This is a genomic window from Methylosinus sp. H3A (genome assembly GCF_015709455.1).
Lineage (GTDB): Bacteria > Pseudomonadota > Alphaproteobacteria > Rhizobiales > Beijerinckiaceae > Methylosinus.
Genome location: NZ_JADNQW010000005.1, coordinates 111,312 through 548,133, shown reverse-complemented (window position 1 = coordinate 548,133; position 436,822 = coordinate 111,312). Strand labels below are relative to the sequence as shown.

The window sequence follows — 436,822 nt, the reverse complement described above, 5'->3', positions numbered from 1 at the left end:
CGGCGTAGGGCAGATGGTCGAAATCGGGGGGAAGGGCCGGTTCGCCATGCATGGCGAGGCCATGACTAGGGGCGGCGATGACGCTCGCGCCTTGCGCCCCTGCGAAGAACAAGGGGAAAAGCGTGGCGAGAACTGCGGCGCGAATCGCTCGAATCGTCATGGGCAGACCATATTCCAGGGCGGGCGGACCGGGACAAGACGTCTCCGACGGACTCGGGATAATCACATATCTTCTTGGAAATACGAGGGCTGCGCAGGCTTGGGCGTCTCGTCCCCTCGCGCCGAGCGGTTTCGCTCGAGCCTCGAGGCGCCCGCTGGAATTCGGCGCGTCGATTTTGTATGAGGCTAGCCGTCTACCTTTCGCCCCGTCCCAGGGCGAAGACCGAGGACGAAGCAGATAAGAGGCTCTTTCCTCGCGCGAATGACGCCCCGTGCGCCCACTCGATCACGCACTACTCGAAAGGACGACTTATGCCAATGCAATTTCCGCGGATCGTCGCTGCGGTGCTGACGGGGGTCTTCCTCGTTTCGGCGGGGGCGGCGCAAGCCCAGCAAAAGCCGGCTCCCCGGCCGGCCGGCCCGGCGCCTGCGCCCGCTCCTGCGCAGCCGGCTCCGGCTCAGCAGCAGCAAGCGCCTCAGGGTCCGATCAAGGCCGATCTCGTCCCCGTGCAGCCGGAATGGACCAAGGTCTGCGGCGCGGATCAGCAGTCGAAGAAGGAAATCTGCTACACGACGCGCGACTTCGGCGCTCAGGCCGATCAGCCTCTGCTGGCGCTCGCGGTCTACGATCCCAAGGGCGACGACAGCAAGATCATCCGCCTGCTGCTGCCGCCGGGCCTGCTGCTGAAGCCTGGCTTCCGCTTCGCGGTCGGCGCGGGCGCGCTGGAGGCCGGCGAGTTCGAGATCTGCTTCCCCAATGGCTGTTTCGCTCAGGCCAAGGTCAAGACGGCGCTCATCGATTCGATGAAGAAGGCCGATAAGATGACGATCGTCGTCAAGAACCAGGTCAACAATGAAGTGACCTTCCTCCTGCCGCTGTCGGGCTTCGGCAAGTCCTATGACGGCCCGCCCGTCGACCCGAAGGTGCTCGAGGAGCAGCAGAAGAAGCTTCAGGAAGAGCTGCAGAAGAAGGCCGACGACGAGCGCAAGAAGCTCGAGAGCCAGCAGAAGCCGGCCGCCCCCGCCGGAAAATGAGGTCCGCATGCCGCGGATTTCTCCCCCCGTCGGGGAGGGGTCCGCGGAGCGGCGCTTTCTTCAGTGCCGCTTGACCGACTTCACCCGATAGAAGCCGTCCGACGAGCGCTCGAAGGTCTCCTCGACCTGCGGATGGCGAACCGGGTCGCCGGAATTGTCGGGAACAAGATTCTGCTCCGAGACATAGGCGACATATTCGGTCTCCGAATTCTCGGCGAAGAGATGGTAGAAGGGCTGGTCCTTGCGCGGCCGGACTTCCTCCGGAATGGACAGCCACCACTCTTCCGTATTGGCGAATTCGGGATCGACGTCGTAGATCACGCCGCGAAACGGATAGCGGCGGTGCTTGACGACCTGCCCGATCGTGAATTTGGCGATACACTCTCTCGTCATATCGATCGACGCCGTTGTTACGCTGCACACCGTCCGAAACGGTAGCGCAGCGCCGCTGCTCGCGTCAACGCCGGCGCGCGGGCGGCGGACCGCCCGCGCGAGGGCTCAAAAACCATAGATCGCCGCATAGTCCGGATCATTGGCGGCGACCTGGCGCGCGAGGTCCACGACGACCTTGCATTGCTTCCAGGTGGCGTCGTCCTGCATGCGGCCGTCGATCATCACCGCGCCCGTGCCGTCCGGCATCGCCTCCAGCACGCGGCGCGCGAAGGCGACTTCCGCCGGATCGGGCGAGAACACGCGCTTGGCGATGGCGATCTGCGTCGGATGCAGCGACCAGGCGCCCGCGCAGCCGAGCAGGAAGGCGTTGCGGAACTGCGATTCGCAGGCCGGCGAATCGGAGAAGTCGCCGAACGGGCCATAGAAGGCCTTGATTCCCGCCGAGGCGCAGGCGTCGACCATTTTCGCGATCGTATAATGCCACAAATCCTGCTGATAGGACGGGCGCAGGCCCTGGCCCGGATCGGCGTCGGCGAGGACGCGATAATCGGGATGGCCGCCGCCGACGCGCGTCGTCTTCATCGCGCGCGAGGCCGCGAGATCGGCCGGGCCGAGGCTTATGCCATGCATGCGCGGGCTCGCCGAGGCGATGGCGTCGACATTCTTCACGCCCTCCGCGGTCTCCAGAATGGCGTGGATGAGAATGGGCTTCGTCACCCCGTTGCGCGCCTCGAGCTGGGCGAGCAACTGATCGACATAATGAATGTCCCAGGGCCCTTCGACCTTGGGCAGCATGACGACGTCGAGCTTATTGCCGACTGCGGCGACGATCTCGATCAAATCGTCCAGAATCCAGGGCGAATTCAGCGAATTTATGCGCGTCCAAAGGCCAGTCGAGCCGAACTCCGTCGATTTCGCCATTTCGATGAAGCCTTTGCGGGCCGCTTCCTTGGCGTCGGCGGGAATGGCGTCCTCGAGATTGCCGAGCACGACGTCCACTTGGCGGACGAGCTCCGGCACTTTGGCGCGCAGCTTTTCCAGATGCGGCGGGACGAAATGGATCATCCGCTCGACCTTGACCGGCAGCTCGCGCAAGGGAGCCGGCGCGCCGATGGCGAGCGGGCGGTAGAATTGATTGGGGAGTTTCATCCTGCGGCTCTTTCTCGTAAGGGATGGCGCAGCGATAGCCGGTCTTTTCGGCGGAGGGAATAGGCCGCGCGCTTCCTCCCATGAACCCTCGCACCCCTGCGCGGGAGTGGGCGCAGGGGCGCATGCGGCGATATCTTCGCCCCAATTCGCGGACGCGACCTTCGCCTTAATTTCATCGAACGCTAATTTTCTTCTGCATGACACAATCTGCGCTTGACGCGGGGAAAAGGCGACATTAGGTTCCGCCCACTTTCGACAGGCCGTAAGTTCATGTCGTCGCAAGCGCCGCGCTCGCGATCCTTCGAACTTATACGCTGTCGGCCTCACCTGAGACTGCCACGCAGTTGGTAATCATGGGGCGCGAAAGCGTCCGACAGGAAGGCACGACCCCGGATTCCGGGGTCCTCTGCATGAGGAGCGCCTTGGGCCGAAGGGCCGAGGGCGCTCGGTTCGCTTGCGTTCTAGGGAACGCGGGCGAATGTTCGATTATTCGCCAATTCGCCGAGCGCTCGAGGATGGCGCGAGGATCTGGAGCGAAGGACCTGGAATGCCGACGATCAGCCAGTTGATCCGCAAGCCGCGGCAACCGAAGACCTACCGCGAGAAGTCCCGCCATCTCGGGGCCTGCCCCCAGAAGCGCGGCGTCTGCACGCGCGTCTATACGACGACGCCGAAGAAGCCGAACTCGGCTCTCCGCAAGGTCGCCAAGGTGCGCCTGACCAATGGCTTCGAGGTCATCGGCTATATTCCGGGCGAGGGCCACAATCTGCAGGAGCACTCGGTGGTCATGATCCGCGGCGGCCGCGTGAAGGATCTTCCCGGCGTGCGCTATCACATTCTGCGCGGCGTGCTCGACACGCAGGGCGTCAAAGATCGCAAGCAACGCCGTTCGAAATACGGCGCGAAGCGTCCGAAGTAAGGAGCGAGAGCCATGTCGCGTCGCCATCGCGCCGAGAAGCGGGAAATCATCGAGGACGCCAAGTTCGGCGATTCCGTCGTCACCAAATTCATGAACTCGATCATGTATGACGGCAAGAAGTCGGTCGCCGAGGCGATCGTCTACGGAGCCTTCGACATCATCGAGGCCAAGGCCAAGAGCGACCCTCTGCAGGTGTTCAAATCGGCCCTCGAAAATGTCGCTCCGGCGATCGAGGTTCGCTCGCGGCGCGTCGGCGGCGCCACCTATCAGGTGCCGGTCGAGGTTCGCAACGAGCGTCGTCAGGCGCTGGCGATCCGCTGGATCATCACGGCGGCGCGCGCCCGCAACGACAAGACGATGGTCGATCGTCTTTCGGCGGAGCTGCTCGACGCCTCCAACAACCGCGGCAATGCGGTGAAGAAGCGCGAGGACACGCACCGCATGGCGGAAGCGAACCGCGCCTTCTCGCACTATCGCTGGTAACCCGTTTCCGTCGCCCTCTGATCGAGGACATCTGCTATGCCCCGTAGCCATCCCATCGAAGACTATCGCAACTTCGGCATCATGGCCCACATCGACGCGGGCAAGACGACGACGACCGAGCGCATTCTCTATTACTCCGGCAAGAGCCATAAGATCGGCGAGGTGCATGAAGGCGCCGCGACGATGGATTGGATGGAGCAGGAGCAAGAGCGCGGCATCACCATCACCTCGGCCGCGACGACGACCTTCTGGAACGGTAAACGTCTGAACATCATCGACACGCCCGGCCACGTCGACTTCACCATCGAGGTGGAGCGTTCGCTGCGCGTGCTCGACGGCGCCGTCTGCGTTCTCGACGGCAATCAAGGCGTCGAGCCTCAGACCGAGACCGTATGGCGTCAGGCCGACAAATATGCGGTTCCGCGCGTCGTCTTCGTCAATAAGATGGACAAGATCGGCGCCGATTTCTACCGTTGCGTCGACGACATCGTCACCAAGGTCGGCGGCAAGCCGGTCTGCCTGCAATTGCCGATCGGCTCCGAGAATCTGTTCAAGGGCATCATCGACCTCGTTCGCATGAAGGCGGTGGTGTGGGACGACGAGGGCCTCGGCGCGAAATATCACGACGAAGAGATCCCGGCCGACCTCGTCGAGAAGGCGAAGGAATATCGCACCACGCTGATCGAGGCGGCGGTCGAGCTCGACGACGACGCCATGGCCGCCTATCTCGACGGCCAGGAGCCGAGCGAGGAGACGCTGAAGCGCCTCGTCCGCAAGGCTGTCCGCTACACGGCCTTCCATCCGGTGTTCTGCGGCTCGGCCTTCAAGAACAAGGGCGTGCAGCCGCTGCTCGACGCGGTCGTCGACTATCTGCCGTCGCCCGTCGATCGCGAGGCGATCAAGGGCGTCGACATGAACACGGGCGCCGAGCTCGTGCGCAATCCGTCCGACAGCGAGCCTTTCTCCATGCTCGCCTTCAAGATCATGGACGACCCCTTCGTCGGCACCATCACCTTCTGCCGCGTCTATTCCGGCAAGATCGACTCGGGCACGACCGTGCTCAACTCGACCAAGGACAAGAAAGAGCGCGTCGGCCGCATGCTGCTGATGCACGCCAACAACCGCGAGGACATCAAGGAGGCCTATGCGGGCGACATCGTCGCCCTCGCCGGCCTCAAGGAAACCCGCACCGGCGACACGCTCTGCGACATTCTGAAGCCCGCGATTCTGGAGCGCATGGAGTTCCCGGAGCCGGTCATCGAGATCGCCATCGAGCCGAAGTCCAAGGCCGATCAGGAGAAGCTCGGCATCGCGCTGCAGAAGCTCGCCGCCGAGGATCCGTCCTTCCGCGTCTCGACCGATCAGGAGAGTGGCCAGACCATCCTCAAGGGCATGGGCGAGCTGCATCTCGACATCAAGGTCGATATTCTGAAGCGCACCTATAAGGTCGACGCCAATATCGGCGCGCCGCAAGTCGCCTATCGCGAGCGGCTGACGAAGCGCGTCGAGATCGACTACACGCATAAGAAGCAGACCGGCGGCACCGGCCAGTTCGCGCGCGTCATCATCATTTTCGAGCCGAACGAAGCGGGCGCCGGCAATGTCTTCGAGTCGAAGATCGTCGGCGGCTCGGTGCCGAAGGAATATATCCCCGGCGTCGAAAAGGGCATCAACAGCGTGATGGGGTCCGGCATTCTCGCGGGCTTCCCTGTCGTCGATGTCAAGGCGACGCTGATCGACGGCGGCTTCCACGACGTCGACTCGTCGGTGCTCGCCTTCGAAATCGCCTCGCGCGCGGCGTTCCGCGACGCGCTGCAGAAGGGTGGCTCGGTGCTGCTCGAGCCGATCATGAAGGTCGAGGTGGTGACTCCCGAGGAATATACGGGCTCGGTCATCGGCGACATCAACTCGCGGCGCGGGCAGATCCAGGGTCAGGACATGCGCGGCAATGCGGTGGTCGTCGACGCGATGGTGCCGCTCGCCAACATGTTCGGCTATGTCAATCAGCTGCGTTCCTTCACCCAGGGACGCGCGAACTACACGATGCAATTCGACCACTACGACCAGGTCCCCGAGGCGGAGTCGAAGAAGGTTCAGGCCAAATACGCCTGATCGTCGCGAACGTCCCGGAATAAGTCTCTAAAGGAGTGTGGCCATGGCCAAGGAAAAATTCTCACGCACGAAGCCGCATTGCAACATCGGCACGATCGGTCACGTGGACCATGGCAAGACGTCGCTGACGGCGGCGATCACCAAGGTTCTGGCCGAGAGCGGCGGCGCGACCTTCACGGCCTATGACCAGATCGACAAGGCCCCCGAGGAGCGCGCCCGCGGCATCACCATCTCGACGGCGCACGTCGAATATGAGACCGCCAATCGCCATTACGCCCACGTCGACTGCCCCGGCCACGCCGATTATGTGAAGAACATGATCACCGGCGCCGCGCAGATGGACGGCGCGATCCTCGTCGTCTCCGCCGCCGACGGCCCCATGCCGCAGACGCGCGAGCATATTCTGCTCGCCCGCCAGGTCGGCGTGCCGGCGCTGGTCGTGTTTCTGAACAAGGTCGATATGGTCGACGATCCGGAGCTGCTCGAGCTCGTCGAGCTCGAAGTGCGCGAGCTGCTGTCGAAATACGAGTTCCCCGGCGACGATATTCCGATCACCAAGGGCTCGGCTCTGGCGGCGCTCGAGAACAAGACGCCGGAAATCGGCCATGATGCGATCCTGAAGCTGATGCAGACGGTCGATGAATATATTCCGCAGCCGGAGCGTCCGAAGGATCAGCCCTTCCTGATGCCGGTGGAGGACGTGTTCTCGATCTCGGGCCGCGGCACGGTGGTGACGGGTCGCGTCGAGCGCGGCGTGGTCAAGGTCGGCGAGGAAGTCGAGGTCGTCGGCATTCGTCCGACGATCAAGACGACGGTGACGGGCGTCGAAATGTTCCGCAAGCTGCTCGATCAGGGCGAGGCGGGCGACAATATCGGCGCGCTGCTGCGCGGCACCAAGCGCGAGGACGTGGAGCGCGGCCAGGTTCTGGCCAAGCCCGGCTCCGTGAAGCCGCACACCAAGTTCAAGGCGGAAGCCTATATTCTGACGAAGGAAGAGGGCGGCCGTCATACGCCGTTCTTCACCAACTATCGTCCGCAATTCTACTTCCGCACGACCGATGTGACGGGCATTGTGACCCTTCCCGAGGGCGTCGAAATGGTGATGCCGGGCGATAATGTGGCGATGGAGGTGAACCTCATCGTTCCGATCGCCATGGAGGAGAAGCTGCGCTTCGCTATTCGCGAAGGCGGCCGCACCGTCGGCGCCGGCGTCGTCGCCTCGATCATCGAATAAGAGAAATCTGGACCGTGAGGCGTCTCGCCTCGCATTCGAGAAACGGACTGCGAGCCTCGAAGGCTCGCAGTCCAGAGCGCGCCGCGGCTCGCGGTCCAAGAGGAAGACGCTGATGAACGGACAGAATATCCGGATTCGCCTGAAGGCGTTCGATCACCGGATTCTCGATACGTCGACGAAGGAAATCGTCTCCACCGCCAAGCGCACGGGCGCGCAGGTGCGTGGGCCGATTCCGCTGCCGACCAAGATCGAGAAATTCACGGTGAACCGCTCGCCGCATATCGATAAGAAATCGCGCGAGCAGTTCGAGATCAGGACGCATAAGCGCGTGCTCGATATCGTCGATCCGACCCCGCAGACGGTGGACGCGCTGATGAAGCTCGATCTCGCCGCCGGCGTCGACGTCGAAATCAAGCTGTAAGAAGAGAAATGAACCGGGCGCCTCTCGCCATCAGAGCGACGCGCCTTTCGAAGGAAGAGATCATGCGGTCTGGCGTCATCGCGCAAAAGGTCGGAATGACCCGCGTCTTCACCGAAGCGGGCGAGCATGTGCCGGTCACGGTGCTGAAGCTCGACGGCTGCCAAGTCGTCGCCCATCGGACCAAAGAGCAGAACGGCTACACCGCCGTGCAGCTCGGCATCGGCCGCGCCAAGGTGAAGAACGTCTCCAAAGCCGAACGCGGCCGTTTCGCCGTCGCCAAGGTCGAGCCGAAGCTGAAGCTCGCCGAGTTCCGCGTCGAGGAGACGGAGCTGCTTCCCGTCGGCGCCGAGATCACCGCCGATCATTTCGTCGTCGGCCAGTTCGTCGACGTGACCGGCACGACGATCGGCAAGGGCTTCGCCGGCGCGATGAAGCGCTGGAACTTCGGCGGTCTGCGCGCCACGCACGGCGTGTCGATCTCGCATCGTTCGCATGGTTCGACCGGCGGCCGTCAGGATCCGGGCAAGACCTTCAAGAACAAGAAGATGGCCGGCCATATGGGCGTCGACCGCGTGACCACGCAGAATTTGCGGGTTGTGCAGACGGACGTCGAGCGCGGCCTGCTGCTGGTCGAGGGCTCTGTGCCCGGACACGCCGGCGGCTGGATTTTTGTGCGCGACGCGGTGAAGCGGGCGCTGCCGGCGGAAGCGCCGCAGCCCGGCAAATATCGACTGGCGGAAGCTCCCGCCGCGCAAGAAGACAAGAAGGAGGACTGAGCCGTGGTGCAGATCAGCGTCACGTCGTACGACGGCCAGGATGCCGGCTCGATCGAGCTGGCGGACGAGATTTTCGGGCTCGAACCGCGCCAGGATCTCATCTTCCGCATGATTCGCTGGCAGCTCGCCAAGCGGCGGGCAGGCACGCATGCAGTGAAGAACCGTGCGGACATCGCCCGCACAGGCAAGAAGCTGCACAAGCAGAAGGGTACGGGCGGCGCCCGTCACGGATCGCGGCGCGCGCCGCAGTTCATCGGCGGCGGCCGCGCCTTCGGCCCGGTGGTGCGCAGTCACGAGCACGACCTTCCCAAGAAGGTTCGCGTTCTCGCTCTGAAGCACGCTCTCTCGGCCAAAGCCAAGGACGGCGCCATCATCGTCTGGGAGAACGCCTCGCTCTTGGAGCCGAAGACAAAGCTCCTGAAGGCCGGCTTCGACAAGACGGGGCTTTCCAGCGCGCTCATCATCGACGGCGCGGAGCCGCAGGCGAATTTCGCGCTGGCGGCGCGCAATCTGCCGAGGATCGACGTGCTGCCGGTTCAGGGCGTCAATGTCTACGACATTCTGCGCCGTGAGAAGCTGGTGCTGACCCGCGCGGCGATCGATGCGCTGGAGGCGCGCCTGAAATGAGCAAGGATGTGCGCCATTACGACGTGATCGTATCGCCGGTCATCACCGAGAAGGCGACGATCGCCTCGGAACAGAACAAAGTGGTCTTCAATGTCGCTCGGACCGCCACCAAGCCGCAGATCAAAGCGGCGGTGGAAGGTCTGTTCGATGTGAAGGTCGAGGCCGTCAACACGCTGCTGCGCAAGGGCAAGGTGCGCGCCTTTAGGGGTGTGCGCGGCCGGCAGTCGGATGTGAAGAAGGCGATCGTCACTCTGGCCGAAGGCCATAAGATCGACGTGACGACGGGACTCTAAGGCAGGCTCGAGGACAAAACCATGGCGCTGAAGACATTCAAGCCGGTCACGCCGAGCCTTCGTCAGCTCGTCATCGTCGACCGCAGCGATCTCTACAAGGGCAAGCCCGTCAAGACCCTCACCGAGGGCAAGACGTCCAAGGGCGGCCGCAACAACAATGGTCGTATCACCGTGCGCTTCCGCGGCGGCGGCCATAAGCAGGCCTATCGTATCGTCGACTTCAAGCGTCGCAAGCTCGATGTCGCCGCCAAGGTGGAGCGGATCGAATATGATCCGAACCGCACCGCCTTCATTGCGCTCATCCGTTATGCGGATGATGAGCTCTCCTATATTCTCGCGCCGCAGCGTCTTTCGGTCGGCGACGAGGTGGTGTCCGGCGCTCAGGTCGATGTGAAGCCTGGCAATGCGATGCCGATCGGCAATATTCCGGTCGGCACGATCGTCCACAATGTCGAGATGAAGATCGGCAAGGGCGGCGCGATCGCCCGCTCGGCGGGCAATTACGCGCAGATCGTCGGTCGCGACCAGGGCTATGTGATCCTTCGCCTGAACTCAGGCGAGCAGCGTCTCGTGCATGGACAGTGCTTCGCGACGATCGGTGCCGTGTCGAATCCTGACCACATGAACATCTCGCTCGGCAAAGCGGGTCGTTCACGCTGGCTCGGCCGTCGCCCGCACAATCGCGGCGTCACTATGAACCCGGTCGACCATCCGCACGGCGGCGGCGAGGGCCGAACCTCGGGCGGTCGTCATCCGGTGACGCCCTGGGGCAAGCCGACCAAGGGCAAGAAGACCCGCACGAACAAGAAGACCGACAAATTCATCGTGTCCTCGCGGCACGCCAAGAAGAAGAAGGGCTGATCCATGGCTCGCTCTATCTGGAAGGGCCCGTTCGTCGACGGCTATCTGCTGAAGAAGGCGGAGACCGCGCGTGCTTCGGGACGCAATGACATCATCAAGATCTGGAGTCGTCGCTCCACCATTCTGCCGCAGTTCGTCGGACTGACCTTCGGCGTGCATAATGGCCACAAACATGTGCCGGTGGCTGTCAGCGAAGACATGATCGGGCACAAGTTCGGCGAATTCTCTCCGACCCGCACCTTCCATGGTCATGCGGCGGACAAGAAGTCGAAGAGGGGCTGATCGAATGTCCAAGCCGAGCAATCCGCGCGCGCTGGCCGACAATGAGGCGAAAGCCGTCGCCAACACGCTGCGCGTCTCCCCGCAGAAGCTCAATCTTCTGGCCCAGCTCATCCGGGGCAAGAAGGTCGATCGCGCGCTCGCCGATCTCGAATTCTCGCGCAAGCGCATCGCTCACGAGGTGAAGAAGACCTTGGAGAGCGCCATCGCCAATGCGGAGAACAATCACGGCCTCGATGTCGACGATCTGATCGTCGCGCAGGCCTTCGTGGGCAAATCGCTCGTCATGCGGCGCTTTGCGGCGCGGGCGCGCGGTCGCTCCAGCCGGATCGAGAAGCCCTTCGCGAATCTGACGATCATCGTCCGCGAAGTCGAAACGCCGGCGAAAGCCTAAAGGGAGCCTACGATGGGTCAGAAGGTCAATCCGATCGGGCTGCGCCTCGGCGTCAACCGCACCTGGGATTCGCGCTGGTTCGCGAGCAAGGGCGAATACGCCAAGCTCCTGCACGAGGATCTCGCCATTCGCGCAGCGGTGGCGAAGCAGCTGAAGCAGGCTGCGGTGTCGCGCATCGTCATCGAGCGTCCGCACAAGAAGTGCCGCGTGACGATCTACTCGGCGCGGCCGGGCGTCGTCATCGGCAAGAAGGGCGCGGACATCGACAAGATCCGCAAGCTGGTCGGCAAGCTCACCGGCAGCGAAGTGGTGATCAATATCGTCGAGGTGCGCAAGCCCGAGGTCGAGGCGACGCTGGTCGCCGATTCGATCGCGCAGCAGCTCGAGCGCCGTGTCGCCTTCCGCCGCGCGATGAAGCGCGCCGTGCAGTCTGCGATCCGTCTCGGCGCGCAGGGAATTCGCATCAATTGCTCGGGCCGTCTGGGCGGCGCGGAGATCGCGCGTCTCGAATGGTATCGCGAGGGCCGCGTGCCGCTGCACACGCTGCGCGCCGACGTCGACTATGGCGTCGCCACCGCGCATACCGCCTATGGCGCCTGTGGCATCAAGGTCTGGATCTTCAAGGGCGAGATCCTTGAGCATGATCCGATGGCGCAGGACAAGCGTCAGGCCGAGCAGGCCGCCGGCGGCGGAGAGCGCGACCATCATGGCGAGCGTCGTCGCCGCGAGCCGCGCGAACCCCGCGACGCGGCCTAATTTCGAGAGTTCGACATCATGTTGCAACCCAAACGCACCAGGTTCCGCAAGGCCTTCAAAGGCCGCATCCACGGAAACGCCAAGGGCGGCTTTTCGCTGAACTTCGGGCAGTTCGGCCTCAAGGCCCTCGAGCCGGAGCGCGTCACCGCGCGCCAGATCGAGGCGGCTCGCCGCGCCATGACGCGCCACATGAAGCGCGCTGGCCGCGTGTGGATCCGCATCTTCCCCGATGTGCCGGTCTCCAAAAAGCCGACCGAGGTGCGCATGGGTAAAGGCAAGGGCGCGCCCGAGCTCTGGGCCGTGCGCGTCGCGCCGGGCCGCATCATGTTCGAGGTCGACGGCGTCTCCGGCGAGCTCGCGCGCGAAGCGTTGACGCTCGCCGCCGCAAAGCTGCCGATCAAGACGCGCTTCATCGAGCGCATCGCCGAGTGAGGATTGGGATCATGAGCACGAACAAGCAACGCGTCTCCGATCTTCGCGCGCTCTCTCTCGATCTGTTGGACGAGGAAGTGCTGAAGCTGAAGAAAGAGCAGTTCAATCTGCGCTTCCAGCGAGCGACCGGCCAGCTCGAGAACACCGCGCGTGTGCGCGTCGTGCGTCGCGACATCGCTCGCGCCAAATCCATCGCCGCGCAGAAGCGCGCTGAACAACAGAGTTGAGAGAGCGCCAATGCCGAAGCGGATTCTCCAGGGCGTCGTGGTCAGCGACAAGCAGAACAAGACCGTGGTGGTGAAGGTGGAGCGCCGCTTCACCCATCCGCTGTTCAAGAAGACGGTTCGTCGCACGAAGAACTATCACGCGCATGACGAAGCGCAGACATTCAAGGTCGGCGACGAGGTCACGATCGAAGAGACCGCGCCGATTTCGAGACTGAAGCGCTGGCGTGTCGTCGAAGCCGACGGCAAGGCGTAAGGCCTCGAATAGACGAGACGAGTGGAATGGTTTTCTCGGGCGAAGTCGGGGAACCGAAACCAGACCGAGACGAAAGGCGGGATAAGCCATGATACAGATGCAGACAAACCTCGATGTCGCCGATAACTCGGGCGCCCGCCGCGTCATGTGCATCAAGGTGCTGGGCGGCTCAAAGCGCAAATACGCCGGCGTCGGCGACATTATCGTCGTCTCGATCAAGGAGGCGATTCCGCGCGGTCGCGTGAAAAAGGGCGACGTGCTGAAGGCGGTCGTGGTCCGCACGGCGAAGGACATCAAGCGCGCCGACGGCTCGGTCATTCGCTTCGATTCCAATGCGGCGGTTCTGATCAACAATCAGAAAGAGCCGATCGGCACGCGCATCTTCGGACCCGTGCCGCGCGAGCTGCGCGCCAAGAACCATATGAAGATCATTTCGCTCGCGCCGGAGGTGCTGTAATGGCCGCGAAAATCAAGAAAGGCGACCGCGTCGTCGTTCTCGCCGGTCGCGACAAGGGCCGCGCCGGTCAGGTGCTCCAGGTGCTGCCGACGGAAGGTCGCGCCGTGGTCGAGGGTGTCAATCTCGTCAAGCGCCACCAGCGCCAGACGCGCACGCAGGAGGCGGGCATCGTCACCAAGGCGGCGGCGCTCGACCTCTCCAATCTCGCGGTCGCCGATCCCAAGGACGGCAAGCCGACGCGCGTCGGTTTCAAGATTCTCGATGACGGCCGCAAGGTCCGCATCGCCAAGCGTTCCGGAGAACAGATCGATGGCTGAGGAAAAGAAGCCGAAAGCCGCTAAGGCTCCGAAGGCGGAAGGCGACGCCAAGAAGGGCGCGAAGTCGAAATCCGCTCCCGCCGCCGCGTCGCATGAAGGCGGCGAGGGACGCTCCGCCGGACCGAAGACGCTTCCAGAGGGGCCCTATGAGGTCCGGCTGAAAAAGCACTATGAGGAAGTGGTTCGCGCCAAGCTCATGGAAGAGTTCGGCTATAAGAACGCTTTCGAAGTGCCGGCGATCGAGAAGATCGTGCTGAACATGGGCGTCGGCGAAGCGGTCAACGACACCAAGAAGGTGACCTCCGCGGCAGCCGACCTCAGCCTCATCGCCGGACAGAAGCCGGTGGTGACCCGGGCCCGCAAGGCGATCTCGACCTTCAAGGTGCGCGAGAACATGCCGATCGGCGCCAAGGTCACGCTGCGCAAGACGCGCATGTATGAATTTCTGGACCGGCTCATCACGATCGCGCTGCCGCGCGTTCGCGATTTCCGTGGCCTGAACCCCAAGTCCTTCGACGGACGCGGCTCCTACGCCCTCGGCATCAAGGAGCATATCGTGTTCCCGGAGATCGACTATGACAAGGCCGAGTCGATCCTCGGCATGGACGTCATCGTCGTGACCACGGCGAAGACGGACGACGAGGCGCGCGCGCTCCTGCGCGCATTCAATTTCCCGTTCCGGCAGTGAGACGGTAAAGTCTCAAACGCGGATACCGAAGGCAGAAACATGGCCAAGAAGAGTTCGATCGAGACCAACAAGCGCAGGGCGAAGCTCGCCAAGGCCTATGCGGGCCGCAGGGCGCGGCTGAAAGCCAAGGCGAATGACGAGGCGCTGACCGCTGAAGAGCGGTTCGAGGCGCGGCTGAAGCTCGCGGAGTTGCCGCGCAACTCCGCGGCGATCCGCATTCGCAATCGCTGCGAAGTCTCGGGTAGACCGCGCGCCTTCTACCGTAAGCTGAAGCTGTCGCGTGTCGCGCTGCGCGAGCTCGGCTCGCGCGGCCTCATCCCCGGTCTCGTGAAGTCCAGCTGGTAAGGGAGCAGAGCAAATGTCGATCAGCGATCCGTTGGGCGATCTGCTCACCCGCATCCGCAATGCGCAGATGCGCCGCAAGGACAAGGTCTCGACGCCGGGCTCGCGCCTGCGCGCCCATGTCCTCGACGTGTTGAAGGAAGAAGGCTACATCCGCGGCTATACGACCACGGATTTCGGCAATGGCCGCACCGAGTTCGAGGTCGAGCTGAAATATTTCGACGGCGACCCGGTCATCAAGCAGATCGAGCGCGTCTCGCGTCCGGGCCGGCGCGTCTATGCGGGCGTCGACAAGACGCCGCGCGTGGCCAACGGCCTCGGCATCACCATCGTGTCGACGCCCAAGGGCGTCATGGCCGATCACAAGGCCCGCGAGAATAATGTCGGCGGCGAGGTGCTGGCGAAGGTCTTCTGACCTGCGCCCGATAGATTTGGGATAGGACTTCAACCATGTCTCGTATCGGCAAGAAGCCCGTCATCGTGCCGGCCGGCGTGACCGCAAAGGTCGACGGCCAGCTCGTTCAGGTGAAGGGCGCGAAGGGCGAGCTGCAGTTCCGGGTTCCCGACGATGTCGCGGTGACCCAGGAAGGCAACGCGATCAAGGTCGACCCGCGCTCCAACAGCAAGCGCGCCCGCGCGCTCTGGGGCACATCGCGCGCCCAGGTGAATAATCTCGTCGTCGGCGTGACCGCCGGCTTCGAGAAGAAGCTCGAGATCAACGGCGTCGGTTATCGCGCCGCGATCGCCGGCAAGAATCTGCAGCTCGCGCTCGGCTATTCGCACGACGTGAACTATCCGATTCCGGCCGGCATCGCGATCGTGACGCCGAAGCCGACGGAGATCACCATCAGCGGCGTCGACAAGCGCCAGGTGGGTCAGGTCGCCGCCGAGATCCGTGCGTTGCGCGGCCCGGAGCCCTATAAGGGCAAGGGCGTGAAATACGCGAATGAATTCATCTTCCGCAAGGAAGGCAAGAAGAAGTAAGGACGCCAGCCATGGCAAAGGACGTAGATGCAGTCGCCCGCCGCAAGGCGCGGGTCCGTCGCAGCATTCGCGCGCGCGCCTATGGCCGGCCGCGTCTGTCTGTGTTCCGCTCCTCGGAGCAGATCTATGCACAGATCATAGACGACGAGAAGGGCGTGACCATCGTGTCGGCGTCCACTCTCGAGAAGGCCAATCGCGAGTCGCTGAAGACGGGCGCCAACAAGGAAGCGGCGCATATCATCGGCAAGCAGCTCGCGGAGCGCGCCGTCGCCAAAGGCGTCACGGAAGTCGTGTTCGACCGCGGCGCCTATATTTATCACGGCCGCGTGCAGGCGCTGGCCGAGGGCGCCCGGGAGGGCGGCCTGCAGTTTTAATCCCAGCTCCCGCTCTGCGGGAGAAGGTGGCTCGGCCAAGGGGCGTCTGCAAGGACGTTCGTCGATAGCGACAAAATGGCCGGGTCGGATGATGGCCGTCGAAGCTCGGTCGGAACATGGGGCGAGGCCTCATCCGATCTCGCTTCGCGAGGCGCCCTCGCCCGCAGGCGGGAGAGGGAAAAGAACCCAAGCGAGCGGCGATATTGCCGCGTAAGTGACGGAAGAGAAAATGGCTCGTGAACCAGAAGGCGGCCGCGGCCGCGACCGGGATCGGGACGACCGCGACAATGAGTTCGTGGACCGCCTCGTCCACATCAACCGCGTCGCCAAAGTGGTGAAGGGCGGCCGGCGCTTCGGTTTCGCCGCGCTCGTCGTGGTCGGGGATCAGAAGGGCCGCGTCGGCTTTGGCCATGGCAAGGCGCGTGAGGTGCCGGAGGCGATCCGCAAGGCGACGGAAGCCGCCAAGCGCTCGCTGATCCGCGTGCCGCTGCGCGAGGGCCGCACGCTGCATCACGATGTCAACGGTCGCCATGGCGCGGGCCGCGTCGTGCTGCGCGCTGCGCCTCCCGGCACCGGCATCATCGCCGGTGGCCCGATGCGCGCCGTGTTCGAGACGCTGGGCGTTCACGACGTCGTGGCCAAGAGCCAGGGCTCGTCCAACCCCTACAATATGATTCGCGCGACGTTCGACGCGCTCGAGCGCGAGGACTCGCCGCGTTCGGTCGCGGCGCGCCGTTCTCTCAAGGTTTCTGCGCTTCAGGCGCGCCGTCAGGGCGCCGAAGCCGAAGCCGTCGACGCCTGAGAGGAGGGCTTGCGATGAGCGACAAGAAAATTACCGTCGAACAGACCGGCAGCGCGACCGGCCGTCCGCAGCGTCAGCGTAGGACGCTGACTGGCCTCGGCCTCACCCGCATCGGTCGTCGGCGCACGCTCGAGGACACGCCCGCAGTGCGCGGGATGATCGCGAAAGTCGCGCATCTCGTCAAAATCGTCGACGAGAAGTGAGGGCCGGGACAATGGTGAAGCTCAACGATCTCTCCGACAATCCCGGCGCAAGCAAGAATCGCATGCGCGTCGGCCGCGGCATCGGCTCCGGCAAGGGCAAGACCGCGGGACGCGGCGTGAAGGGCCAGAAGGCCCGCACCGGCGTCGCCGTCAAAGGCTTCGAGGGCGGCCAAATGCCGCTGCATCGCCGCCTGCCGAAGCGGGGATTCTACAATCCCTTCTCGACGGACTACAATGAGGTCAATCTCGGCCGCATTCAGCAGGCGGTGGAGGCGGGCAAGCTCGACGCCGCCACTCCGGTCACCGTCGATGCGCTGATCGCCGCCGGCGTCGTGGCCAAGCCGCGTGACGGCGTGAAGATCCTCGGCAATGGCAAGCTCGAGGCGAAGCTCGCCTTCGAGGTCGCCGCGGCGTCGAAATCGGCCGTGGCCGCGATCGAGAGCGCCGGCGGTTCGATCAAGCTGCTCGTCGCGGCGGAGCCGGCCTCGGCCTGACGCGGAGCCTGGTTCGTCTTCGACAACCGGGCGACAAGCTCGAGGCGGCGTTTTTCGCCGCCTCGGAATTAGTCGTATCGACCAAAAAACTGGCGATCCGCCCATCCGTCGTGATACGGAGTCGCCTGTGCGAGCCGGCGAGAAGAGGCTAGACTTTTTTTTCGCCGACATCGTGCGATAGACATGCGCCGGGTTCGGTTCCCTCGAAGGGACTGGGCCGAGAACGGAGCGCGGCGTCGCGGCGGGCAGCGCTGCGTCGCTTCGACGCTCGCTTAAAGAAACCGCGCGGCGCGCGACGAGGGAGCCTCGCCCATGGCATCGGCAGCCGAACAGCTTGCGGCCAACGTCAATTTTTCCGCGTTCAGCAAGGCGGATGAGCTCAAGAAACGCATCTGGTTCACGCTCGGCGCGCTGATCGTCTATCGTCTCGGCACTTATGTGCCGCTGCCGGGAATCGACCCGGACGCCTTCGCCAAGAGCTTCTTCGGCCAGTCGAAGGGTGTGCTCGAGCTGTTCAACATGTTCGCCGGCGGCGCCGTTCAGCGCAGCGCGATCTTCGCGTTGAACATCATGCCCTATATCTCCGCCTCCATCATCATCCAGCTGCTGACGACGGTCATTCCGTCGCTCGAGCAGGTGAAGAAGGAGGGCGAGCAGGGCCGCAAGGTTCTCAATCAATATACGCGCTATCTCACCGTCATTCTGGCGACCTTCCAAGCCTATGGCATGGCGATCGGCCTCGAGGGACAGCAGGGCGTCGTCACCGAGCCGGGCCTGTTCTTCCGGCTCACCACTGTGGTGACCCTGGTCGGCGGCACCATGTTCCTGATGTGGCTCGGCGAGCAGATCACCTCGCGCGGGATCGGCAACGGCTCTTCGCTCATCATTTTCGCGGGCATTGTCGCCGCCTTCCCGGCCGCGATCCTCAGCACGTTGGAGCTCGGCAAGCAGGGCGCGATCTCGACTGGCGTCATCCTCGGCGTGGTGGCGATGTCCTTCTTCGTCATCGCCTTCATCGTCTATATGGAGCGCGCGCAGAGGCGATTGCTCATCACCTATCCAAAGCGGCAGCACGGCAATCGCGTCTATGAGGGGCAGACGTCCTTCCTGCCGCTGAAGCTCAACACCTCCGGCGTCATTCCGCCGATCTTCGCCTCCTCGCTGCTGCTGCTGCCGACGACGATCGCCAATTTCTATCAGACGCAGGGCACGGACAATGTGTTTGCGACCATCTCGGCCTATTTCGGGCACGGGCGGCCGCTCTACATGCTGTCCTATGTGGGCCTGATCGTGTTCTTCGCCTTCTTCTATACGGCGATCGTCTTCAATCCGACGGAGACCGCCGACAATCTGAAGAAGCACGGCGGCTTCATCCCCGGCATCCGGCCGGGCGAGCGCACGGCGAAATTCATCGACGATGTGCTGATGCGCATCACCGTTCTCGGCGCCGCCTATCTGGCGATCATCTGCCTTCTGCCGGAGATGCTGATCTCCTATGCAAATCTTCCCTTCTATTTCGGCGGCACTTCGCTGCTCATCGTGGTGAGCGTGACGATGGATACGGTCGCGCAGGTCCATGGCCATCTCCAGGCCCATCAATATGAGGGCCTGATCCGCAAGACGAAACTACGCGGGCGACGCAAATGAGGCTGGTGCTGCTCGGACCGCCGGGCGCGGGCAAGGGCACGCAATCGGCTCGGCTCGTCGCGAAATATGCGATCCCTCAGCTCTCGACCGGCGACATGCTGCGCGCCGCCGTCGAGGCGAGGACGCCGATCGGGCTCGAGGCCAAGGAGATCATGGATCGCGGAGCGCTGGTGCCCGACGCGGTCGTGGTCGGCATCATCGGCCAGCGGATCAAAGAGAAGGACGCCGAGGACGGTTTCATCCTCGACGGCTTTCCGCGCACGGTCGCGCAAGCGCGCGCGCTCGATGAGCTGCTGGATCGCGAAGGGCTCGAGCTCGACGCCGTCATAGAGCTCAGCGTCGACGAGAACGCACTTCTCGCCCGCATGCAGAAAAGGGTCGAGGAGACGCGCGCCCGTGGCGGCGATGTTCGCGCCGACGATAATCCGGAGGCCTTCAAGACGCGTCTCGAGGCGTATCGGAGTCAGACCGCGCCGGTCTCGAATTATTACGCCGGCAAGGGTGGGCTGAAGCAGGTGGATGGCATGGAGCCGGTCGACGCCGTCAGCGCCGCGATCGAGCAGGCTCTTTTGCGCTGACCTGCGGCCCTCCTTCGCGTTCGCGTGATCGAATGCGTCACGCGAGCGGCGATGCTCCCCGATGGAACGAATCAGAGGCGACCCGAAGGTTCGCCTCTGATTGTCCCCTAGCTCTCGCGAGCCGTGGCGGCTTCAATCGCAGTCGATCTTTCGCCCGCGCAAATGGCAGCGCAGCAGCGGTTTTGCATGCGCGTCATAGTCGGTGACGATCCACTCGCCATCCCCGCGCTCGAAGATCGCGAAGCCGAAGGTGGCGGCGACGCCGCGACCCTGTTCCACATTCGCCTCGCCGATAGTCGTCCCGTCGAAATTGGCGGGGATATGCGGGTCCATCGCCGTTCCACCCACGCCCACGACGAATTGCGCAGGCCGATCCTCCCGAAAGCTCAACGCCTCGAAGGCGTGCAAATGGCCCGAGAGGATCGCCTGGACGCCCGGCGGTAGGCCGTCATGCGCCGCTGCGGCGAGGGTCTCGTTCACGCCGAGCGTTTCGCCCATTCGCGAACGGAACAGCGAAAATATCGGTTTGTGGAACGCATACCAGACCGGGCCGGGAACATCCTTCGCTATGGCCAGCTGCTTGCGCAGAAATGCGGCCTGCTCGCCGACGACGGTGCGTTCCTCCGCCTCGGTGGCGTCGAGAACGAACAGCGTCGGATCGTCGATATCGACTCGATACGCCTGCTCGCGCTCGACGCATCGACCATCCTCGGCGGGCGGGAGCGGCGAGAGCGCTCGGGTCCAGCCCTTGCCGGCGCGCGCGCAGATTTCATGATTGCCGCGCACGAGAACCCAGGGCGCCGCGCGGAGCAAAGCGCCGCCGGGCTCGAAGAAATCGGCTTTCCAGGTCGCCCAATTGTCGCCATGCGGAGAACCGGCGCAGCCCTTCACGCTCGCCGGGCAGGCCGTCTCGCGATAGTGATAGTCGCCGACATGGATAACGAGATCGGGCGCGAATTCCGCGGCCATATCGGCGGTGAGGCGGAAGGGCCAGGCGCGGATCGAATTGCAGTCCTGCAGGAACATGCCCTTGAGCCGGCAGCCCGTGTCCCCGAACACCAGAATCTTGTCGACGCGGGGCGGTGGAGGCGCGAGCGGAGCGCCGTCGATGGAGAGGCTTTTGGCGCCTTTCGGAACATTCACCGCGCAAATGGTGATCGGAAAGCCCTCGCCCGGCCGCGCGCGCGGCGTCATGACCACGGAATGTCCGTCGATCTCGGCCACGGGACAAGTGTCGTTCTGCGTGACCGCGCGCGCCTGCCAGCCGTCGGCGGAGGCCTGCAGCCAGCGATAGGCGTCGTCTGCGCGCGCCGGGGCGAGGATCGACGCAGCGATGAGGATGAGCAGAGACAGTGCGCCTACACGGAGAAATTCCCATCTGTCATTCTCGTCGAAAGGGTGGGATTTATATGGCGTTGCGTCGATAGGGGTCATCTTTTCGCCGGTTTCGGAAAGTTGTCTCGGGCTCGGCCGCTGCGAATCGAGCGTCGCATCGACGAAATCGCCGTCGGCCGGGCGCCTCGCATGGGCTCACACGGAGGGAAGGACACTCCATGAAGAAGATTTTCGTTCTGGCGGCGGCGTTGGCCATGGCCGCGCCGCTCGCGGGCTGCAATACGCCCGGTGAGCGCGCCGCAGGCGGCGCCTTGATCGGCGGAGCGGGTGGCGCGGCGATCGGCGCTGCGGCCTCCGGGGGCCGCGCGGGCGGCACGCTCGCGGGCGCGGCGATCGGCGCGGCGACGGGCGCCGTCGTCGGCGCGGCCACGGCGCCGCCGCAGCAGTGCGCCCGCTGGGGCTGGGACTATTACGGCAATCGCGTCTGCGTCGCCTATTACAATTACTGAATGAGAGAGGACGCGGAGCCCTGGGCTCCGCGTCCTTCGTTTTTTCTCGCGGCTGTCCCGCAGCATCAATCGGCGCGCGCCAGACCGAGCGCGCTGCGCAACTCGGCACGAGCGGCGGTCACCGCTTTGCGATAGTCCGGGTCGAGCTCGGTGATCGCATGCACCGCATAGGCGATCAGACGGGCCGCGGCGACGTCGCTCGGGAAATGCACGCCGCAGACGAGGCGGTTATGGGCGTAATCGTCGGCCCGCGCGAGAATTTCGTCGCGTCGCTCCGGCGCGAGATCGATCAGCGCCAGACCCATCAGATAGCCGACCGTCGTATGGCCGCTCGGATAGGAATCGTCTTTCGACTTGGTCTTGCATACGGGATGCAGAGTCTTGTCGACATTATAGGGGCGGATGCGGTGGAATGCCTCCTTGGCGGCGCCCGTATTGGCCGCTTCGTCCGCCTTCAGCCGCGCGCCGAGCGCCTCGACGGCCGGCAGGTTCTCCTTGGTGAATTTGTCGCCGAAAATGGTCTTGAACAGGAAGATCGTCTGATTCTCGTCGTCGGCCTTGGCGCGCGCGACGTCTTCCGCGGTGCGCGCGGCCTCGATGCGATGCAGTTCGGCGAGCTCCGCCTTCGAGGTCTCGGAATTGGGCGCCGGCGGAGTTGCGAGTATTTCGAGAGGGTGGCTCTGCTCCGGCGTGACGAAGCCCGCCTCGCGCGCGACGGCGGGCGCGCAGAGCACGGCGAAAACCAATATCGTTGCGGCTGTCTTCTTCATTTATGATGGTCCCGGCGGCCGTCGTTCGATGTCTCGCGCGGTCCCCGGGCCGCCCGGCCGCGCGCTCGGGGTGGAGCTTTCTAGCCGAAATTCGATGTCGGCGCGATGATCGCTTTTCTGCGATCATTCGATCGGCAGGAACAGATCGGTGACCGTCTCATGCTCGGGCGCATCGGGATAGAAGCTGATCCGCTGACAGAACAGTGGAAAGTCGCGAGGTTCCTCGCCGCTCGACGGCAGCCAGTCGCGATAGAGGAACAGCGCTGGCCGCTCCAGATTTTCGCTGGAGCCGATGACGCGCAGAACCGCGCAGCGTCCGCCCGCTATCAGTCCGGCGGCCACGCCCTGCGCATTGGCTTCGATCGGACGATTCGTAGCGGCGCAGAGATCGAGACGGAACTCCTCCGGCGGCGTGGTCCGCGGGTCGCAATGAAAAATCGTGAAGGTCGCGGCGACGTCGCGTCCGAGTCCGGCGGCTCTGCGCCAGTCGATGAAGCGCCGCACCGTCGCATAGACCAGGGCCGGATCGCCTCTATGCGTCAGAATGGCGACATGCGTCGCCGGAAAATCTCGAATGATCACATCGGTCGGGGAATATGTCATGTCTGCGCTCCTGGCTCTGTCCAGCGGCTCCAAGGCCGCGAGCCACGGCTCCCAGTCGGGAGATTTGCGGAAGGCCGATGGCGCTTGCCCGACGCAATCCCGAAAGGCGCGGGCGAACGCGTCCGGCGCCTCATAGCCGGCGTCCATGGCGATCTCGGTCACATTGGCGTCATTGCGAAAGGCCAGCCGATAGGACGCCCGCTTCATGCGGGCGAGCTGGACATAGCGATGCGCCGAGAGGCCGAAAGTCGCGCTGAACTGCCGGTGGAAATGATGCTTCGAGAAAGCCGCCACGCCGCTGAGAGTCGCCAGGCTCAGATCCTCGTCGAGGCGCCGGTCGATATAGTCCAGCACGCGTCGCATCCTCGCGTGGTAATTCTCCAGCGGCGTTTTCGTCATCGCGTCCTCCGTGGCGCTTTCATCTAGGGGAGCGCCTCGGCTGCCCGCTCGACCGATCTTGCTGTCTCGCGGGCGGGCCATGAAATTTCTCGCCGACCGAATGAAACAGGAGACGGGCCGCCGTCGAACCTCGGAGAGCGCGGCGCGCGGGCCGCGCTCGTGGAGAAGCCGTCATGAAATTCCTCAGAGTCTTTTTCTTCCTCCTCTGTGCGGCGCCATTGGGGCCCGCACGGGCGGAGGAGCCGCCGACGCCGCGCTTCAAGGCCGTGGCTTTCGACTATTTCGTGCTGTTCGACCCCAATTCGGTGATCCCGGCGGTGGAGGCGGCCTATCCGGGCAAAGGCGCGGAATTCACCAAGCTCTGGCGCGCCAAGCAGTTCGAATATTGCTTTTTGCGATCGATCACGGATCGGCACGAGGATTTTTTCCAAGTGACGGACGACGCTCTGTCCTATGCGGCGGAAGCGATGAAGCTCGATCTACCGTCGGAGACGCGCAAGCGGCTGCTGAACGCCTATCTGACCCTCGCTCCCTGGCCTGACACGCTCGATGCGCTGCGTCGGTTGAAAGCGGCCGGCGTGCGCATCGTCACCATCGCGAATTTCAGCGGAAAAATGTTGCAGGCCAATGCGGCGGGCGCGGGCCTGACCGGCTTTTTCGAGGAATTGCTGAGCACGGAGGCGAACAAGACCTATAAGCCCGATCCGCGGGCCTATGCGCTCGGAATGGAGCGGCTGAAGCTCCCTAAGGAGGATATTCTATTCGCCGCCTTCGGCAGCTGGGACGCCTATGGGGCCAAGGCCTTCGGCTATCGAACGATCTGGGTGGATCGCTTCGGTCTGCCGGCCGAGAAGCTCGGCGTCGCGCCCGATAAAATCTCGCCGGATATGAAAGGGCTGCTGGAGCTCGTTCTGGGGCGCTCGTGAAACCGGGGCCTCACGCGATATCGGCGTAGACCGCGTCGATTCGCGCCCCGCGGTCCGCCCCTGCGACGACCGCGAGGGACAATCCGGCAGCCTCGGCCGCGCCGCGCGCGAGCGCCTCGAGGCGGCGGGCCTCGGCCTCATTGGGCGCGAAGGCGAAGCCGGTCGGTCCCCATGAGGTCTGGCCGACTCCCGTCCCGCCCACCGCCGCCAACCGGGCGAGCAGGCCCTCCACAGCCGCGCTGGTGAAGCGACGCCCGCCCTGCGCCGGCGCGAAATAATCCCCGACAATGGCCTGAATCGCCGTGATCGCCGCGCCGAAAGCGGCGAAATCCGTTTCCGCCGCCGCCGGCAGCGCCTGCATCAGCACGAGCCGGCACAATTTCCCGGCGTCCTCCTCGGAGAACGGCGGCAGCTCGGCGAAGGCCTTGCGCTCCTCGGCGCCGTGCAGGCCGGTCGCGGCCGGGTCGGACACGAGCAGAATGCGCCACGCCTCGGGGAAGGCGAGGCGCGAGACGACAGGCGGCGTCGTCGTATTCGCGCCGCGACCGCCGTCGACGACGAGGCCGCCGCGCGTGAACAATCCGGCTCCCAGACCCGAGCGCGCGCCGCGCTGCAGCAGAGCGGCGTCGGCCTGCGTATCCTGCGGCAAATCCTCGATGCGGCGCAGCGCGGCGGCGATGGCCAGCGCGAGCTGTGTGCCCGAGCCGAGGCCGGAATGCGGCGGAATCGCCCGCTCTAACGTCAGTCGGTAGCCTTTGCCGGGCGCGAGCGCGGCGACGGCTTTCTCCAGCAATGCGCGGGCGCGTTCGGCGTCGGGGCCCGCAGCCTCGATCGTCTCGGCCGGCTGCAAGGTCAGACGTGTCGCCGGCGCGTCGATGGAGACGCCGAGCCCGCCGAAGCTGCGGCCGAGCGCGCCATTCATGTCCAGGAATCCGAGATGCAGTCTCGCCGCGGCGACGACGCTCACGCTGATCGGCATGGAGCCTCATTTTCGGACTTTACGCGGAATATCCGCTATATCTCGCGTCCCGGCGCGGTTTCACGCCGTCGTCGACAGGGCGCACGCTCGACTAGGCCGAGTAAGGCGCCGCGCGTGCGAAGGCAAGAGCTCGCCCGAAAGACCAGCGAGCGACGAGCGAGAGAGGGGAACGCCATGGCCGCCCAGGAGCGCGTTTATTCGCAAGAGGAGATCGCCGCCCGCCTCGCCGCCGAGCTGCCGCACTGGCGGTTCGAGAACGGTTGGATTCGTCGCAAATTCAAGACTCACGGCTGGAAGGGCACGCTGATGGTCGTCAATACGGTCGGCCATCTCGCCGAGGCCGCCTGGCACCATCCGGACATCGCCGCCTCCTACGCCTTCGTCGAGGTGAAATTGATGACGCATACGGCCAAGGGCGTGACCGACAAGGATTTCGAGCTCGCTCGCAAGATCGAGGAGGTCGTCTCCTGGCGTCCGGGCAAGGACGGCGGCGCGCTCGAGGGAACGCCGGAGAGCGACCAGCGCTTCGCCTATATCAAATACGACTGATCGAAACTTCCCCTGGAGACGAGAGTGACGACGACGAGAGAGACGTCGCGCGAGCAATTTTTTTCGCTCGTCGAGACGCGGCCGGTCATCATGGGCATCGTCAATGTGACGCCCGATTCCTTTTCCGACGGCGGCCGCTTCTTCGCGCCAGAGGCCGCGCTGGCGCAGGCGAAGAAGCTCGCCGCCGACGGCGCCGATATCGTCGACGTCGGCGCCGAGTCGACGCGGCCGGGCCACACGCCGCTCACGGCGGAAGAAGAGTGGACGCGGCTCGCGCCGCTGCTCGACGCGCTCGTCTCGCAAAGCGGCGTTCCGGTCTCGATCGACACCTATAAAGCGCAGACGGCGCGCCGCGCGCTCGCCGCCGGCGTCACGATCATAAATGATATCTGGGGCTTGCAGCGCGATCCCGATATGGCGCCGGCGATCGCGGAGGCGGGCGCCGGCGTCGTCGCGATGCATAATCGCGCCGAGGTCGAGCCCCAGCTCGACATCGTCTCGGATATGCAGGCCTTTTTCGAGCGCTCGCTGGAGATCGCCGCGGCGGCTGGCGTGCCGGAGTCCCGCATGATCCTCGATCCCGGCGTCGGCTTCGGCAAGACCCGCGAGCAGGATTTCGCAGCCTTGCGGGCGGTTCCCGAGCTACTGCGATTCGGGCGGCCGGTGCTGATCGGCGTGTCGCGAAAACGGCTCTTCGGAGCGCTGCTCGGAGCGGAGGTCGACGCGCGGCTCATCGCGACCGTGGCGGCGAATCTCATCGCGGCGATGGATGGGGCGCGGATCTTCCGCGTTCATGACGCGGCCGAGCACAGGGCCGCTTTCGCCGTGCTCGACACTCTGACCAAGGGACGACTATGACGACGGCTGAGACACGGGTCGGCTTCGGCTTCGGCAGCAATCTCGGGGATAAGCCCGCCAATATTCGGAGGGCGGTGGCGCTCGTCGGCGAGCGCGGCGTCGCCCGTCTCGACGCCGTCTCCCGCATCTATCGAACGCCGCCTTGGGGAGACCTGGACCAGGGCGATTTCGCCAATGCCTGCGCGCTCGGTTGGACCGCGCTCTCGCCCTATGAGCTCCTGGCCGCGGTCAAGACCATCGAAGCGGATATGGGCCGCACCGCGACGCGTCGCTGGGGACCGCGGCTCATCGACGTCGACATTCTTTTTCTGGGCGACCACACATTGGACGATCCAGAGCTGACCTTGCCCCATAAAGAGTTGTTTGCGCGGGCTTTCGTGCTGAAGCCGCTGGCCGAGATCGCCGGCGGCCTCACGCTCGACGGAATGTCGGTCGCGCGCGCGGCCGAAGCGACCGCCGCGGATGGGATCGGAATCTGGGACGAAAAGTCCACCGACGCCGAATGAGCTATGACGCCACAGCCTGAAAGGGTAGCTGCGTCATCCATACGGGCAGGGTATCGGACGCGGCCTCAAAAAAGCGCATAACTATATGTATTTATTGCATATATAGATTGATCGAAGAATTCTATATATGCGCTTATGGGTGGGTAGTATGATTGCGTAGGTGAAGCCATGCCTGCCCAAAAAAGCTCTCGATACCCTTCAATAGATTGTCGTATACTACCCTATTGGATATTGTCATTATGGGGCGGAACGGAAATGGTTGCGGCTCGCCGAACGGGGGCGTTTCGGATGTTTTGGCGCTGGGAGGCGCGGGCGTTCGAGGTTTTCGTTTCGCGCGGCGATTTCGAAAGAATTCGTCACCGAGCAAACAAGAAGAAAGCCGCCGGTCGGTCCTTTTGAGGTTCGGCGCGACGGTGAGAACGGGAGGTCGGGACGGCGCTTCGTCCGACGAGAAGAAGCGACTGCGACGACATCAACCGCGGAGACGAAGGCGCGTGCCGAGCAGGGAGGCGGGACGCGGCGAAATCGCTTCGAGAATCCCTGGGAGCACTTAGGAGGAATTGAGATGAGCGTAACGACAGAGACATCGGCCGGCGCAGCCGCCGGCTCAGATGCCATCGTGGACCTGAAGGGCATGTGGATCGGGATCACGGTGCTCAACGTTTTTTATCTGTTCATCCGCATTTATGAGCAGATCTTCGGCTGGCGCGCGGGCCTCGACTCGTTCGCTCCGGAGTTTCAGACCTATTGGCTGACGATGCTGTGGACGGAAATTCCGCTGGAGCTCGTGGCCGGTCTCGGCCTCGCCGGCTATCTGTGGAAGACCCGCGACCGCAACGTCGACGCGGTGGCTCCGCGCGAAGAGCTGCGCCGCCATGTCGTTCTGCTGCAGTGGCTGACGGTCTATGCGGTGGCGATCTACTGGGGCGCGAGCTTCTTCACGGAGCAGGACGGCACCTGGCACATGACGGTGATTCGCGACACGGACTTCACGCCGTCGCACATCATCGAGTTCTATCTGAGCTACCCGATCTACTCGATCATGGGCGTGGGCTCGTTCTTCTATGCGAAGACCCGCATCCCGTTCTTCGCTCACGGCTACTCGCTGGCGTTCCTGATCGTCGCCATCGGCCCGTTCATGATCATCCCGAACGTCGGTCTCAACGAGTGGGGCCACACCTTCTGGTTCATGGAAGAGCTTTTCGTCGCTCCGCTGCATTGGGGCTTCGTGTTCTTCGGCTGGATGGCGCTCGGCGTGTTCGGCGTGGTGCTGCAGATCCTGGCCGGCGTGAAGCGCCTGCTGGGCAAGGACGGCGTCGCGGCGCTGATCGGCTGATAAGAGCCTGAACGAGGCCGCCCGCGCGCTGCGCGGACGGCCGCCTCCGGCGACGACTTTTCCGAATGCTCCCGGAACAAAGACTTCGTCCGGACGGCCGCGCTGCGCGGCGGTTCGGGCGGGGTTTGGGCGAAGGGCGCGCCGGGCGGAGAGCCGGAGAGACGCATTCCAAAGGACAATCCGGCGCGAGAGAGCCGGAGACAGGTCTCGAGACGCCGGCGTCGAGACGCCGGACGGACAGACACCAAGGAGAAGAGTGATGTCTACATCGAAGAGCGGGGGGGCTATCGGGCCTTTCCATTCCATCGCGGAAGCGGCGGGATGCGTTAAGACGTCCGACTGGCTGATTTTGACGCTGCTGTTTCTGGCAGTGCTGGGCGGCTATCACATTCACTTCATGCTGACGGCTGGCGACTGGGACTTCTGGGTCGACTGGAAAGACCGTCGTATGTGGCCGACTGTCATCCCGATCCTGGGCGTGACCTTCGCGGCTGCGGCGCAGGCGTTCCTGTGGGAGAACTTCAAGCTCCCGTTCGGCGCGACCTTCGCGGTGCTCGGCCTTCTGATCGGCGAGTGGATCAACCGCTATGTGAACTTCTGGGGCTGGACCTACTTCCCGATCAGCCTGGTGTTCCCGTCGGCTCTGGTCGTTCCGGCTCTGTGGCTGGACATCATCCTGCTGCTGTCGGGCTCCTATGTGATCACGGCTGTGGTCGGCGCTCTGGGCTGGGGTCTGCTGTTCTACCCGAACAACTGGCCGGCGATCGCCGCCTTCCACCAGGCGACGGAGCAGCATGGTCAGCTTATGTCGCTGGCCGATCTGATCGGCCTCCACTTCGTCCGCACCTCGATGCCGGAATATATCCGCATGGTCGAGCGCGGCACGCTGCGCACCTTCGGTAAGGACGTCGTGCCTGTGGCCGCGTTCTTCTCGGGCTTCGTGTCGATGCTCGTGTACTTCCTGTGGTGGTTCGTCGGCAAGTGGTACTCCACCACGAAGGTGATCACCAAGATCTGATCGACCGCGAGGTCGTGGATCACGAGATCCCTCACGCGAGGAGGGGCGGCTGCGAAGGGCTCCTGCAAGAGAGTCCGGGACCGAGCCGCTCCCGACAAGGACGACAGCGGACGATCGGCCCGCAGGGCTGGTCCGCGAAGAGAAACTTGGGAGGTTGTTCCATGAAACTGTTGGAGAGAATGGCCGTGCTGGCGACCGGACGGGTCGCTCGGCTCTTCGGCCTGGGCATGGCGGCTGCGGTCGTCGCAACGATGGGCTCCGTCGCTCCGGCGTCGGCGCATGGCGAGAAGTCGCAGCAGGCGTTCCTGCGCATGCGCACGCTGAACTGGTATGACGTGAAGTGGTCGAAGACCTCTCTGAACGTCAACGAGTCGATGGTGCTTTCGGGCAAGGTGCATGTGTTCTCGGCTTGGCCGCAGGCCGTCGCGAACCCGAAGTCGTCGTTCCTGAACGCCGGCGAGCCGGGCCCGGTTCTGGTGCGCACGGCGCAGTTCATCGGCGAGCAGTTCGCTCCGCGCTCGGTTTCGCTGGAGGTCGGCAAGGACTATGCGTTCCAGATCGATCTGAAGGCGCGCCGCGCGGGCCGTTGGCACGTTCATGCGCAGATCAACGTCGAAGGCGGCGGCCCGATCATCGGACCCGGCCAGTGGATCGAGATCAAGGGCGACATGGCGGACTTCCGCGACCCTGTCACGCTGCTGGACGGCACGACCGTGGACCTCGAGACCTACGGCATCGACCGCATCTACGCCTGGCACTTCCCGTGGATGATCGCGGCTGCGGCCTGGATCCTCTACTGGTTCTTCAAGAAGGGCATCATCGCTTCCTACCTGCGCATCAGCGAAGGCAAGGACGATGAGCAGATCGGCGACGACGACCGTCGCGTCGGCGCGATCGTTCTCGCTGTGACGATCCTGGCGACGATCATCGGCTATGCTGTGACGAACAGCACCTTCCCGCGCACGATCCCGCTTCAGGCCGGCTTGCAGAAGCCGCTGACGCCGATCATCGAGGAAGGCACCGCCGGCGTGGGAACCAAGGTTGTTCTCGCCGACCTCAAGGGCGGCGTCTACAAGGTTCCGGGCCGCGAGCTGACGATCCAGGTCAAGATCACCAACAAGACGGACGAGCCGCTGAAGCTCGGCGAATATACGGCTGCCGGCCTTCGCTTCCTGAACCCCGACGTGTTCACGACGAAGCCCGAGTTCCCGGACTATTTGCTGGCCGACCGCGGTCTGTCGACCGATCCGACGCCGATCGCGCCGGGCGAGACGAAGACGATCGAGATCAAGGTTCAGGACGCCCGTTGGGACATCGAGCGTCTCTCGGATCTGGCCTATGACACGGACAGCCAGATCGGCGGTCTGCTGATGTTCTTCGGCCCGTCGGGCAAGCGCTACGCCACCGAAATCGGCGGCCCGGTCATTCCGAAGTTCGTCGCCGGCGACATGCCCTGATCGAACCGCGTTTCGACCCTGAAATATCCGCCGGCCGGGCCTTGCGCCCGGCCGGTTCTTTTTGTGAGCGTCCCTCTCCACTTCTGCGTCGCGCGCGGCTCCTTGCAAGCAAAGCGAGACCGGATTAAGTCCAATCGAGACCTCTCGGCGCTCATCGAGGGACAGAGCATGTCGAGTCGCTGTTTATCCCAATCGCTCTTGCTGGCCTCGCTCATCGCGGCGAGCGCCGCGCCGACCGCATCGGCGCGCGGCGATCTCGTTCCCGACAAAGACAGCTGCGTGCTCAAGATCGGCCCGGAGCTCATGTATTTCGCAGGCTATCAACCGGGCGACGCGCAGCAACGCAAATTCTGCGAAGACGCCCCCCGCTTGGGGGAGACGATTTTCGTTTTCGACTACGCCGCTCCCGAACTGCGCGAAATGAAGGCCGGATTCCGCATATTGCGCCAGACCGACGATGGCGAAGATCCTATCGTCACAGAGGCGACGACCGCCGCGTTCCTCGCGCCGCAGATCTATCCCAAGGGGACATTTTCCTTCGCGCATGTTTTCGCCGAGCCGGGCGACTTCGTGGGAGTCGTCACCGTCGACGGCTCCGCCGGCGAGCATTGGACCGCCCGCTTTCCTTTTTCCGTGGGCAAGCGTCGTTTCGAGATCAGCCCCTATTATCTGATCGCCGCCGCCGGGCTGCTCGCCTTGCTTTTGTTCGTCTCTGGCCGCAAGCAGCCGACCCGCGCGCGGCGCTGACGGCGTCGATCGGGCGCCCCGCATCTCCTGTCAAAAAAAGCCTGAAAACACCGCTCTCCGAGCGGGCGTCCCCGTTTACAGCTCCGTGGAAATAGATTAGTCCATAAAATGACTGAATTTATAGACCATAGAAGGAGACCAGTATGCGGAGCGTTTCAATCTCGCGGCGCAGCCTCGGGGCGGCCATCGCCATTGCGGCGAGCCTGTCGATCCTCGTCGACGCCACGGCGCAGGCCGCGACGGCGCTGCTCAATGTCTCCTATGACCCCACGCGCGAGCTCTATAAGGCGATCAATCCCGCATTCATCGCCGATTGGAAGGCGAAGACCGGCGAGACGATCGAGCTCCAGGCGTCCCACGCCGGCTCCGGCGCCCAGGCGCGCGCGGTGATCGACGGGCTTTCCGCCGATGTCGTGACGCTGGCCCTCGCCGCGGATATCGACGCGATCGTGAACAAAACCGGCAAGATCGCGCCCGATTGGCAGAAGAAGCTGCCGAACAACGCCTCGCCCTACACGTCGACGATCGTCTTCCTCGTTCGCAAGGGCAATCCGAAGAAGATCAAGAATTGGGACGATCTCGCCAAGCCCGGCGTCGCCGTCATCACGCCCAATCCGAAGACGTCGGGCGGCGCGCGCTGGAACTATCTCGGCGCCTGGGGCTATGCGCTCAAGAAATTCAACGGCGACGAGGCGAAGACGAAGGATTTCGTCAAGGCGATCTACAAGAATGCGCCTGTGCTGGACACCGGCGCGCGCGGTTCCACGATCACCTTCGCCCAGCGCGGGCTCGGCGACGTGCTGATCGCCTGGGAGAACGAGGCTTTCCTCGCCTCCGAGGAGTTCGGCAAGGACAAATTCGAGATCATCGTTCCCTCGACCTCCGTCCTCGCCGAGCCGCCGGTAGCCGTCGTCGACGGCAATGTCGACGCCAAAGGCACGCGCAAGGCGGCGGAGGCCTATCTGAACTTCCTCTACACGCCGGCCGCGCAGGCGATCATCGCCAAGAATTATTATCGCCCCGCGCATCCGGAGTTCGCGGCGAAGGAAGATCTGAAGCGCTTGCCGAAGCTCGATCTGTTCACCGTCGATCAGGTCTTCGGCGGCTGGACGAAAGCGCAGAAGACGCATTTCGCCGACGGCGGCGTGTTCGACGAAATCCAGAAGCAATAGAGCGCGAGACCGCATATGAGCGCCGCAGCGCCCGTCGTGAAGAAGAAGGCTCGGAGCTTCAAGGCTCCGAGCGTCATTCCGGGATTCGGAGCGACTTTCGGCTTCACCATTTTCTATCTGAGCCTCATCGTCCTGTTCCCGCTGTCGCTGCTCATCATCCGCGCCTCGGAGCTCGGACTCGCAGGGCTCTATGGAATCGCCGTCGAGCCGCGCGTGGCCGCCGCCTTGCGCACGAGCTTCTTCATCTCCTTCGCCGCCGCGGCGATCGACGTCGTCTTCGGCCTCGTCGCCGCCTGGGTGCTGACCCGCTATGAATTTCCGGGCCGGCGCTTTCTCGACGCCATCGTCGATCTGCCTTTCGCTCTGCCCACGGCGGTCGCCGGCATTGCGCTCGCGGCGCTCTATGCGCCCAATGGCTGGCTCGGCGAGCCGCTCGCCGATTACGACATAAAGATCGCCTTCACGCGCTGGGGCATTCTGGTCGCGCTGGTGTTCGTGGGCTTGCCTTTCGTCGTGCGCACGGTGCAGCCGCTGCTCGCGGAGATCGACGCCGAGCTCGAGGAGGCGTCGGCGACGCTCGGCGCGAGCCGCGCGCAGACGATTTGGCGCGTGCTGCTGCCGCCGATCCTGCCGGCGCTGCTCACCGGCTTCGCGCTGGCTTTCGCGCGCAGCGTCGGCGAATATGGATCGGTGATCTTCATCGCCGGCAATCTCGCCTATATCTCGGAAATCGCGCCCTTGCTGATCATCGTCAAGCTGGAGCAGTTCGATTACGCCGGCGCCACGGGCATTGCGACGATCATGCTCGCGATCTCCTTTTCCGTGCTCCTCGCGATCAATCTGATCCAAGCGTGGAGCCAGAGGAGATTCGGCCATGTCTGAGGCGCTCGCTTCCGCCGTTCCGATCTCTGCGCCGCGCAGCGTGACAGAGGAGACTCCGTTCACGCGCTATTTGTTGATCGGCGTCTCAGTGGCCTTTCTCGGCCTGTTCCTGCTGATGCCGCTCGCCGTCGTCTTCACCGAGGCCTTAGCCAAGGGCGCGGGCGCCTTTTTCACGACCTTCGACGAGCCGGATGCGCGCGCCGCGATCCGCCTCACTCTGATCGTCGCGGCGTTCGTCGTGCCGCTCAACGCCCTCTTCGGCCTCTGCGCGGCCTGGGCGATCGCAAAATTCTCCTTTCCCGGCAAGAGCGTGCTGATCACGCTCATCGATCTGCCTTTCTCCGTTTCGCCGGTCGTTTCCGGTCTCGTCTATGTGCTCGTCTTCGGATCGCAGGGACTTCTCGGGCCCTTTTTGTCCGCGCATGGAATTCAGGTGGTCTTCGCCATTCCGGGCATTGTTCTCGCGACGATCTTCGTCACCTTCCCCTTTGTCGCGCGCGAGCTGATCCCGCTCATGCAGGAGCAGGGAACGGTGGAGGAGGAGGCGGCGCTGACGCTCGGGGCGAGCGGCTTCCGCACTTTTCTCACGGTGACATTGCCCAACATCAAATGGGGCCTGCTCTATGGCGTGCTCCTCGCCAACGCCCGCGCCATGGGCGAGTTCGGCGCGGTGTCGGTCGTCTCGGGCCATATTCGCGGCCTGACCAATACGATACCTCTCCAGGTGGAGATCCTCTACAATGAGTATAACATCGTCTCGGCGTTCGCCCTCGCCTCCCTCCTGGCTGGGCTGGCTCTCGTCACTCTTGGATTCAAGACGTTTCTCGAATGGCGCTTCGCCGGTCAAATCGCCGGTCGACGCCGTCACTGAGGATGCGCCGCATCTGCAGGGCGTCGAGATTCGCATCGAGGGCGTCGAGAAAGATTTCGGCGATTATCCTGCGTTGCGCGACGTCAATCTGACGATTGCGCGCGGCGAGCTCGTTGCTCTGCTCGGACCGTCGGGCTCGGGCAAGACCACGCTGCTGCGCGCCATCGCCGGGCTCTCCTCTCCCGAGCGCGGCCGCATTTTCTTCGACGGCGAGGACGCCACGACGCTTTCCGTGCAGGAGCGGCGCGTCGGCTTCGTGTTCCAGAACTATGCGCTGTTCAAGCATCTGACCGTCGCCGGCAATATCGCCTATGGGCTGAAGGTGCGTCCGCGCCGTTCGCGTCCCTCCCGCGCGGAGATTGTCGAGCGCGCGAGAAAGCTGCTCGAATTCGTGCAGCTCGACGGGCTCGGCGCGCGCTATCCGGCGCAGCTCTCCGGCGGTCAGCGGCAGCGCGTGGCGCTCGCACGCGCGCTCGCCATCGAGCCGCGCGTGCTGTTGCTGGACGAGCCTTTCGGCGCGCTCGACGCGCGCGTGCGCAAGGATTTGCGCCGCTGGCTGCGCGACGTGCATCGCCAGACCGGGCTGACCACCGTCTTCGTGACCCACGACCAGGATGAGGCGATGGAGCTCGCCGATCGCGTCGTCGTGCTGGACAAGGGCCGTATCGAGCAGATCGGCACGCCGGACGAGCTCTATGACCGGCCGGCTTCGCCCTTCGTGCTCTCCTTTGTCGGCGAGGCGCTGGCGCTGCCGGTGCAGGTCGCCGACGGCAAGGTGATCTTTCAGGGCAAGGAGCTGCACGTCTCCTCGGAAAATCTGCGCAACGGACCGGCGCGCGTCTATTTCCGTCCCGCCGATATCGCTCTGCACGGGGGCTCGATCGGCGCGCTCGAGGGGCGCGTCGAGGCGGTGCGCCGCACGGCGGCCGGCCTGCGCGCCTCGATCTCCATTCCCGGCTACGACCAGACGGTCGAGGTCGACACGGATGACCGCGAGGGCGCGAAGCTCGGCAGCAGCGTGCCGCTGTCGCTGAACAATGTGCGGATTTTCTCGACGGCGGCCGAGGAGACGCTCGGCGACGGCGCTGGGATCTGAGGGGGCCCAGCGGCTGGATGATGATCTGCCATCTGTCCATCGGCGTGTCCGATCTCGGGCAGGCGGTGGTGTTTTATGACGCCATCCTTGCCGCGCTCGGCTTTGTGCGGCTCTACACCGGACCCAAGTCGGTCGGCTATGGGACGCCGGACGGGCGTGAGCCTTTTGCTCTGAAGCAACGCTCGGCGTCCGACATAGGCGTCGACGCGGGCTTTCATCTGGCTTTCGTCGCCCCAACTCCTGAGGCCGTTCGCGCTTTCCATGCCGAGGCGCTCGCGCACGGCGCGCAGGACGACGGAGCGCCCGGCCTGCGGCCGCACTATGGGCCGAGCTACTACGCCGCTTTCGTTATCGATCTCGACGGACACCGGCTGGAAGCGGTATGCCAGTAGCTTTGCCGAGACGCGGGAACGGTCTTTCGTGAAATAGCAGCCGAGGGCCGCCATGCGGCCGCGCTTTTCCCCTGAGAGTGGGAAGAGATGGCGCATCGATTGCTTCCCTTCGAGTGTCTGATCCGGAAGGCGACATGCGCCCTCATGCCCAGGCGAAGGCACTTCGACCTGGGAGACGGCGATGCGATCGCCCGGACGCAGCCGCAGCATGTGCGAATGGGACGATTTCGCAGAGGATGCGAAAGCGCTCGACGATCTTCTCACGGCGGACGGCTCCGGCGCATTGTCGCCCTTTCTGCTCCTGTCGCAGCCCGGCGTCGGCGCGACGGATCAGCGGCGTTGCTCCGAGCTATGGACGCGCGATCGGCGCACCGCGGCGGCGGCGCAGCGGCATACGCTGGACTTTCGTTTCCGCGCCGCGGACGGACGAAAGATCAAGCTCGGCTATCTCTCCAATGATTTCCACGACCATGCGACAGCGCTGCTGCTGATCGAGACGCTCGAGGCGCATGATCGCGAGCGCTTCTGCGTGAATGCCTATTCCTATGGAGCCGATGACGGGAAGGCGATGCGCCACCGGCTCGTCGGCGCCTTCGACTCCTTCGTCGATATAAGGGCGCTCTCGGACGGCGACGCCGCGCGCGCGATCCATCGCGACGAGGTGGACATATTGATCGACCTCAAGGGCTTCACCGCCAATGCGCGCACCGGCATTCTCATGCTGCGCCCGGCGCCGGTGCAGGTGAATTATCTCGGCTATCCGGGCACGCTCGGCGCGGAGCTCTGCGATTACATCATCACCGACGATTATGTGACGCCATCCGCATCCGCCGCCGATTATTCGGAATCCTTCGCCTATATGCCGCACAGCTATCAGCCGCGCGGCCGCGCTGGGCCGATCGGGCCCAATCCCGGGCGCGCGTCCGTGGGGCTGCCGGAGCAGGGCGTCGTCTTCTGCTGCTTCAACCAGGCCTATAAATTCACGCCGGAGATGTTCGATGTCTGGTGCCGGCTGCTGGACGCCGCGCCCGGCAGCGTATTGTGGCTGCTCGCCGCGCCTATGGCGGAGGGCAATTTGCGCAATGAGGCGTGGAAGCGGGGCGTGAACGGCAACCGTCTCGTCTTTGCGCCGGATATGGCGCAGGGCGAGCATCTCGCGCGGCTTCAGCTCGCCGATCTCGTGCTCGATACGGCGCCCTACAACGCCCATACGACGGCGAGCGACGCGCTATGGGCGGGGGCGCCGATCGTGACCTGCAGCGGCTCGACCTTTCCGTCGCGTGTCGCGGGCAGCCTGCTGCGCGCGGTCGGAATGCCCGAGCTCATCACCGACGATCTCGGCGGCTATTTCGATCTCGCGAGCAGCCTCGCCGCCGATCCGCGACGGCTGGCGGCGACGAGGGCCAAGCTCGCCGGCAATCGCGCCGGGGCGGCGCTGTTCGACGTGGATGGCTACACGCGCGATCTCGAGGGGCTGTATCTCACCATGTGGCGCCGCCATGCCGTGGGACTGCCGCCGGCGGCCATTCTGGCGGCCTGAAGGCGGCCCGGCGAGGACGAGGCGGAGCGCTCCCTCCTCCCGCGGAGCGGAAGAAGGGAGCGGCGCTGGTTAGCGGACCAGTATATTCTTGAACTGCCAGGGATCCTCGAGGTCGATGTCCTCGGGGAAGAGGCCCGGACGGCCGTCGAGCGGCGTCCAATCCGTGTAGACGCCCTCCACCGGGCCGAGATAGGGCAGCTGCACATCCAGGCAGCGGCGGAAGTCCACCTCATCCGCCTCGACGATTCCGGCGGTCGGATTCTCCAGCGCCCACACCATGCCTGCCAGGGCCGCCGAGCTCACCTGCAGGCCGGTGGCGTTCTGATAGGGCGCGATCTCGCGCGTCTCCTCGATCGAGAGTCGCGAGCCGTACCAATAGGCGTTCTTGGCGTGGCCGTAGAGCAGCACGCCGAGCTCGTCTATGCCGTCGACGATCTCGTTCTCGTCCAGAATCTTCCAGCTCGCCTGCATCTTGCCGGCGCGGCCGAACAATTCATGCAGCGAGAGCACCGCGTCATCGGCCGGATGATAGGCGTAATGACAGGTCGGCCGGTAGAGAATAGCGCCCGAAGCGTCGCGCACCGTCAAAAAATCGGCGATGGAGATCGACTCGTTGTGGGTGACGAGGAAGCCATATTGCGGCCCCGGTGTCGGCGTCCAGGAGCGCACGCGCGTGTTGGCGCCCGGCGACTTCAGATAGATCGCCGCGCCGCAGCCGGAGGAGTGCGTTCCCGCGATCTCCGGCAGCCATTTCTCATGCGTGCCCCAGCCGAGCTCGGCTGGCTGCTGGCCCTCGGAGACGAAGCCCTCGACCGACCAGGTGTTGACGAAGACGTCGCGCGGCTTGGGGCTCTTGGCGCGCTGCGTGTCGCGCTCCGCGATGTGAATGCCCTTGACGCCGAGCTTTTGCGCCAGCGCGCCCCAGTCGGCGCGGGTCTTGGGCTCCTCGATCGAGAGGCCGGTGTCGGCGGCGATGTTCAGCAGCGCCTGCTTCACGAACCAGGACACCATGCCCGGATTGGCGCCGACGCAGGAGACGGCGGTCGGCCCGCCCGGATTGCGGCGACGCTCCTCGAGCACGGTCTCGCGTAGCGCATAATTGGTGCGCGCCTCATTGCCGAGCTTGGAGTCGAAGTAGAAGCCGGTCCAGGGCTCGACGACGGTGTCGACATAGAGGCAGCCCAGCTCGCGGGCGAGCTTCATAATGTCGAGAGAAGAGGTGTCGACCGAGAGATTGACGACGAAGCCCTGTCCCTCGCCCTTGGTGAGCAGGGGAGTCAGCACCTCGCGGTAATTATCCTTGGTGAGCGCGACCTTCTGGAACGCAATGCCGCGAATATCCAGCATTTCGCGATGCGTATCGACGGGGTCGATGACGGTGAAGCGGCTCTTGTCATAGTCGAAATGGCGTTCGATGAGCGGCAAGATGCCACGTCCGATGGAGCCGAAGCCGATCAGAACGATCGGGCCGGTAATCTTCGCATGGACGGGCCAGTCTGCCATTTCGCTCACCTCTTGGAGTTCGAGAATTTATTGTGCGGCGCGTTACAGCAAGTGCGGCCGACATAATCAAGGAAAAACGGGGGCGGGGCTGCAATCGGGTGGCTGGGCGCGCTCCTTCTGCCGCTCTGCGGGAGAAGGAACGCGCGATCATTCGGACAAATCGTCGAGAGAAAAACCCATTCGCGCCAACGCGGCGGCGAGCGCCGGCTCGGGCCGCGCGCCGCTCGTGAAGATCGCGCGGGGCGCCGGGGCCGCGGCCTCGCGATCCGGGCCGAAGCGCTCCGCCAGCAGGCGATCCGCCTGGCGGGCGATGGCCGGGGCGGGGTCGATCCATTCGACCGGCCAGGGCGACAGGCGCCGGAAAAAATCGAGAAGCAGCGGATAATGCGTGCAGGCGAGAGCGACGACGTCCGTGCGCGCCTCGTCGCGCGTGACGAAGCAGGGCGCGATCTCGCGGGCGATTTCCGCCTCCGACACAGCGGCGCCGCGCATAAAATCTTCCGCGAGGGGGGCGAGGCGCGTCGAGCCGACCAAAGTCACCGCGCAATCGCCGGCGAAACTGTCGATGAGGCTGCGCGTGTAATCGCGCGCCACAGTGCCCGGCGTCGCCAGCACCGAGACGAGACGCGAGCGCGAACGCTCGGCGGCGGGCTTGATGGCCGGCACAGTGCCGACGAAGGGAAGCTGTGGCCAGCGCGCGCGCAGATGCGGCAGAGCGAGGGTCGAGGCCGTGTTGCAGGCGACGACGACGAGATCGGGGGAGAGTTCGCCGACGAGCGTCTCCATCACCTCCATCACGCGGGCGACGACCGCCTTTTCGGAGAGCGGGCCATAGGGGAAGCCGGCGTCGTCGGCGCAATAGAGCAGGGCCGCGTGCGGGCGCAGCTTCGCCGCCTCGGTGAAGACGGTGAGGCCGCCGAGCCCCGAATCGAAGACGAGGATTTTGGGGATGGGAGGCGTCATGGGGCGGTGGGCAGTCTGCGAGATTCGGCGTGTGACATGCCCCCTCCCCATCCCTCCCCCACGGCGCGGGAGAGGGGGCGCCAGCGATCGGCGCAGCGCGATGTCTCGATGAAGCCCCGAATCCGCCCCCTCTCCCGCAAAGCGGGGGAGGGAGGGGGAGGGGGCCTCTCCACGAATTGAAACCCGTTCGCCCGCGAAGATCAACCTCGCGTCAAAACGGCAGGTTGAACACGCGCGAGGGCTCCAGCGCGCCTTCCACCACAGGGCCGAAGGCGACGGGCACGCCGCCGCAGGCCGCATAGACGATGCCGCCGGCCGGCGCATCGCGGCCGCGCAGGATCAGCGTGCCGCCGCGGCGAAGCCGCGCCGCCGAATCGCGATCGACGACGACGCAAGGCAGCTCCGTGAGGCCGGCCTCGACCGAAAGCAGAGCATTGGCCGCCTCGCCGCCCTCGATCTCGTCGAGGGTGAAGCTGTCCTCCTCGAGGAAGGGACCGACGCGCGTGCGGCGCAGCGCGGTCACATGGCCGAAACAGCCGATGAGCCGGCCGAGGTCGCGCGCGATGGAGCGCACATAGGCGCCCTTGCCGCATTCCATCACCAGCCTCGTCTCGTCCTCCGTCGCGTCGATGATCGAGAGGCGGTGGATGGTGACCGGGCGCGGCTTCAGCTCCACAGTCTCGCCCTCGCGCGCGAGATCATAGGCGCGCTCGCCGGCGATCTTGATCGCGGAATATTGCGGCGGCACCTGCATGATGTCGCCGAGAAAGCGCGGTAGCAACGCCTCGATCTGGGCGATGGTCGGCCGTTCGACGCTCTCGCGCACAGCCTTGCCGTCGGCGTCGTCGGTGTCGGTCTCGACGCCCCAGCGCACGGTGAATGAATAGGCTTTTTCGCCGTCCTGCACGAAGGGCACGGTCTTGGTCGCCTCGCCGAAAGCGACCGGCAATATGCCGGAGGCGAGCGGGTCCAGCGTGCCGGCGTGGCCGGCCTTCTTGCCATTATAGATGCGCTTGAGGCGCGAGACCGCGTGAGTCGAGGTCATGCCGACGGGCTTGTCGAGCACGACCCAGCCGTCGACGACGGCGCGGGTCGATTTTCTTCCGTTCATTGCTGGGCGCCGTTCTCTTCGTCGGGGTGGGGCTGCTCGAGATCGCGGCGCACGCGGTCGGAGTTCAGCAGCGCGTCGATGCGCGCGACATTGTCGAAACTGTCGTCGATGCGGAAACGCACCTCGGGCGCGAATTTGAGATTGACGCTATGGGCGATCTCGCCGCGCAGGAATTTCTTGTGCCGATCGAAGGCGCGCAGCACCTCGGCCTCGTCCTTGCCGCCGAGCGGCATGACGAAGACGGTGGCGAGCTTCAAATCAGGGCTCATCGCCACGCGCGAGACGGTGACGACATGCTGCTCGAGCACGGGGTCGACGATCTCGTTGCGCGCGAGCATCTGGGCGATCTGATGGCGGATGAGCTCGGCGACGCGCAGCATGCGTTGCGACGGCTCAGCCCCATGGGCGTGATGGGTTCTGGACATGAATATTCGCGCTGCTCGCGCGCTCCCGACGTTGCGCGGCCGTCACTCGCCAATGCGGTCGAGGACGGCGGCGCGCCGAAGGCCTGATGAAAGTTCGGTGGAGATCGTCGCGGCGCGCGTCACAGCGTCCGCTTGATCTCCTCGACGCGATAGCATTCGATGACGTCGCCGGCGCGCATGTCCTGATAATTCTCGAAAGCCATGCCGCATTCCTGTCCGGCCTGCACTTCCTTGACCTCGTCCTTGAAGCGCTTGAGCGTCGACAGCTTGCCCTCGTGGACGACGACATTGTCGCGGATGAGACGCACATTGGCGCCGCGCTCCACCGAGCCGTCGGTCACGCGGCAACCCGCCACCTTGCCGACCTTGGAAATGTCGAACACCTCGAGAATCTGCGCATTGCCGAGCATGGTCTCGCGCAGCGTCGGCGCCAGAAGGCCGGACATCGCCGCCTTCACATCATCCACGAGATTGTAGATGATGTTGTAGTAGCGGATTTCAATGCCGCCGCGCTCGGCCGCTTCGCGCGCTTCCTTATGGGCGCGCACGTTGAAGCCGATGACGACCGCATTCGACGCTTCGGCGAGCGCTATGTCGGATTCGGAAATGCCGCCGACGCCCGCATGGACGATGCGCGCGCCGACCTCGTCGGTGCCGAGCTTGTCGAGCGCCGCGACGATCGCCTCCACGGAGCCCTGCACATCGCCCTTGATGACGAGCTGGAACTCCTTGCGGCCGGCGGTCTTCAGCTGGCTCATCATATCGGTGAGCGAGGTGCGGGCGCCGCCGCCGCGTGCGGCGAGCTTCTCGCGCCGCTGACGCTCACGATATTCGGTGATCTCTCGCGCGCGGGCTTCCGTCTCCACCACGGCGACGCGGTCGCCGGCTTCCGGCGTGCCGGAGAAGCCGAGGATCTCGACCGGGAAGGACGGGCCGGCGGTCTGCACCACGACGCCCTTGTCGTCGAGCAGCGCGCGCACGCGGCCCCATTGCGAGCCGGCGACGATAATGTCGCCGATATGCAGCGTGCCGCGCTGCACCAGCACTGTGGCGACCGGGCCGCGGCCCTTGTCGAGCCGCGCCTCGATCACAGTGCCTTCGGCCGAGCGTTCCGGATTGGCTTTGAGGTCGAGCACTTCCGACTGAAGGGTGATGGCGTCGAGCAGCTTGTCGAGATTGAGCCTCTCCTTGGCGGAGACCTCCACTTCGAGCGTGTCGCCGCCGAAGGTCTCGGTCTGCACCTCATGCTGCAGCAGCTCGGTGCGAACGCGCTCGGGCTTGGCGTCGGGCTTGTCGATCTTGTTGATCGCGACGATGAGCGGAACCTCCGCCGCCTTGGCGTGATGGATCGCCTCGATCGTCTGCGGCATGACGCCGTCATCCGCCGCGACGACAAGGATCACGATGTCGGTGACCTTGGCGCCGCGCGCGCGCATGGCGGTGAAGGCCGCGTGGCCGGGCGTGTCGATGAAGGTGATCGGCGCGCCATTGGGCGCCTTCACCTGATAGGCGCCGATATGCTGCGTGATGCCGCCCGCCTCGCCGGCCACCACATTGGCGTGGCGGATCGCGTCGAGCAGCGAGGTCTTGCCGTGATCGACGTGGCCCATGATGGTGACGACCGGCGGACGCGACGCGAGCTCGCCCTCGGCGTCCGGCTCGTCGAACAGGCCTTCCTCGACATCCGACTCGGCGACGCGCTTGACCGCGTGGCCGAGCTCCTCGGCGACGAGCTGCGCCGTGTCGGCGTCGATGACGTCGGTGATCTTGTGCAGCGCGCCCTGCTTCATCAGCAGGCGAATCACGTCGACGCCACGCTCCGACATGCGGTTGGCGAGCTCCTGGATGGTGATCGTCTCCGGGAGGATGACCTCGCGGGTGATCTTCTCCTTCTGCTCGGCCTGGCCGAAGGATTTGAGGCGCTGCGTGCGGCGGCGGAAGGCGGCGACGGAGCGCGTGCGCTCTTCTTGCTCGGACGTCGCGGTGGAGACGGTGAGGCGGCCGCGATCTTTCTGCGCGCCGCCGCGCGAGGGCGTCGGGCGGGGCGGCTGCGGCGGCGCCTTGACGGCGATGACGCCGGCGGGGCGACGCACGACGCGCTTCTCGGCGTCTTCCGTCGTGGTCGTGGCGGCGGCGCGGGGCTGCTCCACCCCGGCGACGGGGGCGGGACGCGGCTGCGCCGAACGCTGGACGATCGGAGCCGCGGCGTGCGGCTCGGGAGCGCCGCCTCCGGCGAGACGACGGCGCGCCTCTTCTTCGGAGCGGCGCTTCGACTCGGCGTCGCGGGCGAGGCGCTCTTCTTCCTCGCGCTTGCGGGCTTCGGCGGCCGCGCGTTCCTCGCGCTCGCGCTCATCGCGCTCGGCTCTCGCCTTGGCTTCCGCCACCGCGCGGCGACGATCTTCCTCTTCGCGCGTGCGAGCGTCGACCAGAGCGCGGGCGCGGGCCTCGCGCTCATCGTCGGTCAGCGCGCGCAGCACGACGCCGGCGCCGCGCTTGGGCTGCGGCGCGCGCGGGGTCTCGGCCCTCGGCGGCGGCGGCGCAGGCGGCGCGGCGACAGGCGCGGTCGGCGCGGGCGTCGGGGCCGAAGGCGCAGCCGACGCAGATGCCGATGCCGGGGGCGGGGCCACAGGCGCCGGAGCCGCGGGCTTGGTCTCCACAGTGCCCGGGGCGCGGCGCTTCACCTTCTCGACCACGACGACCTTGGAGCGGCCGTGGGAGAAGCTCTGGCGCACCATTCCGCCATGCTCGGTCGGACGCTGCTTCAGATGCAACGTCTTCGACGGCGTGACGGTCAGCGTCTTGTCGCCGCTGTTCTCGGTCTCGGTCTCACTCATCCAGTTTCCGATCCTCGGGCTGCGCCTGTTCTATTCGGTCGGTCAGCGGGCCGACATCCTCGGTCCGCTCGCTGTCATGGTCTTGCGCGTCGCCGGATGCGCTCTCGCCTCTATAGGCGGCGAGGCGGCGGCAGCGCGCCAAAAAGGCCTGCGTCGGTCCGCCCGGCGCGAGGGCTGCATGTATCACATTTGTGCGGCCCAAAGCCAAATCCAATTGAAGAGAATCGAACAGAGAGATCGCCTCTCTCGCCGTCTCTCCGCGCCCGCGCGCCGCCGCCGCGCGCCGCGCCGCCTGGGCGAGCTTGCGCCGTCCCTCCGTCGAGCCGTCCCGCGCCTCCAGCAGAGCGGCGACGGAGCCCTTCTCCAACGCCTCGCAGACCTTGCCGAAGCCGGCCACGACCGCGCCGGCCTTATTGGCCATGGCGAGCGATTGCAGGCAGTCGGCCTCCAGCAGCCGGTCGACATCGGCCGGAAGCGAAGGGGAGGTCGAGACCTTGGCCTTCAATTGGCGGGCGAACGCCTGTTTCTTCACCGCTTCGGCCACCACCTCGGCGCGCGCCGTCACCCAGGCGCCGCGGCCCGGCAGGCGCGACCTTATGTCCGGCGTGAGGACGCCGTCCGGCGCACGCACGAAACGGATCATCCCCTCCGGCGCCTCGCGCCGGCGGGTGACGATGCAGGTCCGTTCGCTCGCCTCGGCATCTCTCATATTTTCGCCGTCCCGTTTCGTCACTGCGTCTCTGTCTGCTGCGTCTCTGTCTGCACGGTCTCTGTCTGCAAGGTCTCGCTCTGCTCCGTGGCCTCGGCCTCGGCGGCTTCCTCTTCCGCCTCGGGCTCCGGCGCCTCGATCCAGCCGGCGCGCACGCGGGCGTCCATGATCAGCGCCTCCGCCTCTTCGCGGGAGATATCGATCCCATCCAGGAAGCCGGTCTGCTTGACCGTCTCGCCGTCCTTCTTCTCCGACCAGCCGACGAGATCGTCCGGCACGCAGCCGGCGAGATCCTCGATCGACTTCACGTCATTCTCGCCGAGCTTGACCAGCATCGCCGTGGTGACGCCGTCGAGCTCCTTCAGCTCGTCGAGCACGCCGAGCTCGACGCGACGCGCCTCGTTCTCCGCCTCGACTCTTTCCAGATAGTTGCGGGCGCGATTTTGAATCTCGGCCGCCGTATCCTCGTCGAAGCCCTCGATCGTCGCGAGCTCGCCGAGATCAACGAAGGCCAGCTCCTCGACCGATTGGAAACCTTCCGAGGCGAGCAGCCTGCCGACGACCTCGTCGACGTCGATGGCGTTCATGAACACTTTGGTGCGCTCGACGAACTCTCTCTGGCGGCGCTCGGATTCCTCGGCCTCGGTCAGAATGTCGATGTCCCAGCCGGTGAGCTGCGAGGCGAGCCGCACATTCTGGCCGCGTCGGCCGATGGCGAGCGACAGCTGATCGTCCGGCACCACCACCTCGATGCGCGCGGTGTCCTCGTCGAGCACGACCTTCACGACTTCGGCCGGCTGTAGCGCATTGACGATGAAGGTCGCCGCGTCCGCCGACCAGGGGATGATGTCGATGCGCTCGCCCTGCAATTCGCCGACGACGGCCTGCACGCGCGAGCCGCGCATGCCGACGCAGGCGCCGACCGGATCGATGGAGGAATCGCGCGAGACCACGGCGATCTTGGCGCGCGAGCCCGGATCGCGGGCCACCGATTTCACCTCGATGACGCCGTCATAGATTTCCGGCACTTCCTGGCGGAACAGCTTCGCCATGAATTGCGGATGCGTGCGCGACAGGAAAATCTGCGGCCCGCGCTGCTCGCGGCGCACGTCATAGACATAGGCGCGCACGCGGTCGCCGGGGCGGAAGGTCTCGCGCGGGATCATCTCGTCGCGGCGGATGATCGCCTCGCCGCGGCCGAGATCGATGATGACATTGCCATATTCGACACGCTTCACCACGCCGTTGACGATCTCGCCGATGCGGTCCTTGAACTCTTCATATTGACGGTCGCGCTCGGCCTCGCGCACCTTCTGCACGATGATCTGCTTGGCCGATTGCGCGGCGATGCGGCCGAAGTCGAAGGGCGGCAGCGTCTCGGAGATCCAGTCGCCGACCTGCGCCGCCGGATTGCGCTTGCGCGCATCCTCGATGGAAATCTGCGTCGCGTCATTGTCGATGAGATCGACGACGAGCAGCAGGCGCGAGAAGCGCACTTCGCCGCTCTTCGGATTGATCTCGGCGCGGACCTCGGTCTCCTGCCCATAGCGCGAGCGCGCGGCCTTTTGCAGCGCGTCCTCCATGGAGGCGATGACGATCGAGCGGTCGATCGATTTCTCGCGCGCGACCGCATCGGCGATCTGCAGGATTTCCAACCTGTTGGCGCTGACGGCCATATCTTGCTCCCAAAAACGTCGGCCCTACGCGTCTCCGCGACGGCCGGGTCCGCTGCCTTTTTTCTTGAATCCCGTCTGCACGCCGGCCGGAACCAGCGGCTTCGCCTTATTACCTCTCGCCGCGGCGAAACGGCCGGGCCCACGGCGGGGCCTCTCCTCTTCCTGCGGCGCGGGCGCTTCCTCGCTCGCGCTCTCGTCTTCGATCGGCGCTTTGCTGGCGCGCAGCGCCTCGCGGATCAGCGCGTCGGTCAGCATCAGCTTGGCCTCGTCGAGGTCGCGCAGAGGCATTTGCACGATTTTTTCTTCGTCCGGCGGCGCGTCATTGCGCTCGAGCGTCACCACGGCGTCGCGGCCTTCGCCCTCGACAGTGACGATATTGCCTCGAAAACGCTTGCGGCCAGAGGCGAGCGGCTGCATCAGCTCGATCTTCGCCTCATGGCCGATCGCGCGCCGAAAATCCGAGACTCTGACCAGCGGACGATCGATGCCGGGCGAGGAGATCTCCAGCCGATAGGCGTCGGAGATCACGTCCTCGACGTCGAGCTCGGGCGAGAGCGCCTGGCTCGCGGCCTCGCAATCCTCGATCGTCATCGTTCCGTCGGGGCGTTCGGCCATGATCTGCAGCGTCATGCCGCTCTGCGCGAAAATGCGCGCGCGCACGAGCCGGAAGCCGATCTGCGCCAGCACGGGCTCGGCTATATGGGCGATGCGCGCCGCGACGCCCGTCTCGCCGCAAAGGCGCGGCTCATCGAGAGGGGAGGGCGCCTCCACGGCGCCGGCGGCGGGCGTTTCTGCCAAGCGGCTCATCCTGATTTGCGAGGGTCACTGGCCGGTGCAAACAAAAAAGAGCGGGTCCCGGCCGGGCCCCACTCTCAAGCAGCGATCATCCGAGAATGATCGTTATGAGATAGAACGAGCGGCTTATACACCCGCTGCGGGGTGGAGGCAAGGGAAAGACGAGCGGCCGGCCGCGACGCAGTTTTCGAAAGATCGCGCGTCGAACGTCGAGCGACTCAGAGCGTCCGGAACATTACCAGAGCGTCGACATAGCCGCGCGTCGGATGGCGGAATGCGCCCGGCAATCGTCCCACGATCTCGAAGCCGAGCGAGAGCCACAAATGGATCGCGGGCTCGTTGACACCGACCACGAAATTGAATTGCATCGCGCGATAGCCGCGGGCGTGGGCCTGATCGAGCGAATGCGCGCACATGCGCCGCGCGATGCCCTGTCCCCTGCCGCGCAGGCTCGTCATATAGCCGCAGTTGCAGACATGGCGTCCGCCGCCCGGCTGATTGGGACGTAGGTAATATGTGCCGAGGACATCGTCGTCCTCGACTGCGACGAAGGTCTCCTTATCCGCGCCCAGCCAATAAGCGAGAGCGTCCGCTTCGGTCATGTCCCGATCGAGGGCGTAAGTTTCGCCGGCGCGCAGGATGGGCTCGACGATCGACCATATGGCCGCGGCGTCTTCCGGCAGGGCGGGGCGGATCAGCATGGCGGACCTCTCGCAGAAGCGCTGTGGCGGATCGTCGAGCGCTCAGCCGAGCAGCGCGACGAGCGGGGCGATGAGCGGCGCGTCGGCGGGCGGCATTTGCTCTGCGTCCAGCGCGCTCGGCCGCCTCCAGGCCAGCGTCTGGCCCTCCCGCGCGCGCGGCTCGCCACGCCAGCTCCGGCAGAGATAGAGCGGCATCAACAGATGAAACGCCTCATAGGCGTGGCTGGCGAAAGTCAGCGGCGCGAGATCGGCCGTCTCCACCTCTATGCCCAGCTCCTCGGCGAGCTCGCGCACGAGCGCCTGCTCCGGCCACTCGCCGGGGTCGAGCTTGCCGCCGGGAAACTCCCACAGGCCGGCGAGCTGCTTGCCGGGCGGGCGCTGCGCGATCAGCACGCGGCCCTCCGTATCGACGAGCGCGGCGGCGACCACGAGAAGCAAGGACACGCGCGTTTCCTTCAATTGCCGGAGAGCACGACATCGATCGGGTCGGTCTCCTTGCCGGTGACGATGATCTCGTCGTACATCGCGCCGCCCTCGCTCAGCAAGCCGCCCTTCGGAACCCAGGTGAGCTGCGTCGTCACGAAATAGCGGCCCGGCGCGACCTTGTCGAAAGTGAAGCGGCCGGTCGCGCCCGCCTTGGTCGTGCGCGTATGGGCCGCGTAGTCGGCCTCCTGCGTCGGCGTCGGCATGAGCAAGGCCGGGATGAATTTGCGCTTGCCATAATATTGCGAGAAGCGCGCCTGCGCATAGGCCGTCGCGGGAATGAGCCGCACGACCTCGCCGGCGGCGTAGCGCACATTCATTTTGCCCTGCTGATCGCGCAGAAAGGCCTGGCCCTCGATCGTCGCCTTGCCCTCCAGCTTGATGAAGGCGGCCTCCGCCGGATCGAAGCGCATTTCCGGCGCGGCGCTGTTGCAGGCGGAGAGGGCGAGCGGCGCCAGAGCGGCGCAGGCGGCGAGAAAACGCATGAAACGGCCTCGGGAACGCGAGATGCGCGGCCAATTTCGCCGCTCCGCCGACCAAAGGCAAGGCTCGAGCTCGTTTTCGAGGCTCGAGCTCGCGTCAAGGTTTCTTCTCCGGGGGCGACAGAAAGGCGGCGGCGCAGCTCAGCCCATTGCGCCAATCGACGACATTCAGGCGCTTGTCGTAGCAATTGCGCTTGGTGATCGCCTCCTCGCAATCGGCGCCGCCCATGAATTGATAGGTGACGCAGGCGCCGACGGCGGGCGGCTCGTTCTTGTCTTTGGCGGCGGCCGCTTTTTTCTCGGCGCCTTTCTTTTTCGCGCCTTTCTTTTTCGCAGCTTTTTTCGCGCCGCCTCCGGGCGCGCTCTTCTCCACGACGACGCCCGAGATGGCCGCGAATTCGCGCGCCTCCTCATAGGCGCCGGCGCAGGCCGAGAGCGAGAGGGAAAGCGCAAATAGAATAGCCGCGAAAAGCGGACGGCGCGGGCTCATCGTCGTCTCCGTCGCGCAATGGTCGAATCGTCTCTCAGACTAGAAACCGAAGCGAGTTTCGTCAGCGCGCAAAGGCCCCTAAGGGCCGATGCGCGGCGGCGTGCGCGCGCAGCATGTCGAGCACGTCGCGCAGGCTCGCGACGACCGCGAGGCAGAGCGCGCGCTCCTCCGGGGAGGGCTGCAAAATATCCGGCGCGAGGATCGTCATCGCGCCGGAGGCGGCGGCCGAGCGCAGGCCCGTGGGCGAATCCTCGAGCGCGAGGCAGCGCGGCGGCTCCTTGTCGAGCGCGCGCGCGGCGCGGAGATAAGATTCCGGATGCGGCTTGCCCCGCGCGACATCGTCGCGAGTCACCAGCGCGGAGAAATGCGAGAGCAGGCCGCAACGGCTCAGATGATGCTCCGCCGTCGGCCGCCGCGAGGAGGTGGCGATGGCGAGCGGAATATTCATGGCGGTGAGATAATCGACGAGCTCGCGCGCCCCGTCCTTGAGCGGCACGCCGGCGCGCGAGGCGCGGGCGACGAAGCCGCCGCAGGCTTCGATGCAGGCGTCGAGCGGAAAATCGGCGCCGAAGCGCTCGAGCATCATCGTCTCGCAATCCTGCATGGGCTTGCCGATCATGCGATGGCAGAAGTCTTCGGTGATCTCGGCGCCGACGGCGCGTCCGGCCGCGATCCAGGCGTCGACATAGAGCCGCTCCGTGTCGAGGAGCGTGCCGTCCATATCGAAGAGGACCGCTTCTACAGGATGGGGGAAAACCATTCGTCCGCTTCCTCGCCGCCGCCGAGCCGAGGCGAGTAGAAGCCGATTCTCGAAACGTTGCGATGACGAATTGGTCACAAGGCCGTGTAAGCGCGCGAATTGTCGCCCTTCACGTCAATAGAGCTTCACCAGCAGCGTCCCTCCCACAGAGCGTGGAAAATCCTGAAACTGGATTGTCGTCGCCGTCGTCGAGCTGCCGGGCGACCAAGCGGTGATGTAGCGCTGGTCGAAGACGTTCTTGGCCCAGATCGAGAGACTGTAGCGCTCGTCGTCCGTGCGCAGGCCGAGACCGGCGTTCACGATCGAATAAGCGGGCTGCCAATATTGCAGAACGGACCAGGGATTGGTGAGCTGCGTGCGATCCTGCCAGGCGACATTGACATAGCCGAAAGCGGTGACGGGCCGATCCCAGAACGGACCGAGATCGCGAAACACCGGCCCCAGCGGATGGTCGTAGGTCGCGCCGAAATTGACCGCCCATTTGGGAAGATTCTCCCAGCGCGAATTCGAGCGCGAGAGCGTCAGTGGCGCCTTGAGAAATCCGGCGGGCGCCGAAGAGGGAGTGGACCAGATCCAATCCGCCGGCGGAGCGGCGTTGTCGTAGCTGATGTAGCGCGCCTCCGTATAGGCGCCGTTGAACGACAGCCAGAGGCGCTCGATCGGCGAAAATCTCCCGGTGAATTCCACGCCCCGCAGCCGCACATGCGGAACCGAGCCGAGATAGGTCTGGCGTATCGGCTGGCCGGTCGCATCCAGATAGCTCGTGTCGACCATATTGGCCTGGAAGTCGAATATGTCGGTCCAATAGAGATTGACATTGGCGATGAGGTTTCCGTCGAGCCAATTCGTCTTCGCGCCGAGCTCATAGTCCCAGCTCGTCTCCGCCCTGGTGAACAGCGGCTGGAAGCCCTTGAACGTCGTTCCAGACCAGATCGGCTGGGCGCGGTCGTTGACCGCCGCGGCCTTCTCGCCGCGGCCGAGGAGACCGTAGAGCAGAATGTTCTCGCTGTATTTGTAGGAGGGATTGAACGAGCCGGTCAGCATGTTGCGCGTGCTGGTCGCGCTGCCCGTGTCCCAGAAGCCGACGCCGCCCCCTCCGCGGATCGCATTATAGACTTGAATGGGCGAGAATATCTGGCTCCACGCCTTGTCCCAGCCGAACACCGAGCCTTCCTTGATCTCGTAGCTGTCGCGCAAGCCGAAGGTCAGCGTCCATCGCTCGTCGAGATGATAGGCCCCCTGGCCGAAGCCGCCGATATGGAAGGTTCGCGACTTGCCGTCGGTGCGCTGTTGAAAGCCGTTGAGGAGGGCGGGATCGGTGGTCGGCGTTCCGAACCATTGCGCGGCGTTGCCGCCGAAATCGGTATGCGAATACGACCGGGTCTTCTCGTAGAGCGAATAGAGCCCGGCCTGCCATTCGAGCCTCTGGTCGCGCGGCGACGCGAGCCGCAGCTCTTGCGAATACTGATCGACATAGACGTCGGCGTCGCCGCCGACATTGGTGATCTCGGTCTCCTGAATGCCGAGCGCATTGTGCGTATGCAGCGTGAACTCGCCCCAGGCCGAGATGGAGGTGAGCGTATAGGCGTCGATCTGCCAATTCGCTTCGTTGGAGAGGGTGGTCGTCCGCGTGTTCCAGGGGCCGTTGCGCGTGTTGAGCGGCTGGTAGGCGTCGAAGGAGAGGACATTTCGTCCCAGTCGGTTACGGAACGTCTGCGCATAGGTCGCGCCGAGCGTTCCATTGGCGAAGATCGGAACCGAATCGCCGATCTGCCCCGTGTGATTGTTGGATGCGATATATTCCTGGGAACTCGTGCGATAGAAGATCAGGCGGTCGGTGACGCTGTCGCCGACATAGAGCAACTGCCCGCGCGCGCCCCAGCGATCATTGTTCAGATAGCCGGTTCCGGTGACCTGATCGTGAATCCAGCCCGAGCCCTTGTCGAGATAGAGAGCCAGGCGATAGGCGAGCCTGTCGTCGATGATGGGTCCGGTGACGTTCAACTTCTCGACGATGTGGCTGTAATTGGCGAAGGAGGTCTCGAGCGTCGCCTTGCGGTCGAAGGACGGAAGTTGCGTGCGAAGGACGATATTGCCGACCGTCGTGTTCTTGCCGAGCGCCGTCCCTTGTGGTCCGAGCCCGACCTCGAAGGAGTCGAGATCGATGAAGTCGCCCCATTGGAAGCCGACATGTTTCCAGAAGACATTGTCGACGATGAAGCCCGTGTCCAATTCGGACGAGTCGCCATTGCCGGCGCCGCGGCCGACACCGCGGATCGCCGGCGTCGACGTGCGTGCTGTCGCGATGTTGGGTCGGTAATTGGGAACCAGTTGCGAGAGGTCGGAGAGACGCTCCAAATGCTCCTCTTCGGCCTTTTGCCCGTCGACGATCGCCGCCGAGCGCGGCGTGCTCAGCAGGACTTTTTCCTCCTGCCGCGTCAGCCCCGATGTTCGCGCGCCGACGACCACGTCGTCGATCCTGGCGTCTTCGGCGAAAGCGAGTTTCGAGGAAAAGCCGGCGGCTGCCGTGAGGGCGAGCGGCGCAACGGCGGAAAAGAATGCGCATGCGAGTTTCTCGACAGCACGACTCATGAGACGCATGCTCCTCAAAACAATAATATATAATCCTACTATTAAAATATGTTTATGCAAGACGGATAACGCCGCCCTGCCGAATTCCCAGCGAGAAATTCGGGAGGAGCGGTTTTTTGGTCGCGAGAAACTTATAAAAATAGGTGGGTTTATCGACCGCTGGCCGGCGGGTCGTGCGGACGGCTACCTCAACTCCGATAGTCGCCGTTGATCGCGACATATTCCTTTGTCAGATCGCAGGTCCAAACGCGCGCCGCGCCGGAGCCGAGGCCGATGTCGACATGAATGGCGATCTCGTCGCGCTTCATGATCTGCGAGACTTCCGCCTCGTCGTAATCGGGATCGCGCAGGCCCTTGTGGGCGACGCGTATGTCGCCGAACCAGATGGAGAGCTTGTCGCGATCGGCGGCCTCGCCGGACTTGCCCACCGCCATCACCACGCGGCCCCAATTGGCGTCCTCGCCGGCCACAGCCGTCTTCACCAGCGGCGAATTGGCGATCGAGAGGGCGATGCGCTTGGCCGCCTTCGGGCTCTCGGCGCCGATCACCGTCACTTCGACGAATTTGCGCGCGCCCTCGCCGTCCTTCACCACTTGGTGGGCGAGATCGAGCAGCACCTCGTCCAGCGCGCGGCGGAAATCCTCGAGACGGCGGTCGCTCACCTTCTCGATGACGGGCGCGCCGCGCTCGGCCGCCGCGCCTGTCGCGAAGAGCAGCAGCGTGTCCGAGGTCGAGGTGTCGCTGTCGACGGTGATCGCGTTGAACGAGCCTTGCACCGATTTCGACAGCAGGCTCTGCAGGACTTCGGCGTCGATCGGCGCGTCGGTGAAGACGAAGGAGAGCATCGTCGCCATATCGGGCGCGATCATGCCGGCGCCCTTGGCGACGCCGGCGATCCGCACCTCGACATCGCCGAGCTGCGCTGTGCGCGTCGCGAGCTTGGGATAGGTGTCGGTGGTCATTATGGCGGAGGCCGCCTCGCGCCACGCCTCGCCCCGCGCGTCGGTGACGAGCTTGCCCAGCACGGGCTCGAATTTCGTGGCGTCCAGCGGCTCGCCGATGACGCCGGTCGAGGCGAGGAACACCTGCTTCTCGGGCACGCCGGCGGCGGCGGCGACGAGCTTGGCGGACAGCTTCGCCGCCTCCTTGCCCGCTTTGCCGGTGAAGGCGTTGGCGTTGCCGGAATTGACGAGCAGCGCCCGCGCCTTGCCGCCATCGAGCCGCGCCCGGCACCAGTCGACCGGAGCCGATGGACATTTGGAGCGCGTGAACACGCCGGCGACCTGCGTCCCCTCGTCGAAGAGGGCGAGCATGACGTCGGTGCGCCCGGCATAGCGTATGCCGGCCTGCGCCACGGCGAAGCGAACGCCTTCGATCGGCGGAATGTCGGGATAGGTCTTGGGGGCGAGCGGCGAAACGGGAGCGGCCTTGGCCATGGCTCGGTGTAGATCCTGAAAAAGCGAGAGCGAAGGGGGATAGAGTGGCGAGCGTGAGTGGCTTCCCCACTCACTACCCCCCACTCACAACCGTCCGATGACTATTTCTTTTTTTCCGCCGGCTTGGCCTCGGCGGGCTTGTCGCCGGGCTTGGCCTCGGCGGGCGGCGCCTCGGTGCGCTCGATCTTGGCGCCCTGGCGCAGCTCGACGATGAGGTCCGACTGGGCCTTCTGCGCCACATAGCGGGAAACCTGGTCGCGCACCTGGTCGAGCGGCGGGAAGACTTTCGGGCGCTTCTCGTCCAACTTGATGACGTGCCAGCCGAATTGCGTCTTCACCGGATCGGAGATCTGCCCCGGCTCGAGCTTGAAGGCCGCCTCGCCGAACTCCGGCACCATGCGGTCCTTGGTGAACCAGCCGAGATCGCCGCCCTGCGCGCCCGTATCCTTGGAGAGCTCGGTGGCGACTTTGCCGAAATCCTCGCCGCCCTTCACGCGCTTGTGCGCGGCCTTGGCCTCGTCCTCGGTGGTCACCAGAATGTGGTGAGCGTGGATCTCGGTCTCGGGCTTCTGATTCTTGGCGGCCTCGTCATAGGTCTTCTTGACGGCGGCCTCGGTGGTCGCGTCCTTGGAGACCTTGCCGAGCAGGGCCTCCATCAGCGCCTTGTCGCGCAGATAGGCGAGCTTCTTGGCGAAATCCGGGGTCTCGCCGAGCTTGTCGCGCTGCGCCTTCTGCACCACGAGCTGCTCGTCGATGAGGAAATCGAGAATGTAATTCTCGCGCGCCTTGCCTTCCAATTGCCGCGGCAGACCGGCGCCGAGATCGTCGAGCGCGATTTTCACGTCTTCGTCGGTGATGTCGACGCCATTGACCTTGGCGAGAACCTTGGCCTGCGCCGAGGCCGCGCCCATCGCCAGCAGGGCGCAGACGCCGATCGCGGCGAGGACGCCCCGGCTGCCGAGACGCGTGGTCTTGAGGTGAGGCATGTTGGTCTCCAACAAAAGAGCGACAGGCGGAGAGGCCTGTCGCGACAGGGGGTCCACTAGAGCAAGTCCGCGCAAAGGGGAAACGGATTTTTCGGAAGGCGCGGACGAAATCGGATCATCTCTAACGAATTCTTCAGTGAATTTGTAGGCTTCACGCGCCGAGCAGGGAAACGAAGAGCGCGCGAGTGTTTGTCTCGGTCTCTGCGAGCAGGGCTTCGAGCTGTTTCATATCCGGCGATTCGCCCGCCCGCAACAGGAGCTCGACGAGTCCGCGCGGCGCTTCGGCGGGGTCGAAGTCGCTGTCGATGGCGAGCCTCAGCAGCTGCGTGAGACCTTGGTAGAGCGAGGCCGCCTGCGCGAGCGTCGTCGCCGCTTCCGCGTCGAGGAGGCCGCGATCGCACAGACGCTCCAGCGCGATGCGCGTCGTCGGAGAGAGAATGTCGGGATGCGCCGCCGCGTAACGAAGCTGCAGATATTGCGCGATGAATTCCACATCGACGAGGCCGCCCCGCGCCTGTTTCAAATCCCACAGGCTCTTTGCGGGCTTATCCCTTTCGAGCCGCGCGCGCATGTCGCGCACGTCGGCGGCGAGCTTTTCATTTTCGCGCGGACGCGTCAGAGCGTCGCGGATCGCGGTCTCGACCGTCGCGGCGAAATCGCGCGCGCCGGCGACGACGCGCGCCCTCGTCAGCGCCATATGCTCCCAGGTCCAGGCCTCGTTCGCGTGATAATCCTCGAAGGCGCGCAGGCTCACGGCGAGCGGCCCCTTGCCGCCAGAGGGACGCAGGCGGAAATCTACTTCGTAGAGCAGGCCTTGCGCCATCGGCGCGGAGAGGGCGGCGATCAATCGCTGCGTGAGGCGCGCATAATAGGCCGCCGCGGCGAGCGGACGTTCGCCATCCGACTCGGCGTGCGGATCGGCGTCATAGAGCAGCATGAGATCGAGATCGGAAGCGGCGGTCATCTCGCGTCCGCCGAGCTTGCCGAGCGCGACGACGGCCGCGCCGCCTCCCTCTATGTGCCCATGCGTACGGGCGAATTCCGCCTCGACGCGCGGCAGCAGCGCGGCGATGACGCATTCGGCGAGACGCGCATAGGCGAGGCCCGCCTCCGCCACGGAGAGCGCGCCGGTCAATATCCGCACGCCGACGAGAAATTTTTGCTCCTGGCCGAAGACGCGCGCGGCGTCGAGCGCCTCTTCATAGCTGCGCGTTTCGGCGAGGCCGCGCTCGAGCGAGGCGGCGAGCTCGGCTTCGCCCGGCAGATGCTCGAAAAAGGCCGGCTCCAGCACGGCGTCGAGCACGCGCGGGCGCCGCGAGATCGTCGCAGCCAGCTTGGGCGCCGCGCCGGTGATTGCCGTCAGCAGGCGCAACAGGCGCGGATTGGAGACCAGCACCGAGAATAATTGCACGCCGGCGGGCAGGCCCGCGAGCAGCCTGTCGAAAGCGAGAAAGGCCTTGTCGGCGTTCTCTGTCGCGGCCAGCGCCTCGAGCAGCGCCGGCGTCAGCTCGGTCAGGCGTTCGCGCGCCTTTGTGGAGCGCGTCGCGGCGTAGCGGCCGAAATGCCAGCCGCGAATGGTTTCCGTCACCGTCTTGGGATGCGCGAAGCCGAGGCGCTCCAGAGTCTCGAGCGTGCCGGGATCGTCCTCGCCGCCGGTGAAGACGAGATTGCCCGTCTGCGAGGAGAGTTGCGGCGCGCTCTCGAACAGGCGCGAATAATGGCTCTGCACTGTTTCCAGCCGCGCCACCAGCGCGCGCGTGAACTCTTCGAGCGTGGCGAAGCCAGCCATGCGCGCGATGCGCAGCGCCTCTTTTTCGTCGCGCGGCAAAACATGCGTCTGCTTGTCGGCGACCATTTGGATTCGGTGCTCGACGTCACGCAAGAAGAGATAGGCTTCCGAAAGCTCATCGCGCACGCGCGGCTCGATCCAGCCATTGGCGACGAGCGCGTCCAGCGTCTCCAATGTCGCCCGGCCGCGTAGCGCGGGATTGCGTCCGCCGGTGATGAGCTGCTGCGTCTGCGCGAAAAATTCGATCTCGCGAATGCCGCCGCGGCCGAGCTTCAAATCATGGCCGAGCGCGGTGATCTCGCCATGGCCCTTGAAGGCGTGAATCTGCCGCTTGATCGAATGCACATCGGCGATGGCGGCGAAATCGAAATTCTTGCGCCAGACGAAAGGCGCGAGCTCTTTCAGAAATGTCTCGCCGGCGGGAATGTCGCCGGCGGCGGCGCGCGCCTTGATGAAAGCGGCGCGCTCCCAATTCTGGCCCATGCTCTCATAGTAAGAGAAGGCCGCCTCGAGCGGTATGGCGATGGGCGTCGCGCCGGGGTCGGGACGCAGGCGCAGATCGACGCGGAACACATAGCCGTCCGGCGTGATCTCGGAGAGAATGCGGACCACGCGTTTCGTCATTTTGACGAAGAGATCGACATCTTCGGCAGGCGCGGCGACGCGCGCGCGCGTGCGGTCGAAGAGGACAATGATGTCTATGTCGGAGGAATAATTGAGCTCATCGGCGCCTTCCTTGCCCATGGCGAGGAATATCCAGCCGCAGCCGCGCTCCGGCATGCGCTGGTCATAGAGCTCGAGCTTGCCGGCGGCCGCCGCTTCGCGCAGCGTGAAGGCGATGGCCGCAGCGAGCGCGGCGTCGGCGAGCCGCGTGAGCGCGGCGGTCGCCTCCGTCGTCTCCCAGGCCTTGGAGAGATCGGCGAGCGCGATGAGAAGCGCGCCCTCCTGCTTGGCGCGCCGCAGCGCGCGCATCAGCTCCGCCTCGTCGGCGACGCCCTTCGCCGCGCCCTGCGTCGCCTCGACGAGCCGCGCGAGGCTCGCGTCCGGATCGGTCTCGAGCAGGCGCGCGAGCCGGGCCGGATCGCGGGCGGAAAGCTCGGTGAGATAGGGCGAGGAGCCGAGCGCGCCCTCGAGCAGCGGGCGCGCATTCTCATGCGCCGCGAGCACGGCCGCGAGCGCGCCGGCGGAGTCCCGCTCCTGCACGCGTGCGAGCGCCGCCTCGGCGTGGGCGCGGTCGATGGGCTCGATGATGCGGCTGGCGCGGGAGAGGAGGGAACGGGCGGAATTCGTCAGGGGCATTTTTCGTCCGTACCCTGCGCTCATCGGGATTGCGACCGGCTCTCAGAAAAGGGCGCTTCTTCCTTCTCCCGCAGGGCGGGAGAAGGAAGAAGCGCGTCGAGATTCGGCTGACGCGGCGACGCGAAGACGCGTCACGAGAACGCGATCAACTCCTGCTCCGTCAGCAGAAAATCCAGCTTCTGGTCATGCGGCTCGGTCGGCACGGCGTCGGTCTCCTGGCAAGCGTAGGCGACGCCGACGGCGACGATGCGCTTTTTCGCGCGAAGCTGCGAGAGCGTCGCGTCATAAATGCCTCCGCCATAGCCGAGCCGATAACCCTTGCGGTCGAAGGCGGCGAGCGGCGAGAAAACGATGTCGGGATCGAAGGAGGGCTGCGTCTCGGGGGGCTCGGAAAGGCCGAAGGGGCCCTTCACCAGATCGTCGCCGGGCGTGAAGGCGCGGAAGATCAGCGGGCGTTTCACGGCCGTCATCACCGGCAGGGCGGTGGCGATCTTCGCGGCGGCCAGCGCCTCGATGAGCGGGCGGGTGTTGAGCTCGCTGCGAATCGGCCAATAGACCGAGACGACTTCCCCGGTCTCGGGCGCGCGCGGCGCGAATTCGCGGACCAGAGCCAGCGCGCGTTCGGCCACGCGCAGAGAGGCGGCGTGGGCCTCCTCATGGGAGACGAGGTCGCGGCGGGAGAGCGTCCGCCGGCGCAGTTCGGTCTTGGCGTCGACGGCGGTCATGTAAGCGTTCTGGCGTCCGATAGTGTGAAGTGCGGGCCGCGTGAGCCGTGGGACATCGATCCCGGGAACCTACAACGTAGGTGGGCGCCGTAGTGACCGAGCCCACGGGCAAGGTCAGGGACAGCTCCCTTAGAGATCGATAAGGCCCCGGGGAATTAAAGTCCGACACGCACCCCGCAGCGCCGCTCCGACAATGTAATCCCGACTGGGCGGGAACGCCAGAGGCGGCGGCGCATCGCTTGCGCGCGCGTATCTTTTTTGATACACCACTTCGCTCGATGACAGAGAGCTTCGAGCCGATCCCGCTCCGTTTCTGGCGCACGATTGCCGGCCGGGAGCCCGTGCGCGAATGGCTGAACGAATTGCCGCTCGACGATCGTCGGGCGATCGGGCGCGACATGATGAAGGTTCAGTTCGGCTGGCCGGTCGGCTTGCCCCTGTGCCGCGCTCTGAGCGGCGGCTTGTGGGAAGTTCGCTCGTCTCTGTCGAGCAGACGGGAGGCCCGCGTATTGTTCGGTTTTCACGAGGGCCGTTTGATCGCCTTGCATGCGTTCATCAAGAAGACCCAACGTACGCCGGGGGAAGAGCTGACGCTCGCGCGACAAAGGCTGAAAGAGGTCGCATCATGGTGACGAAAAAGGAAAGCTCCCGAGAAAATCCGCATATCGGCTCGACTTTCGAGAGCTGGCTGGATGAGCAGGGCCTTCGTGAGGAGGTCACTGCCGCAGCGATCAAAGAAGTGATTGCCGCGCAGCTTTCCGCCGAGATGAAGAAAAAGGGCATCACCAAAGCGCGGATGGCCGAGATGATGGAGACGAGCCGCGCTCAGATCGACCGGCTGCTCGACCCCAAAAACAATAGCGCGACGCTGGAAACTCTCGTGCGGGCGGCGAAAGTCGTCGGCCGACGATTGCGGTTCGAGCTCGTGTGAACTGGGTGGCCCCGGTCACGCGTGCTCGAACGGCCGCCGGCGCTCGCGATAGGGCCGGCGCGAGTGCTCGCCCCAGCGGGCGAGGCGCTCGATGCGCGTCAGAGTGAACAGGCCGAAGGGCGGCAGCACGCGCCGCTCGGTCAGCCGCATGTCGCGGCGCTGGTCGATCCAGTCGCCGATGATCGACCACGGAAATTGCGGCCGCCAGCCGAGCGTCGCCGAAAAGCTCTCGCCGATGAGCCCCTCCAGCGCCGACATCGGCCACTCCTGCGAGCTCACATGATTGACGAGCACGATCTCGCCGCCCGGCCGCACGACGCGGGCGAACTCGTCCAGCGTCTCCTCCGGGTCGGGCACGACGGTCAGCAGATAGGGCGCGACGACGCAGGCGAAGCTGGCGTCCGCGAAGGCGAGCCGGTTCGCGTCCATGCGGGCGAGGCCGGCGACATTGGTCAACCCCTCGCGGGCGACGCGGGCGGAGGCGCGCTGCAGCATATGCTCGGAGAGATCGACGCCGACGACGCGCGCCTTGTCGCGGAACATGGGCAGCTCGAGGCCGGTGCCGACGCCGACGTCCAATATGCGGCCGTCGGCGCGCGAGGCGATCGTCGCCACGGCCCGCCGTCCGGGGCCGAGCACATTGGAGAAGACGAGGTCATAGACAGGCGCCCAGCGCGCGTAGGCCGCCTCTATCGCCTGACGATCGAGGCCATGCTCGAAAAAACCGAAACCGGAGACGCCGCGCGCGTCGCTCATCATGCGCTCCGGTCGAGTTCGAGCGCGGGCTCGGGCGTGGCGGGCTCGGTCGCCTCCGCCTGCGCGATGAAACCGCCGCCCAGCACGCGGCCGCGCTCGTCGTCACGCTCGTAGAAGACGCAGGCTTGGCCCGGCGAAACGCCGAATTCTCCCGCCTCGAAGACGACCTCCGCGCCGCCGCCCGGGAGCGGCCGCAGCAGCGCCGGCGTCGGCGGACGGGTGGAGCGCACGCGCGCCGAGATGGGCAGGCCCTCGGCCGGCAGAGCGGCGAGATCGCCGGCTCCGATCCAATTCACGTCGCGCAGAGCGACGCGGCGCGTCTCCAGCGCCTCGCGCGGGCCGACGACGACCTGCGCCTTGGCGGCGTCGAGCCGCACGACGAAGAGCGGCTCCGCGGCGCGGCCGGAGACGGCGGCGCCGAGTCCGAGGCCGCGACGCTGGCCGATGGTGTAATGGATGACGCCGGCGTGGCGGCCGAGCACGCGCCCGTCCACATGAACGATGTCGCCGGGCACGGCCGCCTCGGGAGCGAGGCGCTCGACGAGATCGGTGTAATGGCCGCTCGGCACGAAACATATGTCTTGGCTGTCCGCCTTCTCGGCGACGTCGAGGGAAAAGCGCCGCGCGAGCTCGCGCACGTCGGATTTGGCGTATTCGCCGAGCGGGAAGCGCAGCATGTCGAGCTGCGCGCGCGTCGTCGCGAAGAGAAAATAGCTCTGGTCGCGGGAGGCGTCCATGGCGCGGTAGAGCGCGCGGCCGCCGCGATCGTCCGCCCGCGAGGCGATGTAATGGCCGGTGGCGAGAGCGTCGGCGCCGAGATCCTTGGCGGTGTCGAACAGATCGACGAATTTCACGAATTGATTGCAGGCGACGCAAGGGACCGGCGTCTCGCCGCTGGCGTAGCTCTGCGCGAAAGTGTCGATGACCGTCTCGCGGAAACGGGTCTCATAGTCGAGCACGTAATGGGGGATGCCGAGCCGCGCCGCCACCTGGCGGGCGTCGTGAATGTCCTGGCCGGCGCAGCAGGCGCCCTTGCGATGCGTCGCCTCGCCATGGTCGTAGAGCTGCAGCGTGACGCCGACGACATCATAGCCCTCTTCGCGCAATAGCGCGGCGACGACGCTGGAGTCGACGCCGCCGGACATCGCCACCACGACGCGCGTCTGCGCCGGCGGCTTGGGCAAATCGAGGCTGTTGAGGAGGCGAGCGCCGGCCGTCGTCATCGTCTGGGACCGTCCGAAGAGCGTTTCACGAGACCCGAGGGCGGGCGTCAAATCCGCTCGAACGGCTCGCAATTCGTTGTAAACCATTATCTGTCCCGCGAGGCAATCCGCCCGAGCCGTCCCCGGCGACGCTCCGTCAGCCTCTATCTGCCGCGCGTTTCCGCCCGTTCAAGGCCGAGAGCGGTGTTTTCTGGCGTCCGGCGGCGTCGAAATTGGCGGGATCGAGAAAGGCCTCGAAGGCGGCCTTGCGCGCCGGCCACTCGCTGTCGAGCATGGAGAACCAGGCCGTGTCGCGATTGCGGCCCTTGACGATCATATGCTGGCGGAAGAGCCCCTCCGGCGAAAAGCCGAGCCGAAGCGCGGCGGCCTTGGACTTCTCATTGGCGTCGTCGCATTTCCAGACATAGCGGCGGCAGCCGAGCGTCTCGAAGGCGTGGGCGGCGAACAAATATTGCGCCTCCGTCGCCGCGGCGGTGCGCTGCAGCGCCGGAGAATAGAGCACCGAGCCTACTTCGACGGCGCGATTCGCCGGTTCGATGTTCAGATAGGCCTGGAAGCCGAGGGCGCGGCCGTCGCGATTGTCGAGCACGGCGAAGAAGAGCGGGTCGTCCGCGGCCGCCTTGCGCTCCATATCGGCGCGGAAGGCGGCCGGATCGGGGAAGGGGCCGACGAATATGTAGCGCCACAGCGCCTCGCGCTCGTCGCCATGCGTCGCCGCATAGAGATCGTCGACATGCGCCGGCGCGAGCGGGACGAGCGTCGTCAACTGTCCAGAAAGGCGCAGGCGCGTCGGAGGAGCGAAGGGGGCCATGAGCGGAGCGGTGACGGGCGCCTCATGCGGAGCAGGCCGGTCCGGCGGCGGTTGTGACATTTTTGTCTCATGGTCGGGAGGAATGCGACGCTGCCGCTCATACCCTATCGCAGTGGCATGGAACATGCCCTAGCTTCTTCATCCGATAAGTCTCGACCGGCGTCCACGTCGGCGCGGGGGAGGAGCGGCGACCCGAGGTTTCGAACTCCTGCGGGGGAGAAGTTTCGATGCTCTATTCCGTTGTGATTCTCGTCTGCTCGCTCTCGGTCTCGCCGAGCGAATGCCGACCCGAGACCGCGATAGATGTCGTCCTGGGCCCAAAAGTGGCGAGCCAGGCGCAATGCGGCTTCCTGGGGCAGGCCACGATCGCCCGCACGACGCTGGCTCCGCGTGAGGGCCAGGAATATCTCAAGATCGTCTGCCGTCGCGGTGAGGCGTGACCTCATCTTGCGTGACCTGGTCGAGCAGCCGAGCGCGCGGGTGTCATATTCCTGCCGTATTGTCCCACGGCCGCATCGCTGCTAAGAGGCCGCCGTGTCATGTGGTGAGGGTCGAGGCGGTTCGATGGCGGCGATGAAAATTCTCGCAGGCAACTCTAATCGCGCGCTCGCCGAGGCGATCGCCGCCTATGTCGGCGTGCCTTTGTGCCGGGCGCAGGTGCGGCGCTTCGCCGATATGGAGGTCTTCGTCGAGATTCAGGAGAATGTGCGCGGGCAGGACACTTTCGTCGTGCAGTCGACCTCGGCGCCGTCGAACGACCATCTGATGGAGCTGCTCATCATGATCGACGCGCTGCGCCGCGCGTCGGCGCGCCGCATCACCGCGGTCATCCCCTATTTCGGCTACGCCCGCCAGGATCGCAAAGGCACGTCGCGCACGCCCATCTCGGCCAAGCTCGTCGCCAATCTCATCACCCGCGCCGGCGCCGACCGCGTGCTGACCGTCGATCTGCACGCTGGGCAGATCCAGGGCTTCTTCGATATTCCGACCGATAATCTCTTCGCCGCGCCGGTCATGGTCGCCGACATCAAATCGCACGCCAAGCTGCCGAATGCGATGGTGGTCTCGCCCGACACCGGCGGCGTGGTGCGCGCCCGCGCCCTCGCCAAGCGCATCGATGCGCCGCTCGCCATCGTCGACAAGCGCCGCGAGCGCGCCGGCGAATCGGAAGTGATGAACATCATCGGCGACGTCGTGGGGCGCAATTGCATCCTCGTCGACGACATCGTCGATTCCGGCGGAACTCTGTGCAACGCCGCCGAGGCGCTGCTCGCGGCGGGCGCGATCTCGGTCTCGGCCTATATCACCCATGGCGTGCTGTCGGGCGCGGCGGCCGAGCGCGTCGCCGCCTCCAAGCTGAAAGAGCTGGTGCTGACCGACACGATCGCGGCCACGTCCGCGGTGCAGGAGGCGCGCAACATTCGCGTCATCTCGATCGGCGCGCTGATCGGCGAGGCCATCGCCCGCACGGCGCGCGAGGAGAGCGTGTCCAGCCTGTTCGATTGATCGATTCGCGCTCGCTTCTCCCCTTGTGGGAGAAGGGGCGGAGTTTGTGAGCACATGATCGAGCCCGTCCCCGCCCGCTTCAATCTCGCCCGCTATTGCATCGCCGATCACGCGCGCGCCCATCCGGGCAAGACGGCGATCGTCATCGTCGGCGACGAGGGCGAGCAGAACTGGACCTATGCCGCGCTGGACCGTGATGTGCGCGCGCTGGCGGCGGGCTTTCGCGGTCTCGGCCTTTCGTCCGGCGCGCGGGTGATGATCCGCATGGGCAATGAGGCGGGCGCGGTCCTCTCCTATTTCGCGGCCATCGCCGCCGGCTATGTCGCGCTGCTCGCCTCCTCGCAGCTCACTTTCGAGGAGGCCTCGTTCCTGCTCGAAGATTGCGGCGCCGCGGCGCTCGTGCTCGGTCGCGATTTCGAAGGCGAAAATCACTCGCGCGAAGGCGTCGCGGTCCTGCGCGGCGATGATCTCGCGCGTCTCGTCCAAGGCGCGCCGCTCGAGGATTACGCCGACACCGCCGCCGACGATCCCGCCTATCTCGTCTACACCTCCGGCACGACGAGCCGGCCCAAGGGCGTGCTGCATGCACATCGCGCGGCCTGGGCGCGCCGGCCGATGTATGCGTATTGGCAGGGTCTCACATCGGCGGATGTGATGCTGCACGCCGGCGCGATGAATTGGACCTATACGCTCGGCGTCGGCGTCGTCGATCCGCTCGCCAATGGCGCTTGCGCCGTGCTCTACAATGGCCGGCCCGACCCGTCTGTCTGGCCGCGCCTCATCGAGCGTCATCGCGCGACGATCTTTGCCGCCGTTCCCGGCGTCTATCGCCAGATTCTCAAATATGCGGCGCTCGAGACGCATGATCTCTCGAGCCTGAGGCATGGGCTCACCGCAGGCGCCGCTTTGTCGCCGAGCCTGCTCGAGGAATGGCGCGCGCGCGCGAAGACCGAGCTCTTCGAGGCCTTCGGCATGAGCGAAATCTCGACCTTCGTGTCCAGCGCGCCGACTGTTCCCGTGCGGCCGGGCTCGCCCGGGCGGCCGCAGCCGGGCCGTATCGTGGCGGCGCTGCCGCGCGAGGAGGGGACCGAGCCGCTCGGCGCCGGCGAGACCGGCGTGCTCGCCGTGCGCCGCGACGAGCCGGGCTTGATGCTGCGCTATTGGAACCGGCCGGACGAAGAGAAGGAAGCTTTTCGCGGCGACTGGTTCGTCTCCGGCGATCTCGTCGAATTCGACGCCGACGGATACATGTGGCACCACGGCCGCGCCGATGAGGTGATGAACGCTCTCGGCTATCGCGTCTCGCCGGCGGAAGTGGAGAAATGTCTCTTGGCTCATCCGTTCATCGCCGATGCGGCGATCGCGGAACGGCCCGGCCGCGACGATCAGACGATCATCAAGGCCTATGTCATCCTTCATGATGGAGCGACGCTGGGCGAGGAGGATATCCTCGCCCATTGCGCCGAACATCTCGCAGCCTATAAGCGGCCGCGACAAATCGTTTTTCTCGAGGGCCTGCCGCGCAATCGCAACGGCAAGCTGATGCGCGCGGCCTTGCCCTAGATCACGTTCCCGAAACGAACATGCGCTTTCAAATAAGTCGAGAGCGCATTCGGACGTGATTTGTCCGAATGCGCTCTAATCTCGTCAGGCCTTGCGACGATCGCGCAGCGCGCGCGACGAAATGCTGGTGACGGGCGCCGCTTCGGCATCGGCGTCATTGGAGGCGACGAGAGCCGGCTTCTCGAAATTCTTGAAGGAGGCTTTTTCTTCCTTCGCATTCGTGGGCTTGCGCTCGGAGCGGATTTCCGTCGATTCTGCCGTGCCGAACAGCACGCCGCCTTTCTCGACCTCGATCTCGCCATAGATCCACTTGCCCTCGACACGCCCTGTCGAGCGGACGATGAGCAATTGCTTGATGGTGATATCGGTGCCGATGCGGCCATAGATATCCGCGTCGGAGACCGAGATCGCGCCATTGACGACGCCCGACGGGCCGACGATCAGCTGGCTGCACGAAATTTCGCCGTCGACGGCGCCGTCGACGACGATCGTGTCCTGCGCTTTCACCGAACCCGTCAGCGACACGCCTTCGCCGATATAGACGACGTTCTTTTCTTCAGGTCGAAAGTCTTTCACCACAATGGTCTCCTTTTTTTGCGCCGTTTACCGGCTTCTTCGAATTAGATTTTCTCGGAGGGCGGGGCGACGTAGCTGCGCAGTCCCGCGGCTTCGAAATTGGTCCATGAACGTTCGAGCCAAGTGCGGACATAGCCGCGGAGCACGAAGGAGCGCGGCCGATTTTCGGCGCCGCGCGCGGGCTCGTCGAACACGAAAGCAGAAAATGGCAGCCCGGTGAGCTCCACGGCCTCATAGGCGAGCGGATCGAGCCGCGGCACGATGATTTCGCGGTTGGCGTCGCTCTCGCCGAGATAGCGTCGAGAAAAGCGGGCGTTCTCCTGAAAGAAATTGGAGCCGTTGATGAAGTTCTTGACGATGCGATATTCGCATTTGCCCTTGTAGGGCCCCATCTCCTCGATCTCGGAGAGCGAGGCGACGGACGCGCCGATGAGATGCAGCACCAGCACGCGCGCCTCGCCGCGCGACGCCGCGTCGAGCAGGCCGACATCCTCCATGAAACGCAGCGTGCGCGTGAGCTGTCCGGCTTTGATGTCGACGATGGTGACGGCGTTGTGCTCGGTGAGGCTTTCGACGAGACGCGCCTGATGGCGCACGTCCCTGATGTCGATGATCTCTGCGATATCGGGATAGAAGCGTTTCAATGCGCCGGTCGGCGCCTGCGTGTCGTAGACGCGCACTGCGCGGTTCGCCATCTGCAGGAAGTCGATGAGAAGCCTCGTCACCGTCGTCTTGCCAACTCCGCCCTTGTCGGCTCCGACCAGAACGAGCGGCGATGCGAGCATTATCTTGATTCCTCGGAATGATCTGCGACGCGCCGCTCCGTCGATGAAACGCGTGGACGCGACGCTCTACGATGAAACTTGTGGGAATCGCCTAGGCGATAGTACTTAGTTCATAATGAGACAATTCGAGGTTACGATCGCTTTGTCAATGCCAACCCTAGGTGGAATGAAATTGAATCGGGGATAAGAAACACATCAGTAATAACACATGTGACGGCGACGAGTCGATCGCGTCGCACGCGTCGCGTGTCGATGTTTCGAGAGATGGTTGATCTGCGAGAGGCTTACACGGCGACAGAGTGTCGAGCGGCCTTGGCTTCGAGATAGGCGTCGAAGGCGGCTGCGGCGAGACGCGCGAAGGGACGGCCGCGCGGCGCGATCGTCAGGCGGCGTCCGTCGAGCGCGACGAGGCCTTCGTCGACCAGCGTCGCAAGGCGCGGCAAGGCGTCGTCGAAAGCGTTCTCACGAAAATCATGCGCCGCCGCGACGGCCCCGAAATCGACTGAGAAATCACACATCAAGCGTTCGATGACGGCGCTGCGCGCTCTATCTTCCGCGGTGAAGGCGAGGCCGCGCGAAATGGGCAGACGCTCCGCCTCGACGGAACGGCGCCAGTTCCCCGTGTCGCCGATATTGCCCACATAGCCTTGCGGTAGACGGCCGATGGAAGAGACGCCGAGGCCGATGAGCGCATCGGCCTCGTCGGTCGTGTAGCCTTGGAAATTGCGATGTAATTTGCCATTGCGCGCGGCCAGCGCCATCGTGTCCTGCGGCCGTGCGAAATGATCGAGGCCGATCGCCTCGAAGCCTTCCGCCTCCAGCGTCGCGCGCACCGCCTCCGCCTGAGCGAGGCGTTCATTCGCGCCGGCGAGCGCCGCCTGGTCGATCAGTTTTTGATGCACGGCGAACCACGGCACATGGGCGTAGCCGAAAACGGCGAGCCGGCTCGGCGAGAGACCTGCGGCGAGTTTCGCCGTGCGGATGACGTCGTCGACGCTCTGCTCCGGCAGGCCGTACATCAGATCGAAATTGATCGCCTCGAGTCCGGCGGCGCGCAGTATGGCGACGCAGCGCTCCACCACCTCATAGGGCTGCTCGCGGCCGGCCGCTTTCTGCACATGCGGATTGAAATCCTGCACGCCGAGCGAGACGCGATTGACGCCCGACGCGACCAGCGCGTCGGCGAGCGCGGCGTCGACGAGGCGTGGGTCGAGCTCGATCGCATGCTCGACGTCGCGCGCGATGTCGAACTGCTCGCCGAGCACATGCGCCACCTCGCGGAAGCGCGAGGGGCCGAGCATGCTCGGCGTGCCGCCGCCCCAATGAATGGAGCGCACATGGCGCGCCGGCGTCGAGGCTGCGACGAGCTCGATCTCGCGCAGCAGCGTCTCCTTATAGGAGGTGAGCGGCGCGTCTTGGCGCAGCGCCTTGGTGTGGCAGCCGCAATAGGTGCAGATCGCCGGGCAGAAGGGCACATGCAGATAGAGTGACAGATTCGCCTGCGGCGAGAGCTCGGCGAGCCAGCGCGCAGCTTGGTCCGGCCCGACATCCGCCGAGAAATGCGGAGCGGTGGGATAGCTCGTGTAACGCGGCGCCGAACGTTCGGCGAGAGCGAGAGAGGCGCTGGTCATATGTGTCGGCTCCGATCGCGAGGGGGGCTCCCGCGGCTCCTCGCAGGATCATTTAGACCTTGCCGGCCGGCTTCGCAAAAGACTCGTGCGACAGAAAGCTCGACGTCCGGCGGCGTCCGACGGCCGGGGTGACGAATTTTCTTGTCCGCAGCCTTTGTCTTCGCGCAGGGAGAGCGCAATATTCTTCAGCGATTCGCAGATGATTTCCCGGAGCCCTCCATGTCGAAATTTCCCGGAGCCACGGCCCTGGCCGCGAGCCTCGGCCTGGCCCTCGCGGCCGGCCTGCCGAGCTTCGCGCCGCCCGCCGGCGCGGCGCAGCCGGGCGTCGCCGGCCGCTATGCGATCCTGCGCGCCGGCGACAAGGACACGGGCTGCATGCTGACGCTCGACGACCGCGGCCGCGGTCCCGGCGGCTTCCGCGCCCAGCTGGCGCCCGCCTGTCGCGACCAGGGCGTCGTCATCTTCGATCCGGTGGGCTGGTCGCTCGAGCGCGGCCGTCTCGCGCTCACCGCCCGCAAAGGCCACAAGGCGCATTTCGACCAGGAGCCCGACGGGCTCTGGCGCCGCGACGCCAAGGAAGGCAAGGCGCTGTCGCTGCGGCGCCTGTGACGTTTCCAGACGAAAAAGGCCTCCCGGAGGGGAGTCCGGGAGGCCCAGCACTCGCCGTCGCGCGAGAGGGGGCGGGGAGGCGGCGGCGGGCTTCGGCGCCCCTGGCTGTAACCAGACGCCGAATTCTATGAAGCGCGAATATCAGTTGCAGACCTGCACGCGGCGATAGGCGACGACATTGCCCCAGCCGTCGACGACCGGCTGATTGGCCGGATAGCAGCCGCCATAGCCATAGCCGCCGCCGTAATAGGGCTGCGAGGCGGCCGCCGCCACGGCGCCGACCGCGAGAGCGCCGAGCACGCCCGCGGCGACCGGAGCGCCCCAACCGGAACCGTGATGGCCGTAGCCGCCATAGCCCCAGCCGGGTCGGCCATAGCCGCCGCCGTGACCCCATCCGCCGCCGTGATGGCCCCATCCGCCGCCGTGACCCCAGCCGCCATGATGATAGCCCCAGCCATCGGCGCGGGCCGGCGTGGCGGCGCCCACAGTGGTCGCGGCGATGACGCCGGCGATCGCGATTGCGGCGATTTTCGTGATGCTCGCGCCCATGGACGCTCTCCTTCGCTCATTCGGCCGCGCCCTGCGCCGGCCGGCAATTCCTGATGACGAAGGAAAGGTTAACCTCGCGAAGCTGAACGGCGCATGGCCGCTCCGTTCATCTGGCCTTCAGGAAAGCGGGCAAAAAACGAATCAGCCGACGCGCTTCCAGCCATCCATGCCGAGCCGCTCCTGTGGCAGGAAGCGGGACTTATAGGCCATTTTGCGGGAGCCATCGACCCAATAGCCGAGATAGAGATGCGGGAGGGCGGCGCGGCGCACACGCTCGACATGGTCGAGAATCATGAAGGCGCCGAGCGAGCGCTCTTCCAACGTCGGATCGTAGAAGGAATAGACCATCGACAGGCCGTCGGCGAGATAATCGGTCAGGCAGCAGGCGATCAGCCGGTCCGGCCCGCCATTGGGGCCGGGCAGGCGATACTCGATGAGTCGCGTCTCGACATGGCTGTCCTCGACCATCATCTGATAGTCGACCATGCTCATGTCGGCCATGCCGCCGTCATTGTGCCGCGCTCCCACATAGGCGCGAAACAGCGCATATTGCTCGGTCACGGCATGGGGGCGGCGGGCCTCGGCGAAGAGGTCGGCGTTGCGCCGCGCCACCCGGCGCAAGCCCTTGGATTGCTGAAACTCTTCGACCTTCACGCGCACCGAGACGCAGGCCCGGCAGGTCTCGCAGGCCGGCCGATAGGCGATGGTCTGCGAGCGGCGGAAGCCAGATTGCGTCAAAGTGTCGTTGAGCGCCGGCGCGCGGCGGCCGATGAGATGGGTGAACACCTTGCGCTCGTCGCGCCCGGGCAAATAGGGGCACGGCGCCGGCGAGGTGAGATAGAATTGCGGCGCGTCGCGGGGTTCTCTCGTCACGCTGGTCTCGTCCTGTCGCCGAATTCGATATACCGCACGCTCCGACGCCTTCCAGCGCGGGCAGACCGGGATATTAGAATCGACGCCCGCGGCGCGCCAAGAATTTTTCGCCTAGAGGGCGCGATCGGCGCGCCGCAGGACGATCACATCCGCCAGAATGTCGTGCAGGCAGCGCTTGTCCGGGGTGATGAAGGTGACGAGCAGCAAAGGCGGGAACAGCCAGCTCACATAAAAGAGCACGCCCTGGACGGCCGCATTGAGGAAAGGCGCGGGCTGGCCATCGGCGAGTCGGACCTCGAGGTCCATGGCGCGCATTCCCGGCGTCGCCCGCCGCCAGCCGGAGACGGTGAGGCCGTTGTAGAAAAAGGCCACGAGCGGAAACAGCGGCGGCAGCAGCAGAGCCGACAGGCCGAAGCTCAACACCAGCAGCCCGAGCCACAGCGCCGCCGACAACAGCGCCACGGCGAAGAAATCGAGGCAGACGGCGAGGATGCGGCGGCTGCGCACGCCGGCGAGCGCCTCGCGCGGCGGGAGCGGCGCCGGCCCCGGCGAGACCGGATAGGTGCGGCCGTCGCCGCCGGCTTCGTACATTTTCGTCGTGTCCTCTCTCGTCGATACCGCGGCAGATGTCGGGGGCGTGGGGGCGAGCGTCAAGCTCGGACGGGAGGAAAGCGGGGATTATTTCGTCTCGCGCTTGACGGCGCCGGTCGTGGCTTGGCATGCCTCCCCTCCGCCCTGGATGCGGGCGCCGCGCCAGCCCTCCAGAGCCCCCCAAGGCTCCCAAGCCCCCAACGCCCAGAGGAGAAGGTCATGGCCAGCAACAGGGTCGCCGCCCGAGAGATGGAGGCCAGCGCCGGCGTCGATCCGACCGGCGAGGTGAATGGCGGCCATTTGCGCGCCTTCATCGAACGCATCGAGCGACTCGAGGAGGAGAAGCGCGCCATCGCCGACGACATCAAGGATGTCTACGGCGAGGCCAAGAGCACCGGCTTCGATCCCAAAATCATGCGCAAGATCGTCTCCCTGCGCCGGCAGGACAAGCACAAGCGCGCGGAAGAAGAAGAGATTCTCGATCTCTATATGTCCGCCCTCGGCGAATGACCCACCGGCCTGAGCCTCGACTGGTAAGCCTCCGTTAACCATAACTCCTTAACGCTCGACTCCATCGCGCCTGCTTCGAACAGGGCGTCCGCGCGAGGGAACGAGTGGCTTCCGCCAGGTCTCAGAGCCGCGCTGCGGCAACGACGTTGATCGCTTTGTCGCTGGCTGCGCCGGCGGCGATCGCCCCCCTGCGTCCGGCGCAGGGGCAGACGCTTTCGCCCTCCTCGCTCGACATCACGCCTTTGCGCGATCTGCCGGCCGTGCCGTCCATTCCCGGCATGGAGGCGGCTCCGCCCAGCATCACGCAGCCCATGACGCCGGAGCGACGTGCCGCTCCGGAAATTTCCCCCGGCGCGCCCAATTACGGACTGCCGCGCGTGCGTGCGCGCCTGCCGAGGCCCAATCCGCCGCCGCCGCCCCTGAAGCCGCCGCCGCTCTCGCCGGCGCATCCGCTGCCGCCGCTCGAGGCTTATAAGACCTCGGTCTACGCCAAGGAGAAGATCAGGCGTCAGGCCAAGCTGCGCATGCGCGGCTTTCGCGGCGCGCTGGATCTGCCGGCCGAGCGTCCGCCGCCGCCCAATGTCGCGCTGCCAGCGCAGATCCCGGCGAAGCCCAAACCGCTGGTCGACGCCAATCCCTACGCGCCGCTCGGCCTGGGGGTGGGCTCGCTGCGCCTCTACCCCTACGCCGAGCCGACCTATGGCTATGACACCAACCCCAATCGCGTGACCTCCGGCGTCCAGGGCTCCAAATTCTTCCGCGTCGACGCGGGGCTGCGGCTGCGCTCGGAATGGATGCGCGACGAGATTCAAGGAAATCTGCGGCTCGGCTATGTCGATTATTTCAGCGTCGAAAACGCCGATCGGCCCGATGGCGTCGGCGACGTTTTCTATCGCTGGGATGTCGCGCGCGACACGAAGGTGAAGTTCGAAGGAAAGTTCACGCTCGACTCGCAGCGGCCCGGCGCGCCGGGCCTCGTCACCAGCCTGCCCAATGTCATCGTCGTCAATCGGCCGCTCATCGTCTCGCTCGGGACGGCCGTCGGCGTGACGCAGAGCTTCGGCCGGCTCGACGCGACGATGCGCGGAACCTTCGACCGCTGGATCTATCAGAACGCCAATTACAACGACGGCTCCACGCTCAATCTGATGAGCACGAGCTACAATGATCCAGGGCTCAATCCACGTCTCGCCTATGAGCTCAATCCGTCGATGAAGCCCTATGTCGAGGCGACGATCGACAAACGCACACACGACAGCTGGCTCGATCCTTATGGCTATGCGCGCGACAGCACCGGCGTCTCGGGCCGAATCGGCACGACCTTCAAGATCACCGATCTCGTCAAAGGCGAGGCCTCGGGCGGCTATGCGCAGCGCGATTACGCCGATCCGCGCCTGCCGCGCCTGCGCGGGCCGATCATCGACGCCGCCATCATCTATACGGCGACGCCGCTCACGACCATCACGCTGCGCACTGGCACGACGCTCTCCGAGACCACGCTGCAAGGCGCGGCCGGCGTGCTGTCACGCAATGTCACATTCGATGTGACGCATGCGATGTTCCGCAATTTCACCATCACCGCCACCGGCAGCTATCAGACCAATAATTACCAGGGCGCGGATACGTCCGAGCAGGTCGGCACGGCGGGCGTGAAGCTCGAATATAAGCTCACCCGCTCCATCTCGATCAAAGGCAGCTATTTCTGGCAGCGCCTCGTCAGCTCGACGGCGAACTCCAATTTCACCGCCAATGTCATCATGGGCGGGCTTCGCTTCGAGCCGTAGAGGCGCTCTGCTCGGCCCATTTCACGCGGCCGACCTCGAGGCCCCAGACGGCGCCGAGATAGATGAAGAAATAGCGCCAATGGTCGATGTCGATCTGCAGCGCCTGCAGAAAGAACACGAACATCGCCGACCAGATGAGCTGCCCGTGCCGCAGATAGGGCGAGCGCGTCAGCGACAGGCGGAAGCCGACGAAGGTCGTCGTCAGCACGAGGCCGAGAAAGGCGAAGCCGCCGAGCCAGCCATTGGAGGCGAAGGCGTTGATGTAGCTGTTGTGCGGCTCGAGCCCGAAGGTGAGGCGAAATCGCAGCGGCCCCATGCCGTTGGGCCGCTCGACCAGCATGGGCAGCGAGCGTTTCTGATTGCCGAAGCGGCCCGTCGGGCCTTCGTCATAATCCTGCGTCGCCGAGGCGCGCTTGAAGAAGAACTCGCGCACAGAGGGCTCGGTGAGCGCCGCGCCGACGCCCACCACGACGATTCCGACGACGGCGAGCGCCATGAAGCCGATGCGCATCCGCATCTTGCGCGAATCCGCCGTCACCACGGACATGATCGTCATCAGCGCGATCGACACCACCGCCGCGCCCCAGGAGCCGCGCGAGAAGGAGGTGAACAGCGCCGCGCCGGAGAGCGCGAGGCCGGCGAGCGTCACCGGCCAATAGGCCCAGCGGCCGAGCAGCAGGCGCTGCACGAAATAGAGCACGCCCGGCACCATATAGGAGCCGAGAACATTGGGATCCTTGAACGGCGCCATGGCGCGGCCGTCGAGCGTCATCGTCACGGGATTGCCGAACAGGCCCGCCCAGGAGCCGACCGCTATGGCCGCCGCGAGCACGCAGCTTGCCGCATAGCCGCTCATGCACAGGTCGAAGCGCTTCGACGTGTTCTCCGAGAAGAACAGCATATAGAAGACGCCCGTCGTCGAGATGAACAGCGTATGCGTCATGAACTCGACGGGATCGGGCTCGTTCCAATAGGGAATGAGCGAGATGTAGCCGCCGAGCGCCCACAGCACCAGCAAGACGACGCCCGGCAGAACCGCGCAATGGATCCGCACGCCGCCCAGCACCCAGACGATGAGCGTCAGCAGAATGAGCAGGTCATAGGGCGACGGCTCGATGAACACCACCGAGCCGGAAAAGGCGGTGATCCAGAACAGCGCATTGAGCAGCCGCGGATAGTTCAATATCCAGCGGGGCTGTGGCGCGGCCGTCGCGGCCTCGGTCATCGCTTGTCCCATATCGGAACGATCCAGGAGGTCGCGCGCCTTGGGGCGCGACGCGCGCGAGGTGAGGACGGCGCCTCGAGAATTTGCTAGCCTCGTCATGGTTAAGAAAGCGTGACCTTGGCTTGATAGAGCGCTTTCCGCACGAACGGAATCGTTCGTGCGATCGGAATTCGCTCCAAAAGAGACGACAGCGGTTCCGATCCGATCGGAGCCGCCGGCGAAGCGACATCGCGTCGCCTTGCCGACCCGCGATGAAACAGCTTCGTTTCTTTGGTTCCCCGCCCGAATCGAGAAATTGCAAGAGATGAACCAGCAATTTTCGGCGATCCGCCTCCTGCACGAGAAACGGCTCGACGGCGCGCTGCTGCGCGCGGCAGAGGCCGAGGGCGAGGCGGTTCTCGCCTCCCTGCGCAGCTCCCGCGCGGGGCTGAGCGTGCGCGAGGCGGCGCATCGGCTGCGAAGCGTCGGGCTCAACCGCATCGCTCATGAGCGCCGCCCGAGCCTGATGCGCGAGCTCGCCGGCCGTGCGAAGAATCCACTGAATGCTCTCCTGCTCGCCCTCGCCGTCGCTTCTTACGCGCTCGGCGATCTGCGCGCGTCGGTCGTCATCGCCGCAATGGTCGTGCTGAGCGTCGGCCTCGCCTTCTTCCAGGAGCATCGCTCCAACGAGGCCGCCGCGCGCTTGCAGGCCATGGTGCGCACGCACGCCTCCGTGCGCCGGCCGGGCGCGCATACGGCGGATAATTTCGTCGAGGAGCCGATCGAGCGGCTCGCGCCCGGCGACATCGTGCGCCTCTCCGCGGGAGACATGATCCCCGCCGATCTGCGCCTGCTGGAGGCCAAGGATCTCTTCGTCAATCAATCGGCGCTGACCGGCGAATCCATGCCGGTGGAGAAATTCGCGCATTCGGCCCCGGCGAGCGATCCTTTCGCCGCGCAAAATCTCGCTTTGATGGGCGCGAATGTCGTCAGCGGCTATGCGACGGCTATCGTCGTCGAGACGGGGCGGCGCACATGTCTCGGCGCGCTCGCCGACACAATGGCCGGCGCGCGCGTCGAAACGAGCTTCGACAAGGGGCTGACGCGCTTCACACTGCTGATGGTCTGCTTCATGGCGGTGATGGCGCCGGCTGTGTTCGTCATCAATGGCGTCACCAAGGGCGACTGGCTGGAGGCGCTGCTCTTCGCCGTCTCCGTCGCCGTGGGCCTCACGCCCGAAATGCTGCCGATGATCGTGACGGTCAATCTCGCCAAGGGCGCGATCGCCATCGCCAGCAAGAAAGTGATCGTGAAGCGGCTCAACTCCATCCAGAATTTCGGCGCGATGGATGTGCTCTGCACCGACAAGACCGGCACGCTGACGCAGGACCGCATCATATTGAAGCGCCATCTCGACATATTCGGCGAGGAGTCGGACCGCGTTCTGGAATTCGCCTTTCTCAACAGCCATTTTCAATCGGGCTTGAAGAATCTGCTCGATCGCGCCGTGCTCGACCATCACGAATTGGCGACCGCGCTGCGACCCGATCATGAATTCGAGAAGATCGACGAAATTCCCTTCGACTTCGAGCGACGCCGCCTCTCCGTCGTCGTGCGCCGCGACGACGGCCCGCATCTGCTCATTTGCAAAGGCGCTGTGGAGGAGCTCTTCGCCATTTCGGCGCGCTACGAGACAAAGACCGATTGCGGCGCGCTCGATCCTTCGCATCTCGAGGCGGCGCAGCGCGAGACGGAGGAGCTGAACGCGGATGGTTTCCGCGTCGTCGCCGTCGCCTACAAAGAGCTGCCGCCGGAGCAGACGAGCTTTTCCGTCGCCGACGAGAGCGCGCTGACGCTGCTCGGCTATATCGCCTTTCTCGATCCGCCCAAGGAGAGCGCGGCGCCCGCCATAGCGGCGCTCGCCAAAGCCGGCGTCGCGGTGAAGATATTGACCGGCGACAATGACATCGTCACGCGCAAGATCTGCAAGGATGTGGGGCTCGAGGTCGGGCGCATCGTGCTCGGGTCGCAGATCGAGACGATGAGCGAGGAGGATTTGTCGGCTCTCGCTTCGGAGACGAGCGTTTTCGCCAAGCTCTCGCCGCCGCAGAAGGCGCGCGTCATCGATGCGCTGCATCGCAAGGGCCATGTCGTCGGCTATCTCGGCGACGGCATCAATGACGGGCCGGCGCTGAAGGCGGCCGATGTCGGAATTTCTGTCGACACGGCCGTCGACGTCGCCAAGGAGACGGCCGATATCATCTTGCTCGAGAAAAGCCTCGCCGTGCTCGGCGACGGCGTGCTCGAGGGCCGCAAAGTGTTTGCCAACATCACCAAATATATCAAGATGGGCGCGAGCTCCAACTTCGGCAATATGTTCAGCGTGCTCGGCGCGAGCGTGTTCCTGCCCTTTTTGCCGATGACGCCCATACAGGTGCTCACCAATAATCTGCTCTATGATTTTTCGCAGACGGCGATCCCGACCGACAATGTCGATGCGGAATATCTCGAGCGGCCGCGCCGCTGGGACATAGACAATATCGCCAAATTCGTGCTCTGCGTGGGGCCGATCAGCTCGATCTTCGATTATGCGACTTTCGCGCTGATGATCTACGCTTTCGGCGCTTGGACCGATCCGGCGCTGTTCCAGAGCGGCTGGTTCGTCGAATCGCTGCTGACGCAGACGCTCATCATCCACATCATCCGCACGGCGCGGATTCCCTTCATCGAGAGCCGGGCGAGCAATGCGCTGCTGCTGACGACGTTGGTCGTCTGCGTCATCGGCGCGGCGCTGCCCTTCTCACCGATCGCCGGCGTCTTCGGCTTCACGCCGCTGCCGCCGCTCTATTGGCCGGCGATTTTCTCATTCCTGATCTGCTATAGCGTGCTGGCGCATTTGGTGAAGAGCTGGTTCGTGAGGAAGTGGGGGATGTGATGGAGGCGGGAACTTCGTGTTCTATTCCTTCTCCCACGAGTGGGAGAAGGAATTGCGCGCATTCTGCGAGATTTCGGGAGCCCTCGGATCATGACATTCGGCGCGCAGGACGAGACCGTCCGCTTTCTCATGGCGCAAGGCGAGGACGCACAGACGATCGTCACGCATATCTCGATCGTCGTGTTGACGAAGGAGCGTGTCTATAAGCTCAAGCGCGATGTCGTCTTTCCCTATCTCGATTTTCATACGCCGCAGATTCGCTCGGCGATGTGCGAGCGCGAATATGCGCTCAATCGCCGCACGGCGCCGCAGCTCTATCTCGCCGTGCGCCGCATCACGCGCGAGGACGATGGCGCGCTCACCTTCGACGGCGATGGCGCGCTCGTCGACGCCGTCGTCGAGATGCGGCGCTTCGAGGAGGACAATCTCCTCGACAATCTCGCCGTCGCCGGCCATCTCTCGGCGCCGCTCATAGAGCGGCTCGCCGAGCGCATCGCGCTGTTCCATGATAGCGCGGAAGTGATCGAGGGGCGCGGCGGCGCGTCGGTCATGGCCTCGCTGCTCGATCTCGGCGAGGCGAGCTCGCTCGCCAAATCGACGGTCGTTTCGGCGCAGGAGAGGCGCGTGCTCGCCGATGAGCTGCGGGCGGCGGCGCAAAAGCATGGCGCGCTGCTCGATCGCAGGCGCGATATGGGCAAGGTGCGCCGCTGTCACGGCGATCTCACTTTGCGCAACATCTGCCTCGTCGACGGCGAGCCGACGCCTTTCGATTGCATCGAATTTTCCGACGCGCTGGCGACGATCGATGTTCTCTATGATCTCGCCTTTCTGCTGATGGATATGCGTCGGCGCGGGCTAAATGTGCTCGCCGCTTTCGCACTCAATCGTTATCTCGATCATCGTGACGAGGCGGAGGGGCTGCCGCTGCTGCCCTTCTTCATGGCTCTGCGCGCCGCGATCCGCGCCGATGTCGCAGCCGCGCGCGCGCTGGACGCGGACGCCGATCATGCCGCGCTGAATGAGGAGACGCGTGATTATTTCGATCTCGCTCGCGCGCTGCTGCGGCCCGCGACGCCGCGCATCGTCGCGATCGGCGGGCTCAGCGGCTCCGGCAAGTCCAGTGTCGCGGCGGCTTTGGCTCCGCTCGTCGGCGCCGCGCCCGGCGCGCGAACGCTCAACAGCGATCGATTGCGCAAAAGGCTATTCGGCGTCGCGCCCACATCGCCGCTGCCGCAGGAGGCTTATACGGCGGCCGTTTCCGCACGGGTCTATGAGGCGATACAGAATGAGGCGTCGCGTGTCGCTTCTTTCGGCTGGTGCGTCATCGTCGACGCCGTTTATGCGCGCGAGAGCGAGCGCGATGCGCTCGAAGAGGCGGCGCGGCGCGTGGGCGTTTCTTTCGCGGGATTTTGGCTCGAGGCCGACGGGTCGCTTCGTGTCTCGCGCGTTGGCGCGCGGCGGGGCGACGTGTCGGATGCGACGCAGGAGATCGCGGCGCGGCAGCACAATTACGATCTCGGCGAGATGCGATGGACGCGTATCGACGCATCACGGGAGCTGCGCCTGATTGCAGAGGATATAGCGGCGCGTTCGCCCCCTCCCCAACCCTCCCCCGCTGTGCGGGAGAGGGGGTAGGCCGGGCCCTTCATCGAGTGTTCGCGAAATGCCGATCGTTGGCGTCTCCCTCCGCAATGCGGGGGAGGGCCAGGGAAAGAGCCTTTACGGAATCAGCACCGCCGCGCCTTGAAGCCGACCTTCGCGCAAATCCGCGAGCGCCTCGTTCGCGGCGGCGAGCGGATAGCGCACGACATGCGTGTCGATTCCGACCCGCGGCGCGAGCGCGAGAAATTCGCGCGCGTCCTCGCGCGTGAGATTGGCGACCGAGACGAGCCGGCGCTCCTCCCACAGCAGCGAATAGGGGAAGGCGGGAATGTCGCTCATGTGAATGCCGCCGCAGACGACGATTCCGCCCTTGCGCACCGCTGCGAGCGCGCGCGGAACCAGCGCGCCGACCGGCGCGAAGATGATCGTGGCGTCGAGCTTTTCCGGCGCCGCCTCGTCGGAGCCGCCGGCCCAGACGGCGCCGAGCGAGAGCGCGAATTCGCGCGCCGCGGCGTCGCCCGGCCGCACGAAGGCGAAGATGCGCCGGCCCTGCGCGATCGCGACTTGCGCGACGATATGCGCCGCGGCGCCGAAGCCGTAAATGCCGATGTCGCGCGCGTCGCCGGTCATCTTCAGCGAGCGCCAGCCGATGAGCCCGGCGCAGAGCAGCGGCGCCAGAGTCGCCGCATCGCCATCGGACGGCAGCGGAAAGCAATAGGAGGCGTCGGCGACCGTACGGGTCGCATAGCCGCCGTCGCGCGTGTAGCCGGTGAAGAGCGGATCGTCGCAGAGATTCTCGCGCCCGCTGGCGCAATAGGGGCAGCAGCCGCAAGTATGGCCGAGCCAGGGGACGCCGACGCGCTCTCGAAGAGCGAAGCCCGAGACGCCGGCGCCGATCGCGGCCACGCGGCCGACGATCTCATGGCCGGGGACGATGGGCAGCTTGGGATGCGTGAGCTCGCCGTCGACGACATGGAGATCGGTTCGGCAGACGCCGCAGGCCTCGACCTCGAGCAGCAATTCGCCGGCGCCGGGCTGGGGCAGGGGTCGGCGCTCGGCCTCGAGCGGCGTCCCGGGCCGCCGCAGGACCATGGCGGTCATCTCGGCGGCGCTCATGCGTCGGCGATCCTCTTGGAGAAGAACATGCGGTTGTGGCCGGGCGGAAAATCGGCGATCTCGCCGAAGCGGGTGAAGCCGAACCGCTCGTAGAGCGCCGCGGCGCGGGGGTCGAAACTGTCGATATAGAGACCGAGGCAGGAGCGTGAGCGCGCCTCCGCCTCGGCGCGGCGTAGCAAAGCGGTTCCGAGGCCGATGCCGCGACGCTCCGGCGAGACCCATAAATGCCTTATATAGAGCCAGCGCCAGTGGAAGACGCCGTTGAGGCCGCCGATCAGCGCGCCCTTCTCGTCATGGGCGACGATGGAGAAGGGCGCCTCGTCGCGGGGACGGAAGCGGGCGGCGATCTCGCCGCCGAGCGCCGCCGCGACGGCGGGACTTTCGCGGGCGAGGTCGTGGAAGACGACGGCGAGCGTTTCCGCGGCGGGGGTTGTTTCGGGAGGAGTTTTCTCGGTCATGGGTCATCCCCCGCGAATGAGCGCGCGCCCGCGAAGGGACGCGGCGATTTTATTCTGGGCGCTCGCCGCTCTCGCCGCAATCGCGCCGCGCGCCGAGGCGCGCGAGGCGGCGCGGCGTCTCGCAGATTATCGGCCTGCCTTTCTCGAATGCCATGGACCCGCCGGCGAGACGCGCCTCGCCATCCGCCGCATGAGGCTCGATGGAGAGGCCGTCGCGCTCACGGTCGATCCTGCGACGCTCGAGACGAGCCTCGAGGCCGAGAGTGCCTGGCGCTGCCTGGAAACGACGGAGGCGGCGCAGATGGAGACGCGCTTTCTCCGCGCGCTGCGGCCGCGGCCGGGCGACCCCGACGAGCCGCGCCTCGCCGCCGTGGGGCGCAGCCTCTCGACCAGCGCCGGGCTCGGCCATGGGGCCGGGGCGGGCTCGTTTCTCACCGGCGATCTCTGCCCGAGCCGGAGGCCGCTGGATCGCGAGTTCTTGCGCCGTCTCGCCGATGTCGTTCCGGGCGCGCCGCTGGCGCTCTCGGTCTCCGGCCTATGGCTGGAGCGCCATGGGGCGGATTTCGATTGGCTGATGGATGAGGCTGCGAGCGGGACGTTGCGAATCGCCTGGGTCGGCCATTCCTACAGCCACCCTTATGTTCCCCGCCTCGCCGATGCGCAGAATTATCTCCTGCGGCCGGGAGTCGACATCGACGCCGAGATTTTCCGGGTCGAGCGGCTGCTGATCGAGCGCGGCGCGACGCCCTCGGTGTTTTTCCGTTTCCCCGGCCTCGTCGCCGACGCCCGGCTGATGGAGGAACTGCGACTCCGGCATTTGATCGCGCTGGGGGCGGACGCTTGGCTGGTGCTGTCGCCGCCGCCACGGGACGGCTCGATCGTGCTCGTCCATCCCAATGGCAATGAGCCGGCCGGGCTGCGGCTGTTCTCGAGACTCTTGGAGCAGGGCCGGCTGCCGACGCCGTTCCGGCGGATCGAGGAGGCGCCGGAGTGAGGGATCCGCGATCCCTTCACCCTTCCTCCGCGGGGCAGTGCCTCGGGCAATCGCGACGTCCAGCGCGGCAAGGCGGGCTTCGCGCTCCAGAATGTCCGGGCATCCACGCCAGGACATCGCGACACGCGGGGGCTGCGCGGTTCCGCTCATGTTCTTAGGCTTTCGGAGAGGTCGCGGCGTGGATGGCCGCGACGAGCGCGGCCATGACGCTGCAAACATGCCTGCTCGTCAGCCCGATTCGGAGCCCTGATTTCGCCGCGCCCTTACATTGACAAGGGTTCGGCCGCCTCTTATCTCTCGGCCGTCGCCGCGCCGCAGACGCGAGCGCGAGCGCACGGCCGCGCCCGCCGACCTTTCGAAAAGAAATTGGCAAATCGAAAGGAACATGTGCGAAAAGGCGGCCTCCGCCGGCTCCTCGCCGGAGGCTCATCTAGAAAGGTTTGCGCATGCTCGGCGCTCTCGCCAAGAAGATTTTCGGCTCGGCCAACGACCGCCGGCTCAAGACCTATCAGCCGAAGGTCAAGGCGATCAACGCTTTGGAACCCGAGCTCGCTGTTTTGTCGGATGAGGCGCTGCGCGGGCGCACCGAGGAGTTCCGCGAACAACTCGCGAACGGCGCGCGGCTCGACGATCTGCTGGTCCCGGCCTTCGCCACCGTCCGAGAGGCGGCCAAGCGCGTGCTCGGCCAGAGGCATTTCGACGTGCAGCTCATCGGCGGCATGGTCCTCCACGAGGGCGCCATCGCCGAGATGCGCACCGGCGAGGGCAAGACGCTGGTCGCGACGCTCGCCGTCTATCTCAACGCGTTGGTCGGCCGCGGCGTCCATGTCGTCACCGTCAACGACTATCTCGCCCGCCGCGACGCCGAATGGATGGGCCGGGTCTATCGATTCCTGGGCCTCAGCGTCGGCGTCATCGTCCACGACATATCGGACGAGGAGCGCGCCGACGCCTATCGCTGCGACATCACCTACGGCACCAACAACGAATTCGGCTTCGACTATCTGCGCGACAATATGAAATACGAGCTGGCGCAGATGGTGCAGCGCCCGCATGCCTACGCCATCGTCGACGAAGTGGATTCGATCCTCATCGACGAGGCGCGCACGCCGCTCATCATCTCGGGCCATTCGGACGACAAATCCGATCTTTATAATGCGATCGACAAGCTGCTCCCCAAGCTCGACAAGGAAGACTACGAGCTCGACGAGAAGCAGCGCACCGTCAATCTGACGGAAATCGGCAATGAGCATATGGAAGAGCTGCTGGCCGAGGCCGGCGTGCTCGCCGATGGCGCGCTCTATGAGGCGCAGAACGTCACGCTGGTCCATCATGTGAACCAGGCCTTGCGCGCGCACAAGCTGTTCCAGCGCGACAAGGATTACATCGTCCGTAAGGGCGAGGTCGTCATCATCGACGAATTCACCGGCCGCATGATGCCCGGCCGTCGTTATTCGGAAGGGCTGCATCAGGCGCTCGAGGCCAAGGAGCGGCAGGCCGTCCAGCCGGAGAATGTCACGCTCGCCTCCATCACCTTCCAGAATTATTTCCGCCTCTACGAGAAGCTCGCCGGCATGACCGGCACGGCCTCGACGGAAGCCGACGAGTTCGCCGAGATCTATAAGCTCGACGTCGTCGAGATTCCGACCAATCGCCCGGTGCAGCGCATAGACGAGGACGACGAGGTCTATCGCACCGGCCGCGAGAAGCTCGACGCCATCGCGCGCGAGATCGAGGAGGCGAACGCCAAGATGCAGCCGCTGCTCGTCGGCACGACGTCGATCGAGAAGTCCGAGCAGCTCGCCGAATTCCTGCTCTCCAAGGGCTATAAGCAGATCGACTTCTCCGAGCCGGCCAAGGCGCTCGCCAAGCTCTATGAGGCGGCGCGCAGCGGCCAGCCGTCGCGGCAATTCGCCGTGCTCAACGCGCGCTTCCACGAGCAGGAGGCCTATATCGTCGCCGAGGCGGGCGTGCCGGGCGCGATCACCATCGCCACCAATATGGCCGGTCGCGGCACCGACATTCAGCTCGGCGGCAATATAGAGATGCGCGTCGCGCAGGAATATGCCGGGCTCGAGGGCGCCGCTCGCGAGGCGAAGGAGGCCGAGATTCGCGCCGAGATCGCCGATTTCAAGGAAAAGGCGCTCGCCGCCGGCGGACTCTACATCATCGGCACGGAGCGCCACGAGAGCCGGCGCATCGACAATCAGCTGCGCGGCCGCTCGGGCCGTCAGGGCGATCCCGGCCGCTCGAAATTCTTCCTGTCGCTGCAGGACGATCTCATGCGCATCTTCGGCTCCGAGCGCATGGAGAGCATGCTGGTGAAGCTCGGCCTGCAGGAGGGCGAGGCGATCGTCCATCCCTGGATCAACAAGGCGCTGGAGAAGGCGCAGCACAAGGTCGAGGCGCGCAACTTCGATATCCGCAAGAACATCCTCAAATTCGACAATGTCATGAACGACCAGCGCAAGGTCATCTTCGAGCGCCGGCGCGAGATCATGGCGGAGGAGAGCGTCGAGGAGGCGGTGAACGAGATGCGCGAGGACGTCGTCGTCGAACTCGTCGCCAAGCATATTCCGCATGACGCTTATGCCGAAGCCTGGGACGTCGAAGGCCTTGCCGAGGCGGCGCGCGCGCAGCTCAATCTCGATCTGCCGATCGAGGATTGGGCGAAGGAAGAGGGCATCGCCGACGAGGAGATCAAGGAGCGTCTGCTCACCGCGGCGAACCAGTCCTACGCCGAGCGAGTCGAGCGTAACACGGAGCAGCTCTCGCGCATGATCGAGAAGCAGGTCGTGCTGCAGGCGCTCGATCATCTGTGGCGCGACCATCTCGTCGTGCTCGATCATCTTCGCCAAGTGATCGGCTGGCGCGGCATGGCGCAGCGCGATCCGCTCAACGAATATAAATCCGAGGCGCTGGATCTGTTCCGCAGCCTGATGACGCATTGGGACGAGACGGTCACCTCGCAGCTGATGCGCGTCGAGGTGTCCTTCGAGGCGCCGCCGGCCCCGGCCGAGCTGCCGCCCATGGAATATGTGCATCCGGACCCGAACGCCGCGGGCGGCGGAGAGAGCGCGCTCGCCGATCTCAACGCCCGCCTCGCCGCTGCGGATTTTTCATCCCAGGCGATCGGCGGCGGCGCGGCGGAGGCGGAGGCGGCGCGCGATCCCGCCAATCCCGCGACCTGGGGCAAGGTCGGCCGCAATGAGCCCTGTCCCTGTGGCTCGGGCAAGAAATTCAAGCACTGTCACGGTGCGCTGGTGTGAGCGAATTGCGAGTGGCGAATAGCGAATAGCCGCTACTCGCTATTGGCTATTTCGCTATTCGCGTCGCAATTTTCCGCTGCTACTGGAGCCAATCCGTGTCGAAGATCGATTTCTCCAAAGTCCTCATCGCGCAGGGCGGCGGACCGACCGCCGTCATCAATCAGTCGCTCGTCGGCGCCGTGCTCGAGTCGCGCAAGTTCCGTGCGGTCGAGCGCGTCTATGGCGCCTATCACGGCGTGCGCGGAATCGTGAATGAGAATTTCGTCGATCTGACGCAGGAGACGACTCATAATCTCGAGATGGTCGCCTGCACGCCGTCCTCCGCGCTCGGCTCGACGCGCGACAAGCCCGATCTCAAATATTGCCACGAGATCTTCGAGGTGCTGCGCGCGCATGAGATCGGCTGCTTCTTCTATATAGGCGGGAACGACAGCTCCGACACGGTGCGCATCGTTTCCGAGGAAGCGATCAAGGCCGATTATCCGCTGCGCGTCGTTCACATTCCCAAGACGATCGACAATGATCTGATGATCAATGATCACACGCCGGGCTTTCCCTCCGCGGCGCGCTGGGTCGCGCAGGCCTTCGCCGGCGCCAATCTCGATAATTGGGCGCTGCCCGGCGTCTATATCGCCGTGGTGATGGGCCGCCATGCGGGCTTTCTCACCGCGGCTTCCGCGCTCGGCAAGAAATTCCCGGACGACGGGCCGCATCTCATCTATGTGCCCGAGCGCGCCTTCGACACGGAGCGCTTCCTCGCCGACGTCAAAGCGACGATGGACAAATATGGGCGCTGCGTCGTGGCGGTTTCGGAGGGAATTTCCGACGAGAACCATACGCCGATCGCGGCCAAGCTCGCCGAGCAGGTGGAGAAGGACGCGCATGGCAATGTGCATCTGGGCGGAGGCGCTCTCGCCGACATGCTGACCGAGCTCGTCAAGACCAAGCTCGGCTTGAAGCGCGTGCGGGCCGATACTTTCGGCTATGTGCAGCGCAGCTTCGTCGGCTGCGTCTCCGATGTGGATCAGCGCGAGGCGCGCGAGGTCGGCGAGAAGGCGGTGCAGTTCGCGCTGTGGGGCGATCGCGACGGCTCCGTGACGATTCACCGCACGGGATTCTACTCTGTGGATTATCGGCTCACGCCGCTCGTGGAGGTCGCCGGCAAGACCAAGGTGATGCCGGCCGAGTTTCTGACCGCGGACGGCACGGATGTCACTGACGCCTTCCGGCTTTATCTGCGTCCTCTGCTCGGCTCGGGAATGCCGGATGCGTACAGGCTCCGCTTGAATCCTGTCGCCAAAAAACTGAGAACGTAACGTCTCGAGACTGTCGCACGACCGGCGACGCCTGGGGTCAAGGCCTTGATTTTCAGGAAATTTACTCTTTAGAAGGAGTGGCGCCCGGAAAAGGCGCAGGGCCCCTTCCCAAGGCGCGATTCTTGCTTGATTTATATGCGGGCGTCGTGGTTGCATTGCGGGCCGGGACTTATAGACTGGCATCCGCGGTAGACGCCGGAAGCTGGGGGACGGGGAGAGCGGCGGGCCAAAGCCCGTTTGCACCTTTTGTTAGGCCCTCGCTGATATCGAGTGAGGTTGGTTCGATTCGCCACAGCGGGCCGATCGGTCAGGAGACGAGACATGAGCAAGGTCGGCAGCAGCGATTCGAAGAACACGCTCTACTGCTCATTTTGTGGCAAGAGCCAGCATGAGGTGCGCAAGCTCATCGCTGGTCCGACGGTCTTCATCTGCGACGAATGCGTCGAGCTCTGCATGGACATCATCCGCGAGGAGAACAAGTCCATCGTCAAGCAGCGCGACGGCATTCCGACGCCGCGGGAGATCTGCAAGGTTCTCGATGATTATGTGATCGGCCAGGCGCAGGCCAAGCGCGTGCTGTCGGTCGCCGTGCATAATCACTACAAGCGCCTCAATCACGCCGCCAAGCATGGCGACGTCGAGCTGGCGAAATCCAACATTCTGCTGATCGGCCCGACGGGCGTCGGCAAGACGATGCTGGCTCAGACGCTTGCGCGCATTCTCGACGTGCCCTTCACCATGGCGGACGCGACGACGCTGACCGAGGCGGGCTATGTCGGCGAGGATGTCGAGAACATCATCCTCAAGCTGCTGCAGGCATCCGACTACAATGTCGAGCGCGCGCAGCGCGGCATCGTCTATGTCGACGAGATCGACAAGATCTCGCGCAAATCCGACAATCCGTCGATCACGCGCGATGTGTCGGGCGAGGGCGTGCAGCAGGCGCTGCTGAAGATCATGGAAGGCACCATCGCCTCTGTGCCGCCGCAGGGTGGGCGCAAGCATCCGCAGCAGGAGTTCCTGCAGGTCGACACGACCAATATTCTCTTCATCTGCGGCGGCGCCTTCGCCGGCCTTGAGAAGATCATCTCCTCGCGCGGTCGGGGCACCTCCATCGGCTTCGGCGCCAATGTGCAGGCGCCGGACGAGCGCCGCACCGGCGACATCTTCCGTCATGTGCAGCCCGAGGATCTGCTGAAATTCGGCCTCATCCCCGAATTCGTCGGCCGTCTGCCGGTGATCGCGACGCTCGAGGATCTGGACGAGGAGGCGCTGAAGCGCATCCTCACCGAGCCGAAGAATGCGCTGGTCAAGCAGTATCAGCGGCTGTTCGAGATGGAGAGCACCGAGCTCACCTTCCAGGACGAGGCGCTCTCTTCCGTCGCCCGCAAGGCGATCGAGCGCCACACCGGCGCGCGCGGCCTGCGCTCCATCATGGAGGGCATTCTGCTCGACACCATGTTCGAGCTGCCGGGCCTCGAGGGCGTCGAGCAGGTCGTCATCGGACCCGAGGTTGTCGAGGGCAAGGCGCGCCCGCTCTATATCTACGCCGAGCGTAGCGAAAAGAGCGGCGCCAGCGCCTGACGCTTTTTTGGGCGGGGGAGCGCCAACTCTTTCGCAGCTCCCGCCCAACCTGCCGCATGCGTCTGTTTTTCCAGTATCTTGAATCGTTCTGCCACTAGGCCCATTTGTTGCGTAATCGCCTTCGACGCCGTTCGTGCGTGAGCGGGTCTCTCTACCGAAGGCGGATTATCCGCCCGAGCGTCGGGCCCGGAACTTGCAAGCGTCCCTTTTACGTCAGAAGCGTCCCTTTGCGTCAGAGCGTCGCCTCGCCCCGCTTCGGCGGGGAGCGAAACGGAACAGGAAAAAAGAAATGACGAACGAAAAGCGCAATTCCATAGTTCCCGGCGCGATCGAGAGTTATCCGGTTCTGCCGTTGCGCGACATAGTGGTCTTTCCGCATATGATCGTTCCGCTCTTCGTCGCGCGCGACAAGTCGATCCGCGCTCTGGAAGAGGTGACGAAGTCGGAGCGACTCATTCTGCTCGCGACGCAAAAGAACGCCGGCGATGATGACCCGGCCGCCGACGCGATCTATTCGATCGGCACGCTCGCTTCTGTTCTTCAGCTGCTGAAGCTTCCCGACGGCACGGTCAAAGTGCTGGTCGAGGGCGTCGCGCGCGCCAAAGTGCGCAACTATACGCGCATCGACGAGTATCACGAGGCGGACGCCGAGACGCTCGGCGACGAGGTCGATCAGCCTGTCGAAGTCGAGGCGCTCGGCCGTTCGGTCATCGCCGAATTCGACTCTTACGTGAAGCTCAACAAGAAAGTCTCGCCGGAGATCGCCGCGGCGGTCACGCAAATCGACGATTTCTCCAAGCTCGCCGACACTGTCGCCTCGCATCTCTCGGTGAAGATCGCCGAGAAGCAGGATGTGCTGGAGACGATCTCGGTCGCCAAGCGTCTCGAGAAGTGCCTCGCTCTGATGGAGAGCGAGATCTCCGTGCTGCAGGTGGAGAAGCGCATTCGCACGCGCGTCAAGCGCCAGATGGAGAAGACGCAGCGCGAGTACTATCTCAACGAGCAGATGAAGGCGATCCAGAAGGAGCTCGGCGACGAGGACGGCAAGGACGATCTCGCCGAGCTCGAGGAGCGCATCAAGAACACCAAGCTTTCGAAGGAGGCGCGCGACAAGGCGGTCGCCGAATTCAAGAAGCTGCGTCAAATGTCGCCCATGTCCGCGGAAGCGACGGTGGTGCGCAATTATCTCGATTGGGTGCTGGCGCTGCCCTGGGGCAAGAAGTCGAAGATCAAGCGCGATCTCGAGCAGGCGCAGGCCGTTCTCGACTCCGATCACTTCGGTCTCGACAAGGTCAAGGAGCGCATCCTCGAATATCTCGCCGTGCAGAGCCGAGCCAATAAGCTGACCGGCCCGATCTTGTGCCTCGTCGGCCCGCCCGGCGTCGGCAAGACCTCGCTCGGCAAGTCGATCGCCAAGGCGACGGGCCGCGAGTTCGTGCGCATGTCGCTCGGCGGCGTGCGCGACGAGGCGGAGATCCGCGGCCATCGGCGCACCTATATCGGCTCCATGCCCGGCAAGATCATTCAGTCGATGCGCAAGGCGAAGACGTCCAACCCGCTCTTCCTTCTCGACGAGATCGACAAGATGGGCATGGACTTCCGCGGCGATCCGTCTTCCGCTCTGCTCGAAGTGCTCGATCCGGAGCAGAACGCCTCCTTCGCCGATCACTATCTCGAGGTCGACTACGATCTGTCCAATGTCATGTTCGTGACGACGTCGAACACGCTGAACATTCCTGCGCCCTTGATGGATCGCATGGAGCTCATCCGCATCGCCGGCTATACGGAGGACGAGAAGGCCGAGATCGCGCGCGCGCATCTCATCCCCAATGCGGTCAAGAAGCATGGTCTCGCCGCCGCCGAATGGTCGATCGACGACGACGCTTTGCTGACGCTCGTTCGCCGCTACACGCGCGAGGCCGGCGTTCGCAATCTCGAGCGTGAGATCTCCAATCTCGCCCGCAAGGCGGTGAAGGAAATTCTGCTCTCCAAGGAGAAGGGCAAGAAGGTCCACGTCACCAACGACAACATCACCGATTATCTCGGCGTCCATAAATATCGCTATGGCGAGGCGGAGCTCGAGGATCAGGTGGGCGTCGTCACCGGCCTCGCCGTCACCGGCGTCGGCGGCGAGCTGCTGACGATCGAAGGTGTGATGATGCCCGGCAAGGGCAAGATGACGGTGACCGGCAATCTTCAGGATGTGATGAAGGAGTCGATCTCCGCCGCTGCGTCCTATGTGCGCTCGCGCGCTGTCGATTTCGGCATAGAGCCGCCCTTGTTCGACCGCCGCGACATCCATGTGCATGTGCCCGAAGGCGCGACGCCCAAGGATGGCCCCTCGGCCGGCACGGCCATGGCGACGACGATCGTCTCGATCCTGACCGGCATACCCGTTCGTCGCGACATCGCCATGACCGGCGAGATCACGCTGCGTGGCCGTGTGCTGCCGATCGGCGGCCTGAAGGAGAAGCTGCTGGCCGCTTTGCGCGGCGGCCTCAAGAAGGTGCTGATCCCGGAAGAGAACGCCAAGGATCTGGCGGAGATTCCGGACTCGGTGAAGAATGGTCTCGAGATCGTGCCATGCTCGCGCATGGACGAGGTTCTCGCCCATGCGCTCGTGCGTCAGCCGACGCCGATCGTCTGGGAGGAGCCTGCGCCTCCGATCGCCGCCAAGGTCGTCGAGGACGACGCGAGCGGCGTGCGCGCGCACTGAAGGCTAAGGCCCCTCTCCTCGCGGCTGCGCTGCGGGGGAGGGGCCGCCGCCCTCCGGCCGGGCCGCTCGAAGCCACGGTTTCCGCCCGTTTCCCCCATCGTCTCGCTCTCGGGCGCCCGGAATTCCAGGGATTCCGGCGTCGGGCTTTCTTCTAACCCTTGCTTTTGCTGACATTCCGGCACATCACTCACCTGTGCCGGGTCCCAGCGATTCGACGCCGCTCGATTTTCGGCGCTCAGCCCGTGTCGACGACCGGCTCCCGGCGGAAGCAGAAGGGATGAGACCATGGTCAATAAATTGGAACTGGTCGAGCATGTCGCCGAGGCGACCGAGACTTCGAAGGCCGCCGCCGCCGCCGCCATCGACGCAGTGATCGAAGGCATCACTTTGGCTCTCAAAAAGGGCGAAGAGGTGCGTCTGGTCGGTTTCGGCACCTTCTCGGTCAAAAAGCGCGCGGCGGGCAAGGGCCGTAATCCCGCGACCGGCGAAGAAATCAAGATTCCCGCGTCCAAGAGCGCCCGCTTCAAGCCCGGCGCCACTCTCAAAGCGGCTCTCAACAAGGCCAAGTGAGGCCGCCGAGTTGACGAGGCCGAGAGATGAGGCCGAGTAACGAGGCCGAGTAAGGCAGGCTCCGCCGCCCCGCTCCCCCCTTTCGACCGGAATTCCAGTTCGCCGCCGGGGCGCGACCGTCGCCGGCGGCTTTGTCGTTTCTTTCGCCCCTGCGCGACTCGTCTTGCGCGGAGGGGGCGCCCTCCCGTAAACAATGCAGCGTCGATCCCGGTCGGCGCGCGGGCGGTTAGCTCAGTTGGTAGAGCGTCTCGTTTACACCGAGAGGGTCGGCGGTTCGAGTCCGTCACCGCCCACCAGGCCATGACCGGGGACGACCCGCGAGCGGCCTGTCGTTCGGCCGCATAGAGGCGGCGCAGATGGGGCGGGAATTGGCCGCATATGGGGATAGAGACGCAGCGCCGAGAGCATGAGCCGAAACTTCGTCCTTCTCCTCGCACTGGCCGCGCTTTTCGCGGCGCCTTCGGCCTATGCCGAGGAGATGTCCTTTCGTCTCGCGACAATGGCGAGCGCCCATTGCGGCGATCATTGCCCGCGCGTCATCGTTGCGGAGGGCGAGATCGTCGAAGATTCGGCCGACGCTTTTGTGAGCTTTCTACGTGGTCAGGGACGCGAGACCGAGCTCCGCGGCATTGTCCTCCTCGACTCGCCCGGCGGCCGCGTGGTCGCCTCCATGCAGCTCGGCCAGGCGCTGCGCCGGCTGGGCATGGCGGTGATCGTCGCCCGTGTCGAATCGGAGGGCGGGGCGCTCGTCTCCGGGCGCTGCTATTCCGCCTGCGTCTATGCGCTGATGGGCGGCCGCCGGCGGGTGATCCCGCGCCAGAGCCGCGTCGGCGTGCATCGCATGTTCAATTATGTGGACGGCGTCGATCCGATGAGCGGCGAAGTGCTGCGCGAGCGCCGCTACGACGACGGCGGGATGCGCCGCACGCTTCTCCGCTACAGCGCCTCCATGGGCGTGAGCCGGGATCTGATCGCGCTCGCCGAGCGCACCTCGCCCGATCGCGTCCATCTTCTCTCCGCCGCCGAGATCGCCCGCTGGCGCCTCGGCGCGCCCAAACTGTAAACGAGCCGGCGAGCGGGGAACTCGTCGGCGCATCCACTCAACTGGCAGGATCGGTCGTTCCATGAAACATATCATCGATGGTCTCGAGCAGCGGCGCGATTCGGCGCGTCTCGGCGGCGGCGTCAAGCGCATCGACGCGCAACATGCACGCGGCAAGCTCACCGCGCGTGAGCGCATCGAGCTTCTGCTCGACCACGGCTCCTTCGAGGAGTTCGACATGTTCGTCGCGCATCGCTGCGCGGATTTCGGCATGGACCAGGGCGAGAAAATCTCCGGCGACGGCGTCGTCACCGGCTGGGGCACGGTCAATGGCCGCGCCGTCTTCGTCTTCGCCAAGGACTTCACCGTCTTCGGCGGATCTCTCTCCGAGACCCATGCGCAGAAAATCACCAAGCTGCAGGATATGGCGCTCAAGAACAGGGCGCCGATCATCGGCCTGTTCGACGCCGGCGGCGCGCGCATCCAGGAGGGCGTCGCGGCGCTCGGCGGCTATGGCGAGGTGTTTCAGCGCAATGTGCTGGCCTCGGGCGTCATTCCGCAGATTTCAGTCATCATGGGCCCCTGCGCGGGCGGCGACGTCTATTCGCCGGCCATGACGGACTTCATCTTCATGGTGCGCGACACGAGCTATATGTTCGTCACCGGCCCGGATGTGGTGAAGACCGTCACCAATGAGACAGTGACGGCCGAGGAGCTCGGCGGCGCCTCGGTGCATACCACCAAAAGCTCCATCGCCGACAAGGCCTATGACAATGACGTCGAGGCGCTGCTGCAGATGCGCCGACTCATCGACTTCCTGCCCTCGTCCAATAAGGAGGAGCCGCCGGAATGGCCGAGCTTCGACGAGGCCGAGCGGCTCGACGCCTCGCTCGACACTCTCGTTCCAGACAATCCGAACAAGCCCTATGATATCAAGGAGCTGATCACGAAGATCGCCGATGAGGGCGATTTCTTCGAGATTCAGGAGACGCACGCCAAGAACATCGTCGTCGGCTTCGGCCGCATCGAGGGCCGCACGGTCGGCTTCGTCGCCAATCAGCCCATGGTGCTGGCCGGCGTGCTCGACATCGACGCCTCCAAGAAGGCTGCGCGATTCGTGCGCTTCTGCGATTGCTTCAATATTCCGATCGTCACTTTCGTCGACGTTCCGGGCTTCCTGCCGGGCACGGCGCAGGAATATGGCGGCCTCATCAAGCATGGCGCGAAGCTGCTCTTCGCCTATGCCGAGGCCACTGTGCCGAAAGTGACGCTGATCACGCGCAAGGCTTTCGGCGGCGCCTATGACGTCATGGCCTCCAAGCATTTGCGTGGCGATGTGAACTACGCCTGGCCCTCCGCGCAGATCGCCGTCATGGGCGCGAAGGGCGCGGTCGAGATCATCTTCCGCGCCGATATCGGCGACGCGGAGAAGATCGCCCAGCGCACCAAGGAATATGAGGACCGCTTCCTGTCGCCCTTCGTCGCCGCCGAGCGCGGCTATATCGACGAGGTGATCATGCCGAGCGCGACGCGCAAGCGCATCGCCCGCGCGCTCGCGCTGCTGCGCCACAAGGAGTTGGAAAACCCCTGGAAAAAGCACGACAACATCCCGCTCTGACCTGCCCTTACGGGCGGGGTGGCGCGTCGGCCCGCTTGGGCGGCCGACGCGCAGGTCGCCCAAGCGGAGAACAGCCTGCCCCGATGGCGGGCGCCGTCAGCACAATTTCATTCCAGCCGCGGGCTTTTTCGGATGACAAAACGCCCCGCGTGTCATAATGTCCCCTTCGCCGAGCTGGCTAAAAACATATGAGCGCAGAATGCGTTCGACCAATCGCTGGCTGAGGTCCAAGTCGGGGAGGACGCCGGAACTCTGCCCATCTGCGAGACGCTCCACACCAATGCTCGCGGATGGCGCCTATCGACGAGTCCGGTCAAAGGACGGGTACCAAAGAGTGGGGAGAGGCAAGGGCCGTCCCCGCTCTTTGTGTATGTAGCGCTACGATAGAGCTTTCCACTCGATATATAGCCAGACCCTATCGAGCGCGGCGGCGCGGCGATCCCCCGGACCCACATTCGCAACTCTCGGAGAATCGGAAATGTCCATCAAGCGGATCGGCGCCGGCGCGCGCATGAGCAAGGCCGTCGTGCATGGCGGCGTGATCTACACGGCGGGCCAGGTCGCCGAAGCGGCCAAGGGCGGCCCGGTCGCCGATCAGACGCGCGAGATCCTCGGCCTCATCGACACGATTCTCCAGGAGGCCGGCAGCGAGAAAGCCAAGATTCTCTCGGCGACGATCTATCTCGCCGACATCTCCACTTTCGCCGAGATGAATTCGGTCTGGGACGTCTGGGTCGACAAGAGCAACCCGCCGGCCCGCGCGACGGTCGAGGCGAAGCTCGTGGCTTCGGACTACAGGATAGAGATCGCCGTCATCGCGGCGCTCTGACGCCGGACAGCGGATTGTCGGGATCATAGGCGTAGCGCAAAGTCTCGAAGCGCATGGACCGGGCGTCCATCAGCAGCAGCCGCCCGGTGAGCCCCTCGCCGAAGCCGACGATCTCGCGGATCACCTCGAGCGCCATCATCGCGCCGACGATTCCCGTCAGCGCGCCGAGCACGCCCGCCTCCTCGCAGCTCGGCACGGCACCCGGCGGCGGCGGGGCGGGGAAGAGACAGCGATAGGTCGGATTGGGCTCACCCGCGGCGTCGGTCTCGAAGGGGCGCAGTGTCGTCAGCGAGGCGTCGAAGCCGCCGACGGCCGCGGTGACGAGCGGCTTCTTTTCATAGAAGCAGGCGTCGGAGACGAGATAGCGCGTCGCGAAATTATCGGAGCCGTCGGCGACGATGTCGTAAGAGGCAATGAGCGCGCGCGTGTTGTGCTCCATGAGCCGCAGCGCATGGGGCTCGACCTGCACATGCGGATTGAGCCGATGGATCGCCTCCTGCGCGCTGTCGACCTTCAGCCGGCCGACGGCGGTCGTCTCGTGAATGACCTGCCGCTGAAGATTGGAGAGCGAGACCTCGTCGTCATCGACGATCCCGAGCGCCCCGACGCCGGCCGCCGCGAGATATTGCAGCAGCGGCGCCCCTAGGCCGCCCGCGCCGACGACGAGCACACGCGCCTTCTTCAGCCGCTGCTGGCCGGGGCCGCCGACCTCGCGCAGCACGATATGGCGGGCGTAGCGCTCGATTTCTTCGGCCGAGAGGCTCATGTCGTTTCTCCTGCGCCGAAGCTTTCGCGCAGCCGCGTCGCCCGGTTACGCTCGTCGCGATACTTACCATGAAGCCGCCGAAGGCCTAAGAGGCTCGCGTCGAGACGAACGACGATGGAGGATCGAATGAGCAGCGCGCCGCCTCTTCTCCCGCCGGCCCCGACGCGGCAGGCGGATGAGCGGGAGCGCCTCGCCGCCGCGATCCTGCGCAACCCGAATAATGCGGCGATCCTCGAGCGTCTGCCGAGCCTCGGCCTCGCCGACGCATGGCTCGTCGCCGGCTGCCTGTTTCAGACAGTCTGGAACCTCGACAGCGGCCGCCCGGCGACCGAGGACATATTCGACTACGACATCTTCTATTTCGACGAGGATATCTCCTATGAGGCGGAGGATCGCAACATTCGCCGCGCGGCCGCGCTGTTTGCCGATCTGCCCGTGCGCGTCGATCTGAAGAATCAGGCGCGCGTGCATCTGTGGTATGGCGAGCGTTTCGGGCCGGGCTATCCGCGGCTGCGTTCGAGCGCCGATGGCGTCGACCGCTTTCTCATCGAATGCACGCGCGTTGCGGCGCGTCGCGATGCTTGCGGCGGCCTCGAGCTCTATGCGCCGGCGCGCCTCGCCGATCTTTTCGCTGGCGTGCTGCGGCCCAATCTCGCCAATCTTCGGCTGGAGCTGTTCGCCGCCAAAGCGGAGAGCCTTCGCGTCCGCTGGCCGTGGCTCGTCATCGCCGATCCGCTCGCATGACGCGTGTGAAAGCGTTTTCGCGCTTGCATAAAATGGCGTCGCAGCCTTTTCTTGGATATGCGCGATTCGGCGCGTTTGTTCCGCAAGGACGGATCATGACTCTACCGGCTCCGCCCACCGGCCTCTACCCCGAAGACTATGAGAGAATCGAAGACGCGGTGATGGAGACCGTCCGCGGCCGATGGTTCCTGCTCGAGTTCGCGCGCCGTCAGCGCGCCCAAGAGACCGAGCGGCTCATCGTCGCCGTCGATCGGCTGGAGCGCGTCGCCGCGCGCGCGGAGGAGCAGGAGGCCGCCGCCGATTGGCGTCTGCCGCGCCGTCTCGTCGAACGCGCGCAGGAATTCGCGCAGACGCTGCGCGCCAGCGGCGTCGATGCGACGCTCTGCGCGCAGGCGGACGCGCTGGTGGAGCAATTCTCCAGATTGCTCGATTCGCCGCCGGCGGCGATGGAAGAGACGCCGCGCGTGATCGCGGAAGCCGCGCCTGGCGAGATTGTCGCGGATTATGTGGAGCTCACCGAGCCGCCCGGCGTGATCGAGCCGATCGAGGTCGAGCAGATCGAGATTTGCGCGGAGCCGCTCGCAATCGATGCGGAGCCGATCGAAACCGCGCCCGTCGTAGAGGAGCCCGAGACGGCCGCGCAGCTCGAAGAGGAGCGCCCGACGATCGCGCTCGTGGATGCGCCTACCATCGTCGAAGCGCCGGCGCCCAATGGGATCGTGTTCGAGGAATTCGTCGCCCGCGCGATTCTGCCGGACGAGATCGCTCGGCCTAAGCCCGCGCCGGCGCGGCCGATCGATCCGCGCCTCGTGGCGCTGTCACGGCTCGATCATCTCTCCCTGAACGAAAAGCTTCGGCTGTTTGGCTGAGCCCGCTTTGCCGGCGGCGGCCTGAGCCGCCGCAGCCTCGACGCCGTTCTGATGAGCGAGCGCCACATTGCCGAGAAACTGCCGCGCGCTCGCTTCCCAGGTGAAGGTCAGCGCATGGGCGCGCGGAATGGCGCGCGCGATCTGCGTCGCCGCGAGGCAGGCCGCCTGCAAATCTTCGCTCAGCACGCCGGCGCCGCTCGCGCCCACGACATCGAGCGGACCCGCGACTGGAAAGGCCGCCACTGGCAGGCCGCAGGCCATCGCCTCGAGCAGCACCATCCCAAAAGTGTCGGTGCGGCTCGGGAAGACGAACACATCCGAGCTGGCGTAGAGCGTCGCCAGTTCCTCGCTCGTCTTCAAGCCGAGGAAGCGCGCCTTCGGATAGGCCGCCTCGAGCGCCGCCCGCGCCGGCCCGTCGCCGGCGACGAGCTTGGTGCCCGGCAGGTCGAGCGCGAGAAAAGCCTCGACATTCTTCTCCACGGCGAGCCGCCCGGCATAGAGAAAGATCGGGCTCTCGAAGCCGAGCTCGATCGCGGCGCTCGGATGGAACAGCTCGTGATCGACGCCGCGCGACCAGCGCATCAGTCGGCGGAATCCCCGCGCGGAAAGCTCCTGCGCCAGCGTCTGCGTCGAGACCATCGTCCCCGCGCCGCTATTGTGGAAGCGGCGCAGCAACGCATAGGTCAGGCAGACCGGCAACCGCGTGCGTGCGTGAATATATTCGGGAAAGCGCGTGTGATAGCTCGTGGTGAAACGCCGGCCGAGGCGCAGGCAGCAGGCGCGCGTCGCCAGCCCCACCGGCCCTTCGGTCGCGATATGGACATGGTCGTAGCCCTGCGCCAGCCGTTTCGCCACCGCTCCCGCCGTCGCGAAGGCGAGCTGGATCTCCGGATAGGTCGGCATTGGGATGGAGGAGAAATCCTGCGGGGTCAGGAAATCGATCGACGCGCCGAGCTCGCTCGCCGCGCTCGCCATCGCCTCCAGGGATCGTACGACGCCGTTGACTTGCGGACGCCAGGCGTCCGTCGCGATCAATATCCGCATCAGGCGGCGGCCCTCGCCTGCGTTACGGCCTGCGGCTGCGCCGCGGCCTCGGCCGCCGCCTGCTCCTCGGCGGTCTTGTGCCAATAGATGATCTCGAGCCGGCCGTCGGCGTGCTCGGCGATCGCGGTGCAGCTCTCGACGAAATCGCCGGTGTTCACATAGAGCATCCCGTCGATCTGCCGGATCGTCGCGTGATGGATGTGGCCGCAGACGACGCCGTCGACGCCGCGCCGCGCCGCTTCCGCCGCCAGCGTCTGCTCGAAATCGCCGATGAAGTTCACAGCGTTCTTCACCTTCAGCTTGGCCCATGCGGAGAACGACCAATAGCCGACGCCGAACACGCGGCGCACGCGATTGGCCCAGGTGTTGGCGAACAGCGCGGCTTCATAGGCCCAGTCGCCGAGAAAGGCGAGCCAGCGCGCATGGCGCACGACGATGTCGAACTGGTCGCCATGAATGACGAGCATTTTCTTGCCGTCGGCGGTCTCGTGAATATCGGTCTCGGCGACTTCGACGCCGCCGAACTCCATGCCCGTATAGTCGCGGGCGAATTCGTCATGATTGCCGGGCACATAGACGACGCGCGCGCCCTTGCGCGCCTTGCGCAGCAGCTTCTGCACGACGTCATTGTGCGCCTGCGGCCAATACCAGCCGCCCTTCAGTCGCCAGCCGTCGACGATGTCGCCGACGAGATAGATGGTGTCGGCGTCGTGATGCTTCAGAAAGTCGAGCAGAAGCTCGGCTTGAAGTCCTCTCGTGCCGAGATGGAGATCCGACAGGAACAGTGTCCTGAAGCGCTTGGCGCTCTGCGAATCGGCCAATGAATCGATTGCGGTCATTTTGACGCGCCCGCCTCTTTTTGTGCCGCAGCGTCTCCTTCCCACCAGATTCGTGTTGCGTAACGATGACACCGGCCGGGGCGACCCGCGCTGTGGTGAAAATCTCGTTCGATATTTCGAACGAATTCGATTATCTATCCGATCGCAGCGGAGCGGAGCAGGCGAGATGGGCGTGGAAGGCCGGGAAAAGCAGAAGATTCTGGAAGCGGGAGCGCTGGCTTTGTCCGGCCAGCTCGGCGCGACTGTCCAGCGTCTGCGCAAGGCCTATAATCTGTCGCTGTCGGAGCTCTCCCAGCAGTCCGGCGTCGCCAAATCGATCATCAGCCAGATCGAGCGCAACGAGACCAATCCCACGCTCGCGACGATCTGGCGCCTCGCCCAGGCCCTCGATGTCTCCATCGAGCGTGTGCTGCAGACGACGGAGGACGAGCCCTTCCTCGAGAAGACCAGCCGAGCGGACACGCCGATTCTCGTCTCCGACGACGGCAAGTGCCGGCTCGAGATCATCGGCTGGATCAAGACCGTCGAATGGCTGCAATGTTATGAATTTTCCGCCGACCCGGGGGGAATTCTGGAATCCGACGCGCATCAGCGCGGCTCTGTCGAGAGCCTGTCCTTGCGAGAGGGCGAGCTCGAGGTGGAGGTCGCCGGCGCCAAGGAGATCGTGCGCGCGGGGGAGACGCTGCGCTACCGCTGCGACCGTCCGCATGTGATCCGCAATCTCGGGCGGAGCGTCGCTCATGCGACGATGGTCTGCATTCTCAAAGCCGCCGCGATGGAGTGAGCGATTGACGAAATTTCAGAGCGGCGAGTCGGCGGTCGGCCGCCACGCAGAGCTCAGGCTTTCGCTGCTGCAGGCCTCCATTTACGCCATCATCGGCGTCCAGCTGCCGTTCTTCTCCATCTGGCTCTCGGCGCGCGGGCTCGACGCTTTCGAGATCGCCGCCGTTCTCGCGGTTCAGCCGGTCATCCGCATCGGCTCCATGCTGCTCGCCTCGCGACGCGCCGATCGGCGCGGCGATCATGGCGCGCTGCTCGTCGGATGCATGGCCGCCGTGGCCGCGGCCTATGCGGTGATGGGCCTCTCCTCCGGCTTCTTCGCTCTGCTCGTAGCCGGCGCCATGGTCGCGCTGGCGCAGGGGCCGCTCGCGCCGCTCGCCGATGGCGTCACTTTCGGCGAGGCGCGGCGCCGGCGAGAGGCGAACCTGCCGCAGCTGCATTATTCCTGGGTGCGCGGCTGGGGCTCCATGTCGATCCTGGTCTTTCTCGCCGCCAGCGGGCCGGTCGCCGGCGCGCTCGCGGTGGAAGACATCGTCTGGCTGCTCACCGCCGTGGGAGCCTTCGCCTGCCTCGCCTGCATGGGCTCGCTGATCGGCTTCGGCTCGTCTAGACCGAGAACGGAGCGGCGCTCGGTCGGCCGCATCGCGCGGCCGGAGCTGGTGGCGCTGGTCATCGTCGCCGCGGCGCTGGTGCAGAGCTCGCATTCGATGGTGAACACATTCGGCGCGCTGCATTGGAAAGAGCAGGGCCATAGCGACACTTTCGTCTCTTTCGCCTGGGTGGCGGCGCTCGCCACCGAGGTCGTCGCCTTTCTGATGGCGGCGCGCTGGTTCGGCGGGGAATCGAAAGCGGGCGCCTTTCTGCTCGTCGGCGCGATCGGCGCGGTGCTGCGCTGGCTGCTGATGTCGGCCGATCCCGGCCCCTATGGGATTTTCTTCGCTCAGGCGCTGCATGGCGCCTCATGCGCGGCGGTTCAGATCGGCCCTGCCTATCTGCTCGCCGAGCTCGGCGGCAAGGAGCGCCTCGCGCAATCTCAGGCCTGGCTGGCCGCGGCGATCGCCGGCGGCAACAGCCTGCTCACTTTTCTGTCGGGGCCGCTCTACGCCCAGGCCGGCGAGCGCGCCTATCTGGCGATGGCGGCGGTCGCTTTCGTCGGCCTGCTGCTCTCTTGCGCCGTGGCCCAGCTCTGCTCGGCGCGCCACGAGAGAGCGGAAGCGGCGCGGGACGCCGCCCACGCCGAGCCCGAGCATTCGAACGCCTGAGCAGGCGTCCTCAGCATGAGGAAAACGTCACCCCATAAGCGCCGCGCCTCTCTTACGAGAGGTCGCCAACGTGCTTTTGCGAATAGAGCTGAACGCCGAGCTGCTTGATCAGCTCGAGCTGGGTCTCGAGAAAATCGATATGGCGCTCCTCGCTCTGCACGACCTCTTCGAACAGCAGCTTGCTGACGCGGTCGTGGATCGACAGCGCATAATCGGCCGCCTCGAGATAGAGCGCGCGCGCGTCGATCTCCGTGGCGAGGTCGAGGCGGATGATCTCTTCGACCGACTGGCCGATGCGCAGAGGGTCGAGGCTCTGCATGTTCGGAAAGCCTTCGAGGAAGAGGACGCGATGCACGAATTTATCGGCGTGCTCCATCTCCTCGATCGACTCGGCGCGCCATTTCTTGCCGAGCTCCCGGAATCCCCAATTGTCGAGGATGCGGTAATGCAGCCAATATTGATTGATCGCCGTCAGTTCGGCGCGGACGCCGCGATTGAGATAATCGATGAGTTTCGCGTCACCGCGCATATGTCCCCCTTCCGCCCGGTCGAAGCGAACCGGGTCATGCAGCCAATTCGTCGGCGCGACAATTATCGCACTCGCCGGCGCCGCTGCAATGATCGGCTGGGACCGCCGCATGCTGGTCGACGATCGCGCTGATGTTTCGCGCGCATCGGCCGCAGCGTGGCTCGCACCCCATATGCCGAAAGATCGCGCCGACGCTCGGTCGATCCGATCTTCCTCCGAGAGCTTCGCGGACTTGTCCGTCCGAGAGCACATTGCAAGAGCAGACGATCATCTCCGCACCTAGTTTGGAAGGGTTGTAAACTAGCTGTGATTTCAGTAGCTTAACGTACCGTCCCGGTTCTGGCTAGAGGTCTTTGTCGGTTTTCCGACACGGGCCTCGAGGATCGCGGAGACGACGCAAATCGCGCGCCACGGCCCCACGGGCCGCGCCAGATTATTTGTTGTGGATAAACAGCGCGGCAAGACCGGAGGCATGCTCGCGGCGGGCCCTTTTGAAAATCTTTCGCGTCAAGAAAAGGCTTCAGACGAAACGAAAGGCTTCACACGACGCCTAGAGCCGGCTTCCCTCGAACCTGAAGGGCATGGATCCGATGTCCGATCTCGCAGATCTTTTTCCCGGCTTCGCCTCGCATTGGATCGACGCGCCCGCCGGCTCCGTCTTCGCCCGCTCCTCCGGCTCCGGCCCGCCGCTACTGCTGCTGCACGGCTTCGGCGAGACTCATGTCGCCTGGGCCGGCGTCGCGCCGCGGCTCGCCGAGCGATTCTTCGTCGTGGCCATGGATTTGCGCGGCTATGGCTGGTCCTCCGCGCCGCCGAGCGAGAAGGGCGAGGCCTATACGAAGCGCGCTCAGGGCGATGACGTCATCGTCGTGATGGAGCAGCTCGGCCATGTGCGTTTCTCGCTGGTCGGCCATGATCGCGGCGCGCGCGTCGGCTTCCGCTTCGCGCTCGACCATCCCGGACGGCTGGAGAGGCTCGCTCTGCTCGACATAGCGCCGCTCGAGGAATCGATCGGCGACGCCGATTTGCGCCGCCTCGGCCGCGCGCGCCTGCTGTCGCAGCCCGCGCCCAAGCCCGAGCAGCTCATCGGCCTCGATCCGAAAGGCTTCCTCGAGGATGCGCTGGCGAGCGGAACCAAGAGCGGAACGCTCGACGCCTTCGATCCGCGCGCGCTCGCCCATTATCGCGCGGCCTTCGACGAGCCTTCGCGCATCCATGCCTTTTGCGAGGATTTTCGCGCCGACGCGGGGCCGGATCGTCAACTCGATCTCGCCGATCGCGCGGCGGGCAAGAAAATCATCGTGCCGACGCTCGCGCTGTGGGGCGCTGCGAGCTTCACCGGCCATGGCGCGGCGCTGCTCGCGCAATGGCGCGAATGGACGACGGATCTTCGCGGCGTCGAGATCGACAGCGGCCATTATCTCGCCGAGGAGGCGCCGGAGGCGACGCTCGCCGCGCTGGACTCGTTTCTGTGAGCGAATTTCGCTTCAGCGTCGCCTTGGCGCTGGGCGGCGGCGGCGCGCGTGGACTCGCCCATATCGCCGTGCTGGAGGCGCTGGACGAATTGGGCGTGCGTCCCTGCGCCATCGCCGGCACGTCGATCGGCGCGATCGTCGGCGCGGCCTATGCGGCGGGCTTTTCCGGCGCGGAGCTGCGCGCCCATGCGGAGAACATGTTCCGCAACCGCGTGCGTCTGGCGCGTCGGCTGCTGCGCTCGCGGGCGCGTCGTCGCGCGCGCACCTTCTCCGATTTCGCGCATCCCGCGCTCCTCGACGCGGAGCGCTTCCTCGACGCATTCTGGCCGCAGGGCATGCCGGAGACTTTCGAGGAGCTGCAGATTCCCTTCATCGCCGTGGCGACGGATTTTCGCTTGCGCCGCGAGGCCGCGATCTCTTCCGGCCCGCTGCAGCCGGCCGTCGGCGGCTCCATGGCCATTCCGGGTCTGGTGCGGCCTGTCGTCTATGGCGACAGTTTTCTGATCGACGGCGGCCTCGTCAATCCGCTTCCCTATAATCATCTCGCCGGGCGCGCCGATATCGTGCTCGCCGTCGATGTCTCGGGCGCGTCGAGCGGGCGCGCGCGCAATCGTCCGCCCTCGCCGATCGAGACGATCATCGTCGCGAGCCAGATCATGATGAACGCCATCAGCGAGCGCATGATCGAGGAGAACCCGCCCGATGTGCTGATCTCGCCCGCGGTCAATCAATATCTCGCGCTCGATCTGTTCAAGGCGAAGCGCATTTTCGAGGCGGGCGACGCCTGCCGCGCGCAAGTGTTCGAAGGATTGCAGATGGCCGCCGCGCGGCTCGAGCTTCAGCGCCGCGCCTGAAAAAAGGCGCGCAGCAATTCCGCCGCCTCGCTCTCGCGCAGGCCGCCATAGACATCCGGCGCATGATGGCAGGTCTTCAGCGAGAAGAAGCGCGCGCCATGCTCAACGCCGCCGCCCTTGGGATCATCGGCGGCGAAATAGAGCCGGCGGATGCGCGCGAAGGAGATCGCCGCCGCGCACATGGCGCAGGGCTCGAGCGTGACATAGAGATCGCAATCGGTGAGCCGCTCCGTCCCGAGCATCGAGCAGGCGGCGCGAATGGCGAGCATTTCCGCGTGCGCCGTGGGGTCTTTGTCGCGCAGCGTGCGGTTGCCCGCGACGGCGATGACGGAGCCATTGCGCGCGATGGCGGCGCCGACGGGGACTTCATTCGCGGCGAAGGCCTCGCGCGCGGCGTCGAAGGCGGCGGTGAGGGGATCGGTCATTCGCTCTGATTGCTTCGTCTCGCGCCAAGCCAGGCTCCTCATCCCGAGGAGCGCCCATAGGAGCGCGCCGAATATCGAACACCGTCGCACGCGATTCAAGCGCCTGGACTCCGGCTTGTTGCAGCGACGCGAGCCTCGAACATGGCCGCGCTCGATCACCTGATCGTCTGCTTGAAATCATCGTTCTATGCGCTATAGTGCTTAGAACTATGGGGATGTGGTGCGCGTCTTCAAAATCAGATGGTTTGCGAGGTTCGCGCGTAGCGAGCGGATCGACGACGAGAGCTTGAACGAGGTGATCTTCCGCGCCGCGCGCGGCCTCGTCGACGCCGATTTGGGCGGCGGCCTCATCAAGCAGCGCGTCGCCAGACGGGGCCGAGGACGTTCTGGCGGCTATCGCATGATCATCGCATTTCGCGTCGAGGAACGCGCTGTTTTTCTTTACGGCTTCGCCAAGAGCGAAAGGGAAAATATCGAGCCGGACGAATTGGAGGATTTGCGCCTCGTGGCGCGCGGATGGCTCGACGCGACAACGGAACGCATCGAGGCGGCTCTCGAAGACGGAGCAATTCAGGAGGTGCGACATGACGAAGAAAGCCACGCCTAGCGAGTCTACGAGCCGTTTGCGCGACGCCATTCTCGAAACGGCGGGAGACATGCGCCGCCTCGAGATCATGGACGAGGCGAGTCATGCGAAGATCACATTGCGTCAGCTGGAAAAGGACCGCGCGCCCGCGCCGATCACGGGCGAGGAAATCCGCGATCTTCGCGAGAAGGCGCGGATGAGCCAAGCGGTCTTCGCTCGCTATCTCAACCTTACGGTCGGCTATGTCTCGCAGCTCGAGCGCGGCGCAAAGCGGCCGAGCGGCCCCGCTCTCGTTTTGCTCGACCTCATCCGCCGCAAGGGCATAGAAGCGATCTTCTAGAGCGGCGTCCCCTCAATCCCCGCCGGTCCATTCCACCTCCGCGCCGAGCATGCGCAGATTCTCGACGAAGCGCGGATGCGCGCGCTTGATCGGCGTGGCGTTATGGATCACCGAACGCCCTTCTATGCTCGCCGCCAGCATCAGCAGAGCGATGGCGACGCGGATGATATAGGGGCTCTCCACCTGCGCCGGGACCAGAGGCTTGCCGCCGAAGGCGATGAGCCGATGCGGGTCCGACAAAAATACATGCGCGCCGAATTTGGAGAGCTCGCCCGTCCAGCCCAGCGCGCCGTCATAGACCTTGTTCCAGAACATCACGCTGCCCTCGGCCTTGACGCCGAGCGCGATGAAGATGGGCAGGAGATCGACTGGCAGATAAGGCCAGGGCGCCGCCTCCACCTTCTGCAGCACATTGCGGGTGAAGGGCTCGGCGACTTTCAGCGGGCCATTGGCCTTGGTCTTGGACCAGCCGTCCTCATGCACGACATGCACGCCGAATTTCGCGAAAGTGCGATCGATCAGCGGAAACTGATCGGGCGCGGAATTCTTCACCTCGACGCCGCCGCCGGTGATCGCCCCGAGCGCGAGAAAAGTCGCGACCTCGTGGAAATCCTCGGTCAGATGAAACTCGCCGCCGGAGAGGGAGTCGACGCCGTCCAGCGTGAGCTGCGATGTGCCGATTCCGGAGATGCGCGCGCCGAGCGTCTGCATGAAGGCGCAGAACTCCTGCACATGCGGCTCGGAGGCGGCGTTGTTGAGCTTGGATTGGCCGGTGGCGAGCGCCGCGCAGAGCACGAAATTCTCGGTCGTGGTGACGGAGGCGTAATCGAGCCAATGCCGCGTCGCGCGCAACGGGCCGTCGGAGCGGATGACGAGCGAATCCTCGCTGCGCTCGATCGTCGCGCCGAAGGATTTCAGCACTTCGATATGCGGGTCGATCTCGCGCGCGCCGAGCGTGCAGCCCTTGACGTCGTCCTCTATGCGGGCGACGCCGAAGCGCGCGAGCAGCGGCGGCGCCAGCATGATGGAGGAGCGCATCTCCGCCGGCAGGCGATGGATGGACGGATCGAAGCGCGTGTCCTCGTGGCGCAGCTCGAGCAGGCCGGTCGAAAAATCCATCCGCACATCGCTGCCGAGCGTGCGGAACAATTCGAGGATCTTCTTGACGTCGGTGATCTCCGGCACGCCATGGATGCGCAACGGGCGGCTGGTCAGCAGCGTGGCGCAGAGAATGGGCAGCACGGCGTTCTTATTCGCGGAAGGGATGATCCTGCCGCTGAGCGGGCGTCCGCCATGCACGATCAGATGAGCCATACCGCCTCCAGAAGTCTGTTGCCTCTATGCGCCGAAATAGGGGAGGCCGGCCGCCTTTCGCGGGGCGGGGGCGCTGCTCCCTAGGGGATTTGAGGCCATAACTCGGATTCATGGCGAATGACGAGTGAAAAAGCGGCCGCAGCGCCTTTCTCTTCCGCCCCGCGACCTGCTATCAGGGCGTGATGACCGACAAAAAGCCAGAAAGACCCGCCCGCCGTAAGGACGGCGGCGACCAGCCGCCGCGTCGCCGTGTTCCGGTGAAGCCCGCGCCCGACGATTCGGCCGCCAGCGCCTTCGAGGGCGAGCGTATCGCCAAGGTCATGGCGCGCGCCGGCGCCTGCTCGCGCCGCGACGCCGAGATTTGGGTCGCGGAAGGGCGCGTCTCCGTCAATGGACGCGTGCTGGACAGCCCCGCCTTCAATGTGCAGGAGGGCGACCGCATAGAGGTGGACGGCCAGCCGCTCGCCGAGCGCGAGCCGACGCGGCTGTTTTTGTTCCACAAGCCCGCCGGACTCGTCACCAGCGCCAAGGATCCGGAGGGACGCGAGACCGTCTTCGGCTTCCTCGAGGAGCGCTTTCCCGATCTGCCGCGCTTGGTGAGCGTCGGGCGGCTCGACATCAATACCGAAGGCCTGCTGCTGCTGACCAATGACGGCGGCCTCGCGCGCACGCTCGAGCTTCCGGCGACGGGCTGGACGAGGCGCTACCGCGTGCGCGCCCATGGCGATATCGACCAGGCGCGGCTCGACGAGCTGAGGAAGGGCGTCACCGTCGACGATGTCGATTATGCGCCGATCGACGCCAAGCTCGACCGCGTGCAGGGGGCCAATGTCTGGATCTCCATGACGCTGCGCGAAGGCAAGAACCGCGAGATCAAGCGCGTGCTCGAGCATTTGGGGCTCGACGTCAATCGGCTGATCCGCATCTCCTTCGGCCCCTTCCAGCTCGGCGAGCTCGCGGAGGGCGTCGTCGAGGAGGTGCGGCTGAAGACGTTGCGCGAGCAGCTCGGCAAGGGATTGGCCGAGCTCGCCGGCGTGGATTTCTCCTCGCCGCGGCGCGAGACCGACGAGCCGCCGCATGTGGCGGCCGAAGAAGCGCGCCAGCGCGCCAAGACGCGCTCGCGCAAACATGTCGACACGCTGCGCGCCGAGCGCGAGGAGACCCGCGGCAAGGGCCCGCGGTCGCGCATAGAGCGCGCGGCGACCAGCGACCGCAAGGGCCGCGCCGTGCCGGTGGAGAAGATCGTGCCCGTGCGCCGCGCCGCCGAGGAGCCGGCGGCGACGCGCAACGCCCGCCGTTTCCGAGCCGAGCGGACCGAGGGCGAGGCGGGCTTTGCGGGCGAGCGCCGTCCGCCGCCGCGCGCCGAGAGCGGGGAGGCGCCGGCCCGGCGTCGCTTCGCCGGAGAGCGCGCCCCGCGACGAGACGATGACGCGCGGCCCTTCGCGGGTGATCGCGAGAGACGGCCGAAGCGTTTCGACGCGGGCGAGGGCCGGCCGACCGAACGGCGCGCTCGCGCGCCGGAAGGCGGGGTGGAACAAGGCCGCTCGGAGAGAACATCGCGTCCGCCGCGTCGGGACGGGGAGGGGCGTCCTCCGCGTCGCGATGGGGCGGCGGCGCGCGCGCCATCCGGCGAGCGTAAGGAGCGTTTCGATCGCGGCGAGCGTCGCGGGGCGAGCTTCGGCGCCAGCGAAGGGCCGCGCCGCGAGCGCGCGCCGCGCCGGGAGGGCGAAGGTCGCCCGCCGCGCCGCGATGGAGCGGATTCGCGTCCGCGCGCCGGCGCGGGCAAGGAGCGTTTCGATCGCGGCGAGCGTCGTGAGGCGAGCTTTGGCGCTGCTCCGCGTCGTGAGGGAGAAGGGCGTCCTCCGCGTCGCGAGGGCGCGGACTCGCGTCCGCGGACCGGCGCGGGCAAGGAGCGTTTCGATCGCGGCGAACGTCGTGAGGCGAGCTTTGGCGACGGGTCGCGCCGCGAGCGGGCTCCGCGCCGCGAAGGCGAAGGGCGTCCTCCGCGTCGCGAGGGTGCGGATTCGCGTCCGCGGACCGGCGCGGGCAAGGAGCGTTTCGATCGCGGCGAACGTCGTGAGGCGAGCTTTGGCGACGGGCCGCGCCGCGAGCGTGCGCCGCGTCGTGAGGGCGAAGGTCGCCCGCCGCGCCGCGAAGGAGCGGATTCGCGTCCGCGCGCCGGCGATGGGAAGAAGCGTTTCGATCGCGGTGGAGCGAGCTTCGGCGCCGGCGACGGGCCGCGCCGCGAGCGGGCTCCGCGCCGTGAGGGCGAGGGGCGTCCGCCGCGTCGCGACGGGGCGGACTCGCGTCCGCCGCGCAAGGATGGGGACGCCCGCCCGCCGCGTCGCGGGGCCAAGACCGGCGAAGCGCCGCGCCGCGGACCGCCTCGCGGAGGCGACAAACCGCGCGGCGCCGCCGGCAAGGGGCCGCGCAAGCCGGGCGGCGGCGCGCCGCGCAAGCCGCGTTGAGTCATGCGTATCGTCGCCGGCGCCTTTCGCGGCCGCGCGCTGAAGGCGCCGCAATCGCAGGCGATCCGTCCCACTTCGGATCGCCTGCGCGAATCCATCTTCGATATTCTCGCCCATGCCTATGACGATCCGGTTCCGGGGGCGCGCGTCGTCGATCTCTTCGCCGGCACGGGCGCGCTCGGCCTCGAGGCCCTTTCGCGCGGCGCCGAGCGCATCCTCTTCGTCGACGAAGGCGCGGAGGCGCGCGCGCTGTTGCGCGCCAATGTCGAGGCGCTGGGCGCGGGCGGCGTGACGCGCGTCTTCCGCCGCGACGCGACCAAGCTCGGCCTTGCGCCGCCCGGCGAATTGTTCACGCTCGCTTTTCTCGATCCGCCCTATGGGCGCGATCTCGCCTCGCGCGCGCTGCGGGCTCTGATCGACGGCGGCTGGCTCGCCGAGGGCGCGATGGTCGTCGTCGAAGAAGCGGCGGAGGCGCCGCTCTCCCTGCCGGAGGGCGTCGTCGAAGAAGAGCGCCGCCGCTATGGCGACACGCAGATCGTTTTCGCGCGGCGTTCATAAAAAGCTCAGCTTCTTTCGAAAGAAGCGCGCCGAAGCAACGGCTCTGATTCAGCTTTCCTCAATGTTTCGGACGCTTCCTCGTCCTGCGGTGACCAGGGTGGCGTCGTGGGAGCGGATGGAGGCGAGGAGAGAGCGGAGCAGATTCGCTCGGGCGTTCATGCGTGACGACGCCGGCCAAGTGGCGATCCTGTTCGGCCTCATCGGCTTCGCGATATCGACCGGCGTCGCGGGTGGCGTCGACCTCATGCGTCTCTATCAGGCGCGGCAGAAATTATCCGAGACAGCGCTCATGGCCTGTCAATTCGCCTCGCGGCCGAGCGTCGTCTCCGTGGTGAGCGCGAGCGGCGTCGCCGCCTACAACACCAAGGTGAACGCCTATATCTCCAATTCGATCGGCGCGCAGAAGCTCGGCTTCGCGCTGACCAACACCGCGCCCTTCTCCTATTCGGGAAGCGGCGCGTCGGACGTCACCTTGTCGACCAATGTGAAGACCGCTTTCTCGAAGATATGGAATGTCGCTCAATTCAGAGTCTCGGCGACGTCGCATTGCTTCGACACGATCGCCACGATCGATCAGCCGCCATCCAGCACCGCCTCGACGACCGTCGTCAATGAGACATTCTCTGTGACGGGCTGCACGGGGAGCAGCGCCTGCGGCTATCTCTACGCCGCGCCGGGAACCAAGGTCGCGGTCGGCTCTTGGGGCTATACGCTCTCCTCCGCCACGACAGTGTCCTCCTCGACGGTCGGCTATACGGGCTCGAGCGGCGTCAAATGAGTGATCCTCGGCTATTGCCTCGAGGTCGACTCCAAGGTCTATTCCAATGCGGTGCCGGCGGGCTCGTACAACACCGCCGAGCTCGATTGCGACAATGGATCGGGCGGCGCCGGCAATTCGTCCATATCGACGATGCAATATCTCACCGGCGGCAATTACGAGCTGCGCTACTTCTACAATTCGCGCGTGAAATATCCCGACTATGATCCGACCTATGTCTGCGGATCGACGGCGAGCGACGTCTCTTGGGCGACCAATACGAATTCGACCTACATCAGCAATTCGTCGACGACGACATCGAGCAACAAATCGCGCAGCAATCAGATCAACGTCTATCTCGACTCCAATACGGGCGGAACGCCGCCCCTGCATCAGACCTTGGACGGAACGCAAAATCTAGGCGGCTCCAATCTCATCGACGTCTGCGTCTATTCGGGAAATTTCGAGTGGGTGGAGCGCAGCGTGCGTATCTATGTGAACACGCCCGGCAATTATTGGCTGAGCTTCGCGGCCGACGGCGCGAGCGATTCCTATGGCGGCGCGATCGCCTATGTGCGCCTTTGCACCGGCACTTGCTCCGGCTCCGTGCAGGACAATTATCCGTGGACGGCGTCGACGGTCTTGTTCGAGGATAAGTTCGACAGCCCGAGCTACAGCTATTCGACGAGTGGCTCCAGCGCCTATATCAACGCCTCCGGCAATATGACGAGCAGCACGGGCACGAGCGGCGCCTCGAGCGGCTGGCCAAATCTCGCCGCGAGCGGCTGGGGCGCCGCGCCGGTCAATCAGCTCGACTATGTGATGAAGTCGGCTATCGTCGGAACGCAGGCGATCGAGCTCGGCGGTTCGGGCGCGACGACGCGCCGGCTGATCAGTCGCGGCTTCCTGCTCGATCCGGGCTATTACAAGGTCGGCTATTACTATATTTCCGACGGGCAGTTCCCTTCGCTCTCCAGCGTGTATTGCGGCGCGACGCCTTCCGCGGCCAATGTCACGGCGCTTTCCGGAAGCGCGACGGCGACATCCCGCGCCACTGGCGCAACGGCGAGCGTCTCTCTGACGAGCAATGTCATCGGCGTCTTCATGTCGCATTCGCTGAAGGCGAGCGCCCCCATCGTCGGCGGCGCGCTCAGCTCGACGACGTCCTACACGAATCCAGATGGAACCACGACGACGGCGCCGACCGTCGCGCCCGACGGGATCAGCCTCACCGATTACGATTCGGCGCAGGCCAATCCGCTGCTCGATATTTGCGGCTATGCCGCGGCGTGGCAGACGCGGACCGTCAATGTCCTCGTCACCAAGCCCGGCTTCTATTGGCTGACATTTTCAGCGCTCGGAACGCCGACGGAAAAATTCGGCGGCGCGATCGACGATGTGAAGCTCACCGCGCTCGGCGGTCCTTCGATGAGCGGCGCGCCCTCGTCCTATGTCCGATTGCCGACGCCGAGCGTCGCCCCCGGATCGATCTCGACGTTTTCCGGATTCGAGATCGTGAGTGATCCGATCACTGTGCCGACCGCGACGCTATGACGCCGTTTCCGTGTGATCGCTTTGCGCGAAGTCTGGATGACCGCCCCGGCCGTCATTGCGAGCGAAGCGAAGCAATCCAGAGTCGCGGGGCGGTTCTGGATCGTTTCGTCGCTCTGCTCCTCGCAATGACGACTCTGCGGAATGCGCAGTATTCCCGTGGCGAGCGTATGAGACGGCGCTGGTGTCCCGACGCTCTGCGGAGCTTCCTCGGCGCGCGCGGGGGCGCGACGGCGGTGGAGTTCGCCTTTGTGGCGACGCCTTTCGTTTTTCTCGTGCTGTGGATCGCGCAGATCTCGATCTTCTATATCACCCAGACGTCGCTGGACGCAGGCGTCAACGGCGCCGCCGACTATCTGCGCTCGAGCTTCGCCAAGGCGACGCCGACCTATGTCGACGCCGCTGCATTGAAGGCCAAGATCGTCTCGTCCGGCGGTGGATTGGTCAAGAACAACGCCAATCTCCTCGTCGATCTGCAGCCCTTGTGGCGGCTCAAATCGAGCGCGGTGGCGATCACCGACGAGACGACGCCCGACTATGGCGCTGCCGGCGATCCGCTGGTCTTGCGCGCGCAGGCGCCGGCGATCGTCTTCGCGCCGGGATTCGGCCCGCTCTCCAATGTGCGCTCGAGCGCCATCGTCAGACGGAAGAGCAAATGAGCGGGCGAGGCGCGCGACGTCTGGATCGGCGCGGCTCGGCGGCGGTCGAATTCGCGCTGCTGACGCCAGTGATCATTCTGATGATCGCCGGCGTCGCGGAATTCGGCCGGATCTATGTCGTCTTCAGCGCAGTCAATAAAATCGCCGCGCAATATGCGATTTCCTGGGCCGATTGCTCGGATTCGCCGGCCGGAACATGCTCGACGGAAATGTCGCTCTATACGCCGTCCTATGCGCTCGGCAATATCGCGCCGCAGATCAAGGCGTCCGGCCTCACGCTGCAGATGTTTCAGGTCACCATGGGCGCGACGTCGCCGACGGTGGTCTACGCCTATCCGACCGGCTCCAGCCTCTCGACCGCGCAGACCAATCTCATCAAGGCGACCTTCTCCAACGGGCAGTCGGCCGTGCTGGTGACGGCGACCTACGCGCATTCGCTGGCGTTTTTCCCCAAATCCACGACCGCGCTGCTCGGCGGCCTGCTGACGCCGAGCTATAGCGCCGTGCAACTGAAGTCGTGACGCGTCAGAAGGGGTTCCACGTCGCTTCGGGCGTGAATTTCAGATAGCCGAGATTGAGGCCCAATCGCGCGCCGAGACCGGCGCGGATCGGCGCGATGACGACGCCGTCCGCCGTCAGCTCGGTGAAGCCCAATCCGCCGACGAGATAGGCCGAGCCGGCGACGCCGCCGAAGCGCGTGTAGATGGCGTCGACCGCGGGCAGATTATAGATGAGCATCATGGTGCGGTCGCCATTGGCGCCGGCGTCGAAGCCGAGCGAGGGCCCCTGCCAATAGACGCGCCGCTGGCCGGCGTTGCGCGTATACATGACCCCTTCGCCATAGCGCAGGCCGCCGACAAAGGCGCCCGAGCCCTCCTGGCCGAGCACATAGGCGTTGGGCCGGCCCCAGCGGCGCGCCAATTGCTCGACGCCCTGCGCGAGATCGCGCGCGATGGCTCCGAAGAAGCGATGGCCGCTGCGCACCACTTCGTCGCCGGACATCGGCTCTAGTCTTTGCTCCGGCCCGCCATAGGCGGCGCGCGCCGGCGCGAGCGGCGACAGCGCGGCCGCCGTGGCGAGAGCGAGCATCTCTCTGCGGGACGCGAGTGTCTGCCTCTGGATCGGATGAGCGGCGCGCATGACGATAGTCTCCGTTGCGGCGGATGCGAATCAGTCCGCTGAAGTTTCGCTGCGATCGTGTCGCGCCTGTGGCGCCTGCGCGGCGCCTCTTCGCAGAAGAGAGAATCTCGCCGCGTCCTTAATAAAGTCTTGCGGCGGCGGCGTCGCCGAAAGCGATGAAGGGTCCGTTGCGATAGGCCTCGTCCGCCTTGCCATAGACGAGCGGGCGGCCCGAAGGGTCGACGACGCCGCCTCCCGCCGCGCGCAGCACCGCGTCGCCGGCCGCAGTGTCCCATTCCATCGTCGGGCCGAAGCGCGGATAGAGATCGGCGACGCCCTCCGCCAGACGGCAGAATTTGATCGAGGAGCCGACGTCGTGCGTGGCGGCGACGCGATGCGTCTCCAGAAAGGCCTTCGTCGCCGCGTCGAGATGCGAGCGGCTGACCAGCGCCGTCGGCCCCTCGGCAGGAAGCGCACGTACGCGCAAGGGGCGCCAGGCTTCGCGCGGCGGCGCCGGCTGGCCGGGCTCCGCATCGGCGGCGAAGGCGCGCGCGCCGGCGAACCATAATTGCCCCAGAGCCGGAGCGTAGACCGCGCCGGCGTGCGGCGCGCCCGCGACGATGAGGCCGATATTGATGGTGAACTCGCCGCTGCGCGCCAGAAACTCGCGCGTGCCGTCGAGCGGATCGACGAGCAGGAAGGTCTCGGCGCGGGCGAAATCGGCGCCCGCGGCGGCGGCCTCCTCCGCGACGATGGGGACGCCCGGCAGCAGCTCGGCGAGAAGCGGGGTGAGAAAGGCTTCGATCTTCTCATCCGCCTCGCAGACCGGGCTCGCATCTTTTTTCGCGCGCGCGTCGATGGCAGGGGAGGCGAGAACCGCCATGGCGATCGCGCCGGCGCGCGTCGTCAGATCGGCGAAGGCTGCCGCGAGCGCATCGAAATCCTCGTCGCTCCGCAGAGCCATGGGTCAGAACTCCACATCGCCGCGCCGCTCGACGAGCGCGGCCTCGCTCGCCTCCTCGCGGCGAAGATCGTCGACGCGCGCGAAGGCGGGCCCGCGCCGCGCCGCTTCGACCAGCGCATCGAGCGCGTCGCGAGGGCCGGCGGCGACGATCTCCACCGCGCCATCGTCGCAATTGCGCGCCCAGCCGGCGAGCGCGAGGGTCGCCGCCGCCCGCGCGACAAAAGCGCGAAAGCCGACGCCTTGCACGCGTCCGCGCACGATGATGCGGAAAACGAGGCGTTCTTCGCTCATCACAGAGTCTCGACGGCGACATTGTCGATGAGCCGCGTCGCGCCGAGCTTTGCTGCGACCAGCAGGCGGATCGGCCCGTCCTGGCGGCGAGCGACGCGCGCCAGCGTCTCGGCGTGGCGCGCCTCGAGATAATCGATGACGAAGCCTTTCGCCGCGATTTGCTCGCGCGCTTGCGCCATCACATGGCCGATCGGCTCGCCCTCGGCGATGAGCCGCGCCGCGTCCGTCAATGCGCGGTGCAGTGCGGGGGCGATGCGGCGCTCCTCCTTCGAGAGATAGATGTTGCGCGAGGACATTGCGAGGCCGTCGTCCTCGCGCAGCGTGGGCGCGCCGACGATCTCCGCGCGCAAATCGAGATCGCGCGCGAGGCGGCGGATGACCAGCAATTGCTGATAATCCTTCTCGCCGAAAACGGCGACGTCGCAATCCGCCTGGTTCAAGAGCTTGGCGACGACGAGCGCGACGCCGGCAAAATGCGTCGGCCGGAAATGATCCTCGAGATCGGCGATCGCCGGCCCGCCCACGGCGACGGAGGTGGCGAAGCCCGGCGGATAGATTTCCTCCACTGCGGGCGCATAGCAGAGATCGGCGTCGACGCGGGCGAGCGTCTCGACATCGGCGGCGAGCGTGCGCGGATAGCGCTCGAAATCCTCGCCGGCGGAAAATTGCGTGGGATTGACGAAGACCGAGACCATCACGCGGCGGGCGCGCCGCCGCGCCTCCTCGACCAGCGAGAGATGGCCCGCGTGCAGCGCGCCCATGGTGGGGACGAAGCCGACGCGCTCGCCGCGCGCGCGCCATTGCGCGACGCGCTCGCGCAGCTCGGCGAGCGTGTGGACGGTCGGAACGGGGAAGGCGCTCATCTTCGGCTCATCCTCTGCTGCGCGGAGGGCGCGAGGCTCTCCAGAAAGGCGATATAGGCGGCAGGCAGGCCGAGCGCCTGCGCCGAGGCGACGATGTTCTCGACATAGCCAGGCGCCGGGGCGCCCTCGCGCGCCGCCGTCCCGAGATAGACGAGCGCCCGCGCCGAGCCCACGGGCGCGCGCAGCACCGGCTGCACCACCTTGCGGTAGAGCCCGCGGCCGACCTCCTCGTAACGGTCGAGCGCCGGAACATCCGCCATGGCGAGGTCGTAGAGCAGGCCATGGACCTGCGCGCGCGCATCCGGGACGACGGTGGCGAAGCCGGTCTCCTGAATGGCGAAGCGATAGCGTGCGAGCCGGCCGAGGCCGAGCGGCCGCGATTTGGGGCAGCGCGCGGCCATTGCGGAGACGTCCAAATTGGCGCCATAGGCGAAATAGAGCGGCATGAGGTTTTCCCGAGATGCAGGCGGACTTTAGCGCATCGGGCCGCGGCGAGCGAGGCGCCGGGGCAGGGCGGTCGCTGGGGCAGGGCGGGGCCGCGAATTGGTGTATCGTGTCGTCGCAGGCGCCGCTCGGCCGCCCCCGCAAAAGAAAGAGCCCGGCCTTCGCCGGGCTCCAGATTGAGAGCGGACCCTGGGAATCAACCGTTCTCGAGGCTATTCTCAGCGTTGAATGCAGTTTTAGAAATGCGTCGAATCGACGCGACGGCTCGAGGGAGGGAGAGGATGGAGGAGTTCGAAGGCGGTTTTCTTCGCAATGCGATCATCGGTCTCGTCCTCGCTCTGACGGCTTCGATCGTCTATGTCTGGTTCCGCTAGGCCGCCCGCGGCCCCGAGCGGCGCGCCAACCGGTTGACGCGCGGCGAGAGAGAAGCGATAGGCTGAGCCGCGCGCGGGGCCGGTCTGGCTCCTCGGGTTCGGAAGGGTGGCCGAGTGGTTTAAGGCAGCGGTCTTGAAAACCGCCGTGGGGGAAACTTCACCGTGGGTTCGAATCCCACCCCTTCCGCCAGATCAACGACTTATGTCAATTTTGGCGTCCGCATATGGCGCAATGGGCGCGAACGGAAGCGGTTCGCATCGGCACGAGAGTCGGCACATTTCAATCGCGTTTTGTTCGACGTATTTTCGTCGCTTGCCTCTCGCGAATCCATCCGACTCACTCAAATGGCACGGAACCTCCGTCCTGTGGCTCGTCGGTTCAGTCGAGGTCGCCGAGGACGATAGGGTTCTCGCAGAGTCCGGGCGTGGTTCTCGGCAGGATCGAATTTCTTCCGTGCCGCCGTTATGCTGCATGGGGCTAATCGGCACCGAAGAGCGCCTTCTTGCAGTGCGGTTTTTGCGGTATTTGAAAACATGAACGACGAAGCTCTTATCGAAGAACTTGAGCGGCTGCGCGAACACGCAGGACGGTTCTATTCATACAATGATGCTAGGCAAGCGGTAGCCAACGTCAGTCCGGATCTGCCTAAACAAGTCCACCAAGAAATCACCGGTGCGATAGCCGTAGCTCTTGCGAAACATCCTGTGTTCGGTCAAGGCGCAATGTTTTCTTCGGAATAAAGCAGCTGAATCTCCATCCGATGCATGTAAAAAATGGACTTTTTGCAATGATGTTGGAGTACAGTGCTTCAACTGCGGTTACGTGGCTTCATAGGCTATTCAAAATCGACGATACTAGGCTCCACGCGGTTGCAGTAATGCACGGCCTGAACGTACAGCGGCCGATAAGCCTTTCCAACCAAATTCGTCTTTTCCCTCTTGCCGCCGCCCCGGATTCACCAAACATCCGAGCGCTTTCTCGAAATTCTTTTGAGCTTGTAGACATCGCCTGGATCATGCCGCCGACGATTGCGGTTTACGATCTGGGCACAGTCCAGGGCTCGATTGACCCGGACTACCGGTTAGGGCTTGAGACCGCCGCCAATTTCGCGCTCTTGGACGCAGCGCGCGCTTTCACGCTCACCAATGATGGTGCAGCTGTAGTGGGCATTTCATGGACAGATTTTGTCGATCCGGAATTAATGCGCGCTGAGATCGGTCGGATGTGGATGCCGTCCCAATTCGATGGAGCGTTGAAAGATGGATTACCTCTGAACGTCGACGAAGAGGCGCTCGCCTGGGCGGAACGCTATCTCGATATGGATGAATCGTTCCGAAGGTCTTTGGACGTCGCAATCGATCGTCTCAATCTGGCTCGGAGACGACGATCTCCGGGCGACAGGGCCATCGATTGTGGCATTTGTCTTGAGGCGTTATTGGGGGATGACGACCCAAAGGAACTTACCCATAAACTCCGAGTGCGTGCCGCTCTCCTACTTGGCTCGACCCTCGAAGAACGCCGCGATATCCGGCGAGAAGTCGGTAAGCTTTACGATCTCCGTAGTAAAGTGGTCCATGGAATTGCGCGGAAGCCGGAGCAAATATTGACCGATGAGCAATGCGCTTCTCGTGGACTTGAGATTTGCAAGCAAGCCGTGCGCGCGATCGTGATTCGCAACGCTCGACCAGACTTCAAGACTTGGGAGTTAACCGGCGGCCGCGACAGCGACATCGGTTGATGGGAGCTAAGCGCGATATAAGGCTCAGTGAGCGCAGGATCGTCGTCGCCGAGTCCAGAGCGACCCACCCGGGACGAGACGGTCCGCTCCCGTAGCGCGTCATTCCCAGGTGCCGAAAGCAGCGCGCCTGGAGCCGGACGGAACCGGCTCAAGTAGCACGGGCATGCGATCATGAAACCGGATCATCCATTCGTTTGCTGCGCCTACGATGATCGTCGGGAAGAGGGTGGTCTCCTCGGTCTCGGGATCGCGCCAGCTTTCCCACAGCCCTGCGAAGGCCAGCGGCACGCCAGTCATGCGGCACTTCGCGCGGGTCGCAGACCTCCAACTGTGTCAGCCCATAGGGCGAGCCGATCCTCGGCGTCGCGCCGCGGCTGAAGATCACGACGCCCTTGAAGGCTTCCGCCTCCCACACGCCGATTACGATCAGCCGGCCGGCCGGCGCCGTGCGCGAATAGTGCCAATGCCGACAGGCATAGGTCGCGGCGTCGTAGCCGGCCCAGTCGAGACGCAGCGTCATGACGGCTGGAACCGATGCCCGCAGTTCGGACAGGCGACCGCCTTCTTTTCGTCGAGCGGCTTCACCGCGTCGAAGCTCACCGTCTCGAACTGCGGTGGCTCGCCTGGCAGTTTGACCGGATCGAAGCCGGCGAGCTTGAGATCGAAGCCGACGGCGCCGAGCTCGCGCAGCTCGAAATCGAGTGCGCCGGGATTCCAGCGGCTTTCCTCGCCCGTCCGATTGTCGGCGAGGCGATAGGCGCGCGCCTGCTCCGGCGTCAGGTTCGCCACGACATGGACCGGCACATGCGTGAGACCCAGCCGCTTCGCCGCGAGCAGGCGCGACGTCTTGGCTCTCTTCCACTCAACCGCCAGCGCCTTGGCGAGCCACTGGCGGTAGGAGCCGCCGACCGTCGCACGCGCCATTTCGCCGTGAAGTGAGCTGCGCGCATGATGGCGGCGCGATCGAAGGCGGCGGACATGGCGGCTCAGCCCCGGCGAATGGCGGCGACGACGCGCGCCGTCTCGACCGTGAGGAAGGGGAGGGCCACGAGGGCGAAAGGGGCGAGGAGGAGCAATTCCGCCTGAATTTTCCAGTCCATATGACTTCTCCGCAATGACAAGCCGGGGCCGTTCGCCGAAGCGCATGGCTTCGGCGGCGGGTTGCGTTAATGACCCTGTTCGGGTATACCTATTTATGTATCTTATAGACCTTAAAGTGTCAACCTGAAAATGTCATACGCAATAAACATCACCCCTTCGCAGCTCCGCGGAGCCCGAGCGATGCTGAGCTTGTCGCAAGCGGATTTGGCCCAATCCGCTGGCGTTTCGGTCGAGACGCTCAAGCGGCTGGAAGGCATTCGAGCCGGCATTTCCGTTGGCCAAGGCGTGAGCGCCGATGCCTTGGCGAAGGTCCGCTCTGCTCTCGAAGCGGCGGGCGTGGAATTCATCGCCGAGAATGGCGGCGGAGCAGGTGTCAGGCTACGGAAGCCCGGCCCACAAGCGCGATGATCGCGGTCGAGGATTTTTGAATGCAGAGAATGACGAGTAGCGCCCCTATGAGCCACACCGGCCGCGGATCGGCCAGATGAGCCGCCAGCCAGCTCGGTTCACGCAAGCCGATGTGGCGCGCGCTATTCGGGCCGCAGAAAATCAGCACGCTCGAACCGGCACGCTCTGGCGCGTCCGGGGGGAACGAGACGGAGATATCGTCATAAAGCCCTTCGAGCGATCGGCGTCGAACTCACGGGTTCCGCCAGAGGTCGATGATGATGAACCCGACGCCATACTGTGAAGCAAGGCACGCCATCCGCTCCGCCCTCGAAGCGGCCGGCGTAGAGTTCATTCCCGAGAACGGCGGGGGCGCAGGAGTGCGGCTGAGGAAGAGCGCTGCGCTGGACGCGAGAGCGCAGCCGGGCCATATTGCAAGCGCGCCCAAGGAGGAAGAGCCGTGACCGCCGTCGCTTTCGACACGCTGAAATTTGCCCGGCGGCTCGAGGCCGGCGGCTTCACGCCAGATCAGGCGAGCGCCGCCGCCGAGGCCTTTGCCGACGCCACGGGCCAGGAGCTGGCGACGAAAGCGGACCTCGAGAGCAAAGTCGCCGCCCTTCGCTCGGATATCCGCGAACTCGAATTGCGCATGACGATCAAGCTCGGCGGCCTCATCGTCGTTGCGACCGGCATTCTTCTCGCAGCGTTCTTTTGCTTGCCAGACTTTGGACTGGCGCTCAGCTCTTCGCCTTCGTCCTCCTTCCGGTCAGCTGACGCCTCGTAGCTTGATAACTCGTCATCGCGATTGATGCCATGGCGATCGCCAGTTCAATCGGCCATCCGCCTCGAACACCAGGCACACGTGCTCGGCTTCGACCCGAGCTAACTGGATACTCCGAAGTTCTCCTAACTATGCGCGATGCCCTGCCTCGCGTCGTCTCGCTGCCATTTACGCATTTCGCGCCGATCCTTGAGACGTCGAGGAAAAAGCAGCGCGCGGCGCGATGCACAAAAGCCGGGGACGCCGATGAAGATCATTCGCGCGGTCGCGCTGTTGGCGATCGTCATTGCTCTCTTCGGATGCAAATCTACCGAAGAAATAGCTATGGAAAAAGAAACCGTAGAATCGGAAAAGCGGGCGCAAGACGAGATAATAAGAAGATATGTGGAGGGGGTTCGCGATAGGATAGTCGCAGAATATCGATACACTTGTATATATGAACTTAAATTTCAGAATATCTAAAGTAATTTCAAAACATTATATAATAATGTATAGATTGAAAGCAGATAAATTCAGACTATAGTCGGATTAGCGCGAACGTCAGAATTTACAGAATGTAATAAACTCATTGCAGCAGAATCAATTATCGCATGGTTCGATACGTTGCTCGACCTATTACGGATCAACTAATTGTAGCTGGTGATGGCGTCTTTTTGGTTCCACACATCCGCAAAAGCTGTTCCGAGCGCGAACAGCTTTTCCGCACCCTCGAAAAAGGGCTTTTCGGTCTTCATCATCGGCCGTCGTCACGCCAGCGCTGAGCCAGGGTCCGCCTGGGACAACATGAGAATTTTCCGGATCTCGGGATTGGAGTTGATCGCGTCCCTCAGAAATTTCGCCGCGTCGGGATAGCTCGCCTTGAAGCCGCTCGGATCGGCCAAATAGCGCCGCACGCCGTCGGCGAATTGCTCTCTCCCCGAATAAAAATATCTGTAGCTGTCGAGCGATTGCCCCGAGAGCCAAGCGGTGCCGAAAGCGATCAGCGCCGCGCCGGCCGGAGTTCGGACCGCCGCCGAGGCGAATTCGAGCGAGGCGCGGGCGGCGGGGAGGACGAGAGCGAGAAACGGCACGCCTCTGCGAGGGGCCGAGGGTGGAACTCCCTCGGCCTACTCACCCCTATGTCTCCACCTGGCAAGGCTTCGTCTATGTGGCTTTCGTCATCGACGCCTTCGCTCGGCGGATCGTCGGCTGGCGCTCCTCGCGCACGGCGCATGCGGGCTTCGTGCTCGATGCGCTCGAGCAGGCGTTGCACGATCGCCGGCCGGTCCACGGCGGCGGCCTCGTGCATCACAGTGATCGCGGCGTTCAATATGTCTCGATCAAATACACGGAGCGCCTCGCCGAGGCCGGCGTCGAGCCCTCCGTCGGCAGCGTCGGCGACAGCTACGACAATGCGCTCGCCGAGATGGTCAATGGACTCTACAAGGCCGAGGTGATCTGGCGCCGCGGGTCGTGGCGGAGCTTCGAGGCCGTCGAATTCGCCACACTCGAATGGGTCGACTGGTTCAACAATCGGAGACTGCTGGAGCCGATCGGCGACATGCCGCCGGCCGAAGCCGAAGCGCGCTATTACGCGTAAATCGAGGAGCCAGCCATCGCGGCGTGACTCAAACGAAATGGCCTCCGGCGATCCCGGCGCGGTTCAGACGCCGTCCTTCCGCACTTTATGCCAAACGACATTCGCCTTGTAGGTAAAGCCCCACGCCCTCATCACTTCGAGGCCTTCTGGTAGCAGAGCATTCGGAACCCATAGGTAGAGATGCGCAGTTGGAGCAACGACATCCTGAACAGGGAGCGCGCTAATTTCCGCGAGACTCATCGTCCCGTATCGGCTCAGCCTTTTGTGTTCGGGCGCGACTTTGCCGGTTTTGTTCTGAAAGCGCCATGGCGGGTCGGCCAGAACGGTCGAAAATTTCCGCTTTCCGACTATGTTCCTCAGGTCTTGCCCGGCACTCATAGGGTGACTCCACTGATTCCTGCGCCGCAGTCTCTCACATCCATCGATGCCGCGCATAGAGACTGGACCAGAGACTCCCAGGTTCCTTCAGGTGGGGCGTCCCTTTGAGCGTAGGAGCCGCTGGAACCGGGCGCGTAGCGTCGCCTATTCGTCGAAATTCGCGAAGCGCGGATCGGAAAGGGGAGGGAGCCCGGGTGACGGTCCCTCGGATCGGCATAAAAACACCTTTTCTCGTCAATGGCCTGCGTAAAAGATCGAAGGGCCGACGGTGTGTTTTTGAATTCATCGCAGGGATTTTGGTTCAGGAGGAACTTTCGATTTTCCGCCGTCGACAAAAAGGCGCGTTCGCGATGAGCGCGTCCCCTTCATGCCGCCGCGCCCCCCCGCGCCGGAACGCCTGCGGCGGCTGGCCATAGACGCGCAGAAACGCCCGCCGCATCCGTTCCGGATCGCAAAAGCCGCTTTCGCGCGCGATGCTCTCGATCGAGCCGCCGTTCGCTTCCAGCTCGCTTTTCGCTTTGTCGAGGCGCAGGCGTTCGATCGCCTTGGCCGGCGTGACGCCGGTCGCGCGCAAAAAAGCGCGCGCGAAATTGCGCGGGCTCATCGCGACCTCTCCGGCGAGATCCTCCACCGCCAGACGCTCCTGCAGCCGCTCGCTCGCCCAGCGCAGCAGCGTCGCGAATTTGTCCTGCCGGCTCTCCAATTCCAGCAAGGCCGAGAATTGCGACTGGCCGCCCGGCCGTCGATGATAGACGACGAGCTGCCGCGCGACAGCGCGCGCGACATCCTCGCCGAGATCGTCGCAGATCATCGCCAAAGCGAGATCGATGCCCGCCGTTATGCCGGCCGAGCTCCAGATCGGCCCGTCGCGCACGAAGATCAAATCCGGCTCCAGCCGAACCTTGGGAAATCGTCGCTGAAAGTCGCGACTGCGGCTCCAATGCGTCGTCGCTCTGCGGTCGTCGAGAAGGCCCGCCGCCGCGAGCACATAGGCGCCGGAGCACACGCTCGCCGTGCGGCGCGCGCGGGCCGCCGTTCTCTGCACGAAAGCGAGAGTCGCCGCATCCGTGGCGGCGACGCGCGCGCCAAGGCCGCCGGCGATGAGCAGCGTGTCGCAGCGTCGCGCCGCGGCAAAGCTGGCGGCGGCGATGGCGACGCCGGAAGACGAGCGCACGAGGCCCGGCGCGGCGGCGATCGTCCTCGTCGCATAGGCGCCGGGCGCGATGCGCGCGGCGATCTCGAAAGCGGCGATCGGCCCGGCGGCGTCCAGGATCTGGAAGTCGTCGAAGATCAGAAAGGCGATAACGCGCGGCGCCATGGCTTTGTCTGAAAATGCGGGAAAACTGTCATTTCAGACAGAGCCTAGCGGCGCCATATTGTTTTCGTCAACTCGGGAGGCTCACATGTCCGATCGGCCCTTTCACATCGTGTTCGCGATTTTTCCGCGCCTCACGCAGCTCGATTTCACCGGCCCCTTCGAGGTGCTGTCGCGATTGCCGGGCGCCGAGGTCGTCGTCGCGTCTCGCGAGGGCGGCGCTGTGACCTCCGACACCGGATTGGAATTCGGCTCGACGCGCGCGCTGGCGACAGTGGAGCGTTGCGATCTCCTCTGCGTTCCCGGCGGCCCCGGCGTCGAGGCGGCTTCCGTCGATCGCGAATTTCTCGCCGAGATCGCCCGGCTCGCGCAGGGCGCGCGCTATGTGACCTCGGTCTGCAATGGCTCGCTTCTTCTGGGCGCCGCGGGGCTGTTGCAGGGCAAGCGCGCGGCCTGCCATTGGGCCTGGCGCGATCTTCTGCCATTGTTCGGCGCCGTGCCGGATGCGTCGCGCGTCGCGCGCGACGGACGTGTGATCACCGGCGGCGGCGTGACGGCCGGAATTGATTTCGCATTGACGGTCGCGGCCGATATTGCCGGCGAGCGCGTCGCGCGCGCGATCCAATTGTCGATCGAATATGCGCCGACGCCGCCTTTCGACTCCGGCCGGCCGGAGACGGCGGGAGCGGAACTCGTCGATTTCGTCGCGCCGCGCTTTGCCGAGCGAAAGGCGAGATTTGCGGCGATGCATGGCTGAGGGCGGCGTCTTCCCCGAGGCTCGAGTTTGTGCTCTATCGGCGCCCTCGCGTATCGATCTCGTCGCGAAGCGATGCGCGGGCCGATGATCGCGCCACAATGGACCCTCGCCACAATGGACCCTCGCCCAATGGCTCCCGCGCCGGTTCCGCATCTCTCGATCGACGGCTTCCTCGGCGAGGCGCGCGTCCGCGAGCTCATGGACTGGGCGCTCGCCCATGAAGGCGAGTTTCACGACTCGGGTTTCTATACGAGCAAGGAGGGCGCGCGCGTCGACAAATCGGTGCGCGACTGCAAGCATCTGCTCGAGCTCGGTCCGCTGCGCGCGGCCTTTTCCGAATCCGTCGATGCGATCGTCGAGCGTCTGACGCGCGAATTGGCGACCGGGCCGCTCGACGAGGCCAAAAAAGAAATCCAGATGGTCTGGAATGGCGACGGCGGCTTCTTCAAGCGCCACGCCGATGCGCCGCGACGGCCGGACGGGCATGGCAGTGTGAGAATTCTCACGCTCGTCTATTATTTTCATGCGTCGCCGAAGCGGTTCGAAGGCGGCGAGCTGCGCGTCCATGCGCCGCCGCCCGGCGCTGGGTTTGTGGATATTGCGCCGCTCTGCGACCGGCTCGTCGCTTTCCCATCCTTCCTTGCTCACGAGGTCTTGCCGACGCGCTGTGCGACAGCGCACTTCGTCGATGGTCGCTTTTCGATCAATTGCTGGCTCAGGCGGCCGCGTGCGCGAGCGGAGTGATCGCTCGCGATCCGGCGTTTTCACATTGCCGCATTGTCGTCGGGGGCGATTTCTCGAGGGAGCATTGGATGCCGATCGATTGGGAGAAGGTAAAGAGCCGGAATATTCGCAATGCATTTTCCGCCGCTTTGGGCGACGACAAGCGGTTGTCGCATCTCGAGGTCGTGAATGTGCTTCGCGCCGCTCTCGCCGACGGCTACCTCTCCGACGAGGAGGTTTCGGATATGGCCGAGGTGGCCAGAAACTCCGCGTCGATATCACCGCAGTCGCAGCATTTGCTGCTGGTGTTGAAATATCTGGCCTCCGCGCTGAGCAGCTATGGGCCGATCATCTTTTCCACCCTTCGTCAGAAATATGCGGCGGAAATGATCTGCTCCTTCCTCGAGCGATCGGGGCGACCCTATTTTCCGAATTTGGATCGCAACGTCGTCGGCGTCGATCTGCTGATGAGGGTGGCCAATCCGAACATCATCAACCAAAGCAGCGCCGGCATCTGCGGGCCGGTGGCGTTTCTCTACAGTCTCGCCTTCGACTCGCCGGCGACTTACGCGAAATTCGCGATCGATCTGTATGAAAAGGGCAAAGCCAAGATCGGCGGACTCGAAATCGAGCCGGGGCCCGATTGTCGCAAATATGCTCCGACGCCGCCGATGAGCCAGGGGGATTGGCTGACGGGCGGGAGCCTCCGCGATTCGGAGCGGCTTATCTTCGATTATGATTCCGTCGAGGCGCGCGGCAGCACGACTTTCGGCGAAATGGCCGACTGGTTCCAGAGGGCGGGATACGCCGACGTCGACTTCGAGGACAATCTGGTCCTCAGTCGCGGCGCGGGCGACATCGGCGTCGTGAACAAATATTTTCGTGACGGCTATCGCGTGGTGCTGCGCATCAACTCACGTCTTCTGGTCGATCCCACCGACAAATCATACAGAGGCAACCACATCGTCGTCCTTCGCTCGCCGATCGATCTCAGCGGCAAGACCGTCCGTCTCTCGGTCTACACCTGGGGGCAGGTGGGACGGACGATTCCCGAGGATGGCGGTCGAATGCCGCTCGGCGATTTTCTGGAACATTGGTACGGGTATCTCGTCGCCAAGCCCTTCTGAGCGGGGGCAAGCCCTTCTGAGCAGGGGCGGCGCGACGGGCGCGGCCGGATTGCGGAGAAAGTGGGCCAAATCCGGGGCTCGGCCGTGGCGACGGCGCCTCCTGCTGGCCTCAGCGGCATCGCCACTCGCGTTCGCCCCCCCGAATCGCTAAAATCCCCCGCATGGCCAAATCCGACGATCTCTTCGGCGGCGCGCAGCGCAAGCCCGCCGCCGCCGCTCCCGTCCCGCGGGCGCCCAAGGCGCCGGCGGAATATGACGCCGCCTCCATCGAGGTGCTGGAGGGGCTCGAGCCCGTCCGGCGGCGGCCGAGCATGTATATCGGCGGCAAGGATGAAGCCGCCATGCACCACCTCTTCGCGGAGGTGCTGGACAACGCCATGGACGAGGCCGTCGCCGGCCACGCCAGCTTCATCGAGGTCACGCTCGAGCCTGGCGGCTGGCTCACCGTGGTCGACAATGGCCGCGGCATTCCCGTCGGCCCGCATCCGAAATTCCCCAAGAAGTCGGCGCTCGAAGTGGTCATGACCGTGCTGCACGCCGGCGGCAAATTCGATTCGGGCGCCTATCAGACCTCCGGCGGCCTGCATGGCGTCGGCGTCTCCGTCGTCAATGCGCTGTCCGAGCGCGTCGAGGTGGAGGTGGCGACCGGCCAGCAGCTCTATCGACAGATTTTTTCGCGCGGGATCCCGCAAGGCAAGCTCGAGCAATTGGGCCGCATCGCCAATCGCCGCGGCACCAAGGTGCGCTTCAAGCCGGATGCGGAGATTTTCGGCCCCGCGACGCATTGGCGGCCGGCGCGGCTGTTCCGCATGTCGCGCTCCAAGGCCTATCTCTTCGGCGGCGTCGAAATCCGCTGGCATTGCGCGCCGGAGCTGATCGAGCCCGGCTCCGACGTGCCGGCCGAGGCCGTGCTGCGTTTTCCGGGGGGGCTGCGCGACTATCTCGCCCGTGAGACCGAGGGCAAGGAGCTGGTCGCCGATCAGCCCTTCGTCGGCAAGGTGGAGCGCGAGGGCGGCCATGGCTCGCTCGAATGGGCGATCGCCTGGTTCGCCAATGAGGACGGCTTCTCCCATTCCTATTGCAACACCATTCCGACGCCGGATGGCGGCACGCATGAGGCGGGCTTCCGCCTCGCTCTGCTGCGCGGGCTGAAGGATCACGGCGAGCGCATCGGCCAGGCCAAGCGCGCCGCGCTTTTGACGGCCGAGGATCTGATGGGTCAATCGGCGGCGATGATCTCAGTGTTCATTCGCGAGCCGGAATTTCAGGGCCAGAACAAAACGCGGCTGATGAATGTCGAGGCTTCGCGCCTCGTCGAAGGCGCGGTGCGCGACGCCTTCGATCATTGGCTCGCCGGCGCGCCCTCGCAGGCGATCAAGCTGCTCGATTTCGCGGTGGAGCGCGCCGAGGAGCGCCTGCGCCGCCGCGCCGAGAAGGAGCAGGCGCGCAAATCGCCGACGCGCAAATTGCGCCTGCCCGGCAAGCTCGCCGATTGCACCAACACCTCGTCGCAGGGCTCGGAGATTTTCATCGTCGAGGGCGATTCGGCCGGCGGCTCCGCCAAGGCGGCGCGCGACCGCGCCAGCCAGGCCGTGCTGCCTCTGCGCGGCAAAATATTGAACGTCGCCTCGGCCGGCAGAGAAAAGCTCGCGGCGAATCAGCAGCTCGCCGATCTTGTGCAGGCGCTCGGCTGCGGCGTCGGCGCGCATTATCGCGACGAGGAGCTGCGTTACGACAAGATCATCGTGATGACCGACGCCGATGTCGACGGCGCGCATATCGCGTCGCTGCTCATCACTTTCTTCTTCCGGCAAATGCCCAAGCTCATCGATGGCGGCCATCTCTATCTCGCCGTTCCGCCGCTCTACAAGCTGACGCAAGGTGCCAAGACCGTCTATGCGCGCGACGATGCGCATCGCGACGAGCTCGTCAAAAAAGTGCTGAACGGCAAGGGCAAGATCGAGACGAGCCGCTTCAAGGGCCTCGGCGAGATGATGCCGGCGCAGCTCAAGGAAACCACGATGGACGCCAAGAAGCGCACGCTGCTCAAGGTCGTGATCGCCGGCGAGGAGCGCGAGGAGACGGCCGATTGCGTCGAGCGGCTGATGGGCGCAAAGCCCGAGGCGCGTTTCGCCTTCATTCAGGAGCGCGCCGCTTTCGCCATGGAATTGGATGTGTGACGGCCGGAACCGCGACGCCCGTCGACGCGTTTTCTTCGTGCTATCGTCATTGCGAGGCGCGAAGCGACGCAGCGATCCGGAGGCCTCACGGCGCTGGATCGCTTTGCTTCGCGCGTAATGACGGATGGCGCTCGCCCGCCGACGCAGCTTCGGTTATTCTTTCCGCCACTCGAAGCGGGCGGCGGGCGTCGAGAGGTCGATCTTGACGGACATCGACAGCATGAGCGAGGCGTCCGCGCCGGAACGGCGCGACCATCGCGACGAGACTCTGGCGCTCGAGCGCATGCGTATGGCGCTCGACGCGAGCCTCACCGGAATCTGGGATTGGGATCTCGTCACCGGCGAGGTGCATCTCGACGCGCGCGTGCGCGCGCTATGGGCGCTGCCGGACGACGCTCCCGGCAGCTCCGAGATTTTCCGCAATGCGCTGCATCCGGACGACAAGGCGCGCACGCGCGAGGCCGTGCAGGCGGCGCTCGATCCTGGACAGCTCGGCGATTACGAGGCTGAATATCGCATCGTCGGCCAGACCGATGGCGTGGAGCGCTGGATTGCCGTGCGTGGCCGCACCTTCTTCGAAGCGGGACGCGCGGCGCGCATCATCGGCACGGCGCGCGACATCACCGACCGCAAGCGGCGCGAGGATCATGTCCATGTGCTGCTGCGCGAGCTCGTGCATCGCTCCAAGAATCTGCTCGCCGTCGTGCAGGCCATGGCGCGGCAGACGGCCGCGGGCGCGCCGTCGCTCGCGGATTTCCAGCGCAAATTCGCCGCGCGGCTGCAGGCGCTCTCCATGGCGCATGATCTGCTCGTGTCGCAGGATTGGCGCGGCGCCTCCATGGCCGAGCTCGCGCGTGCGCAATTGTCCTATTGCCTCGACGCCGGTTGCGTCGAGGAGCAGACGCGCGCCGGCGGCGCCGATCTGATGCTGAAGCCGGAGGCCGCGCAGAACATCGGCCTCGCTCTGCACGAGCTCGCCGTGAACGCTCTGACGCATGGCTCGCTGTCGCAGCCGGATGGGCGCATCGAGCTGCATTGGCGTGTCGATGACGAGCGTTTTCTCGTCGAATGGCGCGAGTTCGGCGGTCCGGCCGTCGCAGAATCGCCCAGCGAGGGCTTCGGCCATAAGGTGATCAAGCGCCTCGTCGCGCAGGCGCTCGGCGGCGAGGCGACGATCGGCTTTCCGCCCGATGGATTCGAATGGACGCTGGCGGTGCCGGCCGAGCAGGCGCTGGCGGGGTGAAGGCGCGCTTCCCTTCTCCCGCGCGCGGGAGAAGGGAAGCGCGGGCCCGCTCAGCGCGCGAAATACGTCTCGATGATGCGCTTGTAGATCGCCGTCAGCCCGTCGACATCCTCGAGCCGCGCATGCTCGTCCACCGCATGGATCGACTCGTTGATGAGGCCGAACTCCAGCACCGGACAATCGCGCGTGATGAAGCGCGCGTCGGAGGTTCCGCCGCTCGTCGAAAGGCCGGGGCGGCGTCCCGTCATCTCCTCGATCGCGCCGGCGACCAGCGCGCTGAAATCGCCCGGCGCGGTGAGGAAGGGCAGCGAATTGCAGGGCAGGAACTCCACCTCCACTTTGGCGCCGGCGGCGGCCGCTTCGACGACGCGGCGGATTTCCGCCTGCAGCGTCTCCAGCGTCCACACATTGTTGAAGCGTATGTTGAAGCGCGCGCGCGCTTCGCCCGGAATCACATTCGCCGCCTGATTGCCGATGTCGATCGAGGTCACTTCGAGATTGGAGCGGTCGAAATGCTCCGTCCCATCGTCGAAGACATGCGTCGACAGCGCCGTCACGATGCGCGCGACGACGGGCGTGGGATTTTCTGCGCGATGCGGATGGGCGGAATGGCCTTGCTTGCCACGCACCACCAGCCGCCCGTTGAGCGAGCCGCGCCGGCCGATCTTGATCGTGTCGCCGAGCTCTTTGACATTGGTCGGCTCGCCGACGATGCAATGGTCGAAGACCTCGCCATGGGCCTTGGCCCAATCGAGCATTTTCACCGTGCCATTGACGGCGGGGCCTTCCTCGTCGCCGGTGATGAGGAAGGAGATGGCGCCCTGCGGGACGCCATGCTGCTTCACATAGTCGATCGCCGCGGCGGCGAAGGCGGCGATGCCGCCTTTCATATCGGAGGCGCCGCGGCCGAAAATCTTGCCGTCGGCGATCTCGCCGGAGAAGGGATCGAAGCGCCAGCGCTCAGGGGCGCCGCTCGGCACGACATCGGTGTGGCCGGCGAAGACGAGATGCGGGCGCCCCTCGCCGATCTTGGCGAAGAGATTGTCGATATCGGGTGTGCCGTCCTCCGTGAAGACGAGCCGATGCGTCGTGAAGCCGGCCTCCTTCAAGCGCTGCTCGAGAACGCCGAGCGCGCCGGCGTCGGCCGGGGTGACGGAGGGACAGCGAAGGAGATCGCGGGTGATGGAAAGGGCGGGGGAAAGGGTCATGAGGGGAAGTTAAGGAAATGCCGAACGCTCCGCAACACGCGTGTCTCACTACGGACGCTCCAGGACCGGCTCTGGCCCAAAAACTGCTTCCTCGCGGCTACGGAGACCAATGTCCGAAAGGGAACAGGAAATGTCCGAGGCGACCGCGAGCCCCAACGGCTACTTCATCGATTGGGACGGCAAGATGCGGCCCATCGACCAGCCCGGCAAAGGGCTGCGCTGCGAGGTGGATTTGAAGGCCAAATATGTGATGGTCTTCAATAAATATGGCGGTCTCGACCATGAATCGACCTGGTACGCCGATGAGGCGGCCGTCGCCAAGGCGGGTCTCAAGGTCGTTCACGCCGATCTCAGCGCGGCGATCAAGATTTCCTCGATCGACTAGAGCTTTTCCAGCCGAAGTGGACGCCGGTTCGGCGTGGGAAATGCGGGGGACTTTCCGCGGGGGCGGGAAGGGGGCACGGGGCGCCTGTGGCTGCGGGCGCCCCGATTTATTTCAAAGCCTTCGAATCGTGCTCCGAAATTACGCGCCTTGCGGCGTCGCCAGCGGCGGATGCTCGACATGGCGGGCGTGGAGGCGGAAGGCCAGAATGAGCTCCACTATGCCGAGCGCTATGGCGTAGATGCCGAGCCACCAAGTCAGCACCACCGCGCCGATGACCGGCGTCAGCAGCAAGAAGAGGCCGAAGACCACGGCGAGCAGGCCGCCGAGCGCCAGCCACCAGCGGCCGTGATCCTCCTTGAGGTCCAGCGCCGAGCCGAAGGTGAGGCCGCCGCCGATGACCTCGCCGACGCCGAACACCAGCACGAAGACGAGGGCGGTGATGCCGGGCCAAAAGGCCGCGAAGGCGCCCGCCGCGATTTTCACCAGACCGGCGAGGAAAAGGAACAGCCAGGCCTCGCCCTGGCGCGCCGCCCGCACCGCGGCGACGACGGTCGCTATGCCGTCGACGGCCGCGAAGATCGCGAAGACGAGCACCAGCGACAGGATCGTCACGCCGGGCTGGAAGAGGGCGATCAGGCCGAAAATGATCGCGGCCAAGCCGCGCAGGGCGATGGCCCACCAATTATGGGCGAGGGTGGCGTTCTTGGCCGCGAGCCTGTCCAGGTCGAACGGGCTGCCGCGAAACGGATCGCCGGATACGCTGCTCGTGCTCATGCTTGGCTCCTCGGAATTCTCTGCGTCACGAGGCCGGCGGCTCTCTGACGGGGAGCCGGCCGCCCCGCCATGACATTGGTCCGTTTCGCATTTCGTCCAGGCCTCCGCCCGGCGCCGCGGCGTCGCATCGTCCAGGAGGGGCGATTTTCCCCGTTTTAACCAGTTTTCTACCGTTTTTTCCTATTGTCCTTCTGCGGCCCCTTTACGTTTTCCGCGTAAGAAGCGCCTGAAAGGTCGCCGACCTTGAAGAATACTGTCATTCGAAGACTTTATGCGTTGCTGACTGTTCCGACCGATGACGTGGAGCTCGTCCGCGCTCAGTTCCGGGCGTTCGCGCGGCAAATCCCGCTTCTCTATTTCATCTTGGCGACCAACGCTCTCGCCGTGATGTCCACCTTCGCGAAGTTCGGTCATCCCTGGCTCTCGATCTACGCGCCGAGCGCGCTGTGCCTGCTCTGTCTCGTGCGCGGGATCGCCTGGTGGCGAATCGGGCGGACGGAGAATGTGCCGGACGACATCGCCATCCTGCACATGCAGCGGACCAATAGGCTCGCTTTTTTCATCGCAGTGGCGTTCACGGCCTGGGGGCTGACGCTCTTTTCCTATGGGGAAGGCGACGCCTATGCCGAGGCGCAGATCGTCTTCTTCTTGGCCCTGACGATGATCAGCTGCAATTTCTGCCTGATGCATCTTCGCTCTGCGGCTTTGAACGTGACCCTTGTCGGCGTCGCGCCCTTCAGCCTGTTCTTCTTCTTCGCCGATGACGGGCATTTTCGCGCGGCGGCGGTCAATCTGGCGCTCGCCGCCATCGGCATGATCGCGATATTGATGATCTATTACCGCGACTTCGCCCATCTCGTGGCGTCGCGGCGCTCGCTGCTCGAGAAGCAGGCGGAGACGCAACGTTTGAGCGACGAGAATTCGCGGCTCGCCAATATCGACAGTCTGAGCGGCCTGCCCAATCGCCGCGCGCTGATGACGCATCTCGACGAGCGCAGCGGCCGTCATGGCGCGGATGCGCTTCCCACAGCCGTCGTCTATATCGATCTCGACGGCTTCAAGGACGTCAACGACACATACGGCCACGCCACGGGCGACCGGCTCATCGACATCGTCGCCAAACAGTTCGGGCATGTTCTGCCTCGAGGGGCGATGCTCGCGCGCGTCGGCGGCGACGAATTCGCGGCGGTGATCTCGGCCCGGGACGCGGAGCGCGCGGCGCGCGCCTTCGCAGCCCGCGCGCTCGAGGTTCTCGGGCGGCCGGTCCGCATCGGCGATCGCGCGGTTCAGATCGGAGCGAGCGTCGGGATTTGCTGCACGGAGCCGGACGGCTGCGACGCGCAGGAGCTGTTTCGCCGCGCCGATATCGCGATGTATCACGTCAAGGCCAATGGCAAATCGGGGGTGAGTATCTATTCGCCCGATCTGGATCTCGAGCGCCAGCGGCAGCAGGACATAGAGGATCAGCTCCGCCGCGCGCTGCGGGCCGACGAGCTCGAGGTCGTCTATCAGCCGATCGTCGACGCCGTCGGAAAGAGGGTCGTCGCCGTCGAGGCGCTGCTGCGCTGGCCGCGCCGGCCAGAGGGCGAGCTGCCGCCCGATCAATTCGTTCCGGTCGCCGAGCGGAGCGGCCTCATCAACCAGCTCGGCCTCTTCGTGCTGCGGCGGGCCTGCGAGGATTTTCTCGCCATCGACGCGGTGAAGGTCGCCGTCAATGTGTCGCCCGCCCAATTCCGCGATCCAGATTTCGAGCTGGCGGTCATGAAGATACTGATGCAGACGGGCTTTCCCGCCGCTCGCCTGGAGCTCGAGGTGACCGAGGGCTATCTGATCGATCACCCGCAGCGGGCGGCGGGCGTGATCTCCTTTCTGAAGACCCTCGGCGTCGCCGTCGCGCTGGATGATTTCGGCGCCGGCTACACCAGCATCGCCTATCTGCAGAAATATGGCTTCGACCGCATCAAGCTCGACAAATCTCTCGTCGATCGGGTGACGACGGATAGGGCGGCCGGCGTTCTCGTCGCCGGCGCCATTCATCTGGCGAATGGGCTGGATATGGCGGTGACCGCCGAGGGCGTGGAGACCGAGGAGCAGGCCTATGTGCTCGGCCTCGCCGGCTGCCAGCGCCTGCAGGGCTTTCTGTTCGGCCGCCCCATGTCGCTCGAGGCCTTTCTCGACAGCGCCGCCGCGGCGCCGGCGGTCTCGGCTGCGTGACGCTAGGATCGGGGGGAGCTTTTCTCGTCTCGGGGAGCCGCCGAAAGCGGCGTTTCCCGCCGGATTACCGTCCGCGCTGATCCCAGGAGCCGCCCATCGTCTTGACGAGATGGACGTAATCGAAAAGGTCGCTCAGCATGAAATGGCGGTTCTCGATGGTCTTCATATGGGCGACCGTGTGGGGGTCGCCTTCGAGATAGCGGGAGGCGGTCGTTCGGAACTGCTCGGGCAGGCTGAGATTGAAAGGAGAGGGCTGCATGAGCATGCGGCAGATCTGATCGAACAGCAGCCTGAACCGTTCGTCTTCGGGGTCCATATAGACGTCCCCGAAATCTTCCTTGTAGCGGCCGAAAAGAGCAAGATAATCGTCGCCGTCGGGCTTGCGCTGCATTGGGTTCGTCCATCCCCGTTCGAAACGTGAAGGGGCATGAAAGAACGGCGCCACCAGCACGGGATTTGCGCCGATCGTCGTCCATGGCGGCGAAATGGACGCGCCTTCGCGCGAGATAACGGGCGCCATCGCCGCGCAAATCCGTTATAGAGGACAGGCCGCGCCGCCGCGGCCTTTCCCGAGGCGACCCGAATCGTGACTTTTGGCGCTCCTGCTTCCCTCACTTCCGCTTTCACGCCCTTCGACGCCGGCGCCGAGGTCGTCGCCGCCGCCTTTCTCGGCGATGCGCCCGTGCTGGCGCTCGCCGATGGGCGGCTCGCCTTGCCCGGCGAAGGGGCCGATGTCGGCCATCGGATCGCGCATTCGGACGGCGCCATATTGGTTGTGGCGAGCGACGGAAAGCGGCTGATCACCGGCGGCGACGACGGGCTCGTCATCGCTTCCGACCTCGCCGGCCGCGAGATCATCGCCGACGAAAAGGGCAAATGGATCGACGCCGTCGCCGCCCGCGCGGATGGGACGCTCGCATGGTCGGTCGGCCGCGAGCTGCGCACGCGCTCGCCCAAGGGCGAGGCCAGGGCGCTGCCGCTGCCGTCGAGCTCGCGGGGGATCGCCTTTTTCCCCAAGGGCTATCGGCTCGCCATCGCTCACTACAATGGCGTCTCGCTGTGGTTTCCCAACGCCGGCGCGCCCGAGTTTCTCGAGTGGAAGGGCTCGCATCTCGACGTCGTGGTCTCGCCGGACGGTAGATTCGTCCTCACCTCCATGCAGGAGAATATGCTGCATGGCTGGCGCGTTTCCGACGGCAAGAATATGCGAATGGCCGGCTATCCGGCGAAGACGCGCTCGCTCTCCTGGTCGCATGACGGTAAATGGCTCGCCACCTCGGGCGCCGACGCCTGCGTCGTCTGGCCCTTCCAGTCCAAGGACGGGCCGATGGGCGAGCCGCCGCGCGAATGCGGCGTGCGGCCGGAGGTGAAGGTCACTCGCGTCGCCTTCCATCCCAGCGCGCTCGCCGTGGCGATCGGCTATGAGGACGGCATGGTGCTGCTCTGCCGTCTGACCGACGCTTCCGAGCTGCTGGTGCGCCGCCCGGACGAGGGCGCCCCCGCGCGCATTTCGGCGCTCTGCTGGGACGCGAAGGGAACACGGCTCGCCGTCGGCGCCGAGAATGGCGCGGCCGGCGTGCTGACGCTGCCGACGAAATAGAGCGTGAGCGGGAGGCGCAAATGGCCGCCCATATTCCCAAGCTCCTGTCGATCGCCGGCTCCGATCCGAGCGGCGGCGCCGGCGTGCAGGGTGATCTCAAGACATTTTCCGCGCTCGGCTGCTATGGAATGGCCGCGATCACGGCGCTGACGGCGCAGAACACGCGCGGGGTCAGCCTCGTCCATGCGGTTCCGGCCGCGGTCGCAGCCGCGCAGATCGACGCCATTTTCGCCGATATAGACGTGGATGCGGTCAAGATCGGCATGCTGGCCGAACCCGCCATCGCCGAGGCGGTGGCGGATTCTCTCGCTCGCGCCGGCGCGACGCGCATCGTCTTCGATCCTGTCCTCGTCGCCACCAGCGGCGATTCTCTTTCCGCCGCCGGGCTCATCGAAGCCATGATCGCGCGCCTCTTTCCGCTCGCGGTCGTGGTCACGCCCAATCTGCCCGAGGCCGCGGCTCTGCTCGGTGTGAGCGAGGCCATTGCTCCGCAAGACATGGTCGAGCAGGGACGCGCGCTCGTCGTGCGCGGCGCGCGCGCCGTGCTGATGAAGGGCGGCCATCTTTCGGGCGAGCCGCTCGACATTCTCGTCGAGGGGGAGACGGTTCACGAATTCCACGGGCGGCGCGCGCCGACGAATAATCTGCACGGCACGGGCTGCGCGCTGTCATCCGCCATAGCGGCGCATCTCGCCCATGGCGCAGAGCTGATCCCGGCGATCCGCGCCGCCAAGGATTATCTGGAGAATGCGCTTTGCGCAGCGGATAGGCTCGCGCTCGGCTCCGGCCGTGGGCCGCCGCACCATCTCCACTCTCTGTGGAAGCCGTGAGCGGCGGCGGCTCAGCGCAGGATTTGCGTCGAGCGCCTTCCCCTGCCGCGCAGCGAGGCGATGCTGGTGCGGTCGAGGATCAGCGCCATGGCGTCGCGCACGTCGAGCATCAGATCGCGGATGGCGCAGGCGTCCTCGTCCGGACAGTCGTTGCAGCGCTGATAGGCGGTGCGGCTGGCGCAGGCGATGGGCGCCAGCGGCCCGTCGAGAATGCGGATGATCTGGCCGACCGTGATCTTGTCGGCGGGGCGGGCGAGATGATAGCCGCCGCCCTTGCCCTTCTTGCTGTTCAGAATGCCGGCGTTGCGCAATTCCAGCAGGATCGCGTCGAGGAATTTGCGCGGAATATTATTCTGCGCGGCCATGTCGCCGGCGAGGCACTGCCCTTCGGCTCCGGCGAGATGGATCAGCGCCTTGAGCCCGTATTTCGCTTTATTGGACAGCATCTGTTCGTAATCTCTCCCGTCCGCGCGCCGCTTGAGAGCGCGAGCCTCGCCTCGGGCAAGTCGGCAAACCCCATCGGCTGTCTTGCGATCTTCGCCTCGAATGGGGCGATGACGCGGCGGCGTGACACGAGTGGAGCCCGCCGAAACCCGACGCGGCGAAGCGGATAGAATAGATATATTGACTATCACGCAAAAAGGAAAACGCCAGCACCGAATTTGCTGAAGCGGCGGGAGAATTCTGCCGTCCAAGGCGATCCGCCGCCGAGGCGTCAGCGTTGCTTGTCTAACAGCTTACTAATTCACTAGAATACTATGATGATGGCGGGTGGCTGCGATACGCATCGGCGCTGTCTCGGGCGCAGCTGGAAAATCGCAGCGCACACGGCCAGGAACTCACGCGCGTCCATAGGATTTGTCGCGCGCATTGTGCGGCGCACAGTCCCGCTGGACGGATCGGCTTTTCGCGGTTAGGACGTGCGGCTATCCCGGAGAATAGTCATGGCGCGCACGCGCATCTGTCTCGCACGGCACGGCGAAACCAATTGGAATCTCGAGCGGCGCGTTCAGGGGCAATTGAACATCCCCTTGAACGTCAGGGGAATCGCGCAGGCGCAGGCGCTGGCGCGCGAGCTTCGCTCCGAGCGTTTCGACCGCATCTACAGCAGCGATTTGAGACGCGCCTTGCAGACCGTCACGCCGCTGGCGACGAGCCTCCGCCTGCCGATCGAGGCGCGAGTCGCGCTGCGTGAGAAAGACGACGGCGCCTGGCAGGGCATGACCTTCGACGATGTCGACCGCGCCTTTCCGAGCGAGCATGCGCGGCATCGCCAGCGCCAGGCAGATTTTCTCATTCCGGGCGGCGAGACGCTCGCTGCCTTCGCCGATCGGGTCGGCGCGGAGCTGACCGCCATAGCCGAGCGGCACGCGGGCGAGACGGTTCTCGTCGTCGCTCATGCGGGCGTGCTCGACATAGGCTATCGCCTCGCCACCGGCCTCGGCCTCTCCGAGAAGCGCGACCCGCCGGTCCTCCACGCCGCGCCCAATTGGTTCGTCTATGAGGATGGGCGCTGGACGCTCGAGCGCTGGGCGCAGGAGAGCGCGCGCGAGAGCGTCGTGATGCCTTATGACGGGCGCCCGCTGCCGCGCCGTCCGGCTGCGCGCCTGCTGCCGCTCGACGCGGAGCATCGCGTGCTGCTGTTCCGCTATTCGACGCGCCTGTCGCCGATTTTCGAAGCGCAGGGACATTCGCATTTCTGGGGCTCGATCGGGGGCGCCGTCGAGCCCGGCGAGACCTTCGACGCGGCCGCGCGCCGCGAGCTCGCCGAGGAGACGGGGCTCACCGGCGTCGATCTCGGCGAGATCGTCTTTTCCCGCGAATTCCCGATGCAGTTCGGCGCGGACTGGTTTCAGGCCGACGAGCGCTTCTACGCCATTCGCGTCGATGAATTCACGCCGGACACGCGCGGCTTCACCGATGTCGAGCGCAGCGACGTGCTCGGCTGGAAATGGTGGAGCGCCGCGGAGATCGCGGCGACGGAAGAGCTGCTCTTTCCCGAGGCGCTCGACTGGCTGCTCGAGAGGCTTCGCGGCTGATTGTCTCGTCGCCGCGGCGCGACCCATCTCAATCGAAATCCGCCGCCGCGAATTCCGGCAGGCGCTCCGCCCGCGCCGAAAATTCCGCGAGCGCTGGAAATTCGGCCGCGTCGAGCCGATCCGGTGCGACGCTGCGCGTGAAGCGCCAGGCGACCGCAGCGGTGATGTCCGCTTGCAGCGGGCGCGCGCCGAACAGGAAGCCGTCTCCGGCCGCTGCGATTTCCGCCTCGAGCAGGCGATAGGCGGCGACGAGCTGGCCGCTCACGCGCTCGACCCAGGGCTCGTATCGTCGCTCGTCGGGGCGCTTCGATTCGTAGACGAGCTGGACGGATTTTTCATTCGCCGCCAGCGCCAGCCCGATGATTCGCTGCGAGCGCACGAAATCCGCGAGCCCTTGCGGAGCCAGCCGACGCTCGGCCGGGACGAGGCGCTCCAGATAATCGAGGATCAGAGCCGAATCGAGCAGCGTCACGCCCTCGTCGGTGACGAGCGTCGGCGCCTTCACCACCGGGTTGATCGCGGAAAAAACCGTAAAGTCGCGAAAGACCGAGAGCGGTTCGTGGACAAAGGGCAGGCCCATCGCGTTGAGGGACACTGCGACGCGTCGCACATAGGGAGAATCCAGCATTCCGATGAGACGCATTTTCAATATCCTTCTCGCTCGCCCCGGCCCCGACATGCGATCATTGCGACAAATGCGATAATTCGACGACCATTGCGGTTTTCGCGCATGGGTCGAAAAACAGCAATTGCTGCAATGCGCCGCGCCCCGCGCTGCTTTATTCGTGACCGCCATGAAGCCGACCACGCGCAATGATTATAGCAAGCGCATCGCGCGCGTCACCGAGGCGATCTTTCGCGATCCCGCCAAGGCGCGCGCGCTCGAGGACTGGGCGGCGCTCGCCAATTTCTCGCCTTATCATTTTCATCGCATCTATCGCGCGATGCAGGGCGAGACTCTCGCTGACACGATTCGCCGCGCGCGCCTCATCCGCGCCGCGCGGGCGCTGGCGACGAGCGCGCGCAGCGTCACCGACATAGCGCTCGACGCCGGCTATGAGAATGCGCAGAGCTTCTCGCGCGCCTTTCGCGGCTTCGTCGCCGTCAGCCCGAGCGCGTTTCGCGCGACGCATCGCGCCGCCGCCGATTTCACTTTGCCTTCCCCCGTCGTCGTCACGAGAAAGGACGAGGTCATGAATGTCGAGATCAACGATCTGGCGCCGATCCACGCGCATGTTCTGGAGCATAAGGGGCCGGTCGCCTCCATACCGGAGACATGGGCGGCCCTGTGGCGCTGGCATATGCAGGCGGGGCTCGCCGGGCGCGCGCTCTATCCCATCGGCGTCTGCTACGGCGATCCGGAGGCCGATTGCGGTTTCCGCTATTTCGCGGGCCTCGTTTTTCCCGATGGCGTCACCGCCTCGGGCGATGTGACGACCGCGGATATCCCTAGCGGGCGCTACGCCTCCTATCGGCATATCGGCCCTTATGGCGGCATCGCCGCCGCGTTTCAGCAGCTCTATGGCGAATGGCTGCCGACGAGCGGCCATGAGCCCGACGATCGCCCGTCGCTCGAGATCTATCGCAACACGCCCTATGACGCGCCGCCCGAGGGGCTGATCACCGATCTGCTCGTTCCGGTGAAGTGATCAGCGCGACATGCGAAAACGCAATATGCGGCTCTCGCCTATGTCGAAAAACTGTATGCGTTTGCCGCCGGCGCGCTCGGCGGTCGTCGGCCAGAAGGCGCGCGCAGCGGCGTTGTCGCGATGGAAGGAGAGTTCCCACCAGCCCGAGCGCGTGTGAAAGGCGCGGCTCGCCGCCTCGCTCCCGCAGCCGGTGCGGCGCAGCTCGGGCAGCACGTAGAATTCCGCGATCGAGGCCTCGACCGGATAGCCGGAGATGGAGATCGCATTGACGAGAGTGAAGCCGGCGACGCGCCCCTCTGCTTCGATCACATAAGGGAAGCGGCGCGGCTCGCGCCAATAGGAATCGAGAAAGGGATAGGCGTCCGGCTCGTCATAGCCCCAGGGGCCGAGCTCGGTGAGATAGCGCCGCAGCAGCGCGGCGATCTCCGGTTTTTCCTCGAGCGGCGCGAGCCGCAGCCTCACTTTCATGACGCGCGCTTCCGTCTCCTCGCGCCCCCTCCCCGACCCTCGCCCGCTGCGCGGAGAAGGGGCGAGGAGAAGGCTCTCTCACGGCGCAGGATTGCTGTGCAGCTGGTGAATCGCGTCGATGCGCGCTTCGATCTCCGGCGTGATCGTCACCTCGAGCGAATCCAAATCCTCCTGCAATTGCGCCATCGTCGTCGCGCCGATGATGTTGGACGTCACGAAAGACCGCGAGGTCACGAAGGCGAGCGCGAGTTTCGCGGGCGAGACCTCTATGTCTTTCGCCAGCGCGAGATAGGCGTCGATCGCCTGCGCCACGCCGGGCTTCTCATAGCGCTGGCCGCGCTCGAAGAGCGTCGTGCGCGCGCCGGCGGGACGGGCGCCATTTTGATATTTGCCGGAGAGATAGCCTTGCGCCAGCGGCGAATAGGCGAGCAGCCCGACATCCTCGCGCAATGCGAATTCGGCGAGGCCGATCTCGAAAGTGCGATTGATGAGATTATAAGCGTTCTGGATCGAGACGACGCGCGGCCCATGTCCATTCTCCGCAGCGCTCAGAAAGCGCGAGACGCCCCAGCTCGTCTCATTGGAGAGCGCGACATGGCGCACCTTGCCGGCCTTCACCAGATCGGCGAGCGCCTCGAGAGTCTCCTCGGCGGAGACTTCATCGACCTTCGGCGGCGCGCGGAAGATCGTGCCGCCGGCGCCGAAGAGCGGCAGCGGCCGATCCGGCCAATGCAGCTGATAGAGATCGACATAATCGGTCTGCAGGCGCTTCAAGGATTCGTCGATCGCGTAATTTATATTCTTGCGGTCGAGGCGCGTTCCTTTGCCGTCGGGACGCAGATAGGGGCTCTCGCTGCGGCCCGAGACTTTCGTCGCCAATATCACTTTGTCGCGGTTGTTGCGCGCCGCGAGCCAGGAGCCGATGATCCGCTCGGTCGAGCCTTGCGTCTCGGCGCGCGGGGGGATGGAATACATCTCCGCCGTGTCGATGAAGTTGACGCCGCGATCGAGCGCGTAGTCGAGCTGCGCATGTCCTTCCGCTTCGGTGTTCTGCTGGCCCCAGGTCATTGTGCCGAGCATGATCGACGACACGCGAAGATCGGTGCGGCCCAGTCTGCGATAGTCCATTGTCTTACGACCTTTCGTCTCAGGCGGGCTGCGTCGCCGCGTCGCCGTCGATGCGGCCGAGGCCGTTCGGAACGCGTGGCGTCGGCAGGATGAAGCGGCCGCGGTCGCGCACCATTGCGGCGACGCCCGCGAAGTCGAGCTTGCCGGAGCCGAGCAGCGGCAGTCTGTCGACGATCATGAATTCGGCCGGAACCATCAGCTCCGACGCGCCCCTCGCCTTGGCGAAGGCGAGGAATTCGGCGCGCGTCGCCTCCTTGTTCTGCGTCACCAGCACGATGCGCTCGCCCTTGCGCGGATCGAGCTCGCGCGCCGCCGCCGACAGCGCTTGCGGCCATAATTCCGCGGCGAGAGTCTCCACCGCGGCGAGCGAGATCATCTCGCCGCCGATCTTGGCGAAACGCTTGGCGCGGCCCTGGATCTTGATGAAGCCCTGCGCGTCGACGGTCACTATGTCGCCGGTGTCGTGCCAGCCCTCGGCCGGCGGCTGCAGCACGCCGGGCGCGTCGGCCATCAGATAGCCGAGCATCACATTGGGCCCACGCACATGGAGACGTCCGCCCTCGGCGACGCCGGCGACGCTCTCGAGGCGCAGCTCCATGCCGGGCAGCAGCCGGCCGACGCTGCCGAAGCGGTTGAACATGGGTGTGTTGAGCGCCAGCGCCGGCGCCGTCTCGGTGACGCCATAGCCCTCGAGAATGCGAATGCCGAATTTCTCGAGATAGACGTCGCGCGTTCCCTGCTTCACGGGCTCGGCGCCGGCGATGACATAGCGCAGCGAGCGGAAGTCGTAGGAATGCGCGACGCGCGCATAGCCGTTGAGGAAGGTGTCGGTGCCGAGCAGCACTGTGGCGTTGGCGTTGTAGACGAGCTCGGGCACGATCTTATAATGCAGCGGCGACGGGTAGAAATAGATCGGCACGCCGGAGACGAGCGGCAGGATGAAGCCGACATTGAGCCCGAAGCAATGGAACACCGGCAGCACGCTGAACAATTTGTCGGTGCGGCCGAAGTCTATGCGCGCCGCCGCCTGGGCGGCGTTGGCGAGGAGGTTCTTGTGTGAGAGCACGACGCCCTTGGGCGCGCCTTCCGAGCCGGAGGTGAAGAGAATCGCCGCCGGATCGTCGGGACTCCGCTTCTCCAGCGGGCGCTTGTGGCGCAGCAGGGCGGAGAGCTTGTCGGCCCGCGTGATCTCGCCGCGCACATCCTCTAGATAGACGATGCGGAACTCCTTCTCGAGCGAAGCGATCAGCGCGTCGAGCTTGCCCTTCTCGACGAAGGCGCGCGAGGTGAGCAGCGTCGTCGCCTGCGCCGATTTGAGGCCTAAGGCGATATTGGCGGCGCCGGCGGTGAAATTCACCATGGCCGCGACGCGTCCCGCGCCGACGACGGCGAAGATCGTCACGGCGGCGCCGTTGGAATTGGGCAGCATCACGCCGAGCGCCTCGCCCGTCTCCGAAATGCGTTGCAGCTTGCGGCCGAGCGCATGGGCGCCGATCATGATGCGCTTATAGGTGAGCGCGCCGGTGATCGGATCCTGGATCGCCACGCGGCCGGCGCCATGCTCGGCGGCGGCGTCGACGAGCGCTCGATGCAGCGTGCGGTCGATCGGGCTCGTGCGGAACACGAGGTCCGACATGATCTCATAGAGCGCCGCGCCGGAGGCGATGCGACGCGCCTTGCCGCGCAGCGCGGAATCGACCACGAGCCGCGTCGGCTCCAGCACGGTCAGCGTGAATTTGGGGAAGAAGCGACGCCGCGCTTGCGCGGGCGTCAGCCGCGAGAACATCGTCGCCTCCGGCCCCTCGATACGCACGGGCACCACCCAGGCGCCGGATTTTTCGGCGATGAGGCCGGCGCCGTCATAGACTTTCATCAGGCTGCCGGTGACGGTGAGGCGTCCCTCGGGGAAGATGATCAGCGGATCGCCGTTCTTCACCGCATTGACGAGCGTGCGCGTGCCGAGCGGGCGCGTCGGATCGAGCGGAATGGCGCGCACATAGCGCAGGAAGGGCCGCACCCACCATTTCGTCGCGATCGTCGAGTCGATGGCGAAGACCGGATCGACCGGCAGCACGCAGAGGATCGCCGCGGCGTCGAGGAAGCTCACATGATTGAGCGCGATGATCGGATTCTTGCCGGCCCTGTCGAAATTGCCGAAGCCTCTCACTTCGAGACGATAGAAGGCGCGGAAGATGATCGACAGGGCGTCACGAAAAGGGGAGACGACGACGGCTTTGTAGATCCATAGGGCCGCGAGCGCCATCAGCACGCCCATGCCGAGAAAGAGATCCGGCACGGAGACGCCCTTGCTCTGCAGCAGCGCGACGGCGAAGGCGCCGCCCGCCATGAAAGCGGCGTTGAGCACATTCACCGCGGCGATGATGCGTGAGCGCTCATGAGGCGGCGCATAGGCCTGCAGTGCGGCGAAGGAGGGCACGATCATCAGCCCGCCGGCAATGGCGAGCAGAGCGAGATCGATGGTCACGCGCCAGGCGACGGCGAGCTCGAAGAATTCGGCGATCTCCAGCGGCGTCGTCGTCTCTTGCGGCGCCAGCGTGGCGAGCGTCCAGCCGAGGTCGAGCGAGGCGCCGGCGATGATCGCCGCGCCGATCGCCGCCGGCAGCAGCACGATGCGTCCCGCGAGCAGGAAGGAAGCGAGGCCGGAGCCCACAGCGATGGCGATGGCGAAGACGGCGAGGAACAAAGTGACGACCAGCTCCGAGCCGTGCATCACATGCGTCACCAGCGGCGCCAGCAGCGACATTGCGATGACGCCGACGAGCCAGAACAGGCTCGTCACCGCGCCGACGCGCCACAGCCGCCGCTCCTTCCACAATTCGCGCAGCAGCGCGGCGGTGGAGCGCAGCACATTGGGATCGATGCGAATCTCGGGCGCGGCGCGCGCCGTAGAGGGGATGAGGCGCGCCGCTCCCCAGGCCGCGACCGCCGCGGCGGTGACGCCGATGGTGGTGACGAGCGGCTCACCGCCGCCATGCATGGCGAGGCCGCCGGCGATAGTGCCGGCGAGAATGGCGAGGAAGGTCGCGCCTTCGACCAGCGCATTGCCGGCCGGCAATTCCTCCTGACGCAGATGATCGGGAAGAATGCCGTATTTCACCGGGCCGAACAGCGCGCCGAGCACGCCGAAGGAAAACAGCGCGACGAAGAGCACGGGCACGGAAGAGAGCGCAAAGCCCGCGACGGCGATCAGCGCCGCGCCGATCTCCACGAATTTGAGACGCCGCGCGACGAGCGCCTTGTCATATTTGTCGGCGATCTGGCCGCCGAGCGCGGAGAGCACGAAATAGGGCGCGATGAAAACCGCGCCGGCGAGCGTGACGAGCGACTCGCCCTCATGCCCGCCGATCTTGAACAATATGAGCAGGACCAGCGCATTCTTGAGGAAATTGTCGTTGAAGGCGGCGAAGAACTGGCACCAGAACAAAGGCGCGAAGCGTTTGGTGAGAAGCAGATGTTCCGACATGGGTGAAATTCCGTCAGCGCGCGGCGAGAAGGCGTGGTTTCGCCGATTCTGTTTAAGGATGGGTTGGTCCGCAGGCGTTGCGCGCCCGCACATACTACGCCTCGGGCGCGGCCCGCGGCGATGAGATTCTAGGATCGGATGGCCCCTTCCCTCTCAGCCGGAGAGGGGCGGGGAGGGGGCGCGAGCGTGCTCGCTTTCATCGATATGAGCGCAATGGCGTCTTGATCATCCGAATTCTCCTGCTATGAACACCGTTCATGAGCAACGTTAGCACGATCTGAGCGGAGTTCAACACAAAAATGAACGACGTTCAAAAATCTGAATCGGATCCCGCCGAACGACCTGCCGGCAAAACCACCGCACGTCGCGCCGATCTGCGCGAGCGACTCGTGGCCGCCGGCCGCGCCGCGATCGCCGAGGGCGGGCTGCAGAATTTGAAGGCGCGCGATCTCGCCGCCGCCGCGGGCTGCGCGGTCGGGGCGATCTACAATGTGTTCGACGATCTCGACGGCCTGATTTTGCGCATCGGCGCGGATACTCTGGCGCGGCTGGAGCAGGGGCTGGCCGCGCCGTCGGGGCCTGTTCCGGAGCCCGCCGACGAGCTTCTGCGCCTCTCGCAGGGCTATCTGGCCTTCGCCCGCGCCAATAAGGCGCTGTGGCGGGCGCTGTTCGAGCACAGGCTCGCCGGCGGCCGCGACGCGCCAGCCTGGTATCTCGACGATCAGAGCCGCCTCTTCACCCTCGTCGAAGAGCCGCTCGCGCGGCTGCTGCCCGACGAGCCCGCGCCCTCCCGCGCCTTGCTGGCGCGCACATTGTTTTCCGCCGTGCATGGGGTCGTCTCGCTCGGCCTCGAGGAAAAGCTCGCGCCGATGCCGGAGGCGGTGCTCGACGCCGAGCTCGAGCGGCTGGTGCGCGCCTTCGCTGGCGGAGTGACCCAGCGGTCGCCCGCGTGAAGTTTTCCTCATCGGGATGAGACCGAGATTCCCTGTCGCTTCGCGGGAGCGAGCCTTCGGGTCCAAATGACGTAGACGGCTAGCATTTCGAGCTATGGCTTGCCTTCCAGAGCCCGACCTGAAATATCGGGTTTAGGAAGTTCCAGAGGCGCTGCCGCCCATGCTGCTGATTCTGCTCTTTTTCGTCGCAATGTGGGCGGGCGCGCAAAATGCGCTGGCCGGCGGCGGCTCTTTTCTCACTCTGCCGACGCTCATGCTCACCGGCATGGACGCCCGCGCCGCCAATGTCACCTCCTGCGTCGCGCTGTTTCCCGCGCAGGTCGCCACCGGCTGGGCCGGCCGCTCTCTCTCGCGCGGCGCAGCGGGCCTCGGCCTGCGAACCTTGTTCATCATCAGCATCGTCGGCGGGGCGGTGGGCGCGGTCATATTGCTGCTGACGCCGCCGGCCTTCTTCGCCAGACTAGTGCCCTGGCTGGTGCTGTTCGCCACAGTCGTGTTCGCCTATGGCAGCTTTCTGCGCAAGCCGGGCGACGCGAACGCGCATCTTTCGGCGAGAGGCGCCGGCGTCGCGCAATTTTTCATCTCCGTCTATGGCGGCTATTTCGGCGGCGGCATCGGCTTTCTGATGGTCGCGGCGCTGACCATGGCGGGGCAGAATGTCCGCATCGCCGCCGCGACGAAAAATGTCCTCGCCGCGGTGATGAACGCCTCGGCCGTGGCGATCTTCCTGTTCTCGCCGGATCTGCATCTCGAGCAGGCGCTGGTCACCTCGCTCGGCGCGACGATCGGCGGAGTCGCGGGCGCGCGCATGCTGCATCATATTCCGGACAAATGGCTGCGCATCGTCGTCGTCGTCATCGGCGCGCTCTTGACCTTCGGCTTGTTCCAGCGCGCGCCGTGAGGCGGTCTGCCGCGCTATCGCGGCTGGACGGCGGGCTCGGCCTCCTTATCTAACCGCATCGGCGTGCGCCGGCTCGAAAGCCGCGGCGCGAAAAGTCGATGGAGGCCGAACTGTCCGACAATCGCATCCGCAACGTCGCCACGGCGGCGCAGAAGACCCCCGCCGCCGGCGAAGATTACGAGAAGCTCGGGCGCGACGCGCTCGTGTCGCTGCTGCGCAGCGTCATCGAGCAGCGTGACGACGTTCTCTCCAAATATGAGGCGATGGCGCTTCAGGTCGACGAATCGACCCGCGAGATCGACGACGCCCAGCTCGAAGCGCGGCGCAACGCCCAGAAGGCCGAAGGCAGCGTGCGCCACGCTCGGGAGGAGGAGGCGCACGCCGCCGAGCTGCAGCGCCGGCTCGACGAGGAGGGTCGCGCAAAGGCGGCGCTCGCCCAGGAATTCGCGCGCTATCGCGACAAGGTGGCCAGCATAAGGGTGGACGACCCCTGGGACCAGCTGTGGCGCGCCGTCTCGCAGATCGCCGGCGACGCGCTCGCCTGGGTGCGGGCGAAGATTCCGCCGGACAGCCAGTTCCTGCCCTGGTTCGACAAGGCGGTCGATTTCGCCAAGGCGACGGGCCGTCTCGCCCGCGAATGGAGCCTCGCTTTCTACGATTGGGCGCGGCCGCATGCGATCGGCTTCTACGAATGGGGAAAGCCGCGCGCGATCGAGCTGTGGAAAAAGGCGAAAAACGAGATCGAGCGGCGAATAGGCCCGGCCAAATCGTAGGGCCGGGCCAAAATCGCCGGTTCTCCAAGCGCGAACACGGCTGGAAATGCCCGCGCCAATGCGTTAGATTCCCAGCATGTACGCCCGCTGCGCCGTCGTCGCGATCACCCTCTCCGCCGCGCTCGGCCTCGCCCCCGAGGCGAAGGCCGCGGCCGCGCGCGGCGCCGTTCTCGCCTGCCGCGACCAGGCCGACATAAAACGCGCCTTTCGCCCGGTCTCGGACAAGGCGGCCAAGGACGACCCCGCCTATTTCCGCGGCAAGCTGTCGTCTGGCCAATGCGTGCAGCTCATGCGCGATCAAAAGGTTGACGTCGATCAGCGGGACGGGCCGCTGTGGTGTGTGCGTCCCTCCGGCGCGCTGGATTGCTTCTGGACGCACGAAAAAGCCATCGACCTCTATCCCGCTCCGCCGCGGCAGCCGGGCGAGCAGCCCTCCCAGAAAAAGCGCTGAATCGCCCTCCGGCGTGGCGCGAACGCGGTTCCCTCGAGTTGGTCTGTGGCCGCTCGACTGGTAGAACTGTGCCCGTTACGTAATGATTCTCGCCCCAGGGAGCGACGGAAGCCATGATCCAGCCGGCGAAATGGTGGATCGGCCTGCCCGTGCTGGCCGTCTTGTTCACGATCGTCGCGACGTCCAACGTCGAGAAGATCGAAAAGGATTTGGGTGATCGCGCGCGCGCGGCGCTCGACAAGTCGCCCGGCGCGATCGAGGGAGCGGCCGTCGGCGTGGACGGGCGCGACGTCAGGCTCTCCGGCGTCGCCCTTTCCGCCAACGCCGTCGCCGAGGCTGTCAGAGCCGTCGAAGGACAAGAGGGCGTGCGCGGCGTGATCGACGCGACGACGCCGCCGCCCTTGGCCAAGCCTTTCGTCTTCTCGCTCGAGCGCAAGGGCAAGACGCTCGCTCTCTCCGGCGATGCGCCGCTCCCCGGCGAACGCGCGACCGTCCGCGCCGCGGCCGCCGGCAAAGGTCTCGAGCTCGCCGATGCTTCGGTCTCGGCCCTCGGCGCGCCGAAAAATTTCGCCGCGCTCGCCGCCTATGGCGTCACGCTGCTCGACGCGCTCGGCGAGGGCAGGGTGACGGTCTCCGACGCCGCGCTCTCGGTGACGGGCGCGGCCGCCAATTTCGACGGTTACGATCGCGCCGAAGCGGCGTTGAAGGCGCCGCCCGAAGGCGTCTTGGTGAAAGCGGCCGAGATCGCGCCGCCGCGCGTGGCGCCTTTCGTCTGGAGCGCGGCCAAGGCCGGCGAGATCGTGTCGCTGTTCGGCTATGCGCCGAGCGAGAAGACGCGCGAGGCGCTCGTCGCCGAGGCCGCCAATCTCGGCAAGGCGAGCGATCAGTCCCGCGTCGCGGGCGGCGCGCCCGGCGATTTCGCCGCTGCGGCGACCGCGGCGCTGCGCGAGCTCTCCAAGCTCTCGAGCGGCAAAGCCTCCATCTCGGACGGCGTCGTCTCGATCGAAGGCTCCGGCAAGACCAATATCGGCGCGTCCGCCATAGAGGCGAGCCTGCGCGTCGGCCTGCCCAAGAGCTTCCGTCTCGGTCAGGTGGCGGTGGCGGCGGGCGCCGTCTCGCCTTTCGTCTTCACCGCGCGCAAGCAGGATGGCGCGCTCTCGCTGGCCGGCTTTGCGCCGGACGCGGCCGCCCGCGCGCGCATCGTCGCGCAGGCGAGGCGCGATTTGGGCGAGGTCGTGGAAGACGAGCTTTCCGTCGCCGACGGCGCGCCCAAGGGGTTCGCCGAGGCGGCGATCGCCGCTCTGCGGGCCCTGGCGCGGCTCGACGCCGGCGTCGCGGCTCTGTCGGACCGCAAGCTCGCGCTCGAAGGCGCGGCCTTTAACGCCAAGGCGCAGTTCGACATCAGCGCGCGGCTGTTCCGCGATCTGCCGGAAGGCTACGAGAACGCCGCGCGGCTCGGCCTCGCGACGACGACCGACGAGATTCCGCCGACGCGACTCTATGCCGCGCTGGCGGAGACCGCGGCGAGAGGGCTTTCTTTCGGCGCCGATAATTCGATCGCGGAAACATCCTTGCCGGTCGTCGACTCTCTGGCTTTCGTGTTGCTGCGCAGCCCGGGCGCGGCGGTCGACATCGTCGGGCGTTTCGCGGGCGCGGGCTCGGATTTGGAGGACGAGGCCATCGGCCTGCGTCGCGCCGAGGCCGTGCGCAACTATCTCATCGAGGCGGGCGTCGAAGCGGCGCGACTCTCCGCCTCGGGCGCCGCTGCGGCCGACAAAAGCGGCCGTCGCATCGAATTCTCGATCCGGTGATCCGGGGCTTTCGAGGGAGAACGCCATGCTCTATCTGCTCGCCGCCTCCGCCGAGTGGCTCGCCGCCGCGCTCGTCCTGGGGCTCGTCGTCGGCTTCTGGACCACGACAAAGAAGTCGGGCGCGAAATTCGACGGCCATGGGGTCATCGTGACCTCGGCCTTCGCGCTCGCCGGCGGATTTTTCGTCGCCAATCTGCAAACCATTCCGGGCCGTGGCGGGCTCTTCTTCGAATTGGGGCTGCTCTTCGCGACGGCCTATCTGATCGGCCTGCCCTTCGGCGGCGGCGTGCGGCTGCTGTTCGGCGCCGCCTCACCGGCCGTGCCGGCGAAGAAAAAGCAGCCGCATGTGGTGCTTCGCGGGGCGGCCGCCCTCTCCGCGGAAGCGCCGACTCCCGCCCCCATCGATCCCGCCCCCATCGATCCCGCTCCCGTCGATCCGCCGGTCGTCGCCGCGCGTGCGCCCGAGCCCGCTCCCAAAGCCGAGGCTCCCGCCGCCGAGCCGCGCCGTCGCGCTGCGGCGCCGGCTTCGCCGCGTCCGGCCGAGAGCGAGAAGAAAGCGCCCGGCCAGCGGCCCGAAGCACTCGCCGCGCCGCGCGGTGGCCGCCCCGACGATCTGACCAAGATCAAGGGCCTCGGCCCCAAGAGCGTCGAGAAGCTGCATGGGCTCGGCGTCTATCATTTCGACCAGATCGCCGGCTGGTCCTCCGAGAATGTCGCCTGGATCGGCGCGACGCTCGCGGTTCCGGGCCGTCCGGAACGCGGCCGCTGGGTGGCGCAGGCCAGGGATCTCGCCGGCGCGAAGAACGAGGCGGCCTCCGAGCAGGCGCAGGCGGAATGAGGGGCGCGCATCGTCTCGCAGCGTCGCTTCTCTTCTGCGCGGTCGCTGCGGCGTCGGCGCAAGACATGCTGCGCAATGTCGATCTCGCCCAGCCCGCCTATTCGCAGTCCGAATTCACCCGCGCCGACATTGAGGCGCGGCTCGCCGCGACGAAGCCGGGCGAGACGCTCGATCTTTCCGGTCGCAGCCTCAACGGGCTCGACCTCTCCGGCCTCGATCTTACCGGCGTCAATCTGCGCGCGGCGCGGCTGGTGAAAGCGCGGCTCGCCGGGGCCAAGCTCGACGGCGCCATTCTCGATCAGGCCTGGTTGCTGGAGGCCGATCTCTCCGGCGCGACGCTGCGCGGCGCGCATGTTTTCGCGACCCAGCTCCAGCGCGCGCGGGCCGAAGGCGCGGATTTTTCCGAGAGCCGGCTCGCCGCCGATCTCACCGGGGCCGATCTGCGCGGCGCCTCTTTCCGCGGCGCGAACATGTCCGCGGATATGAAGAACCAGTCCATGGGGCTGATGCGCGCCGTGCTGCGCTCGGCGCGGCTCGACGGCGCGCATTTCGACGGCGCCGATCTCTCCCGCGCCGATATGCGCTATGCGCGGGCGCCGGGCGCGATCTTCGACAAAGCCTCGCTGAAGGATGTCGACGCCGCCGGCGCCGATTTCACCGGCGCGCGCTTCGAGGGAACTTCGGCCGAGGGCCTGTCGCTCGACTCCGTGCGGATCGACAGAGGCGCGGCCGCGACGCTGAAAGGCGCGGTCGATCTCGATCGCGCCTATCTGCAATAGAGCGTTTCCAGCCGAAGTGGACGCCGGTTCGGCGTTGGGAAACGCGTCGAAACCTCTAGGGGTGGGGGCTGCCCGATCGCGCCGCCGCCATAGATGAACGAAGGGCGATGACACAAGAACCCTTCCGCATCGGCGTCGATCTCGGCGGCACAAAGACAGAGGCAGTCGCCATCGGCCTGCGAGGCGAGACGCTGGCGCGTCGGCGCGCACCGACGCCTGCCCATGATTACGCCGCCGTTCTGGCGACGATCGGCGGCCTCGTGCTCGATCTCGAGCGCGAGATCGGCGGGCGCGGCAGCGTCGGCGTCGGCACGCCGGGCGTGATCTCGCCGCGCACCGGCCTCGTGAAGAACTCCAACACCACCGGGCTCAACGGCAAGCCGCTGGACAAGGACTTGGAGGCCCTGCTCGAGCGCCCGGTGCGGCTCGAGAATGACGCCAATTGCTTCGCCCTTTCGGAGGCCGTCGACGGCGCCGGAGCGGGCGCGCACATCGTTTTCGGCGTGATTTTGGGGACGGGCGTCGGCGGCGGAATCGTCGTCGACGGCAAGGTTCTGGCGGGCGTCAACAAGGTGGCGGGCGAATGGGGCCATACGCCTCTGCCCTGGATGACGCCGGACGAATTTCCCGGGCGGCTCTGCTACTGCGGCCATCATGGCTGCGTGGAGACGTTTCTCTCCGGCCCGGCGCTCGCTATCGACTATGGCCAGTGCAGCGGCGCGCAGGCGAGCGGCGAGGAAATCGCGGCGCGCGCCGCAGCGGGCGAGGCGGCGGCGCGCCATGCGCTGGAGGTCTATCGCGACCGCCTGTCGCGCGCGCTGGCGGCGATCGTCAATCTGCTCGATCCTGATGTCATCGTGCTCGGCGGCGGCGTGTCCAATATCGATTTTATTTACGAGGGCTTGCGCGATCTGGTCGAGAAGCAGGCTTTCTCGGATGCGATCGACACGCGCATATTGCGCAATGTGCATGGCGACTCGGGCGGCGTGCGCGGGGCGGCATGGCTGTGGGGCGGGCCGGATCGCGGGATGTAATGCGCTTTTCCTGATATGATGAGCGGCGTTCCGTTTCTCGGGGGCTGTTCATGTCGAATTTGCGAACGATCGAATTGAAGGCCTTCGTCCCGGCGAAGGATTTTGAACTCTCCAAGCGCTTCTATCAGGATTTTGGCTTCACGCTCGCCTCGGACGGCGACGGCGTCGCCTATTTCCATCACGAGACTGTGAGCTTCCTGCTGCAGAATTTCTACGTGAAGGAATTCGCCGAGAATTTGATGATGCATCTGCTCGTCGAGGATGTCGACGCGTGGCGGGCGAAAGTCGAGGAGAGCGGGATCGCCGCGCGTTATGGCGTCGAGGTCTCGGAGGTGCGGCTCCAGCCCTGGCGCATGCGCGACTTCACGCTGCACGATCCATCTGGCGTGTTGTGGCGGATCGGGCAAAATGTGGAGTGAGTGCGGCGCGAGATTCCGTGCGTGAAAGGGGCCTATGCCGCGGCGAGCGCGTGGACGAGCGTTTTCGCGACTTCGTCGGATGATTTTCGCGAGGCGTCGAGAATGGCGAAATCGGCGATCGAGGGCAGTTCGCGGTCTCCGGCGCCGGGCATGACGACAAATAGCCGCTTGCCCAGCGCTTTGGCCGCGCCGGCTTCGAAAAAGGCCAGGTTCGCACCGTTGGAGCCGGACTCGGGAATGACGAGGATCGCCGCGTCGGATTCGTCGATCGCCTGTCGCAGAGCATGACCGAGCGAATCTCCCGGTCGAGCGCTGGCGGCGGGATCGATCACACAGACGCCCATCCGCTCGAGTCCCTCGCGCAAGGAGTGGGCGAAGCGCTCGTCCCCATGGCTGTAGGAAATGAACAGCTTCATTCGCGATCTCCCGAATGGATGCGCTCGGCCAGCTCCCGAATGTATTCGTCGAAATCGTCGAGGGCAACGACATTGGTCGGGCCGAGACAAGCCATGCCGCCGTGATTCCTTTCGATTTCTTCGATCGTCACGCCATAGGTCACCCCGACGAAGCGCTTTTTCAATGCCCAGGCGGCTGCGATCTCGGTCCAGACCCAATTGCGGTCGACCGACCAGGGCGTAAGCAAAGCGACCAGCTCGGCGCAGTGCTCGATCCCCGTGCGGATCCGCTCTTCGATACGGTCACCCTTCTTGATGTCGAATATGTCGATGAATGGCGCGCCTCCCGCATCGGAGATCGAACGCGCCATTTGTCTGGCCACCCAGCGATCATGCCAGCCGTGGGAAACGAAAATCGAATATGTCACGCGTCCACCCGTAGAAAGACGACGGCTGAAAACTACCCCTCCATCGCCTCCAGCTCCGCGATGAGCCCTTCGATCATCTCGAGCCCTATGCCCCAAAAGGCCGGATCGCGCGCGTCCAGGCCGAAGGGCGCGAGCAGCTCATTGTAGGGCTTGGCGCCGCCCGCTTCGAGCAGGCCGAAATAGCGCTCGGCGAAACCCGTCTCCGCCTTTTGATAGACGCCATAGAGCGAGTTCACGAGACAATCGCCGAAGGCGTAGGCGTAGACATAGAAGGGCGAATGCACGAAATGCGGAATATAGGCCCAGAAGGATTCATAGCCTTCGCCGAGGCGAATGGCCGGGCCGAGGCTGTCGCTCTGCACGCTCATCCACAGCTCGCAGAGCTTGTCGGCGGTGAGCTCGCCATTCTTGCGCTCGGTGTGGACCTTGCGCTCGAAGGAATAGAAGGCGATCTGCCGCACCACAGTGTTGAGCATGTCTTCGACCTTGGCGGCGAGCAGCGCGCGCTTCTTGGCGGTCTCGGTCGTCTGCGCCAATAGCGAGCGGAAGGTCAGCATCTCGCCGAAGACGGAGGCCGTCTCGGCCAGCGTCAGCGGCGTCGGCGCCATCAGCGCGCCTTGGCGCGAGGCCAGCACTTGATGCACGCCATGGCCGAGTTCATGGGCCAGCGTCATCACATCGCGCGTCTTGCCCTGGAAATTGACCAGAACATAAGGATGCACAGAGGGCACGGTCGGATGCGCGAAGGCGCCCGGCGCCTTGCCGGGCCGCACCGGCGCGTCGATCCAGTTGCGCTCGAAGAAGCGCGAGGCGATCTCGGCCATTTGCGGCGCGAAGCCGCTATAGGCCGTGAGAACGATGTCGCGAGCCTCGTCCCAGCTATAGGCATGCGACGGCACGGACGGCAGCGGCGCATTGCGGTCCCAATAGTCCAGCGCCTCCCTGCCGAACCACTTGGCCTTGAGCTTATAATAGCGATGCGAGAGCTTGGGATGCGCCGCGGTGACGCTCGCGACCAGCGCCTCCACCACCTCCGGCTCGACGCGGTTGGAGAGATGGCGGGAATCGGCGACGTCCTTGAAGCCGCGCCAGCGGTCGCCGATCTCCTTGTCCTTGGCGAGCGTGTTGGTGACGAGCGCGAATGTGCGCAGATTGGCCTTCAGCGTCGCGCCGACGGCGAGCGCGGCTTCGCGGCGCACCTCCTCATGCGAATCCTGCATTAGATTCAGCGCAGGCTCGATCGTCAGCTCCTTGCCGCCGATCGAAAAGCGCAGCGCGGCGATGGTCTCGTCGAAGAGGCGGTTCCAGGCGGCGCGGCCGGTGGCGGATTTCTCGTGGAAGAGACGCTCCAGCTCGTCGGAGAGCTCATAGGGCTTCTCCATGCGAATATCTTCGAGCCAGGGCTTCCAATGCGCGAGCGGCGCCGTCGCCGCCGCGGCGTCGAGAACGGCGTCCTCGATACGGTTGAGCTCGAGCTGGAAGAACAGCAATTGCGTGGAAATTTCGGTGATCTTGTCTTGAATGTCGCCGTAGAATTTGGCGCGCGCGGGGTCGCTGGTGTCGCCGGCGTAGACGAGACCCGCATAGGACATGATTCGGCCCAACAGGTCCTGTAGCGCCTCATAGCGCCGCACGGCCTCTGCGAGCCTCTCGCTCGCCGCCGCGCCGGCCGCCAATTCGCCGAGACGGCCACGAAGCTCGGCCGCGAAGGCGGACGCCTCCTTTTCCGCCGCCGCTATGTCGGCGGCCAGCGCTGGCGAATCCGGCGCGGAATAGAGATCGGCGAGATTCCATTCGGGGAGCGCGGGGCCGGGGCCGCCGGCCTGAGCCTCGGAGACGGCGTCGCGAAGGGGGCCTTGGTCGCGTGCGTGAAGTTGCGGCATGGTTCGAACCGGGAGTTGATGATGAAGGGCGTTTCGCCGAATATCGGGCACAGAACGGAAAAAATGCAAGTCGCAGGCCGTTCGGGAGATTTCACGCTCCTCGGCCCTTTCACGCTCCTCGGCCCCTGGAATCGCCCGGACGGCGAGGCTCTCGTTAACGACCCCTTTACCCTGATCCCCGAGCATGGGCTGGAGATGGTGTCGTCCACGTCCTCTACCGCACGCGTCGGATCGTCGCGATCCGGTCGAGCCCACACCGCGCAGCCTTGAGAGATTTCAAGAGGATCAATGACTTCAACGATACTTATCGCCGATGATGATCCGGTCCAGCGCCGTCTGCTCGAGGCTTCGGCGCGGCGTTTCGGCTTCGATGTGGAGACCGTCGACGGCGGCGAGCAGGTTTTGACGCGGCTGACGAAGAACGGCGCGACGCCGATCGATCTGCTCATTCTCGACCTCGTCATGCCCGATCTCGACGGTATGGGGGTGCTCACCCGCATGCGTGACCTCAAGATCGACGTGCCCGTCATCGTGCAGACCGCCAATGGCTCCATCGAGACGGTGATCTCGGCCATGCGCGCCGGCGCGCATGATTTCGTCGTCAAGCCGGTCGGCGCGGAGCGTCTGCAGGTCTCCATCAAGAATGCGCTGTCGGCCGATGCGCTCGCGGGCGAGTTGCGCCGTGTCAATCGCCGCACGCAGGGCGCGCTGACCTTCCGCGACCTCGTCTCGCGCAGCGACGAGATGGCGCGGGTCATCCGCCTCGGCGAGCGCGCCGCCCATTCGAATATTCCGGTGCTCATCGAGGGCGAGTCGGGCGTCGGCAAGGAGATCGTCGCGCGCGCCATTCAGGGCGGCTCGGATCGCCGTGGCAAGCCCTTCGTCACCGTGAATTGCGGCGCTCTGCCGGCCAATCTCGTCGAATCCATCCTCTTCGGCCATGAGAAGGGCGCCTTCACCGGCGCGACCGAGAAGCATTCGGGCAAATTCCTCGAGGCCAATGGCGGCACGCTGTTCCTCGACGAGATCGGCGAATTGCCGCTCGAGACGCAGGTGAAGCTGCTCCGCGCCTTGCAGGAGGGCGAGATCGATCCTGTCGGCGCCAAGCGCCCGGTGCGCGTCGACATCCGCCTCATCTCGGCGACGAACCAAAATCTGATCGAGCTGGTCAAGCGCGGCCAGTTCCGCGAGGATTTGTTCTATCGCCTCAATGTCTTCCCCATCACCATTCCGCCGCTGCGCGCGCGCCGCGACGATATCGGCGATCTGGCGCGCCGCTTCGCCATCCGCTTCGCGGCGGAGGAGAACAAGCGTCTGCGCGGCATCGCCAATGAGGCGGCCAATCTGCTGGCCAGCTACGACTGGCCGGGCAATGTCCGCCAGCTCGAGAACGCCGTGTTCCGCGCCGTGGTGCTGGCCGACGGCGACGAGCTGACGGTCAATGAATTTCCGCAGATCGCCGCCCATGTGGACGGGTTTTCGGCCCGCGTGCCGCCGGTTCCGGCGCCCGTCGCGCCCGGCTCCGCGCCGGAGCGGGAGATCGTGCGGGTCGAGATTCGCGATCCCAATGTGATGGCGCTGCTCGGGCCGCATGGCGATATGCGCCGCCTCGAGGAGCTGGAGGCGGAGGTCATCAAATTCGCCCTCGTCCATTATCGCGGGCAGATGTCGGAGATTGCGCGTCGTCTGGGCATAGGCCGCTCGACGCTCTACCGGAAAATGAAGGAGTACGGGCTCGGCGAGGAGATGGACGAGAATGTCGACGCCGCCTGAAGAGGCGAAGGCGCCGCGAATTTAGGCGTCTGCCGGCTTGCCCGCGGAAGCGCTGGCGGCCATTCTGCGGCTTAGAATGCGCCGCGCGCTCTCGGGCGCCGCGCGAAGAACGGAGACCTTCTCAGTCATGTCCGAGCTCTATGATATCGAAGCGCGCACGATCGACGGCGAAACCGTCAAGATCGGCGACTACGCCGGCAAGGTGATCCTGATCGTCAATGTGGCGAGCCGATGCGGCTTCACGCTGCAATACAATGGCCTCGAGGCGATCTGGAACGAGAACCGCGACAAGGGTTTCGTCATTCTGGGCTTCCCTTGCAACCAGTTCAGCAATCAGGAGCCGGGAACCGACGAGGAGATCAAGACCTTCTGCTCGACCCGCTTCATCGTGACCTTCCCGCTGTTCAGCAAGATCGAGGTGAATGGCGAAAATCAGCATCCGCTCTACAAGCTGCTGAAGGAGAAGGATCCGGGCCCGGCGGAAGACGTGAAGTGGAATTTCACCAAATTTCTCATCGATCGGAAGGGAAATGTGGTGAAGCGCTTCCAGGCGACCAATACGCCGCGCCAGATGGAGCCCGACATTCACGCGCTGCTCGCGGCCGAGGCCTGAGTCCGCGGGCGCCCGCCCTCCGAGGGCGGGCGCGGTGACGAAATCGCGCGAGCGCGCCATATTGGTCGAGCAGCTCCCTTGCAAACCCGCCGTAGATGCGGTGGGTTCGCGCGGAGGCTCGGGCGCGCCGCGATCCGGGCGACGAGGAGAGAGGTCGCCGTCGTCATGGGCGGGATATATGATTTTCGAGCGCGCGCGATAGACGGCGGGACACAGAGCCTCGCCGACTATGCCGGCAAAGTTCTGCTCGTCGTCAATGTGGCGAGCAAATGCGGATTCACGCCGCAATATGCGGGGCTCGAGGCGCTCTGGCGCGAGTATCGCGACCGCGGTTTCGCCGTGCTCGGCTTTCCCTGCGATCAATTCGGCCATCAGGAGCCGGGCGACGAGGCCGCCATCGGCGCCTTCTGCTCCCTGAGCTATGACGTGACCTTTCCGCTCTTCGCCAAGATCGAGGTGAATGGCGAGACCGCCCATCCGCTCTATCGCTTTTTGAAGGCGCAGGCGCCCGGCCTTTTCGGAACGCAGGCGATCAAATGGAATTTCACCAAATTCCTCGTCGATCGAAAGGGCCGCGTCGTGAAACGCTATGCGTCGACCGATAAGCCGCAGGCGATCGCGGCCGACATCGAGAAACTTTTGGCGGAGGCGCCGTGACCATCGCGATCGACATTGCGCGCCGCGACGACGGCGCGCCGAAAATGCTCTCCTTCGACGTCGTCGTGCGCGACGCGGCCAGCAAATCGCGCCATCGCGTGACCATGTCGCAAACGCTCGCCGAGCGATTGGGCGGCGGCGTCTCCAGCGCCGAGCAATGTCTCGACGCGGCGTTTCGCTTCCTGCTCGACCGCGAGTCCAAGGAGCAGATTCTCGCGCAATTCGATGTGAGCGTGATCTCGCTCTATTTTCCGGAGTTCGAGCGCGAGCTGCCGAAATATCTGGGGTGACGTCTCGCCGGGGAGCTTGCGCAGGGCGGTCTCGATGGCGCGCTCGGCAAAAGGCGGCCGAGACGAATCGGCGCTGCGACCTTTTGTCTCGGGCGAGACCCGAGCCGCCCGGCGCCGGCGAAGCTCGCGCCAATGGCCGAGCACACGGCCCTGCTCATGCTCGCGTTTCATGGCGCATGACTGCATTTAATTTGGCGACTTGGAGCTGCTGTCGTAAGGTCACAAAAGCGACACGCGCCGTCGACGCGGGGAAGGCGTCCCGCAGCCGGGCGGACCGTCCGTCGGAGGTCGTCGATGAAACTGAATTACAAGCCCTTCATGATATTCGCGATTGTCGCGCTGCTCGCGGTCGCGCTGGCCATGCTGTTCGATCAGCGCAACCAACGCACGGCTGGACGCGACATCACCTTCAGCGAATTGCTGGCGCAGATCGACCAGGGCCGAGTCCATGACGTGACCATCGCCGGCAATGAGATATCCGGGCATTTCGCGGACAATCGCTCCTTCACCACTTATTCGCCGAATGATCCGACGCTGGTGCAGCGCCTGACCGCCAAGAATGTGGCCATCAGCGCGCGTCCGTCGAACGACGGCGGCAGCTGGTGGATGACGCTGTTCCTGAATGCGCTGCCGCTCATCGCCTTTCTCGGCGTGTGGGTGTTTCTCGCGCGGCAGATGCAGAACGGCGGCGCCGGCCGCGCCATGGGCTTCGGCAAGTCGAAGGCCAAGCTCCTGACCGAGACGCAGGGCCGCGTGACCTTCGAGGATGTCGCGGGCGTCGACGAGGCGAAAGAGGATTTGCAGGAGATCGTCGAATTCCTGCGCGATCCGCAGAAATTCCAGCGCCTCGGCGGCCGCATTCCGCGCGGCGTGCTGCTCGTCGGACCGCCCGGCACGGGTAAGACGCTGCTCGCCCGCGCCATCGCCGGCGAGGCGAATGTGCCGTTCTTCACCATCTCTGGCTCCGACTTCGTCGAAATGTTCGTCGGCGTCGGCGCCAGCCGCGTGCGCGACATGTTCGAGCAGGCGAAGAAGAATGCGCCTTGCATCATCTTCGTCGACGAGATCGACGCCGTCGGTCGTCACCGCGGCGCAGGCCTCGGCGGCGGCAATGACGAGCGCGAGCAGACGCTCAATCAGCTGCTCGTCGAGATGGACGGATTCGAGGCCAATGAGGGCATCATCCTCATCGCCGCGACCAACCGCCCCGACGTGCTCGATCCGGCGCTGATGCGTCCCGGCCGCTTCGATCGTCAGATCAATGTGCCGAACCCGGACTTCATCGGCCGCGAGAAGATCCTCAAGGTCCATGCCCGCAAGGTGCCGCTGGCGCCGGATGTGGATTTGAAGGTCGTCGCGCGCGGCACGCCGGGCTTCTCGGGCGCCGATCTGATGAACCTCGTCAATGAGGCGGCGCTGCTCGCGGCGCGTCGCAGCAAGCGCATCGTCACGCGGCAGGAGTTCGAGGATTCGCGCGACAAGATCATGATGGGCGCCGAGCGCCGCACTCTGGTGATGACGGAGGAGGAGAAGCGCCTCACCGCCTTCCACGAGGGCGGCCATGCGCTGGTGCAACTCAACATGCCGGGCGCGATCCCGATCCACAAGGCGACGATCATCCCGCGCGGCCGCGCGCTGGGCATGGTGCAGGGCCTGCCGGAGCGCGATCAGATCTCGCAGAGCTATGAGCAGCTCAAAGCCATGCTCGCATTGGCGATGGGCGGGCGCGTGGCGGAAGAGCTGGTGTTCGGCCACGACAAGGTGACGTCCGGCGCGGCGAGCGACATTCAGCAATGCACGCGCATCGCGCGGGCGATGGTGACGCAGCTCGGCTTCTCGGACAAGCTCGGCACAGTGGCCTACGCCGAGCCGCAGCAGGAGCAGTTCCTCGGCTATTCGATGGGCCGCACGCAGACGCTCTCCGAGGCGACGCAGCAGACGATCGACTCGGAGGTGCGGCGCCTGGTGCAGGAAGGCTATGACGACGCCAAGCGCATTCTGACCGAGAAGCGCGGCGATCTCGACCTGCTGGCCAATGGACTGCTGGAGTTCGAGACGCTGACCGGCGAGGAGCTGATCGGCCTGCTGCAGGGCAAGACGCCCGTGCGCGAGGACGTTCCGCCGCCGCCGCCGGCGCGCCCCTCGCCCGTGCCCACGGCCGGCTCGGCGCGCCCCTCGCCCGAGCCGGACACGGGAGGCCTCGAGCCGCATCCGGTGTGATGCGCAACACATCCGCGCAGAAGCGAAGCCCGGTCCTTTGGACCGGGCTTTTTGCTATCATGCCTATGGACCGGCCGCGCCTGTCAATTGCATTCCACGCTGCAAACAAAGGCGTTTCCATGGATTTTCAGCCGCTGGCGACCGCTCCTCCGGAGATTCTCGCGCATGTCGCCGCCGTCGCCGCCGCCATCCTTCTCGCTCCGGCGCAATTCGTCCTTCCGAAGGGAACGCCGTTGCATAAGTCGATCGGCCGGGCGTGGGTCGGAGCGATGATCGCGGTCTGCGCCTCGTCCTTCTTCATTCTGGACCGGCCGACGCCGCCGCATATCGGAGGCGTCAGCTGGCTTCATTTGCTCGCCGTGACGACACTCGCGCTTCTCTGGCGTGCGGTGCGGGACGCTCGGCGCGGTCGCATTCGCGCGCATCGGATCGGCATGGCTTGCCTCGCCCTGCTCGGGATCGGAATTCCCCTCGTCGTTGCTTTCGCCGTCCCCGGGAGGATCATGCATCGCCTTGTGTTCGAATGACGCCGGGGCTCGCGCCGGCGTGGCGTTTTTCGTGCATTCTGCGCGGATCGGCCCTGTCACGCCCGCGCCGCCGCTCCATATGGCTCTATCTGGGAGGCGAGCGCGGCGCGCCGGTTTTTCGCCGCGTTCGTCGCCGATAAAGACAGTTGGATCGATCGGAAATCGTCATGTCGCTTCGTTCGGGTCTCGTCCTCGGCTTCGTCGCTCTGCTCGTGAATGCGGGCTCTGCCGCCGCCCAATATTATTATTGGCCGGATTCGACCTATGGCGCGCAGAACGGCGCCGCCGGCGAGCCGGACGGCGAGCGGCAGCCGCGCCGCCCGCGCGCCCGCGCCAATTGGCCATTCGATGAAGAGCGGCGCGATCCGCCGCGCGCGCGGGGCAGGGAAAATCGGGCGCGGGACGATCGGGAGAGGGAGCGCCTCGCCGCTCTGCCGCCCGACGCCGATCCCGATTATTCGACTCCGATCGATTATGACGACGATGTCGACATGCGCCAGACGCGGCGCCGTTTCGTCGCCGATCCCACGACGCAAGAGGCCGGCACGCTGACGATCGACACGCGCGCGCGGCGTCTCTATCTCTCGCTCGAGGACGGCCGCGCGGTGGAATATGCGATCGGCGTCGGCCGCACGGGCTTCGCCTGGAAGGGCGAGGCGAAGATCGGCCGCAAGGCCTTCTGGCCGGGCTGGACTCCGCCGCCCGAAATGCTGGAGCGCCGCCCCGATCTGCCCGAGCATATGGACGGCGGGCTGAGAAATCCGCTCGGCGCGCGGGCGCTCTATCTGTTCCAGGGGCAGAAGGACACTTTGTTCCGCATTCACGGAACCAATGAGCCCGAGAGCATCGGCCGCGCCGTCTCTTCGGGCTGCATCCGCATGCTCAATGCGGATGTGATCGATCTTTACCAGCGCGTCGCCAAAGGCGCCCGCGTCGTCGTCAGATAATCACGCTGCCCGCGGACGAGCCTCGGCCTGCTCGAGCTCTCCGAGCAGGGCGGTGATCGTCGCCATCGTCGCCATGCTGCGGCGGTTCAGCATCGACTTCGGAAATTCGACGTCGATCTCGCGCTCCAGCCACAGCATCACTTGAATGGCGCCGAAGGGCGAGAGCCCGGCGGCGTAGAGATCGGCCTCCGCGGAAAGGCTCGCGGCGGCGACCGGCAGATTGCCCTTGGCGTCGATGGCGCGGCGGATGAATTCGATCATGGCCCCAGTCCCTCTCGTTTTGCTCTTTTCTCATCGAGCGTGAGAGGAGCTTAGGGCCCGCCGAATTTTGCTTCTGTGCGCGCACGCACGGGTCGCCATCGGATTGCCGCCTCATCGGAGCGGCCTATATGGCCGCAGTGTCGATGGCGCCGACGACACGGGCGCGAATGGCATGGGCGCGGACCCTCGCGAGGACAAGAGCCGATGGCGACACGGCCGATGGCGCGATCGGTTTTCGCGGCGCCTCCGCATGGCGAGCCGCCGATCGAGACATTGCGCGCCCGCCTGGCGGCGGCGCGCGAGCGCACGCTCGCGCTCACCGAGCCGCTCGGCGCCGAAGACATGGCGGCGCAGGCGATCGAAGAGGCGAGCCCGACCAAATGGCATCTCGCCCATACGAGCTGGTTCTTCGAGAGTTTCGTGCTGGCGCGCTTTCTGCCGGCTTATGAGCTCTTCGATCCCGCCTTCGGCTATTGCTTCAACTCCTATTACGAATGCGTCGGCGCGCGGCAACCGCGGCCGCGGCGCGGCCTGCTGAGTCGGCCGCCGCTCGAGCGCGTGCTCGCCTATCGCCGCCATGTGGAGACGGGGCTGGAGCGGCTCTTCGATCGCGGCCTCGCGCCGCAGAGCGAGGCCGCGACGCTGATCGAGCTCGGCGTGCAGCACGAGCAGCAGCATCAAGAGTTGATGCTCGCCGATAGTCTCGCGCTCTTCGCCGCCAATCCGTTGCGGCCCGCCTATCGCTCCGCGCCGCCGCGCAGCCTCGGCGACGCCCCCGAGCCGCTGCGCTGGATCGGCTATGCCGGCGGAATCGTCCGCATCGGTCGCGATAGCGGCGAGGGCTTTTGCTTCGACAATGAGACGCCGCGCCATGATGCGCTGATTCATCCCTTCGAGATCGCCGATCGGCCGATCACCAACGCCGAATGGCTCGAATTCATCGAGGACGGCGGCTATCGCGATCCCTCGCTCTGGCTCTTCGACGGCTGGGCCGTGGTCCAGCGCGAGGGCTGGGAGGCTCCGGCCTATTGGGAGCGGTGCGGCGGCGCCTTTGTCGCGATGACGCTCGAGGGTCTGCGGCCGCCGGAGCCTGCCGCCCCGGTCGCGCATGTGAGCTTCTACGAGGCCGACGCTTTCGCTCATTGGGCCGGCGCGCGCCTGCCCACGGAATTCGAATGGGAGACTGTGGCGAGCGAGGAGCCGGTCACAGGCAATCTGCTCGACAGCGGCGCGCTGCGCCCCATGCCGCCGGCGGAGAGCTTTCAGGGCCATCCGCGCCAGCTCTTCGGCGATGTGTGGGAATGGACGGGAAGCGCGCATCTTCCCTATCCCGGCTACCGCCGTCCCGCAGGCGCGCTCGGCGAATACAACGCCAAATTCATGTGCGACCAGCATGTGCTGCGCGGCGGCGGCTGCGTGACGCCGCGGAGCCATATTCGCGCGAGCTATCGCAATTTCCTCTATGCGCGCCAGCGCTGGCTGTTCGCCGGCCTGCGCCTCGCCAGGGATGTGAGCCGATGACGAACGAGATCGATTGCGCCCAGCCTTTCTCGCCGAAAGGCCATGGCTTTGCGGCGGATGTGCTCGACGGTCTCTCGCGGGCCGAAAAGCGCCTCTCCTGCCTCTATTTCTACGATGCGGTCGGCAGCGAATTGTTCGACGAGATCACGCGCCTGCCGGATTATTATCCGACCCGCGTCGAGACGGATATTCTGAGCGCTCACGGCGAGGAGATGCTCGACGGCGCGGGCGAGGACGCCGCGCTCGTCGAGTTCGGCTCCGGCTCGAGCCGCAAGACGGAGATCCTGCTCGAGCGCGCGCCGAGCCTCGCCCTCTACGCGCCGATCGACGTCTGCGCCAGCGCGCTGGAAAAGGCGCGCGCGCGTCTTTCCGCGCGCTTCCCGCATTTGCGCGTCAGCCCGATCGTTGCCGATTTCTCGCGGCCGGTCGCGCTGCCGGACGACCTCGCCAGCCGCCGCCGTATCGGCTTTTTCCCCGGCTCGACGATCGGCAATTTCGCGCCGGAGGAGGCGCGCGGTCTGCTGCTCGCCATGCGTATCCTGCTCGGGCCGGGCGGTCGGCTCATCGTCGGCGTCGATCTGAAGAAGGAGCCCTCCCGTTTCATCGCCGCCTATAATGACGCGCATGGCGTGACAGCGGCGTTCAACCTCAATCTGCTGGCGCGCATAAATCGTGAGCTGGGCGGCGGCTTCGACCTTTCGGGCTTCGGCCATCAGGCGATCTATGACGAGCGCGCGGGCCGCGTCGAAATGCGTCTCGTAAGCCGGCGCCGTCAGACGGCGACAATTCGCGGGCGCGACTTCGCCTTCTCGCGCGGCGAGGCGATCCATACGGAGGATTGCTACAAATACGCCGTGGGCGAGTTTCGCGCGGCGGCTCGCGGCGCAGGCTGGGCGCCCGGCCGCGTGTGGACCGATGCGGACGCGCTGTTCAGCGTCCACGAGCTACGGGCGCCTGAGGCCGCGCAGGTCGGATAGGCTCGGCCGCGCTCTTCATCGCCGCGTCGTCAACTCCCGCGCCATGCGCAGACGCTCTTCGAGACGTGGCAGCAGGCGCGCCGCAAACGCCTGGAGCTCCGGCGCCTGCCCACGCGCGGCATAGTCGCTGAAGAGCGAAACGGCGTCCTCATGCACTTCGACTTGCTGCAGCACATAAGAATCGTCGAAATCATCCATCTGGCCGAAAGCCGGCAGCGGAAAATATTTCGCGCTATAGGCTATGTCCATTGCGTCGATGGGAGGCTCGAGCGCCGCTTTTTCCAACGTCGAGGCGAATTCTTCTTCGGTCGCGCGGCTATCGGCGATCATCTGCTGCGCGAAGCGTTTGACCGCGACGGAACGCGCATAGCGCGTCGCCAGCTCGCTCGTGTAGACTTCGAAGCGACCGGCGACCACGACCCTGTCGACGAAGTCCTTCGCTGAAACATAGGCTGCGCGCTGCATCGTCGTCTCCCGGAGCCACGATTCCTGCGCCGTCATGCACACTTCATGAAGCTGGGTCGACATGGGCCTGCGCGCAAGAGGAGCGACCGCATGAATCTCGTCTCGACCGTGACGCCGCCGCCCCCGACCGCCGAGGAAAGGCCGCCCGAGCTCGACCTCGGCAGAGAAATCCCCTCTTTCGACACGCTGGATCGCGCCGCCCGCGCCTTCACCGCGCGTGTCACTCATGGCGTGTCGCCGCTCGCGCAAATGTCGGCCTGGCTCGATTGGGCGACGCATCTCTCCCGCGCGCCGGGGCGGCAGATCGAACTGTCGCTCGTCGCCCTGCAGGACGCGGCCAGATATACGCAATTCGCCGTTCACGCCGCGCGCGGCGAGGTCGCGGCGGCGCCCTTCGAGCCGGCGCCTTTCGACAAGCGCTTCGATGATCCCGCCTGGGACGCGCCGCCTTTCGCCTTTTGGAAGCAGAGCTTTCTCGCAGCCGAGCATTGGTGGCGGCAGGCGACGCGCGAGGCGCGCGGCATGACGCCCAATGACGCGGCCCGCGTCGCCTTCATGGCGCAGCAATGGCTGGCGTTGTTCTCGCCGTCCAACGCCTTCTGGCTCAATCCGACCGTCATCGACCGCACGATGAAGGAAGGCGGCGCCAATCTGCTGCGCGGCGCCGAGAATTTCATCGAGGATTTTACGCGCGCTCTGCTCGACACGCCCAATGGCGGGAACGGCTTCCGCGTCGGCGTCGATGTTGCGGCGACGCCGGGCGAGGTGATCTTTCGCAACGAGCTGATCGAGCTCATCCAATATGGGCCGACGACGGACAGCGTCTTCGCCGAGCCGATCCTGATCGTGCCGGCCTGGATCATGAAATATTACGTGCTCGATCTGCGCCCGCAGAATTCGCTCGTGCGCTATCTGGTTTCGCAGGGCTTTTCCGTCTTCATGATTTCCTGGCGCAATCCGACGCCGCAGGATCGCGATCTCTCCTTCGACGATTATCGCGTCTCCGGCGTGCTCGCGGCGCTCACGGCGATCGGGGCCGTGCTGCCCGGCCGTAAGATCCACGCCTGCGGCTATTGCCTCGGCGGCACGTTGCTCTCCATCGCCGCCGCGGCGATGGCGCGCGATCACGACGAGCGTCTCGCCAGCCTCACTCTGCTCGCGGCGCAGACCGATTTCAGCGAGCCGGGCGAGCTGATGCTGTTCGTCGACGCCGCGCAGGTCGCTTTTCTCGAAGATATGATGTGGGACCAAGGCGTGCTCGACACGCGCCAAATGGCCGGGGCCTTCGCGGCGCTGCGCTCCAATGAGCTCGTCTGGTCCAAGGCGGTGCGCGAATATCTGCTCGGCGATCGTCAGAAGCCCAATGATCTCATGGCCTGGAGCGCCGATCAGACGCGCATGCCCTATCGCATGCATTCGCAATATTTGCGTGGGCTGTTCCTCGAGAACCGGCTGACGGCCGGCCGTTACGCCGTCGAGGGCGAGGTGGTGGCGCTGAAGGATATTTCCGCGCCCATGTTCGTCGTCGGCACGGAGACCGATCATATCGCTCCCTGGCGCTCGGTCTATAAGGTCCATCTCTTCACCGACAATGAGTTGACCTTCGCGCTGACCACCGGAGGCCACAACGCCGGAGTGGTCTGCGAGCCGGGCCATCCCGGCCGCTCCTATCATGCCGGCCTGCGCAGGGCCGGCGATCATTATGTCTCGGCCGACAAATGGCTCGCGGCGGCGCGGCGGGTGGAGGGCTCCTGGTGGTCCCTCTGGGCCTCCTGGCTCGCGGCCCATGGCTCGGCGGAACGCGTCGTGCCGCCGCCCATGGGTGCGGCCTCGCGCGGCTTCACGCCGCTCTGCGCGGCGCCCGGACAGTATGTCTACCAGCGTTGACAAGCCTTTGCGCTCGACGCGCCGCTAATTCCTTGTAAAACTCCCCCGCAGGGCTCTGGGCGGGACGTAAAGTGTCGAACTCTTTGTTGCGCATATCATTCTTTGAAGGGTTGGACGCCGCCGAGGCGGAACGCGTCGCCCGCAAATGCGTCTGGCGGCGCTTCGACGAGCGCGAGCTCGTCGTCGACTATGACGATCGCTCGACCGACGTCTATTTCATCGTCTCCGGCGATTTGCGCGTGCTCATTCGCACGCCGGCTGGCAAGGAGGTCATTCTCACAGACCTCCATCCGGGCCAGATTTTCGGGGAAATGGCGGCGATCGACGGCGCCGAGCGCTCGGCCAATGTCACCGCGCTGACGAAATCCGAGCTGTGCATCATGCCGGCCAGCCTGTTCAAGACGGTCCTCTTCACTCAGCCGGCCGTCTGCGAAAAAGTGCTGCGCCTGTTGAGCAAGCGCGTCCGCGATCTCAATGCGCGGCTGTTCGAGCGCTCCGTGCTCGATCTGCGCCATCGGCTCTACGCCGAGCTGCTGCGCCTCGCTTTGCCGCGCAAGGGCCATGACGGCCAGTCGATCATCTCGCCGCCGCCGCTGCAGCACGATCTCGCCGCGCGCATCGGCTGCCGCCGTGAGCAGGTGAATCGCGAGGTGCAGGCGATGGTCCACGAGGGCCTCGCCGAGAAGATCAGAGGCGGGCTGGTGCTGCTGCGGCCCTCGCAGCTGGAGCAGCGTCTGACCGCCTGTCTCGAGCAGGCGGGCTGAGCCTGTCCCTCTTGTGCGATCGCGCACAGAGGGGCGGCCGGGCGCCGGCTAGAGTGGCGACGCTCGCTCGACGCGGGCGTCCAACCCCGCCAGACGAGTCCGCGCCAGACGAGCCCGCCATGTCCTTTGCTCTGATCCCCTTGTCCCGATGCGCCGAGCTCTGCGGGCTCGGGCCGCACGAGATGATTCCCGGCGCGATTCCGTCGCCCTTTCATCAGTCCCTCTATGAGAGCTATCTGATGCTCTGCGATCGCGGCGCGGATTTCGTGCGCGACCTCATCGTCTGCGACATGCGCCGGGCGCTCGACATAGGCGCGACCCGTCTCGCGGCGGAGCTGCTGCTGGTGCTGCGCCGCTTTCTCTCCGTGCCGCGGGGCGAGCCGCGCTTCCGCGCCGCGCCGCCGGACGGGATCGCGATCGAAGCCGCGCTCGGCGTCATCGATCGTCTCGCGGCGCGACGCCCATCGAGCGGCTTTTCGCGATCCGCCGCTCAGGCGCGGGGTCGGATGGGGGATGTGACGGATCGGCCACAGTCGGCGGGCTTTCTTCCGCCGCGTGGTGGCTCGGCTTGCCGCGGGCTGCGATTCGAGTCAGCTTGAGCGCGCCTTCGGCGAAATTTCTCTTTTCTTCCTGCGCCATTGCCGGCGCTCCGATGTTTTGCCGAGAGGTATGTCGTGCTGGATATGTTCCGAAAGACGGCCGCCGCGGTCTCCCTGCTCGGGGCGGCGGCTCTCTTCGCCGCGCCCGCGGCCGCCGAGCCGGAGGGGCGCGCGGAGCAGACCCGGCTCTCTGATCATTTGCGGCGCCATCCGACCGACTATGACGCAACCTATCGTTATGTGCTGATTTCGCGGGAGCTCGGGGATCACGAGGCGGCGATCGGTGCGCTGGAGCGTCTCATCGCCTTCAATCCGGCGCTGGCGCGGGCGCGCAAGGAGCTGGGGGTGCTCTACGCCCGCCTCGGCGCCTATCAGACCGCGGCTCTGCATCTGCGCGCCGCGCTCGAGGCGCCCGATCTCGACCCCGCGCAGAAAGCGCAGATCGAGTCCCTGCTGCCGGATGTCGAGCGCCAGACCGAATCGAGCCGCTGGTCGGCGCGTCTGCAGACCGGCCTGCGTTCGCAATCCAACGCCTCTTTCTTCCCGACGAATGGGCTGTTCCTCGTCGGCGGCGTGGGCGTGTTGTCGCCGCTGCCGCGCCGCGCCGATTTCAACGCTTTCGAGCTCGTCGACATCGCCAATGACACCGATCTCGACGCCGAGCGGTCGGCGCAGCTGGAGACGCGCTTCAAGGGCTACGCCACGCAGCAATTCCACGTGGCGAGCTATAATGTCGGCGTCTTCGGCCTCTCCTCGGGGCCGCGCTTCGCGCTCGATGCGGAGTTTCTTCCCGGCGCGAGCGTCAAGCCTTACGTCACCGGCCTCACCTCTTATGTCGGCGGCGGCAATTTTCTGAATTCGGGCGGCGCCGGCGTCGTCGCGCGCCTGCCGTTGCTCGGCGAATCGTTGTCGATCGAGCCCGGCGTCGAATATCGCTATCTCGGCGTCTCCATCGGTGGGCCCTTCGCCTCGCTGAGCGCTATTTCGACCGGCAGCGCGGTCACCGCCTCGATCGGGACCGTCTGGCGTCCTTCGGATGCGTTGCGCCTCGAGACGCGCACCGCCTTCACCCGCCATAATGCGGCGCTGCGCTCGCAATCTTTCGACGAGATCGAGGAGCAGGCGCTGGTGAGGCTCGATTTCGATCCGCCTCTGGCCTCGCTCGGGCGGAAATGGTCGATCGCGCCCTATGGGCGCATTTTCCAGCTCGCTTTCGACGCTGTCGATCCGATGGTCGACCCCTGGCGGCCGCGGCGCGACGTCGGCTGGGCGGCGGGCGTGCTGGTCGAGGCGCCGATCACACGCGAGATCGGCCTCTCGGCCGCTTTCGAATATGCCCGCAACGAGTCGAACCTGCCCAATTTCCGCACGGATAATCTGTCCGTATGGTTCGGGCCGGTCGCGCGATTCTGAACGAGGAGGACGGCGGATGGCCAGAATGGCGCAATCTATCGCGATCGCGGTCCTGCTCGCGGCGACCGCCGCCGCGCAGGCCGAGCCCGTCGGCAATGTCGGCGCGGTGAATTCGAGCGCGCAGAGCGCGCCTCCGGGGCGTCCCGCGCGCCCGCTGGCGCTCGGCGCCGATGTCGTCGATCGCGAGCGCGTCGAGACGGGCGCCGAGGGCAGCGCGCAAATCGTGTTTCTCGACACGTCGACTCTGTCGATCGGCCGCAACAGCCAGGTGACGATCGATCGTTTCGTCTATTCCGGCGGCGCCGGCGGCGAGCAGGCCGTCTCCATGGCCAAGGGCGTGCTGCGCTTCGTCGGCGGCGGCGTCAGCCATGGCGGCGGCGCGAATCTGCGTATTCCCTCGGCGACGATCGGCGTGCGCGGCGGCGCGGCGCTGATCGTGCTCGACGAGCCCGGCTGCGGCGCGTTGATCGTCGACCAATATGGCAGACTGACCATCTCCGCGAGAGGAGTCGTCCGCACCTTGTCGCGTCCGGGCGTCGGCCTGTGCGTCTCGGCCGATGGCGTTTTCGGCGATCCCATCAGCGTCGGCGTGGAGACGATCCGCCGACTGACCGCCCGGCTCGCGAGCGCCCCCGGCCAGCGAGCCGGCGCCAAGCGCGCGCCGACGGAGCAGGAGGCCGAGCTCGGATTGGGCGACGTGCGGCCGCCGCTCGGCCTCGCCGAGATCGATCAGCAGCCGGGGCTCGACACTCTGCGTCCGTTCTGGGCGGGCCAGGCGCTGGCGCGTAGCAAAGCGAGCGTCGACCATCAGCCTTTGCCGCCGATCGTCGAAGAGCCGATCGACGGTTATTATTACCTCCCTCCCGTCGATACGGGCGGGCCTGTTCTATAGGCGATTTGACGAAGAAATTGGTTCCGGGGTCTCTCGCCCGCAGCGGATGCGCAGGGGAGGCGTAATTGAAGCGCTCGCGGCGACGCAGGCCGGCCTATCTCCTCGCGACGGCCTCCGCCGCTCTGGCCGTTCTCGCGATCGGCCGGCTGCAGCCGCCGGCGCTGGACGATCTGCGCAATTTCGTCTTCGATTCGTTTCAGCGCCTCGCGCCGCGGCCCTATGATCCCGGCCTTCCGGTGCGGGTGGTGGCGGTCGACGAGGAAAGCCTTTCCGCCTTCGGCCAATGGCCCTGGCCGCGATCCCGGCTCGCCGAGCTCGTGGACAAGCTCGCGGCGGCGGGCGCGGCGGCGATCGCCTTCGATATCGTCTTCGCCGAAGCGGATCAGACGAGCCTCGATCATTTCGTGCGGCAATTGCCCGACGGCCCCGCCAAGGCGGAGATCGCGGCGGCCGTGGCCCGCGCCATTCCCAATGATCGGCTGTTCGCGCAATCCATCGCGGCGGCGCCGGTCGCGCTCGGCCTCACGCTTTCGGGCGCCGGCTCGAAGCGCGCGCCGCCGCAAAAGGCGGGCGTCGCCATCGCCGGCGACGATCCGGCGTCTTTCCTCGCGAATTTTCCCGGCGTCGTCGCGCCGATCGGCGAGCTCGCCGAGGCGGCGCGCGGGCTCGGCGCGACCAATTGGGCGCCGGATCGCGACGGCGTCGCGCGTCGCATTCCGCTGCTCGGCGTCGGGCCCGGCGGCGTCACGCCCTCCCTCGCGTTGGAGGCGTTGCGCGTCGCGCAGGGCGCCTCGACGATCGTCATCCGCTCGTCCAACGCCAGCGGCGAGACGGCCTTCGGACGCCAGACCGGCGTCAATGCGGTAAAGGTGGGCGCCTTCGAGATCGCGGTCGGCGCCGGCGCCGACATTCGTCCGCGTTACGGCGCCGAAGCGCCGGAGCGCGCGCTCTCGGCGGCGGCGGCGCTGCAGGGGCGCGCGCCGCGCGAGGAGATAGAGGGGCGCATCCTCTTCATCGGCACGACCGCGGTCGGCCTCGGCGATATTCGCGCGACGCCGCTGCAGCCGACGATTCCCGGCGTCGAGATCCATGCGCAAATTCTCGAATCGCTGCTGTCCGGCGCGCTGCTGTCGCGGCCCGATTGGGCGAGCGGCCTCGAGCTCGTCATCGCCGGCGCCGCTTTCGTCATCGTCGCCGCGCTGCTGCCGCTGGTCGCGCCCTTGTTCTCGGCGCTCGGCGCGATCGGCTCGATCGTCGCTCTATTCGCCGTGTCGTTTCTCGCTTTCGATCGCTCCGGCCTGCTGGTCGACGCCGCTTTTCCCAGCCTCTCGATCGCGCTCGCCTATGGCGTCGGCGCGGTGGCGCTGTGGCGTCAAGACCAAGCGGCGCGGCGCCATGTGCATATGGCCTTCGGCAAATTCATCGCGCCCGCCGTCGTCGAGGGCCTCGTCGAGCATCCCGAGCGGCTGGTGCTCGGCGGCGAGACGCGCGAGCTCACCGTGCTGTTCTCCGATCTGCGCGATTTCTCCTCCATCTCGGAGGGGATGAGCGCGCAGGAGCTCACACATTTCATGAACGCCTATCTGACGCCGATGACCGACGCCATTCTCGATCGCGACGGCACGGTCGACAAATATATCGGCGACGCCATCGTCGCCTTTTGGAATGCGCCGCTCGACATCGCCGATCACCCGCGCAAGGCCGTCCGCGCCGCGCTCGACATGCGCGCCGCGCTGGCGCGCTTCAATGCGGAGCGGGCGGCGAATGCGGCGCGCGAGGGGCGCGCTTACGGCCTGGCGGCGATGGGCATAGGCCTCAATCTCGGGCCTTGCAGCGTCGGCAATATGGGGTCGACGCGCCGTTTCGACTATTCGATCCTCGGCGATGTGGTGAATCTCACATCGCGGCTCGAAGGACTGTGCAAATGGTTTCGCGTGGACATTCTCGCCTCCAGCGCCTTGCGTGACGCCGCCGAGGAATTCGCATGGCTCGATCTCGGCGAAGCGCTCGTCGTGGGACGCTCGACGCCGACGCGAATCTTCGCGCTCGCGGGAGACGAGAGCTTCGCGGCGAGCGAGGCCTTCGCCGCCTGGCGTGACGCCCATGTGACGATGATGCGGTATCATGACCAATTGGATTTCACCCGCGCCCGCGCCGCGGCGGCGAGGCTGAAGACGACAGTCGAGCCGCATTGGAGTGGTTGCTATATGGCTATGGAACAGCGATTCGCGGCTTTCGAGGCGGCTCCACCCTCCATGGCGGGAGGCGCGCCCATTTGGAAGATGGACAGCAAATGACGGGCGCGACGATGGAAAGCGCAAATGAAGCGCGCAGGCTGCGCTATTGGCGGCGGATCGAGCGGGCGCATGAGCCGGGCGCCTATCAGGCGCTCGACACGGCCTATCGCCAGCCGCATCGCGCCTATCACAGCTGGGCGCATATAGACGAGCTGCTGGCCGGCCTCGAGCTTTTCGATAGGCTGGCGACGCGGCCCGATCTGATCGCGGCGGCGATCTTCTGGCACGACGCCGTCCATCTCGCGCGCGATCCGGACGGAAAGACGCGTCTCGACCAGCAGAATGTGCGCGACAGCGTCGCCGCTTTCCATCGCCATACGCTGCTCGACGGAAACGAGGCGAAGGCCGTCGAGGATCTTGTCATGGCGACGGCCGATCATGTCGGCGCGCGCGCGACCACCGAGCATTATCCCGGTTTTTCCAATGATCTCGATCTTTTCGTCGATCTCGATTTGAGCCCGCTCGCCGCGCCTTGGGAAATCTTCGCGGCCAATACGCAGAAGATTCGCTCGGAGTCGGTCGGCGTCGAGGAGGCCGAATTCGCCGCCAATCAGGCCAAGATGCTGGAAGGGCTCGCGAGAGGCGATGCGCCGGTGTTTCGTCGCGCGGAGACGCGCTCGGCATGGGACGCCTCCGCGCGCGTCAATCTCGCGCGCTGCATAGCGGGGCTGCGCGCCGCTGGGCGCTGACGCCGCTGTTCTTTTCGGCGCAAGCAAAAAAGCGATCCGGAACCCGGATCGCTTTTTCACTTCGAGTCGGGTGACGGCGCCGCGTCACTTCGGCTGCGGCACGATGCGCAGATAGGGCTTGGGCGCCTTCCAGCCTTCTGGATAGATCGTCTTCGCTTCATCGTCGGAAACCGAGCCGGCGATGATGACGTCGTCGCCCTGCTTCCAATTCACCGGCGTCGCGACGCGATGCTTCGCCGTGAGCTGGATCGAATCCAGCACGCGAATGACCTCGTCGAAATTGCGGCCTGTCGTCATCGGATAGGCGATGACGAGCTTGATCTTCTTGTCCGGGCCGATGATGAACACATTGCGGACGGTCAGATTATCGGCCGGGGTGCGCGTCGAGGCGTCGCCGGAGGCGGCCGCCGGCAGCATGCCATAGAGCTTGGAGACGTTCAGATCGGCGTCGCCGATGACGGGATAATTCGGCGCCGCGCCTTGGGTTTCTTCTATGTCCTTGGCCCAGGCGGCGTGATTGTCGACCTTGTCGACGCTGAGCCCGATGACCTTGGTTCCGCGCTTGTCGAATTCGGCCTTCACTTTCGCGAGATAGCCGAGCTCTGTCGTGCAGACGGGGGTGAAGTCTTTGGGATGGGAGAACAGCACGACATAAGAGTCGCCGATCCAATCATGGAATTTGATGCGTCCCTCTGTCGTGTCGGCTTCGAAATCCGGCGCTGCTTCGCCAATTTGGAGCGGCATATGCGTTACTCCTCGCTCGATGCTCGAACCCTATTGCGTCGTCGCTCACGAGAGTCGCGGCGGGTCGCGCCGCATTGTGCAGAAATCATACCGAAGACAAATGCTCCTTCAACGCCATTTTTGTCGGCAATTGTACTATGCTGCAACTTTCTCTTTTATGTGACGGGCGCGGCATAGACTGTTGCGATGCGCTCGAGGTAGAGAAGGAACTCGTCGAGTGATAGCGATGTAAAAGAACTTATTTCTTTTCGTCTCGCTTTCATCCTTGTCGCGACCACGACAAAAGCGTCGAGTCGCATGTCGTCATTCGGCGTCGCCCTGTCGCGACGGCTCGGCCGCGGCGAAGGCGGGATGAGCGAGGCAATGCGCCTCCACGGCGCGTAGCTTCGGCAGCGCGTCGAGCGGCGTCGAGAAGCGCCGCGCGGCGAAGAGCTGCGGCACGAGACAGACATCGGCGAGCGTCGGCTGCGCGCCGAAGCAGAAGGGGCCGGGCTCGACGAGTTGCTCCACCGCCTCGAGCCCGCCCTTCAGCACCCAATGATGGACCCAGTCGTCGACGCCGGAATCGTCCTGTCCGAGCCGCTCGCGCAAATAGTCGAGCACGCGGCGATTGTTGAGCGGATGAATGTCGCAGGCGATGGCGAGCGCGACGCCGCGCACCTTCGCCGCGAGCAGAGGATCGGCGGGCGTCAGCCGCGGTTGCGGCGCCAGCGCGTCGAGATAATCGATGATCGCCAATGATTGCGTGATTATGGTTCCGTCGTCGAGCTGGAGCGCAGGCGCGAGGCCTTGCGGATTTTTCGAAAGATAATCGGGCCGGCGCTGCTCGCCGCGCGCGAGATGGATGGGAATGCGCTCTACGGCCAAACCCTTCAGCTCGATCGCGATCCGCACGCGATAGGCCGCCGACGAACGAAAATAATCATAGAGCTTCACGCGAGGCGCCTCCCGGCCGCCCGCCGGCCCTTCAATCGGCGGCCGGACGCAATATGTTGAAGGCGAGCTCGAATCGCAAGGAGGCCGAAATGTCGCCTTCTCCGCAGACCGCTGAAAATCCGCAGATCGGCGAAAATCCGCAGGCCGCTGCAAATCCGATGGGGACGGATGGTTTCGAATTCGTCGAATTCGCGCATCTCGAGCCAGCAAAGCTCGCGGCTCTGCTCGAAGAGATGGGCTTCGTCGCCGTCGCGCGCCATCGCTCCAAGAATGTGACGCTCTATCGACAGGGCGATGTGAATTACGTCCTCAACGCCGAGCCGGACAGCTTCGCCGCCGCTTTCGCGCGCGCGCATGGGCCTTGCGCCTGCGCCATGGGCTTTCGCGTCACGGATGCGCGCTTCGCTTTCGAGCGCGCGCTCGCCTTGGGCGCGAGCGCGGCGGAAACCAAGATCGGGCCTATGGAATTGAAGATTCCGGCGCTCGTCGGAGTCGGCGGCGCGCTCGTCTATCTCGTCGATCGCTATGGCGAGCGCGGCTCGATCTGGGATGTCGATTTTCGCTGGACCGGCGCATGCGATCCGCGCCCAGAAGGCGTCGGCCTCACCGTGATCGATCACCTCACGCATAATGTCTATCGCGGCCATATGGACGAATGGGCGGAGTGGTACGAGCGCTTCTTTTCCTTCCGGCAGATTCGTTATTTCGACATAGAGGGAAAGCTCACCGGCCTGCATTCGCGCGCGATGACGAGCCCATGCGGGAAGATACGAATTCCGATCAACGAGAGCGTCGACGACAAGAGTCAGATCGAGGAATATCTCGTCGCTTATCGGGGAGAAGGCATTCAGCATGTCGCCTGTGCTTGCGACGATATTTATCGCACGGTCTCGGCCTTGCGGGCGCGGGGTCTGCAATTCATGCCGGCGCCGCCGGAGTCTTATTACGCGCGCGTCGAGGAGCGGCTTCCAGGGCATGGCGAGAAGCTCGAGCGCTTGCGCGAGCTCGGAATATTGATCGACGGCGAGGGCCACAAGCTGCTGTTGCAGATTTTTTCCAAGACGGTGATCGGGCCGATCTTCTTCGAGTTCATCGAGCGCAAGGGCGACGAGGGATTCGGCGAAGGCAATTTCCGCGCTTTGTTTCAGTCGATCGAGGACGATCAGGTGAAGCGCGGCGTGCTGCGCGCGGGAGCGTGAGCCATGACTCTCCGCTATATGTCCGGCTTCGGCAATGAATTCGCCAGCGAGGCGCTGCCCGGCGCTCTGCCCGTCGGGCAGAATTCGCCGCAGCATTGCCCTTACAAGCTCTATGCGGAGCAATTGTCGGGCTCGCCCTTCACCGCGCCGCGCGGCGCCAATGCGCGCAGCTGGCTCTATCGCATTCGCCCGTCCGTGCGTCACGTCGGGCGGTTCGAGCGGCTCGATCTTCCCTTGTGGAAAAGCGCGCCGGCGCGCGACGAGCATGATCTGCCGTTCGGCCGCTATCGCTGGGGCCCGCCGCCCATGCCCTATGGCGCGCTCACTTTTCTCGCCGGCCTGCGCGTGATGACGACCGCGGGCGACGTCGACGCGCAGAGTGGCATGGCGGCGGGGCTCTATTTCGTCACGCGCTCCATGACCGACGATTATTTCTATGACGCGGACGGCGAATTGCTGCTCGTCCCGCAAGAGGGCGCGCTGCGCTTCGTCACGGAATTCGGCGCGATGGAGGTCGCCCCCGGCGAGATCGGCGTCATTCCGCGCGGCGTGAAATTCAAGGCGGAGCTCGTACAGGGGCAGGCGCGCGGCTATCTCTGCGAGAATTACGGCGCGCCTTTCACTCTGCCGAACCGCGGGCCCATCGGCGCCAATTGTCTCGCCAACGCCCGCGATTTCGAGACGCCGGTCGCCGCTTTCGAGGATGCGGAGCGGCCGTGCCGGCTCACGGTGAAATGGGGCGGCAAATTCTTCATCTGCGGGCTCGATCACTCGCCGCTCGACGTCGTCGCCTGGCACGGCAATTACGCGCCCTACAAATATGATCTCGCGCGCTTCGCGCCGGTGGGCGCGCTGCTCTTCGATCATCCCGATCCGTCGATCTTCTGCGTGCTGACGGCGCCCTCGGAGCGGGAGGGGACGGCCAATATCGATTTTCTGATTTTTCCCGAGCGCTGGCTCGTCGCCGAGCACACCTTCCGGCCGCCCTGGTTCCACATGAATGTGATGAGCGAATTCATGGGGCTCATCTACGGGCGCTATGACGCCAAGCCGGAGGGCTTTCTCCCCGGCGGCGTCTCGCTGCACAATAGCATGCTGCCGCATGGGCCGGACGCGCAGAGCTTCGAGCAGGCGACGGCCGAAGCGCTGACGCCGCAAAAGCTCGAGGGGACGCTCGCCTTCATGCTGGAGACGCGGTTGCCGCAGCATCCGACGCGCTATGCCGCGACGCTCGAGACATTGCAAAAGGACTATGCCGATTGCTGGGCCGGGCTCGGCCGTCGCTTCGACGGCGCGCCCTGAGCGTTTCCAGCCGAAGTGGACGCCGGTTCGGCGTTGGAAACGCGTCGATACAAAAGCCTGGAGTCTTTCCCTGTTTCAATGAAACACGGAAAGAAAGGAGAGGACATGAAGCTCGCTTCTTTGAAGCAGGGACGTGACGGACGGCTCGTCGTCGTCTCGCGGGATTTGACGCGCGCGACCGAGGCGGCGGAAATCGCGCCGACTCTGCAGGCGGCGCTGGATGATTGGCCGCGCGCGGCGCCGCGTCTCGCCGCGCTCGCCGAGCGGCTGGAGGCGGGGGGGCTGCCGTCCTTTCGCTTTCGCGAGAATGATTGCGCCGCGCCGCTGCCGCGCGCCTTTCAATGGGCCGACGGCTCGGCCTATGTGAATCACGTCGCGCTGGTTCGAAAAGCGCGGGGCGCCGAGATGCCGGCCGCCTTCTGGAGCGATCCGCTGATCTATCAGGGCGGCTCGGACGGATTTTTGGGCCCGCGCGATCCCATCCCCTTCATCGACGAGAAATTCGGCCTCGATCTCGAGGCGGAGGTCGCCGTCGTCACCGACGACGTTCCCGCTCGCGTCGGGGCCGAGGCCGCGCGCGAGCGCATCGCCCTCGTCATGCTGGTCAATGACGTGACCTTGCGCGGCCTCACTGCGAGCGAGCTCGCCAAGGGTTTCGGCTTTTTTCAATCGAAGCCCGCCTCGGCCTTTTCACCCGTCGCGGTAACGCCGGACGAGCTCGGCGCCGCCTTCGACGGCGCGACGCTCGCTTTGCCGCTGCTCTCCTTCGTCAATGACGCGCCGCTCGGCCGGCCCGACGCCGGCGTCGACATGACCTTCGATTTCGGCCGCCTCATCGCCCATGCCGCGCGCACCCGCGCGCTGGCGGCGGGCTCGATCATCGGCTCCGGCACTGTGTCGAATCGCGCAGCGGATGGCGGGCCCGGCCGGCCGATCGCCGAGGGTGGGCTCGGTTATTCCTGTCTCGCCGAGCAGCGCGTCGTGGAGAGTCTCGTCGGCGGCGCGGCGCGGACGCAATTTTTGAAGCCGGGAGACCGCATTCGGATCGAAATGCGCGATGCGCAGGGCCATTCGATCTTCGGCGCGATCGAGCAGGAGGTGGTCGCGAGCTGAGCGCCGGAGCAATTTGCGGGACATATCGGGAGCGGCCGGGCCAAGGGCGGCGCTCCCCCGGGGGAGAGGGAGCGCCGCGCAGTGGCGGCCGACAAGAGGAGCGAGGCGGCATGAACCCGTCGAGGTCCGCTCGGCGCTCGCTCACTAGGCGCAGTCATCGGAGGGAGGTCCGATCTCCACCTTGCAAGTCGGTCGACAGATTCCGCGAGCCTCACCGGCTCTGAACCGCATTTCCGTCGCCATGACCCGCCTCGTATCGGGGGGAGATTCCACGCCTCGGGGAAAGGCGCGTCGAGGATGAGACATGGGGTGACGCAACTGCGGGGTCCGCCATCTGAGACGGCGAGCGCTCGCGGAAGTCCGCTGGAATCGTCGCTTCTCTCGGGAGAAGAGGGCGACGATTCGTGCTTCTTGTTCCTGTGGCCTATGCGACGCCCGCGCGAGAGAACGCAGAACGAAGCGAGGAAGCTGCTTTAGGAAACAAGCCGGGCGCATTGCGCCCGGGAGGGCCGCATCGACGTATCAGACGAAGGAGGGCGGCGCTCTCGAGCGGAGATTGTCCGGGCTCTCATCGAGATCCCGACCGAGGCGAGAGGCGAAATCGAAACGCGTGGAAATCTCGAAACGATAAATAATATGCGTAATGACCGCCGGGAGGGTCGGCGGCGCGCTGGAGACACATGCGTCGCAGCAGACGACGAAGGGCGTCTTGGGCACGCTATGGGCCTTTTGGAAATCCTGGCAGAAGGCGGCGCGATCCTCGAAGACGCTGACGCCCGCCCCGCCGTGGCCGCGATGCGACGCGAAGCCCAGCGCGCCGACGATGATCGTCAGCGTATAGAGCCCCAGCGCCAGTCGCCGGAAGAAGATCGAGCGTAATCTATCGGCCATGGTGAGCGAGACTTGCACTCATCGTAGCGAGAGTCAAGAAGCGCCGCGCGCACTGGCGGCGCTTCACCAGCCGAACCCGCGCAGCTCGAAAGAGCGCGCGATCGAGAGGCCGGCGGTGAATTGATTGCGCGAGCCGATATCATTGGGGATCGGGCTCGAGCCGACGCTGCCCGTCAGCCGCTGCAGGCCGCCGTAAATGGTGGCGTTGGTGTCCTTGGTGAAGTCGTAGCGGAAGGTGGCGAGGCCGCCGGCCGCCGTGAAACCGCCATTGGCCTCATAGGGCTCGATGCGCCCATTGACCAGAGCCTCGAATGGCGACACGGAGAAATAGGCGTTGGCGTATCGATTGTCGCCGAGGCTGAGGCGCGGTCCGAAGGACAAGGTCGCGCGGCCGTCGCCGCCATAGACATCCGCCCCCAGCGAGGCGACGAAGCCCTTGTGACCGTCTATGCCCTGCCGCAGCTCCGCGCGCGTGCGGAAATGCTCGCCCTGATATTCGGCGAAGCCGCCGATCTCATGAGTGAGCTCGACGGTGTGCAGGCCGTAGAGACCGTCGCGCTGGCCGCGCTTGAACACGAAATTGGCCACCGGGCCGGCGCGAAAGCCGTTGGAGTCGATGAGCGCGAAACCGAATCCGTCGTCCGGCGCCGAGAACAGCTCGGCCTCGCCGATGCGCCGGAAGCTGATCGACGGAAACGGGTAGGGACGCAGCGTGCCCGAGCCCGGAAAGCTCGGGGTGAGCGCGCCGATGGCGCGAATCGTCACGATCCAACCCTCTTCCGCGGCGGCGAAAGTAGGGAGGGGAGCCGGCGTCGGCGCATCTTCCGCGCGTGCCGACGGCGCTGCGACGGCAAGGCCGGCGCAGGCGAAAAAGCCGATCATCGCGGCGCGGGCGAGAGGCATGGGCGGACCCTCGTTGCAGCGTAACCAATTCGTCATCATTATCAGCCGGCGGACATAGGCGCCAAGTCCGTGGGGGCGCGGCCTTTTTTTCGCCGCGATGCGTCCACTCCCGGAGGCGGGCGCGAGGGGAGCGAAACGATGGAGAAGGACAGGCTCGCGGCTTTCAGCGACGGCGTCGTCGCGATCATCGTGACCATAATGGTGCTCGAGCTGAAAGCGCCGCACAGCGCGCAATGGTCGGCGCTCGCGCCTCTCGCTGCGACTTTCGCCAGCTATGCGCTGAGCTTCGTCTATGTCGCCATCTATTGGAACAATCATCATCATCTGCTCTACGCCGTCTCGCGGGTGGACGGGACCGTGCTGTGGGCGAACATGCATCTCTTGTTCTGGCTGTCGCTCATTCCCTTCGCCACCGCCTGGATGGCCGACAATGATTTCGCCAGCGCGCCGACGATTCTCTACGGCGCCGCGCTGCTCATGCCGGCGATCGCATATAATCTGCTGACCGCGGCGATTTTGCGGGCGGACGGCCCGGCTTCGACGCTCGCCGGCGCGGTCGGCCGCGATGTGAAGGGCAGGGCGTCGATCGCGGTCTATCTCTGCGCCATAGCGGCGGGCTATTTCGTCTCGCCGCTGCTGGCGCTCGGACTCTATGTGGCGGTCGCGATCATGTGGTTCGCGCCCGATCCGCGCATAGAGAAAATCGTCGCCGGCGCGCCGGATCAGCGATAAATCCAGGCGTTGCGGGAAAGAACGCCCTCCCCGCCCATGAGTCGCACGCCGATGTCGCGCAGCGCGGCCATCGGCCCGGCGTAATGGCAATTGGCGCCCTGACGCCGCGAGGCGCGCTGAATGCGAATCGCCCGCTCGACGCGCGTGGACTGATAGGCGTCGAGCGCCGTTTCGATCTCCGCGCGTCCGTCCGCGAAGGCGCGGCCGAGGGCGGCGGCGTCCTCGATCGCCTGCGCCGCGCCCTGGGCGAGAAAGGGAACCATGGGATGCGCCGCGTCGCCGAGCAGCGCCACGCGGCCGCGGCCCCAGCGCGTGAGCTCCGGCCGGGCGTAGAGCGGCCAGCGTCGCCACTCGCCGCCGGCCTCGAGCAGGCCGCGCAGATCGCGGCTCCAGCGCGCGAACCCCATGGCGCGAACGAGCTCCTCGCCGGTGCGGATATCGGCGGCAGGGCCGCGATCCGCGCGATCCTCGAGAATGGCGACGGCGCTGACGATTCTAGCGTCGCGCAGCGGATAATGGACGATATGGCCGCCCGGCCCGAGCCAGATGTGAGTCTCCCGCTCGCGCAGAGCGGCGGGCGCGGCGTCGATCGGGATCAGCGTCCGCCAGGCCGTGAGCCCCACGGGGCGGGGCGCGTCCGCCGCCACCAGACCGAGCGCATCGCGAATCGTCGAGCGCAGCCCGTCGGCGCCGATCAGCGCCGCGGCCTCCACAGTCTCGTCGCCCACAGTCAGCCGCACGCCGCCCGCGTCCTGCGCAAAGCCGTCGCAGCGCGCGGCGGCGCGCGTCTCGACGCCGAGGCGTAGCGCCTCGTCGAGCAGCGCCTTCTGTAGATCGGCGCGATGGAAGACGCGGAAGGGCGCGCCCCAGCGGTCGCGCGCCTCGGCGAGTGGCAGGCGCGCCAGAACGGCGCCATCGGCGGCGCGCCTTATATTCAGGGCGCGAGGCTCGACCGCGACGGCGTCGAGCGCGGCCCGCATGCCGAAATCCTGCAGGATGCGGCCGGCGTTGGGCGAAATCTGCAGGCCGGCGCCGACCTCCTCGATTCGCTCGGCGCGCTCCAGAACGAGCGTCCGCTTGCCGGCGCGCGCCAGCGCGATCGACGCGGCGAGCCCGCCTATGCCGGCGCCGACGACGACGAAGGGGGCGCCCATTCGCGCGGCGTCAGGCGGTCGGATCGAGGACGGTCTCGGAATGATAGACGCATTCGGCCGGATCGGCCGCGCCATGGCCGAGGCTCGCGTCGAAGACATAATGCGTCGAGCAATAGGGGCAGACCGCCTCGTCCGCCGCGCCCATGTCGATGAAGACATGCGGATGGTCGAAGGGCGGCAACGCGCCGATGCACATGAATTCCTTGGAGCCGACCTTGATCTTGGCGACGCCCGGCTGATTGTGGAAATGCGGAGTGGAGTCGTGCGACATAGCGGGAAGTCCCCTAAGCGGTCGGTTGGCTGGGCGAAGCTATATTGGAGCCGCGCGGTTTTGGGTAGGGGGAGGAAGGTCGCGGGGAGGGGGCCGGGCGAACGAGCGTCGAGCACGCCGCAAAACTCGGTCACGCGCCTGCTATTCGTAGTCGACTTTGAACTCCGGAATTGCTCTATGCATGTATTGATCGAAAAGCGGCACCGTAAATTCTGTGTCGCCATGCGATGGCGAGTAGATCATCCCCTTTTTTATCAATGCGCTTCGGGTCGGCGCGACGGACTGTACTTTCACGCCGAGCATGTCTGCGATCTCGCCCGAGCGTTGCTTGCCAGCTCCGAGCTCGGCAAGCGCTTTCATATATCTCTTTTCCGACGGGTTGCATCTCTCCAGCCGCATTTGGAAAAAGCTCTTGTCGAGCTCGTCGATGGCGGGAACATCGGCGGCTCTCGCTGTCTCCGCGTCGATCTGCTCTGTGTCCGACAGGTTCCAAGCCGTATATGCCCATTGCTGTAGAAAATACGGGTATCTCTCGGTTACTTTCAGAATATGAGCGATAGCCTCGTCGGTGAACGAGGCTCCTTCGGCTTTTGCGGGAACTTGGAGGGCGTTGATGGCGTCCTGACTTTTCAGAGCGCCTATGTCGGGAAACCGAAACAGCCGTTCGGAATAGGATTTCGAGTTTCCCGCGAGCGCCCTGATCTGGGGGAGCCCGGCTCCGATCATCACGATCGGCAGGCTCTTTTGATTCGTCTTATGGATAGACATAATCAACGCGCTGAATTCGTCTTCAGATAGGTACTGCAATTCGTCGATGATCAGAGCGATCGGCGTCGACGCTGCTTTCGCCGCCTCGCCGACCATTGCGATCAATTCAGGCAGGTCCGCTTCGATGTTGCCGCTATCGGCGACGCCCTTTTCCGGCTCGATGCTGAGACCGAAGTCGACGTCGTTTATCGTGACTTTCAATCCGTTCAAGAAGCCCTTCAGGCCGCGCAGGCTACGGCGCGCCATTTCTTGCGCGCTCTCCACCTTGCTCAACGAATAGAGAATAGATCGTAATTTCGGTGCGAGCAGCTCGGGAAGGCTCTTGCCTTCGTGGGCTTCTATGAAAGCCGACTTGCAGCCTATATCGGAGGCGATTTCTTCGATTCTGTTCAACAGAACTGTTTTGCCAACGCCCCGTAGCCCGACCATTATCAAGCTTTGTGCCGGACGTCCGGCCGCGATGCGCTTGATCGCGTTGGTGGCGTCCTCGATGAGCGATGATCGCCCGGCCAATTCTGGCGGCGGGGTTCCAGCGCCGGGCGCATATGGATTGCGCACAATGTCCAATTCGAGCGACCTTAGCTATTTATAGCGAAAAAATCATATACTCGGATAACTTTGATATCAAGCAGCGCTGGAGGCTCGCTGTGACGCGCTAGATGCGCCATTACGGCAAAGGTCGAGGAACGACCCGTTCCTCACCCCCGCACGCGCACATATTCCCCCGGCGCGTCGCAGAGCGGCTTCAGTTTCCCGCCGCCGGGGATGCGCGCCGGCACGCGCTTCGGAGCCTGGGCGGTGAGCCAGGCGAGCCAGTCGCCCCACCAGGAGCCCTTGGTCTCATGGGCGGTCTTGGCCCAATCCTCATAGACGCCGACCGGCGGGCCGCCGGTCCAATATTGATATTTGGTCTTGGCCGGCGGATTGACGACGCCGGCTATATGGCCCGCTCCGGCGAGCACATAGCGCACCTCGCCGCCGAAATATTTCGCGCCGGTGAAGACGGAGCGCGCCGGCGCGATGTGATCTTCCTTCGCCGCCAGCTCATAGATCGGAATCTTCACCTTGCGCAGATTGAGCGTGACGCCGTCGATCACCATGCGGCCCTGCGACAGCGCATTCTCTATGTAGCAATAGCGCAGATAGAAGAGATGATTGGCGCGCGGGATGCGCGTGCAATCCGAGTTCCAGGTGAGGAGATCGAAAGCCGCAGGCTCGACGCCCTTCATGTAGTTGTTGACGAAATAGGTCCAGAATAATTCGTTCGGACGCAGAAGATTGAAGGTCGTCGCCATTTTGACGCCTTCGAGATAGCCGGTGCGCGACATGGCTTCGTCGAGCGCGGCGAGGCGCGCCTCGTCGATGAACACCTGCATGTCGCCGGCGTCGGTGAAATCCACCTGCGTCGCCAGAAAGGTCACGCTGTCGATGCGGTCGTCGCCCTTCTCGGCCATATAGGCGAGCGTGGCGGCGAGCATCGTGCCGCCGACGCAATAGCCGGCCGCGGCGACCTTCTCCGCGCCGGTCGCTTTCTGCACGGCGTCCAGCGCGGCGAGCACGCCCTCCTTCATATAGGCGTCGAAGCCCTTCTCGGCCTGGCTCTCGTCCGGATTGACCCAGGATATGACGAAGACGGTGAGGCCCTGCGCCGTCGCCCAGCGCACGAAGCTCTTCTCGCGATTGAGATCGAGCACGTAGAATTTATTGATCCAGGGCGGCACGATCAACAGCGGGCGCTCATAGACCGTCTCGGTCGACGGCGCATATTGGATGAGCTCCATCACCTGCGTGCGATAGACCACCTTGCCGGGCGTCGTGGCCATGTCGACGCCGAGCTCGAATTTGCTCTCGTCGCTCTGGCGCAGCTTCAACATGCCATGGCCGGCGGAAAGATCCTCGGTCAGCATTTTCATGCCGCGCACGAGATTTTCGCCGCGCGCGTCCAGCGTGGCGCGGAGCAGCTCGGGATTGGTGGCGACGAAATTGGAGGGCGACAGCGCGCTGGCGATGAGCCGCGTATAGAAGCCGGCCTTGGCCTTCACCTGCGGGTCGAGCCCTTCCGTGCTCTCCACCGTCTCGCCGGCCCAGCGCGAGGTCAGCGCATAGGATTGGCGCAGCCAGTCGAAGAAGGGATTGTCACGCCATTCCGGCGCGGCGAAGCGCTTGTCGTTCGGGTCCGGCGGGACGATCGGCGGCGCATCCTCGCCGGAGAAGCGGCGCAGCGTCTGGCTCCAAATGTCGGTGAGGCCGGAGATGAGCGTCGCCTGGGCGGCGTAGGCCTGCTCGGGCTTGGCTATCCAGCGCTCGGCGACGACGCCGAGCGTCTTGGCGGCGTCGGCGACATTGCTGGCGAGCTCGCTGCGTGTGTCGCCCGGCTCCATGCCGCCGATCGCCGCGGCGAGCGCCTTGCGTCCTTGATCCACCAGTCGCGCCAGATTTTCGGCGAAAATCTCTATGTCATGGCCGTTCGGCGCGGCCGGCGCGGGGGCCGGCCGCCTCGGCCGCGGGGCGGGCTCCGCAGGCTCGGGCTCCGGCTCCTGCGCATGGCGCAGCAGGCGGCCGACGAGCAGACGGCGCTGCTCCTCGGTCAATTCTTCCACGGCGCTCGTCAGCAGCGCGGCTGCGGCGTCGAGCGCGTCGCGACGCAACGCGTCGCCCGTCGCCTCCGCGGGATGCGGAGCCGGCGCGGCTTTCGCCGGGACGGGCTTTTGCGGCTTCTTCTTCGTCGCGGCTTTCGCCGCTCGCGATTCGACGACGGGGCTCGCGATCTTTTTCGCTGCGCCATTGCTCTGGGGCGCGAGCTTCACGCTCCGCTCGCCGGCCGCGGCGGCGGGCCCCTTCGGCGCCTCGGCTGGGGGCTCGGCCGCCGCGCGAAGCGGGGGCCGCCGTTTGGCTCCGGCAGGCGAACGGCGTTGTGCGGTCATGGGCTGTCCTGTCCTCGGCGGCTCCCCGGCCGCCGGCCTCGTCGCTTCCTTAGAGCATATCCCGCGAAGGTTCGGAAACCGTCTCCCCCGGAGAAAAGCGCTTCCTCCAATACTTAAGCGCGGCGATGCGTCGCGGAAGGGCGGAAGCCCCCTTATCAAAGCCTCATTGTCGCTCTATGACGAAAGCCAGCTGTCTGGAGAAGCCGATGATCTCGCGTTTCGCGATCTGCCTGACCCTGTTCGCCGTCGCCATGGGCGGCGCGCGCGCGCAGGAGGCCGGGTCGGAGACGGTGGGCCAATCGATCGGCAAATTCTTCGAGGGCGTCGACATGCGCCGTCCGCCGCCGCCGCCGGCCGATTTCGTCGAGCGCTCGCGCAATGGCGCGACGGGCTACACGCCCTTCGCCGCGCCGACGCCGGCGGCCGACGTCAAGAAGGACGCCAAGAAGAGCGCCGCCCGCGCCGCCTCGCTCGAGAAGGAGCTCGCCGCCGCGGCCGCCGCCAATCGCGCCCGCGCCGCCCGCGTCAAAATTCCCGACGCGCCGAAAGAAAGGCGCGCCGAGACGAAACGGCCCTAGCTCTTTCGAAAGGGTTTCGCGTCACAATCGTCCGCCGCGCCTCGAAAAAGGGGCAGGCGGAGCTTTCAACGGATATCGGCGATGTCGGACTTCTATCGCATCAAGCGGCTTCCCCCTTATGTTTTCGAGCAGGTCAATCGGCTCAAGGCCAAGGCGCGCGCCGGCGGCGCCGACATTATCGATCTCGGCATGGGCAATCCGGACCTGCCCGCGCCGCGCCATGTGATCGAGAAGCTCGTCGAGACGGCCGGCCGTCCGCGCACCGATCGCTATTCGGCCTCCAAGGGCATAGCCGGGCTGCGCCGCGCTCAGGCCGGCTATTACGAGCGCCGCTTCGGCGTGAAGCTCGATCCCGAGACGCAAGTGGTGGCGACGCTGGGCTCCAAGGAGGGCTTCGCCAATATGGCGCAGGCGATCACCGCGCCCGGCGATGTGATCCTCGCGCCCAATCCCTCTTACCCCATCCACGCCTTCGGCTTTCTGATGGCGGGCGGCGTCATCCGCTCCGTGCCGGCCGATCCGACGCCGCAGCTCTTCCATGCGCTGGAAAAGGCCGTCGCGCATTCGATTCCGAAGCCCATCGCCATCGTCGTCTGCTATCCGGCCAATCCGACGGCGACGGTCGCCTCGCTCGATTTCTACAAGGATCTCGTCGCCTTCGCGAAGCGGCACGATATTTTCGTGCTCTCCGACATCGCCTATGCCGAGGTCTATTTCGACGATAATCCGCCGCCGTCCATCCTTCAGGTCAATGGCGCGATCGACATAGCGGTCGAGTTCTCCTCGCTGTCGAAGACCTTCTCCATGGCCGGCTGGCGCATCGGCTTCGCCGTCGGCAATGAGCGGCTCTGCGCGGCGCTGGCGCGGGTGAAGAGCTATCTCGACTATGGCGCCTTCACGCCGATCCAAGTGGCGGCGACCGCGGCGCTGAACGGCCCGGACGATTGCATCAAGGAGATGCGCGCCATCTATAAGAAGCGCCGCGACGTGATGGTGGAGAGCTTCGCGCAGGCGGGCTGGACGATTCCGGCGCCCGATGCGTCCATGTTCGTCTGGGCGCCGATCCCGGAGCGCTTTTCCGGCATGACCAGCCTCGAATTTTCGAAGCTCCTCATCGAGAAAGCGGATGTGGCGGTGGCGCCGGGCGTCGGCTTCGGCGAGCATGGCGAGGGATATCTTCGTCTCGCGCTCGTCGAGAACGAGCAGCGCATCCGCCAGGCGGCGCGCAATCTGCGCCGCTTCTTCGAGGGCGCGGAGACGACGCTGCACAATGTCGTGCCGCTGCAAGCGCGCGGCTGACGCGCGAAGCCGCGCATCCGCAGTAGAAGAGGGGAAGGCGTCCATGCGTTTCATTCTGGTTCTGGCCGCAGCCGCCTTCCTCCTCATTCCGCGCGAGACATTCGCGCAGGACAAGCAGATCGAGCGCGGACGCGCCATCGCCAACGCCAATTGCAGCCGCTGCCACGCGATCGGCGCGCGCGGCAAGAGCCCGAATCCGGCCTCGCCGCCCTTCCGCACGCTTGCGAAAAAATATCCGCTCGACAATCTCGAGGAGGCGCTGGCCGAGGGCATAGTCGTCGGCCATGGCGGGCTCGACATGCCGCGCTTCGAATTCTCGCCCGGCCAGATCGAGGCGCTGCTCGCTTATCTCACTTCGATCCAGCGCAAGTGACCTCTCGAGCGCATCGCATGATTTCTTAATCCGTCCTGTGTAATTTCGTCGCATGGAGGATCGAGCGCAGGTGGCGGCCATGCGCTCGGAGGCATGACGCCGTTCCGCCATTCCGGCGTCGATCCGGCTGTTCCGGTCGCGGATAATTCCGCGGACCGACACCTTCGCTCCCCCTCGAAACTTTTCCCGCCGCCAGGACTGGAATGTCTCCGAGCGGCTTCCTCTCGGAGGCACTGTCGATGCGCCTTTCCATTGCTCGCGCCGCGAGCCTGCTCGCCGCTGTCGCATTCATCGCTTTCCTGGCGACCGCCGGGGCTGGACGCTATATTCTCGACGAGCTGCGCATCGGCGGACACGTCTATCAGAAGATCGCCGCCGGCAAGGATTTCGTCGCGGACGCGCTGCCGCCTCCGCTCTCCCTCTTGGAAGCCTATCTCGACGTCGAACTCGCCGCTTCCTACAGGATCGACGCGCGCGAGGCGAAAACGCGCCTCGCTTCATTGCGCAAGCAATATGAGGAGCGTCGCGCCTTCTGGTCCAAGTCGACGCTGTTGCCCGCCGAGCTGACGACGCTCGTCAAAGGGCCGGCGGCAGAGGCGGCCGACGCTTTTTGGCGTGAGATCGATGCGTTTCTTCCGGCGCTCGAGCGCGGCGACGGCGCCGGCGTGACCGCCTCCATGGGTCGTCTCGATGCGAGCTTCGTCGCGCATCGCGCAGTCGAGACGCGCCAAACCGATTTGGCGAATGCTTTTGCGTTGTCGGCGGAGAAGGACGCCACTCTGCTCGGCGATCGCTCCGACGTCGCGAGCCTCGCGGCGACGATCGCTATTTTGTGCCTTCTCGCGGGCGCGGGCCTGATCGCGCATCGCCATGTCGTGAGGCCGATCGTCACGCTCGCGGATTACACGTCCAAGCTCGCGCGCGGCCAGATATTGGACAAGCCGCCCGTGATGAACCGCAGCGACGAGATCGGCGAGATGCGCGACGCCGTCGCCATATTCCGCGACAAGCTCGAGGAGGTCCGCCTCGCCGAGACGCGCGCCGCCGAGCAGAACGCCGCCGCCGCCAGCAAGCTGGAGGAGAAAGCCGCCGGCGCGAAATGGTATATAGAGAACCGCGATTTCTTCTTCTCCGAATATACCGCCGCCATGGAGCGTCTGGCCGAGGGCGATCTCGAGGTGCGGCTCGAGAAGGAGTTCATCAAGGATTACGAGAAGCTCCGCGCGCGCTTCAACACCGCCGTGGAGCGCATGCAGCACACTCTGCGCGGAATTGTGGCGACCAGCGGCGCGATCGGCTCCAGCACGCGCGAGATCGCCCGCGCGTCCGAGGATCTCTCGCAGCGCAATGAGCAGCAGGCGGCGACGCTGGCCGAGACGGCCGCGGCGGTCGACCAGATCACCGGCACGGTGCGCAAGGCGGCGGAGAGCGCCGTCGAGGCGCGCGAGATCGTCGGCGACGCCAAGACGGACGCCGTCAAGGGCGAGAAGATCGTCGGCGAGGCGATCGATGCGATGAGCGGCATAGAGAAATCTTCCGAGCAGATCGGCCAGATCATCGGCGTCATCGACGAGATCGCCTTTCAGACAAATCTTCTGGCGCTCAACGCGGGCGTCGAGGCGGCGCGCGCGGGCGAGGCCGGCCGCGGCTTCGCCGTGGTGGCGACGGAGGTGCGCTCGCTCGCCCAGCGCTCGGCCGAGGCGGCCAAGGAGATCAAGGATCTGATCGCCGTCTCCAACGCCCGCGTGCAGGATGGCGTCGGGCTCGTCGCCGAGACGGGCGCTTCGCTCCATCGCATCGTCGAGCAGGTCAATCGCATCGACGTCGTCGTCACCGGCATAGCGGCGAGCGCCGCGGCGCAATCGACGAGCCTGCGCGAGGTCAACACCGCCGTGCAGGAGATCGATCAGGTCACGCAGAAGAATGCGGCCATGTCCGAGGAAACGAATGCGGCGAGCCGTTCGCTCGCCGAGGATAGCGCCGAGCTGGTGCAGCTCGTCGCGCGTTTCAAGATCGGCGAGATCGAGACCCGCGCGCCCTCCGCGGCGCGGCCGATGCTGAAGCGGACCGCGACGTCGCGGTCCAGCGCGGCCGTGCGCAAGCCGGAGCCGGCGCAAGACGAGGATTGGACCGAGTTCTAATGGATTTGCCCTCTCCCGCTCTGCGGGAGAGGGGACGGCTCACTTGCCCGCGAGCTGCGGAAGATTTGCGAAAAAGTCGAGCGCTTCCGGATTGGACAGCGCGCCGACATTCTTCACCGGGCGCCCATGCACGATCTCCTTCACCGCGAGCTCCACGAGCTTGCCGGAGCGCGTATGCGGCAAATCCGGCGCTGCGACGATGACCGAGGGCACATGGCGCGGCGAGGCTTTCTCGAACAATTCGCGCTTGATGCGCGCGGCGAGCGCGTCGTCTAGCTCCGCGCCTTCGCGCGTCTTCACGAACAGCACGATGCGCGTCGTGCCTTCCCACTCTTGATCGATGGCGAGAGATTCGAGCACCTCCGGCAGGCGCTCGACGATATTGTAGATATCCGCCGTGCCGATGCGCACGCCCTGCGGATTGAGCGTGGCGTCCGAGCGGCCGTGGATGAGGAAGCCTTCGTGCTCCGTCTGCGTGGCGAAATCGCCATGACGCCAGATTCCCGGATGTTCCGAAAAGTAAGCCTTGCGATATTTCTCGCCGTCGGCGTCGTTCCAGAAATAGATCGGCATGGACGGGAAAGGTTGCGTGCAAACGAGCTCGCCTTCATGGCCGGTGACGCGCTTGCCCTCCTCGTCCCACACCTCTACCGCCATGCCGAGTCCCGCGCATTGAATCTCGCCGCGATAGACCGGGCTCCAGGGATTGCCGCCGACGAAGCAGGAGACGATGTCGGTGCCGCCGCTGATCGAGGCGAGCTGCACGTCTTCCTTGACGTCGCGATAGACGTAATCGAAGCTGTCGGGCAGCAGTGGCGAGCCGGTCGAGGCGATCGTCCGCACGCGGGAGAGGTCGTGGCTCTCGCGCGGCTTCAACCCGGATTTCTCGATCTGCTTCAAATAGCCGGCCGATGTGCCGAAGAAGGTCGCCTTCTCCTTGGCGGCGAAGTCGAGCAATATCGCGCCATCCTCGCCGGCGTTGAAGAAACCGTCGTAGAGCAGCAGCGTGGCCTCGCTGGCGAGGCCGCTCGCCAGCCAGTTCCACATCATCCAGCCGGTGGAGGTGGCGTAGAAGAAGCGGTCGCCGGGCTTTATGTCGCTCTGCAGCCGATGCTCCTTCAAATGCTGCAGCAGCGTGCCGCCGGCGCCATGCACGATGCATTTGGGCGCGCCCGTCGTGCCGGAGGAGAACATGATGTAGAGCGGATGGTCGAAAGGCAGGCGCTCATAGCGCAGCTCCGCGCCTTCATGCGCGGCGATCGCGTCGGACCAGAGCTGTGCATTCGCGAGCCCGTCGAGCGAGGGCGCGGTCTTCGTATAAGGGACCAGCAGGATTTTCTGCACGCTGGGCAGCTTGCCGGCGATCTCGCGCAGATTATCGGCGCGGTCGAGCGTCTTGCCCTTGTAGAAATAGCCGTCGACGGCGATGAGAATGCGCGGCGCGATCTGGCCGAAGCGATCGAGCACGCTTTGCACGCCGAACTCCGGCGCGCAGGAGGACCACACTGCGCCGAGCGATGCGGCCGCCAGCATGCCGATGATCGCCTCCGGCCCATTGTGGATATAGGCGGCGATGCGGTCGCCGGGCTCGACGCCCTGCGCGCGGAAATAGGAAGCGAGCGCGCCGGCTCGGGCGACGATCTCGCCGAAGGAGAGCCGGCGCTCGACCTTGTCCTCGCCCCAGAAGACGATGGCCTCGGAGTCCGCGGGGCGCGGGCGCAGCAGATTTTCGGCGAAGTTCAGCCGCGCGTCCGGGAACCAGCGCGCGCCGGGCATTTTGTCGGCGTCGATGAGAATGCGCTCGCCCTTCTCGCCGAGAACGCCGCAGAAGTCCCAGATCGCGGACCAGAATTGCGGCGAATCCGTAAGACTCCAGTGAAAGAGCCCGTCATAGTCGAAGCTCTCGGCGAAGGGCTTGGTCGCCTCGATGGATTGGGCGAAGCGGGTGAGAATGGCGTTTTTCTGGCGATCGAGATCGGGTTTCCAGATCGGCATCGACTTGTCCTTGGGCGCGGCGTGGAGCGTCCGCCAACTCATAGAGGCTCGCAAATCCGCGCGATAGGGGATCGGCCCGCGTATTTTGTGCCGGGGGCGGGCAAGGCGACAAGCTTTGGTTTCGGGCTCGGCGCCCCTATGTTGGGCGCCGCGGCGGCTCATTCGGCATTTGTTCATATTCGCCGCCGCATTGTCCCCTCGGGCGCGTCCGGTTGGACGCTCTCTGCATCGGAGACGACTCATGAAGAAATTGATTGCGATTCTCACTCTCGGCTGCGCCGTAGCGCTGGCGCCTCTCGCCGCCTCGGCCCATCCGCGCCACTACAAGCACAGCCACCATCACCACCACCACCATCACCATCATCACCATCATCACCATCATCACCGCTGATGATTTCGGGGCTCTCGCCCGAGGCGGGTCTGCGACGCGGACACGTCGGAGGGTGAGGGCTCCGGCATTGCGCGTGGGCGGCGGCGACGACGCGCGCGTCCATTCCGCCGGGCGCTACTTCGCCAGCGCCAATATGCGCGAGGTGAGCTCCTCCTGGTCATAGGGCTTGGCGAGGAAAGGCGCGCCGGAGAGCTGCTCCGGCAATTGCCGCTGCAGATAGCCCGACAGCACGAAGAAGGGGAGCTTCTTCGCCCGCAGCGCGTCGGCCACGCAGGAGCTGCACACGCCGCGCAGATTGGCGTCGAGGATCACGCCGTCTATGTCTTCGTCCTCGATCAGCTTCAGCGCCTCGTCGACCGAGCTCGCCGTTCCGCCGATCTCGTAACCGACCTCCTCGACGACGAAGCAGAGATCGGCTGCGATCGCCGGCTCGTCCTCGACGACGAGAATGCGGATGGGTTCGTTCGCGTTCATCTAATCCTCTCCCTGGGCGGGCTCGATCACATTGTCGAGCGGCGCGCTCACCTTCCAGACGACGCCGGTCGGCGCATAATCGAGCGTCACATGCCCGCCGAGCGCATGCTTGGCCATTTGCAAGATCACCATATGGCCGAAGCCATGGCGCTTTGGCGCGACCACCGGCGGACCGCCGCTCTCGCGCCAGTCCATCTCGAAATGCGGGGCGTCGCCTTTGTCGGTCACGCCGAAGGCGATGCGCACGACGCCGACGTCGTTGGAGAGCGCGCCATATTTGCCGGCGTTGGTCGCGAGCTCGTGCAGCGCCATGCCGATCGCCTGGCTGGCCGCCGGCTTCACCACCGTCGTCGGGCCTTCCATGCGAATGCGCGAGCCGAACAAATCGCGGAAATGGGCGAGCTGCGAGCGCGTCAGCGCATGCAGCTCGACGCCGCGCCATTCGTTCTGCACCAGCAGATCATGGCTGGCGCCGAGCGCCGCTATGCGCTGATCGAAATGCTGCGCGAAGGCCATTGGCGAGTCGCGTCGCGCCGTCTGGCGCGCCACCGCGCGCACCACGGTCAGCAGATTCTTGGCGCGATGGGTGACCTCGCGCAGCAGCAGCTCGACGCGCTCCTGCGCCTGCTTGCGCTCGGTGATGTCCTGGACCGTGCTGCGCAGGCCGACGATCGCGCCGCGCTCGTCGCGCACCGCCTCGCTGCGAATGGTGACATGAATGGCGGCGCCGTCGGCGCGATGGGCCGGGAGGTCGAGCTCGAAACCCTCGCCTGTGCGCAGCGTCTCGCGCGTCGCGGCGTCGAGCCGCTGCCAATCGGCGGGGGCGTAGAGCAGGCCTTTCTGCTCGGCGAAGCTCGGCGGCGGCGCATTGGGATCGAGGCCGAAGATGCGCGCGAGATAGGGCGAGCCGCCGCCGCGATCGTCATGGCGTCCGCTCCAGCGCCAGCTGCCGATGCGGCCGAGCCGCTGCGCCTCGCGCAGCTCCGCCTCTGTGCGGCGCAACGCCAGCTCGCGCACGCGGATCTCCTCGGCGCGCTCGCGCTCCGCCGCATAGGCGCGCGCGTCGGTCATGGCCGAGGCGATCTTGGCGGCGACGCGATCGAGGAAATAGGCGTAGGCCGCGTCGAGCCGCTTGAACGGATTGACGGCGACGATCAGCGCCGCGACGGCGCGATCCTGGCCGAGCAGCACGATGGGAAACAGCACGGCTTCGTCCGGCGCCGCCGGCCAGGGGCCGCAAGGCGGCTCGCCGAAGCGTGCGTCGATCGTGCGAATGGCGACCCGGCCGGGCGTGAGCCGCGCGACCTCGGCGAGACCCCATATGTCGCCGCGGATCGGATCGGGATCGCCGAGCGGAATGCGATGCGGAGCGACGCGTCCGCCCGGCTTGACGCCCGTCGTCGCCATCAGCTCCGCCTCGCCGCGCGTCTCGTCGAAACGATAGATCGCCGAGAAGGGCAGGTCGTAGCCATTGACGGCGAGCACGCTGGCGGCGAGGCGGCAGGCCTCGCCCTCGTCCTCGGCGCGGCTCAGCGCGGCGAGATCGCGCAGCGTGCGCAGCCGGCGCTCGCCGATGACGCGATCGGTGGTCTCCACCACCGGGCAGAAGACCCCGCCGATCGTTCCGTCGTCGTCGGGGGTGGGGCTGTAGGAGAAGGTGAAATAACCCTCGTCGCGGCGGCCGTTGCGCATCATGTGCAGCTGCAGGTCTTCCGAGCGCGTCGGTAGGCCGTCGGTGAGCGCGCCCTGCAGCATGGGGCCGATCACGTCCCAGATTTCCGGCCACACCTCGCGCGCCGGCCGGCCGAGCGCGCGCGGGTGCTTGTCGGCGAGCAGGCCGTGATAGGCGTCATTGTAGAGGAGGCAGAGCTCGTTCCCCCAGAAGATGGCGATGGGGAAGGCGCTGTTGAGGCAGATTTCCAGCGCGACGCGCAGGCGCTTCGGCCAGGTCTGCGGCAGGCCGAGCGGCGATCTCGTCCAATTGGCGGCGGCGATCGCCGCAGCGGTTTCGCTGTCTCCGAAGAAGAACCCTCCGGATCGCCTTTCCGCGACGTCGATCCAGGCTGCGCCGGCTGTCACTTTCGACGACCCACCAGTCGATCAGAGCCAGCCCCCGCGTGTCATATCGAGCCGCCGTTTCGCCTATTCAACCCTGCCGCGGCGAAACGCGCCGCTGGCCCTTCGCTGCCGGCTGGTGTAGCAATCGGCCGCGACCGAGAGGGACCATGAGCGAAGCCGAGGAAAAAAAGGGACTCTTCTCGCGGCTGTTCGGCCGCGGCGGGACGCCCGCCGTCGAGCCCGGCGTCGACCGGCCGAAGAAGCGCTCCTGGTGGGAGCGGCTGACCGGGGGGCTGTCGCGCTCCTCGCAGGCGATCGTCCAGGGCATCGCCGACCTCTTCAACAAGCGCAAGCTCGACGCTCTGACGCTCGAGGAGCTCGAGGACGTTCTGATCCGCGCCGACCTCGGCGTCGCCGCGGCGCAGCGCATCGCAGCCAAAGTGGGCGCCGCGCGTTATGAGAGGACGATCGGCCCGGACGAGGTGCGCGCCATTCTGGCCGAGGAGGTCGAGCGCTCGCTCGAGCCCGTCGCGCGTCCCTTCGAGATCGACGAGACGAAAAAGCCCTTCATCGTGCTCGTCGTCGGCGTCAACGGCTCCGGCAAGACGACGACGATCGCCAAGCTCGCCGCCAAATGGACCGGCGAGGGCAAGAAAGTGATGCTCGCCGCCGGCGACACTTTCCGCGCCGCCGCCGTGGAGCAGCTCCGCATCTGGGGCGAAAGGCTCAACTCGCCCGTATGTTACGCGCCGGAGGGCGCGGACGCCGCCGGCCTCGCCTTCGACGCGATCAAATCGGCGCGCGAGCGCGGCTCCGACATTCTGCTCATGGACACGGCCGGCCGCCTGCAGAACCGCGCCGAGCTGATGGCCGAGCTCGCCAAGATCGTGCGCGTGATGAAAAAGGCCGAGCCGGACTCGCCGCACGCCGTTCTCTTGGTGCTGGATGCGACCGTCGGCCAGAACGCCATCGCCCAGGTCGACGCCTTCGGCAAGACGGCGGGCGTCACCGGCCTCGTCATGACCAAGCTGGACGGCACCGCGCGCGGCGGCATTCTCGTGGCGATCGCCGAAAAATACGGTCTCCCCATCCACTTCATCGGCGTCGGCGAAGGCTCGGACGATCTCGAGCCCTTCACCGCGCGCGATTTCGCCCGCGCAATAGCCGGGCTCGAATCCGACGCCGAAACAGGCGATCAGACGACATGACCGAAGACACAGCCGCAGCGCCGGCCAAGAGGCGCCTTCACCCCGGATTGAAGTTCGCGCTGGAGATGGGGCCGCTGGTCCTGTTCTTCATCGTCAATCAGAAGTTCGGCATCTTCCAGGCGACGGCGGCGCTGATGGTCGCGGTGGTGGCGACGCTCGCCATCTCCTATTCCATCACCCGCCATCTGCCGACCATGCCCATGGTCACGGCGCTGTTCGTGCTCGTCTTCGGCTCGCTGACGTTTTTTTTGCAGGATGAGAATTTCATCAAGCTGAAGGTGACGATCCTCTACGCCCTGTTCGGCTCGGCGCTGCTCGGCGCGCTATGGTTCGACAAGCTGCTTCTGCCCACCGTGTTCGAATCCGCCTTCCGGCTGGACGACGCCGGCTGGCGCAAGCTCACCTGGCGCTGGGCGTTCTTCTTCTTCTTTCTCGCCGTGCTCAATGAATTCGTGCGGCGCAGCGTGGCGACCGACGTCTGGGTGAATTTCAAGGTCTTCGGCATATTGCCGCTGACGCTTCTCTTCGCATTCGCTCAAATCCCGCTGATGATGCGCCACGAGCAGAAGGACGACGGCGCCGAGGCGCCGGACAGCCATTTCTGAGCGCGGAACCTCACGGATTTTCCTCTCTTTCTCGTCCGACGCGTCTTGTGCGATCTCACACAGGCGCCCGCCGGCGGCGACGCTAAATGTCACGGCGTTCGCCGCCGATGCGGCCGTTCCGACGAGAAGGACGCTCGCCATGACCGAATTCGCCCAGCTCTTCGTCGCTCTCCTGGTTGCGATCGTCGTCGGCGCCGCTTTCTCGCTCTTCGATGCGGAGGCGGCCATCGCTTCGGGGCCGGTCGGCGCGGGGGCTGTCCATTCGGTGATCTGCGGCGGCGGCTGGTGCGGCTGAGCGGCGCAGACGCCGAGAATGTCTCGCTGCGCCGGCGCGATCTGTGGTAGTCGAGCCCACGCCACCAAAGCAGCGCAGGCTCATGACCGACCACGGCCCCATCGACGCGCTCAGCCGCCGTCTCATGCTCGGCTCGCTCCTCGGGGCCGTGGCCGCGAAGACGCTCCTTAGACCCGCGCAGGCGCAGGAGGACGGCCTCTATCCGCTCGCCGCCGATGATGGAAAGCCCGTCGCCAATTACAAATTGCCGTCCGAGTTCTCGCCCTCCGACCTGCCGGGAATCGTCTGGCATGGCTCGAAAGAGGCGGATGTCGTTCTGGTCGAGTTTTTCGACTATAATTGTCCCTATTGCCGCAAGGCCGCCGCCGATCTCGACGCTCTCGTGAGCAAGGACAAGAATTTGCGGCTGGGCCTCGCCAATAACGCCGTCCTCGGCCTCGGCTCTTTTCTGACCGCCAGAGTTCAACAGGCGGTCCTGCGCCTCTACGGACCCGAGCGCGCCTATGCGTTTCACAAGCAATTATTCGCGCATCGTGGGTCGAACGACGGAGTCGGCGCCCTCTCCGTCGCGAAGACGATGGGTCTCGACGCCTCTGCGATCGAGGCCTCCGCGAATTCGGACATGATCGGCGGCGTGGTCAAGCGCCATATCCAGCTCGCCGCCGATCTCGGATTCGTCGCCTCGCCATCCTTCGCGCTGAGCTCGGTCGGCATAGTCGGCTATCCCGGCCCCAAATCGATCGCGCGCATGGTTGCCGCCAGCCGCAAATGCGACGCGCCGGCCTGCGGCTGATCCTGTGGCTGATCCCTGGGCGTCTCGACTCGACTTTCGCGGCGATCTCCAGCAGTTTGCGTGCGCCGATCCCGCGTCGCGCGGGAATGACATTCGAGACGACCGCATGACCCTTCGAACCATTTCCATTTCGCTCGCCACCGAAGATATTTCCCGTTCCGTGAAATTCTACGTCGAGGAGCTCGGCTTCGTCTGCCTGCTCAAATTGGAGAGTTTTGCGCGGGTGAGATCGGGGGCGGCGGACATCATGCTGGCGCCGCCCGACGCGCATCAGGCGTGGCAGGGGCCGCATTTCACCGGAGAGATCTATCTCGGCGTCGACAATGTCGACGAATTATGGGAGCGGCTGAAGGATCGCGTCCGCATCGTCTATCCGATCGCGACGATGGACTATGGCGTGCGCGAGTTCGGCCTTCTGGACGACAGCGGCTATCAGCTCTCTCTGGCGCAGCCCGTCGCCGACTGAGCGCGGGAGGATGTCGATGACGCGAATGGAACTGCGCGCGGCGAGGCTGTTGCTCGCTGCGCTCGGCCTCGGCGGCGCGTCGGCGCTGGCCAATGACTCCACGGCGGCGCTGACGACCGGCGGTCTGGTTCTCCTCGCCGACGCCGACATAGAAATGCGTTCCGAGGATCTGTCCATTTCGCGCGAGCGGATCGAGGCGCGCTACCGCTTCTTCAACCGCGCCGCCGTGGACCGGACCGTCACCGTCGCCTTTCCCCTGCCGGAGCTCGACTATCGCGAGTCGAGCGATATCTCCGTGCCGGACGGCGACGCCGACAATTTCCTGAAGTTTCGCACGCTCGTCGAGGGGCGCGAGGTCGTCGCGCAGATCGAGCAGAAGGCCTTTCTCGGCGGGAGGGAGGTCACGCAGCGGCTGCAGGCGCTCGGCGTCCCGCTGCAGCCGCGTTCGAGGGCGGCCGCCGCGGCGCTCGACGCGCTGCCGAAGGAGGTCGAGCGTCTGCTGCTGAAGGAGAAGCTCGTCCGCCCGGATGATTACGACCAGGGCAAGGGCATGGAGCATCATGTCGCGCCCGAATGGAGCCTGAAGACGACCTATTATTGGGAGCAGACTTTTCCAGCCGGCCGCGAAATCGCTGTCGAGCACGCCTATGCGCCGAGCGTCGGCGGCTCCGTGCAGACGGGCGTGGGCGCGAAATCGAGCACGGCCGCCGAGACGAAGGATTATCAGACGCGCTTTTGCCCGGACAAATCCTTCATCGCCGGCGTCGCCGCCCTGACGAAGAAGAATGGCGGCGCGCCGCCGCCGGAGTTCCGCATCGCTTATGTGCTGAAGACCGGCGCCAATTGGGCGGGGCCGATCGGCGATTTCCGCCTCACCGTGGACAAGGGCGACGCGGCCGCTCTGGTGAGCTTCTGCGAGAGCGGCGTCGTGAAGACCGGCCCGACGCGTTTCGAAGTCCACAAGACCGATTTCACGCCGACGCGCGATCTCGACATTCTCATCGTCGACGCGCCGAAGTGAGCGGCGGGCTTCGTATCAGCTCGGCTCCCCCGCGCCGATCTCATAGGACACGAGCCGGCGATCGGCGACGCCGAGCGCCTCCCAGGACGCGCGCCATCGTCGCAGATGGTCGGACTGAAAATGCGCGGTCAGCGCCGCGCGGCTCTCCCATATTTCCGTCACGCGGACGAGGCCCGGCTCCATGACGTCTTCCGCATAGGAATAGGCGAGGCAGCCCGGCTCCGCGCGGCTCGCACGGATCATCGCCTCCATCGCCGGTCGCGCCCGCTCGAGCGAGCCCGGCGGGATGCGAATGGTTCCGACGATCAGAATGCGGCTCTGCGACATGAAACGACCTCTTCCCGCGCTTTTTTCGCGCGACATCGCATTATTGAAACAAATCGTGGACAATGATTATATTCGCAGGTCGGCGCCGCCGGCCGTTGCATGAATTGTCTTTTCCGCTTCGTTTCGGGGCCCTCCCATGAAGCTCGCGTCCTACAATCTCGAAAATCTCTTCCTGCGCGCCCATGCGCTCAATGGCGAGACCTGGTCCGACGGCAAGAAGGCGCTGGAGGCGCAGGCCGAGCTCTCCGCCATTCTCGGCAAGCCCGTCTATACCGGCGCCGACAAGAAGAAGATCATCAAGCTGCTCGGCGAGTTGAAGCTCGACAAATCCGACGACGGCGGCCCTTTCGCGATTTTGCGCCAAAATCGCGGCCATCTCGTCAAGCGCGCCAAGACCGGGATGGAGGTCGTCGCCGGCGGCCGCAACGACTGGATCGGCTGGGTCGAGCTCAAGCGCGAGGAAGTGAACGAGGAGGCGACGCGCAATACCGCGCGCGTCATCATCGATGTCGACGCCGATGTGCTCGGCGTCATCGAGGCGGAGAGCCGGCCGGCGCTGGTGCGATTCAACGACAATGTCATCAAGGGGGAGGGCGGAAAGCCCTACGCCCACGCCATGCTCATCGACGGCAATGACGATCGCGGCATAGACGTCGGCCTCTATTCGCGCACGGGCTATGAGATCGTCGCCATTCACAGCCATGTCGACGACGCGGACAATACCGGCCGCATCTTCAGCCGCGATTGCGCGCATTATGAAATCCGCACGCCCAAGGGCCATACGCTGCATCTCTTGATCAATCACTTCAAGAGCAAGGGCTTCGGCTCGCAGACGACCTCCAACGCCAAGCGCGAGCGGCAGGCGGCGCGGGTGAAGGAGATTTACGACGCGCTGCGCAAGAGCGAGGATTTCGTCGCCGTCATCGGCGATTTCAACGACACGCCGGACAGCGCGCCATTGGCGCCGCTCATCCTCCAGACCGATCTGAAGGATATCAGCGAGCACGCCGCTTTCGACGATGGCGGCAGGCCGGGCACTTTCGCCGCCGGCGCGGCGTCGAACAAGATCGACTATATTCTTCTGTCGCCGGCGCTGTTTGCCGCGGCGAAAGGCGGCGGCGTTTTCCGCAAGGGCGTGTGGGGCGGCAAGAACGGGACGATCTTCCCGCATTATCCGGAGATCACCAAAGCCTCGGAGGCCGCCTCCGACCATGCGGCGATCTTCGCCGAGATCGATTTATGAAAGATCGCAGAGTGCCGCGCTGCGATCGGTTGGCTCGGGCTGTTCTGGCGTTCATCGGGAAAAACAGGAACGATACGACGGGGAAATCTCCGTAGACGCACGGCGAAACGCCATGTCAGCATCGAATGCTCGACGACGTCCTGGTACTGTCGTCGTCCATGGCGGGACGGAAACTCATGCGCTCTCTGTCGCTTCGGGCGGGATTGATCTGGCTCGTCGGCGTCGTTCTACTGCTGACGCTTTTCGTCAATGTCGCGGTTCTGGTTCTGCATGCGGGGCCGCGAATTCGTGCGGAAGACGAGACGACTCTGCGTCTGACGCATGAATTGCTCGCGACGGCGCTCGCCAGCCTCCAGGAGACCGCCGATCCGGCTCCGGCGTTGCGCCGCTTCTATGAGAGCCTCGGCGCGCTGCGCCATGTCGACATCAAGGTTCTCGCCAGCGAGGACGCCGCCTCGCTCGCCAAGCTGACGCCGAAGGCCCACGACGGCGCCGGCGTGCCGGATTGGTTCGTCTCTCTGGTGGATGCGCCGACGCGCGTGTCGATCCTGCGGCTCGGCAACCTGCCGACCGTGCTGATCCGCGGCGTCAGCGATGGACGGGTCGCCATTGTCTCCAATCCGATCGACGAATTGGCGGAGATATGGTCCGATCTGTCCTGGCTCGCCTTCATCAGCCTCGCGGCCACGCTCCTCTTCTTCGCGCTCGTTCTCGGATTGGTTCATGTCTCGCTCGCGCCTTTCGATGACATGCGCCGCGCGCTCACCGATCTCGAGGCGGGAAAGTCCAATGTGCGCGTCGCGCTGCGCGGAGCGAGTGAGTTCCGCGGCATTTCCAGCGCGCTGAATTCGCTCGCCGCGACTCTCGATCAGGTGAAGGCCGAGAACCAGAGCTTGATGAGCGAGCTCTTCCGCGTCCAGGAAAAGGAGCGAAGAGAGATCGCCCGCGATCTTCATGACGAAGCCGGTCCCTGTCTCTTTTCCATTCGCGCGGGCGTGGTCGCGCTGTCCGACATGACGGTCGGCCCTGCGCCCGACCTTGAGCGTCTCCGCCGGATTTGCGCCGAGATGAACGAGGCGAGCGAGGCGATGCAAGCGCTCGTCCGCGGCCTGCTCGGCAGGTTGAAGCCACGCGGTCTCGCGGAATTCGGGCTCGCTACGGCGCTCGACGAGCTCATTGCGTCTTGGCGGGCGAGCCGGCCGGATATTCTCTGCGAGCTCGCGGCGCCGCATGATCTCTCGTCGCTAGAGGAGCCGACTCTCTCCGCCGCCTATCGCGTCGTGCAGGAGGCGATGACCAATGTCTTTCGCCATTCCGACGCGCGCCGCGCGCGGATCGGAATCGAATTCGCCGCGAGCGCCGGCGACGAGGAGCAGGACGGCGCTCCGGTCCTGCAGATCGTCGTAGAGGACGACGGCGTCGGCATGCCCGGTCCGCCTCGATATGGCCGCGGGCTCCTGGGCATGCGTGAGCGCGCGCAAGCGCTTGGCGGGTGGATGACGGTCGAGAGCCGTCCGACCGGCGGCCTGCGAATCTTCGTGTCGTTGCCGGTGCAGGAAGCAGAGGAAGAGGAGATCGACGAAAGAGATCGTTCACCATGACTATAGACGAATGATCGGGATACGAGTTTATGAAAGCGGAGGCTTCGACTCGCTTGTTTAATATTCGTAAACCATAAATAATGCTTCAGATTTACGATTAAAATTCAGGGTTTATTCTTCCGGCGGTCCAGCTAGAGCAAGATGTTCGCGTCGATCCTTACAGCGGCGCGGGGGGCAGTGCGTTCCATGTCCACAAGAGTCTCTTTTCTCGTCGCCATCCTTTTCGCTTCTTCCTTTGGCGCAACCGCCGCGCCGCGCGTCATCACCGGCATAGGCGAGCCCGAGGCTGGCCGCCTCTTTCCCGCCGCCGCGGAGCAGGCGCCCGAGCCGGTTCTCGCCGCCGCCCGGCCGCCGGCCCCAGCCTATGTTCCGCCCCGGCCGGCGCCGCAGCCGCGCGTCCTGGCGGCGCGGGTAGAGCCGCCCGCGGCGCCCGGCGCCTATGGCGGCGGCTTTATCGAGCTGCTCGTCACCGGCCAGACGCCGGAACCGCAGCCGCGCCGGCGCCTCGCCGCTCTCGGCGCCCCGGAGGCGACTGTCCAGCGCCAGATCGATCCCGTCTTCTTCCGCGCCGAGGTCGATTACGAGGGTGCCGAGCGTCCCGGCACGATCGTCATCGATTCGGGGAATAAATTCCTCTATCTCGTGCAGGGCGGCGGGCGGGCGCTGCGCTACGGCATTGGCGTCGGTCGGCCGGGCTTCACCTGGGCGGGCGTCAAGGCGATCTCCCGCAAGGCCGAGTGGCCGGATTGGACGCCGCCCGGCGAAATGCTCGCCCGAAGGCCCGATCTGCCGCGCCACATGGAGGGCGGCCCGGCCAATCCGCTCGGCGCGCGCGCCATGTATCTCGGCTCCTCGCTCTATCGCATCCACGGCACCAACGAGCCCTATACGATCGGCCAGAATGTCTCCTCGGGCTGCATCCGCATGATGAACGACGACGTCGTCGATCTCTACGACCGCGTCCATGTCGGAACGAAAGTGGTGGTTCGTTGACTCTGGCGAGAAGTCGCCCATGGCGGAGCAGGGGGCGCGCGCCTATTTCCCGAGGCGCGCGGACGGTTGCAAAACAGCCGGCTTCGGGCGATAGCTGCCATGCGTTTTCCTCGAAAGGGCCCAATTCTTGCCCAGCCTCATCCGTTTTCTGGTCATTGTCGGCGTGCTCGCAGCGCTCGCCTATGCGGGCATGCTGGCGCTCGTCGCCTATGTCACGCCGCAGCCGCGCGAAATGACGCAGTCGATCGCCCCGCAGCGCCTCAACAAGTGAGACTTCGATGGGCGACGGCAAGCGCCATCCGCTGATCGCCGCCTTTCTCGACATGCTGGCCGCCGAGCGCGGCGCCGCGCGCAACACGCTCGACGCCTATCGCCGCGACCTCGAGGATTATTTCGCTTTTCTCGAGAAGACCGGCGCCGATCCGCTTCGCGTCGAGACCGATGGCCTGCGCGCCTATCTCGCCGCGCTGGAGGCGCGCGGCATGACCGGCGCGACCGCCGCGCGGCGGCTCTCGGCGCTCAAGCAATTCCATAAATTCCTCTATGTCGACCGCTATCGCGTCGACGATCCGGCCGCGCCGCTGGAGGGGCCGCGTCGCCATCGCAGCGCGCCGGACATTCTCTCGATTTCGGAGGTCACGCGCCTCATCGACACGGCGCGGGAGGGGATCGACGACGAGGCGCGCCCTGTCGGCGAACGCATGCGTGTCGCGCGTCTCTACGCCGCGCTGGAGACTCTCTACGCCAGCGGCCTGCGCGTGTCGGAGCTCGTATCCCTGCCGGCGAGCGCGGCGCGTGCGCGCGAGCCTTTCGTCACTGTGCGCGGCAAGGGCGCGAAGGAGCGGCTCGTGCCGCTCTCGGAGCGAGCGCGGGCGGCGCTGAACGTCTATCGCGCATTGCTCGCGAAACATTCGCCGGGGCTCGCGTCGTCGCCCTTCCTCTTCCCCTCGGACGCCGCGGAGGGGCATCTCACACGCCAAGCCTTTGCGCGCGATCTCAAAAGCGCGGCCGCGGCGGCGGGGCTGCCGTCTCGCGACATCAGCCCGCATGGGCTGCGCCATGCCTTCGCCAGCCATCTGCTGCAGAATGGCGCGGACCTGCGCGTCGTGCAGGAGTTGCTCGGCCACGCCGATATTTCGACGACGCAAATCTATACGCATGTGCTGGACGAGCGCATCCGCGCCATGGTGCGCGACCTGCATCCGCTCGGCGACTAAGCCCTCACCCTCGCCGCTCTATGAAATCGCCGATCGCCCGAATCGTCGGCGCGTCGAGCAGTAGCGGCGCATGGCCTTGGCCCGCCACGGTCAGCCGCTCGAGCAGCGGATGGTCGTCGCCCATCGCCGCGAAGGTCTCGACCGAGAGCAGATCGGAGTTGCCGCCGCGGATCACCAGCGTCGGGATGGCCGCCATCGCCTTCCACTCCTCGTGGAACAGGATCGGCCCGCTGTCGGGCCCGACCTCGTCCAGAGTGTGGGAGAGCGCGGGATCATAGCGCAGCTGGAGCCGGCCGTCCGTCTCGATGAAAGTGCTCCGCGCCCATTCCTCCCATTCTTGCTGCGTGAGGCTGGTGAATTGCGGGCCGGCGACGAGCTTCAGCGCGGCCAGCGCGATCGCCATGGAGGCGGAGCCCGGCTGGCGTCCGACATAGCCCTTTATGCGCCACAGCCCGCCGACATCCACGACCGGGCCGATGTCATTGACGACAGCCGCGCGCAAAATCTCCGGCCTGCGGGCGGCGAAGCGCATCGTGTGAATGCCGCCGCGCGAGGTGCCGACGAAGACGGCCGAGGCGACGCCCGCCGCCGCGAGCGTGGCCAGAATATCGGCCTCCTCGACGTCCAGGCTGTAGCGTTTCCAGTCCGCATCCCATTCCGAGAGGCCGCGGCCACGATAGTCGAGCGCCAGCACGCGCCGGCCGCGCGCCGCCAGCGCCTGCGCCAGAGGCTCGAAATCCAGCGCCGTGCGCGTGAGGCCGGGGAGGCACACGACGGGAATCGTCTCGCTGTCGCTCGCCGGCGAATAGTCGACATAGTGGAGCCGCAGCCCGTCGTCCGCGGCGAGAAAGCGGCTTTCGCGCCGCACGCTATGCTGGTCCATTCGCGCCCTCGGTTTCGGCTCCTCGCCCGCGCGGGCGGCCGCTCGGCGGATATAGGCGCCGCAGCGCCGGATTGTCTTCCTGCGTCGGCTCGGCGCCTAGAAATTCTCCGGCGACGGCGGCGGCTGCGCATTCTGCCGCAATTTCGCGCAGGAGCTGAGCCCGCTTCCGCGCCACTCAGCCTTGATGCGGGCGACGTTTCTCAATAATTTGCAGTTGCGGCTCCTCGAAACGGCGAAAAACGCGTTTCGAGCGAGCAGATCGTCGCGCCGCCCGTGATTTGTGCGGGCGCGTTCCCCGAACAAGACTGGCGGCGCTGACGCGCCCCGACGCCCCAGGGGCTCGAATGTCCGTCCTCATCGACAAGAACACCAAGGTCATCTGTCAAGGATTCACCGGCAAGACCGGCACTTTCCACTCGGAGCAGGCGGTGCGTTACGGCACGCTCATGGTCGGCGGCGTCTCGCCCGGCAAGGGCGGCTCGACGCATCTCGACCTCCCCGTCTTCGACACCGTCGCGCAGGCGCGGGAGAAGACCGGCGCCGACGCTTCGGTCATCTATGTGCCGCCGCCGGGCGCGGCCGACGCCATTTGCGAGGCGATCGACGCCGAGATTGCGCTCATCGTCGCCATAACCGAGGGCGTTCCGGTCCACGACATGATCCGCGTCAAGCGCGCTCTGTCTGGTTCCAAATCCCGCCTCATCGGGCCCAATTGCCCGGGCGTCGTCACCGCGGGCGAGAGCAAGATCGGCATCATGCCGGGCAATATCTTCAGCCGCGGCTCCGTCGGCGTCGTCTCGCGCTCCGGCACACTGACCTATGAAGCCGTGTTCCAGACGACCCGCGAGGGCCTCGGCCAGACCAGCGCCGTCGGAATCGGCGGCGATCCGGTCAAGGGAACCGACTTCATCGAGGTGCTGGAGTTGTTTCTGGCCGATGAAGCCACCAAATCCATCGTCATGATCGGCGAGATCGGCGGCTCCGCCGAAGAAGACGCGGCCCAGTTCTTGAAAGACGAGGCCAAGCGGGGCCGCATGAAGCCGATGGTCGGCTTCATCGCGGGCCGCACCGCCCCTCCGGGGCGGCGCATGGGTCACGCCGGGGCGATCGTCTCCGGCGGCAAAGGCGACGCCGAGAGCAAGATCGCGGCGATGGAATCGGCCGGGATCGTCGTCTCGCCGTCTCCGGCGCGGCTCGGCAAGACATTGGTCGAAACGCTGAACCGCTGAGGTTCGGCGACATTGCGCGTCGGCGAATCGCCGGCGCGCTCCCCCGAAATATGAGCGCGGGGCGAAATCTTTAAAGAATTGTCAAAATGATTTCGCTCAACTTCGAGAAAGTTCTGCGCTCGGGAGACTGAACAGAATGGCGCGTCTCGAGACGAATGGCGGATCGGCGGGCGGTGAAAAACAGCCCTCGCCGCGCGGGAACGCTTCTGCCCAGAACTCGCTTCTGCAGAGCGTCGACGCGAGATACCTCGAACATCTGCTCGCAGCCTATGAGGCCGATCCCTCGTCGGTCGGCCCGGCTTGGCGCGACTATTTCGCGAGCCTCGGCGTAGACGCGGCTCCTGCGGCCGGCCCGTCTTGGGCGCGGCCCGGCTGGCCGGCGACGCCTGCGGACGAACTCGTCGCGGCGCTGGGCGGCGAGGCGCGCGAGACGGTCAAGCCCGCGGCGGGCAAGGCGGCGGCGGGCGAGCGTGCGCCTTCGGCCGAGGAAATCCAGCGCGCCGCGCGCGACAGCGTGCGCGCGCTGATGATGATCCGCGCCTATCGCATGCGCGGCCATTTGCACGCCAATCTCGATCCGCTCGGCCTCGAGCAGCGCCACGACCATGGCGAGCTGCATCCCGAGACCTATGGCTTCACCGATGAGGATTACGATCGCAAAATCTTCATCGACGGCGTGATGGGCATGAAATACGCCAGCGTCTTCGAGATGGTGGCGATCCTGCGCCGCACCTATTGCGGCCCCATCGGCTATGAATTCATGCATATCTCCAATCCGGAGGAGAAAGCCTGGATTCAAGCGCGCATCGAAGGCCCGAAGAAGGAGATCGTCTTCACCGAGGAGGGCAAGAAGGCGATTCTGCGCAAGCTGGTCGAGGCGGAAGGCTTCGAGAAGTTTCTGGATGTCAAATATACGGGCACGAAGCGTTTCGGCCTCGACGGCTCGGAAGCCATCATCCCGGCGCTGGAGCAGATCATCAAGCGCGGCGGCGCGCTCGGCGCCAAGGAGATCGTGCTCGGCATGGCGCATCGCGGCCGGCTGAATATTCTCTGTCAGGTGATGGCCAAGCCGCATCGCGCTCTGTTCCACGAGTTCAAGGGCGGCTCCTTTCTGCCGGACGAGGTGGAAGGTTCGGGCGACGTCAAATATCACCTCGGCGCCTCGTCGGATCGCGAGTTCGACAACAATAAGGTGCATCTCTCGCTCACCGCCAATCCGTCGCATCTCGAGATCGTCGATCCCGTCGTGCTCGGCAAGGTGCGCGCCAAGCAGGATCAATATCGCTGCACCGAGACCGAGCGGCGCGTGGTGATGCCGCTGCTCATCCATGGCGACGCCGCCTTCGCCGGCCAGGGCGTCGTGGCGGAATGTTTCGGCCTGTCGGGGCTGAAGGGCCATCGCACCGGCGGCTCGGTGCATTTCATCATCAATAATCAGATCGGCTTCACCACCTACCCGCGCTATTCGCGCTCCTCGCCCTATCCGTCCGATGTGGCGAAGATGGTCGAGGCGCCGATCTTTCATGTGAATGGCGACGATCCGGAGGCGGTCGTCTACGCCGCGCGCATAGCGACGGAGTTTCGTCAGCAGTTCCAGAAGCCCGTCGTCATCGACATGTGGTGCTATCGCCGTTTCGGCCACAATGAGGGCGACGAGCCGGCGTTCACCCAGCCGCTGATGTATAAGAAAATCCGCGCGCACAAGACGACGCTGGAGCTCTATAGCGAGAGGCTGATCGCCGAAGGACTGCTGACGCGCGAGGATGTCGACGCGATCAAGAACGAATGGCGCCAGCGTCTCGAGCAGGAGATGGAGGCGTCGCAATCCTATAAGCCCAATAAGGCGGATTGGCTCGACGGACGTTGGGCGGGCGTGAAGCCCGGCTATCAATCCTCCGAGGACGAGCGGCGCGGCAAGACCGGCGTGCCGGTCGAGACTCTGCGCCGCATCGGCATGGAGCTGACGCAGACGCCGGAGAATTTCCACATTCACCGCACGATCCAGCGCTTCCTCGACGGGCGCCGCGCATCGATCACCAGCGGCGTCGGCATAGATTGGGCGACGGCGGAGGCGCTGGCCTTCGGCTCGCTGCTGGCGGAAGGCTATAATGTCCGCCTCTCTGGCCAGGACAGTGAGCGCGGCACCTTCTCGCAGCGCCATTCCGTGCTGATCGATCAGGAGGACGAGGCCCGCTATCTGCCGCTCGATCATGTCGGCGTGGGGCAGGGGCGTTTCGAGGTCATCAATTCGATGCTCTCGGAAGAGGCGGTGCTCGGCTTCGAATATGGCTATTCGCTCGCCGAGCCGCGCTCGCTGGTTTTGTGGGAGGCGCAATTCGGCGATTTCGCCAATGGCGCGCAGGTCGTCTTCGATCAGTTCCTCTCCGCCGGCGAGCGCAAATGGCTGCGCATGTCGGGCCTCGTCTGCCTGCTGCCGCATGGCTATGAGGGGCAGGGGCCGGAGCATTCCTCGGCCAGGCTCGAGCGCTATCTGCAGCTCTGCGCGGAGGATAATCTGCAAGTCGCCAATTGCTCGACGCCGGCCAATTACTTCCATATTCTGCGTCGGCAATTGCATCGCGACATTCGCAAGCCGCTGGTGTTGATGACGCCGAAATCGCTGCTGCGCCACAAGCGCTGCGTGTCGCGTCTCGACGAGATGGGCGAGGGGACGATGTTCCATCGCTTCATCTCCGACGACGCGGAGTTGCAGCCCTCGGAAAAATTCCGCCTCGCGCCCGACGACAAGATCGCGCGCGTGATCCTGTGCTCGGGCAAGGTCTATTACGACCTGTTCGAGGAGCGCGAGTCGCGCGGTGCCAATGACGTCTATCTCCTGCGCGTCGAGCAGCTCTATCCCTTCCCGTTGAAGGGACTGGTGACGATGATGTCGCGCTTCAAGCAGGCCGATGTCTTCTGGTGCCAGGAGGAGCCCAAGAATATGGGCGCCTGGTCCTTCGTCGAGCCCTATCTCGAATGGGTGCTGACGCAGGTCGGCGGCAAGTCCAAACGCGCTCGCTACATCGGCCGTCCGGCTTCGGCCTCGACCGCGGCGGGCACAATGTCCAAGCATCAGGCGCAGCTGCGGGCCTTCCTCGACGAGGCCTTTGCGACGCGCATCTCTTTGGCGGCGGAGTGATCATGACGGAAATCCGTGTTCCGACGCTCGGCGAATCGGTGAGCGAGGCGACGATCGGCCGCTGGTTCAAAAAGCCGGGCGACGCTGTCGCGGCGGATGAAGCGCTCGTCGAGCTCGAGACCGACAAGGTCACACTCGAGGTGAATGCGCCCGCCGCCGGCGTGCTGACCGATGTGATCGCCAAGGATGGCGAGACGGTCACGCCCGGCGCGCTGCTCGGGCAGATCGCCGAAGGCGCCGCCGCTGCGCCGCGTCCGGCGCCCGCGGCCCCCACCGTCGCGCCGCCCCCCGCAGCAGCCGCGCCGGCCGTTGTCGCCGAAGCGTCGGCCCGGCCGCCGGCGCCCTCCGCCGCCAAGATCGCGAAAGAGCAGGGCGTCGATCTCTCCGGCGTCGTCGGCTCCGGCAAGCAGGGTCAGCTGCTCAAGGGCGATGTTCTCGCTCTCGCGGCGCGGTCCGCGCCCGCGCCCGCGGCGCCTGCGCCCGTGAACGCTCCGGCGGCGCCGCGTCCGACCGCCCCGGCGGCCGACGCCGAGCGCGAGGAGCGGGTGCGTATGTCGCGCCTGCGCCAGACCATCGCCAAGCGCCTCAAGGAAGCGCAATCCAACGCCGCCATGCTGACGACCTTCAACGAGGTCGACATGTCGTCGGTGATGGCGCTGCGCAATCGCTACAAGGATTTGTTCGAGAAGAAGCATCAGGTGAAGCTGGGCTTCATGGGCTTCTTCGTGAAAGCCTGCTGCAAGGCGCTGGAGGAGGTGCCGGCCGTCAACGCCGAGATCGACGGCGCCGACGTCATCTATAAGCACTACTGCCACATCGGCGTCGCCGTGGGCACGGAAAAGGGCCTCGTCGTGCCGGTGGTGCGCGACGCCGACCGCCTCAGCGTCGCCGAGATCGAGAAGGCGATCGGCGAATTCGGCCGCAAAGCCCGAGAGGGCAGGCTCGATCTCGACGATCTCACCGGCGGCACTTTCACCATCTCCAATGGCGGCGTCTATGGCTCGCTGATGTCGACGCCCATTCTCAACGCGCCGCAATCGGGCATATTGGGCATGCATAAGATCGAGGAGCGGCCTGTCGTCGTCGCCGGCAAGATCGAAATCCGCCCGATGATGTATCTCGCCCTCTCCTATGATCACCGCATCGTCGACGGCAAAGAGGCGGTCACTTTCCTGGTGCGGGTCAAGGAACAGCTCGAGGATCCTGCGCGGCTCGTGCTGGATTTGTGACGGTTTCACGAAAAAATCCGAGCCGCCCCTGAAAATCGGCCGCTGCGATGCACAGATATCTCCCGTGCTACGAAAGTAGGCGTCCGCCGAGCGGGTCGATACGACCGCCGAGGAGTGTGAGATGGAAGGCAAGACCGCGACCGAGAAAAGATCCCCCCTGCTGACCCCTGAGCAGTTCGCGCATCTGGGCGATGGTGCGATCGCCTATGTGCGGACGATGCGCTCGGAGGACGTCAAGAGGCTCTATCCGCAGGCTCCGGCCATAGAGCCCGGCCTGACCCTCTTCGCGTTGCTCGGCGCGGACGGCACGCCGATCGTCCTCGCCGATACGGAAGAGGGCGCCCTCGCCAACGCCTGGCAGCAGCAACTCCAGACCGTCAGCCTCCACTGAGGCAGGCTGACGGGGCGACGAAAGTGGGATAGACTCCATCGGTCGAATGTCGTGGCGAGGATTTGGGCCGTCGGGAGAGCGGCGCTTCGTCCGTCGCCGTCGGAGCATGGAGATGTCTCATGAACGACTCTGCGCATAGTCGACGCCAACCCTTCGATCGACGTTGGACGATCCGTTCCGAGTTTCAGCTTCGGGAAATCCTCGCGGAGGAGCGCGAGCGCCTCACGCCCGAGACTGGGGCGACGAAGCGCTCGATAGGTGAACGCCGGCCCGGGTGGGTCGCCGCTTTCTTCCATCCCATCGGCGTTTTCTTGCGCATGATAGCGAGCGGCTTCGAGGCGACGCGGCCGCTCGAGGATGAGATCGGGACGATTTCGGCGCAGGCGCGAAAACTCTCGAAATCGATGCAGGATTACGGGTCGGAATTGCGCGGCTATGGGGCTTGGGCGAAGAATTTCTGAGCGAGAATTTTTCTGAGCGAGTGAATTCGTCGATTTCATTTCGAGGAGCGCGTACGAGTGTTCGGGGGGACGAGAGAGACATTGGCTCAGCTCGCGACGAAGCTGGCCGATCTCTATAAGGAGCTGGTGACGACGACGGTGCAATTCGACGAGTTGCGTCGATACACCAAGGAATCGCTCGACGAATTCAAGCGCCTGCTCGAGCGGCAAAGCGATAAGATCGACCGCATCGAGCGGGAGCGGATCACGGCCGAGGCCGAGTTGACGGCGAGAATCAAATTCTTGGAGGGACGGCTCGACGTGTTGAGCGAAAAAGCGCTCCACCTCGCCGTCGCGGACATCGCCGCCGGCTATGTGAGACGCGGAGCAGACGGCGACGCGATAAAAAGGCTCCCGGACGGGACGTGAAACCGGCTTTTCGGCCGGTTCGGCGCCGAGATTGCTTCGCCTTTTCGGACTTTGTAGAGATTCCGAGGAGGAAAACGGTATGGAAGAGCCGGTAAACGAAATCTTCGCCGTTTGCCATGTGAACGACGTCGCAAAACGGCGGGCCGTCGGCTATGTGCTGGCCCGCGTCAATGACGAGGGCCAGACCGTGCCCTTCCCGGTCGTCATCATTCGGCATGTCGGCAAATACTACGCCTATGTGAACCGCTGCCCGCATCAGAGCAGCCGGCTCGATTTCGAACCGAAATCCTTCCTGGACCCGACGCAGCGCTTCCTGCTCTGCGGCAAGCATGGCGCGCAATTCGACATTCCGACCGGCGTCTGCAACGACGGCCCCTGTGTCGGCGCCCAGCTCGAGAAGGTCGAGGTGGTCATAGACGACAATGAGGTCTGCCTCGTGGGCGTCACCATAGCCGAGGAGGACGGCCTCGACCGCGAGGAGAACGACGTCTATCCGGAGGTCGTCATCACCTCGGACTGAGCCGTCGTTGGCTCCCTCGTTTTCTCATTTCCTGGACCTTTCTGCCCGGGCGGCGGCGACCTAGACTGAGCCGCCCGGAATCGTCCAAGCGAGGAAGCGATGAAGACCGCCTTGGCCATACGTCACGTCGCCTTCGAGGATCTCGGCAGCTTCGCCGAGCCGATCGCCGAGGCCGGCTTTTCGATCCACTATGTCGAGGCGGGGATGCAGGCGATCCCCGCCGAGGCGGCCGAGGCCGACCTCCTCATCGTGCTCGGCGGGCCGATCGGCGTCTATCAGACCGAGGAATATCCCTTTCTATCGGATGAGGCCGCGCTCATTCGCGCGCGGCTCGGGCGCGACGCGCCGACGCTGGGCGTTTGTCTCGGCAGTCAGCTCATGGCCGCGGCGCTCGGGGCCCGCGTCTTTCCGGGCGGCGCCGGCAAGGAGATCGGCTTTGCGCCGATCACGCTGACGGATGTGGGACGGAAGAGCGCGCTCGCCGCCCTCGTCGAGCCGGAGGCGGACGTGCTGCACTGGCACGGCGACACTTTCGATCTTCCGGACAGCGCTGTTCTGCTCGCGTCTTCGGCGCTCTACGCGCATCAGGCCTTCGCCGTGGGGCGACGCGGTCTCGCGCTGCAATTCCATCCGGAAGCGGAGACGGAAAGTCTCGAGCGCTGGTTCATCGGCCATACGGCGGAACTCGGCGCGGCCGGCGTCTCCATTGCTGGGCTGCGCGCCGCCGCGGCGGCCGTGGGGCCGGGCCTGCGCGAGCGTAGCCGGCGCTTCATCGCGCGCTGGCTCGCTGACATCGCCAAATAAAAAGTGCGCGGTCCGCGGACGCCGGGAATGCGTCGGGGACCGCGCGAGAACGACGCCGCCGGGCCGAGACGGCGTCGCTATCCCTGCTTTTGTTCGCGGCGTTTCCGACGCCGAAGCGGCGTCCGCTTCGGCTGGAAACGCGCAAGATCGACGTCAGCCGCGAACCGAGACCTTGCGGAACGGATTCTCGTGGTTCGTCACATAGACATGGCCGAATTCGGTCTTCGACCATTCGACAGCCTCGGACGCCAGGAACTTCACCGAAGTGATGGTGACGGGGAAGTCCTTGGTGGCGGACACGCTCCCCAGCTTGACCTCCGTATTGCCCGGGCCGACCGAAAGGTCGACGACGGGCGCGCCATCGGCCTTGGTGAGACGCGCCCAGCCGGGCGTGCCGATGGCCGTCGCGATGACGCTGGTCTCGGCGAACAGCGCCGCCGGGGTTCCGTCCGCCGCGTCGGGGCCGAAAGCGGGAGACTGGAAGGTGAAGGTCGCCAGCGCCTCGCTGCGCGTGATCTTATGGTCCGGTCCGACCGGACGGCCGGTCGAATACAGAACCAATTTACCGCCGTCGAGCGCCGCCTTGATATCATCGAGCGTCGCCGAAGCGAAAGCCTCCGCCAGTCTCATATCGCTTTCTCCACTTTGCGAAATGCACGCCGCTTTTGCGACAAAAGCGACATGCGGGACAGGTTCTCGCCCCACGTATCGCAATTGTCGTGCCGCGCGTCTCACAATTTGAGGAAGCCGAAGACCTTTCGTTCGGCGGGTCAGCCGCCGAACAATTTCTCGAAGATATTCTTTTCCTCGCGCGCCGGAGCGCGTCGCGGACGCGGCGGCTGGGAGCTCGGAATGTCGGCCGGCGGCAGCAGCGCCTCGAGCCCATGAACCGAGCCGACGGCGGCGTCTTCGTCCTCGTCGCGCGCCTGGCGGCGTCGCGAGGGTTTCGGCGGCGGGCTTTCGGGCTCTGGATCGGAGGAGAACAAATTGAGCAGCGGCGCGATGGGCGAGGCGCTGTCCGGGACGGAGGCCGAGCGCCAGGAGCCGGAGGGCAGGGCGGCGACCGGCACGCCCTGATGCGCCGCCTTCATGAAGCGGCTCCACACTTCCACGGGCAGATTGCCGCCGGAGACTTTCTTCGTCGGCGAATTATCGTCATTGCCGAGCCAGACGCCGGCGACGAGATGCGGCGTATAGCCGACGAACCAGGCGTCGCGGAAATCCTGACTGGTGCCGGTCTTGCCGGCGGCGCGCCAGCCGGGCAGCTCCGCCTTGCGCGCCGTGCCGGTGGAGAGCGTCTCCTCCATCATCGAATTCATCATCGCCACATATTGCGGCTCGATCACGCGGCCATTGCTCGAACCCTTGCGGGCGTAGAGCTGCTTGCCGCCGGCCGTGCGAACCCTGGTGATGATATGCGGCTGCACGCCGACGCCGCCATTGGCGAAGGGGGCGTAGGCCGCGACCAGCTCCAGCGGCGTGACCTCGGAGGTGCCGAGCGAGATGGAGGCGTTGGGCTGCAACTCGGAGGCGACGCCGAGCCGATGCGCAGTTTTGACGACCGTCTTCGGCCCCACCTCGAGGCCGACGCGCACCGCCACCGTGTTGAGTGACAGCGCCAGCGCCTTGGTGAGCGTGACGGGGCCGAAATATTCGTGGCTGTAATTCTCCGGCTGCCAGCCCTTCACATTGATCGGCCCGTCCTCGCGCACCGTGTCGGGCGTCAGCCCATGCTCCAGCCCGGCGAGATAGACGAAAGGCTTGAAAGCCGAGCCCGGCTGCCTTTTGGCCGAGACTGCGCGGTCGAACTGGCTCTCGGCGTAATTGCGGCCGCCGACCAGCGCGCGAATAGCGCCATTGGGGTCGAGCGCGACCAGCGCGCCCTGGCTGACGCCGAATTTGTCGCCCTTCTTGTCCAGCTCCTCGGCGACGGACCTTTCGCCGACCTCCTGGAGCTTGCGATCCAGCGTCGTCGTGACGATGATGTCTTGGTCGATGGCGCCGATCGTGTCGTCGAGCATGTCCATCACATAATCGGCGGCGTAATTGATGGAGCCCGCGCCGCGCTCCCTTCGCGCAAGCGCCGGGCGTCCCAGTGCGAGCTTGGCCATCGATTCTGTGATGTGCCCTTCCTGCGCCATTGCGGTGACGACCTGCGCCGCGCGCTCGGTCGCGCCTTCGGGATTGCGGTCCGGCGCGAGCTTGCTCGGCGCCTTCATGAGGCCGGCGAGCACGGCCGCTTCCGCCAGCGTCGCCTGGTTCGCGCCATGGCCAAAATAGCGCTGCGCCGCCGCCTCCACGCCATAGGCGCCGGAGCCGAAATAGACGCGATTGAGATAGAGCTCGAGAATCTGATCCTTGGAATATTTGTGCTCGAGCCAGAGTGCGAGGATCGCCTCCTGGATCTTGCGCGTGATGGTGCGCTCCTGAGTGAGGAACAAATTTTTGGCGAGCTGCTGGGTGAGCGTCGAGCCGCCCTGCATGCCGCCGCGCCCGGTGATATTTCGCGTCAGCGCGCGCGCTATGCCGATGGGGTCGACGCCCCAATGCGAATAGAAACGCCGGTCCTCTATGGCGACGAAGGCCTTGGGCAGATAGGGCGGCAGATCGCCGAGCCGCACCGCGGCTCCGCCCGTGTCGCCGCGATTGGCCAGCAATTCGCCGTCGGCCCCGAGAATGGCGATATTGGGCGGGCGTTTGGGGACAGCCAGAGTGTCGATCGGCGGCAGCTGCGCCGCATGATAGATGAACAGCCCGCCGACGCCGATCGCGCCCCAGATGGACAGCACCGCGCCCCAATAGACGAGCCCGCCGAGGCCGAAGGCGCTTCCGCCTTTGGCTTTCTTGGCCTTGGCGGCGCGCGGCGGAGCCTCGTCGAAATCGTCGTCCGGCGGCGGCGCGCTGCTGGGCGACGCGCTCTTGCCTGACGCGCTCTTGCCCGACCCACTCTTGCCCTTGCGTTTGGGTTTCGCCATGCGATCCTCTCGAGGGTCGGCGCGAAGATCGCCGCTCCCGTCGCCGTCGAAACGCGGTTCGCGGCGTTGTTTCTCGCGCGCCATGGGGGTCCGCCGCCTCGGGTTTCGTTCCGCCGCGACGTGAGTGCCCGCGGCCGACGCGAAGACTAGCTTTAATGCTGTCGATTTAAGGGCCGGTTAAGCAAAGCGACGGCGTCCTCCCTCGTCTCGACGGCAAAGCGGATAGGAACTTATGCACAGGCTCCGGTCGATCCCCCTGCGCCACTTGCGCTATTCGTTGCGGCTTGCCAAAGTCTCGCCCTTCGAGTGAAAACGCGGCACGGATCGAGCGCAATGAAAGTCACCATCGAGAGAGCGGCGCTGCTGCGCGCCCTCGGCCATGTTCACCGTGTTGTGGAGCGGCGCACGACCATTCCGATCCTCGCCAATGTGCTCATCGACGCCTCGGCCGGAGCTCTGCTCCTGAAGGCGACCGATCTCGATCTCGAGATCACCGAGAAAGTCCTGGCCGATGTGGCGCAGCCGGGGGCGACGACGCTTCCCGCCCATACGCTCTATGACATTGTCCGCAAATTGCCGGAGGGCGCGCAGGTCTCGCTCGAGGGGACCGGCGAGCAGGGCCAGCTGACTTTGCGCTCGGGCCGCTCGCGCTTCAGCCTGCAGAGCCTGCCGGAGAGCGATTTTCCCGATGTGACGTCGGGCGAGTTCTCGCATCGCTTCTCGCTGCCGCCGGCGGACCTCAAGAAGCTGATCTTGAAGACGCAATTCGCCATCTCCAGCGAGGAGACGCGCTATTATCTCAACGGCATCTACCTGCATGCGACCGAGGTCGAGGGCCATCAGCTGCTGCGCGCCGTGGCCACCGACGGCCATCGCCTCGCGCGCGTCGAGCTGCCGGCGCCGGCCGGCTCGACCGGGATGCCCGGCGTCATTCTGCCGCGCAAGGCCGTGAATGAAATTCTGCGCCTCGTCGAGGACGCCGAGGGCGCGGTGGAGATCGAGCTCTCCACCAATAAGATGCGCTTTTCCTTCGGCGAGACCGTGCTGACGACCAAGCTCATCGACGGCACTTTCCCCGATTACGGCCGCGTCATTCCTGCCGGCAACGACAAGCGCCTGACGGTCGAGCGCGGCGTGTTCCGCGAGGCGGTCGACCGCGTCTCCACCATCTCCTCCGAGCGTGGGCGGGCGGTGAAGCTCGCGCTCTCCGAGGGCAAGCTGGTGCTTTCGGTCACCAATCCCGATCAGGGCTCGGCGGTGGAGGAGATCGAGGCCGATTATGACGGGCCGCCGATCGATATCGGCTTCAACTCCCGCTATCTGCTCGACATCGCCGATCAGCTCGACAGCGACACGGCGCTGTTTCGCTTGGCCGACCCCGGCTCGCCGACGCTGATCCAGGACCGCGACGGCGCGAGCGCATTGTATGTATTGATGCCGATGCGCGTGTGAGGCTACCGGGCGTCGCTCTCCGCGGCGAATAATTTGCCTTCCTGTCGACGCGAGCCTATCTTTCCGCGCATGAGTTCCGCAGCCTTTGTTTTCGACCGCCTCGCCTATGTCGATCGCCTGAGGGAAGCCGGGGTCGACGAAAAGGAGGCGCGCGCTCACGCCGAGGCGCTGGACGTCGCCTTGCGCGACGGAGTCGCTTCGAAATCCGACATCGACCGGCTCGAAACGAAGATCAAGTCCGACATGGACCGGCTGGAAGCCAAGATCGACACGAGCTCGGCCAATCTGAAGGTCGAAATCCTGCGTTGGATGGTGGTGACGCAGCTCGCAGTCGGCGGGCTGTTGTTCGCGGCGTTGCGGTTTACCCGGTGAAGGGACGGCTGGTCGGAGCCGATTGCAGTTTATCGATATAATCGATACGCCTCACTTCAGCTCGAATTCCACCATCTCGATCGGCGCTTCCCCGGCGTTGCGCAGCGCGCGGGCGGGGCCGGCGTCGCGCCACTGAAAATCGCCGGGCTGCAGCGCCATATTCTGCCCGGCGCCGGCGGCGTCCGTCTCGATCAGCTCGCCGCCTTCGACGATGATCCGCACGCCCGGCGCGCTCTGCGTGAAAGCGGGGACGGTTTCTCCGGGCTTCAAGGCGAGGCGCCAGCCGCGCAGGCGCTCATTGTCGACAATCTGCTCGAAGCCGGCGGGGCGCGCCGAGGGCGCGCGGCCTTTCGGCGCCGGCTCCAAAAGCTCGAAGCCGACGATGCTCAGAGCGGCGTCTCCGACATTTTCCGCTTTATGGGTGAGGCTCTGTTTGGAAAAAGCGCCGAAGCCCACCGCGCCGCGGGGCCAACGGATCGACACCGGCTCGGCGTCGCCCCAATTCTGCACCAGGGTCGGGCTCTCGCGCACCACGACATAGGCGAAATCGCGGGAATGTTCGTGATAGGGCGCGACGCGATGGGGCGGCAGCAGCACATTCAGCATGGCGACGGCGTCGTTGCGGAAGGCCGGGACATGGAAGGGCGTCCTCTCGACAGGGAGAATTTGCGCCTTCGTCTCGCCGACCGCGTCGAAGGCCGCGGCCGGCGCGGCGGCCAGCGCCGCTGCGAGGATAAGGAATAGAGACAATGTCCGCGTCACGCGCGTCTCCCGATGAGGCCCCGAGCCTTGCCAAAGATCGGCCCGTGACGCAATCTCGCCACCCCGGCCGGACCATTCGAGCGCCATGACTTATCTCCTCACGCATTTCTGGGCCTGGGGCGTCTCGGCCTTCGCGGTCGGGCTCGCGACGGCGCTTTCGGTCGCGAGACGGTCCGAGCGTGGGCCTGTCTCCGGCTGGCTGGTCTGGTTCGCTTTGGCCTTCGCCGCCGGCCTGCCGGTCGCGGCGCTCGAGCTCTTGCCGGGACGCTCCGGCTTCTGGCTCGAGACGGGGCTGCTGCTTTTTCCCAGCTTTCTCGCCGGCGCGGCGCTCGGCGCGCTCATCGGCGGGCATTCGCTGCGCGACAATGAGGGCTGGGCGATCGGCCTCATTCCATTGGCGCTGATGTGGCTCGGCGCCGATTTCCTGGCCGGCCGCTCGGTGGAGCAGGATCTCAAGCGCAAGGCGGCGAGCGTGATCGAGAAAGTCGGCGGAGATCCCGCCTATCTCGACGTCGCCGGCCGCGACATATTGCTGCCGCGCGACGCCGCCAAGCGCGCCGCGGCGGAAGCGGAGATCGCGCATATTCCCGGCGTCAGGCGCATTGCCGATGTGGACGGGCTCGCCGGCTCCGCCGCCAAATCCTTCGAGAACGCAGTGACCGCACGGCGCGCCGCGCGCGAGGACGAGGCTTCGGCGCCGCCCGCATCCGGCGTCGCGCCCAATGGCGCCGAAGGTCCGGCCCAGACACCGCAGAACGGCCAGCCGCCGGCGGCGAATGGGGGGCCGGGCGCCGCCTCGCCGGCGGCTCCGTCGGGATCGGCGCCCAAATCCAAGGACCAGATGCGGAGCGGCGCGAAGCCGGCGCCGACGACGCCTGTGGCGGTCGCGCCGGAGCTCGCTCGACCGTCCGGCGCCGCCTCCGCCTCTTCCGAGCCGGCTCCGCCCGCGGCTCCGGCTGCGTCCGGGCCGGATCAGAGCGAGGCCGAGCGGCCGATCCCGGCGAGCGGCGAGCTCGACGTCCCGACCTGCCAGAAGGCGCTGACCGCGGCTCTCGCGCGCGAGCCTGTTCGATTCAGCCGACGTGGCGCCGGGGTGAGGCGCGCTTCCACTGGCGCGCTCGACAAGGCGATCGGTCTGCTCCAGCGCTGCCCGCAGAGCGAGGTCGAGGTGCGCGTGCGCGCCGAGGGCGGCGATCGCGCTGCGCGGACGCTGGCGCGCGACCGCGCCGCTCGCGTCGTCGATTATCTCGGCCATATGGGCGTCGAGCGTGGGCGTCTTTCGGTCGCCGGGGAGAGCGGACGGCCCGTGTCCAAGGACGCGCCCGAGAGCGCGAGTGGGAGCGGCGTCGATTTCCAGCTGTCGCCGCGGCGATAGGCGCCGTCTCCGCCGTATTGTGGACGCTATTGAATAGCCAACTGCCGCGATCGAGATTCGCCCCTCGGCATGCGACGGGCGCGGAGAGTCGCGGGCGGAATCGGCGCCGCTTCGAAGGCGAAGGGCGAGCGGCGGGGACGATGGGACGTAGATCGGAGCGGTGGGAGTTCGGCGAGGGACGCGGCGCGGCTGCGGCAATGTGTCTCATTCTGGCGGCGACCGCGGAGCCGGCGCGTGCGGAGAGCCTGCGCGGGGCCATCGCGCCGATGACGCTGAAGCCGACGCCGATCGTCGAGACGCTGACGAGCGCCGAGGACCATCCCGAAATTACCGGAAAACGCTCGGAGCTGCGCAGCCTCGAGGACACGATGAACGTCTCGGCCGAGAGCCGCCGCAAGATCGAGGCGGAGATCGAGACGTTGCGCGCCGATCGGGCGAAGCTCAATTCTGCGCTGGTGGACGCGGTCCAGCGCGTCGGCGTGCTGGAGAAGCGCGCCGATGAGGTCGGCGCGCGGCTCGACGCCTCGATGCAGAGCGAGCGGGCGCTGGTCAAATCGCTCGCCGGCCGCCGCGCGCTGATCGGCGAGGTGCTGCTCGTGCTGCAGCGCATGGGGCGCAAGCCGCCGCCGGCTCTGTTGGCCAAGCCCGAGGATATTCTGGAGAGCATTCGCGCCGCCATGCTGCTCGGCTCGGTGCTGCCGCAGATGCGCGCCGAGGTCGAGACGCTCAAATCCGATCTTTCCGAGCTCATCGCGCTGCGGGGCCGCATCGAGACGGAGAAGACGAGCCTCATTGCCGAGCTCGAGCATTTGAAGGAGGAGCGCGTTCGCCTCGCCGCCCTCGTCGAGACGCGGCAGAAGGCGTTGATGCTGGCGCAGAGCGCGCTGGATTTCGAGGCGGAACGAGCGCGTTCGCTCGCGGCCAAGGCGACGAATTTGAAGGAGCTGATCGCCCATATGGAGGGCGAGGTCGATGCGGCCCGGCGCGCGGCCGAAGCGGCGCGGCGGGCGGACGCCGAGCGCGCCGCGGCGGACGCTGCAATGTCGCAGGAGAGCCGCGCCAAGGCGCTGGCGGCGCCGTTCAAGGACGCCGCCCGTCTCGCTCCAGCCGTCGCCTTCGCCGATCTGAAAGGTCGGTTGGCCCTGCCGACGGCGGGCGCGATCATCAAGCGCTTCGGCGCGTCGGATGGCTCGGGCGCGACCGAGAAAGGCGTGTCGATCGCGGCGCGGGACAACGCGATCGTGGCCATGCCCTGCGACGGCTGGGTCGTATTCGCCGGCCGTTACCGTTCCTATGGACAACTCTTGATCATCAACGCCGGCGGCGGTTATTATGTCACCTTGGCTGGGATGGACCAGATCTCCGTCGCCGTGGGACAATTCGTCCTCGCCGGCGAGCCGGTGGCGAACATGGGCGGCGGCGCCGTCAGGACTGCGGCGGCCATTGCTATCGGCGCGAAACAGCCCATTCTCTATGTAGAGTTTCGCAAGGACGGAACGTCCATCGATCCGGGCCCATGGTGGGCGAAGCCGGAACTTCAGAAGGTTGGCGGATGATGCGCAAGGCCTCATTGATCATAACGGGAATCGTCATCGGGGCGGGATGCGCCACGCTCGGACAGAATGCGCGCGTATTGATCGGCTCCCCGGCCTTCGCCGCCGCCGCCGACACCTATAAGAATCTGAGCCTCTTCGGCGATGTGTTCGACAAGGTGCGCGCCGACTATGTCGAGAGGCCGGACGAGCAGAAGCTCGTCGAATCGGCGATCAACGGCATGCTGACCTCGCTCGATCCGCATTCGAGCTACCTCGACGCCAAGGGCTTCAAGGACATGCGGACGCAGACCGAGGGCAAGTTCGGCGGCCTCGGCATAGAGGTCACGCAGGAGGACGGCCTGGTGAAGGTCGTCACGCCGATCGACGATACGCCCGCCTCGCGCGCCGGCGTGATGTCCGGCGACCTGATCTTCGCCATAGACGACGACAATGTGCAGGGCCTCACGCTCAATCAGGCCGTCGACAAGATGCGCGGCGCGATCAACACCTCGGTGAAGCTCACCCTGCTGCGCGGCAAGGACCGGGAGAAGATCGAGGTCAAGCTGGTGCGGGCCGAGATCCACATCAAATCGGTGCGCTCGCACAAGGAAGAGGACGATATCGGCTATATCCGCATCTCCCAGTTCAACGAGGAGACGTCGGACGGGCTGCGCACGGCGATCCAGAAGTTCCAGCAGGAGATGCCCGGCGACAAGCTCAAGGGCTATATCGTCGATCTGCGCAATAATCCCGGCGGCTTGCTCGACCAGTCGATCCAGGTGGTCAACAGCTTCATCGACCATGGCGAGATCGTCTCGACGCGCGGCCGCACGGCCGACGAGACGCAGCGCTACAATGCGCGGGCGGCGGGCGATATTTCGCGCGGCAAGCCGGTGGTGGTGCTGATCAACGGCGGCTCGGCCTCCGCCTCGGAGATCGTCGCCGGCGCGCTGCAGGACCATAAGCGCGCGACCATCCTGGGCACGCGCTCCTTCGGCAAGGGCTCTGTGCAGACGATCATCCCGCTCGGCGGCAACAATGGCGCGCTGCGCCTGACCACGGCGCGCTACTACACGCCGTCCGGCCGCTCGATCCAGGCCAAGGGCATCGATCCGGACATCAATCTGCTGCAGGATGTGCCGGACGAGCTCAAGGGCAAGGACGACACCAAGGGCGAGGCCTCGCTGAAGGGCCATCTCAAGAATGGCGAGGACGAGAAGAGCGGCTCGCAGGCCTATGTCCCGCCGGACGCGAAGAAGGACAAGCAGCTGATCGCGGCGGTCGAGATTCTGCACGGCAAGTTCAAGCCGCAGAGCACGGCCGAGCAGTCGAAGCCTGCGGAGTCGTCGAAGTCCAAGGTCTCCAACTGATCGCGACGCGGGCGGGGAGGGCGTGAGCCCTCCGCCGCTCGCGCCGTCTCGTTCCGCGGGCCGTCATGATCGCGTTTTCGTCCTTAGCCAATCCCGCCGTGTTCCTGCGGCTGACGCGGCGCGTCCTGCCCTGGCTGGGGGGCGCGAGCGCGCTGCTCATCGGCCTCGGCCTCTATCTCGTCTTCTTCGTCGCGCCCGCCGATTATCAGCAGGGCGAGACGGTCAAGATCATGTATATCCATGTGCCGGCGGCCTGGCTCGCCATGTTCGCCTATGTGGTCATGACCTCCGCCTCGCTCGGCGTGCTGGTGTGGCGGCATCCGCTGGCCGACGCCGCGCAGAAGACCGCGGCGACGCTCGGCGCCGCCTTCACCTTCGTCTGCCTCGTGACCGGCTCGCTCTGGGGCAAGCCCATGTGGGGGACATTCTGGGTGTGGGACGCGCGTCTCACCTCCATGCTGATTCTCTTCTTGCTCTATCTCGGACTGATCGCGTTGCGGCAGACGATGGAGGACAGTCCGCGCGGCGCGCGCATAGCGGCGATCATGACTCTGGTCGGCTTCGTCGATATCCCGATCATCAAATATTCCGTCGACTGGTGGAACACGCTGCATCAGCCGGCCTCGGTGTTCCGCGCCGGCGGCCCGACGATCGCCTCCTCCATGTTGTGGCCGCTGCTGATCATGGCGCTCGGCGCGACGGCGCTGTTTCTGGCTCTGCATCTGATGGCGATCCGCAATGAGATTCTGCGCCGCCGCGTCGCGCGGCTGGCGCTGCAGGCCGCCGCCGCGGGAGAAGAGGGCGGCGCCGCGGGGCAATTGCTGGAGCCGGCGCAGTGATCGACGAACATTGGGGCTATATTCTGCTGGCCTATGGCCTGACGGCCGCGACCATCCTCGTCCTGCTCATTCGCACTCTCGTCGAGCATAGGCGCCTCGCCGGCGAGCTCGCGCGGCTCGAGAAGAATGGCGCCGGCGATCGCGGGGAGACGCTATGAGCGCGCAAGACTCCGCTCCGCGCGGCCGGCTGGCGCTCTTTCTGCCGCTCGCGATATTCGCGGCGCTCGCCATTCTCTTCTTGGCGCGGCTCTTTGCGGGCGACGCCTCGCGGCTGCCCTCGGCGCTCATCGGCAAGCAGGCGCCGGCTTTTGCGCTTCCCGCTCTGCCGGGCCTCGCCGGCGTCGGCGGCCTCGCCGGCGACGATCTGCGCAAGGGCCATGTGAGCGTCGTGAATGTGTTCGCCTCCTGGTGCGCGCCCTGTCGCGCCGAGCATGCGCAATTGCTGGCGCTCGCCAAGGACGCCGCTCTCGCGCAAAAGGGCGTCACGCTCGCCGGGCTCGCCTATAAGGACGAGCCCGCCAATTCGCTGCGCTTCCTCGAGGATGTCGGCAATCCCTATGCGGCGATCGGCGTCGATCTCGCCGGGCGCGTGGCGATCGACTTCGGCGTCTATGGCGTGCCGGAGACTTTCGTCATTCGCGGCGACGGCGCCATCGCCTATAAATTCGTCGGGCCTCTGACACGTCAGGCGCTGGAAGAGACGCTGCTTCCCGAGATCGAAAAAGCGCTCGCGCAGACGCGCGCCGCCGCGCTCGCCAACGGCGAGAAGTAGGCTTTTATTAACCTTAACTTAACGGCGACTGGTCCATTACTGTCTCGCGGCGGTTCAGGATTCCGGTCGATTTGGACATTGTCCCGGGCGGGCGTCTATCCGTCGCGCTCTCGACCCGGCGTTATCGAGCCGATGACATCTCGTCGGCGCGAGCGTCGCAGTCGACCATTCGTTTCGGGTGGCCGGGAGATTCCATGGTGAATAGCTTGCGCGACATTGTTCCGACGGGATTGCGCGCACGGTCGGCGATGTTGCTGTCCGTCATCGCCGTGATCGCATTCGCGCAGGCCATCGTGAGCTGGCGTCTCTTCGCCGCGGCGAGCGGCTGGGAAGCCGCGCGCGATCCGAGATTGGCGACGCTCTTCGTCGGCCCCGCACTCATCGCCCTTCTCTGCATTCTGGGCGCCGTCGCCGTGCGCACGCGCATGGTCACGCCCCTCGCCGCCGTGACCGAGGCGATCCGCCGGCTCGCCGACGGCGACACGTCCTATCGGCTCGAGATCGACGAATGTTCCGAGAGCGTCCGGCGTCTCGCCGAGGCTTTCGTCAATCTTCGGCAGGTGATCCTCGATCACCGCGCCGACGAGAGCCTCATCGTGGAAGCCAACGCCGCACAGGCGCGCATCGTCCAGCTGCTCGGCGACGGGCTGGCCAAGATCGCCGAAAAGGATCTGACCTATCGGCTGACCGACGAAGTTCCTCGATCCTATCGACGGCTGCAGACCGACTTCAACACCGCGGTCGGACAATTGTCGGAGGCGATCGGCGAAATGGCCGAGAGCACCAAGCTCTTGGGCTCCGGCATGCAGGAGACCGTCGCCGCGGCCGACGATCTGTCGCGGCGCACGGAGAGCCAGGCCTCCAATCTCGAGGAGACCGCCGCGGCGCTCGCGCAGATCACCGAGACCGTCGCGCGGACCGCGGAAGACGCCGAGAATGCGCGGCAGATCGTCTCCAATATGAGCTCGGAGGCGGAATCCAGCGGCGGCATCGTGCGACAGGCGATCGGCGGCATGGGCGATATCGAGCAATCGTCGAAGAAGATTTCGCAGATCATCGGCGTCATCGACTCGATCGCGACGCAGACCAATCTGCTGGCGCTGAACGCGGGCGTCGAAGCGGCGCGCGCCGGTGAGGCGGGACGCGGCTTCGCGGTGGTGGCGGCGGAGATTCGCGACCTCGCGCGCCGCAGCGCCAAGGCCGCCAAGGAGATCGACATTCTGATCTCGGTCTCGAACGCGCAGATCGGCCGCGGCGTCTCGCTCGTCGGCGACACGGGCGAAGCGCTTTCGCATATCGTCGAGGAGATCGGGCGCGTCAATGGAGTCGTCGCGGAGATCGCCGAGCGCGCGCGCCAGCAGGCCGCGGCGCTCAACGAGGTGAACGGCTCCGTCCGCCAGATGGATATGATCACGCAGCAGAACGCCGCCATGGCGGAGCAGACCACCGCCGTGAGCCATGAGCTGAGCGAGAAGACGAAGCGGTTGATCGACTTGATCTCGCGCTTCCGCATCGCCCGGGACTTCGAAGTCGCGACGCCCTATGCGGCCGTTCCGCGCCTGGCGGCGTCCGGCGGCGAGGTCGTCGCGTCGGGGCGCATCGGGGCGAGCGAGCGTCGCAGCAGAGTCTGGACCGATTTCTGAACAGCGTGCATGATATCGAGAGCCATGAATCCGACGAAACCATTCCCAATTCCCGGTTCGGCGCGCGCGCGTCGGCTGCGCTTCGCGGTTTGGGCGGTCGTGGCCGCGCTCGGCCTCTCGGCCTGCGCCAAGACGGCGGGGGACATCGAGCCGGCTCCGGTCGATCCGGCGCTCTTCGTCGGAGCCGATTGCGCGCAGCTCGTGGCGCGGCGCGCCCGCATCTCGCAGGCGCTGATCTTCGCCGGCTCCGCGCAGGATCAGATCGCGGCCGACGATCGCACGCGCACCCTCGGCGTTCCGACGCCGATGGGAACGCTGTTCGACGGCGACCGCGAGCCGGATGTCGCGCGGCTCAAAGGCGAACTGCACGCCGTCAATGCGCAGATGGACGCGCAGCGATGCGGGCCCGACTTCAGGTGACGCGCTTCCGGGCGAGGCGGCCGGGAAGCTGCAACTGTGGGTTGTCCTGCAGATTGATTCCACTGGGGCCTTCATGTAGGGCTCGAAACGAGCGGCTCTCGCCGGTCAGCGATTGGAGGTCGCCGTGACGCGTTTCGATCAACCGCCTTCGCGGGACGGTGACGAGGAGGCGGCCCCGTCGGGCCGGCTCGGACCTTTTTCCATCGCCGAATGCCGCGAGTCCGCGCCGCATCTGCGTCGGGAGCTGGAGACGCTCGATTACGAGCTGCGCGGCGTCGTCAACCGTGTGCTGGCCGAGGTGGAGGACGCCAAGGGGGATGCCGCGACATTTCTGCGCGCGGCAGCGACGGTCCTGCTCTCCGTTTCCGCCGGCTTGATGGAGACGGCGGCCGAACGCGCGCGCGAACCCGCCGATGTCGGCGCGTTCAAGGACGTCGCCGAGGATGTCGCTCAATGGGCGCGGAGCCGCAAGCTGCGCGACCTGCTCGCCGACGAGGAGTGAGCGCGTTCCCAGGAGGTCTCTCCCGGAGGGCGTTCAGAAGAACTCGAATTCCCCGGCCGGATGATCCGTGCGCCCGTCGTCGGGGCTGTCCGAGAGGCGCGCTGCGAGCTCGGCGAGCTTGACGCTGCGCGAGGCCGTCCGGCCGCAGATCTCCCAGTCGGCCGGCGCGAGCTCGGCGAGCGCGTCGACGAAGTCCGAGAGGCCCGAGAGCGTCTGCTCGATCGCGTCGATCGCCTGCGCCGAGTGGATCAGCTCGTGCTTCTCCTCCACATTGCTCCATTCGACGCCGTCGACGAGACAATGGAGACGATCCGTCTCCTTGGCCGCGTTGCGCAGCTCCACGGCCAGCCGGGAGAGAACCTCGACCAGCGGTTGGGATCGCTCATTCGCGCCGCGGGGCGAGATCGTCTTCGGCTCCGTCATCAGAACAGCTCCAGTGAGCCGGCGGCCGGCAGTTTCGGCATGACGATGGGAGGCGGCGCGGCGGTGGGCGTCGGGCCGGAGAGAAGACTCTGTCGCGCGCGTCCGGACACGGGCTCATATTCGACGCGGCGTCCCCTGTCGCCGCCGAGATGCTCGGCGACGAGGCGAATGCCTTCGTTCTTCAGGAAGCGCTTGGCGAATTCGGCGTTTCTCGCGCCTATGTCGGACAGGCCTTCCATCATGCGCGCGCCGCCGAACAGCTTCCCTTCGAGACGATCGCGCCGCGCGCCCTTCTTCAGCAGCCCGTTGACGAGCAGCTCCATGAGATGCACGCCATAGCGTTCCGCCTCTCCATTGCGCGACGAGGTGAAGTCGCCGGGCAGCAGAAAATGATTCATTCCTCCGACGCCGGCGGCGGCGTCCCTGAGGCAGGCGGCCACGCAGGATCCGAGAATCGTCGCGAGGACGGCGTTCGGATCGTCGACCACCCGATATTCGCCTTGGATGATGTGGATTCGCTTCATGCCGGCGTTCATTTGCGTCACGCGAGTTTGCCGATGATCGCTTCGAGCGCTTTTTTCAGGGCCGGAACGGTAAAGGGCTTGGTGAGGAAGTTGTTGACGCCGAGCTTCACGGCATTCTCGAGCAGCGTCTTGTCGGCGCGTCCCGTGAGCATGATGAACGGCACTTTCTTCGTCGGATTATAGTTGCGGATCGCCTTCAGAAGGCCGAGGCCGTCGAGCTTGGGCATGTTGAAATCGGAGATGACGAGATGCGCGGGAGTGGCCATCATGAATTGCAGGGCCTGCTCGCCGTCGCCGGCGAAGAATATGTTGCGCACGCCGAGCTCCTCGAGACCGTCGCGAATGAGCATGCGGCTCGTGCTCGTGTCGTCCACGATCAAGACTCTCAATTGGGCGGCGATGGACATGGATTCCCCCGTACTGTTACTGGTTCGTCGAAGTGAGTATGTGCGCGGCGATGCGCTGCAGCGTGAGCTGCTTGCCGACGCCGCCGATCTCGAAGGCCGCCTTCGGCATGCCATAGACGAGCGAGCTCGCCTCGTCCTGGCCGATCGTCTCCGCGCCGATCTTGCGCATCGCGAGCAGCCCCTGGGCGCCGTCGCGACCCATGCCGGTGAGGATCACGCCGAGCGCGTTGCGACCCGCGCTCTGCGCGACCGAGTTGAACAGAACATCGACCGAGGGACGATGACCGTTCACCGCTTCCGTATTGGTGAGGCGGCAGCGATAGCCGCCGACATGCTTCACGACTTCGAGATGGGCGGCGCCGCCGGGAGCGAGATAGACGCGGCCGGGCAGGATCGGAGCGCCGTCCACGGCTTCGGCGACATGCGGCTTGCACAGGCGATCGAGGCGCGCGGCGAAGCTCGCCGTGAACACCGGCGGCATATGCTGGGTGACGATGGTCGGCGGACAATTCTCGGGGAACTGCGACAAAATCGTGAGCAGCGCTTCGACGCCGCCGGTGGATGAGCCGATCGCGACGAGACGTCCGTCCGGCGAATAGCGGGACGACGCGGTCTGCGGCTCTCTCCGCGCGGCGCCGGCGGAGGTCGGATCCTGCCGGTGCAATTCCTGCCGGTGCAACTCTTGCCGATGCGATTCTTGCCGATGCGATTCCTGCCGAAGCGGCTCCTGTCGGTTGATCGGCGAGGCGGCGATCGCCTTGATCTTCGCCGGCAGCTCGTCGAAGGAGCGAGGATCCTTGGCCGAGGGCTTGGCGACGCAGTCGAAGGCGCCGATCTCGAGCGCCTTGATCGTCGTCGACGCACCTCTTTCGGTCATGGTCGAGACCATGATCACGCGCGTCGGACGCAGCCGCATGATCCTCGCGAGGAATTCGAGGCCGTTCATATTCGGCATTTCGACATCGAGCGTCACCACATCCGGATCGAGAGTCTTGATGGCCTGCCGCGCTTCGAGCGGGTCCGCGGCCTCGCCCACGACGGAGATGGCGGGGTCTCGACAGAGCGTCGCGGCAATGAGTCCTCGCATGGTGGCGGAATCGTCGACGATCAGCACACGAACAGGCATCTTACGAATTTCCTCTGGATCGGAGACGATAGGTAGTGACGCCGTCGTATTCTAAGGAGGATGTGGCCGAGCCGGATACGCGTTCGGAGTGGCCGATGTAGAGACGCCCGTCCGGGTTGAAGAGGGGAACGAAGCGACTCCAGATGTTTTCTTGCGTCTTCTCTTCGAAATAGATGACCACGTTCCGACAGAAGATCGCGTCGAAGCGGCCGGTCATCGGCCAATGGCCGATGAGATTGAGCTCTCGGAACGAGACGAGCGATGCGAGCTCCTCGGTCACTCCCCACTCGTCGCGTCCGCCGCCGAGCGGTGTGAACCAGCGGCTGCGCAGATGCGACGGCACCGCCTCCATGACGTCGCGGCCATAGACGCCATTGGCGCCGGCGGCGACCATGTTCGGATCGATGTCGGTGGCGAGAACCTTGACGTCGAGCTCCGCCGCTTCCGGTATGACGGAGAGAATCGACATGGCGATCGAATAGGGCTCCTGGCCATTGGAGCAGGCCGCCGACCAAATCCGCAGGCGCGCGCCCTTGCGCACCGCGGCCGCGCGCTTGGCGAGGACATTCTCCTCGAGATGCTTGAAGTGATGCGGCTCCCGGAAGAAGCGCGTCACATTGGTGGTGAGCGCCGCCATCATCTTCTGGCGCTCGTCGATTCCATCCTCGCTGACGATGAGCGAGCAATAGTCGCGGAAATTCTCAAGCCCGAGACTGCGCAGCCGCTTGGCGAGGCGCGAATAGACGAGCGTGGCTTTGGAGTCCGGCAGATAGATGCCGGCGTCCTCATGCAGGATCGAGGCGATCCGTCGGAAATCATCCTGCGTCAGCAGGAATTCTCCAGGGACGAGCGGGGCCGTGGCGACGTGACGGTGTTTCATGCGGCTGCTTGCAGTTCTGTTCGTCTCGGCGCCCCTTGCGAGGCAGGAACGGAGTGTCGGCGGCAGGGCGGTCTATTCGGCCGCCGCCGGCATTTCGGCGACGATCATGTCGGCGCGCGGCCGCGCGACGATCGCGTCGACGTCGAGGATCAGAGCGACGCGGCCATCGCCCAGGATCGTCGCCGCGGCTATGCCATGCACATGACCGTAATTGGTCTCGAGGCTCTTGATCACGACTTGACGCTGGCCCTGGATCGCATCGACGAGCAGCGCGCATTTCGCGCCGCTCTCCGACTCGACGAGCAGCGCGACCTGCGAGGTGGCCTCGATCGGCTCGTCGCGATACAGCAGCACGGCGCCGACGTCGATCAGCGGCGTGAACGTATTGCGCGTCGCGATGACGCGGGCGCCGCTGCCGAGCTCATGCACGCTCTCTTTCTTGGGTTGCAGCGTTTCGATGATCGCGGTCAGCGGGACGACCAGCGTCTGTCCGCCGACGGTGACGACCATGCCGTCGAGAACGGCCAGAGTGAGCGGCAGGCTCATCGAGAAGGTGGAGCCGCGGCCCGGAACCGAAGAGATGGAGATGCGGCCGCCGAGCGCTTGAATCGCACGCTTGACCACATCCATGCCGACGCCGCGACCGGAGATGTTGGAGACCGAAGAGGCGGTCGAGAAGCCGGGAAGGAAGATGAGATTGTCGATCTCGTCATCCGTGAGATTGGCTTCCGCCGGTATCAGGCCCTTGGAGACCGCGATCTGACGCACGCGCGCGCGATTGATGCCGGCGCCGTCGTCTGCGACCTCGATGACGATGCGACCGGAGCGATGCATCGCCGACAGACGCAGCGAGCCTTCCTCCGGCTTGCCGGCCGCGATCCTGTCTTCCGCCTTCTCGATGCCATGATCGACGGCGTTGCGGATCATATGGGTGAGCGGATCGGTCAAACGCTCGACGACGGTCTTGTCGACCTCTGTCGTTTCACCGTCCATGACGAGGCGCACGGCCTTGCCGGTCATCGACGCGACCTCGCGCACAGTGCGCGACATGCGCTGGAACACCGGCTTCACCGGCTGCGCGCGGATCGCCATCACACTGTCCTGAATGTCGCGCGTCAGCTGCTCGAGCTCGTCGAGGCCGATCACGACGGAGGATGCGCGCGAAAGGCCGGCCTCGGAAACGCGCTGCGACAACATCGCCTGATTGATGACGAGCTCTCCGACGAGATTGATGAGGCGATCGACGCGATCGAGATCGACGCGGATCGTCGCCTGCACGGAGCCCGAGCCTTCGCCCTTCGTTGCCTCGGCTTTCGCGGCGGCGGGATGATCGTCGCTCGGCGCGGCGAAGGATTGCTGCGGGGGAGCGGCGGAAACGATCGTCTGCTTCGGCTCCGCGACGGCGGCCGGCGCGACCGGCGCCTCCTGCGGCTCGAGGGATTCCTGCAACGCCTCGAGCAGCTTGCCGATATCGGCCGTCTCGACGGAGAGCTCGCAATCCCATTCGACGAATTCGAAGACTTCGCGCACCTGTTGCTCGGAGACGCTCGTCGTCAGATGGATCGTCCAGGACAGATAGGCCCCTTCCGGATCGAGCTCCGTCAGCAGCGGAATCTCGCTGATGTCGCATTCGACGGTCATCTCGCCGAGGCGGCCGAGCTCGCGCAGCAGGCGAAGCGTCTCATTGGCCTTGGCGTAGAGTCCGGCGCTGGGCTTGAACCGTAAGATGAAGTCCTGTGTCGACGGCGCATCCGCGTCGCCCAAGTCGAAGATCGAGTCGAGCGAGATGCAGACCGGCTCGAATTCGAGTGATTCGACGCTGACCTTTTCATCATCGTCGTCGCTGCGCGGCGCGCTGCCGAGCAGCGCATTGAGCTCATCCGCGATGACCTTCACCGCGCCGGCGTCGGCGCTGCCGCCTTCGCGCGCTGCGCGAACGAGATCGGCGAGCACGTCCGAGGCGCGCAGCAGCGTCTTGGTCACCGCCGGGGTCGCGGCGAGCTTGGCGGATCTGATGAGATCGAGCGTGGTCTCGAAGACATGGACGAATTCGACGAGCTCGTCGAATCCGAATGCGCCCGCTCCCCCTTTGATCGAATGAACGGCCCGAAAAACGGCGTTGACGGTCTCGAGATCGTCGTCGCCATCCTCCATTCTGAGCAGTCCGCTCTCCAGCTCGACGAGCTGTTCCTCACATTCTTGAAAGAATGTCTGCTTGATGGCGGCCATCGGGTCCACGGGCGATCTCCTTCGACGCTTACACGGCCACGCGACGAATGGCGTCCACGAGCTTCACGGGGTTGAACGGCTTGACGATCCAGCCCGTGGCTCCGGCGCGGCGCGCGCGATCCTTTTTCTCGCCGTCGCTCTCGGTCGTCAGCACGAGGATCGGCACTGCGCGATGCTTCTCGTGTCGACGCACGCCTTCGATGAATCCGAAGCCGTCCATGCGGGGCATGTTGATGTCGGTGACGATGACATCGGGCGTCTCCTTCTCGAGAACTTCGAGTCCATGCACGCCGTCTTCGGCCTGCACGACGCTGAAGCCCGCTTCGGAGAGCGCGAGCATCAACATTTCGCGCATGGTCCGGGAATCGTCGACGGTCAGAATAGTCTTGCTCATTTCGCGCTTTCCTGTTCGGAAATTTCGGTGAAGGGAATGCCGAGCGTATCCAGGGCCTCGAGGAGGGTGTCGGATGGATGGACGACATTCAGGGACAATCCGTCCGTGGTCCATGTCGCATGCGCCGACAGCAGCACCTGAATGCATTGTGTGCCGACCTTGGCGACATTCGAAGCGTCGATCGTCAGAGGATTGCCGCGCGCATGCAGAAGCTCCGTGGCGAGCGGAAGGGCCGCGCGAATGTCGAGGATATCGGGTAGACGGACAGTGACCATCGGCTCATCTCATTCTCGTTGCGGGAGAAAGGTCGCTTCGCTCAAGCCGCGTCGAGAACCGGCTCCGGCAGCAGATTTTGGATGGTCAGCACGCTGATCATCTCGTCCCCCGCGGCGACGACGCCCTTCACGAAGGTCCGCGCGATGTCCGAGGCGACTTCGGGAGTCGGCTGGATCGCGTCAGGCGTAAGCGTTAGAATATTCGACACTGCGTCGACGAGAAGTCCGACGACCTGGCCGGCCGATTGCACGACGATGACCGCATGGCGGGCCGTGGGCTCGCTCTGCATGAGCCCGAGACGTGTGGCGAGATCGATGACCGGCAGCACGGCGCCGCGAAGATTGATGACACCGCGCACGAAGCTCGGCGAATGAGGCAGCGGCGTCGCGGGAGTCCAACCGCGGATTTCACGCACCGCCATTATGTCGATGCAGAACGTCTGCGCGCCGATATGAAAGGCGATGAACTCCTTCGCCTCGTTCGTCGCCACGCGGGAAATCGTCTCGGCCATGATCAGAACTCCTCCCAGCCCTCTTCGATCCGCGCGACCTGCTCCTTCGCAAGCGCTCCGCCGCGCGTCGTGACGCGCCGCTGCTGCTGCGGCGCCTTTGTCGTCGATGGCGGCTTCGTCCGCTTGCCGGCCGACGCCACGACTTCCGGCCGCTCGCCGAGATCGAAGGCGTCGACGGACATCGAGAGCCGCTCTATGTCGCTTTTCAGCCCATGGCTCGCCGCCGTCGTCTCTTCGACCATGGCGGCGTTCTGCTGCGTGAACTGATCCATTTGCGCGACGGCCGTATTGACTTCGGCGAGGCCCGTCGCCTGCTCACGCGCGCCATTGGCGATCTCGACGACGACCTTGTTCGCCTCCACCACCTGATCGACAATTCGATCGAGCGACTTGCCGGTCTGCGCGACGAGGGCCACGCCATCTTCGACTTGCGAGGAGGACGTCGAAATCAAACTCTTGATTTCGCGCGCGGCTTCCGCGGAGCGCTGCGCGAGCGCGCGCACCTCGGACGCCACGACGGCGAAGCCGCGTCCCGCTTCGCCCGCGCGCGCCGCCTCGACGCCGGCGTTCAACGCGAGAAGGTTGGTTTGGAAGGCGATCTCGTCGATCACGCCGATGATCTGGCCGATCTGGCGGGACGAGGTCTCGATCCGTCCCATCGCCTCGATCGCATTGCGCACGATCTCGCTGCTGCGCGTGGCGTCGGCCTGCGCTTCCGAGACCACGCCTGCGGCGCGCTGCGCGCCGTCCGACGTCTTGTGGACGGTCGAGGTGATCTCTTCGAGCGCCGCGGAGGTTTGCTCGAGGCTCGCCGCTTGTTGTTCCGTGCGCTGCGCGAGCGCGTCGGCGGCGCCGGCGATCTCCCGCGTCCGCGAGGTCAGTCCGTCGATATGGCCGATAATGTCCGCGAAAGCGCCGCGCAGCTTGTCGATCGCCATATTGTAGCAATGGCGGATCTTCTCGTAATCCGTCGAGAAGGGATCGTTCAGTCGATGCTTGAGATTGCCGGCGGCGAGGCGCTCGAGACCTTCGGTGAAGGATCTCATGAAGAATTCATGCGCCTCGATATAGCCGCGAGACTCGGCGTCGCGCGCGGCGCGGCGTTCATCGGTCGCCCGCTGCTCGGCGATCTGCGCGTCAGCTCGGTGACGCGCTTCGCTCTGCAGCGCGGCCCGAAGCTTCTCCAGCGCATCGAAGGCTGTCTCGAGCTCGCCGCACTTGCCGCAGCCCGCGACTGGCGTCTCGAAATCGCCGCTGCGAATGCGCTCGAGCGTCGAGACGAGCGTCGCAGTCGGGCGCGACACGCGGCTCGTGATCGCGCGATAAGCAGCTACGGCGCTCAGAAGGGCGATGCTCGCTCCGGCGGCTCCCCAAACGGGGTCGAACGTCGCGCCGCCCTGCAGCACGCGTGGTCCCAACAGAACGAGAGGTCCGATCGCGATCCCGATAACGGGCGGAAGAAGTGTCGCGTAGAATTTCACCGCTCTGCCCTCGCTGCTGATGTAAAGACGACCGGGCTCCGCCGCAGCGAGGGACCTGACGATCGCTCAGACAGGCGAAAAGGACGAGAGGCCTCGTCGCATGCGCGCGGCTCCTGTGCAAAGAGCGGCGGCACGCTGGTTCGACTGACAGTGCGGAAGGAGGCGCCCCCCGACGGGGACATACCGGATCGCCGGCATATCGAGGCAGCTTCATGCTTTTAACCGCCGTCCAATCGCGTGCGGTCAACCCGATATGCTTTCAGCCTAGCGGTGGGCGGTTAAATCTTCATTAGCGGGGCATGGGGCGTCCGCCGAGGGCGGACGCCGTGATTCGAGATATCGGACACGCCGCTGCGCCGACAATCGACGCATCACTCCATCGACCAGATCAAGCGACGCGATGCGCCGGAATATACGGAGTGACGCGCGGAGACGAGGCTCCGAGATCGCTCTTATGCCGATTGTCGAGCGCCGCCACTGTGGGCTTGTGAAGAGGACCATCGTTCTGCGCCGGAGCGCTCGAGCTCTCATATATGCTGGACAGTTCGCCGATGAATCGCTCCATGGCTTTCAACGCCTGATACTCGGGTATCTGAGTGAGCTGTTCGATCATCTGCTCGCGAAGTTGCTTCAATTCATTGATCGGATGCATATGGAGGTCTCCCAGGAACGGCGGGTCGTTAAGAAATTAGTAATCAAATCTGGTGCGAGCCTTGCGTCGACTCCTCGCTACTCATTGAACCGCATAGTACGGGCCGCCCATGCGCAGGAGCAATTTCTCATTGTGCGGCCAGCGGCCCTTCATTCGGCAACCGGCGTCGACGCCGTTCTGCCATATTACATTCGCGGCCAGTAGCGCTCCCTGTTGATCGTCGTAGAGAAGGATCGATCGTGGGAGCGGCATGCGTTGCGCCAATCGCAGCCTGATGCCGCCTTGGGTGCGGTTTTTATATATAAACTCGGTCAGAAACCGCTCACCGCCGTCGAGAATCTTGCCTGATTGCAGATGCACAGGTCGTCTCGCCTCACGTCGACGTTCGACGGCGGACGATGGCGCTTCGACGACGACCGAATAGGTGACGACGCCCTCGCGTGGAAGCATTCGCGAGGCGACCGAGCGGATCCAGGCGCCCGCGCCGATGTCTCTGGCTTTCGTTCCATGCAGCAGCGGCTTGATCCGATCTCGTCTCGTCAACGCGAACGCCCCTCTATCGACAGGTTGCGCCGACCAATCTCGAAAACACGAACATCGCGTCGGCAGGCGTAAGATATGAGAACGAGATTATTTCAAGGTTAACCGTTTTCATCGTAAGCCCCATTCGCGCGCAGCCGACAGCCTCACGCAAGCTTTGAGACTTCTAATCCCCCAGTCTCACGGATATGAAGGAACCACAGATGACGGCGAGCGCGCTTTTCAACACGTCGGTGATGGGCATGTCGGCGCAGACCACGGCGCTCAGCGCGGTCGCGGAAAACATCTCGAATTCGAACACGGTCGGCTATAAAGAAGCCACCACGCATTTTCAGACCCTCTTGACGAGCTTTCAAGGCGGCAACGATGCCGATGGCGGCGTCGCCGCGAGCAATGTCATCGAGGTCACCAAATCCGGCACCACGCTCAACACGACGTCGGCCACGGACCTCGCCATTCAAGGCGACGGTTTTTTCGTCGTCGCCGATTCGACCGGCAACACCTATCTGACTCGCGCGGGCTCCTTCCTTCGAGATACGCAAGGCCGACTCGTCAACACGGCCGGCTACTATCTCATGGGCTACAGCTCTTCCGCCGCCGCCGCGCCTACCGATCCGTCGGGTCTCCAAGCGATCACCATTCCCTATGGCAAGGAAATCGGCAACCCCTCCACCGAAGGCTCGCTGACAGCCAATCTTCCGTCCACCGCCGCGACGATAGCGGCCGCGGACCTTCCCTCCGCAAATGCGTCGACGTCGACCTATTCCAAGAAGACATCCGTCACTGCCTACGACAATCTGGGCAATCCGGTGACGCTCGACGTCTACTTTTCCAAGACGTCGTCAAACACTTGGGAAGCGTCGGTCTTCGACGCTTCGACCGCGACCAATGGCGGCTTCCCTTATTCGTCCGGCGCGCTCACGACGCAGTCCCTGACATTCTCGGCCACTGACGGCAGCATCACGAGCGGCTCCAGCGCTTCGATCGCAGTGCCCAATGGCTCCACGCTCACGCTCGATCTCACCGGATTGACGCAGCTCGGGTCGTCTTTCTCGGTCTCCAATCCGACGATCAACGGCAATGCAGCTTCCCAGGTCAGCAGCGTCAGCATCGACAAGGACGGCACGCTGAGTTATGTGCTCGGCAATAAGCAGACTGTGTCGGCCTACAAGATCCCGCTCGGCACGGTGGCGAGCCCGACCAATTTGCAAGCGCTCTCCGGCAACACATTCGCCGTCACCAAGGAATCTGGCGCCGCCTATCTCGGCGACGCGAATTCCGGAAGCATGGGCGCAATCGCCTCGGATCAGCTCGAGGGTTCGACGGTCGATCTCGCAACTCAATTGTCGAACATGATTGTCGCCCAACGCTCCTTCACCGCGAACAGCCAAGTGTTCCAGGTCGCGTCCGAAGTGATGCAAGTGCTGAACAATCTGAAGTAAGCGAACTATTGATGGGCGGTCGCCATGTCACTCACTAATGCCGGAGCGATCGCCAATCAGTCGCTCGGAACGATCGCCGCTCAAATAAATGTCGTTTCGCGCAACATAGCCGGAGTGAATGTTTCCGGCTATGCGACGAAAACGGCGCTCGTCTCGACGAGTTCCAACGGCGCAGCGCAGATCGACGGTGTGGCGCGAGCGACCAACGCCGCGCTTTTCCAAAATTCCCTGCAGGCGTCCGCCACGCAAGCGGCGGCCGCGGCGCTGTCGTCTGGATTCGATCAGATCGATCAGGCTCTCGGCCTCTCGTCCGGCTCAGCGACCGACACATCCACCAACCGATCGCCGGCGGCGCTACTCTCCGCGCTCAAGAGCGCGCTACAAAGCTATAGCGCCTCGCCTTCCGATACGACTGTCGCGCAGACCGTTCTCTCGAGCGCCAAGGCGGTGGCGCAGGCGCTCAACACCGCCGATGCGACTGTGCAACAGCTGCGCGCGCAGGCCGACGGAGAAATCGCCTCTTCCGTCGCCAACATCAACTCGATTCTCACACAATTCCAGCAGGTGAATTCAGAGATCGTCGCGGGCACGCAGACCGGACGCGACGTGACCTCCGCGCTCGATCAGCGCGACGCTCTGCTCAAATCACTCTCTTCCGAAATCGGCGTCACCACGGTCACGCGCGCCAACAATGACATGGTGATCTACGCCGATGGCGGCGCGACGCTATTCGAGACATCGCCGCGCGCCGTCACATTTCAGGCGACCAGCTCCTATACTGCGTCGACCACTGGAAACGCAGTCTATGTGGATGGCGTTCCAGTGACGGGCGCTTCCGCCTCCATGGCCATCCAATCCGGCAAATTGCAGGGCCTCACTCAGCTTCGAGACGTGGTGGCTCCTCAATATCAGAATCAGCTGGACGAGACTGCGCGCGGGCTGATCGCCGCCTTCGCCGAAACAGATCAGTCGGGATTGGGCACCGCGGCGCCGGGATTGTTCACCTATGCTGGAGCGACCTCCGTGCCCGGGGCCAGCGTCGTTCCTGGACTTGCCGGTCAGATCATCGTCAATCCCAATGCCGATCCGAGCCAGGGCGGCGATCTCGATCGCCTGCGCGACGGCGGAATTTCCGACCCGACCAATTCCGCCTATAGCTATAACACGACGGGCGCCGCCGGGTTCACGGATCGCATAAACCAGCTTGTCGCCTCCTTCACGACGTCGCAGAGTTTCGATCCTTCCGCCGGCCTCGGCTCCAGCGCCTCTCTGATGGATTATACGACGTCGTCCCTCGGATGGTTCGAGGCGCAGCGCCAGCAGGCCACGGAAACCGAGTCCTATCAGTCGACGCTGCTGTCCCAGACCACCGATGCGCTCTCGAATGCGACGGGCGTCAATCTCGACGAGCAGATGTCGAAAATGCTCGACCTCGAAAACTCCTATCAAGCCTCGGCGAAGCTCATTGCGGCGATCGACGCTATGTATACCGCGCTTTTCCAGGCGCTCTGACGGACGGACGGACAAATGGTCTCGATCACTTCGACCCAGTCGCTCACCAATGCGCTCCGACGATCCGTTCTCGACGTTCAAACGCAACTGTCGAAGGCTCAGTCCGAGGTCTCCACCGGGCGCATAGCCGATCTCGGACTCGGCCTCGGGGCCGCAATTCAGCAGGACTATTCCTACGGCTTTCATGCCGACGATCTCGCAGCGCTCGCCGCGAGCAACAATATCGTCACCGCGCGCCTGAGCGCGACGGATACGGCGTTGGGCTCGCTTGCGAGCACGGCGCAGGAATTCTTGCAGACGTTGATCAGCGCGCAGTCTGGGGCGGGCAGCGATCCGGGCGCCATTCGCGGCTATGCGGAGACCGGATTGAAGTCGTTGATTTCGGCGCTCGACACCAGCGTCGACGGCGTACACCTCTTTGGCGGCGTGAACACGGGCGTCGCGCCGCTGGCCGATTATTTCTCCAATCCTCCGTCGGCGGCCAAGCAGGCTGTCGATCAGGCGTTCTTCAGCACCTTCGGGACAGCGCAGGGAGATTCCGGGAATACGTCCATAACCGACCAGCAGATGCAGACTTTCCTGTCTGGATCATTCGCCGATCTGTTCTCCGCGACGGGCTGGGGCAGCGACTGGTCGAGCGCGACGGATGAAACGACGACTAATCGAATTTCCTTGTCGCAGACCTCCGATACCTCGGTCTCCGCGAATGAAGCGGCGCTCCGGCAGCTCGCGCAAGCCTATACGATGGTCGCCGATCTCGGCGCCGAATCGCTGAGCGACTCCGCCTATCAACAGATTCTCAAGACTGCATCGGCGACAATGTCTGATGCGATATCGGGGTTGACGACGCTGCGAGCAAAGGTCGGCGTGATGCAGAACGGCGTTTCAGATGCGAACGAAGCGCTTTCGGCGCAACGCGATATGATCGCGACGCAGATCGGCTCTCTCGAAAATGTCGATCCTTTCGAGGCCTCGACGCGGCTGAACAATCTCACCACTCAGCTCGAGACCTCGTATACGCTGACCGGAAAGATTCAACAGCTGACGCTGTCGAAATATATCTGAGCGCACGAATGACTCGAAGAGAACCGCATGTATCGTAATGTCTATGCGCAGACGGTAGAAGACTCCCCCGCCGCGGCTCGCTTGCGAGAGCGCGCCTTGCTCGAGCGTGCGATCCGGCTTCTCGCCGTCGCGAAGGTGAAAGGGGTGAGAAGCAGCGAGTCGTTCGAGGCGACCGCGAACATGCGACGAATCTGGACGGTGTTCGTCGAAGACCTCGGCAGCGATGGCAATGCGCTTCCCGAGGCGCTCCGTGCATCGCTCATATCGATCGGTCTTTGGATTCTTCGTGAGCTCGAGGCGATCGACTGTGGTAGGTCCGACAATTTCGACGGCGTCATCGAGATCAATCAGATGATCGCCGATGGACTGAGCTGAGGGCGGCATGAACATTTCGTTACGGCGGGGCGAAAAGCTCTATCTCAACGGCGCGGTCATCCGCGCTGATCGCAAAGTCTGCATCGAGCTGCTCAACGACGTGACCTTTCTGCTCGAAAACCACGTGATGCAGGCGAAGGACGCAACCTCGCCGTTGAAGCAACTCTATTTCGTCGTGCAGCTGATGCTGATGTCGCCAAATGATACTACGGCGGCGTTGGATATGTGCCGCAGCATGCTCGCCTCGTTCGATACCGCCTTTCCAGATCCGCGAATTCTCAATGGACTGGCGCTGGTTGCGAAATATGTAGACGATAAGCGCATGTTCGACGCGTTGAAGACGATCCGCACGCTGTTCCCATTCGAATCGGAGATATTGGTCCCGAGTTCGGCGCAGGACAGCGGCAAAGCAGCCTGAGGAGGCGATACTGTGACCGTGACTTCAACGACGGCCGTTACCAACGCGACGGCGACGACGAATTCGAGCGCAACGTCATCTAGCAGCTCCACGCAGACGCTCGGCTATGATCAGTTTTTGACGCTGCTGGTCACGGAGATGAAATATCAGGATCCGACGAAGCCGATGGACCCGACCCAAACCGTGTCCCAGCTCGCGTCATTTTCATCGGTGGAGCAGGCGGTCAAGACGAATTCCACGCTGACGTCGATCCTGAATTCGAATTTGCTCACCCAGGCGAGCTCATTCATCGGAAAGACCATATCGTCCTCTGATGGCAAGGTCTCCGGTGTCGTCGCCTCGGTGTCGACAACGAGCTCCGGCGCGACAGCGACGCTCACCAACGGTTCGACCATTTCTCTCGGTTCGGGCGTCACGGTAAGCCAATGAACGAGGCCGACGCGCTCGAGATCATGCAGCGCGCTATCTTCACCGTGCTCGTCGTCTCGAGCCCGGTCGTCGGCGCGGCGATGGCGGTCGGCATCGTGATCGCATTGCTACAGGCCCTGACACAAGTTCAGGAAATGACGTTGACGTTCGTGCCGAAGATCGTCGTGATCTTCGTCGCGCTCGGGCTTTCCGCGCCATTCCTCGGCGCGCAGATCCAGGCGTTCACCGACTATGCGTATTCGCGTATCGAAAAGGGATTCTGAGGGCGGCGCCCGCGACGTCGCGGAGCGCACGACGCCGCTGGGAGCAAAGCAATGACCGACGCCGCACTGGCTGGAGGCCCACCCGAGGCGCGGGCGAAGGACGTCGGATTTGCTCTGGCGATCATCTTCATCCTCTGCATCTTTTTCCTCCCGATTCCGCCCTTTCTCATCGACATCGGCCTCGCTTTCTCCATCGCGCTCGCCGTGCTCATATTGATGGTGTCGCTCTGGATCCAGAAGCCGCTCGAGTTCTCGGCTTTCCCGACTATTCTTCTCGTCGCGACGATCCTGCGTCTGTCGCTCAATATTGCGACGACGCGGCTCATTCTCGGACATGGCGCGGAGGGAACTGCGGCGGCCGGCTATATCATCGCCGGCTTCTCGAAGCTGGTGATGAGCGGAGATTTCGTCATCGGCTTGACCGTCTTCGCAATCATCGTCACGGTCAATTTTCTCGTCATCACCAAAGGCGCCACGCGTATCGCGGAAGTCGGCGCGCGCTTCACTCTCGACTCGATCCCCGGAAAGCAAATGGCGATCGACGCCGACCTTTCCGCGGGACTGATCGACGAGAAGCAGGCGCAGCTGCGGCGCCGTGAGCTCGAGGAGGAGAGCTCTTTCTTCGGCTCCATGGACGGTGCGTCGAAATTCGTTCGAGGTGACGCCATTGCGGGCCTCGTCATTCTCGCCGTCAATATCTTCGGCGGAATCGTCATCGGCGTCACGCGACATGGCATGCCATTGTCGAATGCTGCCGATGTGTTCACCAAGCTCTCTGTCGGCGAAGGCCTCGTTTCTCAGATCCCCGCGCTCATCGTCTCGCTCGCGGCTGGTCTTCTCGTCTCGAAGGGTGGTACGCGGGGATCGACCGAGCAGAACATCGTGCGTCAGCTCGGCAATTATCCAAAGGCGCTATATGTCGCCTCGTCTTTGTTGTTCGTGCTCGCAATGATGCCGGGACTGCCGCTGACTCCATTCATGATGCTCGGCGGCGCGATGGCCTTCGTCGCTTATTCGACGCCGAAGCAAGCGGCAAAGCTCCGCGCAACCGAAGAAGCCAAAAAGGTCGAGGACGAACGACGCGCGCAAGCGGAAGCCAAGGACTCGATCCGCGAATATTTGAAAACGCCCGGAGTCGAGCTCTGTCTCGGCAAGCAGCTATCGGCGCGTCTGTTGATGTCGCAAGACGAGCTGGCGCATCGCGTCGGAAAGATGCGCCGCAACTTCGCCCGTCAATATGGCTTCGTGATTCCGGAGATCAAGCTCACGGACGATCTCGCGCTGAAGCAGAAGAGCTATCAGATCAAGATCCATGGCACGGTCGTGACCACGCAAGAATTGCGGCTCGGCCAACATCTCATTATCGTCGGCCAGGGCCGACAGCCCGATCTTCCGGGCGACGAGACGGTCGATCCGGCCTTTGGTCTCAAATCCTTTTGGATTCCAGACGCATTGGTCGCGGAAGCGCGCCGTGAGGGATTCGAGCCCGTCGATCCGATCTCTGTGTTGCTCACACATCTTTCGGAAGTGCTGCGCAATAATCTTTCGCAGCTGCTATCCTATCGAGACGCGCGCATGCTTCTCGATCGTCTCGAGCCCGAGTATCGTAAGCTCATCGATGAGATGGTGCCCAATCTCATCTCCAACTCGGGTCTCCATTCCGTGCTGAAGCTGCTGCTGGCCGAGCGCGTGTCGATCCGCAATCTCGATCTCATTCTCGAGGCGGTGAGTGAAGTGGTTCCCTATGCGCGTCGCGCCGAGCCGATCGTCGAACATGTGCGAACGCGGCTCGCGCCGCAAATATGTGGCGAAATCGCCGTGACCGGCGTGTTGAGCGTTCTGCGTCTCGGCGCTCGTTGGGATTTGTTTTTCCACGAGAGCCTGCGTCGCGACGCGAAAGGCGAGATCGTGGAATTCAACGCGGATCCTTCGCTCATCGAGCAGTTCGGTCAAGAAGCGGGCGTGGCGATTCGTGAGCGTATCGAGCGCGGCGACGTATTTGCAGTCGTAACGACGCCAGAGGCGCGTCCTTATGTGAAAATGATCGTGGGTCGGCTCTTCTCGGCGCTTCCCATTCTATCGCATCTCGAGATCGCCCGCGGAGTCGAGATCAAATCGCTCGGGACGATCTCGTGACGATGGGCTTGCCGGGCGTCCTTACGACGCTCTTCGTGCTATTTTGCAGGATCGGCGCCTGCATCATGACAATTCCTGGCTTTTCGAGCCAGAGGGTGCCGATGCGCGCGCGGCTCTATATTGCGATTGGCGTGACGATCGCGCTGGCGCCGGCGCTCGCCGATGTCGTCGCGCCCGTCGTGGCGGAGGCTACTCCTGGCGGCATAGTTTTCGTGCTGCTCGGCGAGCTTCTGATCGGTGTGCTGATCGGGTCGATGGCGCGGCTGTTTTTCTTCGCTCTCGAGACCATGACGACCGCTGCTGCGATGACGACGGGGCTCGGCAACATATTGGGCGCTGCGGTGGAAGAGGCGGAGCCGCTTCCCGCGATGAGTTCCTTTATCATGCTCGGCGCTACCACGCTCGTTTTCGTGCTCGATCAGCATTGGGAAATGATTCGCGGGCTGTTCGCATCCTACTCCGCTATCCCGGTGAGCGACGGTATGCGGGCCGATGGAATTCTACGCGAGTATATGAAGGTGCTCTCGCAGGCTTTTTTGCTCGCGCTGCGCATCAGCAGCCCGTTTCTCCTTTTTGGATTCATCGTCAATCTCGCCTTTGGCTTCCTCAATCGCATGTCACCCTCGATACCTGTGTATTTCGTGTCGACACCGCTGCTTATCGGGCTCGGAATCTATTGGTTTTATGTCATGGCCGATGATTTCTTCACGGCTTTCGCCTCGGCGTTCGGCGCCTGGCTCTTGTCCGGATGATGGCGATGAATTGGAAAAATCAAAAGCGCATTCTCGCGGTGCATGAGCAGTTGCATCGTATCGAAGTCGGACGATTGTCGCGTCTTGAACGCAAGGCGCGAGAGTTGAAGGAGGAGGAATCGCGCATTGTCGAATGTCTCGATGGCAGTCGCGAGATGATCACGCTTTTTCCCGAAGTGGTTCTCCGACGTTTGAAGGCCAACATCCGGCAGCAGCAAGAGCTGCATAAGGAGGTCGAGCGCCAGACGAATGTGACTCTCGAGCAAGCCAAGCGTGTCAAGCAGGCGGAGCGACTTGTCGCCGATGCGGAGATCGAGCGAGAGAGAATCTCGGAGTTGGAGGCGCTTCGGGAAATCATCGACCATTGCGCAACGCGTCAGGACTTCAGCGCGCCGTAAGTCTCTTCGTCTAGAAGAAGAGTCGCTGTCGAAGGATTGGAGACGCATGTCGATCTTTCCCGCTACCGATCTCGTCACTGAAGTCGCCAAGGCCGCCGATCCGAGCCGTCGCAACGCGGCGGTCGTGCGACTGAGCGAGATGTCGAACACGTCGCCCGGCTCTGTCGACGGCTTTGCGAATCTTGTGGCGGACAATCGCAAGCCGCTACCGGCGGTCAGACCCACGGTCGTCGCTTCGCCCATAGCGACCAGCCGCTCCGCCGCCGCGGCTTCGCCGAGCGCTCGTCCGGTCGATGCGGCGCAGAAGTTCGAGGCGTTCATAATTCAGTCCTGCCTCGAGACGATGCTTCCGAAGACGGAAGGCGGATCTTTTGGTCACGGCACGGCGGGAGAGGTGTGGCGATCGATGGTGGCGGAGCAGATCGGCGATCAGATCGCGAAATCGGGCGGCCTTGGGCTGCGTAAGCTTCTCGAGCATGATTTGACGACCCGCGCGAAGCTCTCGACGACGTCGTGAGCCGCTCGGATATCTCTTCAATCGCGATTGGACTCGGTTTGAACGGAATTTGGACATGGCCGCGCAACGACATGGCGATGAAACTGTGAGTGGGGCGACGTTTAGGGGGGATCACGCTCAGGAGGCCCGGCGCGCCGCCTTCGTCGGTTGCGTCGATCGGCTGACCCGGCTCATCGAGCGTGAGAGCGAGGCGCTGAGGGCGCGCGCCAATGTCGACTTCGAGGAGTTTAACGCACGCAAGACACATGCGCTGCTGGAATTCTCCCGCGCCTCTCGCGCCTATGCCGCGCCACGCTCTGCGGCGATCGAATCGAAAATCGAATGTTTACGCGCCACGCTCTTCGAGAATGGAAAGCTGTTGGAGCGGCGCCTTCAGGCGATGAGGGAGATTGCCGGCATAATGATCTGCACGATCGAAATGGCGGAATCCGACGGAACCTATTCCACACGGTCGTCAGCGGAACGTTGACTTTGGAGCCGAGCCGATGTTGCGAATGGTTTTGATCGGTATCTGGGCTTGCGTGGTGACGCTGGCCTCGACCTTCGGCGCGTCCTATTGGAAATCACATCGGAGCACGCCGTCGGAGGCGGCTCCGCATGTTGAAAAGCTCGAAGTCAAGAAGGTGAAGCCGATCACCGTCCCGATCATCTCCGAAGGAACGCTGAAAGGCTATATTTCGGCGGAGTTCGCCTATGTCGTCGAAGCGTCGAACAAATCACATGGCGGCGGAGGCGCCGCTGTCGACACGGACAGCTATGTGATGGACGAGGCGTTTCGGCGTCTCTATGCGGACAATAGTCTCGATTTCCGCCGGATCGAGAAATATGACCTCAATTCGCTTACGAAGGAACTCACGAAGAGCATCAACCAGAGGCTCGGCGCGGAACTCGTGAGGGAGACATTGGTCAAGAGCTTCACCTTCGTTCCGAAAGACGATATCCCGCACTGAAAAAAGCTCGACCGACGGAAAAGACCGCCGGCCGGAATCATTGCGGGGATCGGGTTTTAATCGAAGGTGGATGGAAACGAGGTTCAGCCGATCAGCATATAGCCGAGGAAACGCTGGGAATCGATTGGATCATAGCCGAGGCGGGCGCGCAGCTTCTTACGCAGCTTGCTCACATGGCTCTCGACGACATTCTCTTCGACGACGTCGTCGAACAGGCCGTAGACCGCGTTGAATATTTGCGACTTGGTCAGACGGCGGCCGCGGTTCATCACGAAATATTCGAGAATTCTGCGCTCGCGGCGCGGCAGGTTGAACGCTTCTCCGCGCACCAGCGGATCGCGGCCGTCGAAGAACACCTGCATCGGCCCGACGACGGCATGATCTCGGCGGGTCTCCGCGCGGCGCCGAATGGCGTAGACGCGCGCGAGTATTTCCTTCACATGAATCGGCTTGCGGACCACATCGTCGACGCCCGCGGTGAACAGCCCCAGCGTCTGCTCGAGCGATGGCGCCTCGTTCATCGCGATGACCGGCGCCTGCGAACGTTTGCGAATGAGCTTCGGCAGCTCTTCGCGCTCCGGGCATTCGCCGATCAAAAAGGCCTCCACAGCGAGCATATCCGTCTCGACGGCGGAGTCGACCCAATCGATGAACTGCCCGGAACAGAATCCCGCCGAGGAGATTCCCTCCTGGCCGAAGTGGCGCGCATACCCACTCGTCACCAGTTCACGCTCGTCGACGATTATGAACATTGCCGTCCCCTTGACATCCGTCTCGCCCTGGCAATCTGCGCGAATCACTATCGAGACTACTTAGCCGCATCGATTCCGCGGCGTCAATGAAATAGTAACCAAATAAAGTAATGCTTCATTCACGAGGTTCGTGTTCGCGCCGCGGCCGCCGATTCTGTCTCCGTGCAAGCCACACGCAAGGCGGATCGGGCAGCCTGTGCGATGTCAAAGATCGACCTTGAGCCAGATCCCATGTCAAATTTGCGAAAGGCGTTCCCGCTCGTCGCCGCGGCGGCGTTCGTTTCCTGCGCCTTCGCCGTCGGCGCGGAGCAGAAGAAGGCGGAGCCGATCTCCCGGGAGGAGGCGCCGCGCCTGCGCGAAGCGCGCGCTGCGCCGCCGCCCGATGCGCGCCAATATTGCGCCGATGTCGCGGCCGCCGCGGGCGCGGCCCGTAACGCGCGTCAGGAGAAGGAGCTGCTCGATATAGAGCAGAGAATCGCCAAACGCACCGTCGAACTCGAAGCGAAGCGAGCGGAGCTGCAGGATGTGCTCGATCGCTACGACACCCTTCTGAAGCAGACGGACGAAAGGCTCGTTTCCATCTATGGACGCATGCGGCCCGAGGCGGCGGCCGCGCAATTCGCGAGTATGGAGGAGGACATGGCCGCGGCCATGTTGATGCGGCTCCAGCCTAAGCAGTCCAGCGCGATCCTCAATGAGATGGAGGCCTCCCGCGCCGTCGTGTTGACGAAGAAGGTGGCCGCATTGTCGAGTCTCGTCGGCGGCGGAAAGAAGCAATGAAGAAAATCGGCATTGCGGTCGGTTCTATCTTGGCGCTGTCCGGATGCGCGGCGGACCCGCGCGACATCGGGCGAGAGCCGCACATGAGTCCTGTGGGTAGTGGCTTGTCGACTTATGACGACCAACTGCCGACCGGGTCGACGCGGCCTCCTGCGCTCGGGCCGCAGATGCGGCTCGACGAGAACCGAGTGAATCTCTACCGCGACGTGCGGGCGATGACGGTGGGCGATGTCGTCACGGTCAATATATCTATGGACGACAAGGCCGTTCTGGGCAATTCGACGGATCGCTCGCGCGATTCCAAGATCAAGACCACATGGTCGTTCCTTTTCGATTTTCTCGCCGGGGCCTCCTCCGCTCCGCCCGAGCGGAAGTGGACGGGCTCCGTCAACAATGATCTGCAGTCCAGCAGCTCGACGCAGGGGCAGGGGTCGATCAATCGATCCGAGCAGATTCGCTTGTCTGTCGCGGCGGTCGTCACCGCGGTTCTGCCCAACGGCAATCTGATGTTGCGCGGATCGCAGGAGATCCGCGTCAATTACGAGCTGCGCGTGCTGACGATCGCTGGCATCGCGCGGCCACGGGACATCGGCAAGGACAATATGATCTCCTACGACAAGATCGCCGAGGCGCGCGTCTCCTATGGGGGACGCGGGAGATTGTCGGAGGTGCAGCAGCCGGCGTGGGGCCAGCAGGCCTACGACATATTCGCGCCGTTCTGAGACAGGGAGAGGAAGGGATCGTGGCCGCGCCGCCTGGCTCCACCGCCGCCGAACCGCAAGCTTCGTCCTCTGGGCAGCTGGCGCTCGCGCTCATCGTCGCGACGGCGATGGGCGCCGGCGGCGGCGGCTTCCTGGGCTTCACATTGACGGGCGACCCGGCCGCCGCCGGCAAGCCGCCGGCCGTCGAGCCGCTGCAGCATGAGAGCATGGCGCCGAAAAAGGGCGCGGAGCAGGCCGACAAAGGACATGGCGGACATGGTGCCGCGGCGCCCGGCGAGGGCGCTGCGAAGGAGGGCCCCCAGGCGAAGATGAAGCTCAAGGAGCTCGCGCCGATCGTCACTAATCTCGCCACCCCGGAGACCGGATGGGTGCGACTTCAGGCCTCGATCGTTTACGATTCTCAGGCGGTGCCGCAACCAGACATATTGATCTCGCAGGTGACCGCCGACATCGTCGCTTTCCTGCGGACGATGACGCTCGCGTCTCTCGAGGGTTCCGACGGTCTGCGGCGTCTGCACGAAGATCTGACCGATCGGGCGTCGATCCGTTCCGAGGGGCATATTCAGGAGGTCATCATTCAAGCGCTGGTCGTTCAATGAAGCGCTGGGCCGCAATCGTCCTTCTCTTGCTGCTGCCGACCGCCGCGGTCGCGCAGGGGTTCGACCTGAATGCTCTGCTGCCCTCCGGAGGGGGGGCGGCGAGCGGGAGGATCGTTCAGCTTGTCGTCATATTGACGGTCCTCTCCATCGCGCCGGGGCTGCTCATCATGGTGACGAGCTTCACTCGTTTCGCCATCGCGCTATCGTTCCTGCGCAGCGGATTGGGGTTGCAGAGCACGCCGGCCAATCTCGTTTTGATCAGCCTCGCCTTGTTCATGACCTTCTATGTCATGGCGCCGACCTTCGACGCGGCCTGGAAGGACGGGCTGAGGCCATTGATGGACAATAAAATCACCGAGGTCGAGGCGTTCGAGAAGATTTCGCAGCCGTTTCGGCGCTTCATGATCGCCAATGTGCGCGACAAGGACATCAAGCTGTTCGAGAACCTCGTGAAGGACAAAGCGACGACCGGAGACTATGACAAGCTCGGTCTTCAGGTGCTCGCCCCGGCCTTCATGATCTCCGAGCTGCGCCGCGGATTCGAGATAGGATTTCTCATTGTCCTGCCGTTCCTCGTCATCGACATGATCGTCGCCGTGATCACCATGTCGATGGGCATGATGATGCTGCCGCCCACGGCCATTTCGCTGCCCATAAAAGTATTGTTCTTCATTCTCATCGACGGCTGGAATCTGCTCGTCGGCAGTCTCATTCGATCCTACTCCTGACCACGTTTCGAGACGGCGCCCGAAGCCGCGTATCGCGGCTCCAAGGCCCTGTTAGGCCTTCATTAATCGCATTTTCTGCGATTTGTGGCGTTCCTTCGCCCTCAGTGTAATATCCGATTGTCCGGCGCGGCTACGCGAGACCGCAGGCGCGCCGTCGACAGAGTTCTTCGGATAGGGCAGGGCGCCCAAGGCATGATGCCGTTTCCGTCGAGCCGGTGAATTTCCGGGATGTCGCGTTCACCTCATCCAAGGATCGACGAGTCATGTCCAGCATCTTGACCAACGCCTCCGCCATCACCGCTCTGCAGTCGCTGCGCTCGGTCCAGTCGTCTCTCGCTTCCACCCAGAAGGAGATTTCGACGGGCCTGAAGATTTCATCGGCCACCGACAATGCCTCCACCTGGTCGATCGCTCAGACGATGAAATCCGACCAGGGAGTTCTCTCGACGATCAGCGACTCTCTGTCGGTCAGCTCCTCGGTGCTCAACGTCGCCACGGCGGCGGTGACCAACGCCATTTCGGTCATCAACAACATCAAGTCCGCCGTCGCGCAGGCCGCTCAGCCCGGCGCGGACACGGCGAAGATCGGCACCAGCCTCACGGGCCTCAGCGATCAGCTCAAGAGCATCGTCAGCTCGGCGAATTTCAATGGGTTGAATCTGCTCGACGGTTCTCGCAGCACCTTCAACTCCATCGCGTCCTATAGCGACGGAGGCGGCACCGCGGCCTCGGCGCTCAACACAATCAATCTCAACGCGACCGCGCTGATCGGCGGCGGCGGCGCCTCTCCGGCGGTTGCTGCCGGCGCCGGCATATTGGAGGTGGCTCAGGGCACCGGCGCCACTGCGGCGACGAACTTCACCAGCCTCTCCTCCGCCGATGTCGCCTCGAGCGCGACGATCACCGACACACTGTCGAACGCCGATAAGGTGATCGCGGATCTGACGCAATATGCGTCGAAGATCGGCGCGACGCAAACCAGCGTCAATGGACAGGCCGCCTTCGTCAAGACACTGAATGAAAGTCTGACGGCCGGCGTCAGCTCGCTCGTCGACGCCGACATGAACGAAGCTTCGACGCGCCTGCAGGCGTTGCAGACGCAACAGCAGCTCGGCGTCCAGTCGCTGTCGATCGCCAATCAGAACAGCCAGATCATCCTGCGCCTGTTCCAGTAATCCGCCACTCCCCGATTTCGGAAAGAAGCCGCGCCCTTCGGGGCGCGGCTTTTTTGTTGTTCGCGCGCCGCGAAGGCTTTGCTCGTTTAGACCTTTATTAAGGTTATCTAGTTAGGTTAACCACCATGCAGGCTGTGCTGTAGCCGTCGAGTCCCGATGGACTTCGACGGGTCGTCGAGTGGATTGGCTCCCGCGATGTGGCGGCGCTCCGCCGATGATTGCTTCGGATAGGGCTTCACAGCCCAAAGGCATGATGCCGTTTCCGTCGAGCCGGTGAAATTCCGGGATGCCTTTCGTCACTAGTTTCACCCCAAAAGGGATCGATGAGTCATGTCCAGCATTCTCACTAACCCCTCGGCTATCACGGCCCTTCAATCGCTTCGGTCGACGCAGCATGCGCTTGCGACCACGCAGAAGGAAGTCTCGACGGGTCTCAAGATTTCGAGCGCCACCGACAACGCTTCCACTTGGTCGATCGCCGAGACGATGAAGTCCGATCAGGGCGTGCTGTCGACGATCGGCGATTCGATGGCGGTGAGCTCGTCCCTTCTCAACATCGCCCAGACCGCAGTCACCAATGCGATCTCGGTGCTCAACAACATCAAATCGGCCGTCGCGCAAGCGGCGCAGCCCGGCGCCGACACCGCCAAGATCGGCACGAGTCTCACCGGATTGAGCAATCAGCTCAAGAGCATCGTCGCCTCCGCGAGTTTCAACGGCCTCAATATTCTGGATGGTTCGCAGGCGTCCTTCGCTTTTATCGCCTCCTACACCGACGGAGGCGGCTCCACGGCGTCCGCTCTGAACACGATCAATCTCACCGCGACCGCATTGATCGGCGGTGGCGGCGCGTCGCCGGCCGTCGCCGCCGGAGCCGGCATTCTCGAAGTCGCTCAGGGCACGGGCGCAACGGCCGCGACCGATTTGACCAATTTGTCGGCTACCGATGTCGCCTCGACTGCGGTCATCACAGACTCGCTGACCAACGCAGACAAGGCGATCTCCGACCTCACCAAATACGCCGCGCAGATCGGAGCGACGCAGACGACGCTCACGGGTCAGGCCGCTTTTGTGAAGACGTTGAACGAAGCGCTCACCAATGGCGTGAGCTCGCTGGTCGACGCAGATATGAACGAGGCCTCGACGCGGTTGCAGGCGCTGCAGACGCAGCAGCAGCTCGGCGTCCAGTCCCTGTCGATCGCCAATCAGAACAGCCAGATCATCCTCAAGCTCTTCCAGTGAGCCAGTCGGTGATCCGAGCGAGGGTTTCGCCGCTGGCGGCGAGACCCTCGATTATGTGAATTGAGAGCGACGGCAAAGTTCGCGCAAGCCACCGCAGGCACATTGGGGCTCCACATCGCGTCAACCCGATGAAACGCCCCCTATGGACCGCCTGAATCAGCTGCGAGACAATCTGCTCGGACTTGGTCCCCGCAAGCTCGCCGCCCTCGCTATGATCTTTGTCCTCGTCCTGGCGGTAACCGGGGTCGGGGCCTATTATCTTTCGCGGCCGAATTTCGAAGTGCTCTACGCGGGCCTCGATCGCGAAGATGTGAGTCGCATCGGCGCCGCATTGAAATCGAGCGGCACTCCCTTCGATATCAATCCAGAGGGCAACGCCGTCTCGGTACATTATGGCCAGACGGCGCAAGCCCGCATGATGCTCGCCGAACGAGGGCTGCCGCAGAGCTCCAACGCCGGCTACGAGCTCTTCGACAAGGTCGGATCGCTGGGCCTCACGTCGTTCATGCAGGAGGTGACGCGCATACGCGCGCTCGAAGGCGAACTCGCCCGCACCATCCAGCTGATTCGCGGCGTGAAGGCGGCGCGAGTCCATATCGTGCTCGCCGACGAGGGTTCGTTTCGTCGCGCCAAGCAGCCGCCGTCCGCCTCGGTCGTCATTCGCACCGAGAGCCCGGATGATTCGAAAGCGGCTCACGCCATTCGGCATCTCGTCGCCGCCTCTATTCCCGGAATGAATGTCGATCAGGTGACCGTACTCAACACCGACGGCATGCTGCTGACCACGTCCGAAGGAGACGAGAACGACGCCGTTCCCGGCAAGACGCTGACGCTCGAGCGCACAGTCGCCAAGGACATACAGGACAATATACGCCGGACGCTCACGCCTTATCTTCGCTTGTCGAATTTCCAGGTCAGCGTGCGAACGCGCATCAACACCGATCGCAAGCAGACCAATGAGACGATTTTCGATCCGGAATCGCGGGTCGAACGATCGGTGCGCGTCGTCAAAGAGAACTCCACCTCGCAGAACAACAGCACGACCGGCGCCGCTGGCGCGGACCGCAACATCCCGCAGGACAATAAGCCGGCCGCCTCCGAGGGCAAGCAGTCCAACGACGAGAACAAGAAGAACGAAGAGCTCACCAACTTCGAGTTGTCGTCCAAGACCATCACCACGGTCAGCGGCGGCTATACGGTCGAGAATATTTCGATCGCCGTGCTGGTCAATCGCGCGAGCCTCGGCGGCGTCGGCAAGGATGCGCCGAAGTCCGAAGCCGTCGAGCGCCAGATCAAGGAGATCGAGCAATTGGTCTCCACGGCCGCGGGGCTGCACAAGGAGCGCGGCGATACAGTCAAGGTCTCCGCCGTCGAATTCATGCCGAACGAGAACGACATGGGCCCGGTCGAGGCGCCGGGCTGGGCCGACGCGCTCACCCATCAGCTCGGCTCCGTTATCAACGCCCTCGCGCTGATCGCCGTCACCGTGATGCTCGTCATTTTCGGCCTGCGTCCGGCGACGCGCGCCTTGCTCGCCGAGGCGCCGACCGCCATTGCCGATGACACCGCATCGATGCTCGACATCGACAACGCCGTCGAATTGCCCTTCACGCCGCTCGAAGCGCCGGAGTTCACCATGGCGGCGGCCGTCGACACTGGGCTCATCGAAGATATCGCAAATCAAGAGAAGTTCACCCAGCAGAAGCGGCTAGAGCAATTGATCGAAGCCGATGAGATGCAGGCCGTGGCCATACTGAAGCAGTGGATGTATGCGGAGGGACGCGTCTGATGGCGCGCTCGGTCGCCTTCTATCTGCCACGCTTCGACGAAGGGCCGAAGATCATCGCGCCGGAGCCGCTCCCGCTTCCAATCGCTTTCGATGAGCCGGAGCTCGAGCCCGAGATTGTGGCGGCCGAGCCCGCGGAAGACCCGCTGCCGGCCCTCACAGATGAGCTGCGCGAGCAATTGCTCGAGGAAGGACGCGACTCGGCGAAAGCCGAATGTGACGCGAAGATCGAGCGAGAGCGCGCAGCCTTCGCGCAGAGGCTGGAGGAGGAGCGCCGGCGTTGGGCGCGCGAGGAAGGGGAGCGGCTAGGTCGCGACTTTCGCGATGCGCTCGGCCGCTTTTCCGCGCGCATCGGCGACGATGTCGAAAAAATCCTCGAGCCATTCGTCGTGCGCGAAATTCGCGAGCAGATGCTCGTCGGCCTCCTCGAGACTTTGCGGATCCTGCTCGTCGATCACGAAAATCCCGTCGTTCACTTGAGTGGGCCGGTGGATCTGCTCGAAGCGATCTGCACGAAATTGCATGGCGAGGATATCGCCACCAGGATCGACGATGTCGGAGGCGCCGATGTGCGCGCACGACTCGACGCGACGACGATCGAAACGCGCCTCGGCGAATGGATGGCGCAGCTGCGCGAAGGAGATGACGCCGCATGAGCGATCACGAGGAAAGCGAGATCATCTTCATCCGCAAGAAGCACGGCGAGGAGGAGGAGGGTCATCACGGCGGCGTCTGGAAGCTCGCATTCGCGGACTTCATGACGGCTATGATGGCCTTTTTTCTGGTGATGTGGCTCATCAATTCGACGTCGAAAGAAACCAAGGCGGCGATCGTCCAATATTTCAACCCGGTTCAGCTCATCGACTCCAATCCCGCGCATAAGGGGCTGCGTGATCCGGCGGAGGCCGGCCAGGGCAAGAGCCAACAACCCAGCACGGCTCCGGACAAGGGCGCGACGGCCGTTGCGCCGCCCACCCCTTCGGAGAAGGACAGTCCGCAGCGCGAGGCCGCGCTTCTCTATGATCCGATGACGACGCTCGACGAGATCGACAGAAAATCTGCGCAACCTTCGTCTTTCGGCGATCCTTTCGATCGCAGCGCTCATGGCGTCGGCTATGTGGACGAGCGCATCGAGGACAATGGCTCGCCCGACAAAGCGACGTCGGTGGAGCAGGTGGAGGGCCCGCGCGCCAAGCCGGCGCCGTCGACCCCGCAGAGCAACGGCAAAGCTTCGGCGCAACCCCCGCGTTCGGCGCTCGCGGCTCCGCCGTCCGTCGAGGACAAGAAGGGCGACATTTCGTCCGCGAGCATGAAGACTGCGGTGGAGAAGCTCGTCAAGGCCGAGAGCGGCGCATTGCGCGCCGCGCCCCATGTCGAAGTCGCGGAGACCTCGGAGGGGTTGCTGATCAGCCTCACCGACGACGCCAATTTCTCCATGTTCGCGGTCGGCTCCGTCGAACCGCGGCCGCAGGCGGTGCGCATCATCGGTCAGATCGGCCAGCTCTTGGCCAAGCAGAGCGGCGAGATCGAACTGCGGGGACATACGGACGGACGCTCCTATAAATCGGCGACCTACGACAATTGGCGCCTCTCCTCGGATCGCGCCAACATGGCTTATTACATGCTCGTGCGCGGCGGCTTTCCGGAAAAGCGCGTGGTGAAGATCGCGGGCTACGCCGACCGGCGCTTGAAGACGCCAAAGGAGCCGCTCGGAGCGGTCAATCGCCGCATCGAAATCTTGCTGCGCAGGAGCGAACGTTGAGGAATTCCGCGCAAGTCGTCATTTTGGCGATCGGCCTGATTATTCGTCTCGCGTCCGGCGCCGAAGCGGGAGAGCTCACCGAGCAGGTGAGGGCGCTCAACACGCTGCAAGGGTCGATGGTGCAAGGCGCTGCGGGCGCGCGCGGCGCGATCCCCGCGCAGATCGAGCGCATCGAGCAGATCGTGGCGTCCCTCGACGGCGAGGCGTGGAAAGAAAAGAGCAACTCCGCGGCTGCGGCGATCTTTTTGTTCTGCGGCGGCCCGTCCCGCTCCATCCGCAAAGTCCTCGATGCGCATCTCATTCCAGAAACCGACACGCGGCTCGTCGCGGGCGCTGTCGCCTATGCCGAAGGACGTAGCGAAGACGCCGCCAAGCTGCTGGCGCCGATCGACGCGCGAGCCCTCACCGACACGCTCGCTGCGCATCTGGCGCTGATACAGGGCGGATTGCTGATTGCCTCCGATAAGGCGAAGGCGCGCGATTTGTTCGATCTCGCGCGTCTGCTGATGCCGAGTTCGCTCGTCGAGGAGGCGGCCTTGCGTCGCGAGATGTCGATCGTCGACGTGGGCCAGGATCCGAATAAATTTCTGGTGCTCGGTCGCCGCTATGGGGCGCAATACGCAAAGTCGCCTTTCTCTCGAAATTATTGGGATGAAATGCGCGCCGCGACTTTGCGCGCCGCCGCTATCGGCGACAATCCTCGCCTCGGAGAATTTCGAGCGATGCTGAAGGGCGCGTCGCCAGGCCTGCGCTTCGAGACACATATGAGCGTCGCCCGTAACGCCATTCTCAATGGCCGTGTCGCTTTGGCGACGACTGAAACGCAATATGCCGGACCGCTCGTCGATTCCCCTGCCGGGCGCGCGCGCGTCGAGCTCTATCGCGCCGCGCTCGCCGGTCTTTCCGGCGACTTCGAGACGGCCGAGGCGGAGTTTCAAAAAATCGACTCGCGGATTTTGCCTTCGGCCGACATCGAGGTGCGCAATATCGTGATCGCCGCGATCGGCCGTCTTCAGGGCGCCTCGGACGGAGTGTCTTCCGCCGCGCCAGCGACGCCAGAGTCCGAGGAGGCGCGATCCGATTCGACGGTCGAGCGTTCCGCACGTCAGGCGTTGGGCGACGCCGACGCGCTGCTTCAGCGGGCGACGCGCCGATGACACTCGACGCACTTTTCTCCAATCTGGCGACTGGGCGTCTGCTCGGCCATCAGACCGACGCGGCTTCGCAGGGCCAACGCGACTCGGACGGCGCGGATGGACGCCAATTCGCTTCGCTTCTCTCCGATCTCGACGATCGGAGCGCTCCCACCGCTCGCGCCGCGTCCGCCGCTTCCTCGGCCGCGACGATCGCCGCCTCCGACGAACATCCCCACCAGCGGCCGGCCGCCGATGATGCGGCCGTCGCCGACGCGACGAGCAATCCGCCGTCCACGATGCAAGCTTTCGTCGCTGTCCCGGTCTTCGACTTGAATTGGCCGCCATCCACGAATCCGCGCCCGGCCCCATCCCGAATCGAATCCGTTGCCTCGACGGGCGATCCTGCGCCGAATGGCGGCCAGGGGAGCGCGATGCAAATCGAAGGCGGCGCGCAGGTCGCCGATGGATACGCTCCGTCGGCCGCCGCGATCTCGCCTTCGCCGTCCACATTTGCGAGCAATATGGGCGCCGTCGACGATGATCGCCGTGGCTCGACTGGGACGACGGCGGCTACGTCACGATCGTCGCTCGACGCTCCGCAGGCGACGACGCCAGATCTAGCTTCGTCGCGGCAATCCACTCACGACGTCAGCGGACAGACTCTCCCTTCGAGCGTCGGCCTATCCGTGGCTTCGACGTCGAATGCAACGACACGCTCGGCGCAGGCGCCGGGTGTGATTTCCTACGTCGCCTCGAGACGATCACCTGTCGCATCGGCGCAACCCTCGACCGAGCCGCCGAGGTCGAATAGGCCTTCGCCCGAGTCTGCGACTTCGACGTTTTCCGCGACGACGCTTTCGAGACGTGAGAACGATTCGGCATTCGCTCGGATCGCAGTCGCGCCCTCGACGAACATCGCAAGCTCGAGAGAGCGCGACTCTGCTTCGACTGGCGTCGAAGAAGTCGATGTCGCCACGACCGCGGATTTGGGCGGCGCTTCGGTCGCGCAGGTCGCGGCTCTGCCGTCTTCGAGCACGGCGGCGCGAGAGCCGCTCGCAGCGACGGCATTCATCGGCGATGCTGCGATTTGGCGCGCGCCTGATATCGACGAAGCCGAGTCGTCGCCGATCGAGACCGTCGATCGGAGCGCCGACGTCGCGCGGCAATCGGCATGGGTCACGGCGATCCCGGCGTCCGCCGATCCGTCGGCGCAAGGTTCGACGTCATCACGCGCGAGCGACGTCCATGTCGAGGTCGGAACCTCCAGAGCGTCTGCCGCCGCCTTCAGCGATCCTGTCGCTCACTCTGAAGTCGTAGTTGTTCCGAGCGGCCGTTCGAACGCCGATGCGCGTGGTGGAATGCCGTCCGGTGGCGGGCAGAGCGCGGCGTTCACGGTCGATCGCGGAGTTGCGTCGAGCGTCGACGGCGCCGATCGGACATCCGCAGTGTCATACGACGATCGACGAACGACCGAGACGAATTCGCCGACGCCGGCGAAAGCGCTCGAAAGGTCGCCATCGGATCGGATATCGTCCAGCGAGGCGACTTTCGCGGCGACAACACGAGACCGCGCGGTCTCCTCGTTCGAACTGCAAAGCGTGTCACCAGCGACGGTTTCCGCTTCGGCTCCTCGACAGGAGTTCGATGCAGCGCCTTCGACGCTGCGTGCAGCGCAATTGGATGACGGAGGACTGGTCTCCGCAGTCGACCGGCGGAGCATATCGGCTGCGGCTCGAGCGCAGACTGTCGAGCCTTCCATACCGTCATTCGATGGCGTAGTCTGGTCAGCCAATCCGGCTAGCGAAGCATCCGCGCCAACGACCTCCGCCGTCCCGCCTCGGACACTGGCGGCGACGAGCGCAGCGATCCCGGCCGATGTCGCGTCCTCGGCGAATAATATGAACGCTTCTCGCGAACGAAACACAATTGCTTCATTCGATCTGCAGAATGCGTCGACAACGATGGTCGCGGCTCCGACGCAGAGCCAGGATTTTCGGGCGTCCGCCCCAGAGGCTGACGCCGCGGCTATGGCGCAGCGCGTCGCTGCGTCGCAAGTTGCGCCATCTTCGGTTCAGACGCAGGAACGTGCGAGCCCGGCGGGTTCGCCCGAGCCTTGGTCGTCGACGCGGCGCGCCGATATGGTTCATGAGGAAAGCGCATTCACTCCATTCGATTTGCGGAGCCTCTCGTCTTCGTCGGTTCCTGATTGGGCGCAGATGCGGGATTCAGGAAATCCGACGCCTTCGCTCGACGTTCCAGAGACCATAGGGCGCGCGAACTTCGACCAAGGGGCAAGCGCGTTCTTGCCGTTCGATCTGCGGAGCGGTGGAAGCGCTGCGACCGCGCCTGCATCGGCGCCGACGCAGACCGCTGTGAGCCCTGCGATCTCGCGTGATGAACGTATTTCGATTCTGCGCGCCGAAGCGGCTGCGGGCGGAGACGGATTCTCGCCCTATGACCTGCGGAGCGACGCATCGGCGCAGACTCGCGTCGCTGCGAGCTCTGGGATTTCGACTGATGATCGCTCATCGACGCTGCGCGCTGGCGCGGCGGCGGCTTCCACGCCCGATGCAGCCGCTGCTCGTGAGGAGCGCCAGAGCTCGACCTTCGAGCCGCGGAGCGTATCGGCCAACGCGGGATCGGCTCCCGCTCAGAGGCAGGACTTTGTCGCGCCGGCAGCGCAATACGACGTCGGCTCTTCGACGCCCTATGCCGCAACAGCTCGCGCCGGATCGGCGCCGGCGCCTTTCGATCTGCGTGGCGCATCGAGCGGCGCCATTCGCGCGTCGACGGGGGATTATGCGCGATCGGCTGCAGACGAAGCGCGGCCGGGTCTTTCATTCGCAGATGCGGTCGCGGGTGCGGCGATCGCTGCGCCAGAGGATGCGGTCTCCGCGGAGCCGCAATGGGAAGCATCGGCGCGTCCGGCTGCTGTCGCGGAACGCGCCAGGATCGACGATCCGGCGTCGACGGATTCCGGCGTCGCTACTCGACGCTCGGCGCCGATCGAGACGCCGCCGGTATCGGAGGCGTTTACGATACCGACGCGAGGCGGAGCGTCTGCGAGCGCGGTGTCCGATCCGATCGCGCCGATCAACCGATCCTCTTTCGTCGAGACCGTCGTCCGCTCTGCGGACGAACGGCGTCCACCACTCACGGAGTCTTCGATCGCCGTCGCCATGTCCGATCCGCAGCCATCGAATGGATGGGGGCCGTCGGCGCCAGGCGGCGATAACGGGCGACGCATCTCCTCCGCATCACGCGCCGAGCCTCCTAGCGCTCCGAGTGTCGTGGAGTCGAGCACGGCGCAGGAGTTCGCGCGACAGCAATCGGCCCTCCGGGTTTCGGAGTCAGCCGTGGCGGCCTCGAACGTCGCCCTCGACAACACGCCGCGGGCGACTGAGCGCTCCATCGACGCCTCGGTTGCGGCGACGGTTGTCGCCGCGCCGACTCGAGATCGCGCAGCTGCGGGGTCTTTCGATTCGTTTCCCGCTATCGCCGAACCGCCAGCGGTCGCTCGCGGCGTCGACGTCGCTTCTTTGTCGAATGGCGTTCGCGGATCGGACAGCCACCCTGTCGCGCAGACGGGTGGACGACAAGCGTCCTCTATCGACGCGACGCCCGCGATTTTCGAGACGCGGGACAATGTCCGCGCTCCTGCGGACGCGCCGCTCGACGCTATGAATATCTCCGCGGCGGCGAGCGACGCTTCGGCGAACGAGGCGTCGAGAACGGAAGCCGCGCCGGAGCCGATCGGAACGCTCGCCATTCTCGCTCCTCCGACGCAATTGCCGTCGGCTTTCGCGGAACTACTCGCGCCGCAGGCGCGAAGCCTCATCGCCACCGCTTCCATGACGCGCGCTGCGCCGTCCGCGGCCGCCATCACGGCTCCCGGCGTCGAAGCGCAACGTCAGAGCGTCGCGCCAAAAATTCTGACGATCGAGCTCGAGCCGGCGACGCTCGGCGCGGTCGTCGTCAAAATGAAGCTGGCGCATTCGGGCATCGATATGCACATCAGCGTCGCATCGACGGAGGCGCTCCGGCGCCTCGACTCGACGCGGGATCAGCTCGTCGAGGCGATGCAATCGTCCGGCTGTTCCGTCGATTCCTGCACGATCCAGATCGCACAGAACGCTGCGGACGGCGGCAATGCGCAAGCGACGCCCGATAGCGGAGCTGGCTTTGCGCAATCGGGCGGAGCGGGAGCCGGTCGCGACGAGCAAAGCGTCGGTCGACAGGGAGCGGGCTATGGCGGACAGGGGGGAGATCGCAGGCAAGGCGCCGGCGGCGAGACCAACGAGCCTGGGTCGAATGGCGAGACTCGGCGGGTCGCTGATCGTCGTGGCGGCGACGTCTATCTGTGAGGCGCGAGCCGAGGGCGGGCGGACCTCCAATATTTGCGAAAGGGAGATGATCCGCGCTGCGAATGAGAATGCGGTCCCTCTCGCGGTGCTCTATGCCGTGGCGCTCACCGAGACGGGGCAGAAGGGCGCGCTCAACGCCTTCGCGATGAATGTGCAAGGACGCGCGGTCTTCAGCTCGGATTTTCGCGAGGCGATGATGCGCTTTCTCGCGGCGAGGCGATCCGGCGCCGTGCTCATCGACATCGGCTGCATGCAGGTCAATCATCATTATCACGGCGCGAGATTCGCGAGCGTGGAGGCGATGTTCGATCCACGCGCCAATGTCGATTACGCGGCGCGTTTCCTCAAGGATCTGCATAAGCGGGAGGGAACCTGGACGGCCGCCGTCGCGCGCTATCACGCCGGGCCCAACAATGCGCTGGCGCAAAAAACCTATGTGTGCTCGGTCATCGCGAATATGATCGCCAGCGGCTTCGGCGCCTGGACCGACGCCTCGCGGGAATTCTGCCGTCCGCGCCGGGAGGCCGCGTCGCGCTGAGCGCGGCGGGCGGTCAGCGTCGTTCGACCTCGCCCGCGGCGCGATGCAGATAGGATGCGAAAGCGTCGAAGATCTTGCGCATCTGCGGAGGCTTGTAGGGAAAGACGTCGACCGGATCCATGTCATGGACCAGCAGCGTATGATCGACCTTGAAGACGATCAGCTCGCCGCTCTCTGTCTCCGCGCAATCGACGCCGAAATAAGTCAGGCCCACGCATTCGACGAGCGTCTCGAATGTATCGGAGTGGCGCGTCACGAATTCGGTGTCGAAGGTCGCAAAGAAGCGTTCCTCCTCCAGTCGCCGCCGCATGTCGACCTCCATTCGGGCTTCGACATAGGAGCCGCTCCAGCCTTCCGACACGGCGAGGTGACAGGCGTAGGGGCGGCGATCGATGAAGAGCAGGCGGATTTTTCGATAGAGGCCATCTTGCCCTCTGCAATCGACGAAGGGCGATACGAGATAGGAGCGATCCAATCGCTTTTCGAGGTAGAGGCCGAGGCCTACGGGCGTGTCGATCTTCTCTGCGCCGCGCTCATTGCGTTGTTCGACGGGGCGGACGACGAGCGGAAAGCGCCAGTCCAGGGCCTCCGATCTCGCGGCGAGGCCCAGCTCGCCGCGCAACACGCGCCGCAGATGGGGCGTGCGCAGGCCCGCCTCCGTCAGATTGGCGGCGAGCTCGATCGGCTCTAGCATGGAGACGCGGCCCGGAAGATTGACGACCGGCGTCGGCCAATAGGCGAGCATATCTTCGAGCTCGGCGAGCAAGCGTCGGTTCGAACTCGTCGCAGCGATCGCGACAAAGGCGAGATCATGGTCCGGCAGCTCGGTCGGCAGGTCGCGGCCCGGCAGCACATAGACCATCGTCAAGGCGATGTCGGAGCCTTCGAGAAGAAATTCGAGCGGCGTGTTGGCGCCGATGTCCGCGGCGGCGACGAAGGCGAGCACGCGTAGCCGTGGATTGGCGCCGCAGCAGGTGCTGCGAAACACGCGCTGCTTGCTCAGCGCCATCGCCTGGCGCTTCAACCCGGTCGCGAGATTTCCTTCGAGCTGGTCGATGACTGCGAGATCCATCAGCGCGCCCGCATGATTCGGGTCGCGCTCGCACATGCCGAGCAGGCGGCCGGCGACGCGGCTCAGATCGACGCCTGCGAAGGCGAGCCTCGTCAGTTTCGCCAGGCCGATCGGTAACGTGTTCATGGGATCCGACGATCGGTCGATACGCATCAATTCACCGTCTGCCCGCTCCGATTGCCGAACGGAACTCGACCATTTCGTTCGTTGTCTCGCTCTCCGGCGACGAACCTCGGCCGTCGACGCGCGCCTCGCGTCGGTTGAGATAGCTAACGACTCAACGTTTCCCGAAGCTTGTCTAAATTTCGCGCCGCGATTCAACTTTGTGCGAATTTGAGCTATTCATTTCTCGTTCATCGATTCGAGGAACGTTCGCATGGTTGACGCTCCGACATCTCGCCCCGATGCGACGCGCCGCACGCCGCCGATCAAGACGCCGAGGATGGCGCCGCCGCCGCTCGTCGCGGATCGCCGCACGCCGCCCTCGCGCCCTGCGCGCGCGATCGGCGAGACGGCGCTGCGCACGGCCGGCGTCGGTCTCGCCGTGGTCTCCACGGCGTTTGCCGCCTATATGATCTCTGATGCGGAGCGCCGTCCGCAATTCGCCGGGCTCGAGCATCTCGCGATCTATAGCCGCCCGACGGTCATCGCGGCCAAGCGCATTCAAACCCAGATCGCCGATCAGCGCGGCAAGGTCGACTTCACTCCCGTCGGCTCGATCGGCGAGCCGCAATCGGAGGCGAGCGTTCCAGGCTTTTCATTGCTCAGCGTGCGATCCGGAGTCGCTCTGCTGCAGACGCCGAATGCGATCGTCAAAGTCTCGCCGGGCGATCTCGTCGATGGGCTCGGCCGCGTCATGGCGCTCGAGCGTCGCGGCGAGAAATGGGCGCTCGTCACTGCAGGCGGCGTCGTCATCGGCAATTGATCGGGGCGGGGCGCTGATCGGGGCGGCTCACCGCCGACCTTTGGCGTATGGTTTCGCGCGTGCGACCGCCTGGTCGATCTGGGCGTTGAATTCCGCCAGCAATCGTTCGGCCTGTCTGGCGCGGAGCTTTTCTTGTCGATCTGGGTGGCAGGCCCAGGCGAGCCGCCGCCGCAGCGCGCCGAGTTTCGTGAGCGAGCCTTCGGCGCGCAAAAGCTCGGCGAGGACGTCCTCCCGGTCCGGCAGCCGCGGCGCTTTCGGCTCCGGCTCCGCCGGCCGCCGCTCTTGCGCGTTTGCGTGATCGACGCCATAGGCGCGGCAGACACGAGCCGCGCGATCTTCGTCGGACGGCGGCGCCGGAGGCGACGCGTCGCGCAAAATCGCCCCGAGAGGCGGGGGACGCAAAGGCCCGGCGTTGCGCTCCGTTGGCCGGGACGCTTTTTCCAGGCAGTCGAGAATGGTCGCAAAATCTGTCATAGTTCCGCGCCGAGGGCAGAGGCGGGATCATGACCGCGAAGGAGTGAAAGATTGGTTGACCGGAGTCCGGCGGCGATTTCGGCGCCGGGAGCCGCCTCCCGTTCAGCCGTGCGCCGCGGCGCCTTGCAGCTTGTCGGCGACCTCGCGGAACGGATCGACGCTCGGCGGCGATTGCGGCGACTGGCTCAGCGCCTCATAGAGCTTGGGAACGAGCTGGACCGCCTGATCCAGCTCGATGTCGGTTCCCCGCTGATAGCCGCCGAGCATGCGCAGGTCGCGCGTGTCCTCGTATCGCGACACGAGCGCGCGCAGCTTTTGAATGAGATGCCTCTGCTCGGGCTTCCAGGCGTGATGGGCGAGGCGGGAGATCGACGCTTTGAGATCGATCGCAGGATAGCGGCCCTGCTCGGCGATGGCGCGGTCGAGCACGATATGGCCGTCGAGCGTGCCGCGCACGCAATCGGCGATCGGATCATTGTGATTGTCGCCGTCGACGAGGACCGAATAGACGCCGGTGATCGATCCGCGCCCTTCCTCACCCGGGCCGGCGCGCTCGAGCAGCCGCGGAATATCGGCGAATATGCTCGGCGTGTAGCCATGCGCGACCGGCGGCTCGCCTGCGGCCAGCGCCACTTCACGCGAGGCATGTGCGAAACGCGTGACGGAATCGACGATGAGCAGCACATTGCGCCCGATGTCTCGAAAAAACTCCGCGATCGTGGTCGCGGTGAGCGGCGCGAGGCGACGCATCATCGGGCTCTCGTCGCCGGTCGCGACGACGACGATCGACTCGCTCGCCTGCCCGGCGAGCACGTCGTCGAGAAACTCCCGCACTTCGCGACCACGTTCGCCGACGAGGCAGATGACCACAGTGTCGAACCCTGGCGCGCGCGCTAGCATGGCCAGCAGAGTCGATTTGCCGACGCCCGAGCCCGCGAAAATGCCGATGCGTTGCCCGGCGCAGATCGGCGTGAAGCAGTCGACGGCCTTGACGCCGGTGCGCACCGCGACGCTGACACGGGCGCGGCGCATCGCCTTGGGCGCGGCAGCGTCGACGTCGAAGGCCGTTTCGCCTTCCGACAGCGAGCCGCGCTCGTCGATCGGACGCCCAAAGGCGTCGAGCACGCGTCCAGCCCAGTCGACATCGGGCGATACCGCGATCGGGCCGGCGCGATAGGCCGGCGAGTTGAGGCCGATGCGCACACGATTGTCGAAGGATTTGACGATCGCGCCATCCTTGCCGACGCGCACGACCTGCCCCAGCGCGCCGTCATGCGGCGAACCGATACGCACGCATTCTCCGAGCTCGACAAAATCCGAAAGACCGTTCACGCGACAATGTGACGGCGTCACTTCGCTCACGAGGCCGAAAACGCGAATATGCTCGGCGCGGCGCTGATGGCGCTCGACCGCCTCGCGGAGACGTTGCAGCGATGTCATGCGCCGCCGAGCGTGCGAATGGCCTCGCGCTGCGAACTGTCGAGCATGTCGTTCATCGAGCTCACGCTGTCGAAAGCGCGCGATGTGGCGATCAGCTTGGCCATTTCGTGAATCGGATTGACGTTGGAGCTTTCGATGAAGCCCTGCTGCACGCCGTTGCGCACGAAGTCGAGCACCGCCGTCGCTGGCTTGGACGGAATGATGCTGGCGTTGGGGCCGCGGGTCAGCTCGGCGGTCTCGTCGATGGCGAAGAGGCCGACGGCGCCGATCTGCCGACCGCTCTGGGTGATCATTCCATCGCGCGAGATCATCGGCGGACCACCGTTGGGATCGAGCACGACAGCCGAATTGCCGGCGTCGAGAATAGGATATCCCGCGACGGATTGAAGATCGCCGGTGTCGGTCATGCGCATGCGTCCGTCGCGCGTATAGGCGGTCCCCTCTGGCGTGCGAATCGCGAAGAAACCATTGCCGACTATGCCGATGTCGTAGGGATCGCCGGTCTTGGTGAGCTCGCCGACGGCGCGCGAGATGAAATCCTTTCCGGCCGACACATAGGCGACCTTGCTCGTGTCGGTTGCGGAGACGACCTGTTGAAAGCTCACGCCGTCGGCGCGATAGCCGGGCGTCGCCGCATTGGCGATGTTGTTGGCGAGAGTCTCCATCCGCTTGTCGACGGACACTTGCGCCGAGAGCGAGACGTAAAAGGCCGATTGCATGTTCGAATGTCCGTGCGCCGACGCGACGGCTCCACCCCGCCGCGATGAGCCAAAGTGCCCTGTCTTGCTTGCGTGAAGCTGAAAGAAAATGTCAGCTTCGCGCAAGCGACGCTCTCTAATCCCTCTAATGAAATTCCATCGGGAGAGACGGGCGTCATGGGATTCTTCGTCGGGCTTATCATCACGATGGGATGCATGTTCGGAGGCTTCGCCGCGCTCGGCGGGCATTTGATCGTGCTCTGGCAACCATGGGAGTTCGTGATCATCATGGGCTCCTCGCTCGGCACTTTCGTCGTCGCCAATCCGACGAAAGTGATCATGGACACAGGCAAGGCGCTCGGCCAGGCGATTCTCGACAAGGGCCCCAAGCATCGCGACTTCCTCGATATACTCGGTCTGCTGCACGCATTGATGCGCGAATTGCGCAGCAAGCCGCGCAACGAGGTCGAGGCGCATGTCGACAATCCTGCGGAATCGAAGATTTTCACGGCTTTTCCGAAGGTGCTCGCCAACAAGGAGATGACCACCTTCATCTGCGACTATTGTCGGCTCTTCATCATCGGCAATGTCCGCACCTTCGAGATCGAGGCGCTGATGGACGAAGAGATCGCAGCCATCCGCTACGACCGCCTGAAGCCCTATCACGCGCTCACCTCGGTCGGCGACGGCCTGCCGGCGCTCGGCATCGTCGCGGCGGTGCTCGGCGTCATCAAGGCGATGGGCGCGCTGGATCAATCGCCGGAGCTGCTCGGCGGCCTCATCGGCGCCGCCATGGTCGGCACTTTCGCCGGCATCTTCGTCTCCTACGGCATCGTCACGCCGCTCGCCTTCAAGGTCAAGGTCGCGCGCAGCAAGGAATGTCATCTCTACGTCATCGTCAAGCAGACGCTGCTCGCCTTCATGAACGGCGCGATGCCGCAGGTGGCAGTCGAGCATGGGCGCAAGTCCATTCCCTCTTATGAGCGTCCCTCGATCGACGAGGTCGAGAACGAGACGCTTTCCGGCGGCGCGGCCGAGGCGGCGTGATAGGGATGAGCATGGACGGCGTCGCCGATTTCGCCTCGCAGGGAGTGAGGGAGCGCTTGCTCTCGGGCGGCGGGCCGTCGCTCGAGCGCATGCCGTTGTTGCGCGCAGTGTTCGACGCTATGGCGGCGGATGTGCAGGATTCGATGCGGGGTCTCGCCGAAGGAGCGATGCAGTTCGTCGTCGAGGCGACGACTGTCGCGCGCGCGAGCGACATTGCAGTCGAAGCCGATCGCGTCGCGCTCGCCGCGACCTATGTGGTCGAAACCGATCCCGACGCCAAGACCATTATCGGCGCGGATCGCCGTTTCGTGTTCACTCTGCTCGAGGGTTTGTTCGGTTCGGACGGCTCCGAGGCGCCCTATGACGCAGAGCGAGAGCTCACTGCGATCGAGACGCGCGTCGGCATGCTCGCCTTCGCGCGAGTGACAAAATCGCTGCAGGTGGCCTTAGCCTCGCTCGCCGGCGTGAGCTTCACGCTCGAGCCGGCGGAGAATCGCGTCGAGCCGGCGGGCGGCCCGCGCAAGAACGGATTCAGCGTCGTCTGCCGCTGCCGCCTGCGCGCCTTCGGAACGCAAGGCGAGTTGTTCGTCGCCATTCCGCAGGCGACGCTCGATCCGCTGCGCGATGTGCTGTCGCAGGAAGCGTCTGGGGCCGCGCCCGCGGCGGATCCGTATTGGGCGAAGCGGATGAAGGAGCGGGTCACGCAGACCGAGGTGACGCTGAGCGCAGTGATGGAGAAGGTCGATCTGACGCTTGCCGACGTCGCGCGTTTCGAGGTCGGTCAGGTCATCGAGCTGCCGGTGTCGCCGACGGGCCTCGTCGCGCTGATGTGCGAGGGGCAGTCGCTATTTTGGTGCGAGATCGGCCAGAAGGACGGCTCCTACACGATTCGCATCGACGATTTCGTCGACCAGCAACAGGAATTCATCGACGACGTCTTGCGCGGCTGAGCGACGGCGGGGACGTCGGGGAGAGGTCGACATTGGAGAGATCGACATGGGAGAGTTCGACTTGGAGAGCTCGAAGAGCGAAGAACTCGAAAGGCTGATCGGCGGCTCCCGCGCGATCGGTGAGGATTTGAGGATGGAGCCGCGCGGCGGAGAGCCGGAGATCGATCCACGCAAATTCGAATCGATTTTGCGTATTCCCGTCGTCATGCAGGTGGTGATCGGCTCGGTGACCATGCCGGTTTCAAATCTGCTAAAGCTCGGGCGCGGCGCGATCGTGCCGCTCGACCAGAAGATCGGCGAGCCGGTCGACGTCGTCGTCAATGGCCGGCTCATCGCGCGCGGCGAGGTGGTCGTCGTCGAGGACGACAATACGCGCTTCGGTGTCTCGCTCACGGAGATCATCGAGCCCGGGAGCGGCGCGCGGCGCATGTGACGGAGGCGGGAGCCCGCGATGACGAATCTGATTGCCGCCGACGCCGGCCGAGCGCTCAATGGCCCCGAGAAAGTGGCGGCGTTGCTGCTGTCGGTCGACAAGGATGTGGCGCAACGCGTCCTCAAGCACTTCGACCGCAGCGAACTGCGTCAGATCACCAAATTCGCCGCCGGCCTAGGCTCGGTTCCGGCGAGCACGATCGAGCCGCTCATCGAAGATTTCATGAATCGGCTGCAGAGTGGCGGCTCCGATCTTCGCGGCACGGCGGGCGAGGCCGAGAAGCTTCTGAGCGGGGTGATTCCGCCCGATCAGATCGCCGAGATCATGTCGGATGTGCTCGGCAGCTCGAATAGCGCTGTCTGGGATCGCGTCGGGCTAGCGCCGGAGGCGGTCTTCATCGAATATGTCTCGAAGGAGCATCCGCAGACGACAGCCTTGACGCTGTCGCGGATCGATCCGGCGCGCGCCGCCAAGGCGCTGTCGGCGCTGCCAGGCGAATTCCGCGACGACGTCATGCGCCGCATGCTATCGTCGAAGGCGGTCACCGATGAAGCGCTGCGGCTGCTCGAGACGACATTGCAGGAGAATCTTCTGCAGAACTCCGAGCTCACCGCCACTGCGGCGAAGAACGCCAAGCTCGCGGCGATCATCAACAAGATGGAGCGCGAGCATGCGGAGGGTGTTCTACGCAGCCTCTCCGAACGCCGTCCGCGCGACGCCGAAGCGCTGAAGGGCATGCTCTTCAATTTCGAGGACATCACCAAGCTCAATGTCCGCGCGCGCATGATCCTGTTCGACGCGATTCCCGCCGACCGCGTCATCATGGCCCTGCGCGGCGCCGAGGTCGATGTTCGCGATTTCGTCCTGGCGGCGCTGTCCGCGCGAACCCGGCGCATGGTGGAGGCGGAGCTCGCGAGCGGGGGGACGCCGCCGCGTCGCGACATAATGGAGGCGCGTCGCATTATCGCGGACACGGTTCTGAGGCTCGCGGAACAGGGCAAGATCGATCTGTCGAGCTCGTCCGCGGAGGCGAGCGAATGATCGCCTCTGAGCCATGAGCGATACGGAAGATCAGGAATCACGAACAGAAGAGGCGACAGAGAAGAAGATTCTCGACGCCTTGGAGCAAGGCAAGACGCCGGTCTCCCGTGATCTGTCGATCGCAACGCTCTTCCTCACATTTCTCCTCTGCGCCGCTTTTGTCGTCCAGACGGTCGGCCCGCGCCTCGTCGGCGCGCTGGCATTGATGCTCGCCAATGTCGGCCAGTTCGCGCTCGCCAATGCCGCGGACGCCTATATGCAGTCGCAGACTGTGGTGCTCGAGACCAGCCGATTTCTCACGCCGATCCTCGCGATGTTCATTGTCGCAGCGATCGTCGCGGCATTCATCCAAGGCGCGCCGCGTCTCGTCTTCCAGCGCATCGAGCCGGATTTCTCGCGCATCTCTTTGCAAGAGGGGTTGAAGCGCATTTTCGGCGTCGCTGGCGTCATCGAGCTCGTGAAGTCGGTGGTCAAGATCGTCATCATCGCGGGCGCGGTCATCTTTTCGCTGAATGTCGACCGCGGGCTCATCACCGATTCGATGCGCGTCGAGCCGGGCCAGGTTCCAGGACTGCTGCTGAAGCTCGTCATTCGCTTGACGAGCATCGTTTGCATTCCGGTGGTGCTGCTGGCCATGGCGGATTTCGCCTGGAGCCGAACGAAGTGGCGCCGCGACATGCGCATGAGCCGGCAGGAGATCAAAGAGGAGTTCAAGCAGTCGGAAGGCGACCCCATGATGAAAGCGCGTCTGCGCTCCATCGCTCTCGATCGATCGCGCAAACGCATGATGGCGGCGGTTCCGCGCGCGACTTTCGTCATCGCCAATCCCACCCATTACGCCATTGCGCTGCGCTATGTGCGCGAGGAGGGCGGCGCGCCGCTCGTCGTCGCCAAGGGAACCGATCTGATCGCGCTCAAGATCAGGGAGATCGCCGAGGAGAATGGCGTTCCCGTGCTGGAGCGCCAGGCGCTCGCGCGCGCGATGTATGACCACGTCGAGGTCGACAAGATGATCCCGCAGGAATTCTATCGCCCGGTCGCCGAGCTCATTCATTTCTTGCACAATGGCGGCCGCGCTGCCCGCTGAATGCGCGTATAATTCCAGCCTGACGCAAGACCAGGCGCATAGTTTTCCGATACGAACATCGCGCGAGGCATCATGGTCGAGCCTGTCTATCTCTTCGATCTCGTCGAAAAGCAGCGGAGCTGGCTTTCCGCGCGTCAATCGGCCGTCTCCCAGAACGTCGCCAACGCCAATACGCCCGGCTATAAGGCGGGCGATGTCGCGCCTTTCTCCAAGGTCTTGGATCGCAGCGCATTGGAGCTCGCAGGCACCAATGGCCTGCATATTCAGACCGCGGCCTTCGACCCGCGCGCGTCCTCGCCCAAGGAAGGGACGAATTGGGAGACGAGCTTGTCTGGCAATTCGGTCAGCCTCGAGCAGGAGATGATGAAGGCCGGACAGATTCGCGGCGCCTTCTCGCTCAGCACCAGCATCATGAAGTCGTTCCACGGAATGTGGATGGCGACGTTGAAAGGGTAACACGAAAGATGGACGCTCTCGAAGCCTCCATGAAGATCTCCGGCGCGGGCCTCGAGGCGCAATCGTCGCGCCTGCGGGTCGTCGCCGAGAACATGGCCAACGCCCGTTCTACGGGCCAGACGGCGGGCGCGAATCCCTATGTGCGCAAGACCGTCACCTTCGCCAATGAGCTCGATCGCGCCACCGGAGCAGAGCTCGTTCATGTCGGAGCGGTCGGCGTCGATCGTTCGGCCTTTCGCGTCGAGCACGATCCCGGCAATCCGGCCGCCGACAAGAATGGCAATGTGAAATTTCCGAATGTGAACATTCTCACCGAAGTCGCCGATATGCGCGAAGCCAATCGCGCCTATGAGGCCAATCTCCAGGTCATGAAGCAGACGCGCGAGCTGCTCTCCATGACGATCGATCTGCTGAAGGGAAGCCAATGATCGGACTCGTCCCAGGAATCGTCGCCTCGGTCGCCTCCGGCGCCGGCGTCTCGGCGCTGAGCGGCGCGACGAAGAGCACAACCGCTTCGTCTGTCGACGGAGCGTCTTTTTCGCAAGTGCTCGATCAACTCACGACCGGCGTCATCGACAAGGTGAAATCGAGCGAGGCGGCGTCCATCGCCGGCGTGCAGGGCAAGGCCTCGGTGCAGCAGGTGGTGGATGAGATCATGTCCGCCGAGCGCGCGCTGCAGACGGCCCTCGCCGTGCGCGACAAGGCGGTCGGCGCCTATCAGGAAATCAGCCGTATGACGATATGAAAAAGGATATGTGAAGCCATGCGAGCGCTCGCCATAGCGGCCACGGGCATGAACGCCCAGCAGCAGAATATCGAAGTTCTCTCCAACAATATCGCCAACATCAACACGACGGCGTTCAAACGCTCGCGCGCGGAATTCACCGATCTCCTCTATCAAGCTGACCGTCTGCAAGGCGTCTCCAACCGCGGCCGCGACGCGACGATTCCGGAGGGATCGCAGACCGGCCTCGGCGTGCGCCTCGCGGCGATCCGCAGCCTGCAGACGCAGGGCTCGCTCAGCCAGACCGGCAATCAGCTCGATCTCGCGCTGCAGGGCCGCGGCTGGTTCCAGATCGTCGGCCCGGACAGCGAGACCGTGTACACGCGCGCCGGCTCTTTCAGCACCAACGCCAATGGTCAATTGGTGACCGGCGACGGCTATCTGGTGACGCCGACGATCGTCATACCGAATAACGCCACGGCGATCAGCGTCAATCAATCGGGCATCGTCTCCGCGACGATCGGCGGCCAGACGACGCCGCAGCAGCTCGGCCAATTGACGATCGCCAATTTCGCCAATGAATCGGGCCTCGAGGCGCTCGGCGGCAATCTCTTCCGCCAGACGGTCGCCTCTGGCGCGCCGGTCGTCGGCGTGCCGGGCGATCCGGGTTTCGGCACGCTCAGCCAATATTATCTCGAGAGCTCGAACGTCGATCCGGTCAAGGAGCTCGTCAATCTCATCTCCGCGCAGCGCGCCTTCGAGCTCAGCTCCAAGGTGATCCAGGCGGTGGACGAGATGGAAGGCACCGTCTCGAAGGGGATCAGATGATGCGCGTTCCGCGGCTCGTCGCTTTCGTGCTGGCCGCGGTCGTCTGCGGCCTCTCGCCGCTTTGCGCGGAGGAGCGCATGCTCCCCGTGCCGCTCGCCGTCATCTATCCTGGCGACGTCATTCGCGACTCCATGCTCGGCGAACGCGCTTTCGGCCTCGGCGGCGGCGCGGACGGCTCGGTGGCCGAGACGAGAGGCGCGCTCGTCGGCAAGATCGCGCGGCGCACATTGCTGCCGGAACGGCCGATTCCCGTCATCGCGGTCGATGCGCCGAAGGTGGTCTCCGTCAATGCCTCGGTGAAGATCGTTTTCGACGAGGGCGGCATGGTCATAGTCGCCTATGGCTCGGCGCTTCAGGCCGGGTCGGTCGGCGACCTCATCCGCGTGCGCAATCAGGACAGCGGGCTCGTCGTCAACGGCCGCGTGCAGGCCGACGGCTCCATTCGCGTGAGCGAGGGCTGATGCGCAGAATCGTCGCGGTCGCTCTGCTCGTGCTGATGAGCGCTCCGGCGCTCGCCTCGGTGCGCATAAAGGACATTACATTTCCGCGCGGCGTGCGGGAATATCAGCTGCTCGGCTATGGGCTCGTCGTCGGTCTGCAAGGCACCGGCGACACTTTGCGCAATGCGCCATTCACCGAGCAGTCTGTGTCTTCCATGCTGGACCGGCTCGGAGTCAATGTGCGCAATAGCGCGCTGCGCACGCGCAATCTCGCCGCGGTGATGGTGACGGCGGCGCTGCCGCCCTTCGTCGGCTGGGGTTCGACGATCGACGTGACCGTTTCGGCGATGGGCGACGCCACGTCGCTGATGGGCGGAACGCTGCTCCTCACCTCGCTCACCGGCATAGACGGCAATGTCTATGCGATTTCGCAAGGGCCCATCGCGGTCTCGGGCTTCGCCGTCGGCGGCCAGAACGAAACGCTCACCCATGGCGTCGCGACGGTCGGGCGCGTGCCCAATGGCGCGACCGTCGAGCGTGAGGCGCCGCGACCGTCCGGCGAGAATGGCGCTTTGGTGCTCGAGCTGCGCAATCCGGATTTCGAGACAGCGGTGCGTATCGCCGACGCCATCAATCGTTACACACAGGAAAAGTATCGCCAGCGGCTCGCGCGGGAGCGCGACGCGCGCAGCATCGCGCTGACGGCGACGCGCGGCGGCGCGACGAGGCTGCTCGCCGAGATCGGCGAATTGCGCGTGGAGCCGAGCACGCCCGCGCGCGTCGTGATCGACGAGCGCACGGGCACTGTGGTGATCGGCCAGGATGTGAAGATATCGCCTGTCGCGCTGACGCATGGCGGCCTCACCGTTCGCATCAACGAGACGCCTGAGGTCTCGCAGCCGGCGCCCTTCTCCAATGGCAGGACGACGGTGACCAGCCAGACGCGCATCACCGCGACCGAGGAGGTCGGCGGCGTCGCGACGCTCGAGGGGCCGACGTTGCGCACGCTGGTGCGCGGGCTCAATCAGATCGGCCTCAAGCCGACCGGGATCATCTCGATTCTGCAGGCGATCAAGTCGGCGGGAGCCTTGCAGGCCGATCTCATCATCCAATGACGCTGCTTCAATGCGGACGGCTCGTTTTTAGAGCGCTCTCCAGCGCCATGATGACCGGGATGATCGCCGCCTTCTCGCGTTGCGCGGTCGCAAACAGCTCGATGTCGACTTCCTTTTCGATTCGCTGCAACGCTTCGAGCTGACGCTCGAGGCTGTCGAGCAACACCGCCGCGTCGACTCGCTCGAGCGTGAGCGAAAGCTCGATCTGATCGCCCATTTGTTCCTCCGATATGGCTCGGCCTTCTCGCCTAATTGGGAGAGGGAGCGCTCCGGCGGTAGGGGCGTCAATGCGCGTGCTCGTGGCCGGCGTGGTCGGACTTGCTCCCCGCCTCGGAGGCTCCTTGTCCGAGATGAGCGCCATGGCCGTGTCCATGATGGCTTCCCGCGCTTTGCGCATGGCCGTGGCTTTGCGTTTGGCCGCCATGGTGGCGCTCGTGGTCATGCCCATGCCCATGGTCGCCGTGATCGTGGTCATGGTCGTGACCGCCATGGTCATGGTCGTCGCCATGGTCGTGATCGCCGTGATCGTGATCCTCTTCTTCCTCGCCCGCCGATTGGATGAGCGGCTTGCCCAGCGTGTCTGGAAACAGGCGCTGGAGCGAAAAGTCGATCGAGGCCATCCAGCCTACGGCTCGTCCGCTCTGCCGGTTGATCGGGATGATCGCCTCGGCGCCGATCTGCATTTTGTCGCCCATCCAGATCAGGCCGGGGTTGATCGTTCCGACCGTCGAGGCGGAAGTGGGGGAGGTCGCGAACGTCCTCTGGTTCGGGTTGATTTCCACGCCGTAATAGGGCGGGATGCTGGTGCTGCGCACGCCCGAGAGCGGCGTGCGGAACTGCACCTCGACGATCGGATTGAGCTCATAGACGAAATCGGGGACGCCGAGATCGACCTTCAGCTTCTTCTTCAGATAGGAGAAGCTGTATTGCAGGCTCGCGCCATAGGCGAAGGTCGGCGAATGGCGGCACTCGTCTATGCTCGGCATGAGCATCGCCATGTCGAAGGTGAGCGGCGCCGGCATGGTCATGCAGGACATGTCCATCACCGAATTGAGCATTCCGGACATGTCGGCGCCCGCGGGACTCATGCCGCTCAGCGAATAGGCGAGGGTGCGCCGCCATGTCGGGATACGCAGGCCGAATTGTCCGGTGGCGGCGAGGGCGCGCGCCCATCCGAATTCCTCCGGCAGATCGCCGAAGCCCTTGCCGAGCCAAATGGTCGGAGCGAGCGTCGTGAAGCCCGGCGCGCCCGTCGAGCGATTGCCGACGCCGCCCCAGTCCACGAACAGCCCGGCCGAGAGGACGAACTCGCTCTTCTTGTCGGTGACGAGCTGATATTTGAACGTCGTCTGCAGGTTTTGCCAGCCGCTCATATTCATGCCCGGCATATACATGCCCATGGGCATGAGCATCGGCATCGTCATGCCCATCATCGGCATGTCCATGATCATGGCCATGTACGACTGATTTTCCGGCATCCACATGCGCGACCAGGTTCCGGCGAGGGTGACGCCGAAATCCTTGGTGATGCGCTTCGAGAACATCAGCGGGACGTCGAGCTCCCGGGTGTGATCGCCATTTCTCGTCCCCATCGCCATCGGCATGAAATCATCCATGACGCAGGGCGTGTCGATCGTGATCGTCATCGGGATCATGCGAGGCCCGATCATGCAATGGGCGGCCGCGCCTCGCGTCGCCAATAAGGCCGCGAGCCCGGCCGCGGCGGCTAGGCCGTGGCGAGCGGATGTCATTCGCAAATCCTGGTGGGGGGCAACGAAAACGCGATAAGCGCGACGCGACGCGTTGAATCGTCGGAGGCGAATTTATCGACGCTGGATTCGCTCGCTATTGGGGGATATGCGCAGCAAGGCGCGTAGATAGCCCAACAATGTCAATCATATGTACAAAATTCGAACGACTTGCGCGGGTAGTCGCCGCGTGGGCGTCGCCGCCGGATTGCGGATCGACGAAGTTTCTATGATAATCGGCGAGACGCTCGAGCGTGGGCGTTCCGACAAAACCGAGGGCCTCGGACGTAGGCCCGACCGGCGAATCTGATTGAGGAACCCCTCGAGGGAATTCGAGCGCTCTTTCCGCTCCCGCTCTCAGGCTCGCCCAAGCGAGTGAGAGAGAGCAAAATGGCAAAGAACTCCCTGATCGCCTTTCTGCAAGAGAAGCTCGACGGCGCGCGCCGCGAATTACGGTCGGCGGCGGTCGATTTCGAGATTTCGGACGAGCAGCTCCTCGCATTGCGGGCCAGCGCGCGGCAAATCTTCCTCGAGCTCAAGGAGCAGGATCGCCAAGCCGTGCAAAAAGGCCTCCTCGCCTCGTTGAAATTCTGGTGAGTCGCGGCGGGTGCGGCTGAAAATCGGACACATGGACTAGTAAGCCGCCCCAACTTGCATTTAAATGCGGGACACGATCATCGGCGACCGCGATAAATCGAAACGTTCAGTGACGATGGGCTGGCCGCCGGATCATGAGGAAACGGTCCATGAAGTTCAAAACCGCCGCTCTCACGCTCGCTTTCGGCGGCGCGCTTTTCGCCTCCACCCTGGCCCGCGCCGACGACCGGCTCGATCAGGCCCTCCGGCACGCGGAGGAGGCGATCACCCAGGTCAAGCTGAAGGACACTGGGCTGCTCGCCTATCATGCCGATCTCTCATTGGAAAAGGCGGAATCGCTGCAGAAGTTCAAGCCGGACGCGCATCTCGCCGCTGCGATCGTCCATTTGAAGGCCGCGATCGAAGAGGCCCGCCAGAACCATCTCGCGCAGGCCGCCGAGCATGCGACGGCCGCGGACGCCGAGCTCAAGCAGGTCGCGCCGTAATCTTCGCCAATTCGAGCGCGCCCCTCGACGGGGCGCGCTCCCAGTCAGGCTTTTCCGCCCCGATAGAGAACGAGCTCCGGGCGTCCCGCCGCTGCGGGGCGCACCACTCGTCGGCCGGTCGGCTCCGGCAGGCGATATCGCGCCTCGCTCGGCGCGATGACGCGAAAGGATTTCAGTCGCAACGGATTGGCCGGCGCGACGCCGAGCCAGCGCGGCCGGCGCGCGGGCGCGAGAGCGCCGAGAACGCGGGAATGCGTCTTGCCGAAATGACGCAGCGGCAGAAGAAGCAGTTCGAGCTCCAACATATCGCCTTCCTCGCCGGCTCGTCCCTCGACCCCGGCCACGACGGGCGCCACCCCGTCTATGACGGTCAGCATGACGGAGGCGAGCGTGCGGCGGTCGTCGGCGGACCACAGATCGAGAAAGGATTTCCCTTTCTGCTCGTCGAGCCAGAGCGCGTTCAGCCGCGTGCCGCACAGCCGTATCGGAAAGCGGCCCGCTTCGTCGATTTCGATGATGAAGGAATCGGGCAGCGCCTCGCGAATTTCCGCCGGGTCGATTTCGGACCGCTCGGGCGCCGACCGCGCCCCTTTCAAGCGGCTCCAATAGGCGTAGAGTTGCTGGTTGACCTTGTGTCTCATTTTGTTTCCAAAACGGCGTATCGTTGAGGACTTTGCGTCGAATCGGCGCGCCCTGCCGCCCGCCCCCGAGCGGCGAGAGCTGAAGAGCAGGCCGCATGCCAGCGGCAAGGAATCGGTAACCACGCGAAGGCGGGCGGCTTCGGCGAGCGGAGACTGGCGAGAGATGAACGAGCGGTCCGAGGCGCGTCCCGGCAGGGAGAAAATCCTCAATCTGCCCCGTGAGGTCACGGGGTTGCTCGTGGCGCTGGCGGCGATTCAATTCGCGCTCGGCGCCTTGCCGGGGGCGACTGTCGCCGAGGTTTTTTCGGCGCTGGCCTTCATTCCGGGACGGATATCCTTCGTTCTTGCGCCCGACGCCTTCATGAGCTCGATCGCCGGTCAGCTGGAGCCGGGAGTGGAGGCGAGCGACGTCGCGGCGGCGATCGGCGCCGAGCGCCTGCCCTGGTGGACCTTCGTGACCTATGCGTTGCTGCACGCCAATTGGACGCATCTCGCGGTGAATGGCGTGACGCTCGCGGCCTTCGGCTCGCCCTTGGCGCGTCGTTTCGGAGCAGTTCGGTTTTTGGCCTTCTTGGCGCTGACGGCGGCCGCCGGAGCGGCGGCTCATCTCGCCATCCATCCTTTCGATCTCGGCCCCGTCGTCGGCGCCTCGGCGGCGATCTCGGGAACCATGGCGGCGAGCGCGCGTTTCGCATTCGCCCAGGATGCGGAGTTTGCCGCGCCGCAGGCGTCGCGTCGAGCGTCGAGCCTCGCCGAGCTCTGGTCCAACCGGCGCGCGATCGCCTTCGTCGGGATCTGGTTCGCCGTCAATCTGATCTTCGGCCTGTTCCCCGGGGCGGCGGGGTCGACCGAGCAGATCGCCTGGGAGGCGCATGTCGGGGGCTTCGCGGCGGGCCTGCTGCTGTTCGGCGCATTCGACCGCCGGCGTGACGGAGGCCAAGAAGCAGCTCGATAACAAGAAGCAGCTCGATAAGAAGCAGATCGATCGATAGCGAGAGGGGAGGGATTTCGAAATGAACGTCGCCCGAATACTCGCCCGCAAGGGGGCGGAGGTCGTCACCATCGCCCCCGGGCGGACATTGCTCCAAGTGGCGGAGGAATTGACCCGCCGCGGCATAGGCGCGCTGGTCGTCGTCGACGCCGATGACGAGGTCGTCGGCCTCATCACCGAGCGGGACATCGTCGGCGCCATCGCCCGTTGCGGCGTCGAAGCGCTCTGCGACGAGGTCGCGCGCTTCATGACCGCCGATCCCATGTCGATCGCCGAAGACGATACGCTCGAAAAGACGATGGAGGCGATGACGATCGAGCGTCGCCGTCATCTGCCGGTGCTGCGCGGCGGGCGTCTGGCCGGCCTCGTCTCGATCGGCGATGTGGTCAAGTGCCGGATCGACGAGATCGATGCCGAGCGCCAGGAGCTGCGCGCCTATATCGCGGCCGCCTGAGGCTTCGAGCCGTCATACGGCCTCCTGTCGATCGCTTCGCGCGCGGCGCTCACGGCGTCGCGCCGATGAGCGGGATATGCGCGAAAATATTGGGCAGGGAGCGTTTCGTCGCTTCGTGGCCGAGCTCGATCAACTCCTCGGCGCGGTGGAAATCGAACATGCCGACCTCCTCATGGCGCGCGTGGATCGTGGCGTCGGGCGGGTCGCCGGCCATGCGCGAGCGCAGAATGCGATCCTGAATGATGTTGAAGGCGTCGATCATCGAGGCCGCGACATTGGGCGCGGCGCCGGGACGGCGCTGGAAATAGCGCGGCAGCAGATGCGCCGCGAGGCCGGGCTCGGAGGCGGCGCCGAAAGGCGCGCTCTCTCTCGCCGCGCCGCCGGCGGCGTGGGCGTGATGGTCGTGGATCACATGGGAGCGATACATCGTGTCGGCGGTGACATTGACCGCGATCACGAAATCGGCGCCCAGCGCCCTGCAGACCGTGATCGGGATCGGATTGACGAGCGCGCCGTCGAACAGCCAGCGGTCGCCGATACGCACGGGCTCGAAAATGCCGGGCAGCGCATAGGAGGCGCGCACCGCCGGCGCCAGCGCGCCGCGCTTCAGCCAGACCTCGTGTCCCGTGCCGACCTCGGTCGCGACGGCGGCGAAGCCGATCGGCAGATCCTCGATCAGGAAATCGGCGAGCTCCTTCTCGAGCGCGGCCCGCAGGCGCTCGCCGCCGATGAGGCTCATGCCGGAGAAGGACAGGTCCATGAAGGTAAAGACGCGCCGCTTGGTCAGCCCGCGCGCGAAGGTCTCGATCGCGTCAAGCTTGCCGGCGGCGTAGCAGGCGCCCACGACGGCGCCGATGGAGGTGCCCGCGACGACGTCCGGAACGATGCCATGCGCCGCGAGCTCGCGCAGCACGCCGATATGCGACCAGCCGCGCGCCGCGCCGGCGCCGAGCGCCAGGCCGATCTTCGGCCGCGCCGCCGGCTTCTCAGGCTCGTTCGTCGGCGTCGGCGGGTCGCCGACCGGCGGCGCGATCACGCCGCCGTCTCCTGACCATCTCTCGAACGGATTGCGAAAAAAGGCCGTCATCGAGGCGCTCCTCGTGTTCCTCCCCAAGGCGATTTTCTCTTATATTGGGAGGGAGGCTGCGCGCAGAAAGTAGCCGCCGGGTTAACGGCGCAGCGGATGCGCGGGCGAGCGGTTTCGCGAGGGGCCGGAAGGCGCGCCGCCATCCAACGGCGGTCAGTTTTCGAGGACGAGACGGCCGGAGCTCGGGTCCAAGCGACGATAGAAGCAGGATTTTCGTCCCGTGTGGCAGGCTTTGCCGTCGCCGCCGGGCTCCACCGACAACAGCAGCGCGTCCTGGTCGCAATCGACCTCGAGCGAGACCACTTTCTGCACCTGGCCGGAGGTGTCGCCCTTGCGCCACAGGCTCTGCCGGGAGCGCGACCAATAATGCGCGACCCCGGTCTCGATCGTCTTGGAAAGCGCGAGCTCGTTCATATAGGCGACCATGAGCACGTCCTTGGTCGCCGCCTCGACGGTGATGCAGACGATGAGCCCCTGCGCGTCATAACGCGGCGCGAAGGCGAGGCCCTCTTCGAGCTCGTGGGCCTCGGCCGGCGGCAAGGCGGACATGACGCGTCTCCGGGTGTTCGGCTCGGGCGAGGCGCTTCAGCGGGCGCCGCGCAGCAATGTGTAGAAATGCACCTGCTCGGCGGGATCGTCGCGGAACACGCCCGAGAATTGCACCGTCACGGTCGAGGAGCCCTGTTTCATCACGCCGCGCATGGACATGCACATATGCTCCGCCTCGACCAGCACGGCGACGCCGCGCGGCGTCAAATGCTGGTTGATGGCGGTGGCGATCTGCGCCGTCATCGCTTCCTGCGTCTGCAGCCGCCGCGCATAGACGTCGACGAGGCGCGCGAGCTTGGACAGGCCGACGACGCCGCCGGTCGGATAATAGGCGATATGCGCCTTTCCGACAAAAGGCACGACGTGATGCTCGCAATGCGAGAAGAAAGGGATGTCGCGCACCAGCACGAGGTCGTCATAGCCCTCGACCTCCTCGAAGACGCGCGCCAGCTCCTCGCCCGCGTCCTCGTGATAGCCGCGAAAGAACTCCTCATAGGCCTTTACGACGCGGCGAGGCGTCTCTTTGAGGCCCTCGCGGTCGGGATTGTCGCCCGCCCAGCGCAGCAGCACGCGCACCGCCGCTTCCGCTTCCTCGCGGCTCGGACGTTGGACGGGCGTATCGGCCGTCTCGGGACGGTCGAGCAAGGACTTAACCACGGCATCCATGTGGCGCCTCCAAAGAGAAATACGGGCCCGACCACTTCGGGGAAGACGGCCGCTTTCAACGCGGCCCGCGGAATTATATACTCAGTGTCAGAATTCCACGTAACCCCCCCGCTAGCAACTTATCGGCCACAATGCTCGATCAAGTCTACAACCAGCGCATCCTGGAGCTCGCCGCGCAGATACCGCGTGTCGGTCGTCTCGCGGCTCCAGACGCCAGCGCCACCGCCCATTCCAAGCTCTGCGGATCGACCGTGACTATCGATGTCACCCTATCCGATGGAAAAGTGGCGGATTTCGCACATGAGGTCAAAGCCTGCGCCCTCGGTCAGGCCGCCTCCTCGATCATGGCGCGCAATATTGTCGGCTCCACGCCGCAAGAGTTGCGCGCCCTGCGCGAGACCGTCCGCAAAATGTTGAAGGAGAATGGCGCCCCCCCAGAGGGAAAATGGGCGGAAATCGCCATTCTCGAGCCGGTACGCGATTTCAAATCGCGTCACGCCTCGACGCTGCTGACCTTCGACGCCGTCGTCGACGCGATCGGTCAGATCGAGAAGCGCCAGGGCTGAGGGACGGCGCCGGCTGGTCGGCGATGACGCGCGCGCTTCGGCGCGCGCGCTCGTCGTCGCGCACTCATGACTCCCGCTCGAGCAGCGCGCGCTTGCGCGCCACGCCCCAGCGATAGCCGGAGAGCGAGCCGTCGCTGCGCACCACGCGATGGCAGGGGATCGCCACCGCTATCGCATTGGCGGCGCAGGCGCCCGCGACGGCGCGCGCGGCTTTCGGCGCGCCGATGCGCCTCGCGAGCTCGCTATAGCCGATGGTCGCTCCCGCCGGAATCTCGCGCAGCGCCGCCCAGACGCGTTGCTGAAACGCGGTGCCGCGAATGTCGAGCGGTAGCTCGAGGCCGATCTTCGGCGCCTCCACATAGCCGACCACTTTGGCGATCAGCCGCTCGAAATCGGCGTCGCAGCCGATCAGGCGCGCGCGGGGAAATTGGTCTTGCAGCGCGCGAACCAGCGCCTCCGGCTCGTCGCCGAGAGAAATGGCGCAGACGCCCTTGTCGCTCGCGGCGACCAGAACGGAGCCGAGCGAGCATTCGCCGACCGCGAATTTGATCTCGGCGCCGTCGCCGCCGCGGCGGAAGGCGCTGGGAGTCATGCCGAGCGCGCTCGCGGACTCTGCGTAGAAGCGCCCGCTCGAATTGAATCCGGCCTCGTAGATCGCCTCCGTCACCGACCGACTCTTTCCGAGATTTTCGCGCAGGCGGCTTCGGCGGCAAGCGGCGGCGTAGGCTTTCGGCGTCACGCCGACGATCCCCTCGAACAGCCGATGAAAATGCGAAGGCCCGAGCCCGACGCTGCGCGCCAGCGCGTCGAGCGAGGGCGGCGTCTGCGCCGCCTCGATGAGCCGGCAGGCGTGCGCCACCGCACCGGCCTGCCGGGCGGGGAGCGAGGCCTCGTTCGGCCGGCAGCGTTTGCAGGGGCGAAATCCCGCCGCCTCCGCCTCGGCCCCGCTCGCGTAGAAGCGTACATTGGCGCGCTTCGGGCGACGGGCGGGGCAGGAGGGGCGGCAATAGATTCCGGTCGTCGTCACCGAATAGACGAAAGCCCCATCCGCCGCGGCGTCGCGGGCGAGGACGCTGTCCCAGCGCAGATCGCGCTTTGCGGCTTTTGTCTCCATCTCGCTCTCTTACGATCGTCGGGGCGGGAAAATCACTCCGCTTCTTGCCTTTGAATCGGCGAATGCGCCATTTGACGCTGTGGGGCTTCTGCGCCCGCGCCGAAGAGGGCCGCGATGATCATTTCCTCCGCTTCCGACTATCGGGACGCCGCGTGGCGAAGACTACCGCGCTTTTTGTTCGACTATATAGATGGCGGCGCCGGCGCCGAGCGGACGCTCGCGGCCAATAGCGCCGATCTTTCGAGCGTCACCCTGCGCCAGCGCGTGATGCAGGGCGTCGCCGATGTCGATCTCTCGACGCAATGGCTCGGCGTCGTATCGAAGCTGCCCGTGCTTATCGCGCCCATCGGCATGTCGGGCATGTTCGCGCGGCGCGGGGAGGTTCAGGGCGCGCGAGCGGCGGCGAAAAAGGGCGTGCCCTTCATTCTCTCCACCCTTTCCGTCTGCCCGATAGAGGAGGTCGCGAGCGCCAGCGAGCGGCCGATCTGGCTGCAGCTCTATATGCTGAAAGATCGCGGCTTCATGGAGAATATGCTCGCGCGCGCGAGCGCCGCGGGCGTCGAGACGCTGGTCTTCACCGTGGATCTGCCAGCGCTGGGCCTGCGCTATCGCGACGCGCATTCGGGACTGTCCGGCCCCTTTGCGGCGCAGCGGCGCTTGTGGCAGGCGCTGAGCCGGCCCGCCTGGGCTTTCGATGTCGGCCTCCTGGGCCGGCCGCATGATCTCGGCAATGTCGCGGCCTATCTCGGCGGCGCGATGAAGCAGACGAATTATTTGCGCGACATCGCCGCCAATGTTGATCCGACGCTCGACTGGTCGACGCTGGACTGGGTGCGCGAGCGCTGGCCGGGCCGCATTATTTTGAAGGGCGTGCTCGACGAGACGGACGCGCGCGACGCCATGCGCTGCGGCGTGGAGGCGATCGTCGTCTCCAATCACGGCGGTCGCCAGCTCGACGGCGCGCCCTCCGTGGCGCGCATGCTGCCGCGGATCGCCGATGCGGTGGGCGACGATCTTCTGCTCTTCGCCGATTCCGGCGTTCGCTCCGGCCTTGACGTTCTGCGCCTGCTGGCGCTGGGCGCCAAGGGGGTGCTGCTGGGCCGCGTCTACGCCTATGCGCTGGCCGCGGGGGGCAGGCAGGCGTGGAGAATATGTTGGATATTTTCGCCGCGGATCTGCGGGTGGGGATGATGTTGTGCGGGGTGGGGGAGGTGAAGGGAGTGGGAAGGGGGATTTTGGGGTGAACGAGAGCCTCGACGCCGGCCGGGTGAATTAAAGCCGCCGCGGCATATGAGGCGATCTTCAGAAGCTATCGACAGCGTAAGCAGTCGGGACTGTCAGGAATCTTGTGTGCGGGGCCGGGTTTCCATCACGCCGCGACGAAGCGATCGTCGAACATGATGGCGAATTGATTTTTCGCCTCGCACCATTCGCGCGGCGCCATTTTCCACTCCCCGGCGACTTGGCGCAAGACGAGATAGAGGAGCTTCATCGCCGCATCGTCAGTCGGAAAATGCCCTCTCGTCCGCACGGCGCGCCGCAGCTTCGCGTTCAAGGATTCTATGGCGTTCGTCGTGTAGATGATCCGCCGTACCGCGATCGGAAAGGCGAAAAACGGGATGACCTGCTCCCAATTGCGCCGCCAGCCCTGCGCGATCGACGGATATTTCTTGCCCCAATGGCCGCCGTCGAAGGCCTCCAACGCCTCTTTGGCCGCCTCGGCGGTCGGGGCGCGATAGATCGTCTTCAGCGCGGCGGCGATCGCCTTGCGGTCCTTGTATGAGGCGAATTCCATCGGGTTTCGAATGAGATGCACGATGCAGGTCTGCACGGTCGTCTGCGGAAACACCGCATTGATCGCCTCCGGAAAGCCCTTCAGGCCGTCGACCACGGCGATCAGTATGTCGCCGACGCCGCGGTTCTTCAGCTCGTTCATCACCCGAAGCCAGAATTTGGCGCCCTCCGAGGTCTCGATCCAAAGCCCCAGAATGTCCTTCGTTCCGTCCGGCGTGACGCCGAGCGCCACATAGACGGCCTTGTTGCGGACCAGGCCTTCGTCGCGGATTTTGACGCGCAGCGCGTCGAAGAAAACCAAGGGATACATCGCCTCGAGCGGCCGGTTCTGCCATTCGGCGACGGTCTCCAGCACGGCGTCGGTGACTGTCGAGATCAGATCGGGCGAGACTTCCAGGCCGTAGAGCTCGAGCAAATGGCCCTGGATCTCGCGCACCGTCATGCCGCGCGCATACATCGACACGATTTTCTCGTCGAAGCCGGGAAAGCGGCGCTGATAGCGCGCGATCAGCTTGGGATCGAAGCTCCCCTCCCGGTCCCGCGGGACCCTGATGTCGATCTTCGACGTCTCGGTCAGCACGGTCTTCTTCGAATAGCCGTTGCGGTGGTTCGCCTTGCCCGCCGCCGCTTCGCTCTCGAGATGGTCGTCCATCTCCGCGTTCAGAACCCGTTCCGCCAGCGCCTTCTTCAGCTCATCGAACAAGCCATCCTTGGAAAAAACCTCCTTCGGATCGCGTCCCGACAGCAATTGGTCCAATGTGCCCTTCTTGATCGCCATAGCCCGCCTCCTGCGGTTCTACTATGGCCCCACACACAAGATTCCTGACAGTCCCTAAGCAGTCTGCTTCGGCGATGCTCCTGCATGCGATGCCGTTCAAATGATTCTCAGAGTGATTGTCATGATGCGCCTTAGGGGTAACACAGATTAGAGCCGGCAGGGATTGCTGTATTGGCGGGCGAGCCGCCAATTGCAGCTCCTCCGACTGTGTTGCCGCAAAGATCAGTTTCTTGCAGAATAATGTAATCCACGCCACTTTCACTCGAAAATCCATAAACGGCGTTGCCTACTTCAGCTCCGCCAAGTGAGCCGCCAATTGTCTTGATATGCGTTGCCCCGCTACTCCAATACTGCCCAAACGAGTTTCCGTAGCTGATATGGCCGATAGTTGTGATATAACTCATGGCCCCTACCGTAGCTAAGCCGGCTTCGACATTGTATAGCGTGTGAGGATTAATGAAATCAACATGAGTTATTATACCGCTCCCTCCATTTTGTATACTAATACCACGGCCTTCGCAGCCGTTTCCTGTTGAAGACGCCCACGTCCCCTCAAATCTAAGGCGGCTAACACTTCCTGTTCCTGTTGGACGCAGGCTCATACGGTTTCCGGCTGATTACTTCGGCTTGGCGATTTTTGGCCACCAATGGAAGCCGGCGCGGCTTTTGATGATGTCGCGCTCGCTCGCGAGCGCGGCGCATCTTTCGCCGATGATCGCGTCGAGTTCCTCTATCGTTCCGATGTGCTTGTTGACGATCGGCTCGTCGACGAGAGCCCATAAGGTCTCGGCGGGTTGCAGCTCCGGCGTATAGGGCGGCAGAAAAACCAGTCGCACGCCATCCGGCACGCTCAGACCAGCCTCGCCGTGCCAGCCGGCGTTGTCGATGACGAGCACGATCGTGCGATCGACGCCGGCCTTGGCTTCGCGCGCGAAGGTCTCGAGCAGCGCCGCGAAAAACGGCTTCGAGACGCCGTCGTGCACGTACCAGAAGGTCTCGCCGCTCGCCGGCGAGACGAAGGCGGTCACATAGAGCCAGTCGAAGCGATGATGGCCATGCGCGATCGGCCGCTCGCCGACGGGCGCCCAGACGCGCCGCGTGACCGGTTTCAGGCCGAGCCTGTGCTCGTCGCTGGCGAAGACCTCGACCGATCGCTCTGGATGCTTCGCGGCTTCCTCCGCGACGGCGTCTTCGAGGTTTTTTTGAACGCCGCCGCCTCCTCGGGCGAAGCCACCTTCGGATTTTTGGGGCGTGGAGCCTGGATCGACATGCCGCAGGCTTTCAGCGCTTCCCAGCCGCGCTGAACCGCAACTTTCTCCAGCCCCAATTCGCGCGCGAGAAAAGCCGCGACTTTCGCGCTCGTCCACAAGCCTCCGTCGTCGGGGGGCTCGTTCAGCCGAACGCGCAGCTCGGCGAGCAGATCGGGCTTCAACACCGTCGCCGTCGAGCCGTTGCGCCGGCGCAAGTCGCCGAGAGACTCCGGTCCTTCTGCGTTGTAGCGCGCCGCGAGTTGCTCGATCCAGCGCTGGGCAAAGGACGTCATCTCGGCGACTTCGCCGAGCGTGTGGCCCTTGGCGAGCAGCCAGATCGCATGGAAATGCCGCGCCTCGCGCGCGTTCGAACTCGAAACATACCGTTCACGCAACGCATCGACGCTCAAATGCGCAGCTATCGTCGCCATGACCCGCCTCCAGCGATTCATGGCGATACAGCTTAGCTACTTCGATTCGCCCCGGGAATCCCCGTCGCCGAGTCAATCAGCCGGAACCCGTATCACACCCGCGCAGTAGTTCACGTCAAATGCAGAGTCTGCCCCAACCCAAAGACTATAAACGGACCCTTGATCTGTGTTGTCTGTCGCACTATTGGTGAGTCCGGCGACAGTGGGGTCGACAAGCAATCCAATATAGTTAGTGCTACAGTGAAAAGTCAGAACACGCAGCCCTGCCGAATTTCTAACACGTAATCCAGCGGCGACTGGCTCTGGAGAGATTGTGGATGCTAGACAGGAGACGTTCTCAACAAGCTGGCTTGTGTCGCTCTAATCGCGCCTGCTGAACCGTTACCGAGCACGCCGTTTAGTGTTTGAGCTAATACGCCAGTCATAAGAACGGCATTAAAGTCGTTCTCGGCATACCAATCGTTGAGAATTGCATTCCTTCCACGGAGCGCCACGTAATGGCCACCGGTCTGTGTTACAGACGCGGAAAATCCGCAACTGAGCATACGAGAGTCCCATCCTAACAAATTGAATAGCTGGCCGCCGTTTGGGCTCGCTGTGGTCGATCTGAATATTGTTGCGTGCGTGCCTGAGCATCTAATTGTCGTGCCATTGTTAACTATTACAGAGCCGCTGCCAGTAGTATTATACGTCCCAGGGGGGACAAACACATCTTTTCCGGCTGAAGCTACGACAAAAGCATTTATGGCGGCTGTATCGTCAGCAACGCCATCTCCTTTCGCTCCCCACCACGTGGGATTTGGGTTGTCAAGGCAAGACACAGCGCCGTTGCCGTAGAAAATTTGATAAAATCCGGCAATAATTGCATTATGAAGGCACATAGCTTTTCCGCTATCGATTAAAAATAGTGCATCTTGTTCAACGATCCAGGGAGTTTTAGTTGTCAGCGTAAGGTCATTCGACACCGTGCATGTCGTGCCGCTCGGAATGACGATTGTTCGCTCGGATGTAGACGCCGTAATAAGAGCCGCATCATCGCACGTTGCACCGAATGTCGCGATCGGCACAGCGCCGGCCATCGCGCCCGTCGCTACGGGGTTCGTATTATCGCTAAGGTGTGGCGTCGGCGTGGAAAGGCCGCTCGTGAAATTATATGGATTGTCGACCGCGCAGGCAGAATTGACGCAGCTTTCATCGGCGAGCGCCGTAGACGCCAGAAACGCGAGCGCTCCAAAGAACAGAGTGCGTTTACAGAGCATGGCTTATAGCCCTTGGTTTAGCCCAGAAAATTCGTTGGAGGTTGGCGGGAGTGGCGCAGAGTTCTGATTTAGCGGAAAACACTATAATTTTATGCCAAATAGACCGACGAGATCTCAATAATAGCGGAAATTTTGTAGTGACGTAACTGCAGGTAGATATCGCCCGTTTGAAGATCCTATAGCGCAGGGGCCGAAGGTGCGCGAGGCCGCCGCACGACTGAAAATCGGCAATAGACCGCATTATTCGAGGTGCTGCGAGGTGTGCAGTAAATGTGCTCGCCTATACGCGGCCTTAGTCGCTCTACTTTTGCTTTGTGAACGCACGGAATTGAAGGGGGGCATAATCTCCGACGCCATCAGGAAGGGCCGAAGACAGCAATTGTACAAAATGGGAGTTTCTCCTAAAGTTGCTGTCACCCTGTTGCTGGAGTAGTGCAGCGTGCAGCACCCTGGAGACATAGTAATGTGTTGACAATGCGTTTGACTCCAACGAGAAGTGCGGCAGGCAAAACCGCGTCAACTGCGGGTGAGAGAAAAAATTGTCAGATAGATATTTGTTGTGATGGGCGGGTGAGATTGGCGCGAGCAAGAATTCTGATCTCGCATCGTTAAGGTTATTCAATCCACTTAAAAACGACTCAATGAAAAGAAGATGCCCCCCAGGCCTAACAATTGAAATAATATTGTCAAGTGCTTTGGCTGCATCTTCGTCTGACATGATATTTATCAAAACCCGTTGGCACAGCAAAATATCCACGCGACATTCTGGCAGCTCAATAGAATCTATATTGCGGATGTCGCCCGGAATAATATTAACATTATCTGCCGAGTCATTCTGTTTTATGGCAAGATCGCGCAGCCTGTCATTCATCTCAACGCCAACAAACGAATATTGCGGCATACATGATGCAAGCTGCTTAATGGTGAATCCATTCCCACATCCGACATCCAACACCGTTAATCCGGCATCACCCCCTGCTCTCTCCGCATACCCCCCGTTTTCGATGTGCTCTGCTCGCCAGTAACTGGCCGCAGCATGCACAAAATCTTTAATTATTTCAGTTTCTTTTGCTCTGACTATGTCATCAGCCATTGTCGATTGAGGTGACGTTCCAAACTTATCGGCAATAGCATTATAGTGTTCGGTAATTACATCATCATATTCCCGCGCCATGTTCAGTTGCCCTTCCGACCATCAACAGGTAATATAAGTAATACGGCACGGTGGCATGTTTGTCCAGTTGCTCAAAAAAACCATTGTCGAGAGCAGATGACATGTCCGTCTCACGTGGCAGACGATTGTCCGGTTCGAGGCCGGAGAGATCGGATGTCGCCGGAGGTTCGAATGGAATTGTCGAGGTCATCGGGGGCGCGAATGGCGGCCGCTGCCGGGATGCTGGAGTTCCAGGATGCTTCGTTCCACCGCCGGCTGACAGTCCCAGCTCGTCGCGCGCTGCGATCGTCGAGAGAGACGCCGCTACCCCTCGCCGCCCTTTCCCCCTAACCTCCCGCCATGACGGACGAGACGATTCGCATCCTCGGCATTGACCCGGGCCTCCGCAACACGGGCTGGGGGATCGTCGAGGCGTCGCGCGGCTCGCGGCTCTCCTTTATCGCCTGCGGCTCGCTGCATTCGGACTCCGGCGCCTCCATGGGCGAGCGGCTCGCACAATTGCAGCGCGGCCTCGCGCGCGTCATAGAGGAGCTCGCGCCCCATGAGGCGGCGATCGAGGAGACCTTCGTCAATCGCGATCCGCAATCGGCCTTGAAGCTCGGACAGGCGCGCGGCGTCGCGCTGGCGGCGCCGGCGCTCGCCGGCCTCGAGGTGGAGGAATATGCCGCCAATGTCGTCAAAAAGACCGTCGTCGGCAATGGCCACGCCGACAAAGCGCAAATCGCCATGATGGTGCGCGTGCTGCTGCCCGCGAGCCGGGCCGAGAGCGCCGACGCCGCCGATGCGCTGGCTGTCGCCATCTGCCACGCCCATCATCGCGCCAGCCGCGCCGCCGCGCGCAAGCTCGCCGCGGGGGCGCGATGATCGGCAAGCTCAAAGGAATCGTCGATTCCTACGGCGAGGATTTCGTCATTCTCGACGTGCATGGCGTCGGCTATGTGGTGAATTGCTCGGCGCGCACATTGCAGAAGCTCGCGCCCGTCGGCGAGGCGGCGGCGCTCGCCATAGAGACGCAGGTGCGCGAGGATTCGATCCGCCTGTTCGGCTTCTCCTCGGACGCCGAGCGCGACTGGTTCCGCCTGCTACAGAGCGTGCAGGGCGTCGGCGCTAAAGTGGCGCTGGCCATTCTCTCTATTCTTTCGCCCGGCGAGCTGGCCTCCGCCATTGCGGGGCAGGACAAGGCGATGGTGGCGCGCGCCTCGGGCGTCGGCCCCAAGCTCGCGGCGCGCATCGTCGCGGAGCTGAAGGACAAGGCGCCGGCCTTCGCCGGCTTCGATCCCGCCGTCGCGCGGCTCTCCGGCGAGGAGCAGGGGCAGGCTCCGCAGGCCGCGCAGGATGCGATCTCGGCGCTGGTCAATCTCGGCTATGGCCGGCCGCAGGCGGCCGCGGCGGTGGCCAAGAGCCTCGAGGCGATCGGCGAGGGCGCGGACACGGGCGCGCTGATCCGGCGCGGGCTGAAGGAGCTGGCGGGGTAGAGGCGCCAGCCGCCCAGTCACTCCGCGCTAATCATGTCCCGCGCTCCTGCTGGAGGGGCGAGGGCGCTGCTCCATTTGACACCCTCGGCCGGTTCTCGCGGCCCAAGGGGGTCAGACATGTCTCGAGCAGATTTGGGCGCGCGTCAGATCGGCGCGCTTTTCGTCGCCTTCTCGGCGCTCGTCTTTTTCACCATCGTCGTGCTGATGGACCGCGCCTGCGCCGCGCCGCCTCCGGCGCATCGTCTGCCGCTCTTCGCGCAATGCGGGCTCGATCGTCTCGGCCCGGAGCCGGGCGCCGAAAAGCTGGCCGCGCGCGTGACGCGGGAGGGGCGTTCCGCCGCCTTCCAGAGCTTTGCCGCCGCCGCTCGGCCGGTGACGCCGGGGCTGCTCGCCTTCGGCCTGCGCAAGGACGTCTTCCCGGCGGCGCTTTCCGCCGGGGCCGATCCCAAGGCGCGCTATTGTCCCTCGGGCGCGCGGCTCTGAAAGGCCGTGCTCAGGCCGCTTTGCGCTCGAGCTCGCGCAGGCAGGCGACGATGGCGCCAATCGAGGCGAAATTGCGGCGGCGGAGCATATGTTCGGGGAATTGGACGCCGAGAGCGTCCTCGAGCGCGAGCATGATCCGCACCGCCGCGAATGAGGTGAGGCCGATTTCATAGAGGTCGGAATTGGTCGCGAGATTACGCGCCGGCACTGGCAGGCGCGCGTGTTCGTCGATCGCTTGCCGAACGAGGTCAATCACTTTTGCTCTCCGCTCCTTGGGCTGCGCGCGGGGGCCTCTGCGCCCCCGCTCTCGCAGATCACGATCATTCGACGATATTTTGACTCGATGATCGTGAATCCAACGCAAAGATCGCGGCTGTCGGCTGAATGTGGCATGAACCAGGCGGCCTCTTATTTTTCAAGGTTAGGAAAGCCTTTCTTTCTCGGTAATTACTTATGGCCCATAGCGTGATCCGCCATTGCCCGCGGCGGCCGGGCCCTCTATGTTCCCCCGCATCGATTTTCGGCCGGCGACTTGGGCGCGCTTCGGAGACGGAGCCGCTGACGACCTCTCCCTAACATCGATCGACCCGGCCCCGCGCAGGCGGGCCTTCTCCTCTATGTTCGGAGAGACGAATGGCGACTGGAACGGTTAAGTGGTTCAACGCCCAGAAGGGCTATGGCTTCATCCAGCCCGATGGCGACGACAAGGACGTGTTCGTCCATATCAGCGCTGTCGAGCGCGCTGGCCTGCGCGACCTGCGTGAAGGCCAGAAGGTGAGCTTCGAGATTTCGCAGGACCGCCGCACCGGCAAGTCCTCCGCGGACCAGCTCAAGGCGCTCTGAGGCGCGAGAGTCGAGAGGGTCGCCGCGCTGCGGCGGCCCTTTTTCGAGTGTTCTTGTCTTTCGGCCGGCGCGTGCGCTACAGTTGCGCTCATGCGCCTCGCGCCATCTCGATTTTTCGCCGCCGCGCTCGCGGCCGCGCTTTTCGCCGCTCCCGGCGCGCTCGCCGCAGGGGCGGAGCGGCCGCTCACCGAGCAGCAATATCTCGACATTCCCGGTATAGGACGCGTGCCGATTCCCTTGCCGCCCGGCGCGCGCGTGTTCTCGCCGCAGCGCCGCCCCGCGCCGCTCGAGCCAGAGCGCCCGCCCGAGCGCCCGCCGGAGATCGCGCGCGATTCCCTCGACGACCTCATTCGCCGGCTCACCCTCGCCGAGAGCGAGGTGGAGGAGAGCGCGCTCGCCCAGGCGATCGGCCGGCTCTGGGCGCGGTCCGGCTCGCCGACGGCCGATCTTCTGCTGCGCCGGGCGATGTCGGCCGCGAGCGTCGGGGCCGACAGTCTCGCGCTCGATCTCTTCGACCGCATTGTCATCCTCGAGCCCGCATGGGCGGAGGCGCTGGTCGGGCGCGCCAATATCCGGCTGGCGCTCGGCGATCTCGACGGCGCCGAGCGCGATCTCGACTCCGCGCTGCGGCTGGAGCCGCGCCGCTTCGACGCGCTGGGAGCGCTGGGCGCGCTGCGGGAGCGCGTCGGCGCGTCGGCGCGCGCGCTCGAGGCCTATCGCCGCGCCCGCGCGCTCGACCCTCGCCGCGAGGAGTGGCGAAAGGCGGAGGAACGCCTGAAATTGGAAGTCGAAGGCCGCGACATCTGAGCTCGGCGCGCATTCTCCCGCCGAGAGCGAGACGATGAGGAGCTATGCGACATGGCGCAAAACGAGTTTTCGCATCACGAATCTCTGAGCGCGGAGGCGCTCGCCCAGCTTTTCACCGAGGCGCGCACCCACAATGGCTGGGCGGATCGAGAGGTTCCGGACGCATTGCTCCAGCAGGCGGTCCGTCTCGCGCTCTGGGGGCCGACCAGCGCCAATTGCCTCCCGGCGCGTTTCGTCTTCGTGCGTTCGGCGGCGGCCAAGGCGCGGCTGGCGCCGGCGCTCGCGCCCGGCAATCTCGAGAAGACGCTCGCCGCGCCGGCGACGGCGATCATCGCCCATGACACGCAATTCTACGAGCATTTGCCGCGGCTCTATCCGGCGACCGACGCGCGCGCCTGGTTCGTCGGCAACGCTCCGCTGATCGAGACGACCGCCTTTCGCAACGGCACGCTGCAGGGCGCCTATTTCCTGCTGGCGCTGCGCGCGGTGGGGCTCGACGCCGGGCCGATGAGCGGCTTCGACAACGCCAAGGTCGACGCCGAGTTTTTCCCCGGCGGGACGACAAAATCGAATTTCCTGATCAACATCGGCTATGGCGACCCGGTGAAACTCTATCCGCGGGGTCCGCGTTTCACTTTCGAGGACGTCGCCTCGATCCTCTAGAGTCATTCCGGCCGGTTCAGATTGAACCGGAATGACTCTAGATATCCTTGTTCTGTCGTGTTTTCTTCACGCGAACCGGTTCCCACTTCGCTCGAAAACACTCTAGGACGCGTTTCCAATTCCGAGGCGGGGGCCGCTTCGGCTGGAAACGCCCCGAAGAGAGGAATCGCCCATGGTTTCGCTGGCGCCGTCGGGCCGCACGCAGGCGCTGCTCGGCCTCTTGCGCATTCTCGTCGCTCTGCTGTTCCTGCAGCACGGGACCGCCAAGCTGTTCGGCTTTCCCCATGTCGCAATGTTCGACGGGCTGAAACTCGTCTCGCTGCTCGGCCTCGCGGGCGCGATCGAGATCGTCGGCGGCCTGCTGCTTCTCCTCGGCCTCTTCACCCGTCCGACCGCCGTCGTCCTCGCGGCGGAAATGGTCGCCGCCTATCTCATCGGTCACGCCGCACGCGGCGCGCTGCCGATCCATAATGGCGGCGAGCTGGCGTTCGTCTATGGCGTCGTCTTTCTGCTTTTTGCGCTCGCCGGCCCCGGCCGTTTCGCGATCGATCGTTCTTTTCACGAAGGGGCTTGACAGCCTCGCCATAGATTCTCGGAGTCTGTGTCATTTATGTCACAGAAAAGTAATTATGTGACAAATATATTTCAAAATACATCAGCGTTTATTTGAGGCTTTAGTATAGAATATGCTGAAATATTATGGGCGGCTACTTGCCTGACTGGCGCGGAACTAGGCAAAATCCGCCGCTAGCGCTCTCGCCACTATTTGATCACAACTCACCCTTAGCGCGGGTCTACTCGATAGCGTCGTCCGAGCTCGGTCGGCCATCGGGAGAAAAACGACTGGGGGATGGCGCATTGAAAAAATGGATCATCGGAGCGGCGGTTTTTGCAGGTTCCACAGCGGCGGCGGCGGGCCAATCCTGGGTGGGGAAGGCCTCCTACTACGGCTATCACGGCCGGACGGCGAGCGGAGGCCATGTCGGGATGCTGACGGCGGCCCATCGCAGCCTTCCCTTCGGCTCGCGGGCGCGCGTGACCAACCTCGGCAACGGCCGTTCTGTGGTCGTCACGATCAATGATCGCGGCCCTTTCATTCGCGGCCGGGTGATCGACGTCTCGGTCCACGCCGCCCAGAGCCTCGGCTTCCGATCGGCGGGCGTCGCCCGGGTGAAGGTCGAGCGCGTGAGCGCGGACGACTAGAGTCATTCCGGTTCAGATTGAACCGGAATGACTCTAGATCTCCTTGTTCTGTCGTGTTTTCTTCACGCGAACCGGGTTCCCACTTCGCTCGAAAACACTCTAGACGGCGCTTTCCACTCGAACGGGCGCGTGTCGGCCGAGCCGAAACGGCGTCGTCATTTCCCGCAGGCCAAAGGCCCGACCGGGAATTCGGCGCGAGATCCGCGCTGTCGTGCTGGATTGCCGATCGCTCGCTTCGTGACAGTCGGGAATGGCGCCCCTCGAGGCGGGCGGACCCGAGGTCTCGGCGCAGCCGTGGGCTTTGGTAAATGCGCGATTCTCAATTGGCCGCAAACACAGGAGTTTGGCTTAGGCAAATGTTAAATCGACGCGCTTATAGAGGATGGGTCGAGTGAGAGTATGCGAGTAACAAAATGACCGAGACGCATCGTCCGCGTGTCAAATATGTCATCGGACCCGATGGCAGCCCCTTGACCGTCGCGGATCTGCCGCCGCCCACGACGAAGCGCTGGGTAATCCGCCGCAAGGCCGAAGTGGTCGCGGCGGTGCGTGGCGGGCTTCTCTCCCTGGAGGAGGCCTGCAACCGCTACACGCTGACGGTGGACGAGTTCTTGAGCTGGCAGATGTCGATCGACCAGCATGGTCTCGCCGGATTGCGGACGACCCGCCTGCAGCAATATCGCATGTGATTTCGGCGCCGTTCCTGGTAGAGCGCCGTTCGAGAACGCAGAGCCGGCTCGCCCTCGGGCGGCCGGCTCTTCGTCTTTTTCAGCTCGCGTCGCCGCCGCGTCCACGCAGCGTCTCGGCGAGGCGTCCGCGCTCGAACAGCAGCACGACGACGAGCGCGAAGATCAGCGGCACGATGAGATAGAGCAGGCGGAACACCAGCAGCGCCGTGAGCACCTTGAGCCGCGGCACGTCCGGCATGGCCTTGATGAAGACGAGCTCGAAGACGCCGAGCCCGCCCGGAGCATGGGAGACGAGCGCCGCCGAGAAGGACAGGAGGAAAGTGCCGAGCACGACGATGAAAGGCGTGCTGCTGCCCTCCGGCAGAGCGAAATAGATGATGCCGGCGGCGCCGATCAGCTCCAGAGGCGCCGCGAACATCTGCCGTATCATGACCTCGGGCCGCGGATACATCACATGCAGCTTGCCGATATTGATCGGCTTGAAGTGCATCAGCGAGCCGACGACATAGAGCGCCACGCCGGCGAGGCAGGTGAGGCCGATCGTCAGCGCCGTATGCTCATTGGTGAGCGCGTCCGGCAGCATTCCGGAGAGGCGGCTGAGCAGGCTCGGCTGATAAGTGAGCAGAAGCCCGGCGAGCAGCACGGTGCCCAGGCCGAAAGTATAGGAGCACAGCACGACGAGCACCGCCACCTGGCCGGCGGTGAGGCCCTTGGTGGAATAGGCCCGATACCGCACCACCGCGCCGGAGAATACCGAGGCGCCGATATTGTGCGAGAGCGCGTAAGTGGTGAAGGAGCAGACCGAAATGAACATCCAGGAAATGTGCTTCACGCCGAGGTGGAGCAGCGCGATCCGGTCGTACCAGGCGAGCGCGGCATAGGCCAGCAGAGTCGAAAAGCCTGCGGCGATCCAATGGGAGATCGGAATGGCCTTCAGATCGGCCCAGACCTCTTCGCCGACCGATTCCCCGCGAAATTCGCCATAGAGAAGATAGAAAGAGGCGATCACCGCCACCAGCCCGACGAGAGGCCAGACATATTCCAAAATTTTTTTCATGGGACGCTGCGGTTTCGGCGCTCCCGGTGTGGAACGCGCGCTCTCACTGGCATGGCCACGGTGCGACCGCAAGCCTGAAAGGCGGCTGCGGCTCGTCCGCGGCGCGGGCCCTGCCAGAGCCCATCCGATCCAGTTGGATCGGATGGGCTCTGGCATTCTTTCATCGGAGCGAATTCTGATCGATCGAACGATTTCGTTCGATCGGAAAGCGTTCTAAGCTCCCCGTGGCAATTTCATCGGACGAGCCGCGAGGGCGGATATGGCCGGTTTTTCGATCCTCGGTCTTTCGGGACCGGCGTTTCTGGGCGTCTATGCGGGCGCGGTGGCGGTGACGCTGCTCCTGGCCCATCTCTTCATCCGCGCCAGCGACCCGACGCGCGGCCTCCGCCCGCCGAAAGTGCCGAGCGAGCCGGATGCGATCGCGCTCGCCTATCTCTCTGGCGGCGTCAATAATGTGATCCGCACGCTTTTGTTCGATCTGCGCCAGCGCGGCTATGTGGGAATTGGAGCGGATGGGCGGCTGGAGCCGGCGGCCGGTCCCCCATCCGGGCGCGTGCTCGACGCCCGCCCGGCGCGCGTGCTCGCGGCGTTGCAGGCGCGGCCGACGCCGGAGGAGCTTTTCGCCGATTGGACGCTGGCTGCCGATCTCGAGCGGCTCTGCGCGCCCGAGCGACGACGGCTCGCGGAGGAGGATCTGCTCGCGCCTGTGGAGGTCGAGCGCGTGGCGCGGGCGACGCTGATCGCCGGGTCGCTGGTCCTCCTCGGCCTCGCCGTCGTCAAGTTGCTCCTCGCCGTGGCGAGCGGGCGCGAAAATGTGATCTTTCTCATTTTCCTCGCCATTGTCGCCGAGGCGCTCCTCTGGCAGGTGGTTTCGCGCGCCCATAAGCGCATCGCGAGCGCTCGGGGGGCGGCCTATCTCGCGGCGATCAAACGCGCCTACGGCCGACGCCTCTCTGAGCAACTCGGCAAGGCGGGCGGCTCGTGCTCCGCCGGGGCGACGGCCTTCGACGCGGGCTCGCTCTTCCTCGTCTCCGTCTTCGGTTATGAGGCGCTGAAGGGCGCGCTCGAACCCGAATTCATGGGCCTGTTCAAGAAATCGGCCAGCGATTCCTCCGGCTCCTGCGGTTCCTCCAGCTCTTGCAGCGGCGGCGACGGCGGCGGCGGCTGCGGGGGATGCGGCGGCGGGGGCGACTGAGGCCCATGGCGAAGGCGGAGGAATTGCGCGCGGGCCTCGGCTTCCGGCCGCAATTCTGCGCCGATCTCTTCGCCGATCGCGCGGCGGTCGACATGATCGAGGTCGTCGCCGACCATTATCTCGACGCCTCGCCCGAAAAGCTCGCCGAGCTCGACCTTCTCGCCGATCATTTCCCCGTCGCGCCGCATGGGCTCGATCTGTCGCTCGGCTCCGAGGAGGGGGTCGATCCTGTCTATCTGAGGAAAATGGCGCGGCTCGTCGCGCGGCTCGATCCGCCCTGGTGGAGCGAGCATCTGGCCTTCACCCGGGCCGGCGGCGTCTCCATCGGCCATCTCGCCGTTCTGCCCTATACGCAGGAGGCGGCCGAGGCGGCGGCGCGCAATGTCGAGACCGTGCGTCGCGCCATCACCGCGCCGCTCATCCTCGAAAATCCGACGGCGATCGCCCTCGTCCCCGGCGCGGAAATGGACGAGCCGGCGTTTTTGACCCGCGTGCTGGAGATGACCGGCTGCGGCTGGCTCTGCGATGTGACCAATCTTTACACCAACGCCATCAACCATGGCGTCGACCTCGAGGCCCAGATCGACCATTGGCCTTGGGAGCGCGTCGTGCAGTTCCACATCGCCGGCGGGCGGCGATCGCGCGGGCTGCTGATGGACAGCCATGACGCGCCCGCGCCGCCGGAAATCTGGGCGCTGCTGGAAAAAATCCTCCCGCTGGCCCGCAACGCGCGGGCGATCGTGCTGGAGCGGGACGAAAATCTGCCGCCCTTCGGCGATTTGCTCGCGGAGGTCGCGCGCGCCCGCGAGATCGGCCGCCGATGCCGCTGAAAGAGACGCAGGCGCTGTTGGCGCGGCTCTATACGGATGATGTCTTCCGCGAGGCGTTCTTTCGCGCGCCGCTGGAATGCGCCCGCCGATACGGATTGGGCGAGGCGGAGGCCGAGACGCTGGCGCGCATCGATCGCGCCGCCGTGGCGCGTTTCGCCGATTGCCTGAAGGGCAAGAGGGCGCTCGACGCCCGCAAGACGCTGCCACTGACCCAAAGGGCGCTGGGCGCGCGCTTCGATTCTGCACTCTACGCCGCGATCTCGGGCCCGCCGGCGCCCGGACGCCATCGCGCCGACGCGGCTGCGCTCGCCCGGCGCCTCGCGCGTTTCTCGGCGGAGGGGCGCGCCGAGCCGGTCTGGATCGGCGATCTCGCGCGTTTCGAAATGGCTTTCGTCACGGCGAATTCGCGCCGCACGGGTTTGTGGCTGCGGTTCTTCCGCTATCCTGTCGCCGAGGTCGCGACACGGCTGGCGCGCGGCGACGAGCCGGGCGCGAGCAGGCGGCCCAGCGTCGGCGTCTGGCTGCGGCTCTTCGGCTCGCGCCTCTTTTATTTTCTGGCCTGAACGCTCACACCCGCCGCTCGGCGACCAGATCGATGACGCGGTCGCCGCCGCGGTCGCGGGCTTCCTGGCCCTGCGCTTTGGTCAGCTCCTCGGCCGCATCCTTCATATGCGTCTCCGCCTCGACCAGCTGATCTTTGAGATCGGCGACGGAGCGCAGGAGATTGTCGCGGCGCGTGCGCGCGGCCTGAGCATAGGTCGGATAGGCGAAGTGATTGGGATCGCTGATATTGGCCCGCTGCTCCTCATGAGCGATCTCGCGATCGAGGTCGCCCGTCATGCGGGTGAATTCGGCGATCATCGTCTGAAGCTGCGCCACGCGGCGCCGGCACTCTTCGGCGTGAAAACGTTTCAGCCGAACTAAGGCATCTCGCGACTTCATGACTCTACTCTCCGACACTGGTTACTTACGACGCATGCGAACTCGGTCGCTTTATTCGCGAGACGACAGGAAATATGGCGCAAGGAGGTTGCTCGAGTGTTACTGACCCGAGAATTGTCGGAGCGAAACAAAAAAGCGCCGTAATTTCAATCATTCCGCTCGGCCCTCGGAGGCTGCGCCCTATATCAGCGAGCGCGGGGGCTCACCTGTTCCTGGCGAATGGAGGAGGCGGAGATGAGACGAGCCTATGCAGTCATCGCGGCGGCCGGGGTCGCCGCGCTTTTTTCAGCGGCGCCGGCTGTGGCCGATCATGTCGGGACGCATAAGGTCTTTCTCCCGGGCGACATTCGCTTCACGGCCGCGCCATCGTCGCTGCCGGCCGGGGCGGAGGCGGCGGTGCTCTACGGCGATCCCGCGAAGGACGGGCTCTTCGTGATGCGGCTGAAGGCGCCCAAGGGCTATCGCATTCCACCGCACACCCATCCCAAGGCGGAGGTGGTGTCGGTCGTCGCCGGGCGCATGCGGCTCGGCCTCGGCCCGGCCGCCGATCGCGCCAGCGTCGAAGAGCTTCCCCCGGGCGCTTTCTCCACCATGCCGCAGGGCGTGGCGCATTACGCCTTCTTCGACGAGGAGACGGTGCTCCAGATCGACGCCATGGGGCCGTGGAGCATCGACTACGTCAATCCGAAGGACGATCCGCGCAACCAGATCGCGCCGGCGCAGAGGTGAGGCGGTTGTTTCCCTTGGCCGAAAGCGTATGATTGTTTCGCGAGGATCGAAATATGGCTGAAGAACCCGACAACGTCGTCCTGGTCTATTTGCGTCGTCTGAACGACCGGCTCGATGCGCTCCATGAGGACAATCGGGAGATCAAGACGCGGTTAGGAATCCTCGAGCAGCAGGGCGCCTCCTTGTCGAGCCGCATCGACCGTATCGAGTTTCGCCTCGACCGTATCGAGAAGCGACTCGATCTCGTCGAAGTCTGAGGCCGCTCACGCCGGCTGCTCGTCCAGCGCCTTCTCCTTGCGGCCCGCCCCGCCGAGACGGCGGTAGACGAAAGGCGGCGCCGGCAGCAGCGACTCCGTTTGGCCCAGCGCGGCGAATTGCGCGTGATGATCCGAGCGATGGCAGGCCGGATCGGTGGCCGTCGCGTCGCCGGTGACGGCGAGCGCCTGGCAGCGGCAGCCGCCATAGTCGATCTCGCGCTTGTCGCAGCTGCGGCACGGCTCCTTCATCCATTCCTCGCCGCGGAAGGCCTCGAAGGCCGCGCCATTGCGCCAAATCTCGGCGAGCGGGAGCTGGCGCACATTGTCGAAGGAAAGGCCCGGCAGAGTCTGCGCGGCATGGCAGGGCAGGGCCTTGCCGGAGGGCGTCACCACCATGATGCTGCGGCCCCAGCCGCCCGTGCAGGCCTTGGGGCGCGAGGCGTAGTGATCATGGATCACGAAATCGAAATTGAGCACGCCCTGCAGGCGCTTCTTCGCCTCTTCCACTATTCCGACGGTCGCGAGGAATTTCTCGCGCGTCGGGATCAGCGCGGCGCGGTTCACTTCCGCCCAGGCGTAATATTGAATATGCGCCACCTCGAGCCGCTGCGCGTCGACCTCCACCGCGAAATCGATGATCTGCGGCAGATGGTCGATGTTCTGGCGATGGATCGGCGCATTGATGGTGAGGCCGAGGCCGAGCTCGCGCGCCCAGCGCGCGACATCGCGCTTCTTGGCGACTCCGCCCTCATAGCCGGAAATATGGTCCGAGCTTTCCGGTACGACGTCCTGCACCGAGACCTGCACATGATCGAGGCCGATCTCGGCGAGATGCGCCAAACGCTCGCGCGTCAGCAGCACGGCGGAGGTCACGAGATTGGTGTAGAGGCCGGCGTCGACGGCGTGAGCGAGAATCTCCTCGAGATCGCGGCGAATGGTCGGCTCGCCGCCCGAGAGATGCAATTGCAGCGCGCCGATGGAAGCGGCCTGACGGAACACGTCGCCCCATTCGCCGGAAGTGAGTTCCGTATTGGCGCGCTCGAGATCGAGCGGATTGGAGCAATAGGGGCATTGCAGCGGACAGCGATGCGTCAGCTCGGCGAGCAGGCCCGCCGGGCCGCGCTCGAAGGGCGCATAGGATTTCGCTGTCTGCGAGAGGGGAGGCGGCGAAAACGCGTCCGGCCCGTCGCGCAGCAGGCGCTTGTCGGCGAGGCCTTGCAGCAGCTTGACCACATCCGTCTGGATCACATCGACGGACGCCGAATAGGTCTGTGCGAGACGCTGCGAAATCTCGGCGACGCTGGCGACGCCATCCACATGGCCGAGCACGGCGAGGCCGATGGCGTCCAGCTCATAGGCGCGTTCCGGCGCGAGGATCACCTTGCGCTTCCGCACGACATCCTCGTGCAGGCGCGAATAGCGCGTGAAGGCCGGCTTCGACTCCGGCGCCACAACGAAACGCGCTTCGCTCATTCTCTCGTCCTTCACTTCTCTCCCGGCGTAAACGCGCCGGGGGGGATGAGGCCGGTCACATAGGCCTGATAGAGCGCGTCGAGCTGCGCCCATAGCACGTCGCATTTGAAGCGCACGGCGCCGACGCAGGCTTCCTGCTCCGCCCGCGTATAGGCGTGCTGGAGAATATACGACAATGCGAAATCGCTGTCGCGCGGCGCCTGGGCGAGGCGGCGCTTGAAATAGGCCATCACGGAATCGTCGACGAAATCGTAATTCTCGAGCATTCCCGCGATGCGCTCGCGATGGATCGCCGGCGCGAACAGCTCCGTCAGCGATGAGGCGACCGCTATGACGAGCGGCTGCTCGACGACGAAGCGCACATAGGCCTCGACAGCGAATTTCGTCGCCGGCAGCGCGCCCTTGCGCGAGGTGACGTAGTCGCGCGAGAGGCCGAGCCCGTCGGTGAGCACCAGCCAGCGCTCTATGCCGCCGCCTTCCTCGCCCAATCCATCATGATCATGGATGCGATGAATCCATTCGCGCCGCAATTCGCGGTCATGGACGCGGCTCATGAAGGCGGCGTCCTTGCGCGGCACCGCCTCCTGATAGCAATAGCGGTTGAGCGCCCAGGCCTGCACCTGGCCTTTGCTCAGCTTTCCGCCATGCAGCATTTTGTGGAACGGATGCTTGTCGTGATAGCGCTCCTCGCCCACGGCGCGGATCGCGGCCTCGAAGGCCTCCTTCGACAAGGGAGGAGCGTCGTGCCACTCGGCCGTCGAGAAGTCGTTCATAGCGTCACCTCCATGCCGTCCGCGCCGATCTCCCATCCGGCTTCGTTCACGATCGCGCGTTCCTTCGACGAAGCGTCGAGCGTTGGATTGGAGTTGTTGATATGCACATAGATTTTGCGCGCCACGGAAAGGCTCTCGAAGGCCGCGATCGAGCCGTCCTCGCCGCTCATATTCACATGGCCCATGCGCGAGCCGGTCTTGCCGAGCAGACCTTGCTCGATCATCTCATTCTCATGGAACAGCGTGCCGTCGAAGAAGACGAGGCTCGCGCCGCGCAAACGCTCTTTCAGGGGATCGTCTATCTTCGCGCAGCCTGGAATGTAGAAGAAAGACTTGCCCGTCGCCGTCTCTATGATCTCGACGCCGAGCGTGTCGCCGACGCGCGTGCCGAAATCGGCGGCGCTCTTGTCCTCGAGCCACAGCGCGATTTTTCCATGCACGGGAAAAGCCTTCACGGCGAGGCCGAGATCGACGCCGGCGCCGTGCAGCGGAATGGCTTCGTCGAAAGGAAACTCGACGCGCGTGACGAGCTCGGGGACCAGAATGTCGAAGATGCGATTGCCGGCGAGCACATTCAGCACGCGGCCCGAGGAATAGATGGAGAAGGCCTGCGCCTCGCGAAGGTTCAGCAGGCCGGCGACATGATCGACGTCGCCATTGGTGAGCACGACGGATTTGATCGGGCTCGCGCGCAATCCATCGGCCGGGCCGGGCGAGAGCTGCGGGGCCTGTGCGATCTGCTGGCGCAGATCCGGCGAGGCGTTGAGCAGCACAAAATCGACGCCATTGGCGCTGACCGCGAGCGAGGATTGCGTGCGCGCCGAAAAGCCGGGCTTGCCATCGCGCACGGCGCGGCAATTGGCGCAATTGCAGTTCCATTGCGGGAAGCCGCCGCCGGCGCCCGATCCGAGTATTTTGATGAACATGACGCGATCCGCGACGGCGCCGTTTTTTTAAAGGCGCAGTCTCTCCTCTCGAGCCGACGTTCTAGAGCGAAACCGCCTCTCCTCGAAGCTCTGTTTCGCTCCCCTCCCGATTTTGCCGCTTTTTCCCATGGCGCGCGGCCACAGGGACGGCTTGTTTTCGCGGGCACTATGTCGGCGCGCGCGGCGGCGCGCAAGCGCCACTTTGTCGCGCCGCTCGCGCTCCGGCGTCAGGCCGGGCGCGCTTTCTCGGCCTCCTGCCGCTCGAGCTCCTTGTAGCGCCTCACGCCGAAGGGAATTGCGACGAGATAGGCGAGGCTCGTCAGTACGAGAGTCTCCATCGGATAGATGGCGAGCAGCAGCGCCGTCACGCCGACGCAGAACAGCACGAGAATGACATATTCGCGCGGAATGCGGCCAATGCGCTTGCCCGAGAAATGCGGAATGCGGCTCGCCATCAGAAAGGCTATTCCCAGGACATAGACGATGAAGAGCGGGACCAGCGCCTTGGAGCCGGGCAGGTCGACGACCGAGAGATTGAGATAGAGCGGAAGCAGAACCGCGACCGCGCCGGCCGGCGCCGGCATGCCGACGAAGAAATCCGAATGCCAGGCGGGCCGACCCGGCTCGTCCACGGTGACGTTGAAGCGGGCGAGGCGCAGCGCGCAGGCGATGGCGAAGACGAGCGCCGCGAACCAGCCGAGGCCTTTGATCTCGTGCAGCGACCAGAGATAGAGCAGTAGCGCCGGCGCGACGCCGAAATCGACGAAATCGGCGAGCGAGTCGAGCTCCGCGCCAAAGCGCGACGTGCCTTTGAGCGCGCGGGCGAGGCGCCCGTCGAGTCCGTCCAGCACGGCGGCGGCGATGACGGCGGTGACGGCGGTGTCGAACTTGCCTTCCGTGGCGTAGCGAATGGCGGTCAGCCCCATGGAGAGCGCCAAAAGAGTGACCAGATTGGGCAGCACCACGCGAATCGGAATGTTGCGGAAGCGTAGCCTCCGCCGTTCGGAGGCGGACAGTTGCGCGTCGCGGCCCTCGGGGCCGCCGTCGAAGGAAAAAGGTTCGTTCATGGGAAGGCCTCTCTCGCGGCGGCGGTTCAGCCGGCCTTGAAGCTCAGAGCGGCGGCGGTGGAGTTCACATCCGCAAGAATGGTCTCGCCCGCTATGGCGCGCGAGCCCACGGCGATGCGGGGCTTGGCCCCCGTCGGCATATAGACGTCGACGCGCGAGCCGAAACGGATGAGGCCGAAGCGGTCGCCGACGCCGATCGGTTGACCGTCCTGCACGAAGCAGACGATGCGCCGCGCGACGAGGCCGGCGATCTGCACCACGCCATAGCGGCCGGAGGGCGCGTCTATGACGATGCCGTTGCGCTCATTGTCCTCGCTCGCCTTGTCGAGATCGGCGTTGAGGAAGGCGCCGGGCTTATAGGCGACTTTGCTGATGCGGCCGGTGATGGGCGCGCGGTTCACATGCACGTCGAAGACACTCATGAAGATGGAGACGCGCTGCATCGGCTCCGCGCCGAGGCCGAGCTCCGCCGGCGGCAGGAAGAAGCCGATGGAGCAGACGACGCCATCGGCCGGCGACACCACGAGCCCCTCGCGCAAGGGCGTGAGGCGCTGCGGGTCGCGAAAGAAATAGACGCACCAGCCCGTGGCGATGAAGCCGACCCAGCCGAGCGTCGAGGAGATCCAATGCAGCAATAGGGCGGCGATGGCGAAGGCGGCTATGAAGATATAGCCTTCCGGATGGATCGGGACGAGCGATTTGCGGACCGATTCGAGGATCGACATGGATGAGGGGCTCCGAATGCGGCCCGTCGCCGCAGGCGGGGCGAGTTTTGACATTTCGCGGCGCGAAAGTCACGCGGGCGGCGCGTCGAAGCGCTTGCCCGGGCGGCCGATTCACGACAGATAGGCGCGGTCGACGCCCAATGAGGCCGACGGCCCCTCGGGGAGGAAACATGAAAGACAATATTCGCAACGGAACGGCTCTGGCCATAGCGGCCGTCTCTCTCGCGCTCGCCGGCGCGGCGACGGGGGCCCTGGCGGCGACGCCCGGCAAGGTGCAATGCATCGGCGCCAACAGCTGCAAGGGCAAGAGCGACTGCCACAGCCCCAAGAACGCCTGCAAAGGCATGAACGCCTGTCAGGGCAAGGGCTGGGTGTTCGTCGAATCCGCCGACGCCTGCAAGGCGGCCGGCGGCAAGACGCTGGATTGATCCAAGCGCTCTCCCCCGCCGAGGGCGGGGGAGGACGATCGTTCGGCGAAACTTCCCTCCAAAAAGCGATGCGCGCTCGTCCTGTCGGGATGGGCCGCATTCTCAAGTCCGCCCGTCTCGCAGCCGGCGGCGCGGGCCGCCTCGCCGATCGGACGAGCGCGGCTCACCCCAGTGCTCACATAGGATTTTGATCGCTCTTTGCGCCCCGGGGATTGCGAAGGCCGAGCTTAATTTATATTACTTCTATTGAATTAATATTAATATAAGCGGGGCGGCATGACAAAAATCCCACAGAAACAGAGCGCTATGGCGTCGAGTGTCGGCGCTTTGACGCTACAGGCCTGCGCAGCGCTGGCGGCGCCGCAGGGCGGGGCCAGCGAGGCGACGGTGCAGGATGTCGTCGTGCAAGCCGAGCATGATCGGGTCGAGGCGCAGAGGACGCCGCAGACGATCGTGCGCTTCGACGAGAAGAAATTGCGCGACCTCAGCATAACCAACACGCGCGATCTCTCCGGCTATGTTCCCGGCCTGACGCAGTTCCGCACGGGCGTCACGACGTCCAACTCCAATTATTTCTTTCGCGGCATCGGCGAATATGATCCGCAAGGACAGCCTTCTGTCGGCGTCTATCTCGACGACGCCTATTTTCCGCGCCTTCTCGGCTCGCGCATCGAGCTGCTCGATGTGGAGCGCATAGACGCGCGTCCGGGGCCGCAGGACACATCGTCGCCGCATAATGCGGAAGCCGGCGTCGTGCAGATCGTCACGCGCAAGCCGGACAACAAAAAGCGTTTCGAGGCGGAAGCGGGCTATGGCAATTACAATGAATGGAAGGTCGGCGCGCTGGTGAGCGGGCCGATCGTCCAGGATGAGCTCTTCGGAAGTCTCTCCTACAGTCATCGCGCGCGCGACGGCGTCACGCGCAATTTGTTGCGCAACGCCGACGTCAACAATGTCAATCTGAGCAATGCGCTCGCCAAGCTGCGCTGGACGCCGATCCAGCCTCTCGAGGTCTTGCTCGCCTTCGACGGCGAGTTCGACGACGGCCAGGCGAAATCCTACAATAATCTCGCCATTCCCGGAAACACCTCGAGCACGGCCTATTATCCGCTCTATCCGCTGAATCACTTCCAGCAATATGGCGGAGCGCTGACGATCAGCTATCAGCTCGACGCCAATCTGCAGTTGAAGTCGATCACCCAGGCGCGCCGTTTCGAGCAAGTCGCGCTCTATGACAACACCAGCGATCTTTGGGCGCGAAACTCCAATTGGCTCCATTATTGGGATCGAAACTACACGCAGGAGCTTCGCGTCATCGGCGATTACGACCGTCTCGATTTCAAGGGCGGCGTCTATCTCAATCGCGACGAATGGTTCTCCGGCCGGCGCGCCAACGCCTTCGGCGCAGTGACGAGCTTCTTCGCCGTTCCGCAGGTTTCGTCGACCTACCAGCCGAATTGGCAGGAGCTGTGGCAATACACCAACACCTACGCCGTTTATGGCGAAGCGAATTATCGCCTCACCGACGAATTGAAGCTGACGCTCGGCGGCCGCTATAATCTCGAGAAGCATTGGAACAATAACTATAATTACTCGCTGGTGAATGGGCAGGCGACGTCGTCGCTGCTCGGCGGCGGCTTCACGACGACGGATTGGCTCGCGGCCTTCTATAATCCGCGCGGCGTGCTCAATTGGAGCGTCCAGAACAGCGCGTCATGGGGAACGGGCTCGCCCAAGGCCGTCGTCTCCTATCAGGCGACGCCGGAGATTCTCGCTTACGCCTCCTTCTCGCAAGGCCATAAGGATGGCGGCTTCGACATGCGCGCGCAGGGGCCGACAATCGCGTCGGTGACGCAGGCGCGCGTTCCCTATAAGCCCGAGACGCTGACGACCTATGAGCTCGGCGTGAAATCCGCATGGCTCGATCAGCGCCTCACAGTTGCGATATCAGCTTTTTGGAACGATTTCCGCAATGTGCAGGCGACGGCGATCGATCCCGTCACCAATAGCTCGCATCGTTTCAGCGCCGGTCATGGCCGCTCCAAGGGCGTGGAAGGTCAGGCGACCTTCACGCCGATCGACGATTGGGAAATCGGCGCGACCGGCTCCTATCTCGACGCCGCGCTCGATTATTACGCGGGAACGACGACATGGGCGGTCTGGGCCAATTCGCCTTTCGGCCCCAACGCCGTCGTTCCGACCGCCGCGCATTCCGGATCGCGTCTGCCCTATTCGCCGAAATTCCAGGGTAGCCTCTACACCAATTACCGCGTGCCGCTCGACGTTCCGGGCGAGTGGAAGATCGGCGGCTCGGTGCAGGCGCAGACGTCGCTCTACACCGACATCATCAACAATCCTTTCGTGAAGGTGCCGCCGCAGACCTTCGCCAATCTACAGACGAGCTACACGACCGCCGACGGTCATTGGACGTTCCAGCTCGCGGTCAAAAATCTCTTCGATCGGCGCTATCCGCAGAGCTACACCTATCAGGCGATCTCGGCCGGGCGTCCGGGCGTGGGCCTGCCGGCCTATTGGACGGTGGCCTACAATGATCCGCGCTCGATCTTCGCCTCGGTGCGCTACGTCTGGTGACGCGCGTTTCGATCGCCCCGTCTCGACAAATCGCCTCTTTGGCTCCATGAGGGGACGCATGTTCCGCCCCTTCGTCGACGATCTCCTCGCCTGCCTGCGCTTCTACTCCCGCTTGCCGGTTCCAGCCCCGCGGGGGCATGAAATGCCGGATTTCCGCACCGCCGTGCGGGCGCTGCCGGTCGCCGGCGCGCTGATCGGCCTCGCTCCGGCCTGGGCTCTGCTCTCCGCCCGCGCTTTCGGCCTGCCGCCCTTCCTCGCCGCCACGCTGGCGCTGGCGGCGCTGGTCGCCGTCACCGGCGCGCTGCATGAGGATGGGCTCGCCGATCTCGCCGATGGTTTCGGCGGCGGCGCGACGCGGGAGGAGAAGCTCGAGATCATGCGCGACAGCCGGCTCGGCTCCTACGGCGCCCTGGCGCTGACGTTGTCGCTGGCGTTGCGCATCGGGGCGGTGATGGCGATCACGCAGCGCGGCGGCTTCGAGGCGGCGGCTGTCCTCATATTCGCCGCGGCGCTCTCCCGCACGGCGGGGCTGGCGCCCATCATGATCCTCGCGCCCGCGCGCGCAGACGGCGCCGGACACGCCGCCATGCGGCCGTTCAAGGAGGCGCTGCAGACGGCGGCGCTGCTGGCGAGCGCCTTCTCCATCTTACCGATCGCCGTCGGCGTCTCGCCGATCACGGCGCTCGTCGCCGGCGCGCTCGCCGTCGGCGCGGCCTATGCGACGGCCAAGCTCGCCGAGCGGCAGATCGGCGGCCTCACGGGAGATGTGCTGGGCGGCGCGCAGCAGGCGGCCGAGATCGCGGCGCTGCTGGTCTTCGCCGCGCAATAGCGGCGTCGAATGTCGAACTCGGCCGACAATGGCATAAGTCGGCGTTGAGCTCAGGAGCAGAAACTCATGGCGAAGCACCGGATTTATTCGACCAGTTTCGCGAGCGTTTATCCTCTTTACGTCGCCAAAGCAGAGAAAAAGGGGCGTACAAAAGCTGAGGTCGATCAGATCATCACCTGGTTGACCGGCTATGATCAAACGCAGTTGCAAGCTCGACTGGAAAAACAGACCGACTTTGAAACATTTTTTGCAGAGGCCCCCCAAATCAATCCATCGCGAGTCTTGATCAAGGGCATGGTTTGCGGTGTCCGCGTGGAGGATATCGAGGAGCCGACCATGCGAGAAATTCGCTATTTGGATAAATTGATCGATGAGCTGGCGCGGGGAAAAGCAATGGATAAAATTCTGCGAAAGAGTTGATTCTGGGCGATATATCTTAGTTTACTCGGCGCTCGCCGCCTCCGCCATGCGCGCCGTCGCGCGCCGCACCTCGTCGACCGCGGAGAGCAGCGTCTCGACGCCGGCGCCGGGCCGGACGGACTCGCCTGCGAGGCGTCGGCGAAAGGCGCGTGCGCCGGGCTTGCCAGCGAAGAGGCCGAGCATGTGCCGTGTCATGGAGGAGAGGCGCTCGCCGTGCCGCAGTTGCGTCTCGACATAGGGAATGAAGGCTTCGACCGCGGCGAAGCCGTCGGCGAGCGGCGCCGGCTCGCCGAATAATTCCGGATCGACGCCGAGCAGAAGCTCCGGCTCGTGATAGGCGGCGCGGCCGATCATCACGCCGTCGACATGGGCGAGATGCGCGCGCATGTCGTCCATGGTCGCGATCCCGCCGTTGATCGCGATCGGCAGATCGGGAAAGGCGCGCTTCAGCTCATAGACGAGTCCATAGTCGAGCGGCGGAACGTCGCGGTTCTCCTTGGGCGAGAGGCCGGAGAGCCAAGCCTTGCGGGCGTGAACGATCAGCGCGTCGCATCCCGAGGCGACGACGCGCTCGGCGAGCCCGAACAGCGCGGCGCGTGGCTCCTGATCGTCGACGCCGATGCGGCATTTCACAGTGACGGGGAGAGCGACGGCGTCCTTCATCGCCGTCACGCAATCGGCGACGAGATCGGGTCGCAGCATCAGGCACGCGCCGAAGGCGCCATTCTGCACGCGATCGGACGGGCATCCGACATTGAGATTGATCTCGTCGAACCCATAGGGCTCGGCGATGCGCGCGGCCTTCGCCAGTTCGCCCGGATCGGAGCCGCCGAGCTGAAGCGCCAGCGGCTGCTCCGCCGCGTCGAAGCCGAGCAGCCGATCGCGGTCGCCGAAGATCACGGCGCCGGTGGTGAGCATCTCCGTATAGAGCCGCGCGCGGCGCGACATCAGCCGATGGAAGAACCGGCAGTGACGGTCCGTCCAGTCCATCATAGGCGCGGTAGAGAATCTAATATCTTGATTTGTAAGCGATTTCATTTTAGTCTCAAGGCCATAGGTCGGGTCGTGTGCACTCTCCGGTACGCCTCGATACGACACTTTTCGCTCCTTTTCGACTTCTCAGTGCACACAGAGCGCACACGAAATGGCGACCTTCACGAGGCTCAAATCCGGCTCCTGGCGCGCTCAAGTTCGACGCAAGGGGAAATACGTCAACGAGACGTTTCTCCGCCGGCGCGACGCCGAGGAGTGGGCGCTCGACATAGAGCGCCGGATCGACCGCGGCGAGTCGCCGTCGAAGCGTGCGCGAAAGGGAGCTCGAACATTCGGCGATCTCGTCCGGCTCCATAGAGACGATCTCACGGAGGTCGGAAAGCGGATCGGCCGGTCGAAAGCCGCGAGCCTCAAATCTCTCGAGCGTCGCCTCGGGCGATTGAAGATTTCGGAGCTCGATCGAGAGCGGCTCATTCAATTCGGTCGCGATAGAGCGAAGGAAGGAGCCGGTCCCGTCACGCTCGGCATCGACCTCGGCTATGTCAAAACGATCCTGTCGCACGCAGCGGCGGTTCACGGCATCCAGCTTTCGACGGAGCCGACCGATCTCGCGCGCATCGCACTGAACCGTCTGGGATTGGTCGGGAAAGGAAACGAACGTGATCGCCGGCCGACGCCGGACGAAATCGATCGCATTATCGCACGAGCCGATTTGACGCCGAAGCTGACAATTCCGTTGGGAAGGATCGTGCGCTTCGCGATCGCGACTGCGATGCGCCTCGATGAAATTTGCCGCGTCGCATGGGAGGATTTCGATCCCGACCATAAGATGCTTCTCATCAGAGATCGGAAAGACCCGCGCCGGAAGTCGGGAAACAATCAGAAGATTCCGCTTCTCGACGTGAGCGGCTATGACGCGTGCGCTCTCGTTCACGAGCAGAAGGAAGCCTCGAAAAGCAGCAAGGGTCGAATTTTTCCGTATAACAGCCGGTCGGTAGGGACGGCGTTTCGTCGGACATGTCGCGCCCTCAAGATTTCTGACTTACATTTTCACGATTTACGGCATGAAGGCGCAAGCCGCCTCTTCGAGGCGGGCTTCTCGATCGAGCAAGTGGCGCTCGTCACCGGCCATCGAGACTGGAAGATGCTTCGACGATATACACACCTCAAGCCGGAACAGTTGCATGCTCGGAAGAATGGGATGGCGGCTTGAACTCTTTGCGCCATGGGCGTGAGAAGCAAAGGCATATCGCGGCTCGAAAAGACGTCTGTTGCAATCGGCTCCGGATGACGAGTCGAGAAGCTCGGCAAGGCCATCTTGAACTGCGGGCAGGTCAAGCCGCTTCCACCTCCCGAGGCCACGGCGTCGAGACCTCGGTCGGCAGCGCCGGCGACGGCTACAACAACGCGCTCGCCGAGACGATCAACGGACTCTGCGATGCGAGCCCTGGCGAAGCTCCGAGGCCATGGAGTTCGCCTGGTTCGAATGGGTTGATCGGTTCGACAAGCATAGACTGCTAGAGCCGATCGGAAACATCCCGCCGACGCCGAAGCGCGGCATCACGCGCAACTTGAGGAGCCCGCCATGCCGGTCTGACTCAAACAAATTGGCCTCCAGCGATCCCCGGCGTGTTTCAACGTGGTCCTCCGGCTCGCCCACGACCCTACAGGCCGAAAGGCGTGCCGGAGCGCGCTGCAGAGGCGCGCCGCTAAGAGCTGCGCCCGTTCGTCAGGACTTGCGATTTTTCTCATACAGGCGATCGGCGTTGGACCAATTGATCGCAGCCATGACGGCCTTCACATAGTCGGCCGCTTTGGCTCCGAAGTCCATTTGGTAGGCGTGCTCGAACATGTCGAGAACCAGGATCGGATCGCCTCCGGCGATGCTCTGGGTGTGATCACTCGCCCATGAATTGACGAGCCTCTGCCCGCGCTTGTCATAGGCGAGGATGACCCAGCCGGATCCGCCGCCGAGCGCCTTGCCCATGCCGGTGAATTCCGAGCGCCAGCGATCGAAGGAGCCGAAGTCGCGCTCGATCGCCTCGGCGAGCGCCGCTCCCGGCTTGCTGGCTTCGCCGAGGCCGGCGAAATAGATTTCGTGCAGGATCATGGAATTGGTCGCGATCAGCTCTTCGCGCTTCAGCCCGTTGATCTGAAACCCCGGCGCCTTGTCGAAATCGAGCCCCGCGAGCTGCTCGGCGATGGCGTTCAGTCGCTTGACCGCGCCGCCGTAATTGTTCTCGTAATGAGAGACGAGAATCTTCTCCGAGAATCCCTTCACGCTTTTCGGATCGAAGGGCAGCGGCTTCATGGGGTGAACGAAGGGCTTTCGCGTGGACGCGGCGGCGTCTTCCGCTCTCGTGGGATTCGTCGCGAGCGCCGCGCTCGCCGTCACGGCGGCGCTAAGGAAAATTCTGCGGTCGAGTTGATGGGTCATCGTCTGCCTCCTCGAGAATGTTCGGTCAGTGTTCGCCACGCCTCGTTCAGGGCGGCGCGCCTTCATCCGCATCGCGGTCGAAGCCATTGGATGGAAAGCTGCTCGAGCGGCGCTTGTCGAAGTGAAGCGTCATGAGCAGAAAGCCGCAGATCGTCGCGAGGAACCCAACCAACAGCGCCCAGAATGGCGTGACGCCGAACGCCAGCGGCTTCGCCACGCCGAGATAGGCGCCATAGGCCCAACATGCCGCGCTGATCGAGGAAGCGACCAGCATCGGGCCGCGTTCGCCTCGTCGGAGCTTTGGAAGCGCCAACAGGCGCATGGCTCGAGTCGCGCCGAACCAAACGAAGACGAGCGTCGCTTTGGCCCAGAGCTTCGGATTGGCGAGATAGTCTTCGTCGGAAAGCCAAATCCCGAGGCCGATGACCGCAAAGCCGGACGCCCAGAGCTGCCAGTCGGCGGATCGAATGATCCGCGCCCAACGCGCCTCGTAACCGCCGAGGAACAGAGACCGATAGGCGTGGACGACATAGACGCCGCCGGCCGCGAAGGCGAAAGCATGCCAGAGCGTGGCAAAGGACATCAAGACCTTCGGCGCGAGCGAGTCATCGACGACCGCCCGCATCGCTGCGCTTTCAGGCGCGGCCAGCGTCCGAGCCGCCGCCGGAGCCGCGCCGAAGATAAACAACAATACCCCGGCCGCCGTGCACAGCGCGAGGGTGCGCGGCGCGCCGAACCCGAAACGAAACAAAGCGAGCGCCGCGCCGATCGTCAACAGCAACGCCAGAGGATCGACGCTCGCGAGCAAGGGAATTTCGAAGGAGAAGCCGAGCCCCCGCACGGGCGCCGTCTCGTGGAACAGAACATGGATGGAGAACCAGATCGCCAAATTGAGGATGACGCCGACGACCGACGCGGTGATGGCCGTGAGCGCCCCGGCGAGCGCGCGATTGTCACGCAGTTTTTCGACATAGGGCGCGCCCAGAAAAATCCAGAGAAAGCACGGGACGAAGGTCACCCATGTCGTCAACAGGCCTCCGAGAGCGCCGGCGAGGATCGGCGAGAGGACGCCCGGCTGCCGATACGCCGCGAGGAATCCGACGAATTGCAGAACGATGACGAGAGGGCCGGGCGTCGTTTCGGCCAGTCCGAGCCCGTCGAGCATTTCGTGTGAGCGCAGCCAATGAAATTCATCGACGGCTTGCTGAGCGACATAGGCGAGAACCGCATAGGCTCCGCCGAAAGTCACCATCGCCATTTTGCTGAAGAACACGGCGATCTGACTGAAGACGTTCGCCGGCCCGAGCGTCAGCGCGAGGATCGTCACAGGCGCGAGCCAGAGGAACAAGCAGACAGCCACGCATTGCAACGTCTTTCGAGCGGAAGCAGTCGTATGGAGAGGGAGAAGGTCGCCGAGCAGGCTGTCGTCGCCTTTCGCGCCGCTCGCGTGAGCGCGGCCGGAGAATTGCGGCCATCCCCTCCTTCCGCTGAAATAGCCGACGAGGCCTGCGCCGAGAATGATGAGCGGGAACGCCACATCGAATAAGAAAATCGATATGAAAGCCGCCGCGGCGATCCCTTGCAGCGCCTGGGTCGCGAGCGCGCGCTTCCCGATACGGATCACCGCCTCGACGACGATGGCGAGAACGGCGGCCTTGAGACCAAAAAACGCCGCCGCCACGATGCCGATCTTGCCGAACAGCACATAGACGACGCTCAGCCCCATGATCGCGGCCGCGCCAGGGAGCAAGAAAAGGCCGCCGGCCATGACGCCGCCGAGCGTTCCGTGCATCAGCCAACCGACATAGGTCGCGAGCTGCTGCGCTTCTGGACCGGGGAGCAGCATGCAGTAGTTGAGCGCGTGCAAAAATCGGCTCTCGGAGAGCCAGCGTTTCTCCTCCACGAGAACCTTGTGCATGAGAGCGATCTGCCCCGCAGGACCGCCGAAACTCATGACGGCGATCCGCGCCCATACGTCGAACGCCTCGCGCAAAGAGACGCCATGAGCGCGTGCACGACTTCCCGCCAGCGCGCTCATGGAGTCTTTCCCGACTTGGTCGGAGGCCAGTTGTGAGGTTCGTCGGCAGCGTCGCGGCGCCAACGATAAAAGGCGTCATAGAGCGTCATTCCAGCTTCGAGCAGCTCGAGATCATCCGCATACATTCGGGACAAACCGAGCGACGCCGCGAGCAGGCCGGCCGCTTCCGGCGCGAGATCGGTGCGGGCCGTGTCGGCTCCGCGCACGATGACGGCAAGCCGTCGCAAGGGCTCTATCGTCAGTCCCCATTCATCGAGCATGGTGTCGAACGTGCAGCGTTCGCCCCGGTGGCTCCAGAAGGCGTCGTCGATGTCGAACGCCACGCCGCCGAAGCGTTCGGCGACCGAGGAGACTTCGGCGGGCGCGACTAAGAGAAACACCGCTTTCGGATCGATGAAGCGGCGGATCAGCCACGGGCAGGCGATGCGATCGACCTTCGGCCGCGTCCGTGTGACCCAGATCGTTCGACCCAGATGGTCGCGCGGAGGAAGCTTCGCTTCCGGGATGAGCGGGCCGCCGGCCTCGACCCATGCGACGTGGCCGCCGCTCAGAACGTCCGCCGACGAAGCGCCCGCTTGCCGCAGCCATGCCGCAACGCCTTCTCCGGATGCGCCGCCGGTCTGGTCGACGACGATGGCTGCGCGACCGGCGAATTCGGACGCCCACTCGGAAACAGAGGCCTGATCGCGGCGCAGGGCGCCCGCGACGAAACGCGGGTCGGCCTCGAATTCTTCCGTCGTCCGCACATCGACGAGCGCCGGACAATGGCGGACGCCGACGAGACGCGCGAGCTTGTCGGGAGAGATGGAGTTGATCGACGACATGATGCGCCCTTGGTGGAGAACCGGACGCGATTCTTGGGCATGTCGCCTCGTGGGGAGATCGCTTCCCCATGGAAGGACTTTACACCAAAATGGCCGAAGTCTGTCAATGCCGTCCGAGCCGACTCCGCCCGCGTGGCGCCCGCGGAACTCCGCCAGAGGTTTGTAGAAAGCTAGGAATTCCGATCTTGTCCGCCGCAGCTTGCGCATCTGGTCGTATCGTCCGCTTCCCATTTGCCGAGGATGGCCGCTTCCGGATCTTGTTGCGCAAAAATCGGTGGCGCGTAGGCCGAACTCGCGATGACGAGCGCTACGAGAGTCGCCGATCGGCGGGAGATTCGGAACATTTGCATGATTGGATCCTCGTCGCTGAGCCCGCGGAGGAAACCGCTGGACGACGAAGCGTCGCCGAGCGGCTGCGGGCGTGAGCGACAATGGATGGAGGACGTTCTCAAAACAGTAGCGCGATACGCCATCTGGGTTCCGAGGCGCGCCATTCATTGGCGGCTAGGATTATGCGGCACGGCGCCGTCGCGCCGAGCCTCGATGTAGAGGCTGCGGCCACCGTCATGATCGGGATGATCGACGGCATGAAAGCGCTCTCCCTGCGCGATACCGAGTTCGACCGACGAGCGGCCGAGGATCTCATTCAGCGAATATTCTCGTGCGCGGAGCGAGAGGAAGAGCCGACGACATCCGGGAAATCACCTAAAATAGCCCCGCGGCCCCAGTTCGCCGCTGGTCGTTATGAGGAGCTTGACGTGCAATTCGGATAACCGAGGTGAACGAAAATTGTGTTCACTTTCATCGCTGAGATGATCGTCACGTCCGGAACTCAGCGCCGCATCTGTTCTATCACCGCTTCGAGCTCGGCGATTCGCCGATCCCGCTTCGCCAGCATATCGTCGACCTCGTCGGCGTCGATCTTGCGCGGAATGTGCTGAGGGCAGTTGGCGTCCCAGGCCGACACCTTGAACAAAAGCACGCGCTCGGGCGCCGCGGCGTAGTCATCGGGCGTCACTGATCGGAGCAAGGCGTCATCTCCTTCCACCATGGAGGCCTCGCCCCAGATCTTGATCCGGCGCCGGTTCGCATAGTCCATCAGAAAAATGAACGCCTTGCAGTTGTCGAGCAGATTGCCTTGGGAGATGAACTGACGGTTGCCTCTGAAATCGGCCATCGCCAATGTGTGCTCGTCGATCGGCATGAGGAAGCCGCGCGGCCCGCCGCGATGCTGGATATAGGGTTGTCCCTCGGCGTTCACGGTCGCGAGGTAGAAGCTGTTCTGCTGGGCGATGAACGCCGCCAGTTGGGGGGTGATGCGGTCCTGCCAGCCGCGCGACTCCATTTTGGCGTAGGCGTCGCGCGAGCCATTGCGGCGCTGGAGCTGCTTCACCGTCTCGGTGAAGGCGATGTCGCTGTTCGGGCGCTGATTGTCCATGATCGATCCCCTTGGCAGAGTCGAGGGAGCGGGCGCCCGGCCGCGAATGCGGCCGGGCGCGGAACAGAGATCAGAATGTGACGAGGCTGTAGCCCTGGTCGAGGTAGCTCGACAGATCGAGCACGCCCGGCGTTCCGGGAATCGCCTTTTCGTAATCGAGCTTCAGTCCGGTCTTGCGGGCGTCCTCTGTGGCGCCGAAGACATCCGCGCAGCCGCCGCAGACGCCCGCGACGACATCCTTCACCGCTTCATAGAGAGCATGCGCCGCGTGGTCGGCCTTGACGAGCTGAGTCGGCCAGCGCGTGCCGGCGCCCTGGAAGACGACGGCGACGTCCTGCTTTTTCTCCTTGAGCTCGTAAGCGAGGAACAGGCCGTTGAAGAGGCGGCCGAGCGCTTCCTCGGAGCCGGACTTCGGATCGGAATAGATGATGATGGCGGTCTTGCTCATGGGTTTCACCTTGCGTTTGCCGATAATTTCCGAATGTTTTGGAAGCGAGCCTGGAGGCTTGCTGTCCGATGCGCGCCCGCTGGACCGCGAGCCTGAAGGCTCGCTGTCGTCCGCTGGCGATCGTCGTGACGTCGAATCGAGTCCCCTCGATCCGGTCCGCTCGCCGTCACAGCTCGAGATCGCTCAAGCCCGGATGATCATCCGGCCGTCTGCCGAGCGGCCAATGAAACTTCCGATCGGCGGCGGAGATCGGAACATCGTTGATGCTGGCGATGCGCAGGCGCATGAGTCCCTGCTCATCGAACTCCCAATTTTCATTGCCGTAGGAGCGAAACCAGCTCCCGCTGTCGTCGCGCCATTCATAGGCGAAGCGGACGGCGATCCGATTCTCGTGGAACGCCCACAGCTCCTTGATGAGCCGATACTCGAGTTCTCGTGACCATTTGCGTTGGAGAAAGGCCTCGATCGAATCGCGGCCGACAATGAATTCGGCGCGATTGCGCCAGCGGCTGTCGATCGAATAGGCCTGCGCGACGCGCTCCGGATCGCGGCTGTTCCAGGCGTCCTCGGCGAGGCGAACTTTTTGGGCGGCGGTTTCGGCGGTGAAAGGCGGTAGCGGCGGTCTCGACATGATTTCCTCCTCCGATTGGAGCGTGCGTCCGAAAAGAGCGTGGACGCATGCTCGGCTCACGCCACGCGACGCAGCTCCAAAGCAGGAAAATTGATCGTCGTGTCGGCGATCTCATTGACGTAATTCGTCAGCGTGTTGAGGCCCACATGCAGGATGATCTCGATGATCTCGGCGTCGCCGAAGCCCGCCGCGCGCACAGCCGACAGATCGGCGTCCGAGACATGGCCGCGCTTGCGAACGATCTCGAGCGCGAAGCGCAGAGCGGCGTCGGCCCTTCGATCCGACGAGCGGCCGTCGCGATTGGCGGCGATCTCCGCATCATCGAGCTTCAGCAGGTTCTTGCCGATATAGGCGTGCGCCGAGAGGCAATAGCCGCAGCCGTTGAATTCGGCCACCGCGACGGCGATGCGCTCGCGCGTGCGCGCGTCGAGCGCACCCTTGGCCAGCCCTTCGGTCAAGCCGAGCAGGCCTTCGAGGCCGGCGGCGCTATTGGCGACCAGTCGATAGAAATTCGGAACGAGTCCGAGCTTCGCCTTCACCGCTTCCAGCAGCGAACGGGCCGCGGCGGGCGCCGCTTCTATGGTTTCGGGCGTCGAGAGACGAGACATGATGCGCTCCTTCGATTTCGTGCTCGCAGGCGTTTTGCCTGTCGCCCCGAAGATGATAGATGACGAGCGAGACGATAATCGCCTTTCTCGGCACGACATCGTTGCGGCAGGTGCAGCAATCCAATGGATCGCTTCGACACGATCACGGCCTTCATCGCGGTCGTCGACCACAAGGGCTTCGCGCCGGCGGCGCGAAGCCTCGGTGTCTCGGCGTCCCTGGTGACACGACTCGTCGCCGCGCTCGAGGATCGGCTCGGCGTGCGGCTTCTGCAACGAACGACGCGCTCCGTCGGCCTGACGGATGCAGGCGCGCGCTTTCTCGAGCGCGCCCGGCGGATCGTCACCGACCTCGAGGAGGCCGAGCGCGTCGCGGAGAATGAGCACAGCGCGCCACGGGGACGGCTGAGCCTGTCCGCGCCGCTGATGTTCGGACGCATGCACATCGGGCCGTTGATCGGCCGCTATATGAACGCGCATCCGCAGCTCACGGTCGAGTTGTCGCTCTCCGATCGCTTCGTCGATCTCGTGGAGGAAGGATTCGATCTCGCTCTGCGCATCGGCCATTTGTCCGACTCCGCGCTGGTCGCGCGCAGGATGGGCGCGACGCGGCGGGTCGTCGTCGGCTCTCCGGCCTATCTCGAGACGAGAGGCGCGCCGGCGACGCCAGCCGATCTCGAGCGCCATCGGCTGATTTCCTGCACGTCCCTGACGCCGGCCGGCCGCTGGCGCTTCTGGTCGGACGGCGAACGCTTCGACGTCGATGCGGCGCCCGCCTATGTGACGAACAGCGCCGAGGCGGCGATCTGGCATGCCGAGAACAATGGCGGACTGACCATCGCCGCCGGCTATCAGATCATCGAGCTGGTCCGCGCCGGCAGGCTCGCGGTCGTGCTCGCCGATTATGAGCCGGCGCCGCTGCCGATCCATTTCGTCTATCCGAGCGCGCGGCTTCTGTCGGCCAAAGTGCGATCGCTGATCGACCTCGCGGCGCGCGACTGCGATTGGACCTTTGTGGATTTCTGACGCTCGCCCGATGAGGCGGCGGGGCGACAGCCTCCATCCGTCAGCGCCGCGCGAAATGCGCGTCGAGCAAACCTCGCTGGCGCAGACGGATGAAGGATCGCGCATCGTCCACATCCTCGAGCATGTCGAGCAGCGCGACCGATGATCCGGTCAGATTGGCGAGGCTGTCGGCGAGCGCGTGCTCGGTCGACCATCTCACATCGCCGAATGGCGCCACGAAGCGCGGGCGACGGCGCATGCCAACCGCCCAGTAGCCGCCGTCGGTCGCGGGCCCGAAAACGGCGGCGTGATCGCCGAGAGCGCGAAAGCCGTGCGCCACCATCTCCCTCGTTATGCCTGGAATGTCGCTGCCGATGATCAGCACGGGACCGGGCGGCGGCAGGCGCGCGACGCGCGCCATGCGCTGGCCGAGGTTTCCCTGGCCTTGCGGGAGAATGCCTAACCCGGCCGGCCACGGCCCCGAGCGATCCGGCGTGACCGCGAGCCATGTGGTCCAACGCGGATCGGCGCCGAGGCGGCGGAGCATCAAGGACAGCGCCGTCCGCTGAAATCGCAGCGCCTCGATGGCTCCGATCTCGGCCGCGAGCCGGCGCTTGCCGGCGCCGTAGCGGGGCCAGCGTGTGAAAACGACGAGATGGCGCGGAATCGACATGGTCAACCGTAAACGCGGCGAATGACCTGCGGCGGAACGCCGAGGAAGTAGAGCGTCAGGCAAGCGAGATTGCGCAGGCTGCGCCGCGTCCACCCGTCGCGGCGCCATCGCGCCGCCGAGGTGCGCGCCGATATGGGCAGGACGGTCAGCCGCTTGCCGCCGATCCTGCGCACCATGTCCACGTCCTCCATCAGAGTCAGCAGCCGAAACCCTCCGAGACGATCATAGAACGCGCGGCTGATCAGCAGCCCTTGGTCGCCATAGGGCAGGCCCATCCACCGCACGCGCCATGCGACCAAGCGCTCCAATCGCCTCGCCTGGGCCGACTCGTCGTCGAGCGCGAAGCGGAACACGGCCGCCCGCCAGCGGTTGGTGGGATCGCCGCAGAAGGATACGACGGACTCCCGCCACCCGGCCTCCAGAACCGTGTCGGCGTGCAGAAACAACAGCCAGTCTCCGCGCGCTGTCTCGGCTCCGGCTTGCAGTTGCATACCGCGTCCCATAGGCGCCGCCTCCAGCCTCGCGCCGGACTCGCGGGCGATCGCGACGGTGGCGTCGTCAGAGCCGCCGTCGACGACGATGATATCGTCCTGCGGGCCGAGCGCGGCGAGCGTTCGCGGCAGGGTCGCGGCGGCGTCGAGGGTCGGAATGACAATGGATAAGTTCATCTGCTTGCCGCCCTTCCTCTACGGCCGGAGTTTCGCTGCGAGGGCGAAAAAGGTTACCGCTGTCGGAAGCATTGTTTCGACGAAAAAATCTGAAACTTTTTGGCCGCCGGGACCGAAATAGGCGGTAGACGCGGAGAGGAGCGAGCTGATGCAATATGATGCTTCCGAGATGGCGGCCGGCTCGGCCGATCCCTCTCGGGCGCCTTCGGGCCCGGCGAAATTCCGCGATCCCTTCGTCACCGCCCGCGGCGAGAGGCGCGCGCACGCGCCATTCGTGCGCCTCGAGACGCTGTGGTTCAACACGGGCACGTTGTGCAATCTTGGTTGCCGTGATTGCTACATCGAATCCTCTCCCAAGAACGACAGTCTGGCCTATTTTACGCGCGAGGACGCTCGGGCCTTTCTGGAGGAGGCGGCGAAAATTGCCGAAGGGCCGCTCGAGATCGGCTTCACCGGGGGCGAGCCCTTCATGAATCCCGATCTTCTCGGAATGGTGGAGGACAGTCTCGCCGCCGGCCATCGCGTTCTCGTGCTGACCAATGCGATGCGGCCGATGCGGCGCGTCGCGCCTGTGCTGCGCGAGCTGAACATGCGCTTTGCGGGTCGGCTGGCGTGCCGCGTGTCGCTGGACCATTATCGGGCCGCGGATCACGAGAAAATTCGCGGGCCGAACAGCTGGGCGCCCGCCATCGAAGGACTGCTCTGGCTCGCCGCCAATCATTTCGACCTCGCCGTCGCGGCGCGGATGGCGTCGGGCGATGGCGAAGCCGAGACGCGCGCCGGGTTTCGTGATCTGTTCGCTGCGCTCGGCGTCGCCATCGACGCCGATGATCCGGCGCGGCTCGTGCTGTTCCCCGAGCTGGCGGAAGATGACGATGCGCCCGAGATCAGCGAAGGGTGCTGGGCCGCGCTCGGAAAGTCGCCGGTTGAGATGATGTGCGCGCGCTCGCGCATGGTGTTGAAGCGCAAGGACGCTACGACGCCGATCGTCGTCTCCTGCACGCTATTGCCCTATGCGCAGGCGTTCGAAATGGGCTCGACCCTCACGGAGGCGATGCGCCGCGTGAACCTCAATCACGTCCATTGCGCGCGATTCTGCGTGCTCGGCGGCGCGACATGCAGCGCGACGGGAGCGGCGCGATGAGCGATGAGATTCAGGCCGATATTTGCGTCATTGGCGCGGGCTCCGCCGGTCTTTCGGTCGCGGCGGGCGCGGCGCAGCTCGGAGCGCGCACCGTCTTGATCGAGGCGCAGAAGATGGGCGGCGATTGCCTCAACACCGGCTGCGTGCCGTCGAAATCGCTGCTGGCCGCGGCGAAGGCGGCCAAAGCCGTGGCGCGAGCGCCCCGATTCGGCGTGCGAGCCGGCGAGCCGAACGTCGATTTCGAAGCGGTGAACGCCCATGTCCACCGCGTCATCGATGCGATCGCGCCGCATGATTCCATCGAGCGCTTCACGGGCCTCGGATGCATTGTGATCGAAGGGCGCGCGCGCTTCCTCGATCCGCGTACCATCGAGGCCGCCGGCAAGATCATTCGCGCGCGACGCTTCGTGATCGCCACCGGCAGCCGCGCCGCCGTGCCGACGATTCCCGGCCTCGACAGCGCGCCCTATTTCACCAATGAGACGATCTTCGACAACATTGTTCTGCCGCGGCGTCTCCTGGTGATCGGCGCGGGGCCGATCGGTTGCGAATTGGCTCAGGCGCATCGCCGGCTCGGGGCGCAAGTGAGCGTCTTCGACCTCGGGCCTCTGCTTCCGAAGGACGATCCGGACGCCGCCGCTGTGGTTCGCGACGCTCTCGTCGAGGATGGAATCGATCTTCACGAGAGCGTCGACATTCTTCGCGTCGAGACACGCGCCGAAGGCGTCGCCATCGTGCTGCGAAACGGCGCCGGCGAAAGCGCGATCGAAGGCTCGCATCTGCTCGTCGCCGCCGGCCGCAAGCCCAATGTCGAAAATCTCGGGCTAGAGGCCGCGGGTGTGCGTTATTCGAACAAAGGCGTCGAGACCGACGCCCGGCTGCGCACGAGCAATAAGCGAATCTTCGCCGCCGGCGATGTGGCGGGCGGGCTCCAATTCACCCATCTCGCCGGCTATCAGGCCGGAATCGTCATTCGCAACGCGCTGTTTCGGCTGCCGGCGAAAAGCCGACCGAAGGCCTTTCCATGGGTGACCTATACCGATCCAGAGCTCGCGCAAGTCGGACTTACCAAAGCGCAGGCGCGGGAGAGAGGCGGCGATATTCGCATTCTGCGCGCCGACTTCGCGGACAATGACCGCGCTCGAGCCGAGAGCGACACGCGTGGATTCCTGGAGGCCGTGGTGACGAAGGGCGGGCATGTGCTCGGCGCGACCATCGTCGGCCACAATGCCGGCGAGCTGATAACGCCCTGGACCTTGGCGATTTCACAAGGGCTGAAGATCGGCGCGCTGGCTAATGTCATCGTCCCTTATCCGACGCTGAGCGAGATCTCCAAACGCGCCGCCGGCGGCTATTTCACCCCTGCTCTGTTCTCGGCGCGAATGCGCGCGCTCGTCCGCTTTCTCGGAGCTTTCGGATGAGCCCGAAGCGGCTGGTCCCTCTGCTCGCGCTCGCGGCGCTGATCGTGGCGGCTTTTTATTTGCGCGTGGACCAATATCTCACGCTCGACGCCTTGCGCGACAATCGCGCCGCGCTGTTGGAGTTCGTCCAGTCGCACAGCGTCGTCGCCGCTTGCGCCTATGTGCTCGCCTATGTCGGAGTCGTCGCACTCTCGCTGCCGGGAGCGGCGGTCATGACGCTCGCGGGCGGCTTTCTGTTCGGCGTGCCGCTCGGGGCGACATTGACCATCATCGGCGCGACGGTCGGCGCGACGCTGCTGTACCTCATCGCCCGCTCCGCCGCTGGCGACGTCCTGCGCGAGCGCGCCGGACCTTTTCTCGCGCGCATGTCCAATGGCTTTCGCAAGGACGCTTTCAACTATCTGCTGTTCCTTCGGCTCGTTCCCGTGCTTCCGTTCTGGGCCGTCAATCTGGCGCCCGCGCTGCTGGGAATGCGCCTAGAGCCCTTCGTCGCGGCCACCGCGATCGGCGTCGTGCCCGGCACGCTGGTCTTTGCGGCGTTTGGAGCAAGTCTCGGCCAGATATTCGACGCCGGCGCAGAAGTGCGGTTGGAAGACGTCTTCAGTCCCACTTTGATCGCAGCCTTGCTCGGACTCGGCGCTCTGTCACTGCTGCCCGTGATTCTGCGGCGACTGCGGGAAGGACAGCAATGACGATCATAGCGCGCCGCTTTCAACCTGCTCTTCCCCGAATGGAACTCATCATGCCCACCGTCGAAGCCAAGCCGATTTCCCGATATCCCTGGTTCATTCGTCTCTTCTTCTGGAAGCAGAAGCTGACCTATGGACGGGTTCTCGATCCGGGCTTGCTGTGGGGGCGCTCGCCTCTGGTGTTCGCGTCCGTGGCGCTGCTGTACGGCGCCTTGAACCGGCGCGCCTCGCCTTTGTCGCCGGCGTTGCGCTCATTGGTGACAGTGCGCGTCTCTCAGATCAACCACTGCGCCTTTTGCGTCGACATCAACTCCGCGACGCTGGCCAAGCGCGGCGTCGCGATGGAGAAGATCGACGCACTCGCCGACTGGCGCAATAGCCCGCTGTTCGCTCCCGACGAGCGGCTCGCGCTGGAATATGCCGAGGCGATGACATTGACCGAGCCGGGCGTGAGCGACGAGCTGCGCGCCAGATTGAAGGAGCATTGGAGCGACGATGCGATCGTCGAATTGACCGGCCTCGTCGCCTTTCAAAATCTCTCCTCGAAATTCAATGCGGCGCTCGACATTCCCTCACAAGGCTTTTGCAAGCTGCCGGCGGGAAAAGCCGATCCGAAAGGGTGAAATTCATGAACATTGAAGCCGTCAAGGACTATTACGGAAAGACGCTGCGCAGCTCCGACGATCTCAAGACCATGGCCTGCTGCACGCCCGACAGCATGCCCGCGCGGGTGAAGGCGCTGCTGTCGAATATCCACGATGAGGTTCTAACGAAATATTACGGATGCGGACTGGTCGCTCCCGAGGAGCTGAAAGGCCGGCGGGTTCTCGATCTCGGCTGCGGCTCCGGGCGCGATGTCTATCTCATGTCGCAGCTCGTCGGTCCGTCGGGCGAGGTCGTCGGCGTCGACATGACGCCGGAGCAGCTCGAAACCGCGACGGCGCATATCGAGTGGCACAGGGAAAGATTCGGCTATGCGCGCAATAATGTGCGCTTTCTGCATGGCTATATCGAGCGGCTCGACGCGCTCGGCCTCGAGCGGGCGAGCTTCGACGTCATCGTCTCCAATTGCGTCGTCAATCTTTCGATCGACAAGCCGGCGGTTCTGAAAGGCGCGTTCGATCTCTTGAAGCCGGGCGGGGAGTTTCACTTCGCCGATGTCTACGCCGACAGACGCCTCGATCCGGCCTTGCGCAACGATCCCGTCGTGTATGGAGAGTGTCTGGGAGGCGCTCTCTATTGGGGCGACTTTCTCGCGCTCGCCAAAGCCGCCGGCTTCGGCGATCCACGCCTCGCAGCCAGCCGGCCGCTGGAGATCATCGATTCCGAAATCGAGGAAAAGATCGGCGCTGCGCGCTTCTATTCGGCGACCTATCGTCTGTTCAAGATCGAAGGCCTCGAGCCTGCATGCGAGGATTACGGCCAGGCGGTGATCTACAGAGGCGGCGTTCCGGAAGCGCCGCACCGCTTCACGCTCGACAGCCATCATGTGATCGAGAAGGGCCGGCTCTTCCCCGTCTGCGGCAATAGCTGGCGCATGCTGAAGGAGAGCCGCTTCGCTCCCTATTTCGATTTCCTCGGCGACTTCTCGACGCATTTCGGCATTTTTCCCGGCTGCGGCACGAACATCCCCTTCACGGGCTCCGCCGATCGGAGCCGGGGCGCAGACGCGTGCTGCTGAAACAGCGGCGCCCGGCCGCTCATTGCGACCGGGCGCCTTTCGCCTTTGCGAAATCAGGCGGCTTCCTTCCACACGCGAGACGCGAAGACGTCGTCGACCGGCGTGTGGAAGAGATGATTGGCATAATTCGAATAGGTCTTCACGCCGATCGCGAGAATGACGCCGAGAATATTCTTCTCGCTGTAACCGGCGGCGAGAAACTCCCGCACGGCGCCTTCGCTCGGCCGACCGCGCATCTCGACCATGACATGCGTGAATGTCGCGAGCGCCTGCAGCCTGGAATCGGGGATCGCGCGACCATCGCGAATGGCGTCCGTCACTTCGGTCGGAACCTTCGACATTTTATCCGCGACGAAGCTGTGCGCCGCCATGCAATAGTGACAGAAGTTCGCGCGGCTGATGACAAGGAATATCAGCTCCTGCTCGATCGACGTGAAGCCGGCGTCGCGTCGAAAGGCGGCGTAGGTCGTGGAATAGGCCTCGAGCAGAGCCGGCTCATTCGCCATGGCGCCATACATATTGGGAACAAAGCCGAGTTGCCGCTTGGCGGCATCCAGCAAGTCGCGCGCCTTGCCGGTCGCGGTTTCGATGGTCAGGAGGCCGAGCTCCTTGATCTTATAAATCGTCGTCATTGTGATCTCTCCTTTGTTATCGTCCCGCCAATCGTCTCAGATCGGCATCCGTGAAGGCCTGACCGCCGACACCCCATGCGCCGGGCTGCACGTCTTCGACGATCACCCATGTCGCCTGTCGAAGCCCTTCGCCTTCGACGGAGAGCACGGCCTCCGTCACTTTGCTGATGAGCTCTCGCTTTTCATCCGGTGTGAGATATCCGCCGATTCCTTTGATTTGCACGAGCGGCATGTCGTTGCTCCTCTGTCGTCGATTGACGCGACAATCTGCGCAGCTATGCTGCGTTCGAACAAGTACGCACTAATGTTTCACATAGTATCAAATGCGATACCGCGAGGCAGAACGATGCGAAAGCAGAGACACGAGACCTACACATGCTGCCCCTTCGAGGCGGCGTTGGACGTGATGGGAAGCAAATGGAAGGCGACGATTCTCTTCCGATTGCTCGATGGAACATGGCGCTTCAACGAGCTTCGCCGTTCGATGCCAAACGTCACCCAACGCATGTTGACCATTCAGCTCCGGGAGCTCGAGGCGGATGGCATGATCCGGCGCAAAATATTCCCGGAGGTTCCTCCGCGAGTCGAATATTCCTTGAGTGAATTGGGGCAGACGCTCGAACCTTTGCTGCGCGAGCTGTATCGCTGGGGCGAAGAGCATCTCCAGGGCGGACAGCTCGCGCCGGCGGGCGCCGTGGACGACAGCGCGAAGACTCTGCACGCTGCTGCGACAGAGAGCGTGGAGTGATTCGTCAATCGGGCTCCAAACGCGACGAACGCGATTCATCATCTAGCCTCGATCTGGATGGCGTGATGAGCTTTGCCCGATCGCCTGCTCATCGGGACTTCGTGCGCAACTATCTCAATTGCGCTTCGCGCGCGATCCGCAACGCTGCAAAAGCAGAACCTCTCGCGACAATCTCCCGGTGACGAGGAGCGAGTCACGCGTATCGGATGACGACCGAGCCCATCATTCGCTCGCAACGCCGAAACAAAGCTCCATTCGAACGTCCCCCTCCGGGTCGTCGACATTCGCATCAGACAGCAGGTCGGAGACATTATCGATGACATTCACACTTCATACCCAGTCGACCGCACCCGACGGCTCACGCAAATGGCTCGCTGCGATCGAGCAACGATTCGGCTTCGTTCCCAACCTGTTCGCGGTTCAAGCGGAATCGCCCGCTATGCTGGAGGGCTTTCAAGCTCTCTACAAGGCTTTCGAGTCGACCGCGTTTTCCGCTACCGAGCGCGAGACGATCCTTCTCGCGACGAGCTTCGAGAACGGTTGCGCGTTCTGCGTCGCCGCCCATACGGCCGCCGCATTCAAGCAGAAGGTCTCTCCCGAAGTCATCGCGAGCCTGCGGGAGGGCCGATCGATCGGCGACGCCAAGCTGGAGGCGCTTCATCGGTTCACGCGCGCCTTGGTGACGAAGCGTGGAGCCGTGACCGAAGAGGAGACCGCGAGCTTTCTTCGAGCCGGTTACGACAATCGTGCGCTGCTCGAGGTGATCATGGGCGTCGCGCTGATGGTGATGAGCAACTACACCAACCGCTTGGCGAAGACGCCATTGAACGAGAGCTTCGAGCCTTTCGCATGGACGGATAGCCGAACGGACCCGAAATAGGCCGCCATGAGTTTCGACGAACGAGACGCGCCGGTTAGCGGCGGCGCGCCTCCCGCATCATCGATCGATGTAAAACCTCATCAGCGCCAGCGCGTCGCCGGATGTCCAGTCGACCTCGCCGACGATATAGCCGGCGACGCGTCCGAGCCGATCCACGACATAGGAGATCGGCATGCCATGAAGAACGAAGGGCGAGGAGGAAGTTTGTCCGGCACGGACAGCGATAAGTCCGTCGGGGTCGAGAAAGGGCAGCAGGCGAAGGACGCCGATGTTCCTCGAGAATGCAGCGACCGAATCGTTTCCGCCTTTGTCGATCGATATCGCGACAATCTCGAGGTCGCGCGGATCGATGAGGCGCCCGAGACGTTCGAGCGTCGGCAATTCGCGGCGGCAGGGCGGACACCATGTCGCCCAGAAGCACAGCAAGACGACCTTCCCGCGAAGCGCCTTCAGCTCGATCGTCTTGCCGTCGATGCGTCGAAGGTCGAGCGCGGGCGCCTCGGCGAGCGGTCTCAGCTCGATGAACTGCGAGGTCGGGGTTCGCAGCTGCGGCCAAGTCCGATCGTTGTTCGATTGCGCCCCGACCGACGAAGAAATCGCCGCGCCGACGAGGCCGATGGTCACCGCACGGCGCGACGGTTGATCCGGCGCCGCAGTCATCGGCGAGAGAGCAGATGGTCGAGCGAGATGGCGCCCGGACCGCGCGCGATGATGACGATGAGCAGCGCGGCCCAATAGGCATGCGCCGTCCACCACGCGTCGGGATAGACGAAGATCTGAATGATCAAAGTCATGGCCAAAAGGCCGAGCGCCGAAAGGCGCGTCAGGAGACCGAGCAAAAGGAGCACGGGCAGCACGACTTCGAGCGCGGTCGCCATATAAGCCGCGACACTCGGTGAAATGAACGGCAGCTTGTACTCTTCGGCGAAGAGAGCGAATGTCGCATCTCTGACTGCCATCGGAATCTGAACGGTCACGTCGGCGCCGAAAACGTCTCCGCCGATGGTCGGTCCTTCGATCTTTGTCTGGCCGGACGCGAAAAACGGATGTGCGGCGACCACTCGGAGAAACAGGGCGATCGGCGCGTAGGGGATCGCGTCGAGCGAAGCGGTGATCTTGTTCGAGAGTTTCATGCGGCGCCGCGCTCCTTCGGTGACGAAAATTCCTTCGGGATTTGCAGACGGATCAGCGCCTCGCCGAGCAAGAGAATGCGGAGCGATTCGGAGAGGTCGAAGCTCGGAGCGGCGCGCTTCGCCTCCTCGGCCGCGTCGTGAAGCGCGGCTCCCTCCATGAGGGTTCTCACGAATGTCGATCCGCCGACGGCAAGCGCATGTGTCTCGACAGTCGACCGGCGTCTGGTGACGAGCGCGTCCTGCGCATGATCCGCGATCGGCGTGATCGAGTCTTCGTCCGACATATTCGCGCGCCAAATCGACACGATCGGATAGCGCGAGCAGACGAGCTGCGTCGAGGGATGAAAGACGACGGTCGCGCCGTCGAGCAGGTCGACAGGCGCGGACCGCAGCTCTTCGAGCGACAGGGGAGTGGCGTCCGCAGCGTGATAGGCGCGGCCAACCGCATATTCGAGGCGGGCGACGTCCGGCAGATAGGGCAGCTCGCGCGCAGGCTCGAAGGTGGCGAGGAAATCTCCGAAGCTCTCGCCATATTCGAACAGCATGGGCGAGGCGGGCAGGGCTATTCGAACATAGCATTGCGCGGTCGCCCGGAAGAACGCGTCGCCGACGAGGCGCAGGCAGACCGGAAAGCGCTGCGCCAGCGCGTCGACCAATCCACCGATCACATTGTTGCGATAAACGGCGAAGCGCCCCGCGGGCAAGGCGCCATGCGACGCCACGAGACCCCGGGGCGGCGGAAGATCAGGATTGAGGAGAGCGCGAACGAATTCGCCTTGGGTTCGCTCATGCATCGAGGTCAAGCGCGCGCCTCCTGCCGTGTCGTTTCTCCGCTCCATTGCCATCTCTCCTCGAGGAGATGCTCGGCGCGCGCCGCCTCGTCGAGGAGGACCGGCCACGCGGGAAGGGCATTGTCCCATTCGATCAATGTGGCGACAGGTCCCCGGCGGTCCAGGATGCGTCTGTAGAGCGCCCAGACCGGCGAAGGGACTGGAGCGCAATGCGCGTCGATCAACAAGCGCTCACCATCCTCGTCGGCGTCTTCTGCATGTCCGGCGAGGTGAATTTCCTCGACGAGGCCGATCGGAAACGCATCGATGTAATCTTCCGCCGAGAAGCCATGATTGACCGCGCTGACATGAACATTGGCGGCGTCGAGCAGCAGACCGCAGCCGGATCGGTGCGCGACCTCGCTCAGGAACTGGACTTCGGACAGGTCTGACGTCTCGAACCGCAGATAGGTCGCGGGATTCTCGAGCAGAATCCGGCGGCCGAGCGCATCCTGAACGTCCATCACATTGCGGGTGACCCTCGCCAGGCCGATGTCGTCATAAGCCATGGGCAGGAGATCGTTCAGATAGGCGGCGCCATGTGTGGACCAGGCGAGATGCTCGGAGAACATGGCCGGCTCGTATCGGGCGACCAGAGTTCTCACCCGATCGAGATGCTCTCGATCGAGCGGCTGCGCGCCGCCGATCGAAAGACCGACGCCGTGAATGGACAAAGGGTAGTCCCGCCGAATTCGCGTGAGCTGCGCATGCGGCGGCCCGCCCGCGCCCATGAAATTCTCGGCATGAATTTCAAAGAAGCCGACGCTGGGCGCCGACTCCTGGATGTCATCAAAGTGATCGCTCTTGAAGCCGACGCCCGCTCGGATGGGCAGCCGGAGCTCGCTATTCGGGGCGTAGGCGCTCATCGGCTTCCTTCGCATGGGCGGAGTTAGTCGACGATCGGCTCGAGGCTGCCGCGTCCCTTCGGAGTCACGATCCCCGTGCATGTCCCCGTCGGAACATATTTCCATGCGTTGCCTTGATAATTGACTTTCGACGATCCTGCGCAGGTCGTGCCCGGCCCCGCCGCGCAATCATTCTTTCCCTGCAAAGCGACTCCGTAGCATTTTTCCTGATCGCCGGCTGCTTGTGCGGCTTCTACGGCGGCGAGGGCCATGGCGAAGGCGCCGGCGACAGTCAGGACGCTGGAAATCTTCCTATCCGACATATTCGTCTCCTATCATGCGCGGCGGTCGTCGCGAGATTGCCCGAACGTCCCCGCCTGTCGATCATTTCGTAGCCGGGCTGTGGAACGTTACGGTGGACCCGAAAATATCCGCGAGCGAGCGCAGGCCCTCGGCGGCGCAGCCCGTCGCCGTCCTGGAGCAGCTTTTTTTAAAATCGGATCGAATTCCGATCGCTCGACGATTCCGTTCGAGTGAAAAGCGCACTAATCTGGACCACACCTCAAAGGAGCGCCGAATGAGCGGCGCGTCTCTCGTGACAGATCGAACCACTCCCCACGCGGACGATGAGCAGTCAGCACGACCCATTCGCGGCGAAGGACGACGAGCGCCGATGGCGTGCGCTCATGACTTCGGCCCAGGACGGTGACGGCGTCGCATATGCCGAGCTGCTGTCGGACCTATTGCCCGTTCTGCATCGCTTCGTCCGGCGAAAATCGCGGAATGCGCAGGACGCGGACGACGTCGTTCAGGAGATTTTGGTTTCCCTCCATACGGTGAGGCAAACTTATGATCCGCGGCGTCCCTTCACGCCTTGGCTCATGACGATCGCCGCGCGCCGTGTGGCGGACGCCGCGAGACGGCGATACGCTCGCGGCGCGAATGAGATCGCCGTCGATGTCCTGCCTGAAACCTTTCAGGGGGATGAAACGAAATTCGAGCAAGAGGCGAGCGACGTCGCCGAGGATCTCCGAAAAGCTCTGGCGGTCCTCCCGCAAAGCCAACGAGAGGCGATCGAGTTGATCAAGATCCGCGGGCTTTCGCTCGAAGAGGCGGCCGAAGCGACGGGAAAGAGCATCGGCTCGCTGAAAGTCCGAGTGCATCGAGCAATCAAGGCAATGCGGCAGGCGCTGGAGCAGAAAAGCTGACCCCGATGAAAAGTGAAGATCTCATCCGAAGTCTGATGGACGATTGCGCCCCGACGCCGCCGCTCGCCCATCCAGGATGGCGCGCGCTCGTCTGGTTCGGCGCGGCTCTCTGCTATCTCGGATTGGTCGTCCATTTCGTGGGGCGACGGCCGGAGCTTTTCACAACGATCGCAGACCCCCGGTATCTCGCGGAAGTCGCTGCGATGTTTCTGACGAGCGCAATGGCGGCGGCCGGCGCCTTTTGCGCCGGATGCCCGGGACGGGCCATCTGGGAGCGTTTCGCGCCCCTTCCATTTCTGCTGATATGGATCGGCGCGCTCGCCATCGGATGCTGGCGCGATCGACACATTCAGGGTTTCCCGCCCTTTGCGAATATTTCGACCATTCAGACAATTGCGGCGATGAGCATCCCTTCGGCTCTCGCCATCCTGTCGATGGCGCGACGAGGCGCTCCGATCGCGCCAATGACGACAGTTGGGCTGGCGACACTCGCAGCCACGTCGATGTCCTCGGCGGTCCACCGTGTGTTCATCGAGCAGAGCATGGCCGGCTCCGCAGGGTTTTGGCCCTTTTGCGCAGTTCTTTTGATGAGCGGCTTCGCCTCGCTGTTCGGACGTCGGCTTCTTCGCTGGACGACGCGCGACGAGTTCGTCGCCACTGTCCAGCGGCCGAGCTGACGGCGGAGCGCATCGATCGGTCTCCTGGTCGGCCCGGGGCGAGCACAGCCACGGACCAAACCATCACGGGAAGCTTTTGTGTGAATCTCCGTAACCTTCATCGCGGCTCCAACGAAATTGATCGACGAAGCGTGCGCAGTCTCCGGCGTCCGCCAGTCGAAACGAGGTCGGCGTCGATGCGAGAGCCTCGAATCGCATGGGTCGATAATGCAAAAGGCATTTGCGTTATCCTGGTCGTCATGATGCACTCCGCGCTCGGCGTCGGAGAGACCATGGGCGGCGAGGGGCTGCTGCATTGGATCGTTGCGTTCGCCAAGCCGTTTCGCATACCCGGTTTCTTCCTCATCGCCGGCCTCTTCCTCTCGCGAACCATCGATCGGGACTGGCGCACCTATCTCGATCGAAAGCTCATACATTTCGCTTACTTTTATGTCTTGTGGCTCGTCATCCAATGGCTCTTCAAGAGCGGGCTATGGGCGGGAGGCGATCCGCTGGCCGCACTCCGGCAGTTGGCGCTCGCCATGGTCGAGCCTTTCGGAACTTTGTGGTTCATTTATCTGCTGCCGATCTTTTTCGTCGCGACTAAGCTGCTGCGCAAGGTTCCGTTGGCACTGATGTTGCTGGCGGCCGCGTCGATCGAGACTAGCCGCATCGAAAGCGGTTGGACCGTTCCGGATGAGTTCGCAGCCCGCTACGTCTATTTCCTCGCCGGCTATCTGCTCGCGCCGCAGGTCTTCGCTCTCGCTGAATCGGCGAGGAAGAACCCGCGCGAGGCGGTTCTGGGGCTCGCGGCCTGGGCCGCCGCTGATGCGACGCTGGCGTTCTCCCCTTCCCCATTCGCGGGCTATTCGACAGTCGCATCACTGCCCGTCGCGAGCCTCGTGGCGGGCTTCGCTGGCGCAGCGGCCGTCATCATTTTCGCCACGCTGGTTTCCGACCGCCCGCGGTGGGCCTGGCTTCGATATTGTGGCGGCGCCTCGCTGGTAATCTATCTCGGCTTTTTCCTTCCGATGGCCGCCGCGCGCAAGGTCATTGTCGACTATGAGCTTATAAACAGCGTGGGCCTCGCCTCACTCTTCGTTACGGTGGTCGGCGTCGTTGGTCCTCTGCTGCTGTATCGCATGACGAAGCGCGGAGTGTTTCGCTTCCTCTTCGAAAGGCCGTCATCGTTTCGGCTCGATGCGCCAAATGCTAGCGAGGATGAGCTATCCAGTCGTCAGAGCGCCCTTTGACGCGCACGACTCTTCATCGTGGCAAAGAGCCGGCAACATATGCCGCCGGCTCGACCGGAAAGAACACGAAGCGGTCGAGCAGAGTATCCCTTCGACCGCGCTGGACAATTTACATCTCTGCGATCGTCCCGCCCTTGGCTTCGCAGGCCTTCGCCGATTTCGCGGGAATCCACCCCTGTCCCTTGCAGGAGTTCATACCCTTGCAAGAGCTGTTCGCGGTCTTGCACGCGCTCATTCCTTTGCAGGAATTGACGCCAGCGCAATGAACCGGCTTTCGCGCAGCCTTCGCGAGCGCGGGGCTCGGCGCGGCGCCATTCAGCACGAGCGCGATCGTCGCCGCGGCGAGAGACGCGCCGGACACGACTTTGGTCTTCATCGAAATCTCCTCGATAGTTCGTCCGTCGATCGAACGTGTCGGGTCCACATTGGACCGCAGACCATTCTTCGCTTCCGGGGCCGGTACGGTTACACGCAGGGAGAAGATTGTTCGCCTGCTATGCGTCGCCACCCCGGTGAGGTTCTATCGATTCCGAGACGTATGGGATTTTTTCTAGAAGCGATGTAGCGCCCATTCATTTACCGCGAAAAAGCTGGGGAAGCGCCCGCTGAACGGCGCGGCCCTCCGGCACGAGGGACCAAAAGTCATCAATTTCTCGCCGCGATCGAGGCTGCTTGATGCGCTCGAGTCTGCGAGAGCAGCCGACCGGATGGAGCCATGCAGTAGTTCGCGTCTGAAGGGTCGCGATGGACGCGAAAAAAAGATGGACGTGGGACGAATCCATTCTGGTGTTTTTCACCTCTTGCTTATCGGGGGAATTATCCCTCGGACGAAGCGATCAGGAGTGAGGAACATGCTGTACGTGAAGAATGTACCCGGCTGGGAGCGTGTCGTCAGGTTGGGAATGGGAGCCGGCCTTCTCGTCGCCGCAGTGATCTCTTTTGGCGCGTCGCCCACCGGATGGAGCGTCGGTGGCTTGGGAGCCATGGCGGCTATGTCCGGCCTCTTCGGCTTTTGTCCTGCCTGCGCGATGGTCGGACGTAAGCTGAAGCGCTGACGAAGGACAGTCGATGGCGGCGCGCACGCATCACCTCGTCGTTCGGGCGCAAGGCGGAGATGCCGCGGCGCTCGAGCAGCTGTTGTCGGAATGTCGGTTCGACGCCCGTCGCTATGCGGTGCGGCACTGCGTGACTAGCGAGATCGATGACGCTGTGCAGGAGGCCTTGCTGATCGTGGCGCGCCGCCTTCATGCGCTGGAGTCGGCGGCGTCTTTTGCAAGCTGGCTATTCACGATCGTACGCCGTGAGTGCCGACGCCTCTCCCGGAAAGTTTTTATGCATGAAGAGCTAGACGAAGAAAAATTCGAGGCGAGATTCGCTGCGCGCTCAATGGGCGAGCTCCGATCAGAGTTATTTTGCGCATTGGATTCGCTGCCGGCTCATTATCTGGAGATCATCCTGTTGAGAGACGTCGAGGAATTGACCATCTCCGAAATATGTGAACGGCTCGGGATCAGCGTCGCTACAGCGAAAGTGCGCCTCCGACGCGCGCGCCTGCTGGTCCGTGAATATCTCACAGGCGTGGATATGATGGTGTGACGGGCTACAATCACACTGGAATTGACCTTAAGTGAGAATTGGGATGGCGCTCGCGCCAGAGTGGCGGAGCTTCATTTCGAACGATGGATTCGCTCGGTAGCTATATCGCCGCGTCACAGGCGCTCATGGTCGCGGACCGAGGGAGCATCAGTCGAGCTGCTCGGATTCTTGGAGATTGGCAATCGGCGGTGCGGCGCCGAATTCTGATGCTGGCTCGAGTTCGCCGAGGGCGACTCTGCGAAATTGATCTCTGATCTCATGGACCGTCGCCTCAATGTCGCATCCGTCGTTTGCGGCCCGTCGGTCTGTGGGTGTGATACAGAGGAGCTATGGTGCTCCGACATGTGGGTCGCCTTTATTTTCTCAATTTCGTGACCGTCCTTTTGGCATCAACAGCGAGTGGAATGAAGCAGAAGATCCGGCCACCCAGCGATCCTCGATAGGGAGCCTCGCGGCTGTGGCGGTACACTCGAAATTGCACGGATGTGTTCGGCACCGCCAGTGTCAAAGACGTCTCGTCGGCGGCGATGATATCGACTTCGAGCGCCTCTCCAGGCCGGTCTATGTCAGAGAGAGTTATTCGTCTTTCCACAACAATGCTCCCAAAACAAAATCCTTGAAATGTGATCGACGTCAATCGTGCTGCTGGTCAGGAAACGTCGGCTCGTGATAGCCCAAGCGCAATGAGCCGCCGTAGCCGGCTTACCCAGAACGCGATCGACTAATTCTCCGCCCGCCGCATTCTCACGTTTTCCAACGCCTCTCGTATCATTTCGTCGACCGCGAAGCGGACGTTGCTCTCGAGCGCGTCGAGCCCGTCTCTGCCGATCAGATAGAGAGCGTCGTCGACGTGCGATTCGAGGAAGTAGCGGGAGATGATCGGCTGGTCGAAACCTGCGCCTTTCGACCCCGCTGTGATGCTCGCCATCGCGGCGTCACGTAGCGCGCGAGCGAACTGCTCGCGCGTGCTCAACAAAATCGTCGCCAAAGAGACGGCGTGACCCAAATGCTTCTCACGCATATTCGGACTCTCGGTGGTTTACGGACTCGCCCCCTCTGCCGCACCGGCGCTTCCCTTCCTCGAACCAGCGGCTACCGTTTGTAGAGTATACTCCGTAGATAAATACTCTTCAAGCTGGCTGGTTCTCGTCATGGAAATGCGAGAGACGCTGGCGCGCAATCTGAGGAAATATCGACGGGCGCAACGCCTGTCGCAGGAGGAGCTCGGCCATCGAGCCGAGCTCGACCGCACCTATATCAGCTCGATCGAACGCTGCGTTTATTCGGCGACGGTCGATGTCGTCGGACGTCTCGCCGAAGCTCTCGGAATCCCGGCGCTCGAGCTTTTGAGGCCTGCGAGCGAAAGCGCGGAGGCGAAATCGTCATCCGCGACATCGGCTGAAGGCGCCGGCACGAAGGGGCAGCCCGAGAAAGGCGCAAAGCCAGCTCGCAAAAGCGAGAGGTCGGCGCAAAGGGCAGCTCGAAGGAAGCCGGGTCCATAGCCGAGCGACCATGGACCCGAGCATGAGGATCACATCGGCGAGATCGCCGCTTCCGGCGACGCCAGCCGGGCAATATCTGCGAGCGCCGAGCGCAGTTCCGGCCAGGGAAATTCCGCATCTGTCGGGCTCGGCTCGCCGAGCTGAATGAGGATAGCGAGCTTGGCCGCGACACCCGGCAGGCTGGCGGCTTTCGTCTTCGGGACCGACGCTACAAAATCGCGCTCCTTGCCGAGAGCGGCTCGAAGTTCCGCGTCGACGGCGTCGAAGCCGAGCGCTGCCGCCGCCTCGTCCCATCGCTTTTGCTGCTCGTTGAACGCCGCGATCAGCGCTTCTCTCTCGATCGCCGGCTCGTTCGCGACCAGCTCCTCGATCTCGTCGACCGATTGAGCGATTTTCGGCTCCGGCTCGTCGGAGATGCGGATCGCGACCTCGGGAATGCCGACCGAGTGAATGAGCTTCTTCTCGATCCGCTGCCACTGGCGCGTCAGCGCGACGACTTCAGTGTGATTGGCTTGCCAATTCCGCCAAAGCTGCAGCGCGGGGTCGGACGGCGCCCCTCCAGTCCTCTTCCCGGACGGCAAGGCGCCGGTTCCTCGCAAAATGGCGCGCCAGCTAACGGCGGGCGGAGTCGTGCTATCTTCAGAATCAGCCATGATCCAAGCTCCTCTAAAGCATGGGTTGTGGTCAGGCCGGGCGGGATGCTCGAACATCCCGTTCGGCCGCTGCTGATGAAATTGCAGCCGGGAGAAGGTAAGCCGGCGAGAACATTTTAGCAACGCATATTGGAAAACGCGGGCCTCCATATCTTTACGCCGCAGAGCGGTCGGGCTGTTCGCGACGGCGCATCGATTACGGAGGAAACGGGTCCGTTCGAGGAAAAACCTATAGCTTGCAAAGCGATAGCCATTCGATCAGTGGCCTTTAAAAGGCCATTTATTTTCAATGAAGTAGGAAGCATTAGAGCGGCCGATGGCGGCCCTGTCGCCGGCATATCCGATTCTGGAAATCAGCTTGTGAAACCGGGCTTTTCAAGTGAATTCGGAGCTTCGAGATCTGAAATGGGCTCTTGTCGCCTCGCGGCATCGAAGCCTTCGGCAAGCGGCGGAGACGCTGAACACGCGTCAATCCACCCTCAGCCGTCGATTGCATGATCTCGAATGTGAGCTCGGCGTGGATTTGTTCGAGCGCACGACGGGTGGAACGAAGCTCACGCCGGTCGGTCGTGAATTTCTGGATGCGGCGCGGCCCATCGTCGATGAAGCGGACCGCCTCTTCCTCACATTCAAAACGCGACGCAATGGTGTAAATAGGCCATTGCGAATAGGGATCTGCTCGTCGCTTTCGGCCGGCAATCTGCGGGAGACGCTCGCGGAGTTGCGCCGCCAGATCGCGGATGCGGATATTCTCCTGGTCGACGGCGCCAAGGAGGGATTGCTCGGCGAGCTCGCCGCCGGCGCGATCGACCTCGCCATACTGACCTCCGGCGGCGGAAAGTGGAACGACCGCGTTCTGCCGCTCTGGGGCGAACGGGTAGTCGTCGCCGTTCAGGAAAATCACCCGCTCAATAGTCGGCCAGCGATCCAATGGCGGGAGCTTTGCGACAATCGGATATTGCTGACGCGGAGCGGCGTCGATTCCGAACTCGAGCAATTGCTGAGCGTGAAGGCCGGCGGCTCGGGTTCTTTGCGTATCAGCTATCAGGATGTCAGCCTCGACAGGCTGCTGAGCCTCGTCGGCGCCGGTTATGGCGTCGCGCCACTGCTCGAAGGCGCCGCCGGATTTAGCTGCCCCGGAGTGACTCATCGCGAGCTGCATGGCGACTGTGGGCAAATGCGGCTTCAGTTCGCGGCCTATTGGAAAGAGACGAACAGTAATCCGATGCTGCAACCATTTCTCGGTTTGCTGCGCGCCCGCTATCCTGACCTTTCGGTTTCCGCGACATCGGGTTGAGGTTTCGGACGCGTCCGTGTCTTCGCGAAGGCTCGGTCTGTCGCGATGAAGCGCTGCAGCATCGGAACAATCAGCTTGAGCGGATCGGCGATGGTCTGCCCATTGGCTCGGCCGAGCGCGTCGGCATAGGCGGCAAGATCGCGATGCAGAGAGGCAGGAATCTCGACGGTGATTTTGACGGGCTTGTCGTCGGCGAGCGGACCGAGCTTCAGTTTCGTCACGGCGCCATTCCTTCCTTATATGGAGCCAATAGAAGATCCCGCGTCACGAGCACGCGAACAGGAAAGCCCGGGCGAATGGTGAGAGTGGGCTGGATATTGAGCTGGCGCTGAACGAGCAATTGCCCGGTCTGGCTGGCGCTGTTGGAGCCGCCGCGACGGATCGCTTGAATTAGGCTGCTCTCACTGCCCGTCGTTCCCGCTTCGGCGCCGATACTGAGGAGCGTCGAGAGCGCGGCTCCTTTGAGAAGCATGTCCCAATGATTGTCGACCTCGTCCTCGAGACCGGCGTAGCCGGCCGCGTCGGCGCCGGGTTGCCGCTCCAGCACGATCGAGGTCCCGTTGGGCATGATTAGCCGTGTCCAGGCGAGAAGCACGCGCCTCTGGCCGTAGGCGACGGAACTGTCGTATTGGCCGATCAATTTCGCGCCCTGCGGGATGAGCAATAATTTCCCTGTCGGACTGTCGTAGACCGCTTCGGTCACCTGCGCGGTGATCTGTCCTGGGAGATCGGAGCGGAGGCCGGTGATGAGCGCGGCGGGGATCACCGTTCCGGCCAGGACGACGTACGGCGATGCAGGCTTGGCGAGCCGATCGGGACTGACGGTTCGCCGATCGGTCGATGCAGTCAGAAAAGCGGTCTTGCGATCCTGCATGTTCTGCGCGGAGCCGGCGTCGACAGATGGCGTCGCGACTGCGCCAGCGTCGCCCGCGGCGATCATGGTCGGAGCGATCGGCGCGATCGGCCTCTCACGCTCACTCGTCTGAGCAAAGAGGCGGCTCACGCGCGCGGCCTCACCTTCCTGCGCGCGGCGCTGCGCTTCGGGATCGGACGCCGATGCGCCGACAATCGTCGTATTGCCGGCCGCGCCAGCATTCAGAATGGGCCGGCCGAGATCGCCCGGCAGAGGCGGCCCGAGCGGCGGCGCCGGGCGCGGCACTCCCGTGTAGTCCTTGGGCAGGTTGGCGAGACCGTCGGCGGCGGGACGATTCTGCGTGTTGTAGAGTTCCTGGGCCGCGCCGGTTCTGTCGCGGGGCTGCAGGGCGTAGCCGAGCGCGCCGGCGATCGCGAGGGCGGCGACGCTCGCCATGCCGATCAGCACTTTGCGCGACAGTCGCGTCACGCGCGGGCGTTCGCCTCGGAGGCGAAGGTCCGGGGTGATCGGTGGCGCAGCGAACCTCTCGTCATTCGCGTCCGGCGTCATGACCGCGGCCTTCCATCGGTGCGGACGATGCGCACGCGCCTTTCGCTGTCCGCGTCTCCAAGGCGGAGCTCGGCGGCGGCGAAGAGGCGATCGACGATGTAGTAGTTGCGACTCACGCGATAATTGACGAGTTCCGATCCGCCGGCCGGACCGATGACGAAGAGCGGCGGCGTCTCGCCCTGGCGAATCCCCGTCGGGAATTCGATATAGACCTTCGATCCATCGTCGAAGGCGCGTAGCGGCCGCCACGCCGGACTGTCGCCCTGGATCGCATAGCGGAAATTCAGCGTGGAGACGTCGACGCCGGTCGCGATCGGCGCCGCGGATTCCGCAGTAACGTTTTGCCGGCGCAAGGCGATGAGCTGATCTTCGGGATATTGCCAGGAGACCGAGGCCATGTAGGTCTTCTCGGTCGATCGCAGCTCGAGCAGATAGGTGCGCCGATCGGTGTTGACGACGAGATTTGTGACGAGGTCGGGCCGCGTCGGCTTGACGATGATGTGGATTTTTCTGGTCGCGCCGGCGCCGCTCTCCGTGTCGCCGATGATCCAGCGGACGGTGTCGCCCGCGGCAACAGGGCCAGAGCCGACGAGTTGTTCGCCCTCCTGCAAGGCGACGTCGGTGATTTGCCCGGGCGCGGCATAGACCTGATAGAGCGCGCCGCTCGAGAAGGGATAGACCTGCACGGCATTGATGAATCCATCGCGCGCCGGCTGCACACGGGCGGCGGCGTTGGCCTGATTGACGCGCACGGCCGGATCGGCGGGCTCGGGCGGCGCCTTGCCGGCGGGAAGCGGCTTCAATTGGCCCGGCAAGGGAAGAGGCTTGGCGAGCGTGACGATTTTCACCGGCGCCGGCGGATCGGCGGAGAGCCGCGCCGGCGCGGCGTCGTCGTAATCGATGTCGGGCGGAATGAATTTCGCGCATCCGGCGAGCGACGCGGCGGAGATGAGCAGAGTAGCCAAGCCGGCTTTACGGAGAGATGCGTTTCCGCCTATCCGGAACCGCATGTTCGCGGCGATGTGCGAAGCCGGATCGCCGGCTTTCAGGAAATTCGGCCGGGTCATTGTCCGAGCTCCTTCGACCAGTTGATGGCGTTGACGTAGACGCCGAGAGGATTCTTGCGGAGGCGATCGGCGTCGGTCGGCGACTGGATGACGATGGTGAGGATCGCCGTCCATCGCGTGGTGTCGGCGAGCGCGCCGTCCTGATAGCGGCGCTCGATCCAGGCGACGCGGAACGAGTCGGCCGAGGCGCGAATGACGCTGGAGACGTCGACGGCGATCTGCTGCTTGCCGAGCCTGGCGAAGGGATCGTTGGCGCGCGCATAGTCGTTGAGCGCGGCGGCTCCCGCCGTCGTCGTGAAGTCGTAGGCCTGCAGCCAACTCTGCCGGACGACGACCGGGTCGGCGGGCGCGGCGCGCACATCCTTGATGAAGCGGGCGAGATACCAGGCGATCTGCGGATCGGACGGCGTGTAATCGGCCGTCGCCGGCGCGACGGCGTGCGCCTCGCCGAGCCGATCGATTTGAACGACCCAGGGGACGACGGTCCCATGCGTCGACTGCCAGACGAGACCGGCCGCGAGGCCGCAGGACAAGAGCAGCGAGCCGAAAGCCATCAGCCGCCAGTTCTTCGCCTGGACCCGCGCGGAGCCGATGCGCTCGTCCCAGACTTGCGCGGCTCTCTGATAGGGCGTCTCCGGTTCGGGCGTGCGGCCATAGCGCACCGAGGCGCGTCGGAACATGGTCTATTCCTGTTGTGAGAGATCGACGGAATGGCCGCCGCCGTGGCTGTCGCCGGACTGAATGACATGCGCGGCGGTCGACGCGCCGTGGCTCGCGAGCTGATTTCGTTTCATGCGCTGCGCCCAGGCGGGCGGCGCATTCGCTGGCGGAGCGCTGGTTGCGCCGTCGCCGACCGCGCCTGTCGTTGCCGAACCGCCAGTCGCTGCGAAGGCGGCGCGCGCGCCGGCGGAATAGTTCTCGGCCAAGGAGTTCGCCGCGCGTGCGGCCGCGCGGCGGAACGGAGCCGTTGCGACGGCGCCCGCCGCTCGGCCGACGCCGGCAAGTCCGGCGGCGACAGCCGAAGGCCCGGACTCGGCGGCCGAACCGAGCGCATAGGCGGAAGCGGCCCCGCCGGCGAGCCTCGCCCCGCCGCGCGCGGTGGCGGCGGCGCCCGAGGCGGCGGCCGTCGCTCCCCTTCCGGCGAGGCCGAGCGCTGCGCCTCCGACCATACCGGCGCCCGCGACGGCGACGCCGGTTCCGACCGCCGCGCCGGCGCCGAGCTGCGGCGCGCCGGAGACGAGGCCGGTGGCAATGCCGGGACCGAATATGCCGAGTCCGAGCATGGCGAGCGCGGCGAGCACGACCGAGAGCGTCTGCTCGATCGTCGGCTGCTCGCCGCCATAGCTTGTCGTGAATTGCGAGAAGAGTCCCGAGCCGATTCCGACGATGACGGCGAGCGTCATCACTTTCACGCCCGAGGCGACGATGTTGCCGAGCACCTTCTCGGCGAGAAAGGCGGTCTTGTTGAAGAGCGCGAAAGGAATGAGCACGAAGCCGGCGAGCGTCGTCAGCTTGAACTCGATCAGCGTGACGAAGAGCTGCACGGAAAGGATGAAGAAGGCGATGATGATCAGCAGCCAGGAAATCATCAGCACGGCGATCTGAACGAAATTGGCGAAGAAGGACGCAAAGCCCATCATCTGGCTCGCCGCGTCGAGCAGCGGCTGACCGGCGTCGAGGCCGACCTGAGCGAGACGGCCCGGCCGCAGGAACTCAGTGGTCGACACCGAAGAGCCGCCGGCCTTGAGGCCGACGCCGGCGAAGCTATTGAAGACGATTCCCGAGAGCTTGTTGAAATTGGTAATGAGGAAGGCGAAGAAGCCGATGTAGAGCGTCTTCCTGACGAGCCTCTGGATCACATCCTCGTCGGCGCCCCAGGCCCAGAACAGGCCGGCGAGCGTGATGTCGATCGCGATCAGCGTGGAGGAGAGATAGGCGACGTCGCCCTTCAGCAAGCCGAAGCCGGAATCGATATAGGTCGTGAAGGTGTTCAGAAAGGTGTCGATGACGCCGATATTCATGGCGCGGCGCCTTTCGATGTAGCAGCGGCCGGCGCGGCCGTGGGAGGCGTCGGCCGCGCCGGCCTGCCGAAGAAGCGGCGGCGGTTCTTCGTCCAGACCGCCTCACAGCGCTGGTCTTCGGCATTCTGGAGCGCGAGCGCGCCGCAGCGGCGCAGCTCGGCGGAAAGATCGTCGGGAACGATGCCGTAGGACGCGCCGGCGTCACGGACGACTGGCGCAGGCGCATCGAAATCGATCGCGGAGAGAGTCGCGACCAATGTGGCGATCAGAATGAGGATCGCGCCGGCGCGCCATATGTCCCATCGTCCCATCAGCGCGCCTCAATTGCCGTGGAACATGGTGACATTGCCCGGCTGATAGCCGGAGCGCGTCGAAAAGCGACGATACTGCTCCTGTCCCTGCGCCTCGGTCGCCGTGATGCGCGATTGTTCCAGCGCATCGGCGCGGCTCTTCGCCGCGACCACGGCGACGAGATCGGAGAGCTGCTGCGATTGCAGCGCGAGCAGCTGATTCCCGGCCTGCGCCGCCTGCAGCGCGCCGGTCGCCGTCTGGCTGGCGGAGGTCAGCGACGACATGGCGGAGCCGTTGCTCGAGATGTTGCCGACGACGCCGGCCTGTACCTTCAACGAATCCTCGAAGGCGGCGACCGAATTGCGCCAACGCGTCTGCGCCGTGGCGATCAGTCCCGAGCTGGAGGCGCTCGTCGACGCCGAACCATAGGTCGTCGCGAAGGCGGATTCGATCTGCTGAACGTCGAAGGCGATGTGCTGCGCCTGGGCGAGCAGCGATTGCGTCTTCTGGATCGTCGTCTGGAGCTGGCTCAGCGTCGAGAGCGGCAGGCTCGCGAGATTGCGGGCGTGATTGGTCAGCATCTGCGCCTCATTGGCGAGGCTCTGGATCTGATTATTGATCTGCTGCAGCTCGCGCGCGGCGGTGAGCACGTTCTGCGAGAAATTGGTCGGATCGTAGACGACGATCTGCGCAGGCGTCGGATCGGCGATGATGAGAAGCGAGAGAGCCACGGCGGAGAACAGGCCCGCGCGGCGAAAAGAGCGAGCGGCCATCAGGAAAACTCCAGATTGGTGAGGTCGGGGATGAGGTCGGCTGCCCATTCGAGCCCGCGCTCGATCAGCCATCCACGCAGGAATCCATCCGGCCCGTGCTCGGCGAGGATGCGCTCGATTTCGGCGTGGTCGCTCTTGGAGGAGGCGGCGCAAAGAGCGAGGCCGATCGGTCCGAGCCCCAGTTCGAAGAGGCGATTGCCGCGCCGCGATTGGCAGTAATAGTCGCGCTTGGGCGTCGCTCGGGCGATGATCTCGATCTGGCGATCGTTGAGGCCGAAGCGGCGATAGATCGCGGTGATCTGCGGCTCGATCGCCCGTTCGTTCGGGAGGAAGATGCGGGTCGGACAGCTCTCGACGATCGCCGGCGAGATCGGGCTATTGTCGATGTCGGAGAGCGACTGCGTGGCGAAGACGACGGAGGCGTTCTTCTTCCGCAAGGTTTTCAGCCATTCGCGCAGCTGGCGTGCAAAGGCGGGATCGTCGAGGACGAGCCAGCCCTCGTCGATGACGAGCAAGGTGGGCCGTCCGTCGAGGCGTTGCTCGAGGCGATGGAAAAGATAGGTGAGCACGGCCGCGGCGGCGCCTGCGCCGATGAGGCCTTCCGTCTCGAAAGCCTGGAAGTTGGAATAGCCGAGACGCTCCTCTTCAGCGTCGAGCAGCCGGCCGAATGGACCACCGACGCAATAGGGCTGAAGCGCCTGCTTTAGGGCGGTCGATTGCAACAAGACGGCGAGACCGGTGAGCGTGCGTTCACCGGGCGGTGACGATGCGAGCGAGGTGAGCGCCGACCAGATATGCTCCTTCGCCGTCGGGTCGATGGCGGCGCCTTCCTTGGCGAGAATGGCGGCTACCCATTCGGCCGCCCAGGCGCGCTCGGCCGCGTCGTCGATGCGGGCGAGCGGCTGGAGCGACACGCTGTCCTCGGAGCCGGCCGACAGGCCGCCGCCGAGATCGTGCCAATCGCCGCCGCAGGCGAGCGCCGCCGCGCGGATCGAGCCGCCGAAATCGAAGGCGAAGATTTGCGCGCGCGCATATCGGCGAAACTGCATCGCCATCAGCGACAGCAGCACAGATTTGCCGGCGCCGGTCGGACCGACGATCAGCGTATGGCCGACGTCGCCGACATGGAGCGAGAAGCGGAACGGCGTCGAGCCCTCGGTCTTACCGAAGAGCAAGGGAGAGGCGCGAAGATGCTCGTCTCTGTCCGCTCCCGCCCAGACGGCGGAGAGCGGAATCATATGGGCGAGATTGAGCGTCGAGATCGGCGGCTGGCGGACATTGGCGTAGGCGTGACCTGGAAGAGAGCCGAGCCAGGCTTCGACCGCATTCACGCCTTCGACTATGCAGGTGAAGTCGCGGCCCTGGATCGCCTTCTCGACGAGGCGGAGCCGTTCCGTCGCAATGGCAGGGTCTTCGTCACAGACGGCGACAGTGGCGGTGACATAGGCCTCGCCGACGTCATCCGCGCCGAGCTCCTGCAGCGCGACGTCGGCGTCGGCGGCCTTGTTCGCCGCATCGGAGTCGACGAGGGTCGACGCTTCGTTGGTCATCACTTCCTTGATGATGGCGGCGACGGATTTGCGCTTGGCGAACCACTGCCGCCTGATCTTCGTCAGCAGCCGAACGGCTTCCGTCTTGTCGAGCAAGATAGCGCGCGTCGACCAGCGATAAGGAAAGGCGAGACGATCGAGCTCGTCGAGAATGCCGGGGTGGGTCACGCCCGGAAAGCCGACGATGGTCAGAATGCGCAGATGCTCGCTTCCCAGCCGTGGCTCCAGGCCGCCGGCGAGCGGCTCGTCGGCGAGCAAAGCGTCGAGGTGCATAGGCGTTTCCGGGACGCGGACGCGCTGCCGGCGCGTCGAGATCGCCGAATGCAGGAAGGTGAGCGTCTCGCCGTCGTCGAGCCATTCCGCCTCGGGCATGAAGCTCTCGACCAATTGCAGCACGCGATCGGTGCGATCGATGAAGCCGCGCAGCAGCTCCCATGGATCGACGCCGTCTTGCGCGAGGCCTTCATAGAGCCAATTCTCTGCGCGCGACGCGTCCTCCTCCGGCGGCAGCCAGAGGAGCGTCAGGAAATACCGACTCTCGAAATGCGCGCCCGCCTCCTCGAAGGCGTTCTGTCGTTCGAGATCGACGAGCGCGGAGGCCGCGTCGGGAAAGCGGTCGTGCGGATAATGCTGCGCCGGCGCCCGATCGGCTTCGACGAAAATGGCCCAGCCGGAGCCGAGACGGCGCAGCGCATTGTTGAGGCGGGCCGTCACGCCGACGAGCTCGGCCGGCGTCGCGCTGTCGAGATCGGGTCCGCGGAAGCGCGCCGTGCGCTGAAACGAGCCGTCCTTGTTGAGGACGACGCCTTCGGCGACGAGGGCGGCCCAGGGCAGGAAATCGGCGAGGCTGCTCGGGCGGCCACGATATTCGGCGAGGTTCAGCATGGCGGCCTCACACGCCGAAATAGGCCGGATATCGAAGATGACGGCGCACGACCTCGACGAATTGCGGATCGCGCTTCGCCGCCCAGACCGCGGCGCTGTGGCTGACAGCCCAGAACAGCGCGCCGGGAAGCCAGAGGCGAAGACCGAGCGCGATCGCTGCGGCGAGCGTGCCATTGGCGATCGCGACCGCCCGCGGCGCGCCGCCGAGCAGGATCGGATCGGTCAGCGCCCGATGTACAGGGACGAAGAAGCCGGGCACATTCTCGGCGCTGTTGAACCCGCTCATCAGATCAGCGCTCCGCCGGAGAAGGAGAAGAAGGAGAGGAAGAAGGAGCTGGCGGCGAAGGCGATCGACAGGCCGAAGACGATCTGGATCAGGCGCCGAAAGCCGCCCGATGTGTCGCCAAAGGCGAGTGTCAGTCCCGTCACCGTGATGATGATGACGGAGATGATCTTGGCGACCGGGCCCTGGATGGATTCGAGAATTTGATTGAGCGGCGTTTCCCACGGCATCGACGAGCCGGAGGCTCGCGCCGAAGAAGAAAAGATCACCGCGTAGGCGACGATGGCGGCGAGAATGATGAAGCGTCGGCCAAATGGGCTATTCGGAGCGAGGGGTATCATGATTGGTCTCCTGCGACATCTGCAGCGATCGAGTGGACTCGGTAATCTCCGGTGGATGGATCGAGGCCGTCGACCGCCGCGAGCTCTGCGAGGCGCCGCTCGCCGCCGCGGCCCTGCACAACGGCGATGACATCGATGGTCTCGGCGATCAGCGCGCGCGGCACGGTGATCACGGCTTCCTGAATGAGCTGCTCGAGCCGGCGCAGCGCCCCGAGCGCCGTACCGGCGTGAATCGTGGCAATGCCGCCGGGATGTCCGGTTCCCCAGGCCTTCAGCAGGTCGAGGGCTTCGGCGCCGCGGACCTCGCCGATCGGAATGCGGTCAGGGCGCAGCCTCAGCGACGAGCGCACGAGATCGGAAAGGGAGACCACGCGATCCTTGGTGCGAAGAGCGACGAGGTTTGGCGCGCGGCATTGCAGCTCGCGCGTATCCTCGATCAGCACGACACGATCGGCCGTATGCGCGATCTCGGCGAGCAGCGCATTGGCGAGCGTTGTCTTGCCTGTCGACGTGCCGCCTGCGACCAGGATATTCTCGCGGTCCGCAACGGCTTTTCGCAGAGTGTCAGCTTGGCCGAACGTCATGAAGCCGGCGATGGAATAGTCGTCGAGTGTGAAGACAGCGACCGCCGGCTTGCGTATCGCGAAGGCGGGCGCCACCACGACGGGAGGAAGAAGTCCTTCGAACCTCTCCCCCATCTCGGGCAGCTCCGCAGAGACGCGCGGCGAGCCCGGATGAACCTCGGCGCCGACATGATGCGCGACGAGCCGCACGATGCGCTCGCCATCGGCCGCCGACATTCTGCAGCCGCTATCCTCGAGGCCGCTCGATAATCTGTCGATCCAGAGCCTTCCGTCGGGATTGAGCATGACCTCGACGACGGTTGGGTCTTCGAGAAAGCTCGCGACGGCCGGTCCGAGGGCCGTGCGCAGCATGCGCGCGCCGCGCGCGTGAGCCTGTGAATGGAGAAGAGAAGCCGTCAAATCCGCCCCCGCTTCAGTCGATCGCGGGAGGGCGAACGGCTGCGGGGATGATTAGAAAAGGCAAGGAACCGGTGTAATCAACAAGGCTTTGGTCATCGTAGCAGCCCGTCGTAGCCCAGCGAAAAAATACTTGCTTCCTATTCGCGCGAGTCGGTGGCGTTCTCGTCGGCTCGTTCGGTGCGGAGCATGTCTTTTGGGATCTCGTCGAGCAGTGTCCGCCCCTGATTGAGTCGCCGCCCCAGCGCCTCGATGAAGCCTTCGTAGCGTTCGCGCCCTTTCACCTGGGCGGCCGCTTGCGCCTCTGGCGGCAAGGGCGGCGTGACGGTCAGCCAGAAGCGGACGAATAGCGCGAGCGCTTCGGTCGTGAGGCCGCTGTTGCGCTCTAGCCGTTGAACCTGACGGGTCAGCCGGTCGAGGCGGCGCGTGAAGGCGGCCTCCATGCGATCTGCGCCGTCTGGCGATAAGAAGGACGCGACGGCAGCCTCTACAATGGCGGAGCGTGTCAGACGTTTCTGCGCAGCGAGCTCGTTGATCCTCGCGATCATCTCGACGGGAAGCGAGACATTGAGGCGGTCGCGCATCATCGCCTCCTACAGCTTGAGGCCGTCAGCCGGATCCATCGCGCCCTGGCGGGCGAGGCCGCCCATGCGCTGCCGGATGATTTCCTGCTGGCGCGCGGCCTGCTCTGGCGTATCGTCCACGATGGCGAATTCGCTTCTGCCCCGACGCGACGGCGTCGTCTCCTTCACGATCGCGACGTGGTCGGGCAGCTCCGGCTCGCGTCTCAACCCGCCATTGGCCTCGTCCTCGGCCGTCGACCGCGCGAGGAGGTCGGTTGCCGGGCGCTGGACTGGGAGGGCGGACCAGTCATCCAGCCGGGGCGTGTGAGCCGCGTCATCCGGAGGCGGCAGAATCCGCTCGGCGAAGCGGCTGTCCTCATAATAGCGCGCCTTCTTCGCGCGGATCGGATGCAGGCCCGACATCATCACGATCTCGTCTGATGGCGGAAGCTGCATGATCTCGCCGGGGGTGAGAAGCGGGCGCGCCGTCTCGGAGCGCGATACCATCAGGTGGCCGAGCCAGGGCGAAAGCCGATGGCCGGCATAGTTCTTCATCGCCTTCATCTCGGTGGCGGCGCCGAGCGCGTCGCTCACCCGCTTCGCAGTGCGCTCGTCATTGGTCGCGAAAGACACGCGCACATGGCAATTGTCGAGGATGGAGTTGTTCGCCCCATAGGCCTTCTCGATTTGGTTCAGCGATTGCGCGATCAGAAAGCTCTTGATGCCATAGCCCGCCATGAAGGCCAGCGCGCTCTCGAAAAAGTCGAGTCGTCCGAGCGCCGGGAATTCGTCGAGCATCAGCAGCATGCGGTGACGGCGGCCCGTCGGGCGCAATTCCTCGGTCAGGCGTCGACCAATCTGATTGAGCAAGAGTCGGATCAGCGGCTTGGTGCGGCTGATGTCGGAGGGCGGCACCACGAGGTAGAGCGTGGCCGGACGCGCGCCGGACACGAGATCGGCGATCCGCCAGTCGCATTGGCGGGTCACTCTCGCCACGACGGGATCGCGATAGAGGCCCAGGAACGACATGGCGGTGCTGAGGACGCCCGAACGCTCATTGTCGGATTTGTTGAGAAGCTCGCGCGCCGCCGAGGCGACGACGGGGTGCGGGCCGGCACCGCCGAGATGGCGCGTGGTCATCATCGCCAGTAGCGTCGTTTCGATCGGCCGGTTCGGGTCGGAGAGGAAAGCGGCGACGCCGGCGAGCGTCTTGTCCGCTTCGGCGTAGAGGACGTGGAGGATGGCGCCGACCAGCAGCGAGTGGCTGGTCTTCTCCCAATGGTTCCGGCGCTCGAGCGATCCTTCCGGATCGACCAGCACGTCGGCGACGTTCTGCACGTCGCGGACTTCCCACTCGCCCCTGCGCACTTCGAGCAGCGGGTTATAGGCGGCGGAGTCGCCGTTGGTCGGATCGAACAGCAGGGCACGGCCGTGCCGCGCGCGAAATCCGGCGGTGAGCTGCCAGTTCTCGCCCTTGATGTCGTGGACGATGGCCGAGCCCGGCCAGGTGAGCAGAGTCGGCACCACCAGCCCTACGCCTTTGCCGGAGCGCGTTGGGGCGAAGCAGAGGACATGCTCCGGTCCGTCGTGCCGCAGATATGAGGTCTCCTGCCGGCCGAGCACGACGCCGTCGGGGCCGAGCAGGCCGGCGGCCTTCAACTCGTCGAGCCGCGCCCAGCGGGCGGACCCATAGGTCTCGGCGTCGTCGGCCTCGCGCGCGCGCCAGATCGACATGGCGATCGCCGTCGCGATGGACAGCGGTCCGGCGGAGGCCGCGATATAGCCGCCTTCGACGAAGATCGCCGGCGCGTAGGCGTCGAATGCGTACCACCACCAGAAGAAGGCGGGCGGCGGATAGAAGGGGAAATGGGCGAGCGCGAACCAGGGATGTCCGAGCTGCGGCTGGAAGCCGAGGCGCCAGGCGGTCCATTCGGTCGCCGCCCATATCGTCGTCAGCACGATGAGCGATATGACGAGGATCTGGCCCCAGAGAATCCTGGTAGCGGACAAGGACGCCTCCATTCGAATAGAGCGAGACGTCGAGACAAAGACGCGGTCCGAACGCATTCAAGCGTGTTCGCGTCGCGATCGTAGCGTGGCGAACCGAGACGAAAAAATACTGGCGCGTGAACCGGCGATCGAGATTCACCGATCATCATAGGCCCAATCCTCGTTTTCTGCCGATGCTCCATTCGATGCCGCCGTCGTCTCGCGCTGTCCCGGCGACATGCTGGCCGAGCTTCTTTTCGAGCGCCGGCGACCAGGGCACGAGCTGGAAGCCGAGACCGTCGTCGATCATGGCGAAGCGCCCGGAAGCGAGCATGAGGCGCTGGCGATAGACGCCAGAGATTTGATTGCCGGCCGCGGCCTGGTTGTGCGCAAGGCCGGTCACGGCCGAGAGCTTCGCGGCTGCGTCATTCAACTCGCCGCCGCGCAGCGTCGCGAGCAGGTCGCGCTGGAAAATGATCTGCCCGCCTCGGCGCTGAGCCAGCCCTTCTGCGATGAGATGCTCGGCGCGCGTCTTCATGGCCTCGCGGACCTCGCCGCCGAATCCGCCCATCGCCAACGGCGTCGGCGTGCGCTCGACGAGACGGTGATCAAGCCATGTCGCCCCCGACGCGCCGATCTGGCGGTCGAGATCGAAATCCGAGCGTGTCGCCAGGATGAGCGTCGGCTGCGGATCGTCGGCGCCGCCGAAGCGCCGCACCTCGACGAGGCCGCCGATCGGCGGGGCATCTTCGAACGCCTCGACGCCGCGCAAGCGGACATGATGGACGCGGCCGTCGGTCCCGTCGATTATGGCGTAGGCTTCTCCGTTCAGCTCGTCGTGGAGTCCCTTGTCGACCAGCCGACCGACGATCGGCGACGCCGAAGGCGCCGCATCGATGGCATAATCGCCGACGCCGCGGTCCTGGCCGCGCTCGGTGAAGGCGCGGTGCATGGTCTTGATGATGTCGCCGCGCATTCCGAGATCGCGTAGCGCGCGTTCCGCCTCGAGGCCGATCATCCATCGGCCAGGACCAGCGGAAGCGGCGAGTCCCATTCGCTCGAGCTTCTGAGCGCGGCCGACCATCAGGCGGCGCAATTCGGGATCGTCTGGGCCAGGACTCGCCGGGCGCAGGTCGACCAGACCCGTCTCGTCGGCGGCGACGCGGATGGCGGCGTCGAGCCGTGTCCAGCGATCGGCGTCGACCTCGCGCTCGAGCGCCGAGCGGATCGCATGTTCGGGGCGCGGTCCGAGCTCGATGGCGACGAGGTCTTCCGCGCGCGAGCGCAGGCCGCGGCTGATGTAATCGCGGGCGATGACGAGATCGGCGCCGGTCTCGTCGACGCCGCGCACCAGCAGATGGATATGCGGGTTGTCGGTGTTCCAATGATCGACGGCGACCCAGTCGAGCTTCGTTCCGAGATCGGCCTCCATCCGCCCGGCGAGGTCGCGGGTGAAGGCTTTGAGATCGGTCATCTCGCCGGCGTCCTCGGGCGAGACGATGAAGCGGAAGTGATGCCGGTCGTCCTCGCATCGCTCGGCGAAGGCGCGATCGTCGGCACGGTCGCTGGCCGCGTCGAACATCACGCCTTTCTCTCCATCGCGGCTGACGCCCTCGCGCTTCAGATAGGCAAAATGCGCCGACAGCGGCGCCGATCGAAAGCTGCGGCCCTTGTGGCGGACGACGCGCGCCTTGACGACGACGCGTCGACCCGGATCGAAGAGGCGGGCGCGGCCGAAGGCGGCGCGCCCGCGCCCGAAGCCGGAGCCGCCGGCGGCAGCGGATCGCGCGCCGCTATGCGGCGTCGCAGGTCCGGCCTTTCGCGCGGCCTTCAGAACCTCAGCGACGAAGCTCTTCGGCTTCGGCGCGCGTGTCGTGCGGACCCGTCCCGGACGGACGCGGAAGTCGCTCTCCTTCCGGCTCATCGGACCGCCTCGCCGAGGCGAACGACAGCCGTTAGAACGTAGTGTGCAAGTCGAGGCTTTGTAATTCCACGAGAACTCGCCGAAACCTGCCAACGACCGAGCGGCCTGCCAGACGAAAGACGAGTCGCGACAGCGACTTGTCTGCCGGCGTGGCAGGCGCTTTTATCTCGCCTTCGTGCGGTCGTGTTCTGCGCTGAATTGCTTTCCGCCGTTCTCTCTTCGCCACATCGCGCTCGGAAACGCTGGATGGCGAAGTGGTCAAAATCCGCGCTCGCAATGCGCCTGCACGCGTTCCGCGTCGGGCAAATGGCGGCAAAGAAGTCCCTCAGTGCGCAAATGTCGGCAGTCCGACTGCAATAGCGATGCTGGTTCATTGTGCGTGCTCTGTCGACGAGAGCGTGACGAACAGTCCGTCGGAGCGAGGCGCGATGGCGGACATATCGCGCATGGCGGCGACAGTCCCCCTGTCGGTCGCTGTCCGAATTGGCGCTGGATGATTGGCGGTGCGTGCGCCGTCGGGCCGTCCGACGAACAGCGGCGCCCTTATCCAGAACGACAGACCAGAGACGGAGCGAATGGCGGGTCGAGCGCCGTCATTTCCCTCGATGAGAGGGGCGAGCGCTGCGACATAGGCGACGGTCTCGGATAGCAATGAACGGCGTCCGTCGAGATAGTCCTCGTAGCGGCGCGGTCCCGCATTATAGGCCGCGAGGAAGCCCGGCGAGCCGTAGCGATCGTGCAGCTCGCGGAGATAGGCCGCGCCGGCGACGATGTTGTCGCGCGGGTCGAAAGGATCGCCGGCAAGAGCGTAACGGGCGCGCAGCTCCGACCAGGTGTCGGGCATGATCTGCATGAGGCCCATTGCGCCTTTGGGCGAGACGGCATCTCGGTGGGCGCGGCTTTCGATCTGCATCACGGCCCGAATCCATGCCACGGGAATGCCGAAGCGCCGCGCAGCCTCTATGACATGGAGAGCATAGGGATCGCCATCGGTCGAGCGCTCGATCGGCGCTGCCTTTGCGGGCAGGACTCCGCCCAGTGTGCAGACCGGGGCGAGGCCGAAAAGAAGAAGGAGCGTGAATCGCGCACGCGTGCAGGCCCGGTTCAGGCGGTCCGATTTGCTCATGAGCGAGAGTGCGGGACGCATGTCATCAATCCCGCTCGCTGCGCTTCTGGAGTCGGGTCCAGTGCAGAATCCAGTTGGACTTGTCTTCGCTCGACTGGAACAGATTGGCGCGGATCGGCTGCGTCAGGGATGGATCGTCGAGGAGCAGCGAGACATAGTCGCCGGCCTTTTCGCCGATGCGCTTCCATGCCGCCCCGATCTCTGGTCCTTCGTCATCGCCGAGCAGGATGCGATAATCCGGCGCGTTCTCCGCGCCGCCGTGGTCGGAGGGAACCAGAACGATCTGGGCGTCGAGGGACAGCGTGCGGATGGCGCCCGAATAGCCTGACTTGGTGCGCCTGAATCGACCGATCTGCGTCATCGGAATTCCCCATATTGGTAAAGTCCTGCGGGTGTCAGTCGGTCGCGGCGCGCCAGACGAAGCGGCCGTCGCCTTCTTCATCAGTCCAGATTGGAACCGCGCGAGCGATGATCGACGCGGCGGGGAGTGGACCGAAGTAACGCCCGTCGAGGCTGTCCTGAACGGTCGGATTCATGAGGAAGACCTCGTCCGGCCGAAGTGTCCGGCAGCCGCTCCATTGCGGCAGCGGACGACCGAAGCGATCGCGATCTCGCGCTTCGCCGACGTCGACACCATCGACGGTGACGGTGGGGCCGGCGCGGCACACCGTCTGTCCGGGGAGCGCCAAGACATGCTTCAAGAGCAGCACGCCTTTCGGCAGGAAGCCGCCGTCAGCGAGGAAGCTCGCGATGAGTTCCGGCGGGCGGATTGCCACCAGCTGCATAGCCTGGTGTCGGCCCGTGGCCTGAAGCGCATAGAGTCCTGTCGGCGTGCTCGCCGTGGCGTTCCAGACGAGCCATGGCGTGACAGGAACCAGGGTCTGGCCGCCGATCAGCAGCACAGATGAGAGCGTCGCCGTGACATAGCCGAGGCGGATCATGGCGCGACGCTCCGGCGCTTCAGCCAGGCGTCATGCTGCTCGCGCGTGTAGGTGCGTGGCTCGTCGCCGACGGCGAGACGGTTGTGCAAATGCCGCCAATAGTCGGGCGACGCGTCGGCCGGATCGACGCCGATCGCCTCGATGGCGTCGATCGCCTGGAGGGCTCGCTCGACCCTCGGCCAGGCGTCGACGCGCAGCAGGATCTCGCCACCGGGCCGCACGAAAGGCAGCGTCTGATAGCGCTCGCCGGCTCCGACGGCGCGCACGATGTCCATCCGCGAAATCACCGTGCCATAGTCATTCGACGCCCATCGGACGAAGCAGAAGATGCTGCCGGGAGCGAAGCTGGCGATGCGGCGGCGGCGGTCGACAATCTTGTCCGCCGCGCGATGGCCGAAGCGAATCCGGAACTCGATCTTCTTCTCGATCCATGTCAGCTCGACATGGGTGAGAGGCGCAGCGCCGCGAGGCGGCGGCGCTTCGACGCGAGCGGATTGCGGCTCGTTGTCGTTCATGATGTCTCTCCGGGATCGTCGGGGAATTCGCGCGCGAGCAGGTCGCGCAGCATGTCGGCGACGGTGACGCCGCGCCGAAAGGCGGCGACCTTGATGCGGCCGCGCAGCGCCGGCGTGACGTCGATCGTCAGGCGTGCGGTGAATCCGCTGGCGTCGTTCGCGCGTCGGGCGGGAGCATCGGCCGATCTGATCCAGCCCTCGGCGTCGCCGGGACGCGCCGCGAAGCCGCGCTTTGCAGGGCGCTCGTTCATGCGGCGCCTCCGTCATGGAACGACGAGGGATCGCCATCCACATCGGCAAAGATCGTCATGGCGCGATCCTCCCGACCTCGGCGGCGAGCGCGACGATCTCGCGCGCCGCCGGCGTGTCGTCGGCGAGCTCGCAGACGAGCCTGCCGGTCTGTGCGGCGTCGGCGAAGGCGATGCGCTGACCAATGGTGGCGGAGAGCGCTGGCGGATCGTGATCGGCGAGCGTCTCGGCCGTCTCGCGCGCGATGACGGTGCGCGCCGCATAGCGGTTCAGGATGAAACGGGCGGCGAGCTGCGGACGATAGATTCGCGCCTCGCCGAGCAAAGCCAGCATCTCGGCCGACGCCCAGCCGTCGAAGGGCGACGGCTGCACGGGGATCAGCGCGAGATCGGCGGCGAGCAGCGCCGAACGCATCAATCCGGCGACGCGCGGCGGACCGTCGATGACGAGATGGTCGACGCCGCGCGCCAGCTCGGGCGCCTCGCGGTGGAGCGTGTCGCGCGGCAGGCCGACCACTGTGAACAGCCGAGGGAGATTCTCGCGCGCTCGCTGCTGTGACCAGTCCAACGCCGAGCCCTGAGGATCGGCGTCGATCAGCGTGACGCGCTTTCCCTGCCGAGCCCATTCGCCGGCGAGATGCAGGGCGAGCGTCGTCTTGCCGACTCCTCCCTTCTGGTTCAGCAGCGCGACGATCATGACGCGCGTCCTTCGCTTTCGCCGAAAGGAAGAGGCGCTTCGGAAGTCGCATCGGCCGTAAAGTCGGATTTACGGAAAGTCGTATCAGGCGTATTCTTTTCAGACGGAAGTTTCGGTGCGCGCGAACGCTCGGATGTGATTTCCACACCGGCCGGGCGCAAACAAAAGTTAGAGTCTCTGTTAGACTCTAAGTTAAGAGCCGGGATTTTTTCTTCGGGCCAGAGGGTTAGCTGCCCTCCGCGCGCCCGAAGTCCCGATAGGGCCGCGCCCGAAGTCCCGATACCATGCGCGCCCGAAGTCCCGAGTGTTTCCACAGGTTTATCCACAGGGGCTGTGGATAAGTTGATCGGCAGGATGTGCAGCAGCTCGCGCCGGCCCTCGTGCTCGATCCGCAGGCGATAACCGGGGAGCGATTGCCGACTGACGATGAGGCGGATGTCGCTGGCGAAATCCCTGAGCCTTGAGAGGCTGCCGGATTTTTGATGCAGGTGCGGGATGTCGAAGGTCCAGCCCTGCTTCTGACGACCGGCGTGCTTGCGGGCGACACGATAGAGCCAGCGCTCGACGCCGCCCGTCAGCCGAAAATAGGCAGGGTCTATGGCGAGCACGAGCGAGCGGTCGACGACGCCGCGGTAGAACCATTCCGGGAGAACGAATTCCATGCCTTCGACGCGGCCGTCGCGCGTCACGCACTCCTCCCATTCGTTGATCCAGGAGAACTGGCTGCGGCGCCAGTGCTCGCCATTGCGAATGGTGGTGCAGATCGCGGTCGACTGCAGGCGGGTGAGCGCGCCCTTCAGCAGCTTGTATTCGCGGGCGCCGGTCGCGCGTCCGACCGCCTTGAGGAGCTGATAGGGCGTGAAGCGCAGGAATCGGGACGTGGTGAGGCCCTGGTTCTCGGCGTCCACAATCTGGCTCGCTGCCCAGATCAGCACGTCGGCGTCCCATATGGTCGCCATGCCGTGCTCGGGCATGGCGAAGACTTCCACGCGCGCGCCGGCCGCCTCATAGAGGATCGGCGCCGTGCGCTTCGCCTTGGCGAGCGAGAAGAACGGCCGCTCCATGAGATCGCGCTGATCGCGCGGCGACGCGTCCCCCGTCGCGATGACGAAGGGGTGAAGGCGGCTGCGCTCGCTCGACGTGACGGGGAGGCGGCGCGACATGCGGCGTCGCCTCAGCGGTGGGAGTTCGGGCGGGCGATGCGCACGCCGGTGTCGATGCGGACGGCGTCGCGCGCTTCGACATATTGCGGATCGGACGTGGAGCGGCAGGCGGCCCCATCGGCCCAGGCCTGCAGGTCCTCGATCGCATAGACGACGCGTCCGCCGAGCTTGCGGAACGTCGGGCCGGCGCCGTGACAGCGGTATTTTTCGAGCGTGCGCGCGGAGAGGCTGAGCATTCGCGCGGCTTCATGCGTCCGGACGAAGCGCGTGGCGCCTTCGGATGATTTGTCGCGCAAGAGACGCCTCCGTAGCGGTGAGGTGCGCCGCAGGGAGGTCGCGGCGTTTCGAGATCACCGTGGCGGAGAAGAGAAGCGCAGGGGGAGGACGAAGATCACGGGCTCGTCCGTGTCCCCCCTTCGACGCGGAGCGCGCTCATGCCCGAACGGCAGCGAGGCGGAGAGCGTAGCAGGGGGCACGGTCAGCAGCCGCGCAGTAGCCGCTTGTAGCCACCATTCATCAGCGCCATGGAATCGTGGATAAGGCGGTTCGCCTTGCGGCGCGTCGCCGAGCTCTTCCATTCGAGCGCGGGAAGCGCGGCGTCTTCGGCGTCGATCAGGGACGCGGCGATGTCGCGTGGCCCCGCGCCGCCGAGCCGGAAATCCAGCGCGTGCAGCAACAGGATGAGACGCGCACGGCGCTGCACGGTCAATTGCAGCGCTCGAGGAAGCGGACCCGAGGCGCCGCCCTGAAGGAGACGAACGAATCGCGACGCGACTTCGAGCCGGATTTCGAGTGACGCGTCGAGCGGCAAAATGATCGCGGGACGGCTCGGCGCGCCGTCATTCATCCAAAGATGAATCTCTCCTCCGGCGTCGCCGATCACGACCCGCCTGTCCCCCGCGTCGGACCTGTCCGCGACGACCTTGCCGAAGGCGGTCGGATCGAAGGTCCCGTCCGCTGCGAAGCGGGGCGGCGCCGAAGCGATGATCAGCGTGCCGGGGTCAATTTCAGGAAGCCAGAGGGCCGGCTCCCTTCCTGCCGGAGCTTCGGGGTCATGAGCGAAACTGCAACCCCCAGCGACGCGCGAGGCTCGAAAGTGCGGTCGCTTCGTCGACGGCGCCGCGTTCGATCCGCCTCAGCGTCTCGCGATAATCCTGGCGATATTTCGGGTTCCGACGCAGGAATTCGAGCGCGAAACCGGAAGGGTTCAGGTCGTTCAATTGCTTGATGGAGTCGGGGTCTTTCCAAAAATTCGTCGGCATGAAGCGCTCCTCGGCTTGGCCTCGTAGCTCGAGCGGCGAGTTCGACGATCCCGGAATGTCAGAACCAAAACTAGTCCAAAGGGCTGCATCGCGTGCCGCGAGCGCCCATGACCTTTTCATGGCAGGCGAGAAGCGAGACTATTGCGGGCGGGCGCCCAAAAGCTGCCGGTAGCCGGCTGCGGACATCCATCTCGCCCTGGCCAAATGGCTCTCATGGACGATCTTCGCCCGTTCCGGCTCGCGCTCCGGATCGATCCCGAATATCACCGCGACGACCTCGCGCCAATCGGCGCGTTCTTCGTCGGCGTCCAACAGTCGCAGGTAGGTCGTGAGGTGGCGCTCGTCGTAGGCGTTCACATGCTCGGTGATAGGCGGACGATCTTCGAAGGCTGGCGTGCTCATTGCGGACCTGCCTGTCGCTCTATGCCGGCGAATTCATGGCGAGACGCCAGGATTATATCCCAGCATTGATTGGCGTTCTATTCCGACGGTGATGCAATCGGCGCATCGCGTTGTTCGCTGGGAATTCAGACTCACAGGTTCGACAGAGGCCGAGCGTAGCAGGGCCGCCGACGAATAGGAACGTTCGTTCCTGGAATGAACGTTCTTGACTCGGCTTCCATGCCACGATGGAAATCGAGGAGGTCATAGCGACGAATGTGCGTCGCCTGCGTCACGCCAGGAAATGGACGCAGGAAGAACTCGCCGAAAAGGCGAGGCTGAGTTCTCGCTACGTCGGGGCGATCGAGCGCGCAAATGTGTCGGCGAGGGTGAATATAGTAGGTCGGATCGCTGACGCATTGGACGTCGATCCCGCCGAGCTTCTCAAGCATAGCAAACCAAAAGCTAGCGGCTGAATGCGGAGGGGGCCACAAAGCTTGGCAAGATCGCCGCAACGTCAGTTTGGCGCCAATTCGGGACCTTGGGCGGGTGCCGAAAGCCGGACGTTCCGCTACTGGAGGATCAAGGCGGTAGCGTTTCAAAGCCTGTGAACGACAGGGATGGGGATCTGCTCTAGGAATAACTTGTCCACGCGAGAGTTACGTATAAGCGCGCCTAGGTATCGAGGAAAATCCCACTCACTGCTCATCACTCCGCGGAACGCGCTTGGCTTCCCGTTCAGCATTCCCCATTCGAAGTCCGACCAAGGTCCAAGGTACTCGATACCGACCTCATCTTCCGTATTCTCGGCTGCCGCCAGCGCTCCCAGCCTGTGTCGACCGTCGTTTTCTGATGCTGCTTCGAGTTGGTTTTTCCCATTCTTCTGCGGTGACGAGCTTGTGCTTCCCCTGCTCGATCGCGATCTGCAGGTTCCAATGGCGATTGGCCGGCTCAGATTGCTGCACCGATATGCGGGAGTTGGCGGCACATAAGGTCACCTTGATCGAGCGGAAATTGCTTGGAGTGCCAATCACTACAAGATGCCCGTCACAAAGCGGTCTACCCGCGTGCCTTCGAGATAGGTTGAGCGCACTAAGCCAGCCGCCGCGACCCCCGTCAGGGCGCCCCCCAGCACATCACTCACGTAGTGAGTTCCGACATAGACCCGCGAAAACATCATCAACATGGCGGCCGCAATGAACAGACTTCCGCGTCGCGGCATGCCGTGGATCAGGAAAGCCGCCGCGACGGCGAAAGTCGCAGTCGCATGATCCGAAGGAAACGAAAAATCAGCGCTGCGCTCGATCAGCAGGTGTGTGACGCCTACATCGTAGGGCCGTATGCGGTGGATAAACAGCAAGAGCACCTGATTGAATGCCAGCCCAAGAAGGAACGAGAATCCGGTTGCCACAAGAACGTGCCGCGTATGCGGTTTGTCATCGCCGCACCACCACCACTGCAAGGCGACGGCTGCAACCACGAGCGGAACAGCGATAGCGGACGTCCAGGCCATGAGCTGTTCGATCAGCGGAGCCTGTCCGGCCCAACTGTTGATTCCGTGCGTCACCGCAACATCGAGGTCAGACAGCATCGTTGCCGCCTATCGGGCGATTTTCGTCATGGGCCTCGTAAACCCGTTGCGCATACCGTTCGAGCGATGCCTCGCAGGCGCTAATGCGCTCCCCTGCTTCGATGGCCAGCGTCGCGCCGTAGAAATCCAGCTTTTTGATTTTATCCAACCACCCCTGAAGCTTCTTCAGGTCAGTGTCCTCTTCCTCGAGCTCGGCATACGTGAATTTGTTGATGGAAAATTCCTTGGCGATCTCGGCTTCAAAGCCCACGCAGCGGCCGAGAAACTCACGATATTGCTCGTCTCGGTCTGCGTTGAACCGGGCGACGACCTTTTCATTTTGGGCCTGATCGAGCGCGACCGTTTCAAGCAGCACCGACTCGCCGCCCATCTCGGCGATATCGTTTTCCAGCATCTTCAATTGGCGCACATGGTCGTCGGTCTTAGGCAGCAAGCAAACGCCATTTTGCAAGTAAATCGCTCCGATGCTCTTGAGCCGCCGCCAAAGGGCTACCCGCTTTGCCGGCGGATCCGCAGGAACCTTGTAGCTGAGGAGAAGCCATTTCAATTCAACCATCGTTGCAATCTATTTGTAACTATGGTTACATGTCAAGCGAAACAGGGTGGTGATTTTAGAACCCGTGGAGGACGTAGCGCGCGGAAAAATGGAACAAAAACAACATATAACGGGTAATGTAAGCGATGCGCTGGGGCTGCGCCACGACCTTGCGGTCCGCTGCCGGGGAGTGACCAAGACCTACGGCACGGGCGATGCAAAGGTTGTGGCGCTGCGCGGCGTCGACCTCGAAATCCGCTGCGGCGAGCTGCTCATGCTCGCCGGCCCATCGGGGTGTGGTAAGACGACCCTTATCTCCATCATCGCGGCAATCCTCGAGCCGGATTCCGGCATGTGCGAGGTGCTGGGTCATGATCCGCAACATTTGAGCCAGAGCGAACGCGCACACTTTCGCGGTGTTGCGATCGGCTTCGTCTTTCAGCTCTTTAACTTGCTGCCCGCGCTCACCGCCGTCGAAAACGTCGCTGTACCCTTGCTGATCAATGGCGTCTCTCGCAGGCGTGCCGAAGCCCGAGCGAGAGGGGTTCTGGAAGCGGTTGGGCTCGGCGCGCGTCTGAGCGCACTTCCGGCGCAGCTCAGCGGCGGCCAGCAACAACGCGTGGCCATCGCCAGAGCGCTGGCGCACGATCCCAAGCTGATCGTCTGCGATGAGCCGACAAGCAATCTCGATCACGAAACCGGGCGCAACATGATGGAAATCTTAAGAAGAGTGGGGAGGAGTCGTGACAGAGCGCTCATCGTCGTCACTCACGACACGCGCATCTATGAGTTTGCCGACCGCATCGCACGCATGGAGGACGGGAAGGTCGTCGAGATCGTCGAGGGCGCGGAAAGCGCGCATCTGCGATGATTGGCCGCTACGTGCTCTCCCTCCTCGCGTTAATAGGGCTCGCCGTCGCTACCGGCGCCGTTATGGAGCGCAGTCAAAGCGCGCCTATCGCTCCTCCCGCAGTTCAATCGCCGAAGGTTCCTTTCGCGTCGTATGTGGCTGGCGCTGGCATGGTCGAGGCGAGCACCGAGAATATCGCTATTGGTACGCCAGTTTCTGGCATTGTGACCGCAATCTACGTCAAGTTGGGTGACCGGGTGAAAGCCGGAGTTCCCCTCTTCAGGATCGACGATCGTGATCTTCAAGGCAGACTTTTGGTTGCGGTCGCCAAGGTCAAGGAAGCCGAGGAAACCCTCGCGAAGAAAACAAGCATCCTCGATTTCTCTACCCGCTTGGCGGCCGGGATCGGTTTCACTAAGTTGGAAATAAAGACCCGCCAATTGGACGTGGCCATTGATGAGGCAACACTCGCCTTGGCCAAGGCCGATGTCGATCAGATAAAGATCGAGATCGAGCGCCGCACGATCCGTGCCCCGGTCGCGGGCAGCGTCCTGCAGATCAAGACGAGACTGGGCGAGTTCGCGCAGGGCGGCGTGCTCATTACGCCGCTGATGCTGTTCGGCGACACGGACCGTTTGCACGTTCGCGTCGACATCGATGAGAACGATGCGTGGCGCGTTCAACCGGGCGGTTCGGCGCTGGTCTTCGTGCGCGGCAACCCCGAACTCAATACATCGCTGCGGTTTGAGCGCTTAGAGCCGTATATCCTTCCGAAAACGTCACTGACCGGCCAGAGCACTGAACGGACCGACACCCGCGTCCTGCAGGTCATCTACAGTTTTGATCCTTCGGCGCTGCCGGTCTTTGTCGGCCAGCAAGTGGATGTATTCATCGAGGCTCCGCCGATTGGCAGGGCGCGCGCTCAGACAGATGCTTCGAGGGAGATGCGATGAAGTCGCGCTCGAGATTCTCTGTGCCCTGCAAACTCCGACCGAGGAAACCGTGAATGCTGCGCGTGGCCTTGAAGATGCTCATAGGCGACCGCGTCAAATATGTGGGGCTGCTCTTTGGCATCACGTTCACCACATTCCTCGTCACCTTCGCTGCGTCATACTTCTGCGGCTTCATGACGCGTGGATTCGCTCTCGTCGCCGAGAACGGGGCGGCCGACGTGTGGGTCATGGACCCCGCCGTGGCTTCCGTCGAGCAGACCTCCAACATGGCGGCGTCGGCGTTGGGCCGCGTCCGCAGCGTCGAGGGGGTCGCATCCGCTGTGCCTCTGGCTCTCGGCACAGCCGAGGCGCGTTTCCCTAATGGGCGGTTTCAGCCCTTTCAGGTGATAGGCGTGGACGACGCCACACTCTCCGGCGTTCCTCCTTTGGAAAATGGCGCGTCGTCTGCAGCGCTCCGCGCTCCTGATGCAGCGATCGTCGATCCGGGCGGCACGGAAGATAAGCTCGAAACGCCCCTCCTAGAGGCTGATCAATGGCCTCCCGAGCCGCACCTCGATGCGCCGACCCGTCCACTGGCCACCGGTGACGAGCTCTTGATCAATGACCGCCGTGTCAGGATTGCCGGAAGATCAAAGGCGTTGCCGCGATTTCCGCCGCGACCTCTGCTCTACACGACATTCTCCAACGCCACTCGAATCCTGCTTCCAGAGCGGCGGCGGCTGACTTTCGTGCTCGCGACCGCCATGCCTGGCGTGATGCCGGGCGAATTAGCGGCGCGCATCCACGCGCGGACTGGCCTCAGGGCGCGCGCTTCAGACGACTTCAAGGCCGACACCGTGCGCTGGTTCCTGAACAACTCCGAAGACGTGGGCGATATCGCCGCAATGCTTTCAGTGGCCATGTCGGTCGGGTTCGGGGTAACCGGCATCATGCTCTACATGTTCACGCATGAGAATTTGAAGCAGTATGCGGTTCTGAAGGCTATGGGAGCGACCTCGAAGCTATTGCTGGGGATGATCGCCGTGCAGACCGGACTGTGCGCGCTTGTGGGCGCCGGGCTTGGACTTGGCCTATGCGCGACCCTTGGCCGGTTCGTGGCGGAAACCGCCGACTTCCCCTTCCGCATGATGTGGTTCACGCCGTTGCTTGGCGGGGGAACCGTTGTGCTGGTGAGTGTCGCCGCCGCCGCAATCAGCGCCCGTCCCGTTTTAAAGCTCGAACCCGCAATCGTCTTTGCGGGGCGTTAGAACGGCAATACGGCAGCGCGATCCGTAAGCATTCGCCGTGGGCCGCAGGACCGTCGCGTCAGCGCTCATGAGGTGACTTCATCTCTTTGTGGATTTTGATGAGCTCGACGAGGTTTTCGACGCCGAAGTCGGTGAAGGCCAGGATCTCGAGGTCGCCGAGGCCATAGACCCAGATCACGCCATCCTCGGGCTCCATTTCATTGGCGACGTCATGGAGGAAGTCGACACTTTCGCCGAGCTGCGCAGCGATGCGATCGATGGTCGTGACGTGGGAGACCTTGTTGACGTGCATGATCAGGCCGCCAGCGCTGGCGCATCTTTATCCTTCTGGCGCCAGTTCCACGGCAGCAATTCGTCTAGCCGATGCGCCGGATGCGCGGCGATGCGCGCGAGGACGTCGGCGAGCCAGGCCTGCGGATCGACGCCGTTCATCTTCGCTGTGACGATGAGCCCATACATGGCGGCGGCGCGCTCGCCTCCGCGATCAGACCCGCAGAACAGCCATGATTTTCGTCCCAGAGCAATTCCCCGCAGTCCACGCTCGGCTGCATTGTTCGAGACGCAAACGCGCCCGTCGTCGAGGAACAGCGTGAAGGCCGGCCATCGCTTCAGCATATATTGCATCGCTTTGGCGAGATCATGTCCACGCGAGAGCTTGGCGACCTGTTCGCGCATATAGCTCTCGAGCGCGTCGACGAGAGGTCGGCTCGACGCCCGGCGAACGGCGAGGCGTTCTTGCGCGCTCTTGCCGTTGATCGACCTCTCGATCTCGAACAGCGCGTCGATGCGGCGCACGATCTCTATGGCGATCGGCGACAACGGAATCTCCTTTTTCCCCGCCGCCTTGCGACGGGTGTTCGCATCGATGTCGGCCATGACGAAGAACGGCCGCCGCGCGTGCGCCCAACACGCCGCTTCGAGAATCGGACCAGGCTTGCGCTCCGCCACATACAGCTTGTTGTAGCCGTCATAGGCGTCCGCTTGCAGAATGCCGGAATAGTTCGCCAAATGGGTCTGCGGATGTTCGCCTTTGCAATCGCGCGAGTAATAGAAGATCGCGGCAGGTGGGTCCGCGCCGCCGAAGGGCGCGTCGTCGCGCACATAGACCCAGCAGCGGCCGGTGTCGGTCTTGCCCTTCGCCAGCACGGGCACGGTGGTGTCGTCCCCATGCAGCCGCTCCGCCGCCAGAACATGCGCCTCGACGAGACGCCGCAGCGGATCGAGCGCCGCACACACGGAGCCGACCGAGTCGGCCATGGTCGACAGCGCAATCGGCGCGCCTTCGAGAGCATAGCGCTCGGCCTGGCGGTTGAGCGGCTGATGCTGGCCGAACTTCTCGAACACGATCATCGCCAGCAGGCTCGGCCCCGCCCAGCCGCGCGCAACGACATGGAACGGCGCCGGCGCCTGGGTGATCTTCTCGCAGTCGCGGCAGGTGAACTTTTCCCGCACGGTCTCGACGACCTTCCACTGACGCGGCGTCGTCTCGAGCGTCCGCGTCACATCCTCGCCGAGCTTGCGCAACCGCGCGCCGCCGCAGCAGGCGCAACTCGCCGGAGCTCCGATTACGACCCGCTCGCGCGGCAGATGCTCGGGAAAAGTGTCGCGCTCCTGCGGCCGCTTGCGCTCGAAGCTGGCGACCGTCGTCGTTTTGGCGACGGCGCGCTCCGCCGCGAGTTCGTCCTCGGTCGCGCTCGCTTCCAGCTCTTCGAGTTCGAGCGACAACTGATCGAGCAGCCGCGCCGAGCGCTCCGACTTCTGCCCGTAGATCTGCCGTTGCAATTTGGCGATCTGGAGCTTTTGCGCCGCGATCAGCGCCATGTCTTCCGACGCCTTTGCAAGCGCGACGGCGAGCTGCGCTTTCAGCACGGCGTTTTCGTCGAGAAGGGCTTGGTTCAAGGCGTCCATGAGGCGAAGTGAATCACAAATCGCGCGATTTGTGGCGCCCCAAAATGCAGTCGACCCCAGCTTTTTCTCACCCCGCGCTTTGCGGCCTGTAGGTGAGTTGCGGATTCCGCCAATCAATTCCCTCGAGCATATAGGCCATCTGAGCGGCCGAAATCGACACGGCGCCCGCGCTCGCCGAGGGCCAGATGAACTTTCCGCGGTCGAGCCGCTTGGCGTAGAGCGATAGGCCGACCCCGTCGTGCCAGAGGATTTTGGCGAGGTCGCCGCGGCGCCCGCGGAAAATGTAGAGGTCGCCGGCGTGAGGGTCCCGTTGCAACTGCTCTTGAACCTGAAGCGCCAGCCCCTGCATGCCGCGTCGCATATCTGTATGGCCGGTGGCTATCCAGACCCGGCAACCCGCAGGCAAGGGAATCATGAGCGCAGCGCCTTCAAGGTCGCGGCGATCACGGAAGACGGCGCCGTGGCGCTGATCTTCACACGAACGTCCTTCAGCTCGACTTCGACGACGCCGGCCGCGGCTTCTTGCGGCGGCTGCTCCTGTGACGTCGCCACTCGCGGCGCGGGCTCGATGATCACCGGCGAAAATCCGCACACAGCGGCGCTTGCCTCCCGCTGCGCCGCGCGCCGCCATTTGTAGACGAGGCTCGTGCAAACGTCCTCGCGCCGCGCCACATCAGCGACCACGGCGCCCGGCTCGGCGATCGCCGCCAATATCCGAGTCCGGTCTTCGTTTCTCCATCGGCGCCGCCGCTCGCCGCCCGTGATCAATGTCATCCGACCCATGCTGTGCAGCTTGCCTCGCTCATAAAGCCGACTTAGCTGCGCAGCTTCGCTTTTCTCTCGATTTTGAAAAGGCGGCCCACGGCGTAGGGATACCGCGATCCAGCCGGCGGGCGACCAGGGGATCGACAGCGCCAGCGACAACAAGGCGACGCCGACGATCAGCCTGGCCCGGCGCTGGCCGCAATTCAGTGGGCGCCAGCCGGCGGAATCGTCGCTGCAACAGAGCGTCGCGCGTTCTTTCATCGCTCACCCCGCGCAACAGGACAGTTGCCTCACGTCCTTGCTGAAGGTCTGGGCTGCAAGCTTCAGCCCCTCGACCATCGTCAGGTAGGGGAAAAGCTGATCGGCGAGTTCTTGCACGGTCATCCGCGCCCGGATCGCCAGCGCCGCCGCCTGGATTAGTTCACCTGCGTCCGGCGCGACCGCCTGCACGCCAATGAGACGGCCCGAGCCGGCCTCGGCAACTAGCTTGATGAAGCCCCGCGTGTCGAAATTCGCCAGTGCGCGCGGCACGTTGTCGAGCGTCAGCGTGCGGCTGTCGGTCTCAATGCCGTCGTGGTGTGCTTCTGCCTCGCTGTAGCCCACAGTGGCGACCTGCGGGTCGGTGAACACCACGGCGGGCATGGCGGTCAGATCGATGGCGGCGTCGCCGCCGGTCATATTGACGGCCGCGCGGGTACCCGCCGCCGCCGCGACGTAAACGAATTGCGGCTGGTCGGTACAGTCGCCGGCGGCGTAAATGTGTGATGCGTTGGTGCGCATGCATTTGTCGATGACGATAGCCCCTTGCGTATTGACGGCGACGCCGGCGGCTTTCAGCGCCAAGCCGCGCGTGTTAGGCGCGCGGCCAGTGGCGATCAGCAGCTTGTCGGCGCGCACTTCGCCGTCCCCGGTCGTGAGCACGAATTCCCCGCTTGCATAGACGACGCGGCCAGCTTGCGTGTGCTCTAGCACTTCGATTCCCTCCGCCCGGAAAGCGGCTGTGACCATCTCGCCGACCGCCGGGTCTTCGCGGAAGAAAAGCGTGCTGCGCGCGAGGATCGTAACCTTGCTCCCGAGCCGCGCAAAGGCTTGGGCCAACTCCACGGCAACCACGGACGAGCCGATCACGGCCAAGCGCAAAGGGATTGTGTCACTCGCCAGCGCCTCGGTCGAAGTCCAGTAGGGCGCCTCTTTCAATCCGGAAATGGGCGGCACAGCCGGGCTCGCCCCCGTGGCGATCAGGCAGCGGTCGAATCCGATCTCGCTTTCGCCGCCTTCGTTCAACCGGGCGATCAGGGTTCGATGGTCTTTGAACCTGGCCTCGCCATGCAGCACGGTGATTGCCGTATGGGCCTCGAGAATGCCCTCGTATTTGGCGTGCCGCAGTTCATTGACGCGCGCCTGTTGTTGGGCGAGGAGTTTGTCCCGTTTGATTGCTGGCTTGCTTGGCGCAATGCCTTCGTCGAATGGGCTCTCCCGGCGCAGATGCGCGATATGCGCGGCGCGGATCATGATCTTGGAGGGCACGCAGCCGACATTGACGCATGTGCCCCCTATCACGCCGCGCTCGATCAGTGTCACCCGCGCGCCGTCCTCGGCTGCGCGCAATGCCGCCGCCATGGCCGCTCCGCCGCTGCCGATGATGGCCACCTGCAATGGCATGCCTCGGCTCTCTTGCTTGGCCTCCCTGTCGAGCATCTTGCCGGCCCTCCTTTCCGAAGGGCCAGAGGCACGCGCGCGTTTTGCGACCACCGCCTGATAGCCTGCGGCCTGCACGGCGGCGGAAAGCGCCGACGGGTCGAGCGCCCCGTCGCCGCTGACCAGCGCCGTCTCTTCGGCGTAGGACACCTTCGTCTGACAGACGCCCGGGACTTTGAGCAATGCTTTTTCAACGTGACTCGCGCAACCGTCACACGTCATGCCAGCGACTTGCAAAACCAGAGTGTTTGCACGCTTCGGCTCCTGCGCGGCCGGGGATTCTTCAGAACCGAGTCGTTGCCCGAGGATATCGCGCAGCCGCGCGAGAAGCGGCATGGCGTGGCCTGCCACTGCCATCATCGAGCCGGCGAGCGCTGTCTTGATCGAAGGTCGTTGATCCATGGCTCACTTCTTCAGTTGGGAGGGATAGCCCGCCCCTTCGGTCGCTTTGGTAAGCGCTTCGACGCTTGTTTTCGCGTCGTCGTAGGTCACCACCGCTTCCTTCTTCTCGTAGCTCACCTCGATTGCTCCGACGCCCTCGACCTTACCCAGCGCCTTCTTGACGGTGATAGGACAGGCGGCGCAGGTCATGTTCGACACTGACAAGGTGACCGTCCTTGTTGCGGCCCAAGCCGGCGCGCTGAAGGCGGCTAAAACGACGAGTGCGCCGAGTTTTTTCATGATCGGGATCCTCTCTCAGTAAAACAGCGGAAGCACATAAGGGAAAACCGTCGACCCGCCGACGAGCGCCGCAACGCCCCAGAAGATCATTTTGTACATCGACCTCACTTGCGGCGCTGCGCAGGCCTCTCCGGGTTTGCAGGCCACGGCTGGGCGAAAGATGCGGCGCCAGGCGAAGAACAGCGCAACGAATGCGGCGCTGAGGAATAGCGGTCGAAACGGTTCGAACACTCGGAAATTTCCGAGCCAGGCCCCGCTGAAGCCGAGAGCCACCAGCACGAGAGGCCCGAGGCAGCAGGCCGACGCCAGGATCGCGGCGGCGCCGCCGGCGGCGAGGGCCTTGCGACCGCGTGATTGTTCAGACATGGGTTCTTCTCTCTTCCAACGTTGCAGCGCACCTTGCCTTCAGCCTGCGACGACCCATCGCGCAAAAAGGAAGAGCGCGCCGGTTATTACCGCTGTCACCACAAGTCCGACCGGCGTCATTGCCATCTGGATGAGCCCGAGACCGTCGCCATCACACATCGCCTTGTCCTCCTTAATCTGGCTAGAAAACCGATCGCCCCCGATGACCGGGCGTGGTCGCGTTCCCAGCCTATTTTTGTTGACTTGTCGTGATCCTGGGGTCTGTAGTCGCTACAGGGTCAAGCGCTTTTTTGCTCGGGAGATCGGATATGAAGGCGACGGGTGCGCTCTCGATCGGCGGGCTGTCGAAGCAGAGCGGCGTCAACATCGAAACGATCCGCTACTACGAGAAGATCGGCGTTATGCCGACGCCCGGCCGCAGCGCGGCCGGATATCGCGTTTACGGGGCGGATCATCTCAAGCGCCTGAGCTTCGTGCGCCGCAGCCGCCAACTCGGTTTCAGCCTCGACGAAATCCGAGGTCTGCTTCGCCTTGTCGACGGCGATGTCTATACCTGCGCGCAAGTTCGTGATCTGACGCTCGATCACCTGGCGGAGATTCGCCGCAAGATCGCGGATTTGAAGCGGCTCAAACGGGTGATGGAGGAAATGGCGGCGCAGTGCAGCGGAGAATGTGCGCCTGAATGCGCGATTATCGATGCTCTCTTCGACATGAGACAACCGAGCGGCGAAAGCTATGAACGGTAACCGTTACACGGCTGAACAGCCGCTTGTTGGTCGATCAGTTTGCTTTGGGCTCATGAGCCGACCCCGAATTTGGGGCGACGCCCCGCCCGGACCAGTCGAGCGGGGCATCGCTGGGGGCGTCAGTCGCCGTTGCGGCGACTGGGGCGGGACCAGATGAGGCTGTATCCTTCGCCGCTCTCGTCGTCGAAGAGATTGGCGAAGATCGGGGCGTTGAAGCTCGGATCGTCGAGCTTGAGGCCGAGATAATCGCGACCCTCGTTGGAGCGCTTGGACCAGGCGGCGCCGATCTCTACTTTATGCGGTGCACCGCATAAAGTGGATTATGCGTAGCGCGCGATTATGCGGAGTCTGGCGCGGGGAGTGGCGGTTTTCCGGGGCTTTGGCGGTGACCTCGCTCCGCATAATAACGGGGCGAAGTCCGCGACGCCCTGCTGTGTGGCGGGGCGTCGCGGGCGCCGATCAGCGCGACCAGATCAGCGCGTATTCGCCGTTCTCGCCCTCGAACAGGTTGGCGTAGATGGCGGCGGTGAACGACGGGTCGTCGAGCTTGACCGAGTGATAGGTGCGGCCCTCCTTCGAGGTCCGGCGCCATGCGGCGCCGATCTCGACGCCTGAGACGATCACCCGGAGGTCGGGCGCCTTGTCGCTGGTGGAGGCGGGATCGCTGGGGATGAGGCGCGCCTTGGCGTCGATCGCGAGGGTCTTGATGGCGCCGGTGTAGACGCCGTCGTTGCTGCGGATGAACGAGCCGATCTGGGACATGATGTAACTCCTCTTGCTATGTGCCAAGCCCGCGACCATCGCGGCCTTGTGGCGATCAAGAGCCCCGGGACGGCCGCCCCGCACCTGCAAGGCCGCAGCGCCAGCGAAGGACGGCAAGAGCCGAGCTTCTTGTTTCGCGAGGAGCGGCGCAGCCGCGGGGAAGAAGGTCGGCGACGCCGTTGCGGGGACGAGGCCGGGTCGAAGACCGCATCCTGGGGCCGATCCGCCAAGTAAAGGCCCGTTGGTCGCAGGGCTGACACTGCGCCCGAGGAGACATCCCCAGCATCGATCAGGCGCCGCGCTCGATGGCGATCACCGATCAGCGCGCGACCGCCGCTTTGGACAATAGACGCCCACGCTCCAAAGTCCGCCTCCACCAACGAGGAGGCAAACCATGCCAACAGGTGTCTATGTAAGGAAGAATGACGTCAAAGACCGATTGCGAGCGGGACTTGCCGCCGATCACGCTGACGATTTTACCGCGTGGCTGCGACAACGGCGCTATACCGACAAGACGATCGTCGAGCGGATCAGGCTGCTCGCCTGCTGGACGCATTGGGCGCGCGAGAAGGGTTATGCATTCGACACGGTCCGGGCCGCACACGCCGCATCATCTGCGCTGATCGACGCTGGATATCGCCCGCGCTTCCGGGGCGACGTGAACGAGGACGCTGTCGAAACGGGCAAGCTCTTCATCGCCTATCTCGAGGATCGTGGGCTGTTGCCGAGGTTGCCACTGCCGCCGTCGCCGCCGCTCGTTGCCGACTATATGGCGTGGGCTCGCGATCAGCACGGGCTGGCCGAGACGACGCTCGGAACCTACGCGTACGCGATCATCCCCTTTGTCGCCGCGCTCGGCGACGATCCAGCGGCCTATGACGCCGCCGCGATCCGCGGCTATATGCTGGGCCGAGCAGGCTCCGTATCGACCGCTCGCCTCAACGGCATCGGCGTTGCCATCCGCGCGTTTCTGCGCTTCCTGATCGCGACGGGTCGCTGCCCGCCGGGACGGGACCGCGCCATGCCACAGGCGGCGGGGTGGCGGCTTGCCTCGAGCCCGCGCTTCCTGCCTGAAGATGACATCGCGCGCGTCATCGCCGCGTGCGACGGCGAACGGCGTCTTCGCGACCGCGCGATCATCCTGCTGCTGGTGCGGCTCGGGATGCGCGCCAGCGAAGTCGCACGTCTCGGCTTCGACGATATCGACTGGCGGCAGGGCCATATCCGGTTGCATGGCAAGGGGCGTCGCGAAGAGCTGCTGCCGCTCAGCCAGGAGGTTGGAGACGCGCTGATCGCCTATATCGAGCGTGGCCGGCCTGCGTTCGCTGCGCGTGCGACGTTCCTCACCGAATATGCGCCACTCAGGCCGATCGACCGCAGCACAATAAAATGCGTGGTGCGGCGCGCGCTCGGGCGCGCGGGAGTCGAAAGTCGATGCAAAGGCGCGCATGTGCTGCGCCATTCGGCGGCGACGTCGATGCTGCGGCACGGGGTGAGTCTCGCAGGCGTGTGCAGCGTGCTGCGCCACCGCTCGCCCGCGATGACCGCGCACTACGCCAAGGTCGACATGACGCTGTTGGCGACGATCACGCAGCCCTGGCCGGGAGACGCGTCATGCTGATCGACGATGCGCATCGCTATATCGCGCTTCGCCGCGCGCTCGGCTTCAAGCTCGAAAAAGCCGCCCGCCACCTCGATGCGTTCACCCGCCATGCTGTTGCGAACGGCGACAGTCATATCCGCAACGCGACGGCGCTCGCCTGGACCGCGGCTGTCTCGTCGACGCCGGGCGGCCGGTATCAGCGGCTGCAGGAAATAGCCGACTTCGCCCGCTTCCTGCATGCCGAGGATGCTGCGCATGAGATACCGCAGCATCGTCGGCATTATCGTCCATGCGTTCGGCCCGCGCCCTACATCTATACCTCCGACGAACTGGCGCGAATGCTTCATGCCGCCGCCAATCTGCGGCGTCAGAAACCGAGCCCTCTCAGGCAGCATGTCCATGCGATGCTGATCGGACTGCTCGCCGCGACCGGCCTGCGCGTCTCGGAAGCGTTGAATCTGCGGCTCGGCGATCTGTTGCCGGACGGCATGCTGCACATCCGCCAAACCAAGTTCAACAAAAGCAGACTCGTGCCGATGCACCCGAGCGTGAGCGCGGAGCTCGACGCTTATCTGCGTGTCCGGGCGACGGTCGCGGGTGTGGACGACCATGTGTTCCTGACGGTCGGCGGCAGACCGATGGGGCTCGGAGCCGTCCATGCCGCATTCCATGTCGTCCTGAAAAAGGCCGGGATCGCGCCGGATCGTCCACGTCGCCCCCGCATCCATGACCTGCGCCACACCTTCGCGACGCGCGCGCTGGCGCGATGCGCGATGCGCCGCGAGGATGTCGCCCGCGACTTCGTGGCGCTCTCGACCTATCTCGGGCACGGCCATATACGGTACACCTACTGGTATCTGGAGGCGACGCCCGACTTGATGGGCGACATCGCCGCTGCCGCCGAAATGCTGGCTGCGGAGGTGATCGTATGACGCCGATCGCACCGCTCATCACCGCGTTCCTGCGCGAGCATATGCCTCGGCAGCGCGGGTATAGCGTACATAGCTGCGAGGCCTACGCGACCTGCTTTCGACTCTTGCTGACCTTCGCGGCCGATCGCCTGAAGACGCGGCCATCGCGGCTTACGCTGGAAGCGATCGACGCCGCGATGGTGCTCGCGTTCCTCGCACATATCGAGCAAGACCGCGGCAACAGCGCGGCGACGCGCAACTTGCGGCTTGCCGCGATCAAGGCGTTCATGCGCTATGTCGAACTTCAGTGCCCGAGCGCGTTGGCGCAGGTCGCGCAGATCGATGCGATCCCCGGCAAGCGCCATGACCACAAGCTCATCCGGCATCTGACGATGCAGGAGGTGCGCGCCATCCTCGATGCGCCCGACACTTCGACCAGGTGGGGAATCCGCGACCGGGCGATGCTGCACTTGTGCTTTGCTGGTGGCCTGCGTGTCTCCGAACTGGTCGGGATGACGATGAGCCGCATCATTCTGCAACCCAGTCCCAGCATTCTCGTATTCGGCAAGGGTCGCCGCGAGCGCAGCCTGCCGCTCTGGAAGGAGACCGCGCGCGACGTTCGCGCCTGGCTCGCGGTGCGCGGGAACCCGCAAGCGCCCGAGCTGTTCGTCAACGCGCAAGGCATGGCGATGACGCGGGCCGGGTTCGAATATATCCTCGAAAAACACGGTCGGGCCGCGGCGCGACAATGCCCGACGCTGGCTGACCGCACGCTGTCGCCGCACCTGTTGCGGCATAGTTGCGCGGTGCTGATGCTCCAGGCCACGCGTGATATCCGCAAGGTCGCACTCTGGCTCGGTCATGCCGATATCCGAACCACTGAGATCTACCTCGGGATGGACCCCTCCGAAAAGCTCGAGGCCGTCGAAGCGGTGCTCCCGCCCGCGTTGCGACGTGGTCGGTTCAAAGCGCCTGACGCGTTGATCGCATCGCTAATGGCCGATGCGCACACGGCGCCGACGTGAGTGGCGGACGCCGGGCGTCCGCGATTGTTGCGCCGACGGCATGATCGGGGATGTCTCCTCGGGCGCAGTGTCAGCCCTGCGACCAACGGGCCTTTACTTGGCGGATCGGCCCCAGGATGCGGTCTTCGACCCGGCCTCGTCCCCGCAACGGCGTCGCCGACCTTCTTCCCCGCGGCTGCGCCGCTCCTCGCGAAACAAGAAGCTCGGCTCTTGCCGTCCTTCGCTGGCGCTGCGGCCTTGCAGGTGCGGGGCGGCCGTCCCGGGGCTCTTGATCGCCACAAGGCCGCGATGGTCGCGGGCTTGGCACATAGCAAGAGGAGTTACATCATGTCCCAGATCGGCTCGTTCATCCGCAGCAACGACGGCGTCTACACCGGCGCCATCAAGACCCTCGCGATCGACGCCAAGGCGCGCCTCATCCCCAGCGATCCCGCCTCCACCAGCGACAAGGCGCCCGACCTCCGGGTGATCGTCTCAGGCGTCGAGATCGGCGCCGCATGGCGCCGGACCTCGAAGGAGGGCCGCACCTATCACTCGGTCAAGCTCGACGACCCGTCGTTCACCGCCGCCATCTACGCCAACCTGTTCGAGGGCGAGAACGGCGAATACGCGCTGATCTGGTCGCGCTGATCGGCGCCCGCGACGCCCCGCCACACAGCAGGGCGTCGCGGACTTCGCCCCGTTATTATGCGGAGCGAGGTCACCGCCAAAGCCCCGGAAAACCGCCACTCCCCGCGCCAGACTCCGCATAATCGCGCGCTACGCATAATCCACTCGGCCGACATATACGCGGTGGCTGGGCGCATTCTCGCCGGAGCGGCTTGCGTCGGGGACGATGCGAACGTTCTTCGCCTGGACGGAAAGGGTGACGATTTCGCCGGTGAACTCGTTGTTGCCGGTCTTCTTGAAGGTGCCGATGGTCGCCATTGGAATTCTCCTCGATCTGAAGGTTCGAGCCCGCGCCATTTCGGTCTCGATGGCGATCGAAGGGCCGGAGGCGATCGACGCGGCATCGCTTGCGACCGCAGCGTCAGCGGAGGATGGCGCGAGAGCGACTTTGTTGTTTCGCGAGGAATGACGGCGCAGCCGTCAGGGGAAGAAAGTCGATCGGCGCCATTGCCGCATAGGCGATCGAGGCGCAGCCGGCCTTCGGCCAGATCCGTCCATCAAAGAGGCCGTTATGGAGCGCTCGGCCTGACAGTGATCGGGGCGAATTCGGCGACGGCGTGCGACCGAGAAGATTCGGCGACGAGCGCCGACTACGATGACGATCCTCGTCCCGGCTGTAAAATTTCGTCGTCGTCGCCTCCGAGCCGCATATCGAAATGCTTCCCGCCCCGCCGATTGTCGGACGACAATGAGATCGCTCTCGCCAAAGGATTGCTCCGATGAGCGTCACAATTTCGACGGCCTCGCCACGACGATTCGAACTTGCCGCCATCATTACCGCCGTGTCACGACGATGAACTCGGAGAGATGCAGATCGACATGCGCCCATAGGAGCAGTTGCAACGGCGTCAGGCCCGCGCGAGACGCGTTTCTTCCCGTCCCGGCGGGGCGGCTCCAGCGATGCGGATCAAAGCGGTGATGCCGACCGCGACCGCGCCGACGAGCGAAAAGATCATCTGCCATGTCACCGACGGCATAGCCATCTGGGCAATTCCGTGCGTGGCGTAATAGCCGGCGACCGTCGCTGGCGCAGCATAGACGAGCACGATGGCGAGCCGGAGCCAGGTCCAGGGAACGAAGGCGAAGGCCAGTTGCCCGACGCCGAATGTCACGCCAGCGGCGAGGATGCCGACGACGGCGCCGCCGAGCCAGCCGGCGCCGGTGTGAAAAGCCCAGACGCCGACCGTCAGGCCGGCATAGAAGGGGAGCGCGAAAACGGCGAGCGTGAACAGCAGCCAGCAGAAGAAGCCGATGCCGGCGATGACGAGCAGAGGTCCGAAGATGATCATGGGGTGGTCTCCGTGAGACAAAGGTCTGACGAATGCGCCTTCCACCACCACCACGGCGCAGCAGCGAGTCTAGCCGGAAAGAAGAGACAGAGCCAGCGAAAATCCCCGCAGGATTTTCGCCGCTCATGGCCGCAGGATCCTTCATGGCTGGAAGGGATCGAATTCATGTATGATGTCGGCGGGATCGCCGTCGTATTCGGTCGAGGGCATGACGCCGTAGTCTCCCGCGCCGTCATGGAATACGACGACGCACATCATGAGGGTATTCGCGAGGTCCCAACCACGGGCGTGGGCGAAGGTGAGGTTTCGAGACATCGATCGGCTCCTGTGCTGAGGCGGGGGCCATCCCCGCGCGACAGGCGCCCGATGTGTCCGGCCGATGGCCGCGATCACCGTGAAGGTGAAACCGAAGCGGCGGCACGCTCGCGTAGCCGACCCCTTGAGGGTTGATGGCGTCAGGCCGTCGGGCGGATAGAGGATCAGCGCCGATCAGAGCGGGGTGGCGCTCGCCGGCAGGAGTCGATTGCTTCGAAATCATGACGCTCGGTCGCGGATCGCGCGAACCTCCTCTATTGTCGGCAGCCACAGCGCATGTGGGAGCTAGCGGCTCGGGAGGTCGGCATGGAGGAGTTCACGGGACGAGATTTGCATCTTATGAAAAAGGCGCTCGCCATCGCGGCGTTGGCGATCGAGGAACAGCCGGGACCGTTTCAGTCCAGCTCCGATCTGAGAGACATGAAGGCGTTGCTCGATGAGATCATCGAGAGCGATACGGAATTGGCGTATTACGCGCGCGCGGCGAGGATCGCCGTGCTCGGCGCGCCCGACTGAAACAAGGTTTTACGGAAACGCGTCGACACGCTTTTGCGTTTCGGCGCATTTCCGGCTCTGAGAGTCGGCAGCGCTCACGCGCCGCCTGCGCCGAAGCGCCAAACCGGAATACCGAGCTTGCGCGCCTTGTCGGCGAGGTTTTCCTGGATGCCGGTTCCGGGAAAGGTGATGACGCCGATCGGCAGGATTTCCAGCATCGCGTCGTTGCGCTTGAAGGGCGCTGCCTTCGCGTGCTTGGTCCAGTCGGGCTTGAAGGCGATCTGCGGAACCTTGCGGTGATCGGCCCAGCGGGCAGCGATTCGTTCTGCGCCTTTTGGACTGCCGCCATGCAGCAGCACCATGTCGGGATGCTTGGCGAGGACCTGGTCGAGCTTCGCCCAGATCAGGCGATGGTCGTTGAAATCGAGGCCTCCGGTGACGGCGATCTTCGGACCGGCGGGCAGCAGCACCTCGTTGTCGGAGCGCTTCTTCGCTGCGAGGAAGTCCCGGCTGTCGATCATCGCCGAGGTGAGATTGCGGTGATTGATCATCGATCCGCCGCGCGGTCGCCAGGACGATCCGGTGTCGCGCTCGTAATGCTCGGCGGCCTGATCGCGCATCAGCTCGAATGCGTCCCGGCGTTCGAGGAGGGTCTGCCCTTCCGCGGTGAGTCGCTCCAGCTCGACAGATTTCACCTCGCCGCCATCCTGCTCGCGCTGCGAGCGGCGTTGCGCCTGTTCATTGTCATTGAGCTCGCGCTCGATCCGCGCCACGGCGCGGTGAAAGAGATTGACGGTCGACCAGAGCAAATCGCCGAGATCCGGCTCGAGGCGGGTATCCTGCAATGCCGCGATCAGCGCGTCGAAGATGTCGGCGACGGCGCCTGAGACGATGCGCCCTTCCGGCAATGGCCTCGGATCGGGTTCGTCCTGAAAGGGGCGATAGCCGTAGAGCTGGAGTTCCTGGAGAATATGGTCGGTCGGGGATGACGCGTGCGGCTCGTGGCGGTCATCGTCGCGATCGGTGATCATGGCGCTTCCTTTCGTCGGATCGACCGCGCCCATCGCGGCCTTCATGGCGACGAAAGCGGCGGGCGGAGCGGACCCGCACCCGCAGCGAAGCGAAGGGCCGGAGCGCAGCGGAGGACGGCGGAGGACGGCTATTTTGTCTCGCGATGGAAAGCGGCCGCAGGCCGCGCCGGAAAATAGCGGGACGCAGTCGTTGCCGATCCGAGCCGCCTGCCGATCGATCGCCCTCTGAAGAAGGCCGTGGGGGCGGACCTCTCCGACAATTCAGGAAGCGTCATCATCAACGTGACGTAAAGCCGCCGGCAGCGAGCGTCCGCCCTTCAGCCCGAGCCTATGCCGTCAGCTCCATGAAGCGCGCGACGTCCTGCGGGGCGATCTGCACACGGACGGCCGCCCGGAGCGCATCGAGCCCGAGCAGCCGCAGATCTTCGTTGAAGTCGCCGAGCGCCGGAGACAGCACGATCGCCTCGATACCGAGCTGCTGAGCCCGGTCGATCAACGTCGTCACCGCGCCGTCGCCGGCCGGATCGTCGTCTCGCGCGATGTAAAGTCGGCGCAATGTGTCGGAGAAGAGGATCGCGGAGAGATGCGCCGCCGAGAGCGCCGCCGCCATCGGCATGGTCGGAAGCGCCGATCGCAGCGACATTACGGTTTCGACGCCTTCGCCCACCGCCATGACCTCGCCCGCCACGCCGAAGCGGACCGCATGGCCGTTGAGATCGCCTATCGCCCGTCTCGGCGTTTCGATCGGCGCCTTTCCGAGCGTCGTCTCCGAAAAGCCGCGAGGATCGAGCCATGTGCGATGCACGCCGGTCAGACGCCCGTCGAGGTCCGTGACGGCTGCGATCATCGCCGGCCAGATCTCGGTCGGGGAATGCTCGTCCGGTCGGTGATAGCATTGCGGATGAAAGCGGAGCGATCCGGTTTCGTGCAAAGCCGCAATGCCGCGATTGCGCAGATACGTTTCTGAGAGAGTCCCGGCAATCGGCTGCGACATAGCGAGAAGCCGCCTTGCCGACTCCCGCGAGTCGACTGGTGCCGAACGTGACTTCGTCCTCTTCGTCATCGGCTCCAGCTCCTGACGCGACAGTCTCAGGAAGGAGCGCGCCTCATCGACAGTGTCTCTGAATTCGGCGAAGCCGCAACTCTCCTGGATGACGTCGAGCAGATCGCCGTGCTCGCCCGTCGCGGCGTCGGTCCATTTGCCGGCGGCGCCCTTGCCGCACTTCGTCCCGATCAGCCGGACGAACATGGAGCGGCCCGGCGTGTTGCGAACATCGCCCACCAACCAATAACGGCCTTCACGATGTCCATTGTGGAGATAATGACGGCACACCGCCTCGGCCTGACGGCCGAGACGCTGCGCCAGATCGGAGACGTCGGGACGAGTCATGTCACGCGGCCTCCTTTTCGTTGACGCGCTGGAGCGGATAGCGCTCCATCAATTTCGTCAGCACCGCCGTGCCGCTCGCGTCGACGGGCACGAACATGCGCAGCTTCCAGGAGATGATCTCGTGGAATAGCCCATAGGCGGAGAGGCGCTCGCGCATCGCGTCGGTGAATCCCGACAGCTCGATGCGGTGCGCGCCCATGACGCGGACGCGGCGAAGCTGGAGGTCTTCGGCAAGGTGGAGGACGGCGAGGCCATCCGTCAGGGCGGCGAATGCGTCCTCTGCGGAGAGATCGGCGGCGCCAACTGCGAGCGCTCCCGCGACCCAGGCGGCCGTGACCCGGCGGCCGATGATGCGCTCGCCGTCATCGGTTTGAAGGCGATAGACTCGCGTCGAGTCCTTCGGCAGGCGTTTCCAGATCGGCAGCAGCAGGCCAGCGACGATATCGATCGTGCTGTCGGAGAATTCCGGGACAGCGACGACCTCGGCGCTCCATGCGGCGGCGAATGCGTCCCGGTCGGCCTCGGTCCAATGGCTTTCCTCCATCATCTTCAGCGACGCATAATGCTGCTCCATCGGCCGGACGAGGCGCGCGCGCCGCTCGATCTCGCCATCGTCGAGCATCAGCGACGGCGCAGGGAGTTGAACCGCAGCTCGCCCCGAGCGCTCATTTACGAGCGCTACAGCGCGCCGATCGGCGAGAAGATCGAGCGCCCGGTCGAGAGTCAGAGGATGATTGCGCTCGCGCTGTGTGATCGTCAGCAGGCGCGTCTCCGCGCCTGTGCCGGGATGGGTGTAAATGGTTCGGCGATTGGTGACGAGGAAACTCTCGGCCCGCAGCGTCTCGAGCCCGACGTCATAGACGCCAGCGGCGATGGCTCCTTCGACCTTCGCGTTCAGCAATTGCTCGAATGCCGTGAACAGAATACCCTGGAGCTCGATAGTCAGCGCCAGCAGTCGATTGAGGAATGTGGTTATCGGCGGCAGTTCGTCCTTGATCCCATTTGAATCCGTCAGCGACAATCCCGTCGCCTCTTCGAAGATCTGCAAGGAACAGCCATCAATCTTGCCGCGGACGAGCAGCAGATAGAGCTGGCGCAGCGCGTCGCGCGCGTAATGACTCTCCAGATTGTCCTCGGGACGGAACAGGCCCTGTCCGCCGGTCTGACGCTGGCCTCTGGTGATCGCGCCGAGCGTGTCGAGCCGACGCGCGATGGTTGAGAGAAAGCGCTTCTCCGCCTTCACATCGGTCGCAATCGGCCGGAAGAGCGGCGGCTGCGCCTGATTGGTGCGATTGGTGCGACCGAGCCCCTGGATAGCCGTGTCGGCCTTCCACCCCGGTTCGAGCAAATAATGCACGCGGAGCCGGCGGTTCCGGGCGGAGAGCTCGGCATGGTAGCTGCGGCCGGTGCCGCCGGCGTCGGAAAAGACGAGGATGCGCTTCTGATCGTCCATGAAGGCGGCGGTCTCGGCGAGATTGGCCGAGCCGGTGCGGCTTTCGACGGCGAGGCGCTCGCCCTTGCGCACGATCCGCCGCGAGCGCCCCGTCACCTCGGCGACCACATTGGTCCCGAAGCGCTGGACGATTTGATCGAGCGCGCCGGGAACCGGAGCCAGGGAGGCGAGCTTTTCGATGAGCGCAGTGCGGCGGGCGACCGCCTCGCGGCTCTCGACCGGCTGGCCGTCGCGAAAGACGGGCCGCGACGTGAGATTGCCCTCGCTGTCGGTGAACGGCTCGTAGAGCTGCACCGGGAAGGAATGGGCGAGATAGTCGAGAACATATTCGCGCGGCGTGATGTCGACCTGGACGTCGTTCCATTCCTCGGTCGGAATGTCCGCGAGGCGTCGCTCCATCAAAGCTTCGCCGGTCGAGACGATCTGGACGACGGCGGCGTGACCTTCCTCTAGATCTCGCTCGATCGAGCGGATCAGCGTCGGCGTCTTCATGCTCGTCAGCAGATGGCCGAAGAAGCGCTGCTTGGCGGATTCGAAGGCGGATCGCGCCGCGGCTTTGGCCTGCCGGTTGAGCGTGCCGGTCGCGCCGGTGATGTTCGCCGCCTGCATGGCGGCGTCGAGATTATTGTGGATGACGGCGAAGGCTTCGGCGTAGGAATCGTAGATGCGGGTCTGCTCCGGCGTCAGCCGATGCTCGACCAGCTCATATTCGACGCCCTCATAGCTGAGCGAGCGCGCCGTATAGAGGCCGAGGGCGCGAAGGTCGCGGGCGAGCACCTCCATCGCCGCGACGCCGCCGGCTTCGATCGCCTCCACGAATTCGGCGCGCGTCGCGAATGGAAAATCCTCGCCGCCCCAGAGGCCGAGGCGCTGGGCATAGGCGAGATTATGGACCGTGGTGGCGCCGGTGGCCGAAACATAGACGACGCGCGCGTTCGGCAGCGCGTGCTGGAGGCGAAGTCCTGCGCGGCCCTGCTGCGAGGCGGCCTGGTCGCCGCGTTCGCCCTTGCCGCCGGCGGCGTTCTGCATGGCATGGCTCTCGTCGAAAATGATCGCCCCTTCGAAATCGGGGCCCAACCATTCGACGATCTGCCGCACGCGGGAAGCCTTCTCGCCGCGCTCGTCGGACCGCAGCGTAGCGTAGGTCAAAAATAGGATACCTGCCTGCAGCGAGACCGGCTTGCCCTGCGGAAAGCGCGAGAGCGGCGTGACGAGCAGGCGCTCCATCCCGAGCGCCGACCAGTCGCGCTGCGCGTCCTCGAGCAGCTTGTCGGATTTGGAGATCCACAGCGCCCTGCGTCGGCCCTGCATCCAATTGTCGAGGATGATTCCAGCCGACTGACGGCCTTTGCCGGCGCCAGTCCCATCGCCCAGCATGAAGCCGCGCCGGAAGCGTCCGGCGCTCTTGGCGTCGTCTCGCGCCGCCGCGACGACGTCGAAAGTCTCGTCGACCGTCCATGAGCCGTCGAGAAACGCCGAATGAGCCTCGCCAGCGTAGATCACTGTTTCCAGCTGCGCGTCGGAGAGAAGGCCGTCGGAGACAACGCTCGCCGGCAGCCGCGGCCGATAGCTCGGCTTCGGCGGCGCGACCGAGGCCATTGCGGCGGATTGCACCAGTTTGGTGGGATGCGCCTGAGAGCCGGGAATACGGATCGACTGCAATCCGTATTCTTCATAGATCGCATCCGTCAGGCGAGCGCCTTCCAGCGGCGCCCAGTCGACCGTCTCATAGGCCAGTTCGACGCCATCGGGTGCGCTGGCGAGCGTCGCTCGGCGAACCGCAACATTTCGAACGGAAACGGCCGGCGCCGTGCGCGGCCGCAGACCGCTGGCTGGCGCCGGCAACGCGACCGGCAAACGCGGGGGCGCGAGTTCGCCGATCCAGGCGAGGAGCGTTGTGACATCGGGCGCCATGCCGGGCGACGCCGGAAAGACGGTCGGATCGTCCGCCGGCAGTTTGTCGATGATCGTCAGCCGCGTCTCGATCGACGTGCCGTGCTTGGCGTAGACGGCCCCATTGATCGCGGCGGAAAAGACGACGCGGCCACGCCGCTGGAGGCGGACGAAGGCGTCTCGCCAAACAGGAGCGTCGGGCGCGAAATTCGCGCCGGTGATCGCGACAAGGCGTCCGCCGTCGGCCAATCGCGCCAGGGCGGAGGCGATGTGTCGATAGGCGGCGTCCGCCATTCGGCCGGAGACATTCGCCACGGCCGAGAACGGCGGGTTTATCAGCACGACCGAAGGAGCGATCGCCGGATCGAGATGGTCGTCGATCTGCGCCGCATCGAAACGGGTGACCGGGACGGAGGGAAAAAGAAGCGAGAGAAGCTCCGCGCGGGTCTCCGCGAGTTCATTGACAATGAGGGACGCGCCGGCCATCTCCGCGAGAATGGCGAGCAGTCCAGAGCCGGCCGAAGGTTCGAGGACGCGGTCGGCGGGCGAAATCGCGGCCGCGGTGAGAACCGCGAGGCCGAGGGGGATCGGCGTCGAGAATTGCTGGAAGGTTTCGCTTTTCTCCGATCGGCGCGTATGCGTCGGCAAGAGGTCAGCGATCTTCGACAGCATCGGAAGTGCGGCGGCTGGAGAGCCGGCTTTGCGGAGAAGCACCTTTCCGTATCTGCGCAGGAAAAGGACTGTCGCCGCCTCGCAGGCGTCATAGCCCATCTTCCAGTCCCAGGCGCCGGAGGCGCCCGACGCGCCGAAAGCGGACTCCATCGATGCGCGCAGAATCGCAGCGTCGATGCGTCGGCCATTTTCGAGATGAGGAAGAAGACGGCGAGCCGCGTCGGCGATCGCGGAGCCGGCAGAAGCGTGACAGGCGAGCGTCGACGCAGCCGCGTCGGCGGCCACAGGTGCAGACATTTTTGACATGGAAGAGGTCTCGGGAGAGCGGAAGCGACGAGCCGGCTGGCGCTCTCTCTCGGACCCGCCGGCTCGCCTCCCTTCCGGCCGGACTCTTCCTCTCCCGGCGTCTCCAACGGGCCGCGTACGAGCGGCTCATCGGGCATCGCGTGATGGCGGGGTCTCGAGCGCTTGACGATGGAGCTCTCGATCGCCGGCATGAAAAATGGCGGAGCCCTTTGCAGCGCTCCGCCGAACGATCATTCAGCCGCGATTGGAATCGACACTCTCGTTTGCGTCATCGTCCGAGAGAAATTCAGGCAGCTCTTCGGATTCGTCGGCTGCTTCGTCCGCTTCGAGATCAGCCAGTCCGACGTCGTCGAGCCGCAAAGGCTCCGGCAGCCAGCCGGAGTCGACGAGCAGGCGTTCGGCTTCGACCGCCATCTCGCCCTTTTTCAAATGTTCGATGAGCTGGACGGCCCGTTCGCCCTTGGCCTCGCGGACGGCGTCCAGGATTCGTCGCTTCGGCACGCGACCGAGATAATTGTCGACGGTCGGCTTCCAGCCGGCGTCGACCATGTTCAAGCCGACCGCTTGAGCGAGCCGGTCGGCATTCTTCAAGCGCTGCTGCACTGAGTGCGCCGTGACCGCGCCGCCACCATAGCGGTCCGCCTTCTCATGGAGGGCATTGACGCCATGGCTGACGCTGTGCGCGAGTAGCGCGAGGCGATGCGCGTCGTCGAGGCCGACGAGCCAATCCCAGAGTTCCTGGTCGTCTCTGGGAATGCTCGATTTCCACGCGTTTTGCCGCTCCGCGATAGCATGTGAGCTGGCGCTGTTCTTCAGATCCGTGGGTTGGATCGGAAAGGAGATCTGCCGCAAGGAAATTTCCAATCCGGCGGCCGAAGTCGACGCATAATGGAAGGTGTCGGCGACGAGCTTATGCAGCAGCGCCGTCATGGCGACACGCGGATTATTCGCGACGGCGTTCTGCAGCGCCAAAGTTCTGTGCGCCGTCAGCTCGATCATCAAGCGCTCCGGCAATGGCGCGAGCGCATCGGCTTCATCTTCCTCCGAGTGGACCGGGCGGCCTTCGATGGTGATGACGGACTGCTGCGTCGCGGGAGCAATGGCCGGTGAGAACTCGCCTGCACCCGCGTCATCGTTCGTGCTCTTCTCATGAGCGGGCGGCTCGTCCTCGGGCCGGACATAGCCGCGATCGACAGATAGAAGGCCTTCGGCGTCGATGCTGACGAACGCTCCGGCGCGCGCGACGGCGACCGGGTCGAAGCTCCGCGGTCGATTTTGCAGCTCGGCGAGCGCCGTCTCGATCTCGCCCAGGCGTCGGTCCACATCCTCCGGCAGCTCGTCGACTTTTTCATATTCGGTCTCCAGGCTCTCATGTTCGGCCTCGAGCGAATCGATCGTCGCCTGTTCGTCGTCGGTCAACTCGGTGGATGCGCCGACGAGTTCTCTCAGCCCATTCGTATGTCCGAATGGAAACGAGACCGCGACCTCGATCCATTTCCAGCCTTCCGCGGCGACGGATTCGGCCGCCGCCTTCAACTTCTCGACGACGAGGGTGTCGAGCAACGCGACATTTTCCAGCCAACCGCCGTCGTCGTGCTGGAACAGGTCGCGCATGACGAGTCCGCCCGCTGCTTCATAGGCGTCGAGGCCGACGAAGACGGCTCGCCGATCGGCGGCGCGCACGGCTTTTTCCGTCAGCATGCGACGGATCTGGTAAGGTTCCTTCGACCATGACTTTTCCAGCGCCGCCCAGACCTGCTCCTGGCGAGCGTGGTCCGACGAGACGGTGAAGGACATCAGCTGCTCCAGCGACATTCCGTCTTCGGCATAGATGTCGAGAAGCTTCTCCGACACGGTGGTAAGCCGCAGGCGCTGCTTCACGACATTGACGCCGATGAAGAAGGCTGCGGCGATGTCTTCCTCGGATTTGCCCTTGGCCCGCATCGCCTGAAAGGCGCGGAACTGATCGAGCGGATGCAGCGGCGCGCGCTGGACATTTTCGGCGAGCGAGTCGTCTTCCGCGAGGATGTCGCTCGCGGGATCCCGGACGACGCAGGGGACGGGCGCCGTCTTGGCGAGCCGCTTCTGCTTGACCAGAAGCTCGAGCGCCCGATAGCGGCGGCCGCCCGCGGGAATTTCGAACATGCCGGTCTCGGCGCCATCGGCGTCGAGCACGGGCCGCACGTTCAGGCTCTGAAGCAGGGTGCGGCGCGCGATGTCCTCGGCGAGCTCCTCGATCGAGACGCCGGCTTTCACCCGCCGGACATTCGCCTGGGAGAGGACGAGCTTGTTGAAAGGAATGTCGCGCGAGGACGATAGTGTGATCTTCTGAGCGGCAGTAGCCATGGGGATAGACTCCGTGACGGGCGCCCGAAAGCCTCTCTCTCGGCTTGAACCGTCACGAAGCGCGGCGCCGCCCTCTCACTCTGAGGACGGTGCCGCGGAATCGATGATCAGCAAAATCGGAAATGTGCGGAGCCGGAGACACGGATTTCCGTGTCTCCGGCTTTCCGGAATTCAGGCCGCGCGATCGAGGAGCTTCTTGGCGCGCGCCTCCAGATCGAGACGGGCGTCCTGATGTGTCTTGTTCCGCGCGACGGCAGTAATGCCCTGCACAAAATCGAAGATGCTCTCGGGCTTGCGGCCTTCCTCGGCCAACACGGTCTCGATGATCTTCGCAGTCTCCTTCTTGGAAAAACCGCGCCGTCGCAGGAACTCGTCTCGGTCCTCGTCGGTGCGGGCGACGATATTCTCCCGCGCCGCCTTGATGCCGTTCACGAAAGGCATGGGCGAGGAATCGGCGAATCGGGTCAGCGCCGGGGCGGCCTCATGCGCGAAGCGGGAGGCTGCGTATTTTGAGTGGCGGATGGTGATTTCCTCGAAATCTTCGACGCCCCACAGATTCCTATTTTGGCATACTGCGCGGAGATAGAAGCTCGCCATGCCCAGCGTCTTGGCGCCGACCTCGGAATTCCAGCAGTAGAAGCCACGGAAATAAAGATCGGGCGAGCCATCCGGCAGCCGACCAGCCTCGATCGGATTGAGATCGTCGACAAGGAAGAGGAAAACGTCGCGGTCCGAGGCATACAGTGTCGTCGTGTCCTGGGTGATATCGACACGCGGATGGTAGATTCCGGTAGACCAGTCGAGCACGCCCGGCACCTTCCAGCGCGTATCGCCCGTGCCGTTGCCCGCGATGCGTTGCACGGCCTCGACAAGTTCATGGTCGTAGATGCGGCCATAGTCCGGGCCGGTGACGGCGCGCAGCTCGACGCGCTCGTCTTCGATCTCCAACGTCTTGACCTGCTCGGCACGATTCGTCGTCAAGCCGTATTGGAGGTTGATGCCGGCGAGCGGCGCCGGGAGCTGGCGGAGGTAGGCGGCCGGCGCGCCGACCAAGCTCGCGAGCTGACCAAAGCTCCAATGCGTCGGAGCGATCGGTGCGTCCGAACCAGGCAATGCCAGAGTGAGGCGCTCCGCGTTACCGCGGTCGGCCTCCACCCGGATCGCCGTGCTCTCCACCGTCCGAGTCCGGCTGCGCTCGGTCCGTCCGCGCACCGCCGCGTAGAGGTTCGACAGGGAAAGAAAGCGCTCGTCCGGCGGCCGCGAGAACCACTCCGAGGATACGCGACCGACGCGCTCGCCACGCGTCACATCCACCTTGTAACCACCGGCGTGGTCGCGGTCAGCGCTCAGAATTTCGACTTGGGTCACGAGACATCTCCATGACGGGCGCCGGAGGCCTCTCCTCCAGCTCTCAAACCGCCACGGAGATCCTGTCCGCACTCTCACTCTAAACGAGCAGCCGTGGAGATCATGCCCGAAGCAGCGCGGTCGGCCGCCACAGCGGTGACCAGGGAAGAGGCTCGCCTCCGGCTCTTCTAGGCCGCAGCTCGCATTCGCCCGATTAGCGGGTCATTGACTTCCAATCAGCCGACTCCAGCCGTATCTTTCAGTGGTTTCAGCTATGCCCTTGTGCCACAGACTATATCGGTTAGCCAGGAGAACCCATGGAAGACTGGCCGCCGACGCCGAGGATCTGTACCATACGAGCTGTCCGGTGCGACAGATACCATAACTCAAGCAGCGCAGAACGCTTCTCGATGGCGGGCTACGTACGCGGGATGCGGCCACAGCTTCTCATCCTTCGGTAAGTGGATACGATCCATCTGCTTGGCAAAGAGGTCGCGCAACTCCGCAGGGATCTTGTTGTGGGAGACCAGCAGCCGATAGTCGTCTGTGAGAGAGATAAGATGACGATCGAACAACCAATGCACGGTGCCCGAAAGAGCAAGGCCGTTTTGCACGACGTCCGGACCACCTAGCGCGACTGACCATATATGTGCTGCCTGAACCTCGGCTCTACCGCCACCATTGACAATTCGGAGACCCGTTACGGCGCATCGATCGTCATAGGCATCGCAAACTTGGCGACGAAAATTAGCGTCGCGAATCTTTCTATTCAGAAGAATCTGTTCGATCCGCCGGGCTTGTTCCTCGGGTGGCGCTCTAACGAGTTCCAAGGTATCCGGATCAACCTGACCGGGATCGAGCACCAGGCGCAGAGCGTTTTCGGGCGACAGCGTCTCGGCGAGACCGGCGCGCGCAATCGTGGCAAAATCGGAGTCCGATATGGTCCGGACCGACTTGCCCTGCAAATAGGCTCCGACACGGGATGGGTCGGTTAATTCCCTCAAGGCGGCCTCGGCATAGGTACCTCCATCTGCGAAGGGAACGGGTCGATCGAACGGTAGATATTCGCTCATCAAAGCGTAGGAGTAACCTGGCCGCTCAGGATCGTTTTCCAACCGCAATAGCCTAGCGACCGCGATATACGCGCGTCGGCCCCGATTTCTCTGAGGCTCCCTATATATGATCCAGTCGCCGACAAGCCGTTCGGCCACTTCTCGGTACTGACGAGGAAAGTGGTATCGACGTGTTATCTCGTCGTCGTATCCCGAATCAGGCTTGGTATCGAATATCCCCTTCACCGTCGTTTCCGTTCGCGCCCTATGCCCTGGTCTTCTCATCGGAGGCGAGGGCATCGCCCGCTACTTCTCGTGGTTCCGATGAAAGCGAGGCAATCTCCGCGTTGAGTTCATTCAACCGCGCGCGCAAAGCAGATCGATCCGCCGTAACACTCGCGATCGAGCTACCTGGCGTACCTGACAGCGTCGCGACGAGCTGATCTCGCTCGTCCTCGAGCTGGCGAAGTTTGATCTCAAAATCCCTCGCCTCTGCGGCATCACTCTGTCTGCGCCTAGCGTTCTCGTCAGCGAGCAAGCTCTCTTCCACTTTATCGACATTCGCCTTGATCTCGGGATAGCGATCTGCGGCGAAACGAAGGAATTGACTAAACTCATAGATGTGGAAGTCCTGGCCGTTCTCCGCTTTGAATTCCTCGACGAGTTCAGGACGCGGACCAAGTTTCCGGCCCCTGTGGATCCACCACCAATCTTCCTTCGCGTCATCGGAGATAAAGATGATCGGCCGTTTGTTGTCTTTCGCCTTCGCGATCATCTCCTTCCATATGATCAGGTCACCAAACTTGTCGAATTCACCAGAATCCTTCTTCGCGTCCTTATAACCAGGCGGAATCTTTTTCGCGTATCGATCCTCTCCCTCCCTCTTGAGGGCAGCGAATTGCTCGGGCTTCCACTTTTCGCCAATGCGGCCATCCAATAGCTTGGTCAGTCGCGTGACCGAGCCGGCGATTTCCTCAGCGGGATGGGCCGCTTGCGCGGCCGCCATACGCGCGCGGAAGTCCGTCGAGAACATATCCAGCGCAGCGAGTTCCTTGGCGACACTTATTGTCGGATGTGCTCGTAGCTGGCGAAGCCGTTCGCGCGCCTTCTCGACGACCGCCTCCAGGTCCTTGACCAGCAGATCGTAGGCGTCCTGCGCGCCGAGTTCGACGTCCAGGCGATTTCGGTGAAATTCGAGACCAACCTGATAGGGGATCCACAGCGAGGGCTTGAGCACATCGAACAGGCGAAGTAGTTCCTCACGCACGGCGGCGGGGTGGCGCAGGCAGTGCAACAGGACGTTCGCGTCCGGGACAAAAATGGCGTTGTCCCAAAGCGCCGCTGCCTCAGCGGCGGATTTCGGGTACCAGCCCGCGAACTTGTCTCGCATCCGCGTCACTCCAGCCAAGCCATCTGCTGAATGCCCAGCCTAGCCGCCGCGTCCTTCACCAGGGCACGCTTGCGAGCCACCGAGGTTTGTCCCGTCTCAAGTAGTACCGCGCCGAAGGGAGACGCTTCATGGCTGGTTCGGCCTCGCTCGAACACCGCCATCAGGACCAGCTTCCAATCCCTACTCTTGCCCCAACATATGACCCTGCCGTCGCCAAGCCGACGCCCATGCGGCTTGATATAGGACTCACTCACACTGGTCGGCGGAGAGAGGCCCAGTGACCGCCAAATTTGTCCCTCGGTCTCGAGGAGGCGAGCCCTCTCATAGGGTTTTAGGAGCGAATCCTTAATGTAGACCCTGACCTTTCTCGGGTCCATGAAGTGAGCGAGTTGCCCGCCGATCGTCTGATCGCGGGTCCAAAGCTCGTAGTAGCGCGAGCGTTCCGAATCCCCGATCGTGGACCAGCCCAACTCATCCGCCACCGCCCAGATTTTGTCGCGAATGCCGTCCCTGATGGCCTCGGGAATCATCATTGAATGGTTCCCTTGGTGTGCGGTTTCGGAAAGTCGAAGGCGGGAAGCTCGAGCGTCGGATCGCCCTCACGGGTGAAGAGGTCGGCTTGATCGCGCATCCAATCGAGCATGAAGCTCCCGGCGCCCTCGTCTCGGAATTGGATCACGCCAGGGAGGCGCAGGCGCTCAAGATCGCCTCGCGCCGCCTTCTCAAGCTCGACAACCTCGGCGATGCGACGTAGATCACTCACGAAGTCGAGCACCACGACCTTGGATTTGTTCGGGCTGATCCGAAGCCCCCGGCCGAGTTGTTGAACAAAAATCCGTCTACTGTGCGTGACGCGCATGAAGACGATCATGTCCACATCCGGCACGTCCACCCCTTCATTGAACAAATCCCGCGTCGTGACCACGTCGAGGGAGCCCTTACGGAAGGCGGACATCATGCGATCACGCTCGCGGGGATTCATTTCCCCAGTGATTGGCTCGGCCTTGAAGCCAAACAGCCGGAGCGTCGCTGCGAAACTCTTCGCGTGCTGGACTGAGGAGCAGAACACAATGACGGAGAGTCGCTTCTCTCGATCAAATGTCTCACGCACCGCGCGCGCCGCCTCCTCGTCGCGCATTGGAAGAAGAAGCAATCGATTAAGCTGGTTTATCGAATAGCGATTTCGCGACTGCGATCGGACCAATTGCCAGTCGATGTTATCGGCCAATAGTCGATAGTCAGCCTCGCAAAGAAATCCGCGACGGAGTCCTTCCGCGATACCGATCTTGATCACGGGCTGACCGAGCAATTCGTCGATATCATAACCGTCACCACGCCAAGGCGTGGCGGTCACGCCGCCGATCATGGCGCTAGACAAGTGGTCTGTGACCCTGCGAAAGGTTTCCGATCCGACGTGGTGGGCCTCGTCGATGAGGACGAGACCGAAGTCCGGAAGCTCGCCAAGACGGGAAACAGCGCTCTGCACGGTCGCGAAGGTGATCCCGTCCCAACTACCGGGCGTTTCTCCGCCCATCAGTCTATGTGTCGCGATCCACTTCGGTAACTGGTCCCAAAAGGCCCGCTGCAGCTGGTCGACAAGCTCGCGTGTTCCGGCCAAAACGAGTGCGCGCCCACCTGGCACCGCCTGGTCCCGAAACAAATTCGCCACGCTCTCCGCCAGCACGACGGTTTTGCCAAGGCCTGTGGCGAGAACGACCTGTCCACGACTCGTCTCGCGCAAGGTCGCCACGAACTTCTCGACGGCGTCTTCCTGATAGTCGCGTAAGTCGCGCCGATGGACGGAATATTCGGGGCTCTTCCGAGCCAACTCCAGTAGCGTGACCGGCTCTAGAATACCGATCTCGATCCCGAGAGCCTTCCAGCGGCTTATCGCCTCATAAGTAGCGGGACCGGCCCGTCGACTGGAAGCCACATATATCCGATCCGCCTTGTAGAAACGGGCCGCTTCCCCAACCTCATCAACGGAGGTGGCTGCGGGATAACCGCTGGTCGTGAATTTACATTGGATGACCCAGAGCTCTCCATTCTTGACGCCAAGCACGTCGGCGCCGTGATCACCCGTTCCGCCAACCAAACGGACATCCTCGAATCCATTGCACACCAAAAGACGCGCGACATCCCTCTCGAAAGCCTGCCATGGCCCCTTCAATAAGCTCGCGGCATCGAGAAAAGGATCGAGCATTTAATCCGCCACATCTGGCTTCAAGAGCCTCACCGAACAGCTCGCGCGTATCACGGCGTCGCGGCTCGCGCGCTCAATGTCAGCCGGCGTCTGGTTCGCGAGCCAAACAGCGTCGCCGAGGTATGCGTCGTATCGCGACAGCACGCCGCGCTTAGCTTGCTCAGTGACAGCGGCGCTGCCGAAATCAACCTTGGCGTATGGGTCATTCCAGAATGCGCCGTCGAGGAAGAATTCAGGATGGCGGTTGAAAATTGCCCGGACGGAGTCGACTTCCGCGTATTCCCAGAACCGGCCCTCGGCGATGAGTGCCTTGTGGTCTGGAACACCCCTATTGGCCATCCGCCGCGCGATCGTCTCCTTTTCAGTCGCGCCCAGCTCCTCATAGAGCGCTGGCCCGGCCATGACGCCGGGAAGGTTGGGGATAGCGCGCGCGATCTCGCCGAGAATCGAGGAAGCAAGTGAGATGATCTCCTGCGGGTCCAACCTCGTCTCCACACAATATTGTCGACGAAAATCCGCGAGGACACCGGCAACCGAGGCGTCCTGAGCCTGGCCTTTCAGGAACTCGACGGTGCGATGGGTAAGCTCCGTGAGAAGGCCATCCAACGGCGTCATGGTTGTGGATCGGAATACTTCATGCGTGACGTCAACAAGGAAGCCATAGGTCCTGGTCGCGACATCATCGAGTTTCAGGAGCCAGGGAAGTCCCGTCGGCAAATCCAGATCGTCAGAGCCAACCGCCATGGCTTGGATCTCGTACTCGACGCGGTATGTCGGATGCACATATTTGCGCGATAGCTCGTGCATCTGCCGCCGTACCGGCGCGGGAGGCGGTGGCGTCGGTTGTGGATGCGGTTGTGCATCCGCCGCCGGTTGACCTTCAACAGGACTTGGTGCGGAAGCGCCGCCGTCGAGAAAACCACCGGGAAGCGGTGTATCGGTCGTCTCCCCGCCCGGGTCGCCGAGGACCTCCTTGTCCTGTTCCTGAACGAGCTGCCACCAGCGCTCATCGGTCAGATAATCTGGATCACCTTCCGCGAACGCCTCCGCCATCTGTTGCGCGCGTTCATTGTCACGGACGACGAGCACACGGGACCACAGCCCATTCTTTCCTTGCGGGCTGGAACGCCGGAAAGCTTGATACAGCTTGTAGAGAGGGCTCTCGTTGCCGGCGTAGCCACGTTGCTTCGCCACGATTGGCCGCAGTGGCCCCTCGCCACGAACAACGCGCACCATCTCGCCCCACGCCGGATCGTCGCGCTCGAAGCGATCCTTCGTGTAACTGACGCGGCAATGATCAATGTGGATCTCGCCGACGAATCGGCCGCGATTTCTTTGATCGTCGGTAGGGTACTCGACTTCCGACGTCTCCCCATCGCTCCATTCAAACAGATCCTTGTTTGAGATCTCGATTTTTCGGCCATTTCGAATGAAATCGATGCCAAATTCAGTGTTATGAAGGTATCGCTGCAGGCCAATCCAACCGTGAACGCGGCGCGTCGTCTCGACGATATTACAACTCGGACTGCCCATCGGGCAGCTCTCCTCACTCGCCGCCAACGTCCGCATGCAGCGGGTGCAGTAACGGCGCGGCGCCAACTTGACATCGATGAGTTCAACAGCGCGGGCCACCGTGCCATCTGGATACGTCACCGTGCGGTCCTCGCCCCACACGCAATGTCTCCGGGGAGAGAGCCTCGCGCCGCCGATCATCAGCCGGATTCTTCCTACGCCCGATTGATCAAGAAGCGAGGAATAGGCTCGGGCCAAATGCTTGCGGATCGTCTTCTGATTGTTGCCACGCGCGAGATAGGCCCGCTGATCAGGCTTTAGGCGCGTGATCACAATCTCCGTTCCATGAGCCGTGTGATCGGCTTTCGGCCGGGTCTGACGCGGCACACGAAAGTTGCCGGTCGCTCGGAGATTGTCGAGATCGATACGCACGCCCACCTGTTCCGGGTCGCCATGCCGGCTGGTCCACACCTCGGTCACAAGTCCGAGCCGCGCTGTCGCGATGTTGAACCCCATCCCGAATAAACCGAGATTTTCGAGTGGACTATTGCCAGACCACCCCGCCTTCACGGCCTTCTCCAGCACCTCGAACGACATCCCCGGTCCGTTGTCTTTCACGACGACCCGCGCGTTTTCATTGTCGGCAGTCGGCAGTAGGACGGCGATTTCAGGCCCATCGACGGGCGAGTCCGCGCGGGCGGCGTGGAGAAATCCGTCGATCGAGTTGTCGATGAGCTCGGCGAGACAGCGCCACTGGTGGAGATTGATCTCTCCAAGCATCTGAAGCACACGCGGATCGGGCGTGAGATCGAATTCCTGAGTCATTCCCAACCCCGCCTCGTGCCCGATGAGCCGCCCGTAGTTCTCGGCGTCGCCAATTCTGAATTCTTGACGTCCGCAACAAGTCTTCGCAGGTGCTCGGGCTTGGTCTCGCATTCCCACACCTCGATAACCCGCCAGCCCTGGCTTTCCAGCGTCGCCTTCACACGCTCATCGCGCTGGCGATTACCCGTGAGCTTGGGTTCCCAAAAATCCAGTCTGGATTTCGGCATCCTAGCCAGTCGACAATCAGGGCTCGGATGTTGATGCCAAAAACACCCGTGAACGAAGATCACGATCCGGCGGCTGCGGAAAACCACATCCGGTTTTCCGGGAAGCCCTTTCGCCTGCAAGCGGTAGCGCAGGCCCGCCGCGTGCAGCGCTCGTCTGACACGCAGCTCAGGCTTCGTGTCCTTGCCGCGCACGAGCGACATTTGCGCGCTTCTGGCGGGATCGATCTCATTCGTCGTCGACACCACCAGCCTCGTCCGGTTCTGGACCAACGGCGCTCTCTCCAACCGGGGGCACGTCCTCGTCGGCACGGGGAGCGTCGTCTTGCCGAAAGCCCGCCAGTATCTCCTCAAGCAGCGCCGCGTGGTCACGACGCGCGGGCACACGTTCCAACGTGGCCTTGATGCGATGCGCGATTTCGTCCGGCGTGAGCGAGTCAGCCAAACGCACATCAAGGGCCCACGGTCGCCCCGGATGAACGACGTCCCAAGGGGATCGTTTGTTGGCGCGCGTCGTGGCCGCATCGCCATGCTTGCTCATTCCCCAGCAAGCTTTGGTCTCCGAATTCCAGATGGGCCAAAACGTCCGAATAAGGTGTTTTTCGGCAACGAGTTGCGCGTTCGTCGCGCACACAAGCCTCCGACAGGAAAAGTCGGAAAGTCGAATGACCGACAAATGAGGCGGTATCCGATCGGAGAAAGCCTCCGCTGTGGCGATGGTCCCGGCGTGTTCCATGAGCCGGCCCGTGAGTTTCGGTCCTTGCTCACGCGTCGTGCTCGCGTCGTCGTTCGCCGGGTCGGCCTTTCCGACATAAATCGGCGTCTCTGATCCGGTGATCCCTTCATAAAGCGGGTGATCGCCACGATAGTAGATGGCGTAAACGCCGGAGCCGTAGGCTGGACGGACATCGCCAAGCGGAAGCAGCGGCTGAGCCAACAGCGCGATGGACACCATCCGGCCGATTGCCTTTGGATCGGCGGGATCAAAGGTCGACCGCGGCATTCGTATTGGATCCGTCGCGGACCGGGCCGCCTCGACAGCATCCGCATGGGCGGCGAGGCCTTCTCGGATACGACGCACGGTCGCTGGCGACGGATTATTCCCCACAGCGGCCAAAACAGCCGCCACGGCGTCCTCCAGTGCCTTTATCGCCGCGCGATCTGGTGCGAGCGCCATAGATTAACCCCCCTCGGCTGCCGACACGAGGTCTCTCGCCCGCGACTCGCCCTCTGGCTCCAGTGGAAGCCTTAATTCTAAGCCACACGACGTCTGGGAGCCAGCGCGCCGCCCGCCGCCTCCGCCTGTGTCTTCAGCCATTTACCAGCCGCAGCTCCCAAGGGGGCCGGGACCGCATTTCCGAGCTGGCGCATGCTTTCTGTCCAGGACCGGGGAAACTCGTAATCATCGGGCAATCCCACCAAGCGCGCCGCCTCACGGGTCGTGAAATATCGAACCGTGCCGTCATCGCGGACCATCATATTCTCACCGCCCGGTACGCCATGATCCCCGGCTTTCAGCGCCTTCGCCGGCAAATCCAACGGGCTCCCGGTGTGCCCCGGATAGACTCGCGCGCCTGGCTGCATCACGTGGTTACGCCCTCCATTTGGTTCACCGAGCCCCCTCAGCGCGTCCCTGACAGTAACCCAGGCGGTTCCGTCGGGCTCTCGTCCCTCCCGCGCCAATTGTTCAACGCGAACCTGATCCTGCCGAAGAATCGCTTCCCGGCGTCGCTTCAAACCGTGTCGAGCCCAATACTCGCCAGTGACATATTGATCCCATAACAGGCGATCACGCGAGTGGGTTGGCTTCATCGGCACCGGAACCACGCCAAGATCTTTCCGAACTCCAAAGATCAAAACGCGATGTCGAATTTGAGCAGCCCCGAAGTCGGCCGCGTTCACAAGTTGCCAGACGACCTCGTAATCCGGCCTGGCCCTTGACGCGAGCAACCTCGCGCGATGCTCGTCATGGCTTTCATCTGGACGCCTGACCAAGGCCGGCCGCTCAAGATGCGCCACGATCCAGTCGAGATAGGATCGAAAGCGCGGTCCCGCGATATTCCTCACATTCTCAAACAGGAAGAGGCGCGGCTTTGCCTCGCGAATGGCGCGTATGGCTTCCGGCCACATATCGCGATGATCGTCCTGACCTCGCTTCTTCCCTCCGATTCCAAATGGCTGACAAGGCGGGCCACCCGATACAAGGTCGAGAGCACTTAATGCTTTCCAGTTGATCTCGCGGACATCCTGGAGCCCCATCGGCCAGTCCCGGACGTGCTCGACGCCCTTGTTTTTGTTGTGAAGCACGGTGGCGACGGCGTCGTGGTCAAATTCCGCCATATATCGATGCTTGAAGCCGGCATGGGACATGCCCAAAGCCAGTCCTCCACATCCGGCGAAGAGTTCAGCGCTTTGCATCCTCGCCTCCTTCGAGATCCAGCGGCAACATCGGTCCGCCAGCCGCTTCTTCCAAAAACTTTTCGACCGCCCGTCGGACAAGCCAAGCAACCTTCACGCCCTGCGTTTTCGCGAGGCGATCGAGTTCGGCCTTCTGCTTGCGCGATAAGGTCGTAGTGACCCTCTCAGCATCGCGGCCATCCTTACCCACTTCTCATCTCCGCGGCAATCCGCGGCGTTCCGCGGCTATGGGCAGCTTGCAGCGCAATCGTCAATTTTTCAATTACGAGATTGGACGAGGAGCGCGAACATATCAAGAACATTCACTGTCCTGGGCTGACTATCGCTGGGGACGACGGCGCACCCACCACGATTCGAGCGCGTGCCCCCACCTTCGTAGGGCATTGGTCTATGCAGCCAGACGGGGAGGCAGAGCAGCCCCCTGGGCTGTATCCACGGTGTGACCCATGGAGCGCATCAACGCTGTGCAGCGGGCGGTGGAAGTCACGCGGAGCCACCGAACGATGCCGCAATCGAATCCGGGAGCCAACGGATCGTGTGTCTGCCCATGAGGCGTCATCCGCACCAAAGTCACGCCATGACGTCCGAGAACGCTCTTTCTCGTGCTTACAACCTGCTGATAAAGAGCCGTCGGGTACGCGTTGTCAGCAAAAATGGATCCGAAGAGCCATTCTTATCTATCTACGTTGTTGATAAACGTGAGCGGGCGAAGGGGTTCGAACCCTCGACCCCAACCTTGGCAAGGTTGGGAATTCTGTCGGGACAAGGGCGTCCCGCTTGCCATGGATGCAGGCGAAGGCGGAGGACGGATCCCTTGACCCCCCAAATCTGCGCCTTATCCTTAGAACGCTGTGGTTCCCCCTGAGCCATAGCAAGCGAGACGCCCCGACCGTAGACCACGCGGCGGGGCGTTTCTTTTCTCCTCAAATTGTGTCGTATGGACGCGGTAGAGCAAGTACCAGTTGAATCCAATGCTCCCTATCTCACTGCGTGTGGAGGCGTCGGGTTTACGCTTTCGTCTCCCGCTGGTAGAAAGGATCATGGTTCGTCTGCTCCGCTCGCTTCTTCCCATCCTCGTGCTGGCTTCGCTGCTGGCTGGCGGGGGAGCGGGTCCGCGCGCCGATCGCGGATGCGATGGTATGAGCGCCGCGGCTGTGGAAGATTGCCATAAAGCTGTCGGAGATCACGGTGCCCAAAGCGCCGACGATTGCGCGGCAGTGTCTTGCGGCCAAGTCCCACCAGTCGCCGGCCCAATCGAAGCATTCTTCCGCCTGCCGGTCTTCGCCGCGGTGGTCGCTATCGTCGCCGCGAGCGACGTCGATCCCGCCTCCCTGGCCGGTTCTCCGGACCTTCGACCTCCGATCGCCTGAAGCCATATTCGCCGGCTCCGCCGCTCACGCGGCGCGACGGCTTCGTGAGCTTCAACGCAATCCGCCGCCGCTGCGGCTGGAGATCGAAATCATGCCTCCTTTCGCGCCTTTGTTCGGCGCGCTCGCGCTCGCCGCGAGCGTGACCGTGTCAGTGCTTCACGCTTTCCATTCCGACGCGGCCCAATCGAGTCGCCCGATCACGGCCGCCGCGCTCGACGATCCCATTCTCTTCTATCGTGATCCGATGGGCGGCGGCGAAGTCTCGCGCCATCCGCGCAAGGACGGGATGGGAATGGACTTTCTGCCGGTGCGCCGATCGCAGATCGCGCCGTTCATCGGAAAGCTTCCCGATCCGCCCGCGGCCTCGCGCGAGGAGCCGCTCTTCTATCGCGATCCGATGGGCGGCGACGATATTTCCGCAGGCCCGCGAAAGGACGGCATGGGCATGGACTATCTGCCGGTCCGGCCGGCCGATCTGCGCGCTGTCCTCCCCGAGCTCTCCGCGAAGCCGCGTGCGAAGCGAATCCTCTACTACCGCAATCCGATGGGGCTGCCCGATGTTTCGCCGGCGCCGAAGAAGGATGCGATGGGCATGGATTACACGCCCGTCTATGAGGGCGACGAGGCCGAGGCCGATGGCGCGGTGCGCATCGCGCCCGGAAAAATCCAGCGCACGGGCGTGCGCTCGGAACTGGTGAGGCGTCGGCCGCTCGTCGCCAAGATTCGCGTGCCCGGCGCGGTGCAGGTCGACGAGCGCCGCGTCGCCGTGGTCGCGACGCGCTCCGAGGCTTTCGTCGAGAAGGTCGCCGACGCCACGACCGGCGCGCGCGTCTCCAAGGGCCAGCCGCTGGTGAGGCTCTATTCTCCGGCCATCGCCGCGGCGGCGGCGGATTATCTGGTTTTAGCGGGCTCTCAGACGGGCGACGCGAGATTGCTCGACGGCGTGCGGAGGAAGCTCGAGACGCTGAACGCGCCGCCGGAATTCATCGCCGAGATCGCCCGCAGCCGCCGCGTGCCGGCGAGCGTCTCCTGGCCGGCGCCGCGCGACGGCGTCATTCTCGAGCGCAACGCCGTCGATGGAATGAAGGCCGAGGCCGGCCAAGTGCTGTTCCGCATCGCCGATCTTTCGGTGGTCTGGGCGCTCGTCGACGTCGCCGAGCAGGATTATGCGCGGCTGCGCGTCGGCCAGCCTGTCGAGATCAGAGCGCGCGGCCTGCCGGATCGCGTCTTCTCCGGCCATGTGACGGTCGTCTATCCGCAGATCAATCGCGAGACACGCACGGCTCGCGTGCGCATCGAGCTGGCCAACGCCGATCTGATCTTGCGGCCGGACATGTATGTCGAGGCGGAGATTCTGGCCGGCGACGCCGAGCAGATCGTGGCCGCGCCCGAGAGCGCGGTGATCGAAACCGGCAAGCGGGCGCTTGTCCTCCTCGACAAGGGCGATGGGCGTTTCGAGCCGCGCGAGGTGATGCTCGGCCGGCGCGGCGAGGGATTCGTCGAGGTGCGGAGCGGCCTCGATGAGATGGACCGCGTGGTGACGGCGGCCAATTTCCTCATCGACTCGGAGAGCAATCTGCGGGCGGCGCTGCAGACGCTCGCGGGAGCGGAGATGGCGCGATGATCGGACGGCTCATCGCCTGGTCGGCGCGCAATCTCGTCCTCGTCTTTCTCGGCGCCGCTTTCGCGATCGGGGCGGGAGCCTATGCGCTGCGCACGCTGCCGCTCGACGCGCTTCCCGATCTCTCCGACGTGCAGGCGATCGTCTACACGGAATATTCGGGGCAGGCGCCGCAGGTCGTGGAGGATCAGGTCACCTATCCGCTGACGAGCGCGATGCTGACCGTGCCGCGCTCCAAGGTCGTGCGCGGCTTCTCCTTCTTCGGCGTCTCCTTCGTGTATGTGATCTTCGAGGACGGCGTCGATCTCTATTGGGCGCGCTCGCGCGTGCTCGAATATTTGAGCGCCGCGGGCAAGAAGCTGCCGCAAGGCGTGACGCCGACGCTCGGGCCGGATGCGACCGGCGTCGGCTGGGTCTATCAATATGCGCTCGTCGCCAAGGAGATGACGCTCGCCGAGCTGCGCTCGCTCCAGGATTGGACATTGCGCTACGGACTCTCCAAGGCCGAAGGCGTGGCGGAAGTCGCGAGCGTCGGCGGCTTCGTCAAGCAATATAATGTCGTCGTCGATCCCAACCGGCTGCGCGCGCTCGGCGTCTCCTTGAAGCAGCTGCGCGAGGCGATCCGCGCCAGCAATACGGATGTCGGCGGCCGCACGGTGGAGCTCTCCGAGTTCGAGTTCATCGTGCGCGGCCGCGGCTATTTGAAGAGCGCCGCCGACATAGAGCATATCGGCCTGCGCGCGGAGAATGGCACGCCGCTGCTGCTGCGCGATGTCGCGCGCGTGGAGCTCGGGCCGGACGAGCGGCGCGGCGTCGCCGAGCTCGATGGCGAGGGCGAGGTCGCGAGCGGGATCGCGCTGCAACGCTATGGCGTCAATGCGCTGAGCGTGATCGACAATGTGAAGGCGGCGCTCGCCCGGCTGGCGTCCGCCCTGCCGAAGGGCGTGGAGATCGCGACCGTCTATGATCGCTCGCAGCTCATTCACGCCGCGATCGAGACTTTGCGCGGGACGCTCGTCGAGGAGAGCGTCATCGTCGCCCTCGTCTGCGCGCTCTTTCTCCTGCATCTGCGCAGCGCGCTCGTCGCCGTCATCATGCTGCCGGTCGGCGTGCTCCTCGCCTTCGGAGCGATGAAGGCGCTCGGCCTCGGCTCCAACATTATGAGCCTCGGGGGCGTCGCCATCGCCATCGGCGCGATGGTCGACGCCGCGATCGTGATGATCGAGAACGCCCATAAGCATCTGGAGCGCGCGCCGCCAGAAAAGCCTCGCATCGACATAGTGATCGAGGCGGCGAGCGAAGTCGGGCCGGCGCTGTTCTTCAGCTTGCTCGTCATCACCGTGTCTTTCCTGCCGATCTTCACGCTGGAGGCGCAGGAGGGACGGCTGTTCGCGCCGCTCGCCTATACGAAGACCTTCGCCATGGCGGCGGCGGCGCTGCTCTCGGTGACGCTGGTTCCCGCTCTGATGGTCGTCTTCGTGCGCGGCAACATCGCGCCTGAGGCGAAAAATCCGGTCAATCGCGCGCTGATCTTTCTCTATCGCCCGATCATCGCGCGCGTGCTGAAGGCGAAGACGGCGACAATCCTTCTCGCTTTTCTCGCGATCGTCGCAACGATCGTTCCGGCGCGCGAGCTCGGCGGCGAGTTCATGCCGACGCTGGACGAAGGCGCTCTGCTCTATATGCCGACGACTCTGCCCGGCCTCTCCGTCACCAAGGCCGCCGAGCTGCTGCAGACGCAGGACCGCATCATCAAATCCTTTCCCGAGGTCGCGTCCGCCTATGGCAAGGCGGGCCGCGCCGCGACCGCGACCGATCCGGCGCCGCTCGAAATGTTCGAGACGATCATCGCCCTGAAGCCGAAGGATCGATGGCGGGCAGGAATGACCACCTCGAAGCTCGTCGCCGAGCTCGACGCCGCCTTGCAGTTTCCCGGCGTCTCCAATGCCTGGACCATGCCGATCAAGGCGCGAATCGACATGCTCGCCACGGGCATTCGCACGCCGATCGGCGTGAAGATCTTCGGCCGTGATCTCGCGCAGATGGAAGGCGTCGCGCGGCAGGTCGAGGCCGTGCTGAAGCGCGTTCCCGGCACGGCGAGCGCCTATGCCGAGCGCGTCAACGGCGGCTATTTTCTCGATATCGTCCCCGATCACCCGGCGCTCGCGCGCTATAATCTGATGATCGGCGATGTGCAGGAGGTGATCGCCACCGCGCTCGGCGGAGAGACGATCACGACGACGGTCGAAGGGCGCGAGCGCTATGGCGTCAACATCCGCTATCCGCGCGAGTTCCGATCCGACCCCCAGACGATCGCGAAAGAAGTGCTCACGCCGCTGCCGCGCGGCGGCGCGGTTCCGCTGGGCGAGGTCGCTAGGATCGAGCTCACGCGCGGGCCGACATCGATCCGCACGGAGAACGGCCAGCTCGCCGTCTATGTCTTTGTCGACGTGCGGGATCGCGATCTTGGCTCCTATGTCGCGGAGGCGCAGAAGGCCGTGGCGCAATCCGTCTCTTTTCCCGCCGGCTCCTATGTGACCTGGAGCGGGCAGTTCGAATACATGCAGCGGGCCGAGGCGCGCTTGAAAATCGTCGTTCCTCTGACGCTCGCGATTATTTTCCTGCTGCTCTATCTCAATTTCCGTCGCTTGACGGAAACGCTGATCGTGATGGCGTCCCTGCCTTTCGCGCTCGTCGGCGGCGTGTGGGCGATGTGGCTCATGGGCTTCGACCTCTCGGTCGCGGCGGCGGTCGGATTCATCGCGCTCGCCGGCGTCGCCGCCGAGACCGGCGTCGTCATGCTGATCTATCTGGATCAGGCCATGAAAGAGATCGCCGCCGAGCGGGTCGCGCAGGGCCGCGCCTTCACGCGCGCCGATCTGCAAGAGGCGATCATGCTCGGCGCCGTCGAGCGGGTGCGTCCGAAGATGATGACGGTCACAGCCATCATCGCCGGCCTGCTGCCGATCCTCTGGAGCCATGGCGCGGGCTCGGACGTCATGCAGCGCATCGCCGCGCCGATGATCGGCGGCATGGCCTCCTCGACGGCGCTGACGCTCGTCGTCATTCCGGCGATCTATGCGCTCGTCAAGGGCTTCCGCTTGCCTCGCGCCGGAGTCACTTCGAACGCAGGCCGAGCAGCACGCGGCCGTCCGGCTCGGAATTGACGCTCGATCCCGTGACGGCGGAGGGCTTCGACGCGAGCGCCCGCGCGCGCAGGCGAGAGGCGTCGACGCCGAGCCGCGTCAGCGCCGCGACGACGGCCTCCGCCCGCCGCTTCGACAGCTTCTTGGCGTCGCCATGGACGGCGACGATCGCTCTGGCGCGGGGATGGGTCGCCAGAACATCGGCGACCGCCTGCAATCGTGTCTGCGCAGTGGGTTTCAGACCGGCTCCGCGCGGCTCGAATGTCACGCCGTCGAGCTCGAACCAGGCGAGTTTTCGCGCCCGCGGCGTTTCGCTCTCGAGGTAGGCGCGCAGCTTCGACTCCAATCCTTCGCTCGCAGCGACGCCGGATCGCGCATCCGTCTTCGGCGCTTCGGCCGGTCGCTCCACGACCGAGGGCGCCGGCTCGCGCTGCGCCGGTGGAGATGGCGGCATCTCGGCGACAGGGAAGCGCGGCCGCCAGTCGCGCCACGCCAGCCCCGCCGCGATCGCCAGCGCGGCGGCCGTCGCCCCCGCCAATGCGAGACGTCTCGATCGTTCCGGGCGACGCAGAGCGCCGGCGGCGGCGGCTGGCTCTTCGATTTGCGATCGGCGCAGCCGCAGCGAATTGGCGATCACGCTCACCGACGACAGCGCCATGGCCGCGGCGGCAATCGTCGGCGACAGCAGCAAGCCGAAAGCGGGATAGAGCGCGCCCGCGGCGATGGGTACGCCAGCGGCGTTGTAGACAAAGGCGAAGAAGAGGTTCTCGCGGATGTTGCGCATCGTCGCGGCCGAGAGGCGCCGGCCGCGGACGATGCCCCGCAGATCGCCCTTCAGCAAGGTGACGCCGGCGCTCTCGATCGCGACATCGGTCCCCGTTCCCATGGCGATTCCGACATCGGCGGCGGCGAGGGCCGGGGCGTCATTGACGCCGTCGCCCGCCATGGCGACGACGCGGCCGGACTCTCTCAGCCGGCTCACCACCTTGCTCTTGTCCTCCGGGAGTATCTCGGCTTCGACCTCGTCTATGCCGAGCCGCTTCGCCACCGCCCGCGCGGTGGTCCAATTGTCGCCCGTCAGCATGACGACACGGACGCCATCCTTCCGCAGCGCCTGCAGGGCGGCGGGCGTCGTCTCCTTGACGGGATCGGCGATGCCGATCACGCCGGCGACAACGCTATCGATGGCGACGAAAATCGCCGTGGCGCCGTCTTCTCTCAGCCGCTCCGCCTCCGCATCGGCGATGGCGACGTCGATTCCGATCTCGTCCAGGAAGCGGCGATTGCCGATGGCGAGCGACCGGTCCTCGACGACGCCCGTCACGCCCTTGCCGGCCGGCGAATTGAAATCCTTCGCCTCGGAGAGCGCGAGCCCGCGCGCCAGCGCCGATTGCACGATGGCCTGCGCCAGAGGGTGCTCGCTCGCGCGCTCGAGGCTCGCGGCCAGGCGCAGGAGATCATTCTCGTCGAGCCCCGCTATCGGGCGGATGGCGATGACCTGCGGCCTCCCCTCCGTCAGCGTGCCGGTCTTGTCGACGACGAGCGTGTCGATCTTCTCGAAGCGCTCGAGCGCCTCAGCGTTCTTGATGAGCACGCCGCTCTGCGCGCCGCGTCCGACGCCGACCATGATCGACATGGGCGTCGCGAGGCCGAGCGCGCAGGGGCAGGCGATGATGAGGACGGAGACCGCGGCGACGAGGCCATAGGCCATGCGCGGCTCCGGTCCCCAGAGCGCCCAGGCGATGAAGCTGAGAATGGCGACGCCGATGACGGCCGGCACGAACCAGCCCGACACCTGATCGGCGAGGCGCTGGATCGGCGCGCGGCTGCGCTGCGCCGCGGCGACCATGTCGACGATGCGCGCGAGCATCGTGTCGCGGCCGACCTTGTCGGCGCGCATGACGAAGCCGCCGCTCTGGTTGAGTGTGCCACCGATGAGCCGGTCGCCGGCGCTCTTGGACACCGGCAGAGACTCGCCCGTGACCAGGGATTCGTCGACCGAGCTGCGGCCGTCGATGAGCTCGCCGTCGACGGGAATCTTTTCGCCGGGGCGCACGCGAAGCCGATCGCCGACCGCGACATCCTCGAGCGAAATATCCTCGTCCGAGCCGTCGGCCGCGATGCGGCGCGCGGATTTCGGGGCGAGATCGAGCAAGGCGCGAATCGCGCCGCCGGTCTGCTCTCGCGCGCGCAGCTCCAGCACCTGGCCGAGCAGCACGAGCACGGTGATGACCGCGGCGGCCTCGAAATAGATCGGGACCGAGCCATCCGCGTTGCGGAAGGCCGTGGGAATCAGCGACGGCGCGACAGTCGCGAGCGCGCTATAGGCAAAGGCCACTCCCGTGCCCATGGCGATGAGCGTGAACATGTTGAGATTGCGCGTGACGAGAGACCGCGCCGCCCGCGCGAAGAAGGGCGCGCCGGCCCACAGCACCACCGGAGTCGCCAGAGCGAATTGAATCCAGTTGGACGTCTGCGGCGGAATGAGATGGTGAAGGCCGAAGAAATGCCCGCCCATCTCCAGTACGACGCCAGGAACGGCGAGAGCGAGGCCGATCCAAAAGCGCCGCGTCATGTCGACGAGCTCCGGGCTCGGTCCGCTCTCCGCGCTTGCGAGGACAGGTTCGAGCGCCATTCCGCAGATCGGACAATTGCCGGGCTGCGGCCGGCGGATCTGCGGATGCATCGGACATGTGTAGATCGCGTCCGGGCGAGAGCTTCGCCGAGCGCTTTCTCGCGAGTGGTGACGGGCGTGCTCATGGGCCATGAGAGAACCCTTCAGAGACAATGGGGCGCGGATCGCCTCATTCGGAACGGCCGGTCATCGATTGAAAAACCAGAGATGGGAATATAGAGGCGGAAATCGCCGCGTTCGACCACTATGTCGCCGGGACATGGCGGCCGAGGTCGAACCGCTCGCCGACGAACTAGGCCAGCCGATTATGGGGAAGCGATCTTCCCCGTGAGGCGACATTCGAACCTCCGACGAGGCGAACGCCGCCTGATGCTGGCGGCTTCCTCGATCAGCGGCGTATCGGGCCTATGGCGCCTATCGAATAGCCTTGCCGGCATGAGCGAGCTAACGTCGCTCGTGAGTGATTCGGTGGCTGGAGTATGAATCCCCTGCGACCGAGGCTTCTCTATGTCGTGGCGAGCACAAACGTCCGCCGCTGAGCTGCGGCCGCTATTTGCGTCCTTCCTTTATATTCTCGAGAAGGTCGGCGCTGTTTCATTGATTGTCGGAACAGTTCATAGCTGCGCGCCAACTCCGCTGCCGTTTATCGCCCCTGAACCGTTCGACGCCGGAGCGCCTGCGCCCGCTACACATTATCATTCTACGATCGGCTCTTACGTCAGCCAACGGCCGGTCCGACCGGGTTCCTGGAGAGAGCAAAATGCTCGGGTGACCCGATCATCGGGTCACGGGCGTGACGGCGGCTCGGAGCATGAGCATTGAGTCGGCTCCGATGCTTTCCGTCGATGTTGCGACGGCGTCGGCTCGGCTCGAGGATTCGAGCTGGCGCAGCATTGCTCTCGGCCATTACGCTCTCCGCCTGCGTCGGTTTTTCGGACGATGGCGGCATGAGCATTGTCGCGAGCGTCGCCGGCAGCCCGCTCGAAAAGGACGTGCTGGCGATCCGCACCCCGGAGGACGCTGCGTCGGCTCGAGCTCGTGTCGAGCTTCTGCTCTCGCGAGCGCTGACCGCCGAATCCGCGGTGCAAATCGCTCTGCTCGGCAATCGCAGACTCCAAGCGGCGTATAACGCCATGGGCTCCGCGGAAGCGGCGATGGTAAGAGCAATCCTTCCGCCAAACCCGAGCTTTTCCATTTCGCGGATTGCCGGACCGCTGAAATTGGAGCTCGAGGCGATCATTGCCGCCGATATTCTCGCATTGGCGACTTTGCCGGCGCGGGCGGAGATCGCCTCGGACCGGTTCCATCAGGCGCAGCTGCGCGCGGCCGAGGAAACACTCCGGCTCGCAGCCCGCGCGCGGAGGGACTACTATCGCGCTGTCGCTTCGCGGGAGCTCGTCGATTTTCTCGCCAAGGCGAATTCGACGGCCGAAGCGGCGGCGGAGCTCGCCAGAGCATTGGGCGAAACCGGCGCGATGAACAAGCTCGATCAGGCGCGCGAGCAAGTGTTCTACGCCGATCTTACTGCTCAGCTCGCGAAGGCTCGCCAGCGCGCGATCGCCGAGCGCGAGCAGCTGATCCGCTCGCTTGGCTTGTGGGGCGATGATCTCGATTTCAAGCTTCCCGCCGCCTTGCCGGCGCCGCCCTCTCGTCCACAAAGCATGCCCATGGTCGAGCAGGAAGCGGTGGCGCGCCGCCCCGATCTTTTCGTCGCAGGCATAGAACTCGACGCGCTCGCAAAATCGTATGGGCTCGTCGAAGCGACCCGCTTCGTCAATGTCTTCCAATTGTCCGGCATCTATAAGGATACGCGGGAAACCGTCACCAGTGTTTCGAGCGACGGGACGATCGACACCGAGAATGTTCGATTCAGGGTTGTTGGCCCAGGCGCCACGATTGAAATTCCGATTTTCGACTTTGGCGAGGCGCGCACGCGCGAAGCGGAGCAAAACTACATGCAGGCGTTCAACCGCTTGGCGGCAAAAGCGATCGACATTCGTTCGGAAGCACGATTGGCGTATCGCACCTATCGCTCGACGTGGGACATAGCGAATCATTATCAGCGCGAGATTTTGCCGCTGCGCAAGATCATCGTGGATGAAAGCCTGCTGCGCTACAATGCGATGCTGATCGACGTCTTCCCACTGCTCGCCGAGGTGCGCCAGAGGATATTGGCGAGAATTGCGGCGATCGAAGCCAAGCGCGATTTCTGGCTCGCCAGCACAGACCTTCGAGCTACGGTCATCGGCGGAGCCGAAGCGCGAGTCGAGGAGACGTCCGGATCACGGACGGATGCGATCGGACAGTGACGAATGAGGGGGACAAACAATGATGTCTCGAAGGAGCTTCATCGGCGCCGCGGCTGGACTTGTAAGCGTCGCCGCTCTCAGCGGCCGCGCGCGAGCGGCGCGCATACCGGAAGCTCATTATGCGACGAGCGCGGCGACACAGCCTCCGTTGTCCCCCTCGAATGGTCCCGAATACCGACCCGTCGTGACGTTGAACGGGTGGAGCTTGCCCTGGCGCATGAACGAGGGCGTCAAAGAGTTTCATCTCGTCGCGGAAGCCGTCGAGCGTGAGTTCGCGCCCGGGATGAAAGTGCATCTTTGGGGCTATAACGGCCAATCGCCGGGTCCGACCATAGAGGTGGTCGAAGGCGATAAGGTCCGCATTTTCGTGACGAATAAGCTGCCGGAACCCACCTCGATCCACTGGCATGGAATCTTGTTGCCGAATGGCATGGATGGCGTGGCCGGCGTCACGCAGCCTCATATTCCGCCGGGCAAGACCTTCGTCTACGAATTCGATCTGAAGACGAGCGGGACGTTCATGTACCACACGCATTCGGACGAAATGGTGCAGATGGCGATGGGCTTGATGGGAATGATCGTCGTTCATTCGCGCGATCCCGAGCAGCATAGGGTCGATCGCGATTTCGCGTTCATGTTGGCCACCTATGATGTCGATCCCGGAACCTATGTGCCCAAGGTCGTGGAGATGACGAACTTCAATATGTGGACATTCAATAACCGGGTCTTTCCCGGCATCGACCCGCTCGTTGTACGCTTGAACGATCGCGTGCGCGTGCGGATAGCGAATCTCAGCATGACAAATCATCCGATTCACCTGCATGGCCACCATTTCGTCGTCACGGGCACGGATGGGGGCTGGATTCCTCGATCTGCTCAAATGCCCGAATCGACCGTAGACGTCCCTGTCGGAACAATTCGCGCCTTCGAGCTCGTCGCGAACAACCCGGGTGATTGGGCTTTGCACTGCCACAAGTCGCATCACACGATGAACGCGATGGGCCATGATTTGAGAACTTTCATCGGAGTGAAGCAGAGCCCCCGCATTGTCGAAGCCATCACCAAATTGGTTCCGGATTACATGCCCATGGGTTCGTCCGGGATGGGCGAAATGGCGTCGATGCACATGCCTGGGCCGAACAATGCGCTTCCCATGATGACGGGAACAGGCCAATTTGGACCTATCGAAATGGGCGGCATGTTCACGCTCATGAAGATCCGAGAGGGTCTGGCGCGCGACGACTATAAAGACCCGGGTCCATATGAGTTCCCGGAGGGGACCGTCGCTCATGAGGTCGAGGGTCGCCCTAAAGACGCGCCGCGGCATGATGGAGTGACGAAAACGAAGAGCCCGAAAGCGCAACCGTCCGGCCATGATCAGCATGAGCATCATTGAAAAATGAAAATAGGCGATCTGATGGGCAAGACGGTGTCGGCTCGCAGCAGCGGAACTCTATTTCGGCAGTGGGCCAGAGGCTGCTGATGCGCAGCGCGTAACAAGGATGCGCTTCGGGCGACTAAAATCGTGGCGGCCGCTTGGACGCGCCCGGGGGGGGGCGATGGACGACCTGCACGTAGCTCAAATCCGGCTCCTGGCGCGCTCGAGCTCGACGCAAGGGGAAATCCGTCAACGAGACGTTTCTCTCTTTCGACAAGCATGTCGATGAGATCGCCGCCGGACGGCGGGTCGACGACGCCTTTGCGACCTTTCTCCGACCGTGGCGGACGTCCGGGCGCGCGCCCCGTTCGGCGCGCGCCTGCCTGCGCTTCTCGACGAATTGACCGATGCTCTGGCCGCATGATATCTACCAGAGATAGACGTCACTCCACCGAGACGCGAGATGACCGCGAGCGCCGGCAAGCCCACCGAACGAAAAGCGACCGCCAAGCTGTTCATGCACGGCCGCAGCCAGGCCGTGCGCCTGCCAAAGGAGTTCCGGTTCGAGGGGAAAGAGGTGCGCGTCAGCAAGGTGGGCGACAAGGTGATCTTGGAGCCTTTGGAGAAGGAGCCGTTCGACGTGGAGGCCTGGCGCGCGCGGCTCGACGCCTTGGGCGCGCGCGACTTCTTGCCCGATGGTCTGCCCGACGATCCGCCGCTCGAGCCCGACGACTCGATCTCATTCGATTGACGCGGACGATGTTTTGTCTCGACACCAACATCGTCATCTTCGCCCTGAACAAGCGGAAGCCCTGGATCGCCACGAGGCTCGAGAATGAGCTGAGGGCGGGAACGGCGCTCATCGTCCCCGCGATCGTGCTGTTCGAGCTCGATTATGGAATCGCCAAGAGCGACCGAGCCGAACAGGCGCGCGCCCTCCTCGAGGGCTTTTTATCGGCCGGGATCGGCCAGCCGGCTTTCGACGCCGAGGATGCGCGCGAAGCGGCGGACATAAGGGCGTTCCTCGAACGGCAGGGGACGCCGATCGGCCCCTTCGACTATCTCGTCGCGGCGCAGGCGCGGCGGCGCGGCGCGGCGCTGGTGACGCTCAACCGCCGCGAGTTCGAGCGCGTGCCAGGGCTGCTGGTGACGGATTGGGCGGCATAACGATTGGCGTCCGGAAACTCGCGTCCGGGAGAGGGGCGGCGCGTTCCAGCGCGGCCGGGCGAGCAGGAAGAAAAAGAGAACAAGCCCTGCACACGGCGTGCACACGACTGCTGCTATGTATTTGAAAAAGCGACGACTTCAGTCCAGTCCATCATAGGCGCGGTAGAGAATCTAATGTCTTGTTTTGTAAGCGATTTCATTTTACTCTCAAGGCCCTAGGTCGGGGCGTGCGCACTCTCCCGCACGCCTCGATACGACACTTTTCGTTCCTTTTCGACTTCTCAGTGCATACAGAGCGCACACGAAATGGCGACCTTCACGAGGCTCAAATCCGGCTCCTGGCGCGCTCGAGTTCGACGCAAGGGGAAATACGTCAACGAGACGTTTCTCCGCCGGCGCGACGCCGAGGAGTGGCGCTCGACATAGAGCGCCGGATCGACCGTGGCGAGTCGCCATCGAAGCGCGCGCGCAAGAAGGCGCGAACATTCGGCGATCTCGTCCGTCTCCATAGGGACGATCTCGCGGAAGTCGGAAAGCGGATCGGCCGGTCGAAGGCCGCGAGCCTCAAATCTCTCGAGCGTCGCCTCGGGCGATTGAAGATTTCGGAGGCTCATTCAATTCGGTCGCGATAGAGCGAAGGAAGGAGCTGGCCCCGTCACGCTCGGCATCGGCCTCGGCTATGTCAAAACGATTTTGTCGCATGCGGCGGCAGTTCACGGCATTCAGCTTTCGACGGAGCCGACCGATCTCGCATGCATTGCGCTGAACCGTCTGGGATTGGTCGGGAAGGGAAACGAACGCGATCGCCGGCCGACGCAGGACGAAATCGATCGCATCATCGCAAAATCCGATTTGACGCCGCAGCTGACAATTCCGTGACGCATGCGCTCTCGTTCACGAGCGGAAGGAAGCCTCGAAAAGCAGCAAGGGTCGAATTTTTCCGTATAACAGCCGGTCGGTAGGGACGGCGTTTCGTCGGACATGTCGCGCCCTCAAGATTTCCGACCTTCATTTTCACGATTTACGGCATGAAGGCGCGAGCCGCCTCTTCGAGGCTGGCTTTTCGATCGAGCAAGTGGCGCTCGTCACAGGGCATCGAGACTGGAAGATGTTTCGACGATATACGCATCTCAAACCCGAGCAGTTGCATGCCCGGAAGAGTGGTGTGGCGGCGTGAAATCCGTGCGCGATGGGCTGTGGAAACCAACACCTGGATTTTCAGTCGCGAATTACAGACCTATTTTGTTGTGTAAATACAGATGGTTGTTGGAAATAGAAAAAATCGTAACAAGGCGCCAGCAAGGAGGAAGCCTGCCGAGCCGCCGGATCGGCCGATATGCGGTTGTCGGTAAGGGCCAGCGGCGAGGGTTCGCCGAAAATGGCGTCAGTGGCTGATCGAGTCGAAGACGCCGGCGAGGCCGTCGTGAAAGGGATGGAGTGTATCGGCTTTCGTCTGTGCCCATGCGATCCATTCATTGACAGGGCGGTCTCCGATCCCGACGTCGCCTTCGGATTCGTGGCGCTCTCCTCTGTATTGGCCGCACGAAGGGCGGGCTGAACTCCAAGCTCCCTGTCGTCTGCGATGGCGCGGGCAAGCCGCTCGTCATGATGCTGACCGAAGGGCGGATGAGCGATCGCAAAGGCGGGCTGATGTTCGCGGCGCTATTTCTTCTGTGTGGACGGGCAATAACTCGACGTGTGCGTTCAAGTCGCCACATTGCCACCAGTTTCGGCCCCGGAGCCATCCAGGCTTACCAAGGTTGGGGTCATCCTCGACGCTGCGGGATGACGCAGGCTAGCGGCGCGGGAGCGCGTCTCGATGCGCCTCTGAAGTCGCAGTCCAAGCCAGTGCGCGTGCGCGGCCGAAACGCCGGCGGCGCCGAGACGTCGAGCATCAACGACGCATCACGCATGGGCAGACCACCAGCGTTCTCCCTTGGGAGGGAGAACGCGAAGGCGCCAACCACCCCTTCAGTCACCGTCGACACCGTCTCGGAGCCGCCGACGACCAACGTAGCCTCCGTCATTGCGCTTCTAGGGCAAGGGCGATGCCTTGCCCGCCGCCAATGCAGAGCGTGACGACACCACGCCTGAGTCCGTCCCGCCGCATCGAATAGAGAAGGCGCGTAACGAGGATTGCGCCGGTCGCCCCGATTGGATGGCCGTGCGCGATCGCGCCTCCCACCACGTTCACGAGGTCCAGAGGTATCGCAAGTTCGGCGGCGACAGCGAGAGGCACGGCGGCGAATGCTTCGTTGATCTCGAAACGCTCCACGTCCCCCAGCTTCCAACCCGCACGGTCCAGCGCCTTTCGGACGGCGGGCACAGGACCGATGCCGAATAGGCCTGGCTCGACCGCAGCCACAGCCGAGGCCACGAGCCGGCCCATGGGCGCTATCCTGTTCGCCTCGGCGAATCCGCGTTCGGCGACGACCATGGCCGCGGCGCCGCTGTTCAGACCCGGCGCATTGCCGGCCGTGATGGTCCCACCGTCTCTGAACGCTGGCCGAAGCTTTGCGAGTATCTCGATCGTGGTGTCTGGACGTGGGGCTTCATCGACAGCGAACCGCACGCTTCCCTTCCGACCGGGCGCGTCGATCGGCACGATCTCGTCCGTAAAGAGACCGGCCTCGCGTGCGCGGGAGAACGCTTGTTGCGAGCGGACGGCGAATGCGTCCTGCTGTTCCCGCGTCAGCCCCGCGCGGGCGACGAGGTCTTCGGTGTGCCAGCCGGAATGCTTGCCGGAGAATGCATCCTCGAGGCCGTCTGTGACGGCGCTGTCGAGGATCTCGGCCGCCCCCATCCGGTAGCCCCAACGGCCGTTGCCGAGAAGGTACGGCGCGCGGTCCATGCTCTCCAGTCCGCCCGCGATCGCAACGTCGATCTCACCTGCGACGATTTCCGTGGCGGCCGTGGCGATGGCTTGGGCGCCAGACCCACAGACACGGTTTACGGTCATTGCGGGAATGCTCACCGGCAGCCCGCCGCCGATCGCAGCCTGCCGCGCCGGGTTCATGCGGTTGCCCGCCTGGATGACATTGCCCATCACGACGCCGCCGACTCGGGTCGGGTCGAGACCTGAACGGCGCAGTGTCTCCGCGACGACCGTCGAGCCGAGTGTTGTCGCCGAGATCTCCTTGAGCGCACCCCCGAAGGCTCCGATTGCCGTCCGGACAGGGCTACAGATGACGATCTCACGCGTTTTCATAGTGTGTCTCCGTGTTGACGGACCTGATTCCAAGCAACTTCACGGATCCGGCCCGTGGCCCAGACGATCGGCAGTGTTCGAGCACCGCGCGCAGACGGTTCCCGGCGGCGCGCGCGGCGGCCTATCGATCATGACGCTGACGCAGGAGTTCCCGGCTGCGCTTCAGGAAAACAGCGCCCGCAATAGAAAGATCGCCCGGAAGATCGCCGGTGAAACCAAACGACGCTTCCGTCGCTCGATCGCCTTGATGATCGCATCGGCGGCCTGGTCCGTCGTCAACGGCGGAATGGCCTTCGAAGCATGTTCTCTGCTTCCGGGGTTATGCTCCCAATAGCTGCTCTCCACGACTCCGAGCACGACGAGGCTGACGAACACGCCTTTCGCTTCGACTTCCGTGCGCAGAGCATCCGAAAAGCCCTTCAAGGCTTGGCGTGCGGCAATGTAAGCGGCGGCATTCGGCCACACCATATAAGAAGCCGGAGAGGTCACGTTGACGATATGGCCGCTCCGCGCCGCCAGCAGTCCAGGAAGGAAGAATCTCGTTACGTCGAACGCGGCGAGATAAGGGAGCTCGATCATCTGTCGAGCTTCCTGCGGGGTCGTTTCGACAGTCGGGAGCCAGCGGCCAGAGCCGGCATTATTGATGATAATATCGGGCGTTCCGGCCTTTTCGAGCACTTGTTCGCCCATGCGGGATATTTCATCGGAGTTCGAGAGATCGCACTCTATGGCGAGCGCGTTGCCTCCGGCCGCTTCGATCTCTCGCGCCAATTGCGCCAGTTTGTCGCCTGAACGCGCGACCAAGATGACGCGCGCTCCTTTGCCGGCGAGCGCGCGGGCGGTCGCGGCGCCGATGCCGCCCGAGGCCCCAGTCACGAGCGCAAGTTTTCCAGCGATTTCCATTGTCATGGCTCCTTGTAGATCGGTTTGAGCTGAGCGGTTTCATCGCATTGAGCGGGCCATTATGCTGGCGCCGCTTTCGAGCTACGCTTTCGAATCGACCTCCAAACTCACGTCATGAGATGTATGGCGGCTGGTCGACAGCCCGAGGGCGTCATGTTCATTTTCAGTCGGACTCGCGCCCGAGGGCTTCACTTTGAACCAGATCGCGTAGAGCGCTGGAAGGAAGAGCAGGATCAAGACGGTGCCGACAGCCGTCCCTCCGATCAGCGTATAGGCCATGGAGCCCCAGAACACCGAATGGGTCAGCGGAATGAAAGCGAGGACGGCGGCGAGCGCCGTCAAGATCACGGGGCGCGCGCGTTGGACAGTCGCCTCGATAACCGCGTGATAGGTGTCCAAGCCCTCGGCCTCATTGGTCTGAATCTGGCCGATCAGAATTAAGGTATTGCGCATCAGAATGCCGGAGAGGCCGATCAGTCCCAGGATTGCATTGAAGCCGAAGGGCTGCCCGAACAGCAGCAGGATCGGAACCGTGCCGAGCAATCCCAGAGGAGCTGTCAGAAACACCATTCCCATCGCCGGCAGGGACCGGACTTGAAGGACGATGACGAACAGCGTGAACAGAATCATGATCGGGAAGATCGGAGCCAACGCCGAATTGGCCTTGTTCGATTCCTCGGCGTTGCCGCCCATCTCGATCCGATATTGATCGGGAAGGCGCGCGATGATCGGAGCCAGCGCCGTCTGGATTTCCGCCGAGACTTGCGGCGGCTGAAGCGCCTCGTCGATGTCGCATTGAACCGTGATCGTCGGCGTCCGATCGCGCCGCCTCAAAATGGGCTCTTCCGGGCGAATCTCGACGTGGCCGATCTGGCTGAGCGGGATCGAATTCCCGCTCTTGCCGGTCAGGGTGAGGTCCCCGAGCTTGACCGGATCGAGACGCTCCGGCCCCGCGCTGCGCCCCGCCACATCGACGATTCGAATATCCTCGCGCACCTGAGTGGCGGTGACGCCGGTGAGCAGAAACTGCAGCTGCTCCGCCACGTCGATGGAGGTGAGGCCGATCAGCTGGAGGCGATCCTGATCCAGAACAAAATGAACTGTCGGAGCACGCTCGCCCCAGTCCTGATTGACTTGGCGCGTATTCGGATTGGCTCGCATCACCGCCAGCACCTCATCGGCGATGGCGCGCACCTCGGTCGTGTCCGGCCCCATGACGCGAAACGAGACTGGAAAATGCGTGTAGGGGCCGAACACTAGTTGCGCCACGCGAATGCGGGCCTCGGGCGCCAGCCCTTCGGCGACGCGTTCTCGAAAGCGAATTTTGAGGCGGTCGCGGGCCTCCGCATCCGGCGTCAAGACGATCAGCTTCGCGAAGGACGGGTCGGGGAGCTCGGGACTATAGGAGAAAAAGAAACGCGGCGCCCCCTGACCGATATAGGTCGTGACGATTTTCGTTTCGGGCTGCTGCTTCAGCCAATTCTCCAGCTTCGCGGCCGCGGCGCTGGTCGTCTCGATGCTCGAGCCTTCCGGCATCTGGACTTCGGCCAGAACTTCCGGTCGATCCGAGGTCGGGAAGAATTGTTGCTTGACGACGCCCATTCCCGCGCCCGCGAGGACGAATAATCCGATCACGATCCCCGCGACCTTGAATTTCTGATCCACCGCCGATGTTATGAGGCGTCGAAGCTTCTGATAATTCGGCGTCGCATAGATCGCATGATGTCCGCCTTCGATCGGCTCGATGTCGGGAAGCAGCTTCACCCCCAAATAGGGAGTAAAGACCACCGCGACGATCCAAGACGTGATCAGCGCGAAACCGACGATCCAGAAAATATTGCCGGCATATTCGCCCGCCGTCGAACGCGCGAATCCGACAGGCGTGAAGCCGATGATGGTCACGAGCGTGCCAGACAGCATCGGCGCGGCGGTATTGCTCCAGGCATAAGCCGCCGCTTTGATGCGGTCGAAGCCTTCTTCCAGCTTCACCACCATGATCTCGATGGCGATGATCGCGTCGTCGACGAGGAGTCCGAGCGAGATGATCAAGGCTCCGAGCGTGACGCGATCGAACACACGGTCTGTGACCAGCATGATGACGAGAACCGCCGCGAGAGTGAGCGGAACTGCGGCCGCGACCACGATGCCGACACGCCAGCCGAGACTGACCAGGCTCACGACGAGCACCACGCCCAGGGCGACGAAGAATTTGAGCATGAACTCGTCGACCGACTCCGCGATATTGACGGCCTGATCGCTGACCTTGGTGAATGAGAGCCCGGCCGGCAGTTCTTGCGCGATCTTGGCTTCCTCCGCATCCAGCGCTTTCCCGAGCTCGAGGCCGTTCACTCCTTCCTTCATGACGAGGCTGAGCGCCATGGCCGGCTCGCCATTGTGACGGATCAGATAGGTCGCCGGATCTTCGTAGCCGCGTGTGACATCCGCGATGTCGGACAGCTTCAGCACACGGCCGCCGCTGACCAGAGGCGTGTCGGCGATTTTTTGCAGGCTGTCGAAAGCTCCGTCGATGCGGATGAAGACCTGCGGCCCGTTGGCGTCGATCGATCCAGCGGGGGTAACGGCGTTCTGACGCCTGAGGGCATCAACGATTTCGCGTGGGGCGATCCCGAGCGTCGAGAGCCGCTCATAGGAGAAGTTGACGAAAATTCGCTCGGGGCGTTCGCCGAGAATATCGACCTTTTTGACGCCGGCCACATGCAGCAAGCGCTGGCGCAACGCTTCGGCTTCTCGCGTGAGCTCGCGCGGCTGCATGCCACGGGCTTTCACGGCATACACCGCGAAACTCACATCGGAATATTCGTCGTTCACGAATGGACCGAGCGCGCCGGCAGGCAGCTTATGCGCCTCGTCTCCCAGCTTCTTTCGCGCTTGATAGAACTCCTCCTGAACGACCGACGGCGGAGTCTTGTCCTGCAGCGTCAGGGTCAGGAAGGCCAAGCCCGGACGCGTGAAGGTCTCGACGCGATCATACCAACGCAGTTCCTGCAGCCGCTTCTCGAGGGGCTCCGCGACGAGATTCTGCATCTCCTCGGCGGTCGCCCCAGGCCAGGCGGCGGTCACGATCAGCGACTTGATCGTGAAGGCCGGATCTTCCGCTCGGCCGAGCCGGCTGAAGGCGAAGACGCCCGCCAGGGTGACGGCGATCAGAAGAAAGAGCGTGATCGCTCGTTCGCGGACCGCCAGGGCGGAGAGATTGAAGCCGCTCATTTCGCCGCCTTCTCGTTCCTAGCCTGTCCAGCCTCGACGTGCGCGCCATCGATACGAACGCGCTCGCCTTCGTGCAGAAGATGAGCGCCGAGCGCCACGACCCGCTCGCCGGCGACGACTCCCTTCTCGAGAATTGCTCTTTCCGCGCCGAGGCGGGCGATCCGGACCGGACGGAACGAAACCGTGTCGCCATTCACGATCCAAACGCCGGGCCCGTCGCCCTTGTCGAAGATCGCTCCGAGCGGCGCCGAGGTCGCCGAAGCCGCATCGTCCTTGGCGAGGTAGACTGTGACCGTCGCGCCGAGCGGCGCTTGCTGCGCCGCTCCTTCCAGCACGTAGCGCGCTTCGAAGGTCCGGGTCTGCGGATCAGCGGCGTCCGAGAGCTGTCTGAGATGCGCGACCGCGCCGGCCTGGCTCCCGTATACAGTGGCCCGCGCCGTCGATCCGATCGACGGCCGAAGAGTTTCGGGCAGATTGACGGCCGCTTCGCGCGGCCCCGAATGCGCGAGCTTCACGACGATTTGGCCTGCGGAAACGACTTGGCCCGGTTCGGCGAGCGTCTCGACCACGACGCCGTCGGCGTCCGCGAGAAGAGCGGAATATTCGAGCTCGTCCTTCGCGACCTTCAACTGCGCTTCGGCCGCGTCCAATTGCGCCCGCGTCGCGTCCGCCGTGGCTTTTGCCTGATCATACGCCGATTTGGACACGGCGCCCGAACCGACCAACTTGCGATAGCGCGCTTCGTCGGCCGCCGCCTGAGCGTAGCGGGCCTTCGCAGCGGTGACATCGCCGGCTCGAACGGTGATCGCATGCTGATAATCGATAGAGTCGATACGCATGACAGGCTGGCGAGCTCGCACTTTCTGGCCCGTGTCGATCAGACGCTCGATGACCTTGCCTCCGACTCGGAAGCCGAGATTGCTCTGCACGCGCGCGGCGACAACGCCTGTGAAGGCCCGCTCTGGCGCGCCGGCCCGCTCTACGGTCGCGACTCGGACGAGCTGCTGCTTGGTTCTCGGGTCTTGTTCAGACTTGCCGCAGGCTGCGAGGCTCAACGCGGCGGCGAAAACAGCGGCCGCAGCAACAGTCGATTTTTCCAATCCGGGCATGTTCGGGGTCCCAAGCCAAGCTCGAAACCCAAATTAGAAACAAGTGACGATATTGTCAATTCGTCACTCGTCACAAACCGCGAGCTAAGGGGCAAGGCTCCGCAACACCAGATTCGCCATAGCGGCCGCGCGCTCCTCGATGTCATCGAAGTGCCGCTCCAGAAGGCGCGGATTCCAGCATAGCTCCATCGTCTGGAGGATGGCGCGACATGTTTCCTCGATGGGCGTCTTGCGCTCGAACTCGCCCTTCTCGCGTCCTTCCGCGACGAGCTCGCGGATGAGCCCCAGCATTGCGTCCTCGTAGTCCGAGATCGGCCGCCACGCTTCCGAGCACGCCGTGATCACGATTTCGTGGAGCTTTCGCTCATTGAAGAAAAGCGCCGCGCTTTCGCGCGTGAGGCACTGGTACATAGCGCGAAGCCTTTCTGCGGCGGACTTCTTCTGACCGACGATTTTCTTCAAAGCGGCGATGATCCCGCCCAGAGACTCGGCGCAAGCGGCTTCGCCGATCGCCTGCTTCGAGTCGAAAAATTTGTAGATATATGCGGTCGACAAGCCGATCGCTCTGGCGAGGTCCGCCACCGTCGTCTTGTTGTAGCCGTAACGGCGGAAATGCTCGCTCGCCGCGCTCACGATCTGGTCGCGCCGCTCATGTTCCGCCGGCCCGCGGCGCCCCGGAGGTGAATCGGAAGAACGGTTCTTGTGGCTCTTTTCAGTCATGGAGCCACCATATGCCAAAATCGTGCGCTCAAATCCAACGCGGCTCGCGCCGGGATGAGCAAGCGGGCGATCAGCGTCCATTCTGGCCTCCTGCATGGCGGGTCCCGTCGACCTTCGACCGAGCGGCGCGATCACGCATCGAGCGAGGCCGCACGAAGGTCGACAGGACGCCCGTTCACGAACTTCCCAAATCTTACGCGCTGAGTTACGAGTTGACAATATCGTCACTCATAACCTATTTCTCGGCCGCTGAGCTGGAGCGAAGCGGGCGTTGGTCACGCGCGCGGCAGCGCAGTGTCGCTCCTCGCCCGAAAGAAGAGGCCCAGCCGATGAAATTCGCCTCCACTCCGAAGTCTCGGCTCGCGCGAGATCACAAGGCGCTCGCTCTGGCGGCGACACTATTCGGGGCGAGCGTGTCGGGGTGCGCGGTCGGTCCCGATTATGTGGCCCCGGCGATATCGCTCGCGGATTTTCACAGCGTCGGCCCCCTTCAGGCGCGCCGAGACGATTCCCCGCCACTGGATCGATGGTGGACAGGATTTGACGATCCGACGCTGACACGCATCATTCGGCGCGCCCTGGACCAAAATCTCGATCTGGCTGCGTCGCTCGCACGCGTCGAGCAGGCCCGCGCCGCCGCGCGGGAAGCCGGCGCCAAGCTTTTGCCGACCACGGATGCGACCGCGCAGGCGGTGAAAATCCGCCAGTCGCTCGAAAGTCCGGTCGGCGCAATCGGAAGAAACCTGCCCGGCTATGATCCAAACCAGGCTTTGTTCGACCTCGGAATCAGCTCGAGCTGGGAAATCGACGTTTTCGGCGGCTTGCGTCGCGGCGCCGAGGCGGCGAGCGCCGAGGCCGAAGCCGCAGAGGCGGCTCGTCTCGGGACGCGCATTTCGGTGGCTGCCGACGCCGCCGACGCCTATTTTCAGATACGTGGAGATCAAGCGCGAATCGCTGCGACGGAAGGGCAGATCGCAACCGACGCGCATCTGCTCGACCTCGTTCGCCGACGTTCCGCCCTCGGCCTCGCATCGGCGCGGGAAACGGCGCAAGCCGAAGCGCTTCTCTATCAGGCGCGCAGCGCTCTTCCGCCATTGCGCGTCGATCTGGAGGCGCAACTCAATCGCCTCGACGTCCTCATGGGCGCGCAACCCGGAACCTATGCGGCGGAGCTGAGAGCGCCTGCGAATATACCAGCGGTTTCTCGCATTTTCGGAGGCGACAAGCCGATCGACGTCTTACGCCGTCGGCCGGACGTCATCGCCGCCGAACGGCGACTCGCATCGTCCAATGCGCGCATCGGCGAAGCGATCTCCGGCTACTATCCGAAAATTTCGATTTCCGGCCTGCTCGGCTTCGAAAGCATGAATGTCTCGCATCTCTTCCGATCCGCCACATTCCAGCCCCAAGCGGTCGCGGGCTTGCGTTGGCGGTTGTTCGATTTCGGCAAGATCGACTCCGAGGTGGCGCAGGCCGAAGGCGCGCGCGCCGAGGCGCTCGCCAGATATCGGCAATCGATCTTGCGCGCGGCCGAAGACGTCGAGAACGCGTTCACCGCCTTCATGCAGGCCAAGGCGCAAACGAAAGAGCTGGAGGCGGAGATTTCGGCTGTGAAGCGAGCTCTTGCTCTCGCGCAAAGCGCCTACCGCGCCGGCGGAATACCGCTCACCGACGCGCTCGACGCCAATCGGCAATTGTTGGTCGCCAGGAGCGCGCTCGCTCGCAGTCGCGCCGACACGGCGAGGGCCGCTGTCCGCGTGTTCAGGGCATTGGGCGGAACGCCCGACTCCGCGTCGTGAACGATCGACGGCGGAGTCGACGATAGGCGGGCTCCGCGGACCTGCGCGCATCCGCGGTCGACGGCGACAATGGAAGAGTGATTGTCGGCCAGAGCCTTGGTCTGCTCGGCGCCTCATGCCGGCGAGCGCGACCATGAATGGACACATCACTGGCGAACCGATGCGATCGGCCGTCCCGCCAGTGTAGTCGCGTAGCGCTCAGTTTCGGAGAATTGTCGGCGCGGTCATGGTCTTCGGCGTTCAGTCGACTGAATTGCTTCGAGATGCTCCAAAGCCCTCTATCGAAGCATCGTTTCGACGACCATGTCCGCCAGTCGCCCGAAAGGCGCGCGGAGCAGACTGCTGGCGTTCCACTTGCCTTGTTCGAAAATGCCCTTGGCGTGGCTGAGGGCGCGGAAGCCTTCAATTCCATGATAGGCGCCCATGCCGCTCGCGCCGACCCCGCCGAAGGGCAGATCGTCCTGCATATAATGCATGAGCGCGCCATTGATTGTGACGTTGCCGGACGTCGTGCGGCTCAGAACTTTGCGCTGGTCCTCGCCGCCGCTTCCGAAATAATAGAGCGCCAGCGGCCGCGGCCGCGCATTGACGAAGGCGACGGCCTGGTCGATGTCGCGATAGGGCAGCACCGGCAGGACGGGTCCAAAGATTTCCTCCTGCATGATTCGCATGTCGTCCCGTGCGTCGAGAACGATGGTCGGCGCCAAGCTGCGGGAGCGACGGTCCGCCTCTTCCGTCTTCTGTCCGACCTCTCGAATGCGGGCTCCCTTGGCGCGGGCATCGTCGATCAATCCAGTCAGACGGGCGTAATGGCGGTCATTGACGATGGACGTGTAGTCGCCGCTCGCCGGTCCGTCCGGATAAAGAACCGCAACGGCCTCGTCGTAGGCGGCGACGAAAGCATCGACTTCGTCCTCATGCACCAGCGCATAGTCCGGCGCGATGCATGTTTGCCCCCCATTGGCGAGCTTGCCATGGGCGATCCCCGCCGCCGCATGATCGAGCGAATGTCCCTTCGCGACGATCACGGGCGACTTGCCACCGAGCTCCAGCGTAACCGGCACGAGATTGTCGCTGGCTGCCTTCATTACCGCGCGTCCGATCGGCGAGCTGCCAGTGAAGATCAGATGATCGAATGGCAGCGCGGAGAAGGCGGCGCCGACGGATGCATCCCCGGTCACCACCGTGGCCACATCCTGCGGGAAAATTTCGGCCAGCAGTCTCACGAGCAGATCACTCGTTCCGGGCGTGAACTCCGATGGTTTGATCATCGCTCGGTTGCCTGCGGCAATCGCCGTCGCGAGCGGCATCAGGGCGAGCGATAAAGGATAATTCCACGGCGCGATGACGCCAACCACGCCGAGCGGTTGATATTCGACACGGGCGTCGCCGAAGCGCATGGGCAGCGCGACCTGTCGGCGCACGGGCCGCATGAAGCGGCGCAAGTTCCGGTGGAGATAATCGATTCCCATGATGAGCGGCATGATCTCCATGATCGCCGTCTCATGTCGGGAGCGATGGCCGAAATCGGCGTTGAGGGCCTCTTCGATCTTGCGCCGGCGTCCGATGACGGCGCTCCTGAGCTTCTTCAGATCGGCGCGCCGCTGATGGAGCGTAGGTGGGCCGTCCCTTAGAAAGGCGGCACGCTGAAGCTCGAGAGTTTGGCGGAGTCGATCGTCGGCGTCGATCGCGAGAATGGCTTCCATGACTCGTCTCCATGTTTACGCTGTCAACTTCAGAATGGTTGACATAGGAGCTGAAGTAGGCACTGTCAACATATGTTTTCGATGTCAACTTCGAGGGAAAGATGCCGGATGCAACAAAACGCCCCTACCACCATGGCGACTTGAGGCGGACGATCATCGAAACCGCTCTGGAGATGTTGCACGAGGGGGGCTGGCATTTCACCCTGAGGGAAGTGGCGCGCCGCGCGGGCGTCAGTCACGCCGCTCCCTACAAGCATTTTCCTGACAAGGCTTCGCTATTGGCTGAAATGGCCTTGCTCGGCTTCGACCGATTACGCGAAGCGCTGGCGGCCGCTGAGCTGCAGCCGGCAACCTCCTTGCGAGAAGAATTCTTCGCGATGGCCAAGGCCTATGTTCGTTTCGGCGTCTCCACCCCGGCGCTCTACCGGCTGATGTTCAGCACCGAGGGCGGCCGAGCAGTTGATTTGCATTTGCATGAGAGAGCGCTCGCCGCCTTCGGCGTGGTGATCGCGTTGCTGGAACGGGGCCAGTCGATGGGAGTTTTGCGCAAGCGTGACGTTCGCGGCCAAGCAACAGCTTGCTGGGCGCAGATGCACGGCGTCACATTATTGACAATCGACGGGCTGCTTCTGCCGGAGAAGGTAGGGCCAGCCCCCCTCGACAACGCCCTCCTCGCGCTGCTGGAGGGGCTGGAGGTGTCGAAGGGATGACGGCGTCACTCATGAGAAGGACGCTTGCTCGCGCATCGGGCCGCGCGTGGGAAGCTCCAACTCCACGCCGCCGATAGCGGCGAAGCGGGCGTGAATAGCTTGGCCGAGATTCTTCGGCGCGACGACGCCGCTGATCGCGCGACGCAGGATTTCCCGCGCTTCTTCTTCCATGGAGCGGCCATGTTCGGCCGCGCGCATGCGTAAGCGGCGCTTCAAATCCTCGTCCAGATTGCGGATTGTGATGCTTGCCACGACAGCCTCCAGTATGGCGTCGTCAGCAACATGGGCAATGATTGCACTGCAATCAAGTTTGGCGTTGCCGGTTGGATCGCGCGACGTGAATTTCGCTGGTCGCTTCACGCGGGCCTTTTCCGGCCTCGCCAGCAAGGGGAACGAAGCAGAAGCTCCGTCCGCCCAACGAACCTTGATAGGGAGCGTTGCGGCTGTGGCGGAACAGTCGAAATTGCACGGAGGTGTTCGGCACCGCCAGCGTCAAGGACGTCTCGTCGGCGGCGATGATATCGACTTCGAGCGCCTCTCCAGGGCGGTCTATGTCAGTGAGAGTTATTCGTCTTTCCACGACAGATTCTCCCAAAACGAACTTTTGAAATTGATCAACGTCAATCGCGCTGCTGGTCGGGAAATGTCGGCTCCGATGTGAAGGTGATGGCGCAGGCGCAATGCGCCGCCGTAGCCGGCGCACCGAGACCGCGATCGACTAATTATCCGTCCGCCGCATTCTCACGTTCTCCAACGCCTCTCGTATCATTTCGTCGACCGCGAAGCGGACATTGCTCTCGAGCGCGTCGAGCCCGTCTCTGCCGATCAGATAGAGAGCGTCGTCGACGTGCGATTCGAGGAAGTAGCGGGAGATGATCGGCAGGTCGCAACCTGCGCCTCTCGATCTCGCTCTGATGCTCGCCATCGCAGCGTCACGCAGCGCGCGAGCGAACTGCTCGCGCGTGCTCAACAAAATCGGCGCCAAAGAGACGGCGTGACCCAGATGCTTCTCACGCATATTCGGACTCTCGGTCGTTACGGACTCGCCCCCTCTGCCGCGCCGGCGCTTCCCTTCCTCGAGCCGGAGGCTGCCATTTGTAGAGTATACTCCGTAGATAAATACTCTTCAAGCTGGCTGGTTCTCGTCATGGAAATGCGAGAGACGCTGGCGCGCAATCTGAGGAAATATCGACGGGCGCAACGCCTGTCGCAGGAGGAGCTCGGCCATCGAGCCGAGCTGGACCGCACCTATATCAGCTCGATCGAACGATGCGTCTATTCGGCGACGGTCGATGTCGTCGGCCGCCTCGCCGACGCTCTCGGAATCCCGGCGCTCGAGCTTTTGAGGCCTGCGAGCGAAAGCGCGGAGGTGAAATCGTCATCCGCGACATCGACTGAAAGCGCGAGCACGAAGGCGCAGGCCAAGAAAGGCGCAAAGCCCTCTCGGAAAAGTGAGGGGCAGGCGCAAAGGCGGGCAACTCGAAAGAAGCCGGGCCCGTAGCCAGCCGAGCGACCACGGACCCGAGCACGAGGATCACATCGGCGAGACCGCCGCTTCCGGCGACGCCAGCCGCGCGACATCTGCGAGCGCCGAGCGCAGTTCCGGCCAGGGAAATTCCGCATCTGTCGGGCTCGGCTCGCCGAGCTGAATGAGGATGGCGAGCTTGGCCGCGACGCCCGGCAGGTTGGCGGCTTTCGTCTTCGGGACCGACGCCACAAAATCGCGCTCCTTGCCGAGAGCGGCTCGGAGTTCGGCGTCGACGGCGTCGAAGCCGAGCGCGGCCGCCGCGTCGTCCCATCGCTTTTGCTGCGCGTCGAACGCCGCGAGCAGCGCTCCGGACGTATCGCCGAAGGCGAGCGTGAGGCCGGTCACCGTGATGATGATGACGGAGATGATCTTGGCGACCGGGCCCTGGATAGATTCGAGAATTTGGTTGAGCGGAGTTTCCCACGGCATGGAAGAGCCGGAGGCGTGAGCCGAAGATGAAGACATCACCGCGCAGCCGACGATGGCGGCGAGGATGGTAATGCGTCGGCCAAATCGGCTATTTGGAGTAAAGGGCATCATGATTGGTCTCCTGCGACATGTGCAGCGATCGAAAGGACTCGGTAATCGCCGGTGGATGGATCGAGGCCGTCGACGGTCGCGAGTTCGGCGAGGCGCCGCTCGCCGCCGCGGCCCTGCAGAACGGCGATGACATCGATGGTCTCGGCGATCAGCGCGCGCGGCACGGCGATCACGGCTTCCTGAATGAGCTGCTCGAGACGGCGTAGCGCCCCGAGCGCCGTGCCGGCGTGAATGGTGGCGATTCCGCCAGGATGTCCTGTGCCCCAGGCCTTCAACAGGTCGAGGGCTTCCGCGCCGCGAACCTCGCCGATCGGAATGCGGTCGGGCCGAAGTCGAAGCGACGAGCGCACGAGATCGGAAAGGGAGACGACGCCGTCCTTGGTGCGAAGAGCCACCAGATTCGGCGCGTGGCATTGCAGCTCGCGCGTATCCTCGATCAGCACGACGCGATCGGCCGTATGCGCGATCTCGGCGAGCAACGCATTGGCGAGCGTCGTCTTGCCGGTCGATGTGCCGCCGACGACGAGTATGTTCTTCTGATCTGAGACGGCCTTGCGCAGAGCGTCGGCGTGACCGACTGTCATCACGCCCGCGCGCGCGTAGTCGTCGAGCGTGAACACGGCGACGGCAGGCTTTCGGATTGCGAAGGCGGGCGCCGCGACGACGGGCGGGAGAAGTCCTTCGAATCTCTCCCCCGTCTCGGGCAGTTCCGCCGAGACGCGCGGCGATCCGGGATGCACCTCGGCGCCGACATGATGGGCAACGAGCCGAACGATGCGCTCGCCGTCGGCCGCCGACATTCTTTGACCGCTATCCTCGAGACCGCTCGACAATCTGTCGATCCAGAGCATTCCATCTGGATTGAGCATCACCTCGACGACGGAGGGGTCTTCGAGAAAGCTCGCTACGGCCGGTCCGAGCGCGGTGCGCAGCATGCGCGCGCCGCGCGCGTGGGCCTGCGAATGGAGAAGAGAAGCCGCCAATCCGCCCCCGCTTCAGACGATTGCGCGAAGGCGAACGGCCGCAGGGATGATTAGAAAAGGCAAGAAAACAGTGGAATCAACTAGGGTTCGGCTCTCGTAGCAGCCCGTCGTAGTGCAGCGAAAAAATACTTGTTCGCCGGGCAGGAATGTGCGCGCGTCGAGGCCTATCTCAGCAGGATCGTCACGAGATAACGACACGGCTTTAGAGTAGCGTTTCGATAGGTCACATCCCTCGGCTCGCGGAATTGAAGGCGGTCGCCGGTGGACAGGAAATGCTCTTCGTCGCCTTCCCTCAGATTCAATTCACCCGACAGCATCCAGACGACATGCTGACGGTCGATGTAAGTGCTCGCTGGGAACGCCACGCTTTTGCCGGCAGTCAACATGATTTCGACCATCTCGAAAGGCACCCGAGGATCGGCAAAAATTTGCCGTCGCACGTAATTTGTTTCTGGATCCCGCCAAATTGGCTGGGCGTCCGCCCGCATCAATCGGGTAGGGGACGACGCTCCCTCGAAACTCAGAAGTTCGGCGAGCGTCAGACCGAACGCCGTGGCGATCCTCGCGAGAGTATTTGCCGTCGGGCTGGCCTCGACGCGTTCGATCTTGCTCAGCATTGCCTTGGAGACGCCAGAGCGGGTTGCCAGCTCTGCCAGCGACCAGCGGCGCGTTTGGCGTTCGCTCCGGATACGCTCTGCGAGGGCTTGATCGATGCTATCTATTATAATAGACATATCGTCTCATATATCGGATCGCCTTCCCGATCAAGCCGAGGCTTTTCCAAATGCCGACGATTCGACCCGCACGTCCTGAGGACGCCGCCACCATCGCAGCCGTCTATGCTCCTTTTGTGAGCGAAACAGCGATCTCCTTCGAGATCACGCCTCCCGACGCGGAGGAAATGTCTCGACGGATGACGGCTTGTATGGCCGTCTACCCGTGGCTCGTCGCCGAGGACGGTGGGAGGATCGCAGGTTACGCCTATGCCGGTCGTTACAGCGGCCGAGCTGCGTATGACTGGGCTGTCGAGGTGACCGTTTATTTGCATCCGGATTACCATCGTAAGCACATCGGAAGACATCTCTATCAAACGCTCTTCGGAATTCTGAGGCGGCAAGGCGTCCACAGCCTGTTCGCGATGATAACGTTGCCGAACGACGCCAGCGTCGGACTCCATCGCGCATTGGGCATGAGAGAAATCGGCATCTATCGAGAGGTCGGCTTCAAATTCGGGGCGTGGCGTGACGTCCTGTCGATGGGCATGACTCTTTCGGATTGCGCTTTGCCGATAGGGCCTCTAACCCCTTTTCCCCAACTCGCTCTCGACAGGCGAGATTTCGAATAGTCGGACGATCTTCAATCACGCGTCGGGATTGCGAATTCGTCCATGCAGTCTAGGGCCTGTTGAGATTCACCGTGAGCTTATCACGGCGGCGGCGAGATAGATCATGGCGGAGAAGCTCTGATCTGTCTTGTCGGCTCGCATCGCGATGCGCGTGAACTCTGTATCCGTCGCCGGTCTCGTCGTCGAACAGATTGGCGAAGATCGGGGCGATGAAGCTCGGATCGTCGAGCTTTAGGCTCAGGACTCATTGATTGAGATAGAAGGCGACAGCGGCGGCGATGCATATGGCGGAGAAGAAGGCGTGCGCGCATCGATCGTAACGGGTGGCGATGCGCCGCCAGTCTTTGAGCTTGGCGAAGAGGTTCTCGATCTTATGACGTTGCCGGTAGAGCGCCTTGTCGTAATCGAGAGGCTTCTTACGGCTCTTTGTCGGCGGAATGCAGGGCTCGGTCCCGCGTTCCGCGAGCGCTCGCCGAAACCAGTCGCTGTCGTAGCCGCGATCTGCGATCAGGGCCGAGGACGGCGGCAGCGCGTCGAGCATCGGCCTCGCGCCTTTGTGATCGCTCATCTGCCCTTCGGTCAGCATCATGACAAGCGGCTTGCCGGCGCCGTCGCAAACGACGTGGAGCTTGGAGTTCAGCCCGCCTTTCGTGCGGCCGATACAGCGGGAAAGAGCCCCTTTTTTAGGAGGCTCGCCGCCGTCCGATGCGCTTTCAGATGAGTGGAGTCGATCATGATCCGCTCCGGCTTCGGCCCTTCTCCCGCGAGCGCGGCGAAGATACGATCGAAGACGCCGAGCCGGCTCCAACGGATGAAGCGATTGTAGAGCGTCTTGGGCGGCCCATACTCCTTCGGGGCGTCCTTCCATTGCAGGCCATTCTTGATGACGTAGACGATCCCGCTGACCACGCGGCGGTCGTCCACCCGCGGCACGCCGTGCGCCAAGGGAAAGTGAGGGGAAATTCGCGCCATCTCCGCTTCGCTCAGCAAAAACAAATCACCCATCAAAGCCTCCATTTCGGAGACCTTGAATCACGCCTCACTCCAAATTAATAGGTCCTGAGCCTAGTTCATCCTCTTGGTGCGGAAGGTCGGCTTATGGCGCGACCTAGCCGTTCCGGAAGGCGAAGGAATGGCGTATCGCGCATTTCAATCCAGTCCGCGACCGCCCGCCCCCGCCCATTTCACCGAATCGCCTCCCTCCTATAGATTGCCGCGCTCCATCCACCCGCCGGCTCCCTTCATGCGCGTTCGCCGTCTCGATCCCATTCTCGTCGATCGCATCGCCGCCGGCGAGGTGATCGAGCGGCCGGCTTCCGCCGTGAAGGAACTCGTCGAAAATGCGCTCGACGCCGGCGCCTTGCGCATCGATGTGGCGATAGAGGCGGGCGGGCGGCGGCTCATCCGCGTCATCGACGATGGGTGCGGCATGAGCGCCGAGGATTTGGAGCTCGCCGTCGAGCGCCACGCCACCTCGAAAATCCCGGATGGCGATCTCACCGCCATAGCGACGCTCGGCTTTCGCGGCGAGGCGCTGCCCTCCATCGCCGCCGTCGCCGATCTGACGATCGACGCGCGCGTCCTGGGCGCGGAGGTCGGCGCGCAGATCAGGGTCGAGGCCGGAGAGAAACGCGGGCTGAAGGCCAGCAATTGGCCGAGAGGAGCGCGGGTCGAGGCGCGCGATCTCTTCGCCGCCACGCCGGCGCGGCTCAAATTCTTGAAATCCGAGC

General features: G+C 64.6%; 458 protein-coding genes, 2 tRNA genes and 13 pseudogenes (2 of these 473 only partly in view). 260 read left to right on the top strand and 213 right to left on the bottom strand.

Features of this window, described 5'->3' with window-relative positions; translation table 11 throughout:
- A protein-coding gene (locus IY145_RS05725; RefSeq protein ID WP_196407318.1) for an extracellular solute-binding protein crosses the window boundary here: on the bottom strand, positions 1 to 160 show its 5' portion. Its footprint begins 1,661 nt before the window's first position; the window shows 160 of its 1,821 coding nt (coding positions 1–160); its start codon is at positions 158 to 160; its stop codon lies beyond the left edge, outside the window.
- 311 nt (positions 161 to 471) lie between these two features.
- On the opposite strand from IY145_RS05725, the gene IY145_RS05720 reads away from it, so the two are divergent.
- On the top strand, positions 472 to 1,194 hold the full coding sequence (locus IY145_RS05720; RefSeq protein ID WP_196407317.1) for an invasion associated locus B family protein: 723 nt from the start codon (positions 472 to 474) through the stop codon (positions 1,192 to 1,194).
- A gap of 60 nt (positions 1,195 to 1,254) precedes the next feature.
- On the opposite strand, the gene hspQ is transcribed toward IY145_RS05720, so the two are convergent.
- Positions 1,255 to 1,587, bottom strand: coding sequence for a heat shock protein HspQ (gene hspQ, locus IY145_RS05715; RefSeq protein WP_196407316.1), 333 nt, complete (start codon positions 1,585 to 1,587; stop codon positions 1,255 to 1,257).
- 105 nt (positions 1,588 to 1,692) lie between these two features.
- On the bottom strand, positions 1,693 to 2,736 hold the full coding sequence (locus IY145_RS05710; protein ID WP_196407315.1) for a CoA ester lyase: 1,044 nt from the start codon (positions 2,734 to 2,736) through the stop codon (positions 1,693 to 1,695).
- Between the two features lie 547 nt (positions 2,737 to 3,283).
- Here IY145_RS05710 and rpsL point away from each other — a divergent pair.
- The 27 genes from rpsL to IY145_RS05575 all read left to right on the top strand — a co-directional run bounded on the left by rpsL (position 3,284) and on the right by IY145_RS05575 (position 19,689).
- Positions 3,284 to 3,655 carry a 30S ribosomal protein S12 gene (gene rpsL / locus IY145_RS05705; protein ID WP_003610013.1) on the top strand — a complete coding sequence of 124 codons (372 nt, stop codon included), beginning with the start codon at positions 3,284 to 3,286 and terminating at the stop codon, positions 3,653 to 3,655.
- 12 nt (positions 3,656 to 3,667) lie between these two features.
- Positions 3,668 to 4,138 (top strand): 30S ribosomal protein S7, encoded by a 471-nt coding sequence (gene rpsG / locus IY145_RS05700; protein ID WP_018266642.1) that lies wholly within the window; start codon positions 3,668 to 3,670, stop codon positions 4,136 to 4,138.
- A gap of 36 nt (positions 4,139 to 4,174) precedes the next feature.
- Entirely contained in the window at positions 4,175 to 6,250 is a 2,076-nt protein-coding gene (gene fusA / locus IY145_RS05695; protein WP_196407314.1) for an elongation factor G, read from the top strand.
- Positions 6,251 to 6,293: 43 nt separating this feature from the next.
- Positions 6,294 to 7,484 carry an elongation factor Tu gene (gene tuf, locus IY145_RS05690; RefSeq protein WP_196407313.1) on the top strand — a complete coding sequence of 397 codons (1,191 nt, stop codon included), beginning with the start codon at positions 6,294 to 6,296 and terminating at the stop codon, positions 7,482 to 7,484.
- A gap of 112 nt (positions 7,485 to 7,596) precedes the next feature.
- The gene (gene rpsJ, locus IY145_RS05685; RefSeq protein WP_003613511.1) at positions 7,597 to 7,905 is read left to right on the top strand and encodes a 30S ribosomal protein S10; all 309 of its coding nucleotides are present in this window, start codon (positions 7,597 to 7,599) and stop codon (positions 7,903 to 7,905) included.
- Positions 7,906 to 7,967: 62 nt separating this feature from the next.
- On the top strand, positions 7,968 to 8,681 hold the full coding sequence (gene rplC / locus IY145_RS05680; RefSeq protein WP_196410421.1) for a 50S ribosomal protein L3: 714 nt from the start codon (positions 7,968 to 7,970) through the stop codon (positions 8,679 to 8,681).
- A 6-nt stretch (positions 8,682 to 8,687) separates the two neighbouring features.
- Positions 8,688 to 9,308 carry a 50S ribosomal protein L4 gene (rplD, locus tag IY145_RS05675; RefSeq protein ID WP_196410420.1) on the top strand — a complete coding sequence of 207 codons (621 nt, stop codon included), beginning with the start codon at positions 8,688 to 8,690 and terminating at the stop codon, positions 9,306 to 9,308.
- Positions 9,305 to 9,601 (top strand): 50S ribosomal protein L23, encoded by a 297-nt coding sequence (locus tag IY145_RS05670; protein ID WP_196407312.1) that lies wholly within the window; start codon positions 9,305 to 9,307, stop codon positions 9,599 to 9,601. The genes rplD and IY145_RS05670 overlap by 4 nt, the downstream gene beginning before the upstream one ends.
- A 21-nt stretch (positions 9,602 to 9,622) precedes the next feature.
- Positions 9,623 to 10,462, top strand: coding sequence for a 50S ribosomal protein L2 (rplB, locus tag IY145_RS05665; RefSeq protein ID WP_196407311.1), 840 nt, complete (start codon positions 9,623 to 9,625; stop codon positions 10,460 to 10,462).
- Positions 10,463 to 10,465: 3 nt separating this feature from the next.
- A complete protein-coding gene (rpsS, locus tag IY145_RS05660) occupies positions 10,466 to 10,744 on the top strand; it encodes a 30S ribosomal protein S19 (RefSeq protein ID WP_196407310.1) in 279 nt (92 codons plus the stop codon).
- Between the two features lie 4 nt (positions 10,745 to 10,748).
- The gene (rplV, locus tag IY145_RS05655) at positions 10,749 to 11,135 is read left to right on the top strand and encodes a 50S ribosomal protein L22 (protein ID WP_018266635.1); all 387 of its coding nucleotides are present in this window, start codon (positions 10,749 to 10,751) and stop codon (positions 11,133 to 11,135) included.
- Positions 11,136 to 11,147: 12 nt separating this feature from the next.
- Positions 11,148 to 11,891: a 30S ribosomal protein S3 gene (rpsC, locus tag IY145_RS05650; RefSeq protein WP_196407309.1), complete on the top strand. Its 744-nt coding sequence runs from the start codon at positions 11,148 to 11,150 to the stop codon at positions 11,889 to 11,891.
- An 18-nt stretch (positions 11,892 to 11,909) separates the two neighbouring features.
- On the top strand, positions 11,910 to 12,323 hold the full coding sequence (rplP, locus tag IY145_RS05645) for a 50S ribosomal protein L16 (protein ID WP_196407308.1): 414 nt from the start codon (positions 11,910 to 11,912) through the stop codon (positions 12,321 to 12,323).
- Between the two features lie 11 nt (positions 12,324 to 12,334).
- Complete coding sequence (gene rpmC / locus IY145_RS05640) at positions 12,335 to 12,550, top strand: 50S ribosomal protein L29 (protein WP_108918351.1); 216 nt, start codon at positions 12,335 to 12,337, stop codon at positions 12,548 to 12,550.
- 10 nt (positions 12,551 to 12,560) lie between these two features.
- Positions 12,561 to 12,803, top strand: a complete 243-nt coding sequence (rpsQ, locus tag IY145_RS05635; RefSeq protein WP_196407307.1) for a 30S ribosomal protein S17 — start codon at positions 12,561 to 12,563, stop codon at positions 12,801 to 12,803.
- An 88-nt stretch (positions 12,804 to 12,891) separates the two neighbouring features.
- Positions 12,892 to 13,260, top strand: coding sequence for a 50S ribosomal protein L14 (gene rplN, locus IY145_RS05630; RefSeq protein ID WP_018266630.1), 369 nt, complete (start codon positions 12,892 to 12,894; stop codon positions 13,258 to 13,260).
- The gene (gene rplX, locus IY145_RS05625; RefSeq protein WP_196407306.1) at positions 13,260 to 13,577 is read left to right on the top strand and encodes a 50S ribosomal protein L24; all 318 of its coding nucleotides are present in this window, start codon (positions 13,260 to 13,262) and stop codon (positions 13,575 to 13,577) included. Before rplN ends, rplX begins: the two co-directional genes overlap by 1 nt.
- Entirely contained in the window at positions 13,570 to 14,265 is a 696-nt protein-coding gene (gene rplE / locus IY145_RS05620; protein ID WP_196407305.1) for a 50S ribosomal protein L5, read from the top strand. Before rplX ends, rplE begins: the two co-directional genes overlap by 8 nt.
- Before the next feature lie 39 nt (positions 14,266 to 14,304).
- A complete protein-coding gene (gene rpsN / locus IY145_RS05615; protein ID WP_159732374.1) occupies positions 14,305 to 14,610 on the top strand; it encodes a 30S ribosomal protein S14 in 306 nt (101 codons plus the stop codon).
- Between the two features lie 13 nt (positions 14,611 to 14,623).
- Positions 14,624 to 15,022 (top strand): 30S ribosomal protein S8, encoded by a 399-nt coding sequence (gene rpsH, locus IY145_RS05610; protein WP_196407304.1) that lies wholly within the window; start codon positions 14,624 to 14,626, stop codon positions 15,020 to 15,022.
- Between the two features lie 35 nt (positions 15,023 to 15,057).
- Positions 15,058 to 15,591, top strand: a complete 534-nt coding sequence (gene rplF / locus IY145_RS05605; protein ID WP_196407303.1) for a 50S ribosomal protein L6 — start codon at positions 15,058 to 15,060, stop codon at positions 15,589 to 15,591.
- A gap of 11 nt (positions 15,592 to 15,602) precedes the next feature.
- Positions 15,603 to 15,965: a 50S ribosomal protein L18 gene (gene rplR, locus IY145_RS05600; protein ID WP_196407302.1), complete on the top strand. Its 363-nt coding sequence runs from the start codon at positions 15,603 to 15,605 to the stop codon at positions 15,963 to 15,965.
- A gap of 229 nt (positions 15,966 to 16,194) precedes the next feature.
- On the top strand, positions 16,195 to 16,767 hold the full coding sequence (gene rpsE / locus IY145_RS05595) for a 30S ribosomal protein S5 (protein ID WP_196407301.1): 573 nt from the start codon (positions 16,195 to 16,197) through the stop codon (positions 16,765 to 16,767).
- Positions 16,768 to 16,781: 14 nt separating this feature from the next.
- Positions 16,782 to 16,970, top strand: coding sequence for a 50S ribosomal protein L30 (gene rpmD / locus IY145_RS05590; protein WP_196407300.1), 189 nt, complete (start codon positions 16,782 to 16,784; stop codon positions 16,968 to 16,970).
- A gap of 14 nt (positions 16,971 to 16,984) precedes the next feature.
- Positions 16,985 to 17,464 (top strand): 50S ribosomal protein L15, encoded by a 480-nt coding sequence (gene rplO, locus IY145_RS05585; RefSeq protein ID WP_196410419.1) that lies wholly within the window; start codon positions 16,985 to 16,987, stop codon positions 17,462 to 17,464.
- Positions 17,465 to 17,776: 312 nt separating this feature from the next.
- A complete protein-coding gene (secY, locus tag IY145_RS05580; RefSeq protein WP_196407299.1) occupies positions 17,777 to 19,111 on the top strand; it encodes a preprotein translocase subunit SecY in 1,335 nt (444 codons plus the stop codon).
- Positions 19,108 to 19,689 (top strand): adenylate kinase, encoded by a 582-nt coding sequence (locus tag IY145_RS05575; protein ID WP_196407298.1) that lies wholly within the window; start codon positions 19,108 to 19,110, stop codon positions 19,687 to 19,689. The genes secY and IY145_RS05575 overlap by 4 nt, the downstream gene beginning before the upstream one ends.
- Positions 19,690 to 19,821: 132 nt before the next feature.
- Here the strand turns inward: IY145_RS05575 and IY145_RS05570 are convergent, their stop codons facing one another.
- Positions 19,822 to 21,123: a metallophosphoesterase gene (locus IY145_RS05570; protein ID WP_196407297.1), complete on the bottom strand. Its 1,302-nt coding sequence runs from the start codon at positions 21,121 to 21,123 to the stop codon at positions 19,822 to 19,824.
- A gap of 119 nt (positions 21,124 to 21,242) precedes the next feature.
- Between IY145_RS05570 and IY145_RS05565 the strand changes: the two genes are divergently transcribed.
- The gene (locus IY145_RS05565) at positions 21,243 to 21,533 is read left to right on the top strand and encodes a hypothetical protein (RefSeq protein WP_196407296.1); all 291 of its coding nucleotides are present in this window, start codon (positions 21,243 to 21,245) and stop codon (positions 21,531 to 21,533) included.
- Between the two features lie 65 nt (positions 21,534 to 21,598).
- On the opposite strand, the gene IY145_RS05560 is transcribed toward IY145_RS05565, so the two are convergent.
- Together IY145_RS05560 and IY145_RS05555 are read right to left on the bottom strand one after the other, a co-directional pair.
- Entirely contained in the window at positions 21,599 to 22,303 is a 705-nt protein-coding gene (locus tag IY145_RS05560; RefSeq protein ID WP_196407295.1) for a phosphatase PAP2 family protein, read from the bottom strand.
- 123 nt (positions 22,304 to 22,426) lie between these two features.
- Positions 22,427 to 23,305: a GyrI-like domain-containing protein gene (locus tag IY145_RS05555; protein WP_196407294.1), complete on the bottom strand. Its 879-nt coding sequence runs from the start codon at positions 23,303 to 23,305 to the stop codon at positions 22,427 to 22,429.
- 173 nt (positions 23,306 to 23,478) lie between these two features.
- Here IY145_RS05555 and IY145_RS05550 point away from each other — a divergent pair, with 173 nt between their 5' ends.
- Positions 23,479 to 24,231: a haloacid dehalogenase type II gene (locus IY145_RS05550; RefSeq protein ID WP_196407293.1), complete on the top strand. Its 753-nt coding sequence runs from the start codon at positions 23,479 to 23,481 to the stop codon at positions 24,229 to 24,231.
- Between the two features lie 10 nt (positions 24,232 to 24,241).
- Here the strand turns inward: IY145_RS05550 and IY145_RS05545 are convergent, their stop codons facing one another.
- Positions 24,242 to 25,210, bottom strand: a complete 969-nt coding sequence (locus tag IY145_RS05545; protein ID WP_196407292.1) for a beta-ribofuranosylaminobenzene 5'-phosphate synthase family protein — start codon at positions 25,208 to 25,210, stop codon at positions 24,242 to 24,244.
- A gap of 174 nt (positions 25,211 to 25,384) precedes the next feature.
- Between IY145_RS05545 and IY145_RS05540 the strand changes: the two genes are divergently transcribed.
- The 13 genes from IY145_RS05540 (at position 25,385) to IY145_RS05480 (ending at position 37,634) form a co-directional block, all read left to right on the top strand.
- On the top strand, positions 25,385 to 25,759 hold the full coding sequence (locus IY145_RS05540) for a 4a-hydroxytetrahydrobiopterin dehydratase (RefSeq protein WP_196407291.1): 375 nt from the start codon (positions 25,385 to 25,387) through the stop codon (positions 25,757 to 25,759).
- A 90-nt stretch (positions 25,760 to 25,849) separates the two neighbouring features.
- On the top strand, positions 25,850 to 26,617 hold the full coding sequence (folP, locus tag IY145_RS05535; protein ID WP_196410418.1) for a dihydropteroate synthase: 768 nt from the start codon (positions 25,850 to 25,852) through the stop codon (positions 26,615 to 26,617).
- Positions 26,614 to 27,123, top strand: coding sequence for a 2-amino-4-hydroxy-6-hydroxymethyldihydropteridine diphosphokinase (folK, locus tag IY145_RS05530; RefSeq protein WP_196407290.1), 510 nt, complete (start codon positions 26,614 to 26,616; stop codon positions 27,121 to 27,123). The genes folP and folK overlap by 4 nt, the downstream gene beginning before the upstream one ends.
- 565 nt (positions 27,124 to 27,688) lie before the next feature.
- Entirely contained in the window at positions 27,689 to 28,459 is a 771-nt protein-coding gene (gene amoC / locus IY145_RS05525) for a bacterial ammonia monooxygenase, subunit AmoC (RefSeq protein ID WP_196407289.1), read from the top strand.
- A gap of 259 nt (positions 28,460 to 28,718) precedes the next feature.
- Positions 28,719 to 29,477 carry a bacterial ammonia monooxygenase, subunit AmoA gene (amoA, locus tag IY145_RS05520; protein WP_196407288.1) on the top strand — a complete coding sequence of 253 codons (759 nt, stop codon included), beginning with the start codon at positions 28,719 to 28,721 and terminating at the stop codon, positions 29,475 to 29,477.
- 161 nt (positions 29,478 to 29,638) lie between these two features.
- Positions 29,639 to 30,934: a bacterial ammonia monooxygenase, subunit AmoB gene (gene amoB, locus IY145_RS05515; protein WP_196410417.1), complete on the top strand. Its 1,296-nt coding sequence runs from the start codon at positions 29,639 to 29,641 to the stop codon at positions 30,932 to 30,934.
- Positions 30,935 to 31,102: 168 nt separating this feature from the next.
- Positions 31,103 to 31,681, top strand: a complete 579-nt coding sequence (locus IY145_RS05510; RefSeq protein ID WP_196407287.1) for a hypothetical protein — start codon at positions 31,103 to 31,105, stop codon at positions 31,679 to 31,681.
- A 143-nt stretch (positions 31,682 to 31,824) separates the two neighbouring features.
- Complete coding sequence (locus IY145_RS05505) at positions 31,825 to 32,853, top strand: sulfate ABC transporter substrate-binding protein (protein WP_196407286.1); 1,029 nt, start codon at positions 31,825 to 31,827, stop codon at positions 32,851 to 32,853.
- A 15-nt stretch (positions 32,854 to 32,868) separates the two neighbouring features.
- Positions 32,869 to 33,735: a sulfate ABC transporter permease subunit CysT gene (gene cysT, locus IY145_RS05500; protein ID WP_196407285.1), complete on the top strand. Its 867-nt coding sequence runs from the start codon at positions 32,869 to 32,871 to the stop codon at positions 33,733 to 33,735.
- Positions 33,728 to 34,606, top strand: a complete 879-nt coding sequence (cysW, locus tag IY145_RS05495; RefSeq protein ID WP_196407284.1) for a sulfate ABC transporter permease subunit CysW — start codon at positions 33,728 to 33,730, stop codon at positions 34,604 to 34,606. The genes cysT and cysW overlap by 8 nt, the downstream gene beginning before the upstream one ends.
- A gap of 13 nt (positions 34,607 to 34,619) precedes the next feature.
- Positions 34,620 to 35,702 (top strand): sulfate/molybdate ABC transporter ATP-binding protein, encoded by a 1,083-nt coding sequence (locus IY145_RS05490; RefSeq protein WP_196410416.1) that lies wholly within the window; start codon positions 34,620 to 34,622, stop codon positions 35,700 to 35,702.
- A 20-nt stretch (positions 35,703 to 35,722) separates the two neighbouring features.
- Positions 35,723 to 36,094 carry a VOC family protein gene (locus IY145_RS05485; protein ID WP_196410415.1) on the top strand — a complete coding sequence of 124 codons (372 nt, stop codon included), beginning with the start codon at positions 35,723 to 35,725 and terminating at the stop codon, positions 36,092 to 36,094.
- Positions 36,095 to 36,275: 181 nt separating this feature from the next.
- Positions 36,276 to 37,634, top strand: a complete 1,359-nt coding sequence (locus tag IY145_RS05480; RefSeq protein WP_196407283.1) for a UDP-N-acetylglucosamine-peptide N-acetylglucosaminyltransferase — start codon at positions 36,276 to 36,278, stop codon at positions 37,632 to 37,634.
- Between the two features lie 69 nt (positions 37,635 to 37,703).
- Here the strand turns inward: IY145_RS05480 and IY145_RS05475 are convergent, their stop codons facing one another.
- The 18 genes from IY145_RS05475 to IY145_RS05390 form a co-directional block, all read right to left on the bottom strand.
- Entirely contained in the window at positions 37,704 to 39,137 is a 1,434-nt protein-coding gene (locus tag IY145_RS05475; protein WP_196407282.1) for a homospermidine synthase, read from the bottom strand.
- A 147-nt stretch (positions 39,138 to 39,284) separates the two neighbouring features.
- Positions 39,285 to 40,100: a glutamate racemase gene (gene murI, locus IY145_RS05470; RefSeq protein ID WP_196407281.1), complete on the bottom strand. Its 816-nt coding sequence runs from the start codon at positions 40,098 to 40,100 to the stop codon at positions 39,285 to 39,287.
- A gap of 211 nt (positions 40,101 to 40,311) precedes the next feature.
- A complete protein-coding gene (truB, locus tag IY145_RS05465) occupies positions 40,312 to 41,211 on the bottom strand; it encodes a tRNA pseudouridine(55) synthase TruB (RefSeq protein WP_196407280.1) in 900 nt (299 codons plus the stop codon).
- The gene (rbfA, locus tag IY145_RS05460) at positions 41,208 to 41,636 is read right to left on the bottom strand and encodes a 30S ribosome-binding factor RbfA (RefSeq protein ID WP_196407279.1); all 429 of its coding nucleotides are present in this window, start codon (positions 41,634 to 41,636) and stop codon (positions 41,208 to 41,210) included. The genes truB and rbfA overlap by 4 nt, the downstream gene beginning before the upstream one ends.
- Before the next feature lie 119 nt (positions 41,637 to 41,755).
- Complete coding sequence (gene infB, locus IY145_RS05455; protein WP_196407278.1) at positions 41,756 to 44,470, bottom strand: translation initiation factor IF-2; 2,715 nt, start codon at positions 44,468 to 44,470, stop codon at positions 41,756 to 41,758.
- Positions 44,463 to 45,179, bottom strand: a complete 717-nt coding sequence (locus IY145_RS05450) for an RNA-binding protein (RefSeq protein WP_196407277.1) — start codon at positions 45,177 to 45,179, stop codon at positions 44,463 to 44,465. Before IY145_RS05450 ends, infB begins: the two co-directional genes overlap by 8 nt.
- A 20-nt stretch (positions 45,180 to 45,199) precedes the next feature.
- Complete coding sequence (gene nusA / locus IY145_RS05445; protein WP_196407276.1) at positions 45,200 to 46,855, bottom strand: transcription termination factor NusA; 1,656 nt, start codon at positions 46,853 to 46,855, stop codon at positions 45,200 to 45,202.
- Positions 46,856 to 46,879: 24 nt separating this feature from the next.
- The gene (gene rimP / locus IY145_RS05440) at positions 46,880 to 47,662 is read right to left on the bottom strand and encodes a ribosome maturation factor RimP (protein WP_196407275.1); all 783 of its coding nucleotides are present in this window, start codon (positions 47,660 to 47,662) and stop codon (positions 46,880 to 46,882) included.
- A gap of 206 nt (positions 47,663 to 47,868) precedes the next feature.
- Positions 47,869 to 48,351 carry a GNAT family N-acetyltransferase gene (locus tag IY145_RS05435; RefSeq protein WP_196407274.1) on the bottom strand — a complete coding sequence of 161 codons (483 nt, stop codon included), beginning with the start codon at positions 48,349 to 48,351 and terminating at the stop codon, positions 47,869 to 47,871.
- Positions 48,352 to 48,393: 42 nt separating this feature from the next.
- Positions 48,394 to 48,795, bottom strand: coding sequence for an 8-oxo-dGTP diphosphatase MutT (mutT, locus tag IY145_RS05430; RefSeq protein ID WP_196407273.1), 402 nt, complete (start codon positions 48,793 to 48,795; stop codon positions 48,394 to 48,396).
- 11 nt (positions 48,796 to 48,806) lie between these two features.
- The gene (locus IY145_RS05425) at positions 48,807 to 49,319 is read right to left on the bottom strand and encodes a carboxypeptidase-like regulatory domain-containing protein (protein WP_196407272.1); all 513 of its coding nucleotides are present in this window, start codon (positions 49,317 to 49,319) and stop codon (positions 48,807 to 48,809) included.
- Between the two features lie 94 nt (positions 49,320 to 49,413).
- Entirely contained in the window at positions 49,414 to 49,806 is a 393-nt protein-coding gene (locus tag IY145_RS05420; RefSeq protein WP_196407271.1) for a hypothetical protein, read from the bottom strand.
- 61 nt (positions 49,807 to 49,867) lie between these two features.
- Positions 49,868 to 50,566, bottom strand: a complete 699-nt coding sequence (locus tag IY145_RS05415) for an HAD family phosphatase (protein WP_196407270.1) — start codon at positions 50,564 to 50,566, stop codon at positions 49,868 to 49,870.
- A 114-nt stretch (positions 50,567 to 50,680) separates the two neighbouring features.
- Positions 50,681 to 53,158, bottom strand: coding sequence for a TonB-dependent receptor (locus IY145_RS05410; protein WP_196407269.1), 2,478 nt, complete (start codon positions 53,156 to 53,158; stop codon positions 50,681 to 50,683).
- A gap of 188 nt (positions 53,159 to 53,346) precedes the next feature.
- On the bottom strand, positions 53,347 to 54,594 hold the full coding sequence (argJ, locus tag IY145_RS05405) for a bifunctional glutamate N-acetyltransferase/amino-acid acetyltransferase ArgJ (protein ID WP_196407268.1): 1,248 nt from the start codon (positions 54,592 to 54,594) through the stop codon (positions 53,347 to 53,349).
- Between the two features lie 101 nt (positions 54,595 to 54,695).
- On the bottom strand, positions 54,696 to 55,580 hold the full coding sequence (locus IY145_RS05400; protein ID WP_196407267.1) for a peptidylprolyl isomerase: 885 nt from the start codon (positions 55,578 to 55,580) through the stop codon (positions 54,696 to 54,698).
- 151 nt (positions 55,581 to 55,731) lie between these two features.
- A complete protein-coding gene (locus tag IY145_RS05395; protein WP_246721794.1) occupies positions 55,732 to 58,668 on the bottom strand; it encodes a bifunctional [glutamine synthetase] adenylyltransferase/[glutamine synthetase]-adenylyl-L-tyrosine phosphorylase in 2,937 nt (978 codons plus the stop codon).
- 131 nt (positions 58,669 to 58,799) lie between these two features.
- Positions 58,800 to 59,393 carry a 5-formyltetrahydrofolate cyclo-ligase gene (locus IY145_RS05390; RefSeq protein ID WP_196407266.1) on the bottom strand — a complete coding sequence of 198 codons (594 nt, stop codon included), beginning with the start codon at positions 59,391 to 59,393 and terminating at the stop codon, positions 58,800 to 58,802.
- 239 nt (positions 59,394 to 59,632) lie between these two features.
- Here IY145_RS05390 and IY145_RS05385 point away from each other — a divergent pair, with 239 nt between their 5' ends.
- Both IY145_RS05385 and IY145_RS05380 read left to right on the top strand, forming a co-directional pair.
- Positions 59,633 to 60,025: a type II toxin-antitoxin system RelE/ParE family toxin gene (locus IY145_RS05385; protein WP_312030558.1), complete on the top strand. Its 393-nt coding sequence runs from the start codon at positions 59,633 to 59,635 to the stop codon at positions 60,023 to 60,025.
- Positions 60,019 to 60,324, top strand: a complete 306-nt coding sequence (locus IY145_RS05380) for a helix-turn-helix transcriptional regulator (protein ID WP_196407265.1) — start codon at positions 60,019 to 60,021, stop codon at positions 60,322 to 60,324. Before IY145_RS05385 ends, IY145_RS05380 begins: the two co-directional genes overlap by 7 nt.
- A 15-nt stretch (positions 60,325 to 60,339) precedes the next feature.
- Here IY145_RS05380 and IY145_RS05375 read toward each other — a convergent pair whose 3' ends face one another.
- The 3 genes from IY145_RS05375 to IY145_RS05365 all read right to left on the bottom strand — a co-directional run bounded on the left by IY145_RS05375 (position 60,340) and on the right by IY145_RS05365 (position 63,174).
- On the bottom strand, positions 60,340 to 61,080 hold the full coding sequence (locus IY145_RS05375) for a class I SAM-dependent methyltransferase (RefSeq protein ID WP_196407264.1): 741 nt from the start codon (positions 61,078 to 61,080) through the stop codon (positions 60,340 to 60,342).
- A complete protein-coding gene (gene mnmA, locus IY145_RS05370) occupies positions 61,080 to 62,303 on the bottom strand; it encodes a tRNA 2-thiouridine(34) synthase MnmA (protein WP_196407263.1) in 1,224 nt (407 codons plus the stop codon). Before mnmA ends, IY145_RS05375 begins: the two co-directional genes overlap by 1 nt.
- A 136-nt stretch (positions 62,304 to 62,439) precedes the next feature.
- On the bottom strand, positions 62,440 to 63,174 hold the full coding sequence (locus IY145_RS05365) for a GNAT family N-acetyltransferase (RefSeq protein WP_196407262.1): 735 nt from the start codon (positions 63,172 to 63,174) through the stop codon (positions 62,440 to 62,442).
- A 167-nt stretch (positions 63,175 to 63,341) separates the two neighbouring features.
- On the opposite strand from IY145_RS05365, the gene IY145_RS05360 reads away from it, so the two are divergent.
- The 3 genes from IY145_RS05360 to IY145_RS05350 all read left to right on the top strand — a co-directional run bounded on the left by IY145_RS05360 (position 63,342) and on the right by IY145_RS05350 (position 66,183).
- On the top strand, positions 63,342 to 63,554 hold the full coding sequence (locus IY145_RS05360; RefSeq protein WP_196407261.1) for a hypothetical protein: 213 nt from the start codon (positions 63,342 to 63,344) through the stop codon (positions 63,552 to 63,554).
- 124 nt (positions 63,555 to 63,678) lie between these two features.
- The gene (locus IY145_RS05355; RefSeq protein ID WP_196407260.1) at positions 63,679 to 64,620 is read left to right on the top strand and encodes a ribose-phosphate pyrophosphokinase; all 942 of its coding nucleotides are present in this window, start codon (positions 63,679 to 63,681) and stop codon (positions 64,618 to 64,620) included.
- A 54-nt stretch (positions 64,621 to 64,674) separates the two neighbouring features.
- Complete coding sequence (locus tag IY145_RS05350; RefSeq protein WP_196407259.1) at positions 64,675 to 66,183, top strand: acyl-CoA synthetase; 1,509 nt, start codon at positions 64,675 to 64,677, stop codon at positions 66,181 to 66,183.
- Between the two features lie 84 nt (positions 66,184 to 66,267).
- Here IY145_RS05350 and IY145_RS05345 read toward each other — a convergent pair whose 3' ends face one another.
- The 3 genes from IY145_RS05345 to hemN all read right to left on the bottom strand — a co-directional run bounded on the left by IY145_RS05345 (position 66,268) and on the right by hemN (position 69,175).
- Positions 66,268 to 66,759, bottom strand: a complete 492-nt coding sequence (locus tag IY145_RS05345) for a polymer-forming cytoskeletal protein (RefSeq protein WP_196407258.1) — start codon at positions 66,757 to 66,759, stop codon at positions 66,268 to 66,270.
- A 44-nt stretch (positions 66,760 to 66,803) separates the two neighbouring features.
- Complete coding sequence (locus IY145_RS05340) at positions 66,804 to 67,544, bottom strand: ATP-binding protein (RefSeq protein WP_196407257.1); 741 nt, start codon at positions 67,542 to 67,544, stop codon at positions 66,804 to 66,806.
- 284 nt (positions 67,545 to 67,828) lie between these two features.
- Positions 67,829 to 69,175, bottom strand: coding sequence for an oxygen-independent coproporphyrinogen III oxidase (hemN, locus tag IY145_RS05335; protein ID WP_196407256.1), 1,347 nt, complete (start codon positions 69,173 to 69,175; stop codon positions 67,829 to 67,831).
- Between the two features lie 219 nt (positions 69,176 to 69,394).
- Between hemN and IY145_RS05330 the strand changes: the two genes are divergently transcribed.
- Positions 69,395 to 69,784 (top strand): AprI/Inh family metalloprotease inhibitor, encoded by a 390-nt coding sequence (locus tag IY145_RS05330; protein WP_196407255.1) that lies wholly within the window; start codon positions 69,395 to 69,397, stop codon positions 69,782 to 69,784.
- Positions 69,785 to 69,925: 141 nt separating this feature from the next.
- On the opposite strand, the gene IY145_RS05325 is transcribed toward IY145_RS05330, so the two are convergent.
- From IY145_RS05325 to IY145_RS05315, 3 genes are all read right to left on the bottom strand, one after another.
- Entirely contained in the window at positions 69,926 to 70,333 is a 408-nt protein-coding gene (locus IY145_RS05325; protein ID WP_196407254.1) for a hypothetical protein, read from the bottom strand.
- Between the two features lie 141 nt (positions 70,334 to 70,474).
- Complete coding sequence (locus IY145_RS05320) at positions 70,475 to 71,206, bottom strand: arginyltransferase (protein WP_196407253.1); 732 nt, start codon at positions 71,204 to 71,206, stop codon at positions 70,475 to 70,477.
- A 111-nt stretch (positions 71,207 to 71,317) separates the two neighbouring features.
- Positions 71,318 to 71,797, bottom strand: coding sequence for an RDD family protein (locus IY145_RS05315; RefSeq protein WP_196407252.1), 480 nt, complete (start codon positions 71,795 to 71,797; stop codon positions 71,318 to 71,320).
- Between the two features lie 249 nt (positions 71,798 to 72,046).
- On the opposite strand from IY145_RS05315, the gene IY145_RS05310 reads away from it, so the two are divergent.
- On the top strand, positions 72,047 to 72,307 hold the full coding sequence (locus IY145_RS05310) for a DUF2312 domain-containing protein (protein ID WP_196410412.1): 261 nt from the start codon (positions 72,047 to 72,049) through the stop codon (positions 72,305 to 72,307).
- A 146-nt stretch (positions 72,308 to 72,453) separates the two neighbouring features.
- Positions 72,454 to 74,091: an outer membrane beta-barrel protein gene (locus IY145_RS05305; RefSeq protein WP_210332622.1), complete on the top strand. Its 1,638-nt coding sequence runs from the start codon at positions 72,454 to 72,456 to the stop codon at positions 74,089 to 74,091.
- On the opposite strand, the gene IY145_RS05300 is transcribed toward IY145_RS05305, so the two are convergent.
- Positions 74,063 to 75,328: an O-antigen ligase family protein gene (locus IY145_RS05300; RefSeq protein ID WP_246721792.1), complete on the bottom strand. Its 1,266-nt coding sequence runs from the start codon at positions 75,326 to 75,328 to the stop codon at positions 74,063 to 74,065. The genes IY145_RS05305 and IY145_RS05300 overlap by 29 nt on opposite strands.
- Positions 75,329 to 75,620: 292 nt before the next feature.
- Here IY145_RS05300 and mgtA point away from each other — a divergent pair, with 292 nt between their 5' ends.
- Complete coding sequence (mgtA, locus tag IY145_RS05295; RefSeq protein ID WP_196407249.1) at positions 75,621 to 78,230, top strand: magnesium-translocating P-type ATPase; 2,610 nt, start codon at positions 75,621 to 75,623, stop codon at positions 78,228 to 78,230.
- 90 nt (positions 78,231 to 78,320) lie between these two features.
- On the top strand, positions 78,321 to 79,865 hold the full coding sequence (locus IY145_RS05290) for an AAA family ATPase (protein ID WP_196407248.1): 1,545 nt from the start codon (positions 78,321 to 78,323) through the stop codon (positions 79,863 to 79,865).
- 84 nt (positions 79,866 to 79,949) lie between these two features.
- Here the strand turns inward: IY145_RS05290 and IY145_RS05285 are convergent, their stop codons facing one another.
- Both IY145_RS05285 and IY145_RS05280 read right to left on the bottom strand, forming a co-directional pair.
- Positions 79,950 to 80,933 carry a zinc-dependent alcohol dehydrogenase family protein gene (locus IY145_RS05285; protein ID WP_196410411.1) on the bottom strand — a complete coding sequence of 328 codons (984 nt, stop codon included), beginning with the start codon at positions 80,931 to 80,933 and terminating at the stop codon, positions 79,950 to 79,952.
- Between the two features lie 11 nt (positions 80,934 to 80,944).
- Positions 80,945 to 81,406 (bottom strand): GNAT family N-acetyltransferase, encoded by a 462-nt coding sequence (locus IY145_RS05280; RefSeq protein WP_196407247.1) that lies wholly within the window; start codon positions 81,404 to 81,406, stop codon positions 80,945 to 80,947.
- Between IY145_RS05280 and IY145_RS05275 the strand changes: the two genes are divergently transcribed.
- The 10 genes from IY145_RS05275 to IY145_RS05230 all read left to right on the top strand — a co-directional run bounded on the left by IY145_RS05275 (position 81,405) and on the right by IY145_RS05230 (position 95,344).
- Entirely contained in the window at positions 81,405 to 82,400 is a 996-nt protein-coding gene (locus IY145_RS05275; protein ID WP_246721791.1) for a polysaccharide deacetylase, read from the top strand. The two genes, IY145_RS05280 and IY145_RS05275, sit on opposite strands and share 2 nt — an antisense overlap.
- 446 nt (positions 82,401 to 82,846) lie before the next feature.
- Entirely contained in the window at positions 82,847 to 85,669 is a 2,823-nt protein-coding gene (secA, locus tag IY145_RS05270; RefSeq protein ID WP_196407246.1) for a preprotein translocase subunit SecA, read from the top strand.
- 95 nt (positions 85,670 to 85,764) lie between these two features.
- On the top strand, positions 85,765 to 86,985 hold the full coding sequence (locus tag IY145_RS05265) for a 6-phosphofructokinase (RefSeq protein ID WP_196407245.1): 1,221 nt from the start codon (positions 85,765 to 85,767) through the stop codon (positions 86,983 to 86,985).
- Positions 86,986 to 87,306: 321 nt separating this feature from the next.
- Positions 87,307 to 88,569 (top strand): ATP-dependent Clp protease ATP-binding subunit ClpX, encoded by a 1,263-nt coding sequence (gene clpX, locus IY145_RS05260; protein WP_196407244.1) that lies wholly within the window; start codon positions 87,307 to 87,309, stop codon positions 88,567 to 88,569.
- 289 nt (positions 88,570 to 88,858) lie between these two features.
- Positions 88,859 to 91,285, top strand: a complete 2,427-nt coding sequence (gene lon, locus IY145_RS05255; RefSeq protein ID WP_196407243.1) for an endopeptidase La — start codon at positions 88,859 to 88,861, stop codon at positions 91,283 to 91,285.
- Between the two features lie 285 nt (positions 91,286 to 91,570).
- A complete protein-coding gene (locus IY145_RS05250) occupies positions 91,571 to 91,855 on the top strand; it encodes an HU family DNA-binding protein (protein ID WP_196407242.1) in 285 nt (94 codons plus the stop codon).
- A gap of 220 nt (positions 91,856 to 92,075) precedes the next feature.
- A tRNA-Val gene (locus IY145_RS05245) sits at positions 92,076 to 92,151 on the top strand.
- A gap of 110 nt (positions 92,152 to 92,261) precedes the next feature.
- The gene (locus IY145_RS05240) at positions 92,262 to 92,918 is read left to right on the top strand and encodes a hypothetical protein (RefSeq protein WP_196407241.1); all 657 of its coding nucleotides are present in this window, start codon (positions 92,262 to 92,264) and stop codon (positions 92,916 to 92,918) included.
- A gap of 61 nt (positions 92,919 to 92,979) precedes the next feature.
- Entirely contained in the window at positions 92,980 to 94,515 is a 1,536-nt protein-coding gene (locus IY145_RS05235; protein WP_196407240.1) for an acyl-CoA carboxylase subunit beta, read from the top strand.
- Positions 94,516 to 94,993: 478 nt separating this feature from the next.
- A complete protein-coding gene (locus IY145_RS05230) occupies positions 94,994 to 95,344 on the top strand; it encodes a RidA family protein (protein ID WP_196407239.1) in 351 nt (116 codons plus the stop codon).
- Here the strand turns inward: IY145_RS05230 and IY145_RS05225 are convergent.
- Positions 95,328 to 96,110, bottom strand: coding sequence for a molybdopterin-synthase adenylyltransferase MoeB (locus IY145_RS05225; RefSeq protein WP_196407238.1), 783 nt, complete (start codon positions 96,108 to 96,110; stop codon positions 95,328 to 95,330). The genes IY145_RS05230 and IY145_RS05225 overlap by 17 nt on opposite strands.
- A gap of 126 nt (positions 96,111 to 96,236) precedes the next feature.
- Between IY145_RS05225 and IY145_RS05220 the strand changes: the two genes are divergently transcribed.
- Together IY145_RS05220 and IY145_RS05215 are read left to right on the top strand one after the other, a co-directional pair.
- On the top strand, positions 96,237 to 96,854 hold the full coding sequence (locus IY145_RS05220; protein ID WP_196407237.1) for a nucleotidyltransferase family protein: 618 nt from the start codon (positions 96,237 to 96,239) through the stop codon (positions 96,852 to 96,854).
- 95 nt (positions 96,855 to 96,949) lie between these two features.
- Complete coding sequence (locus IY145_RS05215; RefSeq protein WP_196407236.1) at positions 96,950 to 97,723, top strand: hypothetical protein; 774 nt, start codon at positions 96,950 to 96,952, stop codon at positions 97,721 to 97,723.
- On the opposite strand, the gene IY145_RS05210 is transcribed toward IY145_RS05215, so the two are convergent.
- Positions 97,673 to 98,767: a glycosyltransferase family 1 protein gene (locus tag IY145_RS05210; RefSeq protein ID WP_196407235.1), complete on the bottom strand. Its 1,095-nt coding sequence runs from the start codon at positions 98,765 to 98,767 to the stop codon at positions 97,673 to 97,675. The genes IY145_RS05215 and IY145_RS05210 overlap by 51 nt on opposite strands.
- Positions 98,767 to 99,606 carry a UDP-2,3-diacylglucosamine diphosphatase gene (locus IY145_RS05205; RefSeq protein WP_196407234.1) on the bottom strand — a complete coding sequence of 280 codons (840 nt, stop codon included), beginning with the start codon at positions 99,604 to 99,606 and terminating at the stop codon, positions 98,767 to 98,769. The genes IY145_RS05210 and IY145_RS05205 overlap by 1 nt, the downstream gene beginning before the upstream one ends.
- Before the next feature lie 166 nt (positions 99,607 to 99,772).
- Between IY145_RS05205 and IY145_RS05200 the strand changes: the two genes are divergently transcribed.
- Together IY145_RS05200 and IY145_RS05195 are read left to right on the top strand one after the other, a co-directional pair.
- Positions 99,773 to 100,390 (top strand): helix-turn-helix domain-containing protein, encoded by a 618-nt coding sequence (locus IY145_RS05200; RefSeq protein WP_196407233.1) that lies wholly within the window; start codon positions 99,773 to 99,775, stop codon positions 100,388 to 100,390.
- A 4-nt stretch (positions 100,391 to 100,394) separates the two neighbouring features.
- Positions 100,395 to 101,648 carry an MFS transporter gene (locus IY145_RS05195; protein ID WP_196407232.1) on the top strand — a complete coding sequence of 418 codons (1,254 nt, stop codon included), beginning with the start codon at positions 100,395 to 100,397 and terminating at the stop codon, positions 101,646 to 101,648.
- A gap of 52 nt (positions 101,649 to 101,700) precedes the next feature.
- Here the strand turns inward: IY145_RS05195 and bfr are convergent, their stop codons facing one another.
- Both bfr and IY145_RS05185 read right to left on the bottom strand, forming a co-directional pair.
- On the bottom strand, positions 101,701 to 102,177 hold the full coding sequence (gene bfr / locus IY145_RS05190) for a bacterioferritin (protein ID WP_196407231.1): 477 nt from the start codon (positions 102,175 to 102,177) through the stop codon (positions 101,701 to 101,703).
- A 34-nt stretch (positions 102,178 to 102,211) separates the two neighbouring features.
- Positions 102,212 to 102,448 carry a bacterioferritin-associated ferredoxin gene (locus IY145_RS05185; RefSeq protein ID WP_196407230.1) on the bottom strand — a complete coding sequence of 79 codons (237 nt, stop codon included), beginning with the start codon at positions 102,446 to 102,448 and terminating at the stop codon, positions 102,212 to 102,214.
- Between the two features lie 319 nt (positions 102,449 to 102,767).
- Here IY145_RS05185 and IY145_RS05180 point away from each other — a divergent pair, with 319 nt between their 5' ends.
- A complete protein-coding gene (locus IY145_RS05180; protein ID WP_196407229.1) occupies positions 102,768 to 103,652 on the top strand; it encodes an alpha/beta fold hydrolase in 885 nt (294 codons plus the stop codon).
- On the top strand, positions 103,649 to 104,506 hold the full coding sequence (locus IY145_RS05175; protein WP_196407228.1) for a patatin-like phospholipase family protein: 858 nt from the start codon (positions 103,649 to 103,651) through the stop codon (positions 104,504 to 104,506). The genes IY145_RS05180 and IY145_RS05175 overlap by 4 nt, the downstream gene beginning before the upstream one ends.
- Here the strand turns inward: IY145_RS05175 and IY145_RS05170 are convergent.
- Positions 104,491 to 104,931, bottom strand: coding sequence for a nucleoside deaminase (locus tag IY145_RS05170; RefSeq protein WP_196407227.1), 441 nt, complete (start codon positions 104,929 to 104,931; stop codon positions 104,491 to 104,493). The two genes, IY145_RS05175 and IY145_RS05170, sit on opposite strands and share 16 nt — an antisense overlap.
- A 220-nt stretch (positions 104,932 to 105,151) precedes the next feature.
- On the opposite strand from IY145_RS05170, the gene IY145_RS05165 reads away from it, so the two are divergent.
- Together IY145_RS05165 and IY145_RS05160 are read left to right on the top strand one after the other, a co-directional pair.
- A complete protein-coding gene (locus tag IY145_RS05165; RefSeq protein WP_196407226.1) occupies positions 105,152 to 105,538 on the top strand; it encodes a type II toxin-antitoxin system RelE/ParE family toxin in 387 nt (128 codons plus the stop codon).
- Positions 105,516 to 105,857, top strand: a complete 342-nt coding sequence (locus tag IY145_RS05160) for a DNA-binding transcriptional regulator (protein WP_196407225.1) — start codon at positions 105,516 to 105,518, stop codon at positions 105,855 to 105,857. The genes IY145_RS05165 and IY145_RS05160 overlap by 23 nt, the downstream gene beginning before the upstream one ends.
- A gap of 12 nt (positions 105,858 to 105,869) precedes the next feature.
- On the opposite strand, the gene IY145_RS05155 is transcribed toward IY145_RS05160, so the two are convergent.
- Positions 105,870 to 107,171 (bottom strand): UDP-N-acetylglucosamine 1-carboxyvinyltransferase, encoded by a 1,302-nt coding sequence (locus IY145_RS05155; RefSeq protein WP_196407224.1) that lies wholly within the window; start codon positions 107,169 to 107,171, stop codon positions 105,870 to 105,872.
- A gap of 182 nt (positions 107,172 to 107,353) precedes the next feature.
- Here IY145_RS05155 and IY145_RS05150 point away from each other — a divergent pair, with 182 nt between their 5' ends.
- From IY145_RS05150 to IY145_RS05125, 6 genes are all read left to right on the top strand, one after another.
- On the top strand, positions 107,354 to 109,639 hold the full coding sequence (locus tag IY145_RS05150) for a pseudouridine synthase (protein ID WP_196407223.1): 2,286 nt from the start codon (positions 107,354 to 107,356) through the stop codon (positions 109,637 to 109,639).
- Between the two features lie 3 nt (positions 109,640 to 109,642).
- A complete protein-coding gene (rsmD, locus tag IY145_RS05145; RefSeq protein WP_196407222.1) occupies positions 109,643 to 110,197 on the top strand; it encodes a 16S rRNA (guanine(966)-N(2))-methyltransferase RsmD in 555 nt (184 codons plus the stop codon).
- A gap of 157 nt (positions 110,198 to 110,354) precedes the next feature.
- Positions 110,355 to 110,975, top strand: coding sequence for a TadE/TadG family type IV pilus assembly protein (locus IY145_RS05140; RefSeq protein ID WP_196407221.1), 621 nt, complete (start codon positions 110,355 to 110,357; stop codon positions 110,973 to 110,975).
- Positions 110,976 to 112,508, top strand: coding sequence for a hypothetical protein (locus tag IY145_RS05135; protein ID WP_196407220.1), 1,533 nt, complete (start codon positions 110,976 to 110,978; stop codon positions 112,506 to 112,508).
- 167 nt (positions 112,509 to 112,675) lie between these two features.
- Positions 112,676 to 113,164, top strand: a complete 489-nt coding sequence (locus IY145_RS05130) for a TadE/TadG family type IV pilus assembly protein (RefSeq protein ID WP_196407219.1) — start codon at positions 112,676 to 112,678, stop codon at positions 113,162 to 113,164.
- Complete coding sequence (locus tag IY145_RS05125) at positions 113,161 to 113,685, top strand: TadE family protein (protein ID WP_196407218.1); 525 nt, start codon at positions 113,161 to 113,163, stop codon at positions 113,683 to 113,685. The genes IY145_RS05130 and IY145_RS05125 overlap by 4 nt, the downstream gene beginning before the upstream one ends.
- Before the next feature lie 4 nt (positions 113,686 to 113,689).
- On the opposite strand, the gene IY145_RS05120 is transcribed toward IY145_RS05125, so the two are convergent.
- The 5 genes from IY145_RS05120 to IY145_RS05100 form a co-directional block, all read right to left on the bottom strand.
- Positions 113,690 to 114,304, bottom strand: coding sequence for a DUF1134 domain-containing protein (locus IY145_RS05120; protein ID WP_246721790.1), 615 nt, complete (start codon positions 114,302 to 114,304; stop codon positions 113,690 to 113,692).
- Positions 114,305 to 114,422: 118 nt separating this feature from the next.
- The gene (gene cysQ / locus IY145_RS05115; RefSeq protein ID WP_196407217.1) at positions 114,423 to 115,247 is read right to left on the bottom strand and encodes a 3'(2'),5'-bisphosphate nucleotidase CysQ; all 825 of its coding nucleotides are present in this window, start codon (positions 115,245 to 115,247) and stop codon (positions 114,423 to 114,425) included.
- Between the two features lie 3 nt (positions 115,248 to 115,250).
- Entirely contained in the window at positions 115,251 to 115,538 is a 288-nt protein-coding gene (locus IY145_RS05110; RefSeq protein WP_196407216.1) for an acylphosphatase, read from the bottom strand.
- Entirely contained in the window at positions 115,538 to 116,401 is an 864-nt protein-coding gene (gene panC, locus IY145_RS05105; RefSeq protein ID WP_196407215.1) for a pantoate--beta-alanine ligase, read from the bottom strand. The genes IY145_RS05110 and panC overlap by 1 nt, the downstream gene beginning before the upstream one ends.
- Positions 116,398 to 116,847, bottom strand: a complete 450-nt coding sequence (locus tag IY145_RS05100) for a gamma-glutamylcyclotransferase family protein (protein WP_196407214.1) — start codon at positions 116,845 to 116,847, stop codon at positions 116,398 to 116,400. The genes panC and IY145_RS05100 overlap by 4 nt, the downstream gene beginning before the upstream one ends.
- A 472-nt stretch (positions 116,848 to 117,319) precedes the next feature.
- Between IY145_RS05100 and IY145_RS05095 the strand changes: the two genes are divergently transcribed.
- The 3 genes from IY145_RS05095 (at position 117,320) to IY145_RS25620 (ending at position 118,958) form a co-directional block, all read left to right on the top strand.
- Positions 117,320 to 117,409, top strand: a tRNA-Ser gene (locus IY145_RS05095).
- 344 nt (positions 117,410 to 117,753) lie between these two features.
- Positions 117,754 to 117,960: a hypothetical protein gene (locus tag IY145_RS05090; protein WP_196407213.1), complete on the top strand. Its 207-nt coding sequence runs from the start codon at positions 117,754 to 117,756 to the stop codon at positions 117,958 to 117,960.
- Positions 117,961 to 118,097: 137 nt separating this feature from the next.
- Positions 118,098 to 118,958, top strand: a complete 861-nt coding sequence (locus IY145_RS25620; protein ID WP_246721789.1) for a HEPN domain-containing protein — start codon at positions 118,098 to 118,100, stop codon at positions 118,956 to 118,958.
- A 99-nt stretch (positions 118,959 to 119,057) separates the two neighbouring features.
- Here the strand turns inward: IY145_RS25620 and IY145_RS25615 are convergent, their stop codons facing one another.
- Complete coding sequence (locus IY145_RS25615; protein WP_246721786.1) at positions 119,058 to 119,255, bottom strand: SOS response-associated peptidase family protein; 198 nt, start codon at positions 119,253 to 119,255, stop codon at positions 119,058 to 119,060.
- Positions 119,256 to 119,474: 219 nt separating this feature from the next.
- The gene (locus IY145_RS05080; protein WP_196407212.1) at positions 119,475 to 119,882 is read right to left on the bottom strand and encodes a hypothetical protein; all 408 of its coding nucleotides are present in this window, start codon (positions 119,880 to 119,882) and stop codon (positions 119,475 to 119,477) included.
- 357 nt (positions 119,883 to 120,239) lie between these two features.
- Between IY145_RS05080 and IY145_RS05075 the strand changes: the two genes are divergently transcribed.
- A complete protein-coding gene (locus tag IY145_RS05075; RefSeq protein WP_196407211.1) occupies positions 120,240 to 120,467 on the top strand; it encodes a transcriptional regulator in 228 nt (75 codons plus the stop codon).
- A gap of 439 nt (positions 120,468 to 120,906) precedes the next feature.
- The gene (locus IY145_RS05070) at positions 120,907 to 121,230 is read left to right on the top strand and encodes a DUF1640 domain-containing protein (protein WP_312030557.1); all 324 of its coding nucleotides are present in this window, start codon (positions 120,907 to 120,909) and stop codon (positions 121,228 to 121,230) included.
- Between the two features lie 122 nt (positions 121,231 to 121,352).
- On the opposite strand, the gene IY145_RS05065 is transcribed toward IY145_RS05070, so the two are convergent.
- A complete protein-coding gene (locus tag IY145_RS05065) occupies positions 121,353 to 121,514 on the bottom strand; it encodes a hypothetical protein (RefSeq protein ID WP_196407210.1) in 162 nt (53 codons plus the stop codon).
- Positions 121,515 to 121,973: 459 nt separating this feature from the next.
- Positions 121,974 to 122,297, bottom strand: coding sequence for a hypothetical protein (locus IY145_RS05060; protein ID WP_196407209.1), 324 nt, complete (start codon positions 122,295 to 122,297; stop codon positions 121,974 to 121,976).
- Positions 122,298 to 122,344: 47 nt separating this feature from the next.
- Between IY145_RS05060 and IY145_RS05055 the strand changes: the two are divergent.
- Positions 122,345 to 122,806, top strand: a pseudogene (locus tag IY145_RS05055) (IS3 family transposase); the annotation flags it as partial.
- A 63-nt stretch (positions 122,807 to 122,869) separates the two neighbouring features.
- Here the strand turns inward: IY145_RS05055 and IY145_RS05050 are convergent.
- Together IY145_RS05050 and IY145_RS05045 are read right to left on the bottom strand one after the other, a co-directional pair.
- The gene (locus IY145_RS05050; protein WP_210332619.1) at positions 122,870 to 123,184 is read right to left on the bottom strand and encodes an MT-A70 family methyltransferase; all 315 of its coding nucleotides are present in this window, start codon (positions 123,182 to 123,184) and stop codon (positions 122,870 to 122,872) included.
- 301 nt (positions 123,185 to 123,485) lie between these two features.
- Complete coding sequence (locus tag IY145_RS05045) at positions 123,486 to 124,502, bottom strand: GlxA family transcriptional regulator (protein ID WP_196407208.1); 1,017 nt, start codon at positions 124,500 to 124,502, stop codon at positions 123,486 to 123,488.
- An 85-nt stretch (positions 124,503 to 124,587) separates the two neighbouring features.
- Between IY145_RS05045 and IY145_RS05040 the strand changes: the two genes are divergently transcribed.
- The 5 genes from IY145_RS05040 to IY145_RS05020 all read left to right on the top strand — a co-directional run bounded on the left by IY145_RS05040 (position 124,588) and on the right by IY145_RS05020 (position 130,529).
- Positions 124,588 to 125,256, top strand: a complete 669-nt coding sequence (locus IY145_RS05040) for a DJ-1/PfpI family protein (protein WP_196407207.1) — start codon at positions 124,588 to 124,590, stop codon at positions 125,254 to 125,256.
- A gap of 129 nt (positions 125,257 to 125,385) precedes the next feature.
- A complete protein-coding gene (locus IY145_RS05035) occupies positions 125,386 to 126,000 on the top strand; it encodes a 2OG-Fe(II) oxygenase (RefSeq protein WP_196407206.1) in 615 nt (204 codons plus the stop codon).
- A 68-nt stretch (positions 126,001 to 126,068) separates the two neighbouring features.
- Positions 126,069 to 127,106 (top strand): hypothetical protein, encoded by a 1,038-nt coding sequence (locus IY145_RS05030; RefSeq protein ID WP_196407205.1) that lies wholly within the window; start codon positions 126,069 to 126,071, stop codon positions 127,104 to 127,106.
- 161 nt (positions 127,107 to 127,267) lie between these two features.
- Positions 127,268 to 129,286, top strand: a complete 2,019-nt coding sequence (gene parE / locus IY145_RS05025; RefSeq protein WP_196407204.1) for a DNA topoisomerase IV subunit B — start codon at positions 127,268 to 127,270, stop codon at positions 129,284 to 129,286.
- Positions 129,287 to 129,488: 202 nt separating this feature from the next.
- Positions 129,489 to 130,529 carry a sensor histidine kinase gene (locus IY145_RS05020; RefSeq protein ID WP_196407203.1) on the top strand — a complete coding sequence of 347 codons (1,041 nt, stop codon included), beginning with the start codon at positions 129,489 to 129,491 and terminating at the stop codon, positions 130,527 to 130,529.
- A 50-nt stretch (positions 130,530 to 130,579) separates the two neighbouring features.
- Here the strand turns inward: IY145_RS05020 and dapE are convergent, their stop codons facing one another.
- Positions 130,580 to 131,737, bottom strand: a complete 1,158-nt coding sequence (dapE, locus tag IY145_RS05015) for a succinyl-diaminopimelate desuccinylase (RefSeq protein WP_196407202.1) — start codon at positions 131,735 to 131,737, stop codon at positions 130,580 to 130,582.
- Positions 131,738 to 131,867: 130 nt separating this feature from the next.
- Between dapE and IY145_RS05010 the strand changes: the two genes are divergently transcribed.
- Positions 131,868 to 132,122: a hypothetical protein gene (locus IY145_RS05010; protein WP_196407201.1), complete on the top strand. Its 255-nt coding sequence runs from the start codon at positions 131,868 to 131,870 to the stop codon at positions 132,120 to 132,122.
- A 138-nt stretch (positions 132,123 to 132,260) separates the two neighbouring features.
- Here IY145_RS05010 and IY145_RS05005 read toward each other — a convergent pair whose 3' ends face one another.
- Entirely contained in the window at positions 132,261 to 132,896 is a 636-nt protein-coding gene (locus IY145_RS05005) for an HdeD family acid-resistance protein (RefSeq protein WP_196407200.1), read from the bottom strand.
- Positions 132,897 to 133,172: 276 nt separating this feature from the next.
- Between IY145_RS05005 and IY145_RS05000 the strand changes: the two genes are divergently transcribed.
- Positions 133,173 to 135,110 (top strand): putative bifunctional diguanylate cyclase/phosphodiesterase, encoded by a 1,938-nt coding sequence (locus IY145_RS05000; RefSeq protein WP_196407199.1) that lies wholly within the window; start codon positions 133,173 to 133,175, stop codon positions 135,108 to 135,110.
- A 64-nt stretch (positions 135,111 to 135,174) separates the two neighbouring features.
- Here IY145_RS05000 and IY145_RS04995 read toward each other — a convergent pair whose 3' ends face one another.
- The gene (locus IY145_RS04995; RefSeq protein ID WP_196407198.1) at positions 135,175 to 135,501 is read right to left on the bottom strand and encodes a hypothetical protein; all 327 of its coding nucleotides are present in this window, start codon (positions 135,499 to 135,501) and stop codon (positions 135,175 to 135,177) included.
- Positions 135,502 to 135,696: 195 nt separating this feature from the next.
- Between IY145_RS04995 and IY145_RS04990 the strand changes: the two genes are divergently transcribed.
- Together IY145_RS04990 and thiD are read left to right on the top strand one after the other, a co-directional pair.
- Positions 135,697 to 136,710 carry a WD40 repeat domain-containing protein gene (locus tag IY145_RS04990; RefSeq protein WP_196407197.1) on the top strand — a complete coding sequence of 338 codons (1,014 nt, stop codon included), beginning with the start codon at positions 135,697 to 135,699 and terminating at the stop codon, positions 136,708 to 136,710.
- Positions 136,711 to 136,730: 20 nt separating this feature from the next.
- Positions 136,731 to 137,540 (top strand): bifunctional hydroxymethylpyrimidine kinase/phosphomethylpyrimidine kinase, encoded by an 810-nt coding sequence (thiD, locus tag IY145_RS04985; protein WP_196407196.1) that lies wholly within the window; start codon positions 136,731 to 136,733, stop codon positions 137,538 to 137,540.
- A gap of 11 nt (positions 137,541 to 137,551) precedes the next feature.
- Here the strand turns inward: thiD and IY145_RS04980 are convergent, their stop codons facing one another.
- Complete coding sequence (locus IY145_RS04980) at positions 137,552 to 137,986, bottom strand: Rrf2 family transcriptional regulator (RefSeq protein ID WP_196407195.1); 435 nt, start codon at positions 137,984 to 137,986, stop codon at positions 137,552 to 137,554.
- 498 nt (positions 137,987 to 138,484) lie between these two features.
- On the opposite strand from IY145_RS04980, the gene IY145_RS04975 reads away from it, so the two are divergent.
- Positions 138,485 to 139,579: a histidine phosphatase family protein gene (locus tag IY145_RS04975; protein ID WP_196407194.1), complete on the top strand. Its 1,095-nt coding sequence runs from the start codon at positions 138,485 to 138,487 to the stop codon at positions 139,577 to 139,579.
- Positions 139,580 to 139,607: 28 nt separating this feature from the next.
- Here the strand turns inward: IY145_RS04975 and IY145_RS04970 are convergent, their stop codons facing one another.
- Positions 139,608 to 140,222, bottom strand: coding sequence for a glutathione S-transferase family protein (locus tag IY145_RS04970; RefSeq protein ID WP_196407193.1), 615 nt, complete (start codon positions 140,220 to 140,222; stop codon positions 139,608 to 139,610).
- Between the two features lie 151 nt (positions 140,223 to 140,373).
- Between IY145_RS04970 and IY145_RS04965 the strand changes: the two genes are divergently transcribed.
- Positions 140,374 to 141,228, top strand: coding sequence for a GyrI-like domain-containing protein (locus IY145_RS04965; RefSeq protein WP_196407192.1), 855 nt, complete (start codon positions 140,374 to 140,376; stop codon positions 141,226 to 141,228).
- Here the strand turns inward: IY145_RS04965 and IY145_RS04960 are convergent, their stop codons facing one another.
- The 3 genes from IY145_RS04960 to IY145_RS04950 all read right to left on the bottom strand — a co-directional run bounded on the left by IY145_RS04960 (position 141,229) and on the right by IY145_RS04950 (position 146,308).
- Positions 141,229 to 141,696: a GNAT family N-acetyltransferase gene (locus tag IY145_RS04960; protein ID WP_196407191.1), complete on the bottom strand. Its 468-nt coding sequence runs from the start codon at positions 141,694 to 141,696 to the stop codon at positions 141,229 to 141,231.
- A 78-nt stretch (positions 141,697 to 141,774) separates the two neighbouring features.
- Positions 141,775 to 142,824, bottom strand: a complete 1,050-nt coding sequence (locus IY145_RS04955; protein ID WP_196407190.1) for an NADP(H)-dependent aldo-keto reductase — start codon at positions 142,822 to 142,824, stop codon at positions 141,775 to 141,777.
- A 19-nt stretch (positions 142,825 to 142,843) separates the two neighbouring features.
- Positions 142,844 to 146,308, bottom strand: coding sequence for an acyl-[ACP]--phospholipid O-acyltransferase (locus tag IY145_RS04950; RefSeq protein ID WP_196407189.1), 3,465 nt, complete (start codon positions 146,306 to 146,308; stop codon positions 142,844 to 142,846).
- A 299-nt stretch (positions 146,309 to 146,607) separates the two neighbouring features.
- Here IY145_RS04950 and IY145_RS04945 point away from each other — a divergent pair, with 299 nt between their 5' ends.
- The 9 genes from IY145_RS04945 (at position 146,608) to IY145_RS04905 (ending at position 154,267) form a co-directional block, all read left to right on the top strand.
- Positions 146,608 to 147,261: a TetR/AcrR family transcriptional regulator gene (locus IY145_RS04945; RefSeq protein ID WP_196407188.1), complete on the top strand. Its 654-nt coding sequence runs from the start codon at positions 146,608 to 146,610 to the stop codon at positions 147,259 to 147,261.
- A 160-nt stretch (positions 147,262 to 147,421) separates the two neighbouring features.
- The gene (locus IY145_RS04940) at positions 147,422 to 148,162 is read left to right on the top strand and encodes a sulfite exporter TauE/SafE family protein (RefSeq protein WP_196407187.1); all 741 of its coding nucleotides are present in this window, start codon (positions 147,422 to 147,424) and stop codon (positions 148,160 to 148,162) included.
- Positions 148,163 to 148,260: 98 nt separating this feature from the next.
- On the top strand, positions 148,261 to 148,935 hold the full coding sequence (locus tag IY145_RS04935; protein ID WP_210332618.1) for a hypothetical protein: 675 nt from the start codon (positions 148,261 to 148,263) through the stop codon (positions 148,933 to 148,935).
- 76 nt (positions 148,936 to 149,011) lie between these two features.
- Positions 149,012 to 149,386 carry a hypothetical protein gene (locus IY145_RS04930; protein ID WP_196407186.1) on the top strand — a complete coding sequence of 125 codons (375 nt, stop codon included), beginning with the start codon at positions 149,012 to 149,014 and terminating at the stop codon, positions 149,384 to 149,386.
- Positions 149,387 to 149,499: 113 nt separating this feature from the next.
- Positions 149,500 to 151,197 (top strand): OmpA family protein, encoded by a 1,698-nt coding sequence (locus IY145_RS04925; protein WP_196407185.1) that lies wholly within the window; start codon positions 149,500 to 149,502, stop codon positions 151,195 to 151,197.
- A 25-nt stretch (positions 151,198 to 151,222) separates the two neighbouring features.
- Positions 151,223 to 152,035, top strand: coding sequence for a hypothetical protein (locus IY145_RS04920; protein WP_196407184.1), 813 nt, complete (start codon positions 151,223 to 151,225; stop codon positions 152,033 to 152,035).
- A complete protein-coding gene (locus IY145_RS04915; RefSeq protein ID WP_196407183.1) occupies positions 152,032 to 152,814 on the top strand; it encodes a pentapeptide repeat-containing protein in 783 nt (260 codons plus the stop codon). The genes IY145_RS04920 and IY145_RS04915 overlap by 4 nt, the downstream gene beginning before the upstream one ends.
- Before the next feature lie 107 nt (positions 152,815 to 152,921).
- Positions 152,922 to 153,848, top strand: coding sequence for an ROK family protein (locus tag IY145_RS04910; protein ID WP_196407182.1), 927 nt, complete (start codon positions 152,922 to 152,924; stop codon positions 153,846 to 153,848).
- A gap of 50 nt (positions 153,849 to 153,898) precedes the next feature.
- The gene (locus IY145_RS04905; protein ID WP_196407181.1) at positions 153,899 to 154,267 is read left to right on the top strand and encodes a VOC family protein; all 369 of its coding nucleotides are present in this window, start codon (positions 153,899 to 153,901) and stop codon (positions 154,265 to 154,267) included.
- Positions 154,268 to 154,299: 32 nt separating this feature from the next.
- On the opposite strand, the gene IY145_RS04900 is transcribed toward IY145_RS04905, so the two are convergent.
- Genes IY145_RS04900 through IY145_RS04890 form a run of 3 tightly spaced genes read right to left on the bottom strand, consistent with a single transcriptional unit; the run spans position 154,300 to position 156,973 of the window.
- On the bottom strand, positions 154,300 to 154,683 hold the full coding sequence (locus IY145_RS04900) for a toll/interleukin-1 receptor domain-containing protein (protein ID WP_196407180.1): 384 nt from the start codon (positions 154,681 to 154,683) through the stop codon (positions 154,300 to 154,302).
- Positions 154,680 to 155,090 carry a toll/interleukin-1 receptor domain-containing protein gene (locus IY145_RS04895; protein WP_196407179.1) on the bottom strand — a complete coding sequence of 137 codons (411 nt, stop codon included), beginning with the start codon at positions 155,088 to 155,090 and terminating at the stop codon, positions 154,680 to 154,682. Before IY145_RS04895 ends, IY145_RS04900 begins: the two co-directional genes overlap by 4 nt.
- A 32-nt stretch (positions 155,091 to 155,122) precedes the next feature.
- On the bottom strand, positions 155,123 to 156,973 hold the full coding sequence (locus IY145_RS04890) for a M3 family oligoendopeptidase (RefSeq protein WP_196407178.1): 1,851 nt from the start codon (positions 156,971 to 156,973) through the stop codon (positions 155,123 to 155,125).
- 288 nt (positions 156,974 to 157,261) lie between these two features.
- Between IY145_RS04890 and IY145_RS04885 the strand changes: the two genes are divergently transcribed.
- From IY145_RS04885 to IY145_RS04855, 7 genes are all read left to right on the top strand, one after another.
- The gene (locus tag IY145_RS04885; protein WP_196407177.1) at positions 157,262 to 158,746 is read left to right on the top strand and encodes a sigma-54 dependent transcriptional regulator; all 1,485 of its coding nucleotides are present in this window, start codon (positions 157,262 to 157,264) and stop codon (positions 158,744 to 158,746) included.
- A 127-nt stretch (positions 158,747 to 158,873) separates the two neighbouring features.
- Positions 158,874 to 159,359 (top strand): glutathione peroxidase, encoded by a 486-nt coding sequence (locus IY145_RS04880; protein ID WP_196407176.1) that lies wholly within the window; start codon positions 158,874 to 158,876, stop codon positions 159,357 to 159,359.
- Between the two features lie 165 nt (positions 159,360 to 159,524).
- Entirely contained in the window at positions 159,525 to 160,016 is a 492-nt protein-coding gene (locus IY145_RS04875) for a glutathione peroxidase (RefSeq protein WP_196407175.1), read from the top strand.
- Complete coding sequence (locus IY145_RS04870; RefSeq protein ID WP_312030556.1) at positions 160,013 to 160,306, top strand: hypothetical protein; 294 nt, start codon at positions 160,013 to 160,015, stop codon at positions 160,304 to 160,306. The genes IY145_RS04875 and IY145_RS04870 overlap by 4 nt, the downstream gene beginning before the upstream one ends.
- Before the next feature lie 294 nt (positions 160,307 to 160,600).
- A complete protein-coding gene (ftsH, locus tag IY145_RS04865; protein ID WP_196407174.1) occupies positions 160,601 to 162,526 on the top strand; it encodes an ATP-dependent zinc metalloprotease FtsH in 1,926 nt (641 codons plus the stop codon).
- A 119-nt stretch (positions 162,527 to 162,645) separates the two neighbouring features.
- A complete protein-coding gene (locus IY145_RS04860; protein WP_196407173.1) occupies positions 162,646 to 163,053 on the top strand; it encodes a DUF2306 domain-containing protein in 408 nt (135 codons plus the stop codon).
- Between the two features lie 167 nt (positions 163,054 to 163,220).
- On the top strand, positions 163,221 to 164,000 hold the full coding sequence (locus IY145_RS04855; RefSeq protein WP_196407172.1) for a L,D-transpeptidase: 780 nt from the start codon (positions 163,221 to 163,223) through the stop codon (positions 163,998 to 164,000).
- Here the strand turns inward: IY145_RS04855 and IY145_RS04850 are convergent, their stop codons facing one another.
- On the bottom strand, positions 164,001 to 164,261 hold the full coding sequence (locus IY145_RS04850) for a phosphopantetheine-binding protein (RefSeq protein WP_196407171.1): 261 nt from the start codon (positions 164,259 to 164,261) through the stop codon (positions 164,001 to 164,003). It lies immediately after the preceding gene.
- Positions 164,262 to 164,465: 204 nt separating this feature from the next.
- Here IY145_RS04850 and egtB point away from each other — a divergent pair, with 204 nt between their 5' ends.
- Both egtB and egtD read left to right on the top strand, forming a co-directional pair.
- Positions 164,466 to 165,782: an ergothioneine biosynthesis protein EgtB gene (gene egtB, locus IY145_RS04845; RefSeq protein WP_196407170.1), complete on the top strand. Its 1,317-nt coding sequence runs from the start codon at positions 164,466 to 164,468 to the stop codon at positions 165,780 to 165,782.
- A complete protein-coding gene (egtD, locus tag IY145_RS04840) occupies positions 165,779 to 166,759 on the top strand; it encodes an L-histidine N(alpha)-methyltransferase (protein WP_196407169.1) in 981 nt (326 codons plus the stop codon). Before egtB ends, egtD begins: the two co-directional genes overlap by 4 nt.
- 15 nt (positions 166,760 to 166,774) lie before the next feature.
- Here egtD and IY145_RS04835 read toward each other — a convergent pair whose 3' ends face one another.
- A complete protein-coding gene (locus IY145_RS04835) occupies positions 166,775 to 167,224 on the bottom strand; it encodes a DUF4142 domain-containing protein (protein WP_196407168.1) in 450 nt (149 codons plus the stop codon).
- Between the two features lie 90 nt (positions 167,225 to 167,314).
- On the opposite strand from IY145_RS04835, the gene IY145_RS04830 reads away from it, so the two are divergent.
- The 7 genes from IY145_RS04830 to IY145_RS04800 all read left to right on the top strand — a co-directional run bounded on the left by IY145_RS04830 (position 167,315) and on the right by IY145_RS04800 (position 175,765).
- Positions 167,315 to 169,111: an alpha/beta hydrolase gene (locus IY145_RS04830; protein WP_246721782.1), complete on the top strand. Its 1,797-nt coding sequence runs from the start codon at positions 167,315 to 167,317 to the stop codon at positions 169,109 to 169,111.
- Between the two features lie 83 nt (positions 169,112 to 169,194).
- Positions 169,195 to 169,875, top strand: a complete 681-nt coding sequence (locus IY145_RS04825) for a Crp/Fnr family transcriptional regulator (protein ID WP_196410406.1) — start codon at positions 169,195 to 169,197, stop codon at positions 169,873 to 169,875.
- Between the two features lie 119 nt (positions 169,876 to 169,994).
- On the top strand, positions 169,995 to 170,474 hold the full coding sequence (locus IY145_RS04820; protein WP_196407166.1) for a hypothetical protein: 480 nt from the start codon (positions 169,995 to 169,997) through the stop codon (positions 170,472 to 170,474).
- An 84-nt stretch (positions 170,475 to 170,558) separates the two neighbouring features.
- Positions 170,559 to 171,887: a lipopolysaccharide assembly protein LapB gene (locus IY145_RS04815; protein ID WP_210332734.1), complete on the top strand. Its 1,329-nt coding sequence runs from the start codon at positions 170,559 to 170,561 to the stop codon at positions 171,885 to 171,887.
- Between the two features lie 25 nt (positions 171,888 to 171,912).
- Entirely contained in the window at positions 171,913 to 172,779 is an 867-nt protein-coding gene (locus tag IY145_RS04810) for a FecR domain-containing protein (protein WP_196407164.1), read from the top strand.
- A gap of 65 nt (positions 172,780 to 172,844) precedes the next feature.
- On the top strand, positions 172,845 to 175,076 hold the full coding sequence (locus IY145_RS04805; RefSeq protein ID WP_196407163.1) for a CHASE2 domain-containing protein: 2,232 nt from the start codon (positions 172,845 to 172,847) through the stop codon (positions 175,074 to 175,076).
- An 11-nt stretch (positions 175,077 to 175,087) separates the two neighbouring features.
- Positions 175,088 to 175,765: a hypothetical protein gene (locus IY145_RS04800; protein WP_246721780.1), complete on the top strand. Its 678-nt coding sequence runs from the start codon at positions 175,088 to 175,090 to the stop codon at positions 175,763 to 175,765.
- Positions 175,766 to 175,849: 84 nt separating this feature from the next.
- On the opposite strand, the gene IY145_RS04795 is transcribed toward IY145_RS04800, so the two are convergent.
- Positions 175,850 to 176,509: a peroxiredoxin gene (locus IY145_RS04795; RefSeq protein WP_196407161.1), complete on the bottom strand. Its 660-nt coding sequence runs from the start codon at positions 176,507 to 176,509 to the stop codon at positions 175,850 to 175,852.
- Between the two features lie 303 nt (positions 176,510 to 176,812).
- On the bottom strand, positions 176,813 to 177,445 hold the full coding sequence (gene maiA / locus IY145_RS04790; protein WP_196407160.1) for a maleylacetoacetate isomerase: 633 nt from the start codon (positions 177,443 to 177,445) through the stop codon (positions 176,813 to 176,815).
- A gap of 89 nt (positions 177,446 to 177,534) precedes the next feature.
- Here maiA and hppD point away from each other — a divergent pair, with 89 nt between their 5' ends.
- The 3 genes from hppD (at position 177,535) to IY145_RS04775 (ending at position 181,059) form a co-directional block, all read left to right on the top strand.
- The gene (hppD, locus tag IY145_RS04785) at positions 177,535 to 178,644 is read left to right on the top strand and encodes a 4-hydroxyphenylpyruvate dioxygenase (protein ID WP_246721778.1); all 1,110 of its coding nucleotides are present in this window, start codon (positions 177,535 to 177,537) and stop codon (positions 178,642 to 178,644) included.
- Between the two features lie 3 nt (positions 178,645 to 178,647).
- Positions 178,648 to 179,946 carry a homogentisate 1,2-dioxygenase gene (hmgA, locus tag IY145_RS04780; protein ID WP_196407159.1) on the top strand — a complete coding sequence of 433 codons (1,299 nt, stop codon included), beginning with the start codon at positions 178,648 to 178,650 and terminating at the stop codon, positions 179,944 to 179,946.
- Positions 179,947 to 180,051: 105 nt separating this feature from the next.
- Positions 180,052 to 181,059 carry a fumarylacetoacetate hydrolase family protein gene (locus IY145_RS04775; RefSeq protein ID WP_196407158.1) on the top strand — a complete coding sequence of 336 codons (1,008 nt, stop codon included), beginning with the start codon at positions 180,052 to 180,054 and terminating at the stop codon, positions 181,057 to 181,059.
- Positions 181,060 to 181,581: 522 nt separating this feature from the next.
- Here IY145_RS04775 and IY145_RS04770 read toward each other — a convergent pair.
- Together IY145_RS04770 and IY145_RS04765 are read right to left on the bottom strand one after the other, a co-directional pair.
- Entirely contained in the window at positions 181,582 to 181,950 is a 369-nt protein-coding gene (locus tag IY145_RS04770) for a hypothetical protein (protein ID WP_196407157.1), read from the bottom strand.
- Positions 181,951 to 182,013: 63 nt separating this feature from the next.
- Positions 182,014 to 182,853 carry a MipA/OmpV family protein gene (locus IY145_RS04765; protein ID WP_246721776.1) on the bottom strand — a complete coding sequence of 280 codons (840 nt, stop codon included), beginning with the start codon at positions 182,851 to 182,853 and terminating at the stop codon, positions 182,014 to 182,016.
- 138 nt (positions 182,854 to 182,991) lie between these two features.
- Here IY145_RS04765 and IY145_RS04760 point away from each other — a divergent pair, with 138 nt between their 5' ends.
- The gene (locus IY145_RS04760) at positions 182,992 to 183,585 is read left to right on the top strand and encodes a TMEM175 family protein (protein ID WP_196407156.1); all 594 of its coding nucleotides are present in this window, start codon (positions 182,992 to 182,994) and stop codon (positions 183,583 to 183,585) included.
- Here IY145_RS04760 and IY145_RS04755 read toward each other — a convergent pair.
- The 4 genes from IY145_RS04755 to IY145_RS04740 all read right to left on the bottom strand — a co-directional run bounded on the left by IY145_RS04755 (position 183,576) and on the right by IY145_RS04740 (position 188,585).
- The gene (locus IY145_RS04755; protein ID WP_196407155.1) at positions 183,576 to 184,739 is read right to left on the bottom strand and encodes an FAD-dependent monooxygenase; all 1,164 of its coding nucleotides are present in this window, start codon (positions 184,737 to 184,739) and stop codon (positions 183,576 to 183,578) included. The two genes, IY145_RS04760 and IY145_RS04755, sit on opposite strands and share 10 nt — an antisense overlap.
- Positions 184,740 to 184,749: 10 nt before the next feature.
- Positions 184,750 to 185,010: a zinc-finger domain-containing protein gene (locus IY145_RS04750; RefSeq protein WP_196407154.1), complete on the bottom strand. Its 261-nt coding sequence runs from the start codon at positions 185,008 to 185,010 to the stop codon at positions 184,750 to 184,752.
- A 141-nt stretch (positions 185,011 to 185,151) separates the two neighbouring features.
- Positions 185,152 to 186,336, bottom strand: a complete 1,185-nt coding sequence (locus IY145_RS04745; RefSeq protein ID WP_312030555.1) for an ATP-binding protein — start codon at positions 186,334 to 186,336, stop codon at positions 185,152 to 185,154.
- Between the two features lie 140 nt (positions 186,337 to 186,476).
- Entirely contained in the window at positions 186,477 to 188,585 is a 2,109-nt protein-coding gene (locus IY145_RS04740) for a PHA/PHB synthase family protein (RefSeq protein WP_409455294.1), read from the bottom strand.
- Between the two features lie 323 nt (positions 188,586 to 188,908).
- Here IY145_RS04740 and IY145_RS04735 point away from each other — a divergent pair, with 323 nt between their 5' ends.
- The 4 genes from IY145_RS04735 (at position 188,909) to IY145_RS04720 (ending at position 193,093) form a co-directional block, all read left to right on the top strand.
- The gene (locus IY145_RS04735) at positions 188,909 to 189,280 is read left to right on the top strand and encodes a hypothetical protein (RefSeq protein WP_196407151.1); all 372 of its coding nucleotides are present in this window, start codon (positions 188,909 to 188,911) and stop codon (positions 189,278 to 189,280) included.
- An 81-nt stretch (positions 189,281 to 189,361) separates the two neighbouring features.
- Entirely contained in the window at positions 189,362 to 190,579 is a 1,218-nt protein-coding gene (locus IY145_RS04730; RefSeq protein WP_196407150.1) for an LL-diaminopimelate aminotransferase, read from the top strand.
- A 43-nt stretch (positions 190,580 to 190,622) separates the two neighbouring features.
- Entirely contained in the window at positions 190,623 to 190,952 is a 330-nt protein-coding gene (locus IY145_RS04725; protein WP_196407149.1) for a cytochrome c, read from the top strand.
- Positions 190,953 to 191,191: 239 nt separating this feature from the next.
- A complete protein-coding gene (locus IY145_RS04720) occupies positions 191,192 to 193,093 on the top strand; it encodes a methyl-accepting chemotaxis protein (protein WP_196407148.1) in 1,902 nt (633 codons plus the stop codon).
- 39 nt (positions 193,094 to 193,132) lie between these two features.
- Here IY145_RS04720 and IY145_RS04715 read toward each other — a convergent pair whose 3' ends face one another.
- A complete protein-coding gene (locus IY145_RS04715; protein WP_246721775.1) occupies positions 193,133 to 195,130 on the bottom strand; it encodes an acetoacetate--CoA ligase in 1,998 nt (665 codons plus the stop codon).
- Positions 195,131 to 195,329: 199 nt separating this feature from the next.
- On the opposite strand from IY145_RS04715, the gene IY145_RS04710 reads away from it, so the two are divergent.
- Positions 195,330 to 195,479 carry a hypothetical protein gene (locus IY145_RS04710; RefSeq protein WP_196407147.1) on the top strand — a complete coding sequence of 50 codons (150 nt, stop codon included), beginning with the start codon at positions 195,330 to 195,332 and terminating at the stop codon, positions 195,477 to 195,479.
- 114 nt (positions 195,480 to 195,593) lie between these two features.
- On the opposite strand, the gene IY145_RS04705 is transcribed toward IY145_RS04710, so the two are convergent.
- Positions 195,594 to 195,953, bottom strand: a complete 360-nt coding sequence (locus tag IY145_RS04705) for a response regulator (protein WP_196407146.1) — start codon at positions 195,951 to 195,953, stop codon at positions 195,594 to 195,596.
- Positions 195,954 to 198,032, bottom strand: coding sequence for a PAS domain-containing sensor histidine kinase (locus IY145_RS04700; RefSeq protein WP_196407145.1), 2,079 nt, complete (start codon positions 198,030 to 198,032; stop codon positions 195,954 to 195,956). It lies immediately after the preceding gene.
- 146 nt (positions 198,033 to 198,178) lie between these two features.
- On the opposite strand from IY145_RS04700, the gene ftsY reads away from it, so the two are divergent.
- The 6 genes from ftsY to IY145_RS04670 all read left to right on the top strand — a co-directional run bounded on the left by ftsY (position 198,179) and on the right by IY145_RS04670 (position 202,399).
- Positions 198,179 to 199,219 (top strand): signal recognition particle-docking protein FtsY, encoded by a 1,041-nt coding sequence (gene ftsY, locus IY145_RS04695; RefSeq protein WP_196407144.1) that lies wholly within the window; start codon positions 198,179 to 198,181, stop codon positions 199,217 to 199,219.
- The gene (locus IY145_RS04690) at positions 199,216 to 199,824 is read left to right on the top strand and encodes a septation protein A (protein WP_196407143.1); all 609 of its coding nucleotides are present in this window, start codon (positions 199,216 to 199,218) and stop codon (positions 199,822 to 199,824) included. Before ftsY ends, IY145_RS04690 begins: the two co-directional genes overlap by 4 nt.
- Positions 199,825 to 199,963: 139 nt before the next feature.
- Positions 199,964 to 200,119 carry a hypothetical protein gene (locus IY145_RS04685; RefSeq protein ID WP_196407142.1) on the top strand — a complete coding sequence of 52 codons (156 nt, stop codon included), beginning with the start codon at positions 199,964 to 199,966 and terminating at the stop codon, positions 200,117 to 200,119.
- Positions 200,120 to 200,201: 82 nt separating this feature from the next.
- Positions 200,202 to 200,912: a DsbA family protein gene (locus IY145_RS04680; protein WP_196407141.1), complete on the top strand. Its 711-nt coding sequence runs from the start codon at positions 200,202 to 200,204 to the stop codon at positions 200,910 to 200,912.
- Positions 200,913 to 201,018: 106 nt separating this feature from the next.
- The gene (locus tag IY145_RS04675; RefSeq protein ID WP_196407140.1) at positions 201,019 to 201,378 is read left to right on the top strand and encodes a VOC family protein; all 360 of its coding nucleotides are present in this window, start codon (positions 201,019 to 201,021) and stop codon (positions 201,376 to 201,378) included.
- 16 nt (positions 201,379 to 201,394) lie between these two features.
- On the top strand, positions 201,395 to 202,399 hold the full coding sequence (locus tag IY145_RS04670; protein ID WP_196407139.1) for a DUF4424 domain-containing protein: 1,005 nt from the start codon (positions 201,395 to 201,397) through the stop codon (positions 202,397 to 202,399).
- Positions 202,400 to 202,414: 15 nt separating this feature from the next.
- Here IY145_RS04670 and IY145_RS04665 read toward each other — a convergent pair whose 3' ends face one another.
- A complete protein-coding gene (locus tag IY145_RS04665; protein ID WP_196407138.1) occupies positions 202,415 to 202,726 on the bottom strand; it encodes a putative quinol monooxygenase in 312 nt (103 codons plus the stop codon).
- Between the two features lie 136 nt (positions 202,727 to 202,862).
- Here IY145_RS04665 and IY145_RS04660 point away from each other — a divergent pair, with 136 nt between their 5' ends.
- The 5 genes from IY145_RS04660 to IY145_RS04640 all read left to right on the top strand — a co-directional run bounded on the left by IY145_RS04660 (position 202,863) and on the right by IY145_RS04640 (position 207,780).
- Positions 202,863 to 203,969: an endonuclease/exonuclease/phosphatase family protein gene (locus IY145_RS04660; RefSeq protein WP_196407137.1), complete on the top strand. Its 1,107-nt coding sequence runs from the start codon at positions 202,863 to 202,865 to the stop codon at positions 203,967 to 203,969.
- A 176-nt stretch (positions 203,970 to 204,145) separates the two neighbouring features.
- Entirely contained in the window at positions 204,146 to 205,570 is a 1,425-nt protein-coding gene (locus tag IY145_RS04655) for a histidine kinase (RefSeq protein WP_196407136.1), read from the top strand.
- A 186-nt stretch (positions 205,571 to 205,756) separates the two neighbouring features.
- Positions 205,757 to 206,563 (top strand): L,D-transpeptidase, encoded by an 807-nt coding sequence (locus IY145_RS04650; protein WP_196407135.1) that lies wholly within the window; start codon positions 205,757 to 205,759, stop codon positions 206,561 to 206,563.
- A gap of 127 nt (positions 206,564 to 206,690) precedes the next feature.
- Complete coding sequence (locus IY145_RS04645) at positions 206,691 to 206,834, top strand: oxidoreductase (RefSeq protein ID WP_196407134.1); 144 nt, start codon at positions 206,691 to 206,693, stop codon at positions 206,832 to 206,834.
- Between the two features lie 7 nt (positions 206,835 to 206,841).
- A complete protein-coding gene (locus IY145_RS04640; protein WP_196407133.1) occupies positions 206,842 to 207,780 on the top strand; it encodes a site-specific tyrosine recombinase XerD in 939 nt (312 codons plus the stop codon).
- 4 nt (positions 207,781 to 207,784) lie between these two features.
- Here the strand turns inward: IY145_RS04640 and IY145_RS04635 are convergent, their stop codons facing one another.
- Positions 207,785 to 208,663, bottom strand: a complete 879-nt coding sequence (locus tag IY145_RS04635) for an alpha/beta fold hydrolase (RefSeq protein WP_196407132.1) — start codon at positions 208,661 to 208,663, stop codon at positions 207,785 to 207,787.
- A 344-nt stretch (positions 208,664 to 209,007) separates the two neighbouring features.
- On the opposite strand from IY145_RS04635, the gene sucD reads away from it, so the two are divergent.
- From sucD to IY145_RS04595, 8 genes are all read left to right on the top strand, one after another.
- Positions 209,008 to 209,892 carry a succinate--CoA ligase subunit alpha gene (gene sucD / locus IY145_RS04630; RefSeq protein WP_196407131.1) on the top strand — a complete coding sequence of 295 codons (885 nt, stop codon included), beginning with the start codon at positions 209,008 to 209,010 and terminating at the stop codon, positions 209,890 to 209,892.
- Between the two features lie 136 nt (positions 209,893 to 210,028).
- Positions 210,029 to 213,031: a 2-oxoglutarate dehydrogenase E1 component gene (locus IY145_RS04625; RefSeq protein WP_196407130.1), complete on the top strand. Its 3,003-nt coding sequence runs from the start codon at positions 210,029 to 210,031 to the stop codon at positions 213,029 to 213,031.
- Positions 213,032 to 213,033: 2 nt separating this feature from the next.
- Positions 213,034 to 214,260 carry a 2-oxoglutarate dehydrogenase complex dihydrolipoyllysine-residue succinyltransferase gene (odhB, locus tag IY145_RS04620; RefSeq protein WP_196407129.1) on the top strand — a complete coding sequence of 409 codons (1,227 nt, stop codon included), beginning with the start codon at positions 213,034 to 213,036 and terminating at the stop codon, positions 214,258 to 214,260.
- A gap of 121 nt (positions 214,261 to 214,381) precedes the next feature.
- Complete coding sequence (locus IY145_RS04615) at positions 214,382 to 214,651, top strand: DUF1150 domain-containing protein (RefSeq protein ID WP_196407128.1); 270 nt, start codon at positions 214,382 to 214,384, stop codon at positions 214,649 to 214,651.
- A 119-nt stretch (positions 214,652 to 214,770) separates the two neighbouring features.
- Positions 214,771 to 215,112, top strand: coding sequence for a hypothetical protein (locus IY145_RS04610; protein WP_196407127.1), 342 nt, complete (start codon positions 214,771 to 214,773; stop codon positions 215,110 to 215,112).
- An 81-nt stretch (positions 215,113 to 215,193) separates the two neighbouring features.
- Positions 215,194 to 215,520, top strand: a complete 327-nt coding sequence (locus IY145_RS04605) for a hypothetical protein (protein WP_196407126.1) — start codon at positions 215,194 to 215,196, stop codon at positions 215,518 to 215,520.
- Between the two features lie 79 nt (positions 215,521 to 215,599).
- Positions 215,600 to 216,040, top strand: coding sequence for a Rieske (2Fe-2S) protein (locus tag IY145_RS04600; protein WP_196407125.1), 441 nt, complete (start codon positions 215,600 to 215,602; stop codon positions 216,038 to 216,040).
- 99 nt (positions 216,041 to 216,139) lie between these two features.
- Complete coding sequence (locus IY145_RS04595; RefSeq protein WP_196407124.1) at positions 216,140 to 216,844, top strand: glutamine amidotransferase; 705 nt, start codon at positions 216,140 to 216,142, stop codon at positions 216,842 to 216,844.
- Between the two features lie 153 nt (positions 216,845 to 216,997).
- Here the strand turns inward: IY145_RS04595 and IY145_RS04590 are convergent, their stop codons facing one another.
- Complete coding sequence (locus tag IY145_RS04590; RefSeq protein WP_196407123.1) at positions 216,998 to 217,474, bottom strand: hypothetical protein; 477 nt, start codon at positions 217,472 to 217,474, stop codon at positions 216,998 to 217,000.
- Between the two features lie 140 nt (positions 217,475 to 217,614).
- Positions 217,615 to 219,903, bottom strand: a complete 2,289-nt coding sequence (locus IY145_RS04585; protein WP_196407122.1) for a transglycosylase domain-containing protein — start codon at positions 219,901 to 219,903, stop codon at positions 217,615 to 217,617.
- A gap of 249 nt (positions 219,904 to 220,152) precedes the next feature.
- On the opposite strand from IY145_RS04585, the gene dnaN reads away from it, so the two are divergent.
- Positions 220,153 to 221,271, top strand: coding sequence for a DNA polymerase III subunit beta (gene dnaN / locus IY145_RS04580; protein ID WP_196407121.1), 1,119 nt, complete (start codon positions 220,153 to 220,155; stop codon positions 221,269 to 221,271).
- 69 nt (positions 221,272 to 221,340) lie between these two features.
- The gene (locus tag IY145_RS04575) at positions 221,341 to 221,643 is read left to right on the top strand and encodes a hypothetical protein (RefSeq protein ID WP_196407120.1); all 303 of its coding nucleotides are present in this window, start codon (positions 221,341 to 221,343) and stop codon (positions 221,641 to 221,643) included.
- Positions 221,644 to 221,694: 51 nt separating this feature from the next.
- Here the strand turns inward: IY145_RS04575 and IY145_RS04570 are convergent, their stop codons facing one another.
- On the bottom strand, positions 221,695 to 222,492 hold the full coding sequence (locus IY145_RS04570) for a hypothetical protein (RefSeq protein ID WP_196407119.1): 798 nt from the start codon (positions 222,490 to 222,492) through the stop codon (positions 221,695 to 221,697).
- Here IY145_RS04570 and IY145_RS04565 point away from each other — a divergent pair.
- The 9 genes from IY145_RS04565 to IY145_RS04525 all read left to right on the top strand — a co-directional run bounded on the left by IY145_RS04565 (position 222,491) and on the right by IY145_RS04525 (position 230,861).
- Positions 222,491 to 223,780 (top strand): hypothetical protein, encoded by a 1,290-nt coding sequence (locus IY145_RS04565; RefSeq protein ID WP_196407118.1) that lies wholly within the window; start codon positions 222,491 to 222,493, stop codon positions 223,778 to 223,780. The two genes, IY145_RS04570 and IY145_RS04565, sit on opposite strands and share 2 nt — an antisense overlap.
- 140 nt (positions 223,781 to 223,920) lie before the next feature.
- Positions 223,921 to 225,336: a murein hydrolase activator EnvC gene (locus IY145_RS04560; RefSeq protein WP_246721773.1), complete on the top strand. Its 1,416-nt coding sequence runs from the start codon at positions 223,921 to 223,923 to the stop codon at positions 225,334 to 225,336.
- A complete protein-coding gene (locus IY145_RS04555) occupies positions 225,333 to 226,685 on the top strand; it encodes a S41 family peptidase (RefSeq protein ID WP_196407117.1) in 1,353 nt (450 codons plus the stop codon). The genes IY145_RS04560 and IY145_RS04555 overlap by 4 nt, the downstream gene beginning before the upstream one ends.
- Positions 226,686 to 226,750: 65 nt before the next feature.
- On the top strand, positions 226,751 to 227,524 hold the full coding sequence (locus IY145_RS04550; protein ID WP_196407116.1) for a heme ABC transporter permease: 774 nt from the start codon (positions 226,751 to 226,753) through the stop codon (positions 227,522 to 227,524).
- On the top strand, positions 227,521 to 227,682 hold the full coding sequence (gene ccmD, locus IY145_RS04545) for a heme exporter protein CcmD (protein WP_196407115.1): 162 nt from the start codon (positions 227,521 to 227,523) through the stop codon (positions 227,680 to 227,682). The genes IY145_RS04550 and ccmD overlap by 4 nt, the downstream gene beginning before the upstream one ends.
- On the top strand, positions 227,679 to 228,296 hold the full coding sequence (locus IY145_RS04540; RefSeq protein ID WP_196407114.1) for a DsbE family thiol:disulfide interchange protein: 618 nt from the start codon (positions 227,679 to 227,681) through the stop codon (positions 228,294 to 228,296). The genes ccmD and IY145_RS04540 overlap by 4 nt, the downstream gene beginning before the upstream one ends.
- A gap of 194 nt (positions 228,297 to 228,490) precedes the next feature.
- Positions 228,491 to 229,939, top strand: coding sequence for a methyl-accepting chemotaxis protein (locus tag IY145_RS04535; protein WP_196407113.1), 1,449 nt, complete (start codon positions 228,491 to 228,493; stop codon positions 229,937 to 229,939).
- A 24-nt stretch (positions 229,940 to 229,963) separates the two neighbouring features.
- Positions 229,964 to 230,359, top strand: a complete 396-nt coding sequence (locus tag IY145_RS04530) for a hypothetical protein (protein WP_196407112.1) — start codon at positions 229,964 to 229,966, stop codon at positions 230,357 to 230,359.
- 124 nt (positions 230,360 to 230,483) lie between these two features.
- Entirely contained in the window at positions 230,484 to 230,861 is a 378-nt protein-coding gene (locus IY145_RS04525) for a hypothetical protein (RefSeq protein ID WP_196407111.1), read from the top strand.
- 33 nt (positions 230,862 to 230,894) lie between these two features.
- On the opposite strand, the gene IY145_RS04520 is transcribed toward IY145_RS04525, so the two are convergent.
- From IY145_RS04520 to IY145_RS04465, 12 genes are all read right to left on the bottom strand, one after another.
- Complete coding sequence (locus IY145_RS04520) at positions 230,895 to 231,284, bottom strand: hypothetical protein (RefSeq protein ID WP_196407110.1); 390 nt, start codon at positions 231,282 to 231,284, stop codon at positions 230,895 to 230,897.
- A complete protein-coding gene (locus IY145_RS04515) occupies positions 231,284 to 231,808 on the bottom strand; it encodes a chemotaxis protein CheD (RefSeq protein WP_246721771.1) in 525 nt (174 codons plus the stop codon). Before IY145_RS04515 ends, IY145_RS04520 begins: the two co-directional genes overlap by 1 nt.
- Positions 231,809 to 231,825: 17 nt before the next feature.
- Positions 231,826 to 232,215: a response regulator gene (locus tag IY145_RS04510; protein WP_196407109.1), complete on the bottom strand. Its 390-nt coding sequence runs from the start codon at positions 232,213 to 232,215 to the stop codon at positions 231,826 to 231,828.
- A 16-nt stretch (positions 232,216 to 232,231) separates the two neighbouring features.
- Complete coding sequence (locus IY145_RS04505; protein WP_196407108.1) at positions 232,232 to 233,341, bottom strand: chemotaxis response regulator protein-glutamate methylesterase; 1,110 nt, start codon at positions 233,339 to 233,341, stop codon at positions 232,232 to 232,234.
- 1 nt (position 233,342) lies between these two features.
- Entirely contained in the window at positions 233,343 to 234,221 is an 879-nt protein-coding gene (locus IY145_RS04500) for a protein-glutamate O-methyltransferase CheR (RefSeq protein ID WP_196407107.1), read from the bottom strand.
- A gap of 72 nt (positions 234,222 to 234,293) precedes the next feature.
- Complete coding sequence (locus tag IY145_RS04495) at positions 234,294 to 236,450, bottom strand: chemotaxis protein CheA (protein WP_196410400.1); 2,157 nt, start codon at positions 236,448 to 236,450, stop codon at positions 234,294 to 234,296.
- 28 nt (positions 236,451 to 236,478) lie between these two features.
- A complete protein-coding gene (locus tag IY145_RS04490) occupies positions 236,479 to 236,844 on the bottom strand; it encodes a response regulator (protein ID WP_196407106.1) in 366 nt (121 codons plus the stop codon).
- A complete protein-coding gene (locus tag IY145_RS04485; protein WP_196407105.1) occupies positions 236,841 to 237,119 on the bottom strand; it encodes an STAS domain-containing protein in 279 nt (92 codons plus the stop codon). The genes IY145_RS04490 and IY145_RS04485 overlap by 4 nt, the downstream gene beginning before the upstream one ends.
- Positions 237,120 to 237,160: 41 nt before the next feature.
- The gene (locus tag IY145_RS04480) at positions 237,161 to 237,631 is read right to left on the bottom strand and encodes a chemotaxis protein CheW (protein WP_196407104.1); all 471 of its coding nucleotides are present in this window, start codon (positions 237,629 to 237,631) and stop codon (positions 237,161 to 237,163) included.
- Between the two features lie 2 nt (positions 237,632 to 237,633).
- Positions 237,634 to 239,112 (bottom strand): methyl-accepting chemotaxis protein, encoded by a 1,479-nt coding sequence (locus tag IY145_RS04475; RefSeq protein ID WP_312030554.1) that lies wholly within the window; start codon positions 239,110 to 239,112, stop codon positions 237,634 to 237,636.
- A 388-nt stretch (positions 239,113 to 239,500) separates the two neighbouring features.
- A complete protein-coding gene (locus IY145_RS04470) occupies positions 239,501 to 239,764 on the bottom strand; it encodes a hypothetical protein (protein WP_196407103.1) in 264 nt (87 codons plus the stop codon).
- 81 nt (positions 239,765 to 239,845) lie between these two features.
- Positions 239,846 to 240,124 (bottom strand): hypothetical protein, encoded by a 279-nt coding sequence (locus IY145_RS04465; protein ID WP_196407102.1) that lies wholly within the window; start codon positions 240,122 to 240,124, stop codon positions 239,846 to 239,848.
- A 383-nt stretch (positions 240,125 to 240,507) separates the two neighbouring features.
- On the opposite strand from IY145_RS04465, the gene IY145_RS04460 reads away from it, so the two are divergent.
- The 9 genes from IY145_RS04460 to fliR are packed head-to-tail and all read left to right on the top strand — an operon-like array spanning position 240,508 to position 248,696.
- A complete protein-coding gene (locus tag IY145_RS04460) occupies positions 240,508 to 241,746 on the top strand; it encodes a flagellar hook protein FlgE (RefSeq protein WP_196407101.1) in 1,239 nt (412 codons plus the stop codon).
- A gap of 24 nt (positions 241,747 to 241,770) precedes the next feature.
- A complete protein-coding gene (flgK, locus tag IY145_RS04455; protein ID WP_196407100.1) occupies positions 241,771 to 243,258 on the top strand; it encodes a flagellar hook-associated protein FlgK in 1,488 nt (495 codons plus the stop codon).
- A gap of 15 nt (positions 243,259 to 243,273) precedes the next feature.
- Positions 243,274 to 244,323, top strand: a complete 1,050-nt coding sequence (locus IY145_RS04450) for a flagellar hook-associated family protein (RefSeq protein ID WP_196407099.1) — start codon at positions 243,274 to 243,276, stop codon at positions 244,321 to 244,323.
- 27 nt (positions 244,324 to 244,350) lie between these two features.
- Positions 244,351 to 244,698 (top strand): flagellar biosynthesis regulator FlaF, encoded by a 348-nt coding sequence (gene flaF / locus IY145_RS04445; RefSeq protein ID WP_196407098.1) that lies wholly within the window; start codon positions 244,351 to 244,353, stop codon positions 244,696 to 244,698.
- Positions 244,699 to 244,705: 7 nt separating this feature from the next.
- Positions 244,706 to 245,116, top strand: coding sequence for a flagellar biosynthesis repressor FlbT (gene flbT, locus IY145_RS04440; RefSeq protein WP_196407097.1), 411 nt, complete (start codon positions 244,706 to 244,708; stop codon positions 245,114 to 245,116).
- 12 nt (positions 245,117 to 245,128) lie between these two features.
- A complete protein-coding gene (flgD, locus tag IY145_RS04435) occupies positions 245,129 to 245,545 on the top strand; it encodes a flagellar hook assembly protein FlgD (RefSeq protein WP_196407096.1) in 417 nt (138 codons plus the stop codon).
- A complete protein-coding gene (fliQ, locus tag IY145_RS04430; RefSeq protein ID WP_196407095.1) occupies positions 245,542 to 245,808 on the top strand; it encodes a flagellar biosynthesis protein FliQ in 267 nt (88 codons plus the stop codon). Before flgD ends, fliQ begins: the two co-directional genes overlap by 4 nt.
- A gap of 51 nt (positions 245,809 to 245,859) precedes the next feature.
- Positions 245,860 to 247,944 (top strand): flagellar biosynthesis protein FlhA, encoded by a 2,085-nt coding sequence (gene flhA / locus IY145_RS04425; protein ID WP_196407094.1) that lies wholly within the window; start codon positions 245,860 to 245,862, stop codon positions 247,942 to 247,944.
- Positions 247,945 to 247,946: 2 nt separating this feature from the next.
- Positions 247,947 to 248,696 carry a flagellar biosynthetic protein FliR gene (gene fliR, locus IY145_RS04420; protein WP_196410398.1) on the top strand — a complete coding sequence of 250 codons (750 nt, stop codon included), beginning with the start codon at positions 247,947 to 247,949 and terminating at the stop codon, positions 248,694 to 248,696.
- On the opposite strand, the gene IY145_RS04415 is transcribed toward fliR, so the two are convergent.
- Positions 248,627 to 249,061, bottom strand: a complete 435-nt coding sequence (locus IY145_RS04415; protein ID WP_196407093.1) for a hypothetical protein — start codon at positions 249,059 to 249,061, stop codon at positions 248,627 to 248,629. The genes fliR and IY145_RS04415 overlap by 70 nt on opposite strands.
- Positions 249,062 to 249,140: 79 nt before the next feature.
- Here IY145_RS04415 and IY145_RS04410 point away from each other — a divergent pair, with 79 nt between their 5' ends.
- Genes IY145_RS04410 through IY145_RS04400 form a run of 3 tightly spaced genes read left to right on the top strand, consistent with a single transcriptional unit; the run spans position 249,141 to position 250,561 of the window.
- Entirely contained in the window at positions 249,141 to 249,611 is a 471-nt protein-coding gene (locus tag IY145_RS04410) for a rod-binding protein (protein WP_196407092.1), read from the top strand.
- A gap of 55 nt (positions 249,612 to 249,666) precedes the next feature.
- A complete protein-coding gene (locus tag IY145_RS04405; RefSeq protein WP_196407091.1) occupies positions 249,667 to 250,080 on the top strand; it encodes a hypothetical protein in 414 nt (137 codons plus the stop codon).
- A gap of 25 nt (positions 250,081 to 250,105) precedes the next feature.
- The gene (locus IY145_RS04400) at positions 250,106 to 250,561 is read left to right on the top strand and encodes a flagellar basal body-associated protein FliL (RefSeq protein WP_196407090.1); all 456 of its coding nucleotides are present in this window, start codon (positions 250,106 to 250,108) and stop codon (positions 250,559 to 250,561) included.
- 83 nt (positions 250,562 to 250,644) lie between these two features.
- Here IY145_RS04400 and IY145_RS04395 read toward each other — a convergent pair whose 3' ends face one another.
- Positions 250,645 to 251,313 carry a response regulator transcription factor gene (locus IY145_RS04395; protein ID WP_196407089.1) on the bottom strand — a complete coding sequence of 223 codons (669 nt, stop codon included), beginning with the start codon at positions 251,311 to 251,313 and terminating at the stop codon, positions 250,645 to 250,647.
- 231 nt (positions 251,314 to 251,544) lie between these two features.
- Between IY145_RS04395 and IY145_RS04390 the strand changes: the two genes are divergently transcribed.
- The 12 genes from IY145_RS04390 (at position 251,545) to IY145_RS04335 (ending at position 266,145) form a co-directional block, all read left to right on the top strand.
- A complete protein-coding gene (locus tag IY145_RS04390; protein WP_196407088.1) occupies positions 251,545 to 252,093 on the top strand; it encodes a MotE family protein in 549 nt (182 codons plus the stop codon).
- Positions 252,090 to 252,815 (top strand): flagellar basal body L-ring protein FlgH, encoded by a 726-nt coding sequence (locus IY145_RS04385; RefSeq protein WP_196407087.1) that lies wholly within the window; start codon positions 252,090 to 252,092, stop codon positions 252,813 to 252,815. The genes IY145_RS04390 and IY145_RS04385 overlap by 4 nt, the downstream gene beginning before the upstream one ends.
- A gap of 20 nt (positions 252,816 to 252,835) precedes the next feature.
- The gene (locus IY145_RS04380) at positions 252,836 to 253,414 is read left to right on the top strand and encodes a flagellar basal body-associated FliL family protein (RefSeq protein WP_196407086.1); all 579 of its coding nucleotides are present in this window, start codon (positions 252,836 to 252,838) and stop codon (positions 253,412 to 253,414) included.
- Complete coding sequence (gene fliP, locus IY145_RS04375; protein WP_196407085.1) at positions 253,411 to 254,142, top strand: flagellar type III secretion system pore protein FliP; 732 nt, start codon at positions 253,411 to 253,413, stop codon at positions 254,140 to 254,142. Before IY145_RS04380 ends, fliP begins: the two co-directional genes overlap by 4 nt.
- Positions 254,143 to 254,405: 263 nt before the next feature.
- Positions 254,406 to 255,317: a flagellin gene (locus IY145_RS04370; RefSeq protein ID WP_196407084.1), complete on the top strand. Its 912-nt coding sequence runs from the start codon at positions 254,406 to 254,408 to the stop codon at positions 255,315 to 255,317.
- Between the two features lie 330 nt (positions 255,318 to 255,647).
- Positions 255,648 to 256,559 (top strand): flagellin, encoded by a 912-nt coding sequence (locus IY145_RS04365; protein WP_196407083.1) that lies wholly within the window; start codon positions 255,648 to 255,650, stop codon positions 256,557 to 256,559.
- Between the two features lie 142 nt (positions 256,560 to 256,701).
- A complete protein-coding gene (gene fliF / locus IY145_RS04360) occupies positions 256,702 to 258,348 on the top strand; it encodes a flagellar basal-body MS-ring/collar protein FliF (RefSeq protein ID WP_196407082.1) in 1,647 nt (548 codons plus the stop codon).
- A complete protein-coding gene (locus IY145_RS04355; protein ID WP_196407081.1) occupies positions 258,348 to 259,001 on the top strand; it encodes a hypothetical protein in 654 nt (217 codons plus the stop codon). Before fliF ends, IY145_RS04355 begins: the two co-directional genes overlap by 1 nt.
- On the top strand, positions 258,998 to 260,107 hold the full coding sequence (locus IY145_RS04350) for a flagellar motor protein MotB (protein WP_196407080.1): 1,110 nt from the start codon (positions 258,998 to 259,000) through the stop codon (positions 260,105 to 260,107). Before IY145_RS04355 ends, IY145_RS04350 begins: the two co-directional genes overlap by 4 nt.
- Positions 260,104 to 261,264, top strand: a complete 1,161-nt coding sequence (locus IY145_RS04345) for a hypothetical protein (RefSeq protein ID WP_196407079.1) — start codon at positions 260,104 to 260,106, stop codon at positions 261,262 to 261,264. The genes IY145_RS04350 and IY145_RS04345 overlap by 4 nt, the downstream gene beginning before the upstream one ends.
- A 3,335-nt stretch (positions 261,265 to 264,599) precedes the next feature.
- Positions 264,600 to 265,607: a flagellar hook-length control protein FliK gene (locus tag IY145_RS26310; RefSeq protein ID WP_196407078.1), complete on the top strand. Its 1,008-nt coding sequence runs from the start codon at positions 264,600 to 264,602 to the stop codon at positions 265,605 to 265,607.
- The gene (locus tag IY145_RS04335; RefSeq protein ID WP_196407077.1) at positions 265,555 to 266,145 is read left to right on the top strand and encodes a transglycosylase SLT domain-containing protein; all 591 of its coding nucleotides are present in this window, start codon (positions 265,555 to 265,557) and stop codon (positions 266,143 to 266,145) included. The genes IY145_RS26310 and IY145_RS04335 overlap by 53 nt, the downstream gene beginning before the upstream one ends.
- Positions 266,146 to 266,158: 13 nt before the next feature.
- On the opposite strand, the gene IY145_RS04330 is transcribed toward IY145_RS04335, so the two are convergent.
- A complete protein-coding gene (locus tag IY145_RS04330) occupies positions 266,159 to 267,343 on the bottom strand; it encodes a hypothetical protein (protein ID WP_196407076.1) in 1,185 nt (394 codons plus the stop codon).
- 250 nt (positions 267,344 to 267,593) lie between these two features.
- On the opposite strand from IY145_RS04330, the gene IY145_RS04325 reads away from it, so the two are divergent.
- A complete protein-coding gene (locus tag IY145_RS04325; RefSeq protein WP_196407075.1) occupies positions 267,594 to 268,142 on the top strand; it encodes a hypothetical protein in 549 nt (182 codons plus the stop codon).
- A gap of 27 nt (positions 268,143 to 268,169) precedes the next feature.
- On the opposite strand, the gene IY145_RS04320 is transcribed toward IY145_RS04325, so the two are convergent.
- The 3 genes from IY145_RS04320 to flgF all read right to left on the bottom strand — a co-directional run bounded on the left by IY145_RS04320 (position 268,170) and on the right by flgF (position 270,775).
- Positions 268,170 to 268,616, bottom strand: a complete 447-nt coding sequence (locus tag IY145_RS04320; RefSeq protein WP_196407074.1) for a hypothetical protein — start codon at positions 268,614 to 268,616, stop codon at positions 268,170 to 268,172.
- 102 nt (positions 268,617 to 268,718) lie between these two features.
- The gene (gene fliI, locus IY145_RS04315) at positions 268,719 to 270,056 is read right to left on the bottom strand and encodes a flagellar protein export ATPase FliI (protein WP_196407073.1); all 1,338 of its coding nucleotides are present in this window, start codon (positions 270,054 to 270,056) and stop codon (positions 268,719 to 268,721) included.
- The gene (gene flgF, locus IY145_RS04310) at positions 270,053 to 270,775 is read right to left on the bottom strand and encodes a flagellar basal-body rod protein FlgF (protein WP_196407072.1); all 723 of its coding nucleotides are present in this window, start codon (positions 270,773 to 270,775) and stop codon (positions 270,053 to 270,055) included. Before flgF ends, fliI begins: the two co-directional genes overlap by 4 nt.
- A 156-nt stretch (positions 270,776 to 270,931) precedes the next feature.
- Here flgF and motA point away from each other — a divergent pair, with 156 nt between their 5' ends.
- From motA to IY145_RS04255, 11 genes are all read left to right on the top strand, one after another.
- On the top strand, positions 270,932 to 271,801 hold the full coding sequence (gene motA / locus IY145_RS04305) for a flagellar motor stator protein MotA (RefSeq protein ID WP_196407071.1): 870 nt from the start codon (positions 270,932 to 270,934) through the stop codon (positions 271,799 to 271,801).
- Positions 271,802 to 271,806: 5 nt separating this feature from the next.
- Complete coding sequence (locus tag IY145_RS04300; protein WP_196407070.1) at positions 271,807 to 272,751, top strand: FliM/FliN family flagellar motor switch protein; 945 nt, start codon at positions 271,807 to 271,809, stop codon at positions 272,749 to 272,751.
- Positions 272,752 to 272,884: 133 nt separating this feature from the next.
- Positions 272,885 to 273,184, top strand: a complete 300-nt coding sequence (gene fliN, locus IY145_RS04295; RefSeq protein ID WP_246722191.1) for a flagellar motor switch protein FliN — start codon at positions 272,885 to 272,887, stop codon at positions 273,182 to 273,184.
- 18 nt (positions 273,185 to 273,202) lie between these two features.
- On the top strand, positions 273,203 to 274,225 hold the full coding sequence (locus tag IY145_RS04290) for a flagellar motor switch protein FliG (protein WP_196407068.1): 1,023 nt from the start codon (positions 273,203 to 273,205) through the stop codon (positions 274,223 to 274,225).
- A gap of 13 nt (positions 274,226 to 274,238) precedes the next feature.
- Complete coding sequence (locus IY145_RS04285) at positions 274,239 to 275,312, top strand: EscU/YscU/HrcU family type III secretion system export apparatus switch protein (RefSeq protein ID WP_196407067.1); 1,074 nt, start codon at positions 274,239 to 274,241, stop codon at positions 275,310 to 275,312.
- A gap of 72 nt (positions 275,313 to 275,384) precedes the next feature.
- On the top strand, positions 275,385 to 275,768 hold the full coding sequence (flgB, locus tag IY145_RS04280) for a flagellar basal body rod protein FlgB (RefSeq protein WP_196407066.1): 384 nt from the start codon (positions 275,385 to 275,387) through the stop codon (positions 275,766 to 275,768).
- Positions 275,769 to 275,776: 8 nt separating this feature from the next.
- Positions 275,777 to 276,196, top strand: coding sequence for a flagellar basal body rod protein FlgC (gene flgC, locus IY145_RS04275; protein ID WP_196407065.1), 420 nt, complete (start codon positions 275,777 to 275,779; stop codon positions 276,194 to 276,196).
- A complete protein-coding gene (locus tag IY145_RS04270) occupies positions 276,193 to 276,513 on the top strand; it encodes a flagellar hook-basal body complex protein FliE (protein WP_196407064.1) in 321 nt (106 codons plus the stop codon). The genes flgC and IY145_RS04270 overlap by 4 nt, the downstream gene beginning before the upstream one ends.
- Before the next feature lie 18 nt (positions 276,514 to 276,531).
- Positions 276,532 to 277,320, top strand: coding sequence for a flagellar basal-body rod protein FlgG (flgG, locus tag IY145_RS04265; protein ID WP_196407063.1), 789 nt, complete (start codon positions 276,532 to 276,534; stop codon positions 277,318 to 277,320).
- Positions 277,317 to 277,781, top strand: coding sequence for a flagellar basal body P-ring formation chaperone FlgA (gene flgA, locus IY145_RS04260; protein WP_196407062.1), 465 nt, complete (start codon positions 277,317 to 277,319; stop codon positions 277,779 to 277,781). Before flgG ends, flgA begins: the two co-directional genes overlap by 4 nt.
- A complete protein-coding gene (locus IY145_RS04255) occupies positions 277,781 to 278,875 on the top strand; it encodes a flagellar basal body P-ring protein FlgI (RefSeq protein WP_196407061.1) in 1,095 nt (364 codons plus the stop codon). Before flgA ends, IY145_RS04255 begins: the two co-directional genes overlap by 1 nt.
- 7 nt (positions 278,876 to 278,882) lie before the next feature.
- Here the strand turns inward: IY145_RS04255 and IY145_RS04250 are convergent, their stop codons facing one another.
- Positions 278,883 to 279,092, bottom strand: coding sequence for a hypothetical protein (locus IY145_RS04250; RefSeq protein ID WP_196407060.1), 210 nt, complete (start codon positions 279,090 to 279,092; stop codon positions 278,883 to 278,885).
- 67 nt (positions 279,093 to 279,159) lie between these two features.
- Positions 279,160 to 280,626, bottom strand: a complete 1,467-nt coding sequence (locus tag IY145_RS04245; RefSeq protein ID WP_196410695.1) for a hypothetical protein — start codon at positions 280,624 to 280,626, stop codon at positions 279,160 to 279,162.
- 387 nt (positions 280,627 to 281,013) lie between these two features.
- Here IY145_RS04245 and IY145_RS04240 point away from each other — a divergent pair, with 387 nt between their 5' ends.
- The gene (locus IY145_RS04240) at positions 281,014 to 281,220 is read left to right on the top strand and encodes a hypothetical protein (protein ID WP_196407059.1); all 207 of its coding nucleotides are present in this window, start codon (positions 281,014 to 281,016) and stop codon (positions 281,218 to 281,220) included.
- Between the two features lie 149 nt (positions 281,221 to 281,369).
- The gene (smbP, locus tag IY145_RS04235) at positions 281,370 to 281,705 is read left to right on the top strand and encodes a small metal-binding protein SmbP (protein ID WP_196407058.1); all 336 of its coding nucleotides are present in this window, start codon (positions 281,370 to 281,372) and stop codon (positions 281,703 to 281,705) included.
- A gap of 44 nt (positions 281,706 to 281,749) precedes the next feature.
- Here the strand turns inward: smbP and IY145_RS04230 are convergent, their stop codons facing one another.
- Positions 281,750 to 282,346 (bottom strand): PAS domain-containing protein, encoded by a 597-nt coding sequence (locus IY145_RS04230; protein ID WP_196407057.1) that lies wholly within the window; start codon positions 282,344 to 282,346, stop codon positions 281,750 to 281,752.
- 163 nt (positions 282,347 to 282,509) lie between these two features.
- On the opposite strand from IY145_RS04230, the gene IY145_RS04225 reads away from it, so the two are divergent.
- Together IY145_RS04225 and IY145_RS04220 are read left to right on the top strand one after the other, a co-directional pair.
- Entirely contained in the window at positions 282,510 to 283,301 is a 792-nt protein-coding gene (locus IY145_RS04225; protein ID WP_196407056.1) for a rhomboid family intramembrane serine protease, read from the top strand.
- 58 nt (positions 283,302 to 283,359) lie between these two features.
- Positions 283,360 to 283,791: a CBS domain-containing protein gene (locus tag IY145_RS04220; RefSeq protein WP_196407055.1), complete on the top strand. Its 432-nt coding sequence runs from the start codon at positions 283,360 to 283,362 to the stop codon at positions 283,789 to 283,791.
- A gap of 49 nt (positions 283,792 to 283,840) precedes the next feature.
- Here IY145_RS04220 and IY145_RS04215 read toward each other — a convergent pair whose 3' ends face one another.
- The 3 genes from IY145_RS04215 to folE all read right to left on the bottom strand — a co-directional run bounded on the left by IY145_RS04215 (position 283,841) and on the right by folE (position 286,093).
- The gene (locus IY145_RS04215) at positions 283,841 to 284,878 is read right to left on the bottom strand and encodes a patatin-like phospholipase family protein (RefSeq protein WP_196407054.1); all 1,038 of its coding nucleotides are present in this window, start codon (positions 284,876 to 284,878) and stop codon (positions 283,841 to 283,843) included.
- A gap of 153 nt (positions 284,879 to 285,031) precedes the next feature.
- On the bottom strand, positions 285,032 to 285,427 hold the full coding sequence (gene hisI / locus IY145_RS04210) for a phosphoribosyl-AMP cyclohydrolase (RefSeq protein WP_196407053.1): 396 nt from the start codon (positions 285,425 to 285,427) through the stop codon (positions 285,032 to 285,034).
- Between the two features lie 36 nt (positions 285,428 to 285,463).
- Entirely contained in the window at positions 285,464 to 286,093 is a 630-nt protein-coding gene (gene folE / locus IY145_RS04205; RefSeq protein WP_196407052.1) for a GTP cyclohydrolase I FolE, read from the bottom strand.
- Between the two features lie 131 nt (positions 286,094 to 286,224).
- On the opposite strand from folE, the gene IY145_RS04200 reads away from it, so the two are divergent.
- A complete protein-coding gene (locus IY145_RS04200) occupies positions 286,225 to 286,659 on the top strand; it encodes an iron-sulfur cluster assembly scaffold protein (protein WP_196407051.1) in 435 nt (144 codons plus the stop codon).
- Between the two features lie 64 nt (positions 286,660 to 286,723).
- Here the strand turns inward: IY145_RS04200 and ada are convergent, their stop codons facing one another.
- On the bottom strand, positions 286,724 to 287,773 hold the full coding sequence (ada, locus tag IY145_RS04195) for a bifunctional DNA-binding transcriptional regulator/O6-methylguanine-DNA methyltransferase Ada (RefSeq protein WP_196407050.1): 1,050 nt from the start codon (positions 287,771 to 287,773) through the stop codon (positions 286,724 to 286,726).
- Between the two features lie 114 nt (positions 287,774 to 287,887).
- Here ada and IY145_RS04190 point away from each other — a divergent pair.
- Positions 287,888 to 289,017 (top strand): annotated as a pseudogene (locus IY145_RS04190) (L-lactate dehydrogenase).
- A 125-nt stretch (positions 289,018 to 289,142) separates the two neighbouring features.
- On the opposite strand, the gene IY145_RS04185 reads toward IY145_RS04190, so the two are convergent.
- The 7 genes and pseudogenes from IY145_RS04185 to IY145_RS04155 form a co-directional block, all read right to left on the bottom strand.
- Positions 289,143 to 290,345 carry an IS256 family transposase gene (locus IY145_RS04185; RefSeq protein WP_196406422.1) on the bottom strand — a complete coding sequence of 401 codons (1,203 nt, stop codon included), beginning with the start codon at positions 290,343 to 290,345 and terminating at the stop codon, positions 289,143 to 289,145.
- Between the two features lie 131 nt (positions 290,346 to 290,476).
- The gene (locus IY145_RS04180; protein ID WP_196407049.1) at positions 290,477 to 290,749 is read right to left on the bottom strand and encodes a hypothetical protein; all 273 of its coding nucleotides are present in this window, start codon (positions 290,747 to 290,749) and stop codon (positions 290,477 to 290,479) included.
- 213 nt (positions 290,750 to 290,962) lie between these two features.
- Positions 290,963 to 291,622 carry an IS630 family transposase gene (locus tag IY145_RS25605; protein ID WP_246721731.1) on the bottom strand — a complete coding sequence of 220 codons (660 nt, stop codon included), beginning with the start codon at positions 291,620 to 291,622 and terminating at the stop codon, positions 290,963 to 290,965.
- Positions 291,553 to 291,888: pseudogene (locus tag IY145_RS04170) on the bottom strand (winged helix-turn-helix domain-containing protein); the annotation flags it as partial. The gene IY145_RS25605 and the pseudogene IY145_RS04170, both read right to left, overlap by 70 nt.
- Before the next feature lie 458 nt (positions 291,889 to 292,346).
- A complete protein-coding gene (locus IY145_RS04165) occupies positions 292,347 to 293,285 on the bottom strand; it encodes a glycosyl hydrolase family 28-related protein (RefSeq protein ID WP_196407048.1) in 939 nt (312 codons plus the stop codon).
- A 301-nt stretch (positions 293,286 to 293,586) separates the two neighbouring features.
- A complete protein-coding gene (locus IY145_RS04160; protein ID WP_196407047.1) occupies positions 293,587 to 294,459 on the bottom strand; it encodes a class I SAM-dependent methyltransferase in 873 nt (290 codons plus the stop codon).
- Positions 294,443 to 294,649 (bottom strand): hypothetical protein, encoded by a 207-nt coding sequence (locus tag IY145_RS04155; RefSeq protein ID WP_196407046.1) that lies wholly within the window; start codon positions 294,647 to 294,649, stop codon positions 294,443 to 294,445. The genes IY145_RS04160 and IY145_RS04155 overlap by 17 nt, the downstream gene beginning before the upstream one ends.
- A 149-nt stretch (positions 294,650 to 294,798) precedes the next feature.
- Between IY145_RS04155 and ruvC the strand changes: the two genes are divergently transcribed.
- From ruvC to IY145_RS04140, 3 genes are all read left to right on the top strand, one after another.
- Positions 294,799 to 295,323 (top strand): crossover junction endodeoxyribonuclease RuvC, encoded by a 525-nt coding sequence (ruvC, locus tag IY145_RS04150; protein WP_196407045.1) that lies wholly within the window; start codon positions 294,799 to 294,801, stop codon positions 295,321 to 295,323.
- A complete protein-coding gene (gene ruvA / locus IY145_RS04145; RefSeq protein WP_196407044.1) occupies positions 295,320 to 295,934 on the top strand; it encodes a Holliday junction branch migration protein RuvA in 615 nt (204 codons plus the stop codon). Before ruvC ends, ruvA begins: the two co-directional genes overlap by 4 nt.
- Before the next feature lie 117 nt (positions 295,935 to 296,051).
- The gene (locus IY145_RS04140; protein WP_196407043.1) at positions 296,052 to 296,417 is read left to right on the top strand and encodes a hypothetical protein; all 366 of its coding nucleotides are present in this window, start codon (positions 296,052 to 296,054) and stop codon (positions 296,415 to 296,417) included.
- A gap of 10 nt (positions 296,418 to 296,427) precedes the next feature.
- Here the strand turns inward: IY145_RS04140 and IY145_RS04135 are convergent, their stop codons facing one another.
- Positions 296,428 to 296,673 carry an acyl carrier protein gene (locus IY145_RS04135; protein WP_196407042.1) on the bottom strand — a complete coding sequence of 82 codons (246 nt, stop codon included), beginning with the start codon at positions 296,671 to 296,673 and terminating at the stop codon, positions 296,428 to 296,430.
- Positions 296,674 to 297,050: 377 nt separating this feature from the next.
- Here IY145_RS04135 and IY145_RS04130 point away from each other — a divergent pair, with 377 nt between their 5' ends.
- From IY145_RS04130 to IY145_RS04105, 6 genes are all read left to right on the top strand, one after another.
- Complete coding sequence (locus tag IY145_RS04130; RefSeq protein WP_159725917.1) at positions 297,051 to 297,260, top strand: cold-shock protein; 210 nt, start codon at positions 297,051 to 297,053, stop codon at positions 297,258 to 297,260.
- 90 nt (positions 297,261 to 297,350) lie between these two features.
- Entirely contained in the window at positions 297,351 to 298,067 is a 717-nt protein-coding gene (locus IY145_RS04125; protein ID WP_196407041.1) for a hypothetical protein, read from the top strand.
- Between the two features lie 51 nt (positions 298,068 to 298,118).
- Positions 298,119 to 298,730 carry a malonic semialdehyde reductase gene (locus IY145_RS04120; RefSeq protein ID WP_196407040.1) on the top strand — a complete coding sequence of 204 codons (612 nt, stop codon included), beginning with the start codon at positions 298,119 to 298,121 and terminating at the stop codon, positions 298,728 to 298,730.
- A 172-nt stretch (positions 298,731 to 298,902) separates the two neighbouring features.
- Positions 298,903 to 299,304: a DoxX family protein gene (locus tag IY145_RS04115; protein WP_196407039.1), complete on the top strand. Its 402-nt coding sequence runs from the start codon at positions 298,903 to 298,905 to the stop codon at positions 299,302 to 299,304.
- Between the two features lie 284 nt (positions 299,305 to 299,588).
- The gene (locus tag IY145_RS04110; RefSeq protein WP_196407038.1) at positions 299,589 to 299,933 is read left to right on the top strand and encodes a septal ring lytic transglycosylase RlpA family protein; all 345 of its coding nucleotides are present in this window, start codon (positions 299,589 to 299,591) and stop codon (positions 299,931 to 299,933) included.
- Between the two features lie 413 nt (positions 299,934 to 300,346).
- Positions 300,347 to 300,622 (top strand): DUF1153 domain-containing protein, encoded by a 276-nt coding sequence (locus tag IY145_RS04105; RefSeq protein WP_159725907.1) that lies wholly within the window; start codon positions 300,347 to 300,349, stop codon positions 300,620 to 300,622.
- 79 nt (positions 300,623 to 300,701) lie between these two features.
- Here IY145_RS04105 and IY145_RS04100 read toward each other — a convergent pair whose 3' ends face one another.
- The gene (locus tag IY145_RS04100) at positions 300,702 to 301,679 is read right to left on the bottom strand and encodes a UPF0104 family protein (RefSeq protein ID WP_196407037.1); all 978 of its coding nucleotides are present in this window, start codon (positions 301,677 to 301,679) and stop codon (positions 300,702 to 300,704) included.
- A gap of 259 nt (positions 301,680 to 301,938) precedes the next feature.
- Between IY145_RS04100 and IY145_RS04095 the strand changes: the two genes are divergently transcribed.
- The 3 genes from IY145_RS04095 to IY145_RS04085 are packed head-to-tail and all read left to right on the top strand — an operon-like array spanning position 301,939 to position 304,267.
- Positions 301,939 to 302,874 carry a TIGR04222 domain-containing membrane protein gene (locus IY145_RS04095; RefSeq protein WP_196407036.1) on the top strand — a complete coding sequence of 312 codons (936 nt, stop codon included), beginning with the start codon at positions 301,939 to 301,941 and terminating at the stop codon, positions 302,872 to 302,874.
- A gap of 5 nt (positions 302,875 to 302,879) precedes the next feature.
- Positions 302,880 to 303,704, top strand: a complete 825-nt coding sequence (locus tag IY145_RS04090; protein ID WP_196407035.1) for a DUF692 domain-containing protein — start codon at positions 302,880 to 302,882, stop codon at positions 303,702 to 303,704.
- Positions 303,695 to 304,267: a hypothetical protein gene (locus IY145_RS04085; RefSeq protein ID WP_196407034.1), complete on the top strand. Its 573-nt coding sequence runs from the start codon at positions 303,695 to 303,697 to the stop codon at positions 304,265 to 304,267. The genes IY145_RS04090 and IY145_RS04085 overlap by 10 nt, the downstream gene beginning before the upstream one ends.
- A gap of 4 nt (positions 304,268 to 304,271) precedes the next feature.
- Here the strand turns inward: IY145_RS04085 and IY145_RS04080 are convergent, their stop codons facing one another.
- The gene (locus IY145_RS04080) at positions 304,272 to 304,646 is read right to left on the bottom strand and encodes a flagellar export protein FliJ (RefSeq protein WP_196407033.1); all 375 of its coding nucleotides are present in this window, start codon (positions 304,644 to 304,646) and stop codon (positions 304,272 to 304,274) included.
- 234 nt (positions 304,647 to 304,880) lie between these two features.
- Here IY145_RS04080 and IY145_RS04075 point away from each other — a divergent pair, with 234 nt between their 5' ends.
- On the top strand, positions 304,881 to 305,375 hold the full coding sequence (locus tag IY145_RS04075; protein WP_196407032.1) for a cupin domain-containing protein: 495 nt from the start codon (positions 304,881 to 304,883) through the stop codon (positions 305,373 to 305,375).
- Between the two features lie 53 nt (positions 305,376 to 305,428).
- Positions 305,429 to 305,632: a hypothetical protein gene (locus tag IY145_RS04070; protein ID WP_196407031.1), complete on the top strand. Its 204-nt coding sequence runs from the start codon at positions 305,429 to 305,431 to the stop codon at positions 305,630 to 305,632.
- Between the two features lie 6 nt (positions 305,633 to 305,638).
- Here the strand turns inward: IY145_RS04070 and pqqE are convergent, their stop codons facing one another.
- The 5 genes from pqqE to IY145_RS04045 all read right to left on the bottom strand — a co-directional run bounded on the left by pqqE (position 305,639) and on the right by IY145_RS04045 (position 310,596).
- Entirely contained in the window at positions 305,639 to 307,105 is a 1,467-nt protein-coding gene (gene pqqE, locus IY145_RS04065; RefSeq protein ID WP_196407030.1) for a pyrroloquinoline quinone biosynthesis protein PqqE, read from the bottom strand.
- Positions 307,106 to 307,116: 11 nt separating this feature from the next.
- Positions 307,117 to 307,878 (bottom strand): pyrroloquinoline-quinone synthase PqqC, encoded by a 762-nt coding sequence (gene pqqC, locus IY145_RS04060; protein WP_196407029.1) that lies wholly within the window; start codon positions 307,876 to 307,878, stop codon positions 307,117 to 307,119.
- A complete protein-coding gene (gene pqqB / locus IY145_RS04055; RefSeq protein WP_196407028.1) occupies positions 307,875 to 308,804 on the bottom strand; it encodes a pyrroloquinoline quinone biosynthesis protein PqqB in 930 nt (309 codons plus the stop codon). Before pqqB ends, pqqC begins: the two co-directional genes overlap by 4 nt.
- Before the next feature lie 227 nt (positions 308,805 to 309,031).
- Positions 309,032 to 309,871: a CDP-diacylglycerol--serine O-phosphatidyltransferase gene (gene pssA, locus IY145_RS04050; protein WP_196407027.1), complete on the bottom strand. Its 840-nt coding sequence runs from the start codon at positions 309,869 to 309,871 to the stop codon at positions 309,032 to 309,034.
- Between the two features lie 26 nt (positions 309,872 to 309,897).
- Complete coding sequence (locus tag IY145_RS04045; RefSeq protein ID WP_196407026.1) at positions 309,898 to 310,596, bottom strand: phosphatidylserine decarboxylase; 699 nt, start codon at positions 310,594 to 310,596, stop codon at positions 309,898 to 309,900.
- A gap of 170 nt (positions 310,597 to 310,766) precedes the next feature.
- On the opposite strand from IY145_RS04045, the gene IY145_RS04040 reads away from it, so the two are divergent.
- The 4 genes from IY145_RS04040 (at position 310,767) to IY145_RS04025 (ending at position 314,865) form a co-directional block, all read left to right on the top strand.
- Positions 310,767 to 311,024, top strand: coding sequence for a hypothetical protein (locus IY145_RS04040; protein ID WP_196407025.1), 258 nt, complete (start codon positions 310,767 to 310,769; stop codon positions 311,022 to 311,024).
- Between the two features lie 306 nt (positions 311,025 to 311,330).
- Positions 311,331 to 313,616: a TonB-dependent receptor gene (locus tag IY145_RS04035; protein ID WP_196407024.1), complete on the top strand. Its 2,286-nt coding sequence runs from the start codon at positions 311,331 to 311,333 to the stop codon at positions 313,614 to 313,616.
- Positions 313,617 to 313,674: 58 nt separating this feature from the next.
- On the top strand, positions 313,675 to 314,445 hold the full coding sequence (cobS, locus tag IY145_RS04030) for an adenosylcobinamide-GDP ribazoletransferase (RefSeq protein ID WP_196407023.1): 771 nt from the start codon (positions 313,675 to 313,677) through the stop codon (positions 314,443 to 314,445).
- A gap of 66 nt (positions 314,446 to 314,511) precedes the next feature.
- Entirely contained in the window at positions 314,512 to 314,865 is a 354-nt protein-coding gene (locus IY145_RS04025) for a DUF2200 domain-containing protein (protein ID WP_196407022.1), read from the top strand.
- Positions 314,866 to 314,886: 21 nt separating this feature from the next.
- Here IY145_RS04025 and dusA read toward each other — a convergent pair whose 3' ends face one another.
- Positions 314,887 to 315,903, bottom strand: coding sequence for a tRNA dihydrouridine(20/20a) synthase DusA (gene dusA / locus IY145_RS04020; protein WP_196407021.1), 1,017 nt, complete (start codon positions 315,901 to 315,903; stop codon positions 314,887 to 314,889).
- A 394-nt stretch (positions 315,904 to 316,297) separates the two neighbouring features.
- Between dusA and IY145_RS04015 the strand changes: the two genes are divergently transcribed.
- On the top strand, positions 316,298 to 317,071 hold the full coding sequence (locus tag IY145_RS04015; RefSeq protein WP_246721765.1) for a site-specific integrase: 774 nt from the start codon (positions 316,298 to 316,300) through the stop codon (positions 317,069 to 317,071).
- 149 nt (positions 317,072 to 317,220) lie between these two features.
- Positions 317,221 to 317,455 (top strand): annotated as a pseudogene (locus IY145_RS04010) (IS3 family transposase); the annotation flags it as partial.
- Between the two features lie 132 nt (positions 317,456 to 317,587).
- On the opposite strand, the gene IY145_RS04005 reads toward IY145_RS04010, so the two are convergent.
- The 3 genes and pseudogenes from IY145_RS04005 to IY145_RS03995 all read right to left on the bottom strand — a co-directional run bounded on the left by IY145_RS04005 (position 317,588) and on the right by IY145_RS03995 (position 321,157).
- Positions 317,588 to 318,295 carry a superoxide dismutase gene (locus tag IY145_RS04005; protein WP_196407019.1) on the bottom strand — a complete coding sequence of 236 codons (708 nt, stop codon included), beginning with the start codon at positions 318,293 to 318,295 and terminating at the stop codon, positions 317,588 to 317,590.
- Between the two features lie 673 nt (positions 318,296 to 318,968).
- A pseudogene (gene chrA, locus IY145_RS04000) lies at positions 318,969 to 320,333 on the bottom strand (chromate efflux transporter); the annotation flags it as partial.
- Positions 320,330 to 321,157 (bottom strand): sulfurtransferase/chromate resistance protein, encoded by an 828-nt coding sequence (locus IY145_RS03995; RefSeq protein WP_196407017.1) that lies wholly within the window; start codon positions 321,155 to 321,157, stop codon positions 320,330 to 320,332. The gene IY145_RS03995 and the pseudogene chrA, both read right to left, overlap by 4 nt.
- Before the next feature lie 512 nt (positions 321,158 to 321,669).
- Here IY145_RS03995 and IY145_RS03990 point away from each other — a divergent pair.
- Positions 321,670 to 321,930 (top strand): hypothetical protein, encoded by a 261-nt coding sequence (locus IY145_RS03990; RefSeq protein ID WP_196407016.1) that lies wholly within the window; start codon positions 321,670 to 321,672, stop codon positions 321,928 to 321,930.
- A gap of 59 nt (positions 321,931 to 321,989) precedes the next feature.
- Here IY145_RS03990 and IY145_RS03985 read toward each other — a convergent pair whose 3' ends face one another.
- From IY145_RS03985 to IY145_RS03970, 4 genes are all read right to left on the bottom strand, one after another.
- Complete coding sequence (locus IY145_RS03985) at positions 321,990 to 322,595, bottom strand: pyridoxamine 5'-phosphate oxidase family protein (protein ID WP_196407015.1); 606 nt, start codon at positions 322,593 to 322,595, stop codon at positions 321,990 to 321,992.
- Positions 322,596 to 322,665: 70 nt separating this feature from the next.
- Complete coding sequence (locus tag IY145_RS03980) at positions 322,666 to 323,043, bottom strand: DsrE family protein (RefSeq protein WP_196407014.1); 378 nt, start codon at positions 323,041 to 323,043, stop codon at positions 322,666 to 322,668.
- A 166-nt stretch (positions 323,044 to 323,209) separates the two neighbouring features.
- The gene (locus IY145_RS03975; RefSeq protein ID WP_196407013.1) at positions 323,210 to 323,674 is read right to left on the bottom strand and encodes a nuclear transport factor 2 family protein; all 465 of its coding nucleotides are present in this window, start codon (positions 323,672 to 323,674) and stop codon (positions 323,210 to 323,212) included.
- Between the two features lie 56 nt (positions 323,675 to 323,730).
- Positions 323,731 to 324,282, bottom strand: coding sequence for a carboxymuconolactone decarboxylase family protein (locus IY145_RS03970; protein ID WP_196407012.1), 552 nt, complete (start codon positions 324,280 to 324,282; stop codon positions 323,731 to 323,733).
- A 123-nt stretch (positions 324,283 to 324,405) separates the two neighbouring features.
- On the opposite strand from IY145_RS03970, the gene IY145_RS03965 reads away from it, so the two are divergent.
- Entirely contained in the window at positions 324,406 to 325,305 is a 900-nt protein-coding gene (locus tag IY145_RS03965) for a LysR family transcriptional regulator (RefSeq protein WP_196407011.1), read from the top strand.
- A gap of 40 nt (positions 325,306 to 325,345) precedes the next feature.
- Here IY145_RS03965 and IY145_RS03960 read toward each other — a convergent pair whose 3' ends face one another.
- Together IY145_RS03960 and IY145_RS03955 are read right to left on the bottom strand one after the other, a co-directional pair.
- On the bottom strand, positions 325,346 to 325,957 hold the full coding sequence (locus IY145_RS03960) for a DUF2064 domain-containing protein (protein ID WP_196410397.1): 612 nt from the start codon (positions 325,955 to 325,957) through the stop codon (positions 325,346 to 325,348).
- 2 nt (positions 325,958 to 325,959) lie between these two features.
- Positions 325,960 to 326,625 (bottom strand): TIGR04283 family arsenosugar biosynthesis glycosyltransferase, encoded by a 666-nt coding sequence (locus IY145_RS03955; protein WP_196407010.1) that lies wholly within the window; start codon positions 326,623 to 326,625, stop codon positions 325,960 to 325,962.
- A 148-nt stretch (positions 326,626 to 326,773) separates the two neighbouring features.
- On the opposite strand from IY145_RS03955, the gene IY145_RS03950 reads away from it, so the two are divergent.
- From IY145_RS03950 to IY145_RS03930, 5 genes are read left to right on the top strand one after another with little or no spacing between them, the layout of a single operon-like run.
- Positions 326,774 to 327,769: a radical SAM protein gene (locus IY145_RS03950; RefSeq protein ID WP_246721764.1), complete on the top strand. Its 996-nt coding sequence runs from the start codon at positions 326,774 to 326,776 to the stop codon at positions 327,767 to 327,769.
- Positions 327,766 to 329,190: an NAD(P)/FAD-dependent oxidoreductase gene (locus IY145_RS03945; RefSeq protein WP_196407009.1), complete on the top strand. Its 1,425-nt coding sequence runs from the start codon at positions 327,766 to 327,768 to the stop codon at positions 329,188 to 329,190. The genes IY145_RS03950 and IY145_RS03945 overlap by 4 nt, the downstream gene beginning before the upstream one ends.
- Complete coding sequence (locus IY145_RS03940; RefSeq protein ID WP_196407008.1) at positions 329,187 to 329,882, top strand: TVP38/TMEM64 family protein; 696 nt, start codon at positions 329,187 to 329,189, stop codon at positions 329,880 to 329,882. Before IY145_RS03945 ends, IY145_RS03940 begins: the two co-directional genes overlap by 4 nt.
- Positions 329,883 to 329,932: 50 nt before the next feature.
- The gene (locus IY145_RS03935) at positions 329,933 to 330,502 is read left to right on the top strand and encodes a carboxymuconolactone decarboxylase family protein (RefSeq protein WP_196407007.1); all 570 of its coding nucleotides are present in this window, start codon (positions 329,933 to 329,935) and stop codon (positions 330,500 to 330,502) included.
- Between the two features lie 5 nt (positions 330,503 to 330,507).
- The gene (locus IY145_RS03930) at positions 330,508 to 331,560 is read left to right on the top strand and encodes a methyltransferase domain-containing protein (protein WP_196407006.1); all 1,053 of its coding nucleotides are present in this window, start codon (positions 330,508 to 330,510) and stop codon (positions 331,558 to 331,560) included.
- 53 nt (positions 331,561 to 331,613) lie between these two features.
- On the opposite strand, the gene IY145_RS03925 is transcribed toward IY145_RS03930, so the two are convergent.
- Together IY145_RS03925 and IY145_RS03920 are read right to left on the bottom strand one after the other, a co-directional pair.
- A complete protein-coding gene (locus IY145_RS03925) occupies positions 331,614 to 332,192 on the bottom strand; it encodes a carboxymuconolactone decarboxylase family protein (RefSeq protein WP_196407005.1) in 579 nt (192 codons plus the stop codon).
- A gap of 16 nt (positions 332,193 to 332,208) precedes the next feature.
- Positions 332,209 to 332,424: a 4-oxalocrotonate tautomerase family protein gene (locus tag IY145_RS03920; protein ID WP_196407004.1), complete on the bottom strand. Its 216-nt coding sequence runs from the start codon at positions 332,422 to 332,424 to the stop codon at positions 332,209 to 332,211.
- A 114-nt stretch (positions 332,425 to 332,538) separates the two neighbouring features.
- Here IY145_RS03920 and IY145_RS03915 point away from each other — a divergent pair, with 114 nt between their 5' ends.
- Together IY145_RS03915 and IY145_RS03910 are read left to right on the top strand one after the other, a co-directional pair.
- On the top strand, positions 332,539 to 332,940 hold the full coding sequence (locus tag IY145_RS03915; RefSeq protein WP_196407003.1) for a helix-turn-helix domain-containing protein: 402 nt from the start codon (positions 332,539 to 332,541) through the stop codon (positions 332,938 to 332,940).
- A gap of 316 nt (positions 332,941 to 333,256) precedes the next feature.
- A complete protein-coding gene (locus tag IY145_RS03910; RefSeq protein ID WP_196407002.1) occupies positions 333,257 to 333,820 on the top strand; it encodes a carboxymuconolactone decarboxylase family protein in 564 nt (187 codons plus the stop codon).
- A 57-nt stretch (positions 333,821 to 333,877) separates the two neighbouring features.
- On the opposite strand, the gene IY145_RS03905 is transcribed toward IY145_RS03910, so the two are convergent.
- From IY145_RS03905 to IY145_RS03885, 5 genes are read right to left on the bottom strand one after another with little or no spacing between them, the layout of a single operon-like run.
- A complete protein-coding gene (locus IY145_RS03905; RefSeq protein WP_196407001.1) occupies positions 333,878 to 334,480 on the bottom strand; it encodes a TlpA disulfide reductase family protein in 603 nt (200 codons plus the stop codon).
- Positions 334,477 to 334,953, bottom strand: coding sequence for a DoxX family protein (locus IY145_RS03900; protein ID WP_196407000.1), 477 nt, complete (start codon positions 334,951 to 334,953; stop codon positions 334,477 to 334,479). Before IY145_RS03900 ends, IY145_RS03905 begins: the two co-directional genes overlap by 4 nt.
- Positions 334,950 to 335,747: a DUF2063 domain-containing protein gene (locus IY145_RS03895; RefSeq protein WP_246722190.1), complete on the bottom strand. Its 798-nt coding sequence runs from the start codon at positions 335,745 to 335,747 to the stop codon at positions 334,950 to 334,952. The genes IY145_RS03900 and IY145_RS03895 overlap by 4 nt, the downstream gene beginning before the upstream one ends.
- Before the next feature lie 5 nt (positions 335,748 to 335,752).
- The gene (locus IY145_RS03890; protein WP_210332616.1) at positions 335,753 to 336,649 is read right to left on the bottom strand and encodes a DUF692 domain-containing protein; all 897 of its coding nucleotides are present in this window, start codon (positions 336,647 to 336,649) and stop codon (positions 335,753 to 335,755) included.
- Between the two features lie 23 nt (positions 336,650 to 336,672).
- Entirely contained in the window at positions 336,673 to 336,951 is a 279-nt protein-coding gene (locus IY145_RS03885) for a DUF2282 domain-containing protein (RefSeq protein WP_196406997.1), read from the bottom strand.
- 303 nt (positions 336,952 to 337,254) lie between these two features.
- Between IY145_RS03885 and IY145_RS03880 the strand changes: the two genes are divergently transcribed.
- From IY145_RS03880 to IY145_RS03870, 3 genes are all read left to right on the top strand, one after another.
- Positions 337,255 to 337,836 carry an RNA polymerase sigma factor gene (locus IY145_RS03880; protein ID WP_312030553.1) on the top strand — a complete coding sequence of 194 codons (582 nt, stop codon included), beginning with the start codon at positions 337,255 to 337,257 and terminating at the stop codon, positions 337,834 to 337,836.
- Between the two features lie 35 nt (positions 337,837 to 337,871).
- Positions 337,872 to 338,513: an NrsF family protein gene (locus IY145_RS03875; RefSeq protein WP_246721762.1), complete on the top strand. Its 642-nt coding sequence runs from the start codon at positions 337,872 to 337,874 to the stop codon at positions 338,511 to 338,513.
- 176 nt (positions 338,514 to 338,689) lie between these two features.
- A complete protein-coding gene (locus IY145_RS03870; protein ID WP_196406994.1) occupies positions 338,690 to 339,745 on the top strand; it encodes an acyltransferase family protein in 1,056 nt (351 codons plus the stop codon).
- 109 nt (positions 339,746 to 339,854) lie between these two features.
- Here IY145_RS03870 and IY145_RS03865 read toward each other — a convergent pair whose 3' ends face one another.
- Entirely contained in the window at positions 339,855 to 340,121 is a 267-nt protein-coding gene (locus IY145_RS03865; RefSeq protein WP_196406993.1) for a hypothetical protein, read from the bottom strand.
- Positions 340,122 to 340,596: 475 nt separating this feature from the next.
- Here IY145_RS03865 and IY145_RS03860 point away from each other — a divergent pair, with 475 nt between their 5' ends.
- Both IY145_RS03860 and IY145_RS03855 read left to right on the top strand, forming a co-directional pair.
- Positions 340,597 to 340,800 carry a DUF2892 domain-containing protein gene (locus tag IY145_RS03860; RefSeq protein WP_196406992.1) on the top strand — a complete coding sequence of 68 codons (204 nt, stop codon included), beginning with the start codon at positions 340,597 to 340,599 and terminating at the stop codon, positions 340,798 to 340,800.
- A gap of 13 nt (positions 340,801 to 340,813) precedes the next feature.
- Positions 340,814 to 341,341: an RNA polymerase sigma factor gene (locus IY145_RS03855; protein WP_196406991.1), complete on the top strand. Its 528-nt coding sequence runs from the start codon at positions 340,814 to 340,816 to the stop codon at positions 341,339 to 341,341.
- Positions 341,342 to 342,062: 721 nt separating this feature from the next.
- Here IY145_RS03855 and IY145_RS03850 read toward each other — a convergent pair.
- Positions 342,063 to 342,362 (bottom strand): hypothetical protein, encoded by a 300-nt coding sequence (locus IY145_RS03850; protein ID WP_196406990.1) that lies wholly within the window; start codon positions 342,360 to 342,362, stop codon positions 342,063 to 342,065.
- A 130-nt stretch (positions 342,363 to 342,492) separates the two neighbouring features.
- Between IY145_RS03850 and IY145_RS03845 the strand changes: the two genes are divergently transcribed.
- Positions 342,493 to 342,843 carry a helix-turn-helix transcriptional regulator gene (locus IY145_RS03845; protein ID WP_196406989.1) on the top strand — a complete coding sequence of 117 codons (351 nt, stop codon included), beginning with the start codon at positions 342,493 to 342,495 and terminating at the stop codon, positions 342,841 to 342,843.
- Positions 342,844 to 342,872: 29 nt separating this feature from the next.
- Here IY145_RS03845 and IY145_RS03840 read toward each other — a convergent pair whose 3' ends face one another.
- On the bottom strand, positions 342,873 to 343,496 hold the full coding sequence (locus IY145_RS03840) for a hypothetical protein (RefSeq protein ID WP_196406988.1): 624 nt from the start codon (positions 343,494 to 343,496) through the stop codon (positions 342,873 to 342,875).
- Positions 343,497 to 343,875: 379 nt separating this feature from the next.
- Between IY145_RS03840 and IY145_RS03835 the strand changes: the two genes are divergently transcribed.
- On the top strand, positions 343,876 to 344,793 hold the full coding sequence (locus IY145_RS03835) for a LysR family transcriptional regulator (protein ID WP_196406987.1): 918 nt from the start codon (positions 343,876 to 343,878) through the stop codon (positions 344,791 to 344,793).
- On the opposite strand, the gene IY145_RS03830 is transcribed toward IY145_RS03835, so the two are convergent.
- The 25 genes from IY145_RS03830 to IY145_RS03710 all read right to left on the bottom strand — a co-directional run bounded on the left by IY145_RS03830 (position 344,757) and on the right by IY145_RS03710 (position 365,237).
- Positions 344,757 to 345,014, bottom strand: a complete 258-nt coding sequence (locus IY145_RS03830) for a DUF2274 domain-containing protein (RefSeq protein WP_036289647.1) — start codon at positions 345,012 to 345,014, stop codon at positions 344,757 to 344,759. The genes IY145_RS03835 and IY145_RS03830 overlap by 37 nt on opposite strands.
- Entirely contained in the window at positions 345,011 to 346,216 is a 1,206-nt protein-coding gene (locus IY145_RS03825) for a TrbI/VirB10 family protein (RefSeq protein WP_196406986.1), read from the bottom strand. Before IY145_RS03825 ends, IY145_RS03830 begins: the two co-directional genes overlap by 4 nt.
- The gene (gene trbG, locus IY145_RS03820) at positions 346,213 to 347,283 is read right to left on the bottom strand and encodes a P-type conjugative transfer protein TrbG (RefSeq protein ID WP_196406985.1); all 1,071 of its coding nucleotides are present in this window, start codon (positions 347,281 to 347,283) and stop codon (positions 346,213 to 346,215) included. The genes IY145_RS03825 and trbG overlap by 4 nt, the downstream gene beginning before the upstream one ends.
- Positions 347,280 to 347,963, bottom strand: coding sequence for a conjugal transfer protein TrbF (trbF, locus tag IY145_RS03815; RefSeq protein WP_196406984.1), 684 nt, complete (start codon positions 347,961 to 347,963; stop codon positions 347,280 to 347,282). The genes trbG and trbF overlap by 4 nt, the downstream gene beginning before the upstream one ends.
- Positions 347,964 to 347,966: 3 nt before the next feature.
- A complete protein-coding gene (trbL, locus tag IY145_RS03810) occupies positions 347,967 to 349,304 on the bottom strand; it encodes a P-type conjugative transfer protein TrbL (RefSeq protein ID WP_196406983.1) in 1,338 nt (445 codons plus the stop codon).
- On the bottom strand, positions 349,301 to 349,615 hold the full coding sequence (gene trbK-alt, locus IY145_RS03805) for a putative entry exclusion protein TrbK-alt (RefSeq protein ID WP_108915863.1): 315 nt from the start codon (positions 349,613 to 349,615) through the stop codon (positions 349,301 to 349,303). Before trbK-alt ends, trbL begins: the two co-directional genes overlap by 4 nt.
- A 9-nt stretch (positions 349,616 to 349,624) precedes the next feature.
- On the bottom strand, positions 349,625 to 350,368 hold the full coding sequence (gene trbJ, locus IY145_RS03800) for a P-type conjugative transfer protein TrbJ (protein WP_196406982.1): 744 nt from the start codon (positions 350,366 to 350,368) through the stop codon (positions 349,625 to 349,627).
- Positions 350,368 to 352,803: a conjugal transfer protein TrbE gene (trbE, locus tag IY145_RS03795; protein WP_196406981.1), complete on the bottom strand. Its 2,436-nt coding sequence runs from the start codon at positions 352,801 to 352,803 to the stop codon at positions 350,368 to 350,370. The genes trbJ and trbE overlap by 1 nt, the downstream gene beginning before the upstream one ends.
- 7 nt (positions 352,804 to 352,810) lie before the next feature.
- Entirely contained in the window at positions 352,811 to 353,089 is a 279-nt protein-coding gene (locus tag IY145_RS03790) for a VirB3 family type IV secretion system protein (RefSeq protein ID WP_196406980.1), read from the bottom strand.
- Positions 353,089 to 353,427, bottom strand: coding sequence for a TrbC/VirB2 family protein (locus IY145_RS03785; protein ID WP_196406979.1), 339 nt, complete (start codon positions 353,425 to 353,427; stop codon positions 353,089 to 353,091). Before IY145_RS03785 ends, IY145_RS03790 begins: the two co-directional genes overlap by 1 nt.
- Positions 353,424 to 354,410 (bottom strand): P-type conjugative transfer ATPase TrbB, encoded by a 987-nt coding sequence (trbB, locus tag IY145_RS03780; protein ID WP_196406978.1) that lies wholly within the window; start codon positions 354,408 to 354,410, stop codon positions 353,424 to 353,426. Before trbB (IY145_RS03780) ends, IY145_RS03785 begins: the two co-directional genes overlap by 4 nt.
- Before the next feature lie 137 nt (positions 354,411 to 354,547).
- Positions 354,548 to 354,991, bottom strand: coding sequence for a ribbon-helix-helix domain-containing protein (locus tag IY145_RS03775; protein ID WP_196406977.1), 444 nt, complete (start codon positions 354,989 to 354,991; stop codon positions 354,548 to 354,550).
- A gap of 9 nt (positions 354,992 to 355,000) precedes the next feature.
- Positions 355,001 to 356,980, bottom strand: coding sequence for a conjugal transfer protein TraG (locus tag IY145_RS03770; RefSeq protein ID WP_196406976.1), 1,980 nt, complete (start codon positions 356,978 to 356,980; stop codon positions 355,001 to 355,003).
- A 145-nt stretch (positions 356,981 to 357,125) separates the two neighbouring features.
- Positions 357,126 to 358,883 (bottom strand): DUF3363 domain-containing protein, encoded by a 1,758-nt coding sequence (locus tag IY145_RS03765; RefSeq protein WP_196406975.1) that lies wholly within the window; start codon positions 358,881 to 358,883, stop codon positions 357,126 to 357,128.
- A 370-nt stretch (positions 358,884 to 359,253) separates the two neighbouring features.
- On the bottom strand, positions 359,254 to 360,030 hold the full coding sequence (locus IY145_RS03760) for a lytic transglycosylase domain-containing protein (protein ID WP_196406974.1): 777 nt from the start codon (positions 360,028 to 360,030) through the stop codon (positions 359,254 to 359,256).
- Between the two features lie 4 nt (positions 360,031 to 360,034).
- On the bottom strand, positions 360,035 to 360,370 hold the full coding sequence (locus IY145_RS03755) for a DUF736 domain-containing protein (protein ID WP_196406973.1): 336 nt from the start codon (positions 360,368 to 360,370) through the stop codon (positions 360,035 to 360,037).
- 34 nt (positions 360,371 to 360,404) lie between these two features.
- A complete protein-coding gene (locus IY145_RS03750) occupies positions 360,405 to 360,950 on the bottom strand; it encodes a S26 family signal peptidase (protein WP_196406972.1) in 546 nt (181 codons plus the stop codon).
- Positions 360,947 to 361,465 carry a DUF2840 domain-containing protein gene (locus IY145_RS03745; RefSeq protein WP_196406971.1) on the bottom strand — a complete coding sequence of 173 codons (519 nt, stop codon included), beginning with the start codon at positions 361,463 to 361,465 and terminating at the stop codon, positions 360,947 to 360,949. Before IY145_RS03745 ends, IY145_RS03750 begins: the two co-directional genes overlap by 4 nt.
- A complete protein-coding gene (locus tag IY145_RS03740) occupies positions 361,462 to 361,716 on the bottom strand; it encodes a hypothetical protein (RefSeq protein WP_196406970.1) in 255 nt (84 codons plus the stop codon). The genes IY145_RS03745 and IY145_RS03740 overlap by 4 nt, the downstream gene beginning before the upstream one ends.
- Before the next feature lie 55 nt (positions 361,717 to 361,771).
- Positions 361,772 to 362,410 (bottom strand): ParA family partition ATPase, encoded by a 639-nt coding sequence (parA, locus tag IY145_RS03735; protein WP_196406969.1) that lies wholly within the window; start codon positions 362,408 to 362,410, stop codon positions 361,772 to 361,774.
- Positions 362,407 to 363,573: a replication initiator protein A gene (locus IY145_RS03730; RefSeq protein WP_196406968.1), complete on the bottom strand. Its 1,167-nt coding sequence runs from the start codon at positions 363,571 to 363,573 to the stop codon at positions 362,407 to 362,409. Before IY145_RS03730 ends, parA begins: the two co-directional genes overlap by 4 nt.
- An 11-nt stretch (positions 363,574 to 363,584) precedes the next feature.
- Positions 363,585 to 363,809 carry a DNA-binding protein gene (locus tag IY145_RS03725; protein WP_409455320.1) on the bottom strand — a complete coding sequence of 75 codons (225 nt, stop codon included), beginning with the start codon at positions 363,807 to 363,809 and terminating at the stop codon, positions 363,585 to 363,587.
- Between the two features lie 242 nt (positions 363,810 to 364,051).
- The gene (locus IY145_RS03720) at positions 364,052 to 364,558 is read right to left on the bottom strand and encodes a DUF2285 domain-containing protein (protein ID WP_409455319.1); all 507 of its coding nucleotides are present in this window, start codon (positions 364,556 to 364,558) and stop codon (positions 364,052 to 364,054) included.
- 67 nt (positions 364,559 to 364,625) lie between these two features.
- Positions 364,626 to 364,835, bottom strand: a complete 210-nt coding sequence (locus tag IY145_RS03715) for a transcriptional regulator domain-containing protein (RefSeq protein WP_196406965.1) — start codon at positions 364,833 to 364,835, stop codon at positions 364,626 to 364,628.
- A gap of 138 nt (positions 364,836 to 364,973) precedes the next feature.
- Positions 364,974 to 365,237, bottom strand: coding sequence for a DNA -binding domain-containing protein (locus tag IY145_RS03710; RefSeq protein WP_210332615.1), 264 nt, complete (start codon positions 365,235 to 365,237; stop codon positions 364,974 to 364,976).
- A gap of 227 nt (positions 365,238 to 365,464) precedes the next feature.
- On the opposite strand from IY145_RS03710, the gene IY145_RS03705 reads away from it, so the two are divergent.
- Positions 365,465 to 365,692, top strand: a complete 228-nt coding sequence (locus tag IY145_RS03705; protein WP_196406964.1) for a helix-turn-helix domain-containing protein — start codon at positions 365,465 to 365,467, stop codon at positions 365,690 to 365,692.
- Positions 365,693 to 366,249: 557 nt separating this feature from the next.
- On the opposite strand, the gene IY145_RS03700 is transcribed toward IY145_RS03705, so the two are convergent.
- Both IY145_RS03700 and IY145_RS03695 read right to left on the bottom strand, forming a co-directional pair.
- On the bottom strand, positions 366,250 to 366,807 hold the full coding sequence (locus IY145_RS03700; protein ID WP_409455293.1) for a phosphatase PAP2 family protein: 558 nt from the start codon (positions 366,805 to 366,807) through the stop codon (positions 366,250 to 366,252).
- Entirely contained in the window at positions 366,797 to 367,363 is a 567-nt protein-coding gene (locus IY145_RS03695; RefSeq protein WP_196406963.1) for a Chromate resistance protein ChrB, read from the bottom strand. Before IY145_RS03695 ends, IY145_RS03700 begins: the two co-directional genes overlap by 11 nt.
- A gap of 88 nt (positions 367,364 to 367,451) precedes the next feature.
- Between IY145_RS03695 and IY145_RS03690 the strand changes: the two genes are divergently transcribed.
- The 3 genes from IY145_RS03690 to IY145_RS03680 are packed head-to-tail and all read left to right on the top strand — an operon-like array spanning position 367,452 to position 370,392.
- Positions 367,452 to 368,213 carry an ABC transporter ATP-binding protein gene (locus IY145_RS03690; RefSeq protein ID WP_196406962.1) on the top strand — a complete coding sequence of 254 codons (762 nt, stop codon included), beginning with the start codon at positions 367,452 to 367,454 and terminating at the stop codon, positions 368,211 to 368,213.
- Positions 368,210 to 369,145, top strand: coding sequence for an efflux RND transporter periplasmic adaptor subunit (locus IY145_RS03685; RefSeq protein ID WP_196406961.1), 936 nt, complete (start codon positions 368,210 to 368,212; stop codon positions 369,143 to 369,145). The genes IY145_RS03690 and IY145_RS03685 overlap by 4 nt, the downstream gene beginning before the upstream one ends.
- Positions 369,146 to 369,198: 53 nt before the next feature.
- Positions 369,199 to 370,392, top strand: coding sequence for an ABC transporter permease (locus tag IY145_RS03680; protein ID WP_196406960.1), 1,194 nt, complete (start codon positions 369,199 to 369,201; stop codon positions 370,390 to 370,392).
- 58 nt (positions 370,393 to 370,450) lie between these two features.
- On the opposite strand, the gene IY145_RS03675 is transcribed toward IY145_RS03680, so the two are convergent.
- The 7 genes from IY145_RS03675 to merT form a co-directional block, all read right to left on the bottom strand.
- Positions 370,451 to 370,684 carry a hypothetical protein gene (locus tag IY145_RS03675; protein WP_196406959.1) on the bottom strand — a complete coding sequence of 78 codons (234 nt, stop codon included), beginning with the start codon at positions 370,682 to 370,684 and terminating at the stop codon, positions 370,451 to 370,453.
- A 2-nt stretch (positions 370,685 to 370,686) separates the two neighbouring features.
- A complete protein-coding gene (gene tnpC, locus IY145_RS03670) occupies positions 370,687 to 372,300 on the bottom strand; it encodes an IS66 family transposase (protein ID WP_196406958.1) in 1,614 nt (537 codons plus the stop codon).
- Between the two features lie 67 nt (positions 372,301 to 372,367).
- Positions 372,368 to 372,715, bottom strand: a complete 348-nt coding sequence (gene tnpB / locus IY145_RS03665; protein ID WP_196406957.1) for an IS66 family insertion sequence element accessory protein TnpB — start codon at positions 372,713 to 372,715, stop codon at positions 372,368 to 372,370.
- Positions 372,712 to 373,074, bottom strand: a complete 363-nt coding sequence (gene tnpA / locus IY145_RS03660) for an IS66-like element accessory protein TnpA (protein ID WP_210332614.1) — start codon at positions 373,072 to 373,074, stop codon at positions 372,712 to 372,714. The genes tnpB and tnpA overlap by 4 nt, the downstream gene beginning before the upstream one ends.
- A gap of 255 nt (positions 373,075 to 373,329) precedes the next feature.
- The gene (gene merA, locus IY145_RS03655; RefSeq protein WP_246722181.1) at positions 373,330 to 374,985 is read right to left on the bottom strand and encodes a mercury(II) reductase; all 1,656 of its coding nucleotides are present in this window, start codon (positions 374,983 to 374,985) and stop codon (positions 373,330 to 373,332) included.
- Positions 374,986 to 375,168: 183 nt separating this feature from the next.
- Positions 375,169 to 375,444, bottom strand: coding sequence for a mercury resistance system periplasmic binding protein MerP (gene merP, locus IY145_RS03650; RefSeq protein WP_196406955.1), 276 nt, complete (start codon positions 375,442 to 375,444; stop codon positions 375,169 to 375,171).
- Positions 375,445 to 375,459: 15 nt separating this feature from the next.
- Positions 375,460 to 375,810, bottom strand: coding sequence for a mercuric ion transporter MerT (gene merT, locus IY145_RS03645; protein ID WP_196406954.1), 351 nt, complete (start codon positions 375,808 to 375,810; stop codon positions 375,460 to 375,462).
- A 308-nt stretch (positions 375,811 to 376,118) separates the two neighbouring features.
- Between merT and IY145_RS03640 the strand changes: the two genes are divergently transcribed.
- Positions 376,119 to 376,556: a helix-turn-helix domain-containing protein gene (locus IY145_RS03640; protein ID WP_196410392.1), complete on the top strand. Its 438-nt coding sequence runs from the start codon at positions 376,119 to 376,121 to the stop codon at positions 376,554 to 376,556.
- Between the two features lie 119 nt (positions 376,557 to 376,675).
- Here the strand turns inward: IY145_RS03640 and IY145_RS03635 are convergent.
- Positions 376,676 to 376,852: pseudogene (locus tag IY145_RS03635) on the bottom strand (DUF736 domain-containing protein); the annotation flags it as partial.
- A 163-nt stretch (positions 376,853 to 377,015) separates the two neighbouring features.
- Entirely contained in the window at positions 377,016 to 377,318 is a 303-nt protein-coding gene (locus IY145_RS03630) for a DUF736 domain-containing protein (RefSeq protein WP_024881502.1), read from the bottom strand.
- Positions 377,319 to 377,712: 394 nt separating this feature from the next.
- Between IY145_RS03630 and IY145_RS03625 the strand changes: the two genes are divergently transcribed.
- From IY145_RS03625 to IY145_RS03610, 4 genes are all read left to right on the top strand, one after another.
- Complete coding sequence (locus IY145_RS03625; protein WP_196406953.1) at positions 377,713 to 378,939, top strand: tyrosine-type recombinase/integrase; 1,227 nt, start codon at positions 377,713 to 377,715, stop codon at positions 378,937 to 378,939.
- Complete coding sequence (locus IY145_RS03620; RefSeq protein WP_196406952.1) at positions 378,933 to 379,853, top strand: tyrosine-type recombinase/integrase; 921 nt, start codon at positions 378,933 to 378,935, stop codon at positions 379,851 to 379,853. Before IY145_RS03625 ends, IY145_RS03620 begins: the two co-directional genes overlap by 7 nt.
- Positions 379,850 to 380,857 (top strand): tyrosine-type recombinase/integrase, encoded by a 1,008-nt coding sequence (locus tag IY145_RS03615; protein ID WP_196406951.1) that lies wholly within the window; start codon positions 379,850 to 379,852, stop codon positions 380,855 to 380,857. Before IY145_RS03620 ends, IY145_RS03615 begins: the two co-directional genes overlap by 4 nt.
- A gap of 327 nt (positions 380,858 to 381,184) precedes the next feature.
- Entirely contained in the window at positions 381,185 to 381,487 is a 303-nt protein-coding gene (locus IY145_RS03610; RefSeq protein ID WP_024881502.1) for a DUF736 domain-containing protein, read from the top strand.
- 138 nt (positions 381,488 to 381,625) lie between these two features.
- Here IY145_RS03610 and IY145_RS03605 read toward each other — a convergent pair.
- From IY145_RS03605 to IY145_RS03595, 3 genes and pseudogenes are all read right to left on the bottom strand, one after another.
- Positions 381,626 to 381,784 (bottom strand): annotated as a pseudogene (locus tag IY145_RS03605) (DUF736 family protein); the annotation flags it as partial.
- Positions 381,785 to 382,374: 590 nt separating this feature from the next.
- On the bottom strand, positions 382,375 to 382,815 hold the full coding sequence (locus IY145_RS03600; RefSeq protein ID WP_196406949.1) for a hypothetical protein: 441 nt from the start codon (positions 382,813 to 382,815) through the stop codon (positions 382,375 to 382,377).
- 141 nt (positions 382,816 to 382,956) lie between these two features.
- Positions 382,957 to 383,130 (bottom strand): hypothetical protein, encoded by a 174-nt coding sequence (locus IY145_RS03595; protein ID WP_196406948.1) that lies wholly within the window; start codon positions 383,128 to 383,130, stop codon positions 382,957 to 382,959.
- 339 nt (positions 383,131 to 383,469) lie between these two features.
- Between IY145_RS03595 and IY145_RS03590 the strand changes: the two genes are divergently transcribed.
- The gene (locus IY145_RS03590; RefSeq protein ID WP_246721757.1) at positions 383,470 to 383,646 is read left to right on the top strand and encodes a hypothetical protein; all 177 of its coding nucleotides are present in this window, start codon (positions 383,470 to 383,472) and stop codon (positions 383,644 to 383,646) included.
- A gap of 74 nt (positions 383,647 to 383,720) precedes the next feature.
- Here the strand turns inward: IY145_RS03590 and IY145_RS03585 are convergent, their stop codons facing one another.
- From IY145_RS03585 to IY145_RS03515, 15 genes are all read right to left on the bottom strand, one after another.
- Complete coding sequence (locus tag IY145_RS03585) at positions 383,721 to 384,656, bottom strand: DUF2493 domain-containing protein (RefSeq protein ID WP_196406946.1); 936 nt, start codon at positions 384,654 to 384,656, stop codon at positions 383,721 to 383,723.
- A gap of 328 nt (positions 384,657 to 384,984) precedes the next feature.
- Positions 384,985 to 386,046, bottom strand: coding sequence for a toprim domain-containing protein (locus tag IY145_RS03580; RefSeq protein ID WP_196406945.1), 1,062 nt, complete (start codon positions 386,044 to 386,046; stop codon positions 384,985 to 384,987).
- 1 nt (position 386,047) lies between these two features.
- Entirely contained in the window at positions 386,048 to 390,370 is a 4,323-nt protein-coding gene (locus tag IY145_RS03575) for a strawberry notch-like NTP hydrolase domain-containing protein (RefSeq protein WP_196406944.1), read from the bottom strand.
- 234 nt (positions 390,371 to 390,604) lie between these two features.
- The gene (locus IY145_RS03570) at positions 390,605 to 392,716 is read right to left on the bottom strand and encodes a ParB/RepB/Spo0J family partition protein (RefSeq protein ID WP_196406943.1); all 2,112 of its coding nucleotides are present in this window, start codon (positions 392,714 to 392,716) and stop codon (positions 390,605 to 390,607) included.
- Positions 392,717 to 392,887: 171 nt separating this feature from the next.
- Entirely contained in the window at positions 392,888 to 394,084 is a 1,197-nt protein-coding gene (locus IY145_RS03565) for a DUF932 domain-containing protein (protein ID WP_196406942.1), read from the bottom strand.
- 365 nt (positions 394,085 to 394,449) lie between these two features.
- Positions 394,450 to 395,178 carry an HNH endonuclease gene (locus tag IY145_RS03560; RefSeq protein ID WP_246721756.1) on the bottom strand — a complete coding sequence of 243 codons (729 nt, stop codon included), beginning with the start codon at positions 395,176 to 395,178 and terminating at the stop codon, positions 394,450 to 394,452.
- 202 nt (positions 395,179 to 395,380) lie between these two features.
- Positions 395,381 to 396,505 (bottom strand): PIN-like domain-containing protein, encoded by a 1,125-nt coding sequence (locus tag IY145_RS03555; RefSeq protein WP_196406940.1) that lies wholly within the window; start codon positions 396,503 to 396,505, stop codon positions 395,381 to 395,383.
- A 5-nt stretch (positions 396,506 to 396,510) separates the two neighbouring features.
- Entirely contained in the window at positions 396,511 to 397,038 is a 528-nt protein-coding gene (locus IY145_RS03550) for a hypothetical protein (protein WP_196406939.1), read from the bottom strand.
- Positions 397,035 to 398,708, bottom strand: coding sequence for a DEAD/DEAH box helicase family protein (locus tag IY145_RS03545; RefSeq protein WP_196406938.1), 1,674 nt, complete (start codon positions 398,706 to 398,708; stop codon positions 397,035 to 397,037). The genes IY145_RS03550 and IY145_RS03545 overlap by 4 nt, the downstream gene beginning before the upstream one ends.
- Entirely contained in the window at positions 398,709 to 401,045 is a 2,337-nt protein-coding gene (locus IY145_RS03540) for an ATP-binding protein (RefSeq protein ID WP_196406937.1), read from the bottom strand.
- Entirely contained in the window at positions 401,042 to 401,515 is a 474-nt protein-coding gene (locus tag IY145_RS03535; protein ID WP_245267239.1) for a very short patch repair endonuclease, read from the bottom strand. Before IY145_RS03535 ends, IY145_RS03540 begins: the two co-directional genes overlap by 4 nt.
- Positions 401,499 to 402,446 (bottom strand): Eco29kI family restriction endonuclease, encoded by a 948-nt coding sequence (locus IY145_RS03530; RefSeq protein ID WP_198022749.1) that lies wholly within the window; start codon positions 402,444 to 402,446, stop codon positions 401,499 to 401,501. The genes IY145_RS03535 and IY145_RS03530 overlap by 17 nt, the downstream gene beginning before the upstream one ends.
- A gap of 77 nt (positions 402,447 to 402,523) precedes the next feature.
- Positions 402,524 to 403,687 carry a DNA cytosine methyltransferase gene (locus IY145_RS03525; RefSeq protein ID WP_084484796.1) on the bottom strand — a complete coding sequence of 388 codons (1,164 nt, stop codon included), beginning with the start codon at positions 403,685 to 403,687 and terminating at the stop codon, positions 402,524 to 402,526.
- On the bottom strand, positions 403,674 to 403,877 hold the full coding sequence (locus tag IY145_RS25600; RefSeq protein WP_084484797.1) for a ribbon-helix-helix domain-containing protein: 204 nt from the start codon (positions 403,875 to 403,877) through the stop codon (positions 403,674 to 403,676). The genes IY145_RS03525 and IY145_RS25600 overlap by 14 nt, the downstream gene beginning before the upstream one ends.
- Before the next feature lie 817 nt (positions 403,878 to 404,694).
- Positions 404,695 to 405,063, bottom strand: coding sequence for a hypothetical protein (locus IY145_RS03515; RefSeq protein ID WP_024879227.1), 369 nt, complete (start codon positions 405,061 to 405,063; stop codon positions 404,695 to 404,697).
- Between the two features lie 85 nt (positions 405,064 to 405,148).
- Between IY145_RS03515 and IY145_RS03510 the strand changes: the two genes are divergently transcribed.
- Positions 405,149 to 406,681 carry an efflux RND transporter periplasmic adaptor subunit gene (locus IY145_RS03510; RefSeq protein WP_196406936.1) on the top strand — a complete coding sequence of 511 codons (1,533 nt, stop codon included), beginning with the start codon at positions 405,149 to 405,151 and terminating at the stop codon, positions 406,679 to 406,681.
- A complete protein-coding gene (locus IY145_RS03505) occupies positions 406,678 to 409,845 on the top strand; it encodes an efflux RND transporter permease subunit (RefSeq protein ID WP_196406935.1) in 3,168 nt (1,055 codons plus the stop codon). The genes IY145_RS03510 and IY145_RS03505 overlap by 4 nt, the downstream gene beginning before the upstream one ends.
- Here IY145_RS03505 and IY145_RS26550 read toward each other — a convergent pair.
- Positions 409,796 to 410,077: pseudogene (locus IY145_RS26550) on the bottom strand (OmpA family protein); the annotation flags it as partial. The gene IY145_RS03505 and the pseudogene IY145_RS26550 overlap by 50 nt on opposite strands.
- Before the next feature lie 342 nt (positions 410,078 to 410,419).
- A pseudogene (locus IY145_RS03500) lies at positions 410,420 to 412,591 on the bottom strand (copper-transporting P-type ATPase); the annotation flags it as partial.
- 815 nt (positions 412,592 to 413,406) lie between these two features.
- Between IY145_RS03500 and IY145_RS03495 the strand changes: the two are divergent.
- From IY145_RS03495 to IY145_RS25585, 6 genes and pseudogenes are all read left to right on the top strand, one after another.
- Positions 413,407 to 414,768 (top strand): TolC family protein, encoded by a 1,362-nt coding sequence (locus IY145_RS03495; protein ID WP_246721755.1) that lies wholly within the window; start codon positions 413,407 to 413,409, stop codon positions 414,766 to 414,768.
- A 19-nt stretch (positions 414,769 to 414,787) separates the two neighbouring features.
- The gene (locus IY145_RS03490; RefSeq protein ID WP_196406932.1) at positions 414,788 to 416,164 is read left to right on the top strand and encodes a multicopper oxidase family protein; all 1,377 of its coding nucleotides are present in this window, start codon (positions 414,788 to 414,790) and stop codon (positions 416,162 to 416,164) included.
- A 445-nt stretch (positions 416,165 to 416,609) separates the two neighbouring features.
- On the top strand, positions 416,610 to 416,897 hold the full coding sequence (locus IY145_RS03485) for an antitoxin (RefSeq protein WP_196406931.1): 288 nt from the start codon (positions 416,610 to 416,612) through the stop codon (positions 416,895 to 416,897).
- Positions 416,898 to 416,905: 8 nt separating this feature from the next.
- Complete coding sequence (locus tag IY145_RS03480) at positions 416,906 to 417,313, top strand: PIN domain-containing protein (protein ID WP_196406930.1); 408 nt, start codon at positions 416,906 to 416,908, stop codon at positions 417,311 to 417,313.
- A 306-nt stretch (positions 417,314 to 417,619) separates the two neighbouring features.
- Positions 417,620 to 418,490: pseudogene (locus IY145_RS26545) on the top strand (tyrosine-type recombinase/integrase).
- 356 nt (positions 418,491 to 418,846) lie between these two features.
- A pseudogene (locus tag IY145_RS25585) lies at positions 418,847 to 418,966 on the top strand (IS5/IS1182 family transposase); the annotation flags it as partial.
- Between the two features lie 370 nt (positions 418,967 to 419,336).
- On the opposite strand, the gene IY145_RS03470 reads toward IY145_RS25585, so the two are convergent.
- The 5 genes from IY145_RS03470 to IY145_RS03450 form a co-directional block, all read right to left on the bottom strand.
- On the bottom strand, positions 419,337 to 420,521 hold the full coding sequence (locus tag IY145_RS03470; RefSeq protein ID WP_196406929.1) for a thiolase family protein: 1,185 nt from the start codon (positions 420,519 to 420,521) through the stop codon (positions 419,337 to 419,339).
- A 162-nt stretch (positions 420,522 to 420,683) separates the two neighbouring features.
- Entirely contained in the window at positions 420,684 to 421,424 is a 741-nt protein-coding gene (locus IY145_RS03465; RefSeq protein WP_196406928.1) for an SDR family oxidoreductase, read from the bottom strand.
- Positions 421,425 to 421,505: 81 nt separating this feature from the next.
- A complete protein-coding gene (locus tag IY145_RS03460; protein WP_196406927.1) occupies positions 421,506 to 424,652 on the bottom strand; it encodes an efflux RND transporter permease subunit in 3,147 nt (1,048 codons plus the stop codon).
- Positions 424,649 to 425,761, bottom strand: coding sequence for an efflux RND transporter periplasmic adaptor subunit (locus tag IY145_RS03455; RefSeq protein ID WP_196406926.1), 1,113 nt, complete (start codon positions 425,759 to 425,761; stop codon positions 424,649 to 424,651). Before IY145_RS03455 ends, IY145_RS03460 begins: the two co-directional genes overlap by 4 nt.
- Positions 425,762 to 425,845: 84 nt before the next feature.
- Complete coding sequence (locus IY145_RS03450; RefSeq protein ID WP_166145278.1) at positions 425,846 to 426,481, bottom strand: TetR/AcrR family transcriptional regulator; 636 nt, start codon at positions 426,479 to 426,481, stop codon at positions 425,846 to 425,848.
- Between the two features lie 329 nt (positions 426,482 to 426,810).
- Here IY145_RS03450 and IY145_RS03445 point away from each other — a divergent pair, with 329 nt between their 5' ends.
- A complete protein-coding gene (locus IY145_RS03445; RefSeq protein ID WP_196406925.1) occupies positions 426,811 to 428,280 on the top strand; it encodes an efflux transporter outer membrane subunit in 1,470 nt (489 codons plus the stop codon).
- A 278-nt stretch (positions 428,281 to 428,558) separates the two neighbouring features.
- Here the strand turns inward: IY145_RS03445 and IY145_RS03440 are convergent, their stop codons facing one another.
- On the bottom strand, positions 428,559 to 429,986 hold the full coding sequence (locus IY145_RS03440) for a coniferyl aldehyde dehydrogenase (protein ID WP_196406924.1): 1,428 nt from the start codon (positions 429,984 to 429,986) through the stop codon (positions 428,559 to 428,561).
- A gap of 101 nt (positions 429,987 to 430,087) precedes the next feature.
- Between IY145_RS03440 and IY145_RS03435 the strand changes: the two genes are divergently transcribed.
- The gene (locus IY145_RS03435) at positions 430,088 to 430,696 is read left to right on the top strand and encodes a TetR/AcrR family transcriptional regulator (protein ID WP_196406923.1); all 609 of its coding nucleotides are present in this window, start codon (positions 430,088 to 430,090) and stop codon (positions 430,694 to 430,696) included.
- Positions 430,697 to 430,705: 9 nt separating this feature from the next.
- Here the strand turns inward: IY145_RS03435 and IY145_RS03430 are convergent, their stop codons facing one another.
- A complete protein-coding gene (locus IY145_RS03430) occupies positions 430,706 to 430,948 on the bottom strand; it encodes a FitA-like ribbon-helix-helix domain-containing protein (protein WP_196410390.1) in 243 nt (80 codons plus the stop codon).
- Positions 430,949 to 431,141: 193 nt separating this feature from the next.
- Here IY145_RS03430 and IY145_RS03425 point away from each other — a divergent pair, with 193 nt between their 5' ends.
- Positions 431,142 to 431,357: a hypothetical protein gene (locus IY145_RS03425; protein WP_196406922.1), complete on the top strand. Its 216-nt coding sequence runs from the start codon at positions 431,142 to 431,144 to the stop codon at positions 431,355 to 431,357.
- Between the two features lie 57 nt (positions 431,358 to 431,414).
- Here IY145_RS03425 and IY145_RS03420 read toward each other — a convergent pair whose 3' ends face one another.
- Positions 431,415 to 431,714, bottom strand: a complete 300-nt coding sequence (locus tag IY145_RS03420) for a hypothetical protein (protein WP_196406921.1) — start codon at positions 431,712 to 431,714, stop codon at positions 431,415 to 431,417.
- Positions 431,715 to 431,843: 129 nt separating this feature from the next.
- On the opposite strand from IY145_RS03420, the gene IY145_RS03415 reads away from it, so the two are divergent.
- Positions 431,844 to 432,197: a helix-turn-helix domain-containing protein gene (locus IY145_RS03415; protein ID WP_196406920.1), complete on the top strand. Its 354-nt coding sequence runs from the start codon at positions 431,844 to 431,846 to the stop codon at positions 432,195 to 432,197.
- A gap of 333 nt (positions 432,198 to 432,530) precedes the next feature.
- Here the strand turns inward: IY145_RS03415 and IY145_RS03405 are convergent.
- The 3 genes and pseudogenes from IY145_RS03405 to IY145_RS03395 form a co-directional block, all read right to left on the bottom strand.
- Positions 432,531 to 432,764 (bottom strand): annotated as a pseudogene (locus IY145_RS03405) (TrbC/VirB2 family protein); the annotation flags it as partial.
- On the bottom strand, positions 432,761 to 433,747 hold the full coding sequence (trbB, locus tag IY145_RS03400) for a P-type conjugative transfer ATPase TrbB (protein ID WP_196406919.1): 987 nt from the start codon (positions 433,745 to 433,747) through the stop codon (positions 432,761 to 432,763). The gene trbB (IY145_RS03400) and the pseudogene IY145_RS03405, both read right to left, overlap by 4 nt.
- A gap of 164 nt (positions 433,748 to 433,911) precedes the next feature.
- On the bottom strand, positions 433,912 to 434,481 hold the full coding sequence (locus IY145_RS03395) for an XRE family transcriptional regulator (protein ID WP_196406918.1): 570 nt from the start codon (positions 434,479 to 434,481) through the stop codon (positions 433,912 to 433,914).
- Between the two features lie 50 nt (positions 434,482 to 434,531).
- Here IY145_RS03395 and IY145_RS03390 point away from each other — a divergent pair, with 50 nt between their 5' ends.
- Positions 434,532 to 435,092, top strand: a complete 561-nt coding sequence (locus IY145_RS03390) for a GNAT family N-acetyltransferase (protein ID WP_196406917.1) — start codon at positions 434,532 to 434,534, stop codon at positions 435,090 to 435,092.
- A gap of 130 nt (positions 435,093 to 435,222) precedes the next feature.
- On the opposite strand, the pseudogene IY145_RS25580 reads toward IY145_RS03390, so the two are convergent.
- Positions 435,223 to 435,333, bottom strand: a pseudogene (locus tag IY145_RS25580) (DUF736 family protein); the annotation flags it as partial.
- Between the two features lie 3 nt (positions 435,334 to 435,336).
- Positions 435,337 to 436,097 (bottom strand): IS5 family transposase gene (locus IY145_RS03380; protein WP_196406395.1). Its coding sequence is split into 2 segments (ribosomal slippage): positions 435,337 to 435,764 and positions 435,764 to 436,097, totalling 762 coding nucleotides; the frame shifts between segments, so codons are not numbered across the junction.
- Positions 436,098 to 436,335: 238 nt separating this feature from the next.
- Here IY145_RS03380 and mutL point away from each other — a divergent pair.
- A protein-coding gene (gene mutL / locus IY145_RS03375; RefSeq protein ID WP_196406916.1) for a DNA mismatch repair endonuclease MutL crosses the window boundary here: on the top strand, positions 436,336 to 436,822 show its start. 1,343 nt of this gene lie beyond the right edge of the window; 487 of the gene's 1,830 nt are visible here — the first part of the coding sequence; the start codon lies at positions 436,336 to 436,338; the stop codon falls past the right edge of the window.

What these genes read in the sequence shown, in the direction of transcription:
- IY145_RS03675 (WP_196406959.1), bottom strand. Translation starts at nt 370,684, where the DNA reads ATGCACGTCAACAAGGTCTCCCACGTCACGACCATCGATCGCATCGCT.
- IY145_RS04450 (WP_196407099.1), top strand. Translation starts at nt 243,274, where the DNA reads ATGGTCTCGATCACTTCGACCCAGTCGCTCACCAATGCGCTCCGACGA.
- IY145_RS04775 (WP_196407158.1), top strand. Translation starts at nt 180,052, where the DNA reads ATGAAGCTCGCTTCTTTGAAGCAGGGACGTGACGGACGGCTCGTCGTC.
- IY145_RS04370 (WP_196407084.1), top strand. Translation starts at nt 254,406, where the DNA reads ATGTCCAGCATCTTGACCAACGCCTCCGCCATCACCGCTCTGCAGTCG.
- IY145_RS04140 (WP_196407043.1), top strand. Translation starts at nt 296,052, where the DNA reads ATGTCTCGAGCAGATTTGGGCGCGCGTCAGATCGGCGCGCTTTTCGTC.
- IY145_RS05005 (WP_196407200.1), bottom strand. Translation starts at nt 132,896, where the DNA reads ATGAGCACGAGCAGCGTATCCGGCGATCCGTTTCGCGGCAGCCCGTTC.
- IY145_RS05285 (WP_196410411.1), bottom strand. Translation starts at nt 80,933, where the DNA reads ATGACCGCCATGGTCCTGCGGCGGCCCGGGACGCCGCTCGAGGCCGAG.
- IY145_RS05420 (WP_196407271.1), bottom strand. Translation starts at nt 49,806, where the DNA reads ATGAGCCCGCGCCGTCCGCTTTTCGCGGCTATTCTATTTGCGCTTTCC.
- mnmA (WP_196407263.1), bottom strand. Translation starts at nt 62,303, where the DNA reads ATGACGACGGCCGGCGCTCGCCTCCTCAACAGCCTCGATTTGCCCAAG.
- IY145_RS04510 (WP_196407109.1), bottom strand. Translation starts at nt 232,215, where the DNA reads ATGTCCATCGCCGCCCAATTGAGAGTCTTGATCGTGGACGACACGAGC.
- IY145_RS03850 (WP_196406990.1), bottom strand. Translation starts at nt 342,362, where the DNA reads ATGCGTGAGAAGCATTTGGGTCACGCCGTCTCTTTGGCGACGATTTTG.
- rplX (WP_196407306.1), top strand. Translation starts at nt 13,260, where the DNA reads ATGGCCGCGAAAATCAAGAAAGGCGACCGCGTCGTCGTTCTCGCCGGT.
- egtD (WP_196407169.1), top strand. Translation starts at nt 165,779, where the DNA reads ATGACGAACGAGATCGATTGCGCCCAGCCTTTCTCGCCGAAAGGCCAT.
- IY145_RS05215 (WP_196407236.1), top strand. Translation starts at nt 96,950, where the DNA reads ATGACTCTACCGGCTCCGCCCACCGGCCTCTACCCCGAAGACTATGAG.
- IY145_RS03925 (WP_196407005.1), bottom strand. Translation starts at nt 332,192, where the DNA reads ATGACGACGATTTATAAGATCAAGGAGCTCGGCCTCCTGACCATCGAA.
- IY145_RS03995 (WP_196407017.1), bottom strand. Translation starts at nt 321,157, where the DNA reads ATGTCGTCGATCAACTCCATCTCTCCCGACAAGCTCGCGCGTCTCGTC.
- IY145_RS05375 (WP_196407264.1), bottom strand. Translation starts at nt 61,080, where the DNA reads ATGAGCGACGCGCGCGGCGTCTCCGGTTTCGGTTTTTTCGAGCATGGC.
- IY145_RS03890 (WP_210332616.1), bottom strand. Translation starts at nt 336,649, where the DNA reads ATGAGCGCCTACGCCCCGAATAGCGAGCTCCGGCTGCCCATCCGAGCG.
- flgK (WP_196407100.1), top strand. Translation starts at nt 241,771, where the DNA reads ATGTCACTCACTAATGCCGGAGCGATCGCCAATCAGTCGCTCGGAACG.
- IY145_RS04800 (WP_246721780.1), top strand. Translation starts at nt 175,088, where the DNA reads ATGGAAAGCGCAAATGAAGCGCGCAGGCTGCGCTATTGGCGGCGGATC.
- IY145_RS05205 (WP_196407234.1), bottom strand. Translation starts at nt 99,606, where the DNA reads ATGACCGCAATCGATTCATTGGCCGATTCGCAGAGCGCCAAGCGCTTC.
- cysW (WP_196407284.1), top strand. Translation starts at nt 33,728, where the DNA reads ATGTCTGAGGCGCTCGCTTCCGCCGTTCCGATCTCTGCGCCGCGCAGC.
- IY145_RS04795 (WP_196407161.1), bottom strand. Translation starts at nt 176,509, where the DNA reads ATGCCGCTCCAAATTGGCGAAGCAGCGCCGGATTTCGAAGCCGACACG.
- tuf (WP_196407313.1), top strand. Translation starts at nt 6,294, where the DNA reads ATGGCCAAGGAAAAATTCTCACGCACGAAGCCGCATTGCAACATCGGC.
- IY145_RS04330 (WP_196407076.1), bottom strand. Translation starts at nt 267,343, where the DNA reads ATGAACACGTTACCGATCGGCCTGGCGAAACTGACGAGGCTCGCCTTC.
- fliI (WP_196407073.1), bottom strand. Translation starts at nt 270,056, where the DNA reads ATGACATCGCTGCAACGTCTCCGCGAGGCGGTCGAGCGCCATCAGCGC.
- IY145_RS04855 (WP_196407172.1), top strand. Translation starts at nt 163,221, where the DNA reads ATGTCGCTTCGTTCGGGTCTCGTCCTCGGCTTCGTCGCTCTGCTCGTG.
- IY145_RS03895 (WP_246722190.1), bottom strand. Translation starts at nt 335,747, where the DNA reads ATGCATGAGCGAACCCAAGGCGAATTCGTTCGCGCTCTCCTCAATCCT.
- IY145_RS04395 (WP_196407089.1), bottom strand. Translation starts at nt 251,313, where the DNA reads ATGTTCATAATCGTCGACGAGCGTGAACTGGTGACGAGTGGGTATGCG.
- rbfA (WP_196407279.1), bottom strand. Translation starts at nt 41,636, where the DNA reads ATGTCCAGAACCCATCACGCCCATGGGGCTGAGCCGTCGCAACGCATG.
- IY145_RS04765 (WP_246721776.1), bottom strand. Translation starts at nt 182,853, where the DNA reads ATGCCTCTCGCCCGCGCCGCGATGATCGGCTTTTTCGCCTGCGCCGGC.
- IY145_RS04180 (WP_196407049.1), bottom strand. Translation starts at nt 290,749, where the DNA reads ATGAGTTATATCACAACTATCGGCCATATCAGCTACGGAAACTCGTTT.
- trbK-alt (WP_108915863.1), bottom strand. Translation starts at nt 349,615, where the DNA reads ATGGGACGATGGGACATATGGCGCGCCGGCGCGATCCTCATTCTGATC.
- IY145_RS04685 (WP_196407142.1), top strand. Translation starts at nt 199,964, where the DNA reads ATGACCGAATTCGCCCAGCTCTTCGTCGCTCTCCTGGTTGCGATCGTC.
- IY145_RS04480 (WP_196407104.1), bottom strand. Translation starts at nt 237,631, where the DNA reads ATGGCCGAGACGATTTCCCGCGTGGCGACGAACGAGGCGAAGGAGTTC.
- IY145_RS03485 (WP_196406931.1), top strand. Translation starts at nt 416,610, where the DNA reads ATGACCGCGAGCGCCGGCAAGCCCACCGAACGAAAAGCGACCGCCAAG.
- merA (WP_246722181.1), bottom strand. Translation starts at nt 374,985, where the DNA reads ATGACGTGTGACGGTTGCGCGAGTCACGTTGAAAAAGCATTGCTCAAA.
- IY145_RS05230 (WP_196407239.1), top strand. Translation starts at nt 94,994, where the DNA reads ATGTCCATCAAGCGGATCGGCGCCGGCGCGCGCATGAGCAAGGCCGTC.
- rplB (WP_196407311.1), top strand. Translation starts at nt 9,623, where the DNA reads ATGGCGCTGAAGACATTCAAGCCGGTCACGCCGAGCCTTCGTCAGCTC.
- flhA (WP_196407094.1), top strand. Translation starts at nt 245,860, where the DNA reads ATGACCGACGCCGCACTGGCTGGAGGCCCACCCGAGGCGCGGGCGAAG.
- rpsH (WP_196407304.1), top strand. Translation starts at nt 14,624, where the DNA reads ATGTCGATCAGCGATCCGTTGGGCGATCTGCTCACCCGCATCCGCAAT.
- IY145_RS03510 (WP_196406936.1), top strand. Translation starts at nt 405,149, where the DNA reads ATGCCTCCTTTCGCGCCTTTGTTCGGCGCGCTCGCGCTCGCCGCGAGC.
- secA (WP_196407246.1), top strand. Translation starts at nt 82,847, where the DNA reads ATGCTCGGCGCTCTCGCCAAGAAGATTTTCGGCTCGGCCAACGACCGC.
- IY145_RS04600 (WP_196407125.1), top strand. Translation starts at nt 215,600, where the DNA reads ATGGAAGAGCCGGTAAACGAAATCTTCGCCGTTTGCCATGTGAACGAC.
- IY145_RS04390 (WP_196407088.1), top strand. Translation starts at nt 251,545, where the DNA reads ATGTCAAATTTGCGAAAGGCGTTCCCGCTCGTCGCCGCGGCGGCGTTC.
- IY145_RS04755 (WP_196407155.1), bottom strand. Translation starts at nt 184,739, where the DNA reads ATGGGCGCCCCCTTCGTCGTCGTCGGCGCCGGCATAGGCGGGCTCGCC.
- IY145_RS05425 (WP_196407272.1), bottom strand. Translation starts at nt 49,319, where the DNA reads ATGCGTTTTCTCGCCGCCTGCGCCGCTCTGGCGCCGCTCGCCCTCTCC.
- rpmC (WP_108918351.1), top strand. Translation starts at nt 12,335, where the DNA reads ATGAGCACGAACAAGCAACGCGTCTCCGATCTTCGCGCGCTCTCTCTC.
- IY145_RS04890 (WP_196407178.1), bottom strand. Translation starts at nt 156,973, where the DNA reads ATGCCGCAACTTCACGCACGCGACCAAGGCCCCCTTCGCGACGCCGTC.
- IY145_RS03965 (WP_196407011.1), top strand. Translation starts at nt 324,406, where the DNA reads ATGGATCGCTTCGACACGATCACGGCCTTCATCGCGGTCGTCGACCAC.
- IY145_RS04725 (WP_196407149.1), top strand. Translation starts at nt 190,623, where the DNA reads ATGCGTTTCATTCTGGTTCTGGCCGCAGCCGCCTTCCTCCTCATTCCG.
- IY145_RS05225 (WP_196407238.1), bottom strand. Translation starts at nt 96,110, where the DNA reads ATGAGCCTCTCGGCCGAAGAAATCGAGCGCTACGCCCGCCATATCGTG.
- trbJ (WP_196406982.1), bottom strand. Translation starts at nt 350,368, where the DNA reads ATGGCCGCTCGCTCTTTTCGCCGCGCGGGCCTGTTCTCCGCCGTGGCT.
- IY145_RS04505 (WP_196407108.1), bottom strand. Translation starts at nt 233,341, where the DNA reads ATGCCTGTTCGTGTGCTGATCGTCGACGATTCCGCCACCATGCGAGGA.
- IY145_RS05235 (WP_196407240.1), top strand. Translation starts at nt 92,980, where the DNA reads ATGAAACATATCATCGATGGTCTCGAGCAGCGGCGCGATTCGGCGCGT.
- lon (WP_196407243.1), top strand. Translation starts at nt 88,859, where the DNA reads ATGACGAACGAAAAGCGCAATTCCATAGTTCCCGGCGCGATCGAGAGT.
- IY145_RS03615 (WP_196406951.1), top strand. Translation starts at nt 379,850, where the DNA reads ATGACGCCGATCGCACCGCTCATCACCGCGTTCCTGCGCGAGCATATG.
- IY145_RS04880 (WP_196407176.1), top strand. Translation starts at nt 158,874, where the DNA reads ATGTCCGAGCTCTATGATATCGAAGCGCGCACGATCGACGGCGAAACC.
- ftsY (WP_196407144.1), top strand. Translation starts at nt 198,179, where the DNA reads ATGAGCGAAGCCGAGGAAAAAAAGGGACTCTTCTCGCGGCTGTTCGGC.
- IY145_RS04975 (WP_196407194.1), top strand. Translation starts at nt 138,485, where the DNA reads ATGGCGCGCACGCGCATCTGTCTCGCACGGCACGGCGAAACCAATTGG.
- IY145_RS05550 (WP_196407293.1), top strand. Translation starts at nt 23,479, where the DNA reads ATGAAATTCCTCAGAGTCTTTTTCTTCCTCCTCTGTGCGGCGCCATTG.
- IY145_RS04025 (WP_196407022.1), top strand. Translation starts at nt 314,512, where the DNA reads ATGGCGAAGCACCGGATTTATTCGACCAGTTTCGCGAGCGTTTATCCT.
- secY (WP_196407299.1), top strand. Translation starts at nt 17,777, where the DNA reads ATGGCATCGGCAGCCGAACAGCTTGCGGCCAACGTCAATTTTTCCGCG.
- parA (WP_196406969.1), bottom strand. Translation starts at nt 362,410, where the DNA reads ATGATCGTCGCGCTGCTGAACCAGAAGGGAGGAGTCGGCAAGACGACG.
- trbG (WP_196406985.1), bottom strand. Translation starts at nt 347,283, where the DNA reads ATGACCCGGCCGAATTTCCTGAAAGCCGGCGATCCGGCTTCGCACATC.
- IY145_RS03525 (WP_084484796.1), bottom strand. Translation starts at nt 403,687, where the DNA reads ATGCAAAGCGCTGAACTCTTCGCCGGATGTGGAGGACTGGCTTTGGGC.
- IY145_RS04935 (WP_210332618.1), top strand. Translation starts at nt 148,261, where the DNA reads ATGGAGGCCGAACTGTCCGACAATCGCATCCGCAACGTCGCCACGGCG.
- IY145_RS03460 (WP_196406927.1), bottom strand. Translation starts at nt 424,652, where the DNA reads ATGAGCGGCTTCAATCTCTCCGCCCTGGCGGTCCGCGAACGAGCGATC.
- IY145_RS03990 (WP_196407016.1), top strand. Translation starts at nt 321,670, where the DNA reads ATGCGGCACGGCGCCGTCGCGCCGAGCCTCGATGTAGAGGCTGCGGCC.
- IY145_RS04770 (WP_196407157.1), bottom strand. Translation starts at nt 181,950, where the DNA reads ATGGCCGATAGATTACGCTCGATCTTCTTCCGGCGACTGGCGCTGGGG.
- IY145_RS04835 (WP_196407168.1), bottom strand. Translation starts at nt 167,224, where the DNA reads ATGCAGCGCGCAGCCTATGTTTCAGCGAAGGACTTCGTCGACAGGGTC.
- IY145_RS04075 (WP_196407032.1), top strand. Translation starts at nt 304,881, where the DNA reads ATGAGACGAGCCTATGCAGTCATCGCGGCGGCCGGGGTCGCCGCGCTT.
- hemN (WP_196407256.1), bottom strand. Translation starts at nt 69,175, where the DNA reads ATGACCAGCGCCTCTCTCGCTCTCGCCGAACGTTCGGCGCCGCGTTAC.
- IY145_RS04130 (WP_159725917.1), top strand. Translation starts at nt 297,051, where the DNA reads ATGGCGACTGGAACGGTTAAGTGGTTCAACGCCCAGAAGGGCTATGGC.
- IY145_RS04120 (WP_196407040.1), top strand. Translation starts at nt 298,119, where the DNA reads ATGGCGCAAAACGAGTTTTCGCATCACGAATCTCTGAGCGCGGAGGCG.
- IY145_RS03610 (WP_024881502.1), top strand. Translation starts at nt 381,185, where the DNA reads ATGTCCCAGATCGGCTCGTTCATCCGCAGCAACGACGGCGTCTACACC.
- IY145_RS04715 (WP_246721775.1), bottom strand. Translation starts at nt 195,130, where the DNA reads ATGAGTTGGCGGACGCTCCACGCCGCGCCCAAGGACAAGTCGATGCCG.
- trbE (WP_196406981.1), bottom strand. Translation starts at nt 352,803, where the DNA reads ATGCTGAACCTCGCCGAATATCGTGGCCGCCCGAGCAGCCTCGCCGAT.
- IY145_RS03920 (WP_196407004.1), bottom strand. Translation starts at nt 332,424, where the DNA reads ATGCCGCTCGTGCAAATCAAAGGAATCGGCGGATATCTCACACCGGAT.
- folP (WP_196410418.1), top strand. Translation starts at nt 25,850, where the DNA reads ATGGGCATCGTCAATGTGACGCCCGATTCCTTTTCCGACGGCGGCCGC.
- IY145_RS04625 (WP_196407130.1), top strand. Translation starts at nt 210,029, where the DNA reads ATGGCGCGTCTCGAGACGAATGGCGGATCGGCGGGCGGTGAAAAACAG.
- IY145_RS04365 (WP_196407083.1), top strand. Translation starts at nt 255,648, where the DNA reads ATGTCCAGCATTCTCACTAACCCCTCGGCTATCACGGCCCTTCAATCG.
- IY145_RS04470 (WP_196407103.1), bottom strand. Translation starts at nt 239,764, where the DNA reads ATGCATCCGATCAATGAATTGAAGCAACTTCGCGAGCAGATGATCGAA.
- nusA (WP_196407276.1), bottom strand. Translation starts at nt 46,855, where the DNA reads ATGGCCGTCAGCGCCAACAGGTTGGAAATCCTGCAGATCGCCGATGCG.
- IY145_RS03755 (WP_196406973.1), bottom strand. Translation starts at nt 360,370, where the DNA reads ATGACGCAGATCGGTCGATTCAGGCGCACCAAGTCAGGCTATTCGGGC.
- IY145_RS05545 (WP_196407292.1), bottom strand. Translation starts at nt 25,210, where the DNA reads ATGCCGATCAGCGTGAGCGTCGTCGCCGCGGCGAGACTGCATCTCGGA.
- IY145_RS05310 (WP_196410412.1), top strand. Translation starts at nt 72,047, where the DNA reads ATGGAGGCCAGCGCCGGCGTCGATCCGACCGGCGAGGTGAATGGCGGC.
- IY145_RS03620 (WP_196406952.1), top strand. Translation starts at nt 378,933, where the DNA reads ATGCTGATCGACGATGCGCATCGCTATATCGCGCTTCGCCGCGCGCTC.
- IY145_RS03825 (WP_196406986.1), bottom strand. Translation starts at nt 346,216, where the DNA reads ATGACGCCGGACGCGAATGACGAGAGGTTCGCTGCGCCACCGATCACC.
- folK (WP_196407290.1), top strand. Translation starts at nt 26,614, where the DNA reads ATGACGACGGCTGAGACACGGGTCGGCTTCGGCTTCGGCAGCAATCTC.
- IY145_RS03855 (WP_196406991.1), top strand. Translation starts at nt 340,814, where the DNA reads ATGGCGGCGCGCACGCATCACCTCGTCGTTCGGGCGCAAGGCGGAGAT.
- IY145_RS03725 (WP_409455320.1), bottom strand. Translation starts at nt 363,809, where the DNA reads ATGCTCAGCCTCTCCGCGCGCACGCTCGAAAAATACCGCTGTCACGGC.
- argJ (WP_196407268.1), bottom strand. Translation starts at nt 54,594, where the DNA reads ATGGCCAAGGCCGCTCCCGTTTCGCCGCTCGCCCCCAAGACCTATCCC.
- IY145_RS05540 (WP_196407291.1), top strand. Translation starts at nt 25,385, where the DNA reads ATGGCCGCCCAGGAGCGCGTTTATTCGCAAGAGGAGATCGCCGCCCGC.
- IY145_RS04515 (WP_246721771.1), bottom strand. Translation starts at nt 231,808, where the DNA reads ATGAAGCGAATCCACATCATCCAAGGCGAATATCGGGTGGTCGACGAT.
- IY145_RS05350 (WP_196407259.1), top strand. Translation starts at nt 64,675, where the DNA reads ATGATCGAGCCCGTCCCCGCCCGCTTCAATCTCGCCCGCTATTGCATC.
- IY145_RS03710 (WP_210332615.1), bottom strand. Translation starts at nt 365,237, where the DNA reads ATGAGCACGCCAGCCTTCGAAGATCGTCCGCCTATCACCGAGCATGTG.
- IY145_RS05400 (WP_196407267.1), bottom strand. Translation starts at nt 55,580, where the DNA reads ATGCCTCACCTCAAGACCACGCGTCTCGGCAGCCGGGGCGTCCTCGCC.
- IY145_RS04915 (WP_196407183.1), top strand. Translation starts at nt 152,032, where the DNA reads ATGAGGGGCGCGCATCGTCTCGCAGCGTCGCTTCTCTTCTGCGCGGTC.
- merP (WP_196406955.1), bottom strand. Translation starts at nt 375,444, where the DNA reads ATGAAAAAACTCGGCGCACTCGTCGTTTTAGCCGCCTTCAGCGCGCCG.
- IY145_RS03465 (WP_196406928.1), bottom strand. Translation starts at nt 421,424, where the DNA reads ATGGAAATCGCTGGAAAACTTGCGCTCGTGACTGGGGCCTCGGGCGGC.
- pqqE (WP_196407030.1), bottom strand. Translation starts at nt 307,105, where the DNA reads ATGAGCGAAGCGCGTTTCGTTGTGGCGCCGGAGTCGAAGCCGGCCTTC.
- flgF (WP_196407072.1), bottom strand. Translation starts at nt 270,775, where the DNA reads ATGCAATCGGCCTTTTACGTCTCGCTCTCGGCGCAAGTGTCCGTCGAC.
- IY145_RS04105 (WP_159725907.1), top strand. Translation starts at nt 300,347, where the DNA reads ATGACCGAGACGCATCGTCCGCGTGTCAAATATGTCATCGGACCCGAT.
- IY145_RS04045 (WP_196407026.1), bottom strand. Translation starts at nt 310,596, where the DNA reads ATGTCGATCCTCGAATCGGTCCGCAAATCGCTCGTCCCGATCCATCCG.
- trbL (WP_196406983.1), bottom strand. Translation starts at nt 349,304, where the DNA reads ATGAATATCGGCGTCATCGACACCTTTCTGAACACCTTCACGACCTAT.
- IY145_RS05130 (WP_196407219.1), top strand. Translation starts at nt 112,676, where the DNA reads ATGAGACGGCGCTGGTGTCCCGACGCTCTGCGGAGCTTCCTCGGCGCG.
- IY145_RS04885 (WP_196407177.1), top strand. Translation starts at nt 157,262, where the DNA reads ATGACTTCAACGATACTTATCGCCGATGATGATCCGGTCCAGCGCCGT.
- flgC (WP_196407065.1), top strand. Translation starts at nt 275,777, where the DNA reads ATGGACGCTCTCGAAGCCTCCATGAAGATCTCCGGCGCGGGCCTCGAG.
- IY145_RS05050 (WP_210332619.1), bottom strand. Translation starts at nt 123,184, where the DNA reads ATGAGTGCCGGGCAAGACCTGAGGAACATAGTCGGAAAGCGGAAATTT.
- egtB (WP_196407170.1), top strand. Translation starts at nt 164,466, where the DNA reads ATGGCGACACGGCCGATGGCGCGATCGGTTTTCGCGGCGCCTCCGCAT.
- IY145_RS05555 (WP_196407294.1), bottom strand. Translation starts at nt 23,305, where the DNA reads ATGACGAAAACGCCGCTGGAGAATTACCACGCGAGGATGCGACGCGTG.
- IY145_RS03980 (WP_196407014.1), bottom strand. Translation starts at nt 323,043, where the DNA reads ATGAGCAAGACCGCCATCATCATCTATTCCGATCCGAAGTCCGGCTCC.
- murI (WP_196407281.1), bottom strand. Translation starts at nt 40,100, where the DNA reads ATGACGCCTCCCATCCCCAAAATCCTCGTCTTCGATTCGGGGCTCGGC.
- IY145_RS03480 (WP_196406930.1), top strand. Translation starts at nt 416,906, where the DNA reads ATGTTTTGTCTCGACACCAACATCGTCATCTTCGCCCTGAACAAGCGG.
- IY145_RS05475 (WP_196407282.1), bottom strand. Translation starts at nt 39,137, where the DNA reads ATGGCAGACTGGCCCGTCCATGCGAAGATTACCGGCCCGATCGTTCTG.
- cysT (WP_196407285.1), top strand. Translation starts at nt 32,869, where the DNA reads ATGAGCGCCGCAGCGCCCGTCGTGAAGAAGAAGGCTCGGAGCTTCAAG.
- IY145_RS03715 (WP_196406965.1), bottom strand. Translation starts at nt 364,835, where the DNA reads ATGCCGACGAATTTTTGGAAAGACCCCGACTCCATCAAGCAATTGAAC.
- IY145_RS03445 (WP_196406925.1), top strand. Translation starts at nt 426,811, where the DNA reads ATGAAATTCGCCTCCACTCCGAAGTCTCGGCTCGCGCGAGATCACAAG.
- IY145_RS05570 (WP_196407297.1), bottom strand. Translation starts at nt 21,123, where the DNA reads ATGACCCCTATCGACGCAACGCCATATAAATCCCACCCTTTCGACGAG.
- IY145_RS05155 (WP_196407224.1), bottom strand. Translation starts at nt 107,171, where the DNA reads ATGGCTCATCTGATCGTGCATGGCGGACGCCCGCTCAGCGGCAGGATC.
- IY145_RS04705 (WP_196407146.1), bottom strand. Translation starts at nt 195,953, where the DNA reads ATGAACGCGAACGAACCCATCCGCATTCTCGTCGTCGAGGACGAGCCG.
- IY145_RS04520 (WP_196407110.1), bottom strand. Translation starts at nt 231,284, where the DNA reads ATGACGGAGCCGAAGACGATCTCGCCCCGCGGCGCGAATGAGCGATCC.
- rplV (WP_018266635.1), top strand. Translation starts at nt 10,749, where the DNA reads ATGTCCAAGCCGAGCAATCCGCGCGCGCTGGCCGACAATGAGGCGAAA.
- IY145_RS05045 (WP_196407208.1), bottom strand. Translation starts at nt 124,502, where the DNA reads ATGGCGCCGCGCGTTATCGCCTTTCTGATCTTCGACGACTTCCAGATC.
- IY145_RS04530 (WP_196407112.1), top strand. Translation starts at nt 229,964, where the DNA reads ATGAATCCGACGAAACCATTCCCAATTCCCGGTTCGGCGCGCGCGCGT.
- IY145_RS04285 (WP_196407067.1), top strand. Translation starts at nt 274,239, where the DNA reads ATGAGCGATACGGAAGATCAGGAATCACGAACAGAAGAGGCGACAGAG.
- bfr (WP_196407231.1), bottom strand. Translation starts at nt 102,177, where the DNA reads ATGCGCGGTGACGCGAAACTCATCGATTATCTCAATCGCGGCGTCCGC.
- IY145_RS03700 (WP_409455293.1), bottom strand. Translation starts at nt 366,807, where the DNA reads ATGCTGTCTGACCTCGATGTTGCGGTGACGCACGGAATCAACAGTTGG.
- rpsS (WP_196407310.1), top strand. Translation starts at nt 10,466, where the DNA reads ATGGCTCGCTCTATCTGGAAGGGCCCGTTCGTCGACGGCTATCTGCTG.
- panC (WP_196407215.1), bottom strand. Translation starts at nt 116,401, where the DNA reads ATGAGCGCCTTCCCCGTTCCGACCGTCCACACGCTCGCCGAGCTGCGC.
- IY145_RS04565 (WP_196407118.1), top strand. Translation starts at nt 222,491, where the DNA reads ATGACTTATCTCCTCACGCATTTCTGGGCCTGGGGCGTCTCGGCCTTC.
- IY145_RS04550 (WP_196407116.1), top strand. Translation starts at nt 226,751, where the DNA reads ATGATCGCGTTTTCGTCCTTAGCCAATCCCGCCGTGTTCCTGCGGCTG.
- IY145_RS03765 (WP_196406975.1), bottom strand. Translation starts at nt 358,883, where the DNA reads ATGAGCCGGAAGGAGAGCGACTTCCGCGTCCGTCCGGGACGGGTCCGC.
- odhB (WP_196407129.1), top strand. Translation starts at nt 213,034, where the DNA reads ATGACGGAAATCCGTGTTCCGACGCTCGGCGAATCGGTGAGCGAGGCG.
- ftsH (WP_196407174.1), top strand. Translation starts at nt 160,601, where the DNA reads ATGAAACTGAATTACAAGCCCTTCATGATATTCGCGATTGTCGCGCTG.
- IY145_RS03625 (WP_196406953.1), top strand. Translation starts at nt 377,713, where the DNA reads ATGCCAACAGGTGTCTATGTAAGGAAGAATGACGTCAAAGACCGATTG.
- IY145_RS05125 (WP_196407218.1), top strand. Translation starts at nt 113,161, where the DNA reads ATGAGCGGGCGAGGCGCGCGACGTCTGGATCGGCGCGGCTCGGCGGCG.
- fliQ (WP_196407095.1), top strand. Translation starts at nt 245,542, where the DNA reads ATGAACGAGGCCGACGCGCTCGAGATCATGCAGCGCGCTATCTTCACC.
- IY145_RS04950 (WP_196407189.1), bottom strand. Translation starts at nt 146,308, where the DNA reads ATGTCGGAACATCTGCTTCTCACCAAACGCTTCGCGCCTTTGTTCTGG.
- IY145_RS04970 (WP_196407193.1), bottom strand. Translation starts at nt 140,222, where the DNA reads ATGCGTCTCATCGGAATGCTGGATTCTCCCTATGTGCGACGCGTCGCA.
- IY145_RS04675 (WP_196407140.1), top strand. Translation starts at nt 201,019, where the DNA reads ATGACCCTTCGAACCATTTCCATTTCGCTCGCCACCGAAGATATTTCC.
- IY145_RS03905 (WP_196407001.1), bottom strand. Translation starts at nt 334,480, where the DNA reads ATGACTGCGGCGCCGGATCAACCGTCGCGCCGTGCGGTGACCATCGGC.
- IY145_RS03730 (WP_196406968.1), bottom strand. Translation starts at nt 363,573, where the DNA reads ATGTCGCGCCGCCTCCCCGTCACGTCGAGCGAGCGCAGCCGCCTTCAC.
- IY145_RS04490 (WP_196407106.1), bottom strand. Translation starts at nt 236,844, where the DNA reads ATGAGCAAGACTATTCTGACCGTCGACGATTCCCGGACCATGCGCGAA.
- folE (WP_196407052.1), bottom strand. Translation starts at nt 286,093, where the DNA reads ATGGATGCCGTGGTTAAGTCCTTGCTCGACCGTCCCGAGACGGCCGAT.
- IY145_RS04240 (WP_196407059.1), top strand. Translation starts at nt 281,014, where the DNA reads ATGGCAAAGAACTCCCTGATCGCCTTTCTGCAAGAGAAGCTCGACGGC.
- IY145_RS04955 (WP_196407190.1), bottom strand. Translation starts at nt 142,824, where the DNA reads ATGGACTATCGCAGACTGGGCCGCACCGATCTTCGCGTGTCGTCGATC.
- dnaN (WP_196407121.1), top strand. Translation starts at nt 220,153, where the DNA reads ATGAAAGTCACCATCGAGAGAGCGGCGCTGCTGCGCGCCCTCGGCCAT.
- IY145_RS03395 (WP_196406918.1), bottom strand. Translation starts at nt 434,481, where the DNA reads ATGTCTATTATAATAGATAGCATCGATCAAGCCCTCGCAGAGCGTATC.
- IY145_RS03585 (WP_196406946.1), bottom strand. Translation starts at nt 384,656, where the DNA reads ATGATCACCGATCGCGACGATGACCGCCACGAGCCGCACGCGTCATCC.
- IY145_RS03545 (WP_196406938.1), bottom strand. Translation starts at nt 398,708, where the DNA reads ATGCTCGATCCTTTTCTCGATGCCGCGAGCTTATTGAAGGGGCCATGG.
- IY145_RS03640 (WP_196410392.1), top strand. Translation starts at nt 376,119, where the DNA reads ATGAAGGCGACGGGTGCGCTCTCGATCGGCGGGCTGTCGAAGCAGAGC.
- IY145_RS03900 (WP_196407000.1), bottom strand. Translation starts at nt 334,953, where the DNA reads ATGAAACTCTCGAACAAGATCACCGCTTCGCTCGACGCGATCCCCTAC.
- IY145_RS03630 (WP_024881502.1), bottom strand. Translation starts at nt 377,318, where the DNA reads ATGTCCCAGATCGGCTCGTTCATCCGCAGCAACGACGGCGTCTACACC.
- IY145_RS04410 (WP_196407092.1), top strand. Translation starts at nt 249,141, where the DNA reads ATGTCGATCTTTCCCGCTACCGATCTCGTCACTGAAGTCGCCAAGGCC.
- rplN (WP_018266630.1), top strand. Translation starts at nt 12,892, where the DNA reads ATGATACAGATGCAGACAAACCTCGATGTCGCCGATAACTCGGGCGCC.
- amoC (WP_196407289.1), top strand. Translation starts at nt 27,689, where the DNA reads ATGAGCGTAACGACAGAGACATCGGCCGGCGCAGCCGCCGGCTCAGAT.
- IY145_RS04500 (WP_196407107.1), bottom strand. Translation starts at nt 234,221, where the DNA reads ATGAAACACCGTCACGTCGCCACGGCCCCGCTCGTCCCTGGAGAATTC.
- IY145_RS03875 (WP_246721762.1), top strand. Translation starts at nt 337,872, where the DNA reads ATGGACGATTGCGCCCCGACGCCGCCGCTCGCCCATCCAGGATGGCGC.
- IY145_RS05280 (WP_196407247.1), bottom strand. Translation starts at nt 81,406, where the DNA reads ATGACCGAGAAAACTCCTCCCGAAACAACCCCCGCCGCGGAAACGCTC.
- IY145_RS04930 (WP_196407186.1), top strand. Translation starts at nt 149,012, where the DNA reads ATGTACGCCCGCTGCGCCGTCGTCGCGATCACCCTCTCCGCCGCGCTC.
- IY145_RS03435 (WP_196406923.1), top strand. Translation starts at nt 430,088, where the DNA reads ATGCCGGATGCAACAAAACGCCCCTACCACCATGGCGACTTGAGGCGG.
- IY145_RS05565 (WP_196407296.1), top strand. Translation starts at nt 21,243, where the DNA reads ATGAAGAAGATTTTCGTTCTGGCGGCGGCGTTGGCCATGGCCGCGCCG.
- hmgA (WP_196407159.1), top strand. Translation starts at nt 178,648, where the DNA reads ATGACTCTCCGCTATATGTCCGGCTTCGGCAATGAATTCGCCAGCGAG.
- IY145_RS03970 (WP_196407012.1), bottom strand. Translation starts at nt 324,282, where the DNA reads ATGTCTCGTCTCTCGACGCCCGAAACCATAGAAGCGGCGCCCGCCGCG.
- fusA (WP_196407314.1), top strand. Translation starts at nt 4,175, where the DNA reads ATGCCCCGTAGCCATCCCATCGAAGACTATCGCAACTTCGGCATCATG.
- dusA (WP_196407021.1), bottom strand. Translation starts at nt 315,903, where the DNA reads ATGAAATCGCTTACAAATCAAGATATTAGATTCTCTACCGCGCCTATG.
- IY145_RS04125 (WP_196407041.1), top strand. Translation starts at nt 297,351, where the DNA reads ATGCGCCTCGCGCCATCTCGATTTTTCGCCGCCGCGCTCGCGGCCGCG.
- IY145_RS03515 (WP_024879227.1), bottom strand. Translation starts at nt 405,063, where the DNA reads ATGGCTTCAGGCGATCGGAGGTCGAAGGTCCGGAGAACCGGCCAGGGA.
- IY145_RS04690 (WP_196407143.1), top strand. Translation starts at nt 199,216, where the DNA reads ATGACCGAAGACACAGCCGCAGCGCCGGCCAAGAGGCGCCTTCACCCC.
- IY145_RS03870 (WP_196406994.1), top strand. Translation starts at nt 338,690, where the DNA reads ATGCGAGAGCCTCGAATCGCATGGGTCGATAATGCAAAAGGCATTTGC.
- IY145_RS04115 (WP_196407039.1), top strand. Translation starts at nt 298,903, where the DNA reads ATGGTTTCGCTGGCGCCGTCGGGCCGCACGCAGGCGCTGCTCGGCCTC.
- IY145_RS05075 (WP_196407211.1), top strand. Translation starts at nt 120,240, where the DNA reads ATGCTGAGCTTGTCGCAAGCGGATTTGGCCCAATCCGCTGGCGTTTCG.
- IY145_RS05365 (WP_196407262.1), bottom strand. Translation starts at nt 63,174, where the DNA reads ATGTCACAACCGCCGCCGGACCGGCCTGCTCCGCATGAGGCGCCCGTC.
- IY145_RS03785 (WP_196406979.1), bottom strand. Translation starts at nt 353,427, where the DNA reads ATGATACCCCTCGCTCCGAATAGCCCATTTGGCCGACGCTTCATCATT.
- IY145_RS04400 (WP_196407090.1), top strand. Translation starts at nt 250,106, where the DNA reads ATGGTTTTGATCGGTATCTGGGCTTGCGTGGTGACGCTGGCCTCGACC.
- smbP (WP_196407058.1), top strand. Translation starts at nt 281,370, where the DNA reads ATGAAGTTCAAAACCGCCGCTCTCACGCTCGCTTTCGGCGGCGCGCTT.
- rpsL (WP_003610013.1), top strand. Translation starts at nt 3,284, where the DNA reads ATGCCGACGATCAGCCAGTTGATCCGCAAGCCGCGGCAACCGAAGACC.
- tnpC (WP_196406958.1), bottom strand. Translation starts at nt 372,300, where the DNA reads ATGGACGCCTTGAACCAAGCCCTTCTCGACGAAAACGCCGTGCTGAAA.
- IY145_RS04735 (WP_196407151.1), top strand. Translation starts at nt 188,909, where the DNA reads ATGATCTCGCGTTTCGCGATCTGCCTGACCCTGTTCGCCGTCGCCATG.
- IY145_RS03790 (WP_196406980.1), bottom strand. Translation starts at nt 353,089, where the DNA reads ATGAGCGGGTTCAACAGCGCCGAGAATGTGCCCGGCTTCTTCGTCCCT.
- flaF (WP_196407098.1), top strand. Translation starts at nt 244,351, where the DNA reads ATGTATCGTAATGTCTATGCGCAGACGGTAGAAGACTCCCCCGCCGCG.
- IY145_RS03595 (WP_196406948.1), bottom strand. Translation starts at nt 383,130, where the DNA reads ATGTCTCGAAACCTCACCTTCGCCCACGCCCGTGGTTGGGACCTCGCG.
- IY145_RS04920 (WP_196407184.1), top strand. Translation starts at nt 151,223, where the DNA reads ATGCTCTATCTGCTCGCCGCCTCCGCCGAGTGGCTCGCCGCCGCGCTC.
- IY145_RS03705 (WP_196406964.1), top strand. Translation starts at nt 365,465, where the DNA reads ATGGAAATCGAGGAGGTCATAGCGACGAATGTGCGTCGCCTGCGTCAC.
- rpsC (WP_196407309.1), top strand. Translation starts at nt 11,148, where the DNA reads ATGGGTCAGAAGGTCAATCCGATCGGGCTGCGCCTCGGCGTCAACCGC.
- IY145_RS05100 (WP_196407214.1), bottom strand. Translation starts at nt 116,847, where the DNA reads ATGCCGCTCTATTTCGCCTATGGCGCCAATTTGGACGTCTCCGCAATG.
- hspQ (WP_196407316.1), bottom strand. Translation starts at nt 1,587, where the DNA reads ATGACGAGAGAGTGTATCGCCAAATTCACGATCGGGCAGGTCGTCAAG.
- IY145_RS03555 (WP_196406940.1), bottom strand. Translation starts at nt 396,505, where the DNA reads ATGCGAGACAAGTTCGCGGGCTGGTACCCGAAATCCGCCGCTGAGGCA.
- IY145_RS04730 (WP_196407150.1), top strand. Translation starts at nt 189,362, where the DNA reads ATGTCGGACTTCTATCGCATCAAGCGGCTTCCCCCTTATGTTTTCGAG.
- IY145_RS04535 (WP_196407113.1), top strand. Translation starts at nt 228,491, where the DNA reads ATGGTGAATAGCTTGCGCGACATTGTTCCGACGGGATTGCGCGCACGG.
- IY145_RS03840 (WP_196406988.1), bottom strand. Translation starts at nt 343,496, where the DNA reads ATGGCTGATTCTGAAGATAGCACGACTCCGCCCGCCGTTAGCTGGCGC.
- IY145_RS05560 (WP_196407295.1), bottom strand. Translation starts at nt 22,303, where the DNA reads ATGAAGAAGACAGCCGCAACGATATTGGTTTTCGCCGTGCTCTGCGCG.
- amoB (WP_196410417.1), top strand. Translation starts at nt 29,639, where the DNA reads ATGAAACTGTTGGAGAGAATGGCCGTGCTGGCGACCGGACGGGTCGCT.
- fliP (WP_196407085.1), top strand. Translation starts at nt 253,411, where the DNA reads ATGAAGCGCTGGGCCGCAATCGTCCTTCTCTTGCTGCTGCCGACCGCC.
- merT (WP_196406954.1), bottom strand. Translation starts at nt 375,810, where the DNA reads ATGTCTGAACAATCACGCGGTCGCAAGGCCCTCGCCGCCGGCGGCGCC.
- IY145_RS03955 (WP_196407010.1), bottom strand. Translation starts at nt 326,625, where the DNA reads ATGAACTTATCCATTGTCATTCCGACCCTCGACGCCGCCGCGACCCTG.
- IY145_RS03470 (WP_196406929.1), bottom strand. Translation starts at nt 420,521, where the DNA reads ATGAAAACGCGTGAGATCGTCATCTGTAGCCCTGTCCGGACGGCAATC.
- IY145_RS04595 (WP_196407124.1), top strand. Translation starts at nt 216,140, where the DNA reads ATGAAGACCGCCTTGGCCATACGTCACGTCGCCTTCGAGGATCTCGGC.
- IY145_RS03935 (WP_196407007.1), top strand. Translation starts at nt 329,933, where the DNA reads ATGCCCACCGTCGAAGCCAAGCCGATTTCCCGATATCCCTGGTTCATT.
- IY145_RS04415 (WP_196407093.1), bottom strand. Translation starts at nt 249,061, where the DNA reads ATGGTCGATGATTTCCCGAAGCGCCTCCAACTCCGAGATTCTCTCTCG.
- IY145_RS05210 (WP_196407235.1), bottom strand. Translation starts at nt 98,767, where the DNA reads ATGCGGATATTGATCGCGACGGACGCCTGGCGTCCGCAAGTCAACGGC.
- IY145_RS04720 (WP_196407148.1), top strand. Translation starts at nt 191,192, where the DNA reads ATGCGCCTTTCCATTGCTCGCGCCGCGAGCCTGCTCGCCGCTGTCGCA.
- IY145_RS03530 (WP_198022749.1), bottom strand. Translation starts at nt 402,446, where the DNA reads ATGGCGCTCGCACCAGATCGCGCGGCGATAAAGGCACTGGAGGACGCC.
- IY145_RS05355 (WP_196407260.1), top strand. Translation starts at nt 63,679, where the DNA reads ATGGCGGCGATGAAAATTCTCGCAGGCAACTCTAATCGCGCGCTCGCC.
- IY145_RS04905 (WP_196407181.1), top strand. Translation starts at nt 153,899, where the DNA reads ATGTCGAATTTGCGAACGATCGAATTGAAGGCCTTCGTCCCGGCGAAG.
- IY145_RS05315 (WP_196407252.1), bottom strand. Translation starts at nt 71,797, where the DNA reads ATGTACGAAGCCGGCGGCGACGGCCGCACCTATCCGGTCTCGCCGGGG.
- IY145_RS05300 (WP_246721792.1), bottom strand. Translation starts at nt 75,328, where the DNA reads ATGGGACAAGCGATGACCGAGGCCGCGACGGCCGCGCCACAGCCCCGC.
- IY145_RS04095 (WP_196407036.1), top strand. Translation starts at nt 301,939, where the DNA reads ATGGCCGGTTTTTCGATCCTCGGTCTTTCGGGACCGGCGTTTCTGGGC.
- IY145_RS03440 (WP_196406924.1), bottom strand. Translation starts at nt 429,986, where the DNA reads ATGGAAGCCATTCTCGCGATCGACGCCGACGATCGACTCCGCCAAACT.
- pqqC (WP_196407029.1), bottom strand. Translation starts at nt 307,878, where the DNA reads ATGAACGACTTCTCGACGGCCGAGTGGCACGACGCTCCTCCCTTGTCG.
- rplR (WP_196407302.1), top strand. Translation starts at nt 15,603, where the DNA reads ATGGCAAAGGACGTAGATGCAGTCGCCCGCCGCAAGGCGCGGGTCCGT.
- rplP (WP_196407308.1), top strand. Translation starts at nt 11,910, where the DNA reads ATGTTGCAACCCAAACGCACCAGGTTCCGCAAGGCCTTCAAAGGCCGC.
- IY145_RS05290 (WP_196407248.1), top strand. Translation starts at nt 78,321, where the DNA reads ATGACATTCGGCGCGCAGGACGAGACCGTCCGCTTTCTCATGGCGCAA.
- IY145_RS04945 (WP_196407188.1), top strand. Translation starts at nt 146,608, where the DNA reads ATGAACGACGTTCAAAAATCTGAATCGGATCCCGCCGAACGACCTGCC.
- IY145_RS04830 (WP_246721782.1), top strand. Translation starts at nt 167,315, where the DNA reads ATGAATCTCGTCTCGACCGTGACGCCGCCGCCCCCGACCGCCGAGGAA.
- IY145_RS04160 (WP_196407047.1), bottom strand. Translation starts at nt 294,459, where the DNA reads ATGGCGCGGGAATATGATGATGTAATTACCGAACACTATAATGCTATT.
- IY145_RS04585 (WP_196407122.1), bottom strand. Translation starts at nt 219,903, where the DNA reads ATGGCGCGCGAGAAACAACGCCGCGAACCGCGTTTCGACGGCGACGGG.
- IY145_RS04540 (WP_196407114.1), top strand. Translation starts at nt 227,679, where the DNA reads ATGAGCGCGCAAGACTCCGCTCCGCGCGGCCGGCTGGCGCTCTTTCTG.
- hppD (WP_246721778.1), top strand. Translation starts at nt 177,535, where the DNA reads ATGTCGCCTTCTCCGCAGACCGCTGAAAATCCGCAGATCGGCGAAAAT.
- IY145_RS04680 (WP_196407141.1), top strand. Translation starts at nt 200,202, where the DNA reads ATGACCGACCACGGCCCCATCGACGCGCTCAGCCGCCGTCTCATGCTC.
- IY145_RS04980 (WP_196407195.1), bottom strand. Translation starts at nt 137,986, where the DNA reads ATGCTGTCCAATAAAGCGAAATACGGGCTCAAGGCGCTGATCCATCTC.
- IY145_RS04615 (WP_196407128.1), top strand. Translation starts at nt 214,382, where the DNA reads ATGGAAGGCAAGACCGCGACCGAGAAAAGATCCCCCCTGCTGACCCCT.
- IY145_RS03865 (WP_196406993.1), bottom strand. Translation starts at nt 340,121, where the DNA reads ATGAAGACCAAAGTCGTGTCCGGCGCGTCTCTCGCCGCGGCGACGATC.
- IY145_RS05410 (WP_196407269.1), bottom strand. Translation starts at nt 53,158, where the DNA reads ATGAGTCGTGCTGTCGAGAAACTCGCATGCGCATTCTTTTCCGCCGTT.
- IY145_RS03930 (WP_196407006.1), top strand. Translation starts at nt 330,508, where the DNA reads ATGAACATTGAAGCCGTCAAGGACTATTACGGAAAGACGCTGCGCAGC.
- IY145_RS04670 (WP_196407139.1), top strand. Translation starts at nt 201,395, where the DNA reads ATGACGCGAATGGAACTGCGCGCGGCGAGGCTGTTGCTCGCTGCGCTC.
- IY145_RS04760 (WP_196407156.1), top strand. Translation starts at nt 182,992, where the DNA reads ATGGAGAAGGACAGGCTCGCGGCTTTCAGCGACGGCGTCGTCGCGATC.
- IY145_RS04270 (WP_196407064.1), top strand. Translation starts at nt 276,193, where the DNA reads ATGATCGGACTCGTCCCAGGAATCGTCGCCTCGGTCGCCTCCGGCGCC.
- IY145_RS25615 (WP_246721786.1), bottom strand. Translation starts at nt 119,255, where the DNA reads ATGACTGGCGTGCCGCTGGCCTTCGCAGGGCTGTGGGAAAGCTGGCGC.
- IY145_RS04185 (WP_196406422.1), bottom strand. Translation starts at nt 290,345, where the DNA reads ATGGCGATCAAGAAGGGCACATTGGACCAATTGCTGTCGGGACGCGAT.
- IY145_RS05450 (WP_196407277.1), bottom strand. Translation starts at nt 45,179, where the DNA reads ATGAGAGATGCCGAGGCGAGCGAACGGACCTGCATCGTCACCCGCCGG.
- IY145_RS04460 (WP_196407101.1), top strand. Translation starts at nt 240,508, where the DNA reads ATGACGGCGAGCGCGCTTTTCAACACGTCGGTGATGGGCATGTCGGCG.
- IY145_RS05080 (WP_196407212.1), bottom strand. Translation starts at nt 119,882, where the DNA reads ATGGCGCGTGCGACGGTCGGCGGCTCCTACCGCCAGTGGCTCGCCAAG.
- IY145_RS04650 (WP_196407135.1), top strand. Translation starts at nt 205,757, where the DNA reads ATGTCCACAAGAGTCTCTTTTCTCGTCGCCATCCTTTTCGCTTCTTCC.
- IY145_RS03760 (WP_196406974.1), bottom strand. Translation starts at nt 360,030, where the DNA reads ATGCGTCCCGCACTCTCGCTCATGAGCAAATCGGACCGCCTGAACCGG.
- IY145_RS04220 (WP_196407055.1), top strand. Translation starts at nt 283,360, where the DNA reads ATGAACGTCGCCCGAATACTCGCCCGCAAGGGGGCGGAGGTCGTCACC.
- IY145_RS04325 (WP_196407075.1), top strand. Translation starts at nt 267,594, where the DNA reads ATGGTTGACGCTCCGACATCTCGCCCCGATGCGACGCGCCGCACGCCG.
- IY145_RS04560 (WP_246721773.1), top strand. Translation starts at nt 223,921, where the DNA reads ATGGGACGTAGATCGGAGCGGTGGGAGTTCGGCGAGGGACGCGGCGCG.
- IY145_RS04555 (WP_196407117.1), top strand. Translation starts at nt 225,333, where the DNA reads ATGATGCGCAAGGCCTCATTGATCATAACGGGAATCGTCATCGGGGCG.
- ruvC (WP_196407045.1), top strand. Translation starts at nt 294,799, where the DNA reads ATGACGGACGAGACGATTCGCATCCTCGGCATTGACCCGGGCCTCCGC.
- IY145_RS03690 (WP_196406962.1), top strand. Translation starts at nt 367,452, where the DNA reads ATGGAACAAAAACAACATATAACGGGTAATGTAAGCGATGCGCTGGGG.
- IY145_RS03695 (WP_196406963.1), bottom strand. Translation starts at nt 367,363, where the DNA reads ATGGTTGAATTGAAATGGCTTCTCCTCAGCTACAAGGTTCCTGCGGAT.
- pqqB (WP_196407028.1), bottom strand. Translation starts at nt 308,804, where the DNA reads ATGTTCATCAAAATACTCGGATCGGGCGCCGGCGGCGGCTTCCCGCAA.
- IY145_RS05395 (WP_246721794.1), bottom strand. Translation starts at nt 58,668, where the DNA reads ATGCCCCTGACGAATTCCGCCCGTTCCCTCCTCTCCCGCGCCAGCCGC.
- flgB (WP_196407066.1), top strand. Translation starts at nt 275,385, where the DNA reads ATGGTCGAGCCTGTCTATCTCTTCGATCTCGTCGAAAAGCAGCGGAGC.
- IY145_RS03845 (WP_196406989.1), top strand. Translation starts at nt 342,493, where the DNA reads ATGGAAATGCGAGAGACGCTGGCGCGCAATCTGAGGAAATATCGACGG.
- IY145_RS04635 (WP_196407132.1), bottom strand. Translation starts at nt 208,663, where the DNA reads ATGGACCAGCATAGCGTGCGGCGCGAAAGCCGCTTTCTCGCCGCGGAC.
- rpsN (WP_159732374.1), top strand. Translation starts at nt 14,305, where the DNA reads ATGGCCAAGAAGAGTTCGATCGAGACCAACAAGCGCAGGGCGAAGCTC.
- IY145_RS03420 (WP_196406921.1), bottom strand. Translation starts at nt 431,714, where the DNA reads ATGCGTGAGAAGCATCTGGGTCACGCCGTCTCTTTGGCGCCGATTTTG.
- IY145_RS03450 (WP_166145278.1), bottom strand. Translation starts at nt 426,481, where the DNA reads ATGACTGAAAAGAGCCACAAGAACCGTTCTTCCGATTCACCTCCGGGG.
- rpmD (WP_196407300.1), top strand. Translation starts at nt 16,782, where the DNA reads ATGAGCGACAAGAAAATTACCGTCGAACAGACCGGCAGCGCGACCGGC.
- tnpA (WP_210332614.1), bottom strand. Translation starts at nt 373,074, where the DNA reads ATGACATTGATCACGGGCGGCGAGCGGCGGCGCCGATGGAGAAACGAA.
- IY145_RS03455 (WP_196406926.1), bottom strand. Translation starts at nt 425,761, where the DNA reads ATGCCCGGATTGGAAAAATCGACTGTTGCTGCGGCCGCTGTTTTCGCC.
- IY145_RS05720 (WP_196407317.1), top strand. Translation starts at nt 472, where the DNA reads ATGCCAATGCAATTTCCGCGGATCGTCGCTGCGGTGCTGACGGGGGTC.
- IY145_RS05185 (WP_196407230.1), bottom strand. Translation starts at nt 102,448, where the DNA reads ATGATCGTCTGCTCTTGCAATGTGCTCTCGGACGGACAAGTCCGCGAA.
- IY145_RS04940 (WP_196407187.1), top strand. Translation starts at nt 147,422, where the DNA reads ATGCTGCTGATTCTGCTCTTTTTCGTCGCAATGTGGGCGGGCGCGCAA.
- IY145_RS03775 (WP_196406977.1), bottom strand. Translation starts at nt 354,991, where the DNA reads ATGCGCGACCGCCTCAATGTCTCGCTTCCCGTCGAGATGATCGCGAGG.
- IY145_RS05180 (WP_196407229.1), top strand. Translation starts at nt 102,768, where the DNA reads ATGTCCGATCTCGCAGATCTTTTTCCCGGCTTCGCCTCGCATTGGATC.
- IY145_RS05065 (WP_196407210.1), bottom strand. Translation starts at nt 121,514, where the DNA reads ATGACGATCGCCAACAGCGCGACCGCGCGAATGATCTTCATCGGCGTC.
- rpsJ (WP_003613511.1), top strand. Translation starts at nt 7,597, where the DNA reads ATGAACGGACAGAATATCCGGATTCGCCTGAAGGCGTTCGATCACCGG.
- IY145_RS03950 (WP_246721764.1), top strand. Translation starts at nt 326,774, where the DNA reads ATGCAATATGATGCTTCCGAGATGGCGGCCGGCTCGGCCGATCCCTCT.
- IY145_RS05505 (WP_196407286.1), top strand. Translation starts at nt 31,825, where the DNA reads ATGCGGAGCGTTTCAATCTCGCGGCGCAGCCTCGGGGCGGCCATCGCC.
- IY145_RS03580 (WP_196406945.1), bottom strand. Translation starts at nt 386,046, where the DNA reads ATGACTCGTCCCGACGTCTCCGATCTGGCGCAGCGTCTCGGCCGTCAG.
- rplF (WP_196407303.1), top strand. Translation starts at nt 15,058, where the DNA reads ATGTCTCGTATCGGCAAGAAGCCCGTCATCGTGCCGGCCGGCGTGACC.
- IY145_RS03860 (WP_196406992.1), top strand. Translation starts at nt 340,597, where the DNA reads ATGCTGTACGTGAAGAATGTACCCGGCTGGGAGCGTGTCGTCAGGTTG.
- IY145_RS04225 (WP_196407056.1), top strand. Translation starts at nt 282,510, where the DNA reads ATGAACGAGCGGTCCGAGGCGCGTCCCGGCAGGGAGAAAATCCTCAAT.
- IY145_RS03540 (WP_196406937.1), bottom strand. Translation starts at nt 401,045, where the DNA reads ATGACTCAGGAATTCGATCTCACGCCCGATCCGCGTGTGCTTCAGATG.
- flgA (WP_196407062.1), top strand. Translation starts at nt 277,317, where the DNA reads ATGATGCGCGTTCCGCGGCTCGTCGCTTTCGTGCTGGCCGCGGTCGTC.
- IY145_RS04350 (WP_196407080.1), top strand. Translation starts at nt 258,998, where the DNA reads ATGAGCGATCACGAGGAAAGCGAGATCATCTTCATCCGCAAGAAGCAC.
- IY145_RS04810 (WP_196407164.1), top strand. Translation starts at nt 171,913, where the DNA reads ATGGCGCAATCTATCGCGATCGCGGTCCTGCTCGCGGCGACCGCCGCC.
- IY145_RS04710 (WP_196407147.1), top strand. Translation starts at nt 195,330, where the DNA reads ATGAAGAAATTGATTGCGATTCTCACTCTCGGCTGCGCCGTAGCGCTG.
- flgG (WP_196407063.1), top strand. Translation starts at nt 276,532, where the DNA reads ATGCGAGCGCTCGCCATAGCGGCCACGGGCATGAACGCCCAGCAGCAG.
- IY145_RS05360 (WP_196407261.1), top strand. Translation starts at nt 63,342, where the DNA reads ATGCTCTATTCCGTTGTGATTCTCGTCTGCTCGCTCTCGGTCTCGCCG.
- IY145_RS03575 (WP_196406944.1), bottom strand. Translation starts at nt 390,370, where the DNA reads ATGTCAAAAATGTCTGCACCTGTGGCCGCCGACGCGGCTGCGTCGACG.
- IY145_RS03940 (WP_196407008.1), top strand. Translation starts at nt 329,187, where the DNA reads ATGAGCCCGAAGCGGCTGGTCCCTCTGCTCGCGCTCGCGGCGCTGATC.
- cobS (WP_196407023.1), top strand. Translation starts at nt 313,675, where the DNA reads ATGTTCCGCCCCTTCGTCGACGATCTCCTCGCCTGCCTGCGCTTCTAC.
- IY145_RS03505 (WP_196406935.1), top strand. Translation starts at nt 406,678, where the DNA reads ATGATCGGACGGCTCATCGCCTGGTCGGCGCGCAATCTCGTCCTCGTC.
- IY145_RS04590 (WP_196407123.1), bottom strand. Translation starts at nt 217,474, where the DNA reads ATGAGACTGGCGGAGGCTTTCGCTTCGGCGACGCTCGATGATATCAAG.
- IY145_RS05240 (WP_196407241.1), top strand. Translation starts at nt 92,262, where the DNA reads ATGAGCCGAAACTTCGTCCTTCTCCTCGCACTGGCCGCGCTTTTCGCG.
- IY145_RS25620 (WP_246721789.1), top strand. Translation starts at nt 118,098, where the DNA reads ATGCACGGCCTGAACGTACAGCGGCCGATAAGCCTTTCCAACCAAATT.
- trbF (WP_196406984.1), bottom strand. Translation starts at nt 347,963, where the DNA reads ATGTTCCGACGCGCCTCGGTGCGCTATGGCCGCACGCCCGAACCGGAG.
- IY145_RS03910 (WP_196407002.1), top strand. Translation starts at nt 333,257, where the DNA reads ATGACATTCACACTTCATACCCAGTCGACCGCACCCGACGGCTCACGC.
- IY145_RS04960 (WP_196407191.1), bottom strand. Translation starts at nt 141,696, where the DNA reads ATGAAAGTGAGGCTGCGGCTCGCGCCGCTCGAGGAAAAACCGGAGATC.
- fliN (WP_246722191.1), top strand. Translation starts at nt 272,885, where the DNA reads ATGGAGCCGCGCGGCGGAGAGCCGGAGATCGATCCACGCAAATTCGAA.
- IY145_RS05220 (WP_196407237.1), top strand. Translation starts at nt 96,237, where the DNA reads ATGAGCAGCGCGCCGCCTCTTCTCCCGCCGGCCCCGACGCGGCAGGCG.
- IY145_RS04750 (WP_196407154.1), bottom strand. Translation starts at nt 185,010, where the DNA reads ATGTCGCACGACTCCACTCCGCATTTCCACAATCAGCCGGGCGTCGCC.
- IY145_RS05030 (WP_196407205.1), top strand. Translation starts at nt 126,069, where the DNA reads ATGCCGATCGATTGGGAGAAGGTAAAGAGCCGGAATATTCGCAATGCA.
- IY145_RS04300 (WP_196407070.1), top strand. Translation starts at nt 271,807, where the DNA reads ATGAGCATGGACGGCGTCGCCGATTTCGCCTCGCAGGGAGTGAGGGAG.
- IY145_RS04405 (WP_196407091.1), top strand. Translation starts at nt 249,667, where the DNA reads ATGGCCGCGCAACGACATGGCGATGAAACTGTGAGTGGGGCGACGTTT.
- rpsG (WP_018266642.1), top strand. Translation starts at nt 3,668, where the DNA reads ATGTCGCGTCGCCATCGCGCCGAGAAGCGGGAAATCATCGAGGACGCC.
- IY145_RS03880 (WP_312030553.1), top strand. Translation starts at nt 337,255, where the DNA reads ATGAGCAGTCAGCACGACCCATTCGCGGCGAAGGACGACGAGCGCCGA.
- IY145_RS04040 (WP_196407025.1), top strand. Translation starts at nt 310,767, where the DNA reads ATGAAAGACAATATTCGCAACGGAACGGCTCTGGCCATAGCGGCCGTC.
- IY145_RS05480 (WP_196407283.1), top strand. Translation starts at nt 36,276, where the DNA reads ATGCGATCGCCCGGACGCAGCCGCAGCATGTGCGAATGGGACGATTTC.
- IY145_RS03570 (WP_196406943.1), bottom strand. Translation starts at nt 392,716, where the DNA reads ATGGCTACTGCCGCTCAGAAGATCACACTATCGTCCTCGCGCGACATT.
- IY145_RS04900 (WP_196407180.1), bottom strand. Translation starts at nt 154,683, where the DNA reads ATGAAGCTGTTCATTTCCTACAGCCATGGGGACGAGCGCTTCGCCCAC.
- IY145_RS05035 (WP_196407206.1), top strand. Translation starts at nt 125,386, where the DNA reads ATGGCTCCCGCGCCGGTTCCGCATCTCTCGATCGACGGCTTCCTCGGC.
- IY145_RS05670 (WP_196407312.1), top strand. Translation starts at nt 9,305, where the DNA reads ATGAGCAAGGATGTGCGCCATTACGACGTGATCGTATCGCCGGTCATC.
- IY145_RS03490 (WP_196406932.1), top strand. Translation starts at nt 414,788, where the DNA reads ATGATGTCTCGAAGGAGCTTCATCGGCGCCGCGGCTGGACTTGTAAGC.
- IY145_RS04005 (WP_196407019.1), bottom strand. Translation starts at nt 318,295, where the DNA reads ATGACCCATCAACTCGACCGCAGAATTTTCCTTAGCGCCGCCGTGACG.
- IY145_RS04230 (WP_196407057.1), bottom strand. Translation starts at nt 282,346, where the DNA reads ATGAGACACAAGGTCAACCAGCAACTCTACGCCTATTGGAGCCGCTTG.
- IY145_RS04165 (WP_196407048.1), bottom strand. Translation starts at nt 293,285, where the DNA reads ATGCTCTGTAAACGCACTCTGTTCTTTGGAGCGCTCGCGTTTCTGGCG.
- IY145_RS03945 (WP_196407009.1), top strand. Translation starts at nt 327,766, where the DNA reads ATGAGCGATGAGATTCAGGCCGATATTTGCGTCATTGGCGCGGGCTCC.
- IY145_RS05120 (WP_246721790.1), bottom strand. Translation starts at nt 114,304, where the DNA reads ATGCGCGCCGCTCATCCGATCCAGAGGCAGACACTCGCGTCCCGCAGA.
- IY145_RS05435 (WP_196407274.1), bottom strand. Translation starts at nt 48,351, where the DNA reads ATGCTGATCCGCCCCGCCCTGCCGGAAGACGCCGCGGCCATATGGTCG.
- IY145_RS04815 (WP_210332734.1), top strand. Translation starts at nt 170,559, where the DNA reads ATGTTCCGAAAGACGGCCGCCGCGGTCTCCCTGCTCGGGGCGGCGGCT.
- IY145_RS04335 (WP_196407077.1), top strand. Translation starts at nt 265,555, where the DNA reads ATGGCGAGACTCGGCGGGTCGCTGATCGTCGTGGCGGCGACGTCTATC.
- IY145_RS05040 (WP_196407207.1), top strand. Translation starts at nt 124,588, where the DNA reads ATGTCCGATCGGCCCTTTCACATCGTGTTCGCGATTTTTCCGCGCCTC.
- IY145_RS04570 (WP_196407119.1), bottom strand. Translation starts at nt 222,492, where the DNA reads ATGGCGCTCGAATGGTCCGGCCGGGGTGGCGAGATTGCGTCACGGGCC.
- IY145_RS05340 (WP_196407257.1), bottom strand. Translation starts at nt 67,544, where the DNA reads ATGCTCGCATCGCCGCTCGTTCTGGTCGGAGCCGACAAGGGCGGAGTT.
- IY145_RS04965 (WP_196407192.1), top strand. Translation starts at nt 140,374, where the DNA reads ATGAAGCCGACCACGCGCAATGATTATAGCAAGCGCATCGCGCGCGTC.
- dapE (WP_196407202.1), bottom strand. Translation starts at nt 131,737, where the DNA reads ATGACCCTTTCCCCCGCCCTTTCCATCACCCGCGATCTCCTTCGCTGT.
- IY145_RS04850 (WP_196407171.1), bottom strand. Translation starts at nt 164,261, where the DNA reads ATGATCGAATTCATCCGCCGCGCCATCGACGCCAAGGGCAATCTGCCG.
- IY145_RS04640 (WP_196407133.1), top strand. Translation starts at nt 206,842, where the DNA reads ATGGGCGACGGCAAGCGCCATCCGCTGATCGCCGCCTTTCTCGACATG.
- cysQ (WP_196407217.1), bottom strand. Translation starts at nt 115,247, where the DNA reads ATGGCTCTGCGGAGCGACGAGGATTTCGATGCGCTCGCGGCAGCCTTC.
- IY145_RS05160 (WP_196407225.1), top strand. Translation starts at nt 105,516, where the DNA reads ATGACGAAGAAAGCCACGCCTAGCGAGTCTACGAGCCGTTTGCGCGAC.
- IY145_RS03495 (WP_246721755.1), top strand. Translation starts at nt 413,407, where the DNA reads ATGAGCATTGTCGCGAGCGTCGCCGGCAGCCCGCTCGAAAAGGACGTG.
- IY145_RS04655 (WP_196407136.1), top strand. Translation starts at nt 204,146, where the DNA reads ATGCGCTCTCTGTCGCTTCGGGCGGGATTGATCTGGCTCGTCGGCGTC.
- IY145_RS04200 (WP_196407051.1), top strand. Translation starts at nt 286,225, where the DNA reads ATGCTCGATCAAGTCTACAACCAGCGCATCCTGGAGCTCGCCGCGCAG.
- IY145_RS04070 (WP_196407031.1), top strand. Translation starts at nt 305,429, where the DNA reads ATGGCTGAAGAACCCGACAACGTCGTCCTGGTCTATTTGCGTCGTCTG.
- IY145_RS05380 (WP_196407265.1), top strand. Translation starts at nt 60,019, where the DNA reads ATGGTGACGAAAAAGGAAAGCTCCCGAGAAAATCCGCATATCGGCTCG.
- IY145_RS04250 (WP_196407060.1), bottom strand. Translation starts at nt 279,092, where the DNA reads ATGGGCGATCAGATCGAGCTTTCGCTCACGCTCGAGCGAGTCGACGCG.
- parE (WP_196407204.1), top strand. Translation starts at nt 127,268, where the DNA reads ATGGCCAAATCCGACGATCTCTTCGGCGGCGCGCAGCGCAAGCCCGCC.
- IY145_RS05150 (WP_196407223.1), top strand. Translation starts at nt 107,354, where the DNA reads ATGACCGACAAAAAGCCAGAAAGACCCGCCCGCCGTAAGGACGGCGGC.
- IY145_RS04925 (WP_196407185.1), top strand. Translation starts at nt 149,500, where the DNA reads ATGATCCAGCCGGCGAAATGGTGGATCGGCCTGCCCGTGCTGGCCGTC.
- IY145_RS03590 (WP_246721757.1), top strand. Translation starts at nt 383,470, where the DNA reads ATGAAAAAGGCGCTCGCCATCGCGGCGTTGGCGATCGAGGAACAGCCG.
- IY145_RS04080 (WP_196407033.1), bottom strand. Translation starts at nt 304,646, where the DNA reads ATGAAGTCGCGAGATGCCTTAGTTCGGCTGAAACGTTTTCACGCCGAA.
- IY145_RS04820 (WP_196407166.1), top strand. Translation starts at nt 169,995, where the DNA reads ATGTCCTTTGCTCTGATCCCCTTGTCCCGATGCGCCGAGCTCTGCGGG.
- IY145_RS04290 (WP_196407068.1), top strand. Translation starts at nt 273,203, where the DNA reads ATGACGAATCTGATTGCCGCCGACGCCGGCCGAGCGCTCAATGGCCCC.
- rsmD (WP_196407222.1), top strand. Translation starts at nt 109,643, where the DNA reads ATGCGTATCGTCGCCGGCGCCTTTCGCGGCCGCGCGCTGAAGGCGCCG.
- IY145_RS05090 (WP_196407213.1), top strand. Translation starts at nt 117,754, where the DNA reads ATGAACGACGAAGCTCTTATCGAAGAACTTGAGCGGCTGCGCGAACAC.
- IY145_RS05510 (WP_196407287.1), top strand. Translation starts at nt 31,103, where the DNA reads ATGTCGAGTCGCTGTTTATCCCAATCGCTCTTGCTGGCCTCGCTCATC.
- IY145_RS03415 (WP_196406920.1), top strand. Translation starts at nt 431,844, where the DNA reads ATGGAAATGCGAGAGACGCTGGCGCGCAATCTGAGGAAATATCGACGG.
- ruvA (WP_196407044.1), top strand. Translation starts at nt 295,320, where the DNA reads ATGATCGGCAAGCTCAAAGGAATCGTCGATTCCTACGGCGAGGATTTC.
- IY145_RS03390 (WP_196406917.1), top strand. Translation starts at nt 434,532, where the DNA reads ATGCCGACGATTCGACCCGCACGTCCTGAGGACGCCGCCACCATCGCA.
- IY145_RS05110 (WP_196407216.1), bottom strand. Translation starts at nt 115,538, where the DNA reads ATGAGCGAAGAACGCCTCGTTTTCCGCATCATCGTGCGCGGACGCGTG.
- IY145_RS05170 (WP_196407227.1), bottom strand. Translation starts at nt 104,931, where the DNA reads ATGACCGATCCCCTCACCGCCGCCTTCGACGCCGCGCGCGAGGCCTTC.
- IY145_RS04860 (WP_196407173.1), top strand. Translation starts at nt 162,646, where the DNA reads ATGGATTTTCAGCCGCTGGCGACCGCTCCTCCGGAGATTCTCGCGCAT.
- IY145_RS03885 (WP_196406997.1), bottom strand. Translation starts at nt 336,951, where the DNA reads ATGTCGGATAGGAAGATTTCCAGCGTCCTGACTGTCGCCGGCGCCTTC.
- IY145_RS03985 (WP_196407015.1), bottom strand. Translation starts at nt 322,595, where the DNA reads ATGGACAATCAGCGCCCGAACAGCGACATCGCCTTCACCGAGACGGTG.
- IY145_RS03915 (WP_196407003.1), top strand. Translation starts at nt 332,539, where the DNA reads ATGCGAAAGCAGAGACACGAGACCTACACATGCTGCCCCTTCGAGGCG.
- flbT (WP_196407097.1), top strand. Translation starts at nt 244,706, where the DNA reads ATGAACATTTCGTTACGGCGGGGCGAAAAGCTCTATCTCAACGGCGCG.
- amoA (WP_196407288.1), top strand. Translation starts at nt 28,719, where the DNA reads ATGTCTACATCGAAGAGCGGGGGGGCTATCGGGCCTTTCCATTCCATC.
- motA (WP_196407071.1), top strand. Translation starts at nt 270,932, where the DNA reads ATGGGATTCTTCGTCGGGCTTATCATCACGATGGGATGCATGTTCGGA.
- mgtA (WP_196407249.1), top strand. Translation starts at nt 75,621, where the DNA reads ATGAACCAGCAATTTTCGGCGATCCGCCTCCTGCACGAGAAACGGCTC.
- IY145_RS05575 (WP_196407298.1), top strand. Translation starts at nt 19,108, where the DNA reads ATGAGGCTGGTGCTGCTCGGACCGCCGGGCGCGGGCAAGGGCACGCAA.
- IY145_RS04610 (WP_196407127.1), top strand. Translation starts at nt 214,771, where the DNA reads ATGAACGACTCTGCGCATAGTCGACGCCAACCCTTCGATCGACGTTGG.
- IY145_RS04355 (WP_196407081.1), top strand. Translation starts at nt 258,348, where the DNA reads ATGGCGCGCTCGGTCGCCTTCTATCTGCCACGCTTCGACGAAGGGCCG.
- IY145_RS05330 (WP_196407255.1), top strand. Translation starts at nt 69,395, where the DNA reads ATGTCGAAATTTCCCGGAGCCACGGCCCTGGCCGCGAGCCTCGGCCTG.
- IY145_RS03975 (WP_196407013.1), bottom strand. Translation starts at nt 323,674, where the DNA reads ATGTCGAGACCGCCGCTACCGCCTTTCACCGCCGAAACCGCCGCCCAA.
- IY145_RS03750 (WP_196406972.1), bottom strand. Translation starts at nt 360,950, where the DNA reads ATGATCCGCCTCGGCTATGTCACGGCGACGCTCTCATCTGTGCTGCTG.
- IY145_RS05390 (WP_196407266.1), bottom strand. Translation starts at nt 59,393, where the DNA reads ATGACCGCCGTCGACGCCAAGACCGAACTGCGCCGGCGGACGCTCTCC.
- ada (WP_196407050.1), bottom strand. Translation starts at nt 287,773, where the DNA reads ATGGAGACAAAAGCCGCAAAGCGCGATCTGCGCTGGGACAGCGTCCTC.
- IY145_RS04320 (WP_196407074.1), bottom strand. Translation starts at nt 268,616, where the DNA reads ATGACAGATTTTGCGACCATTCTCGACTGCCTGGAAAAAGCGTCCCGG.
- IY145_RS04100 (WP_196407037.1), bottom strand. Translation starts at nt 301,679, where the DNA reads ATGAAAAAAATTTTGGAATATGTCTGGCCTCTCGTCGGGCTGGTGGCG.
- truB (WP_196407280.1), bottom strand. Translation starts at nt 41,211, where the DNA reads ATGAACGGAAGAAAATCGACCCGCGCCGTCGTCGACGGCTGGGTCGTG.
- IY145_RS04665 (WP_196407138.1), bottom strand. Translation starts at nt 202,726, where the DNA reads ATGTCGCAGAGCCGCATTCTGATCGTCGGAACCATTCGCATCCCGCCG.
- IY145_RS04245 (WP_196410695.1), bottom strand. Translation starts at nt 280,626, where the DNA reads ATGACATCCGCTCGCCACGGCCTAGCCGCCGCGGCCGGGCTCGCGGCC.
- IY145_RS03745 (WP_196406971.1), bottom strand. Translation starts at nt 361,465, where the DNA reads ATGAACGACAACGAGCCGCAATCCGCTCGCGTCGAAGCGCCGCCGCCT.
- IY145_RS05275 (WP_246721791.1), top strand. Translation starts at nt 81,405, where the DNA reads ATGGGTCATCCCCCGCGAATGAGCGCGCGCCCGCGAAGGGACGCGGCG.
- IY145_RS04090 (WP_196407035.1), top strand. Translation starts at nt 302,880, where the DNA reads ATGGCGAAGGCGGAGGAATTGCGCGCGGGCCTCGGCTTCCGGCCGCAA.
- IY145_RS04485 (WP_196407105.1), bottom strand. Translation starts at nt 237,119, where the DNA reads ATGGTCACTGTCCGTCTACCCGATATCCTCGACATTCGCGCGGCCCTT.
- IY145_RS05710 (WP_196407315.1), bottom strand. Translation starts at nt 2,736, where the DNA reads ATGAAACTCCCCAATCAATTCTACCGCCCGCTCGCCATCGGCGCGCCG.
- IY145_RS05140 (WP_196407221.1), top strand. Translation starts at nt 110,355, where the DNA reads ATGCGTGACGACGCCGGCCAAGTGGCGATCCTGTTCGGCCTCATCGGC.
- IY145_RS04255 (WP_196407061.1), top strand. Translation starts at nt 277,781, where the DNA reads ATGCGCAGAATCGTCGCGGTCGCTCTGCTCGTGCTGATGAGCGCTCCG.
- IY145_RS03740 (WP_196406970.1), bottom strand. Translation starts at nt 361,716, where the DNA reads ATGAACGAGCGCCCTGCAAAGCGCGGCTTCGCGGCGCGTCCCGGCGAC.
- pssA (WP_196407027.1), bottom strand. Translation starts at nt 309,871, where the DNA reads ATGAACGAACCTTTTTCCTTCGACGGCGGCCCCGAGGGCCGCGACGCG.
- IY145_RS05250 (WP_196407242.1), top strand. Translation starts at nt 91,571, where the DNA reads ATGGTCAATAAATTGGAACTGGTCGAGCATGTCGCCGAGGCGACCGAG.
- tnpB (WP_196406957.1), bottom strand. Translation starts at nt 372,715, where the DNA reads ATGATTCCCTTGCCTGCGGGTTGCCGGGTCTGGATAGCCACCGGCCAT.
- clpX (WP_196407244.1), top strand. Translation starts at nt 87,307, where the DNA reads ATGAGCAAGGTCGGCAGCAGCGATTCGAAGAACACGCTCTACTGCTCA.
- rpsE (WP_196407301.1), top strand. Translation starts at nt 16,195, where the DNA reads ATGGCTCGTGAACCAGAAGGCGGCCGCGGCCGCGACCGGGATCGGGAC.
- IY145_RS04215 (WP_196407054.1), bottom strand. Translation starts at nt 284,878, where the DNA reads ATGACGGCCTTTTTTCGCAATCCGTTCGAGAGATGGTCAGGAGACGGC.
- IY145_RS04910 (WP_196407182.1), top strand. Translation starts at nt 152,922, where the DNA reads ATGACACAAGAACCCTTCCGCATCGGCGTCGATCTCGGCGGCACAAAG.
- IY145_RS03680 (WP_196406960.1), top strand. Translation starts at nt 369,199, where the DNA reads ATGCTGCGCGTGGCCTTGAAGATGCTCATAGGCGACCGCGTCAAATAT.
- thiD (WP_196407196.1), top strand. Translation starts at nt 136,731, where the DNA reads ATGGCCGCCCATATTCCCAAGCTCCTGTCGATCGCCGGCTCCGATCCG.
- IY145_RS05485 (WP_196410415.1), top strand. Translation starts at nt 35,723, where the DNA reads ATGATCTGCCATCTGTCCATCGGCGTGTCCGATCTCGGGCAGGCGGTG.
- IY145_RS05415 (WP_196407270.1), bottom strand. Translation starts at nt 50,566, where the DNA reads ATGGTTTTCCCCCATCCTGTAGAAGCGGTCCTCTTCGATATGGACGGC.
- IY145_RS03960 (WP_196410397.1), bottom strand. Translation starts at nt 325,957, where the DNA reads ATGTCGATTCCGCGCCATCTCGTCGTTTTCACACGCTGGCCCCGCTAC.
- IY145_RS03600 (WP_196406949.1), bottom strand. Translation starts at nt 382,815, where the DNA reads ATGATCATCTTCGGACCTCTGCTCGTCATCGCCGGCATCGGCTTCTTC.
- IY145_RS04085 (WP_196407034.1), top strand. Translation starts at nt 303,695, where the DNA reads ATGCCGCTGAAAGAGACGCAGGCGCTGTTGGCGCGGCTCTATACGGAT.
- IY145_RS04385 (WP_196407087.1), top strand. Translation starts at nt 252,090, where the DNA reads ATGAAGAAAATCGGCATTGCGGTCGGTTCTATCTTGGCGCTGTCCGGA.
- IY145_RS05010 (WP_196407201.1), top strand. Translation starts at nt 131,868, where the DNA reads ATGTCCGAGGCGACCGCGAGCCCCAACGGCTACTTCATCGATTGGGAC.
- fliF (WP_196407082.1), top strand. Translation starts at nt 256,702, where the DNA reads ATGGACCGCCTGAATCAGCTGCGAGACAATCTGCTCGGACTTGGTCCC.
- IY145_RS03550 (WP_196406939.1), bottom strand. Translation starts at nt 397,038, where the DNA reads ATGATGATTCCCGAGGCCATCAGGGACGGCATTCGCGACAAAATCTGG.
- hisI (WP_196407053.1), bottom strand. Translation starts at nt 285,427, where the DNA reads ATGTCCGCCTTGCCGCCGGCCGAGGCCCACGAGCTCGAAGAGGGCCTC.
- rplE (WP_196407305.1), top strand. Translation starts at nt 13,570, where the DNA reads ATGGCTGAGGAAAAGAAGCCGAAAGCCGCTAAGGCTCCGAAGGCGGAA.
- IY145_RS04995 (WP_196407198.1), bottom strand. Translation starts at nt 135,501, where the DNA reads ATGCAGCGCAAGCCCGACGGCGACGATTATCTTGCTCTTTTCGGCCGC.
- rimP (WP_196407275.1), bottom strand. Translation starts at nt 47,662, where the DNA reads ATGAGCCGCTTGGCAGAAACGCCCGCCGCCGGCGCCGTGGAGGCGCCC.
- IY145_RS04875 (WP_196407175.1), top strand. Translation starts at nt 159,525, where the DNA reads ATGGGCGGGATATATGATTTTCGAGCGCGCGCGATAGACGGCGGGACA.
- IY145_RS04035 (WP_196407024.1), top strand. Translation starts at nt 311,331, where the DNA reads ATGGCGTCGAGTGTCGGCGCTTTGACGCTACAGGCCTGCGCAGCGCTG.
- IY145_RS05325 (WP_196407254.1), bottom strand. Translation starts at nt 70,333, where the DNA reads ATGGGCGCGAGCATCACGAAAATCGCCGCAATCGCGATCGCCGGCGTC.
- rpsQ (WP_196407307.1), top strand. Translation starts at nt 12,561, where the DNA reads ATGCCGAAGCGGATTCTCCAGGGCGTCGTGGTCAGCGACAAGCAGAAC.
- IY145_RS05200 (WP_196407233.1), top strand. Translation starts at nt 99,773, where the DNA reads ATGGGCGTGGAAGGCCGGGAAAAGCAGAAGATTCTGGAAGCGGGAGCG.
- infB (WP_196407278.1), bottom strand. Translation starts at nt 44,470, where the DNA reads ATGAGTGAGACCGAGACCGAGAACAGCGGCGACAAGACGCTGACCGTC.
- IY145_RS04155 (WP_196407046.1), bottom strand. Translation starts at nt 294,649, where the DNA reads ATGACCTCGACAATTCCATTCGAACCTCCGGCGACATCCGATCTCTCC.
- rplC (WP_196410421.1), top strand. Translation starts at nt 7,968, where the DNA reads ATGCGGTCTGGCGTCATCGCGCAAAAGGTCGGAATGACCCGCGTCTTC.
- fliR (WP_196410398.1), top strand. Translation starts at nt 247,947, where the DNA reads ATGGGCTTGCCGGGCGTCCTTACGACGCTCTTCGTGCTATTTTGCAGG.
- IY145_RS04575 (WP_196407120.1), top strand. Translation starts at nt 221,341, where the DNA reads ATGAGTTCCGCAGCCTTTGTTTTCGACCGCCTCGCCTATGTCGATCGC.
- sucD (WP_196407131.1), top strand. Translation starts at nt 209,008, where the DNA reads ATGTCCGTCCTCATCGACAAGAACACCAAGGTCATCTGTCAAGGATTC.
- IY145_RS04660 (WP_196407137.1), top strand. Translation starts at nt 202,863, where the DNA reads ATGAAGCTCGCGTCCTACAATCTCGAAAATCTCTTCCTGCGCGCCCAT.
- IY145_RS03685 (WP_196406961.1), top strand. Translation starts at nt 368,210, where the DNA reads ATGATTGGCCGCTACGTGCTCTCCCTCCTCGCGTTAATAGGGCTCGCC.
- IY145_RS04495 (WP_196410400.1), bottom strand. Translation starts at nt 236,450, where the DNA reads ATGGCCGCCATCAAGCAGACATTCTTTCAAGAATGTGAGGAACAGCTC.